Source organism: Pseudocolwellia sp. G5-9, from assembly GCF_055808995.1.
In genome coordinates, this window is record NZ_CM147893.1 from 634,384 (window position 1) to 1,095,756 (window position 461,373).

Here is a 461,373-nt window from a genome sequence, read left to right on the forward strand (position 1 = left end):
TAATCAACAAGGGCAGTACATACAGTTAAGTTATGATGATAAACAACGTCTTAGTGAATTATCGGCAGGTCCTAAACGAGGCATAAAACTTCAATACAATATCGATAATAATATAGTTCGTATTGCGGCATTTATTATAAACGAACAAGGTAAAAAGCAGTTACTTGATAACTTGCTTACAAGCTATCAATATGACGACAATCAAGCGCTAATTGCCGCTACTAACAGTTCAGGTAATGTAGAAAGATATACTTATCATAAACAACTGGTTGATTTAAATTCAGAAGAGCCTAAAGAAAACTCTAAACCTCAGCCAGGATATTTATTAAAAAAACGTACACGCGCTTCTGGTTTTAGTCATCACTTTGAATGGCAAGGCACAGATGAAAACGCCCAATGTATAAAACAATGGGGCGATAACGATACTTACCAATACCGATTCAATTTTTTTAAAGACGAACGTGGTAACGTTAGTACAAGTACCGACAGTCACGGAAATACTGAAACCTTTGTACACAACGAACAAGGGCTTTTAACGGATTTCACTGACGCTAACGGTCATACATCACGCATGAAATACGATAGTGTAGGACGTAAAATAGCGTCTATCGATAACTTAGGTCATATCACCCAATTTCGTTATAATCAGCAAGGGCAACTTAGTTTAGTTATAGATGCTAATGGGGGAGAAACCCACTATAAATATAACGTTTTAGGTAAACGCATATTAACAATTAATCCGTTAGGGCAAGAAACTAAACGTAACTTTGATGGAACCGGACGGTTGATTTCAGAAGTTATGCCTGATGGAAGAAGCCGAAGCTATGAATACACGCTATCTGGATTAATACGTAAAAAAATCGATGTATCAGGTGTTGTTACTCAATATCATTGGAGCAACAGTGGTGAGCTTCTCGCACAGCAAGAAGGCGATAACTTAACGCGCTTTAGTTACAACCCTTTAGGGCAATTAATCGCATCTATCGACTCGCAAGGTTTAGTGACTCAGTTTACCCGTAACCGTCAAGGCAAAATTATAGAGCAGATACATTATAGCCAAGCAGAGCCGAACAAAAAACACACCCAACGTTTTCATTACGACATCGCAGGGCGACTCATCAGCCAACAGCTTGTTGAATTTACAAGCGAAGAGGCAACAGAGCAATTATCCGAACAAGTAGAGCAAACCACCTATCAATATGAAGGTTTAGCACAACCTAGCCAAAAAACCTTTAGTGATGGTAGTTGGTTAACATACCAATACGACAAAGAAAGAAACCTCTCCGCGATAGAGCGAAGTGACGGTGCGACTTATCAGCTTGAATACAGCGCAACTGAGCAACCCATAAAACTTATTGGTTTTGACGGGCGAGAACAAGTTTATACATACGATGCTAACGATAAGCTTATTTCTGTTGCGGATAACGGTGAACGGTTTATTCGCCTTAAACGCGATAGCTTAGGTCGTATTATCGAGCAAACCAGTGCTGGACGTAATATTGGCAATAGGTCAGTTAGCAATGCTGAGTTAAGCAATACCCATAACTTTTATCAATACGACAAGTTAAGCCGAATAACACGAGCTCATAATAGCGAACGCACTGTTACGAAGCAATATCATCAAAATGGTCAAATTAGCACAAGCCAGCAAGGCGCTTGGCAACTTGACTACACATACAATGATAAAGGCCAACGTCAATCAGTTAAATTACCTGATAACACTACATTGCACTATAGCTATACCGAGCAAGGGCAACTCAGTGGTATTACCTATCAACAAAGTGACCAAAATAACAAGAGCATACAGTCGTTAATGACTCGTCAGTACAATGCGGCGGGTTTAGTGATACAACAAACCTTAGGTAACGGTATTGAGCTCACACAACAATTTGATGTGTTTTCAAGACTTGCTGAACAAAAATGGCAATCAGAACAAAAAAACTTTAGTGAGTTACGTACTTATCAATACGAAAAAAAACATCAATTACTTAACGTTTGTAGTGTAAGTGGAAATACTGGAAATACTGATGAAAAGGCTACCAAGCTTCAGAAAAAAGCGTTTACTTATAACCGTATAAGCCAACTACTTAACACCACGATTACTTCAGAGCCAGTAGCACAAACACCTGACGCGCAAGCAACGACTAACCTTAGCCAAGAGCAATATCAATGGGATGCCTTTGGTAACCCTCTTAACGTAAAAGAAGATAATGTTGATAACCAAGCCACCGCTCAAGCAGTTAACGCAGAAAACGTTGTTAGACCTAATTTTTCAGCACAAGAACCTAAAGCCTATGCTAATAATGAAATAAAAGTAGAGAACGACAGACTACTTAGCTTTTTAGGGACCGATTATCGATATGATGGCAGTGGAAACCAACTGACGAGTTTAGCCAAAGGTGAACATCAGCAACGCAGCTTTAATGGACTCAATCAACTCAAAAGCATCAACATTAACGGGCAACTCACCCATTACGAATACGATGCACTTGGCAGACGCAGTGCTAAAATAACTGAGCAAGGTCGTATCGACTTTATTTGGGACGAAAATCAAGTAATAGGTGAACACTTCAAAGGACAGTTTACTTGGTACATATACCAACCAAACACCTTTGAGCCGATAGCGTTAATTAAAAATGTAAGTAGCGCTAAAAACAACGAGATTTATTACTACCACCTAGACCAACTAAGTACGCCACTGTGTTTAACCGATAGTGAAGCGCAGCAGGTATGGCGAAATGAAAGCGATGCTTTTGGTTATCAGCAAGAAGATCGCTTTGATCTACAAGTTACTGATAATCAATCAGATACGAAAGTTACAGTAAACTTAATTAGTAACCCGTTACGATTTCAAGGACAGTATTTTGATGAAGAATCAAAACTGCATTATAATCGCTTTCGTTATTATTGCCCTAAGCAACAACGCTTTATCCATCAAGACCCTATAGGGTTGGTGGGTGGTATCAACCATTATCAATATGCGCCAAATCCAGTGAATTGGGTGGATCCGTTTGGGTTATTGTGTAAAGAGGGGCAAGCTAAAGTTGCTAAGGCAATAAAAGACAATGGTAATATTCCTGCTGAGCTAGAAGCTAAATTAATAGCGATAACACAGTTAGAAGATTCAGGTTATACCGCAGATGAGATGATTGAAAGTATTGATGCAGGAACTGCTGAATCATTAATTAATTTAGGTTCTGTCTCTAAAGAGTTATCTGTAGATGAATTAATCGACTCTGAACTTGATAAAATTACCAGTTTAATTTTTAAAGAAGGAGATGAGTTCAAAAACCATGTATTGATGAACTATCATTTAGATCCAGATATGGATGTACTAACACGTGATGAGTTTCTGTCATTAGCGGTATATACTACAGATCTTTACAAACCCATTAATAATGGTCTTAGAGGCTATTCACCAGAAGATAAGGAAAAGTGGGGGGAAGTAGTTGCAGATGCAGACCAAGCATTAATTAAACTAGCGGAAAATCCTGAACTAAGGTTTGAAGGACAAGTAATTCGAGGTGATGATTTTAGTGATGAGCTATTAGAAGAACTGTTTCCTATTGGCGGTATACATTATGAAAAAGGCTTTAAAAGTTCATCAAGTAATTTAGATAAACCTTTTGATGGTAATACAAAAACAATAATAATTTCTAAGTCAGGTGTTAATATTGCAAATAATGTATCGGTTGTTCCGAGAGAAGAAGAAGTTTTATTTAAATCAAATAGTCGTTTTAGAGTCTTAGCACGTGAGAAAAACTCTGATGGCATTAATGAAATCATCCTTGAAGAAATATAGAGTTAATATGAGTAATGATAAAATTGTGCATCCTTTAATACTTCAAATGAGAAAAAGAGAATTACAAATCCCCAATGATTTGCGCTTTCCTTTTATGACAAATAAATTAAGTGGCTCTAGAGAGCCCCATAAAACTCAGTGGATGTCTTCATATTGTGTTTATCGCATTGCTATACCTCAACCAAGTGATGAACAATGCAAAGAATACTATCAACGCATACAAGTAGATTGTGATGATGACATTAATCGTTTTCGTGGTGCTTTATTAGGTTGTGCATTAGGGGATGCTCTAGGAACTACACTAGAATTTAAAGAACCCGGAACCTTTGAGCCAATCACTGAGATAGTTGGAGGCGGTCCATTTAACTTAAAAGTAGGAGAATGGACAGACGATACCAGTATGTTGTATTGCTTAGCGCATAGTTTAGTTCGTACAAAAGAATGCAATTTAAAAGACCAAATGGATTTATATTGCAAGTGGTGGAAAGATGGTGTGTTCAGTGTTAATGGGAAGTGTTTTGATATTGGAAATACGGTGATATCAGCATTAGAGCGTTACCAACAAACAGGCGACCCGATTGCTGGAGATACTGCACCTATGTCAGCGGGCAATGGTTCGTTAATGCGATTGGCACCTATACCAATTCGTTATTATGATAGCTTTCAAGATGCGGTTTATTTTGCAGGACAAAGTTCAATTACCACACATGGAGCTACAGAAGCGGTAGACGCTTGCCGATATTTCAGTGGGCTAATATGGGGAGCACTACACGGAGTTAAAAAGGAAGCGCTTTTAAATGGTATTTATAGCCCTATTGATGGATATTGGGATAAAGAGCCGTTATGTTCATCACTTGTTGAATTACTGACATCAGCCGCATATAAAACAAAAAGCGCTAAGGACATTAGAGCAAGTGGTTATGTTATGCACAGTTTAGAAGCTGTTTTATGGGCATTTTATCATAGTGATAGTTTTGAAGAAGGGGCTTTGTTAGCGGTTAATTTAGGTGAGGATGCTGACACCACGGGTGCTATTTATGGACAGTTAGCAGGTGCTCATTATGGAGAACGTGTCATTGATTATAATTGGGTTCGAAAGGTTAAAGAGTTTCATGTTTTTTATTTAAAAGCACAAGAGTTAAAAGAAGTGATTATATCTACTAGGAAATAGTCATCTAATAATATTTATTACTGCTTTTGAAAAAGACAATTCAATATAAAAATATTATAAATACAGAAAGTTAATATATTGCAATGTAGATAACGTTTGGTTTAATGTGTTCCTCTAGCTAAAACCAAACAATAATTGCTACTCTATTTTTCACGGAAGAAACAATATTATCAAGGGGTCAGCTAACTTGATTTTGTTGGTGCTTTGAGGTTTCGTTATTACCAACATATTAAAAACTCCAGCTAATGCACTAGCTGAACATTCCATGGCGCCAATGGATTTAATAAAAATATAAACTCACATCAAGTAAAAAATAAATGATTAAAAACCAATCTAAATTTTTCCTATTAGAATATTTAGATTAAAGAGCAGTCAATATTAAAAAAGGGATTTTATGCTTACTTTACAAATGGGAGCTAATGTTGGTTTAAATTCAGCCAATAAATCAGCTGATGTAAAACTGATAACCGCTTTGTTAAATACCTATGCGCGTAATGTATGCCCATTGTCTACTTTGAGTCACAAGGTAGATGGTGACTATATAGGTATGATCAATGACTTCCAAAAAAATGTGCTTAAAATGGCAAAGCCTGATGGCGTTGTTACAGCTAATGGTGGAACTTTTAGAAAGCTCGTTGATTTTTTAAAAAACTCTTATACAACAGTATCAATTACTAAACCTAGCTGTGGTGTTTTAACATGGGATGCAGAAGGAACTGAAGGAGGACGCTACCATAGCCGATGTTTTCATGTACCGTCTGAACGCTCAGGGCTAACCATTGGCAGGGGCTACGATATGCGAGAAAAAACAGCGAGCAAAATAAGTACCCACTTAATTCAGGCAGGAATTTCTTGTGAAGTTGCCAATGTTATATCGCTTGCTGCGGGAAAAATAGGGAAAAATGCTGAGCTATTTGTTATTGAAAATGATTTACTTGATTACGAAATTTCCGCTAAAGCGCAATTAAAGTTATTTGAAATTATATACAAAGAAATGGAAGCCGATGTAATAAAGATTTGTAATAAAAGTATTACCACTAAAACCTATGGAAAAACCGATTGGTCAACTTTACATGTAAAAATAAAGAATGTACTGATAGATCTTAGATTTAGAGGGGATTATCACCCAACGAGTCGTAAATTTTTACAAAAGCATGTTGCGGATAATGATCTTGCTTTATTTAAAGATGAAATAAAAAAAGAGGCAAATTGGGCTAATGTACCCGCTGCTAGAAGACAAGCTCGTACTAAATATATTAATTCATAGGTGAAAAATGAAACTACTTATTATTAGCATATATTGTCTTTTTATTTTCTTTTGTTCTGAATCTCAAAGCAGTGAAGAACAAAACTTTGTTAGTCTCAATGCGATAGAAATGAACGTTGAGAGAGTCAATGACAATCTATTTCGATGGATCAAGTTTCACCCTGAAAGTGAATATCCGTGCTTTCGTTTAGAGCTTTTAACAGCAGGTAGTAACGCTCTTATTAAAAGAAAAAACATCTGTGCTGTATATGATGATGCGTTAAAAATCACACATGATTTTAAAAAACTTAGCTTTTTAGATATATACAATTTAAAAATTGACGCTCAAACGTTTACATTTGAATTAGAACTATCGTTGCTTAGCCAGAATGTGGTTACGATGAATTGCTCAATTAACATTGAGAATACTGATTTTTCACCACTTGTATGTAAACGGTCTGAATAAATCACGCTGCTTTGCATTATGCAATTGAGCAAAGTGTCGATGGTAACTACTTATAAAGCTTAATGAAAAAGATATTGATTATTTACATTGTTTTATTGGGCTTTACTTATTCATGTATAGCTAAAAGCGCTATGCCTTTAACATTAAGAGGCTTGAAACAAACGATTGGAAATGTACATTATCTCGCCAAAGTGAAAATTACCAACATTGAAATTTTACATGAAGGTGATAGCTCAGAAAAACACGTTTACACTGCTGAAGTTCTTGCTACTTATAAAGGTGAAACGCATAAACACATACGCTATGAAATGTTTGTAGAGCATGAAGAAGATGTTTTGTTTAATTCTGCTCCTGTATTTGTAGCACTCTGTACAGATGACAAAGGCACTTATTATTGGCCTGGTACGGGGTCTGAGTTCAAATACTCATCAGCTATTGATTCATGGTTAACGGAAAATAAAACCAAACTTGAAAATACTGACTCTACCGCTGAGTGGTGCCAGTGATCATTTGATTTTTAATCAAAGGTTTAACTAACTATAAGTAAAGGAAATACAATGAATAAAATAAACACGGATGTAAACTATAAAACCATGGCAGGTAATGCTCGTTTGGTTATTATTGCAGAATCTAGCCATAACCCAGCATCTTACAAATATGAAGCCATACGTGCACTTAAACAGCTGAAATCGGCTGGATTTACACATTTCGCAATGGAAATGCTTCCTCAAAGAATAAAAGATAATATTGAATATTATCAACGCACAGGACAAGGCTTTGATATTATTAAACGGCATTTTGAAGAGCATTGGAATAGGAACAGTGCAGCAACTACTAGCTATGGTGAGTTAGTAAAAGCAGCTAATTCTCTAGGCATGAAAATAATCCCATTAGATATGTCGATTGAAATGATGGACCTCATTGAGAATCGTTGTGATTGGCAAGAAGCTGATAAAGGGCTTTGTGCCGACTCTCACATGCAAAGAAATTTAATGTGGGCAAATATCTTAAGTACCCATCTAAAATTGAACCAAAAACCTCGTATTGTTGCATTTATGCATAGGTACCATGCTTTTAGTGCAGGAAAAAAGCATGTTGGAATAGATACACTTATGCAAAATATAGGGATCAATAATATTAGCCTTGTTGAGTATGTTGGTGGGATTAGATGTTCTGATATGGGGATTTGTGAGGGACAATCGGATGAGAAAAAACCACTAAAAGACGTTTATTTTTACCGTAAGGGATCATTTATTACTTCAGCGCTTCCGTCTTTTACGGTTCATATACCTGAAAAAAGAGTATCTTCAGAAGGAGCCTTACTATGGTAAGAATATTTTTATTTTTTTTTATTGTAACCTCTTTTTTTATCAAGGCAGGAAATCCTAGGTGGGATGATTCAATTGATATTAATAATCCTGATTTAACCGTTAACGTTGTTGCACAACAGTGTCATAAAAGCTTAATTAATGCGCCTGATGAGCTCGAACAGTGGTGTAATAAAGCCATAAACATGGGGTATTGGAATGCGTTAGTCCCTCTCAGCTTACATTCTGGTAATGGATCACGGCTCGTTCAGGAGGCAACAAAGAGAGTTAATGCGAAAGAACCTAACGCATATGCTACGCTTGCTTGGCTTTATGAAACAGGCATGTTTGTCAAGCAGGACATTAATTATGCTATAGCGCTCCATGAAGAGTTTTTGGTATTAGATACAAAGTTGCTTGAATCACAGGTTACTTCTGCCCATGAAGAATTAGCTAAACTGTTTGCCGTCAAGAAAAACTGGCAAGCGGTTAGTCGACATGCGCAGTATGTTATTATTAATAGCAAGTTGGCTTTTAATAGAGAAAATGCAACTCGATTAATGAAAATGGCTCAAGAGGAATTAGCTCTAGAAAACAATAAATCCAATTCCATCAACTGATTTATAATGGAATTATTTTACTTACTATAAGTGAGTCATAATAAAAAAGCGTTTACTCTGTTGAAGTTCATGCTACCTATAAAGGCGAAACGCATAAACACATACGCTATGAAATGTTTGTAGAGCAGTTTAAACTTGGTGGGGGATTAATGTGATTAGAAATTATAAAAGAATAATATTCGTCCTATTTATTTTGTCTGCTAATTCATATGCAAAGGGTTTGTGGGCGGATCTCGACATCAATGACTCCAAGTTATCTGGAGACTCAATTATGAAGCAATGCCAAAAAAGCTTGCTATATGCACCCGACCAATTAGAGGCATGGTGTGAAAAAGCATATGAAATAGGGTATTGGCAAGCGCTTGAATATATAGGCTTGCATACTGGTGACGGTAGTCGGTATATATCTGAGCTAAATAGGCGTACTGAAAGTGGTGAACTGGATCCTATATTTGCTCTAGCATGGAATTATAGCTATGGCCGTTTTGTTTCAAGGGACTTAGAAAAATCTATAAGCCTTTTTAACCAATATTTAAATGATAATACTCAACAAGAAAAAACGAGATTATACCGTGTTCACAAAGAACTTTTATCAATATATGAAGAATTGGGTAATATTGAAAAATCGGCAGAACATAAAAAATACCTAGAAGGTCACGATGATATTAAGACTAAAAATCTTATTTTAAAAAAACAGTTAGCAGAAGCAGACGTAAATTTAAATATCAATGATTAAGTCTTATTTTTATGTTGTATCAACTGATATATTTATACAACAAAGCAGCGTTTTACTTATTAAAGAACACATTATTAAAAAAGGATTTTATTTATGCAACAAAACCACCGTTTAACACTTATCCAAATCATGGCTACAATCCACGAAACGCCTAGTATCATTCATGAACATTGGGAAACGGTTTCTCCGTTATTAGTTGAATTAATCGATACAGCGCCTGAAGGTCTTGAGGGAATGGCGGCCATGATATGCACTCATTTCAATAATGCCATCAAATTTAAAGACTTAAAAGTTGTTAAATTTGAACTTGAGTCTGGATTAATTAAATTAAACCGCTACTTTCAAAAGCTAAATGCGTTTAAACAAGAGTAACGCTTATTTTTGTTTTCTATATTTACAGGTTTGATTTCTACATAAATCCTGCTTAACCAATATATTCAGATATTACCGATAAAAAGATTGAATTATGTCACTCATCACCTTGTGTATATTACTGCTTTGTCTTCAGCCTTTTGTCATTTATAAAGTGATGTTCAGTACCAAAGAAAAGAGTCAAAGTGACTTAGAATTTGAGCTGTCATTTTTAGTAATAGCTCCGTGTTTTATTTACTTCTATCTTGATACCTTTTGGTATGCACTCTTATTATTGTGCAGTGTGAGCGCTTTAGGTGGATTATTAGCAAAACTATACGAGAAAAAAGCCCGATATAGCCTACCGTTAAAAGAGTTATATTACTTTCTCATTGTATGGTTTTGTATTTTTAGTATTGGTTATGGTGGCGTTTTGTTCTGGGACTATTTAACAAGTTTACGGGAAACACCAGCCGTGCCACATATCGCCGAAAGTGCTTTCAGTGACATACCTGAAGATATAACAATGCCGATAGAGGCCCGCTCGAAAACAACCTTGCTTGAAAACTTAGCTCCTTCACTTATTTATTTAGGTGCAATGGTTAGCGTATTGTTGGTTAAGTTATATGAAATACGTTCATCAAATGATAATGAATATTCAAGTAATCTTTTTTTTGTGTTATCTGTTTTTCCAGGCATTTTAGCTTTATTTAGTGAGTACTATATTTCGAGTTTAGTTTTTAATGTGTTCTGGTTTATTCGCGTTGGAACTATTATCACTGAATACGACAAAAAATCCGACCCCTCAGCGGGCTCAGCTTGGTTTATTTATGGATTTTTTCTAGTTGGAGGCGTTATGGCTAGCGTACTCTATAAATTAATTCTATGGTTGTTCAGTTTTTAAATGAATGGATAAATATAGTAATGGGAGACAAGCATGTGAAAACGCCTAAAGTATTAATACGTATAGGCTGCAACTTATTCACTATCTATCTAATAATTTCTTTATCACTATAGTCTTATTCTTTGAATTCAAAATGGTATAGCTTATGAAGCAGGTTAAGAAAAAAGTTTTAATAGCGATAGTTGCATTTGTTTTTTTATTTATACTTTTAATACCTGAACAGTTAATTATTCCTGTGGCTGGAGCCAATAAACTTGATTGGCATAAAGATACTTTTTGGTATGAACCTTGGGGGAAATCTGGCGTTCATAAAGGTATCGATATTTTTGCTGATAAAGGAGCTTCATTACTCTCTGCTAGCCATGGCATAGTTTTATACACAGGAAATTTAAGTTTAGGAGGTAAAGTTATTATTATTTTAGCGCCTAAATGGCGTATTCATTACTATGCGCATTTAGATAGTATAATAGCAAAACCTATGCAGCTTGTTAATTCAGGTGAGGCTATTGGCAGTGTTGGTGATACTGGAAATGCTAAGGGAAAGCCACCTCATTTACATTATTCTATCATTACGTTACTTCCGTATCTTTGGAAGATAGATGGAAGCAATCAAGGCTGGAAGAAAGCTTTTTATCTAGATCCTAATGATTTGCTTACTCAATAAAATTTTCACCAAGTTTATTAGGGTATAACTATGTTTATATTAAGAAAATTATTATATTTATTCTGTATTAATTTGGGCTGTGCGTCGGCTGAAACATTTGAACAGCTTCTTGTTGATGCGGCTATAGAAAGAACATCACATCAAGTGAGTTACGATGGTTCTTATTATTCTATTGATTATCCAAATGGCGACGTACCAAAAAACATAGGTGTTTGTACCGATGTTATTATTCGAACGTATAGAGCTATGAATATAGATTTACAGCAACTAGTTCATCAAGATATGAGTAATCACTTTCTCTCTTATCCATCAAAACGTATATGGGGTTTAAATAAAACAGACAAAAATATAGATCATCGTAGGGTGCCTAATTTACAAGTTTATTTTAGCCGTAATGGGCAATCATTACCTGTAACACTTAATAAAAACGATTATTTACCGGGTGATATTGTGACATGGATGCTAGCTAATAATTTACCACATATTGGTTTGGTGGTAGGTAATCATTCTATAGAAACGGGAAATCCGCTCATTGTTCATAATATAGGTTTAGGGCCTAAACAAGAAGATATGTTGTTTAAATATAAAATAACAGGTCACTATCGATACAAGCCTGAAAAATAATACAAGTAGACCTTAAATTTAAAAGCATGAAAGATTATTTATCTTCTATAATGTAGTGATAACCTACAGACCCATAGTATTTAAAATGGTAATATACGCCTTATCAATAATTATTTTCATCTCATAAGCAGTTATTGTTAAGAATTTAAATATTCAAGGAAATGCTGTTCTAAAAATAGTACAGCATGATCAATCGAAGAATAAGGACATTAGCATGACGGCTTCAATCTCTTCTATCCATCCTAAAAAAAAGCAATTAAATATTCAGCCCGAAATCGCCGAAGTTGCTTCTATTGATACACAATCTCGCATCAGTGAAATTAAACTAATAGCCCGAAATACTCATCAAAAAGTGATCGCTCAAGCAAAACATATTACTCGGGCGAGCGTTGGCGATTCTATTTTAGTTCAACATACCCTTCAAGGTTGGATTGTAATCGCACAGCTTTCTAAACCTAAAGATACTCCAGCAGCCCACATAACCGACAACAATGGTCATGTAAAAGTTAAAGGAGCTAAAAGTGTTACCTTATCAACAAAAATAGGCACGATTGAAGTACTGGAAGACGGTAAAGTTTTGTTAGATGAAACAGAGATCATTAACTAACCAAGTAACTTACAGTAGTTGATAATGACTTATCGGAAAACATTTATCGCTCTTTATTGAAAATAACAAATTCAGCTAACACAGCACTGCTATACTGTAGTGGCATAGTTATTTATTGTAAAAATTTACGTAGTAGACAATTTTTTTGAGTTAAACTCTATATAATCTGTACTATTACATTTTTCATAAGTAATTTTTTATTAACATGCTGGCACAATTGTTTATTTCATTTTGAGAGCGCTATGATCAATCAATTGCAACAAAAATATCAACTTTCTATATTGTTCTTACTTGGAGTTGTTGCTGTTATTGGTATTTTTCCATTTGTTTGTATTCGCTTTTATGAAGGTAATAATCCTGCAGCGTTTATTGATTTGATGTTAGTGATAGGTATTATTTCTTTAGTTTCCTATGCAAATTACTCAAAAAATATTCGGTCAGTAAGCATCGTTATTGCTCTATTTATTAATGGTGGTGCTGTCACTATTATTGTTACCAATGGCATTAATAGCTTTTTATGGATTTACCCTGTATTAGCCAGCACTTTTATTTTCATTAAGCCTCTTGAAGCTTTTTGTCTTAATCTTCTATCGTCAATGTCGTTGATCTTTTTATCTGATGTATTTACGACTATTTCTCTAGATTCTTATATTATAGCAACCTCAATGTTATCTATGAGTATCTATGTTTCAGCCAAACACAGCGAAAAACAATTTAGTTCGTTAGAAATGCTAAATTCTGTTGATACGTTAACAGGAGCTTTTAATCGTCGAGCGATGAATTTTGATTTGGAATCTGCTTTGTCTTTTTCAAATAGAAATGGGGCAAAACAATTATTAGTTATGTTAGACCTAGATTATTTCAAGAAAGTAAATGATAAATATGGGCATGCTGTAGGTGATCAGGTACTTAAAGAATTTGTTTCTATTATTCAATCAAATATACGTAAGTCTGACCGACTTTATCGTTTTGGGGGCGAGGAGTTTGTATTACTTATTCCTGAAGTGAATGGCAATCAAGATATTTTTATTAATAACTTAAGAAAAGCGATTAAAGCGCAATTAAAAACGCCCGATGGTAAAGAAATTACAGTATCTTTTGGTGCCGCTTTTTGGGTACCTAATACAACAGAAGATACATGGCTAAAGCGTGCCGATGAAGCACTTTATCAGGCTAAATCAAATGGTCGTAATTGTGTTGTATTTAATCACGAATAATTGATTTAACTGTTATCTAAAAATTTTTATTAAGTTCAACTAACGCCATACCTTGTTATAGTTTATCATCTTTAGCAAACGCAATTTAAGGATGCTATATTATGAAAAACGCTACATTTTCATCTTTTTTCACCACATCATTTATCCCGTTATTATTAACTATCGGATTATTATCAAGTTGTTCAGACAATGTCGGCAAGGTGAGCTTAGGTTTGTTTACAACAAAAGATGTTGTGATAGAAGCTAAACAAGATCCTATTATTACCGGTGTTACTTGCCATATAAGCCATGTTGAAGCGGATTTAGACTTTAGCGATCCGTCTGATATGTCTATTGCTTGTCGTCAAACAGGTGAAATTACCGAGGCACAGTTAAATAAGATAGATCGCTCTAAAAACGGCGAAATTGTTTTTAAGCAGTCAAAAAGTATTTTATTTAAAAGCCTTAAGGTACGTAGAATTTATGATGCTGAACACAAAACCTTAATTTACCTGTCTTATTCTACAAAGGAGTCTAGCGGTAGCCATCATCATTCACTTTCAACCGTAGCACTATTTAATACTCAAGGTTGGGATTGGGCTTTACAACAGGCGAAATCAGCTAACTAAACTTCTTCGCTTTTACGAGAATAAAATACATATATGATTTTAGATTTATTTAAAACAAAACCTATTATAGAAGACAGCGTACATAACTGGATTGCAGATACTTATGCGTGGGCAATAACTCATCTTAATGGTGATTTTTTAAAAAATGATAGCCAACTTATTCTACCTACAAATAAATTTTATCCCGGTAGGGTGTCTAGCGTTCATGAAATGGCGCAACAAGTGTTTAGCCAAACAGTTAAATACGCAGGTATGGAAAACTGGCCACTGGTGTTAGTAGAACCTCATAAAGCGTCTACTAATGAGATACCTAAATTGTCAACAAGTCGCTTATTACGTGGTATTTCAGCTAACATCTCTATTGCCAATGCAAACACTTATGATAATGGGGATTTGGTTGAGGTTAGTTATGGCGGTGAAAGTATTAGCCGTGAAAATATAGCTAATCAAAACCTAATCGAAATTAGCTATAACCCAGCACAGGTTAATCAACCACAAGACTTAGTGTCTTCATTTGCGCAAATATTGGCATCACTCCTTGTGTATCATTCGCCACAATTGCCACCAGGCGGCAAAGACTACATTCCACAATCTATTGATTTAGTTGCCTGTTTTATGGGGTTTGGCGTTATATTTTCTAATACCGCCTTTCAGTTTAAAGGTGGGTGTGGATCTTGTAATAATCGACAAGCTAATAGGCAATCAACATTAACTGAATTAGAAACGGTTTATTGTTTAGCTATGTTTTGCCAGTTAAAAGATATTAACAAAAGTGATGTTTTACCGCATTTAAAAGGACACTTGAAAAGCATTTTTAAAGGAGCTGTTAAGCAATTAAACAAACAAACTAGTGAATTAGAAGCTTCTGCTTTACTGTCGTTGATAAAATAATGAATAAAATTGAGTATTTTTACACGTTAAGGTCTACAGTTATAGAATATCCCCGTAACTATTCAAGATGCATGTTTCAGTGGGAAGGGGGATATAACCAATAAAAACAACAAAGGGCAAGTGGTATGGAATCATTACAAGTTCAACATTATATGAATCATTATCCTGTAACTTTTTCACCTGACATGGTTGTGCAAGAAGCTTCGTTAAGATTTTTGAAAACGAAACAAATTGGTGGTCCTGTTATTGATACTAATAATCAGTTAGTCGGTTTTTTATCTGAAAATGATGTGCTGTCTAAAATGTTAGATAGTATTTATCACAATAAACATTTTGCTTACGTGTCTGAAATGATGCGAAAAGACGTATTAACGGTTAAACCATACGACAGTATTATAGAGTTAGGTCAAACTATGCTGTTAAATAAGCCTAAGGTTTACCCCGTTGTAGACGATGACGGTAATTTACTTGGTACGATTTGCCGTAACGATGTTTTACGGGCTATTGATAAACATATACGTTCAGGTGAAACTGCTGATAAATTAAGCCATAAATCAACTGCTTAATTAATAAGTAAGACTTAAACAAATAAAATGAACTTACTGCCATTTTGGGCAGAAACTGATATTATAGTTGCAATGTAACTATGTATTAGAGCCTGTTGTGTCGTTAGAAGTAAGTTCAAATCCCATCCCCGAAATTCAATCACTTTTTAATTTATTACCTAAAACAAAAGGAGCTGATAGAGCACGTTTAAAAAACAGGTTACTTAATGCTAAAAAGCTAAACGATGGTGATAAAAAAAATAATGCCTTATTACAAGTGGCTAAATTAATTGAAAAATCTTTACTGAATAAACAGGCTAAAATAAACAAACTTCCTCAAGTTACCTATAACGAATCTTTACCCGTATCTCAAAACGTAGATCACATTTCAGAAACCATTAAAAACAATCAAGTTACCATCATTGCTGGTGAAACAGGTTCAGGTAAAACAACACAAATTCCCAAAATATGTTTAGCACTAGGTCGCGGTATCGACGGTATTATTGGTCATACACAGCCGAGACGTATTGCCGCACGAACAGTTGCAACACGTATTGCAGAAGAGCTAAATACAAAATTAGGTACATCGGTAGGTTATAAAGTTCGTTTTAACGACATGGTTGACGAACACAGTCATGTAAAGTTAATGACAGACGGTATTTTATTAGCTGAAATGCAAACAGATCGTTTATTGCGCCAATACGATACTTTAATTATTGATGAAGCTCATGAACGTAGTTTAAACATAGACTTTATTTTAGGGTATGTTAAACAAATACTACCGAAACGTCCTGATTTAAAAGTTATTATTACCTCGGCAACCATTGATCCTCAACGTTTTTCAAAACACTTTAACGACGCACCTATTATAGAAGTATCGGGCAGAACCTTTCCTGTTGATATTCTTTATCGCCCTTTAAACGAACCAAGTGCAAACGATGATGAAGGCAATACGCAACGAGACGATCTAGATGTTATATCAGGCATTTTAAATGCGGTAGATGAATTAAGTGATATAAGTAACGGCGACATTCTTATATTTTTAAACGGCGAACGTGAAATTAGAGACACAGCAAGTGCGTTAGAAAAAGCAAACTTACGCTTTACCAATATATTACCTTTGTATTCACGTTTAACGGTACAAGAACAAAACAAAATATTTCAACCTCATAGTGGTCGAAATATTGTTTTAGCGACAAACGTTGCTGAAACCAGCTTAACGGTTCCGGGTATTAAATATGTAATAGATCCAGGAACTGCACGGATTTCTCGTTATAGTTATCGCACAAAAGTACAGCGTTTACCGATTGAAGCTATTTCACAAGCCAGTGCTAATCAACGTTCTGGTCGTTGTGGCCGAGTATCTGCGGGTGTTTGTATTCGTTTATACTCAGAAGACGACTTTTTAGGTAGACCTGAATTTACTGATCCTGAAATTGTTAGAACAAACTTAGCTACGGTTATTTTACAAATGCTCGCGCTAGATTTAGGCAGCATTTCTGACTTTCCATTTGTACAACCACCTGATGGTCGAAATATTAATGATGGCGTAAAATTACTAGAAGAACTTGCTGCTATATCTTATCAAAGTAATGGTGGTAACAAGCAACAGTCTCAATCGAAAGTTGTTTTAACTAAAATAGGGCGCTTGCTTTCAAAGTTTTCTATTGATCCCCGATTATCAAAAATGATTTTAACGTCAATCGACTTAGGTTGTATTGAACAGATATTAATCATAGTAAGTGCGTTAAGTATTCAAGACCCACGTGAACGCCCACACGAAAAACAACAAGCGGCTGACGAAAAACATAACCGTTTTAAAGATCCACAATCTGACTTTATTAGCTTACTTAATTTATGGAATTATATAACCGATCAGCAAAAAGAATTAAGCAGTAATCAGTTCAGACGCATGTGCCAAAAAGACTTTATTGCATATATGCGTGTTAGAGAATGGCAAGATATTTTCTCACAATTAAAGTCGACGTTTAGAGACCTGAAAATTCAGGTAACGCGTATCGATTTTGAAGAAGAAAAAAATCAAGAAATCATCCATCAAGCCATACTGTCTGGGCTATTGAGTCATATTGGGCAATTAGATGAAAATCGAGAATATAAAGGAGCTCGTGGTAGCAAATTCTATATATTTCCGGGGTCTGGTGTTGCTAAAAAATCACCTAAATGGATCATGGGCGCAGAGCTTGTAGAAACCAGCCGCTTGTTTGCTCGTATGGTAGGTAAAATTGATGCGCAGTGGATTGAACCTTTAGCTGAACATTTAGTTAAAAAGAGTTATAGCGAACCTCATTGGGAGAAAAAACAAGGCGCTGTTATGGCATCTGAACAAGTATCACTTTACGGTTTAATATTGGTAGCAAATCGCAAAGTTAATTTTAATAAAATAGAACCTGATACCTGTAGAGAAATTTTTATTAGGGAAGCATTAGTTAATGGCGAATGTACCATTCAAGAAAACTTCTTTAAAGACAATAAAGCCCTTATTAATGAGATTGAAACGTTAGAGAAAAAAGCTCGACGTAAAGATTTTTTAATTGATGAGCAACAACTCGTTGATTTTTACTCATCAAAAATTCCCGAACATGTTAACTGCCAACGTAGTTTCTTATCATGGTGGAAAAAAGAAAAACATAAAAATGGCAAGCTACTGCATTTTACTAAAGCCTTTTTATTAAATGAAAGCTCTGAAGAGTTATCAAAAACGGAATACCCAGACACTTGGCAACAAGGCAATCTAACTTTACCGCTACAATACCATTTTACACCGGGCGATATTGACGATGGTATTAGCGTGATTATTCCTATAGGTATTCTTAATCAAGTTCATGAAGAAGGATTTGACTGGTTAATACCTGCACTTCGTTTTGACTTAGTTGTAGCGTTAATAAAGGGTTTACCTAAATCATTACGTAGAAACTTTGTACCGGCGCCTAATTACGCTGAAGCTTGTGTAACTGCTATGACAGATACCGACAAACCTTTAGTTGAAGTGCTTGAAAAACAGTTACTCAGAATGACTGGCGTTAGATTACCTGAAAACTCGTGGGACAGTATCGAGTTACCTGTTCACTTAACCATGAATTTTAAAGTGTTGAACGAAAGAGGAAAACTAGTTAAACAAGGCCGCGATCTCGATTTATTAAAAGCTGAACTACAAGGCAAAGTTAAAGCTTCTATCAAGCAAGTGGCAGATAAAGGAATTGAAAGAACCGATATTGAAACATGGGACTTTAAAGATCTACCTACAGGTTACGAGAAAAAAGTCGCTAATATCACGATAAAAGCCTTTCCTGCTTTAGTCGATAAAAACAAAAGTGTCGCTATTGAATTGTTTGAACAAGAAGAAATTGCTGAACAAGCCATGTTAAAAGGCGCCAGCCGATTAATTTTATTAAACATACCGTCGCCTATTAAATATCTGCAAGAAAAACTACCGAACAAAGCAAAGCTGGGTTTGTATTTTAATCCATTTGGTTCAATAACCGATTTATTGCAAGACTGTATTGTAGCAGCGTGCCAGCATTTATTGCTGACTCATGGCCCTTTACCACGTAGCGAAAAAGAATTTACCAAAGCGAAAGATTACATACGTGCAGAAATTGCTGATTGCGTACTAAACAGCGCCATAAAAGTAGAAAAAGCGTTAAGCACCGCACACGACATACGTAAAAAGCTAAAAGGTAATGTGAGTTTAAACATTATTCAATCACATGGTGATATTAAACAGCATTTAGAATCGCTTGTATTTAAAGGGTTTGTCACTGAATCTGGTCACGACAAGTTAGATGATATAAACCGATACTTACAAGCAATTATCAGGCGTTTAGAGAAACTGCCTATTGATCCAAACCAAGATCGTTTAAAAATGATCGAAATAGAAAAAGCCAACACTGCTTATCAAACCGTATTAAGTAAACAGAAGAAAGGGCAGCCTTTATCAAAAGAGCTGTCTGATGTTACTTGGATGCTTGAAGAGTTAAAAGTGTCGTTATACGCACAAAATCTTAAAACACCGTATCCTATATCAAGCAAACGCGTGTTGAATCATTTAAAAGCGTTTTCGTAACTGCGTTATTACAATCTTATTTTTTAGTCACACGCTCTAATGTAAAGCCAGCTATATTTAGCTGGCTTTTTCTCGTCTGCTTCTTTCAATTTTATTCCTTTACAAATTAACACTTTCTCAAATAACTATAACCGTTACCGATCAAGATGCGTGTTTCAGAGCGCTTCTTCTATGGGTCTAAAAACAATTTATGCTTCGTTATTAACTTTAGTCAGGTTCCTACATGGATGTAGACCTTAGATTTTGTTTGGAGCGTAAAACCCGTGCCTAAATTTTTTTAGTTCCAATGAAACCTACATATTGAATGGTTACGGGTATATACATTTATTACATATATACATTTTCTGTCTATTTGGTTAGTACGTGAAAATTATTCATGTGACATATATATTACACGGCGTTATAAAGTAGACTGATTAGTCAGGTTTTACATTATGTAATATATCAATAACACTAATGTAACAATTCAACGTCATTATTATATTCAATAAGGTGTTTGTATTAATGCCTATATTTTCTTTTAATTTAGTTATCATCTGGAGTGTTCAATGTTCAAGAAAAAGACGGTTAAAGTCGATTCATTAGTACCAAGATCAGCTCGATTTATGTATACCAAAAGCCAATTGGCTTTGTGTATATCCTCAGCTTTATTAATAAGTACATCTGCTTATGCAGAAGACTTATGGAGTGAAAACTTCAATGATTCTGAACTGAATAATAAAGGCGCAGTTAATTCAACAATTGATATGGCAAACGTAGATCGTTGGTCTATTGATGTCAGCAATGCTTCGTTAACGGCTTCTTCAGATTGGTTTAAAGTCACAAATGCTGTAATGGAAGCCAGAGATGTTGATGGTGTTGTGGAATGGATCTCTGAATCTATAGATATTTCAAATAAATCAGACATTAAATTATCTCTTTTAGCTGCAGAACAGGGCACTCATGAAGCAGATGATTTTTTTGATTTATTCTATTCAGTTGATGGTGGTGCATTTGTTCAAGTGCCAAATTGGCAAGGTTTAGGTAGTACTGAACACACTTTAATTGATGATTTTACATCAACAATAATTGAAGCAGACATTGCTGAAGGTTCAACTTTAGTGATTAAAGTTGCTATGCAAAACGGTGCAGGTTCTGAATATTTAAGACTTGATGACGTGCTTGTTACTGCTGGAGGTACTTCAGGTGATAATGGAGGTGACACTGGAGAAGGTGGAGAAACACCTGAAACAGATACCATTACAGAGGCATGTTTTAATTGTCCTGACTTAACTAAAATCGCCAATGCTGCTAACTTTAATGACAACGACTACTACGCACAAGTATTTGATGCCGTAAATTCTGCTCAAAGCCAATCAATAATTAAAGAAAGCATTAGCAATACTATTTCTGAAAATCATAAGCAATTAACTTACTCTGAAGTTTGGACTGCTTTAACACAAACCGATGAAGACCCTTTAAATAACAACAATGTTATTTTATTTTACCGAGGCCTTTCATTAGCCAAGTCTTCAAATGGTAGCGGTACTCAATCTAGCAATCAGGATAACTGGAACCGTGAACATGTTTGGGCTAAAAGTCATGGTTTTCCTAGCAGCAGTGCAAGTGCTTATACCGATATACATCATTTACGTCCTACTGATATTTCGGTTAACTCATCTCGCGGTAATTTAGATTTTGACTACAGTGATAGCCCATTAGCTGAATCTCCTGCGAATAGAGTCGATAGCGATTCGTTTGAACCACGTGATGCAGTAAAAGGTGATGTTGCCCGTATTATTTTTTATATGGATACACGTTATGAGGGCAATGATTCATCAACACCTGATTTAGAAGTTGTAAACCGTTTAACAAGCACCAGTGAAGCAAAACTAGGTAAGTTATGTGCACTGTTAAGCTGGAATGAAAACGATCCTGTAGATGAGTTTGAACAAAAACGTAATAACAGAATTTATGAATTTCAAGGAAACCGTAACCCATTTATTGATCACCCAGAGTGGATTTCACTAATTTATACACAAAGCTGCACGGGCCAACAACAAACAGAACCAACGCCAACAGATCCGGAAGTTACTGAACCTACTGATCCAGAACCAACAGACTCAACGACAGCACCAGGCGGAGCAGACTTGTTTATTTCTGAATATGTAGAAGGGAGTAGTTTTAATAAAGCAGTTGAAATATATAACCCAACATTAGCTACTATCGATTTAACAGGTTATGAATTTAAGCTTTATTCAAACGGTAGCTTAACACCCACAAGTACCTTAAGTTTATCAGGTCAATTATTATCGAATAACGTTTTGGTGTTAGGTAATAGCCAAGCCACGGGTGATATTGTTAGTAAAATTGATGTGTTTACTAGTGCTGCTAATTTTAATGGTGATGATTACATCGAATTAACCAAGGGTGATACGATCATTGACTCTGTAGGTTTTTACGGCGTTAAACAAAGTTGGGGTACTAATAAAACTCTGATAAGAAAAGTTTCAATTACCCAAGGCGATTCAAACAGAAATGATGCATTTGATGTTACAACTGAATGGGATGAAGAACCGAGTAATACCTTTAGTTTTTTAGGTGCTCATAATGCAACCGCGAGTGCACCAACAGATCCAGATACACCAACAGAGCCTACATTACCTATTGGTGCATGTAACGATACGGCTGATTACATTAATACTATTCAAGGTTTTGGCCCTGAATCTTTAGTGATAGGTGAAACAAAAACAATCGAAGGTGTTGTTACATCAACAGTAGCGTCTCTTAACGGTTACTTTGTACAAGAAGAACTAGCCGATCAAGACGCTTCTGTTGAAACCTCTGAAGGGATTTTTGTTTTGGACGAAAATTTATCAACTACGGTTGGTATGCCAACTATTGGTCATAAAGTAAGAGTACAAGGCGTTGTTGGAGAGTCATTTGCTAGAACTCAATTAACAGCTTCTACCACCTATGTTGATTGTGGTGTAGGAGAGGTTATTGCTCCACAAGATATCAGTTTACCTGTTGATAATTTATCTGATTGGGAAAACGTTGAAGGTATGCTTATTAATGTAACGCATAACCTACAAGTCACTGATTCTTTTAGTTTAACTCGGTTTGGTGAGTTATCTTTATCTAATGGTCGTTTACTTAAAGCAACCAATGTTTATGCGCCAAATAGTCCTCAAGCTATTGCATTAACAGAACAAAATAGCCGAAATACTATTTTGTTAGACGATAAAAACAATCAACAAAACCCTGAACTTGTACCATTTCCAGCCCCTAATCTAAGTTATATAAATACGGTTCGTTTAGGCGATTCAGTGAGTAACTTAACGGGTGTTATTGATTTTAGTTTTGGTAATTATCGAGTGTTACCGACTAACGAACCACAGTTTATATCAACAAACAGTCGTACTAACGAGCCACAATTTTCTAATGAAGGTTCGTTAAAAATTGCTAGCTTTAACGTATTAAATTACTTTAATGGAGATGGTTTAGGCGGTGGTTTTCCAACTGCACGAGGCGCACATACCGCTGAAGAGTTTTCTCGCCAAAGTGACAAAATCGTTTCTGCACTGGTTGCAATAAACGCTGATATTGTTGGCCTAATGGAAATTGAAAACGATGGTTACAACACGACTAGTGCTATTAGTGATTTAGTGAATAAACTAAACGTACAAATGGGTGCTGATACATATCGCTTTGTTAATCCTAATACCTCAACTTTAGGTTCAGATGCGATAACTGTGGGTTTAATTTATAAGCCAGCAAGTGTTGCGCTAGAAGGTAATGCAGTAACAACTACTCAAGTACCATTCGATTTTGGTAATCGCCAACCTTTAGTACAAACTTTTAAAGAAATAGCCACTAATGAAGGTATTACAATAGCGGTTAATCATTTTAAATCTAAAGGTAGCTGTGGAAGTGCATCAGGTAACAACGCCGATATAAATGACGGACAAGGTTGTTGGAATGGTTTACGTACACAAGCCGCTAATACTTTAACAGCATGGTTAGCCACATTACCTACTGGCACAACAGATACTGATGTATTAATTATGGGTGACTTGAACGCCTACGCTAAAGAAGATCCTATTACGGCAATTGAAACTAATGGTTATCAAAATTTAGTTGAAAAATCATTAGGTCATAACGCTTATTCTTATAGCTTTGGTGGTGAATTAGGTTATTTAGATCATGCACTTGCATCAACGTCATTAACGAGTCAAGTAGTTGAAACTACGGTTTGGCATATTAATGCTGATGAACCCGTATCTTTTGACTACAACACCGAGTTTAAATCAGCTAATCAATTAAACACTTATTATGGAAGCGACGCTTATAGAGCATCAGACCATGATCCCGTTGTTATTTCACTTAACTTAATATCTAGCTCAAGTTTATTAGGTGATTTTGATAAAGATGGAGATGTTGACCGCAACGACCTTACCGCATTTACGCTTTTAGTAAGGGGTAGCGAAACACTTGATATTAAAAATGACTTTAATAAAGACGGTGTTGTAAATACAGGCGACGTAAGAGCATTAATGTCACTTTGTACACGCAGTCGTTGTGCCGCTGAATAATAACAACCAACACATACGTCTCTTCCTTTATATAGGAAGAGACGTCAAACAAATTAAAATAAGTTTAGGAAAATAAAATGAAAAAATTAATCGCATTATGTGCATCACTGTTTATAACATTAAGCTCGCAAGCTACATTACTAACAATAGAGTTAGATAACACAAATTACCAAATGGGTGATGTTTTGCAGGCTAATATTGTAATCTCTGATATTGAACAAGACTTAGGCTTTACAAAATTATTAGCAACATTCGATTTTGACTTATTATTTGATAATTCATTACTTGCATACCAAACAACAACCTTTGGTAGTTTATTAGACGTAGACCCATTGTTCCCAAGTGATCAAATAGCAACAGATTCAGGACTTGGTTCGTTAAAACTCTCTGAATTGAGTTTAGCTTTTAGCAGCGATTTATTTGCAGCACAAGATGGTTTAGCAAGCTTCGTATTAGCCACAGTAAATTTTGATGTAAAAGCTAACGGAATGAATGTATTTAACTTAAGTAATATTGCATTAAGTGATGACTTGGGTGGTTCATTTAAGTCAGTATCATTTACACCAACAGAAGTTTTAATTGGTGATGTAACGTCAGTACCTGAAATGCCATCTTTAGCAATTTTTGCTTTGGGGTTGTTTGCACTTATTGCACGTATACGTAAAGCTTAAACGTTAGAGCTGATTGACTTCAGTATGTATATACCCGTATGCATATGTCAGAGTACTTGAGCGATATCAATTCAAAGTAACGCTTTGTAATAAGGGGCACTCTCTTATAAAAAGCATTATTGATGAAGTGATTTTGCTCAAACGTTTCTCTGAGGGGGCTAAAAACAATTTATGCTTCGTTATTAACTTTAGTTATGTTCTTACATGGATATAAGTAATAGCTTTTGTTTGGAACGTAAAATTTGCACCTAAATTGTTTTTAGTTCCCGCTGAAACCTGCATCTTAGATGGTAATAGCATTAAGAATGTATGGCTAATCTTCATAAAATCACTATAACGGCTTAAAAGAACAAACTCATATTACATATTACTTAAAAGATTCATTTAAAACCGACTTAACTTCTCTTGCTTATTTCTGCACTAAATACAAATCAATCAAAAAACATATCAATATATCCTCGTATTACTCTTGTTCGACTTGATTTAAAACCTATCAAGCATACCGAAAAATATTAATTCATAAAAAATAAAAATAATACGTCTCATATCCTGATTAAGGACGTATTGACCTATCCGAGCATATTAATATCTGTTTTAGGCCGTTTTAAATATGGAGATTAATTTATCTGATAGACGATAAAAAATGAATGCAACTAATGAATACAACTGAAAAAAACATTAATATTAAGGATAAAGAAACATGAAGATTAAACCCTCAATTATCTTACTTACCACATTGGTAGGTTTTAATTCGTATTACACTAATGCACTCGCCAATGATGTTAACGCTGAAGCCACGTCATCGGTAACAAACAGTACTGAAACTATCACCGCTAAATCCGACCTGATTATCGTCAAGTTCCGTGATGCCAGCTATATCAAAGTGTTAACGGCTTATCACAGGTCACAAACTCGTGGAGATTACATATCAGATGAGCAATATTCTCAAGCTCGAACTCTATTACAAACCCTGAGTAATACTTATGGTGCCGAGCTCAGTATTGCGCGTATTGCGCGCTTAGGGGCTGTGGTGCTTAAGCTTAATGAACAGGTAGAGCTGAACGCATTAAACCAGCGCTTAGACAGTACTCTTAACACTCTCAGCATCATTAATTATGCCGAAGCAGACCCGTATTTATCAGTTAAAGCATTGCAATCTGTTCAGGATCCTATCAGTGATCTTGCTGATGAATATAATTTAAATATGGTAAATGATAAATCACCATATCGTATCTTAACTTCTACTGAAACGACCCCTTATTGGACAACGGTTGAGCCGGGCCAAGAGGGAGTAGCTCAGCCACAAGTGGCATCTTGGGGATATCAACGAGTTCAGGCCGATCAATTGTCTGATGCGGCGGCGGATAACCTGACGGTATGTATTATTGATTCCGGTTACGATACCTCACATGAAGACTTACCCCATGACCGAGTAACAGGCACAGATTCAGAAATACTAGGGGCTTGGAACAATGATGAACAGGGGCATGGTACTCATATTGCTGGGATCATTGCCGCGTTGGATAACCAATATGGCACCAAAGGCGTGTTGCCCAATGGTAAAGTAAATTTACTTATAAAACGTGTGTTAGATAAAAATAAAGTTTTTGTAGCACCTTCCGACTACGCAGTGATGAGTTTACTCGCTGATAACGCCTACGATTGCGCTGAAGAAGGCGCAAATATTATCTCAATATCTATGGGAGGCCCATCAAGTACTTATACCCAATACGGTGAGGAGGTTTTTCAAGCGGTATACGACAATAATGTGCTTGTGGTCGCAGCCAACGGTAATGAAGGGCATGTAGCACCAACCGAGCAAAAAATCTATCCCGCATCCTTTTCTTCAATTATCGCTACAGGTTCAATCAATATCAATGATGAAATTAGCAGTTTTTCGAATCAATTAGCTGAAACTGAATTGGTCGCTCCTGGTGGTGGTATTTATTCCACCATGCCAGAGGGACTCGAATATAACAAATATTATAGATCGGAAATACGTATTAATGGTGAGGCTTATTTGAGAAGCTATGTGGGAAGATTCTTAAATAGTTTTGAGAATATTAATATAACCACAAAACTTACTTTTTGTGAAAGAGACTATTGCCTACCTAGTTATGAGGATGTCAAAGACAGTATCTGTATTTCCGTTGAGGCCAGCGGCTATTGTAGTCTTATGTACGATGCTGATGGTAAAATCATCTACGATGCTGATGGTAAAATTATCTTGCTGAATCCAGCACATACAGAGACATTAAGAGATTTTGAGTCTTTAGATATTTCTAATATAGCTAATGGTTCGTCTACTCTTTCTATGGAATACTTAGATAAACTCAAAGCATTAGTGGGACAAACTGTTACCTTTGAAAAAGAATTTAAAAAAAATGATGGTTATAGTTATGCAGACGGCACCTCAATGGCGACGCCCTATGTGGCAGGTGCAGCCGCGCTTGCATGGAGTAATAACCTAGAATGTACGGCCGCCGAAGTACGTACTGCCCTTAGTGAATCCGCAAAAGACTTAGGCACCAATGGCTGGGATCCCGTTTATGGGCATGGTCTGGTGCAAGCAAAAGACGCGTCCGATTATATGCGCACTCATTGTGCTGCTTATATAACTCCTTAAATTGTTATCTAGTTATCTTTTAATGCCCTAATAAAATATGTTGTAGCGAATAATGTTGTTGAACCTATGAGGGGGCTTCATATTGTTCGTTCATATTTAATAACAGGGATTAATTTAAATATGGTCTTTACGTCAGCGGGATAGAGTGTATAGGCCGTTTTAAATATGGAGATTAATTTATCTGATAGACGATAAAAAATGAATGCAACTAATGAATACAACTGTAAAACATTAATATTAAGGATAAAGAAACATGAAGATTAAACCCTCAATTATCTTACTTACCACATTGGTAGGTTTTAATTCGTATTACACTAATGCACTCGCCAATGATGTTAACGCTGAAGCCACGTCATCGGTAACAAACAGTACTGAAACTATCACCGCTAAATCCGACCTGATTATCGTCAAGTTCCGTGATGCCAGCTATATCAAAGTGTTAACGGCTTATCACAGGTCACAAACTCGTGGAGATTACATATCAGATGAGCAATATTCTCAAGCTCGAACTCTATTACAAACCCTGAGTAATACTTATGGTGCCGAGCTCAGTATTGCCCGTATTGCGCGCTTAGGGGCTGTGGTGCTTAAGCTTAATGAACAGGTAGAGCTGAACGCATTAAACCAGCGCTTAGACAGTACTCTTAACACTCTCAGCATCATTAATTATGCCGAGGCAGACCCGTATTTATCAGTTAATGCATTGCAATCGCTAGAGGATGGGTTTAATAATGCTGTTACCTCAGAAAGGATAGAGCGGGTAAATAGCAGTTCTTCGAGTCAAGTCTTCACTCCAACCAATAGTCCCTATTGGGCTGAGGTCGAACCGGTTCAAGAAGATTTAGCATTACCACAAGTGGCATCTTGGGGATATCAACGAGTTCAGGCCGATCAATTGTCTGATGCGGCGGCGGATAACCTGACGGTATGTATTATTGATTCCGGTTACGATACCTCACATGAAGACTTACCCCATGACCGAGTAACAGGGACAGATACAGAAGTTCTGGGGGCTTGGAACAATGATGAACAGGGGCATGGTACTCATATTGCTGGGATCATTGCCGCGTTGGATAACCAATATGGCACCAAAGGCGTGTTGCCCAATGGCAAAGTAAATTTACATATAAAACGTGTGTTAGATAAGAATAACAATTTTTTAGCTCCTTCCGGCTACTCAGCGATGAGTTTTCTCGCTGATAACGCCTACGATTGCGCTGAAGAAGGCGCAAATATCATCTCAATATCTATAAAAGGCCCATCAAATACTTATACCCAATACGGTGAGGAGGTTTTTCAAGCGGTATACGACAAAAATGTGCTTGTGGTCGCAGCCAACGGCAATCAAGGGCATGTAGCACCAACCGAGGAAAAAATCTATCCCGCATCCTTTTCTTCAATTATCGCTACAGGTTCAATCAATATCAATGATGAAATTAGCAGTTTTTCGAATCAATTAGCTGAAACTGAATTGGTTGCCCCTGGTGGTGGTATTTATTCCACCATGCCGATTGGGAAGGAATACTTTAAAAACTATGCTGCGGAGTTACGCATTAACGGTGAATTGTATCCTTATAGCATTACGAGTGGGTATTTGTTGGCACCTATTACAGCCAAGCTTTCTTATTGTGATAAGGAAAATCCTTGTCTTCCTGAACAGGTAAAAGACACGATATGTATTGCTCTTGTTAATTGGTATCATTGCAACGGCATTGGGTTAGATTCATTGTATACACTAATGTTGTCTGATTTTGAATCTGATACGTATACCAGTGGAACATCCAATTATCTGTCTACCCTTTCTGTCAGTTATCTAGATCAACTAAAAACGTTAGTGGGACAGACAGTCACGTTAGAAATAGAAACGAAAGGAACCGATGGTTATAGCTATGCAAATGGTACCTCCATGGCAACACCTTATGTGGCAGGGGCCGCTGCATTAGCGTGGAGTAATAACCTAAAATGTACTGCCGCCGAAGTGCGTGCAGCCCTGAGCGCATCAGCAAAAGACTTAGGTGTTGAGGGTTGGGACCCTGTTTATGGTCATGGTCTGGTACAAGCCAAAGACGCGTCTGATTACATGGCCGAGCACTGCGCGGCCTATAATACAGTTAATACAGTTATCACTTATCCAGCAGGGGATACTTATGTACGTGATGGATCTTATGGGGATACTAACTTTGGATTAGCAGAAAACTTAACCGTTAAATCCATTTATGATTCAACGGAATTTAAACGCAAAACCTTTGTTAAATTTGATAACTCCGCTTACGACGATCTCGTTATTCAAAATGCCACGTTAAGGTTCTATGTTTCAAGCGTCAATACCGATCCAACTCGAACGATTCATTTTTACGATACCACCGCAACATGGGATGAAATGTCTTTAACTTGGAACAATGCTCCGAGCACTAATGAGCTGGTTGGAACAGTGGAAGTATTGAATACAACAGGGCCCGATTACGAAGAAGATACAAGTGGTACTTGGTATGAACTGGATATCACAGACTACCTAAAAGAGCATAAAGACGAACCAGCTGTCGCATTTATACTACAAAATGAAAGTACATCGTCTTTAGGTAAAAGCAATTTTGACATAGCATCAAAAGAAAGTGCATATCCAATGGAGATTATTGTAAATAGAGCGAATTAAATTATTATTAATCAATAAGGATATTTATTAATTAATTTGGTAATTCAAAGCGTAGCGGTGCAGTCGATACTGACGGAATCAGTGTCGAAGGCGCGGAAAAAACATGTACAACAAGTGACTTAGACTATGGTTGGTCTGTTTTTGAACTAGACTTTAAAGAGCTGTAGTGAACAACTAATTTATTAGATCCTCCTATTTTACATTTAAGACTCTTGAGTTTGTAAACTAGGTGTTTGTTGTTCGAGTTATTTTTAATAATCAAAATAAAACGGAGTCGTCAGGCTCCGTTTTTCTTAACCATTCGTAGATTTTTTACACCTAGTTGCTTGAGTTATTTAGCATGCGCTTGCGAGTCTATAGGGCAATTAGAATGACAAATAGAGGTATTGTATGACAAAACTTAATCGTAGAAATTTTTTAAAAGGTGGGATTTGCTTAGGTGCCGTAGCAGGGGTATCTAGTGTTGTGGATGCGAGTCAAAGGCGCCCAAGATTTAAAAAACATAAACATACTAATAAAACAGCGGTTGTGATTGGCTCAGGGTTTGGTGGTTCTGTTGCTGCATTGCGCTTGTGTGAAGCGGGTATTCCTACTATTTTACTCGAACGAGGTAAAGACTGGACCTATTTTGGTGAAGATACCTTCCCAACAATAGCCGACAGTGCCGATGATGGGCGTACTACCTGGTTAGGAACACTAGACGCTTTTACCTTGCAAAAGAAAGTACCACTTTATACGGGTTTAATGGAGCGTATTTATGGCAACAATATAGGGGTGGTATGTGCAGCTGGACTAGGAGGAGGTTCGCTGGTTTACGGAGGGGTGTTATTACAACCAACACAAAGTGCTTTTGAACAGGTATTCCCTTACTTAGACTATAACCAAATGAATGAGGTTTATTACCCCAAAGTATTAGCTAAAATAAGTGGGGGAAGTATCCCAGATGATATTTTAAATACAAACAATTATCGAGCGATGAGCGCATTCAAACAAGACGCTGAGGCCGCGGGGCTGGATGTGTCGGCTACTGAGGTGGGGTTCGACTGGAATATTATTCGCAAAGAGATAAAAGGGAAGCGTAATGCTGCTGCTTCAGTTGGCGAATACATATATGGCTGTAACAGCAATGCCAAAAATACCCTCGATAAAAATTACCTGAAAGCCGCGATGCAAACAGGAAAACTGCAAATTTTAACATTACATAATGTTGTACAAATTAATCAAGCAGATGATGGTCAATATCATATACAGTGCGAGGTACTCACTACAGGCGGTGACGTTATTAAATTGCATGATATCAAAAGCCAATATTTATTTTTAGCAGCGGGCTCCATGAACACAACTAAGTTGTTATTAAATGCCAAACAAAGTGGTGATTTACCTGAACTAAATGAATATATTGGACAATATTGGGGAAATAATGGCGACGAGTTAACTATGACTGTTGCTGGTAGTAGCGATATAGGTTCGCTGCAAGGTGGACCAGCAGCTATGGCGGCACATGATAATAGCAATCCGATAAAACCAGTAACCTTTATGCACTCTCCAACTACGGGCTTTGGAGAGGTACAATTTCAGTTAGGTATGTCGGCCCCCGATAAGTTAGGTTCACTAAGTTATAATGCCAGCGAAGATCAGATATTTGTCAATTGGCCAACTGATGCCCTAACGCAATCTCACAGCGCTTATACTCATTCGTTACAAAATATTGCGGCGCAAAGTAATGCTGTAGTAGTACAAAACCCATCGCTCGCGTATACGTCGTGGCACGCTTGTGGTGGCGCTGTAATGGGTAAAGCCTGTAGTTACTTTGGAGAGGTAGATGGTTATCAAAACCTTTATGTAGTTGATAGCGCTCTATTACCTGGCTCGGCGGGTATGTCGAACCCCGCGCTTACCGTTGCAGCCAATGCTGAACGCATTATGGAAAAAATACTTCCTCGGTTGGTAGCAGAATGCCGTGGCAGACATAACCCCTAATCCTTCGATAAAATTGAACAAATGCCTGTTCCAAAAGTTTTGCTTTCGATAATAAAGAGAGCGTTCTAAAGGTACAGGCATGAGTAATAAAACAAAGCGATATTATTATGGTATAGCGCAAAACTCTCAAAGCGCTTTATCATTGAAACAATTAACGACCAATTAAAGCGTCCACATTAGCGCATCACTGCATCATTTAAGCACATTCAGTGTCACAATCTATCTATCTTTTTATATAAGCTATTGATAATAAATATTATTTAAGTTTTTTAAGTATTGGTCCAATACTTGGATGATCCTATTTATATATTATTTTTATAGCTATCGAGAAAGATATGAATTCTATAAAAAAGTTATCACAACAGAGTGATACTAAACAGAAATACAACATCTTATTAATTGAACATGAATTGTGTAAACGAAACAACCTAGTGAAAGTATTAGCAGGTACTCATTATGAAATTTGTTGTGTATTAAATAGCAGTAGTCTACTCAGTGACGGCCCTGATAACGTGTCGTTAATCAAAGAAGTTGAAAAACATAATCCTGACATTCTTGTAATTGATGTCGAATTCCCTAAAAAACGTATGCTTGAAAGTTTAAATTATATTTCTAAATATTCACCTAAACCTATTGTTATGTTTTCGGAGCAAGAGGGCACAGATCTCATTAATTTACTCATTAAATCTGGCGTTACTGCTTATGTAGCAGGAGAAACAGACTTTAGACGTATTAAGTCGATCCTTGATACTGCGATTGTTCGATTTGTTGAACATGAAACCTTAAAACAAGAACTTGCTTTAGCTAAAAATAAGTTATCGAGCCAACGTACTGTTGAACAGGCCAAGTTATTGTTGATGCAAAACAAAGACTATTCTGAGCGTGAGGCGTATCACAGCATGAGAAAAATGGCGATGGACAATGGCCAAAAGGTTGAAGACGTCGCTAAGAACATTTTGTCGTTGGCCGCTATTTTATAGCCATTGGTCGTGCACCAAATGTATAAAAATACGACCAAGATAGGTGCGAATCTATTTGAATAAATACTCTAACAACTTGCCTGGCTGTCGTAAGTTATTGTAAATCAATAAAAAGTAAGTTTTGGCGTAATACTTGTATTGATAAATATCAAAAAGTAACTGTTTAATATTGCAATAACGTAATATTAAACGCTAGGCGCTACTGTACAGATAAACTCTAAGAGTAGCGCTTAAACACATTAAACTAATGTTACTGCAACGGCGTAGTTATTTATTAGTTTGGCATTGTAGCCCATAGCGACTGAAATTTATTTTCACTGTCGTTATGGGCTTTTTTTATTTGGAGAAAAGTATGTTTGCTAAACCCTTAAAAAACTTTAATAAAACCATTTGTAGCGCAATTGTTGCGAGTACCTGTTTATTAACAAGTGTTATTACCACCTTGTCTGTTCAAGCTGCAGAATTAGGTTTTCCTGAAAAAGAAGAACTTAAATTTGGTTTTATTAAATTAACCGATATGGCACCAATTGCTATAGCTTATGAAAAAGGCTATTTCGAAGATGAAGGTTTATACGTAACGATTGAAGCACAAGCAAACTGGAAAGTTTTGTTAGACGGTGTAATTGATGGACGTTTAGACGGCGCACATATGTTAGCAGGGCAACCTATAGCCGCAACCATAGGTTACGGTACTAAAGCCGAGATTGTTACGCCATTTTCAATGGACTTAAATGGTAATGCGATCACAGTATCAAATGCTATTTGGGAACAAATGAAGCCACACATTCCTAAAATGGCAGATGGGCGTCCGGTGCATCCAATCAAAGCTGATGCATTAAAACCGGTTGTTCAAAGCTACATAGACAAAGGTAAGCCCTTTAAAATGGGTATGGTTTTCCCTGTTTCTACCCATAACTACGAACTACGTTATTGGTTAGCGGCTGGTGGAATACATCCGGGTTTTTATGCTCCACACAAAGGTGATACTGCAGGGAATATTGATGCGAAAGTACTTCTTTCTGTAACTCCACCACCACAAATGCCAGCCACAATGGAAGCCGGTACTATTCACGGTTACTGTGTGGGCGAACCTTGGAACCAACAAGCGGTATTTAAAGGTATTGGTGTTCCCGTTGTTACCGATTACGAAATTTGGAAAGACAACCCAGAAAAAGTATTTGGTTTATCTAAATCTTTCACTGAAAAATATCCAATTACCACTTTACGTTTAACACGTGCATTGATCAGAGCAGCTAAGTGGCTAGATGATAATGACAACGCTAATCGTCCTGAAGCCGTTAAAATTTTATCGCAATCAAACTATGTTGGAGCAGACTACAACGTTATTGCAAATTCAATGACCGGAACTTTTGAATACGAGAAAGGTGATAAACGCGCTGTACCAGACTTTAACGTATTTTTCCGTCATAACGCGACTTACCCTTATTACTCAGACGCTATTTGGTATTTAACGCAAATGCGTCGTTGGGGGCAAATTAGCGAGCACAAGCCAGACAGCTGGTACAAAGATGTAGCGAAAAAAGTTTATCGTCCTGATATTTATATTGCTGCAGCTAAATCGTTAATTGCTGACAAGTTAATTAAAGCCAGTGAATTTCCTGACTTTGAAAGTGAAACAGGCTTCCGTAATCCTCAAACACACTTTATTGATAATTTAGTTTACGACGGCACACAACCTAACGCTTATATCAATCAATTTAAAATTGGTTTGAAAGCTGACGATAAACTTTAACACTCACCGTTAAGTTTTGTTTGAGTCGTACTTTTAATTTAATCATGTGTTGCGTAGGCCATGTAAGTGGTCTGCGCAAAGGGGAGAAAAAATGACAACCTTAATAAGTAAATTAGTAGCTGGAACATCGAGTTTCAGTCAGTTTAAAACAAATTTCAGGCTTTTTAACCATTATGCAAAGCCTGTATTGTTACCTGTGATTGGTATGCTGATTTTTATGTTTTTATGGACAATAGCTGCCAGCAGTATTAATACATCACTCGGTAAGTTTCCAGGTCCAGCTGAGGTTGGTACTCAAATGGTCAACCTTTATCAAGAACATGTAGCAGAGCGTGATAAAGCGGATGCATTTTATCAAAGACAAGATGAACGTAATGCGAAAAGGGTGGCAAAAGATCCTACTTACGAACCTAAAATACGTGCGTATACAGGTAAAGAAACCTTTTTAGACCAAATTATTACCAGCTTAATTACGGTAATGAGTGGTTTTATACTTGCCGCCGTTTTTGCTATACCACTGGGTATCGCTATTGGATTAAGTAAAAATTTAAACACAGCCATTAATCCTATTATTCAAATTTTTAAACCCGTTTCACCTTTAGCTTGGTTGCCTCTCGTAACCATGGCAGTGAGTGCCTTGTATGTATCAGATGACCCATACTTTGCAAAATCATTCGTTAACTCATTAATTACTGTAACGCTTTGTTGTATTTGGCCAATGGTTATTAATACCTCTGTGGGTGTGATCAGCATAAACCAAGACTGGGATAACGTAAGTAAAGTATTACGTTTACCTAAATTAAAGCATATTCAAAAAATTGTAATTCCTGCCGCTATTCCTTCAATTTTTACCGGTATGAGAATGTCGTTAGGTGTGGCATGGATGGTATTAATTGCCGCTGAAATGTTAGCTCAAAACCCAGGTTTAGGTAAGTTTGTATGGGACGAATTTCAAAACGGTAGTTCAGACTCGTTAAGCCGCATTATGACTGCTGTAGTGGTAATAGGTTTTATTGGATTTTTATTAGACCGCACTATGCAAAAAATTCAATATCACGTGTCTTGGAATAAAGACAGCGCAAAACTGTAGCCCATAATTTATCAGCTTATATCCATAATATTTATCCGATTGTATTTACACATTCGAGTTAGGAAAAAATATGACAACGTTATTAAACATTAGCAAAATCGATATGGTTTTCCCAACCCCTAAAGGGGACTTTACTGCGCTACAAAATGTAGATTTACAAATTAAAAAGGGTGAGTTTATTTCATTAATCGGCCACTCTGGTTGTGGCAAATCAACAGTGCTTAATGTAGTTGCTGGTTTATACCAAGCCACTAAAGGTGGTGTTTTACTTAATAACAAAGAAGTAAGAGAGCCAGGGCCAGAACGTGCTGTTGTTTTTCAAAACCATTCTTTACTACCTTGGTTAACTTGTTACCAAAATGTTGAACTTGCTGTTAAAGAAGTCTTTAGAAATAAAATGTCGGCCAGCGAGATGAAAGATTGGATCAATCATAATATTCATTTAGTGCATATGGACCACGCCGCACATAAGTTACCTGATGAAATATCAGGTGGTATGAAACAACGAATTGGTATTGCAAGGGCACTGGCTATGCAACCCGAAGTACTCCTAATGGATGAACCCTTTGGTGCATTAGACGCCTTAACGCGTGCACATATGCAAGACTCTTTAATGGAAATTCAAGATGAGCTAAACAACACCGTTATTATGATCACTCATGATGTTGATGAAGCCGTATTACTATCAGACCGTATTGTAATGATGACTAATGGTCCTGCGGCAACTGTGGGCGAAATTCTTGATGTAAACCTACCTAGACCACGAGATCGTTTAGCTTTGGCTAAAGATCCTAATTACAACAATTTACGTTCATCGGTCCTCACTTTCTTATATGAAAAACAACGTAAAGTGGAAACGATTACAACATCAAAAAAAGCTGAATCTAAAAACGAAGAAGTCGCTTAAAAATTGATACCAATCAACAACTTTTAGAATAATAACTTTAATATAAACCTAATTATTAAATATAGGACCTTAAACATGAAACTAAGTAAAATAGCTGTACTTATGACTGCAACTTTAGCGTCAACATCGTTAACTGCTTTTGCTGCGAATGACTCAAAAACAGTATTAGATTTTAATCTACGTTATGAGTCTGTTGATCAAGACAACGCACTTAAAGATGCCAATGCATTAACTTTACGTACACGCCTAACGCACACAACAGCAAGCTATAATGGTTTTACCGGTGTAGTAGAATTTGAAGACTCGCGTGTTATAGCGGGTGTAGATGATTACAATAATACTAACGGGCTAAATGCTGGCGTTTATTCTGTGGTAGCAGATCCTGAAACAACTGAATTAGACCAAGCATTTATTCAATACAAAAAAGATAAGTTTACCGCTAAAGTCGGTCGTCAGGTTATTACATTAGACGGTCATCGTTTTGTTGGTCATGTTGGCTGGAGACAAGACAGACAAACGTTTGATGCGGCAACATTTATGTATCAAGCTTCTGATAAATTATCAGGTAGTTATTCATACATCAGTAAAAGAAACCGCATTTTTGCACAAGCGAAAGATTTAGATTCAAAAGATCATTTATTAAATGTGGCATATAAAACATCTATCGGTAAATTAGTGGGTTATGCTTATCTATTAGAAGTTGATAACAACACTGATAACGGTTTAGATACATTTGGTGTTAGCTTTACAGGTAAAAAAGACAACTTTTCATATGCAGCAGAACTCGCAACGCAATCTGACGATGCTACAGATGCTGATACAACCTATATTATGTTAGAAGGTGGCTATAACTTCGGTAAAGTTACCGCTAAATTAGGTTTTGAATCTTTAGGTAGTGATAAAGGCGTTGGTTTTTCTACTCCTTTAGCAACAGCACATAAGTTTAACGGCTGGGCCGATCAGTTCTTAGGTACACCGGATGTTGGGTTAGAAGATGTTTACGTTACGCTAGCCGCTAAAATATTAGGCGGCGGTTTAACTGTCACTTACCATGACTTTTCTGCCGATGAAGGTAGTGCTGATTTAGGTTCTGAAATTGATGCAGTTTACGCAAAAGGTTTTGCTAAAAACTATAAAGCAGGCGTTAAATTAGCTTCTTACTCTGCAGGTGATGCAGGTACAGGTATGGTTGATACAGATAAAATTTGGTTATTTGTGAGTGCTACATTCTAATATCCATTGGGTATAACACCTTTAAGTAAAAAGTACTAAAAGGTTAAATTATATAAAACGCACTTCGGTGCGTTTTATTTTTTTACACTTATCATGAGAATTTAAAGGTTAAATAAGTTACATTAATATTATAAATCATTATGCTAAGTTGAAATTTTATGGCTATTGTACGTATAAATGAATTTAAAAGTGCAGAAGGGCAAGCGGAAGCATTACTTGAGTTTTTGACCTCTATCAAACCTTATATTACAAATTCAGAAGGTTGTATTTCTTGTGAAATATTAACGCAACAAGATGATAAATCGACTTTTGTTATTATCGAAAAGTGGGAGTCTATCGAAAGTCATGTAAAATCTATTGCTGATTTTCCTAAAGACGATATGGCGAAAGCCATACCATTGTTTGGCGCTGCGCCAATAGGTCGATATTTTATGGATGTGTAATTTATACTAGGGTCTGTGGATTTTTGCTGATTATTTTGCAGCAGTTTATTAGCCTTTTATACAAGGCAGAGCTTAGGTTTCGTGGTTATTCTACTTTAATAAGTAACAACGTAGTAGAAATGACTAATAAACGCTGTTATATAGATTTGTTTAAATGCTTCTTGCACATTATTCAAGGAAATATACAGAGAGCAGTTATGCTACAGTTTTTGCGCCGCGATCAACAAGCATTTATTTCGAACGAAATTTAAACATAAAAGGTCAGCAGATCCTAATTCAAAGGGAATTTTTATGATTAACAAACTCATTAGCATTTTACTTTTTGGTATATGGTTTAAATTATATAACATTTTTTTCTATTCTTATTTTGATATACCCGTTGAGTTTGTAATAGGCGCGGGAATGAACTGGTTCAAAGTTTATTGGCTGTTCTTTTTTATAGCTATCACTCTATTAGCCTATAAAGGAATGAGTTTTTTTTATAAAATCAATAGCCGTAGAATAGAGCAAACAGAAAACCAATAATGTACTAACTACCATAGGCTTGCTGGAATGTTTTTACAGAAAAACCATTTAAAAATTGATCACCAATTTTCAAAACCGGTACACCTCTATATCCTATTTTAGAAAACTCTTTTTTACCTGCTGGCGTTTTAACATTACATAAACGATACGTAACTTTGTTTTTGTCTAAATATTGTTTAGCTGTATTGCAATGAGGACAGTTGGTCATTGTATAAAGTACAACGCGTTTCATAATAAACCTAAAATACTTATCTTTAAATTAGCGATTATATATCTATATCATCTCAAAATCAGGATTAATGACTAGAGCGTGTTGACCTTTGCGGTATATTTTTGAAACAGCTAGTTTAGTTATTATGCAAAGCTTCGTTTTTGATATGTCGTTATTCTACTTAAGAAAACGATAACACAGAAGAAATACCAATTTAGCAAAAAATATTTCATTGCGTATAGATATATTGGTTAATAAAACATTCAAAATAAGATGATAAATCTATCATTTATCCCAAATAATGCTAAGTTAAACAATCTTTATTTCAATAATAAATAGGACATTATAGCTTTAAGTTGTTTTTTCTAGTCATTAATGTGGATGTTTTTAGGTTATATATAACTAGAAGTTAGACCTTTGAGTTTATTGGCTTTATTTTTAATACTCATTATTATTTAATAGTAAGTATAATGTTTGATTTATTAGTGGCTTGTACTACTCTTAGCCTAGTACCTTCCTTATATTTATATAAATTATTACACGCTCGGTGATTTAATTATGGCGCTACTAAGAAGCAATATTGGATTAAAATTATTACGTTATGTTTTTGGAGGATACTTTGCTATAGCTTTAATACTTACATCAGGTCAATTAATCTCTGAGTATAGCCATGTAAAAGGTACTATTTTTGAAGAGTTATCAAATTTAGGAGAAACAATTGAAGACAGTTTGTCACAATCCATTTGGAACTTTAATATTGAACAACTCGAGTCAACCATTGAAGGTATTAACAAAGTTGGAATGGTTTCTGGCATTAAAGTTGTTGCACCAGATAAAAGTGTATTGGCAAGTACCGGTAATATAGGTAAAGACCATCAAGCAGAGCAGTCAACCTTTGAAGGTGAATACGGCAAAGGTAGTATACAAAAAATTATTTATTCTAAAGATGATACTGAGCATTCTTTATTCGAATATAAATTCCCTATCTATTTTACCAACGACAATAATACACAAAAAGACCTAATAGGTTACTGCTATATATATGCTGCTCATGCTTCTATTATTGATCGTGTTCAGTATGGTTTTACCCTTATCATTATAAACTCAGTGATCAAAACATTTGCACTGTGGCTAATTTTTCTATTTTTTACTAAACGGATCATAGTGGATCCTATTAACGTCCTTACCAAAGTTACACAAGATTTAGATTTAGACAAAACTGATTCAAAGCATAACTTTGATGATTTAAAGAAGATTGTTTATTCAAAAGACAATAATGAACTTAATTTATTAGCGAGTAGCTTTTTAAAGATGTGTAATACCGTTATTGAAAAGGTCAAGGTTATAGAAAACCATACCATTGAACTTACACAGTCTAAAGAAAGTGCAGAAAATGCTAGTCAAATAAAGTCAGATTTTCTTGCTATGATGAGTCATGAATTAAGAACCCCCATGAACGGTGTTATTGGTTCTTTAGATTTATTAGCCACCACGAAACAAACTGAAGACTCTCAAGACTTAATAGACACGGCCAAAACATCTGCAGAAAATCTCGTTTTTATTCTTAATGATATTTTAGATATCAATAAAATTGAAGCAGGAAAATTAGAATTAGAAGAGCGTGTTTTCTCGATATCAGAAGTTATAGATAATGTGATTAAGGTATTTATTCCTGTTGCCAGTAAACGAAATATAACCTTAAACGTATATGAAGATCCCAATACACCTATTTTTGTTAAAGGTGACGCCATGAGAGTACGCCAAATACTTTTTAACCTTATTGGGAATGCACTAAAGTTCACTTCATCAACACAAAAAAAACAAGGTAACGTTAGTCTTAAAACCAGTGTTATGAAAAGTCATGAAACTATGAGTAGCATTAGTTTTAAAGTTATAGATAACGGTATTGGTATTAGTGACGAAAACCAACAAAAACTTTTTATGCCCTTTATTCAAGCTGAAAAATCAACAACAAGAAAATATGGCGGCACAGGTTTGGGTCTTGCTATTTGTGGCAAGCTTACTGAAATGATGGGAGGACGAATAAAGCTTACAAGTGAAGAGGGCAAAGGTTCTTGTTTTAATGTAGAAATACCTTTCTGGAAGTCACAAGAAACACGCGCGATGCATATTGAGTCACTTCCTAATATTAAAGTAACGTTATTAAGTTGTGATGAAGCTTCAGATGTTCAATTAGATACTTTTAGTAACTATTTAAGAACAGAAGGGGCAGAGGTGCTATCGTATCAACTTTCTGATTTTTCGGTCGACCAGCCTGATTACGGTGTTCTTTATATTTTATTTAATGATAACGATGACAACCGAGAATTAACCTTATCTATTTTAAAAGAAAATGCGAATAAGAGCCGTGTGATCATCGCTGTTGATAAAGCAATACTCGATGAAACAAGAAAGTTATTTAAAAATGCCCGTGTTTGTTGCTCTCAACCTATTACAAGAGTTCAGTTTATTGATGCGATTAAAAATGCGTGGCAAAAACGATTCGAAATTAATCTTGATGATTTAGATTTAAGTGAATTGAAAGCAGACGATGATAAGTTAGCCCTTGACGACTTAGACTTTGATCTAGAAGACGTTGGAGCTCAAGAAAAAAGTAAAGAACAACAACAAGCTGATATATTGTTAGTAGAAGATAATCCATTGAATCAAAAGCTTATTGTTAGACAGTTGAATCAGCTGGGTTATCATTGTGATGTTGCAGATGATGGGCTTCAAGGAAGGATCATGTGGGAAGAAGGAGAATACCAACTTATTTTAACTGACTGTCATATGCCTAATATAGATGGCTACGAAATGACACGACAAATACGTGAAAAAGAAAAAGCAGAACAAAAAAAACCTATTCCTATTATTGCCGTTACTGGCGCAGCAATGAGTGGTGATGCGGAATATTGTTATGAAACCGGTATGAATGATTTTGTAAGTAAGCCTATCCAATTAGCTGATTTTAGAGCCACATTGAAAAAATGGTACGTTCATAAATAATACTATGTTAATCAACTTGGTATAAAATAATTTATATAGATGAATTTTTTAGGTTCAAAAAAACGCCAATTAAGGCGTTTTGAATTATGTACTTATTATTTAGGGTCTGTTGAGCTTTGCTCATTGTTGCAAGGAATTTACATAGAGTAACTATGCTACACGCCTTGCGACGCGATCAACAAGCCCTAATAACTTATGTTCTATTGCGTAGCGCTTTAATACGATCATCAAGCGGTGGATGGCTGGCAAATAAACTAATAAATTTAGATTTGTTATTTATACCAAAGGCCATCATTGAACCTTCAAGCTGACTTTCTTGACTCTGTTTTAGTTTTTCTAATGCACCAATCATTGCAGATGTACCTGCAAGTTGAGCACCACCGATATCCGCTCTAAATTCACGTTTTCTTGAAAACCAAGCAACAACAATACTAGCTAGAACGCCTAAAACCATTTCTAAAATAAAGACAACGGCAAAATAAGCAATTCCGCCTAAACCACCACCTTGGTTGTTATTACTGCGCGTTGCATTATCGATAATACCGGCGATTAAACGCGCTAAAAATATAACAAAAGTGTTCATTACACCTTGCACTAACGTCAACGTAACCATATCACCATTAGCTACATGGCTAATTTCATGACCGATCACCGCTTCAGCTTCGGCTTGGCTCATGTTTTCTAATAAGCCTGTACTTACAGCCACTAAGGCGTTATTTTTATTTGCCCCCGTTGCAAAAGCATTCATATCAGGTGATTGATAAAGCGCCACTTCTGGCATACCAATACCGGCTCGATCTGAATATTTTTTAACGGTTTCTAATAACCATTTTTCAGTATTATTTTGCGGTTGTTCAATAACATAAGCACCAACCGAGCGCTTAGCCATCCACTTAGACATCAATAAAGATATAAATGCACCACCAAAACCAAAAACAAAGGCTAGCATTAATAAGCCGCCTAAACCTTGTCGATCAATACCAAAAACAGACATTAATATACTTAGCGTAACGCTAAGCACTAACATAATTGCTAGGTTAGTTAGTAAAAATAATACAATGCGTTGCATTTTTAAACTCCAAAACAAAATAACTAAAGACATAATATGTCGTTTTTGTAAAAAAACAAGATACAGCTAAAAATATAATTTTTTAAAATGCTAACGTATAAAATTTAGACATAAAAAAACGCCAATTAAGGCGTTTTTGTTTTTATATAACCTATCGATTAGATAATAAAATAACCGTTAGTTATCAATTAAAATGCTGCGTTATTCGGTGTTCTTGGGAATGGAATAACGTCACGTACGTTTTGCATACCTGTGGCATAAACCACTAAACGTTCAAAACCTAAACCGAAACCAGAATGAGGTACAGTTCCGTAACGACGTAAATCGCGGTACCAACCGTAATCAGCAACGTCTAAGTTCATTTCTGCAAGTCTTGCATCTAAAACGTCTAAACGTTCTTCACGTTGACTACCACCAATAATTTCACCAATGCCTGGTGCTAAAATATCCATTGCGGCAACGGTTTTACCATCGTCGTTCAAACGCATGTAAAAAGATTTAATATCTTTAGGGTAGTTTTGTAAAACAACTGGACCACCAACATGTTCTTCTGCTAAGTAACGTTCGTGCTCAGAGTTTAGATCAACACCCCAAGTAACTTGGTTCTCAAACTTCTTACCACATTCTTGTAAGATCTTAATCGCGTCAGTGTAATCCATACGAACAAATTCGCTGTTCACTACTGAATTTAAACGATCGATAACGGTTTTATCTACACGTTGTTGGAAGAATGCCATATCGTCTGCACGTTCTTCTAATACCGCTTTAAATACATAACGTAGCATTTCTTCTGCTAAGTCAGCCGCGTCTGATAAATCAGCAAAAGCGATTTCTGGTTCAATCATCCAAAACTCAGCTAAATGGCGAGTTGTGTTTGAGTTTTCAGCACGGAACGTAGGACCAAACGTATACACTTTAGATAAAGCACATGCGTAGGTTTCAACGTTTAATTGGCCTGAAACTGTTAAAAATGTTTCTTTACCGAAAAAGTCTTGTTTGTAGTCAACTTCACCTTTGTCGTTACGTGGTAAGTTTTCCATGTCTAATGTACTTACACGGAACATTTCACCAGCGCCTTCACAGTCACTACCGGTAATAAGTGGTGTGCTTATCCAGAAGTAACCTTTACTGTGTAAAAAGCGATGCACTGCTTGTGCTAATGTATTACGAACACGAGTTACTGCACCACCAATGTTAGTACGCGCACGTAAATGTGCTTGTTCACGTAAAAATTCTATACTATGACGTTTTGCTGCCATAGGGTAAGTATCAGGGTCTTCAACAAATCCGTATACTTCAATAGCTGTAGCTTGAATTTCAAATGCTTGGCCTTGGCCAGGAGATTCAACTAAAATACCCGTTACTTTAACGGCACAACCTGTAGTTAATTTTAAAACATCAGATTGATAATTTTCTATGTCACTAGAAACAATAGCTTGAATAGCATCAAAGCATGAACCGTCATGAATGGCTAAAAATGAAATACCTGCTTTTGAATCGCGGCGTGTGCGGATCCAACCATGTACTGAAACTGTTTCATTAACAGGTGATTTTCCTGCTAAAACATCAGTAATTGATATGAGTGACATTAATCGACCTCTTTGTCTGTCAAAATTGCTCTAAAGTTAAGGTGTGATATGTTACCGTGCAGAATATGATTAACAAGTAAAAATTGTTAATACCTGATATAAAATTCAATATATATAGGTTGAGATGAGCTAAATACGAGTAAATATGGAAAACAAGCAAGAAAACAGAAGAAAATCACCAGACAAATGGGTGTTTATTGTCAGGATTTTAACCCTGCTAAGCTGGTCACTATTTATTATCGCATTATGTGTGTCTTATTATGCCGCCCCAGAAAAAGATTACGGTTTATTACGCTATCATGAAATTGAAGTAAGAACCTATTGGCTGGTTGAATTAACAGGCTATTTATACAAAGTGCTTTGGTTAAGCGCTTTGGTGAGTTTTTTAAGTTTGATTGTTCACAAGTTTAGATCAAGAAGACAATCAGACAGTAAAAATTTCAATTTGTTATTATTGATGGCGGTTTCAATTGCTTGGGCTATATACATATTAATAAATTTAAACCAATAACAAATGCTATGTTATTGGTTTTTAATTCAATCTTATTTATTATGATGAAAAACAGTCGTTTTCATTTAGTACCGTTGCTATAGCATCAATAATTGTTTGTAAGTTTTCATGGGTGGATATTAATGGCGGCATAATATAAATAAGTTTACCGAAAGGGCGTATCCATACACCTAATTCAACAAAGCGCTTTTGAATTACCGTCATATTTACCGGATACTTTGTTTCTACAACGCCTATTCCTCCTAACACACGCGTACCTTGTACACGGTTATTAGTATTTAAAGGGATAAGATGTTGTTTAAGATAACTTTCTATACGTGTAATACTTGCTTTCCAATCACTACTTTCTAATAAACCAATACTTGCATTAGCGACTGCACATGCCAGCGGATTTCCCATAAAAGTAGGGCCGTGCATAAAACAACCCGCCTCGCTATTGCTAATACCTTCAGCAATTTCGTTAGTACAAAGCGTTGCTGCTAGCGTGATATAACCACCCGTTAGGGTTTTACCTAAGCACATAATGTCAGGGGTAATATTTGCCCACTCACAAGCAAACAGTTTACCTGTTCGACCTAAACCTGTTGCTATTTCGTCAGCAATCAAAAGTACATTGTATTGATCACATAACCTTCTACAGGCTTTAAGGTATTCAGGATGATAAAAGCGCATACCACCAGTACCTTGCACTATAGGTTCTATTATAAAGGCAGCAATATCATCATGATGTTTTTTGAATAGCTCAGTTAATTCAGCGATATCTTGTTCGTTCCATTGCTCATCAATCATAATGGTTGGAGCAGGGGCAAAGTATTGTTTAGCTAATGCCTCGCTGTATATATGATGCATACCTGTTGTAGGATCAGATACAGCCATAGTGGCAAAGGTATCTCCGTGATAACCATTTTTTACCGTAAGCATTTTATTTTTAGTAGGTTTACCTTTTGAGCCCCAATATTGAATTGCCATTTTCATAGCAACCTCTACTGAAACAGATCCACTGTCAGACAAAAATACTTTATTTAATCCTTCAGGGGTAATACGCACAAGCTTTTTACATAACTCAACCGCAGGTTTATGGGTTAAACCGCCAAACATAACATGCGACATGTTTTTACTTTGTTCAATCAAAGCTTCATTAAGAACAGGGTGATTGTACCCATGTAGAACCGACCACCACGAAGACATACCATCAACCAACTGCTCACCTGAAGCTAAATTAATGTGTACCCCATTAGCCGAATCAACCATAAAGCTTGGGAGTGGGTTAGTCATTGACGTATAAGGATGCCAAATATGTTCGCGATCAAACGCTAAATCATCTGTATATAAATTAGACATATGTTAACTTAATTCTCATTGCTATGTTTACAAGTAAATTTTGATGGTAGACTACGCGTAAATAAATGTAGATGCAATATGCTCTATCGCGTCTATATCACCTCATTATTACTGTTTATTATTAACAAGAAAAAGGTAGCTTATGTCTGTACAGCTTAATTCGTTGAATATGTTAAAAGAGTCTGACCAAGTGGTTCGTCACGATTGGACCAAAGAAGAAGTACAGGCTTTATTTGATATGCCTTTTAATGACTTAATGTTTGAAGCTCAAACGGTTCACCGTAAAAACTTCAATGCAAACGAAGTACAAGTAAGTACTTTATTATCAATTAAAACAGGCGCTTGCCCAGAAGATTGTAAATATTGTTCGCAAAGTGCTCGCTACAAAACAGATATTGATAAAGAAAGATTAATGGCTGTTGAAAAAGTACTTGAAGCCGCTGGCAAAGCTAAACAACAAGGGTCAACCCGTTTTTGTATGGGGGCTGCATGGAGAAATCCAAAAGAACGTGACATGCCATTAGTAGTAGAAATGGTTAAAGGCGTTAAAGCGATGGGTTTAGAAACCTGTATGACGTTAGGCATGTTATCTGAACAGCAAGCAGACGAACTTCAAACCGCTGGATTAGATTACTACAACCATAATTTAGATACGTCTCCTGAGCACTACAACCAAATTATTACAACGCGTACTTATCAAGATCGCTTAGATACTTTAGGCAATGTGCGTAAAGCCGGTATGAAAGTATGTAGTGGCGGAATTGTGGGTTTAGGTGAAGATGCTAAAGACCGTATTTCATTACTTATTCAATTAGCTAACCTATCACCACAACCTGAAAGTGTGCCAATTAACATGTTAGTTAAAGTTGAAGGTACACCATTGGCAGACGTTGATGATTTAGACCATTTCGACTTTATTCGTTGTATAGCTGTTGCGCGTATTATTATGCCGAAAAGCCATGTGCGTTTATCTGCAGGTCGTTCAGAAATGAATGAACAAATGCAAGCTATGTGCTTCTTAGCTGGTGCTAACTCAATATTTTACGGTTGTAAGCTATTAACAGCAGATAACCCAGAAACCAATGCTGATGTTGCCTTGTTCAAAAAATTAGGTATAAACACCGAAACGATCGATAGCATTACTGAAGAAGAGCAAGTGTTAAAAGTGAAAACTGCGGTTGTTAATCAACAAAACAGCGACATATTTTATAACGCTGCTAATTAACTGAGTTGTATTTGTTTTGTCCTTCGATTTTATTCAGCAAAAATTAACGCAACAACGTGAACACGCTTTGTACCGAACAACAAAGTGTGTTGAATCGCAGACTGCACGAGAAGTTAAAATAGGTGGCAAAACTTATCTTAACTTTTCATCTAACGATTATTTAGGATTAAACAATCACGCTGAAATTAACAAGGCGATGCAAGAGGGTGCTGACAAATTTGGTACCTGTGCAAGTGCTTCTAGCTTAATTACTGGATATCACTATGCGCATCAATCCCTTGAAAACGATATATGTACATGGCTAAACAAACCAAAATGTTTATTATTTTCAAGTGGCTTTGCCGCGAATCAAGGTGTTTTAGATGCCTTAGGTGAGAAAAACACCAACTATTGGTTAGACAAGCTAAGCCACGCATCGTTAATTGATGGTGCTTTAGCTTCGAAAGGCCGAACTAAACGTTTTTTGCATAACGATATGCTACAACTTGATACATTGCTAAGCTCGTCATCTGATAAAGATAATATTATTGTTTCAGAAGGCGTTTTTAGTATGGACGGTGATCAAGCTAATTTACGTTCTATTAGCGAACTCGCTAACAAGCACAAAGCGTTAACCTATATAGATGACGCACATAGCATAGGTGTAAAAGGGCTTTTAGGTGAAGGGAGTTTAAGTCAAGCGCCTTTAGATATGGTAATGGCAACCTTTGGAAAAGCCATAGCAACCAGCGGTGCTTTTGTTGTTTGCAATGACGATATTTACGAATATTTAGTTAACTTTTCTAGACATTACATATATTCAACAGCAATGTCGCCCGCAATTGCTTGGGCAACAAAAGCCAGTATAAAACTGATCCAAAAAGAACATTGGCGTAGAGAAAAAATAACAGAACTCAGCCATTTATTGTCTGCAACATTAAACGACGATATTGAATTAATAAAAACTGAATCTTCTATACATGCCATTGTCTTAGGTTCAGCAAGTAAAACATTAAACACGAGTGAAAAACTGAAAGAAAATGGAATTTGGGTTACCGCAATTCGTCCTCCAACCGTTGCGAATAACACATCTAGGTTACGTGTTACTATAACTGCATCACATAATGCAAATGATATCAAATACTTAGTAAATAGTATAAACAAGGCGTATTCTTAATGGTTAATACCCATATTAGGGTCAACATTGCTCGTTCTTTTAGTTCAGCAACACATTCTTACGATATTTCTGCGCGTTTACAGCGTTATACTGGTAAACACCTAATGTCTAAATTACCTAACCGAACCGATTTGAATATCGTTGATTTAGGGTGTGGAACAGGTTTTTTTACCAATATACTTGCCAGTAAATATCAGCAAGTTATTGGTGTAGACCTCTCTAAAAAAATGCTCAATTTTGCCGAAGCTAGATCAACTCATGACATTCAATGGATTGAGGCTGATGCTTACAAACTTCCTTTTGATAATAATAGTATCGACGTTATTTATTCTAATTTGATGATCCAATGGTGTAACCCATTAAGTGATCTGTTAGTTGAAATAACACGCGTACTAAAACCTGGCGGTTTATTTATTTTTAGCACCTTGGTTGATGGCACTTTGCATGAACTAAAATCATCTTGGAAACAAGTAGACGACGACAAGCATGTTATTGATTTTAAAAAAGAAGAAACATTAATACAAACGTTTGAGGATTCACCTTTTAAATTATTAGAAAACGACGTTAAAGATATTGTTTTAGAATACGAAAACGTACTTCACCTAGCCCGTGAATTAAAAGGTCTTGGTGCTAATCATGTTCCTAATAAAAATAAAAAAGGGTTAGCAGGAAAAGATAAGTGGAAAAAAATGACTAAACGCTACCAAGACTTTCAAGAACCTAGCGGTGTTTATCCTGCCACTTACTCTGCATTTTCTGGTATTGCGGTTAAATTAAATGTCTAATCTTTTTATTACTGCTACAGACACAGATGCGGGTAAAACATTTGTTGCCACCGCTTTAGTTAAAGCGTTAACCAATATAGGTAAAACAGTTGCTGTTTATAAACCTATTTCAGCCGGTTGCGATATTATTGAGGGTGTATTGATAAATGAAGATGCTTTGTTGTTACAGCAAGTAGCTAATAGTGGGCAATCAATCACATCCATTAATCCTATTGCTTTTAAAGAGCCAATTGCTCCTCATATTGCGGCCCAAAAATCAGGCACAGGTATTACAGTCAATAATGTAGTAGAACATTATAAAAATGTAACCTCACTAAAAGCAGATATAACGATTACTGAAGGAGCGGGTGGTTGGCGATTACCTTTAGGTGATGGGCAGTTTTTATCTGATTTTGTTAAGCAATCTAACCAACAAGTTATTTTAGTAGTTAATATGAAGCTAGGTTGCTTAAACCATGCGGTATTAACGTATGAATCTATTTTAGCAGACGGCCTTGAATGTATTGGTTGGGTTGCTAACGCATTTGAAGGGATGAATTATTTAGAAGAAAACATAACTGAACTTTCTTCTTTATTAAAGGTTCCTATGCTTGCTCATTTAGGTAACGAAAAAACTATTGAAGATGCTGCTGAAAAATTTAACTTATCGGTATTATCAGTTTAGTTTTAATTTTGACCCGTAAATAACCTGCAACTTTATTTTATTGAAATAATAGCTAGTTTACCTTTCGTGCACTGTAAATAATCAAACAAATTTTCATTATTGTGTAATTCATTTATCAGAACATTATTTTTTATACAAACAAAAAATAATGTTTATACAACCACATCAATACTGTGCTTATATACAGCTCGGTGTATTTCTCGCTTTCTACAACAAAGCAGGAATTTTTCCTTCTTTCACACAGCTGCTAGTGTACTTAAAAAAGTTATATTGTTGATATTTCGATTAAAGTGACATAATCTAGGTTTTTAAAGTTGTTTGTAAATGTTTTGTGGAAAGCGGGAAATTTGCAAACTAATAAACTGTTATATGCACTCAAATAGTATGGTTGGTTTAGCTAAAAATGTTTTATCAAAGTTACTTTTGTTTGTGCTGCTACGGGTTTCGCTATTGTAGTTTTTCAATAGTCACTAATAAGCTTTGCCTATTTAAAAGACTTTTGTTGGCAAAGCTATTATTTCGTTCTAGTATTTGTGGGTAGCTCAATTTATAGTGTGTTTATGACTACCGTCTTTTACTTTGAATTTTTGTATTTATGTTTAGGTTTATCAGGCATATAACAAGCAATTCAACGGGACTTTTACAGCTGGCTGTGCTCGTTCCTCGCAATTATAGCCAGCAATAAAAGCCCATTAATTGGGCGTTATATGCACTCACATAGTATGGTTGGTTTAGCTAAAAATATTGTTATCAACCTTACTTTTGTAAACGCTGCTACGGGTTTCGCTATTGTAGTTTTCCAATAGTCACTAATAAGCTTTGTTGTTTTTATTACTGCGTAATGTAACAAAGCTATTATTTCGTTCTAGCATTTGTGGGTAGCTCAATTTATAGTGTGGCTATTACTACCGTCTTTTACTTCTAACTTTTGTATTTATGTTTAGGTTTATCAGGCATATAACAAGCAATTCAACGGGACTTTTACAGCTGGCTGTGCTCGTCCCTCGCAATTTTAGCCAGCAATAAAAGCCCATTAATTGGGCGTTATATGTAAAAGGAAGTATAGTGTCACCAAATGTTTTAGCTGACTTAATTATCAGCCTTGTTCTAATTTGTGTTGGTTTAGGGTTAATAGCTCACGGGAAAAAGCTTAAAAGTACTCCTCCTGCTAAATCTAATTTTGCTTCGCCTAATGTTTTTATCGTATTAGGTTCAATAATGTTAGTTACTCAGTTAATGGAATTGGTTAAAACGTATATGTAATTTACATATAACAAGCAATTGAACGGGACTTTTACAGCTGGCTGTGCTCGTTCCTCGCAATTATAGCCAGCAATAAAAGCCCATTAATTGGGCGTTATATGCAATTCATGAAGTAGGGTGCTTTAGCTAACAATTTGGTTATCAACTTTTACCTTTGTAAACGTTGCTATGAGTTTCGCTATTGTCGTTTTTCAATAGTCACTAATAAGCTTTGCCTTGTTAAAGAGACTTTTGTGGCAAAGCTATTATTTCGTTTTGGCAATTGTGGGTAGCTCAATTTATAGTTCATTTAAAACTACCGTCTTTTACTTTGAACTTCAGTAATTAAGTTAAAGTTTATCAGGCATATAACAAGCAATTCAACGGGACTTTTACAGCTGGCTGTGCTCGTCCCTCGCAAATTATAGCCAGCAATAAAAGCCCATTAATTGGGCGTTATATGCAATTCATGTAGTTGGGTGTTTTAGTTAAAATTGTTTTTACCAAAAGTACTTTTGTAAACGCTGCTACGGGTTTCGCTATTGTAGTTTTTCAATAGTCACTAATAAGCTTTGTTGTTTTTATTACTGCGTAATGTAACAAAGCTATTATTTCGTTCTGGTATTTGTGGGTAGCTCAATTTATAGTGCGTTTATTACTACCGTCTTTTACTTCTAACTTTTGTATTTAAGTTCAGTTTTATCAGGCATATAACAAGCAATTCAACGGGACTTTTACAGCTGGCTGTTTCGTTCCTCAACATTTTAGCCAGCAATAAAAGCCCATTAATTGGGCGTTATGTGCCATGGAGGTTTCATTGAAAGATTCAGATAATTCAGAAAGAACTTTAGCTGAAGTTGAAAAAACGTTTTATGAAACTCTGAGTAAAAATACTATTTTCTCATCTGTAAATAGATCTGCATCAGCACTTGAAAAGTTAGCTATTAATACTGAAGCTTTAACACAAGAAATAGCAAGCGCTAATGATTCATCTACAAAGTTAACTAAAAGTTTAAATCGTCTTACCTTAGCAGCCGTAATTATTGCTGCTTGTGCGCTAGCTTTAGAAGTTATCAAAATGTGCTTAGCTAAATAGCACATAACAAGCAAATAAACTGGGACACGTAACAGTTGGCTACCGTTCGTCCCTCACTATTTTAGCCAACATTACTTAGCCCGTTATTTGGGCGTTAGAGTGTTAATGGAGAACTATGGCAACTTGTAAAGCGTGTCATGAAGAAATACGTGATGATGCTACTGTGTGTAAACATTGTGGTCATAAAGAAAAGTTGGATGCCAATAGAGTCGGAATATACATTGGTGTTATTTTGTCTGTTATTTCCTTAGCTACAATTGCTTTTTCTACAGCGGTTAAATTATTTGAAAGTAAAAATGCAGATATTGTGGGTCAAGTCTTAAGTTTTGAAAACGATAAACTAGATTTATCACTTTCTAACAGGGGTAAAAGCTCTGCGGTTATTTGGGATTTGACAATTACCTACCCTGAGGCAGGTAGATGTAATCAAAAGGATTATGAAGTCACAACAAGGATGGAGCTCAAGAAATCAGTTATAGAGCCCAATAAAACTATAATCGTACCTTCAAAAACCAAGGATGAAAGTTCTCTTCATATAGCGGATATGTCTCCTGAAGCTAGGGCTGATGAAGAGTTTAAAGATTTACTTAAATCAATGAGTTTTTGTACTGCTAAAGTTATTTATTTAGATTTCGATAATGAATTCAAAAATAAAGAAATAGCTTTTACTTGTGCGCCATTAGCTGAGTGTATAGAACACTCTAACAAGTCGTTAAAGCAGGACAAATAACAGTTGGCTTTTGCTCCTGCGTCGCTTATTTTAGCCAACATATTATTTGCCTCTTAACGAGGCGTTATATGCACTCAAATTGTATTGTTGGTTTAGCTAAAAATATTGTTATCAAACGTACTTTTGTAAACGCTGCTACGAGTTTCGCTATTATAGTTTTTCAATGGCCACTAATAAGCTTTGCCTATTTAAAAGACTTTTGTTGGCAAAGCTATTATTTCGTTCTGGTATTTGTGGGTAGCTCAATTTATAGTGGATTTATTACTACCGTCTTTTACTTCTGACTTTTGTATTTTAGTTTAGATTTATCAGGCATATAACAAGCAATTCAACGGGACTTTTACAGCTGGCTGTGCTCGTTCCTCGCAATTTTAGCCAGCAATAAAAGCCCATTAATTGGGCGTTATATGCAATTCATGTAGTAGGGTGCTTTAGCTAATAATTTGGTTATCAACTTTTACCTTTGTAAACGCTGCTACGAGTTTCGCTATTTTAGTTATTCAATAGTCACTAATAAGCTTTGCCTATTTAAAAGACTTTGTTGGCAAAGCTATTATTTCGTTCTAGCTTTTGTGGGTAGCTCAATTTATAGTGCGTTTATTACTACCGTCTTTTACTTTGAACTTCAGTATTTATGTTCAGGTTTATCAGGCATATAACAAGCAATTCAACGGGACTTTTACAGCTGGCTGTGCTCGTCCCTCGCAAATTTTAGCCAGCAATAAAAGCCCATTAATTGGGCGTTATATGCACTCAAATAGTATGGTTTGTTTAGCTAAAAATGTTTTTATCAAAAATACTTTTGTACACGTTGCTTCGGTTTCGCTATTAAGGTTTTCCAATAGTCACTAATAAGCTTTGTTGTTTTTATTACTACGTAATGTAACAAAGCTATTATTTCGTACTGGCATTTGTGGGTAGCTCAATTTATAGTGCGTTTATTACTACCATCTTTTACTAGTCGCTTGTGTATTTATGTTTAGGTTTGTCAGGCATATAACAAGCAATTCAACGGGACTTTTACAGCTGGCTGTGCTCGTCCCTCGCAAATTTTAGCCAGCAATAAAAGCCCATTAATTGGGCGTTATATGCAATTCATGTAGTAGGGTGCTTTAGCTAATAATTCGGTTATTAACTTTTACTTTTGTAAACGTTGTTACGGGTTTCGCTATTTATAGTTTTCAAATAGCCACTAATAAGCTTTGCCTTGTTAAAGAGACTTTTGTGGCGAAGCTATTATTTTGTTCTGGCATTTGTGGGTAGCTCAATTTATAGTGTGATTATTACTACCGCCTTTTACTTCTAACTTTTGTATTTAAGTTCTGATTTATCAGGCATATAACAAGCAATTTAACGGGACTTTTACAGCTGGCTGTGCTCGTCCCTCGCAAATTTTAGCCAGCAATAAAAGCCCATTAATTGGGCGTTATGTGGCAAGGGGTATTAATTGATTTCTGGTGCAGTAGGAAAGATTGTCGGTCTAGTTTTAGCGCATAGCGTTTTGATTGGTAGTGAATTACAAGAAGGTGAGTTATTAGTCCCTGTTGTTACTTACCAACAAGGTGAAAACCGGTCAATTAAAACTTTTGAAGCTGACACACAAGAAGAAGCTGTTGTTCTTGGACAAGAGTTTTTAAACTCTTTATCAGATAAATCTGATAGCTGGGCTTATGTACAAGATGGCTTAATTACTCTTCCAAATGGTAATAAGCAAGACGTCTATTATATAAAAGCGTGGGCTAAAGGTATGTCAGAGCCAATGGAGTTATACCAAATGTATACAGCACAGCCTTTTACACTTATAGAAAATATTAAAGTGCTAAATTACGCTGATACAGGTTTATCAGCAGAAGATGCTGATTCATTTATCGCAGCGTTGGAACAAGGTATATATTCACATCCATCTGCTAGTAAGCAAGACCTAGAAAAGTGGTTCAAATAAGTAGCCACATAACAAGGGTTTTCAAGGCGGACAAATTACAGTTGGCTTTTTGTTCGTGCCTCACTTATTTTAGCCAACTGCAATTTGCCGCTTAAAACGGCGTTATATGCACTCAAATAGTATGGCTGGTTTAGCTAAAAATGTTGTGATCAATCTTACTTTTGTAAACGCTGCTACGAGTTTCGCTATTATAGTTGTTCACTAGTCACTAATAAGCTTTGTTGTTTTTATTACTTCGTAATGTAACAAAGCTATTATTTCGTACTGGCATTTGTAGGTAGCTCAATTTATAGTACGTTTATTACTACCGTCTTTTACTTTGAACGTCAGTAATTAAGTTAAAGTTTATCAGGCATATAACAAGCAATTCAACGGGACTTTTACAGCTGGCTGTGCTCGTCCCTCGCAATTTTAGCCAGCAATAAAAGCCCGTTAATTGGGCGTTATATGCAATTCATGAAGTAGGGTGCTTTAGCTAACAATTTGGTTATCAACTTTTACCTTTGTAAACGCTGCTACGAGTTTCGCTATTGTGTTTTTCACTAGTCACTAATAAGCTTTGTTGTTTTTATTACTACGTAATGTAACAAAGCTATTATTTCGTTCTAGCATTTGTGGGTAGCTCAATTTATAGTGTGCTTATTGCTACCGTCTTTTACTTCTGATTTTTGTATTTTAGTTCAGGTTTATCAGGCATATAACAAGCAATTCAACGGGACTTTTACAGCTGGCTGTGCTCGTCCCTCGCAATTATAGCCAGCGATAAAAGCCCATTAATTGGGCGTTATATGGTAACAAAAGAATTCATTTGCTAAGGGATCTGTGGAAAGAAGGAGTATTGCCGCTTTTCTACAGCATAAGCGTTGAGTTTATCCAAACAACAAATTCTATTTAAAATCCCTTGACGCGTGCTAAGCTTCTTTTTAATCCTTAATCTTAAGTAAAGTTGCGTAAGTAGTGTCTTTTACTTGAAGCAACTTTACTTAAGATTAAGGTTTGTCGCACAAGTTAAGGTGATTTTTTTATTTTATTTTGTGTTTGATTTTACGCTTATGGTTATGTTGGCTGGAGCGCTTAGTGTTTATCTGAGTTACCATCTAACAAGCAATTGAACTGGGACACGTACAGCTTGCCGTGCTCGTTCCTCGCTATTTTGGCAAGCTTTACTTTGCCCGTTAATATGGGCGTTATATGCACTCAAATAGTATTGTTTGTTTAGCTAAAAATATTGTTATCAAACGTACTTTTGTAAACGTTGCTACGGGTTTCGCTATTGTCGTTTATCAATAGTCACTAATAAGCTTTGCCTATTTAAAAGACTTTTGTTGGCAAAGCTATTATTTCGTTCTAGCATTTGTGGGTAGCTCAATTTATAGTGTGGCTATTACTACCGTCTTTTACTTCTGACTTATGTATTTTAGTTCAGGTTTATCAGGCATATAACAAGCAATTCAACGGGACTTTTACAGCTGGCTGTGCTCGTTCCTCGCAATGTTAGCCAGCAATAAAGCCCATTAATTGGGCGTTAGCCTTACAAGGATAGTCATGAGAAAAATTTTACCTTTTATATTATTGTTCATTTCTTTTAGTGGAATTGCTAGTGACGACTTTCATTGGAAATTAGCTAATGGTGATCAAGCGCCCGAAACTGAAAATCAAAAAAGTGTAAAAGGATTTGGTGGTTGGCTATTAGTAACGCCTGATAAAGATTGGGAAGAAAAATGGATGACTCCAAGCGAAAATGTGCCTTACTTTAACGAAGCCAAGGACGTAAAGTTGGGTCAAGAACTCACTATTCTTCCTTTCTTTGCTAACCCAAAGTTAGATAATGCACGCAATTTTAATATTTTGTGTGATATTAAAGTTGAAAAGCCTGACGGAACATTTTCAATTAATGAGTTAAATGTCCCTTGTGCACAAGGGACATTAGAAGTAGATCCAATGTCTATATTTTTAACTCAAACAGTTATTAAATACATTGGCGAAAATGGAGACCCTTTTGGGCAATGGACAGTTTACTTTGAGATTAAAGATTTGATCAGAGGCGTTTCAGTTCCTTTAAAAACATCTTTTAACTTGGTGAAATAGTAAGGCTAACAAGCTGTTCAAGCGGGACAAATTACAGTTGGCTGTTTCGCTCCGCTCACATTATAGCCAACTACAATTTGCCCCTTAACAGGGCGTTATATGCAATTCATGTAGTAAGGTGGTTTAGCTAATAATTTAGTTGCTAACTTTTACTTTTTAATGCTCTGCTGCGGGTTTCGCTATTTTAGTTTTCCAATGTCCACTAATAAGCTTTGCCTATTTAAAAGACTTTGTTGGCAAAGCTATTATTTCGTTCTGGCATTTGTGGGTAGCTCAATTTATAGTGCGTTTATGACTACCGGTTTTTACTAGTTGCTTGTGTATTTATGTTCAGGTTTATCAGGCATATAACAAGCAATTCAACGGGACTTTTACAGCTGGCTGTGCTCGTCCCTCGCAATTTTAGCCAGCAATAAAAGCCCATTAATTGGGCGTTATATGCAATTCATGAAGTAGGGTGCTTTAGCTAACAATTTGGTTATCAACTTTTACCTTTGTAAACGTTGCTACGGGTTTCGCTATTATCGTTTTTCAATAGTCACTAATAAGCTTTGCCTATTTAAAAAACTTTTGTTGGCAAAGCTATTATTTCGTACTGGTATTTGTGGGTAGCTCAATTTATAGTGTGTTTATGACTACCGGTTTTTACTAGTTGCTTGTGTATTTATGTTCAGGTTTATCAGGCATATAACAAGCAATTCAACGGGACTTTTACAGCTGGCTGTGCTCGTCCCTCGCAATTTTAGCCAGCAATAAAAGCCCATTAATTGGGCGTTATGTAGCTCAAGGAGTTCGAGTGCAATTTAAAGTTTTAGGCTTAATATCTCTTATGTTTATAATATCTTCATGTTCGTTGATCGAGTCAGATATTTGTGATCAGAAAACAGCTTTAGATAAAGGTACTAGTTTAATGCATAAAAAATTCCCTCGCTCAATGGAGGATCAAAACCCCATAAAAATTTACGATCGTGAGGGTTTATGGCATATCAAAGGTACTCTTCCTCCTAATTATGCAGGTGGAGTTCCCCATGTTAAATTAGATCGGCAAACGTGTAGGTTAGTAGAAATTTATCATACTCAGTGATATCAGCTACATAACAAGCAAATCAACGGGACTTTTACAGCTGGCTGTGCTCGTTCCTCGCAATTTTAGCCAGCAATAAAAGCCCGTTATTTGGGCGTTATATGCACTCAAATAGTATGGTTTGTTTAGCTAAAAATGTGTTGTTATCAACCTTACTTTTGTAAATGCTGCTGCGGGTTTCGCTATTTTAGTTCTTCAATAGTCACTAATAAGCTTTGCCTATTTAAAAAACTTTTGTTGGCAAAGCTATTATTTCGTTCTGGCATTTGTGGGTAGCTCAATTTATAGTGCATTTATTACTACCGGATTTTACTTTGAACTTCAGTAATTAAGTTAAAGTTTATCAGGCATATAACAAGCAATTCAACGGGACTTTTACAGCTGGCTGTGCTCGTTCCTCGCAAATTTTAACCAGCAATAAAAGCCCATTAATTGGGCGTTATATGCAATTCATGAAGTAGGGTGCTTTAGCTAACAATTTGGTTATCAACTTTTACCTTTGTAAACGCTGCTACGAGTTTCGCTATTGTGTTTTTCACTAGTCACTAATAAGCTTTGTTGTTTTTATTACTACGTAATGTAACAAAGCTATTATTTCGTTCTAGCATTTGTGGGTAGCTCAATTTATAGTGTGCTTATTGCTACCGTCTTTTACTTCTGATTTTTGTATTTTAGTTCAGGTTTATCAGGCATATAACAAGGCATTGCAAAGGACTAAAAACAGTTGGCCGTTGCTCGTGCCTCGCTATTTTGGCCAACAATTTTTAGCCTCTGAATGAGGCGTTAGCAGTAAAGGCAGGTTTTAGGTGAGTGTTAATAGTCAGGAGGTTAAATTTTCTTTAAGCTCAGATGAATTTAGGTTTATTCTTAATAATCAACTTGCAAATAAATCCCTATCCACAAAGTTGCTCAGTATTAAAAATGAGTTATTGGCTAAACGTTCTAATTTTAAAAGAGTTACCATTATTTCAAACCTAGCAGACTTAGATGGTTTACTTGTAAACCTTTCTAAAGAGGCTAATAAAAACAATAACTCACTAGATAAACAGTATTTTTTAGACAATATATTTGGTAAGTTATAAATACAACGAAGTAGCCTATGAGTAAATTACTGCTAACAAGGCATTGCAAAGGACTAAAAACAGCTGGCCGTTGCTCGTGCCTCGCCATTTTGGCCAACAATTTTTAGCCTCTGAATGAGGCGTTATATGCAATTCATGTAGTTGGGTGCTTTAGCTAAAATTATTTTTATCAATCTTACTTTTGTAAACGCTGCTACGAGTTTCGCTATTTTAGTTCTTCAATAGTCACTAATAAGCTTTGCCTATTTAAAAGACTTTTGTTGGCAAAGCTATTATTTCGTACTGGTATTTGTGGGTAGCTCAATTTATAGTGCAGTTATTACTACCGTCTTTTACTTCTAGATTTTGTGTTTAAGTTAAGGTTTATCAGGCATATAACAAGCAATTTAACGGGACTTTTACAGCTGGCTGTGCTCGTTCCTCGCAATTATAGCCAGCAATAAAAGCCCATTAATTGGGCGTTATGTTTTTAAGGATGAGTCGAGTTTGCGTTACATTATTGCACTTTATTTTATTAGCTTTATATCGAGTGCATCAACATGTATGACCTCAGATAAACAAATTGCATTGTGGAATGAAAAATACGTTTCATTGTTTAAAGTAAGTACAGAGAAAAATAACAATTCATTTAACGTTCAGGTATCTTTGCCGAATAATATTGAAGGAAAAATATTTAAAGCCGTATGGCTTGTTGTAGGTGACGATAATGATCCAAGCTTTATTGCGCCTTTAAGTACATATGAAGAAGATAGTAAAACGAAAGTTTGGTTTGTAGTCAAACCGAATAACAATGATAAGAATGTATTGATATTTAGCTATGGAGAAGGTTGTGGTATTTCAGTTGACGTACCAATCGAGCTATAAAAAACATAACAAGAAAATCAACAAGGACACGTAACAGTTGGCTACGTTTCGCTTCGCTACACAATTTTAGCCAACCATTACTTAGCCTGTTATTTAGGCGTTAGGCATTTATAATATGGAGTTCAAATGTTCAAAAAAATTTCACTAGGATTGATGATCTTAACCAATTCCTCTCAGGGTTTTAGTGCTGAATTTAGCGAAGATATTTATGTTAAGTTAGCCGCTAAATCGGCTTGTTTATACAAACAAGGAAAAGGGAGTGATATTAAAGTCTACGAGAGGGAAATGACTGACTTTGGTAAAAAAATAGAGGGAGAAGGGTTTAGCATTAATAAATTTAAAAGCGATCAGATTTTGTATTCTTCTGATAAGGGTTTTATGAATAGGAGATTAAATGACATGATGAAAATGATGAATTCATGTCATTTATTAGAGTTAAAAAAAGAAAAAATAGATAATGGGTTTTTAAGCATACCTATTGTTAAGAACTCTGTTGTAATGAATAAGGTAAATGGGAAAAACGGACTTCCATCGGTGATGGAACTAGAAGTCAAAAAAAATATAAATGACATAGTATTGTTCTATGCAAAAAGTTTGGCTAAATATAAACCTAAAAAAACAAACGTCGATGAGACCATAATTCTTGAGTTTAGTGTAAATACAAAAAAACGAATGGTAACCTTAGAACCAAGGTTCAATACAACCTATATTACGATTATTGGCGAATAAATGCCTAACAAGGCATTGCAAAGGACTAAAAACAGCTGGCCGTTGCTCGTGCCTCGCTTATTTTGGCCAGCAATTTTTAGCCTCTGAATGAGGCGTTATATGCACTCAAATAGTATTGTTGGTTTAGCTAAAAATATTGTTATCAACCTTACTTTTGTAAACGCTGCTACGGGTTTCGCTATTGGAGTTTTCCAATAGTCACTAATAAGCTTTGTTGTTTTTATTACTTCGTAATGTAACAAAGCTATTATTTCGTTCTGGCAATTGTGGGTAGCTCAATTTATAGTGCATTTATTACTACCGTCTTTTACTTCTAACTTTTGTATTTAAGTTCAGTTTTATTAGGCATATAACAAGCAATTCAACGGGACTTTTACAGCTGGCTGTGCTCGTTCCTCGCAAATTATAGCCAGCAATAAAAGCCCATTAATTGGGCGTTATATGCACTCAAATTGTATTGTTGGTTTAGCTAAAAATGTTGTTATCAAAAATACTTTTGTACACGTTGCTTCGGGTTTCGCTATTATCGTTTTTCAATAGTCACTAATAAGCTTTGTTGTTTTTATTACTACGTAATGTAACAAAGCTATTATTTCGTTCTGGCATTTGTGGGTAGCTCAATTTATAGTGTGTTTATGACTACCGTCTTTTACTTCTGGCTTTTGTATTTTAGTTCAGGTTTATCAGGCATATAACAAGCAATTTAACGGGACTTTTACAGCTGGCTGTGCTCGTTCCTCGCAAATTTAGCCAGCAATAAAAGCCCATTAATTGGGCGTTATGCGTACTAAAGGATTGGCTTCAGTTAATGAGAATTGGAATTATCTCAATAATTATATATTTAGTTTTGATTGCATCATGGCCAAGTAATGCTTGTGCTTGTAGTGATACTGGTAACGGTGAGTTCTTTCTAAGGATCCTTCTTTTTCTAGTTTATTTATTGGTTCTACCTGTTATTTTATTTGCTGCTGGTGGGCGCTCTAAATATTTAATCATATATTTCATTATTTTAGTTTTATCGTTCTTTTTTTGGTTTTATGTCGATATATCTTATTTCTTAACTCCAAGTATACCGTTTGTAGTGCTCTTTATAATGTGTAAAAGTACGCATAACAAGAAAATGAACAAGGACTAAAAACAGCGGGCTGTTCGCTCCGCTCCATTTTAGCCCACAATTTTTAGCCTGTTATTTAGGCGTTATGTTTACCTTGTAGTTTGACTTATTTTGAAAGGTTAATGAAAGATATTTTATTAAAGTGGAAAAAGATTAAGTTGCAAATTAACACTATTGTGACGTTAGTGTTTGTCGCTTCTATTGCTCTCATGTACATGGAATTTATAAAGCCAATTGACGCTTATCACATAATTGTATTTTCATTGCTGTGTGTATTTTCATATCTTTTATATGAATTGTTAAAAAATAAATTTATATTCATAGACTCTAAAAAATTCTTATTATTTTCCTTTATGGGTATCCTTGTATTACTATTTTATTTTGCAATAATTCTTACAGGTTTGTTGGTGTTATTTGATGGTTTAGTTAATTAGTAAACATAACAAGTCGCTCAAGAGGGAAAATTTACAGTTTGCTGTTTTCGCTCCGCTCAACATTTTAGCAAACAATAAATTTCCCCTTAGCGGGGCGTTAGTTTTACAAGGAGGTTAGGTGTCAAAATTAAAATTATCCTTACTATTTTTTATTGGGGGATTTTTTATTTTAATTGGATTTTCCCAAAGGCATGCATTGGCATGTGAATTTATTGAGTATTCCAATTATTCAGAAATAGCACCTAACATTTTTGTAAGCGGTTCTTTCGACCTTAACCAAAAAGAAAATTTGCTTTCTAATATTACTCTGGGTAAATCTAGAGTTAACACTACTTTTGGTCAAATGATCTCTAACCCTAAAGTTGTTATCACAACAAGTGACAGTGAGGCATCTGATTTTGATTCAAATAAATATGGTAAAGCTTTACTCACTCCACTTGGGAAATGCATAGTGCTAGGTTCAGAAGGGCAAAATATTGATGTTATTGCTCATGAGTATACACACGCAGAAGTGCATTATAGAGTTGGTTGGTTAAACCATTTATTAAATGTCCCTATTTGGTTCAACGAAGGTGTTGCCTTGCTAGTTGATTTCAGAAAACCTTATCTATTAGAGAATATTGGTTTGTCACCCAAAGATGCTGAGTTTGTTAAAAATAATGAATTCGATTTTTCTATTGGCAGCTATCAAGCCTCAAGAGTTTTAGTGGATAAGATTGATAAAGCGAGCTTATATCAAAATTTGGAAAAGCTTAAACAAGGACAAGATATCAATAGCGTATTTGCACTGTAAAACTAACAAGCAAATCAACAGGACTTAAAACAGTTTGTTGTTTTTCGTTCCTCAAAATTTTAACAAACAATTTTAAGCCTGTTATTTGGGCGTTAGAGTTCAAGGAATATCTCTATGAGAAGTGTTTTCGTCTTATTAATCTTTGTATTATCTGGTTGTGCAACGGCTCCAAAAAATGCTTTAAATTTTGATCAGGTAAATATCCCGCAATCAACAAGCGAAAGAAGTACATTTATATTTAATCGTCTTTTTACTCCTCCTGCTGGTTCAGATATGAGAGTTAGTATTGACGGAGTTCAAATAGTCGCATTACCTAATAATACTTTTTCTTATGTTCAGTTGGAGCCAGGACAATATAATTTAAAAATTAGTTGGAGTCCTTGGACAGGTCAGGGAAGTTCAGAGAAACAAATTTTCATTCCTAAAGGAAAGTCTGTTTACCTTCAATTAGGGAGCAGTGTTTACACACCTATAGGGATTGAACTCGGCTCAAATAAAAATGTGTCAATGGAAGAAAGCTCTGCTATAAGTCATTTGAGAAAATGTTGTAAATATATTCCAGCAATTGAACTCTAACAAGGCATTCAAACGGACAATTTACAGTTTGTTGTTCGCTTCGCTCAATTTTAACAAACTGTAAAATTGCCGCTTAATGTGGCGTTATATGCACTCAAATCGTATGGTTGGTTTAGCTAAAAATGTTGTTATCAAAAATACTTTTGTACACGTTGCTTCGGGTTTCGCTATTATCGTTTTTCAATAGTCACTAATAAGCTTTGCCTTGTTAAAGAGACTTTTGTGGCAAAGCTATTATTTCGTTCTAGTATTTGTGGGCAGCTCAATTTATAGTGCGTTTATTACTACCGTCTTTTACTTTGAACTTCAGTAGTTAAGTTAAAGTTTATCAGGCATATAACAAGCAATTCAACGGGACTTTTACAGCTGGCTGTGCTCGTCCCTCGCAAATTATAGCCAGCAATAAAAGCCCATTAATTGGGCGTTATAGGTACTACATGGTTCAGCACTGTTGTCAGAATATGGATGATTCATTAAAGTTTGAATGCACTGATCATGCTAATGAATTTGAGTGCCCTGATACTTTAATTACATATAACGCAAAATTTGACGAATATGGACTTATTATTCATGACGGTGGCAGTAGCTCTAAAGCCATTTATTTTTGTTCGTGGTGTGGTTCAAAGTTACCTGATTCAAAGCGAGACTTGTGGTTTAATACTTTAGAAAATTTAGGTTTTGACGAGCCGTCAGAGCAAAATATCCCAAAAGAATTTAAATCAGGCGCTTGGTACAAATACCTATAACAAGGCATTGCAGCAGGACTAAAAACAGCTGGCTATTGCTCGTGCCTCGCTTATTTTAGCCATCAATTTTTAGCCTCTGAATGAGGCGTTACATACCTCACCTTGGAATCTGTATTATGAAATCGATTATAACAATTTTTTTTAGCTTTCTGTTGGGGGGCTGTACGAAAGATGTAGACCTACCCTTCGAAGATAACCCTAATTATCTATTAGCCAAATATGTATCTAACAACGATGTGAATGTGTTAAATGAGGTAGAACTATTTCTCCGCAGTAAATCAAAATACAGGAAAAAACACCAAGATAACCTCGAAGATCATGGATATGATGGTTCTTTTGCGGACAGCTTTGATTTTACATTCGTTCTTGTTGAAGCTCTTAAGTTAAACAATAAAGCGGTTGTCGTCGACTGGAAAGAAGATCCTATGGAAACACTTGAACTGATTAATATTATGTCAGAAAATATGCTTTCCCAATGTAATGATTTTAATATGATTAAACAGCGTTATCTTCAAAGTGACTTTAATATTTCACACTTTTTAGAAACTGATTTTTCTGAACCTTCTATTTTTACATGTTCTAAAAATATAGGGGTAAATCTCATTGCAATAGATAATGGAACTGATTCTTGGGTACTTACTTTAATACAGGATAAACATTCTTCAGATGTTACTCATTATGCAAAACTATCAGGTGTAAATTTAAACCTCAATAAAGACGGTATGTAACAAGAACTTCAAACGGAAAAAATACAGTTGGCTGTTTCACTCCGTTCACATTATAGCCAACTATATTTTTCCGCTTAAGTAGGCGTTATGACGATATTCAAGTTTGGGTGATAAATGAAAAAAAGAGTTTTTTACTCATGGCAATCAGATTTGCCAAACAATACCAATAGAGGGTTTATTAATACCGCTATTGAAAAAGCACTAGCTGAAATCAATTCAGATGACTCTTATACATTGATCCCTTTTTTAGATAGAGACACTGCCGGTTTGACAGGCTCTCCTGATATTTCAGCTTCCATTTTTGAAAAAATAGACAATAGTTCTGTGTTCATTTGTGACGTATCAATAATTAACAGTTTGAGTACGGGTAGTCGTTTCACTCCTAATCCAAATGTATTAATTGAATTAGGGTATGCGATAAGCAAATTAACTTGGAATAACATCATATTAGTGATGAATGAAGAATTTGGGAGTGTTGAAAGCTTACCTTTTGATTTAAGGGGTAGAAAAGTCTTAACGTATTCGATTAAATCAGAATCGGAGAGTAAAGCACCAGAAAGGAAAAAAGTAGCATCCATTCTAAAAGGTGGAATTGCAGCAATACTTGATAATATCGCTAATATTGAATTAAGTAACTCTGATATAAAACAAACACAGAAAACCGAAGAGATAAAATTAACTGAAGATAAAGAAGCGGAGAGCCTCATTTCTGTCGTAGATAGTATTACCTTTACGACTGAAAGAAACCAGTCCGCTATAAAATTTGCCAAAAAATATATTAATAAAAATAGATATGACTTAGCTGTCAAATTTGCATTACTGATTACATTCACAACTGAACTTAATCAGTATCTAATCCATATTGCAAAAGAAAGTATAAAGCATAAAGACATAGCGACGGCACAGGAAGCTATCAAGGGTATTACTTTTACTACAGAGCGTAATCAACTAAGCATGCAAGTTTTAAGGTTAGCTAGCTAATAGTCATAACAAGGGTTTTCAAGACGGACAAATTACAGTTGGCTTTTTGTTCGTGCCTCACTTATTTTAGCCCAACTGTAATTTGCCGCTTAAAACGGCGTTAGGTTGCAATCATACTCACCGATTTCATTGAATGAGAAAAACATATGAGAAAGTTAAAGTTACAAGTTCAAATATCCGTTGACGGCTTTATTGCTGGCCCAAAAGGCGAGATGGACTGGATGGTGTGGGATTGGGATGATGCACTTAAGAAATATGTAGAAGAAATTACGGAACCAGTTGACTGCATAGTTCTCGGTAGAAATCTAGCCCAAGGCTTTATTCCTCATTGGGCGGAGGTAGCTGCAAATCCTGATAACCCGGAATTTGAGGCTGGAGCTAAATATACAAATACCAAAAAGATCGTTTTTTCAAAAACACTTGTTCAGTCTGAATGGGAAAATACAGTATTAGCTAAGGGTGATCTTAGCGAAGAAATATCAAATCTAAAAAAACAAGAAGGCAAAGACATTATTGCATACGGTGGAGCAAAGTTTGCATCCTCTTTGATTAATGGTGGTCTTATAGATGAATTCCATTTGTTTATAAATCCTGTTGCTATCGGTAAGGGAATGGCGATATTTAATGGACTAGATACTAATCAAAAACTTGTGCTTGATTCATCAAAGGTATTTCCTTGTGGCATTGTTGTTTTAAAATATGGCAAAGCAACCTAACAAGAAGCTGCACCTGACATTTTTTGCTACGCTCAATTTTGTATGTCGCGTAGCTCCATTTTACACAATTGCTCTTCGCAAAAACTGCAGGTGAGCTTGGCGTTATATTTTTTATGATCGAATGCACTAAAGAAATCAGAGCGACGAAAGAAGCTTTATTTAAAATCACTCAGGATTATTCAATTCGTATGGACTGGGATCCCTTTCCTGAATCTTATTCGTTTATAAATGGTAACAAGATTGAACGAGGGCTACACCTGAAAGTTGTAGATAAAGCTGGACGTTCAATGATCGTTGAATATGTTTCATATAAGCCACCATTAGTTGCTTCTATTAGAATGGTTAGCGGACCTTGGTACATAAAAAGGTTTGCTGGTTCTTGGTCATTTAAAGAAATTGATAAAAATACAACAAAAGTAATATTTAAATATAATATCGTTAGTTATCCTACTTTTATTGGGTCGTTAGTACGTCATGTGTTTCGTAAAAATGCTAATAAAAGGCTATCGTCTCTAAAAGCATTTGTGGAATCAAAAATATAACAAGGCATTGCAAAGGACTAAAAACAGTTGGCCGTTGCTCGTGCCTCGCTGATTTTGGCCATCAATTTTTAGCCTCTGAATGAGGCGTTATATGCACTCAAATAGTATTGTTTGTTTAGCTAAAAATATTGTTATCAAACTTACTTTTATAAACGTTGCTACGGGTTTCGCTATTGTCGTTTATCAATAGTCACTAATAAGCTTTGCCTATTTAAAAAACTTTTGTTGGCAAAGCTATTATTTCGTTCTGGTATTTGTGGATAGCTTAATTTATAGTGCGTTTATTACTATCGGTTTTTACTAGTTGCTTGTGTATTTATGTTTAGGTTTATCAGGCATATAACAAGCAATTCAACGGGACTTTTACAGCTGGCTGTGCTCATTCCTCGCAATTTTAGCCAGCAATAAAAGCCCATTAATTGGGCGTTAGCATTACAAGGAAGTATATGAGTAGTTGTCCTAGTTGTAGTCAAAATATAAACCCTTTTAGCTTCTCTCTTTCGGCATTTTCTTTGTACTTTAAATGTCCAAATTGTAACGTAAGGTTAAAGCTAATCAATTCCAAACTATTTTGGGTTACTTTTTTCCTGTATTTAATTGTAGTGGTTACATCAATAATTTATATTCCTCTGATTCGTGAGTATAACCTTGGTGTTATCCTCGCTGTATTAGGTTGGTTTGTTGTTTACAATAAATTATTGTTTTATATACTACGCAAAGAAAATGTTGCTTTATATAAGTAGTGTAATGCTAACAAGCAATTCAACGGGACTTTTACAGCTGGCTGTGCTCGTCCCTCGCAAATTTTAGCCAGCTATTATCCGCCTCTTATTTAGGCGTTATATTTATTTTAAATCGGTGTGTCAATCGCCAAAATTAAACTTAGAGATAAGAATATGAAAAAATCACTATTAGCGCTGCCTGTATTAATTGCTTTAACTGCATGTAATGATTCTTCATCAGATGCAAAAGAAGAAGTTCAAGAAACCCAAGAAGAAGTAGTATCTCTTGAAACTACAAAAGTGCAATTACAATTTAATTTACCTTCAGGATCTGAATTACTTGATACACAAAAATTCACTTATGATGACATGTTAAGCTATAACGCAAGTGTAAGTACTTTAGTTTGCAAACCAGATGGTTCAAAAATAGACTTAGCGGTAAACTTCGTTCATGTAGAGCAAGATAAATGGGATGTTTACTTTAAATTAAATGATGAGTTTTTAAATGTTGATAATGGTGTGATTGGAGGTACAGGGCAAACTAAAGCTACAATAGAGTTTGACGAAAACGGTGACTTCATTAGACAAATACCTTATATTATTAACTCTACTGCTATTCAGGATTCCGGTATTATTTATCAAATTGAATTAGATTTTTATACTGATGTAACAACCAATATTGATGAAAGCTTTAATGCTAAAAACTTAAATTCTAACGGTTGTTAATAATAAATATAACAAGGCATTTTTAGCCTCTGAATGAGGCGTTAGAGTTCGTTGCATCAAGGAAGGCTGTGATTACTCTTAAACTAGTTTTCAAATATTCGATGGTTAGCACTTTGGTTCTTGGTGCTATCTTAATTATCTCAGCCCTGATAGACCAGGTGGCAATTATAAAGCTCTCTGGTTTGCTATATCTGATATTCAGCTTAGTATTATCAGTTTCTTTTTTTATGCTGATTTTACGACACTATAAGATTACATCGAATAACGATATTTTAATGCGTATCATTGCTATGTTTGGAGCAGCAGTTTGTAGTGGTATTTGGATTGTCTTAATCTATCCAATTTCGTTCCTATTACCATGAACTCTAACAAGCAATTCAACGGGACTTTTACAGCTGGCTGTTTCGTTCCTCAACATTTTAAGCCAGCAATAAAATCCCATTATTTGTGCGTTAGCGGGTCAATCGCTATACTGATTGATATATCTAAAGCGTGGTGATAAATGAGCACAAAATTTAATGATTCGGTTTATCGTTCGATAGTTGAAAACTCAATTGATGCTGTAGTGATAATTAATCGTTCAGGCGATATTGTTTCGTGGAATTCTGCAGCAGAACAAATTTTCGGTTACACAGCATCGGAAGCTGTTGGTAAATATGTACATGACATTCTTCCTGCACATGACCTTCGCGATAAAGCTAATAAGTCATTCCGAAAATTTAAAAAGAAAGGGTCTGGCCCATTAGTTGGTAAAGTTTTACAGGTTCGCGGTCTTAAAAAAAATGGCGACGAAGTGCATGTTCAATTTAGCTTTAATACTGTAGTCGTTAATGGTGAGCTATTCGCATTTGCTTTTATTAGAGATATATCTGAGTTAATTGACCTTCAAGAAAAACTAATATGCCAAGCTACTGTTGATCCCTTAACTAGCCTGCTAAATCGTCGGGCTTTTTTACAGCAAACAGAAGCTGCTTTCAATATGTCGAAAAGGCATAAAGAACCACTTAGTCTATTAATGATTGATTTTGATTTTTTTAAGAAAATTAACGATCAGTATGGACATCATGTTGGTGATATTGTGCTAAAAGAGTTTTCTAGTAACACTTCAAAACTACTACGAACTGAAGATATTATAGGGAGAGTAGGTGGTGAAGAATTTGTTATTGCTTTAACAAAAACGCCTATCGAATATTCTTTAAAATTAGCTGAAAGGATAAGAGTATCTACTGAGAATATAAACATTAAAACTTCTGATTTCAGTTTTTCATTTACAGTTAGCATAGGTGTTTCCTGCATCGAAAATAATGATAAATCTTTACAGCAACTTCTAGAACGTAGCGATAAAGCAATGTACAAAGCTAAAGAAGAAAGGAATTGTGTTGTGTCAATTACCAGCTACAAGTAAATCAACATTACTAAAACAGTTAGGCTCTGAATGAGGCGTTAGGTAAATTGTGTAATTAATATATTAAGGAGAATATTATGAAAAAGGCAGTAATGGTTTTAATTTGGTTTGTAGGTATATAACTTATCTTTGCTTTCGTTGGTGGTTTAATGAATAGTGTTTCAAGTAACACAATATTCGTGAGTAAGGATGCAGTTTTATTATCAACTTTACTGGCTTTTATTATTTCAGGTTTAGGCGTTTATAAACAGTGGCTTCAACCGGAAAATACAATTAGCGTTATAAAATTTGGAGTTATTTAATGACAGATAAGGACATCGAGTTCTATTTTAGTCTCAAAAAAAGAATTAATCAGATGCCATCAATTATAGCTATATTAATGGTAATGTTCGTTTTAAATGGTATCTGGAGTTTCTTGCCATTTTTAGATACAGGAACTTCATACGGTATTGCAGGAGTACTAATAATCAACCTATTACAGGCTTGGTTTAAAAATGGAACAGATGCACAAAGTCATGATCTTATTGAAAGTTTAATCAACAGAGATGCTGAATTAATTAAACAAGTTAGTGAGTATAAAATAAGGATTAATTGAAATGTTTGAATTACTTTATACAAGTTTGGCGCCTACAGGTTTTTCTGAAGATGAGCTCATTGGTATATTGGAAAAAGCTCGAATAAAAAATAATAAGCTTGGTATTACGGGCATGTTGATTTATCACGATAGAGAAATTATGCAAATTTTAGAAGGTGATAAAAGTACGGTGCTTAATTTATTTCAAACTATTTTTGAAGACTCTCGGCATACTTGTGTTGATGTCTTTTATAAAGGTGAAATCAAAGAAAGATCTTTTTCTGATTGGTCAATGGCTTTTAAATCGTTAGACGAACAAACAATTAAATTAATTACTGATGGCTATCAAGGTTTAGATAAAAACAGTTCTCCTATTAACATGCTAAAAAGTAGTAATAATAGAGGAAAAAAAACGTTTATATCTTTACGAGAAACTTTTTTTAGTTAATTTAAATTTGATAAAAATAGGGGGTATGGTGAAGTTATTTGTTCTCTTAAATTCAGTATTATTGTGTTTAAGTGCTTTTACTGTGTTAGCTACTGATAGTAAAACAATTAAAATTAGCGATGTAATTTCAAAAGAAGAATTTTCATTATATAAAGATGTTGGTGAATTTATTGATCATTCACCCAAGGTAACTATCATTGTACAACCAGAATTAACTGATGTTGCTGAATATGGAGAAGGTGTAGTTAAATCACTCACGGGTACAGATTGTGACAGAGACGGGAAAATGGATGATAACGCGACTTGTAATGCGGTTTATTTAAAGCTTTGGTTGAAGTATAAACGTTAGATAAGATGTAAATTATAACCGCTTTATTTTAATTGATATCGAATACCATCGACTTAAGGTAAAATACAAAACTGCCAATTTATAACGTGTCTATATGACTATTAAGATAAAAAATATAACGGAAACAAAATCTGTTGAAGTTACCTGTTCAAGTTGTGAAGCTTGTTGTTGTCATTTAGAAGTTATGATTATTACTGATACGGGTGTTCCTGAGAAGCATATTGCTTTTGACCAGTGGGGCGGCGAAACCATGCTACGTTTAGACGATGGTTGGTGCTCAGCTTTAGATCGTGAAACCCTTATGTGTACCATCTATGAAAATCGCCCTTTAATATGTCGAGAGTTTGAAATGGGATCATACGAATGCATTAATGAAAGAACCGCACAGGGATTAACGAGTAGTTCAAATGGATAGTGCATCAATTATGGTCTGGAGTGTACTATTTGGTGGCATAGGTATTGGTTATTTTATCTATGGGAAAAAACAAAAAGCTATTGTTCCATTTTGTATTGGTTTATCTCTGTTTGTTTTTCCTTATTTTATGTCGAGTGTAACCATGCTTATTATTGTCGGTATTATTTTGGTAGCCATTCCATATTTCATTAAAATTTAGCTGTATTTCATCATTAGTTACACTGAAATACTTGGCAGTTTAATTAACAAATATTACAATACGTTTAGACTTCATTCATAACCATTTTTTGCAATCAATTTTCAGCATTAACAACATACCATTTATAAATGGGTATCAATCATAAATTATTATGAGTTTTGATTGATACTATTCACATTCTAACTTAACAATAAATTTTCTCACTCAACCACACTGATATTTTATCGTGATTAATTAATTTGGAGTAATTTTTATATGATCGATCTTCTCGCTGTATTTATTACCTTCTTTGCTGTTGTAGATCCCATTGGTACCGTACCCGTATTTATTGCGGTAACAGATAAATATGACCAAAAAACAAAACGTCGTATTGCTTTCCTCTCAACGGTTGTATCTATCTGCGTATTATTATTTTTTATGGCGGTAGGAGAAATAGTATTACAGGCTTTATCTATTCCACTTCCAGCGTTTCAAATATCAGGAGGGATAATATTATTTTTATTCGCGCTTAGTATGATCTTTGGTGATAGTAAACCTGAGCAGGAGATTAAACTATTAGGACGATCTCATAATGAAACTGCTATTTTTCCTCTAGCTGTTCCTTCAATTGCAAGCCCAGGGGCAATGTTAGCAGCCGTTCTGTTAACAAAAAATTCGGTTTATAGTATTTGGGAACAAATACAAACTGCATTAGTAATGATGTCGGTTTTAGTTTTGGTATACATATTAATGCTTCTTGCTGGTTTTATTAATCGATTTATTGGCGACAGTGGTGCGAGTGTTATTAGTCGAGTAATGGGGTTAATTCTTTCATCTGTTGCAACCACAAATGTACTTGCAGGTTTGAGTGAATATTATAAGCACATATAAAAAATAATTATGTAACCACAATTAATATTAGGCTTGAGTAATGGTTATCGTAAATACCACAGTTATAAATTAAAATTTTAACATTAAAGAATCACTTAGGAATATATATGAAAAAAGAGCTCATATTCGCAATTACCGCATCAATGTTATTACCCATAACGGTTGTAGCAAAAGATAATATGCATAATTCCCATTATGTGGTATCAGATAAAGTAATCGCTGAACAACGTGCAGCACTTGCAAAAAATACTAACGGCCAAGGTTTTGGTCCTCAGTCTCCTCGGGACATAGATTCAGTAGAGGGTAGTAATCCTATAATATTCAGCGATGCTCCTGTTTCTCAAAAAATGAATCTTTGTAATATTCATTTTCATAAAAATGCCGAACATAAAGGCGGCGAGTTTACGATATATGCAGGAAATGGTGATGGTCATGGTTTTGGTAGTGGTTATAAGTATTCTGGTAAGTTAAGCGACAAAGAGATTAAGTCGGTAGGAAATAATATTTGTTTAAGTGAACATGGTAGTTTGAATTCTGGTGATACTATTGAAGTTCATTATGTATATTCTACTGCTATGGTTCAGCCCGGTCCAACCTTGGGTTCATGTTTAAATGACTCAATAAATAATCCGCAGTTACGAGTAGAAACCCAAGTTTATGTATTGGTTAATAACACTGATGGTCTTAACTTTAATACGTTAACTCAATACGATCGAATAAACGATTTCTATCAAGCGGTGAACATACCTAGCAATACAGGTAAGCCTATTCAGTATTCTGGTTCAACTACAGGGCCAAGTTATAATGAAAAAGGATCTCCATTTCAGGTTACCTGGAATGTTCGACCTAAAGTAAGCAAAGTAAATATTGAAAGTGTAGGTAAGTGGTGCGAAAGCAATATCTTTAAAGAAGATCATGCCCATGGTGTTAGAAACCTAGTTACAAATTCTCAGCTTATTTCAAATATTATTCAATAATTTTAATTCATGTTTGTAATCCAAATCATTAAAGCCCTAAATCGTATGATAATTTAGGGCTTACAAAGAAGGGTGATATTTTACTATATCTCTTGTAGATTTTATTACAGGACCTTTGTTACAGAATTATAAATTTATAAACACAAATAAACCTTTTCAAATTTCTTTCGACAATTCATTTAAACATACTGAAGCGATAAAACCAGAACGTGTTTTATGCTCTGGTGATTTACTTACCCGATCATCTATTTTCTTAATTAGTAATTCCGGAAGGGTTACATTAATTTTCTGGCTCTTTCCTAAGTACGGGACAATATCGATTTCTATAATTGCCCAAATTACATTTTCATTTTGTTTTAAATGGTAATCAATTGATTTTGCATTGGGTATTGCTTCACCGTACTCAGCTAAAATTTCAAGATGTTCACCTACTACTTTTTTTAACCTAGTTAAGCCTTCATCAACCGTTTCTGCTTTTATTTTACATCCAGGTAAATCAACTACTGATAAAGAGTAGTTCGGCATATTTTCTTTAGTAATCGAAACAGGGTATTTCATGTTATTTCCTTAAAACTTCCAATACAAACAGTGTAACCCTAACACCCCCAAAAGGCTACACATTGATAACCCTAGCAACCCCAAGGTACTCAACCAGAACAACCCTAACAACCCCAAAAACGTAAAACAAAACAACCCCAACACCTCCAAAGTAATGAAGTGAACATTCACTCAACACCTTAATCATTAAAAACAAAATAAATACCGTTTAATTAAAGGGGTATTAGAGGTGTTATTTATGTATAGGAAAGTAATGGTATTTAATTAAATCAAGAAATATTCAATACGGTTATTAGAAATAGAGAGGGGGAAAACTAAAAATATAAGGAAAGTTACGCTATAAATTCAGCATAATATTGAAGTTAATAATATCGAATATAAGGCAAATAAAAGCAGTATATGAATAAAAAAAGGCTAGTTGTAAACTAGCCTTTGTAGGATCGTTTATATAAAAAACTGACTTTAAATAACACCTCTTTCTACTTGATCACGTTCAATAGATTCAAACAATGCTTTAAAATTACCTTCGCCAAAACCGTCATCTTGTTTACGTTGTATAAACTCGAAAAATACAGGACCAATCACCGTCTCTGAAAATATTTGTAAAAGTAGTTTAGGTCCATCAGTTGTTGTACCGTCTAATAAAATACCACGGGTTTGTAACTCACTCACATTTTCACCATGACCGGGTAAACGGTCTTCTAGCATATCGTAATAAGTTTGTGGCGGTGCTTTCATTAAAGGAACACCACGTTCTTTTAATCGATCTAAACATGCCGGTAAATTGTCACAAGAAAAGGCAATATGCTGAATACCTTCACCGTTATACTTCATTAAAAATTCTTCAATTTGCCCAATGCCCTGGCTTGCTTCTTCATTTAACGGAATACGAATTAAACCATCTGGCGCTGTTAAGGCTTTTGAGAATAATCCGGTATATTCTCCTTTTATATCGAAATAGCGTATTTCTCTAAAGTTAAATAATCGTTCATAAAAGTCAGCCCAAAAATTCATACGTCCACGATAAACATTATGCGTTAAATGATCGATTACGTTAAAGCCACATCCTTTTGGGTGTTTATCAACACCTTCTTCGTAAATAAAATCTATATCGTATATTGATGATCCGTCTTCATATCTATCAATTAAATACAAAGGTGCGCCACCTATACCTTTAATTGCGGGTAAACGTAGTTCCATTGGTCCGGTTGGAATTTCTACGGGTTGAGCACCTAAAACCAAAGCTCTGTCATACGCTTTTTGTGCATTTTTAACTCGAAATGCCATACCACAGGCACTAGGGCCGTGCTCAGAAGCAAAATATCCGCCCACACTTTTAGGTTCTTTATTAAGAATTAAATTAATACCGCCTTGGCGATATAAATCAACATTTTTTGAACGATGTGTGGCTATTTTACTAAAACCTAACATATCAAATACAGGCTCTAAAATACCTAGAGTTGGGGATGCAAATTCAATAAATTCGAAACCATCTAACCCCATAGGGTTTTCAAATAAATCAGCCATGTGTACCTCTGTGTATAAATTTTTATCACTGGTTATATGAAAACAACATAACTCAATGCACGTGAATAACGTGATGATTCAAAATTATATAAGTTACTAAAACAAGTCAATTTATGCAGAAAGTTAACTTAAATTGTTATTTTAGTGATATAAAACAATTGATTACGTGTGTTTTGCAATGTTTCAAATGGAAGTGTAAATGTATAAGAACAAAGGCTGTAAATTATTAAGGTCTGTTGAGCTTTTATGTTTAAATTTTCTTCAAATTAAATGTTTGTTAAGCACGGAGCAAGAGATCTAGCATAGTTGTTCTATGTAAATTCCTTGTAACAATGAGCAAAAAGCATTTAAACGGATCCGTAGGACAGGATTTGTTATGTAAGATGGTGGAATATAATTATGTGTAAATATATCTACACACGGAACATTATTACTTTTAAAATTGTAAATTTGAGCTACATCAGCATAAGTTTATGTTTTTAATATGTAATTAATAATGTTTAGATAGAATATTATCCAGAATGCTGTTTTTAAATATTTCATTTAAACTAAAAAATAGTTAATTAACTTTTCGTTTTTTACCACTTTCAGCTCGTAATTTGTTCTCACTTTGAACATATACGGTATCTGTTGTTGCCATACTGGCATGACCAAGATCTTCAGAAACATCTTTAAGAGGGCGGCCACGTTCTATTTCCATACTTGCTCCGGTATGTCTGAGCCAATGTGTTGAAGCTTCTTTTAATTTTAAGGCTTTATCTTCACCTACCTGTTGTTTCATAGTTAAGTAAGCACGATCGAAAACCGTTTGTACTAAGCGTCTTAAGTGTCTTGATGTCATTCCACCTTGACCTCTTATTTTTTCAACTAACACGGTGTTTTCACTGCTCGTAGGTAAACTTGATAAACCTCTTGATGCGCGATAGCGTTTTAAAAAAGGGAGAAAATCTACGGGTACTGTTGTATCGCGTAACTTTCGACCTTTACCAAATACTTTTAACCACCAGTTATCATCTTCGTCTTGCCAAAAATGCCCCATAATAGGTGACCAAGCAGGGCGCTCAGATAATTCTGATATACGTAAAAACAAGGTTTTCAATGATGCGATTACGAATAAGCTACGTTCAAAAGTTTCATCTTCGTTAGCCATATCAATTGCGGTATCTAATACATATTGCCATTGTACTGAGCTTAATCGTTTAACTTCTTTTACCTGTGCGTCGGTAATAAAATGTCTACAATCTTTTTTTGCTATTTGTGCAGGATTCCCCAAACAATATTCTTCAGCCATTAAGTAGTTATAAAACACAATAATTGCAGTAAATGATGAGGTTAAGGTTTGCTGAGATGGACGATATTTTTTCTTATCGATAACTGTTTGGTTTTTCTGGATTTTAGGGATTTGAATTTTATAAGGCGCCCAAAGTTCATTGGCTGAAGAGTATCCATTCGATAACTTAAAGCGTTCTTGGTTAGACGTACCGATCCATGTAACGGGTGGCTGCCAACAAAAATCAGCATATTCTAAAATATCTGTTTTACGTAACTGATCAATTGGCATTTTTTTAATAATAAACGACCATAATAAAAAACGTTCTACTTCATTTCTAAAACGATCATAGGTATGAATAGATTTATTTCTACCAGTGTATTCTAAAAAAGACTGCCCCCATTTAAAATGCTCTAACCACCAATCAGGTTCTGATGAAAATATTGTATCGAGTTCAGGATAATCTTCAAAATCGAATTCAAGTAAATCGATATACGATGGATATAATGGTATAGGCTTTGTTAATGGCATTTTAAATTTTAGCGAGTTTATCTGAGCATAAGTTAGTTTAATTTGTTAAAAACACTATGTCCAATACTAGTTTTTAAATTAATGAGTAAAGGTGGCAGGGGGCCTTTAATATTTATTAAAACCAGTCGTCGTTCTCTTCAAATACGTGAATGAGTTGTTGTTTTAACTTATTAATATTAATGTCTTTTTGAGCATAACAAATAAGATAAACCGGATATGAAAATTGAGGTGAATTAGGTGTTAATTCAATAAGTCCTTGCTCTAAATATCGATTAATGACACGTGTTCTAAAATAGCCACTTCCGCCAGACTTTAACATAACCTGTAAAGCGACAGGCCCTAAACTGATTGATATATTACTACGAGCTAATTCTGGTAGGGCATTATCATGTAGTCTTCGGTATTCGTCTCCCCAATCTATATACATGTAGGGTTCGCTATTATTTTTGGCTTGAACGCGTATTAATTTTTCATCTAATAAATGTTCTACAATAATACGCGAACTATATTCTGGTTGATGAACTAATGCGGCATCTAATCCGCCTGATCTTACTTTTTCACATAACTGTTTACTGTCACCAACTTCAAGGTTTAATGCAAGTTCAGGATTGTTTTTATTAATTTGAACAAGCCATTTGGCGGCTATAGGGTTCCAGAGTGTTAAATCAACGCCTATAGCAAGGCTGTCTTTAGATACAAGTGGTAATGGTAAATCTCTTTTTGCTGCATGCCATGTTTGAACAATTTGTGTTGCGTATGATTTAAAGTGCTCGCCATCTTTTGTTAATTTAGCGCCGCTTTTATTTCTGATAAATAAAGCGCAGTTAAGTTCGTTTTCTAACGATTTTATACGTGCAGTAACTGTTGTTTGAGTTACATTAAGTTCAACAGCAGATGCACCAAAAGTACCCGTATTGCAAATTGAAAGAAACGTTTTAGCCGCAATATAATCCATAAAACTTCCATTAATATCGATAGAACAAATAATAAACCTAAATATTATTCATTATACACATATATTTTTCTTAGATACTATCTTCGCTCCAAAATTGTGCCGACCCATGATCTATTCTGGTGCGTGCTTTAAGTCAATTAAATAGGGCTATATTAATGTTCAATCCGTCTATACCTACACTGCTACGTTTTGCTAATGTAATGATTGCTTTAACTCTCATAATTACGTTAAGTGCTATAGCACTGGTTTATGGCATGGACGAAAAACTCACAATAGTGGAACAAATAGCAGGGCACATAACAATAATGATTATGCCTGCTTTATTTAAACTCTCTTATGTTCTTAGGTTATTCACGCTGAAAGAGTTGGGCTTAAAAGAATGAGAAATAACTCTATTGTTAAGGAATGTAGGTTATATCTAGGGTTACCAACAACAAAAACACCATTCAAAGATATTATTTTAGGCTCGTTAACCTCATTAATCGCAATAATATCTGTGATTTATTTTTCTCAATTATGTTTAAATTATATCAATGTAACAGAACAGGTTTCTTATAATACGTATGTATTAATATCGATTGCGGCAACATCTGTACTTGTTTTTGCTGTGCCACATGGTGCGCTTTCTCAGCCATGGCAAGTGCTTGCAGGAAATGTGATTAGTGCTTTACTAGGGGTTATATCTTGGAAATATTTGGGTAGTAATGTAGTAGTAGCCGCGGCTTTTGCTGTTGCTTTAGCTATTTTCGCTATGTCATATTTAAGATGTATTCATCCACCTGGCGGGGCAACGGCATTAGGCGCAGTTTTAGGTGGAGATGCTATTCACGAACTAGGCTTTAATTATATATTAGTTCCTACATTACTTAACTCAGTGATTATTATTTTAGCGGGCATTATTCTTAATTATCCATTTCGTTGGAGACGTTATCCATCCCATAGCTATTTTAAAACTCACTCAGAAGGAAAAATTTCTCCTGGTGATCGAGAAAACGAGATTACCATTGAAGACTTTATGAAGTCGATCAGCGAGCACGGTTCTTATATTGATATAACAGATGAAGCTTGGGTTGAGATTTTTGAAAATGCTAAACGTCATGCAGAATTAGATATTGAACATCCAACGGAAATTGCAGCAGGCTTTGCATACAGTAATGGTAAAATTGGTAACAAATGGGAGATCAGACAAATATCAGCTATTAATAAACAAAGCGTTAAGTTTACCGTGTTAGCTGGAATTAATTCAGGATCATTTGGACAATGTACCGTTAACGAATTTGTCAGTTGGGCTAAGTTTGAAGTTGACCAAAATACATTTGGTGTTTGGGCTCGAACCTCTGAATATACTTAGAGGCTTTTAATCATTGATTGTTTGAATTTCAACCCCATTTCAATAAGAGACTAATTCAAGTCTCAATTAATGAGAGCAACATGATGCCAAAAAATAAACTTTGGGGCGATCAAACTAAGTTATCACTACAGTTTTTTAAAATAGGCCATCACCAATTTTCTACAGAATTTATTAATAAACTTATTAGTATTAAACGCGCATGTGCCCAAGTAAATTATGATGAAGGTTTATTAAAATCTGATTATTTCAACGGTATTATAGCGGCTTGCGACGAACTTTTAAGTAAAGACCACGCTGAACAATTCCCATTAAGTGTCTGGCAAACAGGTTCAGGTACTCAAACAAATATGAATGTGAATGAGGTAATTTGTACACTCGCAAATACTTTTATACACAAAAATAGAATTAAAAATAACCCAACAGAACAAGCAAGTAGCCCCATTCATCCTAATGATCATGTCAATATGTCGCAGTCATCAAATGATGTATTTCCTACCGCTATGCATTTAGTTGTTGCGCAATTAACACAAAACCAGTTACTTAACTCATTAAACCACCTGCATGATATGCTTTATGCAAAAGAAACCGCATTTAAATCGGTACTTAGCGTAGGTAGAACACATTTAATGGATGCATTACCTTTGCCAGCTAGCGCTGTGTTTTCTGGTTATTGCAAACAATTAACGCAAGCTAAATTAGCAATAACAGAAAGCTTAAGGGGGGTTTATCAACTCGCTATCGGCGGTACAGCGGTAGGAAATGGAGACAACGCACCCGCTAACTTTGGCGACAAAGTTTCGTTAAAGTTAGCCGAATACCATCAATTACCTTTTCAATCTAACGACAATAAATATGCTGCTGTTTCAGGTGAAGATGCTTTAGTGCGCTACACCAGCGCACTAAAGCAGCTAGCAAGTGTTTTATTTAAAATAGCAAATGACTTTAGGTTACTCGCTAGTGGCCCTCGTTGCGGATTTAATGAATGGCTATTACCTGCGAACGAACCAGGTAGTTCGATTATGCCTGGCAAAGTCAATCCTACTCAATGCGAAGCTTTATCTATGGTGTGCTTACAAGTGTTTGGTAACGAGTTAACGGTTTCACTCGCCGCTTCCCATGGTCAACTACAACTCAATACTTATCGTCCTGTGATTATCTATAACGTTATGGAAAGTATCGAGTTATTATCAGATGCTATGATCTCATTTGCTAACAACTGTGTGAGTGGCCTTGAATTAAATCAATCTCAAATTGATATTAACATGGAACAAAATTTATCCGTTATCACATTATTAACACCTAAACTAGGTTACGATATTTCTTCAAAAATTGTTCATAAAGCGCATCACAATAATATATCTTTAGGTGAGGCTGCTGAGTCACTTAGTTTATATACAGCTGATGAATTTGATGTACTTTTAAAACAAGAATTAATCAATAAACATAAGCTGTAGTACTTTATTTACTAGGCTTTTTAATAGTTTTTAATAAAAAAGATAAAGGTCGCTTTAATGGAAAAATTCACATAAAAAACGTATACTGATATGTTTTTATAAGGGAAGTTAAATGAATCCAAACAACGGTTTTTCTTGTTATTCAAATAGAACTCAATCTCTTAAACTCTGCAGCCTATTAGAGGCTTTTTCGTTAAAAACCATCACAAATTTAACCCCGTTATTTATCTATTTAAAATTTGTAGGGGATTAGTATGGAGACTGAATCTAAAAATGTTTTACAACGCGGTTTAGAAAGTATTCACGAACCCTTTTCATATTTTATTCGAGCTCAAACTACATCTAGCCTTATTCTACTAATGGCTACGGCAGCCGCACTTTGGTGGGCAAACTCCATTTATTCTGCATCTTATATTGGTTTGATACATACACCCATTGGATTTTTTGTGGGCGACTTTGAGCTACGCGCTTCACTCAAACATATTATTAATGATGGTTTGATGGTGATATTTTTTTTCCTGCTGGGCCTTGAAATAAAACGCGAAGTTTTAGCAGGAGATCTCGCTAAACCAGAAAATCGTCGTATGCTGATGGTGTGTGCTATTGGAGGAATGATTTGTCCTGCGTTAATTTATTCTATATTTAACTGGTCGCTCAATTCACAAATTGGGTGGGGCATACCTATGGCAACAGATACTGCATTTGCCCTTGGTGTACTTACCATTGTGCGAAAATATATTCCGGTAAGCTTACTTGCCTTTATTGTTGGCCTTGCTATCGTCGACGATGTGGGGGCAATATTAGTTATCGCTGTGTTTTACACTCAAGAAATATCTTTATTACATTTAACTAGCGCTATTGGCTGTATCGGTATTTTAGCGGCTGGAAACTATGCTGGAATTCGTCAATCTTATTTTTATATTCTAATAGGTATTACTGCTTGGTGGGCTATGCTCCAATCAGGCGTACATCCAACCGTTGCCGGTGTTGCCATAGCATTAACTATTCCTGCAAGACCTAAGTTGGTTTCAAAAAAGATAGTTGATAATGCAAAATATTTACTTGGCTCATTAAAAAATAAATCAAAAGAAGTCGATATGCTTGGCAATAAAAAGGACCACGAACAGGTAAAAGAAGTTCGAGATTTTACTGAGCGCGCCAGTGCACCACTTCGCCGTTGGGAAGACACTTTAGATTTACCCGTAGCATTAATTATTTTACCGCTATTTGCCTTAACGAATGCAGGAGTGATTTTTGACACAAACTCTTTAGTTAAAGACCTACAAGATCCTGTTGGAATAGGCATAATTGCAGGACTTGTTTTAGGTAAATTTATCGGTATTTCAGGCGGTTGTTGGCTTGCCTTAAAATTAAATATTGGCCGTTTACCAAAAAATGTTAATTTAAAACATGTTGTTAGCGCATCACTTATTGCAGGAATAGGTTTTACCATGTCGACCTTTATCGCTGCGCTCGGGTTTGATTCGCAACCTGAACATTTGCATGTTGCTAAAACCTCAATTTTAATTGCATCCGTATTATCTGCTGTTTTAGGTGTTATTTACATACGTATAACGGCTACAAATCCATCTCAAACAAATACATAAAATATATATTACTGTTAGTTAAAACGTTAGCGCATGGTTATAAAAATCCACGCTGTAGACTTATACTACATGGATGTTAAGCGACCTGTTTAAAAGAAATTACAAAGATAAAGTATAAATAACTTGGCATGCATCTTCAGGATCTTTTTTGGTTGTCATGCCAAGAGAATTAGCTAATTTTTGCATTCTATTATTACTGTTTAGATCAATAGAGAACAGGCGTTTTACTTTGTTCTTTCGAGCGTGATCTGACAAGGTATTAATTAAAAGAGTCGCAACAGACTCATACGGAACATCATCAGCTATTGTTAATGCCATTTCGCGTTCATCTAGATTGGCACCAGTATTATAGCGACATACCCCAATTTCTTTTTCTTTACCCTTATATTGAACCGTGGCGATGTATGCCATTGTATTAACGTAGTCGATATTACATAAGGTTTTTAACATATTGGGTGACAACTCTTTTATCCCTTCAAAAAAACGCTCATGCTTAGTTTCTAATGATAGCTGCCGTACAAATTCAGCTTCAATTTCTTCGTCATCTGCAGTTATTGGGCGGACGCTAATCGCCAATTCTTCGAGTGTCACATGTATGTGATCACTGGTGATATTTTTTGTCATAACGTATCCCTTTTATAGTAGCTTTTATGTAACAGTAGTAGGGATACCTTATTAGATTTTAGTTTGCAGACATTGACCTAGATCAATCAGGTTAGTAGTAGCGAGTTACTTTAATAGTATATCTAACTGCTAAGTCGTACAGTGTAATTATATACCCGTTACCAATCGATATACGTATTTCATAATGCATTTTGAATGATAACGAGAAAAAGTATGAAATAACGTATTAGGTGAAAAATGTTTGAAGTATTTACGGATTTAGCCACATGGTTAGTTGTGGATGTTTTTGGTATATCGAAAGAGACAAAATTAGGCGATGCTCTTCACTTTTTCATTGAAGACACGACTAAAATTTTCTTTTTATTATTAGTGATGATTTATTTTATTGCTTTGATAAGAGCATCAATGAATGTAGAACGTGTGCGCGACTATTTAGCAGGAAAACATAAAGGTATAGGTTACATATTAGGTTCTAGTTTTGGCGCAATAACTCCTTTTTGTTCCTGTTCAAGTATTCCTGTGTTTTTAGGTTTTACCTCAGCAGGTATTCCTGTTGGTATCACCATGTCATTTCTTATTACCTCACCGCTCATTAATGAAGTGGCTGTATTGTTGTTACTTAGCTTATTAGGCTGGAAGTTTACACTGCTTTATATTGTTGTTGGTATGTCTGTTGGGATTTTAGGTGGTGTGTTTCTTGATGCTATAAGAGCTGAGCGTTGGTTACAATCGTTTGCAATAAAAGCATTGGAACGTGGTCAAAATGCTTCTTCTACTGTTAAGTCAAAACAGGTTAAATCCTTATCTTTAAAAGAGCGACATTCTTTTGCCAAAGAAGAAACGCTAGAAATATTTGGCCGAGTATGGAAATGGGTGATTATTGGTGTCGGGTTAGGGTCTGCGCTACATGGTTTTGTTCCTGATGGTTTTATTGAAGAGCATTTAGGTAATGGACAATGGTGGTCAGTTCCTTCTGCTGTATTACTTGGAATACCCTTATATTCAAATGCCACAGGAGTTATCCCCGTGATGGAAAGTTTAATTAAGCAGGGGCTTCCTATTGGCACAACACTCGCCTTTTGTATGAGTACAGTGGCAGCAAGCTTCCCCGAATTTATCTTGTTAAAACAAGTAATGCAATGGCGATTACTAGTAATACTTTTTGCATTACTACTCGTTGCATTTACGTTAATTGGTTGGATTTTTAATTATCTGACTCCCTTTATTTAGGAAAAATTATGAAAGAAATTAAAGTATTAGGTACTGGTTGTGCAAAATGTACAAAAACTATTGAGATTATTTCGAAAATAGCCGATGAACTCAATGTAGATGTACATGTTATTAAAGAAACTGATCCTGAGGTCATTATGGGCTATGGTGTAATGAGTACTCCAGCTGTCATTATTGATGAAGTTAATGTACATAGTGGCTCTATTCCACATCGACAAGATATAGAACTATGGTTACAAAAATAAACGTTGGGTAATTGGCAATTTATCTTGTGTTAAAAATAGTTAATTCTTTAATGTAACGAGTATTTGTAGATAACCCCGAAAGATAACGAAAAACAGCGAGAGTACACTAAAGCAGCCAGGCTTAAGTTTTTGTAATTTAATGATTATTTAATTGGTTTTCGACTTAGGCAGTCAATAATAGAGCTATAAAGGCAGGGCGCTCGGGTAATTTCTATATACATAAAAAATAGGGATTTTTCCCCCAGTTACCATAAATAAATCACCTTAAAACTAAGTTATTTGTCATACATGATCATAAAGCGCAGCATTTTTTATCGATAAAAACTGAATTAGCAAAAAACATGTTTAAGTATTAAAAGTAAGCTAAAAACTAATAATTATACAAAGCCTGATTGTTGTGAATATTAATTTAATGATTATTGAGATGGCTGATGTTTTTATTTGTAAATGAATAACAATGGTTTACTTTAAAGCGTTAATGATTAGATGTAACGATTGAAATTTACGGAGCCAATTTATCAATAGATACTAAAAATATCATCATATTCTAAAAGATAATTTTTTAGATTAAAGCTTAAATAAAAACGTTCGCATCATTTATAAATCATTCAAAGATTTGATCAGACTGATTTATTTCTTACAATTACAATAATTTCTATTGTCAGTTGGGCTAAGTTAAAAGTTGATCAAAATACACTTGGTGCTGAGGAATTTAGACACGAACAGCTGAATATACTTTAAATAACTATTGATGATCGATCATAAAAATATTTAGCTTTAGCTGTTATTAATATTCATTTGTAATTTATAACCATGTGCATAATAAATAAGCTGGTCAGGTACTTTAAAAGTTATATTCATTAATTGAATATAACTAAACTTTACATAATGCGGGTAAATTGAGGCTAAGCACTGATTAAAAGCGCTAAATACACTAAGTCCGATACTGAACAGTATCGGACTTAGTGGCGTATGTGAAATACATAACACTTCTATTGGTACTTTTATCTGTTTAAACTAATTCAAATATCCCATACTTTTACGCTATTTAGGTTTTATCCAGTGAATTGCATCTATCATATTGTCGAAGTATTTAACTTCTCCTGACATAAACCAAGATCCAACTTTAGCTGTTATTTGCTGCCAGTTTTTATTTCCATAGATCGCTATTTTATTAAATTCATTATTATGTTTAAGTCCAAGTTTTAAATCATCCCATGCAGCTCTTAATTCCCATCCTTCTAATTCTGTTCCATCAATTAACACATCTACCTTTGGTTCTTTAACTTCTGCTAAAGCTGAATCAATTATAGGTGTTATAATTTCATAGTCAGCATGCGTAAGTTTGCCAACTGCTTTTAATGAGAGAAAAAACTCATTATTAACTCTTTCTATTCCTATAGATAAACCGTGTTTTACTGTTTTCATTTTACGCTCCATATTTTCTACTTACTTATTTGTTAACAGATAATCTGTTGTTTTTAATAGCCATAATATTGATAATCTGTATGTCTATATGGTATTAACTCATGATGTGATTCTAAAAATGTCACTAAATTTACTAATTCAGTTACCGTCATTACATCATTAAAATTCGTCATTTTTGATTTACCATCAATTGTCACAACATCACGTGGATAACCTCTCGCTATTTTATGTGATGGATTAATAATGCTTGTTACCAACTCAGCATATGTTTTTACTTTTGTTGATTTACCTCCTAAAACAACGTTTAAATCAGGATTATTAATACCTTCTTCTGGTTCTATTCCTTTTATTTGATGACAAGCTAAACACTGATATTTAACTAAAACGGCTTTACCTTGGTTGATATCCCCCTTAGGAAAGCTAAAACCTCTAGGTGATTCAGGGCCTAAATCGCAACTTATAAGGCTAATACTGATTAAGGACATACTTAAAAATAGTAATAAATATTTCATATCGATACCTATATAGTTAATTAAAGTAAAAAGAGATTTACTCGTTAAAATCGTTGATTGAATGCGTTAACGTGTCATTAACTTTAATTGATTTATTGGTTTAATAGTTATTTTTGTGAACAAAAAATGAGCTAGATCAATTTATTATTGAATATTTTAGAAAGACTTTTGATGAGGTTAAATATATTGTGGTGGGAGTTTGAGCTTTTGTTTAATTTAAAATAAAACGTATAAAAGTAAAGTTTATACGTTTGTATATTCACATTCTTAAATTTCTTCAGTTAATGATAATAAGCCGTTTTCATCTACAACAGCTAAATAAGATTTACCAAAATCGCCCTTACATAGATCAATATTGTTATTTGCAATTTTTAATTCTGTACACTTTTCAACACTAAAAAAATCAGAGACTTCTCCTTTTTTAGTAAAAAGAGTGTTTGTTGTATTTCCATTTATATAGATGGGATATTGGCCATTACTAAATACTCTAACACGATATAATCCATCCATATTTGAAGTTTCTTTTTCAAAAATAGACAGTTCATAATCATTATTATCTAACCAAGCAACAGTCCAATAATTACGTTTATCTCTTAACGTTTTTTTAATACTTGTATAATTACTACGTGTATTCGTATCTTCTACGGCTATTTGGCTTTGTTTAAAACCAAACCAAGTATGTTTAATTTCACCGCTTGCAGTCTCTTTTAGTAAGCTTATAACTCTATGTTTATTATTATAAATTTTCCCTGATGCCCCATCTTGTTTAATAAAAAATGTCGCTTGCTCATCTAACGCATTTATATAGCTGATTTTTGAGTCGTTATAGGTAATAGCTTCATCGTTACAGCCACTGATAATTGAAGAAGTCGCTAATATTGATGCTAAAACTAGATTTTTTTTCAACTTGTCCATTTGATGATCTCTTAATAAATTAAAACAGTGTGTTCACACACTGATGAAGTGATAATTATTTAAAAGAGTATCCAAAATTGTTGCTTATTTGTCTGTTTATAAATTGTAGTCAACTGTAAGTTTATGTTGGTATTTGTTATCACATTGAAATGTAGAATTAGCTAACATCTTGCAGTAATCAGCTATTTGGGTAATTCCAGAACATAAGCAGGATCTAAACGCACACCAAACCAGTTAATGCGCCAGTCGAGATGTGGCCCAGTAGCTCTACCGCTTGAACCTACACTGGCGATAACTTGACCTTGTTTAACTAAATCTCCGGCTTTTACTTTAGATGCACTTAAATGTAAAAATGTTGAAGTAACGCCATGACCATGATCGATAATCATAGTGCCGCCAGAATAAAACATATCAGGCTCAAACAATAAAATTTCACCATCAGCCGGGGCTTTTACAGGATCACCTGTTTTACCTGCATAATCTAAACCGAAGTGCGGACGTTTTTTCTCACCATTAAATACGCGTTGGCTGCCATAAACACCGGTAATTTTTCCGTCGATAGGCGCAATAAAACCATGAGCAAAAGCCGTGCGATCACTTAAAGTTGTTCTAGCCTTGGCAATTTGTGCATTGTCTTTTTGCGAACGAGAAACAGCAACAGGATTAGGTTTCATGATGCTTTGCTTAATGCCGTTAATGCGTTGAATATTATATTCACGCTTTTGCGGCGTTAAAGTTTGCTTTTCTATAACTCCTGATTTATTGGTAACGCTAATGGTATGCGGCTTAACTTCGTCACGTCCAAAACCAAAAGCAAAGTCACCATTTTTAGAAACAGTTAAAACTTTATCATTTAATTTAACTATATTATCTGGGTCTGTTTTTCCAACAATCAAAGCGCCCTGCTTTAAATTGCTTGATAAGCTAAATGATTGTGCTGCATTTGCGACTTGTGTTGTAAGCAAGGTAAATGATGCAAACAAACAGGTACTAACAATACCTTGTGTAAATATATTTGAATTAGTCATAAGCTATCGCTCCTTTCGCTACACCTTCGTAAGCAATAACTTTTATTGAATCATTAGGGTATGATTTTTTAAGTTGTCTGCAAATAAAGTCTGCAAGTAACTCAACGGTAGAATCGCAATCAACCACATCTAATACATTAGTTGGTACCGCAATATCAAAACGACCTTGGGGTGCAATATAAGAAAAATATTGATGCTTATCTGTTAACGCTGAATATGCTGATTTTGATAATTGAATGTCTGACTTTGCAATACGATCTGCTTCAGAAGCTATGTAAATATCTGCCCAGCGATCACACCATTGTTTTTCAAGCGTAAAATCGCGCTGTTCATTTTTAAACAATTGAATTTTAGAACGATGACCATGAGCAATGCGCTGACAATTACCATCATGTAATTTTAAGCCATGGGTATAATGGTAATAATCAGTATCTATATTTTCTTCACGTAAAACTAAACTTAAACCTTTTACGTTTTCAGGAAGTTCTGCTTTAATGATTTTTGTTAAATAATCAGTTACTGAAGAGATGTTAATTGTTTCAGCGGGTATTTTAGCAAACGCTTGTGCCGGCGATTGTAAAAAATACGAACCGCGTTTACTTATAACATCCACATACTCGCTGTTTGGCTGAGTTGTAGAGTTTTCTACAGAAACCATATTGTTATTAATAGGTAATAATAATTTATGATCAACGGCGTTATCTATAATCGACTTTATTTGTTTTTTTACTACGCTAAAGTCGAGCACCATGCTCATTTCGTTGAGTTCACCTTCAAGTAACACATCAACTATCCAGCTCTCACCTACTATTCCGCGTTGTTCACAACAATAAGAAAAATCGATAACCGTAAGATCATTAACAAATAATTGCATTAAAAGCTCCCTATTCGCTTACTTGCCAGTTTATAACTTCACTTGCTCTAACAGGAACAACAACGTCATCACCAAATGCCATAGTAGCTGGAACATCCCATTCTTTTTTGGTTAATGTAATTTTGTCTTCATTTGCAGGTAAATTATAAAATGCAGGGCCATTTAAACTTGCGAATAACTCAAGTTTATCTAATGCGTTTTCTTGTTCAAACACTTCAGCGTATAACTCGATAGCAGCATGCGCTGTATAAGAGCCAGCACAACCACATGCAGATTCTTTAGCATGTTGTGGATGTGGCGCAGAATCCGTACCTAAAAAGAATTTCGCACTACCACTTGTTGCGGCTTTTATTAACGCGTTTTGATGAATATTACGTTTTAAAATAGGTAAACAGAAAAAGTGTGGTCTTATACCGCCTACTAGCATGTGGTTACGGTTATATAATAAATGGTGTGCAGTAATAGTGGCAGCAACTTTTGGTCCTGCTTGTTCAACAAAATCTACGGCTTGTTTTGTTGTTATGTGCTCTAACACTACGTTTAAGTTTGGATATTTAGCTACAAGTGGTTTTAATATAGTATCGATAAATACCGCTTCGCGATCAAAAATATCAATATCCGCAGTCGTGACTTCACCATGTATAAGTAAAGGCATTTCGTGTTTTTGCATGGCTTCAATAACTGATGCGATATTGTCTACACTGGTAACACCTGAAGACGAGTTAGTGGTTGCCCCTGCAGGATATAATTTTGCCGCAACAACAATCCCTGAGTTTTTCGCGTCTTCAATATCTTGTGCTGTGGTTTGATCGGTAAGGTATAAAACCATTAACGGTTTGAAGTTTGCTGAAGGATTAACTGCCATAATACGTTGATAATAATCGTCAGCTAATTTTGCATTAGTTACCGGAGGAACTAAATTTGGCATAACCACTGCGCGGCCAAAATAACGACTAATATCGGTAACGGTATTTTTTAATGCTGCGCCATCTCTAAGGTGAACATGCCAATCGTCTGGGCGAGTTATTGTTAATGTATTCATAATAATCCTAAAATATTGTATTCATAACGAGACTTATTGTAAGTCTCGTTGTTTAATTCGTATTTGTTAACGCGAGTTTTTTGTTTTACCCTGCTATTAATATAAATAATATATATTAGTTACTTAGCGATTACGCGTTACTTCAATTATTCATTTTCATCATTGAAAGGGTTATTACTTTTGGCTTCATTTTCTAATAAAGCGAGTAATTGTGCTTTCAAATTTGGTGGTACTTTATAAATGGTTAAACTGTCGTTTCCTGCGTTGTAAACAACATCTTGTCCTAAGTGGCCGCGTTCAAAACTTACGCTAATACCACTACCGTAACCTGAATATTTAGTTACTTTATTTACTATTGCTTGGTCATGAGGGAAGTTTTCTTCAATCGGGTAAGCTTGTTCTTGGCAAAAAGAATAAAAGTCTTGTCCTGATTCTTCATGCTTTAATACTTTACCTATTTCCTTAATCGACACGTCTTGGTCAGTTGCTTTTTGTTCTTTACAGTAACTGAGTAACTCTTTGCGTGCGTCTTGTTTTTCTTGTGGGTCGAGTTGATTAACTGAAACATAATCTTCAACCGCTTGTACTAAAGTTTGAGTTTGCTCTTTTGCATTTATACCTTCTTCACAACCTAAAAAGTCTAAAAAGAAGTCTGATACTTTACGCCCAGCTCTCCCTTTTATAAAAGAGATGTAACGATTACCTTCAGCGTTTTGCTGATAATCAAATAAATCGATACGTGCAGCTAGTTGTAATTTATTAGTATCAAGATGTTTATCTGCAGAAATATTCTGTTCACCGTCTACAGAATAATGTTCAGACATAGGAATAATAGCAGCAAGTAAATAACGTCCGCCCATGTATTCGTAGTGACAAACGATTAAATAGCCTGTTTCAGCAAGATCGTATTTTTCAATTTCATTTTTTAATAAGTTGGCTGCTTGTGTACTAAAGTCGTAAAAAGACTGAACGTCACCTAAGTAGCTTTCCATTATATCAACGAAACGAGCGGTATCGCCTTCGGCAGGCATTGACGAAAAATTACCGTAAGCTTTACTGCCTTTATTGTTGTAAATTTTATGAAGTGAATCTACAAAACTTTCTATTTTGTGATCTGCTTCGCTGTTTTCTGGTCCAAAACGAAGTGTTACTTCACCTGTTTCTTCAATTTTTGATAAAAAATGCAGTGCAATATTAGAAATTATTAAACTCATAGGTAATGGTCAGTTTTATATTGTTTGGGCATTTGATAAACTAGCCGCAGTTAATCATTTGCAAAATTAAGTATTAAAGATGCCTATTGTATCCAAGTATTCAAACGAACGTGTAGAAAAAATCATTCAAAATCTATTTGATGTCCTCATTAATGAAGAAGCAACTCCTGATTTAGCACTTATGTGTTTAGGAAATACCCTTACTGAAATTATCAATAAACAAGTGCCTGAAAGTAAACGTGAAGCTGTTGTTGCTAACTTTACACAAGCGCTAAAACAAACCGTTGAACAACAAAATAAACAATCAAATTAATTTTAACAACAAAATCAGAGAATAAATATAACCAATGGTTTCATTTGAGTCTAAATCATACAGTAAACGTCTTTTACATTTAATTAGTTGGAGCCATTGGTTTACTTTTTTTAACGTTTTTCTCGCAATATTGTTATCGTCATTTTATGTATTTGGTGAAAAAACACCAGATACGGTGATCGGACACTTATACCTATATACCACATGGGCAAGCCATATGGGGTTTTTAACCTTTATGGGGTTTGTGTTAATTATATTCCCGATCATATTAATTTATCCCAAAACGCAGTTTATTAGAGTAACCGCGTCACTCATTTTCACAGGAGCATTATTTCTCTTATTATTAGATGCTTTTGTTTTTATACGTTTGGGTTATCACTTAAATGCCTCTTCAAGTGATCAAATTATTCTACTTATCAGCAATATGATTGCTCATAACAGCTTGAAATTTTGGGTTATATCAGGCTCTGTTGCTTTGCTACTTTTAAGCATAGAACTTACTTTAAGTAATTACGCCTGGAAACACTTAAAAGAGTTACAACGTGTACCTTATGCAAAGTATGTAGTGCATGTTTTAGTTGCATCGTTTTTTATTAGCCATTTTACGCATATTTGGGCTGATGCTAAATGGAATTATGATGTGTTGAAACAAGATACCGTTTTACCACTTTCGTATCCGTCTACCGCTAAAACATTGTTAACCAAATACGAATTATTTGATGCTGAAAACTACGTGGAAAATAAAGAAAGTGCTTTATCGTTAAAGCACAAAGTAAGCGAATATCCAAGATTAACGCAACAATGTATTGTTAATGAAAAACCTAAGCAATCAGTCTTTATGGTATTAACTCAGTCTATGTTAACGGATAATCAAATAGCGGGGTTTTCTTTAAAATCTATAAGTTCAAATGTTAACTTAACAAGGCATATAGATAACGCGTTACCTGTAAACTCTTGGTTTAACTTATTTTATAGCTTACCCACTATTTATAAAAATGATATTTTATCTCAAGATATAAAACCGTTATTATTTCAAGAAATAGAGCGTAGAGGCTTATCGTCGGATCTTACCGTTGTATCTAATAGCCCATCAAGTATTGAAACATTATGGTTTAAAGAGTGGTTTGATAATACTTATGAGTTAACAGGTGTATCGTCACTTATATTTAGCTCTAATGAAAAAAGTTTTACAGAAAAACTTAATCAATTAAATGCTGGTTTACATGTGTTTTATTTTGATGATGAAAGCACAGCTCAAGCTGAATTATTTATAGACGCGCTACTATTATCTCAACGTCAAAAAAGTGTAAAAGACATTGTTTTTGTCAGTTCAATTGGCAATAAAAATATACAAGACAGTTTATCTATTAAACCTTCTCTATTAGTAATACCTGAAAGAAACAGCGATAAATTAAAACGCCTAACAAGCCATATGGATATTCAGCCAACGTTATTAAGTGAGTGGCTTAACTGTAAAGCTAGCGCTCAAAAAATTGTTAACGGACAAAACATACTTACGGTGAAGTCGAACCGTGTTATTGCTAATACGATTGAGTCAGGCATTATTGTTTTTAATAAAGATAAGTCGGTATTTATTGATAAAAATGGCGAGTTTCAAAGTTATTCAAGACAATTGCAAAAACCTATTTCTGTAAACACAGATTTTCCATTAATGATTGATGGTGTTAACTTTATTAAACGCTTTAATAAACCTTTAGCCGAAACAGATTAATTCATAAGCAATAATTCGATAGAATTTATGGGGTAGCATATTATTTAGCCAGTTGAAACTATATGCCTTTAATTTACATTGCATTCGTTTTATAAATCATTAATATGTACGCAGCGAACAGTTAGCCCTCATATGTTTGCTTATTCGGGGTGTAGCGCAGCTTGGTAGCGCGTGCGTCTGGGGGACGTGAGGTCACAAGTTCGAATCTTGTCACTCCGACCATACAAAAATAAAGCCGCTTAAAATATAATTTTAAGCGGCTTTATTATTTCTCGTTCTGTACAACTTATAACGGTGAAATTAGTATAAAGTAAAACCCCTATCACTAAATTCTACAGCAGTTCTTGAGCGTTAGGCTTATCTTGTCTACAATAGCGCACTTTTTTATTTTCTTACTTCAGGCAAAAAATATGAATGATACTAAATCGCTTCCAGATTTACCTGATCGCCTTTCAGGTAATCCACGTAGCCCACACCATGTAGAAGAAATTTTCGAACATACTATTGGTATTAAACTTAATGGTAAGCAACATTTTAATGTGGAAGAATACTGCATTAGCGAAGGTTGGATAAAAATCCCCTCTCCTAAAGCGTTAGATCGTAGAGGTCAGCCACTTTTAATTACTTTAAAAGGCACTGTTGAAGCTTTTTATAGTTAAGCCGTTGATAGGCCTAAATAGATTTAGGCCTATTTAACCTGAACTTGGGTAACCTAGTCCTTAAAAAGGTTCAGGCAACCATTCTTTCTTACCTATACTTTGTAAACGTTCAGGTAAAATAGGTTCATAATCGGGATCAAAAGTAAAAGGATACAACTCTTGTGACCAATGATTAATATGTTCGCCGCCAACAAAACGGATGAGTAATACCGCTCCAGTTCGTGAACCATATGGGCCGTGTGGTATTTCAGGTGGTCGCCAAAAATAGGCACCCGTTCGCATAACACCATGCTCACCAGCTAACGATCCTGTAACACAAAAAGATTCTTCCACGGTTGGATGGGACTCTTTAGGGCCTTTCCATTGCTGCGGATAAGTTTGTGGCGACACCATATAAAGAAATGTTTTTGCTTTAGTTGAAGGATCTATTCTTAATATTTTACGACCAAAGTCTAAATGCAGTAGTTTTTCATCTTGTACGCCTTTATCCCATTGCATATCAAAGCTGTTTATTCCTTCTATAGCATCTTTTTTCATTACAGGTAAAGGGTCGCCATATTGATAGTAAATAGGCTGAGGTGACTGGTCGATAAAACGTATTAATACGGTATATTTATTAGCTTTTACAGTTTTTCGTAAATAGCTTGCGGGAAAATATCCATAATACCCTTCAGTATAACGGATCTTATTAATTTCAATTTCGCCCTTAAGAACAAAAAACTCTTCTTCAGATGCTAACCAATAAGCCTCCTCTTCAAGCCAGTTTTTTTTATATTTAAAAACACCTGTGGTTGCTTGAGTTTTTTGATCAACACTCAGTTCTTTATATTGAACATCACATTGAAAAGGACATGACTGCCATGGTAATACTTGCGATTGAATAAATTCTATATGTTCTCTAGACACGTTAATTTCCAGCACATTATAAAGAAGTAAAGCAATGGTAGGTTATTGAAGCAAGATAATGTTTGATACGTATCAATATATAATGCTTTTTATAAGGGAGCGACCATTATAAAAAGCATTACATTGCCTTGAATTGATATCGCTCAAGCACTCTGAAATAAGCATCTTGATTGGTATTTAAGAGTGTTAGAATGGTAATAGGTATATTAGAATGCCTGAAACTATTTAAAAAAATAACTAAAAGCATTCTTTTGTAAAAGTGTTATTACTCGTAATACGCAAGTAACTGAAGTAATAACACTATACCCCAAGCTGTAGTATGTTATTCCATCTTAATTTTGAATGGTAACCCATTTTATTTCAGTAAACAGCTCAATATCAGCTTCCGTACCTTCTCTACCAATACCACTATCGCCAACACCACCAAACGGTACATGTGCTTCATCTGATATTGTAGGGCTATTGATATGGCACATACCAGCTTCAATAGAATTTGCAAATTCCATCGCTTTATGAAGATTGCTGGTATAAATAGCGGAGCTTAAACCGTAAATACTATCGTTAGCTTTTGCTAATGCTTCTTCGAAAGAATCCACTTCATATACACTAACAACAGGTCCAAACGTCTCTTCTTTACATACGTTCATTTCTTCTGTCACGTTAAGTAAAATGGTTGGTTCACAACGATTTCCAATCCAAGTTCCACCTGCTGCAACAGTTGCACCTTTACTTACCGCATCGTCTATATGTGATTTGATACGCTCACGTTGCCTTGGTGTTATAATTGGTCCAATAATAGTCTCAGGGTCACGTAAGTCACCACGCCCTATTTTAGATGCAAATTGTGCATACATTTCAATAAACTTAGGGTAAACACCTTTCTCTACATAAACACGGCTTGAACCAATACACGCTTGACCTTGATGCATGAAAATACCACGTAATGCCCCTGTAACGGCTTCTTTTAGATTAGCGTCATCTAAAACAACTAATGGGCTTTTACCACCAAGTTCTAGTGTTACCGGCTTGTTGTGTTCTGCACACAATTTTTGAATATGCTTACCCACAACGGTAGAACCAGTAAATGTAACCGCTTTAATTAATGGATGAGTTGTTAAGCTATCACCTATTTTAAAACCATTACCAGGTATTACGTTTACAGCACCTGCAGGAAAGCCCGCATCAGCTAATAATTCAGCAAAACGCAATGCAAGTACAGGGGTCATTTCTGATGGCAATAAAACAACAGTACAGCCTGTAGCTAATGCATTAGCACATAGTCTAACCGCTTTAATTAATGGTACATTAAAAGGCGTTATAACAGCGGCTACACCACGTGGTTTACGTAATGTCATGCTTAATTTACCAGGGTAGTCGGTAGGTAAAGTTTTCCCTGAAACTTGACGCACCATACCAGCAGCAGCTCTTAAAAATGTTACCGACTTTTCTGCTTCGAACGTAGCTTTGCGATAAGTAGAACCGGCTTCATCGATTAAAATATCTTTAAATTCTTCTATACGCTCATCTAATAATTCAGCAGCTTTAACAAGTAATTTTTCACGTTCTTTAGCGCTTGTTTTTCCATATGTTTGAAATGCTTCATGTGCTGAACGAATTGCAGTATCAACATCCGTTACCGTAGTTTCTGCTACTTTTCTATATAGGCTATCATCTAAAGGGTTAAGTACATCAAATACTCCACCATCAGACGCTTCTACTGGTTTGTTATCAATCCAAATTCCATCATAATTTTCACTTAGATTACCAGTATTAAATTTACTCATGTTTTTCTCCAACATATTATTAGTAGTTTAGCGCACCGCCGTCTACGTTCAGACATTGTCCTGTAATAAAATCACTACTTTCACTAGCAAGATGATAAAGCGTACCTAAAAGATCTTCAGGTAACATTTCACGCTTTATTACTCTAGCTGCCAACGTTGGTGCTTTTGCTTTACCTAATTGCTGATGATTTTTTACACCTTCACTTTCAGTTAAGCCAACTAAAATACAATTAACATGAATATTATCTTGGCCCAATTCAGCCGCTAAAGCTCTAGTTTGTCCAACTATAGCTCCTTTAGATGTTACGTAATGGCTGAACATTGGAGCACCTCTTAAAAAGGTTCCTGAAGAAATATTTATAATTTTTCCTCGACCATTTTTACGCATACTAGGTACTATTGCTTTAGCACACTGAAAAGGCCCTCTAACATTTACTTTCATCACTAAATCCCACTCATCTTCCGAGATTTCAGTAAACGGTTTCAGTGTTAAACTCGCAAATATTGCTGCATTATTAATTAATATTTCAATAGGCCCAAACTTTGCTTCAGTTAAAGCGACTAGATCATTAAGAGAGTCGTTACTAGTTACATCAGTTATACAACCTAATGCTTCGCCACCTTCGGCAATGATCTCGTCTACAACATCTTTTGGGTCAGATACATCGGCTAAAACTACTTTTGCACCTTGTGAAGCTAAACCTTTGGCATAAGCAGCTCCTATGCCCTGAGCTGCCCCTGTAATAACGGCTACTTTTCCTTCAAATTGTTTCATTTTATCACCTACATTTTCAGTTCATTAATATAACTACATACCGATTATACGTTTTACATCTGGCCAACTCTGAGCACCAAAATCTGCAAGATCTTTTGTTAACTCTGGTGGACACCACTCTAGAAATGAAGAGTTAAAACTAGGTCTGCTTTTAATGTTATTGAACCATTGGGTTACTTTGGGAAAACGTCCATTTTCCCACATACCCGACATGCTCAACATATCTAAGCGGTTTATATAAGGAGTTAAAGCAATATCAGCTAAAGAAAACTCTTCACCTGCTAACCAAGTATTATGAGTTAGTGCTTCTTCCATTTTCTTTAAATAGCCATCATAAAGTCTTATGGTATCTTCAATGCCTGGAGCTTCAAATCCTTCTACTACGATTTGTTTTTTACGCTCTTTCCACTTAGAAGTTACTGATTGATCAGGTGTACTACTTAAAAATTCTTTTAATTTTTCTTCACCTAAACGTCTAATAATATGGCGATGGCAACATACAAAAGTAAGTTCACCACAAGCAGGATGTAATTGTTCATCAACAGCTTTTGTCCATATTCGCATTTGTGTACGATCATAAGCCGATTTAGGTTTCAAATTAGGACCAGGAAACACTTCATCAACATATTCACAAATAACAGTAGATTCATTTATCACTTGACCATCATGAATAAGTGAAGGCACTACCGCCTTAGGGTTTATTTTCATATATTCTTCGGTAAACTGTTCCCCTTTCAATATGTCAATATAATGAGAGTTGTCTACTTGTACTTCTTTTTCAGTTAATGCAAATCTAACTTTTGCTGCACATACTGACGAACCATGATGGTATAAATCGATCATAACTTTTCCTCTTAAATTTTGAGCTAAAATGTTGGACACCAGTCCAAAACACCTTTTTTAAAACTTTCACGCACGGCTATTTTTTCAGCCCACGCTTCAACTTCGGGAAATTCATTAAAAGAAAAACCTGCGCCTTTTAATGTAAAATGTAATGGGACCCACGCGACATCAGCTAAGGAAAAACTTTCCCCTGCCAACCACGTTTGATCTTTTAATATCTCGTTAGCTTTATAAAAAAAATCTTTTATAATGCTTTCTGCTTGATTGATTTCTTCGTCTGAAAAACCATTATCACTGCTACTAACATCATGAAATCTTAGTAATTCAGTGTTAGTTTGTAAGCTTTTATATTTTTGTTCTTGCTCTTTACTCATCTGCATTTTTCCACGTATTTTTTTATAATAAATATACGTTTTAATTGCTTTTACATGAATTTCAATTGCAGAGCTCAACCACCACTTCATAGTATTTAAATCACTTAAATTTTTAGGACAGAGCGGAACTTCAGGAAATTGAGCATCTAAATATTCAATAATATCGTCAGACTCTATAATCACTTTTCCATCATGAACAAGTGTTGGAACAACCCCATTAGGGTTAATACCAAAGTATTCTTCAGTTATATGTTCTCTCTTCACTAAGTCTAGATGGTGACTTACCCAAGCAAGTTTTTTTTCTTCGAGCACAATACGTACTCGCATAGAACAATTAGAAATTCCTGCATGATATAAATGCAACCCTTTCAACTCAGTAACGGGTTTATAAGTAGGTGTAATAATAGGCATAAATACCTCAACTCGTTTATTAAAATTAAGGCTTTGAAAATTTACATGATTCAAAGCCTTAATTCTTATATTAATGCTCTACTTATTAGTAACGAAACTTCACTTTAAGCATAATTTCACGAGGAGGCGACATAGCCGCAAGAATGTTAGGCCCTGAAGGTACGCCCCAAGCCATTATTTTCTCGTTTGTTAAGTTTTTACCTACTAACGAAATAACAATATCTTCATCTGGCGAAATAAAGCGCATACTTGCATTGTACGTTTCATAAGAGTCTTGTTTAACGGTGGGTTTATACGTTATATCAGTATATACATCGCCTGACATGGCTATATCAGTACGTGCACTAAAGTCCCAAAAGCCATCAAAAATATCATCCACATAAAACTCAGCAAATACTGCACCTTTAGTTTTTGGAGCGTAAATTAACGGTTGACCACTTAAATCACATACACCACTTGAGTTACGGAAAGAGTCATCACAATCAGCTGCACCAACAAAAGAATCATAAGTCGCGTCGGTATAAGCGAAGTTACCACCGAAAGTCCAGTTATCATGAGCGTACCACATGAGTTCTAGCTCTACCCCTTCACTTGTACTATCGGCTGCATTTCCTACAGTAAATTGCGCTACAGAACCGGCTAACTGAGTAGCAAGTTGAAGACCTTCAATATCCATACTAAATGCTGTAATGTTTAAATTTAACGTACCATCTAACCATGAACTTTTACTACCAATTTCAAAGCTAGTTACAACTTCTGGATCAAATTCAATTTCAGCATCCTGTTCATCAATTCGATCACTAAATCCACCCGTTTTATGACCTTGAGAATAAGTAGCAAAAAGGTTTATGTCGTCGGTTGGCTCCCATTGAAAGGTAAATGATGGTGTAAATTTACTTTCGCTGTGAGTTTCAGTGCGATTAACTTCATCTCCCTCATCTGGGTGTAAAAGATTTTGAGTTTGGTACTCATTTATGTATCGTCTAAAGGCAAAATCTTTTTCTTCTGTTGCCCAACGACCACCAAAAATAAAGGTCATATCATCAGTAAATTTCCATCGAGCTTGACCAAAAACAGCAAAGGTTTCTGTATCTTGAGTCCATGGTTCTTCTTCTGTGATTTTTGCTCCACCAAGAGCGGGCAAGTTAAAATGAGACGTTTGATCACGCGCTAGACTACTATCTTCGTAATAAAATCCAACAATATAATCAAACGTATCGCTTTCTAATGAAGTGAAGCGAACTTCTTGACTAAAACCGTCATATTCTTCTTCACGAATGGCTCTAAATAGATTTGCTAGCCCCATGTCTAAACCATGAAATTTATGTGAGTATTCATAGTTTTGCACAGCAGAAACAAAAGTTAAGGTACCTGCGTCAAATTCATGATCCACATTTAATGTTACGTTTGTAGATTCTTGGTCGCGAGATGGACAGAATGAGCCATTATCTTCACCTGTAATTACATCTAATGCTGGACCACAATTATAATGTACTACCCAATCTAAAGCAGGTTCAGTTATTGTGCTACCATCAGCTCCAGATGCATTAGCTAAACTTTGCCATACTTGTAATGGAGGCCCACCTAAGGCATTGATTTCAGCCGCATCAGAACCGAATTCCTCAAGTTTAAAATATTCTAATTTTAATTTTACGGTAGTTTGATCAGAGGCCTGCCAAGCAAACTTGCTACGTACACCATAATCTTTACGATCAGCTCCGTCAGGGCCATCCATTGTATTAATGTAATAACCTTCTTTATCACGGTACATTACTGCTAATCGACCATCAACGGTATCACTAAGGGCTCCAGTTACAAAACCAGAAATCTCTTTAGTTCCACCATTAGTTTCAAATGTACTGGCTGAAAGATCTAACCCGTAGCTAAAGTCACTTTCAGGGTTAGCTGTTCGTAAAATCATGGCACCAGCCGCTGTGTTTTTCCCGAACAAAGTACCTTGAGGCCCTCTAAGTACTTCTATCGCATCAACATCCATTAATGGATGAAGGTTAATTGCCGCGCGGCTAATATATACATCATCAGCAAAACGCCCAACAGACTGTTCAATAGAGTGAGATGTTCCGCCGCCTAGACCACGTACATAAAGATTAGGAAGAATACCAGCACTATTAATTTCAAAGTTAGGTATTAGAATAGATAAGTCTTCAACATCGTTTATACCGACTTTTTCTATAGTATCAGCCGTTACAGCCGCAACCGATACGGGTACATCTTGTATCGTGGCAGGTCTTTTAGTTGCATTGATTTGAATAACTTCTATAGCCTTAACTCTTGAAGTGTCTTCAGTCTCCTGAGCGATTGCCTGATTAACCGCTATAGATGTAGCAGATAGCGCCAATCCATATCCTACATTTGTAATAATTTGTTTTGATATTTTTATTATTTTCATTCTTTTTATTCCCCGATAGAGTTTTATAGAATTCTTATTAGTTTCAAACATGCAATATGTCTTAACTACCATTAATCTAATATATTCGGCATTTAGTATGAAAATGATATGTAGTTACCAGACCATGAATATTATTTGAAGGTGATTGACAATATGCTAGTTATTTTATCTATTGCACTAAGCTGAGTAGGCTATATAACCATTCAATAATAGGTCAGTGATAACGTGATATCTTTTTGTTACACCAACTTAACTTTAGTTTAGTTTATTTGATAATCAATAATTGTTGGTTCTTACTCAGTAACTTTTATTTAATTTATAATTTTAGGGGAAACGTAATGACACAGCATTTTGACTATATCGCTATTGGTGGCGGAAGCGGAGGTATAGCCTCTGCTAACCGAGCAGCTTTACATGGTAAAAAAGTAGCTATAATAGAAGCCAAAACTGTTGGGGGAACCTGTGTAAACGTAGGTTGTGTGCCAAAAAAGGCTATGTGGTATGCAGGACAAATTGCCGATGCATTAAAATACTCTGCTGACTATGGTTTTAAGGTAGTTAACAACGGATACAACTGGTCAACAATGGTAAAAAACCGTGAAGAGTACATCCAACGAATACATGCAGCTTACGGAAGAGGGTTTGAAAAAAACAAGGTTACTTTAATTAAAGGTTTTGCCAAATTCATTGACAAAAATACACTTAATGTTGATGGAAAAATTTACACTGCCGACCATATTTTAATTGCTACTGGCGGACGCCCACAGATCCCAAATATTGAAGGTGCCGAATACGGAATAGATTCAGACGGCTTTTTTGCTTTAACAGAACAACCTAAAAGTGTAGTCGTCGTGGGGGCTGGCTATATTGCCGTTGAGCTTGCTGGTGTTTTTCATGCGTTAGGAACAAAAACAGATTTAGTTATTCGTAAAGATAAACCCTTACGCAGCTTTGATCCTATGCTCAGTGATACATTGGTAGAACAAATGGCTAAACATGGCCCTACTCTTCATAAAAACTCGACTCCAAAACGTATTGAAAAACATGATGACGGGCAAGTAACGATCCACTTTACTAATGGGAAATCATTAGGTCCAGTCGACAAACTTATTTGGGCGATAGGACGTATACCCGCAACCGATGGAATAAACTTAGCAGCGGCTGGTATCGAAACCGATGCACAGGGTTTTATTCCAACCGATAAATATCAAAATACAAATATTCATAATATTTATGCTGTGGGTGATAACACCGGACGTATTCAATTAACCCCTACAGCCGTTGCCGCAGGGCGTCGTTTATCAGAACGACTATTCAATAATAAACTTGATCTGCATTTAGATTACAATAACGTAGCTACGGTAGTATTTAGTCACCCTGTTATTAGTACCGTAGGTTTATCTGAACCTGAAGCAATTGAAAAATACGGTGAAGAAAATGTGAAAGTATATACCTCGCAATTTACAGCACTTTATCAAGCGATAACTGAAGACTATCGAGACCCTACTCGTATGAAACTTGTATGTTTAGGTAAAGAAGAAAAGATAATAGGCATTCATTCTATTGGTTTTGGTAGTGACGAGTTATTACAAGGTTTTGCTGTTGCGCTGAAAATGGGAGCAACTAAAGCAGATTTTGATAATACCATTGCTATCCATCCTACGTCAGCTGAAGAATTTGTAACCATGACATAATTTAAAATCATACTACTTTCATGAATAATACCAGCTTGCTCAATAAGTTTTTGAAAGTTGGTATTATATTAAGGATAAATGAATTAGCGGAACTGATACAGCTTGAATAGTAGAGTGTAAATAAGATTTGTAGCGAGATGATATTAGCTGTCAACGGCTAAGAGTTATAATCGTTTAGTAAAATAATAAAAATGTCTTTTCTGTAAAATATGGTACCCGGAGACGGACTTGAACCGTCACGCTCTATGAGCGAGGGATTTTAAATCCCTTGTGTCTACCAATTCCACCACCCGGGCATCGGGAAAAGCATTTTTTATAGTAGAGATTGGTTCCCTACTTATATTAAATAAAGATAAATTTATTTAATATGAATTTTAACTAAAATAGTATATTTACACTTCAAAGAAATGAAGATGGTACCCGGAGACGGACTTGAACCGTCACGCTCTATGAGCGAGGGATTTTAAATCCCTTGTGTCTACCAATTCCACCACCCGGGCATCGGGAAAAGCATTTTTTATAGTAGAGATTGGTTCCCTACTCCATCGTAAAATGGAAGTTGGAGCGGCTAACGAGACTCGAACTCGTGACATTCACGTTGGCAACGTGATGCTCTACCAACTGAGCTACAGCCGCTTCACATCATAAGTAAACTTATAACATTTTGTAAAAGATTGGAGCGGCTAACGAGACTCGAACTCGTGACATTCACGTTGGCAACGTGATGCTCTACCAACTGAGCTACAGCCGCGCACATCTTTTACTTTTCAAACACCTACATACGCCAATATGTAGTCTTTACCCAACCTGCAATAATGAAATGGTACCCGGAGACGGACTTGAACCGTCACGCTCTATGAGCGAGGGATTTTAAATCCCTTGTGTCTACCAATTCCACCACCCGGGCATTATGGAGGCGGGTCCCGGAGTCGAACCGAGGTCCACGGATTTGCAATCCGCTGCATAGCCATTCTGCCAACCCGCCAAATCATTCACTACGAGTTGAGTAGTATTTCCTTATATATTCTCTTAAGAGAAATTGGAGCGGCTAACGAGACTCGAACTCGTGACATTCACGTTGGCAACGTGATGCTCTACCAACTGAGCTACAGCCGCTTCATCTGTTGACTCCCTGTCAACTGGAAACGCATTTTACATTGATATTATGATGAGTCAACACTTAAATCCTAAATTTATTTCAAGTGCTCAAAAAGCGGCTTAAATGGTGTTTTTTTAGCTAATACCTTACAAAATATGGTTATTATTTAGCTTTTAGCTCTGGCCAAGCTGCTTTAAAATAACTCCACATTGACGTAAAAGTTAAAATTGTTGCAACAAAATAAAAGCTATAAGTTAAAAACATGAAAAATTCTTGAGGAATATCGAATAAAATAAAAGGAATATCATAAGTCGGTTGCCAAATAAGTCCCATAATGCCTAACATTTGAGCAGCCGTTTTATATTTACCTGAATTAGATACCGCAATAACATCTCTTTTTCCGCGTGAAGACATAAATTCCCGTAAGGCGCTGATAAATATTTCGCGAGAAATCATTAAAGCTGCAGATATAGTGATATACCACACATTATAATCTTCTATTAACATAGCAAGTGCACAAACAACCATTAACTTATCAGCAACGGGGTCGATAAATGCACCAAAAGCTGAAGATTGATTTAAACGTCGAGCTAAGTAACCATCAACAGCATCACTAATGGCGGCAAACCAAAAAACAACAAAAGCACCAAAATGATTCCAAGAAATAGGAAGGTAAAAAACTAGAACAAAAACAGGAATTAATATAATTCTAAATAAGGTAACTTGATTGGGAATAGTCCACATAATCTACTTTTATTTTCACAGCGTTTGAAAGATATCATTTTACACAGATTAAGACTTAATTGTCATGCAGAGCATCATAAATATTTTGAGCCAGTACCTTACTAATACCTGGAACTTTAGTTAAGGTTTCAATATCAGCTGCTAATACTTCTTGCATTCCACCTAAATACTTTAATAAGGCTTGTCTTTTTTTAGCGCCTATTCCCTCAATAGATTCTAATGCTGATTTTTTACTAACTTTTTGACGTTTTGCTCTGTGACCAGCAATAGCAAACCGATGCGACTCATCTCTAATATGCTGTACTAAATGCAAAGCTGGAGATGTTGCAGGTAAAGAAATAAGTTGATGACTCCCCGCTAAAATTAACGTCTCTAATCCAGGCTTACGCGACTCCCCTTTTGCCACACCAACAAGTAACGGTGTTTTATCAAGTTTTAATTCAGCAAAAAATTGTTCAGCCTCTGCCAGCTGCCCTTTACCACCGTCAATAAAAACAATATCAGGCATTTTTTCTAAACTTGCATTCAAATAACGTTTATTCAGAGCAAATGCCATAGCCGCATAATCATCACCGGGTGTAATACCATGCACGTTATAACGCCTGTAATCACTCTTTAAAGGACCGTTTTGATCAAACACAACATTAGACGCGACAGTTTGTTGCCCCATCGTATGGCTAATATCGAAACACTCTAAGCGATTTATACCACCCGTTAGTTCAAATACTTCATTCAATGCAGCAAAACGCGCTTGAATGGACTCTTTTTCACTGTTTTTAGTTAATAATGCATTAGTGGCATTGGTTTGAGCCAGTTTTAAGTATTGTGTTCTTTCCGATCGAACATTGTGTGAAATTTTCACGTCGTTTTCAGCTTGTTCGCTTAACAACTTTTTAAGTTCTTTAATTGATTCAATAGCATGAGGAATAACAATTTCTTTAGGTATACGCGCTGCTTTAAGATCATCACCTAAATAATGTTGACTAATAAAGGCTTCAATAATTTCGCTATCTTCCGTATCAAGAGGCACCGTTGGAAAATAGCTTTTACTACCTAATATTTTTTGGTCGCGAATAAACAAAATATGAATACAGGCTAAATTTCTAATACGGTGTAAACCAACCACATCTAGTTCAGACGCTATACCACTTACATATTGTTGTTGCTGTACTTTTCTTAACGTCGCTATTTGATCTCTATATTTAGCCGCTTTTTCAAATTCGAGTTGGCTACTAGACACTTCCATTTTATGAACAAGCTCTTTGATTACGTCTGAGTTTTTTCCTCTAAGAAATAACTTAGCTAACTTAACTTGCTCGCCGTATTCTTCTTGCGAAATTTGATCGACGCAAGGCGCTGAACAACGTCCCAACTGAAACTGTAAACACGGACGAGAACGCGCTCTATAATAACTGTCTTCACATTGTCGCAACGGAAAAAGCTTCTGCATTAACCTTAAGCTTTCCCACACTGCGCCTACAGTAGGATAAGGGCCAAAGTATTCACCTTTAACTTTTCTACCACCACGGTGTAAACCAAGTTTAGGATGTTTATGATCGGTGATCAGTAAATAAGGATAAGACTTATCGTCTCTTAAAAGAATATTGTATTTAGGTTGGTATTTTTTAATGTAGTTATTTTCTAAAATTAACGCTTCACCTTCCGTGTGCGTTACTGTTACATCAATAACATTAATACGGTTGACTAAAGCTTTAGTTTTATTACTGCCTACATCTTTTCTAAAATAGCTTGCTAACCTTTTTTTAAGGTTTTTAGCTTTGCCAACATAGATAATAGTATTTTTTTGATCATACATCCTATATACCCCTGCTTGTTCACTAACAGAGGATAAAAAGGATTTATGATCAAAAGTTGAATGTTCTAAAGAAGTATTTTCAGACAAGTTTATAGCTTTTCAGTTTTTAACATTCCATGTCGTATAGCCAAATGAGTAAGTTCTACATCATTACCCACATTAAGTTTTTCAAACATTCTATAGCGATAGCTATTAATCGTTTTACTACTTAACATTAATTGTTCAGATATATCTGGAACTTTTTCACCACGCGTTATCATTAGCATTATCTGCAATTCTCTTTCAGATAATAAATTAAACGGGTTTTCTTCTGAAGACTTAAACTGACTTAACGCCATTTGTTGCGCAATATCAGGTGTAATGTATCGTTGGCCACTATGAACCGCACGAATAGCATTAACCATTTCATCAGGTCCAGCACTCTTAGTTAAATAACCAGCAGCACCAATTTGCATAACTTTAGTAGGAATGGGGTCTTCAGTATAAACAGTTAACACAATAATTTTAATATCAGGAGAATAACGAATAATTTTTTTAGTCGCTTCTAAGCCTCCAATACCAGGCATATTCATATCCATTAAAACAACATCAGGTTCATTTTTTCGGCAAAATTGAACAGCCTCTTCACCCGTAGACGCTTCACCGATCACCTTAAGTCCTTTTACTTCATCAAGAATTTTACGGATCCCCGTTCTTACTAATTCATGATCATCAACAAGTAAAACATTAATCAATGCACTAACACCTCAACCTATAAATATAGGATTAAAAAAGAATAAATCATAGCCAACTAGAGTATAAGTAAAATTTAATGTAACACAATAAAATTATTAGATTTTTCGGAAAACAAATAAAAACCAACGTGAATACATTATACAATTATAGTTTATTTTTAGTCAGCCAACTGTTTAATAAACCAATTTGACCATTTTTATATGCTGCGTAAGTCAACCGAACGGCATTACTCATGATCATACTGTCTGACCATTGTGTTTGCTCTGATATCAATTGATAACATTCTAATGCTTCTTGAGATAAGTAACCCCGCATCTCTCTTTTACCTTTTTCTTTTTGTCTTTCTCTATACTTTTTTTGCTTTTCAGCGTTTGTCATCGCCTTTTTTTTAACCACTTCAGTCATAACACAACCTATTTATCCCCTACAATAGGCAATATGGTTACGCATAACCTTAAAAAAGGCAATAAAAATGTGTTTTTTAACAAATCAGAGTTGTTTAGTGTACAAGTGTTCGCTAAAGTAGCGCCCTAAAATTTAATATTAAAGTAATCAAAAGTTGGGATCCTAAATCATGGAACAAAAAAACGCTTACACTAAAGAAGATTTAATAAAAGCAGGTACGGGTGAAATGTTTGGTGAAGGCAATAGCCAGTTACCTTCTGACAACATGCTCATGATGGATCGCATCATAAAAATTAATGAAGACGGCGGTGAACACGGTAAAGGTGAAATTATTGCTGAACTTGATATAAACCCTGACTTATGGTTTTTCGATTGTCATTTCAAAGGCGACCCAGTAATGCCGGGTTGTTTAGGCCTAGATGCCATGTGGCAATTAGTCGGTTTTTACTTAGCATGGTCTGGCGGACCAGGTAGAGGTCGTGCGCTAGGTGTGGGAGAAGTTAAATTTACTGGGCAAGTATTACCTACAGCTAAAAAAGTAACGTATACCATTACCTTTAAACGTGTAATTAAGCGTAAATTATTTATGGGTATTGCTGACGGTACAGTGGCGGTTGACGGAAAAGTAATTTACACCGCTAAAGACTTAAAAGTAGGTTTATTTACAGATACTTCAGCTTTTTAATTCAAACTAGCTTTGTATGCTTTTAAGGATTAATGCTAATCCTGAAAACAAAAAAACACCTTATCTTTAAGGTGTTTTTTTATATCTAATACCAAAACATTAATGAATTGACTTATTTTATACTTGGTATAAGACTTACCCGTTCAATTAATAAAACAGGTATGTATTTGTTATTACTTAAAAAGCTTTCTTCTAAAGCCTACTACTAATAAAACAAGTGGCATAAACAAACCAAAACTAGCACCTTGTCTTTCAATTTTCTCTTCAACCTCTGAGCAATTATCAATTTCGCCATTAATCGGTTGTAATTTTACTGCCCTAACAACTTCTTCTTGAATAGGGTCACCTTTAGTATCCAAAACCTCATTTCCAAAAAAGTCTCTTGCGTTAGTTTTAGTAAGCGCACTTGCTGATATTTCATTATTATCATTAATACTTTTAGCATCAATAATAATATAATCTGACTCACAAGTAAGAAGCGTATTTAAATCAGTAAAAGTGTCAGTATTCGTGTCATATAAAAAACCATGAGTTCTTCTTGGAATTCCACTTGCAACAACATGCGTTTCCACTTCACCTTGCCCTACAATTAAACCATTATTATTAATGGCTTTAGCTGTAGTTGAACTTCCTGTAAAAAAGCTATCAGGCATGATCATTTCTAAGTCACTAACATTATTTGTATCAATATAATAGAATGAATTGGTCGTTACACCGCCAATAATAGACTGTACATACCCTACCGCAGTACCTACATCATTAATATCGTTTGCTCTAGAATTATAATAAGTTTCATGATCTGTATTTAAATCGTAAACGTTACCGTCTTTAAACATGACCGCATAAGTTAATTTAAATTCGTCTACTTCTGGGTCCATTACATCGTTATCAAACCAACCTTCTGAATAACCTACAATGGTTCCATCATCATTTACGGCTTGAGCAACACTTTGTAAACCTCTTTCATCATCAACATGAGGCGTAATTAAAAAGCCTAAGGGTTCAAACTCCTCTACATCACCATTATCATTAATTGTCCATTTAATTGCAGCGGTTGAATATAAATTGTTTAAAGTTAAGCCGTCTTCGGCTAATACATTGCTAATACAAATAAGTAATGGCGTTCTTTTTAATTGCTCTGCATCCTCACAATCAATAGGATTATCAACCCTATTTTTTGCTTCACTGATGCTGGCTTGGGCCTCTTCAGTTATACTCGTGGTTGCAAAACCAATCGCAATACCTGTTTCACTTATTTCAGAAATTGCAGATAAACCACCATAGGTAGACTCAGGCGCCATTAAAGGAATAATAGTGTTACCTTTATCAAGAGAATAAAAACCCCTACTAGAAAAGTCACTAGCAAAGTAGGTTATAGTTTCATCATCGGTGTCGTCATTATTATCATCAAGAATATATTCACGGGGAATGAATGGAGCACTTGCTGTTCCATATATCCAACCTTTATCTGTAATACCGTTAATCAGGTCAGATGTTGAACGGGTTAGTTCGTTTGTCCCCTCAAAAGTAGTATCAAATACCGTAATCTCTTCTGTATTACTATTTAAGTTAATCATGGCAGCGACATCACCATATTGTTGATAAGTAAAATCGCCTTGTTTACTAATTAAATAATTAACCGCCCAAAAGCTATCATTTTCAGTCGGATTACCATTTCTTAACGCTTCTTCATCTTCAATATCACCAACACCAAATACCACTTCATGGTTCAAAGCTGCATTGCTAATAATATTATCAAAGTCAGTTTCGTTTAAAAATTGATATTGAACTGCAAAACTATATGCTTGAGTACCTGAAATAACCATTTCACCCGCATTGTTTTCTTGTTGAGCAAAAGTATATTTGTGAGTCTCTCCTGCCCCTTTATCAATAACCTCATAGGTTGCAGCTTGTACCGAAGCACTAGTTAAAGCACTATAAATTCCTAAAGCGAGTATTCTTTTTGCAAATATTTTCATTAACGACTTAACTCTCAATTTTTTATTACAATTCATCTAACTCTTGCCATCTAGCATAAGTTACTTCAAGCTTCGACTCAGTTTCTTCGAGCTGGTTCAATATTTTTTTCGTATGTGACTCATCATTAGCAGTAAAAAAATCAGACTGATTAACTTCTTCTTGCAAAGCCGTTATTAACTTTTCTAGTTCTTCAATTTGTAATGGTAAAGCTTCTAATTCTTTTGTTTCTTTAAATGATAGTTTTTTCTTTTCTGGTTTTGCTACGGCTGTTTTAACTGAAGAAGTTGTTTTTTTATCTTCTTTTTTCTTACCCGCACTACCCGCTAAATTTTTTCGTTGTTCATTTTTATAAGCCACATAACTATCTACATCATCGTAGCCACCAACAATATGCGTTACGTCACCTGTACCATCAAAATACAAACAAGTGTTTACACAGTTATTCACAAAATCACGATCATGGCTGACTAAAATAACCGTTCCTGAATAATTTGCAACGACTTCTTCTAATAATTCAAGGGTTTCTATATCCAAATCGTTTGTTGGCTCATCCAGTATCAGTAAGTTACTAGGGCGTAAAAATAAGCGTGCTAATAATAAACGGTTTTTCTCTCCGCCTGATAATGCTCTTACCGGTGTTCTTGCACGTTTAGGGCTAAACAAAAAGTCTTGTAGATAACCTAAAACATGGCGTGTTTTACCATTAACGGTTACTTCTTGTTTACCTTCAGCAACGGTATCTTGAACCGTTTTATTTAAATCAAGGGCTTCTCTGTGTTGGTCAAAATAAGCTACTTCTAAATTAACGCCACTGCGCATAGTACCTGAAGTAGGTTGGATCTTATCCATAATCAACTTAATTAAGGTTGATTTACCTGTACCGTTAGCACCAATTAAAGCCAATCTATCGCCGCGTATCATCAATAAATCTAACGCGTTAATAATGGTTTTATCATCAAACGTCATATTTAAGTTTTCACACTCAAACACCAACTTACCTGAACGATCACCATGAGTAATATTAATACCACCTTGGTTTTTCACTTCACGGCGTTGTTCACGTTCTGCACGTAGTTTTTCTAGAGAACGAACACGGCCTTCGTTACGTGTTCTACGGGCTTTAACACCTTGGCGTATCCAAACTTCTTCTTCGGCTAACTTTTTATCGAATAATGCATTTTGCTGAGCTTCAACTTGTAAATCATGCTGTTTTTGCTCAATGTATTCGTCGTAATTACCTGGGTAGCTGGTTAATTTTCCGCGATCTAAATCTAAAATACGCGTCGCTAAACCACGAATAAACGCCCTATCATGACTGATAAATACGATAGTTCCTTGGAAGTCTTTTAAGAACTGCTCAAGCCACAACACACTACTAATATCTAAATGGTTGGTTGGCTCATCAAGTAACAATACATCAGGCTCGAGCACCAAGGCTTTAGCTAAAGCTAGTTTTCGTAACCAACCACCAGATAAATCGTTTACCATCTTATCCGCTTCTAACTTCAAAGTAGTAAGGGCTTTATCAATAAGTTGCTCGTCTTGCCATGCGTTAGCTTGGTCAAGTTTTTGTTGTACATCAGCAAGCTTATTTAAGTTATCTTCCGACGGGTCTTCGCCAATTAACGTAATCATATGATGATATTGTTTAATTAACTCAGCATTCTCTTTAACACCTTGCGCAACGTAATCAAATACCGTCATATCGCACGACTCTGGTGGATCTTGCTCTAACATGGCTAACTTTACGTTGTTAGACATAAGCAACTGACCATCGTCAAGGTTTTGCATACCGTTTAAAACTTTCAATAACGAAGATTTACCTGCACCGTTGCGCCCTACTAAACAAACTCTTTCGCCTGTTTTAACGGTTAAATCTGCTTTATCTAAAATACTGTCTTCACCAAAGGCTAATTCACCTTGTGAAATTCGAATTAATTCCATCGATTTATTTCAACTCTAATTTATGTAATTTTTTAATATCTTCTTGAGTAAATGGCCAAAATAACTTTTCATTGCTATTTAACTGCTCAAGTACAGGAATGCTAATACCATATAGCTCAACTAACTTTTCATCTTCAACAATATCAACAATGTTAATGGTATTTAAAGGCATTACACTTTCACACAGCGCCAATGCTTCTTCGCAAAGATGACAGCCCTCGCTGCTATATAAGTTATATTGTATGTTCATCATTTATTTTTCGATTATACGCGTAATTAACCAACTATTATGTATATGTTTGTTACGCAAAAAGTCTTTATCTCGTGTTTGCTCAGTTATTTCAGTCGCCTTAACACCTAATGTTTCCATCGCTTCAAAATCCATTTTAAAGTTACGTTTATTATTGGTAAAAATAAGCTCGCCGCCTTCAGCTAACGACTTTAATCCATCGGTGATCAAGTCAACATGATCACGCTGAACATCAAAGCTATCCTCCATTCTTTTTGAATTTGAAAAAGTAGGCGGATCAATAAAAACAACATCAAAGGTTTGTTTATTATTTTTAAGCCACTGTAAACAATCGGCTTGTACAAACTGATACTTATGACCTGATAGTTTATTTAAGGTAAAGTTATCTTGCGCCCAATCTAAATAGGTTTTAGACATATCAACCGTAGTTACCTCACTCGCTCCATGCAACGCAGCTTGTAATGAAACAGAGCCCGTATAAGCAAAAAGGTTAAGTAAGGTTTTATTTTTAGCTTTTTGCGCAACAATTTGGCGTGTTTTACGGTGATCTAAAAACAAGCCTGTATCTAAATAATCCCACAAGTTTACTTTTAATTTAGCGCCGTATTCTGTTACCACAATAGACTGCTGGCTTTTATCAACTTTTTCGTACTGATTTTTACCTTTTTGCTTCGCGCGTGTTTTTAACACCACTTGGCTGGTAGGAATATTCAAAACTTTAGGAGTAAAGTAGATAACTTCTTGTAGACGTTTAGCTGCTTTATCTTCATCAATAGTCGATGGTGCAGCATATTCATGAATAACCACATACTCGTTGTAAATATCTACAGCTACGTTGTATTCAGGAATATCAGCATCGTATAAACGATAACATTCAATTTGTTCTTTCTTCAGCCAGTTTTTTAAGCCTTTCTTATTCTTAACTAATCGATTAGCAAAAGCTGAATCTTTTTGGTCAAAATCAGCATTAGGATTACTCGCATCTTTATCTGCTTGCTTCGCATCAATATTATATAAAGCCAGTTGACAATCTAACGGGCCATTCTTAAATTTATAACGCTTAAAGGTTGCTAGTTTAAGCATACTTAGCAACTCAACATTGGCGGTTAAAATAACCACACGCCAATTTAAAAATTGCGCTTTAAGCTTTTTACCAAACAAAGCAAAGTTTTCTACAAGCTCGGGTAATTCACCAATACGAACACCATAAGGTGGATTAAATAAAATAGTACCTTCTTTACCAAAAGCATTATTTAACTTGGTTGAATCTTTACATGAAAAATCGATATATTGCTGAAGCTTAGCCATACGCGCGTTTTGTTGAGCGGTATGAATAACTCGGCTATCAATGTCGTTACCAAACACTTTTACTTTAACAGTAGCTAAACCTGTATTGGTTGCTTCAACCGCGCTAGCTAATACATTTTCCCATACGGCAGGACTATGATTAAGCCAGTTTTCGAAGCCCCACTTTTCTCTATCAACTGCTGGAGCTAAACCCGCAGCCATAGACACAGCTTCAATTAAAATAGTACCTGAACCACACATAGGATCTAATAAAGGCTTAGTGGTGTCAGCTAACCAACCCGAACGTTGAATAATAGCCGCAGCTAAATTTTCTTTTAACGGAGCCGCACCACTGTTTTGACGGTAACCACGTTGAAATAAACCACGACCTGAAAAGTCTAAATAAATAGCCACACTGTTTCTTAACAAACGCGCTTGAAAACTAATGTCAGGATTTGATTTTTGTACCGATGGGCGATCTAAATCGTTATCTCTAAAATGATCAACTATCGCATCTTTAATGGTTAAACCACCAAATTGGGTATTACGTATCTCTTCACTTTGGCCAACAAAATCAATTGAAAAAGTTTGTTTATTAGAAAAAACCTCAGACCAATTAATTAAAGACGCCGCTTTAAATAGCTCATCTTTATTGTTAGCGTCACCCTCACCTAATTTTAAAAGCACTCGAGAAGATAGTCTTGTCCATAAACAAATATGGTAACCCACCTCAAGGCTTGCTGAAAAATAGACACCTTCAGGTTTTTGAACAACAGACTCACCACCAAGCTTTTTAACTTCTTCAAAAAGTAAAACTTCGATACCAGGCGATGTTAGCGCTAAGAATTGATACATAAAGGGCTTCCAGAGTGATTAATGGCCGCGATTATAAACAAGAACCGTCAGTACTTAAACCTATTAAACTTTATTAGATGATAATAAGCAGGAAAAAATAAGAATACTCACTAAAAACACCTCTTTGTGTATTTTAAAAGCATTAACTGGTGGATAAACTTACACTCTATAACTTTTATCAAATATAGCGGTAAAAGCGGTTGCAAAGTACGACTACACTCCCTATGATGCACCTCATTGAAGCAGAGGCAACTTTGTGAAATATTCTTTTAGAGAGAATTAAAACTTCTAAGGCTTGTTTAAGTAATCACTTAAACCATTCGGACGCGGGATGGAGCAGCCTGGTAGCTCGTCGGGCTCATAACCCGAAGGTCGTCAGTTCAAATCTGGCTCCCGCAACCAATCTATTATTTTCCGACCAAATCGTCAGTTCACTCTTTTCAAAGTTCAGGGCTCCCGCAACCAATTCCCATTATATAATTCAAAATTTTCCATAAAGACGATTAACGACCAATTCGTCAGTTCACTCTTTTCAAAATTCAGAGCTCTAGCAACCAATCCTTCTCTATAGATAAAAAACACAAGATAAACCACCGAGAACACAGAGGGGCTTCGCCCTACACCGAATAAAGATCAGAAAAGAAAGGTTTTGTTGTTTTAAATAATTCGTAAAATTAGCGTAATTCGTTGATAACGTCTTTTAAAAAAAAGTGTTTTGAACTTCTCTGTGTGTGCGAAGCACAACTCCGTGTCCTCTGTGGTAAAAGCTCTTATCTTTTAAAAACACTGTCAGCTAATTACTCGAATTAAAAACATAAAATTATTATGCCAAATGTTTTGACCTTCTCTGTGCTCTTCTCGGTGGTTAAAATGTCTTATCTTTTAAAAACTCGAATTAAAAGATTAACCACAGAGTACACAGAGGGGCTTCGCCCTACACCGAGTAAAGATCAGAAAAGAAAGGTTTTATGGTTTTAAATAATTAGTGAAATTAGCGTAATTCGTTGATAACGTCTTTTAAAAAAAAGTGTTTTGAACTTCTCTGTGTGTGCGAAGCATAACTCCGAGCCCTCTGTGGTAAAAGCTCTTATCTTTTAAAAACACTGTCAGCTAATTACACGAATTACCCTAATTAAAAGATTAACCACAGAGTACACAGAGAGGCTGCGCCCTACACCGAGTAAAGATCAGAAAAGAAAGGTTTTATGGTTTTAAATAATTCGTAAAATTAGCGTAATTCGTTGATAACATTTTTATATAAAGTGTTTTGACCTTCTTCGTGTTCTTCTCATGGTAAATATTTTTCATCTAACAGAAAAATCTATTTATTTGTATAAATCAAAATAAATCACTCAAAAACATGAACAATATACATTCTATTCTTGGATTGTTTTTACTATGTCTGCTAAAATCGCCCGCAAAAGGCGTTTATCGTAACTTTATTCAACAAGTTAAGTATTCATGCAGAATAGCTTGGTCATTTAATTGTAATGAATCAATGGTAACTTGCAGAATAAAATAAACCTAACTAGTTAATTAATATAAGCAAGTTATCACTCGTAATAACAATAAGGACATACCGTAATTTTGAAAAGTACAACTCAAATTCCAGCCCTATTCAAAAATATTGTTAAGCACTCTTACTTATTAATACTAACTCTTCCAGTAATTACACATGCTGAAGACCGAGCAGGTTTATTATTAAACGGCTCAATAACAGCCGAACATACAGATAACGCACTTAATAACACCAACAAAGTATCAGACACCGCGTTTATTATTAATCCCGATGTAAAATATTTAGGTTTAGTAGGAAAACACCAATTTTTATTAAACTACAAAGGCAAGCTTGCAACCTATACACAAGACAGCGATTTAAATTACAACGAACACAAATTCGCTTTGGGTGCAAAACTGGATCATAGCAATAAAATTAATACTGAATTCAAATTAGGATTCGACAAAATCACAGAAGAGCCAGGTTCAACCAACTCATCAACGCAATCGTTAACTGAATTTAATCAATACCAAAACAAAACAGCACAAGCAAAGTTGTACTACGGACAAACCGTAAGTACAGGGCAAATTGTTTTAGGTTATAAATACAACGATCGTGAATACACTAATAACCAGCAATCATACCGTGATGTAGAACAAAACCAATTCAGTGCAACTTTTTTTTACCGTATAGCACCTAAAACCCGCATTCTTTTCCAAGCAAGTACTGAAAAGTATTCATACGAAGATCAAATACTAAGTAATGGCCTTTCTTTTAATCAATCAAGTAACAACAATTTATACCTTGCAGGTGTGGAATGGGAAGCAACCGCAAAATCGAAAGGTATATTTAAAATAGGTTATCAAAACAAAGACTACGATGATGCTAGATTAAACGACATATCAGGCCTCTCTTATATGCTAGATATGATCTGGAAACCTAATACTTACACACAAATAAAATTAGGCGCAGTTCGCCAAACAACTGAATCAGCACAATTAAATACCGGCGGTTTCTTAAGCACCTCTTATTCACTAGATGTTTCACATTACATTATGCCCCGTACAGCTGTGACGGCTAGATTCACTATAGACAACGACGAAATAGTTACAGGTAACAGCAGAACAGATAAACGTAACAACATAAAAATTGGCGTAAACCACAGTTTAAGAAAATGGTTAAACGTGAAGTTAGCGTATAAATACCAAGAAAAAACATCCAATATAGAATTATTTAACTTCGAGTCTAACACCATAGAATTATCGCTAGAAACGGCATTCGAGTGATCTAAAGGTTTTATTTACCTGAACAACATTCTTATAAATAAACAACCTGAAACAAATACATAAGCTTTATTAAAGGAAGAACCATGAAACTAACCAAACTAATTTTTACTCTATCCATGAGTATAATGATGTTTTTATCATTCAATACCTACGCAGAAGAGACCGACAATTATAAAGTCTCAACTGATGATGAAATATCCATTACCGTATTTAATGAACCCGACTTAAGTATCGACAAAACAAAAATTGGTGCTAACGGCTCTATTTCTGTTCCACTTATTGGACAAATAGACGTTAAAGGCTTATCTGTTCCTGAAATAGAAAGTAAAATTACCACATTGTTATTAGATGGCTACCTTAAAAAGCCAAACGTATCTGTAACCATAACCGAATACCGCCCTTTTTACATTAATGGTGAAGTTAAAAAGCCTGGCAGTTATCCATACCGTAAAGGCTTAACCATAGAAAAAGCGATAACATTAGCAGGTGGATTTACTGAACGCGCATCAAAATCAGCCATTTCACTTGTTGGCGAAATAGACAAACGCTTTGTAAAAGCCGTAGCACTTACCGACACAGTTAAACCTGGCGACGTTATTACCATCAGCGAAAGCTTCTTTTAAGGATAAAAAATGAACTCTGTAGTACCAGAAAAAGCTTCATCGCTTAATAACTCAATGCCTAGCAACGATTCATTCAACACGGAAGAAGTAATAGATATAGGGCAATACTGGCGCACCATCAAACGAGCTAAATGGGGAATTATTGTTATTACCCTTTGTAGTTTAATTGTTGGAGCCTATATAGCATCAACGGCTGTTCCTATATATAAAGCATCAAGTAAAATATTGGCTGATCCGCAAAATCCATCCGCTGATAGAAACGAGCAATATATTGCTACAGCTTTAGTCTTTTTATATTACGAAACACAATACGAAATAATACAATCTCGTAACGTTGCAGAAGTGGTTGTAGATAAACTAAACCTCGTTGAAAAATACAAAAAAGAACAACTTGAATTAAAATCTGAGAAGCCTTCAGAGTTTAGTGTAGCAATTAAAGAGTTTAAAAATGAAATCTCTGCACTATTTGCTTCAGACACTAACGTAAAGGTAAAAACAGCTCCATTAACAGATACAGAAATAAAAATAATGCTTGCTTCTGAGATCCAAGCAAATGTTGAAGTATCGGGTGGTAAACAAAGTCAAATTATTAACATCAGTTACACGTCTGACGACCCACAAGAAGCAGCCGACATTATTAATGCGCTTTCTGATGCTTATATACAATTTGGTTTAGAATCGCGTCTAGGTGAGGTTAAAAACACAGAGTCTTGGTTAAGTGAACAATCGACTCAGCTAAAGAAAAAACTACAGGATTCTGAAGCTAAATTAAGTGCTTACCGTTCACAACAAGGCATGGTTAATACAGAACAACAACAACTGCTTGCTAATTCACAATTACAATCATTAAACAGTGAATTAATAAGAGCACAAACCAACTTAAGTTCCGCTGAAGAGCAATATTTAGCGGTTAAAAATGTAGAGCCGGGCTCTAAAGAGTTTTACTCACTAAGTCCTGTCCTTGATAATAGAACGACTAGTGATATGGTAAAAACCGAAGCACAATTATCACAACGTGTTAATGAGCTATTTGAACGCTACGGTGAAAAACATCCTAAAATGATTGCTGCTCGTTCTGAATTGAAAAGTGCTAGAGAAAACCTAGAGAAAGAAGTAAACAAGGTAGTTGAAAATATAGATAAAAATTATAAATTAGCACAATTTCAAGTAACCAATATTCAAAAACTTATTGATAAAAGCAGAAACGACATTCAGTCGTTGCAAACAGATAACTTTTCATTAGTGAGTTTAGAGCGCGAAGTTGAAAATAACCGTAGAATATACGAAAACTTCCAAGTTAGTTTAATGGAAGCCAATGGTCGTAGTGAGTACAACAGCTCAAACGTACACATTATTGACCATGCAACAGTACCTAAAGTACCTTTTAAACCTAACGTTAAGCTCATTGTTATTTTAGCGGGTGTGTTTGGTGTATTTTTTGGTGTGGTATTAGCTTTTGTTCGCGAAGCACTTGATAACACATTTAAAACGCCTGACTCTGTTGAAGAAAAATTAAAGCTTCCAGCATTAGGTATTACTCCAGTCGTTAAAGTTAATAAAAAATCTGCAATACCTGAAAAGCAATACCTTGACGATTCACGTTCACCGTTTGCTGAAAGCATAAACACCATACGTACAGGTTTATTGTTTTCCAATATTGATAATCCACCTAAAACCATCTTAGTAACTTCGGCTACGGGTAGTGAAGGTAAATCTACCATGGCAATGAACTTAGCAGCGGCATACAGTAACTTAGGTAAAACGTTATTACTTGAAGTCGATTTACGTAAACCAAGTATGGCTAAAAATTTAGGTATTCAAACCAAGCAAGGTCTAACTGACTTGATATCTGGTTCAGTTAAAGCTTTTAGCGATATTGTATACAAAGATAACAACGACCAACTTAATGTAATAACATGCGGCACAATAGCGCGTAATCCATTAGAGCTATTGTCTTCTAAAAAATTCGAAGATGTATTACTGTCATTACAAACTCACTTTGAATATATTATTTTAGATGGTCCTCCTACTCTACCCGTTAGTGACTCGTGTATATTAGCGAATAAAGTTGATGGTGTTATCTTTGCAGTTAAAGCTGAAGATACACGTATTAAGGTAGCTAAAGAAGCCGTGAGTCGTTTACAGAAATTACACGCTAATATTATTGGTGCAGTACTTACAGTGGCAGAACCTCATAAAATGAGTTACTACGGTGATCATTATTACTCGGGCGAATACTATGGTGTAAAACCACCTAAAGAAGAAGCCAAAGCAAGTTAATTAAAAAGTTAACAGCAAACAAGATCAACCACAAAGAGCACAGAGGTTTTAAACAAAGAAGTTTTGAACTTCTCTGTGTAGTGCGAAGCACGCTCTGTGTCCTCAGTGGTAAAAAATTAGCTATAGTTAAACAAGATCAACCACAGAGAACACTGAGGTGTTAAGCAAAGAGGTTTTTAACTCCTCTGTGTAGTGCGAAGCACGCTCTGTGTCCTCAGTGGTAAAAAATTAGCTATAGTTAAACAAGATCAACCACAGAGAACACAGAGGTTTTAAGCAAAGAGATTTTGAACTTCTCTGTGTAGTGCGAAGCACGCTCTGTGTCCTCAGTGGTAAAAAATTAGCTATAGTTAAACAAGATCAACCACAGAGAACACTGAGGTTTTAAGCAAAGAGGTTTTGAACTTCTCTGTGTAGTGCGAAGCACGCTCTGTGTCCTCAGTGGTAAAAAATTAGCTATAGTTAAACAAGATCAACCACAGAGAACACTGAGGTTTTAAGCAAAGAGGTTTTGAACTCCTCTGTGTAGTGCGAAGCACGCTCTGTGTCCTCAGTGGTAAAAAATTAGCTATAGTTAAACAAGATCAACCACAAAGAACACTGAGGTTTTAAGCAAAGAGATTTTGAACTTCTCTGTGTAGTGCGAAGCACGCTCTGTGTCCTCAGTGGTAAAAAAGAAAACTACGGTAAAATCACGATCACAACAACTAACTAGGTGAAAAAATGATAGACATACACAGCCATATTTTACCCGGTATAGACGACGGTGCTCGCTCGCTTCAAGAAGCACTTGATATGCTTCGTATAGCAATAGACCAAGGTGTAACAACACAAGTATTAACACCTCATATTCATATGGGGCGTTTCAACAACACTAAGCAACACATCGAACAAGAATTCACAAAATTCAAAGAACAAGTAAACGCCGCTAACTTACCTATAAAACTACTTTTAGGTGCAGAACTACGTATTGGTCCTGAAATAATGCAACTAATTACTACAAATGCTGTTCCATGGTTAGGCGAAGTAGAAGGCCAGCGGACCTTTCTTTTAGAATTTCCCCGTACCGAAGTTCCTTTTGGTAGCGACAACTTAGTACGCTGGTTATTGTCAAAAAATTGCTTACCCATTATTGTACACCCCGAACGTAACAGCACCTTTTTACATAACAGAGACAAACTACAAACCTTTATCGATTTAGGTTGTCCGTTACAAATTACCGCTAGTAGTCTTACGGGTAAATTTGGTGCCGATGTTCAACAGATGACAGAAGAATTATTAATAGCAGATCAAGTCAATGTAATAGCTTCAGATTGTCATAATTTAAAAGGTAGAGCACCAGATTTGCAGGCTGGTGTAGAACAAGCTAAAACCATCATTGGTAATAAAAAAACCAATACACTTATAAAAACTACGCCAGCTGAATTAACGTGTAACAACGCGTTTCATTAAGCTTTATACGCTTACCTATAAAAATCTAACTCAGTAATACATTATGAATGGAATTCAACCCCAAGCTTCACCCCAACCAAAATCATTTCAAATAAAAAAAATACTGGTAGTTTTTACCTGTGTTTTTCTAGCTTTTTGGTGTTTATTATGGGCTTGGGCTTCACTCACAACAATAAGAGTTGAACAAGTCATAACGCAATGGGAACAAAATAAAAAAACGTTTTCAGTTGAAGAAAGTCACACATTTGAATTAAGACTAAAGCGCTCGTTAACCCTTAATCCTCTAAGTGCCAACACCCATTTGTTACTCGGCAGGTTATACGAACAACAAGCTATTAATATACTTGACCAGTCACAAAAAAGCACAATAGAAAATGCTGAGAAGTATTATATATTAGCATTAAAAAAACAACCAACATGGGATTATGCTTGGGCAAAACTAGCTAACTATTACAGTCACGAACAACTAAATGCTTACGGTAATACAAACATAGAAAAAAAGCTCCAAGAAGCAATAAACCAAACAATCTTTACAGGGCCGTACGAACGAAAAACCCAACGAGTTATTATTCCTTTACTCTTTAAACACTGGAGCCTTATAGCTGGTTCCCCAAGAACAAAAGTACAAGCTGAAAAAGTATTATTACAGTCAACTCAGTATAGAGAGAATCTAGATCTTACACTGAAATCAGCAAAAACATACAATAAAATTCACGTATTAAAGCCATTACTATCTGACAAAAAACACATAAAAATACTGTCTAAATATCAAAAACAATTGGAAAAAGAAAACATCAACAAACAGCTAAAGAGCATTAACTAAATGGATTTTAATTACTCAAAAGAAAATAAAAATAACTCGACCTTGTTCGTGCTTTTTTTAGGGCTTACCTTTTTGCTGCCTTGGCCTCATGGTTTAGAACTGGTCTGGGAATATCTTCTTTTCGGCTTTATTATATTTAGCCTAAGCACCATTTATTTCATAAAAAACGATAATAGCAATGTCTTACAAGTAACATTAACGCCTTATAAAACATCACTGACTTTATTTCTCATATTAATATTATACGCTTTGTTGCAAATAGTCCCTCTCCCTCAAAGTATCATAAAAATAATCAGCCCTAATACTTTAACGAGCAATAGTTTAAGTATTGCACCCGAAACATCATTATTAGAATTACTCAAAAATATGAGTTATTTCGCCACTTTTATTTTGTGTTTATGTTTATTAAATTCGAAAAACAGGATAATAACGTTACTTAACATTTTATTTTTTTCTTCTGCTGTTATTGCCTTTTATTCCTTAATTAATTATTACACTGATGGTGGTTTCAATATAATTAGCTCAATCCCACCATGGACAGTTTCATGGGAACGTGCCGTTCATGGAACCTTCAGTTATCAAAATCATTATGCCTCATTCCTTACCATGACTATTCCGCTTGGTATTGGGCTCATAAGCTACTACCATAATAAGGGGCGTGCTAAAGGCCTTAAGACACCATTAATGAATCAAATAATTGAGCTCGTTATGTCTAAAAATGGTTTATACCTACTTGCTGTTTTTATTATGATTTTATCTTTATTAAAAACCTCTTCGCGCGGCGGCAATTTAATATTCATATTTTCAATATTGTATACCTACATATGTTACTTAATTATCAATAAAACCAGCACAAAAAAGTTAGTAAAACGCCTTTCTTTATCTTTATTAACTTTAATTATTATTGTTATTACTCTGATAAGTACTGGAGCAATAGATAAGCTAACCAAACGTTATCAAAACCAAGGATTAACGCCTAATGGCAGAGATTTAATGGTAAACACAGCAACCAACATCATCAAACACTATCCACTATTTGGAACGGGTGCAGGCACATATCCCGTTATTCAGCAAAAATACAAGTCACCTTTATTAGGTAATACAGCAATGTCTAAAAGAGCCCACAACGATTATTTCGAGTATTTATGTAATCAAGGCATCATCGGATTTTCGTTATTAATGCTGGCTATGGCATTACTTTATATAAAATTATTTAAACAACTAAAAAAAACAAAAAGTAGTTTTATGGGGATAAAGGTTGCCTGTTTCACATCAGTAAGTGCTATCTCAATACATTCTTTCATGGACTTTAATTTTCACTTACCTGCAAATGCTATTTATTTTTTTATCATACTTGCTGCGGGCTTACAGGCAGGACAATTAAGTAATAAACAACGTTCACGAGTTGAGTACTAACTTAAATATAGAAACGTTATCAATTACCTACACCGAGTAAAGATCAGTAAAGAAAGGATTTTACCTTCTCTGTGTTCTTCTCGGTGGTTAAAAATGTCTTATCTTTTAAAACCACTACCAGCTAATTACGCGAATTACTCTAATTAAAGATACAAAGCTAACCACAGAGTACACAGAGGGCCTAAGCCCTACACCGAGGAAAGATCCGTAAAGAAAGGTTTTATTGTTTTAAAAAATTCGTGGAATTAGTGTAATTCGTTAATAGCTTCTTAATAAAAAGTGTTTTGAATTTCTCTGTGTGTGTGCGAAGCACAACTCCGTGGTAAACGTCTTTTCAACACAAGATCAACCACAGAGTACACCGAGGGGCTGCGCCCTACACCGAGAAAAGATTTGGTTTTTGACCTACCTCTAAAAGCGAAGCGCCTCGGTGGTAAACTTCTTTTTATCTTTTAGTAAAACCCTGTCAGCTAATTACGCGAATTACCCTAATTGAAACCTTAAAACATAGATTTTTGTTTTAAAAAATTAGTGAAATTAGCGTAATTCGTTGATAAAAAACTAAATCGTTTGAACTTTAGTTAACACCTGAACAACCAATTGCTTAGCTTTTTCATCGCTCGTAGACTCAGCATAACAACGTAACTCTGGCGCATTACCTGAAGGACGTAAATGAATCACATCATTGTCAGACAACGTCATTCTTAAACCATCAGTTACATCAACACTTTTCACCGTTAGCTCTTCAAAACCTAATAACTGAATTAACGTTAAAGTATCTTCACGATAAGTTTTAATTAACTGTTGGCTTTTTTCAGTCGCAAAGTTTTTAATTCTATCGCTTGCTGAAAAACGCTTAGTACAATCTTTTACTAAATCAGAAATAGTTTTATTATCAGTAGTTCCAGCTAACAACATAATGGCAGGTAAAAGCGCATCACGCGTAGGTAAAGCTTTTAACGGCTTATTATTAATACTTGTATCAGAGCCTAATAAAAAACCACCATTTGCTTCAAAACCCGCAACCGATGAATACTTTTTACTTAAACCTTCAAACTCAGCAATTACATACGGAGAACCAATTCGCGTTCTTTCAATTTTCTTAAAAGCATTTGAAAGCTCAATCGACGTATTACTATTTACTGGAATAGATAAAGCTTCAACATTTAGTTGCTTAGCACAAAGCAAACCTAAAATATCACCACGTAACCAAACGCCCTTTTCATCAGCTATTAAAGGTCTGTCGCCATCACCATCGGTAGAATATATCGCATCAAAACCATACTCTTTTGACCAGTTAATGGCTTTTAATTGATCTTCTTCCGACACCGCTTCAGTATCAATAGGTACAAACTCATCACTACGTTCAAGTGAAGTTACTTTAGCACCGAGTTCTTCAAATAACGCTTGGTATAAATCTCTACCCGCGCTTGAATGTTCATAAATACCAATATGTTTACCGGTTAAAAAAGGCTGATCGAATAACGAAGCATAACGTTGAATATATTCTTCCCCTGCCTCATTACTCACTATTAATTCTGCTAATTCGTTAAGCGCGTTAAAGCTTGCTTTGCTAGATAAAATAGCTTGTTCATCACTTTTACTAATTTCACCGTCAGGACGATAAAACTTTAAACCATTTCTATCAAAAGGAATGTGACTACCGGTAACCATAATACAAGGAATGTTTCTTTCCATTGCAGCATAAGCTAACGCAGGAGTAGGAATAACACCGTAATATATTACCTCAATACCTTGTTGCTTTAATGCCGTGCTACACGCTTGCGCCATAGCATAACTACTTGGACGGTTATCAATGGCAATAGCTAAACGGTCAAAAGTAAATTGACCTTTAAGCGTATCAATAAAAGCTAATGAAAATGCAGCACAAACGTCAGGCGTAAATTGCTCTACTAAACCACGTGCACCACTGGTGCCAAAAGCAACACCACTATTAGCTAAAACAAGGTTTGATTGTAATACAGTCATATTATTTTACCCTACCGTAACGGTCTTCAAATCTTACAATATCGTCTTCACCTAAATATGAACCCGACTGTACTTCAATCAATTCTAAATCAACTTTACCAGGGTTTTCTAACGCATGAACCGCAGTAATAGGAATATAAACCGACTGATTTTCAGAAACATATTGCTCTGTTTCATCAATAGTTACACGCGCCATACCCGAAACCACAATCCAATGTTCAGCACGATGATGATGCATTTGTACCGACAGCTTAGCACCTGGCTTAACCGTAATACGTTTAACTTGAAAACGTTCACCACTATCAACTGAATCGTACTTACCCCAAGGGCGATAAACTTCACGATGAATAGTCGCTTCGGAACGGTTGTTTTCTTTAAGCTTATTAACAATGGCTTTAACGTGTTGTGCTTCGTTTTTATGAGCAACTAAAACCGCATCTTTAGTGTTAATAACAATTAAGTCTTTAACACCTACGGTAGTAACCAACTTGTCTTCACTGATCACTAACGTACCTTGCGTGTTAACCGACTCAACATCACCAATAAAAGCATTACCGTTTTCGTCTTGTTTCGACACATCTAATAAAGCAGCAAAGCCCCCTACATCGTTCCAACCTGCATCCATAGGCACTACAACCACGTCTGAGTTATTTTCAGCACATAAAGGTTCCATTACCGCGTAATCGATTGAATCGTCAGGACACACCATAAACGCATCTTTATCTACACGTACAAAATCCATATCTTGGTTTTGTACTTGCATTGCTTTAACACAAGCATTGTAAATTTCAGGATTATAGGTTTTAAGTACATCAACATAACGGCTTGCTTTAAACATAAACATACCGCTGTTCCAGTAATACTCACCAGAATCAACATAACTTTTCGCTGTTTCTAAATCAGGCTTTTCAACAAAACTACTCACTAAATAAGCATCTTCAACTGAATCACCACGTTTAATATAGCCATAACCCGTTTCAGGACTTTTAGCCACAATACCAAAAGTAACTAATTTGTCGTTTGTTGCATGTTCATAGGCTTTTTTAACAGATGATTGGAAAGCTGCTTCGTCGTTAATAACATGATCCGCCGCTAACACCAACAACACAGGGTCTTCACCATCGGTTGCTGTTTCTAACGCATGAATTGCAGCCAATGCAATTGCTGGTGCGGTGTTACGACCTACAGGTTCAAGAAATATACCGCCGTGTTCAACACCTAATTGTCTTACTTGTTCTGCAGCAATAAAACGATGTTCTTCGTTACAAATAAGCATACAAGGTTCATTATTCAACCCGTTTAAGCGAGCGATAGTTTGTTGCAACATGGTTTGGCTGTCATCGTTACCACAACCTAAGGCTAAAAACTGTTTAGGGTAGTTACTACGCGACAATGGCCATAAACGAGTGCCTGAACCGCCTGCCATAATTACAGGTAAAATCATTTTAAATATCCTATTTATAAAATTTTAAATGTTGAAAGAAAACGAAATAACAACAAAGGTTACACAACATTCCGTTTACCGACATTCATACTTAATTATTAATTTTTTTCAAAATACCATTTTGTGTGTAGATGAACGTTTTCTTCACCCAACAACGAATCTATTTCAAACCATTTATAACTACCGTGTTGTACGTCTAACGGTAATTGTTCTAACTCTGTATCGAGTGAAAGTACATAGGCAATAGCGACGTAATGAGTACTAAACTCGTCACCAAATACGTTATCTTTATAAAAGTGATCAAACGGCCCTAACAGCTCTGCTTGATCGATAGTAAATGTTTGCCCTAACTCTTCTTTGGTTAGTCGTTTAAAAGCATCAGCCATAGACTCGTCTTTTAAAATTCGACCACCAGGTACAAACCAAAAGCCTTTAGCGGGTTTATTCAAACGCTCACCAAGTAATGCTTGCCCATGTTTGTTTTTTACAACTAAATCAATAGACACCAAAGGCGTACTTTCGATAACAGTGGAAAACGTTTCTTTATCTAAAAACATAATAACTCTTATTCATTACCAAACACTTAAAAACAAGTCATCTAATTAAAAGACTAACCATAGAGTAAAAGACAGTAATAAATGTTTATTATTTTGACCTTCTCTGTGCTCTTCTCGGTGGTAAAACGTCTTTTTATCTTTTAGTAAAATCCTGCCAACTAATTACGCCAATTACACTAATTAAAAGACTAACCAATAACATAAAATATTTTTTAACCACCGAGGCGCTTCGCTTTAAGAGGTAAACCTTAATAAACAAAATCTTTCCTCTGTGTAACTCAGTGCTCTCTGTGGTAAATATCTATAGTTACTAACCAAAACACATAAAACAATTTAACCACCGAGGCGCTTCGCTTTATGAGGTAAACCTTAATAAACAAAATCTTTCCTCTGTGTAACTCAGTGCTCTCTGTGGTATATGTCTATAGTTACTTACTAACAAACACATAAAACAATTTAACCACCGAGGCGCTTCGCTTTAAGAGGTAAACCTTAATAAACAAAATCTTTCCTCTGTGTAACTCAGTGCTCTCTGTGGTATATGTCTATAGTTACTAACCCAAACACATAAAACAATTTAACCACCGAGGCGCTTCGCTTTATGAGGTAAACCTTAATAAACAAAATCTTTCCTCTGTGTAACTCAGTGCTCTCTGTGGTAAATATCTATAGTTACTAACCAAAACACATAAAACAATTTAACCACCGAGGCGCTTCGCTTTATGAGGTAGACCTTAATAAACAAAATCCTTCCTCTGTGTAACTCAGTGCTCTCTGTGGTATATGTCTATAGTTACTTACTAACAAACACTAAACATTTTTACCACTGAGAAGAGCCACGGAGAAGTTCAAAGTCTTTACTTAAAAACCTTTATCTTCTTCTGTGTAACTCAGTGTTCTCTGTGGTATATGTCTATAGTTACTAACCCAAACACATAAAACAATTTAACCACCGAGAAGAACCACGGAGAAGTTAAAATCTTTACTTAAAAATCTCTGTCTTTTCTCGGTGTTCCTCTGTGTACTCTGTGGTTAAACAAATCTGTTTAAAATTAAGCTCTGAAGTTATCTTGATTTTCTAAAAACCACTCATAACTATGCGCTAAACCTTCTTCTAAACTAATTGAATATTCCCAACCTAAATCTTTAAGGCGGCTAACATCCATCAACTTACGCGGTGCGCCATCTGGCTTAGTCGCATCAAACGAAATAGAACCCTCATACCCAACAACTTTAGCAACGGTTTCAACCAACTCACGTATCGTACAATCAACACCCGTACCCACGTTAATATGACTCAACATCTCTTGCGTATTCGCTTCATACGTTTCTTGGTTTAATTCCATCACATAAATTGAAGCCGCAGCCATATCATCTACATGTAAAAACTCACGCATAGGCTTACCTGACCCCCACGCAACAACTTCGGGTAAGTTATTTAACTTAGCCTCATGAAAACGACGTAACAACGCAGGAATAACATGAGAGTTTTCAGGGTGAAAGTTATCATGCGGACCATACAAGTTAGTTGGCATAACAGAACGGTAATTACGACCGTATTGTCTGTTATACGATTCACACAACTTAATACCCGCAATTTTAGCAATCGCATAAGGTTCGTTAGTCGGTTCAAGCGTAGCCGTTAACAACGCAGACTCAGTCATAGGTTGTTCAGCTAGCTTAGGGTAAATACATGAAGACCCTAAAAACAATAAGTTTTGAACCCCACCTAAATGCGCGCCATGTATAATATTGCACTGAATCATTAAGTTTTGATGAATAAACTCAGCAGGATACGTATTATTTGCAACAATACCGCCTACTTTGGCAGCAGCTAAATACACTTCATCTATTTGTTCGTTAGCAAAAAACTCAGTAACCGCTTGCTGGTTTAATAAATCTAATTCCTTGCGTGAGCGTAAAACAAGCTCAACATCAGGTTGTTTTTCTAACAAACGAACAATAGCAGAACCAACCATACCGTTATGGCCAGCAACAAATATCTTTTTCATTTTTAATTCCAAACTTTAAATTAACCACGGAGAACACAAAGGAAAACTTTATTACACGCTTACTCTTTTGATTCCGTTAACTAATTTACTTACGTTAAAGTTAATGATTAAACCCGTCTTAATCCCAGTAAGCTTAAGGTAAGTCATCATTTGCGCTAGATGGATATTCGATAGTTTATCGACAGCCTTTAATTCCACAATTAAATTATCTTCAACAAGTAAATCTAATCTATACCCTGCATCAACTGTTATTGATTTATACTTTACTGGCAAGGTAACTTGTCGTTGTACTGTAATGCCTTGTGTGTTTAATTCATAATTCAAACAATGTTCGTAGCTTGACTCTAATAAGCCAGGTCCAAGTTCTTTGTGTACTGAAATAGCACAACCAATTACTTTTTCTGTTAGGGAATCCTTTTCCATCACGGTAAATCCTTTTTCAGTTGTATTAGAATATTTTTTGAAACAATCAATAACTACCCACAAACACAAAACATTTTTTAACCACAGAGGCGCTTCGCTTTATGAGGTAGACCTTAATAAACAAAATCCTTCCTCTGTGTAACTCAGTGCGCTCTGTGGTGAATATCTATAGTTACTTACTAACAAACACTAAAACATTTTTACCACCGAGAAGAGCCACGGAGAAATTCAAAGTCTTTACTTAAAAACCTTTATCTTCCTCTGTGAAGCGCGAAGCGCCTCTGTGTTCTCTGTGGTTAATATCTGTAATTACTAACCAAAAACACTAAACATTATTTACCACCGAGAAGAACCACGGAGAAGTTCAAAATTTTTACTTAAAAAACCTTTATCTTCCTCTGTGTAACTCAGTGCGCTCTGTGGTTAATATCTATAATAACTAACCAATAACACTAAAACACTCTTTACCACCGAGAAGAACCACGGAGAAGGTCAAAATCTTAATTTATAAAACCTTTATCTTCCTCTGTGAGCGCGAAGCGCCTCTGTGTTCTCTGTGGTTAGTATTTATAGTAATTAATCTACAAACACAAAACATTTTTAACCACCGAGAAGTTCAAAGTCTTTACTTAAAAACCTATATCCTCCTCTGTGAGCGCGAAGCGTTTCTGTGTCCTCTGTGGTTAATGTCTAAAGTTACTTACCAATAAACACAAAATATTCTTTACCACCGAGAATAGCCACGGAGAAGTTCAAAGTCTTTACTTAAAAAACCTTTATCTTCCTCTGTGAGCGCGAAGCGCCTCTGTGTTCTCTGTGGTTAAAAATGGGTTTCAGTTACTCAACAGATACGTTTACATTGTGGCCATGTGCTTTTAATAAAGCGTGTTGCTTAGCTTTATCTAAATCATTAGCAACCATTTCAGCACACATTTCTTCAACCGTAATTTCTGGTGTCCAACCTAATTTTTCTTTCGCTTTAGATGGGTCACCTAATAACGTTTCAACTTCTGCAGGACGGAAGTAACGCGGATCAACCTTAACAATTACATCACCCACACTAAGCGCTGGAGCATTATCGCCCTCAATAGCTGTAACAGTAGCCACTTCATCAAGACCTTCACCAGAAAACTCTAACGAAATACCCACTTCTTTAGCTGATAAACGAACAAATTCACGTACCGAGATTTGCTTACCTGTAGCAATAACAAAATCGTCAGCAACGTCTTGTTGTAACATCATCCATTGCATACGAACGTAATCTTTAGCATGACCCCAGTCACGTAAAGCATCCATATTACCAAGATACAAACAAGGCTCTAAACCTTGAGAAATGTTAGCAATAGCACGCGTAATTTTACGTGTTACAAATGTTTCACCACGGCGCGGAGATTCATGGTTAAACAAAATACCATTACACGCATACATACCGTAAGATTCGCGGTAGTTAACCGTGATCCAATACGCATACATTTTAGCAACAGCATAAGGAGAACGAGGGTGAAAAGGAGTTGTTTCTTTTTGAGGGATTTCTTGAACTTCACCGTAAAGCTCAGAAGTAGACGCTTGGTAAAAACGCGTTTTCTTTTCTAAACCTAAAAAGCGAATTGCTTCTAAAATACGTAAAGCACCCATAGCATCAACATCAGCCGTATATTCAGGACACTCAAACGACACAGCAACGTGTGATTGCGCACCTAAGTTATAAACTTCATCTGGCTGAACATTTTTAATTATACGCGTTAAGTTAGACGTATCACTTAAGTCACCATAATGTAAAAAGAACTTAGGGTTCACTGCATGAGCATCTTGATAAATATGATCAACACGCTCAGTATTAAACGAAGACGCTCTACGTTTAATACCATGAACTTCATAACCTTTTTCTAATAAAAATTCAGCCAAGTATGATCCATCTTGCCCTGTTACACCGGTAATTAATGCTACTTTGTTAGACATGTGCCTTCCCTATATAAATTAAATCAATAAACTTATGTGTATCTTAAAATGTTAACACTTACATAAAATGAAAGTCTTATTACTAAATGAAAATTATTTACGTTATTTTACACCAATTTTCTCGAACGGAATATTACTAAACCCTTTCAGTGGCGCTTTAATTTGATAATTATTTGTTGGTGAACTATTTGGTAAATGGTGATTATTTTCAAAAAGAATATAAGGCTTTGCTTTATCAAAAACATAGTTCCATTTATCATCATAAAAGACATTATTACTAATGATATTTCCATCTGGTAGTCGTGGGTTAACAGATAACACATTAGATAATTTGGGGTATTGATTTTTCCATATAGGTGAATTATAAGGTACATCATTCAACCTACTAGTTAATTGTTTGATGCCACTTTTTTTTGCCCAAGTTACACCACGAGTATCGATATGTATTGATCTTACAGAATTAATAAATAAGTTCTTATCAACTATATTATCCCTACCACCACCAATAAAAACAGAGTCATAAACATTATCGAATATATTACCTGTGATTATTACACCTGACGATTCATCGTCAACATAAACACCTTTAGCACCTTTGCCATTGTAACCTTGAATATCGTGCAAATAATTATGCTTTATGATTGAGCCTCTAGCTGTCCAATCTCTGCCAACATAAATAGCACCAGCGTCATTTGCTTTAGTAACAACATGATGAATATTATTGTATTCAATTAAGTGATTATTACCCTTAAAAAATATACCTATATGAGGAGCATTATATATTTCATTATTTTTTGCACAATTACCGACACCAGATAGTGAAACCCCTGGCTGAGCAGTTTGTATGATAGTGGCATAATCATGTATTTTATTATTTATGGCGCATATATTAGCGTGTTTTAATGTACTTCTATCTCCACCTTCAATAGCAATAGCACCAGAGCCAATTGAATAAATTTCACTTGAACTTATTGTACTGTTATCACTGTCTTTAATGATTATACCTTTGTTGCCTATATGTTTAACAACGACATTATCAATTAAATTATTTTCGCCGCCTACAATGGAAATACCATTTTTTTTGCTGTATGCGACATTCAAATTTTTAAAAGTTATATTGCTGGCATTACTCAAAGATATTAAATTATTAACCACAGCTAACATAGGTGGTTTATCTCTCATTATTTCATCTGGAGGGTAAAAATATAATTTTCCATTATCTCTATCTAAATACCATTCATTGGGGCTATCTAGCTCAGCTAGAATATTAAAAGCAAAATACTCTTGCTCTTGTCGGTAGCCATAGAAATGATAAGGAGGCTCAATTGATATAGTTTTATTATGTACATCTATATTGTTAACACGCTGATTTTCATCACGCCAATTCCAAAACCAGTATCCATTTAACCAAACATCTTTTTCACCTACCCAACGATTTATAGTACTGTCAGTATAATGAAACTTTCCTTTTTTACTTCCTGAATAGTTTCTCACTACTTTAGTATTAGGTTCGACTAAATTCCCAACACGCATAAGCCCATTATTTGGATAACGAGCCAATACCATTTTTTTATCGCGATAAAATAACGAAACGCCACCTTGATTAGGTAAACCAAAATCATTTACATCGTATTCATTGAGATCTGTTACATAAACCTGTTTTTTAGATTTAACAGTCAACTTACTTAGAATGTTGCTATCAACAACTTTACTCCAATAAGGTAGAGATTTGGCTCCTACTAGATTAACGATTTCATCTTGATATGCTGAAATTATTAACGGATATTGAACATTACGGGTGTCAACTGCTGTAATTTGAATAGTTTTATCAAGTGAGTAAACACCTCCACGGAGCCATATAGTAACGGCCTTGTCTTTCGAAGTACGGGCTACACTTAATGCTTTCGTTAGTGTTTTGAAAGGCTCACTGATATCCCCTCTATTAGTGTCGTCACCTTTTAAATCAACAAAAATATTCTTATAAACATCCTTAGAATTACTAGCACAAGATAAACATAAAAAATTTAAAATAACGATAAAGGTTATAATTTTTAATTTATTAAGTAACATATTTTTTGTCCATTATAGCTGTATTTTGATTTAATAATTAATGACTATTTGATTAGAGCCTTGAAATATTGCTTACTAAAGTGCCATATAAATCTTGGATTAGTAGAAAAATATCGTCGCCATAATCGCTTGGGTTCAGACAATAATCTAAACATCCATTCCATACCTATTTTTTGTATCCAACGTGGCGCATGTTTTTTCTCTCCTGCGATAAAATCATACGCGGCACCTACCCCTAACATGACACAATTCAGGCTTTCTTTATGTTCTGCCATCCAGCGTTCTTGTTTAGGGCAACCAATACCCACAAATAAAACATTTACATTAGCATTATTAATAGCAGTTACAACGTCGGCATCTTCGGTTTCAGTTAACGGGCGAAAAGGAGGTGAAAATGCATAGGTAATATTAATATCAGGGTAACTTTCTAATAACTTAGCTTTAACCACATTTAATAATGCATCGGAGCTACCACCATAAAAGCCAATATTTAACGACTTTTTACCTGACTGTGCACATAAAGCGTTCATTATATCTTGCCCACGTACTTGCTCAGCTTCTTTATGCCCTAGTAATTTTTGAGCCCACGATAAAGGCTTACCATCGGGAATCACTAAATCGGCAGAATTAACCACGTTTGAAAAGTCTTCTGAATCTAACACCTCAATACACATATGAACGTTTGAAACACAAACGTAAGCCCCTTGCTCTTTTTTTGAAAGCATTTCAACAGTACATAATGCATCTTTAAGGTTAGTAACATTAACCCCCATAGAAATAATTTCGCAGCGCTTATCCATTGTTATAACCTTGATTAATTGATTGTGTATAAATGTTATTTAACAGTTTAAAATTTTGTGCCGATGTGTACTTTGATAAATACGTATTTCGTGCGTTTGCACTCATTTGTTGAACTAATGCAGGGTTATTAATTAAAGTGCGTGCTTTTTGAATAAAGTCGTCGCAATCACCGTTAAAATGCCCCCCCGTAACATTATCTTCAACAACTTCAGCCATGCTTCCTAACTTTGGTACTAAAGCGCAAGTACCACAGGCCATAGCTTCTACCAACACCATAGGAAAACCTTCAAACCATGTTGAGGCCATTACAATAAAGTCAGCATTTTTAACAAGTTCAAGTACATCTTTCTTTTGTTGTAAACCTAAATATTCAACGTTTTCGCACGTTGAATTTTCAACTAATGTTTTTAAAGGCCCTTCGCCTACTACCTTAAGAGGTAAGTCAATTTTATCCCAAGCTTTTAAAATTAAATCAATTCCCTTTTCTTCGCTTAAACGACCAACATAAATAGCATATCCACCCTTTTTATTAATTACCGTATCGCCGTTAAAAGGGTCTGCAATAAAATTAGGTTTAATAACCACTTTATGTTCTGGCCAACCTGCTTCTACATATTTATTTTTAGCAAATTGAGTTAGCGCGATATAGCAACTTACTTGTTGTTGCCACGTACCTATTTTTTTATGAAGTTCAACCATGCAAGTTAAAATAAAACTACCTACTAACGAATCACGGTACACTTTCTGTTTAACAGACCACCAAGCAGAGTTTTCTATGCTTTTTTCACATACTTTACCGTTATGCATCAATAAAGCGGTTGGACAAACGGCTCTATAGTTATGCAATGTGTGTATAACAGGAATATTCATTTTTTTACATGCATAAAAAACAGAGGGTGATATTAAAGGGAAATAATTGTGAACATGTACAACATCAGGAGAGCTATTTTGAAGCACACGTTTAACTTTTTGGTACTGTGAAAAAGAAAAAATAGTGCCGAACATTACACATACTTTATCCCACAAGCTATTAATAGAAGCATTATCAACGGTATATTCAATAACTTCATTGCCGTTCTCTTTCAATAAATCCATTTCATTTTTATAAACAGCATCTTCGCCACCTGCTATTTGATAAAAATTATGAACGAATAAAACTTTCAAACTAACTTCCTTATTACTTTTGCGGGGTTACCTGCAACTATTGAATTATCGGCAACATTCTTTACCACTACAGAACCAGCACCGATAATAGTATTATCTCCAATTGTAATTGGACCTATAATTACTGTATTAGGGCCTATTATTACATTATTACCAATAATAGGAGAGCCTAGATCATTACCGTTTAGATCTTCTTTATTACCTATTGTTGTATTATGTTTAAGGGTAACATTATTACCAATTACAACATTTTTATTTAATACTAAACCGCGGCCATGATGAATAACTAAACCTTCACCTATTTTGGTAGAAACAGGAATCTCGCAGCCTATAATAATATCTGTGATAAATTTGTATAAAACAATTATTGGAGAGCAAACAATTAACATCAACTTATTAGTACATTTAATGCGAAGTGCATGAGTAAAGTAAAAACAAACAACAATTATTAACCCTTTAAGATTGTCATTACTTTTAAACGCTTTTTTAATTTTGTTAAACATACAGTTAAATTTAACTCCAAAATTTGATTTTTCTTTTGATTTTAGATAGTAATCTTACAGAAATAGATAAGGGTTTTCTAAATTGCTTCAGTACATCCTCATTAAGCGCAATATTGTTATTAAATGTAAAAGTAGACTTACCCTCTTCATCTAAGTTTGCTCTAAATCTAGTTCCCATGCCTTCAGTATTAGATGCATCACCGTTGAAGCCAACATTAACTACCTTAGATTTAACAGGTAAAATATCATAAGCTTGTTGCTTAAATTGTGCGTAACAAAATCTAATTGCCCAAGAGTTAATTTTACCGGTCCTTTGTGCGTGGAGCATACTGCACATATCGCTCCCACCACGATTAAAAGCTTTACGAGATTTTTTATCATTGAGGAATTCAGTGTAATCTGTCACATCCCAATCGACTAAATCCCATCTACTTTTCCATGTAGCCCATCCCCAAGAAGAAGCTCTTACACCAAACGCGTTATCAAATTCATAGCTTTTTGGATAATCTATTGGAAATGAAAAACCCGATACACTCCAAATATTTTTTGACGACTCATAGAACGCTAACCCTTCATTCATATAAGACAGAAAATTTGATGATGTAACTAAATCGTCCTCCATTACAATGATTTTTCCGTACTCATTAATAATACGCGTAACACCCTCTATTATTGAATTAGCTAAGCCTTTATTAACTTTTGACTCTATAATTATAACTTCTTTAAAACCGTTAACTTGCTTAAGGTATTCCCTTACTGCTGCTACTGACTTGATAGATGTTTCATTTTTCCCACCATCAGAAAAAATATAGAGTTTACTCTGATTAGCCAAATAATTTTTTTGAAGACTCTCTATAGTAAGCTTGGTTTCTTCAAGGCGGTTATAAGTAAAAAGACAAATAGGTGCCAAATTTTTATGCATCTGATTTACCTTTATTTTTTATTAGAAAGATAACTTCACTTATTAAATTTTTGAAAATTAACACTGTACAAAACCCCCATAAAGAAAAAATAAAACCAACTTAATTGTAAAAATGAAATAACGGTTGCACTAAAACCTGCAATAAAAAACAAGAAAGTACATGCAACCGACAAATATAATAAATCATATAATTTCGGATAATCTCTATACTTTTCAAATAAAGAAAGTAAACGTTTAAAACTTGTAATAATAAAGGCAAAAAAGAACAAGCTTCCAAAAACACCTACAGAAATCAAATTAAAAATGTAGGTATTATGTGCATTTGTGCTTTCAAAATATCCCGTGAGAAAAGCTAACTCAGTATCCTTTACTAAACCAGAACCGAATAGTTGATTAAATAAAGAAAAATCTGAATAAGAACTAAGTAAATTATCCCACAGCAAATCTCTCCCCTGTAAGTTCTTTCCTGAAAAGAAATCATTAAAATCAACAGCTAAAAAACCAAAATTTAACAAAATATCATTAAAAGAATAAAAGACTAAAAATATTAAGGAAAAAATGATAGGTAGCATTACAAAAAATCTTTTTGTGTTTAAAAAGATTATACGTCTATAAAAATAAAGGGCTGTAATAATAGGTAGCAGTAATAAATACATCCTAGAATTAGCTAGAAATATTAAGACCAAATTTAAAAATACAAAAGAAAGTTTCAATTTTACGTTAAGATTGCTTACCAACATAAAAACAGTAAATAATGTTAGACCAATCGCTAAATCAGTTTTATAAAAATAACCACCTGAAAAAGTAACAATACTTCCCCAATATTGAAAACCATTACCTGATATAAGATACAAGATAATAATTAGATAAATTGGGATATAAAATAAATATATTTTTTTGATATTAAATAAAGGAGTTACTTTCCCCAAATAAAAAGCAATTAGCACAGTTAATATTTTTACATATATTTCTACAGAACCTACACCCCCATAAGAAAAAAATGATAAAGATATTAAGCAGATATACCCCCACAGAAAGAAGTCTACTTTGGATAGTGATGGTATACACCCTTTATTGTTAATATAAAATTGCCTATGCAATTCAGCACAAAGTATAAGTGTAAGAGGAATGAATGCGATGGTGAATGCTTTTATATTCCACATGTAATCTGATAAAAACCTAAAGCCGAATAATAGATTCATTTTTTAGCCATTTTAAAGTTCTGTAGAAAGCCGATTTTAAATAAATATGCAATATTCCTTAAAGATAAATTAATTGAAATATTAAAAAGCATTAAAATAAGGTAAATATTTTTAATAAAAATCATAAATTAAAACCTCCTAATATTTGATATCGACAAATGGGATATAATTAGTTGTTATAAATAAGCACAACAATAAACTAAGAATATGAATGTTATTATTAGTTGTTTTTTTTGTGACTTTTATAACAAACCAATAAACTATTATGAATACGATTAGATAACGTAAGCTGCTAGCAATAGCCATTTCTTTTAGTCCAATTAGTCCTAAACTAAAAATAAGTAAGCAACTAATAAGAAGCTCAAAAAACTTTCCTAATGTAATAGCTTTCATTGCTTTCTGAGCATAAAGATCAGATCGAGCTAAACTTAATAAAGAAGAAAATATAACTACCCCTCCCATTAATGCAAAAAGTGGATATGAATCTTGCCACTTATCACCAAAGAAAATAGGAAAAAGAATAGGTGCTAACAATGATGTAACAATAACTACAATTAACATTAAGACAAACATATATATTTTGGTTTTAATTGAGTTATTTATAAAATCACTTTTACTAAGCTTTGATAAGAATACAATTAAATATCTTTCAACTCCGCTTGAAAAAACATCTTGTATTATTTGATATATACGTTTTACAAATGCGTATAACCCTACATCATGCATATTAAATACTGAAGCTATAACAATGTAATCTAGCCTATTTGAAGCAACTGTTAACAAAGACGACGTTGTACCAAATTTACAATGTGCTAACCAGTTATTAAAAACAGTTTTTTTATTAACTGTTTTAGTCACTCTTAAGACTAACCAACCTAAAAAGCTCATTCCTGACCATATAAGTATCTGTTGTGATAATAATGAATTTATTCCTGCGTCATTCATTAATAATAAAATAGCGACAATAGCAGATATAATTGAAGTGAATATTGAAATAAATGTTAACTTTTTAACTGCTAAATTAGTTAATAAACCTCCTCTAATTGCTGCAGCAGGCCATTGAAAAAAAACAATAGCAAATATTAAAAAATATGTGGTGCTTAGAAACGATATATTAGGAATAAGATAAGATACTCCAACAGATATTAACAAACCTAAAATAAACCCTATAAGCCAAGAAACTTTAAATATATTTTTAACCTCGTCAGGTCGAGTTAACAAGTAATTTTCAACACATTCACGAGCGGTTAACTCGCTTATTATTAAACCAATTGTAATTAATGAAAATATCCCGTATTCACTGGGAGATAAATAATTTGCAGAAAAGAAAAACACAATTAATGAGGACAGCTGTACACCAACTCTCCCCATTGAAATCCAAAGTACCTTTGCAATATCAAACATGGTTAATCTAAACTTTCAAAAAACTGCTGAAGAAGTTGAGATGATTCTTTAAATTTTAACTTTAGTTTCTCAGTATCAATACTCATCGATTTTATTTTTTGAAGAGAAACTTCAGAACTATCGATTAAACAATGGGATAAGTCTAATGATTCAAATATCCCAACAATTTTTGCATTTTCCTTTCTATTAATTACAGCTATTGGAATAGCTCCTGCAGATAGTGCCAAAAGTAAAACATGTAATCGGTTACTTAAAACATATTTGCAAGTTGAATAAAAAGCTACATTCTCATCTAATGATGAAGTTAAAGATAATGTACTTTTATCGTTCACATCTGAATTTTGTATTAGAGAATTGTTAACCTCTTTATCAAATTCAACTTGGAAACCAGTAGTAATTATTTCTTGTGTTCGATTTACTTCATTTATAAAACATAAAACATTATCAAAATAATCACTCTCTTTAGAATCACGTATACTAATAAAGTAGTCTTGTGGGCGTTCTTTATATTCAAAGTCAGTTTTTAAATTAAGTGCTAAGTCAGGTAATATTTGATTTACAAAAACACCATTATTTTTAGCGCAATCCCAAGAGATTTGATCCCTAACGGCATGGAAATATAGGTTTTTAGTTACTTTTGATAAGATTTTTGCATGCCTTATCCCTAAATCTGAATAGGAAATACCAATATGACAAATCCTAACTCCACAAATTGAAAAAAAACGAGATATTAAATATGAAATATTTTTTTTGAAATAAGAGGAATTAGAAATCTCACCACCATATCCACCTGGATTAAGGAAAAGATATACTATTTCTCTTTTTATTAACGCTAAATAAAGTAATTTAAAGTAAAAAAGAAATGACATTAATAAATAACATCCCGTCTCTTCTTTAATATTAATCTTATCTAAAAAGCCATCAGGCACATGACTAGCATCTATATAAACTTCACCTGAATCTTTCATTAGTTTAAGTAATTGACGGTTAATCAATGCGTCACCTAAGTTTTCATACTGTGTTTTAATTTTAAAAAAGAATTTAGACACATTTTCCTCTGTAATTTAATTTAATCTTTAATAGATTAATCTGATAATTAATGTTCTGTAGCAATTACACTATTTTTGAATATTTTTTTGATAAACATCCACTGTAGGCTAATTGGCCTAATAAAACTTCCTGTAAAAACAAATTGGGATATAAGCTGCAATATTCTGTATTTAAATGTTTTGCTGTTATTCGTTAACTTGTTAGCTTTTGATTTTATTAACTTTTTACATAAAACCTGTGTAACGCTATTAGGCTTTGAGTTTTGTATCAGTTTTACTTCTTCTACCGAGAACGTTGCCATTATTTGACTACAATTATTAAGTAAGACAAATAAGGGAACACTACTGCCCCACTGTTTAGCTATTGCGAATGCTTTAGCTAAATTTATCGGGTTTTGTTTAATAATTTCATGTACGTCAACTAAGTTATACTTTGAAAAATCCATATCTTTAAATGCATGTAATGCTTGATGGTTAATTGCATATTCTGGTGATAAAACTCTTACCAGATCAGATGCATACTCATTGTGCTTAACACTTTCTTGCCATAGCTGTTTTTCGTTTATATTAAACAAATAGGGGTGAACTAGTGATTTATGTAAATCTACTGTTGCACCTATTTTACTTTTTGGGATAAAAGAGGTTTCGTATAAATTATCAAATACCTGTTTATTTTTAATAGGTAATGGTTTCATTATTAAGCTAATGATTTTTTTAGCTTGTTCCCAATCATCACCTTTAACGAGTATATCGATATCGTTAGACGTTCTAGGTGCACTAGCCTTATATAATGAGAGAGCAAAAGCAGATCCCTTTAACAATATTACAGGGATATTTTCTGCTGATAGCGCTTTAACTATGCTGGTTAGTTGACTCTTTTGCCCTAGCTCGGTAATGACACCTTTTTGTGTTTCGTTATTTAATAGCTCTTGAATATCAGTATTTAATAAATCAAAAACATTCAATTTTTTTGCTTTTGACTTTAATAAAGGAATAATTCGTTTATGTACAAATTGATATTCATTTAAACTATTTAACGCAATAACGATGTTATTAAGCTGCAATGATGAATACGTTGAATTGTCTGATAATTTTGCAATTTTCAACAATTCTAAATATGTAGCATCTTTACTTGCAGCATAATTAACCATAGTGAGTTCTATTGAGCTAAACGACCAATTGACCAGTAATCAAAGCCTTTTGCTTTCATTCGCACTGGTTCAAACAGGTTACGACCATCAAATACTACCGCTTCGCTTAATTCAGCTTTAACACTGTTGAAATCTGGAGCTTTGAAGTTCTGCCATTCGGTACAAATAACTAGTGCATCAGCGCCTTTAAGAGCAGCTTCTTTAGTGCCCATTAAACTTAAATCGTTACGGTTACCACAAATACGTTGAGTTTCTTCCATGGCTTCTGGGTCGTAGGCTTGTACTTTAGCGCCTGCTTTCCATAGTGCTTCCATTAATACTAAGCTGGGTGCTTCGCGCATGTCGTCGGTGTTTGGTTTGAATGATAATCCCCAAAGAGCAAAGGTTTTACCTTTAATGGCATTAGGATTTTCGGCTAAACCAAAGTGTTTTGAGATGTATTCAAATAGTTTGTTCTTTTGTGCGTAGTTAACGGCTTCAACGGCTTTAAGTATTTGTGACTCGTAGCCAATACCGTCTGCTGTGCGTACAAGTGCTTGTACGTCTTTAGGGAAACATGAACCACCGTAACCACAACCTGGGTATATAAATTGGTAACCTATACGTGGGTCTGAACCTATGCCGTGGCGAACGTTTTCAATATCTGCCCCTACGCGTTCGGCTATGTTTGCCATTTCGTTCATGAAGCTTATTTTGGTGGCTAGCATACAGTTAGCTGCGTATTTTGTTAGCTCAGCTGATTTGATGTCCATTACTATAATTTTTTCATGATTACGGTTAAATGGTGCGTAAAGCTCGCGCATGAGTTCTTCAGCTTCGGTAGAGTCTGTGCCTATTACTATGCGATCTGGGCGTTTACAATCAGCTACCGCTGAACCTTCTTTTAAAAATTCAGGGTTTGAAACTACGGCAAATGTTGGTGCACTGTTATCAGGAAAACGGGCATCAAGCACTTTATTAACTTGGGCTTTTACTTTGTCGGCAGTGCCTACAGGTACGGTTGATTTGTCGATTATTACTTTAGGTGATGTCATGTGAGTAGCGATGGTTTCTGCTACTTTAAGTACGTATTTTAAGTCGGCTGAGCCGTCTTCATCTGGTGGTGTACCTACGGCAATAAACTGTAATTCACCAAAATTAGCGCCAAATTCAGCATCGGTTGTGAAAATTAAACGCCCTTCTGCAAAGTTACTTTCAACCAGTGGTGTTAAACCCGGTTCGTATATTGGAATAATTCCTTTTTTAAGATCATCAATTTTGTTTTGATCTATGTCTACACAACAAACGTCGTGTCCTGCATCAGCTAATACTGCTGCTTGTACGAGGCCTACGTAGCCTATTCCGTAAAAAGTAACTTTCATTTTCTTCTTATTTCCTTAAAGTATTCAATTTAAGTCATTAAACCTGTTAGCGAATTCCACTAATTTTTCTAATTAGGGAATAAACCATAAAACCTTTTTCACCACAGAGTACACCGTGGCGCTTCGCGCTTCACCGAGCAGTGATAAAACATTTAAGGGTTAAACACCCCAAAAGTTAAACCTGTCAGCGAATCCCACTAATTTTTCTAATTAGGGATCTAGTATGCATTTTTGTCGTTAAACGATCTAAATACGGTAAATATGATAATTTTTACGTCAAGCCATAGGGTCCAATTGCGAATATATTCAAGGTCGTATTTTATACGCATTTCCATTTTATCTATGGTGTCTGTTTCGCCGCGCCATCCGTTAACTTGTGCCCAACCAGTAATACCTGGGCGCACTTTATGGCGTAACATATAAAAATCTACTTGTTTACGATATGACTCGTTATGAGCTACGGCATGAGGGCGAGGGCCAACAACAGACATTCTGCCTTGCAATACATTGATAAATTGCGGTAGCTCGTCAAGAGATGTTCGTCGTAAAAAAGCACCAAGCGGAGTAATACGTGCATCACCTTTAGTTGCTTGAGTTACTACGTCTGAATTTTCAGTAACCGTCATTGAACGGAACTTCCATACTTTTATTTTTTTACCGTCAAGCCCGTATCTATTTTGTTTAAAGATTACAGGACCTTTTGAGGTTACTTTTACAGCGATAGCTATAAGAAGTAGTGGTATGGATATTAGTGTAAGAATACCGAGTGAGAATAAGATGTCTTCAAATCGTTTAAGTGCCGCGTTACCACCACGCATAGGGTTGTCGTATACGCTGATGGTTTGAATATTACCAATATGCGACATGGAGGCATTCATTAGTGTGTATACGAATAAGTCTGGCACTAGTTGTACGTTAGCAGTGGTGTCGCCAAGTAATTGTAATATGTGTTTAATACGAGCTTCTGCCACCATAGGCAGAGCAATATAAACTACGTCAAACTCGTTATTTTTTGCGCGTTCTACGCCTTCTTTTATCTTGCCTTCTAACCACGCGTGATAAGTAGCTTCAAGTCTTTCAGGTACTCTGTCGTCAAAAACAGCTGTTAAACGAAAGCCTGTTTCAGGGTGGTCTAATATTTGTTGAGCTAAGCGCTTACCTGATTTAGTAACGCCGATAATAGCAACACTACGTGTATTTAAACCTTTACGTCTAATTCTCGCTAAAAAGCGGTTAAACAATAGACGCCATGCGACAAGCGAAATAAAAGTAGAAATAAACCAGATAACAACAGTAACTCGAGAGAAGTCTTCTGATTGTTTAGTAAAAAACATGTACGTTATGATTAAAACAGCAGCACACCCCCATGAAATAAAGGTGTAAAAGACAATCTCATTGAAAAATCCAGCACGCCATGAACGGTACAAGGCAAAAGATTCAGCCGTTAAGAAGAAACCAATAGAGGCAATTAATGAAAGTTCGAAATATTCTTTGGTGTATGTGAGTGAATAGCTATATATGGCTAAAACTATCATGAGATGAATAACTGATAAATCAATCAGTCGGTAAACTACAGCGAAAACATTGATGTTGTTTTTTATGATACCGTTATTATCGTTGATCATTTTACTACATATTCCATTTTACTAAACTTCCATAAACACGTTGATTTAAGTTGTTATATTATAGACTAAAACTAAAATAAATTTACTTTTATTTATTTAGTTTTAGTTGATATTTATTCACTTAAGTCGTTAATGATTATCTCTTGAACAGTGTTCAAGTACTGCTTACCACTCAGGTACGTTATTTTTTTAATACTTACATTTTTTACTAATTGTGTAAGCTTAATAAAGCGCTGTTGTTCTAAAGACAATGCTTTGTAAGCACTGCCTAAAATACTATTTTGTATTAATAAAATTACAGCTTCAGCAGATGATAATGTTGTTATATTACAAACTGTTGAAATTTTATTATTATTTTCAGAAGTATTTGTAGTGCCTTCAACTCTGTTTAATATATAAATTGTTTTTAATTTTTTAGGTTGTTCGCAAAAATTAAAACCGCTGTTTTCGTTAATACTAATAATTTTTTTAGCAAAATCTTGATGAACTTTTTCAAGCTCGTTTGTGTTCTTTTTGTTGTTTATTATCTCTAATGTTTCTGGCCACATGCGTGCTATGGGCCAACTTGGATAAACAACATATTCATTATTTTGCTGGTGTAATGCCATCATGTCGTCGGTCATTACTGAAAATTCTTTTTTACAAAGCTCTGCTGTAAGCGTTGTTTTACCTGTTCTGCTTGGTGCTACAAAGGCAATTGCATGATCTTTGTAGGCTAAGGCATTTGCGTGTATGCACAATACGTTGTTTATTTCTAACCATAATGCCATGCCTACGGTTTGAAAATAGTGCGCTGAATCGGTGCCTTTGTTATACCAACTTATGTCTATGTTATTTTTGTCTATTTTAAATAGACCTTTACCTTGGCAATCAACTTTAAGTATGTACTTTGGGTTGTTAGCCTTTTGATCTTGTATATATAAGCTAACGGTTGATTTATAACGTTCGCCATTGTCTTCCATTACCCAGTTCGCTTCTTTATTTTCAATACGGGTTTGATCAAATGTATTGATGTTAAAAGCGCTAAAGTTGATGTTAATGTGCTGCGCTATCGAGTGATTTTTACGATCACAAAAAGGTTCGCAAGCTATACCATGCAAAGGTATTTTATATAAAAGATTCATTTTTATTAGATATTAAAAAGCCTATAACCTCTGACGGTTATAGGCTTTATAGAAAACATATTACCCTTGGAATGGGTTACGTTTTGTGTGGCCGCCCTGCTCGTCTGGAATACTTCCAGCGAAGCCTTGCGTAAGTTCAGCTAAGTTACCTGCATTTGTTAATACAGGTTTAGTGTAACTTTTTAAAGATGTACTGTTCTCAGTTGTTTCTATAGAGTTCATGTCTTTACTTCCTTTTGGTTTCTAACTTAAGACTTTCTACGAATATTAACTAACGCTAATAAACCTGATAAAAATACTAATGCTGTAGCTGGCTCAGATACTACAGATTTATCAGTATCTGTTAAAAACGTAAGTGATTCACCTAAAGCTAAAGATGTTCCTGCATTCCAAGCAATATCCATAGTACCGAATAAATCAGGTGCGCTGAATACGTTTGAGAAAGAAGCAGAAATATCTGTAGAAGCTGTTGCAAATGGACGACCTGCATTAGAACCTGGTGTATGCTCTACTGTGTCGATGTCATCAAAATAGATGTCTGCAATAGCGCCATTTACTGATAAACCTACAATACCTGTTGCTTCAGATGTATTCTCTAATAACCAGTCACCAAAAAAGGTATTGGTTACACTATCGTAATCACCAAATGTATCGCCAGATAAAGATAATGACCAACTTGCTCCTGAAACGCCACCTGAATCAGCGCCTGTTACAGCCCAAGTAAGAGTTTCAGTAGTTCCGTTACCAAACGTTGCAGTAACTTCAATACCAGCCATATCAGCACCATCAATCACACTTATAATACCTGCTTGTGAAAATAAGCTAGTTGATAATAATGTTGTTCCGATAATTAATTTTTTTAACATGAATCTTCTCCTTAAGAGGAATGTTTACAAGTAAGTTTACGCTAATTTCAAGCAAAAACTAAGCCATCATAATATTAACCTTTAATAACATTAACTTATTAACAATCTAAACATTAATTTTAGTATCTAACACTCTACTGTAAAAATATCAGACAAAACAAAAAAAATGCGCTTAACTATGGCGTATAAACTTTGAATTTGCTCAATAATAGAGCAAATACTTAAGTTTTAACTGTTTTCATGTTTGTTATTTTGATTAACTTATTTTTTAGCGTAGTAATTTTACAACATTTAGATGACAATTGTATTGCAAAATTAGCTAAATATAGAAGAAATAAAATAACCTATTATGTGATTTTATTTCTTGTATATTAACGTTTGTTTACTCTATTTTTGGGGATGTTATTTTTATGGACAATTTATTTGCCGCTTTTAGTTCACTCGTTAATACAAACAATGTATTAAAAAACATTAAAGACATTACATTAAAAAACAAATATAACCTTAAAAATAAAGAACTTACAAAAACGAAAAACAATATTTTTTATTTAACTTATTACACTCCTGTTGAAAATAACAATGCGAAAAGCGAAAACGATTTATCTGCGTATAGTGTTACTGAAACACCTTTAAATGAGTTAGTACACGTAATTAGTAACTGCAGAATTGATAATAAAAAGGATCTTTTAGCTGATATTTTCGATCCTCATTCAAGTGTAAAGAAATCCGACACTTTATCGGCTCCAACTGACTCTTCTCTTTTATGTCTTCTCTATAAAAGATTTAACCGTAAGCTCCCTTATCAATTAAAAGGTAATTTTAGTTATGTTATTTGGGATGAAGAGTTGCAAGAATTACATGCCGCTATTGATCCCTTTAATACGGGTTCCCTCTTTTATATGCAAGTTGATGATGTGTTTTATGTAGCGTCTGACGCGCAGGTTTTGGCAAGCCACCCTGATGTTAATCTTACGGTAAATAAACGCGCTATTGCTCAATGGCTTTCAGGCAGGCCTGATCCTAATATTTCTATGTTTAATGAAATAAAACGTTTACCTAATGGGCATCAACTTGTTTGGCGTGAAAATACTTTGGTGGTTTCTAAGTTTTGGGATGTTAATACTGATAAGCGCATACGCTATGCTAATACTGATGAATACGAGCAACACTTTTTTGATTTACTGTCGCAAAGTGTAGCTAACCGTTTAGTAGCAAGCACCAATACAAGTGTGGCTAATAATGCGCCTGTATTTACACAAATGAGCGGTGGTATGGATTCTACTTCTGTTACGGCTATAGCGAATATTGAGTCTAAGAAAAATAATCAAACGCTGCATACACTGTCGCATAGTTATAAAAGAACACAAAGCTGTGATGAAATGAGCAACATTAACGATATGATTGCTAAGTTAGGTTTAGCTAACCCGCATTTTGTTGAGTTAGATAAATTTGACGATATTGGCTTTACTGAGCTTTATCCTACCGATTTTGATAATCCGGGTATTGTGCTTTCACCTAAATATCATGAAGAGCTAGCTTTAATGCAAAGCTTAAAAGCCAATGTGTTGCTTACGGGTAATGGTGGTGACGAAGTTTGCTGGGGCCATAGTTCGTCTTATAGATCGCGCTTATATAAAGGTGAGCTTGGTGTAATTAACGAAGTTGTAAAAGCGTGTGGTGAGCTGAATGAGCCTGTAGCGAGTTCTTTAATTAAGTTATTTGTAAAACCGTTAGTACCGCACACTGTGCAAAATTTAATTAGGTTTGCACTAAATAAACCGCGTGTAAGCCGTACCGATAACATTACCGACAATATAAGCTCAGCTTGGCTAACCGATGAAGCAATTAGTTTATTAGAAGAAGATGTAATGGCTAACCCTTTTAGCAAACGTTTTGAGCCAGCTAAATTTGCTCGTTACCATTCATTAAAAACGACTTCTACTTATAATTCTATGCGCTCTTATCAAAAGGTAGCGAATCAATATGGTGTTGATGTTAGGCATCCGTTTTTTGATACTGATGTGGTTGATTTTAGTTTTGCTATTCCTGAAAAAATGTTGATTCAAGGCAGTTATCCCAAATGGTTATTAAGAAAAACTATGGAAAACTATTTACCTGAGTCGGTTGTGTGGAATAAACATAAAACGGTGTTCGATCATCATTTTGCTAATTTAGTACGTAGTAATGAAGAAGAATTAAGAACCTTGCTAAGCCATAGCGGATTACACGATTTAGGTTTGTTAGATAATAGTGTATTGCTACGTGAATTTGATGAGTTGGTACGTAACCCTAACTGTCATTTAAATGTAGATATGTTGTACGCTATTTTAACGCAATCTTGGTATCAAACTCATTGTGTTTAATTTGAGTTTATTTAAGCATTGAAAGTGTTTGATCGTCTTTTAAGGTTTTTAGTTCTTTGTAGGTTGCTATAACGTCTTGTGAGTCGTTGATAATTTTGTCGTTTACTGTTAACCACGAATGCGCTGCGAGTTTACTGTTTTCAAATTTAACACCAAGATGTAATTTTGATTGAATACCGTAACGGTTAAGTAAGTCTTTTTGACATAAACAACGACGTAAGCAATTCATGTGTCGAAAATGATTACGCCCTGCTGTTTCGTTTATTTTTATAATATTAAAAATACGTTGTAGCTGATTGTGATCAAGCATTGGTTTAGCTGAATGAGGGTTAGGATTAGCAAGACTAACTTGCCATTTTTTATGATGGAATTTTGATATTAATAGATCCCATTTTAAATAAAGACACCACGACTTAACCAGTATCAAAAATTCATACCACGAAAATGTAAAAAGCTTACGTATTTTCATTTATGTTGTTTCATTTATGCTTTACCTAAACATTTCACTTACACACTACAACTGCACGTTCACTTAATACCAATCGCAATAACCTTTGCGCTTTAATTTATTAGCTTTCAATAATAAGCTTTTGGTTGATCATGTTGGTGAGTAATTCGTTTAAGTCAGTTTCTACTTCGCTTGCTGATACATCGTAAGTGCTTTTTACACTTTCAATTATTTGTTCTAAATTTTTACCTTCTTGCAAGTTTTCAATCATGAAAGTACCTACGGGATCTAAGGTAAAATAATTGCCATTTTCAGGTTCTAAAATAACGGTTTCGTTATCTACTTTTTGAAAAAGTACATTGTCGACTAATTGATATTTACTGGTATTGGAAAGCAATGAGATGTCCTTATAAACGTAATGGAGAGTTATACCAACGCAATAACCAATTGATCATTTATACTTCGTATAAAATAGGTCAATTCATTAATCCGTTTGGTATTAGTTATTAATGCGCTGCTATTTAAATAACGCGATAAAACTAGGTAGGTGTATTATGCAAAGTTTAAAATTGTAGTGCAATGGAAGTAAGAAATAAATTAAACCAATTTACTATTATTAATAATTTCACTTAATACCTTTTCTGTAAATGATTTAAAAACGAAAAAAGCACTCTGCCATGTTATCTGCTCACTACTGTACACCATTGGCACTACGTATTGATTAAATCGAACTTCATAAATACTTTTTTGCTCTAACACCTGTAAACCATACTTTAATTCTGCAATAGGGTTCTGAACAAATTCTTCATGTTGGGAGCCATAACGGACTAAATCTTCAGAAATCACTTTGCTAATTAATGTGGCAACCTTTTTCATTCCAACTAAATTAATCTGTTGAATGTAATAGGTATCATAAATATGTCGTATTAATGCAGGATCATCATCTCGCCGACTATCTCGGGTAACACTTGCTGTTCTTCTAAGCATTGAAACTATTTTTTCTGCTTGTGTACTTTCTATACTGTTAAAATAAATAGCTTTAACTTCAGCTTTTTCTTGCATTAATTTATTAGTTAACGAAGAAACTTCTCGTTGCTCTATTTTGTCAAAAAGTAAGGTTTCAATTAACTCAAGTTTAATAAAAGGTCTTAAACATGGGGTTATTAAATGGGCTTGTGGATATCTAATATCGAATTGCTGATATCGATATTCGTCAAAAATTATAGGAGGGTTTTCAATTGAAAATAAAACACTCATATTAATTGTTTTTAGTAATTGTTGGTGGAGGTCTTTTCTAGCTTTTCTTTTATGAGTTTTTGATACTGCTATTAATGAGCTTTTAGGGATTATTTTGATATCAACATCTTCTGACATTCGGTGAGTGTTAACACCTGATTTAACTAATGATGTTCCCCCCGAAAATACTAAAGTGTGTGTAGATGACGAAAACTCTGATAATAGTTTGATAAGTGCTACAACATAGTAATCTTTTTCGACTATGCTGGGGTTCCCCATACCCAAAGCATCAGAAACATCTAAAAATAGGCTACTATCAATTGTCATTAATCACACTATTGCTAACAACAATTTTTCGTTTAAAACGATTATTGGTAGTAATTTGAAATGAAGCTGGAATTTGCTCACTAACACCGTTAACACTTCGTTGAGAAAACTCATCAAGTTTATATTCAACGCCAAGTTTCTCAATAGCTTCGAGTATCACACCATCGGCTCCAGCTGGAGAGCTAGGCATTAAATTACCTGTAATACGATTTTTTCTAGCTTTTGTATACAAACCATAACCAATACGTAGTAGTTCACCTAATTCAACAAGTTTTTTTAACGCCCTTCCTATTTGGTCATAGCCTGCAATATCTTTAAAATCAGCGCGAGAAAAAACGTACCGCTTAGAGCGATTTATTCTAGTTTTTACTTTGCTTGCTATTGTCATTTTAAAATCAACTATACGAGTATCATTAATCAATAAAACAATAGCAAACATACGACTTTTTAACAATGCAAATATACGACCTTTTAATGCTTAAATAATTAAATATTTAACCCTATTGGTAAGCCAATAAACTAAATTATTTTGATCTTTATATCTTGGGTGTGATTTATCAAAATCTTTCCATTCTTCACGATGAGGAATAGTAAATTTATAACCTTTTTGGTCGTGTAGCATAGTGGCGATATTAAGCATGTTTAATATTTCCATATTGTCTGTGCTTTTTTGTACTAACTGCTGAAGTGGTTCTACAGGGTTAATTTCATCTATCATGGCTAAAAACTCAATAGCGCGTGCTTGCACTAATAAGTTAGTGTCGGACAACATGATAGCTTTTACTTCGTCTGCTAGCTTTATTGCTTCAAACCCAAAAGAAGTTAATGAGATTAATGCCCAATAACGCTCTACCGCATTGTTAGAATGTAGCGCGGTTGTTAACTCTGCTTTTACTTGATTAAAAGGTTGTAACTGAAGGTCAGCAATATCAATAAGCTTTGCGATATTTTGTTTATGTTTAATACCAAATTCAATAGGAGCTGATAACGCGTTTTTAATTAAAAATGATTCTGGATAAAATCCAAGGTCGGGCATACTTTTAAGCTGTGATTGAAGCGCTGTACGCATTGAAAGTAACTGATTTTGATATTGAGGTAATTTGGCTAAATTCTTTGTTTCGTATGGATCGTTATTTATATCGTATAAAGCTTCAACTGGCTTAGTTTTAAAAAAAGCGGCTTGTGCGCTGTTTAATTTATTTTGTTCAAAAAGTTCTTTCCATTGTTTAAGCGCTTGTAATTTATAACGGTAATCTGAAAATAACGAGTCAGGATTATAGGGTTGATAATGACGAAGGTATTTGAGGTTACCTTTTCTATAGCTTCTTACAAGATCTGATTTTTCGTCAAATCGTGAAGCAAAGCCAAACGTTTGATCGCGTTGGTTTAATTGTTCCAGACTTATGTCTTGCCCTAAAAAAGCGCTACCGTCATGTATTGGAGACTTATTAAGACCCGCTAACTTTAATAAGGTTGGCGCAAAATCAATAAAACTAACAAAGCCATTAACGCGTGTAGGAATAGCTTGCGCCATATCTTTACTAAGTAAATGTTTAAAATTTTCAGGAATTCTTACAACCAGCGGTACATGTAATCCCGTTTCGTTTAAGTAACCTTTACTGTTAGGCAATGCTCCACCATGATCGCCAAAGTAAAATATAAAGGTGTTTTCTAGCAAACCATCTTCTTTTAACTGGTTTATAACTTTACCGATTTCATTATCTACTTTTGTATTGAGATCTAAATAACGTGCGTAGGTGTATCTAAAGGCTTCTGTATCTGGATATATAGGTGGTAAATCTACATCAGCTGGATCATGAATGGTTGGTTTGTTGGCTATATCTGATAGCGGAAAATGTAACGATCCCTCATGCGTGCTATACCAAGATTGCATATGAAAAAACGGCTGATTCGGTTTTCTTTCTCTCCAGCTTGCTTTATATGATATTGAATTCCAAATAGGCTGTTTTTCTTCAAAGTTGAAATCTGTTTTTATATTATTGCTCGTAAAGTACCCGTTATTTTTTAGCAATAAACTAATAGGCTCTAGTGAGTCAGTTATACTCGATTTTTGAAAAGCTCGATGGAATAAAGTGCCTACTTTAGGAGCATAAGCCCCAAGAGCGAGTGTAGATCGAGCTGTTGAACAAACAGGTGCGTTTGAAAAGGCATGATCAAACACTAAGCCATTTGTTGCTAAGGCTTCAATATTAGGCATGCTGGCGCCCTTTTCGTTATATAATTTTAAATAATGTTTTGAGTTATCTTCAGACACTAACCATACAAAATTAGGCTGTAATGGTTTATTGGTTTGATCTTTTATATTATCTGGCTTTGTAGTGATAGCACTTTGAGTGTTATCACTTTTACACCCCGATAATATGGTTACTCCTAGGCATATCAATAATAGTGTTAGTTTTGTTAAACAGTATTTCATTTATTTCTTCCTGTATTAATACTTATTCATTAACTGGGGTTAATTTAATGATCTGACATGCACCGATAATACATCATATATAAATCAAATCAATTAAATACAAACAAATTAAAGGCAATAAAAAAGGCTAACTTTCGTTAACCTTTTGCTTTATTTTGAATGTTATTGATTATTAACAATACGTTTTTTTACCAAAACTGAATGTATAAACCAATTGTCATTAATACAACGATAAGCCCACAAACTTTAACTGAATTAGAAGACTCTAAACTGATTTCTGTATTGATAGGCATAACAACGGGTGTTTTAAGTGGTTTAACTAGTGTCGCAATACCACAGTAAGCCATAATTACTACGAAACAAATAGCCATGCGATCTAGGAAGGCAATTTCGTTAGAGAACCATAAACCTGAGTCGACAATAATGTCGCCAATAAACCATTTAAGTGAACCGTATAAAATTACGTTGAGTAAAATACACTGCCATCCTAAAAAGCGTGGTGCTCTTGGAACTAACATACCAAATAAGAATATGGCGATAATACCTGAGCTGATAAAACCTTGGAATTCTTGAATAAAGGTAAATATTCCACCAAAACCTGGGTGTGCTAATGTGGGGGCAATTGACGCTGAAATAAGTACAAATATTACAACAAATGCTTTACCAACTTTAGGTAACTGATGATCAGGTGTATTAGGTTTTACTTTTTTGTATAAATCCATGGTTGCAATTGTAGATGCTGAGTTCAACATTGACGCTAATGAACTTACAATAGCACCAAAAATAGCGGCTAATACGAACCATGAAATCCAAGGATATGGTTTTATTAAGTTACGTAATAATACAGGGAACGCACCATCAAAGTCGTATCCACCGTTCGATACAGCTAACTGTTCGTAGTATAAGTTAAAGGCTAAGATACCTGGAATTACAACAACAAATGGAATTAATAGCTTTAAGAATGCAGCAAAAACGATACCTTTTTGGCCTTCTGCTAACGATTTAGAACCTAATGTTCTTTGAATGATATATTGGTTTAATCCCCAATAGAAAAAATTAGGTAACCATAAACCGATAACAAGTGCTGACCATGGAATTTCTGCATCATCGATAGGACGGATCATGTGTAACTTACCGCCTTCTTCAGCGGTACCACCGTTAAGTAGCTGGAATCGCTCCCAACTGCCCGCATTTTGTAATTGGTCAACCGTTACTTCTTTTAAAGTAGCTGTTTTAACTAACGATGCTGGATCTGCTACGCCTAATGCTTGAAATGCTAAATAAGCAACAATAGCACCACCAAGAATTAATGCTGCGCCCCAAACTAAATCGGTCCATACACAGGCTTTTAAGCCACCAACAAAAACATAACCAGCAGAAAGTAAAGCAATTAACCAACACGCTGCAGTTAAGTCGCCTAATATGAAAACGTCTGGGTAATAGCCTGAAATAACTTTAGCACCAGAATAAATAACAGAAGCGGTTGGAACACCTACAAGAATAAGTAAGGTTGCTAATGCCATTACGGTACGTGAACTTGCACCATAACGATATTCTAAAAACTCAGGAACCGTATAAATACCAGCTCGTAAAAAGCGCGGTAAAAATACAAAAGCAACAACCACTAAGGTTATTGCCGCCATCCACTCGTAAGAGGCAATTGCCATACCTAACCAGTCGGCAGCTTTACCTGACATTCCTACAAATTGTTCAGTTGATATGTTGGCAGCGATTAATGAAAAACCTACCAAATACCATGAGAGTCCTCTACCAGCAAGAAAGTAAGAACTACTGGATTGATTATCCGAATCGGATTCGCCTTGTTTACTCTTCCATATCCCCATCCCAATAACACCGGTAACGGCGATGATGAAGAGCGTAATTTCAATATAATTCATATTATTATTTTTCTCTTTGATATTAATTATAATAGGCTAACTGAACAACCTAAGACTATGCGTATTAACGTTTTAATATTAAAAATAATAGTGCATGACTCTCCTCATGCACTATTAATTAAATTATTAGAACGTAACTTTACAGGTAAATAATCAAATTCACAAACAAACTATAATAATGAATAAAAATAAATAGTGTTTATAGCTAAATAACCATGTTATTTAACTTCACTTGCGCCTTCTTCAGCTGAACAAACAAACACACTAGGTGCTAGGCCTGTTTTCGCTTCATACTGGCTTTCAACTGCAGCAATTACGCTACTTACACTTTCGTTAGGAACCAGTGAAACAACACAACCACCAAAACCACCACCTGTCATACGTACCCCGCCTTTATCACCAACAGCTGTTTTCATAATGTCTACTAAAGTATCTATTTCAGATACAGTGATATCAAAATCGTCACGCATTGACGCATGCGACTCTGCCATTAACTGTTGTAAAACTGGCATATTGTTTTCTTTTAATGCTTGAGCGGCAGCAACTGTACGATCATTTTCAGTAATAACATGTTTTGCACGTTTTGCTGTGATTGGATCTAGCTCGTTTTTTCTGCTGTTAAATGTTTCTATGCTTACATCGCGTAATGCTTTAACACCAAAAAACTCTGCGGCTGCTTCACACTGTTCACGGCGTGTATTGTATTCGCTGTCAACTAAGCCACGTTTTTTGTTTGAGTTAACAATAACGATTGAAACACCGTTAGGAATTGAAACCGCTGATGTTTCAAGACTACGACAGTCAATAAGTAACGCGTGATCTTTTTTAGCTTCAGCTGAAATTAACTGATCCATGATGCCGCAGTTACAACCTACAAATTGGTTTTCTGCTTCTTGACCATTTAATGCGATGTCTTGTTGACTAATGTCTAAATTAAATAGCGCTTTAAATGTTTGACCAATAACCACTTCAAGTGCTGCAGAAGAACTTAAACCTGCGCCTTGAGGAACATTACCACTTACTGCAATGTCGGCACCTTTGAAGTTATATCCGCGTAGTTGTAAATGTTTAACAACGCCACGAATATAATTTGCCCAACCTTTATCAACGGGTTCAATTGGCTGTGTTAAATCAAAGCTGTCTTGCTCGCCTTGATAATCAACCGACACAACGCGAACGATGTTGTCTTCACGCGGGTTAGCTACTACTACCGTTTGGTAATTAATAGCACACGGTAATACAAAACCGTCGTTGTAATCGGTATGTTCACCAATTAGGTTTACGCGGCCTGGTGCTTGTATTTTGTGGCTACCAGAGTAACCAAATGCTTGTTCAAAAGTCGTTACTACACTTTCTAATAATTCTATCGACATTGTTATATCTACCATTCAATCTATTAATTGTTATATTTTAAGTTTTTATTTTGATCTTGCTTTATTTGTCACTTAAATAGTGAACATCGCTTACTGCTCTTAGTTTTTCAGCAGCTTGCTCTGCAGTTAAATCACGTTGTGACTCAGCCATCATTTCGTAACCTACCATGAACTTACGTACAGTCGCTGAACGTAAAAGTGGTGGGTAAAATAAAGCATGTAATTGCCAATGTTCTATATCGCTACCATCTTTAAAGTATGGTGCGTAATGCCACCCCATTGAGTAAGGGAATGAACATTTGAATAAGTTGTCGTAACGGCTGGTTAATAATTTAAGCGCTAGTGCTAAATCATCTTTTTGTGCGTCGTTTAATTCTTCAAAACGCTTAACGTGCGCTTTAGGCATTAACATGGTTTCGAAAGGCCAAGCTGCCCAATAAGGAACAACGGCAATCCAGTATTCTGTGTCTACAACAGTTCGGCTACCATCAGCCATTTCAGCTTTTACGGTATCAAGTAATACGTTAGTGCCGTGTTTTTCGTAGTATTCCAACATGCATTTGTTTTTGTTGAATACTTCGTTTGGTAAGAAGCTGTTTGCCCAAACTTGGCCGTGTGGATGTGGTTGAGAACACCCCATTACTTCGCCTTTGTTTTCGAATACTTGTATCCAAGGATAATCTTCTTTTAAGCTATCTACTTGTTCTACCCAAGTGTCTACAACGCCGCGAATAGCTTGTGCAGAAAGCTCTGGTAAGGTTTTACTGTGATCTGGTGAATAACAAATTACACGACTTAAACCGCGTGCACTTTGGCTAGTAAATACATTGTTTTCGCTGGCTGGTGAGTCTGGCGTGTCTTGCGTTAAGGCTGCAAAGTCGTTGGTAAAGACAAATGTTCCGGTGTAATCGTCATTTTTGTCGCCTGAAATACGGTCGTTGCCCGGACATAAAAAACAGTCTTCAACGTAGCTTGGTAATTTGGTATCTGAAACTTCTTCATCTTTCCCCTGCCATGGTCTTTTAGCTCTATGTGGAGAAACTAAAACCCATTGCCCTGTAAGTGGGTTATAACGGCGATGTGGATGTTCAGTGGGGTCGAATTCAGTAGTCATTATTAAAAAGATCCATTGCAAGTTTAAAATTCAGATAACAATGTAAACGTTTACACTTTTCAATGCAACAGTTAATTTTAAAATTGTATACGTTGATAAAAGCCATAGAAAATGACAGTATTATGACACCTTAATGTTTTTATAAAATGTAAACATTTACATATGCCAACGATTAAAGATGTTGCTCGTATTGCTGGAGTATCTGTTGCAACTGTTTCTAGAGTTGTAAATAACGCGCCTAAAGTTAGCGAAAAAGCAAAAAACAAAGTTAATAAAGTAATGGAGGATTTGGGCTACACCCCTAATGCAAATGCTCGTGCTTTAGTTATGCAAAAAAGTACAACTATGGGTGTGGTTATTCCTGACTTAACCGATCCGTTTTTTGCTTCGTTAGCTAATGGTGTGGAAGAAGCCGCCAGAGAAAACAAAATGCAGCTGCTATTAAGTACCGGCATGATTGACGCAGAATCTGAACGCAAAGCTATTACTTTACTTATAGAACAACAATGCGATGTATTAGTTGTACATAGTAAAAAATTAAGTGATGAAGAAATTATAAAGTTTGCTCAAAAGAAACCAGGTTTAGTACTTATTGACCGATACATTAAAGAAATAGGTAACCGTTGTGTATGGTTAGACAACCTTGAAGGCGGTAAAACAGCTGCTCGTCATTTATTGTCTTTAAAACACACTGAGTTTGCTTGTATATCGAGTAAGTACCAAATAGATGATCCTGAATTACGAACCAGTGGCTTTAAAAGCGAAATTGAAAAAACGGGTTATTTGTTAGATGAAGGTTTAATTGAATACGGTGATCCTAATTTACAAGGTGGTGAAATAGCCACGCAAAAACTTTTATCAACAGGCAAAAAATTTACAGCGATTTTTGTGTATAACGATGCAATGGCGATTGGTGCAATTTCAACGTTAGAAAATAACGGTTTTAACGTACCTAACGATATTTCGGTGCTGGGCTTTGATGATGTGCTTTTGTCTCGCTATTCACGCCCTAAACTCTCTACCCTGCACTATCCTATTAAAGAAATGGCAATTCAAGCTGCCAATATTGCATTAGCCGCGGTTTCTAATACTGCTACAGAAAACAATACAACAAACAATGAATATAAATATATCCCTATTATTGTTAAGCGAGAGTCAACAGCACTTAAAAAAAACAGTGTTTAATTAACCCGAGTTAGGGTTGCTCTATATCCTATTTAATCAAGTCTTCAAACGCTGTATTTAACTCAGGATAGGTAAATTCAAATCCATCTTTTTGAATGTTGGCAGGAATAACTCGTTGCCCCGTAATAAGAACTTCATCAGCTAATTCACCCACGATTAAACTGAGTAGTTTTGCTGGAAACTTAATTCGAAAAAAAGTTTTTAAATGTAAGCTTAAAGTATCTGCAAATACTTTATTAGTAACTGGGTTAGGTGATGTGCCATTAATGGCCCCATGAACTTTTGACTGCGTAAATAAATGAATAATTATGGCGATTAAATCATCGCGGTGGATCCAAGACATAAACTGTTCGCCCTTAGATATTTGCATTGAAAAGCCATAATCAAAAGGCAATCGTAGTTCAGCTAACGGTCCTCCATCATCACCTAACACAATACCTATGCGTAATAAGCACACTCTAATGCCTTGAGCTTCAACTTTGAGTGCTTGTTCTTCCCATTGTCGACATAGTTCATGAGAAAAGCAGTTAACAACAGCGCCATTTTCGTCTAATACTTCGTTTTGATGTGGACCATAATAACCGATAGCCGACCCATTAATTAACACGTCTGGTTTATGTTTAAGGCGTTTAACGAGATCAAAAATACCAGTAGTTATGTTAAGTCGGCTATTGATAAATAGAGCTTTGCGTTGTTTTGTCCATCGCCCTTTTGCTAATGGTTCGCCAGCTAGATTTATGATTACATCAAATTCAGCTTTGTCAGTAATTTCAGAAAAGAGGGTTATAAAATTAACTTCTGTAGGGAGTTTGGTGCTCGCAATCTTTATGTCTCTGACTAAAAGAGTAACGTCGTGTTTTAAGTAGATAAGGATCTGTATTAATCGCTTACCAATAAATCCTGTACCGCCTGTTAGCAAGATTCTTTTTTTACTACCTTGATATATTTCAAATGGTATTAACGACATAATTTATAAGACCTTAATGTAAATTAACCCGATTTTAGGTTAACTAAAAAACACCGATACACTGTAACCATAGTCTAGTTTGGTTGTGGTGTAACGCCAGCCAAATTGTTTAGTGAGTTTTTCTACTAACTGCATACCTAAACCAAAGCCCAGTTCATTATTATCTAATGGCTTCTTAGCGTGTGTTTCGTTTATTTCTTCAACGCCTTCTTCAATATTCGTAATAATAACTTCATTACCTCTTTGTACAATATCAACTCGCCCTTGCTGTGTATGCTGAAAAGCATTTCTAACAAGGTTATTCAGTACAATTAAGCTCGGTACTACAGCAATATCAGTTAAAGTTTCGTCAGTATCTATATTTACCTCAACCAATTTACCCGCGAGTAAATAAGTTAACTCCGCTTGGGTAATTTGCACTAAGTCACCTAAACGACTTGTTTCAATAGGCATGTCTGTATCGCCTTCTCTGCTAAGCCACAGAAGGGTTTCTGTCATAGACTTCATGGTTAAACTTGCACGTTGAATACGATCGCGTATTTTTCTTTCGTTCTCTGAAGGGGTAGGATTTACTTTTTCAAGTAGTGCCGCGTTACTTCGAATTACTGCAATAGGCGTACGTAGTTCATGGCTTGCGTAACTTAGAAAGGCTTGTTCTCGTTCTAGCGATTCAGCTACAGACACTAAATTGTCGTACATCAGTGTTGCAACAGCGTTTAGTTCTTTAAATTTAAAGTCTGGACGAGGTTTGTTAATATCATTAATTGTTAGGCTTTTTCCCCACGCTTGTAACGATTCTACTGGCACGGTGATTTTCTTAAATATTGCTAATAAAACCAACACAAAAATAATTAATCCTGATGTACCCACCAGAATAATTTCTTGCATTGGATCAATAATAACGCCTTTATCTTCGTGCTTTTTAGTGACGTGTTCTCGTACGTTTTCATTAAAATGGGAAATAAATATTTTTCTCCCATCTCGCTCAAATGACATAAGTACATAGGATTTTTCAGGTGGTGCGATAAACACCCAATCAACAAATTTTGAATATAGTACATTGTTTTCGATTTTCGCTTGCGAGAATTGTTCACGTACTTGCTGCGGCACACGCTGCCAATCGGTCGTTACATGATATCCTAATATGTCTTGTTCAACTTTCCCTTGTTCAGGATATTGCTTAGCAATACCCGACATCATTCTTATGGTCATTCTGTCAAACGAGCCAACAAAAATACTCGCACTTTGATACGACAAAATAACGGCAATCATTAAAACCAAACTCGTTAGTAATGCAAAAATATAGGTACGAATACTCATTTTATTTACCTGAATGTGTTTATGTCTCTTAATACAAAGCCGAAGCCGGTAGCGGTATCAAGTGTCAAATTAGCATTAACGTTAGCGAGCTGTTTACGTAAATGATGAATGTGCACTTTTAAGCTATTACTGTCGGGCTGTTCATCTCCCCAAACAGCCTGCATTAACGCTTCTCGAGAAACAGGTTTTGAAGCTTCGCGCATTAATTTTTGTAATAGCTTGAATGTTATAGGCGTTAGTTTTATGGGATTATCGCCATATAAGGCGGTGCATTCTCGGGTGTTTAGCACTAATTTACCTAACGTAATGTGACTTAATTGACCACTTCGACGTGTTGATAGCGCAATAACTCTCATCAGTAACTCTTCAATTTCGAAGGGTTTAACAAGATAGTCGTCTGTACCGGCATCAAACCCTGCTATTTTATCCCCCAAAGAGTCGCGTGCGGTTAACATTAAAATAGGTGTGTCGTTACTATTCTCTCGCACTTTTTGACAAACTGACAAACCATCTAAGCGAGGTAAATTAATGTCTAATAGAATCACTTGGTACGAATTTGATTCTATCAGCGACAATCCTTGTACACCGTTAGAGGCATGATCGCAGCTAATGTCTTCAATCTCTAAATAATCTACAACGGTAGCCGCTAAATCAACATCATCTTCAACCAGTAATACCTTAATGGTCATGCACTAAATCCTCTTGCGTATTACCGCTAAATTTACGTTTTATTTTATCAATGGCATTGATAGCGTCTTGTTGCATCATGAGTAACGACGGCACTAATAATAACGTAATAAAGGTAGCAAACAAAATGCCATAACCCAGAGATGCCGCAGCCGGAATAATAAACTGCGCTTGTGTTGACGTTTCGCTTAACAACGGCATTAAGCCGGCGTATGTGGTAATTGATGTAAGCAATACAGCGCGTAGTCTGCCGGTACAAGCTTCTATAATAGCGTCAGATATTTTAGCTTTTTCTTTTTTCAATGTGTTGAAGCGCGAAACCAACAACAAGCTATCGTTTACCACTACACCACTTAGCGCCACAATACCGTTAAAAGACAATATACTAATCACCATGTCATTTAACCAATGGCCTAAAATAGCGCCTACTAAACCAAAAGGTATTGCCATCATAATAATAACGGGTTGAACATATGAACGCAGCGGAATAGCTAATAATATATAAATAGCCGCCATTGCCATCATAAACAAGCGACTCATAGAATTAGTGGTTTCTTCTTGTGATTCAGCCTCGCCCGCAAAATGAATATTTAGATCGGGATAACGATTCTCTAAACTAGGAATTAACGTAGTTTGTAAGCTTTGTACTAGCTCGTTAGAGGATAAAATGTCTTTATCAACTCGTGCGCTTACATACACAGCAGGTAAACCAGAAATACGTGTAATATCGTTTTGTTGATACTCAGAAGTTACAGTAGCGACTAACGCCAGCGGAACCACCTGCCCATTCGCTAGCCTTACGTTTGCTTTCATTACATCATCAACAGTTTGACGTTCACTTTCAGGGTAACGAATACGCACTTTAACTTCGTCTTTTCCTCGTTGATAACGTTGTACTATTTCACCACCAAAAGCTTGTAATACTTGGCGTGAAAGCCCTTGTGTAGTTAAACCTAACGAAAGCCCTTGTTCGGTTAGCGCAAAACGAAGCTGTGCTTGACCCGAATCAAAGTTGTCGTCAATACCACTCACGCCTGCAACTTGCGCAATAGCCGCTTTAATTTCTTGCCCTGCTGCGCTAATGGTGTCGGTGTTCCATGCTTTTAGCTCAACTTTAAAGTTGTCTCTACCACCAAAGCCTGAACGAATATCAAGTTTTCTGACACCTTCTGGGATTTTTGTCTCAGCTTTCCAAACACGAGCAAATTCATTTAAATCGTATGGAGCTGACTCGTCTAATTCCACCACTACTGAGCCTGACAAGTCGCTTTCACCAATCACTTCTATAGTGTCGATGGCTGTACCTTTTTGGCCATGTTCAGCCATTAATTTTTTATCGGTACGTTGTGCAGCAAGTTCTATGGCATTTAAATTTTTGCTGGTTTGACCGAAGCTTGTATCGTTTTGCATCGACATATTCGCTTCAATAACACTACCTGGAATATCAGGAAAAAAAGCAACACGAACGCTACCATTTTGCGGCATACCTATAACTAAAATAAAAATAGCAACAAAACCAAATAACACACCGTAACGGTATCGAATAGCCCATTTAATTGATGGTAAATACAAGTACTGACTAAACCATTGCAAACCGTAATCACAGCCATGCTGAATACGTGGCCATATACTACGCCAGCCTGAAGTAGGTTTTGTATGGGTATTTAAATGTGCTAAATGTGAAGGTAATATAAGTTTTGATTCAACTACAGATAACAACAAGCAAATAGTAACAATAACAGCAAATTGCGAATAAACTTTCCCCATATTGCCATCAACATTCGCTAAGGCCACAAAGGTTGCTACTGTGGTGAGTACACCAAATATGGTAGGCACCGCAACTTTTTTCGCACCTGATATAGTGCTTTGTAAATTATTGCCTTCAGCTTTTCTTGTAGCGTAAATACTTTCACCGACGACTACCGCATCATCAACCACAATTCCCAGCGCTAAAATAAAACCAAACGTGGTCATTTCGTTAATGGTCATTCCGGTAAAGTTATCTGTCATAAAAAACAAGGTACCGCAAAAAATAAACGGTAAGCCTGCAGTAACCCAAAACGCGACTCTTAAATTAAGAAATAAAGCCAATATAATAAAAACTAACGCAATACCTGATAAGGCATTTTTAATCAGTAGTGCTAGCCTATCGCGGATCATTGTGCCGCCATCATTCCATGTTTCTATTATTACATTTTGCGGTAACAGTGCACTTTCTTGCCATTTACTGACCACATTATTTGCTTGTTCAACGATTGTTAATACGTCGCCACTTTCATCAACAGTAATGTTAATACCAATACCTGGTTGTCCATTGTAACGGCCTACCACAAAAACATCGTCAGCATATGCATCTTGAATATTAGCAACATCTCCCAATCGTACTTGGCTACCATCCGTAAGAGTAAGTAAAGGAATATTTGCAAATTCTTGCTGTTGGTATGCTTGTTCTGCAACTTTTAATCGCACCACTTTATCGGCGTTACGTAAACTGGTTGAAATGCCTGTTGACGATTCGCTATTTACAACAGTAGCCACATCAGAAAATGATAAGTTGTAGGCTTGTAGCTTTTGCTCATCAAGCTCTATTGACATCATAGGTTCAGCTTTACCGCTAATATCTACATTAGAAATAGACGACTGCGCGAGTAAGTCTACTTTTATACGTTCCGCAATAGCTTGTAGTGCGTTGCGATCACTATCACCATAAATTTTAATAGAATAGGCATGACTTAATCGCGTAACTTTTTCAACAACGGGATTTTCAGCTTCAGCAGGGAAATTATAAACGGCATCAATCTTAGATTTAACGTCGCGTAATAAAATATCAAGATCGTAGTTTGAGTTTGATTCAACAACAACACTACTGCCATTGGCGTTAGACGTAGAAGTAACACGCTTTATTCCTTGTACCGTGGCTAGTGCTTCTTCAATTTTTATCGCTATGCCCTCTTCAGAAAGCTGTGCGTCGCCACTATCGTAGGTCATTGAAATTCGAATAGAGTCTGTTGCCATTGCGGGAAAGGCTTCTTTTCTCAGCTGATTAAAAGACATTAAGCCTAGAAATATAATAGATAGCATTAATAAATTAGCGGCTACAGAGTTACCTGCAAACCACGCGATAATACCGCGTTGCTCATTAGGTGGAATGATTGTTGGTGTTGTCATTACTGCAACTCCTCTACTTTAGCTTCAACCTTCATATTTACTAAGTAACTTGATAACGGACGGTTAACAATATTAGCTTGAACAATAGGATTAATAGGTTGCACATACACGGCGTTACCTTCAGAAAATGAAACATTAACCGCTAAATGAGAAAGTAAGCCTTCGTTATTTACTTGCCAAACAGTTTGGTTATCAATCAATGCTGATGCAGGTAATTTCCATAATTTATCAATAACCTTGCCTTGAATACTCGCTTTAATAAAAGAACCTGGAAATAATGGATTAGCTAAAGCAATAGGGTTTTCTACAACTACCACTAATGAGCGTTGACGACTTGCGCCATCAATATGTTGTTCGAAACGATCAAACTTTGCTTGCCATTGTTCATGGCTATTTTCATCAGTTAAATTTACCTTAATTGTTGATAAACCATTTTTTTCGTTAGTACCTTTGGGTAATAACTGCCATTGTTGCTGAGATAACGGTAGCGATACTTCAAATAACGAAATATCGTAAAGATCGGCAATCGCATTACCTACCTGAACATTACTCCCTACTTGTACTTGTTTCGACACAACTAACGCATCAAATGGTGCAACAAATTTTGTTTGAGCTAAGTCATACTCAGCTTTAGCTAATGCTTTGCTCGCCATTACATGCTGAGCTTTTGCTGCTGCGAGTTGTGGTTTGCGTAATACAAGATCAGACGCTTTTTCGTTAGCAAGTCCTGATTGTTGCCATTCTTGAGCCGCTTGGCTGCTGTTTAGTTGTTCTTGCGCTAAAGCGAGTTCTGCATTAGCCAAGTTAACTTGTGCGGTAGCGAGCGCTTGTTGATAAACAATAGAATCGACTTCAGCTAATACTTCCCCTTTTTTAAAAGTATTACCCGTGAGGAATTTTTCCGATAAGTACGTTATTCTGCCGCTAACTTGCGACGTAAGCGTAAGTTCATTACGAGATTTAACCTCGCCATAAGCCTTAACCGATGTATGATGAGTTACAGGGGAAACTTGTGTGACAGATACCACAGGATATTGCGGAGCCGCTTTAGGCGGTGGTGTACGTTGTTGATTAGCCGACAAAGTACTATTAATGCCCATAGCTAAAAATATGCAAGCTAAGCCAGCAACTGTTGCGAGTGATTTTTTATTCATAATTTGCATAATTAGACTCCTAAGCCCAGCGCAAGACCTAAAGTGATACGATTATTTAATCGCTCATACGTCAATTGTGTAACTTGTGATTGTAGTGAAAAAGTTTGTTGTTGAACTTGTAATAACTCGATGAGTGACGCTGTACCCTGACGATAGCGCAAGGTATATGTGGCTTCACTTCGTTGCGCACTTGCTAATGCAGACTCTGTATACTGCAAACGTTGAGCAATAGCTGCTTCTTGTGCGATAGCATTGTCGACTTCGTTAACTGCGTTTAAGAGCTTTTCTTGAAAATTCCAATAGCTTTTTTCTGCCGCTAATTTTGCAATTTCAACTTCGCTGGTTAACTTACCCGCATTAAAAATAGGTGCAGATAGTTTACCTAACAACTCCCACGCATTACTGCCAAATAGTGCATTGTGTAAACTGCTATTACTATCACCAATTGAACCAGTAATAGACAAATTAGGCAGTAAGGCTTTATAAGCCACTTTATGCTGATATTGGCTGGCGATAATATTTTGGTAGGCTTGTTGAAGATCAGGGCGTCGCGCTAAATTCTGTTTTTGCATCTTCTCTAACGGCATAACAACTGCAGGATAATCGGTACGGTAATCAAGCTGTTGATCACTTACGCCTGTTAATAGTGTTAAATTTCTTAATGCTTGTTGATATTGTGCCTGAAAATCAACAAGGGTTGCTTGACTGCTTTGGGTAGATGATTTTGCACTATCAAGCTCACTTAATTCACTCAGTCCTTTGCGATAACGATCCACAATGATTTGTTCGTTGGTACTTAATGTTGCTACACGCTTTTTCTCAATATCAATCAGTTGAGTAAATTGAACCAAGCCTAAATAGGCTTTCATTACATTCGCAGCAAGTAAATCTTTAGCTCCCTGATAAGCATATGCCGTTGCTAATGCATTAGCTTGTTGTGCATCGGTAGCATTGGCTAGTTGTTGCCAAATATCTAGGGTCCACGCTATATCAACACTTGTACTATAAACAGCTGCACTTGAACTAGAAGCCGTTGCTTCATTTTTTTTAGCATTTAATCCAGCAGAAATACTTGGCCATTGGTTTGAACTACTAACAGATAGCTGTTGCTCTGCTGTTTTTAAGGTAATAAAGGTTTGCTGTAAATTAGGATTGTTCGCCAATGCTGTAGTAATAAGAGCATTAGCTTCTTCAATAATCAGTAATTGCGAAAGCGACATAGCTTCGTTGTTATTACTAACATCTATACTGGTTTGCGCAATATTTTTAAGTTGCGTGTTCGCGCGTTCGTCAAAGTGAACATCTTCAAACGTTGAACATGCACTCATAAAACAAAAGCTGAACACTGAAAAATACAATGAAGAAATTTTCACTTTGAACCTCTCATAACAGAATAAGGCTCAAGTTTAGCGATAGCGAGGTTAAGAGAGGGTTAAGGAAAGTAACTACAAAGAAAATTGCTCATTTAATCTGCCCTAAAATCATATCTTCTGCTGCTTTAAAATAAATAATAATTTGAATGATATTATATTTATTTACAATTGAGACTACATAAACCTACCAATTTTAAGTAGCATAGCCATATATTCCTTAAAAATTGAAGAAAACAGAGAAGTAAAAATTTATGGACGAAAAACCCAACTTATTCAAACGTATATTCCTAAGCATTTTTCGAGTAATCAATATATCCCGCAAAGTTATTCTTAATCTGATATTTTTTGGCATACTGGTTCTTTTTATTGCCTCAATTTCTAATGATAAAAATACCGTTATTGTTGAAAACAATTCTGCACTTATTTTAGATCTTAACGGTGATGTCGTTGAACAAAAACAGCAAGTTGATCCAATAGAAGCTTTTATGAATGAAGCATTAGGCCAACAAGAAGAAAACCCTGAAATACTATTAGCTGACATTTTAAAAGTGATTAAATCAGCAACAACTGATAATCGCATAACCACACTTGTCTTAAAGTTAGATAAGTTAAATCGCTCTGGCTTAACTAAAATGAGCATTATTACCGACGAACTTGAAGCATTTAAAGCCACAGGTAAACAAATTATCGCTATTGGTGAAAACTTTACACAAGACCAATACTACCTAGCCAGTTATGCCAACGAAATTTGGTTAGATCCGAACGGATGGTTAATACTCGACGGTTATGGCAGTTACCAACTATATTACAAATCAGCTATCGAAAAACTTGCTATAACGCCTTACATATTTCGCGTAGGAACCTATAAGTCAGCCGTTGAACCATACATGCGTGACGATATGTCGCCACAAGCAAAAGAAGCAAATAAACTTTGGTTAGACGACTTATGGACTCATTACAAAACCAATGTAGCTGAGCAACGAGGTTTTGACATTAGCAACTTTGATGAAAATGCTGAAACCCTAATCAGTAAACTTGAAGCCGTAAATGGCGACATTGCTCAATATGCGTTGAACAATTCATGGGTAGATAAGTTAAAAAGCCGAAACGATGTTGAAACATCTTTAAAAGCGCGTTTAGGTGTAAGTGATGAATCGGATACGTATACTTCAATTAATTTTAAAGATTACTTATCTACTTTGAATTTAGCTTTTCCTATGCCACATGCCGCAAATACCAATAAAATTGCAATAGTTGTTGCTAAAGGCACTATTTTAAATGGCACGCAAAAACCGGGAACTATTGGTGGCGACAGTACTGCTAAATTATTACAACAAGCACGCGAAGACAAAAACGTTAAAGCCGTTGTGTTACGTGTAGACAGCCCTGGTGGAAGTGCTTTTGCTTCTGAAATTATTAGACAAGAAATTGAACTAATTAAACAAGCAGGTAAACCTGTTGTGGCATCAATGGGAACCTATGCTGCTTCTGGCGGATATTGGATTTCAGCATCTGCCGATAAAATTTACGCGGCGCCCACAACCATTACAGGCTCTATTGGTATTTTTGGACTAATGATGACCTTTGAAAATGCCTTAAGTAAATTAGGCGTTTTTACTGATGGTGTTGGTACTACAGAGTTTGCCGGTTTTAGCCCTACTCGCCCGCTTTCTGAAGGCGTTTCAAAAATCATTCAAATGAACGTGAACAAAGGCTATCAAGATTTTATTACTTTAGTCGCAGAAAACAGAAATATGACACTTGAACAAGTAGATGCTATTGCACAAGGTAGAGTATGGTCTGGTGCTAAAGCGAAAGAGTTAGGCCTTGTGGATGAATTAGGTGGATTAGAAGACGCTATAAACGAAGCTGCAACCTTAGCTAAATTAAGTGATTTTGATACTTGGTTAGTAGAAAAAGAGCTTTCGCCAAAAGACTTATTTATGAAAAATGTTTTTGGCCAAGCAACAGCCCTTTTACCTACATCAATTGTTACCTTAAGCCCGCTTGAAAAATCAATGGCTAAGCTTAAAAGCGAACTTGAACACTTAAGCTACTTAAATGATCCAAAAAGTACTTATACTTTATGCATGAGTTGTGAAATAGATTAGCGTCAATAATTCATAACACTTAACAGTAAAAAGTATTATCATAGCCTCGATTTTATCGGGGCTTTTTATTGCCTATTTATTGGAAGTACACATGATGAAAAAACGCATTTATATCGCCTACACCGGCGGTACGATAGGAATGAAAGCAAGCGAAAATGGTTATATACCTGAAAAAGGTCATTTAACTGAATCAATTCTAGCCAATGTAGATTTTCATCGTGAAGAAATGCCTGAATTTACCATTCATGAATATGCGCCATTAATCGACTCTTCTAATATGTCGCCCAGTGATTGGCAGTATATTGCTGACGATATAAAATCTCATTATAACGATTACGACGGCTTTGTTGTGCTGCATGGCACCGACACTATGGCATATACAAGCTCAGCACTGTCTTTTATGTTTGAGAATTTATCAAAACCGGTAATCGTTACTGGATCGCAAATACCGTTAAGTCAATTACGTTCAGACGGACAAGTTAACTTATTAAACTCGTTATACATTGCCGCTAACTACCCGATTGCAGAAGTAGGCTTATACTTTAACAACAAGCTTTATCGTGGTAATCGCAGTATTAAGGCCTTTGCTGACGGCTTTAATGCTTTCGACTCACCTAATTTACCTCCGTTATTAGAAGCCGGTATAAACATTACCCTTATTGAAGGAAAATTAGCTGAAGGGAAATTAGCGCAAATAGATAATGCTGATATTACCCCATTACAATTAAGCAATATTACGCCACAACCTATTGGTGTAGTACATTTATACCCAGGCATAAGCACCGACGTACTTAAAAATATTATTCAACAACCTGTTAAAGCACTTATTATAAGAAGTTACGGCGTAGGTAATGCTCCACAAGATAAAGACCTGCTTGATTGTATAAAAAAAGCCAGCGACAACGGTATTATTATTGTAAATTGTAGCCAGTGTATAAAAGGCACAGTGAATATGGATGGATACGCAACAGGTAATGCCTTAAGCAAGTGTGGCGTAGTAGGCGGTGTCGATATGACCCTTGAAGCCACCTTAACTAAGTTACATTATCTATTAAGTAAAAACTTAGCACCAGCCGAAATCCGTAAGCTTATGCAAAGTAACTTGCGTGGTGAGCTAACGAAGTAATTAGCACCAAATAAAAAGCATCATTAGCAATGCGTTACGCTGATAAGGTATCGCATATACCGCTTCTATTAAATTTATATTAAGTAACTAAAAATTGAGTAATTAAAAATATGGCGAATTTTCTTGTAATTATTACCTTATTAACAGGATCTATTGGGTTGATGTTATTTGTGATCGGCTCAGTTTTCACCTTAATTGTCGCTTTTGGCAATCAGCAAAAACTTTACGGCTTTTCCATTCTATTGTTTTTGCCTATTTCATTAATATATTGTGCTAAACACTGGGATATAGCTGCTTATTCAGGACGAATGGTTTTTTCTGGTGCTGCCCTGTTAACCATAACGGCAATTATTTTAAAACTTGCAGGGCTATACTGATAGGTAACAAATACTTAATACCAGTTCCTTTAAACTCAGATGGGGATCAATAATGAAAATGATTTATACAAACGAAAATAACTTTCTTGTAAACAATGTAAAAAATCTTATTGAAGCTCAAAACATAAAAACCTTCATCAAGAATGAATTTGCGCAAGGTGCTGTAGGTGAAGTTTCAGCTTTCGATTCTTGGCCTGAAGTTTGGGTTTATGACGACGCTGACTTTGACCGTGCTGATGAAATAGCTAAAGCGTCACAAAAAACGATTAAAGCTGATGATTGGATTTGCAAACATTGCTCTGAAGAAAATGCTCCTTCATTTGAAGTTTGTTGGAGTTGTCAGGAAGCAATTTAATAATAACATTCACAAAAAATATCTGATAAAAGTATTTATTAAAAATGTAGGATCATCAATAAACTTCATTGATAGTGTTCACGTACACTTAAAAAATAAATGAACAACTTTATAACACTCGGGCAATGCTATACCCTTTATGTTTTATTAAGTCGTTAATTTTATCTTTGTTTTTATCAAAGCTGTAATACTTCCAAGGTAAGTAATTTTTATATTTTGACATCAGTACAAACCACTTATTTTCATCATAACAATACGTCAACGATTGTAATTCGTATAATTCACTTCTTTTATTATTTATATAATCATTTGGAAATTCTTTTCTATAAGCGTAACTTTGCGTCATAATATTAGGTACATTTCCAGCGGTAATATGATGTCTTCTAAATTTTTTATCTTTTAGTTCTTTTACTGACAGAATATTTAAATCCTTCTTCCAAACGTTATTAACTATATTAGATAGTTTTTTACCTGTCCCACCTACATGCCAATAGTTATGCTCTGAACGATCAGAACTCGATACTTTATTTAGAATAAATAAATCACCATGGCGGCCATCTTCGATTCTCCAATAAGGAGTACTAGGTCCTAAATTATAACCATCTTTAACTTTATCATTTAAACTACTAGCGCTATTTCGATATACTTGTTTAACGTAAGAAGGACGCTTTGTCATTACAACAAACCACAGATGGCTTTCATTATTTACTGCTGTAATTACATACCCTTTATCCCAATGTTTTTTAATAAAATCACTTGGAAATTTTTTTTGTTGTACATAAGCTTGAGGGTAATTATTTATAGTCTTAATCAACACGAGGATGTGTTTTCCTCCAGCAGCGAAACTAAACTGACACCATCCTAAAGCAAATATTACAATTATTATTTTCATATATGCTCCAATATTATATTCACGGTTAATTAAACCAAGAGGAAATTAACCAAACAGCTCTTTGTGAGCCATAACCAAAACGCTTTAATCCCAAGTCGATTATTTCTCCAGGGTTTATAACAGTTGAACGTGTAAATATTTCACCATAACCCACACGTTGTCCATAAGTAACACCAATAGGGCTAGGAGTACTTCTACTAGCTTTTAGTTTCCATGAGGTTGACATACGCGAGCTATCCTCTATCGTATAAAGAAACAAACATCCCTGTGAGCTATTAAAATTGCAAGACGTAAACTCCTCTTCGTTCAGCTCTTCATTACAGTCAAGTTCAAAATCAGGTGTTATTTTTTCAGGAAAATTAACTTTTTCAAAGAAATAAATCACCTTGTGATCTGGTGCTTTAAATTGAGGATCAATAAATGAATTTTCTATGTTTTTATCACCACACATATTTAGAACTGCCTATCTCTGTTTTATTTTACTTATGTATACATAGTAGCTATTAATTAAATTAGTTACAAAAGTTAAAACAATCCCTAATTTATACAACAAACACAACAATAGCAGCGGTTACACCTAAAACAGTATAGTGTGGCGCTCCGTTTGGTACTTTGTCTAACAACCAATAGCAAACAAAAGCTAATGCAAATAATATCGCACTGCCAATAAATACGCCCATTGGCGGGTTACCCATTATTAAGCCGGCTATGGCTAAAGGAATACTAAAAAGTAGCGCTGAAAAGTAAGCTTCTTTTTTAACTAAATACAATTTATAAGAAAGCGCTAGCATAAGAATTTTTAAAGTAAGAAATATCATAAATTTACCGTAATTATTTAAATAAACCATTACTGATGGCTTATATTATATGAAAGATAATGTGTGTTTTATCTGTAATGATTAAAGGATTAGCTACCAGACACCATAACAATACGTTCTGCGGGTACTCGTAACTGCTGCATTAAATACACTTTAAATGGTGCTTCGTAAGCTTGTTTATCGACTGCTTTTTGCATGCACAGTAACCATGCTTTACTTTCAGCATGACCTACCGACAAATGCTTATGTGCTAGCGGAATATTAATACTGCCATAATGTTCAGCATACAATTTAGGGCCGCCAAGCCAACCTGATAAAAAATAGGTAAGTTTTTGTCGTGAGGCAGTTAAATCGGCAGGATGCATATCTCTAATTTTTTGAGATTCTTTAAAAGTAGCCATGTTCTGATAAAAGTCATCAACAAGTTGCGTTATGCCTGATAACTCCCCTGCCATTTTATAAGAATTATCGCCTACGCCGTATTCACAGCTTTTATTATTCATTATTACAACCTGTACCTAAAGCCTGTATCCAAATCGGATAACGTTATAAAGATGAAACGCCTGATACTTCAAGTACTGTTTTAGCATTAGCGCGTTCAATAATTTTAACTAAAGCCGATTGAATCACTTCGCTTTCTCGCGCATCATCTTTGCTGGTAAATTTTTCTTCTTGGGCTTTAGCACCTTCTTCAAGAGTAAATTGAACCACGACCAAAGTAGCGCAATCAGGACTTTCACCAAAATATTCTAAAGCTATTTGTGGGTAACCCTTAAAGCCTGCTTTCACTAATTTAGCAATTCGTTTTTTAGCTTTGTCTACGTGCATGTTTATTTCCTGTATTTATAAAATATCAATTTATCTGAATAGTGTTAAAGATCAAAGAAATAATAAGCATCTCTTTGAATTTATTTCTTAATTTACATTTAACGTAACCTTATGACTTCTCGCCGCCACCAAACAACACTACTTCATGGTTGTCTAACCACAGCGGATACTTTGCCATAACTTTAGTAAACATCGGGCTTTGTAAATAGCTATTCAGCCATTGTCGTACTTTAGGATAAGGTGATTGTAAGTACCATTGGCGTTCTATACGAGCAAATTGTCGAATAAAAGGCAGTAGCGCAATATCGGCTAAGCTTTCTTTTGGCCCCATTAAAAAGGCACTGTTCGTTAAGCGCTGTTCTAATGTTTGAATAAAGGTTTCACAGGCTTGTCGGCATTCTACTACGTTAGTTTCTTTATAACGTTTGGCGCATTTGTAGGCTTCTATCGCTGTTTTAAATTCATGATCAAAGGTATGAATTAATGCAAGCATTTCAGTTAATGCCGATTCACGTTCTCTTAATAATAAATTATTAGGATCTGTTTCATGCAACGCCCACAGCATTACGTCTAGGCTTTCTTCGATAACACGATTATTTTCGTTGGGTAAAACTATAACCGGCACCGTGCCTTTAGGTGATACTGCTATCATTTCTGGGGGTTTATTACTTAGCACTAAATCTCGCAACAATACTGTTTGCTTAGCTTTAAAAATGGCAATACGAGCACGCATAGCATAAGGACAATTTCTTAATGAATATAAAACAGGAAGATCGGAGTGATTATTAGCCATAGATTTTTTAATTTATACCTAGAAATAGCGATGAAATGCGTTTTAACTATTTTAACGGTATTCAACAGCTAAATATATGCGTAAAATCTCCCCTTTAAAATTTAACCGCCTTAATATTGGCTAAAGTTGAGAAATGAGTCCTAAAATAGAATTGTTAGCGCCAGGTGGCGACATAGATGCGATAAAAGCGGCAATAATTGCTGGAGCCGATGCGGTTTATTGTGGTTTAGACACCTTTAATGCACGTAACCGTGCGGCTAATATTTCTTTTGATGAGCTTGTAGGTTGTATTCGACTTGCACACCAGTACGAATGCCAAATATTTTTAACGTTAAACATTATTATATTAGAACGTGAATTTAAGTCGTTAGCCAAGTTATTAAGCAAACTGGCCAATACCACATTAGACGGTGTTATCGTTCAAGATTTAGGTTTGTTGTATATTTTAAAGAAGCATTTTCCTACGTTAGATATTCATGCTTCTACGCAATTAACAACACATAATATTGGGCAAATTCCTTTCCTTAAAAAGCTAGGCGCTTCTCGTGTTAACTTATCAAGAGAGTTAAATTTAAAAGAAATTACGGCAATTACTCAAGTGAGCCAAGATCAAGACGTGCTTACTGAAGTATTTGTACACGGCTCTTTATGTGTCGCTTTCTCTGGCTTATGTTATTCAACCTCAGCCAGTGTAGGTAATTCAGGCAACCGTGGTCGATGTAGCCAAGCGTGTCGCGAAGAATACAAACCGACTGAATCAGGTAATAAATTTCCGTTAAATATAAAAGACAATTCAGCTTTCTTCGACTTACCCGCATTAATTGATGCTGGCGTTCATTCATTTAAAGTTGAAGGTCGCATTAAAGGCGCAAGTTACGTACATACGGTAATTGATAGCTTTCGTAAGCAAATAGATGGTTTTGTAGAAACAGGTGAATTATTAGAAGACGGCGAACGCCTTTATAAAGTGTTCAACCGCGATTTTTCAAACGCCTTTTTACGTGGTGATTTAAATCAATCGATGTTTATTGAAAACCCTCGTGATAATTCTAAATACCATGCGGTAGGTAAAAGTAACGCCATTTCAGTTGTACAAATTCATGAAGTTGAAGAAAAACTCAGTGCTGAGAAAGAAGAAATTAACACTTCAGTATTTGAAAAAATTAAGCATTTGAGTATAGATAAACGCCCTTTATCTCTTATCTTTACAGGTAACGAAGGCAAGCCATTAACCCTTACGGTAAAAACAGAAGGCTATAGTGAAGGCAAAGCATTAACTGAAGAACAAACCTTTGTTTTACATTCAACTAACCTGTTAGTCGCAAGTGATAAAAACTGTATTGACAAAGCCGCTATCGAAAAACGCTTTAAAGGTTTTAACAACGCTGAATTTAACTTAATTGAATTAAATTGCGATGCGATTGAAGCGGGTTTAAATATTCCATTTAAAGATCTTACCGCGTTAAAAAATGAGTTGTCTTCGTTACTAAACGATAACTCACCTGTTCATCCTGAAGTTGTTTTACCTAAATTAGCACGCCATGCTAAAACGCCTAATGATGAGCATAAGGCTAAGTTGTCTATTTTAATTTGTGACGATACCGATTTAGATCTTGCCAACGTAACAGATGCAGACATTTACTTTAAACTGCCAGATGCTTACAAACGTGGTTGTACTAAATATGTGAGCTTTTTTAATGAAAATCCTCGCCTTATCCCCTGGTTTCCATCGGTATTAATTGGTAAAGATTACGACGTAGCATTAAATATTTTAGAGCAAGTTAAACCTAAGCTGATTGTGACCAATAACACAGGTATTGCAAACCGAGCGTCTGAGCTAGGTATTAAGTGGATAGCTGGACCTTTCTTAAATACAACTAACTCTTATGCGCTATTAGCCATGAAAGAAACATTTAATTGTGACGGCGCATTTATTTCAAACGAAATAAACTACCAACAAATGAAAACCATTGCTCGTCCTGAAAACTTTAAGTTGTTTTACAGTATTTACCACCCTATTTTGTTAATGACCAGCAGACAGTGTTTTTTCCAACAAAGTGTAGGTTGTGAAAAACCGCGTATTGATAACGGTTGTATGCTTTCTTGCGATAAATCTACCAGCATAACTAACCTTAAAGGTGTTTCGTTTGCTATTGATAAACAAAAAGCAGGCTACCCAAGCATTTATAACAATGACCAGTTTTTAAACATGGAAATTATTAATGACCTAGCAGATTTGTTCGATGGCTTTATGATTGACTTAACCAATATTGGTTCTGGCGATAAAGAAACACCAGACAAAGCGGTACTGATTGAACAGTTTGAAGCCTTACTGAAAGTAGATAAAAACGAAAGTGCTAGTGCTGACGGACAAGTACGCATTCAGCAAGCTTTAAATCAATTAGTACCTGAATCAACTAACGTGCAATACCATAACGGGCTGTAGATTTAAATAAAACAGTAAAAAGGGAGCTATATTTAGCTCCCTTTTTACATTCAATTTATAAATCGTTAATGGTATTGATACCAGCCCTTACCATCAGCGCCATTGATGTATCCAACAAACCAACCACTTCCCCAACCTGCGGCCCAAATAACATCTTTGTTATAAGGATCAGGTTTAGCATCTATTATTTTGTCGTTGTTGCTAAGATTAGCGTTTATTTTTTTCCAGTTGCTACCAGCATCTAACGATAAATAAACACCTGGATTCATAAACTGTCTATCCATACGCATTTGATTACCCACAGTTAACACTAATATATTGGCATCAACAGGAGATGACTCTACTTGCAGTACAACAGGTGCTTTAAATATTTTGTGCCATGTTTTACCTGAGTCCGTACTTTGCCAAGCGCCTCCTTCATCAAAGGTTCCTTGGTAAAAGCCACCCGCACTAATAAAGATATTATTCGTGTTTTTATCAATAAACACATTATTAACGCTTTTGATTTCTGAAGGTATGTTAACTCTTGACCAGTTTTCACCTTTATCGTTAGATTGGTATAAACCACCATTCTTATCACTGGTTGCTGCATAGATCTTATTTGAATTATTCGGATCAAGAGTAATACGTCTTAAGCTAAAACCTTCATGGAATCCTTTATTGCTAACTTTCCACGTATAACCGCCATCATCTGATTTCATAAACCCAAAGCCACCTACAGTTGGTTCACGGCGTGGTGCACGATAAATTTCAGAGAATGCATCTTTAGTTACAGCCACATACATATTATTAGGTTCAACAGGGTCAATCAGTAAAGAGTCTTGCGCTGGTAACAAACCTGCAGGTCCTTGAATAACTTTACCTATATTTTTAGATTTAACTACGTTTTGGTCTATTTTATTATCTAAAACTGTTGCGATATTTTCCCATGTTTTTCCACCGTCGATAGAACGACGTAGTTTACCGCGGTGATCTTGTCTCCATGCCAATATATAAATGATATTAGGGTTATGAGGATGTACAGCAATAGTAGAAATTGAAACCATACCATCGATATTGTTTTGACCTTCTATTTGCTTCAGCGCTACGGCTTGCTTGTTTGGCCATTCTTTTACATTAACTGTACTCCAAACACCATGTTCGCCACTTGCGAATAGTCTTCGTTCAGGTATGCCTGTTTCATGCAACATAAAGCGGCCGGGTAAATCACTATCACCACGCCCTATCCAAACCTTGCTATTAGGGGCTGTTTCCATATCATCAATTTGTTGCCAGCTTACGCCTTTGTCTGACGATTTATGTGTTTGCTGATCGATACTGATAAAAAGCTCACCTGCAGAATTAATGGTTAATAATCGATTACCCGAAGTTTCTTTATGCGCGTTTATATATTCTTGAAGATGCGCAAATTCAACATTAGCCCCTGTGTCATTATCACGAGATAGCCAATAAGCTTTGTCTTTACCACTTAACCAATATTCACCATGACGAGCAACAACCTGCCATGTTTTACCGCCGTTAAGTGAGCGCCATACTTCACCCGGACCAAAAGTGCGATCATGTTTTTTATTGTAAGTAAGGTAAATCTCATCTTTATTTAACGGATTAACCACCAAACGATTAAATACAGGTAAAATAGATGTTGGTAAATTAGGGTACTTTTTCTTAGCTTGATGTTGAGAAATACCAAACCAATTCGATAAAGTTCTATAATATCTTTGAATTTCAGCTGGGTAATGTATTTGAGTTAAATCTATAGATAAGTTACCTGTGATGTTTTCCCAACTCTCACCGTTATCAACGCTCTTATAGACTCCACCAGCTGACTTTACGGAATGTCCTACTGGTTCATAAATTGTTTGTTCAACCAAATATAGAACAAATTCACCTGTATTTTCATTGTAAAAAGAGGTTAAGTCGCGAGGTAAATTAGCAGGAAGTCCTCTCGTTTTATTTAACCATGTTAAGCCTTCATTATGACTATGCATTACCCCGTGATTTGTCGCCATAATTAAGTGCTTGGGGTTGGTTGGATTAATAATTATTTTCCCAACATCTAAATCTTGAGGTAAGCCCGTTGATATTTTTTTCCAGCTTTTACCTTTATCTGACGACTTTAAAAGATAACCATAATCAGCGTAACTTAGTTTACTACCTTGCTTGTTGGCTTTTGTACGATGATTTTCTTTAACGTTCCAAAAGTCACCAGCTCCAACATACCAAATATTATCGTTAGTGGGATCAATACTTAGCTCACTTAAGCGCATGCCTATTTGTTCGTCGTACCAACCTTTTTTAAAGGCTAATGGATCATATGGATCAACACCAAAATCTTTATAAGTAGGAGAAAGTTCTGCTAGTTTTGTCCAATGATGACCTTGATCTGTTGACTCATACACCCAGCCATTCCAATCTAATGCCACAATATAGTTTGGAGCTTGTAATGAAAAATCCATATCAACTACACGTTTCATTAGTTGACCTAACTCGTCGTGGTCTTTTATGCTTTGCCAAGACTTACCGCCGTCCCATGTGCCATAGGTTACGTGCATATCAGGTGCGATAAACATAACATTTTTATCGAAAGGATGATTCCATAGTTTTTCATTGTAGCCTGACATACCAGGACCAATATTTTGCCATTGAACAATAGGATCTGAAATCACTTTTTGTGTTCTTAATTGTTCAAAATATTCCGCATTGATTTGTGGAATAACGTCCTTGATCGTTTCGCTTTGATTGACAGTACAACCAGAAGATATCAATAAACTAGCAATAATAAGGAGAAGTTTTTTATTTTTCATATACACGATTAATTATTAATAATAATGAATATACTTTAAACCATAAGGCAGAAATAAAAAAGCAGTTTTATATATAAAACCCACCTGTATAGTATTTTTATTCATCTTCTTTAAAATTAATCACCTCCACCGCCACAACTACTGCCACAGCTGCTTCCACAACTCGTTGATGAGTCACCAGAAGAGCCACTACATCCAGAAGAACAACCTATATGAGTAGCACAATAGTCTTGTCCATAAGTTGGTGAGCTTTTATCTTTGCAGTTTTTAGAGTAGAAAAAGCCGTCTTCTATTTTTAATTTAGCGTCTATAGCAAATAACAAAGGTAAACGTGCAGGTGATGCTGGATTAATGTTTTCTAAATCACATGCTAAACGCCAAGCTCTTTTTATCCCCTCTTGTGCATTGGTTGGAGATTTCATAGCTTCGGTTGGTGTATGGTGTAAAAATCGCCCTATCCCTTTTTTACAAAAAATTTCATAGTTTTTTGTAAATAAAATAAACTCGTGCCAAGCAACATCGACCACTTGAGAAGGCATAGCTACAGGCTTTAATTTAGCTTTATAAGAAATAATAAAAAAAGATTTAAGGGCATCTAAAACGAGTTCAACCTGATCGTTAGATAAATGAGGATATTTAGCGTTAACTCTTTGTTTTATAGCGACTGGAAATTGAAAAGACGCTATAAACTCTTTTCTTTTTTTATGTTTATTATAAATAAAAAAAAACAATAAAATTAAAACAACAACTATTTGAAAAATACTAACATCCATATCGATCCCTGACTTTACATTTTAAAATTAAACTTCTGAACAATTAACCTCTATTTAAACAACTTATGAAACAGTTATCCACTATTCCATCTCACACATTGCGGGGTTTTCTCCAGATACAGCTATAAGTATTTTCACTTATATAATTTAAGGTGCATTGGCTACTGGTTAAGCAATGTGCTTCTGATAGTTTTTGGCAATCAGCTTCTTCGGCGAGAATTTGAGTAGAGCAGAATATAATAAGAGTAACGATAAAATACTGAGTAGTAGAAGAATTGAACATAATTAACATGATACTTTGTTGAGTTCCGTTACGTGCCAAAGCTCGCCTGACGGCCCCCATAAATAAATAACTTTGCCCCAAGGCTCTACTTTAATGGGTTCGTATTTAATATCAAAGCCTTTCAAGTTTGAAATAACTTGAAAGGCTTCATTAGTAGTATCACTCTATGACTGGTTTAGTAAACTTAACTAACCAATTAATTCACCTTAAATACCTTTGACGCTGAAATACCTGATTTACTATAGGGCTGATCGGTATTAGCCGCTAAAGGATCTGCATCATCCCAAGAGTAAATACTAATTTCAGCTACTCCTTTTTTATGGGCCGTTATTTCTCCAAACTTGTTAACGGATAATACTTCTGGATTGCTCGATTCCCATATCAAACCTTTACGTTTTGCTTGCTCTGGTAATACTACGCCTTGCAAGCTGAGGGTTTCATTTATATTCAATGTTGTTTTATTACTATTGATAGCTAGCGTTTTAACAGATACAAGCTTGTTTTCATCAAGCACTTTCCCTAATTCGTTATAAGCTTGTTGCTGTTCAGGCGTTAAGTTATTTAAGTTTAATCCGCTATAGCGTTTTACTTTCCATTTACGCTCTATAAAACGAGCTCCTTCACGTTCCAGTAAATCAGTTCTTAAATCAAAAAAACGTCCTTCTGGAAAATCTTTATCTGGTGCGTAACGCTTAAAATTTTTGTTAAAGGCGTAACGTAATACAACATCTTTATCTTGGTATTTACTGTTACCTATATACCAAGTGTGAATGGTTTTTCTCGGTTCACCGGCTGCTCCTTTAGCTTGTTCCCAAAAACTAATACCATCTAGCTGTTCAGGGTTAGCAATTTCGATTCCTGCAGCTTGAGCAATGGTTGGATAAATATCGGTTAAATTAACCAAGCCTTTATAACTACGGTAACTACCGTCCTTACTTGCAGGTACCACATTCGGATAATTAATCACTAACGGAACATGCAAGCCGTTATCTGCATTTCCGCCTTTGCGCCCTGGGTAAATAGAATTATCAGCCAATACGTGACCAAAAGTTTCTTTAGTACCATTGTCCCCCATTACCACAATTAAGGTGTTGTCTCTTACTCCGGCTTCGTCAAGTTTAGTAACGACTTGGCCAATCAATTTATCCATATATTCAATCATATCAGGGAAGTAGCGTCGGTCATCGCCACCTTTGTTGCGATATTCCGCTTTTTCACTAAAGTTGTCGAAAATAGCATGAGGTTGAGTGTCAGGTGTAGGTTTATGATCGTCATGCACTAACATCATCGGATAATATAAAAAGAAGGGTTTATCTTTGTTTTTATCAATAAATTTTAAAGCATCACGGTTAACAATATCAGGTCCGTACCATCTTCTACCGGTTTCAGGATCTAAGTCAGTTCTTCCTTGATAATTAGTAATCTTACCGTTAACCACAAGATTAGGATTAATAAAACGCTGACCTTCAGTGACTACATCAAACGCGGTGTAATCGTCCCAACCAAATTCAGATATATAATCTTTACCTGCAACTTGTTTATCACCACGTGTTTGTTTCCATTTACCGTAAAGCCCTGTTACGTAACCAGCCTTTTTAAAGGCATCGCCAAAAGTAATATCTGATCTATGTTGTGATTTAGGTTGAAGATAATTTCTATCGTTATTTTTACCGCTCATTAATGCGATACGCGTATTTTCACAAATAGGGTAAGCAAAGGCATGATCAACACGTAAACCCGCTTTAGCTAAGTTATCGATATTAGGCGTGCTGAATTCTTTATTTGTAAACAAACCATCATACGAATGCAAACGATTAGCGCCATACGCAGTTACCCCATAATGACTTAAATCATCAATAAGAATAAGGACTACATTGGTATATTCTGTTTTACTTGACGCTATTTTTGGCTTGGTTTTTTCTGCATTAACAAGGGATTTAGTTTGTTCACTACTATTATTTATACAGGCAGAAAGGAGAATACAAAGGGATATACCTAAGCCTAATTTAATTTTCATGTTAATTTCCGTTGTTGATATTTTGTGATCAGTTGAATACTGCGCAATTGTTTTTATATTTAATATACATAATTTATATACAACTTTATAGTTTATTTGATAAGTTAATAAAAATTTCGTAAAGGAACGTTTATAAAATGAAAAATATGTTTTCAATATTTCCTCTTAAATCATTAAGTTTATGCATTTTTGGTTTAGTCATTAGCATTACTAGCCAAGCAAGTGCTGCAAAGCATATAGATACAACAGCAAGTAAAACCCCAACTCAACCCAATATTATTTTAATTCTTACCGACGATCAGCCTTATGGCTATTTAGGCATTACTGGCAATAAAATAGTAAAAACGCCTAATATTGATGAACTTGCAAACCAAGGCGTGTTATTTACTAATGCTCATGTATCTAGTGCTATATGTACGCCAAGTCGAATATCAATTTTATTAGGTCAATATGAACGTAAACACGGTGTAAACTTTAATTCTGGTACGAGCGTATCTGAAGAAGCTTGGGAAAGTTCATACCCAATGCTGTTACGCAAAGCGGGGTACTTTACGGGTTGGGTAGGTAAAAACCATTCTCCTGTAGGTAAAGGCGGTTACAAAAGCGGCTTAATGGAAAAGAGTTTCGACTATTGGTATGCAGGCCATGGCCATCTTTCATTTTATCCAAAAGATCGACATAAAATATTTTCAGAAGCCAAAACCGACACTCAGCTCGAAGTTGTGTCAGAAGGTATAGATGACTTTTTAGATACAAATGAGTATAAATTTAAAAAAGCGATAAAATTTTTAGACAGTCGCCCTACTGATCAACCTTTTATGTTATCGGTTAACTTAAACCTACCTCATGGTTCAAGTACCAGTACGATGAAAATGAAAGAAACAGACGACGAAATATATAAAAGTTTATTTAGAGATCAAACCCTCCCTTTACCTAAAAACTATATAGCTAAAGCTGATATTAAAACGCCAAAATTACCAACAGACATACATCACGTAATAGATCGCCAAAATGGGTATAACGTTGTTGATACACCTGAAAAATTTAGAGAAGAATACACTCGACAATTACAAGCAATGACTGGAATAGATAGATTAGTCGGCAAGTTAAAACGTAAATTAAAAGATCAAAAAATTGATGATAACACCGTAATAATTTTCACTTCAGATCATGGTTTATTTATGGGTGAGCAAGGTTTAGGCGGAAAAGCATTATGTTATGAAAAAACAACGCATGTGCCTTTAATTATTTATGATCCAAGAAATAAACAAAACAATAAAACCAGTAATGCACTTGTACAGTCTATTGATATAGCACCTACATTATTGTCTTTAGCAAATGTAAAACAAGCGAGCACTTTTCAAGGCGAAAATTTGATGCCTTTATATAACGCAACTGATGTTACGGCTCAAACTAAGCGTAAATATATATTCTCAGAAAACTTATGGTCTACACATTTTGGTAATCCGCGATGTGAATCTATTCAAACAAACGAGTGGAAATACATTAGGTATTACAAAAACAACAACCTTTCAGCCACTAAAAAAATTGCGTTAGCAAAGCAACTAAAGATCCCTGTAAATAAAATGCTATACGCCTTTCATGATAACGATATTGCACAATATAGAGAGTTTATTGAAGGCCCATTACATAATGAACCAGTAGTTTACGAAGAGCTATATAACCTTAATAACGACCCTACTGAGTTAAAAAATGTTGTTACTGATAAAGAATATCAGCAGCAACTTAATACAATGAGAAAAGATTGGTATCAAACACTGTTAAGTGCTCGTGGTACCGAAGCGCCTAAGGTAGAACGTTTTACAATTGATTCTCAACAAGAACATAATACAGATATAAAACAGTATTAAGTCTTTTATTAAGGCTTAATAAACAAAAAAGCGCACAACATAGAATTTCTTTATGTTGTGCGCTTTTTATTGATTGATAACGAATAATCTAACTAACATCAGCTCAGGCTGTAAAATAGCTCATATTCGTGACACTTAATTGTATTTACTTAAGTCATTAAAAATCGGTAGCAAAACTTACTTAAAGATAGTATTCAGCTCATAAACACGGCATTATCAAACTGTATTTATAGGCTATACTCGTTACCAATGAAATTCTTTGGTTTTTCCTGCAGCGTTGATTGCTGAATTTTTGATAGACGTTGCTATTTTATCCGCAGTGTTACTAGAAGCTACAGCCCTAACCATAGTAAGACCACCAATTAAAATACCGAGTACAGTCCAAGCCTTTGATATACATTCTTCATGTGAATCACCAACAAGCCCCTGAGCCATCAGCTCAACTATCTCAAGCATTTTTTCTTCATAAATAGCATGTAATTCAGGTTTAGTACGAACAACTTCGGGAGAGAGAGTTGTCATCGCACAACCGCAAGAAAGATTATCACGATGGGCTTGACCTAGATAATAATTTGCAAAAACCTCAATCCATTGTATACCGTGCTGAAGTTGAAATTCAGGGATTGCAACAATCACCTCATCAAGACCTAGCGACAAAGCCTCTTCAAATGCACCATCTTTTGAACCTAAGTGAGCATAAAAAGCCCCTGAAGTAACTCCTGCTTCCTTAGCAATACCATCAACACCAATACCGGCGTAACCATGACTTCTAAAGCATTGACTCGCTGCGTTGATAATTCGTTTTCTTGTTTCTTGTTTTTTACTTATTTTCGTCATTTAAATATCTGCCCCCTTAATAATAGCCGCATTATAACTGTGTTTTCATTAACAATATAGAGGTCGTTATATTTTAATTGACAATATAACGATCGATATATAACATAGCGACAACTTAAATATAACGATCACTATATTTCTAGTTAAACCGAAGTTTAGTAAAAAACAACTTCTATTTACCACGAACAATTAACTTAACTATTACTGGAGAATACTATGCCACTAACACTTACTCTTACTGAAGGCGTTATCCCTGCGGGCTCTGAAAAAGAAGCCATTCAAAAAATTACTAATTCAATGCTCAAGCATCATGGCCTTTTAGGTAATAAATCAATGACACCTAATGTGACAGCACATGTATCTGTACTACCAAAAAACTCAACCTTCTCAGGTGGAGATGAATTTTCAGGCGTTTGGATGGAATGGAAAGTACCTTCTTTTGCTTTTTCTTCAAGAGAAATTCAATTGGCTCATTTTACCGAAGCAACCGAAATTATTAGAGAACTATCTGGCGGAAAACAACCAATAGAAAATATTTACTCGAATGTTATTCATACAGTAGATGGTTCATGGAATTTCAATGGTATTGCTATGACAAATGAAGAAATTGGTGCGGAAATTTCAAAAGGCTAACAAGGTTATTCACCCACTTTGGTAAGTAACATTTTTTCTCATTACTCTCTACATTGGATAGTAGGAAGAAAACATTACATAAAATCAATCGATAAGAACAGATAAATCTTTGGTGATCATGTTGTTATCCAAAACAATTTAACTAAAAAAGAGAAATCATATGTTTAAAAAAATAGCCGCCGCAAGTTTATTAGTCATAGTTTCAACTAACACCTTTGCGGTTCAAAAAGTGTGTACACCCATCGGTGGCGTAGCAATGCCGACATTCTCTCCTCAAGCTGATGGTACAGTGAGAATTACAGCCCCCTTAATTGGTAGTGCTAGTGCAGCTAGTGGCACAATTACTGCTCAACGTGAAACTAAAAGTGGTCTGCAAATGGATTTGAATCACTACTTCTTAAATAACACGGGAGGATCATTTCACACGATTGACCATGCAGAGCTAACCGCTGTGCCGGGCAAGGCTGGTAATTTTATGATCGAGATTAATTATTCAATTGAGAAAGAATCTACTACAGGTTCATTTAAAGGTTATGAGGGAAATTTTAAAAGTTACGGCTTAGTAGATTTGAATAATATGGAAGGGTTAGTACGTTATAGTGGTGAGATTTGTAAATCATAATTAGCAATCTAGATCAACAGAACCTAATCTCGGCTGTTATCTCTAAAGTAGCGGTAATGGTCGGTATTTACGTTAAGTTACTAGTAAGAGGATTAACAAATGAATATTTCAGACAATACAAGAACGCTAAATAAAGGAAGATTAAAAGGCGGTTGTTTATGCGGAGCTGTGCGCTACCAAGTACATAATAAGTTTAGCCATTTTTTCCTTTGCCATTGCAAACAATGCCAACAATTCACAGGCTCTGCCTTTGCAGCTAATATATTTACCTCACCTGATAATATTGAATGGTTGACGGGAAATGAAAAAATATCTTGTTATGAGCACCCAAATAGAGAGTTTTCTAAAGCATTTTGCTCGGCTTGTGGTTGCGCTTTACCCTTTATTAACCAAAGTGGTAAATCTTTAATTATTCCTGCTAGTTCATTATTCGATAAGGTTGAAAATATGCCTGAAGCTAATATGTTTGTTAACGAACAAGCTCATTGGTTGAATGACGGACTAGCAGAAAAAAAATTTAGTCATTTCCCAAATTAGTGACTATCTGCGTTATTTACGCTCAATAGCGAACTATTGAGCGTAAAACTTTAAATCAATTATCTATAAAGTCCGTCGCCTCAAACTGAAATTGATTAGTCAATAGCAACCAATTGATACGATCTTACATAATCGTAGAGAACGGTATTAATACTTTCGTCATCTAGCTCTTGCTCTGTAGGATATGGTTCATCGTCGCCTTCTATTTTTTTGATCAGTTTTTCTTGCCAAGTATAGGTTTCAGAAACCATTCTTAACGACATTTCACTATTAAAAGGTACAGCATCTTGAGGATTATTTAAATCAACCGTACCCGTTAACTGATTATCAAAATAAAATTTAACCTTATTCGGTGTAACCCACCATGCTGCATAGGTATGAAAATCGTCAGACAAATTAACTTTAGCGTCGTGTTTTACACCTTGTGAAATATACTTAGCGCCTTTGCATTTTCCATTAACCAGCTCTCGACCTTTATAATGGGTATTTGAATGCATTACATCGGTCCAAAACCTTTCTGGCCAGCCGCCAATAGCTTCTAAAATATCAATTTCAGTTGTGTGTGCCGTATTACAACCTGTGCCTGAATTATCGCTTTTATCTGAATGCAGCCAAAACGTTGTAGACATTTTAGTTTTAGAAGCTTTTACACGTGCTTCAAAATAACCATAAGTTGCGCTATGTTTACCTGATACCGCCGCACCGCCCATAGTATAACCATCACTATCTTCAGCATAAGTTGACGTGTTTAATGCAAGATTACCATTAACAACTTTTACGTTTTTTGGTAAAAAACGTGCCGGACGTCTTCCTTTCCACGTTGAAATAGAATCATTCCATTTGCTTGAATCTAAGCTGGTTCCATTAAATTCATCTGACATATTATCGATAAACTGCCATTTATACCCAGCCGGTGCTTCAGGTAAATGACTGATATTGTGAGCGCTTTGATTTACAGACGCTGAAGTACTTGATAAAGCCTCATCAGTACTTTGACAGCCAGACAATACTAACATTGCAGGTAAAGCGACCAAAGGTAAAAAGGGTGAAAGTAAGCTTTTATTCGATAGCCCTTTATTTGAATCTGTTTGTGAATTGTTCATTATTCGCCTTTATAGTATGTTGAAACTAAAAATAATCTAGGTAAAGATTTCACGTTCCAAACGAAATCTAGCTAAGGTATTAGATTTAAATATTTATTACTTTTTGCTAAGAGTTTTAACTTTTTTTAAATCATAAATTAAATCCATTTGTACCCACTTCTCACCTTCTTTTGCCCATTTTAATGGTTGTTGATACTTCCACATCAACTTCTCCCATTCTTCAGATTTAGTTTTACCTTCATCTGTTTTAGGTTCAGCGTTTGGATCAAAATCAGCGGTTGTTTCCATGATCATAAATAGTCGATCGCCTAGATGATATATTTCCATATCTGCAATACCCATTTCAGCCATATTTTTTGTTATTTGTGGCCAAGCATTTTCAGGTTGATGATATTCTATGTATTCTGCAATTAATTTTGGATCATCTTTTAAATCTAATGCTAAACAATAGCGTTTGTTTTTGCTCATAACTTCTCCGGTAATATTCTCTTATTTTTAAATAAGATCATTCAATTTGTATTAATCATTGTCGTTAAATATTAATTGTTATAAAGTTATCACATATAAAAATACAATTTAATATTTAAATTAACCTTATTTATAATAAATTTGAGATAACATCAAAATGAAACTAAAAACGATACTCTCCTACCAAACACTAACAAAAGGTATTGCTGGGCTATTGCTCAGTATAACCGTTTCTCCTATAGCGCTTGCTGCTAATGATTGGGAAAACCCTGAAGTTATTCATATTAACAAACTGCCTGCGCGTGCTACATCGTATTCGTTTGATACGGTTGAACAGGCACTTACCCGAGATAGAACTCAGGCAAGTATAAAAATGCTTAATGGTGATTGGAAGTTTAACTTTGTTGAAAAAGCCGAAGATCGTCCTAAAAACTTTTACAAATCAAATTTTAATAGTAAACAATGGAAGTCTATTCCGGTGCCTTCAAACTGGGAAATGGAAGGATACGGTACACCTATCTACACAAACTCACAGTATCCTATGTTTAAAAATGGTGCTACCGATGAAAACAGTATAGTGCCTCCATTTATTACTCGTGATAATCCAGTGGGGTCTTACCTTAAAGACTTTACCATTCCTAAAACATGGCAAGGCCAGCAAATACTGATCCATTTAGGTGGTGTTAGCTCTGCATATTACTTGTGGGTAAATGGTGAAAAAGTCGGTTATTCGCAAGGAAGTCGATTACCGTCTGAATTTGATATTACCGATCATATAAAATCTGGCACTAATACCGTAGCCGTTGAGGTTTATCGTTGGAGTGACGGCAGTTACTTAGAAGATCAAGATCACTGGCGTTTAAGCGGTATTCACCGTGAAGTCATGTTAATGGCACAACCTAAAATTGCGATTAACGATTTTCATGTAAAAACTAAGCTAAATGAAACTTATACCCAGGGCACATTACAAATAAGACCTGAATTGAGCTTTCCAAAACGCAAAGATGTTGATGGCTGGAACATTGAAGGCCAGCTATATAATGATTCAGGTAAAGCCGTTTTATCAACACCTATGAATGTTTCAGCTAACATAGTTTCAAGAACTATCTACCCACAGCGTGATAACTTTAAGTTTGATCTCATGAGTGCAACACTTGAAAACCCTAAATTATGGACATCTGAAACGCCTCATTTATATACCTTAGTATTATCATTAAAAAATACTCAAGGAACCGTAATAGAAACAAGAAGCACGCGAGTTGGTTTTAGAGACGTAAAAATTAACGACAAAGCAGAATTATTAATTAACGGTAAAGCCATTAAATTAATTGGTGTTAACCGTCATGATCACGATGTTAAAAAAGGCAAAGCGTTAAGCCGTGCTGATTTACTTGAAGACGTTTTATTAATGAAACGTTATAACTTTAATGCCGTAAGAACCTCTCATTACCCTAACGATCCCTATTTCTACGACTTATGTGACGAATACGGTATTTATGTAATGGATGAAGCTAACATTGAAAGCCATGGTGTTGGGGGCTTGTTAGCAAATCTTCCTGAGTGGAATAACGCCATGATGCAACGTGTTTTACGTATGGTTGAACGCGATAAAAATCATCCTTCTATTATTTCATGGTCTTTCGGTAATGAATCTGGCACAGGTCCTAACTTTGCTGCAATGTCTGGTTGGGTTAAAGACTTAGATAGTACACGCTTTATTCATTATGAAGGTTCACAAGGTGATCCTAACCACCCTGACTATATTGGTTTATCTGAACGTTATTCTACCAAAGCAGAAAAAGCTCAATTTCATACACCTTATGCTAACCCTACAGATCCGGCATTTGTTGATGTAATTAGTAGAATGTACCCGTCTTTAGAAGAACTGAAAGGCTTAGCAGACAGCCCATATGTTAAACGCCCTATTCTAATGTGTGAATATGCGCATGCGATGGGGAATTCACTGGGTAATTTAACTGAATATTGGGACATGGTACGTAGCCACGATAATATTGTAGGTGGTTTTATATGGGATTGGATAGACCAAGGTATAGAAGCTAAAAACGATAAAGGCGAAACCTACCTAGCATACGGTGGTGACTTTGGAGACAAACCTAATTCATCTAACTTCTGTTTAAATGGTGTTTTAGATTCTTACCGTAAAGCAACACCTAAACTGTGGGAAGCTAAGTATGTTTTTCAACCTGCTCAATTTGACGCTACTCATTTAGCCGAAGGAAAAATTGATGTAACTAACCGATTCTTTTTTGATAACTTAAAGCAATATTTATTAGTGTGGACTTTATCTGAAGACAACAAAGTTATTCAACAAGGTTCACTTAACGGTTTAGATATTGCGGCTCAACAAACTAAAGCGGTTTCAATTCCTTTTAACAAACCTGTATTAAAAGCGGGTGCTCGTTACTTTTTACAATTGAGTTTACGTACCATCAATAACACCAATTGGGCTGAAGCAGGACATGAATTAGCTAAACAACAATTTGAATTACCTTTTAAGAAAGAAGCTATTAAAACGGTTTCAAATAAATCGGTAAGTACTGACGACAAGCAAAATACAATAACGGTATCAAATAATGGTTTTAAAGCGGTATTTAACAAAAAGTCAGGCTATTTAACTGCTTACCAAGTAAATGGACAAACCGTGATTACTGGTGCGTTAAAACATAACTTTTGGAGACCATCTACAGATAACGATATTGGTGGATTCCAAGATTGGACATCACCTACCGACAACGTAGCTGACGATACTAAACCAGCAACAGGTCGAGCTGTTTGGCGTAAAGCAAGTGAAAACATGACACTGAGTGCTTTTGATATCGACACATCAAAAACTAGCGTTACCGTAACTACTAAACATTCTTTTAATAAACAACTTAACGTTACCACACAATATGTAGTAACAGGTGACGCAGCTATTAAAGTGAGCATGTCGTTAAATGCTGATGCAAACCTTACCAGTATTCCTCGCTTAGGTATGACAACAAACGTAAACCAGCGCTTATCAAATATGAGTGTTTACGGACGAGGCCCATACGAAAACTATATTGACCGTAACAACAGCGCTGACATTAGTATTTATTCAGGCAAGGTTGAAGACTTTATATACCACTACGCTCGCCCACAAGAAAACGGAAACCGTACCGACGTTGATTGGTTAAAACTAGCGACAGACAACGGCTTAACATTAACGATAGACGGTAAAGAAGATCTTAGTGTCTCAGTATGGCCATGGAGTGCTGAAAACTTAAATGCAGCACAACATACCTACGATTTAGTTAAACAGGGTAAATTCACCGTTAATATTGATTTAATACAATCGGGTGTGGGTGGTAATGATTCATGGAGCGCAAAAGCGGCGCCTATTAAACAGTACCAAGTACTTTCAGGAAAGTATCAATACACTTATACTATTTCAGCTAGATAACACCTTAGTTAGTTGATCACTTAGCGAAAATTAAAGCCCAAAGTTTACTTTGGGCTTTATCATTTTATTAGCAGTTATGATAAATTACATTTACACATTTGAGATATAACGATGAAAACAAATAAAATAAAACCTAAAAAAAACTTCAAACGTTCCCTATCATTTCTCGCTATTTCATCATTAATTACACTTATCGTCAGCGGGTGTAATTCATCTAACATCAATCCAAATAATCCTGAAAAACCAGTCAGTTCACAAGCTAATACAAAGCCAAACATAGTCCTTATTGTTACCGACGATCAAGGCTGGGGCGATATTGGCCTAAATAATAATCCTATTATTCAAACACCCAATATTGATGATTTTGCTAACCAAAGTGTTAGCCTAACTAATTTTCATGTAGATCCTACTTGCTCACCTACTCGCTCAGCTTTACTTACAGGCAAACATTCATTAAAAGCTGGTGTTTGGCATACCATTTTGGGTAGATACATGCTTGGGCCTGAGCATCAAACGTTAGCTGAAGTATTAAAAGACAATAACTACGACACCGGCATATTTGGCAAATGGCACTTAGGAGACAACTACCCTTACCGTCCACAAGATCAAGGTTTTAACGAAGTACTTATTCATGGCGGTGGCGGCGTAGGACAAACACCCGATTACTGGGGTAACACCCAATTTAACGACACCTATTTTAGAAATGGCGACCCAGAAAAAACAACCGGTTACGCAACAACGGTTTGGTTTGACGAAGCTAAAAAGTTTATCGACCAAAAACGCAACCAACCCTACTTTGCTTACATTCCTCTTAATGCACCTCACGGCCCTTACCGTGCACCAGAGAATTTTATACAACCTTATTTAGACAAAGGCTTAAACCGAACAATGGCAAGTTTTTATGGCATGATCACGCACATTGACGGTCAAATAGGCCTAATGCGCGAACATATAAAAGCAAGAGGCGAAACCGATAACACCATATTTATAGTCATGACAGATAATGGCAGTTCTTACCGCCCTACTAATAACAAAACTGAACTTGATGCTAAACATCAATCTATTCAACAAGCTTTTCCTGGTTGGATACCAAACGACAAAATGCGTGGCTACAAAGGTTCAGTATATGAAGGTGGCCATCGCGTACCCTTTATTATCTCATATCCAAACGGGCAACTTAAAGCAGGCAAGTACAATAACCTAACGGCACATTTCGATATTATGCCCACCATATTGTCGCTAGCAGGCATAAAAAATACCGTAAAAGGTATGGATGGAATCAACCTAGCAACACTGATTACTGAAGGTAAAGACGATTCATTAAGTGATCGCAGTGTGGTTATTACTAATCAACGTGTTTATCATCCAAGTGATAAGCGCCCTACCGCTGTAGCTTATAAAAACTGGCGCTTCATTAACGAAAACAATAAAGAAGCACTTTACGATATAACCACAGATCCATCTCAACAAGTCAATGTTGCTCAGCAACATCCAAATGTATTAGCTCAGTTAAAATTGATAAAACAAACTTGGTGGAACGAAAACGTTAAATTAGGTTTTAAAGATCGCTATATCTCTGTAGGCAATAAAGCAGAAAACCCCGTACGATTAAACGCTATGGATTGGATGGAAGTACCCGACAAGCAACCCGTACCTTGGTTTATTGGGCATCAACCTGCAGCTGAAGAATACGATTACATACACTGGTTAACAGAAGAAGATAAGTATACTTCGTTACCTTGGTATATTGATGTTGAAAAGGAAGGGAAATATCAAGTAAGCGCATATTTTCATGATATTCCAGCAGGTACACCTATTGGTAAAAAATACTGTGTTGTTCGTGTAAATGGAAAAAACACAGTTCAAACAGTATACGGCAGAGCCTCACATTGTATTGTTGATACCGAGTTAGTAACTGGCAAACAAAAAATCACCGCTTGGTTTACCGATAACAAAGAAACATTAGCGAAAGAAAAAGCGGCTTTTTATGTTTATATTAAGCATCAAGGGTTATAGATGGTAAAGTCTACAGAAGCTTAAAGTATTTTTATAAGTTACTGAAAAAAAATAGATATCAGAGTAAAAAACATCCACAATAATTGAAAGATTTTACTTTTTACTCTGATTATTATCATGTTCAGAAATTTTCAATAAAAAGCCTGTCGACGTTTTATACTTCCCTCCCATCAAGGCTAAAAATAAATAGGCGGGTTTATCGTCAATCATTAATACTTGTGGGCGTTCCATACGTTCAACTTTATCTTCATCGATGTAATGGGTATTTGTACGGTAGCCTAACTGTGGTTCAGACCAATTTAGTCCGTCTGTAGAGTTGAGCATCAACCCCACATGAGGATGTATACCCGTTACCACTCAAGATGCTATTTCAGAGCACTTGAGCGATATCAATTCAAGGCAATGCTTTGTAATAATGGTCGCTCCTTATAAAAAGCATTAACGATGAAGTGATTTTGCTCAAGCGCTTCTTCGATGGGTCTAAAAACAATTTATGCTTCGTTATTAACTTTAGTCAGGGAATAACCATGACGTAAACTTAATGCCTCGCCTAAATTGTTTTTAGTTCCCACTGAAACCTGCATCTTGAATGATAACGGGTATATAACCCCCATGTCGCGCATAATCATATGGTATTTATCTTGGTAACGATAAACATAAGCGTCTTCTACCTGTTTACCTATATTGGCAAAACTCACTAAAGGATTTTGTTCATGCTTTATCTAAGGTCCTTTAATATTTTTGGCGATAGCTACACCCATTTTACGCATGTTGTCGTTGTAACGATCCCACGCTTTATAATATAACCAATACTCACCGTTTGGATGCAATAGTAATGCTGGGTTTGTGGTTAGATAGCTATCCCACTGAGCTTTGTCTTTACTTACATCTAAAATAGGATCTTCGCTAACGCGCTTAAACGGCCCGTATAAACTATCTGATAGTGCTAAACCAATACGTTGTGTAGATGCGTGATGACCATCATATTTTTTAGCATCCGCTAAGTTATTACCAATAAAAAACAACGCATATTTATCTCCAACTTTTTGTATGGTTGGATTATGAATGGTATCGGCATCCCAATGACCTTGTCCTCTGCCACTTAACACCGTACCTAAAACGGTATACGGACCTTCAGGTTTATCAGCAACGGCATGGGCAATTTCACTATGACTAAGCCATCGACTATGTGTTCCGCGCCATCGCGAGTAAAACACATGAATTTTACCGTCGTCATCAATAATGGGTGATGTGCCCCATACATTCCAATTCTTGTGTTCTAAAATACGGCTACCTGAGCTAAGCGCTTTACTAAAAGTAGACTCTTTAATATTCTTTTCCGTAAGAATTTTTGCTAAATCATCTTGATTAATCTCTTTACAAATACTGTTAAAGCTTGCGGTTAGCATACTTATAAAAAGTATTTTTTGTATAATACTCATCCTTCTACTCCCCAAAAAACTGTTTTAATTCAGGATCTTTAGTTTCAATCATTTTACTAAAAATAATATCGTCAAATTGATTAATAATCTGCTGTAATTCAGGTTTATTGGTAGCAATTAAATTATGGTTTTCATTCGGATCATTTTCTAAATCATAAAACTCGTCGTAACCTCGATTGATAAAGTCTTTTACTAATTTGTAGCGACCATTACTGTACATGCGCTTTGCTGACACTGACTGATGTAACGTTGAATAGGCTCCATAGTAATCTTCTGAGATCAGGCTTTTTTCACCTAATAATACAGGTAAATAATTATTTCCTCTGATCAAAGTACTGTCATCTTTTTTTGCCTCGCCAATGGCTAATAATGTAGGAAACCAGTCTAAATTTGACAGGGTTGAATAACTTATCGAGTTAGCTTTAATCTTATTTGGCCAACGCACAATGGCGGGCACTTTAATGCTATTATCGTACATATTTGGACGCTGATTTGATGGAATATTCGTTGTTGCTTTTGTTGGGGTATTTAACAACCAATGACCATTACCTTTATGCCAAATGCCGTTATGCCCCATGTTATAGCCATGATCTGAGGTAAAAATAACAACGGTATTTTCAGATAAATTTAAACGCTCCACTTCAGCCATCAATAAACCCAAATTTCGATCAATGCTACGAATACTAGATAAATAGTCACGCATCATTTGTTTGGTTTTTTTAGTATCTAAATCTGGAAAGTCAGGATTAGGTATTTTCATGTCCATATTTTTATACGGAGCAGCATCTGCTTCAGCTACAGGTAACCAATTGGTATGTGGTGCGCGATAATGCAGTGATAATGCGAATTTTTTATCGTGGTGATTGTTTAAGAAACTTATCGCTTCAGTGGTTAATACATCTGCAGTTAACCCTTTATATTGTTTTTCTACGCCCTGCTTTTCTAATTTAGGATTTGCAGTTGAAGTACCGCCTTCTCTAAAACCAGTAAACTCATTATAACCTTGCTTAGTGGGATGAAATTTATCAAGTGTTCCCAAATGCCATTTACCAATTAATCCCGTGTAATATCCTGCTGTTTGCAGTAATTCAGGCCATGTAACTAAATCAGGGGTTAACCCTAAATCGGGTTCCATACGAGTTAATGACTTATAAATGGTGTTAATCCAATCATCAATTCCTACTTCATAGCCATAACGTGATGTTAATAAACCTGCACGAGAAGGACTACATACAGGAGTTGTAGTATAAGCGTTAGGAAAATGCATGCCTTGTTCAGCAAGTTTATCTAAATTAGGGGTAATAGCTTGTTCATTACCCGAAAACCCCACACCCCATGGTGCTTGGTCATCTGTATATATAAACAAAATATTAGGTGTATTATTCTGATTTACAGCGTCTTTTTCTTTTGAGTTGTTACTTGAAAGAGATGTGGGCGAACAACTGGTTATTGAATATAAACTGAGTAAAATTAATATTCTCTTTATATTAGAAACATCCATAGTATTTTTAGTTCATTATTTAAATCAAAGTTTGATTATGCACAAAAAACCTAAAAAATAAAAACGCTACTTTATATTTAAATAACAAACAAACAAAAACAATTTATTCAATCAACACAAAACTTATTGAAATTATAACCACAACAAATACAACAACCAAAAATGAGTTATATTTAAATTGATTAAATTACATGTAAATACTATCATTTGTAAAATAAAACAATAATAAACGTTGAGACATTTTTAAGTTAAAAGTTTTATACTTAACTCTGTATAGGCACGGTGCATAATTATTCGTAATAAGTTATTGTTATGCCCATTAAATACTAGGGTCTGTTGACCTTTCGAGTATGGTTTTTGTTCAATTTAAAAGCGCTTTAGTCACAGGTTTTACGTTCCAAACAAAACCTAAGTACCTACATCCATGTAGGTAACGAAGAATAAATCGCTTTTAAATGAACCCTTGGGCAGCGCCTGTTTGATATTTCTACATCGTTATAGTGATTTTATGTGGAACGACCACACATCAATCACTATACCTTGTATAAAAATAAAACAGACTGCTGCAAAAACATACCTAAAAGGTCAATAGACCCTAAAATAAAAACACTATGATTAGGAATATCAACAGCTATGTTTGCCATAAAAAAATCAATCAAAAACATATTAACCCTTTCAATAACACTATCATTATCAAGTGCTATTTTAACTGGTTGTAATAAAGCGCCAGAAACAGAAAGCGCAGTAAGTAAACCTACGGCTATTAAAGCCAACAACAAACCTAACATCGTTATATTTTATGTTGATGATTTAGGCTACGGTGATGTTGGCTCTTACGGCGCAAAAGGTGTTGAAACGCCCAATGTTGATGAATTAGCTAAAAATGGTATTCGATTTACTGATGCACATAGCTCTGCTGCTACTTGTACTCCTTCACGTTATTCTTTATTAACAGGAGAATACGCATTTCGCCAACATGCTTCGGTACTAAAAGGCGATGCGGCATTAATTATTCCTACGGATAAACCCACTTTACCTAGTATGCTGAAAAAAGCTGGATACTCTACAGCAGTAGTTGGTAAATGGCATTTAGGTTTAGGTGACGGAAAAACCCCAGTAAACTGGAACGATAAAGTCTCGCCAGGGCCTTTAGAGATTGGTTTTGATTATAGCTTTTTAATGCCTGCAACGGGCGATAGGGTACCGAGTGTTTATTTAGAAAACCATCATGTATTAAACATAAGTCAAGATGATCCTATTGAAGTCAGTTACAAAAACAAAGTCGGGATACGACCAACAGGTACTGAAAACCCTGAGTTATTACGCCAAGCGGCTGATCCACAACACAGCAATACGATTATTAATGGTGTTAGTCGCATAGGTTGGATGAAAGGTGGTGTAAGCGCAGAATGGAAAGACGAAGACTTTTATAAAATATTCACTAATATGGCCAACTTTTTTATTGAAGATAATAAAGAAAAACCGTTCTTTTTATTCTTCTCTTTTCACGATATTCATGTACCTAGATTACCCAATGATATGTTTAAAGGTAAAAGTACCATGGGTGTTCGAGGAGACGCTATTGCACAAATGGATTGGATCACGGGCGAAGTAGTTAATAAACTAAAAGCTGAAGGTTTACTCGACAATACCTTAATTATTTTTACCAGCGACAACGGCCCTGTACTTACCGACGGTTATGACGATGAAGCGATAGAAAAATTAGGCGACCACAAACCTAGTGGCGACTTTAAAGGCGGTAAATACAGCGCTTATGAAGCTGGCACACGTGTACCAACAATTGTTCACTACCCTGCTAAAGTTAAAGCAGGTACCAGTAATACATTAATGAGCCAAGTAGATATTTATGCCTCTTTAGCTAAATTGGTTAATGTAGATCTTAGTAAAGAAGAAGCTATTGATAGTAAAAACTACCTTAATGCTTGGTTAGATGCTTCTGTTGAAGGTAGAACAGAATTAATTGAAGAAGCTTATACACTGTCATTAAGAACAAAAGAATGGAAATATATATCACCAAGTAAACAGCCTAATGATTGGATAAAAGAGAATAAAAACATTGAATCGGGTTTATCCCCTATTCCACAACTCTTTAATTTAGCAGAAGATAAATCTGAGCAAAATAATATCGCGCTACAGCACAAAGCCGATGTTGCAAAATACCAACAAAGAATTGAAGCAATAAAAGCACAAACTCAGCGAGATTAGTTCTTTTATGTGAAATTTCATATAACGCATACTGCCCTAACTTATAACTCAGTGTTAAAGACGTTAAAAGTTAGGGTATACTCCCTCCCAATATTTTATTCTCATTAGCTTGGCAATTTACATGTTCAAATTTTTATTTACTCGCGTGTCTTATTTTTCGGTACTTGCTAGTTTTTTTTATTGTACAACCACACTAGCATTTATTAACAAAGATGCGGATCCACAAAATTGTACTTCTTGTCATCAAGCAGCTGTATCGTCGTGGTTGAAATCAGACCATGCAAAAGCGATGGATGTAGCAACAAAAAAAACAGTATTAGGTGACTTTAATAATACCAAAGCCACTCATTACACCCAGAAAGCACGTTTCTATACTGAGAAAAATAACTTTTTTATGGAAATGAACCATGAAAACAAAACCTCAGTTTATAAAATAAAATACACCTTTGGACATTATCCACTTCAACAATACCTTATTGAAACTAAAGACGGTAAATACCAAGTATTACCTTTTTCATGGGACAGCCGAACAAAAGCCGAAGGCGGGCAACGTTGGTTTGTAATGTATGAAGACGAAGACATAAAAGCAGAAGACAGATTACATTGGCAACAGCCACTACAAAGCTGGAACGGTATGTGCGCTGACTGCCATTCTGACGGACTAAAACGTAACTATGATAAAGATAAAGGAACGTTTGATACAACATTTGACAATATCAACGTAGGTTGTCAGTCGTGTCACGGTAAAATGAACAACCATACAAAAGATAAAGACACGATAGTTAAAAACTCACGAAACCAACCCCAAATAATTAATAACTGGTTACGTAAAGTTGGCGAACGAACAGCAAGCTGGCAAGGTGAAAAACGTGATAATTCATTTATGGATACGTGTTTTGCGTGTCATTCACTTCGCTCACCACTAACAGACGGTATAAAACCTGAACATGCATTTTTAGATCAGTTTTCACCAAGCTTTATAATTCCTCCGTTATACCATGCAGACGGACAAATAAAAGAAGAAGTCTACGTTTATGGCTCTTTCTTGCAAAGTAAAATGTATAAAGCTGGCGTTAACTGTATTGATTGTCATGATCAACACACCATGAAAATTAAAGTGCCAGACAACGGATTATGTTTGCAGTGTCATAGTGCGGAGGTGTTTAACCAGCCGACTCACTTTAACCATGAAGAAGGTTCTGAAGGCAGTAAATGTGTAAATTGTCATATGCCAAATAACCGTTACATGGGGGTTGATGACAGACGAGATCATAGCTTTAAAATACCTCGCCCTCACCTTTCTACAGCTAACGACACACCTAATGCCTGTACAAGTTGTCATGAAGATAAAGACAACAACTGGGCAGCAGCTAAACTTGAACAATGGCACGGTAAACCTAAAGCCTTATCAAAAACCTATACTGACTTTTTAAGTTTACAAAGTGGTAAACGCCTTCAATTACCACAGCACTTAGCTATTGTTAATGACAAAAACCTTAATGATATTATTAGAGCAACAGCATTAACCGGTTTGGTTAATACCACTGGACAATTATCAAACGACATAATTAAGCCTTGGATAACTTCTGACAAACCTTTAATAAGATTAGCTTTAGCACAAACAGGTCAACTTGTTCCACCAAACGAGCGACACCTTGCATTTGCCACCTTATTATCAGACAAATACAAATCGGTAAGAGTTGCAGCGGCTAATCAATTAATAGGTAATACACAAGTTAATGCTGATGTAATGAAAAAAGCATTTGATGAGCTTATGCTATCAAACGATATTAATACGTGGCGTGGTGAAGGTAACTTAAACGAAAGTATGATCCATTACGGTTCAGGAAATAGAGACAAAGCGATTGCTGCTTTAAAAAATGCCATTAAGGTTGACCCATACTTTAGCGCACCTTATTTAAACTTAGCTGATATCTATAAAACCATGGGCGATTCAGTCAACGAAGCAAAAATATATCAACAAGCTTTGAAAACATCACCATTAGACGGCATGGTTCATTACAGTTACGGTTTATACTTAATTCGTAATAAAGATACCGCAAACGCTATTAATGCTTTTAAACAAGCCATTAAATTAGAGCCAACTAATTCTCAATATATATATTTATATGCGTTAGCTCAAGACAGCGTGGGAAAAACCAAGCAAGCGTTAATGCAATTAAGAATGATGATCGCTAAAACTGATAACCCACAGCAGCTCGCTCAATTAGGACTAAGCTTTTCTCAAAAATTAAGAGATCAAAAAAGCTATCAATTTTTTGGCCGATTCATGCAACAATAATCTAAGTTCTGTTTAACTTGTACTTTATATTTATGTAGAGTCGGGACTAAAAAAGGGAGCAATTATTCATTGCTCCCTTTTTAATTTTACCCATAATGTATTTCAAATTCATACGAACCGTAATTAAGCTACCACTCTTGATCATACATTAACTTTTGCCTCCTATTCTTTCATCCTATAATTCATTTTAAATTTTAAATTTTAAAATAAATATAATAAAACAAAAAACAACAATCAAATCCAATTAACTAAAATTATACTTAAAAAATAAAACACTAATCATTAACTGAAATTAGAAAAGGCAAACGTTATACAAAAAGCCATAGCAAATCAATAATTTTACATGCCCCTCTACCTGAAATTAATACACCTAATAAACAATAACTAAAGAACATTGAAAACGTATTTATGAATATTTTGATATTAACATCAGAATATATATAACCAAATATTCCTAATAATAATCAGCTAAGCTTGTTTTTTATAAATAAAACGTATAGTTTATATGTAACAATTTATTTATATAATTGTTGTTATAAAAATAATATAAAAAATAAAATTCTTACAATACATTTTTTGGGGATAAATAATGTCAAATAAATATAACTTACATCCACTATCAATAGCTGTAGCACTATCGATTGCTAGTACTCCTATGTCGTATGCCTTTGCAGAAGAAGCTAAAACAAAAGCAGATGAAGCAAAAGAAATCGAAGTTATTGAAGTCACTGGTTTTAAAGGAAGTTTATTACGCTCTTTAAATAACAAACGTTTAACTGATTCTATTAGTGATTCAATATTTTCAGAAGATATTGGTAAATCAGCTGACCAAGATATTGGTGAGGCACTTCAGCGTGTAACAGGTGTTTCTATTCAACGCGGTGAAGGCGCTGGTGGATCAGAAGGTACAACAGTAACCGTGCGTGGTGCTGGCCCTAATTTAAATAACATTATGTTAAACGGCGTTGCACTTACCAGTAGTACAGAAAGTCAAGCTGTTGATTTAAGTGCTTTTTCTTCAGATATTTTAAACTCAATCGAAGTTATGAAAACATCAGCTGCGGATCAAGAAGAAGGTAGCTTAGGTGCAAACATAGAGTTAAAAACATTTAGACCATTAGATTCAAATAAAAATAAACGTGTTCTAGAAGTTCAGGGACGTTATGATGATTATATTGAAAAAAATGACTTCAAAATATCGGGCTCGTTCTCAGAAAAATTCTTAGACGATACGTTAGGTTTTTATATAACGGGTTTTAAAGAAACTCAACAAACTCGTCGAGATATGTTTTTTACCAATGAGCTTGTGAACTATACAATACCCGATGCTATTAATTCAAAAACAGGCGAAAGAATGGGTGAACCTGTTACCGGTCTAATGAACTCTCAAAATGGCTTTACTATGTTTACTAATAGCATGGAAAGAACAGGTTTTACCACCTCATTACAATGGTTAATCAGTGATCGAACGGAATTAAATCTAAACGCGACCTACTCGGATCAATATAGAGAGCAAGATGACGATAGTATTGTTTCTATTGGCGATCAAAACCCATACATTGAAGCCGATATTCCAAGAATTTATGATGCTGAAAACCCTTGGGTTGTTTATGATCCTGACAGCCAAATGTTTATCAAGAAAGTTGACCGTATGGCTCGAGGGCGTACAACCAGTACAGAGTCAGGAGTTACCACTAAAAATACCGTACTTAACCTTGACCTTAATCATCACTTTACTGACGACTTTAGCATGAACCTTCGAGTGGGTTATTCAAAAACCACCGCTAATGATGAGTATTTCACCAATTTTAATTCAAATAACTATAATAATATTCCTGATGAAGTATTACTTGCTCTACCTTCAGAGCAAGTTCAACCATCAGGTTATGATTGTACCAGCGGTGTTTGTTATTCAATCACAGGTACAAGTCTAGTAGATTTTGGACCAGCAATTGATGCAGATGGAAACCCTGATCCAAGTGGAACTCCTCAAACGGGTGCTCCTGGTGAACCAAACGCAGATAACTTTTCTACAACGGCATATAACCCAGATGATTTAAATGCAATTCATTTACAACAAGCCAATACCCGTGATAGAGAAATGAATGATAACCAAAAATCAATTTATCTTGATTTTGATTGGGCAGTAGAACTAGGACCTATTACCTCTTTTGAATTTGGTCTTAAGTATCAAAAACGAAATAAAGACGTATTTAATCAAGGTTATTTTTGGCAAGGCGCTCCAACACCTGTTGATGTAGAGCCTACAGGTGTAGATATTGCTGATGTTCGCTTAATTGATGTTAATGGCGGCGAAACAGGGTATGGCGATAGCTTCTTAAAAGATTTAGGTTACGAACGTACAAATACTACTGATGGCTGGTATACAATTGACGCTCGCAAGGCTCTAGATGCAGTTTTCGCAACAGATAATGTTGTTGGTGTACCTGATTTATCAAACGACAGAGAAATAAATTTAGAAAATAAAGCGTTATACTTTAAAACAAATTTCTCACTTTTCGATGATAGATTAACAGGTAATGTTGGTGTTCGTTATGTAGAATCAGGCGTAGAGTCGGTGGGTTATTCATCGGTTAACTTCCAAAATCTGAACTTGGTATCTTATGATCTACTAAAAATAGCAACAGATAGCTCTCTAGCGCCTTGTACACTTGAACAATTATGGAAAAATGGTACTCCAGGTGGCGGCATTGGTAATGTTAATTTTGCTGGTGAACCTAGTGCTGATGGTAAAAGCGTTGTACCTATTGCTTCGCAAAGTTGTTATGACGAAAACTTTAATGCTGGCGGGTTAAACCGACATCGTTATCTTGATAATACAACACCTACTGACCCAGACCAATTTCGTTCTACCGCAGAAAATACTGAAAAAAATTGGTTACCTAGCTTAACGTTAAATTATAAACTTAATGAAGATACCGTTATACGTTTTGCAGCATCTAAGACAATGGCAAGACCACAAATAGACTCATTAAAACCTAGCTTTAAGTTTAATGAGGCAGTATTTGGTACAGGTAATTCAAATGGTACGATTTTCAATCCATTCTTAAAACCACTTGAATCTAAAAATTTAGATTTATCTTATGAATGGTACTTTAACGAAGGTGGTGCTTTAACGGTTGCTTTATTCAATAAAGATATGAGTAACTTTGAAGAGCGTGCTTCTGTTGGTGCTCATTGGACCGATTTACGTGGCTTAGATTCTGATGCATTATCTCAGTTAGACCCTTTCACAGACATATTAATTACCAAACCCGCTGGTGATACAATTAAGTACGATGCTTCTGTTGCTGATGGCACTAACTGTTTGATCAATCGAAGACACAGATTCCAAACAAACGCATTGGATACACAAGGCGATTGTGATGTTATGAATGTAACTGTAATTAGAAACGGTGCTGGTGGAACCAATAGAGGATTAGAAATAGGTTACAACCAAAACTATGACTTTTTACCGGGTATTTTTGGTGGGTTAGGTGCAGCAATTAACTATACCTATTCAGATTCTACAACAGACGCAGAAATTGGACCATTAGGGCTTAAACTAGCAGCAATGCCTATGGCAAACATATCTAAACATGTTTACAATATTTCAACGTTTTGGGAACAAGATGGTAATTTACTTCGTTTAGCTTATAACTATCGTACAGATTCTTTAGCCAATCGCGGCTTTAAAGATGGCGCATTATGGAATGAAGGCGGTGGCCAATTAGATCTATCAGCTACCTATAAATATAACGATTCAGTTACCGTTACTTTTAATGCTGTAAACCTGACTAACAAGGAAAATCGCCAGTATTATACCAACTTACATGACGAAGACTTTGTAATTGAAGGAAATGCATTAGAAGATGATGTGAATAAATCAAGAACTATACGTGCATGGACTACAGGTACTATATATCGCCTAGGTGTTAGAGCTACGTTCTAATAGCAATTTTATAACCTAAACAAAAAGCACTTACCAAGGTAAGTGCTTTTTTTATGGTAACAATTAATTTAAAAATCAAACATTTACTCTTGCAACATAAACGTATGATATTCCAAATTTTCAAACTGGCAGTTCAGTTGAATTAATATTATCACGGTTTACCATTTCGATAATAAATAGCTTAACCGTACAAATACCAAATCCCGTTAATAAGCAAAGTTACTCAACAAGCTATTTTTATGCCTAACTTCGTTGAATTTATGACTAATAGCCAGCTATTAGATAGAAAAATTCGCCTTGTTATACACAAAAATATCAATGTTGAGAGACTAATATAACTTAGGAAAACAACAATACAGTTTAAGGTTTGATAAATAAGAATTTTAATTCATTATCTAACATTCATTAACCCGAGTTGAGGTTAAATAAACAATTACTTTTGTGGTTTATTACGATCTTTAGCTTTATACCAACCTACCGCTTTATAAATTACCGCAAAAACAACGAACCAAAACATAATGTGGTATACCGCATGTAATGAGCCTTCGCCTAATGCGTGGTCGGTATGGGCTAAAGCTGCTGTACTTAAAAACATGCTTGATATTGCACTTAAAAAAATCATTAAAAACTTCATTTGTATTTCCTTACTCACGTTAATTCTAAATTTTGTATTTCTATTACCCCTTAATGAGGGCTAATAATAAATTAAATATTCAACATACCTTCGCTTTCAATAAAAGCGATTATGTCATCTAAACCTTGTTTGGTTTTCATATTGCTAAACACAAAAGGTCTGTCGCCACGCATTTTCTTCGCATCTCTGTCCATGACTTCTAAAGACGCCCCGACTAACTCGGCAACATCAATTTTATTAATAATAAGAAGATCGGACTTAGTTATACCAGGGCCACCTTTACGTGGAATTTTATCTCCCGCAGATACGTCTATTACGTATAAAGTTAAGTCTGAAAGTTCAGGACTAAACGTAGCACTTAAGTTATCTCCGCCACTCTCTACTAATACAAAGTCTAAATTAGGGTGTAATGCCTGTAAATCGTCAATTGCAGCTAAATTCATAGACGCATCTTCACGAATAGCGGTATGTGGGCAACCGCCTGTTTCAACCCCCATAATACGATCTTCAGCTAGCGCGTTATGACGCGTTAAAAACTCAGCATCTTCACGTGTGTAAATATCGTTAGTCACTACTGCCATATCGTATTTATCGCGTAGTGCAATACATAGCTCTCTTAATAAAGCGGTTTTACCTGAACCAACAGGTCCGCCAACGCCTATACGTAAAACTTGTTTCTTTTTCATAATGTTCTCTTTTTTAAACGCTTATTTTTTTGACTTAAACTCAGCAAGTACAAATTATGTATCAACTAAGATCTAAACAATCTGGTGTATTGCGTTTCATGCCATGCACTTGCCATAGCTAAACGCGGTAAACTTGCGCCAATTTCATCGTCTTTCAATGTGTTTGCTAACTGAATTGATGCGTCTACTTTTTCGGTAATTTCAAATAATAAATTTTGCGCTTGAGTTTGGCCTAAAGGCACAAGCTTAGTTGCCGCAGCAACTTGATTGTCGATATAAGTCCAACAATAACCACTTTGTATCAGCAGTAAATCTAACTTAAATAACGAAGCAATAAGTACAAAAGCACTTACAAAACTGATATCAGCACCTATTTTATTAACATCAAGCAACGCTTCATAACGCTGTAAACCTTGTTGAATTTCAGCTGACTCTAATTGCTTTAATAATCGAATAAGTGCCTTGCCCATAGCAACATCAGCAAGGTGCAATTCGTTACTTTCTCGACACGCAATTAGGTGCTGATTCCATGAAATAAAAGCTGTTAAATCGTCATTTAAAAGTGCTTCATATTGGCGCTTAATAATGGCTAAATCGGTACGTGCAATTGACTGAGATAAATTCAATTCAACCCAGTTACTTGTTGAGTCAACATCATTAACCCAACCCATTTCTACGGCATACTCTAAGCCTTGCGAAAATGAGAATCCACCCACAGGTAAATTAGCACTACACAGCTGCAAAAGACGATTAAACCGTAACGCGTTACCATCTACCATAACGGATAACCGTACTTATTAGTTGATTTTATTGAATTATTCATTACAACCTTACAATCATCTATGTAACGATAAAATTTAGTGTTCATGAGAGTGAGTATCAGATTCACCATGAGAATGGCTATGTGAATGTCCATGAGAATGACCTCCACCTTTACCATAAGCACCACTTTCAGGTTCAAAAACAGCAGGTGTTTTGTCAATAGTTAAACCATAGTTTTCCGCTAATTCTTCTAATACATAATCAGGTTTGAAACGCACCCAAAGCTCACCAATTTGCAAAGACGTATGACGGTTTCCTAAGTGATAACACACCTTACTAAACGACAACCAATCAGTAGCAATTGCAGTAGAAACTTCTTCTGCTTTACCCTTAACTTCAATCAATAAACCGCACTCAGTTTTGAGTACCTGACCGATCAATATGGGATGACCACGTTCAACAAAAATCCCCACATCCTGACCTTTATCAGTTACACCTTTAATGCGTGCTTTTTTACGTGTATCTTGATCTAAGGTGATGGAATCAGCAATTTCATCATGCGTATGATCGAGTCTTTCAAATACTTGTAACATCTACATTCCTAAGTTTTCTTCTTTATATTCTCTACTTTTGGATATCGAAAATATAAATATTTATTACTTCATGATTTTCATAACAAAATAAATCTTAAAGTTTCTCATACATTTTCTATTACCAAACCAATGGTAACTAGTTTGGATTATTACAAAGCCGTCAAACTTTTTATTTTATGAGCATAGTTTAACAATTTAATTAAAATAAAAATGACAATACCTCTATTAGCCTTATTCATATCAATGGTAACTAGTTTTGATTTAGGCAAAGCCGTCAAACTTTTTATTTCATGAGCATAGTTTACCTATGTGATTGAAATAAAAAGTGCCGACAATGCAGCATCAATCAAAAATAGGATCCATTTAGAACAAAGTGTAACGTTGGGCTAGTGGCAGTACGCTCGCCGGCTCACAGGTTAATAGTTCCCCATTCGCCCTCACCTCATAAGTCTGCGCATCCACTTCAATCTTCGGCTGCCAGTTATTATGGATCATATCGTCTTTACCAATATTTCTGGTATTTTTACAAACCCCAACCATACGTGTCATACCGACTTTTTCTGGTACGCCTTTATCTACCGCTGCTTGCGATAAAAAGGTCATAGAGATTTTAGCCGTAGCTAAACCATAAGAACCAAACATAGGACGGTAATAAACAGGTTGCGGTGTTGGAATAGACGCATTGGCATCGCCCATTGGCGCTGCAGCAATAAAACCTGATTTGATGATCATTGATGGCTTAATACCAAAAAATGCCGGTTTCCATAAAACGATATCGGCTAGCTTGCCCACTTCAATCGACCCTACTTCATGGCTTACACCATGGCTTATTGCAGGGTTAATGGTGTACTTAGCGATGTAGCGTTTTATACGGAAGTTATCGTTACGTTCAGTATCTGGCGCTAAAGGTCCACGTTGTTGCTTGTTTTTATGAGCTGTTTGCCAAGTACGTGTGATCATTTCACCGACACGTCCCATTGCTTGTGAGTCTGACGAAATCATACTGATTGCGCCTAAGTCATGCATTACGTCTTCTGCAGCAATACTTTCTTTACGAATACGCGAATCAGCAAAAGCCACATCTTCTGGAATGTTAGGATCTAAATGATGACAAACCATCAACATATCTAAATGTTCATCTATGGTGTTAATCGTATATGGACGCGTTGGATTTGTTGAAGAAGGTAAAACATTCGATTCACCACACGCTTTAATAATGTCAGGTGAATGGCCACCGCCAGCACCTTCTGTGTGGTAAGTGTGAATAGTTCTGCCTTTGAATGCACCAATTGTATCTTCAACAAATCCTGATTCATTTAACGTATCGGTATGAATAGCCACTTGCACATCGTACTTTTCAGCAACCGTTAAACAGTTATCAATAGCGGCGGGTGTTGTACCCCAATCTTCATGCAATTTTAAACCACATACACCGGCTTCAATTTGCTCTTCAAGCGCTAACGGTAAACTTGCATTACCTTTACCTAAAAAGCCAAAGTTCATTGGGAAGTCATTTGTTGCTTGTAGCATTTTATGAATGTACCAAGGACCGGGTGTACACGTTGTTGCGTTTGTACCGGTTGCAGGGCCTGTGCCACCACCTATCATGGTGGTTACGCCCGACATTAACGCTTCGTCAATTTGTTGCGGACAAATAAAATGAATATGCGCGTCTATACCGCCAGCCGTTAATATTTGGCCTTCGCCAGCAATAACCTCAGTCCCTGGGCCTACTTCAATATCAATATTGTCTTGAATGTCTGGATTACCCGCTTTACCAATTATGGCAATACGACCATCTTTAACCCCAACGTCCGCTTTAACGATGCCCCAATGATCAACAATAAGTGCATTGGTAATAACGAGATCTACCGTTTCGTAGCAAGACGCTTGGCTTTGTCCCATACCGTCTCGAATAACTTTACCGCCACCAAACTTAACCTCTTCGCCGTATTCGGTGTAATCTTTTTCAACTTCTAGCCATAAGTCGGTATCTGCTAAACGAACTCTGTCGCCAACGGTTGGACCAAACATGTGCGCGTATGAATGTTTATCAATAGTTGCCATTTTATAAATCTCCCTGCACTTCAGCTCTAAAGCCAAATACTCTACGTTTACCACGATAAGCAATCAGTGTTACTTCGCGCTCTTGTCCCGGCTCAAAACGTACAGCCGTGCCTGAGGTAATATCAAGGCGATAACCTTTAGTTAACTCGCGGTCGAAGGTTAACGCTGGATTCACTTCATAAAAGTGATAGTGAGATCCTATTTGAATAGGACGATCGCCTGAGTTAGCAACCGTAACTTTAAGTTGTTCACGACCGACATTAAGTTCGCGATTACCACTATCGGTTTTTATTTCACCAGGAATTAATCTTCCTGTTGTATTGATAGGTGAAGATGAAGACATGCGACTCTCCTTAAACGATTGGGTTATGCACAGTTACAAGCTTAGTTCCATCAGGAAACGTCGCTTCAACTTGTACTTCAGCTAACAGTTCAGGAATACCTTCCATCACTTGGTCGCGAGTTAATAAGGTTCTACCATAGTCCATCATTTCTGCTACGGTTTTACCGTCTCTTGCGCCTTCCATAATTTCCATAGAAATATAAGCCATGGCTTCAGGGTAATTAAGTTTAACGCCTCGCTTTAATCGACGTTCCGCTAATAATGCAGCAGTAAATAAAAGGAGTTTGTCTTTTTCTCTAGGTAATAAATCCATACGTTTCTCTTAGATTTTTAATGGGCACGTTCTTACAAATTAAAATTAAGTATGCCAAATTCTAGGTTCAATGGCTGACGCCTCAATAACAAGAGGACGTAAATGCTGCCATAACTTTATAAATAAATGTTTACACTGGTGTGCTTGCTCGCCTAAATAGCGGATAACAAACAAACCATGTATATCGGTAATACTGATCAGTTCTTGTGCGTTTTCGCTTTCAATAATCTCGCGTAATACTTCAATGATTAACTTACGATCTTTAAGAGCTGTTAACTGTGTAGGCGCATACACTAAAAAAGTACCAAATACGGGCTTACTGGCTAACCCTGCCATATGATGAAGTAACTTGTTACGGGGTGATATTTCGATACGATCATGATAAATAAGCTTATCACCGCAATACAAACGGTTAAGTTGCGTGTATTGGCCTTGATCAAAATATTGATCTGAACTGGGTAAACCTAAACAGGTAATGTCCCAGCCTAAATAAACGCTGTTGTCTTTAATATGAACATCAACGGTATTAAAACCATCAGCACCTTCGTAAACAATGGTTTCTTGCGGAAAGTTTTCTGCTATGGCTTTATCACCTAAGTAAAACGAGGTTATTTGTGTTTGTTTCGTTGCGCCAATTGATAAATCTTCTCTAGCTCGATAAAAGCGATTAGCGCCAGGGGTAGTTACTAAAACATGAGCTTGAGCTTCAATGTTTATTTCAACATTAAGCTCGTCGCCCGATACGATACCTGCAGGAGGATGCAATAAGTAGATGTGTGCACATTCTTGCCCTTCTGGGTAAAAAGCTTTTTGAACCGATAACGGTCCTTGTCGCGACGTGGTTTTAAGTTGAGTACCATAAGTATTGTGGCTAAATGTTAATGCTAATTTAGCCAACCACTGCCTTGCTTCAACTTTATTTGTTTCTTTTATAATCATTCTTTAGTGTTATGATTCGCTTGGTTTTTATCCGTTTAAACAGATAAATATTTACTCACTAACTCATCCGTCAACTCTACCATTTCACCCGATGCAATAACATGACCTTTTTCCATTAAATGAAATTCTTCGCCTACTGCGCGTGCAAAAGGTAATTTTTGCTCAACCAAAACAATAGTCATGCCGTGTTCTTTGTTCAATTTAAGTAAAACGTCACGAATAAGCTGTACGATATTAGGTTGAATACCTTCGTTTGGCTCATCCAGAATTAAAATATCTGGGTTAAGTACTAACGCTCGCCCTATCGCTAATTGTTGTTGCTGACCACCCGATAAATCACCACCACGTCGATGTAACATTTCTTTAAGCACAGGAAACAGCGTAAAAATATGCTCAGGTATGGTTTTACTTTTCTGACGCTTACAATTTAAGCTCAGTTTTAGGTTTTCTTCCACCGTAAGCTGCGGAAATATATCACGTCCTTGTGGTACATAACCTACTCCGATTTCAGGTCGTGTTTCCACGCCCTTTTTAACTACATCAACATCATTGATCACTAAACTACCTGAGCTGATAGGCAATAAACCCATGATAGATTTTAATAACGTGGTTTTACCTACGCCATTACGACCCATGATGCAGGTGCGAGAACCTTTTTTAATTTTAAGATTTAAATCCCACAGGATTTGAGTGCCACCGTATTGCTGATTTACCGACGTTAACTCGATCATACTGTTTGCTCCTGTGGTTTGCTTTCCAATTCAATTTTTTCTGAAACGCTTTTTTCTATGTCGTCTGAACCGTCTTCTTCACCTAGGTAAACCTGAATCACGTCTTTATTCGATTGAATTTCAGACATAGTACCTTCGGCTAATACAGAACCTTGATGTAATACCGTAACTTGCTTAGCGATTGAACGAACAAACGCCATATCATGCTCTACCACAACCACTGAATGCTTACCTGCTAGCGAGGTTAATAGTTCTGCAGTACGTTCAGTTTCTTGGCCTGTCATACCCGCTACGGGTTCATCAACCAATAACACGCGTGGCTCAGCCGCTAATAACATACCGATTTCTAACCATTGCTTTTGCCCGTGGGATAAACGCCCTGCTGGGTAATAACACTCTTTAGATAAACCAATAGTCATTAAAATTTCAGCAATACGATCTTTCTGTTCGCCTGTAAGTTTATGGAAAAGCGCCGTCCAAATACCTTTATCGCCCGCTAAACTGAGTTCAATATTTTCAAATACAGTCAGTTCTTCAAAAACAGTTGGCTTTTGAAATTTACGACCTATACCTGCTCTGGCAATTTCAGCTTCACTTAACTGTAATAAATCAACCTGTTGACCAAAGCTTACCTTGCCTGTGTCTGGTCGCGTTTTTCCGGTAATAACATCCATTAAGGTTGTTTTACCTGCACCGTTAGCACCAATTAAACAACGTAATTCACCGTCGTTTATATACAAGTTCAAATCGTTTAAGGCTTTAAAACCATCGAAACTTACACTCACATCTTCAACATATAAAATAACGCCATGTCGAGTATCAGGTTTAATATTTTCGTCTGCTAATAAAGGCGAACCACTTTTATCGACTATCATGAGCTAGCCTCCGATTTTTCAATGCTTGTGTTGTTTGACTCTTTTGATTGGTCTGTATCGCTTGCTTCGTTCTCGCTATCTTTTTTATTTAAAATATTAGGTAATAAACCCGCGATACCTTTAGGTAAATACAAAGTAACTAATACGAATAAACCACCTAAGGCGAACAACCATGCTTCAGGCATAATCGCAGTAAAACGTGTTTTAGCGTAACTGACTACCACAGCACCAATGAGCGCACCGTATAAAGTTCCTCTACCGCCAATGGCTACCCAAACCACCATTTCGATTGAGTTAAGTGGTGAAAACTCACCCGGATTGATAATACCTACTTGCGGCACATACAAAGCACCAGCAACACCGGCTAACATAGCGGAAACAACATAAATCCAAAGTTTGTAGTGTTCAGGTTTAAAGCCAACGAAACGTACACGAGATTCAGCGTCACGTATTGCAGTAACCACACGACCCATTTTTGATTTAACAATAAAATCACTTACCATGTAGCCGATAGCTAAGGCGATGGCTGTTGCAACAAAAAGTCCTAACTTGGTTGATGGTTCTTGTAACGAAAATCCTAAAATTTCTTTAAAATCTGTTAAGCCGTTATTACCACCAAAGCCCATTTCGTTACGGAAAAACGCTAACATTAAGGCGTAAGTTACGGCTTGCGTCATAATAGAAAGGTACACACCACTTACGCGTGAACGAAATGCTAACGAACCAAATATATAAGCTAATAAACCGGGGCCAATAAACACCATAGCGATCATCCAAAAAACGCTACTTGAACCTGCCCAATACCAAGGTAATTCAGTCCAGTTTAAAAACACCATAAAGTCAGGTAAATCAGGGTTGCCGTATACACCTCTATCACCTATTTGGCGCATTAAATACATACCCATAGCGTAACCACCTAGCGCAAAGAAAGCACCGTGGCCTAAACTTAAAATTCCGCAATATCCCCACACTAAATCTACCGCAAGGGCTAATAAGGCATAACATAAGTATTTACCAAACAAGCTTACGGTGTAATCACTTACGTGAAAGAAAGATCCTTCGGCAAAAACTAAATTACAAAAGGTTACGTAAAAAGCCGATATCAGTAAAAAGCCAATAACAACGCGTAAACTACCTAACTCTGATAACTTTTGTACAAATGTTGGCTTGTTATTTGGCACATGGTTATTTGGAGCACTGCTGTTTGAATGATTCATACTTGTGTCTGTTTTAATGGTTGAAGTAGTCATTAGTCTGCTGACCTCCCTTTTTGTGGAAACAGGCCTTTTGGTTTTTTCTGAATGAATAACACCAAGCCAACCAATACAATGATGTTTGCTAGTACAGAGCCAGTAACAGGTTCTAAAAACTTATTGAATGCACCTAACGACATGGCTGCAACTAAGGTTCCCCATAAATTGCCTACACCACCAAATACCACCACAAGGAACGAGTCAATAATATAGGCTTGTCCTAAATTAGGCCCAACATTGGTTAGCTGGCTAAGTACCACACCTGCAATGCCCGCGATACCTGAACCTAAACCGAAGGTAATCGCATCTACCCAATCACTTTTTATACTGAGCGCTCTGGCCATATCACGGTTTTGAGAAACAGCACGAACATGTAAACCTAACGAGGTTTTTTTCAATATCATTAACAAGGCAACAAATACCATTAATGAGAAAATAATGATGTATAAACGGTTAAAGGTTAATGAAAAAATAGGATTAATCTGCCATGAACCACTCATCCATTCAGGAGCAAGTACTTGACGATTTAATGGAGAGAAAATACTTCTTACCAATTGTTGTAAAATAAGGCTAATACCAAAAGTTGCTAATAAGGTTTCTAACGGACGCCCTTTTAAGTGACGAATAACACCGCGTTCAATACCAACACCCACTAGGCCTGATACTAAAAAGGCCGCAGGAATTGCCATTAATAACGAGTATTCAATGTACTGAGGAAAGGCTTGTTGGATAACATAAGTGGTATACGCACCTAACATCATCATTTCGCCATGAGCCATATTAATTACGCCCATAACACCAAAGGTGATAGCTAAACCAATAGCCGCCAGTAATAAAACGGAACCTAAACTGATACCAAAAAATAGGTTTTCGGTAAATTCAAAAATGCCTTTTCTACCATCAATATCAGCTATTGCTTTGGTAAGCGCGAGTTTTAATGCTTTGTCTTCTGCCGACAAAGGGGTTGAAGGCGTTGGTTTAGCAATTTTTGAAAGTTGGTTCGTCATCTCATTCAGTACAGACGGCTCTAAACTGGTTTTTAATTGCTTTACAGCAGCTAGTTTTTCTTCATGTTCGCCATTTAATAACTGCTCAACAAGTAAGGTTACTTGCATTAACTCGCGCACGTCGGTGTCTTGTTCTTTCTTCACCAATTTTGTAATAGTGTCGATACCCGTTTGATTCGGTTTATCTAACAACTGTTTAACCGCTGCAATACGAATTTCTTTGTTTGGATCGGTTAAATCAAACTGAGCAAGTAAACTACGTAACGAACCACGCAATCTATTGTTTGTTTTAATTTTTCGTATTTTGCTTTTAGCAACAACATCAAGAGGCGCATTAGTAAGTACGTCAGTTAATGCGTATTTTTTATCTTCATTAATTTGAGCATGTACCACTTGTTTATTGGCTTTAATGTAATAAAGCTCGCCATTGAGCAAATAATTAAAAGCCTGTTTTACTTGTGGAGTTTTTGTTGCTGAAAGCTGTTCAATTAACAACTGCATTTTTGAAAGTTTGGTAACGGGTAACTTTTTAAATAAAGTAGCAAGTTCAGCATCGGTGCTGACACTAGCGCTATTTTTGGTAGGTGTTACATCATCGTTAGCAATACTTTGCCACGCGAGTAAACAACAAATAAAAGCAGAAAATATTCGCAACATTGCGTTTTCCTTAAGGGTTAACATGGGAATAAAAGGGTTAATAATGAAACTGTATAGATTTACTCAAAACATTCTTTGAATAGAGGAAGATGAAAAATGCTTTGAGTAAATGGGAGGCTAACTTCGCCAACCTCCCGTTAATCATTTACTCGTTATCAGTTAAAAGTTTTGACCAGAACACTTAGCTGTTTTCACATCAAAGTTTCCGCATTTAACTGGCGCAGTCCAATCTGAAATTAAGTTTTTAGAGCTAGGTAAATAATCAGACCAAGCATCACCAATTACTGTATCAGGTGTTTCCCAAACTACTTCAAATTGACCATCTTCTTGAATTTCACCAATAAGTACTGGCTTAGATAAATGATGGTTTGCATTCATTACCGCAGTACCACCTGTTAAGTTAGGAACAGCAACACCAATCATAGCTTGCTCAACCGCATCAACATCTGTAGTACCTGCTTTTTCAACCGCTTTAGCCCACATTTTAAAACCAATGTAAGTTGCTTCCATAGGATCGTTTGTTACACGTTTGTCATCACCAATGTATTTTTTCCAATCAGCAATAAAAGTTTCGTTCTCATCCGACTCTACACTTTGAAAGTAATTCCAAGCCGCTAAGTGACCCACTAATGGTTTAGTATCAAAACCAGAAAGCTCTTCTTCACCTACAGAGAATGCAACAACAGGAATATCTTCAGCAGAAACACCTTGGTTACCTAACTCTTTATAAAATGGAATGTTTGCATCGCCGTTAATGGTTGAAACAACCGCTGTTTTCTTACCTGTTGAACCAAACTTTTTAACTTCAGCAACAATACTTTGCCAATCAGAATGACCAAATGGCGTGTAGTTCACCATAATGTCTTCGTCTTTAACGCCTTTAGATTTTAAGTACGCTTTTAAAACTTTATTAGTTGTACGTGGGTAAACATAATCTGTACCTGCTAAAACCCAACGTTTAGCACCTATATCATTCATTAAGTAATCAATAGCAGGAATTGCTTGTTGGTTTGGCGCAGCACCCGTGTAAAATACGTTTTTAGATGACTCTTCACCTTCGTATTGCACTGGGTAAAAAAGTAAACCGTTAAGTTCTTCTAATACTGGAAGTGCCGATTTACGTGATACAGATGTCCAACAACCAAAAATAACATCAACTTTTTCTTTCGCTAATAATTCACGTGTTTTCTCAGCAAATAAAGGCCAGTTAGACGCAGGGTCAACAACAACCGCTTCAAGTTGCTTACCTAAAATACCGCCAGCTTTGTTTTGCTTATCGATCATCATTAATACAGTGTCTTTTAGTGTTGTTTCACTGATCGCCATAGTGCCTGATAATGAATGCAACACACCGACTTTAATCGTGTCTGCCGCATAAGTAATACTGGTTACTAAACTACTCGCAACAATTGAACTTGCGATGATTAATTTTTTCAATTTCATGATTATTTCCTTTTTCGTAAATATCGTTGGGTTCAATTAAAAAGTTACTAAAGCTTCAATAGCAATAGTGTCTATATCAACATCGTTGATTTCTTCCATACGGTATTCAAAAACCATAAGTAAGTTATCGTTTACCGAAAAGCTTGGTGAAATAGTAATACCGCTAGCATCTTCAAATGTTGCACCAGCTGCATCTTCAACTTCCCAATCGTGGTAACGAACCGTTAAGGCAAAGTTGTCAAACGCGTAGTTAGCCATTAATAAATAACCACTCGCATCACTACCTACAAAGGCACTGTCTTCTGCTGTGTTGTATTCAGCTGCTAGTGTTAATGCGTCTTTTGAATAGCTTGCCCATGTGTTAATTAATTCAACATCACCGTCTTTTGAATAAAAACCTTTAACAGTAATTTCATCAGTCGGCATTAAAGCCACCATAGTTTCAATACCTGGATGCTCTGAATCGATAGATTGTGGACCCGCTAAATCGTTAACCACTGAAACCGCTACCGCGTAACCGTCGCCACTGTAAATACCTGAAATACCTTGTTGGTAGTAACCGTAAAAATATTTAGCGTAACCCGTACCTGAGTATTGAAATAAACCTGTAGGCTCTTCAGTTTCCCAACCGCTGTAACTTAAAAAACGACCTGCTTTAACACTAAAGTTGTCTGACACAGCATAACTAATAAACGCTTGCTCAAGATCTACACCTTCATCAGCATTTTGATATTCAATATCAACAGTTGCCGTTAACTTGTTACCAAAGTCGTATGCAAGGTCAATCTCTACTTGGTCGATACCTGATACGCTAGATGAATCGCCACCGTCTACATCTGAATAAACATAAGACATATCAATAAAGCCTGACACGCTTAAGTTATCCATTAATTTACTATCTTCAGCCTGTGCAGCTGATACAGCGCCTAACGACATTAATACTGTTGCAGCAACAGGTGTTAATTTTTGTAAAATTTTCATGTTTAGCATCCCTTAAGTATTTCAATTGCGTGTTCTATATTTTTATTATTAAACAAGTAACACGAGGTTTATTTAACTGTGGTTAGTATTACTAAGTTAATAAATAGTTAATATGCGCAAAAGCACGCAAAGGCATACGCATAATTACGTAGTTTTGTTTTTTTGGGGAATGTTACTAAGGATGATTGAAAAATTATCGAGACTATTTATTTAGTTGATATTTGATTCTATTTTTATTTTTTAGCGGGATTATATTCCGCATTATTGATTCTTATAATATTCAGCGCGGATGTCGAACATTAGGGTAACGCAGGAGCAGTTACCGAGAACAAGCATTCGCCTGCGCCTATAAACCTTAAGTTCCTGCTAAGTAATGAATTCATTAGCTCAATTGGTATATGGCTAATATTGCGAAATTTGTGAAAAATGAATACGCACAAAGTCATAATTACGTAGTTTTACGGGTTTCAAGAAATTGTTAATAAGTGAAATTATTAACTAACAATTACGAAGGAACTACTAATTAGCATTATTTTCCTTTTTGATGCTGTAAAAAGTCATAAAAGAAATGAATTGGAACTGGGTATCTATAATAACGACAAGCAAGAAAAACTATCGGTTCTAAATTTTTTTTAATAGCCGACAATTCACCAAATGATTTCGAGTTATTACATTCAGTCATAACATGGTCGATAACTTTATCAGGAGCCATTTCAAAACCTGTAGTAGCACATCCGTGCATTTCTACATTATTGTAAAAATAAACTTCAGAGTCTTGAGCTGGATACCAATATTGTAGAGTGCAATGTCCTAGCTCTTTTTCTGTAAAATTTAATAACTCATTACCAGTAACGTCATTTTTATACAACGCTGAAAAAATAGCTGAAACGGGATAGAGAATACTAGCTTTAGTCACATTATGTTTATACGTGTTATTGGTTTGTTCACGATGGCCTAACAATTTTCTAAAGTCATCAACTGTTGAAGGGTACATTCCATTAGTTTTATATGAAAATATACTCCGATTGATGATTTCATCTAACCAACTAATACCGAATTCATCATTTTCAGAGTCTTGTATCAATAAATACATAGCTAAGGATATATCTATCGCTTGTTCATCAAGATATGGAGATAACAATAAAGGATTGTTTTTTATTAACAGCTTTATTGAATGAATAACTAATTCTAGTTTTTTGGTTAATTCTACATTTTGCGTATCATCTATTAATGAATTTTTTGCATTTAACTTTTTTAGATCCATTAAAATCCAGATACCGTACATTGATAGCCGACTTAATAAATCAAATAGTTTTAAGTTAATATCAATTGAGGTAGGTGAATTAATTACGTTAGAAATCGCATGCATTTTGTCTACATGCGGTATTAAACATTTTTCTGTATATTCTCGCGTAATAGCGTGATAAGTCGATAGTAATTTATCAAAGGCTTTTCGTGCATTAGTACTTCTAGAATCTTTAATTAAATCCCAACAATTTAAGATACAAAACTCAGCGGATAAATATGTGGACTCAACATTATTACCATCCCTACCCCATGAAAAAAGCACCCATAGACAAATATTAATTCGATTAATGATTTTGTGAAGATCTTTATTATCTTTTATCTCAACATCTATAAGTTTTCTTATTAATCTAATAAAATGCTTATGAGATACATCAGGTTCATCAAGTAATGCAATTGATTTTCTTAACATAGATTGCCAATCTTTTGGTAATAATTCTTCTTTCAAAAAGTGCTGTAAAATTAATTCTGATAATTTATCACCATTCCATTCTTCAAATTTTAAATGTTCTGTTTCATGTTGCTGCTCAAAACCTGTAACCTCTTGTCTTATCGTTGTTTGAACATCACCACCAAAACACAAACAGATAACAATAGGCTTATCAGCATGCTCTTTAGGTAGCCGATGTGGGATATAAGAGTTGAGAATACTATGAATAGAAGGTAATAAGTCTTGGTTTGAGCCACCACACCAACTCTGCCTAGTTAAGTTTTTTTCTTTAATAGAAAAAAGATAAACTTTTTCAATATCATTACCTATTTTACCTACAGCAGCAACATCGACACCATACTCGTTCGCACCTCTAATAGGTCGAGCATAAACATTGAGACCCATTTGACTTAACAAATCAGGTACTAAGACATCTAATTCGTCACGTTCATTTAAAGATGCTAAATACTGTTTAAGAATTAACTTCATTTTTAAAAACCTCCATTCTAAAAAAACGAAGAGTATATTCTAAACCTTCAGGATCAAGGGTATCTAACCTGGGAAATTCAGTTGAATAAGAATGCTTGCTCATTTTCATTTCAGATCGTCTGGGTTGATCATTACCATCATATATATAAACAGCGCTACTATTCCCATATAAAATAGTCTGCGTTGTAAATAACTCAGAAAGTACGCTGGGTGGGACAGCCTCTTGAGCATCCTCCATTAATTGCTGAAAATGCTCCCAATACTGCTCTCTTCTTTGCTGGGAACACTGTATTTCATTAATCCCCCAAACTCCTTCCATATTGTCAAAATACTCATTTAGTTGAGTAATTGCATTCTGAATAGTATTTTTTACAGCTAATGAACTAGTTAGTTCTTTTTTTTCTAAGTATCGTCGTAACTCACCAGAATAGTTCATTAATAATGTTTCAAACAGTATCTTCTTTAACTCTTCATGCTCATTTTCTTGTGTAACATCAATAATAGATAAAACAAAATTTGCAGCGACAATTGGGCGTGTAAATAACCAGCCAACAGCTTTTCTAGCTAAAAAATGTGGCATACCATTCAATTTATTTACTTGTGTAACATCAACTTTTATTTCAATATCTTTAATGTTCAGATCATGTAATAAATCTCGAACAGCACAACATAAATTTAAATTTCCAGATAAAAACCATTTAGTTATAAGTGCATGTAAATATTCATCATTATTTTTAATTAGCTTACTATTAAAATAATTAAATTCGCTGATGCATATATCTTTATTTAGTAAGAATTCAAGTAAGTCTTCTATATACTCATATTCATGTTGTTTAAGAAGTTTCACTAATAAATGTTCAATATTACTTAATACAGTCTGATTATCTACTTTAGTATTTTTTAAAAAACTAATTAACTTATGTTTTATTGAGTAAGGAATATTTTTTCGATCAAAGGCTGCAACATTGGAAACGCTATAAAGTAAAGTAGGTGATGGCTCTATGAGTAGAGTATTTAATACAATATCTATTCTATCCCACAAACACTCATCTCTTTCACCAAGATTAATAGCTGCATTAAACAGATCACTTTTAGCTGCTTCATCTTTCTCTATTAAACATCGCTTTTCTAAGAAAGAAAACGCCATATTAATAGTTACGTTAACGTTTAAATCAATACGTGAAAGAGACAAGTAAGCTTGCTGTCTAGCACTTACAGCTTTATGGCTACCAATACTATTTAGTTTATTGAAACTCCATTCCGTATCAAATGAACTACCAGCGATAATAGCAGAGGATATAAAATCACTAAATTTATCTACATTATCAATAGATATCGTAAAGGCTTCTTTATAGCTGTCTTCATTATTGATACAAAATTGGGTAAAACTAGAGAAAAGTTGGTTTAGCGATATATTATCACCAATATCATTTTTTAATTGGAAAATACACTCCATAACTTCAATAACAGGGGCTTTAATATTAGGTAATAATGATTCATAAACATGGCATAACGTCCAAAAGTTATGATACTGCCCTTTACTTTTAAGTGTCTTATATAATTCATTTATATTAAGTACTGATTCTGAATGTAACTCTAATAAAGCATTAGTTAGGTACTTTTTACTACTTCTTTCATCGTAATAAAGTTCATTTACAACATTGAAGAAATAATCCGTTTTTAATGCATTAGATAATTTTATTTTTATTTCAGTAAGTGACATACTCAAATTCTATCATTTAATCTATTAACTATATCTTTGGGCTTAAAGATGCATAACAAGTTATTTTGACAAAAAATCATCATTATTTTTACTTATTAATAAGTTACTAATTTTTTAAATTCTAAAAAAAGATTTTTCATTATAAAATGAACATCCAAATTCAAATGGATATAATAAGATATGGAACATTTTAATCATCTTGCAAACGAATACTATAAACTCTTTTACTCATATAAATTCTACTTTACAAAGCTTTGGTTTAACATTTCTCTATTTTTGATATCAACCATATTATTCCTATCATTTTCGATTGATTTTTTTGTTACAGATCACGCCTTAATAAAAATACCTAACGAGGAAGTAAAAATAGAAAAATTTTACGGATTAGTATGGATACTTAGTACCGAAGCTTTATTCTTACTTAGCGCTTTGGCACTAAAGCAACAAAGAAATAAAGAAATAATAGCTGTAGTTAGAAAAAAGAAAAATTCAAAGAAAGAAACGGTAATAGAATTGAAAAAAGAATGGTTATTACAAGAGTTCAAGGCTAAACCTACGGAGTACATAACCTTAGCTGACATGGTATTAAAGAGCTATGACATATTAAAGAAACATAGACAGCCACTGGAGTTTACTCGATATGATTTTTATCAAGTATTTTATGATGAATCAGCTAAAACTCGAATTTTAAGTCTATTACTTGCGATTACATCATTAATTGCAGTAATAATACTAAAGAATCCAAATGCAATAGATTTTATTTTTAAAGAAATTTACTACACTGAGACTAAATTAATCTTTTTTACTATTGCCTTTTTTTCACTGTTTTTACTTTTTACACTGATTATAATTAAGTGCTTTTTTATCGGGTTAATGTTATTAATTGAAAGCTTATTTTCAATTAATAACACATCATCTTTTAATCAATATATTTCTAATTTACTTATTAGTGATTTAATAAGATACGCTGAATTAGAAATAAACAAAACCAAATCACCTCATCTGTACGATTTAGTCTGAGACATAAAAATTAAGAACAACTTTTGAGACTCATTTCTACATAAACTAAACAGGTATATATATTATCCATAAGCTCAAAAATAAGGATAAAATGTACAATATCATGCCATACACATTACCAAAGAAGTTATTATTGATAGCATAAGCATTGATGGTAATACTTTTATAGTAATGATTGCCGAAGACTGGGAAAGAGAACAAGAAACATTGCATGTTTTACAAAATAATAATTTGATGAAACAAAGGTCAGAATCAATAAAAACAGATACGTGTAATCAAGATTATAAAGCTAAAAAAAATCAATTAGATGGAATTGCTATTTTTTATATGTAGTAGCTCAAATCTAATCTAACAATTACCTAAATTTTAGTTGTCTGACGCTTCACTTATTTATTGCTTAAAATCCATTGTAAGTAGCTTATACGTTCATTAATCTTTGTTTCGTAACAAAAATTAATAATAGACGGGTATCCACTTCCACCTTCAGAGTCTAAAGTTTCCATTATACAATTCGACTCCGTGTAAAGAGCCCAATCCTTTTGAGACTTTTTGATTTTATCACTTCTTGATTGCGATACTTTTTTAGCAGTAGAAAGTAGCTCGTCAATAAGTAAATTCATACGACTTTTAGCTAACGTTAAACTTTTACTCCCACATTCATCCATTTTCTGTTCAGTGTCTTCATATAAACAATTCATACTTTGAAATACAGAATGAATTTCACTGTAATCGACTTTTTTCTCAAGATGGCCCCCAGCTAACAATATGCTGGGGATTAGAGAAAGAAATAAAATGTAACGCATTAAAACTCCGGAATTTAATTATATAAATATAACTTAATAAAATAGATAAACGCCTGAAAAGGCAAATAATAACTAATTAGAATAATAGAAAGTAAATTTTAAAGCTTACTTTCTATCTTGGAGGTATGTAGAAGAGTTATTTACAGCTTACCTCTGAATCGTAACCTAAATAATAATAACCTTCCCAAACTACAGTTGAAGAATTCTTAACAAAATATTTAATGCCTTCTGTTGTAGTGCAGTAGTCGAAATTTGAAGTGTTAAGCTTTTCTGCACCAATAACTCCTATAGCTAAATCAATAGCTGTAGGAGAATCAATTAAATAAAATGAATAACCGTTATTTGTGTTTATTTGACTTCTATCGGCCATTAATGGAAAACATTCATCAGGATTAGTCGCTTTACCGGATATAACCGCTTTTTCAATCGAACGTTTTTCGTCTAGCTTTATTAGAGTAATATTTGTTGGGATATTAACATTTTGATTTTTTATTGCTAAGCAATTCCCATGCATCCAACCGATATTTTCTTTAACTAATGTAGACTCACTATTTTCTAATGGTGAAGCCGTACAAGAAGTTGAGGAAAGTAGGAGAACAGATATAAATAAATTTTTCATATTTTTTTCATTTACTTGTTTATCTTACGTTTAATCACATCTTCCATAATATTTTTAGGCGTTTTTTCAGTGAACCCTCGCCCTTCTGCTTTAATAAGTTCACTACGGATTGTGGCCATTTTTATTTGAGCATACCTGTTTTTCTGTTCGTGCGAAGTGATTGTTTTTTTAGTTTTCGTCATATATACCACCTCAAGATGCAGTTTACTTAATTGAATAAAAAAATATAAAAAACAATGACCAAATGCAAATAAAAAAGGTTAATAACAAGCCATACTCCGCACGTTATTAACCTTTAATGAGTTAAAAGAACTTATAATTTTACTTGTTCAAATAACCGTATCTACGTTCATATAAGTTTTTATGAACTTCTTTCGCTGCTTTTACCATGTGTTCGTAAGGAACATCTGTTACCCGTACTATACCTGTATTGTAGTTTTCGCCATCGTAAGCACGTCCTGGAATTGGACCGTCGGCATATTGAAACATGTGCACACCTACAAAGTAAGGATTATCGATGATTGAATTCATGTATTTTTTCATTTTTTCACCACGATCTTTTTGATCAGCTGCGATTACAATCCCCGGATGTACATGCCCTGCATCGTCAGAACCGAAGCTAAACTCGCCAATTAAACTAGGTGCGTCAATGTCTTTAAGAAACTCCCATTGGCTAGGAACTAAGCCTTCTTCGTATAGGTTGTAGGTAATAATGTCGTTGTGTTCAGATGCGGCTTTAATAATTTCAAGTGGCATTCCCCAAACAGGCATACGTGAACCTAAGTACAAGTGGTTAGGTAGTTTAGATTTTAGTGCTTTGTTAACGGTACTAAAATATTGAACGCCATATTGGTAAAGTAATTCAGAGTAGTCTTGCTTTTGAGCTTCGGTATTAAAGCTAGCGTCGATACCTTTAGCGAATGCGTCCCACGATTCAATGTTTTTATTCCATGCTTTGTTAAGCGCGGTAATTGAACCATATTTTTCTTTTAACACTTTAGTAAACGCGGCTTTTGCATGAACTTTGGCTGCATCGGTTTGTAGTGTATTTAATACAATACCGTAACGAGATTCGTCGCTACCACCACGGCCAAAACTTTGCTCATTGTCCATAAATATGCCCATACACCAAGGGGTGGCATTTATTTGTTCAGCAACATGTTCTGCAGCAACAACGGCACGTTGGTAAAATCTAGGATCATAAGCATCTGGTACACCATGCCAAAAATCGAAGCCACTACTTAATGTGCCAAATTCGCCAATAATGTCTGCAAATGCAACAAATGGAATTTTGTTATTACCGTAATAAGCTTCTTCAGACCAGTTTCCTAAAGATGTGTAACCCCAATCTAACATTCTGCGTAAGGTAACTTCGCGCCATGTATCTAAGTACGATTCTTTATAAGTTTCGCCGTAACGTCGCTCAAGGTTAGCGCTATAAAAGCTAAAGGTTTCACCATGTTTTAATGGTCCACTTTGTGTTTCTCTACGGTACCCAAAGTGATTACCTAGCGGCTCATCATATTTAGGTAACCATTCGTATAAGTTAGTGCGCGTTTCGTTAGCAACAAAGCGTGTAGGTAGTGCTTCGTCATTCACGCGGTTTAATGGTTGATCATCTTCTGCAATGGTCATATCGGAGGTACGTTTAGCGATAAAGTTTTGCTCGAAGTCGTAACCCGTTATGGTTGATGAGTTTGATAAACGAATAATATCAATGCCCGTTGAAAAGTATAAGTACCCTTCTGGATCTATTAATGCCCATTTACCTTCTATTTTTTGCGTGCGGAAAAAACCTGTTGCTTCAAAACGTGGGCCATTTGCCCAACCATGAAACTTTGAGCGGTCGCTAAGCTTTTCACCTTTTAACGTTGATAGTTCGTTAGATACTAATTCTTTTAGGTGTTTATCTGACTTAACTTTATTAGGATAATCAACTTTTGCATTTTGTCCGTATTTATCAATTAATCCTGTTAAAAAGTTTTTGTCCATTTCAGGGTTAGGACGTAATCGAATATTATCTATAGTGAACTGACGATCGCTTAACAAACCATTTGCGTTAAAACTTAACGCGACAATTCCAGATAAATCTAATTGTTTGTTACCCCAAAAAGAATAAACTTGTTTGTCGTTTGACTGCCAAGTTACAGGGTTTGAGCGAAAACCAGATTCAAAGTTAAATTCTGTTTTGTTGGCCCATGGTGGATCTTTTTGATCATGCCCATCCATTTTAGCGTAGTGCGTTGTGGTTTTGCCAACAGGTACAACTAAACCTCGGGTGTAAAATCCACCACTTTTATCGCTAATGGTTAAATCTAATTGAACAGATTCGGTACCATTATTTGTTAAATCGAATGCTAAATTAAAGTCTGCATAATTACTCCAATCAAAAGGAGTTTCTGGGCGAATAACAAAGTTAGCGCTATTATTTTTTTGTGTGTTTAGCTTAACTAATAATGAATGTTTACCCGCGATTGAAGATGAGCTATCGGTGAGGTTAGCTATACCGTTATTAACCTTAATTTCGGTAGGTGTTTTTTCGCTTTCAAAGTCATAGAGGATGATCTCTGACTCTATTTTTTTTGAGGTGATTTCGTCTGCGTTTTTTGTTACTTCACAGCCCATTAAAGAGAGTGCAAAAAGTGGACTTAGCCCAACCCAGTGAATATTTTTTTTTACGTGTTTTATCATTGATACACATTCCTTTTAATTTATTTACAGTAAAGGTAATGTTTTAATGAGTAAATAGGTCTTAAAATTTTCTATAAAAAACTATAATTACATTTTAAGGTCAATTTTAAACTTTGGAAGTAGGTTTTCTATTTCGTACTCTCTTACTACTTTTTTAGCTAATTCAATATGTTGCTTACTTTTTTCACTATTACCCGCAACTTTTTCGGTTTCTGCTAATAAACAATGAATACTTGTCATACCTATCGAAAAATAGATACTTTCAAACTGTTTTAAGGATTGAGTAAACGATTTTCTCGCTTCAACTAAGTCGTTTTGTACAAGATGTAACTCGCCTTCAAGTTGTAAAACGAAGCCGTTATAGTATGGGTTATTTTCAATTTTTAATTGCTTATTTATAAGCGAAGTATAAAACCATGCTTTATCTAAATCACCCAACCTGAACAAGTTATAAGCATGGCGATAATATATACCCGCTTTATCAATATTGAGCTTGTCTGCAACTCCAATTAAACGTTCACTAATGGTTAACGCTTCTTGAAAATTTTCTCGGTATTGTAGCCAATCAATAAGGACTTTTTGAGCTTGTACATTGTTTGGCTCAATGGCGATTAAACCTTTTATTAATTGAATAGCTGCGTTGGATTTTCCTGATTGAGAAAGAGCGATGGCTTCAACAAAAATCTCATGGTTAAACTTTGTTGAACTAACAGGAGTTCGTTCTACTTTATTTTCAGTTTTATATTCTGTAATACTCGCTATTATGTTTGATAATTTACTCACTAATTCATCAACCGAATTGCCAAATATAACTTCTCTAATGATTTGGTCGGTAAAATGTAATTTATATATAAGTTGATATTGGTCAAGCGTTCGTGAGATTTCAGACTCAACCACTATCCCTGCGGCTGTAATTTTAAATAAGCGAGATATTTGCTCAGTGGTATAATCTCTGTCCATATTCACATTACGCATTGATAATAATACGTAGTCTAAAGGCATCACTTTAGAATGATCTGCAGCTTGAGTGATTAAGGTATCCATAATACCAATAGAAACCCAATCAAATTTTTTGTCTTGAATATTATTTTTTGTGGGTAAAATAAAAATGGTGTTTTGTGCTTGCGCTGAATGTTGAGCCGTAGTGGCTTGCATAACATAATAAACAGACGAGCTAACCACGGCCGTTAATAATAATAAAGAGATTAACAGTAGCTTGAGCTTAAAGGGATATTTAGATGTATTGGCATCGGAATTAATATGTTGTTCTATTGGCGAAGTTACTGTGCTGCTATTTGATAACTCAATAGGCTCTACCCAGCTATAGCCTTTTCTAGGGTGTGTTTGAATCACTTTTTTCCCAGAAAACACCTTACGTATTTCTGCAACAGATTGAAAGATAACTTGTTCGTCAACATTTACGTCATGCCATATGTTATCTAGCAACGACGATTTATCAATTATATTGTCTTTATTTTCAATTAACGTTAGTAATAACTGGAAAGTTTTTGGTCTAACATCAAACCGTTGCCCTTCAACTGTTACACTATGTTCATGACAATCAATAACAAAACCATCACCAACATATTGAATATTCAAGATTTTACACCATAAATTTAATCATAAAAAAGTCGTTACCGACTAAAAGAACAAATATTATAACAACATCTATAATATGCTCAGCAATAATTTATCAATTAAAACAAAACTACGTCTATTTACGCATATGTTTTTGTTTTATTTAGCTTTAGAATATTACAAATAAAAAACGATTTATATATCCATTTTAAGAATACAAATAGTAATTATTAGCTACTTTGTTGGGAAATTAATGCAGTCTAATCAAAAAATATTACCCACACGCAGAACTTACAATAAGCTTGTTGCCAACGAGATGATGGAAGATTTTGCCTTGCGCTTTACTGCTAAACGCGCACGTCATCATTCCTTCAGTAAAATAGCAATTACCGCTTTAGGTATTGTTTCTTTTTTAGTATTAGAAGCCATAGGTGGTGCGATAACCCTAAATTATGGTTTTGTAAATTCGGCATGGGCAATATTAGCCGTTGTATTAGTTATATTTTTTAATGGTTTACCGATTAGTTATTACTCAGCAAAATATGGTGTAGATATAGACTTACTCAGCCGTGGTGCGGGTTTTGGTTATATTGGTTCAACTATCGCCTCATTGGTTTATGCGTCGTTTACTTTTATATTTTTTGCGCTTGAAGCGGCAATTATGTCGATGGCGCTTTATCTGTTGTTTGATCTTCCCTTATATATTGGCTACGTAATTAGCGCTGTTGCGGTTATTCCTTTAGTTACCCACGGTATCGCTTATATCAGTAAGTTTCAGGTATGGACTCAGCCTATTTGGGCGGTATTACAAGTACTGCCGTTATTTTTTGTTTTTAATCATGCCGATACTGACTTTCAAGCATGGTTTAATTATACCGGCAATGCAGGTGAAGCAGGTTCGTCGTTCAATCTATTATTGTTTGGTTCAGCCTCTGCTGTGTTGTTAGCTCTGGTTGCTCAAATTGGTGAACAGGTCGATTTTTTACGATTTTTGCCTGAAAAGCCTAAAAAAAGCCCATGGAAATGGTGGATAGCCTTAGTATCTGCAGGCCCAGGGTGGATAATATTTGGTGGCTTAAAACTACTATTAGGATCGTTTTTAGCTTACTTTGCTTTGCAGCAAGGGATTTCATTTGCGTTGGCTGGCGATCCCGCTCATATGTACAATTTAGCTTTTAGCTATGTGTTCGACAATGCCAACATCAGCCTGATTGTTGCTTGTAGTTTTGTGATAATTTCGCAATTAAAAATCAATGTGGCGAACGCCTATGCAGGCTCTTTGGCTTGGTCTAATTTTTTCTCGCGCGCCACGCATAACCACCCTGGTCGTGTTGTGTGGATGCTGTTTAATTTAGCCATTGCTTTGCTATTAATGGAGCTAGGCATTTATCAAACTATTGAAAAAATGCTAACGGTTTATTCAGTAATCGTATTAGCTTGGCTTAGTTCGGTTGTGGCTGATTTAATTATTAACAAACCTTTAGGTATTAGCCCAAAAGGTATTGAATTTAAACGTTCGCGCTTACACGATATAAACCCTGTTGGTGTTGGCTCAATGATTATTGCGACCGTTGTGGGTTTTACTGCGCATTTTGGTTGGTACGGCGAAACCGTTAAAGCATTAGCGTCGTTTATTGCTTTTGGTTTACCTTTTGTTACGGTGCCATTAATTGGTATGTTAACTAAAGGTAAGTTTTATCTGGTTAACAACAATATGCCTGTGATTAAGCAATCAACAAAATGTCATATTTGCGAGAACGAGTTTGAACAAGAAGACATGACCTACTGCCCTGCTTACAACAATGCCATATGTTCACTGTGTTGTAGTCTTGACGTTAGATGTGGCGATAAATGTAGGCCAGAAGCCACTATTGCCAAGCAATCCCATCATTTTTTCAATCGTTTTTTAACCACTTCAATACTTCGAAAACTCACTACTCCGTTGATGCAATTTGTAGCGGTAACCTTAAGTTTAAGTTTTGTTGGTGCTGGCATATTATTTCTTATTTATTTACAGGTGCCCTTAGAGGATGAAGGCATAAAAACGGTTTTTGCGAACACCTTAATTAAAATATTTTTCTTATTGCTGATTATTATTGGCATAGTCAGTTGGCTATTTATTTTAGCGCGCAGCGGTAACCGTGCAGCATTAAAAGAGCTAAGATCGCAAACTAATGCGTTAGCCAAAGAGATTGACGCCCATAAAGAAACCTCTCTTGAATTACAAAACTCAAAAGAAGTAGCAGAGTCAGCTAACGAAGCTAAAAGCCGATATTTAGCCGGATTAAGCCATGAATTACGAACACCGCTTAATGTATTACTTGGTTATGCTCAGCTATTAAGTCAAGACAGTGAAATACCTACAAGACAACGAGAAACCTTATCGATTGTAAAAAGAAACGGTGAACATCTAGCTGATTTAATTGAAGGTTTACTTGAAATATCTAAAATTGAAGCAGGAAGAATTACCCTGCAAAAAGACGATTTTAATCTGTATTCAATACTGATGCAGTTAGTTGAAATGTTTCAAATGCAAGCCAGCCAAAAAGGCATTAAATTTACTTATAACATTAGTAAAAACTTACCTGTTTACGTGGCTACAGACAAACAGCGCTTTCGACAAATTTTAATTAACTTAATATCAAACGCCATTAAATACACTGAAAAAGGTTCGGTAAATGTTGATGTGTCGTACCGAAATAATGTAGCTCAGTTCAGTATTACCGATACAGGTGTTGGTATATCACAAGCGAACCAAGAATTGGTTTTCAAACCTTTTGAACAAATACGAAACGCCCATACACAAGCTATTGGCGGCACAGGTTTAGGGTTAACTATCTCGCGTTCATTAGCTGAGTTAATGGGCGGAGAAATCACCTTAACCAGTGTTATTGGGCAAGGTTCTACCTTTAAATTACGTTTATTGTTATCGCAAACGAAAGAAAACCAAAAACAGCCTGAATACGCTATTACTAAAGCTGTGTCTTATACGGGAGCAGAAAAAACGATATTGGTGGTAGACGACGATGCAAACCAACATCGATTAATGCAAGACTTGCTTCAGCCATTAGGTTTTAAAGTGTTACTCGCGCCCAATGCAGCAGCAGGCTTTACCGTACTCGAAAATAACACCGTTGATTTAATGTTACTTGATGTAAGAATGCCAGAAACAAATGGTTGGCAAATGGCAAAACAAATTAGGCGACAAAAATATGTACTACCTATTATTATGGTTTCCGCTAATGCCAGAGATATAGAAGCTAGCCAACAAGCTAAAGCTTTTCATAACGGCTACATAGCTAAACCCGTTAACATAGATTCATTATTAGGAAAAATAGCCCAGTGTTTATCTATAGAATGGCAATACGAAAACATTCAAAATAACACTGAAAACAACGATAATGACCCAGCGATAAAAGTTAACTCCACAGTAAATGCAGAGCATTACCAGTCTTTAATCGCCATTGCTGAAATAGGTTATTTATCAGGATTTAAAGAACAAATGACCAAAATAGACAATGAGTTTTTTTTACCCAATAACGTAAAATCACAGTTGAATGAATATGTTGCACAGTGTAACTTTCCTAAAATAATTCAATATCTTAATGAGCTCATTAACCAAACTAATGATAAGAAGTAAGTAATGAACAATAAAATGAGTGATGTAGTATTAGTGGTTGACGACTCACCAGAGTCATTAGGCATGTTAAATGTGGCGCTGAATACTCAAGGCTATACCGCGTTAGTCGCACTTAATGGCTTGCAGGCGCTTTCTATTGTTGAAAAAGTACAGCCAGACGTTATTTTACTTGATGCCGTAATGCCTGAAATGGACGGCTTTGAAACCTGTAAAAAATTAAAAGAACTACTCCCCAACACCCCTATTATTTTTATGACGGGTTTAACCGATGTTGAAGATGTAGTAAAAGGCTTTAACGCAGGCGGTGTTGATTATGTGACTAAACCTATATCTCCCGATGAAGTTATTGCGCGCATTAAAACACATGTAAATACCGCGAAATTAGCGCTAAGTGCACAAGATGCGTTAGATCATGCAGGTAAAAACGTGTTTTGTGTAAGTAACGAAGGTCGTTTAGCTTGGGCAACGCCACAAGTACACGAAATAATAGACGAGCTTGCACAAGACGATATGACACCTTGGAGCACACTCGCAGAAACCATTAAGGTTTGGCTAAACACCACGGTTGCCACAAACCTTCCCGACAGTTCGGCTGACAACACAAACAACAACTTGTTGATTAACTGTTTTGCATCACCTTTTAATATTTCGTATGAACGCGAGCAAGACAACTTACATTTATTAAGAATTGTTCAAGCCAACGTACAAAAATCACCTGAAGATTTAAAAGCTAAACTACCGATTACCAAGCGTGAATCAGAAGTGCTTTATTGGGTGTCGTACGGTAAAACCAGCTGGGAAATATCGCAAATATTAGCAATGAGCCCACGTACAGTTAACAAACACTTAGAGCAAATATTTAAAAAACTAGGTGTTGATAACAGAACCTCAGCCGCAGCTATTTCAATTAGAATATTAGAGGGTTAATTTATTTCGCCAACAGCCTCGATAATTCGCTCTTTTAGTTCAGTGTTGGTTACTGTTTCAATCCAATTAATGTAAACATCAGGGGTTTGTTTAGCAAGCTCTTGAGCAGTACCATAAACAGCCATAAAACGCTGTTCATTATCTTTTATTGCTAATGCCAACTCCATCACCTTTTCAGGGTTTTGATCTTTATATTGATGTACATATTGGCTCACAACCCTGTCGTATGCAGGCCTATGTTCATGTAAATCAAGGTATTCAAGTAAACTGTCAGGATCTTGTTTCAACCACTGTTCTAATGCCCCATAAAGTAAACTTTCTTTGTTTTCAATATCAGGCATGGCGGTAATATTATCAACAACAAAGGCTTTATCACTTTCGCTTTCCATCATTTGCCTACCTACATCAGGCATTGCTTTTAACGCAATAACTGAATTTTTTTGCTTAGACAAAAACTCCACAACACTCCCTGTATCTAAATGACTTGAATGTGATGCTAGTAAACCTGCTGATACATCTTCATAAAGAAAATGAGCGGCACTATTTTCAAACATTGTTAACTTATCAATAGTGTCAAAAACATCTGAGTATTCAGCAAAATATTCGACAAGAAATGAACCTATACGGCGCCCGCTAAATTTTTCATAATCAAGATTTTTTAAGGCACTCAATACAGCCTCTTCATTAATTAATATAAGATCTCTGAGTGTAGAAAGTAACTCATTGTCTGAGCCTGATTTAGAAAGCTGATTCAAATAATAAGCAGAGTCACTTTGAATAATAGGTTGAAGCGTTTTATCTGTTTTTTGTGTTTGAATTAAATATGATGGTAATACTTTTTTTGTCGCCGGACTAGTTACAGCCTCTGAAGATAAAGTATAAGGAGATACATCGTTTTTATTGTTTGATTCATAAAATGCAATAAGAGCAACAGCTATAATCACAGAGCTTAAAGCCATAATATTTTTTTTATTCAGTATTTTCATTTTTCAACGGTTCACTTTTTATATTTACCAAAAGAGCCGCATATAATTCCAGCTGCATTCTGAGGTTGCATGGGGATATATGTCGGCTCCTATTCTCATTAATGAGTGTACCTGTAGCTATTTAAGATGCCACTTTCAGTGGAAACTAAAATATGCGGGTTAATAGCAAATAATAAATTATGGTTCTCCCCAGCCATAAAAAAACTTACCAAATTTATTTCCTGTAGTCCAAAAATCATTATTAACTTCAGTACCCCAAAGTTTATGCTCTGCAACAGACTCACTTATATCTATAGTGCGTACATATACGCTCGCATTTAAACCTCCTCCCAAGCTAACCTTCTCGTCTTGAAATCTCCAGTCTTGAATATTAATACCAACAAGATGACCTGATGGGAATCCCATGTATTCGTTATTTTTAGCAAGTACTGTAGTCGTGGCTCCTTTAGTTTTATTACCAAAACCGGCCCAAATATGACTTGAGTTCGTAACAGTCGCCCCATCCACTTGATTAATCGTTAATTTATTTTCTATGATATTGATATTGCTAGATTTAGCTTCAAAATGAATAATGTTGATATAGTTGGTTCTATATCGACCTATTTTTATTGTATTACCTTGATTAGTCTTACCAATATGAACATTTTTAGTACGGTTAAAATCAACAGCAAATGTTGAATAAGCATCAAAAGTATTGTTTATCACTTCACTGTCTAAAAAATCAATTGGCCCAGGACCAACAAACGGATCTGCACTATGAGCATAATTGCCATAGTCAAAGGTAAGGCCGCGAGCAGAACAAAAGTTTTTAGCTTTCCATTGGTAGGCTACAAAATGATTATTATCAATAACCATTTTACTTTCAAGAGAGGTATCCGCAGGAAATGCTGTAGTGCTTTCTGCACTATTTATAATTCCTCGACCACCAGTAATAATACTATTTTTTAGAGTTAAACCATGTGGAAGTGCATCTCGATCGTAGTTTATAGCAACATTTACTTTATCTATTTTGACATCTTCAATCGTTAAGTTTTTTCCTGAATCAACTCGAATCCCCATTTCTACACCCGTTGCAACTCGAGTCCCCTCTCCATCAGTACTTGAAACATTAGCTTTTAGTAATGGCCAATTACTCGCCGTAAGGTAAATATTCTTAATCGTTACATCATCGGTAGCAATTCTAAAAATAGACGAATTAGGTGCTTGTGGATCTATTTTTTGGCTGTCTGTAACAGGATTAAAATCATCCCAAGCTGTTGGTACTGAGGTTATATAATTAGCATGAGTTTTTGTAAATTGGCGTTGTCCCGTCGGACTATCAATGCCTATAACCGTAATCCCTTTATTATATATTACAAGGTTATGAGTCGTTGTAAGCGTTTGATCAAATTTAATAGTACCATTATTACCTGCGACATCTTGCGCACTATTAAACTCCGCTACTGTTAGTATTCCATCTCCACCACTGTAGTTACTTATATTTACTGTGGCTGCATTAGCTGTATTTACAAAAAAATAACTGGCTAATATACAAGTAGTTTTAATCATTGTCTTATTCATTTTTTCCCCGTTTTGCTTGTTGTTTATCGTGTATTTAATTTTTCCAGACCTTTAAATCTTTATCATCCCAAATGCTTTACAAATAATTATCATCTTTTATATATGAAACTATAGTATGAAAAACACCATAATGCCAAGCCAATAAAACTTTTACTAAGTTTTAAGCCAGTTCAATAATTAAATTTACCTATATCATGCGATGAAATAATGCGAAAAAAATAATAAAAAATAAAAAGTGCTTTATAAGTAATTGTTATTACGTAATAAAACACACTTCATAACTTCAATAAAAAAAGTGGAGAATTAATTAGTAGGATGGTTCTAAGTTTAAACTTATATATTAAAGCTTTATATGCTGTTTAAATATAGGTAAAAACTCATCTTCTCTATGGCTGACTAATAACATAGTGCTATGTTGTTGCTTGTCTAAGTGCTCTAAAAAGTTGAGTAATCTATGTCGATTTAATTCATCTAGACCTTGGGTTGGTTCATCTAAAATAATTAAGTAAGGTGATTTAACCAAAGCGCGAGCAATTAATGCTAAGCGTTGTTCACCATAACTTAAGCTGTTAAACATACTGTGTTGATGGGCTAACAGACCGATTTTTTCTAACCACTGGCGAGCAATAATCACTTGTGACGGGCTTGGCTGTTCGTACAAACCAATAGAGTCGTAAAAGCCTGAAAGTACCACAGTTAATAAATCGCAGTTAACGCGGTATTGTCGATGCATTTCTGAGCTTACAATACCCATTTGTTTTTTAAGTTCCCAAATGCTTTCGCCAGAGCCTCTTTGGTAACCGAGTACCTGTATATCGTTGCTATAACATTGCGGACAATCTCCGGTAATAAGCTGCATTAAGGTTGATTTACCACTGCCGTTTTTACCCGTAATTAAAGTGTGCTGTAAGGGTTTAATAGCAACGTCTAAATTTTCAAAAACATTAACGCCACTATAATGAACTTTACCTTGGTTTAATTTAACTAAGTAAGGATGCTGGTAATCTGACAACTGTTTAGTGTTTTCAGGCCAAGTTGTTTCATCAGGAATGGGCGCTAATAAAGCGTCTAGTTGATTTTTAGTTTCAGTGTTTTCTAGCTTACCAATAACATCAAACTGCCCTCGCTCAATAAAGGCTATGTTATTACACCAGCTTGGAATATCTTGTCGGTTACTTAACATCAATACTATGCTAATACCGTTTGAAGATAAACGCTCTAAGGCTTTCGATAAAGCATCACACGACTCTACATCTAAACTATCAAATGGGTTGTCGCACACTAAAAGCTCAATACCATTAAAAATGGCTTGTAGTATTAAGAGCTTTCTCCCCTCACCTGTACTTAATTGGCGATATCCAGTTTCAAGGCGATGACTTAAACCAAACTCAGCAATTAAGGGATCGTTCCATTTGCTTTCAGGTAAAAAGTCTTTCGCTTGAGTACCAATGTCATTCGCGTTAATAAAGTCGCTAGCGTCTATTTTCAGCTCATGCTCGTAAACCTCTTGCTGAGTTTCAAACGAGATCATACCGACTTTATTTTTATCGGGTAAGGTGAGCTGCTCTGCAGAATAAGGCGATAGATCACCTGTTAAGAGTTGATCTATGTATTGTTTTCCTGAGCCATTTCGCCCTAATACACACCAACTTTCATTTTTATTGAGTTGCCAATTTTTAATGGTTAACTTGTTATGTTCAAAATTTACAATGTTTATCATGATACGGTTCAATATAATTTAATCATTAAGTAAAAGGGCTACTTATACCAACTCTTTGGATCTGAACTAAAGTCAGAGGCAACTAGCCGGTTTAAATAGGTAAAGTCAGATTTATCTTTTACTTCGTTATACACTTCTTTAAACGAAGGTTTTGCTAGCAGCAGCTTTATTCCCATAGACCAAGAGGCCCATGTATGTTTTGAAACACGGCCTTTCGCTCTTAAATAAACTTGCTCGTTTGATAAATCAAGATAGTTAAAAATAAGCTCTCTGACTTTATTTCTTTCACTTTCTTCAATGGGTTCGCCTATCAGCACGTTAACGGGTAGCTCCATTGATAAAGTACGATATTGTTGATCTAAACTGTCTTCAAACGCTGCCTGTGCTTGTTCTTTACCTACTCTGATTTGCCATGCACCAAACCCTACACCTAATGCAGTAACTAAAGAACCAACCGCTGTAGCAGCAGAACTCACTACCCCCCAATCAATAACCACGATTTTTATTCCTTCTGTTGAAACAAATAAAATTGGTAAATGTATAGAAATAATAACCTAATATAATATTTATATTTGAAATCATGTAGATATTTACAATAATATTTTTATAGACATACTCTCAATTGATTTTCTAATGTATCAAGCCAATCCTCAAAGCATTTTTTATTTACATTTCCACCGAAAGACATTCTCTCACTTTGACTTACAAGAAAGCGAATTAAACGAACCATCAATATAATAAAATCGAAAAGTTCTTTAAAAGTAAAAATATATAAATCAGGCTGCTGATGAATAAATGTATTTCTAATTTTCTGAATATTTTTTATCTGATTTAATTCATTTTTAGGGATTATTTTACTACCTGTATAAGGGAGGAATTCAGGCTTTTGAAGTTTTTGGTATAACCATTCAATATTATCTAAATCACCTGCATCCTCTTGATAAAAGCTTTTATTTCGGACGAGAAAAGATGACGTTGTAATTAATGATAAACACATAGTACTTTGTAAAGCAGTATGACCGAATATAAATGCCCACTTCAAATAACTATCTCTACCATTTTTTATTTTTTTTAATGATGAAGAAAGATTTTCTAATGCCATTAGCAAATCAGTTTCTAATTCAAAACTTATTATTTTTTCTGGCATATAAACTCCAATAAATAATGTTACTACATACACTCAAATAATTTTTTAAACTACTAACCAAATATATACATGTTTTATAAATATGCTAGGAATAGACCGATTGTATTTATTTGTTTTTAAACGGCATAATTAATAATCCCCAAAGCGAGGCGTTTTGTTTAGCTTGAGGGTATTGGCTTAATCCGATATCAAGATCACCATCACTTTTAATGGCTGAATCTTTATAACTGCCAAATAATTTATCCCACCAAATAACACTAAAACCGTAGTTTGAATTAGTTTCTTTAACCACTTGGCTATGGTGAATTCTATGCAAAATTTGCGTCATTAATACGAGGCGTAATGGTTTTTCAATCGCTTGAGGTAAGCGAATGTTAGCATGGTTAAATAACGCTAAACCATTTAGAGTAATTTCAAATATAAGTACGGCAATGGCAGGTATACCTAACGCGGTAACAACAAGTAGTTTGATAACAATACTTAATACGATTTCGATAGGATGAAAACGTAGGCCTGTACTAGTATCTACATGCGCATCAGCATGATGAACACGGTGTAAACGCCATAGCATAGGAACGACATGGAATAACCTATGTTGCCAATAAATAATAATATCTAATATGAATAGGCCTAGTACAACTGTTAGCCAAAAAGGTAAGTTTACATTGATATAAAATGTTTGGTTAAACAAACCGATAGCATTTTCAGTGTTATAAAGCGCAACAGCAGTTAAACCAATAGGTATAATTAACCGAGCGAAAATCGACGAAACAAACACCAAACCAAAATTAGCGGTCCAACGTTTAGCTTTAGTAATAGAAGATTGTCGTGCAGGTTTGTAGCCTTCAAGCAACATCATAACCACTAAAATGCTAAAAAAGCAGCCAAGTCGCCACCATACTTCGTTAGTCATTTTTCGTCTCAGTACTTACTTCAGTAGCTTGCTTTGCTTCGTTTATTAATGCTTTACTTTTCATATCCGCTTCTTGTTGTTTTAGGGTGTGATAGCCACCGTGTATACGAGTAAAAATAGTGATCATACAAGCAAGTGAAAATAACAAAGCTAACCATGGAAACGATTGTGGCCAAATACAAAAAGCAATAAATAAAGCTATAGTTTCCGTACCTTCGGTTAAACCATTAAGATAATAAAAGCTCTTATATTTGAATTGTGGTTTATCAATTTTAAATTTTTCAGCGGCAATCGCAAAAGCTAAAAAGCTTGAACCTGTACCAATAAATGTTGCTAGTAAAATTGAACCAGCGATGCCATTAAGTTCGGGATCAGAAAAAATAAAGCCTAACGGAATAGCCGCGTAAAACAAAAAGTCTAAGGTGATATCTAAAAAGCCCCCCGCACTTGAGCTTTGCTTAGCATAACGAGCAAGTGCTCCATCTAACCCATCTAAAATACGGTTTGCTATAATCGCAGCCAGTGCCCAATACCAAAGCTGAAAAGCTAATAATGGCACCGCTAACATACCCACTAAAAAGCCATAAAATGTTATTTGATCGGCAGTAATTTTGCGTTTGTGTAGCAACATGACAACAGGCGTTAACAAAGGTTTTATAACCGGCGTGATATATTTATCTAACATACAACTTACTCTGTTTTATTTAAGGTGATAACTTTACCACCAGCGGCTTTAGCGTCGCTATGATCATGTGTAACCATAAGTGCCGGTAGTTGATGATAACGAATTTGTTCGAAAACTAGCGCTCTGGTATCTTCACGCAATTGTGAATCAAGTTTACTAAAAGGCTCATCAAGTAAAATAGCTTTAGGCTCGCTCAGTAAAACCCGCAATAACGCGACACGAGCTTGTTGGCCACCTGAAAGGTTATCGGTGTGGCGGTCAGCTAAACCTTTTAAGCCTAATTGCTCGAGTGCGTCTTCAATTTTTTCAAGCCGCTGTTTTTTATTACCAGCAGGCATAGCAAAAGCAATATTGCCGGCTACAGATAAATGAGAAAACAATAAAGCGTCTTGATATAACACGCCTACATGGCGTAAATGTGCCGGCACTTGAGTAATGTTGTTATTGTTTAACCATACCTCACCTTCCGCAGTAAATCCTGTAGGAAGTGCACCTGTTAACCAGTTAAGTAAGCTTGATTTACCACTGCCAGATGGCCCCATAAGTGTGAGAATTTCACCACCATTAACTTGTTCGTTTAAACGCAGCAATAACTCGTTTTGACGAAACAGTTGTAAATTTTTTATCTGTAAAGATGTTTGCATTTAAGACCCTTTAACGACGTGCGGCTTTGTAAATAAACTTAGGTAAAACCCACGCTAATATAAAACCAATAAGCGGTAATAACATTTGCATAAGTGCATATACAGCGCTGGTGCGTCGGCTTGCGCCATTAGCAAGTGCAATAGCTTCGGTTGTAATGGTGCTAATACGTCCTCCTCCCGCCAATAATGTTGGTAAGTATTGGCCAAAACTAATCGCTAAACCTAATGCTGATGCGATTAAAATAGGCACAAATAATTGTGGTAGTTTTACTTTAAAAAACACTTTACTAGGCTTTGTACCTAAGCTTGCGGCAACAATAGCAAAACGAGGATCTAATTGCCTGTAGCTGCTCGCTAGCGATAAAAACACATAAGGTAATACAAACAATAGGTGCGCGATAATCACGTTAATATAACTAATAAAACTTACCTGCACTGTGATTAATTGCTGTATCCACACAAGTCCAAATAAAAAAGCGATACTAGGCACAAGTAAAGGAATATAAATAATTAAGCTGGTAAAACGCGAAAGTAACTTACCTTTTATTTGTTCATATTCTAAACAAAGCAGTGTTAACGCAATAGCCAGTAACGTCGTTATAATACCAATCAGTAACGAGTTGAATAAAGGTTCGCCTATTTGCATCACGGCACTTTGCCAATGAATTAACGTGAACGAGTCTGGCAATGTGGCAGGAAAGCGCCAAAAGCCAGCAACTGACCATAAAACTAATCCCACTAGCGCTAGTGCAATAAACACAATAACTAAGGTGGTCACAATTGCAGTAATGATTTGCCAATAAGTACCGCCGTATTCACGTTTACCATTGGTTAACGATTCACAAAATAAGTACTTAACCGTTTTTTCACCTAGTAACCAAAGTACTAATAATCCGCCTGTTAATGCTAATTGTAATAACGCGCCAGCAGAAGCTTTTATACGAAGATTTAAATCAACATCGTTGAACCACTGCATAATAGCAACGGCAAGTGTTGGTGGTGTATTAGGGCCTAAAATTAACGGCATTTCTACACTTGAGCTGGCATAAGCTAATACCGCTAAAAGAGGTAAACGTAACAACGGATATAAACTCGGTAATACCACTTTAAAAAACGCTGTTATTGGGCAATAACCTAAATTAAGTGCCACTTTATGTTGTTGGCGTAATTTTTTCCCTAACTCGGGTTGAGCCAATGCACCTAAGGCCATAAGCAACAAAAACGGTAACTCTTTTAACGTTAAACCTAACATAATACTAATGCCATAAGGGTCGTGAGGGAAAATACCATGAGGTGCTAACTCCCAACCACTTAGCCACGGAGAAAACAAACGAGAAACCATACCCGATGGCGCAATTAAAAAGCCTACCGCAATCGCTGCTGCCGCATGAGGAATAACTAAAATAGGACTCAAGATTTGTTGAATACGGTCAAGCCAAACACTGTTAAAAAATGCCGCTAAGATCATCAGAGTAATAACAAAAGCGAGTACGGTGCTTATTAATCCGGTAGCAATACTTAAGCTTATCATTTGAGTAAGACCTAACGTTTGCCAAAGCGCGTTGAACCCTTGTAGCCCTACGCTGTACTGATTAAGTGCAGGCGCCCAGCCAAATGCTGGTAATAACACGCCAATTAAACCACCAAATACAGGAACAATTAAAAGCAGCAATAAAAACTTAGGGCTAAAGGTAGCCACACGCGTAAACCAATCGGTAGAATGATTGACACCCTGCGTTTGGTTAACTTGCACCTTGTTAGTGACTGTCATGGAGTGACCCCATAACGTGTTTGCCAACCTTGAGTTATTGCTTCAACCCAACTGGGATGGGGTTCGCTTAAGGTACTTTTTATGCTGTTAAAAGGTAGCGCACTTGGGTGAGGTTTTTGTGTTTTAAACAAGGCTTGTTGTTCGCTATTTAATGTTGATGAAATAAGTACGCTGCGATCGCCCCAAATATTCGCTTGTTGTTTATACGCTTGAGCTTTTGGGCTTAATAAAAAGTTAGCGACAAGTTGTGCACCTTGCTGATGGCTAGCGTTATAAGGTATTGCGACAAAATGCGTATTACTTAAACTGCCATCGTCCATTGCATAACTACGAATGCTATAAGGTAAATCGTAACGCTTTACGGCTGCAGGAACTTCTGGCCCAGAAAAGGTAAACGCTAAACTCAACTCAGTATCATCCACTAAACGACGCATTTCTACACCACTTTGCATAAAGTGCTTACCTTTACGCCATAAATTGGGGTGAAGTTCATCTAAAAACGCCCACAAAGGCTTTAATGTTTGTTCTGTATTTTGGGCTGTTGCTTGTGAATAAAGTTGATTTTGAGCTAATAAGCTGTTTTGTTGATGTAACACCACCAACGCATATTTTAGAAAACTCATGCCTAAAAAATCAGGGGGTTTAGGATAGCTAAAGCGTCCGGGATTTTTCTTACTCCAACGAAGTAATTCATACAAACTGCGAGGCGGATTATTTGACGCCAACTGGTCGTAATAAAAAGTGAGTGATGCTTGTCCCCAGGGGGATTCCATACCTTGCGTTGGTACACCAAAGTCTAGTGTTACTGCAGGATTATATTCAGGATCTGTGTAAATAAAATTAGGCTGTTTATCTGCCCAACCTTTTAATAATAATGAGTGCTGAGCCATGGTGGCAAAGTTAGCACCGTTGATCCACACCAAATCAACATTGCCTTGATTATGATTATTTGCCGATTTTTCAGCTAAAACTCGGCTAACCGCTTCACTGGTATCCGTTAACTTAACATGATGTAAAGTGATCTGGTATTGCGCTTTAACCTGTTGTGCAACCCACTGTATGTAGGCATTTATTTGTGGGTCTCCGCCCCACGCATGAAAGTATACGTTTTGGTTTCTTCCTTTTTTTTCAATTTGTTGCCAGTGTTCTTTTAGGTTTATTTCACTTATTTGGCTTATATCGTTTTGTGGTTCAACTGAATAAGCAAAGGCGGTGTTAAATAACACAGTAGAAAACAAGTTAATACAAAAGCAAAACGCGACACTACAAAAGCAGTATCGCGTTAAAGCTTGCCAACACTTAATGTTGTGCATTTAGATCCCAGTTATATTTTAAAAACTGTATTTTCATATCACCCTCTTTAAGGGCTTTTTGTTGAACAGGCGTTAAATTAAGTGCTTCAGGATACTGCAACATAAACTCCTCTAACGAATGCGTGTTGTTATAACCTTTTTCAAAATCCTCGCCGTACCATTTAAAAATTGACGATAAACTTAATGAAAAACTCTGCGCAAAATTACGTGTGGTATCCGACAAAAAACGTACAGTTTGTTGCTCAAGCTGCTGTAATAATTTATCAGCAGTGTAAGCCTCTTCACGCAATGCAGGACAACCAATACTCGCACAGTTTACCGCAAAATGAATACGAGGGTCGTTATACTTTGGCTTACCTTCTTCGTTAACCGCGCCACGAATTAAGTCGTGTTCAATATTGTCTAAACTACGTGTTTCCCCTAATAACGGAATAAACTTTTTACTCCATGGCGAACTAAAAAATCCGCCTAAATCTTTTATTGATTTAAGGTCTGAACCGTCTTTAGATAGATTTGTTACAATCAGCTCGACAGTCCACGCATTGTAAGCATTAATTAAAAACGCCAGTTGTTTTGTTTTTCCCCAACCGTCAAATTCATTTTGGCTTACTGCCGACAACATCTTTAAATACGTAGTTAATTCGCTGTGTTGCGCTTGCATAGCCGCATAATTAACAACGGTACTATGGCCATTATTAATAGCCACTACGTTTTGATTTACCAACTGATCCCATACCTTGTGCATGTTTTCAGCATAACTAACAAACGATGCAGCAAGTAAAGTAGAACCTAATAATAGTGTTTTAAAAGAACCTTTAAACATATTAACCTCGACGCCATGTGTGATATTTTTCAAGCCAATTTAATACGGTTTCTGGTGCATGCGCTCTTTTCCACTCGCCTGCCGCATACTTGTTGCCTTCTGCCCACGTTGGGTAACTATGAATAGTTCCTAATATTTTGTTTAAACCTAAACCATGTTTCATGGCTAAAACAAATTCAGCAATTAAATCACCCGCATGTTCAGACACTACCGTTACACCTAATATTTTGTCTTTGCCTTTAGGTGTAATCACTTTGATGAAACCTTTGGTTGCGCTGTCTGTTATGGCGCGATCTAATTCTTCAAATTCAAAACGTGTAATTTCATAATCAATACCTTTATCAATAGCATCTTGTTCATTAAGTCCAACACGCGCTACTTCAGGGTCAATAAATGTTGTCCATGGAATTACACGATAATCCACTTTGAACTTTTTAAGATGACCAAATAAACCGTTAACTGCTGCGTACCAACCTTGATGCGCTGCAACATGGGTAAACTGGTAAGGACCCACAATGTCACCTGCTGCAAAAATATTAGGGTATAAGGTTTCTAAGTATTCGTTGGTAACAACGGTGCGGTTAGTTTCGATACCTAATTCTTCAAGTCCGTAACCTTTAAGACGTGCACTACGACCTACGGCACATAATAACTCGTCGTATTCAATTTCTACTTCTTTATCCTTTCCTTCGTTATTTGACAGGCATTTAACAATAATAAATTTCTTACCATCGCGAGCTTCACAACGTAATGCTTGATGCGAAGTTAAAATGTTAACGCCACTTTCAGTTAATGCTTCGTGTGCAAAGGTAGACACTTCAAGATCTTCTTTGATCATGATGCGCTCTGCCATTTCGATTTGTGTAACGTTCGAACCTAAACGAGAAAAACTTTGTGCTAATTCACTACCAATTGGCCCACCACCTAAAACAACAAGTTTTTTAGGTGCTTCGTCCATTTCAGCAAACTTGCTCCATAATGTATCACTGGTTACATAACCTGTTTCTTCAATACCTGGTAAAGGCGGAATAAATGGACGTGCGCCTGTCGCAATAACAATAGTACGCGCTGTTAATGTTTGTATGCCACCATCATTCAGTTTAATTTCAACCGTCCACGGGTCAATTAACTTACCGTAGCCTTTAACCACTTCTACACCTAAATTTGTGTAACGTTCAACACTGTCGTGTGGTGCAATGTCTGCAATCACTTTATGAACACGCGCCATCACTTTTTTAAATGAGAACTGTGGAGTCGCATTTTCTAAACCGTAATGCTCACCATGACGAATTTGTTCTGCTACTTTTGCACTTTTGATAATCGCTTTACTTGGAACACAACCGTAATTTAAACAATCACCCCCCATTTCTCCAGCTTCAATAAGGGTAACTTTGGCTTTTACTGCAGCAGCAATATAACTTGTTACTAAGCCACCAGCACCAGCACCAATCACAATCATGTTACGGTCGAATTTTTTAGGTTTTGAATAATTTTTGTATACGCGACGTTTTTTAAACATGTTAATGATTCCTTTTGCAATGAGAGGAAAAATACCTAATAAAGCGAACGATAAAATTAAGTTGAAAGATAAAATACCCGACAAACTTTCAATTTGTGCAAGCTGAGTGCCTGCATTAACAAATACAAAAGTACCTGCCAACATACCCACTTGGCTTACCCAATAATAAGTCCATGACTTGATAGACGTAACGCCCATTAATAGGTTTATTAAAAAGAATGGAAAAACGGGTACTAAGCGTAAAGTAAATAAATAAAATGCACCTTCTTTCTCTACACCTTTGTCAATCGCGGCTAAACGCTCAGGAAATTTTTGCTTGATAGAGTCACGAAGTAAGTAACGCGATACTAAAAATGCTAATGTAGCACCTATGGTTGAAGCAAAAGAAGCAAGTAATAACCCCTCAACTAAACCAAATAAAGCTCCCGCCGCTAACGTTAAAATAGTAGCACCAGGTAAAGACAGTGCAGTAACTAGTACATACAATAAAAAGAAACCACCAATAACCAACACCGGTGATTGCTCACGCCATTGGCTAAACTGAGCCATTGAATCTTTCAAGCCTTCCAGTGTCAGCAATTGATGTAAATTGAAATGAAAAAACAGACCAACAGCAACAGCTGCGATCACTAATAACAATAATTTTTTAATCATATTTGTCTCTTTTAAATACTTTATGAAAGCGCTTAAAATTAAACGCTTTATCTTTAAAGTGTGTTTTTAAAACTTGTTGTTATATACCCGTACTTTTAGAAAGAATGAGTAAGGGTTAACTTGGCGTTAATGGGTAATTCAGGAAATACTAAGGTTGCGCCAAAGTAACCGCCTTCAAATACTGGACGCCAATTCTTTTGATTAGTCACGTTATTTACGTCAAAACGTAATTTTGTACTTGGCGTAAAGGTATAGCTGGTATTAACGTTTAGGGTGTATTGATCTCTAATATTAACCGTTGCTAAAAAGTCTAATGGATAACTCTTGGTATATAGACCAGAGAAACCCGCTTGCCATTGCGCACTAATTGAATATTGGCCATTAACACTAAAAGATTGCTCAGGAATACCTTGTACTTGCCTATTCGACGGAGCAAAAGAAGTAAAGCTTGGTGCACCAACACTTGTACCTGCAATAATGTCTGGACGTGAATTATCAAACGCATCGGCTATTTGAGCAGAGTCTTGGCTGCTTGCTGAATTGTCGTAACTTGCATCAATATAGCTGTAACCTGCACTTATCCAATAAGGATAAGCATCGTAAAACACTTGGCTTTCAAAACCTTGTGTACGAATACCGGTATTACTACCGTCTCTATTACGTAAACTACGACGTTGACTAAATACAGCGCCATCAGCATACCAATCGCTATCAGTGGGCGCGTATTTCAAACCAACTTCAACTAACGTATTTTCAGTAGCAAAATTTTGCTCACTAATAATGTTACCACCACCTAATGCGGTACCACCTGCCATACTGTTTGATGTCGCTTCGTTATAACTCGCTGTACCATAAGCAGTAAAGTCGCTGGTAAGCGTATAATTAAAGCTTAAATGCGCTGAATGTAATACTTCATGAATGCTGTCGCTTGCTGCAACTTGACCTTCTGGTGCTATAGGATCACTTGCTTTAACATCATAAAAGTCTGCGCGGTAGCCAACAGTAGTATGTAAATTAGTAGTCCAGTCTGAATCGTGTTGAATGGCTAAACCTGTTTGTATAGAGCGTGAATCGGTAGTATCTGACAAATTAAAGTCGCCCGTACCATCGTTATTCGTATCGTATTGCGCACCTGGTGAAACAAAAACACCGGGGCGAAGCTCAACTAAACGCGCTTGTTGTTCTGCGGTTAAAGGAATACGACGATTTGAAATGGGGCCCGTTAAATCAATAGGTGAATCAGCTTCAGTTGTAAATTGACTGTAACCTAATACTTTGTTGTAGCGCACATCTAAAGCAAAAATAGTTTGCTGATCGCTATTCCATAAATAACTAAGTTCTGTTCTATTTTGTGCAGTATCTGCGCCATCGATAATTTCAACAAAACTGTTTTGTGAAATTTCTTCACGTTGTAAGTGTTGAAAATACGTTGTGTTTTTAAGCAACAAGCTTGGAGTCAGTTCACGTTTATAAACACTGTGTAATAAATAGGTAGTGGCTTCGTTTTGATTGTCTGGATCTGTTAATACCGTGCTTCTATCTAATTTAACTTGCCCTGTTGGAGAAACAATTGAACCTGCTGCTGGTACAGTACTGCCATTGCTTTGAACGCCTTGACCTGTAATGTACAAACCATTGTCAATCAAGGCTTGTGTTGGGCGATTAATGCCCGCGTTGTCGGTAAATTCAACTTGGAATAATTCAAAGTTTATATCCCAGCTACTTTTATCGTCAGGTAAAATACGTAATGCAGCATATAAGCTGTCGCTTTCCATACCCGCGTAATCATAAAAACTGCCGTTATCTATATGTTCAGCACTTATTCTAAAGCCGACTTTATCTTTAATAATAGCGCCCGTGTAATCAACTTGCGCTCGATATTGATCCCAACGTGCTGCCGATAAATTAACTTTGCCTTTGCTTTCATCTGTTGAAGCGGTTTTAGAATGTAAATTAACAAAACCACCATTACGTTGGCTTGAGCCGAATAACACCGGTGGAGCACCTTTCACTACATCTATTTGTTCTACCGAGTTAAATGATAACGGTACACCAAAACCATTGTTACCTGCTTGACGTCGAGTTCCGTCTTGAAACAGTTCACCTAACTGACCACGAATAGTCGGTAAACTTGGCGCACCAAAGCCACTAGCCGAGTATGTGTTTGGGCTAACCGCTAAAACATCTTGTAATGTCGTAATGTTAAGTTGCTCAATTAACTCACTGGAAATAGGCGTAACAGAACGTGCGATATCTTTTAGCGCTAAGTTATCACCAAATGGGCCATCAATAGCGGCATCTTTAACTGATAAGCCTTGGGAATTATTTGCTTGTCCTAGCACTTCAATCACTTCTAATGCATTATCTTTTGATTCTTGTGCGGCATAGCCAACAAAAGGGATATTTAATACGGTGGCTATTGATAAAGCCAAATGTGCGTGCTTCAAACTTTTACTCACTATTATTTTATCCCCTTGCTATATAAAGATATGAGTTGCAACTATAACCTGCATATTGAATAACAACGGGGATATTATGTTATTGATGGGCATTAAGACCTTGAGCCACCTAAATAACTTTCACATAATTTATATGTTTTGATCTTTTAACTAGCGTACCGTAAATTTCTGGAGCAAGTCCTCATGCTGGATGAATATTTCCACACAGTATTTAATAGACTGTATCGTTCTCCGATGAAAGCGACCATTCAGAAAGTTAAATATAATGACGATATTGAAATAATCGAATTAGAAATACCAAAAGATGGTATTCATATAGTGAACAGCGGAGTTTCAAAGCAACCACATAGAATAGTTACCATCAATAATAAGTGTTACTAAAGCCTCCCAGATTTGTAAAGTGACATATTAACTTGATGTGTTTAGTATATATCCCCTTCGTAGTGCTTTTTATAAGGGAACGACCATTATTACAAAGCATTGCCTTGAATTGATATCGCTCAAGTGCTCTGAAATAGCCTCTTGATTGGTAACGGGTATATAATCGTTCTCAATAAACGATAATTTTGGGGCGTTTAAATTTCGTATATAAAAGGTGATAATTATGTCAAGAAGTAATCTGATAGTGTTATTAACATTTATGTTAAATAGTTTTACGGTTTGTTCTGTGATGGCACAGAGTTATTCTGACAAAATAAAGGATAACGGTAGTCTGCGTATAGATCATATTGTTGTTGCTGCTTCTGATCTAAATAAAGGAAGCAAGCAAATTAAGGACATAACTGGAGTTGATACCGTCTTTGGTGGATTGCACCCTGGAGGAACTCAAAACTCTCTAATATCACTTGGCCCGCAAACATACTTAGAGGTGTTAGCACCTCAAGAAAAAAACAAAGTACCCAAGTTAGCAGAGTGGCTTTTACCTTTTGATCATGCGACTCCTATGCGCTTTGCTGTTTCAACAAAAGATATTAAGACGACTAAAAGTTGGCTTCAAAAACATGGTTACCATACAACAGATCTAAAACCAGGAGGACGTACTTTACCAAACGGAGATACCTTGATGTGGACTTCGATGACCATTAAGGATCCTGTAATTAATGGTTCTCCATTCTTCATTCAATGGGATAAACGATCGCCACATCCAGCCGCTACATCTCCAATAGGTTGTGAGTTTCATTCATTAATGGTGATTAGCTCTCAATCAGATGAACTCGAAACACTCTTTAATATCTTGGGACTGGAAATTATCGTTGAAAATTTAGATGGTCGTAATCCCACAATGCAAGTATTGCTCGACTGCCCCAAAGGACGAGTACAATTAAAGTAAACAGTATCTAAATGTAGAATTTGATAAAACCACAACAATCGTAATTTCTGGAGCAGCGATATTTAATAATAGATTGCAGCAGGAATAACCTTTTACAAGCGCAACGACTATTAAATAAAATGATTACAAATAGGTTACTTAGTTTTAACTAGAGTCTGTTGATCTTTCATGTTTAAATTTTGTTTGAATTAAATACTTGTTGCTCGCGGCGCAAGGGATCTAGCATAGTTGTGCTATGTAAATTCATTGCAACAATGAGCAACAAGCATTTAAACGGATCTGTAGAACAGCGTTTATTTGCCATTTATACAACATTATCGCCTATTAGAGTAGAATAGAAACATATCCTCTGCCTTGTATAAAAGGCTAACGCTGATGTAAAAACAATCAGCAAATCTCAACAGACCATAGTTCAATTATTTAGAGGTGAGACTTTTAAATGTTTCAACAAATTGCTTTGCATTTGCACGTACTTGCTCATCTGTCATATTAGGTTTATATAAAGATGAACCTAAACCAAAACCGTTAGCACCAATATCTAATAAAGGTTTCATACTTTCTACAGTAGGATCAATTCCGCCAACAGGGAAAGAAAGTGTTTCGGGAGGTAATACAGATTTTAATGCTTTGTAACCATCTAAACCTAAAGCTGAAACAGGAAATAACTTAATGCCTGTTGCGCCAGCAGCTATGGCATCAAATGCTTCAGTTGGTGTAACTATACCTGGAAAAGTTGCACAGCCAGCAGCAACAGAAAGTTTAATTACTTCTGTATTCATATTAGGTGTAACCACTAAGTTAGCGCCTGTCGCAATTACGTCTTTAGCTTTTTGTGGCGTAGTAACCGTACCAGCACCAATAAGATATTTATCACCAAAAGCGTCAACTAGCTTTTTAATACTGACTAATGGATCAGGGCTATTTAATGGCACTTCAATCATTGTAAAGCCTTCATCAATTAAGATTTGGCCAATGCGCACGACGTTTTCAGGTAATACGCCACGAATGATGGCTATTAAGGGAAGATGCTCTTCAAGTTTGTAACCTTTAGTCATTATTTTAACCTTCATTTAAAACGGTGATTAAATCTGCCATACCAGCAAGAAAACACTCGTCACCACTGATATAAGTTGAAAATATTGAGAGTTCGGTACAAGCTGTTTTGTATCTTTCACACAAACTTTTACCACCCACTAAAAATACGTGGTTATTCTTCAAACTTTTTAATTCGTTACCAATTAATAAACCTGATAAATAATCTAATACTTCATTTTCTTCAATATTATTAAATAATCTGTGTGTTCTTGCAGCAAATAAGGTACTCGTTAAACTATTGGTTAACTGCCCTTCTTTTACGCCTCGAGTAAAAGCGACTTGGCTATCAACCTGTTCCGGTAAACCTTTACCTAAGATGGTATATTTTGAAATAACTGAAAACAGCTCGCCTGTCATGAATGATGAAAAACTCGTCATTTTACCATTAATAAAATTAGCATGTTTGCTGTGTGTACCAGGTAAAATAGCATCTAAAGAGCTTTGTTTAACTATTTTGGCTAAACCAAAAAGTTGAACTTCTTCACCACGCATTACATCATAAGCGCCTGTTTCAGATTGATGGCTTACTCCTGGAATAATGACCGCTTGTGGTCCCCACGGTAAATCAAAACGATGTGCTTTTTTAAGTAAGCCTGCTTCGTCAATCGAAGTGCTTGCATATTCTACGTTAACCCAACCTAATTGAGATCCAACCATACCAGCCATATAAATAGGCAATAATTCAAAATGTTCAATCCAGCCATTTAAAACACTTTTTAATGCTTTAGCAAAATTACCGTCATCAACTTGTAACAAGCCCATAGGTAATTCTTTTTTATCTAGCATCTTACCCTTTGCATTCATTACAAACGCACGAAAATTTGTCGTACCCCAGTCCACAATTAAGTGGCTTGCTGTTTTATTTATATCACTCATTTATATTACAACTCATATTTATAGCCATTTCACTCATCAATGAAATAGCTATTACAGAAAAACATTTCCCAAGCTAACCTAGGATTTTCATTAAGATCTTACTCATTCTTATTCCAGTGCTTCAATCTAATTAATTAACCTCAACTCGGGTTAATGAATGTTAGTGAATGAATTAAAGCTATTACTTATCAACAATTTAATATATATCGTTATTTTCTTAAGCTATATTAGTCTCTCAACATTGATATTTTTGTGTATAACAAGGCGAATTTTTCTATCTAATAGCAGGCTATTAGTCATAAATTCAACGAAGTTAGGCATAAAAATAGCTTGTTGAGTAACTTTGCTTATCCCGAGCTGAGGTTAACTAGCTAAGGTATTAGGAATATTTTATACACCTAAGTTTACATATTAATGTTAACAATCAAAAGACACCATATTTTAAATAAATAGACAATGTTAAGAATGATTTTTATAGTTATACGCGAACCCTTCAAGATGCCGGTTTCAGTGGGACCTTGAGTGGTAATGGGTATATCACAATCTAATCGTACAAAGTTAATTCTGCTAACCGTTCATCAAGAACCGAAATCATTTTTTTATATTCTATTGAATCAACATCTCGGTAATCAAGATTGAATGTATCCGCTGAAATACCTTCTGGTATGCCATGAATTTCAGGCATGAAGTCACTTTCTTCAATATTTTTACTGAATAGTTTTTGTAATCGAAGTGCTGATGCCTCTGACGTTGTTGCTAGTTTAGCTAAACGAGTTCCAGCCCTATCAGCCATTAAGTCTGCAAAGCTGAAACCACTACCACCGGGGTTACTGTCTAGGAATTCTTTTATTTCACCAATGGCATCACTTGCTGAGCTATTGCCAAACAATTGTAAAGCAACAGAATAAATAAAGTGTTTTTGTAAGTCTATACGGTTACGTAAAGTCACTTTATTTCTTAAAAAGTTTCGTTTCCTTATTTGTGCTTCATTTAAATTTGAAACATCGCCAACAAGTAATTCAAAAGTGTCAGAACCAAAATAAAGAGCCAACGCCATTAACGCTGAGTAGTTTTCTTGTACCGCACGCTTTTTACTTTGTGATTGGCTGGTGTTCGCTACAGATGTTTGCTGATGTGCTAACGTAAACATAAACTGAATGTAGTAAGCGAGTTTTCTATTTTTACTGGCTGGGTTTTCTAGCTGATCTAAATGCTCAGCTAAAGCATGATGATAAAATTTTATTTTAGGTACATCACCAAAAAGAGCAAGGTTATCTCTTAAGGCAAAAAGTGCCGAAGAACTTTTATTTAACTCATTCATTTCTTGTGGAATAAATAAGCTTGTACGTATATGTTGATCGTTTAGCTTAACCCATTGCACCATAGAAACTAAATTTGTTCCTAGCTTATCTTGTATAAACCAATCAACAAACCAACGGCTAAAAGATACCAGTTGATTACCTGAAAATGTTAAGCCACCTACATTAACATCGCCGAGATTTATACCGTTATTAGAAGGATGCAGATCACCAGAAATATTCAAATATTTAAATGTCTTAGGAAAAGGCAATTCAATCGACACCTTAATTTTAGCTGCTTCATTTAGAATAATAACATCAGATGAAATTTGTGGAAAAGCTCGATTTAGCAAGGCATTCAAACCATTAATTTCAGTTTGAGATAAAGACAATAAAACAGGCTGTTTCTTATTTTTTAAAGAGTCTATAAAACGTTTCGCTGCCGCTTTGCTTTGGGTAGCCGCTTGCACATTAACAGCATTGTAGTTTTTAAATTGAGGTTGGGATTGCAGTGCAAGAAAGCTCACAATACTAATAAAAATCATACTAGTAATAATGAGCAGTCCTAATATTTTAAATGCTAATTTCAAGAAACACCTAACAAAACAAGTAATAAAATATGATAAAAGTTAATTATTCAGAAGTATCGTCTTGACTAATACGACTCGCCACAGCCCCCTTCTGACCTTTATATTTAGCATCATCTCTTTTATTGTATGGACGTAACGCACTGCTCGACATCGTTTCAAAGTTTAATGCTGCTATTTTCATTTTAGGACGTAAAGCTAAAGGTAATTTACCGCTATTATAAAACTCTAAAACGATTTGACCTGACCAGCCGGGATCAATTCGATGTGCTGTAACGTGTACCATTAACCCTAAACGCGCTAATGACGAACGACCATCTAACCAGCCTACAATATCATCAGGTAAAGTAACTGACTCATACGTTACTGCTAAAGCAAGTTCACCGGGGTGTAAGAAAAAAGCATCACCATCTGCAATATGAATTTCGTCACTCATTACCGAGTTCATAGCTTCTTGCATTTCAGCTTTAGGACCACTTAAATCAATATAGGGGGCTGTATGTTCTTTAAAAACTCTAAATTCGTTGCCTAGTCTAATATCAACACTTACCCCTGAGATCATTGAAACATCAGGCATTGGATCAATACAAATTTTTCCATCGTTAATAGATTGTTCTATATCTTTATCAGACAGTCTCATACTTTTTTTCTTCTATAATTATGTGGCAGTTATATGTCTGTTATCTAAAAATTATTCGTCGCTAAAACATATATCTGCTGTATTCGGGCTTCTTGCATCAAGTTGATAAAACAACTCAGCTGCTACATTGCGCGCTAGTTTACGGTATAACAGGGTTATATCGCTAGTGCTATTTTGTAAAACCGATGAGTTACCATTATCTGCATCTTGTCTTATTTGAATATTTAAAGGAAGTTGACCTAAAAGGGGAATGTTTTTATCTTTTGCGGTATGTACACCACCATTTTCACCAAAAAGATGTGATTGATGACCACAGTTTTCACATACGTGGTAACTCATGTTCTCAACTAAACCTAATACCGGTACTTTAACTTTATCAAACATAGTAATGCCTTTGATAGCATCTGTTAGCGCTATATCTTGAGGCGTTGTAACCACAATAGCCGCGGCAACAGGCACACTTTGCGACAAAGTTAATTGAATATCACCTGTACCAGGTGGCATATCGACAATAAGATAATCAAGCTCTGGCCATAAGGTTTCATTTAATAATTGGCTAAAGGCTCTACTTGCCATTGGGCCACGCCAAACCGTTGCATCTTCATCTCCCACCAAAAAACCTACCGACATAGCCGTAAGACCATTAGCGTTAAGTGGCATTATTGATTTACCATTGCTCGACGAAGGTTGCTGCCCTTTCAATCCCAGCATGGTAGGAAGTGACGGCCCGTAAATATCGGCATCTAAAATCCCCACAGTGCTTCCCTCTGCAATTAGTGCATAAGCAAGATTAACGGCTGTTGTAGATTTACCCACACCACCTTTACCTGAGGTAACCGCAATAATATTACTGATACCTTTTAAGGAATGTTGTCTAACGGGTTTAATTTGATAATCAGGTTTAATAATAGTGGTTTGATTAAGCAACTCAGTTAATGCGTCACTCATCTCATCTAATTCACCATCACAAGGAAAAGGTAAATCAACGTTAATAACGATACAACCATCAACTAAAACAATATGAGGAACCGAGCTAATTTTAAGTATTCCATCAGGAAAAGAATCGCTGTGGTATTCAGTTAAAAAACTCATAATCAAATCTTGCGATTCTTGAGGTACGGTTTTACTAGAAAAAAACTTAGAGAACATGGTTTTCAGACACTTTATCGAACTAATACCAATAAGATTAATTAATTGGTCACTTAGCGAGAATTATTAATGAAAAGTATCTGTAAATTCTGTACCATTCTCCCCATAATTACCACCTTAAATATGTAAACTTTATATGTCTGAATCAAAGTCATCTCAGCTAACGACTGAAAAACGAAAAATATTAGCAACATGTGCCCTACCTTACGCCAATGGTTCTATCCATTTAGGCCATTTACTTGAACATATTCAAACAGATATTTGGGTACGTTTTCAACGAATGCGTGGTCACGAAACTTATTTCGTTTGTGCTGATGATGCACATGGCACACCAATCATGCTTAAAGCACAAGAGCTAGGTGTAACACCTGAAGAAATGATTGCAGGTGTGCGTGAAGAACATATGGCTGACTTTGCTGGTTTTTATATCAGCTTCGACAACTACCATTCAACTCACAGTGAAGAGAATGAAACCTTTGCTCATGAGATTTACAATACATTACATGCCAATGGCCATATAAAAACACGTGTTATTTCGCAATTATATGATCCGGAAAAAGGTATGTTTTTACCTGATCGCTTTATTAAAGGCACTTGTCCTAAATGTAAAAGCGAAGACGAAAACGGCGATAGCTGTGATAACTGTGGTGCTACTTACTCACCTACTGATGTTATTAACCCTCGTTCTGTTGTATCAGGCGCAACTCCGGTATTAAAAGATTCAGAACATTACTTTTTTGATTTACCAGCGTTTGAAGAAATGCTACAAAACTGGACGCGTAGTGGCGCGCTACAAGAAGAAATGGCCAACAAACTTGCTGAATGGTTTGAGTCTGGGCTTAATCAATGGGATATCAGTCGTGATGCTCCATACTTTGGTTTTGAAATTCCAAATGCTCCTGGTAAATACTTTTACGTTTGGTTAGACGCACCTATTGGTTACATGGGTAGCTTTAAAAACTTATGTAATAGATCAAACATCGACTTTGATAGCTTTTGGAATAAAGATTCTGATGCTGAGCTTTATCATTTTATTGGTAAAGACATCATCTATTTCCATAGCCTATTTTGGCCTGCCATGCTAGAAGGCGCTGGTTACCGTAAACCTACTTCTGTTTTTGCTCATGGTTTTGTTACCGTTAATGGCGCTAAAATGTCTAAATCAAAAGGCACCTTTATCAAAGGTCGTACTTATTTAGAACATTTAAACCCTGAGTACTTACGTTATTACTACGCGGCTAAATTAACCAGCCGTATTGATGACTTAGATTTAAACCTAGAAGATTTTGCACAGCGTGTAAATTCTGACTTAGTTGGTAAAGTCGTCAACATCGCTTCTCGTTGTGCTAGTTTTATATCTAAACGTTTCGACGGCATGTTATCAACCAATATTGATGATCAAGCGTTAGCTGACGAAGTAATGAATGCTGGTGACAGTATTGCCCAACATTACGAAAATCGTGACTTTAGCCGTGCTATGCGTGAAATAATGGCATTAGCCGATAAAGTTAATGAATATATTGCGATAAAAGAACCATGGCAGTTAGTTAAAGACGAAACTAAGCAGCAAGAAGTACAAGATATTTGTTCGCTTGGTATTAACATGTTCCGTACGTTAATGATCTACTTAAAACCGGTTCTACCTAAGCTTGCAGAAAGCACTGAAGCATTTTTAAACGATGAGTTACTTTGGGAAGGTCATAAAGTTTTATTAACGAATCACAAAATTAATAAGTTTAAAGCCTTATTACAACGTGTTGATATGGACAAAATCAATGCCATGACAGATGCATCGAAAGATAACCTAGCGGCGAAAGAAGAAGCAGCTAAACCAGCAAAAGAGAAAAAGAAAAAACCTGCAGCGGTTGAAAAACCTAAAATGGATTTCAACAACCCACTTGCTTCAGATCCTATTTCTCCTGAAATTAGTTTTGACGACTTTGCTAAAATTGACTTACGTATTGCTAAAATTGTTAAAGCTGAACATGTTGAAAAAGCCGATAAACTATTAAGACTAGAACTTGCTTTAGATTCAGTTGAAGGTGGTGAAACTCGCCAAGTATTCGCGGGGATAAAATCAGCTTATCAGCCTGAAGATCTTATTGGTAAATTAACAGTTATGGTTGCTAACCTTGCTCCTCGTAAAATGCGTTTTGGACTGTCTGAAGGCATGGTATTAGCAGCAGGACCTGGCGGTGAAGACTTATGGATACTCAATCCAGAAGATGGCGCTCAACCTGGTATGCGAGTTAAGTAAACCTAATACTTAATCATTATTTAGATTAGATAATTTATAAAGGCGAACTTATGTTCGCCTTACTTGTCTTTACAACTAGTATTGTCAAAAAACTAAATGGAAATGCAATGAAAAACACTCTTTTAACCATACTCGCCTTATCATTGTTAACAAGCTGTAGTAGTAAATTTGATACAAGTACAAATTTAGATGCTGAAAACTTTACTAACTACTTTGCGCCATCAAAAGTTAAAATCTATGCGTCTGCTGCTGATATTACTGGTCCACATAAATACCTAGGTGTAGTTGAAGGTGAAGATTGTCAACTTAAAGCACATCATGCAAAACCAAACGAAATTATTGCACGCACAGACGCGAGAAAAAAAGCCAGTGAACTAAAAGCTAACGCAATTGTATTCAGTGGTTGCACTATGCTTACTGGTGGCAGTACAGCAAAACAATGTATTGCTACAACAGTTTGTTATGGACAAGCTTATTACTTAAAACCTACTTCTACGAATTAAAAACATGCCAGACAGCATAGCGTTAAATTACATTGGCAAGGTTTCCTCTCCTTATAAAGAAAAGTTTGCTATACCTCGACAACCCGGTTTAGTCAATTCGGCTAAAGGGAGTATTACGCTTTTAGGCGATGCAAATACCGTAGAACTTGTTCGGGGATTAGAAGCTTTCAGTCATATATGGGTGATATTTGTTTTTCATGGCACACAAGCTCAAGGCTGGAAATCTTTAGTGAGACCACCACGCTTGGGCGGTAATGCTAAAATAGGCGCTTTGGCTACACGCTCTACTTTCAGGCCTAATCCTATTGGTATGTCTGTTGTTAAACTCGACAGCATTGAAGTAATTAATAATCCAGAAAACACCACACAAGCTAAAAGCGTCATACTGAATATCTCAGGACTCGACTTATTAGACGGCACTCCTGTTCTCGATATAAAACCTTACATTCCTTATTCTGACGCTATTGTTGACGCGCAGGCAAGTTACGCACAAGAAACACCTAAAAAAACAATTTCTATTAGCTTTAATGATGAGGCTAAACACTCCCTACAAATTTTAAACAAAAAGTACCCAGAACTAGAAACATTTATACGCCAGATACTAGAACAAGATCCGAGACCTGCTTATAAACAAAATAAGAAAGATGACAAAATATATGGCATGGCGCTTTATAACTTAAATATTCAATGGCAGTTCGTGTCTTTATACGACATTAGCGTAACGAGTATTAGCCATAAACATGATGAAGCTTAAAATCCCCCCAATCTATTAAACAACCAAACTCACCTACTTTCTTAAAAGGATATTTACGGAAATACAATCAGAAAAATGCTAATAACTGATAAGGAAAAACCACACATTATTCAATTTTTTACTGTTAAGAATATCAATAATTTGAGTAATAAACATAAAAGTAGAAGTGGTTTTATAAAGAAAAACATTATTATATACATATATGTTTTAATTTATATTCATAATAACGGTATTTTATAAACCACTATATACATAGTGATTTAAATTGGGTATAAACATTAGGTTGTAATAGTACAGTCATAAAAATGAAGTATTATATTCACATAGAAATTCATTATTTGAGTAAGACTCTTTTGGTGAATAAACATAATAATAAATTTATGTAATACAAATTCTGTTAATAAACAGCGCTATTTTAATAATAAAAATAACCAATAAAATTAATGGAATAGGTATAAGTCCTGTTTTGAATTATAAATAGGCAAACAAACAACAGTAAAATCTAAGGTTGATTTAAAACAAATATTATTTGTAATAAATTAGCCATAATGATTTCTTATAATCGAACTAATGAAATAACTTAAGGGATTTTTAAATGTCTTCATCTCGAATGAGAAATGCACAACACAAAGCATTTATTCCATCGTCTGCTCGTGAGAACCAGTATTTATTAGCTAAGTTTTATGTAACCGATGAACTTATTGCTAAATTTTCTGATGCGTCAGAGAAAGATTCAGATCAACCTTACTTGTCTTTTTATAAAAAACTTTCAAAAATCTTTTTTGATATTAACGAAGAATTACACATTGAAAGTGGTCAATTTGTCGGTAACGATAAATTTACTCGTGTACGATTTAGCCCTGAAAAGATAACAGCGCAAACTAATCAACAAATACTATTTTTATATAACTCATTATATCACCAAAGTGAGCATGCTTATTTCGATGGTAGTAAAAGAGCGAAAAAAATAACATTAGTATTTTTATCGAATGGTTCAGATATTCGTCAAGATTCGGCTAAATTCCATAGAAAAGTATTAAAAGCAGTAACCCAATTTGCAGAAAAAACGGGAATTGGAAAAGAGCAATTCCGCGTATGTGATCACCAGCACTTAACCTTTGATCTTTTCTCTAAAGAAAAAGGCGACGAAGGCTTACAAGTACACAAGCTTAGACCATTAAGTAAAAGATATTTAACTGATGACGTTGTGCTACCTGAAAACGATAGCGCATTAACTTACGCTGTAGCAGATATTCGCTTTAACCGTAGAATTAAGCAACTGGTTGATAAAAAAGAATTAGATAATGAAAACTATAACGCACTTTATAGCTTAATTGCTGATGCATTTATAAGCTCAGCTAAACAGTTTAATTTAAACAACGGGGCTGTAATTGCCAATGGTTTAGTACCAATTGTAAGAGTTACAGATGAAGAGTTTGTTGCTACAAATGGTGAACTCATTAACTTAGGCTACAATCCTGAACATGATGCGTGTGGTTATACTTGTAAGTGGAATGCTGACAAACTGGTTGATAAAATTCAATTTGTATTTGTTGCCACTAAAGCAGACAGAACGTCTCACGGTTATGGTAAGTTTTTAAACCAAGTTGAAGATACACTAGAACTCTTAGCAAAAAAATTAGACTTTGTTAAAGATAAAGAACAACTTATTGTTCGTATCCATCAACATGTTGGTTTTAATTACTAGTCATTCATACTAGATTTGAACAAAACGCCATTTAATTTTTAAATGGCGTTTTTTTATATTAAATTTTTACCTTACAGCCCAATATTTTACTTCCTGATCATCTAAATAAGCTTCTGCATTTTCGCCTTGTAATAAAGATAATGTTGCTAAAATACCTGCCTGTACACATTGCTCGGAAGAAACTGTGATTGATCGAGGAGCATTAATAATTGACCAACCCGTTTTAGCATTAAGAATATGGCTATAACGCACACCATCTTTTAATAAAAAACGCTTAGCATTACCACTGGTTGCTAATGCGCCTTGATATAGCGAAACCACCATATTAGTTTTATTCTCAAAACCGGGATGTTCGACACCAATAACCCAAGGCTTATTATTCTCTCTCGGTTTTGTAGCAGCTAAGTCTCCCCCCAAATTAATTAAAATAGGATATTCTGTTATTTCTTTAGCTAAAAGAATACAACGATCTACTGCGTATTCTTTACCTATACCACCAAAATCAATCTCCATGCCGTTTGGCAACGTAATAGCTTGTTGACTAACCTTAACTTTATTCCAACCAATAAAAGGTAAAATAGCTTCAACCTGTGCTTTATCAGGAATATTATCACTGCCATTGAATGTCCATACTTTACGTAAAATACCTGATGTAATATCAAATAACCCATCACTCAGTTCGTAACAAACATGAGCAAAGTTCAGCAATAAATATGTTTCTTGATCAATTGACACAGTTTGCCCTTTACTATTATTAATAAGGCTACAAACACTACGAGAGTCGTATCGGCTGTATTTGTCTTCAATTCTCCAAACTTCATCGGTGATCACTTTTGCTAATTTATTCACCAATTCATCTATTTTTTTAGATGTATGTAATGCACTAGGAATTTCCATTAATACTTCACAAGGACTTGCCATTGCAGAAAACAAAAGTCGATATTCGTTTTTATCTTTTTCAATAATAAATTTTCTAGAATTTTGCACGTTATGTTTACTCACATAAAAATAAAAACCACACGTTACGCGTTACAATAAAAATATCACCGTGTCAGTAAATCACTATTGTTCATTAAAAGCTTGCACACTATCAAATTCAACAGAAAAACGTTCAATAATATTTTTCCCTTGGGGGGTATCTAATATAACTTCAAATAATATTATCCAACGCATGTTCTCTTCACTGCAACTTCCCAGCATAGTATTCGCCACATAACGCATTTTTTGCCCTTGGTAATAAGGCTCATTTTCCGCTAACTTAAGTTCAAAAAATAAAGGGATTTTCCCCATAAACATATTTTTCCCTTCCATGTAAGCAGATACTTTTTGAATCGAGTATTTGCTTTCTGAAATCAAAACAATATCGAAAGGGTTTTCGGTAACTACAGGTTCAATATTAAATAAAACAGAAAAATTACCTGAAGGTGATTTGATCAAACAAGGTGTTTGAGTTGAAATACACTTAAGTTCTCTCATCTCTATTTTTGCTTTTTTATTTTGTTCACAACCAAAAAAACAAAATACGAGAAATACTAATACAAATGGAATTGTTTTAATTTTAATCAAAATTCTTACTACTTATTATCACTATAATTAATAATTTACGCTATTTTAGCCTTGTTTTTAATCGTCAATCGTTTTTTTTATGATTTAGAACAATATTTCAACCTTTGAGTAATGACATTAGTCGATTAAATGTCTATCATTTCGCCCAGTTTTCTATGGATTGTGTAAATTCTCATTTCTAGTCTATAAATACTAGTTAGAAGTACGTAATATTTTATTTATACATGATAAGAAACGTCAAAATAATTAATAATTTAAATGTGGAACCAAAACATGAGTCAAAGTAATACGTCGACAGTTGATTACAACATGAATGTTGTTCGTCAATTTACTGTTATGACTGTCATCTGGGGATTCGTAGGTACATTAATAGGTGTTCTTATCGCTGCGCAATTAATTTGGCCAGCTTTAAATTTTGAGACGCCTTGGCTTACATACTCCCGTTTACGCCCTCTTCATACCAATGCTGTAATTTTTGCATTTGGTACTAGCGCCTTATTTGCCACTTCGTATTACGTAGTGCAGAGAACCTGTAAAGTAGCCTTATTTGGTGGAAAACTTGTACCTTTTACTTTTTGGGGCTGGCAAGCAGTTATTATATTAGCCATTATTACTTTACCTATGGGTTACACCAGTAGTAAAGAATATGCCGAATTAGAATGGCCGATTGATATTTTAATTGCTGTTGTTTGGGTTTCGTATGCCACTGTATTTTTCGGTACGGTAGTTAAACGAACAACGTCTCATATTTATGTAGCTAACTGGTTTTTTGGTGGTTTCATATTAACAGTTGCTGTTTTACATATTGGTAACAGCATGGTTATTCCTGTATCCATGATGAAATCTTATTCCATATACTCTGGTGCTATCGATGCGATGATGCAATGGTGGTACGGACATAATGCCGTTGGATTCTTATTAACCGCTGGTTTCCTAGGTATGATGTACTACTTTGTTCCTAAACAAGCTGAGCGTCCTGTTTATTCTTACCGTTTATCTATCGTGCATTTTTGGGCTTTAGTTTCGTTATATATTTGGGCTGGTCCACATCATCTTCATTACACAGCTTTACCTGATTGGGCTCAATCAGTTGGTATGGTTATGTCTATCGTTTTATTCTTACCTTCATGGGGTGGAATGATAAACGGTATTATGACGTTATCAGGCGCGTGGCATAAACTTCGTCACGATCCTATTCTTCGTTTCTTAATTGTTTCATTATCTTTCTACGGTATGTCTACGTTTGAAGGTCCTATGATGGCAATTAAATCAGTTAACGCACTTTCTCATTACACCGACTGGACTATAGGCCACGTACATTCAGGTGCTTTAGGCTGGGTTGCTATGGTATCTATTGGTGCTATGTATCACCTAATTCCAGTGTTATTTAATCAAGGCCGTATGTACAGTATTCGTTTAATCAACATTCATTTCTGGATGCACACTACAGGTATTGTTCTTTATATTGTAGCTATGTGGATTTCTGGTGTAATGCAAGGCTTGATGTGGCGTGCTGTAAATGCTGACGGTACATTGACGTATAGTTTTGTTGAAAGCTTAACCGCTTCATACCCATTCTACTTTATTCGTTTTGTTGGCGGTGTTTTAGTGGTAGCAGGTTTTGGTTTAATGATTTTCAACATGATTAAAACAATCTACGCACCAGATAACAGTCTTAAAAAAATAGAAATGGCATAAGGAGGCAGTAATGAAAAACAAACATGAAAGTTTAGAAAAAAACGTTGGTCGCTTCTTTATCTTCACTATTATGGCAATTAGTATCGGTGGTCTAGTTGAAATCACACCGTTATTTTTCCAAAAAGCGACAACAACACCTGTTGATAACTTAAGAGCTTATACTGCGCTTGAAATGGAAGGTAGAGACATTTACATCCGTGAAGGTTGTAACGTATGTCATAGCCAAATGATCCGCCCTCTTCGTGCAGAAACAGAACGTTACGGACATTATTCTGTTGCAGGTGAATCTGTATGGGAACATCCATTTTTATGGGGTTCAAAAAGAACAGGACCAGATCTAGCTCGTGTTGGTCAACGTTATAGTGATGACTGGCACAAAGCGCATTTAATTGATCCTCGTTCAGTTGTTCCAGAATCAAACATGCCAAGCTTTAAATGGTTAGATGAAAATTACTTAGATGGTAATTTAACCGCTAAAAAATTAGAAACATTTAACTTTTTAACAAGAAACCGTAGCCATAAAGATGAAAATGGTAATGCTATTCCTCTTTATACTCCTGAAGAAATAGCCAATGCGAAAGCGGCTGTTAAAGGCAAAAAAGAGATAGATGCACTTGTTGCGTATCTTCAATCTCTTGGCCATGCGTTGAGATAATAGTATGGATTACGGAACGCTTCGAGGGGCTTTTGCCCTACTAATTTTGGCACTATTTATCATCATAGTGGTTTGGTCTTACAGCAAAAAAAGGAAATCAGCATTTGATGATGCTGCAAATTCTATTTTTGAAGAAGACGACGTAAAAACAAATGTATCGAACCAAAATGTTGAAAGTAAACAAGCAGGAGACAAAAACTAATGTCTAGCTTTTGGAGTATATGGGTTACAGTTCTTTCCCTAGGCACGTTGGTATTTATGTACCTTATTTTACGTATGTGTTTAAAGAACTTTGCTGGTGTTCCTGAAGGTGAGTCAATGGGACACACTTTTGATGGCATCGAAGAATTAAACAACCCTCTTCCTAAATGGTGGAGTACATTTTTCTTAGCTACCATTATTTGGGGCTTTGGCTACTTACTTCTTTACCCTGGGTTAGGGAATTGGGAAGGTTTATTAGGCTGGAAAAGCTCTAACCAAGGCATATTAAACCTAGAAGAATCTAAAGCTAAAACAGCTGAATATTTAAAAGAAGGTTCAAACGTTTTAGTACAATACGATCGTGAAATACATGCTGCTGATGAAAAATATGGTCCTATTTTTGAAGCTTACGCTGCGCGCAGCATTGAAGAGCTAGCTGCTGATAAAGAAGCATTAAAAGTTGGACAACGTTTATTTTTACAAAACTGTTCACAATGTCATGGTTCTGATGCTCGTGGTACAACAGGCTTTCCTAATCTAGCAGATAAAGACTGGTTATACGGTGGCTCACCGGAAGCAATTAAAACCACTATTTTACACGGTAGAAAAGCTAACGGTATGATGGCATGGGAAACAGCTCTTGGCGGCGATAAAGGCGTTAAAGAAGTTGCTGCTTATGTAATGAGTTTAAGTGGCAGAGAAGTTGACCCTACCCTTGCTTCAGCAGGTAAACCTAAGTTTCAAATGTGTGCGGCTTGTCATGGCCCTGAAGGTAAAGGTAGTTTAGCTATGGGAATACCATTAGGCGCACCTAACCTTACTGACAATATCTGGTTATATGGCGGCTCTCAGCGTGTTATAGAACAATCTATTAAAAATGGCCGAGCAGGTGTTATGCCAGCTTGGGTTAATATTTTAGGTGAAGAAAAAGTTCACGTAATTAGCGCTTATGTTTATAGTTTATCTCAAGACTAGTTAACAATATCCATCATTTGAAATAAATACAGTTTATTTCACTAAAAACGCTTAATGTTCTGCATTAGGCGTTTTTTATTACCCTTCTCTTTCTCATGCTTTTCTTTATTTTTCTAATATTAATAGATGTTCTAAACTGGGTTTAAGAGATACTTAGCGGATTGAAATATAAAAATAATTTTATTTAGCCTTTAGCTTTATAGTTTTTCTTAATTCAAGGCAAATTTCGCGTCAACAACTGGTCTATTGCAAGTAAATTTAACGTAGAAATTAGGGGAAATAGCTGCTAGAGAAGCATTTGTTAAGTAGAGCTTTTAAATGAATTGGCTAACATTCATTAACCCGAGATGAAGTTAAATACTCTTAACAAGAAAGAATGTAATGAAGAAAAGTGCATACGAATAACACAATTCAAAAGAGAGTTAGGCTTTAGTAGGAATGTATATCGAAGGAATGAGAATAGGTGTTAAGAGTGAAAAATACTCAAAGCTTCTACTAAGTTGAAACTTTGAGTATGGATGTAAAGATAATTAATCTTGATTTTCAGGGTAACCTGATGGCCAAACAACAGGTACATTATCAAATAACGTTCTAATTTCTTTAACTAAAGCTTGGTTTATCGGCTTTTCTGCCCATTCAATGTTTTTAACAATATTAACAGGGTTGGCTGTTCCAACTAAAGTTGATGATATTGCAGGATGGTCTATCGCGTATTGCAAAGCAACTTCTGTAATGTCTACACCTTGGCTTTGACAAAGTTTTACGGCCTTTTGACAAGCAGCAAGCAATTGTTGATTACCTGGATGCCACTCTGGCGCACCTCGATTTGTTAATAACCCCATACCGGTAGGTGAAGCATTAATGATACCTACACCTTTTTCTTCAAGTGAAGGAATGATATTAGCTAAAGAATTATCGTACAAAGCATAACGGCAATAAGTAAGAATACAATCAATATCGGCCTGTTTAATGGTTTCAGAAAACATTTTTAACGGGTAGCCGGTTACACCAATATAACGTACTTTGCCTTCTTGCTTTAATGCTTGTAAGCAAGGTAAAGCTTCATTAAATATTTGTTCTAAATTACCGAATTCTATGTCATGTAAAAATAAAATATCTACGCCATCAACACCTAAACGACTTAAGCTTTCATCTAAACTGTTTCTTATTCTTTTTTCAGAAAAATCAAAATCAGCATATTCAGCGCCATAGCGTCCTGCTTTGGTCGATAAAATATATTTATCGCGTGGTATACCTTTTAATGCTTTTCCTAAAACAGTTTCAGCCTTAGTTAAACCATAATACGGTGAAACATCAATCAAGTTAACGCCCATATCAATTGCCGTATGAACAGTTCTGATCCCATCGTCTTCACTAATATCTCTAAAAACACTACCTAAAGGTGAGGCGCCGTAACTTAAACGTGAAACGTTAAGATCAGTTTTACCTAGTTTTCTATATTCCATAATAATTTCCTACGTTATTCGATAAAAGGCTAACGCATTATTACCGAAAACGTCTTCAAAATTGTCTGGATAGTTCACCAAAACAAAGTCTTCAATAATTTGTTTAATTTGGGCATATTCACCAGCAAGTAAACACACCGGCCAATCAGATCCAAACATGACACGTTTAACACCAAAAGCATTAAAAACTACCTCAAGGTATTGAGTAAAGTCTTCTGCTTTCCAGTTGTGTATATCAGCTTCAGTTACCATGCCCGACACTTTGCAATATACATTAGGCTTTTCCGCCAATTTAAACATGGCTTCCTTCCATTGCTCAAAGCCTTCTCTAGCTAAAATAGCAGGTTTAGCAATGTGGTCTATAACAAAGTTTAATGTTTGAAATTGATTAACTAATTCAATAGTTTGAGGGAGTTGATTAGCAAACACTAAAAGGTCATAGGTATACCCTTTTTCTTCAAGAATTTTCAAACCGTTAATAAATTCAGTTGTAAGCATAAAATCACTATGCTCACCTTGAAGTACATGCCTAAAACCTTTAAGAACAGTAAAGTCTGTATATTGTTCTAATTGTTCAGCTAAATCAAAACTGCGTAAATCAATCCAACCCACAACAGCTTTTATAATATGACTTTGTTTAGAGAGTTCAATTAACCATTGCGTTTCATGAGTTGTTTGCCTTGCTTGTACAACAATACAACCGTCAATATTATTTTCGTTTAAAATAGGAGATAAATCTGAAGGTAAAAAATTATGTTTTAATACCAGCTCTGAATCACCTATCCAATCATACTCTTCAGGGCTGTACTGCCAAAAATGCTGATGTGCGTCTATTCTCATAGTTAATCTATTAATCCATCTCGACAACGGCTTTAATAACACCGCTATCTGGTTTTACCCAGTCATCAAATATTGATAAAAAGTCACTAAATTTAGCCGTGTGTGTTACAAACGACCCACTTTTTGCTTTACCATTTTTTAAGCAAGCTACAACATGTTCAAAATCTTCTAAGGTTGCATTTCTACTACCCAGTAACGTGGTTTCACGTTTATGAAATTCTGGGTCTTCAAAGGTTATAGGCGATTTAATTACACTAACAAATACAATACGCCCACCATGAGCTAAATTAGTAAAAGTAGACTCCATCGCTTTAGCATTACCCGTACAATCTATAATAACCGTAGGGAATTGGCCATCAGTTAAATCGCTAAGTTGTTGAGTTACGTCACCGAGTGCATTCACGGTACCGTCAATCCCATACTCTTTTACACAAAAATCTAATTTATCTTGCATAACATCAGAAACAAACACTTTTGCTCCTGCTATTTTAGAAAATTGAAGTGCACCAATACCAATGGGCCCAGCACCTAACACTAAAACAGTATCTTGCTCGTTTATTTGTGCTCTTTTAACAGCATGAGCCCCTATAGCTAAACACTCTATTAATGCCATATCGTTAAAGCTTACACCTTCAGTAACAACCACAGCAGACTCAGGAACAGCAATATATTCACACATTCCACCGTCACGATGAACACCTACAACTTCAATATTTGTACAACAATTTGGTTTGTTATTACGACAAGCAATACATTCACCACAATGTAAGTAAGGAATGATATAAACAGATGAACCTAAAGGTATATCAACACCGCTGCCTACTTCATCAATAATACCTGATAATTCATGCCCTAATATTCGAGGATAACTAAAAAAAGGTTGATTACCACCGTATGCATGTATATCCGTGCCACAAATGCCAATAGATTTAATCCTAACAAGCACCTCCCCTTTTTTAGGAACAGGCTTGTCCAAAGTCTTTGACTCTAAAATTCCAGGCTCTACACATATTATTGTTCTCATAATCGAACAAACTCCAAATAAACAAGTGGTTTTATATTTGATTTTATTCTACCACCATATTTACAAAAATATACTTATTTTTTGAATATGAATGCACAACTTCATATTTAAGTTATCTTTATGAAATACTAAAGATGAGTATAAACAAGCGTATTTAACGGAACTTTAATGAGGTAATGTTCCATTAAAGGTATTGCATTCATTATAAAAATTGGTATATTTTTTAATAGATGTAATAATTAAATGTTATAAATTTACCTAAAATACCGATTAAATGCAGATTCAATCATTTAAATTTAAATAATTGATTAATAAAACTAACAAGGATTGTATTAATAAATAGGAAAACAGCATGAAACAAAACGCTCTAACCACTAATAAAATGATGCAATTAGCCACTCTAGTTTGTGCTTCATTGTCATTTCAAAGTTTAGCTTTCAATGACGACCCATTAACAACTTATATAAAAGACGGTCAATTTGTTGGTAAATGGAAAGGAAATTTAAGTAATGGTCTAAATTGGAATATCCCTTTGGTCAATCAAACCGGAGAGACAGAACGTGGTAATTTGGTTGTTGCTCCAGCGACAAAAAATAAAGAAAATGACGCTCTACACTTGAAATGGAAAGGAAAAACAGTAAAAAATCAGTGGGGTGGTAATTTACTTAACGACTCAAATTTCACTATCACTAAAAACATGATCAATATTGCATCTGTTGAAAACCAAGCGGCATTAATGATTGAACTAAAAGTAAACCGATCTGCAAAAGATAACACAACCATATCAATGCAATGTAATTACTCTAATAAATGCCTAGGCAAATTTCCGGTTAAGGCTATTATTAATAGATTACCAAAAGATGAATGGACACAACTCCCTATCCCATTAAATTGCTTTAATAAAGACGGTAATTTTGACTTTAGCAAAGTAACCTCAATATTTTCAATCGGAACTGAAGGTAAATTAGATATTGAAATTGCTAATATTAGTTTAGTTGCACTACCAGCAGGTAACAAAGGATGTAAAGCGGATTAAAACAAAAAAGCCATCACTTTGAGGTGATGGCTTTTCTTATATTTTTCTACCTATACCCGTTAGATAATTTATATCTTAACTATAATGATCTTCAACTAAATCTTACGAACAATACCATAGGTTAATGCTTTAGAAAGCTCCTCAGCAGCATGCTTTAATTCTTCAATCACTTGATCAATATTCATTGATTCTGGTATCCGCTGAATAAAAGGTATAGTCAGTGTTGCCACAGCATGATCATTATCTATAATAGGAAATGAAATATCCGTTACACCTTGAACATAAGCACTATCGCCCTTAAAGTAACCTTGCTTACTTACTTTTTTACAATCATTAACAAAGTGTTTAATTTCATCTTCAGAATGATGTTTATTTAAACGCTTAAACATTGATTCTTTTTTATCCGGATTTTGAAAGGCAAATAATATTCTACCTGATGCTGAAAATAAAATAGGTCTTCTGTAACCTACCCTAACGGAATAAGACATAACACTAGGCGTTTCAACTCTTGAAATAACAACAATCTGCTCTTGCGACTCTACAGCTATATGACAAGACATTGCTGTTTTTTCAGCCAAATCACGCATAATAGGTTGAGCATATTCTAAAATATCTTTAATAGGTTCATGTTCCGTACCTAATTGAAGCAATTTACGAGTAACTTGGTACCCGTCAACATCTTCACTTTTTTCAATATACCCACGTTGTTCTAGTACGAGGATCATACGATATATTTCAGCATTTGAACGACCTAATATTTCAGCAATAGCTGACGTACTATAAGCTGTAGAATCTTTAGATAGTAACTCTAGAATATCTAAGCCTTTTTCTAAAGCCGGTGCTGAATATTTTTTTACAGGTTTGGCATCCATAAAATTTTACCTATTTTGAATTAAAGACTTAAACTAAGCCTATAAAATATAATGTCTACTTTCTGATAAACTAATTTACTCTGCATTAAGTAGCGATGTATTATCTGTTATTATTATTGTTTATCCATGAATATTAACACCTTAATACCCCTTCTCCAATAATAAAAAAGCTTTAAAACGTGTTTTTTGTTTTTTCATATATAAATATAACAACATTATCTTCCGTATAACAATTTACCTCCTATTGACATACTTTAAATATAAACACATAATTTTACATACAACAAACATTTCGAGATATTAATGAAAAAATTATCTATAACAATCAGTATTTCAGCGATCCTATGTTTATTGGCCGCTTGTAATTCAAATATAAATTTAAACAATAATACTCAAATTGAAAAAACAAAGCCTTTAAATGTACTTTATATAATGACGGATGATCATGCAGCTCATGCTGTAGGTGCTTATGAAGGTCGATTTGCGAAGCTAAACCCAACTCCAAACATTGATAAATTAGCTGATGAAGGGATGCTTTTCACTAATACTTTTGTAACAAACTCTATATGTACACCAAGCCGAGCCAGCATTTTAACAGGTCAATATAGCCAAACAAATGGGGTTTTAGATTTAAGAGGCAGTATAGAAACTAAAAATCAGCACTTACCTACTCTCATGAGTAAAGCGGGATATCAAACAGCTATAATAGGTAAATGGCACTTAAAAAAAGAACCAGGGGCTTTTGATTATTACCAAGTGTTAGAAGGACAAGGGACTTATTTTGATCCTACCTTTAGAGTTCAGGGCGATAAAGCATGGCCTAAAAACGAAGTTAACTACAAAGGTTATTCGTCTGATGTGGTTACCGATTTATCTATTGCATGGTTAAAAAATAAAAAAAGCGACAAACCTTTCTTTTTAATGCATCAATTTAAAGCACCGCACGACATGTTCGAATACGCTCCTCGCTATGAAGACTACTTAGCCGCAGAAACCATTCCAGAACCAACCGATTTATATGGTGTAAAAGCAACATTTGGTTCTATCGCCACTCGTGGTGTTAACGATAAACTGATTAAAGATATTGGCACATCGGTTTCTAAAAGACATAACCGCAGAAGCATGGGAATCGATCTTGGTGTAGATCCTTCTTTACCTGAAGAAGAATTTACCAGACAAGCATACCAAAAATATGTAAAAGCCTACTTACGCTGTGTTAAAGGTGTAGACGATAACATTGCACGTTTACTACAAACATTAAAAGACCTAGGCGAGTACGATAACACTATTATTATTTATACTTCAGATCAGGGGATGATGTTAGGCGAACATGATTTTCAAGATAAGCGCTGGATGTATGAAGAGTCAATCAGAATGCCTTTTATTATTAAAGACCCACGTATGACAACCCAAGGTCAAAAAAGTGATTTATTGGTGAACAACACAGACTTTGCCCCATTAATTTTAGACTTAGTTGGAATTAAAGTACCTGAATATATGCACGGCAAAAGCTTTGCATCGGCTTTACAAGGAAAAACCCCTGATAACTGGCGTACGGCAAGCTACTACAGATACTGGACACACAGAGCTTATCACGACGTACCAGCACACTTTGGCTTACGTTCTAAAGACTATAAACTTATCTTTTTTTACGGTGCTAACTTTATGGAAAAACCTTTCCCTTTTTATGATAAAAAATGGGTAGCTAAAACAGGGCTTCACAATAGTGCTATTAATACGCCAGCAGCTTGGGAGCTTTACGACTTACGCAAAGATCCTACAGAACAAAACAACGTTTATAGCAACCCTGAATATTTAAAGGTTGTTGATGAACTTAAAATTGAATTAAAACGCCAACGTAAGTTATACAATGAAACAGATGAGAAATATCCTCATCTTCAAAAAATTATTGATAAACATTGGAACGATTAACCTCTGCGATATCATCACTAAAAACGGCAATTTAATTGCCGTTTTTTTACATTCATAATTAATTTTCTTATTATAAATTATTTCAATTTTTGTTTTTAATACTTTGAGAATTAAAGTTATTGGAGTAAATTATACGAGTTCAATGGATAAATTAAGCTCTTTTATACTTAGCTATTATTTGTGAAATAAATATCAAAATAGTTAAAAATTTTAACTCATAAAAATGATTAATTTATTAAAAGAACTATTATTAAAGATAGAAACATCTACAACCCCATTATTAGCGACACTTATGAAATTTATTATATTAAAAAACTTGGAAGCTTATCTCGTTAAAGAAAGAGTTCCTACAGAATATAAAAGTTTGGCTTTAAGCTGTGAATCTCAACTAGGAGAACTAACGACACTCATCATTTTTCCTCATAATAAAAAAGATATTGTGAAAAGTTCTCTCGTTAAAAAAGCTTTAAATAAACTCGGTGAATTAACAGACCATAGTTTGGTGGTTGTGGGAGGATGTTTTAGTGCTGAATCAGTTGAACTTCTCCATCAACAAAATGCCATCTTTCTCTCTTTATCTGAAATTCATTGGACTGATTCAGGAAGTAGTAAATTACAAAAACAACATAAGTTTTAATTTAATATACGATCAAACACTGCTATTAACTCTCATCAATAGCAGTGTTTTATAAAATAATAATTACGACTTATCAAAATGAATAACAGTTCGAATACTCTCGCCTTTATGCATTAACTCAAATGATTCGTTTATATCTTCTAAGGTCATTGTGTGAGTAATAAAATCACTCAATTTAAATTCACCAGCCAAATAACGCTCAACGTAATCAGGCAATTCTGAACGCCCTTTAACACCACCAAAAGCCGAACCTCTCCATACGCGTCCAGTAACTAATTGAAATGGACGAGTTGAAATTTCTTGTCCTGCGCCAGCAACGCCAATCACTACAGATTCACCCCAGCCTTTATGACAACACTCAAGCGCTGAACGCATTAAATTCACATTACCAACACATTCAAATGAATAGTCAACACCACCATCGGTTAGTTCAACAATAACGTCTTGAATCGGTTTATCGTAATCTTTAGGGTTTATACAGTCAGTTGCTCCTAATTTTTTCGCTAATTCAAATTTACTTTCATTAATATCAATCGCAATAATACGGCTTGCTTTAGCCATAGTTGCGCCAATAACCGCTGACAAGCCAATACCACCTAAACCAAATATAGCAACCGTTGCGCCCTCTTCCACTTTGGCTGTATTCATTACCGCGCCCATACCTGTTGTTACACCACAACCAAGTAAGCACACCTCTTCTAACGGCGCTTCTTTATTTACTTTAGCTAAAGATATTTCAGGTAATACTGTGTATTCCGAAAAAGTTGAACAGCCCATATAATGGAAAATAGGTTGACCATCTTTATAAAAACGCGTGGTGCCGTCTGGCATCAGCCCTTGACCTTGTGTTTCTCTAATTTTCTGACACAAATTAGTTTTACCAGACAAACAGAATTTACATTCGCCACATTCAGGCGTGTAAAGCGGAATAACATGATCCCCAACTTGTACGCTAGTCACACCTTCGCCTACTTGTTCAACAATACCGCCACCTTCATGACCCAAAATAACAGGAAAAATCCCCTCAGGATCCTCACCAGATAATGTAAATGCATCTGTATGACAAACTCCTGAAGCAACAACTTTAATAAGGACCTCACCTTTACGGGGTAACATAACATCTACTTCTTCAATAGATAATGGTTGTTTAGGTCCCCAAGCAATAGCAGCTTTCGATTTAATAAATTTATCAGACATATTTACTCTCAATTTTAAATTAATAAGGTTTAATTGATTCTGTTAATACAACAATAACAGTATTCTAATTTTAATGCGTTATACCCAATAGCCTATTATAGTTATTTCTAAAACAATGATAATATATTAATTTGTAAATCACTATTACATATAGGTAACAATAATGCAGTGGGAAGGTATTAGCGAATTTGTCTACGTAGCTGAAAATGAAAGCTTCACTCTCGCCTCAAAAAAAATGGCAATATCTACAGCTCAAGTTAGTCGGCAAATAAGTGCCTTAGAAAAGCGCCTCAATATCAAATTACTTTACCGAACAACACGAAAAGTATCGCTAACCGAAGAAGGTCGTGTTTTTTATCAACACTGTCGAAGTGTCTTAGATGCTTTAAATACAGCCGAACAAGCCGTTACCCACTTACAAACCAAGCCGCAAGGTAAAATAAAACTTACCGCATCGGTCACTTATGGTGAACAACAAATATTACCGTTAGTTAATAACTTTATGATGCAATACAGTGATATTGAAGTAACAGCATATCTTAGTAATCAACAACTCGACTTAATAGAAGGCGGATATGATTTAGCGATTCGATTAGGTAAATTAAATGATTCATCGCTAATGGCAAGAAAACTAGGAAAAAGAACAAACTATGTTTGTGCCTCCCCCACTTACTTAAGCAAATATGGCGCACCTCATTCATTGCCTGAACTATCCAAACATAGTTGTTTATTAGGCACTTTAGATTATTGGCATTTTCAAGAATCATCTAAAGATAAAAACATTCGCGTTACAGGTAAGTTACGCTATAACAGTGGAGTTGGTTTAGTTGATGCCGCATTAAAAGGACTAGGTATAGTTCAGCTGCCTGATTATTACGTTCAACAACATATAGAAAGCGGAGCACTGATAACCTTATTAGATAATTACCGTGTACCCGATGAAGGTATTTGGGCAATTTATCCACAAAACCGTCATTTATCACCCAAAATTAGACTACTTATTGATTATTTAACCAAACAATTGACATAATTTATTTATTACCCAGTAAAAGTCCCTGCTAAGATTAAAAGCACAAATAAATCAGTAACTTTATATATAAAACACTTTAAATTTAAGTTAATCTATTTTCATATATTAAACAGATAATTTTATAGGTGCATTATGAAAAAAATTTATTTATCCATTTGTTGTATCTCTGCGAGTTTTTTGGCTTCAGCTGAAAAAAAAATAGATCCTAAATTAACTGAGCAATGGACTCCTATTCCTGAGATAGTCACACCCTCACCTGTACCTTCTGACGCGATTGTTCTATTTGATGGTAAATCAACCGAAAATTTAGAACATGGCGATGGTAGCAAAGTAAAATGGAAAGTAGAAAATGGTAACCTCACCATAGAACCGGGTACCAAAGGGATTTTTTCAAAAGAAAAATTTTGTGATATACAACTGCACATTGAATGGAAATCACCAGAAAAAATCGCAGGTAAAGCAGGGCAAAAATTAGGTAATAGCGGTTTATTCATACAAAGCCGCTATGAGGTGCAAATTTTAGACTCTTATGAAAATCAAACCTATGCTAACGGTCAAGCCGGATCAGTATATAAACAATCAGCTCCTTTGGTTAATGCGATGAAACCAACAGGCGAATGGCAAACTTATGACATTATTTACCATGCGCCAAAATTTACTGAAAAAGAGCTAAGTAAACCAGCAGATATAACCGTTTTACATAATGGTGTATTGATACAAGATCACTTTATTTTAAAAGGTGGAACTGTATATAGAGGGCAACCAAAATATAGAGCTCATGGTTGCGACCGACTATTGTTACAAGATCATAACGACAAAGTTAGCTTTCGAAATATTTGGGTGCGTAAACTATAACGCTCTTAAAATTTTATTTTTTAATGTGCTGAGTTCTCAATATTTGGATATAACGTTAAAAATATAAAAATTCATGAAGATCCATTAGTAAAGTCACCCTGCTGATGTATCTTCACTCATTTTATTAAAAACGATTAAGCGACAATTTTTATTGTCGGCTTATGCTCAATAAATTCAGCAGAAAACACATCATTAAGTTGATCATCCGATAGCCCCCATTGCTCTCCTAGTACATGGGCTATCCAAGAAAAACTATTAGATGTAGGCGTTAAATCTCGCTGTTCAAACAATTGCGACTCACTTAATCCCGGCCAATCACCTAAAACCTTACCCCCTTTAACACTTCCACCCGCAATAAACAGATTTGAAGCGGTACCGTGATCAGTCCCCCTTGTACCATTTTCTTTTGCTGTACGACCAAATTCAGTGGCAACTATCACTATAGTGTCTTTCCACGTTTCACCTAACCCTTCTTTTAAGCTTTCAAGGCCGTTATCTAATTCGGTAAGTTGCTTATTTAAACGAGTATGTTGATTATTATGAGTATCCCAACCTCCAAGTTCTAACATGGCACAATCAATTGCATTGTTGTTTTTTAATAGCTGCGCACAAGCTTTAGTTAAATCGATAAACTTTCCTTTACGTTTTTCTGATACCGCAGAACCCGCCATATTTTGAGTGTTTAATCCTTCTTTTAACCTTGACGATAACAACGCATCCTCAGCATATAATTTACCTAGTGCAGCATACACATCATCGTCAGCATCTTTCAACGACGAAGGATACCAAGTACTGGTATTGTCGTTACCGCGTAAGCTAACAGGAGTAGAACGCGATACCGCTAACGCTTTTTTATTTTTGTGCTTTAACGCTCTCGCTAACCAACCTGAATCTTCATTTATGGTTATTAAGCCTGATTCTAAAAAATCTTGTCCGTCAAAGTGCGAACGTCTCTTATAGCCCGAACCAACAGCAACCACTGGCATAAGTTCTTTATTTTTATACCAAGTGTGTAAATGTTGAAGCGCAGGATTAAAAGCAAAACCATTGTCTAATGGCAATAATTTATCTTTAACGCTTCTATATAACGAAGGTCTTAACTTAGCTAAATCAGCCTCAAATGTGGGGACTATTGTATGCAATGAATCTAATCCGCCTCTTAATACTACCCACACAATTTTTTTAGCATTAATTTGGCTTCCCGTTAGTGCTTTAGCTTTACTGGCAAAAGCTGCCCCTTGAAATAAAACTAAACTTGCGCCTATAGTTTTTATAAAGTGACGACGTTTCATTTTTATCTCCTTTGAAATTCAGGGCTCATTAACAACAAGGTAAAAGCCTGCTGACGACTTTCTGCTCTTATTACGCTGTTATAGGTTAGTTCACTGGCACTATCGCTTAAAGTATTCATTAACACTTTCTCAGCATTAGGTTTTCTTCTAGCAGCATATTGTGCCGATAGCTCAATTCTAGACATAATGGCACTCGCGCCATTCCAGTCTTGTTGATAATCACTATATCCGGCTGGAGAACCCGCATTAAAAGGTCTTTGCCCTAAAACAGTTAAGGCTTTTAAAACTTGTTTACCTTGAATGTTATTTTGTCCTACCCCTCTAAAGGTAGAAATAACAAACTCTCTCGGCGATTTAAACTTAAAGGAATGTTCCGACCACGACTCTTCAGCATTTATCATTTCAATAACAACGTCTTTAATTTTTCCGTTGCTCAATTTCCAACGCTTTACCATTTTTTCAACAAGGATTTGAGGGGGGGCGTCTGCAATAAAATGACGTGCTAACTTAAAACATAGGTGCTCAGCAGTAGCAGAATGACGAGCCAAATACTTAAGCATACTTTCCCCCTGCTTTAGCCCATTATTGTTAAAACTCGTCCCTAATAATTTTCTCGTATTAGGTTCATGCCCTGTGCCCCTATAGGTAAAGCCAACGCTTTTATCTTTTGTAAAATTAGATACACTCCACCCCGTAATACCCTTAGCAAGTTCAGTAACGTCTTGTTGAGAATAACCGCCATTAACACCTAGCGTATGAAGCTCTAATATTTCTCTGGCGAGATTTTCATTCAAACCTTTACCTTTTTTACCTAACTTAGACGCGGGACCAAAAGACTTTTCATTGTTCAAATAAATTAACATTGCAGGATGTTGAGTGACCGCTAACAACATATCTTCAAAAGAGCCTAATAAATGTGGTGCAATAGCTTCGCGCTCTAAAGTAGGTGCTAACGCCGTCATTACTTGACCTTGAGCCGTCACACTAAAGTGGTTAGAAAAAAAGTCTAACAACCGCCAGTTCAAGCTATTGTCTGATTGAATAGCTTGAACCAAAGTATCGCTAGATAAGGTTAGATAAACGTTCCGAGGATATTTCTGTAGTTTTTTCAGCTTTTCTTGATCAGTTTTACTTACAAGGCTTGCGCTTCCATTGGCATTTTTTTTATTTAAACTTTTTTTGAAAAGCCTTAACTCAGTTAATGCCTCTGCTATTTCATCAGAGGTAGGTAAATCATCGTCAAAAGATACAGCGGGGGTTGTATTTAATTGATTAATTAACCAAGCCTTCGGGTCTTTTTTTACCTCTTTATGCTCATTTGGCTTAGCTCCCAAACCAAAACGATTAGTGGCAATAACCGCTTGAATAGACATATTACTTACCTCAAATAAAACCAATAACTTACAATAATAGCAAGTATCAACTTATGCTAATTATTTTACGTATCTTTACATTAAAAAATTGGAACCGAACCAACGGCTAAAAGTATTACGTGAATGGTTTGTTAGGGCGAAACGACATTATGTTGAAACTCCCCTGTTTTTAGGAATTTTTTAACTTGTCTAATGACTTCATCATTCCGCATAATAAATGCGTGTGAAACGGGTATAATTATGTGATCAGACATACCTTCCACCTTTGTGTTTTCGACTGAAACTTTACCATCATCAGGGTTTGGAAGCATTTGAGAAAGTATTGGGTTAATCGTTGAGCTGCCAGCTATTATTCCTACTGGGTAACTAACTGCCCCAAGTAAATTTGGAACACTTGATTTATCAGTACCTAACTCCAAACCTGCGGGGCCATTAATAAATTCGTATCCTGGAACGTTTTTAAGTTTATCAACAATCTCACTTCCTTTATTTGGCGGGCCTAGCATTACCACACGCCCAAGCAGGTCTAGTGTGTTATCCCTTAAATATTTACGTAATACAATTCCGCCAAGAGAATGAGTCACAAAATTTATAATTACATTAGGTTTACATTGAGCTACTGCGTTAGGAAGGTAATATTTAGCAATACTTTCTATATTATATTGCGTTGAGGGATAGTCAAAATTAACAACGGTATAACCTACTTCTTTAAGTTTATTCTCCATTTTATTCATAGAGCTATCGGAACGAGCCATCCCATGAAGCAATATAACGCACTCTTCAGACATAGAAAAAGCACTCCATAAACACAGAATTAAATTAAATAATTTTATTTTCATACGGCACTCTAAAATTCCTAACACCTCACTAAGAGGCAAATAATTGTTGGCTAAAATGTGAAGCTAAACCAGTCAACTATTTTTTGTCCATTTAATTGCCTTGTTAAATTTTTTATACCATAATCCAATATATATTGGTACTTGAAAAGATTTTACAATATGGCTAAAAATACAAGCGTAACATTGGGCGAACATTTTGATCAGTTTATAAACCAACAACTTAACACTGGTCGTTATGGCTCAGCAAGTGAAATTATTAGAGCTGGATTAAGAGCTTTGGAAGATCAAGAAGCTAAGCTTTTAAATTTACGTAATATGTTAATCCAAGGCGAACAAAGTGGTGTTGCCGAGTACAGCTATGAAAGCTTATTAACTGAATTAGATAAAGATAACCATTAATGGGTAAGTTTGTATTATCTTCAAAAGCCAAAACAGATTTAATTAAAATAGCTAAATATACCCAAATAACTTGGGGACTATCTCAACGGAATGATTACCTAAAAATATTAGATAGTACGTTCCATTTGTTAGCTAGTGATCCCGATCTAGGAATTAACTGTGAGTCTATTAGAGAAGGCTACAGTAAATATCCACAAGCTAGTCATGTGATCTATTACAAAGAGTATAAAAACAGTCAAATATTTATCGTGCGAATATTACATAAAAGTATGGATGTTAACTCCGCACTCTAGAAAAATACCAACGCCCCATTAAGAGGCAAATACTAATTGGTAGTTAAGATGCTATTAATTATGGGATTGGTATTATAAATTTTATGATAAACTAGCGTTATTATTACAACTCCCTGTTTATAGAGAAAACTCAATGTCTGACGACTACCCTACGGTTTCTATTTCATATCAACCGATAGAACTATGTAAATTATTAAAAATAGCCAATATGGTGTCTGGTGGCGGCGAAGCTAAAATAGTGATCGGCGAAGGTTATGTTTATTTAAATGGTGAAGTTGAATTTCAAAAAAGAAAAAAAATATACAATAACGACATTATCGAATTTAATGGAGATCTAGTACAAGTAGTATGTAGTAAGCCTGCAAGTACTTCTGAAGAGGTAAAAAAGGCAAAGGTTCAAAAAGCTAAAGTAAAAACGGCTCAATCGAAAAGTAGCAATAAAAACACCCAACAACATGCTATTGCGCAGGAAACGCCAATACCATCAACGCCAGCAAAAAGACGCCCTATTTCATTTTAATATACCCATTATCACTCAATATGCGTATTTCAGACTATATTGAATGGTTACGGAATATGACTTAAAGATAAGGTAATAAAATAAATACCTTATCTTTATGCATTACTTTTTACTTAATTTTCTTTTTTTCAAAAAATCTATCAATAAAAACGATACGGCTATACTGCTTGGTATCGTAATAGACATAAACAAAGGTATATTTATATTAACCCCCTGCTCAGTTAACGACTTTAAAAACATATGAATTAATGCGCAACTATTATAACTAATTGCCACAACAGCAAACGCTTCTATTGTTTCTTGTAATACAATTTGTTGTTTATTTTGGTCATTTACTGACGCTAACAGCTCATTATTCTGCTGCTCTGTTGTAGAACGAATACGGGTAGACAATAACGAAATAGCACGGTCAATTCGCGTAATAAATACATTTAAACGATTATTAGCAGCTTCGCACGTTCTGAATGTGGGCATGGTGTTTCGGTTTAAAAAGTTGGAAAAAGATTGATAGCCTAATACCTTAGTTTCATCTAAATGCTGTAAACGGTCTTCAATTAATTTTTTATACGCTGATGTTGCTGAAAATCGATGTCCTGTATTACTTCTCCAGTTTTCACTGATTACCGATAAGTCTAATAATTGATGAAGCAATTTTTGTTGTGACATGGTGTCACTCACTTCAGAGATATCTTTTACGATAAGTGAAAGATCTATTTCTTTTGTTTCTAATTCAAAAACAATTTCTTCTGCTATCGGAAATGCAATTTCTGCCACACTTCTATAATTTTCTAATTCTATAATGTTTTGGCTTAAGCGCCCTCTGCGCTTTGGCCCTAACGAAAAATCTTCAATATACACTCTAAATAATTTATGTTGCTTATCGCCATAATAGTCTGTCCAAATACGCGCTGAATCTTGTTCAACCATGTTACCGATTAATTGATTTTCACCAAAAACAGTATGTAATTTTTCTTTGAAAGTTGATGTGGGCGTACAGGTATTAAAGGTAATAAGTATTTGTGTGAGCAGCTTTCCTGGAAAAGAGTTTAACCAGTGTTCAGGTACATTTCGAATATGCTCTAAATCCCCCTTTGCTGAAATAATCCAAATGTATAATACAAATTCATGGTGTATTTCTTTTCTAAGATCGACATTTTCTCCACAGTAAACTTCTAACCGAGAAGAAACATCAACTTCGGCTAATTGAAAATATTCAACTAGCTCAGCGGTATGTTCTTTTTCTTGAATAATATCAATTTCATTTTGACGTAAAAAAGAGTGGCAAAATACAGTGCTTCCTCCTTCAAATTCAGGAGTAGGCCTTGCATTTAGCACTCTATTTTTCATCTTTAAAACGCCTTAAATATTAATATTGCTTAAAGTGTTTTTCTACTGCAGAAAAATACTCATCCGCTAAACCTAAGTACGCAGGTCCAAAAGCTTTTAAACCTTTTTCTGTTAAAAACTCTTTAGGTGCAGGTAAAATAATAACAGCGACATTCATACCAACAAGGTGATTAGGATTGGTAATAGGTTCACCTTTATCGAGATCAATACAACAAATAAGCTCAGGAATAGTAACGTCAATTACACCATTTTTACGCGCAAGCATATTTTCATTTTTAACGTCAATAGAGTAAGTATCACCCTCAAAGTTATTTACACCTTCTATCTCAATATAACCCAGAGTAAACCCATCTTTAGTCTCAAAATTAAAGTTTTGAGTTTTTCCTCTAAAAGCGACATAACCATTGCCTTTATCAGCAATAACTTGAGCAATATCACTCCCATCTGCTTTGGCTAAACGGTAGGCTTTACCTAACTCTAAAGCCGTTGATATGGTGCCTTGAATTACAGCTCCTCTTAAGTTCTTCGCTTCGGTTGCATGATCAATAGCAGCAATATCGTTACGACTTACTTTAGCCAAAGCACGTACTAAACGCTCTGCTCGCATATCGTCTTTAACATTTTCGCAAACAAAACATTCACCAAATTCATTTGCAGCAACAATCGGTGCTGCTGGTAAATTATTTAAATAATAAGTTGAATGCGTTATTTCAGGCACAGCTCTACCAGCGGGATCAGCATCAATAATATAACCATTACTCATCGCTGCTACGTAAAATGAAATAGCCGTATTAGAGCCACCTAATTCACAACAAATAGTGCCGAAATAAGAGTCACCTGTAAGCTGTTCTAGTCGACGAAGCGCTGTCATTATAGAAGGTTCACCACTTTGAGGTAATTCGCTGTATTCTTGTTCTTCTTCAGCAGATAAATCTGAAATAGCGCCTAACATATAAGGTGTACAGATTTTGGCGTTATCAGGTACATGATCAAAATCTATCAACTTAAATTCTTTACCTGCATCAAACGCTTTATTTATATAATTAAAGCCTTCATCAAGTTCGCCTCCACCGCCTGTTCCTAAAATGGTACAACCGTATAAAATATCAGATAAATCTTCTTTGCTTAGACGTTTAAATTGCATGTATTACTAACACCTTTGTCAGAACTTTAGTTACAGCAAATAATAACGAATTGTTAAAAATTTAAGTTTCGAATGCGGCCACTAAATCAAATTTAAATTTTTTCAGGTATCACTATAAACCAATTTAATTTTTAGCTTTTATTACACACTAAACATAGAGTTATACCCGTTACCAATCAATATGCGTATTTCAGAGTATCTTGAATGGTTACGGGTATAAATATTGATTGTACTAAGGGTTAAAAATGAGAATAGATTCCAATTTCGATAGCGGCAATATTACCGTTATAAACACAGACTCACACACGAATATACGATTAAATCTACGTAAAGACACTAACGCAGATCATAAACAGTGGTTCTATTTTAGAGCTTCAAATGTGCAAAACTTTAACTGCCAATATTTTATTGATAATGCAGATGAAGCTTCATTTCCTGAAGCTTGGGATACTTGTACTATTGTTGCCTCGTCAAACAGAAAAGAATGGCGTCGTATTAACACCCATTACGACGGAAAAACATTATCCTTCTGTGATCAATCAGACTCGCCTATTACTTATTATGCTTTATTTGCCCCTTATTCGTATGAGCGTCATATCAATTTAATAGGAAATTCTCTGGTTCATCCACAATGTTCTTTATTAAAAGCTATTGAAACCGTTAATAAAAACCAAGTAGAAGTATTACAAATTGGATCACCTTCACCACACAAAAAATCAATATGGATTATTGCTCGCCAACATCCAGCTGAAACGATGAGCGAATGGTTAATGGAAGGTTTTTTACAAGAACTGTTAGCACAAAACGACCACAGCATATTATCTAAAGCGACATTATACCTTGTTCCTAACATGAACCCTGACGGGAGTGTTGTTGGTAATATACGCACCAATGGGAGTGGTATAGACCTAAATAGATCTTGGAAAACACCTTGCGCAGAAAAAACCCCCGAGTCTTTTTACGTATTAGACTTAATGAAGCAAACTGGTGTTGATTTATTTTTAGATATACATGGTGATGAAGATCGCCCATTTACCTTTGCAGCAGGTTGTGAAGGCAATTCAAACTACACTGAAAAGCAAGCCAGTTTAGACAAAAATTTTAGACATTATTTTAATGAAGAAACAATCGATTTTTCAATTGAGAATGGCTATCCAGCAGATGAACCGAATCAAGCCTTGTTAGATATTGCTTGTAATCAGGTGGGTTACTTATTTGGGTGTTTATCTCTTACTATCGAATTACCTTTTTTAGATAATAAGTACAACCCTGATCCTATATATGGCTGGTCACCTGAGCGTAGTATAAAAATGGGTACACAACTATTATCACCTATAGCGCGTATTTTAGAAGAATTGTAAACAGCCACTTAAACAAATCAGCTTAGCTTTATTTCATTAAAGCTAAGCTGATTTTTATAGATTGACTTGTACGATTAATTAACGGGATTGGTATTAAATTTAGGATTAATTTTCATTAATAGATAATAAACTGGAGCCGTAATTAAAAGTGAGTCACATACTTCTATTGTTGTAAGCGTGAAATACCCTTGATTAGTTAACATAGAAACAACAATACCTACTGCCCACGCGATAAGCGCAACGACATTAACTTTACTCACCGCCGACAGTTCTTCTATAACATAGCGCTGCTTCTTTCTAATAAAAAAGAAATCAACAACATAAATAGCAGCCACAGGTGTAAAAATAGTAGATAAGCCAAACAGAAAACTTGTAAAGTTATCGAGTAAATTAAAAGAAGCGATAAATGTTCCTAAAATACCTACAAAAATAATAACTTTCCATTCAGGCCACTTTTGCGTAATAGAATTTAGACCTAACGCAGAACTGTACAAATTAATAACACTGGTAACCCAACCTGAAGTGATCAATAACACAAAAGCAAAACCACCTAAACCAAGCGCCAGCATAACTTGTAAAACATCATTATTCACCACAGCTAATCCTGCTATAGCCGCTACAATATAAACAAAATTATTAATGAATAAAAAAGGCAAAAAGGAAGCGATAAAAGTCCCTCTTTTGGTTGCTGAAAACCGTGAAAAGTCAGGCATTAACACCACGCTCACAATAAAGCTCCCCACCACAGCAGATACAGCTTCGCCAAAGGTAAAATCAGTATTTGGAGGAAGGACACTAAGCTCGTTAGCGCTATAGCCTATGCTTTGATAAAGCATGTATATAACAATAAGAAAAAGCACAGGAACCAGTAAAGTAGAAAGTTTTTCTAACAGTTTAAATCCCAAAATAGTGGTGAGTGTTATTAATATACCAATAACAATTTCTAACACCCAAATCGTAGCGGTATAGTCATAAGTATCTTGAATGAGTTCTTGTATAACTTTACTAAAAACATCAATATTTACCCCGTACCATCCCAATAACGACAACACAAAAGCAAAACTTAATATATTGGCGCCAACATTCCCAAACACAAACTTCATCATCATACATGAAGCAAGTCGGTTATACATTCCCACAAGACCCGTAATATAGCCCAATATAGACAGTATTAAGCCACCTAATAAAAAAGCATATAAACTTTGTTCAAGTCCTAAAGCTTTTCCTATTTCGAGTCCAGTAATTAACCCTGGAACCGCAAACGCTAACCCTCCATTTATCATACCAATACGCACACCACCAATGGTTTTCTCTTCAGGCACTGGGCTGGTTGCATAATCTTCTAAAATATCATTTTTACACGTTTCGCTATTGTTCATAAGAATAGACACCTATTAAAAAAATCAGCCTCCTAATACTAAAATAACACTAGAATAAAACTAAAAGGCTGATAAAAGCTTAGCACCTTAAGTTGTGCTAAACATGTCTAACTTAAAAACTATATATGGCTTCTAATCCGAAACTACGTGGTCTATTAGGTTGGCGAGCTAGGTCAGTTACACCATCACCAAAAATAAAGATGTCTTCTATACCTCTTTCATCGGTTAAGTTTTTAACATAAAACTGCAGTGTTATATTTTCTGACTTTATACCAACACCTGCGTTTACAAAGGTGTATTGAGACGATTTAATCTCAGGTAATTCAAGATTGAATGACTTAGGCCCAATGATTTGAACATCCGCACGTGAAATAAGCGACCATGTTTCGTTCAATTCAAAAAAGTGGTTAATTGACGCTGAATAATTATAATCGGCAACCCAAAACTGTGATTCACCGACTAAGTTTGGGCGTCTTTCAAATTCAATAATTTCTGAGTCAATTAGCCCTGCACTTAAACGAAAATCTAAGTTAGCAGTAATGGCAACGCCTACTTCTAACTCAAGTCCTTTGGTTTCGACTTCATCAATTCCTAAGTTTTCTAAGGTAAAAGTATCAACATTGAATTGCGTAATTTGTGCATTTTCTTGTTCTATCGCGAAAATAGCACCATTAATGGTGACTTTATCATCAAATAATGTAGATTTAAAACCTGCTTCGTAGCTGTCTGAAACTTCTTTATCGAAGGTTCTAAGAATACCTTCAGCAGGCTCATTAAAGCCACCACTTCTAAAACCTTTTGAATAACCCGTATAAATAAGTACATCTTCTTGCATTTGATAAGCAATAGTTACTTTAGGTTGTAATTGGCTAAAGTCTTTTTTGGCAAAGGTGTCGTTAACAAAGTTAGGATCAAACGACTCCCTTGAGTCGTGGTCGTAACGTAAAGCACCTGTAATTTCTAGTTTGTCGGTAATATCGTAGTTAACTTGCCCTGCAACAGCCCAAGCTTCACTACTGTTAATGTCAGCAATCACTAAATAGATTTGATCGTTAGAAAAGTCAGCTCGAGTTTCGCGAACATCACCATTAAAATCATCAAAAAAGTTAATGGTATTATCACGCTCTTTGTCTTGATAGAAAGCAGATACCGCCCAGCGTAAATCTTGATCACCTTGCGAAGTAAAACGTGTTTCAACTGTTAACGACTCAACATCAAATAAACCTTCTGTACCAAAAGGCGCTCTAAAAAAGTCAGCTTCATCAATAAACGTAGGATCAGCAGAATAGTCGCCATCATAAAAATGTTCATTTTCAGACTTACTATACGAAGTAATAAAATCAAGTGTACCTAAATCATATTCTTGCGTTAATTTAGCACTTAACTCGTACACATCTCTTTCGTCTTTGTTTTTAATATTGTTTGAGGTGTTAATTGAAAAGTCTTCTATCGTATCGGTCGATACATTTTGATAATAAGCAAAGCCGGCTGTACTGCTAGTATAACGACCTTTTAAATTTAAGCTTGTATCGTTAAACAGTTCAAACTGCAGTTGGGCAAAAAGAGAATCTTCTTCTGAATAATCAGCTTCTTCACCTAAAAAGTCGTCATCTATTAAGCCATCCGTACTTTTTGTATAACCACCAACACGAAAATAAGCCGTGTCTTGTTTATTAAGCGAGCCTGATACAACACCACTTATATTGTATGTATTACCATTACCATAAGAGGCTTTAACTGAACCTTCTAAATCTTCAATTGGTTGTTTGGTTGTAACAATAACCGCACCACCTACAGCACCACGACCGTATAAAGCACCTTGAGCACCACGCATAACTTCAATGCGTTCAATATCAACTAAGTCTTGGTTTATAAACTCGAGATCGGGTGCGGTAACGCCATCAACAACAAAAGCTAATGGTGGATCGCCCACTTGTGGCGTTATTAATCCTCTAATGGTAATTCGTGCTAAGCCGGGCCTAAAGTTGTCAAGAGCACTAAGGTTGGGAGTCATGTTTGCTACATCTCGAAAATTAGTAATACGAGAGCCTTCAATCATGTCTGCTGTAAATGCAGTTACAGAGTCAGGAACATTCTGAATGGTTTCAATACGACCACGAGCAGAAATTGTAATTTTTTCAATTGAAGCTTCTTTCTCTTTTATCGTTTCGTCTTCAACCGCTTGAACCGATGAAAATAATGATAAACTAATTGCACATGAAACAAGTGATTTACAAAATACTTTACTTATCTTTTTAGATTTACTCATAGCGTAGCCTTAATGCTTTATAATTATTCTTAAGTAGTTAAGTGTTAGTTAGCAACTTAAACTCTAGGGTTAAATTAATTATGAGTGTTTATAGAAAAATATTATTTTGTAATAGTGTATTCTGGCACTACATTTATATTGATTTATTATAATCAACAATAAATCTTTAGGTTACCTAAAGAGATAATAAGTTACGCAAATTAAAATAACTAAAACGATGAGAGCACTTAAAACATGAAAAAAGTGATTAAAATTGACAGCTACAATAAAAAAATACTAGGCTTTTTACACCTACAAGCCGACTTAACTAACATTGAATTGGCTGAAAAAGTGAATCTGTCGCCAAGCGCTTGTTTCCAAAGGGTGAAATCTTTAAAAGAAGCCGGTTATTTTAGATCTTTTCATGCAGACGTAAACCTAGATCAACTTTGCGAACACGTTTTTGCTTATATCGAATTTACGTTAAACGACAACAGCGCACCTACCCGAAGAAAATTCGCTAATGCGTTACAAGACATACCTGAAATTATGGATTGCTTACAATTAAGTGGTGACGTAGATTATATTTCATTAAGCTGTTTTTCTAATATTAATAAGCTTAACGACTTTTGTAATAAATTAAGCGACGATGAAACCTTATCCATAAAACGCATTAACACTAGAATAGTATTAGATCGAGCTAAATGGTTTTTAGGTTACCCTTTAGCTCAATTAAAATGGTTAGACGACTCACCTTATTCTGAAGAAAACTAGTTTTTCGACATAAAATCGATCAACAATGCAGATATTTTTGCCGCCACTGAAAGCGTTATTTCTCTAGCGTTTTCATTATGGCTTGTGCTATTAGTAAATGGTGCTATTTCCATCATATCTGCTCCGGTAATATTAAAGCGTTCACCTAATGCAGTTATTATTTGTAAAGCTTCATTTGGATAAAGTCCATCAGGTTCAGGTGTTCCTGTGGCCGAAGCAAACTCAGCGTCAATAGCGTCTATGTCAAAGCTCACATATAGTTCGTCTATATTATTCTCTGTAAGCTGTTTAATAATATTTTCAACAATAGGGTTAACACCAAGCGTTCTTACCTCGTTCGCCCAATGCTGTTTAACACCAAAAGTATTTTCCCAATGTGATTTAGGTTTACCACTAGAACGAATACCTATTTGAATTAAACAATCAGGGCTGGGTAAGTCATCCAATATATGCGTACACCACGAGCCAAAACATAAGTCGATACCTAAACGCTCAGTAAGCAAATCGGTATGCGCATCAAAATGAATAACCGCGGCTTTTATTCCTTGTTTTTTCTTACCTTGTAAATAAGCTTTAACTAAAGGATAACTTACCGAATGATCGCCACCTATACCAAAAATACCTTTTTGCGGAAACTCGCTATAAAAGTCATGCAATACATCTTCAGTAATACTTAATGGCGACACGGGGTATAATTTATCACTGCTGCCATAAAGTGCTTTTTGGCAATTTGAAATAGTCGCTTCATTCAAGTATTTATCGTGCAGCAAATGCGGTATAACTCTAATATCACCTAAATCATAACTGTTTAGCTCTGGGTGCTGTTCTAATAAAAACGAACGTAAAAACAACGGCCCCCAATTAGCACCTCTTAAAATACCGCCACCACAATCTGAAGCAATACCTAAAATAACAGCGTTTGAAGTATTAGGAAGTAAAGATAAAGTATTAAGCCAATGTTTATCTATGTTGGTTGTTGTACCAAAAATACGTTGATGAAGCTGCTCTTTACGCTCTTTAGCAGTGTTAACCGTGAACACGCCATTACCTGGCGGACACAAACAATGTGAGAGTTTCTCGAATAAGGGAGTTGATATCGGCTTCATAATTTACCTCTATATTTAACGTTAACCAAAACTGGTACATAAAGAGATATTTTATGGGAATACTAAAAAATTAAATTTTGAAAATGGGAGCATTTCAAAAAAATACGATGGTAATCCCCCCCTCTAACAATTACTTGAGCTTTAATATCAATTCTAACAATTAATTATTGGCGTTAATATTAAAGCCCTATTATAGTTAAGTAAGTTATAACTTCTTTTGCCAAAAAACAGCTTGACCCATTTTAGGATCTAACTCGTAACCTGCAAAACCTTGTTTAGCATAAGCAGACTTGGCAACCGTATTCCCTTCTAATACTTCAAGCGTTAACTTACAGCAGCCCATTTCTTTTGCTATTTGTTCAACCTTATTAAACATCAGCTGCGTTAAGCCTTGTCTTCTATACGCTTTTAATACCGCTACATCATGAAAGTTAACTAAAGGTTTAGCATTAAAGGTAGAAAAGCCCACAACACAATTAGCAATAGCCGCAGGTTTATCATCAACATACACCAACACCGAAAACACATTATTTTGTTGTTTTAAATTTTCAATTAAATGTTGCTGGGTATATTCACAAAGCGGTTCACCACCGCCCATAGGATCCATCGCATATGCATTTAATAAGAGTAAAACATCTTTCGCGTGTTGTTCATTGTGGTAATCGGCTTTTATTACTTCTACAGTCATCACTATTCCTTAAGTTAACCCTTTAATTTTTTTAAACAATGTACCTCAATATATTCAACAATATAACCCTGTAAAACAGCAATATTAAGGAAAAACATCAATAATGTTTATTTATCGCTTTTGCCAACCAAAGTGCCCTGTTAGAATACCGCCATTACGAAATTAACACGTCTATTTAACGGAAAATTTTCTCAATGCGTACTAGCCAATATTTACTTTCAACACTGAAAGAAACCCCAGCCAACGCTGAAGTTATCAGTCATCAATTAATGTTACGTGCAGGTTTAGTACGTAATTTAGCGTCAGGTTTATATACTTGGTTACCCACGGGCTTAAAAGTTTTAAGAAAAGTGGAAAACATAGTACGTGAAGAAATGGAACGAGCTGGCGCTTTAGAAGTATTAATGCCAATGGTTCAACCTGCCGATTTATGGGAAGAGTCTGGTCGTTGGGAAGATTATGGTCCTGAGTTATTACGCTTAAACGATCGCCACAATCGCCCATTTGTTTTAGGCCCAACACATGAAGAAGTTATTACTAAGTTAGTTGCTAACGAAATTAGTAGCTACAAACAGTTACCTTTAAACGTGTACCAAGTGCAATCAAAATTCCGCGACGAAATTCGACCTCGCTTTGGCATTATGCGTGGTCGTGAATTTTTAATGAAAGATGCTTACTCTTTTCATTTAACAGATGAGTGTTTAGAAAAAACCTATCAAGTTATGTTCGATGCTTATTGTAGAATATTCGATCGTTTAGGTTTAGATTACCGCCCAGTAATTGCTGACACAGGATCAATTGGCGGCGAAGCTTCACATGAGTTTCATGTATTAGCTGATTCAGGCGAAGACGATATCGCATTTAGTGATGTTAGCGACTTTGCAGCAAACATAGAAAAAGCTGAAGCATTAGCGCCAACAGGCGACCGCCCTGCTGCTACACAAGACTTAGCTGAAGTTTCTACGCCTAATGTTAAATCAATTGAAGACCTTGCTGACTTTTTAAAAGTTGACGTAAAAACTACCGCTAAAACGTTACTTGTTTTAGGCGAAGAAGTTAAAGGCCAAGCTACGCCAGTTATCGCCCTTGTATTACGAGGCGATCATCAGTTAAACGAAATTAAAGCAGAGCATTTACCTTTAGTAGCCTCGCCACTGACTTTTGCTTCAGACGAACAAATAGAAGCGGCTGCGGGTTGTAATGCAGGCTCTATTGGCCCTGTGGGCTTAAATATTCCAGTAATTGTTGACCGCAGTGCAGCCCACTTAGCAGACTTTGTTTGTGGTGCTAACAAAAATGATGTTCACTTTACCGGTGCTAACTGGGATCGCGACTGTACTGAATATACAGTAGAAGACATTCGTAACGTAGTTGAAGGCGACCCAAGCCCATGCGGCCAAGGTAACATCGTAATTAAACGTGGTATTGAAGTCGGTCATATCTTCCAGTTAGGTCAAAAATACGCTCAGGCAATGAACTGTGGCGTACTCACTGAAGAAGGTAAAAACCAAATACTTACCATGGGTTGTTACGGTATTGGTGTTTCACGTATTGTTGCAGCAGCCATTGAGCAAAACCACGACAAATACGGTATTAAATGGCCAACGGCTATCGCACCATACCAAGTAGCGATTGTTCCAATGAACATGGCTAAATCTGCACGAGTTAAAGAAACCGCAGAAGCACTGTACGAAAAATTACAACAAGCTGGCATTGAAGTAATATTTGATGACAGAAAAGAAAGACCGGGCGTAATGTTTGCCGACCATGAATTAATTGGCACACCGTTACTACTGGTTATTGGTGAACGTAACTTAGACAACCAAGAACTTGAAGTTAAAAACAGAATCACTGGCGAAAAAACCATGATCAAAATTGACGATGTAATGTCTTTATTTGCGTAAGCTAAACTAGCACAAACTAAAAAGCCGTTTTCATTATGAAAACGGCTTTTTTAATAATACAAATAATTTTATTAATAACTTATTAACTCTATTTACATTTATACCTTATGGAATGCATAAATAATTCTTTGAACTAAAATTCAGAATTACATCTACAGCATAGACAAAGCAAGGCTTCCAACAGCGGCAACTTTACCTAAAGTAACTGAAAGTACCCAACGAATAAATTTATACGACATATCAGTAATAGTTACACCATGTTTACCTGCAAAAACCAACATATGGCCCAACATACCTTTTTGCTGCTCAGCGAAACGACCTGGCATTTCAGCAATTTCGGTTAACGCCATAGCAACTTTATCGTAAAAAGTTAAACTACTCGTTACCATGTGCTGAATTTGAGCTAAGTAACCGGTATCTTGTAATAACGTAAATAAAGCGGCGCCTAAACGGTGTGCCCATCGCGCAGTAAAACTCGCTTGATGACGTTTTTCATAATCAAGCCTTACTTGTTCTTTATGTAGATGTGCACTATTTTTGTTTATAGCAGCAAAGCTTCTATAGCTACTAGCCGTGTTAATATAACCTGGAGAATTCCCTGCCATTCTGTGCGCATTTGCACTAATATTTGGCCCTGCATTAAGTACATATTCGCCTTCGGTATGAACAAAAGGCCAAAAAGGGATAAGAGGAATAGGATCGGCCATATGTAAACTACGGTATATTTTATTCAGGCTATTACTCGTTTTATCAGCAAACCCCGAATATCCAACGCGTGGAGCACCAAAAGTGTATAAGTTAATAGGACGACCACTTTGTTTTTCACTTAACCAATTCGCTGTTAAATGAGCCAACGCACCTCCCAAGCTATGGCCAACACAATGCACAGGGCCGGTATTATTTTTGGTAAAATAGGCGTCTAAGGCAGGCCTAATAGAATTAAAGGTTTTATTAAACCCTGCATGAGCAGGCAAATTATTCGCACTAGTACTTAATCCGCAATGCACGTCAGTTACTACATCACGTTTCATGTCAGTGCCTCGTATTGCAACAACAGTGTGGCCATTATAATCACCGCCTTTTTTACCTGTTCCAATAACAGCAAAGCCTGTTTTATGCTTAAATATGTGCTCCATAAAAGAGCCACTAATACCTTGCACTACATTATTTGAGAGGTTGAAGTCGAAGTCTTTGGATAAAAACTTAAGTGCAGGTGTCTCATACCCTCCACCTAAAGTTTTTTCTTTTATTTGATATGAACCTTCCGCGAGTTTCACGGCTATTGTAGGGGTTAAATCACGCATGTTATATTTCCTTATATTGTTTAATCTTCAATGATGTGATCGATTTCAAAATCAGTATCCCAACGACAAATACTAGAAGCCCCGTGTGGAACATGAGAACTGTCGTCATTAGTAAATTTAAAAAATACTAATGGGTTTTCTAAATCAGCATTTAAACAAGAGAGTTTTTTATCATAAGCCTCTATAGGCTCAGTACCAGGTAAATATGTCCCCCAAAGTTTATAAAATTTATTTTCATAAAAAAAGCCAATTGTTTGACCTGTCATTTGTTCACAAAACATCCATCCAGGTGCTTTTGATCGAACATTGACAACGGAAAGAGTGAAACAACCCTTTTCGTCAGTCAGCGCACTATCTACTCTTTTTTTATTATCAATATACCTTAGTTCGCGTTCAATCTTAACACCCGCTAAAGGCTTACCTTTATCAAGTATTCGTCCTGATACCGCGGAGCATAAATGAACATCGTATTTTTTAAACCAAGCAAACATATCAATTCCTTGATGTTATATCAGAGAGTAAGGAGTAGACATTTAATAAATATAGAGGGGTAATGCGAGAGAAGACGCTTCCTACGTTCACTTATTAGCTATCCTTACTAAATATTTCAAGGCATTTTAGGGGATTGAATTGAAAAAGTAAATAATGATGAAACAAACATTTATGTATCAATCACAATAAAACTTCAAGGTGCGGCCCTAGCTGTATTTTAGGACTAGCTTCAAGTAAACTGTCGCGTTTTTAAGATACTGTTTTTACCTATATTTTAGTGTAACGGTTTTAACTTTTTAACACGTAAACGGATGATTAATGCAAACTCTTTCTCAATTACAGTCGGGCGATTTAAAAGGAGTTAAACGTTTAGCGCTTGCTGAAAACTTAACAACCTTTCCATTAGAAATACTGTCGTTAGCCGACAGTTTAGAAATTTTAGATTTGTCTAATAATCAGTTAACGTCATTACCGAAAGAGTTGGCGCAGTTAACGCAACTTAAAATTATTTTTGCGTCTAACAACCTTTTTGAAACGCTGCCTGAGGTGTTGGGGCAATGCGAAAACTTAGAAATGGTGGGTTTTAAGTCTAACCAAATAAAACACGTACCTGAAAACGCGTTACCGTCTAAATTACGTTGGTTAATTTTAACGGATAATTGTATTGAGGTTTTACCTGATTCGTTAGGCGAGCGTCCACGCTTACAAAAATTAGCGTTAGCAGGCAATAAGTTAACTCGTTTGCCGTTAACTATGGCTAAGTTAAATAATCTTGAATTGGTGCGTATTTCAGCGAATCAATTAACCGAGTGCCCTACTCAATTATTACATTTGCCTAAGCTGGCTTGGTTTGCTTTTGCGGGTAATCCTTTTAGTTATTCAGATCTGAAAATAGATTCAGTGCCTTTGTTAACGGCTTCAAGTTTTACCTTGCAGCAGGTTCTTGGCCAAGGGGCTTCGGGTGTTATTTCAAAGGCGGTTTGGAATGAAAAGCAGTATGAATTTCCTGATGATATTGCGGTTAAGGTTTTTAAAGGTGAAGTGACAAGCGACGGTTACCCACAAGACGAGCTACAAGCATGTTTAAAAACAGGTAACCATCCCAATTTAGTACGTAGTTTAGCGCAAGTAAATGAAGCGGGTTATTTAGCTTTGATCATGAATTTAATCCCTGAAAATTATAAAAACTTAGGCTTACCACCGTGTTTTAAAAGTTGCACCAGAGATACGTTTACTGAAGGGTTTAGTCTAAGTGTTGGGCAAGTTGATAAAATAGTTACGCAAATGAAAGCGGTGTTTGAGCATTTGCACGCGAATCAAGTTTGTCATGGCGATTTATATGCTCATAACACATTGTTTGATGAAGAGGCGAATATTATATTTGGCGATTTTGGTGCGGCGTCTATGTATCACATGCTTAGTGATGAGCAGCAAGGGTTAATTAAAACAATTGAAGCACGTGCTCTACAGTACTTTATTGAGGATTTGTTAAGCGTGTGTGATGAACAAAATTGATGCTATTGTTAAATGTATAAACTATTTAAGTGAAATAATTAATTGAAAACAAAAGATTGTTTCTTATGGTTAGTTTGATACTATTTAAAACATTAGCATTATGAAAAGTATAGGAACTAATGGCCGATTTAAGTAGTAAAGAGCCAAAGCAACTATTTGAGTTGCAGCCAGGGAAAACGTTAGACCTTCAAATTAACCACCCCGTACCTCTTCGACTCAAGTTAACACTTGTAGGCTTTGAGATAGGAAAATATATCTTACTCAAGTATCCTAAAGTTGCGCGTGCTTCCGATTATAAAGACGTACTGGTTGATGGTAACATGGTGATTGTGCGTTACCTTATGGAAGGTAATAAGGGAGAATGTTTTGCTTTTCGATCATCTATTAAACACATTACTTTACATCCCGAGAAGCTACTTTTTCTTGAGTACCCCAAAAAAATAGAAAACCGTCAGTTAAGAACACAACAAAGAACCAGTATTCATATACCTGCTACTATTATGCTTGAAGGCAAAGGTGATGAGACAACTAAAATTAGTGGTGTTATTAGTGACATTTCAGCTAAAGGCTGTGGATTTGCTTTTAAAAGTAAAAGTGAAAAAACACATGTAAATAAAATTAATATTTTAGTCTGTATTCAAAGCCCTATAGATGGCGAAGTAAGAGTCCCCGCTAAAGTATGTAACAGTAGAAATACACACGGTTTAGTCAATGTAGGTATACAGTTTTTAGATGAAGAGAAAAAAATACCAAAACTACTCGAGCAGTTATTTATTGAACCAAGTAATAGCTAATTATTCAGAAAGCTATTGATTTAAAAGCAATAAAAAGCCCGAGCGCGGTTAAACGCTCGGGCTTTTTTGTGTGACTCAACTACATAGTGTAAACGTTATTTCACTTCATTTAATTCAAAAATTAATGTTGTTTGCGGGAAGCTAATAGGTAATTGCATACCCAGTTGCATTAATGCTTCGCCTGTAAACACTTGTCCGTCAACTTTACTAAGTACTGATGTTGAATATTCTTTATGTTTAGTCGGCCAAATAAAATCAAGTTGGTATTGTTTGGTGGTATCTAAACCATTGAATCGATATTTTTTAGGTGCTGTACGTTTAGTTTCGTTAACACTGTTGTATGAAAATAACGCTTGTGTTTGGTCGTCATTCACAATACCAAAATCGACTGAATCACCATCAGAATTAGCACGTATTACACGACCATTATGAATAAGCGCACGATGTTTTTTATGCAATGCAATAACATGCGTAAGCTGTTCACGTTCATGATCCGTTAACTCACGAGGGTCCATTTCAATTCCCATATGACCAAAAAATGCTACGCCAGCACGCATTTCAATACTTACATGCTTACCCGTAATATGGCAATCGCGAGGCCCTACGTGTGATCCCATAACATCTGATGGGAAGAAGTAAGAACAACCACGTTGAATGTCGAGTCGGTCTAACGCGTCGTTAGAATCAGACGTCCAAACACGATCAGTATGTTGCAACACACCATAGTCAACACGCGATCCACCTGAAGCGCAGCTTTCAATTTCAACATGCGGATTTGATATTTTTAAGCGTTCAATTAACTTATATAGTGCAAGTGTTTGTTGGTGAATAACAGGTTTACCGTTATGTCCGCCAGCGTGGTTAATGTCGCGATTCATGTCCCATTTGATGTAAACAATTTTAGGGTATTCAACTAAAATATCGTTAATGGCGTTATATAAATATTCTACAACTTCGCTACGCGTTAAGTCTAAAACCAATTGGTTTCTGAAGCTAAGCTGTTCGTTACCTTGTGTTTGTATTACCCAATCTGGATGCGCGCGGTATAAGTCGCTGTCTGGGTTTACCATTTCAGGCTCAAACCAAAGGCCAAATTCCATTCCACATTGATTAACATGCTCAATTAATGGCGATAACCCATTTGGATAAATGTCTTTATCAACCACCCAATCACCTAAACCGGCTGCGTCACCACGACGACCTTTAAACCAACCATCATCAAGTACAAAGCGCTCTGCCCCTACTTTACTAGCATGTTCAGCAAGTTCTTTAAGGGTATCCACGTCGTGATCAAAGTAAATACCTTCCCATGTGTTGTAATGCACTGGGCGAGGTTTATTTCTTACTTTTTCTTTCAATAATTGTGTACGTACATATTGATGGAAGTTATGAGATAAGCCATTAAAACCATTTTCAGAATATGAGGAATATAGCACTGGGCTTTTATACGATTCGTTCACAGCAAGTTCTACTTCGCCCGGTAATAAGAGCTCACCAAGTTGCACATAGCTACGCCCTTCTGGCAATAATTCAGCACGTAATTTGCTGTTACCGCTCCAACCTAAATGAAAGCCATAACATTCACCATTGTTTTCATGAGTAAATTCGTTATGCATAAGAAAGCCAGGAAAGTTATCGTGGCTAGTTTTACCTTTGCGGTTTTCACGTACAAAGCTACCTAAAAACAAATCGATAGTTGTGCGTTGAAATTCGTACGACCAACGGCCACCAAACGACATGATTTTATTCATAACATCTGGCATAGGTATCGTTGGCGCTGCGCACCAGTTAACATTTAATACTTTATCGCCTAGGTTAACTAATTCTGTGGTTAACGCTAGCACGTTTGAATGTGAATCAATTTTTATGGTGTGAATAGATTTTATTTGTCTTATTTCGTCTACCGATTCAAAAATAACTTCATGCTCATTATTTTGAATAACGTTTGTTGTTTTACCGCCCATAGACCATGCGATATCACTATTGGTTATTTCAATACCTGGCGCGCCTGTAAATCCTTGCCCTAATAATGGCGACAAAGAAATAGGCGCTTCTACTACAACAGCACATTTAACTTCTTGGCGTGTTGATAAAAGACTTATCATCTGACCTGTTGTGTCATGGTTTAGCTTTTTCCCCCAGTAAGCTATCGCTGGAGTTTGATTACTACAATCAATTAATAAAGTAGAAGAGTCACTGTGTAATTGAACAAATTCAGGTACTTGCTTCATTAGAGTTATCCTATAAATATTCTAGGTGGGATGTTTGAGAGGTTGTCATATAACAACATTCACTTAGAGGGTGCTTTTAATAAAAATGATTATATGAATAAATTTCACTATACACAAACATTAAAAATTCGAAAAAGAACAAAAACGCAATAAATTTCATAAGACTTCTTTTTGAACTCAGGTTACACTAGCTTAAACAGGCTAAATAATTAACTTTAGAACAAAAACGAATATTTTCGAAAACGAAACATTCACCTTGATAAAGTACATATAAATATTCTAGCTATACTTAAAAACTAAAACTTATAGGATAAAATACATGTTAGGTGTTTGTTATTACCCTGAACATTGGCCAGAGTCTATGTGGGCTGATGATGCTAAAGAGATGCGTGAATTAGGATTACGCTATGTACGTATTGGTGAATTTGCTTGGTCGAGAGTTGAACCCAATGACGGTGACTATACTTTTGAATGGTTAGACCGCGCTGTAGAAGTACTTTCAGCAGCAGGTTTAGAAGTTATTATGTGTACGCCTACCGCAACCCCACCTAAATGGTTAATTGACAAACACCCTGATATTTTACCTGTAGACATAAATACAGGTACAGTGCGTGGTTTTGGTTCGCGTCGCCATTATGATTTTTCAAGCCAAAACTACTTTGATGCAGCAATGAAAATATCTGAGGTCTTTGCGAAACGTTATGGTAATCACCCTGCTATTTGTGGATGGCAAACAGATAATGAAATTGCATGCCATGATACAACGCATAGCGGGTCTGAAAATGCGAAACTTGCCTTTCAACAATGGTGTGAAAAGAAATACCAAAGTATTGATGCGTTAAATACAGCATGGGGCACGGTGTTTTGGTCAATGGAATATAATAATTTTAAGCAAATTGAATTACCTATTTTAGCTGTTACTGAAACTCACCCTGCGCATCAATTAGATTATCGTCGTTTTAGTTCAGATCAAGTGGTGCATTTTCATAATGAAATGATCAAAGTTATTCGTCAGCATTCACCTAATCGATTTGTGACTCATAACTATATTCCTATGGTTGATACACAAACCGACAATTATGCATTAGCTGAAAACTTAGATTTTGTAAGTTACGACAACTACCCTTTAGGTCGTTCTGATTTATTTTTTGCACAGCGCCCTGCTGAAGAATTTAAACCTTACATGCGTACAGGTCATCCTGATTTTGCCAGTTACTCCTTTGATCAAAGCCGTGGGGTAAGTAAGAAAAACTTTTGGATAATGGAGCAACAACCTGGGCCAGTTAACTGGGCTCATCATAATCCTCGTCCCGAAAAAGGCATGGTTCGCTTATGGTCTTGGCAAGCTTTTGCCCACGGCGCTGATTGTGTTTGTTACTTTAGATGGCGCCAAGCTCCATTTGCACAAGAACAAATGCACGCTGGTGTAAAACGTAACGATAATTCAAAAGCCGCAGCATGGGCTGAAATAGAACATATGCGCGATGAGTTAAAAGCAACCGACTTTAATATTGAAGATCCAGTGCAAGCTAAAGTCGCTATTGTTACAGGTACACTTAATCAGTGGGTAAGTGAAATAGAGCGTCAAAGCGACAGCTATAATCATCAACAAGTTGAATTTGAATACTACTCTGCACTTCGTCAATTAGGTTTGGCGGTAGACTTTATTTCAACCGATTGTGATATTAGCCAATACAGCTTAGTTGTTGCACCTTGTTTACCTATTGTGGATGCCGCCTTTGCTGAAAAGTGTAAAGCGTCTAATGCTCACTTTGTATTTGGACCGCGTTCTGGCAGCAAAACGAAAGACTTTAGCTTAGCGCCAAATTTAGCTCCGGGTTTAATACAATCACTTATCTCGATAAAGATACTTTCGGTAGAAACCATACGACCTGACTGTAGCGAAAAACTAAGCTATCAAAATCATTGGTACGAAAGTAGATGTTGGAGAGAAGAGTTAGAAATTTCGGAAAATACCTCTGTTATTGCTGAGTATCATGATGGAACACCCGCTGTAGTACGTGAAAACAACACAACCTATATTGCTTCATTAAGCTGTGTTAGCTTTTTAATCGAGTTATTTGCTAATTTAAGTAACGAACTAAATATTGATACCATTAAATTACCTAAAGACCTGAGAATGGTACACAGAGGTAATTCAGCTTATATCTTTAACTACGCAGGTTACGAACAAACATTTCCTAATCCAGAATTAGGAACATTTGTTATGGGTAGCGAAAAATTAGCCCCTTACGACGTAGCGATATTAAAGTTAAATAAATAGAGATTAAATAAGTAATAGTTAAAAACAGTTTCTACTTATTATAAAGTAGAAACTGTTTATTGATTTAGAACAAGGACTTGTTACATTTATTATGTTGTTATAATTAATATCCTTCCTTCATAACAACTGTAAAAAAACAGACAATGAATAAAAAACCTGACTGTGTCACAGCAATGAAAAATCTCATTACTGAGGTACGTGAAGAGTTTCCTTTTACTACTCCTGAAGCTAATATTTGTGGTACTTCTTGTGTAGGTTGTCCTAAAAAACTATTAGAAATAGTTGATACTGAATTATGTGACTGGGAAGCAAAACTTAACAACAACGTTGTGCCTAAACTTGGCGAAATATCTAAATTAGCAAAGCTTTGCAAAAATGTAAGGCGAGGATTAAAACGTAACGGTTTAGTTAGTTAAATCACGTTATTTCCTACATACAATAAGCTTTATAAATATTATTATACCTCTTGTTTAAAATCCCTTAATTAAGCTGATAAAACCCATCATGAATGAACTTATTAGAGCAAGAATAATAGAAGTGTGTAACCAGAAAATTGAACAAAAAGGTGATAATGTCGGTTTATCTTTTTATGCTTTTTTCAAAAACAAAAATTCAGAGCCAGAAACATTAATAGAAGTAGCTACTTGGTGGATAATGACAGAAAAATTAGATCACTTTGAAAAAGCAGTAAAAATTAAAAAAATGATCCAAGCTTTATAACGATAAGCTTATTACAATTCAAACCATCACAAACCTATAAGAACTAAAAATAATGAAACACTCTAAAACAACAAAAAAACTACAAAACAAGCTCGACTCTACTATAGAAAAATTAAAAGTTTTATTACAAGAAGAATTAATTGGTTTTAGTGACATAAACTTCACCGTTAAGTTTGATAACTTCCCGAATAGTTTATTAATACACTGTGTTTTTGATAATGAAGAAAATTTAAGTACAGCAAAAGCGATAGAATCAACTTACCAAAAAAAACTGCATCAACTCTTATTTAAGCAAGGAATTTTATTAAAAAACTCGAGTCATAATTTAGCTTTTATATAACCTATAACTACATATAAATAGTAAATAATTTAACTTATATAATGAGCAAAGCGTTTTATTTCAAATTAAAATAACCACCACAGAATATTATGCCCATTTAATTGTATATAATTCCGCAATATTTTTAGGTCTTGTTTCACTACCTCCTGTCTGTTTTGTCTCCGAGGTTGTAAGGAGATTTAATCCTGTTCCAGGAGTCCCTGAACTTGATGCGATTTGAGCAGTAGAATAACCCAATTGATGAACGTGATTCAAAAATTCATCGGTCTCAATAGTTCCAACATAATCTCCAATAACAGTTTCATTACCTGAAGTTTTCCGCTTGGATGCATCTGTATCGACCGTTGCTCCATTATTCCACGATCGGCTAAAGTAACCTCTCATATCAGGCAATAATGACAAACTATTTTGGCCAAGCCCAAACCTTTGATTAAGCACTGAACTTAATCTTGTTTGATTAGGACTTAATTCGAGATTATCAGTGCACAATGATAATTCTTCAGCGGGTGGATTTTCAGTTGCTATATATTGCTTTCGCTCACCAATAACGCCGTTAACAATGCATGGTAAACTCTCAATCGCAACAGATCCTACATTTGCATATACTTTACTGATAGAAATCACAGCTGATGCCGATTGACTTTGAACTTCGATATAAAGTTGTTCTGCGCTGTTAGCAACATTCAAACTTAATTCAACATCAAAAATTCCTGCTACACCCTTAATCGATTTTCTTGTGCTATCAGTGAAACCATCAGACAATATAACCTTTACTTGGCAATTTTCACTGACTGTCATGACTACTCTCGCCGTTACCGTATTACCATTAAGAACACTTTGCCATCTAGGGAACTCATTCAGGTTTTGCCGAAAGGTCATTTTAGAAGTTGTATCGCTGCTGGTTAAAATTCTACAGTTTTCGCCATCTAAACTAATTTCCGCATTTTTACCAGGATCATTATAAATCCAACCGTCAGGATGGTTATAATGAATCATATTAGAAACAACTGTTTTATTACTAAAGTATAAAAAATTATAATTGTATACCAAATTTTTTTGCTGTAATGAATTAAGTAATTCATTGCAGCCTGACTTATAAAAAAAATCATTATCAAACATACTTATATCCCTTATAAAGATACGTCTACGAATATACCCGTTATCAATCAAGTGCTTCTTCGATGAATCTAAAAACCTACATCTTGAATAATAACGAGTATAAGTAAAACGTATCAATAAAATGGCTTACCTAACTTGACTACCTATTAAGAAAAAGTAGCGCTATTTCCAGATTTTGCTGTACACATACGCCCAACAAAAGGACCACCTGTAGCGCCTACTTGATACTCATGGTGCAATATAATTGCATTAGGGTTACTTAGGTTGGTGATAGTAACAGGATCATTAAAGTTCGCCGCAACACCTGTAGAAATAACAGCTGTTCCAGCTTCATTTTTTATTTGAGCATTTGAATCGATGCTTATTAACTTTGCTTCTGATGTTATAGCCAAGCTTTTTGTACTAGGTGTTGTCGTCCAAGTTCCGTCCGCGTTGTAACTAACATTAAAGGTAGTAAAGCCACTGGTTGCATCACAAAGAGCAGCATGAACAGAAGAGCTACTGAAATTAATAACGGTTCCAGCAGTATAAGCACCTGTCGCTACATAGAACTTCAAGATAGGTTGACAATCAAGGTTTGTACTAGGATTAACCGTTACATAATTTGACAGTACGATTGCTCCAGTACCAAGTTGTACAGCTGTACCTCCATTATACTGCTCTAACTTGGGATTATAAACCGGTGATGTAATTCGAAATGCTCCTGGCTGTACTGCTTTATCATTGATAGGTGGAGCTAACCCCAATGGTGATACACTCATGATGGTTTTATTATTAGTTGCTGTCCCTCCAGGGGCCGGTGTAAGACCAACCTGTTGAATAGCTGATGCATAGCCTGAAGGTTGACCTACTTCCGGCGGATTTACTCTTTGTTGAACACCTGCGTAGTATTGTAGTTCTAACAAAAAGGTATAATTAGAACCTGAAATAGAATGTGGTAATATCGGTGTTCCCAACAGACTATTTGAATAAGTTTCAGGTCCTCCTTCATAAACAGCCGGCTCTTGAAAAAAGTAGAAATTTGTTAGGTGATCACTATTATTCGTAACGACAATTTGTATTAATGTTGACATGTTAAAACTCCGGTAATAATTAATTAACGATTACATCGTAGTAAATTGTAAAATGGCACTAAGACCACGTGTTATGAAACGGTTTTGGACATTGCATCCTTGCCTGAATCAACACCAACACTGTATACAATATAAAAATTAGAGAACATTACCTCTTATTACATTAATGAACTACACCTTGAAAAATGTTAAAAGACATAAATATAGAAGCATAGTCATAACGAATAAAGGCTTTCAATAGTGCAAACTGGATCCTGTTTAATTTTAACCGCGAGTAAGTATCCGATAACTCTGCTATTTTTGAGGTTAACTTCTTGCAATCTTCTATAGAAGAACAAATAACAATAAAACCTAAAGCCAAACATAATGGTATGTTTCTCATATTGTTAGGCTTTTGTTTTATTTGTATTAGCATGCTTCTCAATTCGTGGTATTGGGCTGAATTTAAGTTTCAGTTAATGCTGTTATTTTTTGCTAGCTGCATTGTTTTACTTACCGGCGTATTAAAATATTCAGAGCCTGACATCAGCTACAAATTAACGCGACATCACCTTTGTTTTTTTCATAGAAATGGGAATTGGACAATAAAATGGGACAGTATTATTCGATTAGGGATCCCTACCTCAAGTACCGGTTTTAATGTAACTCACCTGCCCTATATTGGTATTAAGTTAAAAAACATTGATCTTATTGCAGACAATATTTCCCCTCGCCTTGCAAATAAACTCATTCACGAGCAAAGAGAATTACTGATACTAGCCGCTAAAAATGATGAGATAACCTTAGATAATGGCTTGATCAGCTTCGATCACTTCACTTTAAACAATAAAGTATATAAAGGCCCTATAGCCGCATGGCTTTTCAGAACAGAACAGTTAAATAGTATTTACGGTTATCACCTTTATTTACCAGATACAGGATTTGATAGAGATATAGAAAACTTTTTAACATTACTAAAACAATGTAAAGAACACGCCATCCATCTTAATCAATAAAGTTATCTTAACAAACTAGAGGGTGTTGACCTTCGCGGTATATTTAATAGAGTGAAATCATCATATACAGGTCTTTAATTTATTATTCAAACGGGTATAAAAAAACCAGCATAAAATATACTGGTTTAAATAAGTTACATAAAACAACTATCTATTCGGCTGGCTTGAAAAACCTAAGACAGTTAAGTTAGCAACAGTTAACTCTCCATTATGATGGAAATTAACATCTATTTTGTTATTGGTTTGTAATACCGATATAGGTACTGGTATTTCTAGTGTAGCAAAATAACGTTCATTTCTATTTTCAGCTGGTCCTCTCCAATCAATTGGAGTATCAACGCTTGTGCCGTTAACTTTTAATGAGTCAATAGTTAAAAAGCCACCGGGTTTATCATCAGCATCAGGAAATAACGAAACTGTTAAACGTAATGTTGCTTCAGCAGAACCTGAAGGAATTGAAACATTATTAATATTAAGGGTTTTCTCTCCGCCAGTAATTGAAATACGATGTGGTACTGAACCACCACTTACACTTTCACCAAAATACTTAACTTCTTGCGCGACTTGGTTGATATTAATATTACTTTTTAAAGAATAACGTAATACAACGGTTGCGTCAGGAGAAAGTGTTAATGTATTTGGCGCTGTTTTCATATGACGACGATCAAGGATGGTTTCTTGTTCATTAACAAAGTACATTTGACGCATTTCAACATTGTTAATGTTCGCATTTCCTACCCCTGCAACACTTAAGTTGATGGTTGTCGCTGTCTCTTCAAGATTATTAATGATAACAAATAACTCATCTCCATTAACATATGAGTCAACTTGTACATCAAGATCAGTAGATGAAGAGTCTACACGAGTACCATCAACATTTGCCCATAGTTCATAGAATTTTATGTATGAAGACCATTGCCAATCACCACTATTAATTTGTTCTTCAATTAACATTGCATAATGATAAGGCGTAACACAATCTGGCACCTCTTTATAACCACATACACCAACAGTAATAAAGCCATCTTGTAAACCTTGATATCCCCATAACGGTTTAGCTGGAGTAAATGGCATTGATTTAACAACATAATCAGGACGTTCTAAATATTGCATTAACATAGCATTGAAAGCTTTTAAGTTAGTAATATCATAACGTTCTTGATGCGGTAATCTATCCCATCCTCCTTGAACCGCACCATATTCAGATAACACAATAGGCTTACGATTAGCTAATCCACCTTTTTTAACATCATACCACTCCATCATATCTAACATCGCTTGCACATGTCCTCCACGGCGAGCCACATCAATACCTGTCGCGTCTACTGCTGGCCAGTCATAAATATGAACAGAATAAAAATCCATATTATCCCCCGCAGCTTCCATAAAGCCACGCCACATTACATCCCATTGATACCAATTCTCATTGCGAGTATCGTCTACAGGAGTAGACATTCTGGATAAATAAAGCGCTTTGCTTTCGGCTTCAGCTGCTGGATCATCTGGTATTGAAATATATTGAGAATAATTGTCATCAGGAAGTCGTGAAAGCCCATCACGACGAAAGAAATCATGTAGCCCCCATGTCATACCACCAATAAGTGGTGCTTCATTACCTAATCGATTACGTATTTGTTCTGCGACTAGATTATGATATTCCCAAATTTGTTCTTGGTTAGTTACCACAAATGCCCCTGTTTTCATCCTCATATCAGGTTCATTAATAACTTCCCAATATTTAGGTAGTGGCTCTCCAATGTTACCATTAAGGGAATTCGAAAAATAACTTTCAAGATATTGGCCTACCCATTCAGCTGATGTAGCTATTTCTTTTGGTTGCCAACCCGTCCAAGTTGAACCGTTAGGATTCCAATTTAACGTGGGATAAAGAGGATTAACGTTCGTGCCTGCAATCATCTCTGTTTTAGCTGTAGCAAAACGCTTATAAAGAGGAATACTATCGTACTCTTCTCTTAATTCTTTGCCTCTAGTAACCATCCAGCTAAGATTTGCCCAATTATTACGGCTAGGATCTTCTTCTGTTTCTTGAAAACGCCATGTTGATGACCCATTATCACGGCCCATATAAACATCTAAAGTATTTAAAATATAATTTAATTTATCAGTATGACCATTCCAATCGCGCTCAAAAATAGAGCTATGCATAGTCATATGACGATTACGTCCAAAATCAGAAACACCATTTACTTCATGGCGCATATTAGCAGTTACCGTTACATCTACAGCTAAATTATTATTAACTTGTGAAGTGGAACAACCTTGTTTATTTGCAAACTCACCTGCGGGTGTATTACCACAAGTATCTAGATTATTTGCAACGCCATCATTGTCTGAATCGTTTCCATTAACATTACAGCCTAAACCATTAACATTAATGCCATAAGAAGTTGATAGACATTGATCAACATGGTTATCAACGCCATCAAAGTCATCATCATCACCACCACTACTCGTACAACCTACACTATCAACAAAATCTGTTATTGGTGTATTTGGACATTGATCTAAGTCATCTGTAATCGAATCACTATCAGAATCCAATTGTGAAGGTGCACAACCAACAGAGTTTACATTATTACGTTCAGCATCTGAGGTATTAGGACAAATATCAAATTCGTCATTAACATTGTCATCATCAGTATCAGGATCAACATCTCCAACGCGTGTTAAAGTAAGTAAATCAATATTGAATTGAAAGTCCGCACTACCTGCGCCATAAACACGGATAATATTCGCGCCTTTATAAAGATTAAATGTCGAGCTACCTTGTTGATCATAAAAAATATCCCAAGAAAGCGCTGCGTCAGAACTCTGCATAATAACAGAGGTATTATCCTTAACTTCTAAAGCCCCATTAAAACCATTAGCTTGCAAACCAGCAACTACATTATTGTTTACACCTGTTGCAACACGATAAGTTACTTTATATGAAGCGCTTTCAGCAATATTTACATTGAAATTAAGCGCATCACCACTATTAAAATAGTTAATAGCTTGACCACCACCACTTAAATTAAACGTTTGTACGTCTCCTATTGCAGAATCGTAGTCTTCAGCTTGTAAGACAAAGGATGTTGCTCCCGTTAATGTACAACCATCATTATCAACCACATCTCCTTGAGGCGTGTTAGGACATTGATCTAACTCATCATTTACACCATCATTATCACTATCAATAACTGATGTGCCACCAGAGTGAGTTAAAGTAAAAGCATTAATATTCCATTGCCAATCATTGGTTCCTGCTCCTCTTAGTCGAAGAGTTTGAGATCCAGCTGTAAGTTGCACCGTATAACCGGCTAAAAGATCTTGAAAATTATCCCACCCGGTATTTGGTACAGTTGTTTTACCTTGTGAAATAAAGCTATTATTTTGTTCAATTAAAAACTCTATCTCCGATCCACTAGCGATAGCAGTCCCTATACTGTAAACCAATGAATAATCACCGGGTTCCGTTACTGTAATTTGATAATCAATAACATCATCACGATTAATATAATTTAAAGCCGTTTCACCATTAGTTACATAAGTACTAACAGGAGTGGGTTGTCCATCAACGAAAGTTCCATCAATATTAATGTAGCTTTCAGCTTCTACCCTGATTGATTCCGAATGTGCTGTTGTAACTATGCCAAAGCATAATATTAATATAGGCAATAAAGTACTCAATACTGAATATTTAAATTGCTCTTTTAGTGTGTTTTTTTTCATTATTATAAATCCATTTTATATTGTGTAATCCGTGTAAGCTTTATTTTATTAACTAAATACTTACGCCCCTTGCTTTATTATGTGTAGCTTTTAAAGCAAGTATAAAAGGGTTAACTAAAAGCTAACCCCATACAAAAATATAGGAAGCGTTCGTAAAACAATCAAACTCTACTCTTGATTATTTTTAATAAAAATCATTCTTATTATCATCTACAGATGTGTATTTATAATTAATTTCAACGAATTAAAAATTATTACAATAAATTACAAAAAGTAATTTATTCGCATAACTAGTAACCTGTGTAAGCTTCAAATACCTAGTCCGAACTCAGGTATAGATAAAAACCGATTTGAAAATTTAACAATTGTTAATTTAATGATATAAATAATGCACAAATTTTTTAAACAACGAATGGACCCATTATGAAATTAGCCTCACTAGCCTTACACCACGGATATGAGTCGGAAGCAACGACTAAAGCCGCAACCACACCTATTTACCAAACAACGTCTTACACCTTTGACAATACACAACACGGTGCAGACTTATTTGATTTAAAAGTTCCAGGGAACATTTACACTCGAATAATGAACCCAACCACTGACGTGTTAGAGCAACGTGTTTCAGCGATGGAAGGCGGTTTAGCTGGTTTAGCCGTGGCTTCAGGTATGGCTGCTATTACTTATGCCATTCAAGCAATTACCTCTGTAGGTGATAACATTATTAGTACTAGCCAATTATACGGTGGTACTTACAACCTTTTTGCTCACACTTTTCCAAGACAAGGTGTAAACGTAAAGTTTGCCTCTGCTGATAATTTAGCTGCATTTGAAGCCTTAATTGACGACAACACACGTGCTATTTTTTGTGAATCTATCGGTAACCCTGCGGGTAATATTGTCGATTTAGCCGGTTTAGCTAAAATCGCAAACAAGTATGGCGTACCATTAATTGTAGATAACACAGTGGCGAGCCCTGTGTTATGTCGCCCATTCGAACACGGCGCTCATATTGTTATTCATTCACTCACTAAATACATAGGCGGACATGGCACAAGCATCGGCGGTATTATTGTTGACTCAGGTAAGTTTGATTGGGTAGCAAATAAAGAGCGTTTCCCTATGCTAAACGAACCAGATCCTTCATATCATGATGTTGTTTACACCGAAGCATTAGGTGCTGCAGCTTATATTGGTCGTTGTCGTGTTGTACCATTAAGAAATACCGGTGCAGCCCTTTCACCACATAGTGCATTTTTAATTATGCAAGGCTTAGAAACCTTATGTTTACGCATGGAACGCCATTGTGAAAATGCATTAAAAGTAGCTAACTACTTAAACAATCACGATAAAGTTAACTGGGTAAATTATGCCGCACTGCCTACAAGCCCGTATAACGAATTATGTAACACCATAACCAGCGGTAAATCATCAGGTATTTTAAGCTTTGGTATTAAAGGTGGTAGTGAAGCAGGCGGACGCTTTATTGATGCACTCAACATGATTTTACGCCTTGTAAATATTGGTGATGCTAAATCGTTAGCGTGTCACCCAGCATCAACAACTCATCGTCAGTTAAATCCTGAAGAATTAAAATCAGCAGGTGTTTCTGAAGATTTAGTGCGTATTTCTGTTGGTATTGAAGATATTGACGACATTATTGCAGACATTGAGCAAGCATTAGAAAAAGCGTAATCCTTTTTCAACAACAATCAAATTCAAACTCAACCAATCCAAACAACCAAAGGAATGAATATTAACGTATTCATTCCTTTTTTATTTATTGATTTACTAACCTGTTAATTCACACTTCTCTCATCAATATAACTAACCTGAACTCGGCTTAACAAATTCTTCTCTAGCAGCTATTTTTCCTAATTTCTGCGTTAAATTTACTTGCAATAGACCAGCTATTGACGCGAAATTTGCCTTGAATTAAGAAAAAATATCAAGCTAGAGGAACAATAAAACTATTTTTTCTTATATTTCATTTTGTTAAGCATCTCTTTAACCGAGTTCAGGTTAACTAAAGTAATAAAAGCCCTCCGAAATAATTGAAAGAAAATTCCTATTTAAAGAGGCACTAGGTATAATCGCGTCAAAGTTTGCCCAAGTTTAACTAAGAGTTGCAACGTGAAGTCTACCGACAGAGTTACCCAAACGAATAAGTTATTATTCGATTACCCAAAATACTGGGCTGAATGCTACGGCACAGCACCATTTTTACCTATGTCTCGTGCTGAAATGGACGTATTAGGGTGGGATAGTTGCGACATTATTATTGTTACCGGCGATGCTTATGTAGATCACCCTAGCTTTGGTATGGCCATTATTGGTCGTATGTTAGAAGCCCAAGGTTTTCGTGTAGGGATTATTGCTCAACCAGATTGGAGCTCGAAAGACGCTTTCATGCAGTTAGGCCAACCCAATTTATTCTTTGGTGTTACCTCGGGCAACATGGATTCAATGATCAACCGTTATACAGCTGAGCGTAGAATACGTCACGACGATGCTTACACTCCAAATGATGAAGGCGGTAAACGTCCAGATCGCGCAGTCAATGTTTATACACAACGCTGTAAAGAAGCTTATAAAGGCGTACCAGTAATTATTGGCGGTATTGAAGCTAGTTTACGTCGCGTTGCTCATTACGATTATTGGTCAGACAAAGTTCGACGCTCTGTATTATTTGATTCAAAAGCCGACTTATTAATATATGGCAACGCTGAACGCCCGCTTATCGAAATTGCTCATAGAATAGCAAATGGTGAAGAAGCAAAAAGCATTACTGATGTTAGAGGCAGTGCATTTTTAGCCAAGCATGCCCTACCCGGCTGGAAAGGCATTGATTCTAGAAACATAGATAAACCGGGTAAAATCGATCCTATCTATAGCCCTTATCAAGACATGACCGAAAGCAGCTGTGAAACCAACAGTGCTGAAGCAGCTGAAAATGATAAAAACTCGGCGTTAGCAACAGACGTCACTAAATCACCACAAGTGATTGAGATAAAAGATTATCAAAACAAAAGTTGGAAAGATAAATTAAAGCCTTGGGAAACCACTTATATTAATTTACCCACATACGAACAAGTACGTGATAACAAAATGTTATACGCGCACGCTTCTCGTATTTTCCATCAAGAAGTTAATCCAACATCAGCTAAGCCTCTAGTGCAAAGCCATGGCGATAGAATTATTTGGTTAAACCCACCTGCTCAGCCATTATCTGAAGCAGAAATGGACAGTGTTTTTGATTTAAATTATCAACGCGTACCACACCCAAGTTACGGTAAAGCAAAAATACCTGCTTACGACATGATCAAAACATCAATCAACATTATGCGTGGTTGTTTTGGTGGTTGTACTTTCTGTTCCATTACAGAACATGAAGGTCGTATTATTCAAAGTCGTTCAGAAGAATCTATTTTGAATGAAATTGAAGATATCAAACTTAAAGTTCCTGGTTTTACTGGCGTAATATCCGATTTGGGTGGCCCAACAGCCAACATGTATAAGCTACGTTGTAAAAGCGAAAAAGCAGAAGCTACCTGTCGTAAACCCTCTTGTGTATGGCCAACTATTTGTGGTCATTTAGATACCGACCAAACACCAACTGTAGAGCTATACCGTAAAGCTCGTAAAATACCAGGCATTAAAAAAGTATTAATTGCCTCAGGTGTTCGTTACGACTTAGCGATTGAGTCGCCAGAATATGTTAAAGAACTGGCGACACATCATGTTGGCGGTTACTTAAAAATAGCACCCGAACATACTGAAGAAGGCCCATTAAATAAAATGATGAAGCCAGGTATGGGAAGCTACGACAAGTTTAAAGAAATGTTTGATCATTACTCAAAACTTGCTGGTAAAAAACAATACTTGATCCCTTACTTTATTTCAGCGCATCCCGGTACAACCAATAAAGATATGGTAAACCTGGCGCTATGGTTAAAAGAAAATGACTTCAAGTTAGACCAAGTACAAAATTTTTATCCGTCGCCATTAGCGAATGCGACGACTTTATACCATACAGAAATTGACTCACTGAAAAATGTAAGAAAAAACAGTGAAAAAGTAAACGTTCCTAAAGGCACCATTCAACGACGATTGCATAAAGCGATATTGCGTTATCATGATCCAGTTAACTGGCCAATGATCAGAGAAGAACTAACCAAAATGGGACTTAAAAAGCTTATTGGTTCTGGTCCTGCGTGCTTAGTACCTGCAGAAACCCGTGGTGAATTAAATAAACAACACTACAAGAATAATGGTAAAGGCAAGAACAACTCAACGGGTAAGAAAACCTCTCCAGGGCAAACAAGAGCTTACGGTAAAAAGCCAAAACCAGCAGGTAAAGGTAAACAAGGGTTAACGCGTTTTTCTGAGAATCAGTTTAACGACCGTAAACCTAAGAATAAAAAACCTTAATTCTCCTATACGTTTCAGAGGGGAAGCTGATTAGATTTTAATACTCACACTTAACAAAAAATTAAGTTTGAGTATTATTCTGTTTTTATTAATTTAGACATAAGTTTTATATCTCTCTCACTTACATCATTTGCTTTAAAGGATTCTTCCCAATCGACTAAAGCACTTTTTACTCGTTCAGCAACATCCACTACTTGCGCTTTTGTTAAGCCAAAATTTCGGTGGTAACGCGTAATATTGCTATGGCTTGGTAAAATATCGTCATAACCTAACTTAAGTTGATGATAAGCTCCATAAGTTACTGAAGGTACAACATCGTAAGCGGGTGTTAATTGCCAACCATCTTCCTTACAAGAAAAGCTAAAATTACGTAAATGATCATCTGTATTATTCAAAGCAACGTTAAACAACATTTGACCTAAAAGTTGTTTTTTATCTTCAAGAGGCCTACAAGAATAACGTGCAATTAATTTAACAATATCGTCGTATGATGATGTGTAAGGATCAGATTGTGTATTTTGGTTTTTCAGTAACGCATTAGCCGTTATTTGATGATAACGCCCATCATGAGGTGTTACATCAAAACGCTCAACCAATAATACATTATTAGCTTCGGCTTTAATTACCTCGGTTTGTGCAACCAACAACCCTGCTGCTTCCATCAATTTTAAGCAAGCATGTTCTACAGTAGAGTAATCAAATTTGTCTTCATCTTTTGCAAATTTAGCAATATAGGCTTTATGCTGATCATGCACCAGCACTTTAGGCCGAGCTCCACCAATACTAGAGCCTCGAGCAAACATGGCTAATTTGTATTGCTCTATTTCTTCATCAGTTAACAAGCCAACATCAATTTTATTAGCGAGTATCTCTAATTCTGTTAAATCAGATTTATTACACCCTAAACCAAAAGATACAGGCACATTATCATCACTAGAAAAGTGTAATGCCCCAATAGTGGAATACTCCATTATATTGAGTAAGTCTGTCGTTTTGGGAAATCGAATATTATGAATACGGGCGAGTACTTTCTTACCCCAAGAATCAGGCAGTATGTCATCAATAAATCCAGCTACCGCATTAGAGCAAGGTAACTCAATCAACTGAGCGTTAAATGAAAGGTGTTTTGGATCAATAGGATACTGTGAATATTTTCTAAAGTCAGGATGATACACAAATTCTATTTTATCTATTTGCCCTTGGTGATTTTCATACACGTCAGTTTGGGCGCATTTAATAACCTCACCTGAAGGTGTCATAAACCTTATTTTAAATGTTTTACTTACCATGATGTTGTTCTCGATACTAATGTGCTTGCATCAGAATTCGGTATAAATAACTCATCCATAGCATTTTTTTTATCAAGTAACTCTAGCACCCTAAAAACAGTACCCCATGCAACTCCTTCTTTGCCAGCCTCAAGGTTTTGTATTGTTGTTACACCAACACCAATTCTTGCAGCAAAAGTCGTTTGCGTATCATTAGGGTACTTATTTTTACGTAGTTGTTGTATTTTAGCGCCTGCTTTAACAAACCAATCTTTATCAATAGTCATAACACCTCACATAATAAAAACATGTTATTACATGTAAAAATAATAATAAATACCAAAATACACACTATAGCATGTATTATAGTTACTTAAATTAATTATAACAGATGGATTATTTGGATGACGTGACTGAAGATAATAACGAAGAGATTGCAACAAATTATTTAAATGTAAAAATATTTTTATAACTCTGCTAGCTTTGCTGTACTCAATTCATAAAACTAAAAGCATGACTTTGAATACAAGCAAGATAGAGTTGCTGATTTACAACCCTATTGTGTATAATGCGCGGCATTAAAACTCAGGATTCACAGGAATAAAATAGCCTTATGCTCGCTGCAAATAATATTACTCAACAATTCGGTGCAAAACCTCTTTTCGAAAACATCTCGCAAAAATTTGGTGGCGGTAATCGCTACGGTTTAATTGGTGCTAATGGTTGTGGTAAATCTACCTTTATGAAAATACTCGGTGGTGATTTAGAGCAAACATCAGGAAACGTGAGTTTAGATCCCAATGAACGTATTGGTAAATTACGCCAAGACCAGTTTGGCTTTGAAGAATATTCTGTAGTTGATACGGTTATTATGGGCCATACCGAGTTGTGGGCTGTTAAAGAAGAGCGTGACCGTATTTATGCTTTACCAGAAATGAGTGAAGAAGAAGGTATGCGTGTTGGTGACTTAGAATCTGAGTATGCTGAAATGGATGGCTACAGTGCGGAAAGTCGCGCGGGTGAATTACTAATGGGCGTTGGTATTCCGGTAGATCAACATTACGGTTTGATGAGTGATATCGCTCCGGGCTGGAAGCTTCGTGTATTACTCGCTCAAGCCCTATTCTCTGATCCAGATATTTTATTACTCGACGAACCAACCAACAACTTGGATATTCACACGATTCAATGGTTAGAAGAAACCTTGAACGAGCGTGATTCAACCATGATCATCATTTCTCATGATAGACATTTCTTAAACTCAGTTTGTACTCATATGGCTGATTTAGATTATGGTGAGTTAAACGTATTCCCAGGTAATTACGATGAATACATGCTGGCTTCTACCCAAGCCCGTGCTCAACTCATTGCTGATAACGCGAAGAAAAAAGCACAAATTGGCGAGCTTCAAGCTTTCGTTGCACGTTTCTCTGCTAATGCTTCAAAAGCAAAACAAGCGACTTCTCGTGCTAAACAAATCGATAAAATTCAATTGGCTGACGTTAAAGCCTCAAGCCGTGTAAATCCATTTATTCGTTTTGAACAAGAAAAGAAATTATTCAGAAACGCTTTAGTACTTGAAAATGTATCAAAAAGTTTTGACGACAACCACGTACTAAAAGACTTATCTATGATGATTGAAGTTGGCGAACGTGTTGCCGTTATTGGTGAAAACGGCGTGGGTAAAACAACTTTCTTACGTATGTTAATGAACGATGTAGGTTACGCGAATGACACAGGTGAATTAACTTGGTCTGAAAACGTAAACATTGGTTACTACGCACAAGACCATGCTCACGAATTTGAAACCGATATGACATTATTTGAGTGGATGAGCCAATGGCGTCAACCTACGGATGATGAACAAGCGGTTCGCGGATACTTAGGTCGTTTATTGTTTTCTGCTGACGATATTAAAAAATCAGTAAAAGTACTATCAGGTGGTGAACAAGGCCGTATGTTATTCGGTAAAATAATGATGCAAAAGCCTAATATTCTTGTGATGGATGAACCAACTAACCACATGGATATGGAATCAATTGAATCGTTAAACATGGCGATGGAACAATTTGAAGGGACTATTATTTTTGTGAGTCATGACCGCGAATTCGTTTCAAGTATTGCGACACGTATTATTGAACTTAAAGATAATAGCTACAGCGACTTTGCTGGTACTTACAACGAGTACTTAGCATCTCAAGTATAACTTTTATCACTTAAAAATAATGATTAAAAAAGGCTTTAACTCGCAAGGGTTAAAGCCTTTTTAGTTTTTAAAGTGAGATTCTAAAGTTAAGATTTAAACAAGTAAAAATCGATTAACAAAGATGTTTGTTTGTGAGGTGGAGATATAAAAGCTAAAAAATGCCGCTTATTAATAAGCGGCATTTTTAACACAATGTTTAAAACATTAATCTACAACTGCAAGATGATTAGTCTTCTTGAACTGTTGCTTCAGCAGAACTAGAGTATGTAGTGCTTAGATCATCATTCACAGCAAAGGTTTCAAAGTCTTCAGTTAGCGCTGCCGTACCTGCTGCATCAGCAACCACGATATCATCAGCTAATAACTCTTTCGCTGACTCTTTACTTGAGCTACCTATACGAACTTGATACGTTTCTGTTGCTGTACCTGTATTAATTGCAACATAAGGTCCGAAGAACGTTGTGCCACCATCAATTGATAAAGAGTAACCTGTAGCAGTCCATTCAAGTACTACATCAATATCCGTATCATCAAAGTAGGTCAAGCCATCAATGGTTTGTTGCGATTTTGATGCATCACGATACTTAATGGCGCCATTACTAAAGATAATTTCACCCGTTAAGTTACTTGAAGATGCAGAACCACCATAAATACTAATATAAGCCGTATTATCTTCTGAAACATCTGGTGTAGCAGTGAAGTCAGAGATTGCTTGTAGTTTAATCGTTGTAGAAATAGATCCTTCAGCAAGTGCGTCTGTTGTTAAACGCAATTCAGCATCTGCCGTTGTCGTTGTATCAGCCATTCTTGCAACAAGGTTTACACCCGTTCCTGCGATGGTTCTAACTGTTGATTCAGCAGAGCTTGAATAAGAAGTACTTAAATCTTCACCATCGGCAAAAGTTTCAAAGTCTTCAGTTAGCACTGCCGTACCTGCTGCATCAGCAACCACGATGTCATCAGCTAATAACTCTTTCGCTGACTCTTTACTTGAGCTACCTATACGAACTTGATACGTTTCTGTTGCTGTACCTGTATTAATTGCAACATAAGGTCCGAAGAACGTTGTGCCACCATCAATTGATAAAGAGTAACCTGTAGCAGTCCATTCAAGTACTACATCAATATCCGTATCATCAAAGTAGGCCAAGCCATCAATGGTTTGTTGCGATTTTGATGCATCACGATACTTAATAGCGCCATTACTAAAGATAATTTCACCCGTTAGGTTACTTGAAGATGCAGAACCACCATAAATACTAATATAAGCCGTATTATCTTCTGAAACATCTGGTGTAGCAGTGAAGTCAGAGATTGCTTGTAGTTTAATCGTTGTAGAAATAGATCCTTCAGCAAGTGCGTCTGTTGTTAAACGCAATTCAGCATCTGCCGTTGTCGTTGTATCAGCCATTCTTGCAACATTGTTATCGCCAGTATTAGCAACAATAGAACCTGTGATTGTAATTACCAAATCAGCAGTCGTTCCGTCAACAGACTCAATAGTGAAAGTATCAGTCTCATTCTGACCAACAACAAGTGCAGCAATAGTTGCATTGTTGGTATCAAGTGTATAAGTCCATGAGCCATCAGTTTCAATAGAGAATGTACCGTAAGTTCCAGTTACCGTTGAAGCCATAATTGATGCTTCACCTTCATTGATATCTTGTACCCTAACAACACCTATTAATGGAGTTGTTTCATCACTAGCAATTCTTCCTGTTAAGTCAAAGAAAACAGCGGGAACAGCCTCTTCTGTGCCATCGCCTGCATCAAATACAGCAACTTCAGCGTAAACAAGTGTAGAATATAGACTTTCAGTACCACCTAAAGTGTTACCTGCTTCATAGCCTTCAAAGTCGTCTGTAAATACTCTTGTAGTACCAGCAGTGTCAGAAAATACTTCAATATTGTCTACAAAGTAAGAGCCGAAAGGAATAGTTGTGCCGTTATCACCGAATCTGAATTGAATAGTTTGAATCCCATCAGCGAACCACTGATCTAAATTTTCAAAGTCAGAATCCACAACTGCAGCAGTAGAAAATGCTCCTCCAAAAATAACTTCTCCATCAAGCGACACGGTAATTTGCTCAGTTGCATCCAAATCCCATGTAATGTCTATGTCATAAAATTGATTTTCGTTAAAGTCTTCAATAAGTGTATTGCCAGGGTAAGCGTCGCTGTCAGTATTTCGGACAAATAAACGAGGTGCTATTGGAGTTTCTGTTCCGTTAGCGTCAATTGACGTTTGCTCACCTTGAATTCGTAGATCTATAAGAGATTCACTATTACTACCAGATGAACCACCAAGCTTAATATAAGCATCTTTACTGTTTCCATCACTACCTATTGCAACTTCTTTTAAGAAAGATGCACTAAGCTTACCTTGACGAAGGTTAGCAACCCTAAATAGAATTTCACCTGTATCGCTATCAGTATTACTTATTTTCACGACCTGAGTAAGTGCAGCAACACGAATATCAATTTGAGCTGTAGTACCATCAACAGAGGCTATTGTGATTGAATCTGTTACAGAATTACCCACTTCAAGACTAGCTACTGTGTCATTTGTTGTATCAACAATGTATGACCAAGTGCCAGCGGCATCTATACTAAATGTACCATAAGTAAGTACTACATTTGTTTGAGCGACTACAGCGTCTTCTTCAAAGTTTGGATCAATAACGTTTACTGAGCCAGTTAATGGGTCAGTCGCAGTATTTTTCACAGTACCCGAAAGGTCACCTTCAATAATTGCTGTAACAGGCGTATTGTTATAGCCTGCCGCAGAACCAATTACATCAAGCAAAGATGTATCAACAGCACCTGCAACTTGTGAAGTCGTTTGCAGGTTAAGTTGAGCTATTTCAAGAGCATCTTGCGAAGCTTCAGAAAAAGAACCATCGGCTAAATCAGTCGCTAGGTTTTCAATAACCGAAGATATGTCTGCATTAGCATCATCAGCATCAAGTTGTGAAATAAGTGCTAAAACAGAACCATATCTATCACTATCTGCAGCAACAGATCCTAAGTCACCAAGAGCATCTACTCCAATTACAGTAGGAATATTGTCCGTAATATCAAAACGAATACCAAATCTAGCATTAATTATTTCAGCTTGTTCAGCAAAACTGTTTAAATCAGTACCAGTATTTTGAACAGCCATTTCAGTCAAAGCTGAAACGGTGTAAATTGGTTCTACTAATACAACCTCTCCATTTTCATCTACAGTTTCTTCACCATTTTCATCTTTAGCAGGAACGAGTTCAGCTACGTTTATTACAGAGCGTAATTGAGGAGCATCTAAAGTACTACCAGTAGACTCATCTGTATAAGTACCGCCAGTACAACTAATTAAGCCGACACCTTCAAAGTGTACATCAGTAAATGTAACGCCACCTGAAGCGTCTGTATCTGCAGTACCTTGTGCAGGAAGAACCGCAATACCAGAATCATCAACTTCAAAAATTTCACAACTTGCACCACTCACAGGACCTTTAATAATGCTAGCATCAACATTTAAAGTTGGTGCAATAACAGGTGTCGATGCACCTACACCTTCAGTAAAACCTGCTTCATCGGTATATCTAGCAGAAACCGAGATTTCTGAGCCTTCGTCATCTTCAGTAATTGTGTAGGTTGTGCCAGTAGTCCCCGTTGACCAAACGTATACGAGTGTTTCTGCTCGAATCCCGTCAGAATCAGTAGCCAATGCTGATAGTTCGCCACCTGCGTAAAAGTCGCTTCCAGTTATTTCAATGTTACCACGACTATTACCATCTAATTGTGCGGTATCATCGCCGCCACATCCAGCAAGAGCTGTAGCAATAAGTGCTGATATAAGTGATTTCTTAAACATGTTTTCTACTCCCGAATATTTTAATTTTTCAACTTTAACTTGTTTTAATTGAGTACATTGTTTGCTTAGTACTTAACGCTGATACCGGCGAATATGCGAGGACCATAGTCACTTACGCTGCCCAAGTTCCCTTCAACAAAGAAGTCATCAGAACGTGGTTCGCTAAACAAGTTAATTGCAGAAAATTTAACACGGACGTGTTTATTTATTTTGTAAGAAGCACGAGCTTCCCAAACATTTGCCTCATCAACATAACGTAGTCTTGTACCGTTAGAAGTATAAGGCTGGAAGTATTCGCTACGATATTTGTAGATAAAAGCCGTATCGAAATCGCCAATTTGGTAGTAAACTTGACCACTAAATACATGCTCAGAGAATCCTGGTACAGAACCTGGAGGAATGATTCCTTCTTTAAGTTGAGTAGTAACACCATCTAAATCAGTAGTAAAAGTATTTCCGTAAAGACTATCTTCAAACTCAAAGTCTGTATCTGCGTAGTTATAACCAAACTTCACACCAAGACCAGAATCCCAACGATACGAAAATGATGCTTCTAAGCCCATAATTTCACTTTCATCATCACTAGTTACTGAATTAGTAATAGGTAAAGAGACATCAACACCTTCAACGTTAAAATCTTCTAACACGGTTTGCTGTTGAAAGCCGCCATTGAACTGTTTGTAATAAATACCAAACGCTACAATAGAGTCATCGTTAGGATACCATTCAAAGCCTAAATCATAGTTCCATGACATTAATGGTTGAGTATTTGGGTTACCAGACCCTTCAGCACCTACTAACAAGTCACCAACGGATGTAGGGGCGCTGTTATCATCGGTTACGAAAGAGCGGTCAAAGCCTAAATCAGATGGATCTGCACGTGACATAGCACGGAAAATACCCGCTCTTAAGATGATATTTTCTTCATAATCAACAACTAAGTTAAAACTTGGTAAAACCTTAGTATAATCGCCACCACCAACAACACGTTCAATCTCACCGTTTCCTTCTAGACTAACTACGCCTAACGCATCAGTAAGAACGTCAAAGTCCTCTCTAAAGCCAATAGAAGTAACATCAGTATTCACTACACGTACACCAAAGTTACCACGAATAAATTTACCGAACATTTCAGTGTCGTAGCTAGCCATTACATAAACAGCCGTTGTCTTTTCTGTTACGTCACTAGTGCCTGAATTCTCGTAAACAACTTCTGGATATCCGAACTCGCCATTGGCACCCGAAGCTACTGCTTGAGCGAAACATTCGTTATTGTATGTTGCCCACGAAGCGCCTGTACCGTTTTCTATGACATTACCTGAACTGTCAACATTTGTAATAATATTGCCATCAGAAACGCTTGATAAAAAGCTAGACTCAGGGAAGTTTATTTGACAGCCTTCAAGTATGCCAAGGCCAGCTTCAGGGTCATCTATAGTAAATTCAGTTCTTGAACCGTTACCACTATTATTAACACCACCAAATTGAACAAACGACAGCTCAGAAACTCGAACTCCACCTTGGATGCTAGTAAAAACATCGCCGCCTAGTTTGTAGTCAAAATCAACTCGAGCACCGATAATTTCGTTGTCACGTACATTTTCTCTGTCGAGGCGAGTACGAAGATCACTAGAAAAATTAGAGATATCAGTAACATCAAAATCAGTTAATTTAAAGTGAGGTATATGTTCACCTAAATCCCAAGAAAAAGGGTTTGCAGCAGAGCTCGTTCTTCCTCGGTTAGAAATTTGTAGCTCTTCACGGTTTGTTTCAGAATAACCAATATCAACATTTATAGTTAAATCGTCATTTACATAATGTTCAATATTTAATCCGTAAGCAGCATAGTTTTCTTCACGCTCAAAATACTCACCGGCAGATTCGATACGGTCTGAACCTTCCCAATGAAGAATACCACCAACATCATTTGTAATAAGATTTTGCCCTGTTACACCGGGAGTAACACGCTTTTGTAAGAAGATTAAATCATGGCGAGATTCTGTTTGTGTTCTATCTGAAATTTGAGCATCAAAGTTTATATCCCAACTCTCTGATGGACGGTATTGTAAAGCAATAAATAAAGCTTCTCTTTCGTCAGATGTTTCGTTTTGACGGAAGCTCCGGCTTGAACCAGTCCATGCGTATGGTGTGCCAGAGTCTATTGCACGACCTGTTTCAGGATCAATTTTAGAATTGTAACCTGCGTTATTAATACCACTATTATTAATTCCATCTTCACAGTCACCAGCTTGACTACGGAAGAAACCAGTTTGAGTATTTGTAGGATCATTTAAACATGCCCACAAAGATGAGCCTGACGGGCTTGAGCTTCTATACTCAGCTTCTGGTTGGCTGATGTCTTGACGTTGCCAACCAACACTTACACCAAGTGCTTGACCGTTGTCGAATTCAAATTGGTCAACATAACTTAATGTACCACGGTAGCCTAAATCACCTTGAAGTGAGTTTTCAACGTTAGATTGGTCTGGATTATAGTTCCCCTTTAATTCACCTTGGATACGTTGTTCACCAAAATCTAATGGTTTAAGTGTTTCAAGTGTAATAACACCTGCAACACCACCTTCGATCATCGAAGCATCTTGCGTTTTATAAATAGCGACTTTTTTCATCAACTCTGATGGAAATTGAGAAAAGTTAACTGAACGGTCGCCGCTGCCATTAGTGGCTTCACGGCCATTAATATGAGTGGCACTTAAGAATGGACCTAAACCACGAATACTGATCTCAGTGGCACCACCATTTTCACGATGAGATGATGCGCCTGTGATTGTTTCTAGTGCCTCACCAATTGAAAGCGCAGGTAAGTCACCAATATCTGAAGCAGATAAGCCGTCAACAACAGTTGTAGCTTCACGCTTTATTGCGATTTGATCTTGAATCGTTCTGCGAGTACCAACAATTTCAACAACTTCTATATTGTTATCTGTTTTAACTGTATTTTCAGTTTCTGCTTCTTGTGCTGTTGCCGAAAATGCAAAAGAGCTAGCTACCGATGTAATAATGGTAGCTTTAACCCATTTTGCTATAGGTGAAAGTCTAAACTTACCTACTTGATGAGTGGATTTTGTGTTTTTCCCTAATATCAAAGACATTTGGAGTTCCCCGTTTGTGTTTATTGCTAGCAGGTTAGTGCTATTAATTTGTTATATTTCTTATTTCAAATAATGTTATTGCTATTTAATTATTATTTTTATATAGCTCGACATAAATTTTAACTTACGCAAAACAAACCAATGTGTCAACCAATTTATTTAATTTAACTTACCAAAACACGTGACCAATAATCATTATTGCGAGCTAATAATTAAAAGTTATTTGGGTGTTCTTAACTAAAACTTATATCCTTTATGTGTGTTATGGATATGATAGAAAGTAGCTTGTACATAATCCCCTTCGGCGCCGCCATTATTTTGGTTATACACGCCTACTTTAAAATACATATATTGGTTACCTGCACTATAACCACTCTCTTTCATATCATAATGCTTAGTAATATTAGGCTTACCTTCCCTGATTAAGGTGACAAATAAGACTTCATCTTCCACAGAAATTTTATAAGAGAATTTTTCGTTTAAAGCGATACCATCAATAGGATCTGACAACTTATGAGAACGCGTACCCACCATATTTATCCAAACATCATCACCACCGTTTATTTCATGGGCAAAATAAACAGCTCCTTTAGTGTTACCTGGTAATTTTCGGTAATATAAACGAATAGGTTCATCGTCAGTGGCATGGATTTGCCCAATAACCACACGACCAACCTTTTTTTCATCGCCTGTGGTAGATACACGGTTTACCGCTAAAGTCCCTTCTAAACTGCCTTCAATCCCCCCAGACTTAGCTTTCATCGAACCATGTGCTCCAGCGAAAACCCAATTATTTTTAGTAATGCCACGAACTTTTACACGGCTATTGCCTCTGCGTAACATTTCTCGCAGTTCTGCTCTGGCATATTTTGTATTTTTTGACGTTTTAGCACCTACATTAGGAGAAGCGAATACTAAGCCACCATCATCTGCGGTATAGAAAAAAGGTTTTAAGTTGAAGCCTTTATCTAATGATTTTTCATAAACGGTATCCGCTTTTTTATCTTTGTTAAGATCCGTTGGTAAGGTTAATGACCAATCAAGTAAATCAAAGTTTTCATTAGGTTTTTTAAGGGGATCAAGTTTGGATAAATCTCCGAGTAAAACGCCTTCGGTAAGGCTACTGTGTAAATTAGAAGTCAGTGTATTATTTGAAGCTTCCTGAGCATGGAGTGATGAGCTAGCACTAGCTAAAACTAAAATTAAAATTAAAATTAATGCAGTGAAAACACTGAACATTTTCTGCTGCAAGTAATGATAATATTTATATGTAGGGATATTGAAATAATGCATTATATTTGTTCTCTCTGCTTAATTTATGATTCTATTTTTTGGGTTTTAATATTCAACTTTTGTATAGAGGTTTTGTATAAGTCTTTGTATTTACTATAGATATTGGCATATATAAATATAGCTAACCTTGTTATAAGCAGTAAAAAAAGCGATAAGTAACTATTTCTACCCAACATTAGAAACCACTTAATTATTATGTATAGAGTTATACGTAATTTATTTTTTTTAATACCGATCCGACAAACTTGGTGACAACATTATTTATTAATTATTGGACACAATATGTTTTTTATCTCGCCATATAACCAGAACCACACCAAACCGTCAACCAAAAACAAACAATAATTATTACCAAAAAACACACATTGGTCACACACAAAAGACAGGCCAAATTTAAAATATCGGCCTACACGAATTACATATAAAAAAAATCCCTGCTAATTACTTAGCAGGGATTTGTTTATAAACGACAGTTATATAAGATCTTTTATGTTTATAAGATTTTATTTCTCAATATTTTTATTTATCAATATAAGGATAAAAATTATTCGCTTTTTGCAGCAGCTTGAGAATATAAATGTACATCTTGTTGTGGGAACGGGATAGAACAACCAGCAGCTTCTAAAGCAAGTTTTCCTTGTTCGTGAATATCAAAATAATATCCCCAGTAATCATCTGTTTTAACAAAAGCACGGTAGAGAATATCAACTGAACTATCGTTTAAGTTAGTAACAGCAACAACGTTACCTTCTTCTTTTAAAATTCTTTCATCGCTGTTCATTAAGTTAGTTAATGCATCGCGAGCAACTTTCATATCATCTTTATAGCTAATACAAAATGTAACTTCTACTGCGCGAACAGGGCTTTTTGTAAAGTTAGTTAGGTTACCGTTAGACAAAGGGCCATTAGGAATAACAATAATACGTTTATCAAATGTTTCTAATAACGTAACGAAAATACCCATTTCGATAACTACGCCCGACTCACCTTGTGCTTCAATATAATCGCCAACACGAATTGGACGAAATATAAGTAGCATTACACCACCAGCAAAGTTAGATAAACTACCTTGTAAAGCAATACCAATCGCTAAACCTGCAGCACCAAGTACAGCAATAAACGACGTGGTTTCAATGCCAACCATAGAAGCAACACTAATAATTAATAGCACCTTTAATAGAATATTAATGCCACCCGTTAAAAACGAGATTAAGGTTTCGTCTTTTAAGCTTTTAGAAAATGCTACATTTACTGCTTTGCTAATACGCTTAATGACCCATAAGCCAATAATTAATACCGCTAACGCCATTAATGCTTGTCCGCCGTACTCAACAGCATAACCAAATATTTGATCTGAATATTTCTCGATTGTTTCCATAATCATTCCTAATTATATTTATATTTAAATTCTGCCTATTAGATTAGCGCATAAATAAGCAAAGTCTAGGAGTATTTACATTTTATTAACATATGTAAAAATTTATTTTACTCAAAAACACTTTTATTCAGTATAATAGCGCCGTTTAATTCTCTTATTATAAAGAAGGTTTTTACCTTGTTAAGTTACCGCCACGCCTTTCATGCAGGCAATTTTGCCGATGTGTTAAAACATGCCGTTTTAACTAACGTACTTGAGTACATAACCAGAAAAGATAAAGGTTACACTTATATCGACAGTCACTCTGGTGCAGGTATGTATCAATTAACTGAAGAGTACGCACAAAAAACGGGTGAATATAAGCAAGGTATCGCTAAGCTCATCAACAACGATGATGTTCCTGAAGCGTTAGAAGAATATATAACCCTTATAAAATCTTTTAATCAAGAGCAACAGTTAGAGCTTTACCCTGGCTCCCCTGCTGTAGCAAAAGAATTTTCCCGCAGACAAGACAGCGCTCACTTATTTGAACTTCATTCAACCGACATTAACCACTTAACCGAGTTTTGTGAACGTTGGAGTAAATCTCACGTTAAACAATCTGATGGTTATCAAGGTATTTTATCATTAATCCCCCCACCAAGCAGACGTGGTGTGGTGTTAATTGATCCGCCGTACGAGCTAAAAGAAGATTACACTAAAGCGGTTAAAACCATTATCAGCGCATATAAAAAGTTTGCTACAGGCACTTACATTTTATGGTATCCCGTAGTTAAACGTGAACTTGTTGAAAAAATGAAAAAGCAATTTGTTTCGAGTGATATAAGAAATGTATTACAAGTAGAGTTTTGTATGCAAAAAGATACCGACGCTTACGGTATGACAGGTACAGGATTATTTGTGGTTAACCCACCTTGGCAGTTAACAAAACAACTAGAAGAAATTTTACCTTATTTAAAAGATAAAATAGGTGATGACGACAGCAATTTTAGCTTAGAGCAAATTATTGAAGAATAATAATACCTATAATACGAGTTACCTTCATAACTCGTATTAATCAAAACTAACTATACCTCTTCGTTATCATCTCGCTCTTGCAAAGCGCTTTGCTTACGCATAATAGGTCTATGCCCTGCTTCTTCACTAACAAATTGCTTTTTAACCATTTTACGTGCTTTGGGCTTGTTTTCTGTTCGAGCTTTATCTTGTGTTTTCGCTTTAACAACCGCTTTAGGCTTTTTAGGTTTAATGCCTTTAAACTTGCCTTTTAACCCATCTACCGTATCAAACGTTACTTTTTGCTGAAGAAAACCTTCAACGTTTTTCAAGCTTACCCAATCTTTAGGGCCAACTAACGAAATTGAATCGCCAGAGCTACCTGCTCTACCAGTACGACCAATACGATGTACAAATTCTTCAGTATGCTTTGGCATATCAAAGTTAATAACGTGAGATACATTAACAAGATCTAAACCACGCGAGGCTAGATCTGTTGTTACCAGCACTTTATGTTGGCCTTTACTAAAGCTTTCCATAATTTGGTTACGTTGCCCTTGGTTTAGCTCTCCACTCAATGCAATAGAATCGTGGCCTTGCTCATTAAGCACTTGTGATAGTCGTTCGGTATCACTTCTTGTGGCGGTAAAAATAATAAGCTGCTGAATTTTTTCGGTATTTAAAAAGTGCTCTAACAAAGCTTGTTTGTGATCTAAGTTGTCGCATAAGTAAAAGCGTTTCGTAATATCTTCATGCTCAGTATGACCTGCATTAATCGCAATACGCTTTGGTTTTTTTAATAACGCTGACGCAAAATCGTTCACTTGTGCATGATCTAACGTTGCTGAAAACATAAGGGTTTGGCGTTTACGGTGATCTGCCGCTTCGTTAATTAAGGTAAGTTCTTTTGAAAAACCCAGATCTAACATACGATCGGCTTCATCTAAAATAAGTAACTCTAAACCGTTTAAGTAAAAATGGCCTTGTTTTAAGTGATCGGCTAAACGTCCTGGTGTTGCAACAATAAAATGAGGATCTTTTTCTAAGGTTTTAACTTGGTCGTTAAAATTTTCACCACCTAAAATAAGTACCGCTTTAAATTGAGAAGACGATGTAAACATACGTAATTGACTAAACACTTGTTTAGCTAATTCACGTGTTGGCGTTAAAATGAGTACTCGTGGGTCTCTTTTACTCAACGCGCGGTTTCTACTTAGTCGCTGCATGGCAGGAATAATAAAGGCTAATGTTTTGCCTGAACCTGTTTTAGATGAGGCAATTAAGTCATGACCTTTCATTGCAGCAGGTATTGCTTGCTGCTGTATTTCTGTTGGTGCAGTAAAACCTAAATGTTCAACTGTCGACATTAAACCGCTATCTAATCCAAAATCACTAAACTGCAAACGAAACTCCAAGGTAAAAATAATAAAAAACAACTTATCTATTATAACCTTTATATTGATAAGTGATGACAAGTATTTATACATGTAGCGCAAAAAAAATATAGAAGAAATAAAATATTGAATAGTTAACTTTTGATCTATACCCGTTATCATTCAAGATGCAGGTTTCAGTGGGAACTAAAAACAATTTAGGCACAGATTTCACGTTCCAAACGAAATCTAAGTACATACATCCATGTATGCAAGGCATTAAGTTTACGTCATGGTTATTCTCGGTAACTGCTCCTGCGTTACCCTAATGTCCTACATCCATGTAGGAACCTTACTAAAGTTAATAAGCCCCATAAATTGTTTTTAGACCCATCGAAGAAGCACTTGAGCAAAATCACTTCATCGTTAATGCTTTTTATAAGGGAACAACCATTATTACAAAGCGTTGCCTTGAACTGATATCGCTCAAGTGCTCTGAAATACGCACCTTGATTGGTAACGGGTATATATTGTCAATTTTATCGTAAGGACTCTATTATAACGCCCCTATCTACTTGCAATTACTTCAACTAAAGAGATTTTATGTTTTTAAAAAGTTATCACTCTATTGTTATAGGATGTTTATTGGTTTGCTCCACCAAGGTTAATGCTGAAGAGCAGAACAATATTAAAAAGGTATCTGTTGAGCGAGACTTAAACGGATTTGAAAATGTTAATGAAACCTTATCTCTTTGGGAGGCAGGTGTTGGTGGTGGTGTCATTGATGTTCCCAACTATCCAGCGTCTTCACAAAGAAACACAATAACAGCTGCAGCTCCCTATGTTGTTTATCGAGGAGATATATTCAGAGTCGGTGATGGTAATGGCGTTAGAGCTGTTGTAGTGGATAAAAACAATTTGGAAGCTGGCTTATCTTTTGGCGGATCTTTTTCTGCTGACAGTGAAAAAGGCACCGTTAGAGAAGGTATGCCTGAACTCGATTTTTTATTAGAAATAGGCCCACAAGCCATTTATAAACTTAAAGATTATAAGTTTGAAAATGGTGGTAACGCTCGTTTGAACGCAAGATTGCAAGTGAGAGCCGCATTTTCAACTGACTTTTCAGCCATTGACGACCGAGGTTTTGTGCTTAATCCGGTTATAACCTACCAACAACGCGGCCGATTATTTGAAGGAACCGCTTTAAGTACTTCTATTGGTATGGTCTTCGCGACAGAGCGCTTTCAAGATTACTTTTATGAAGTATCTAATCAATTTGTTACCGATACACGTACAGCCTATGATGCAAAAGGCGGTTACTTAGGCACAAGGCTCGCTGCAAGCATATCATTTCCAATAAGCGATAGTATTAGAGGTTTTGCAGGTATAGGCGCACAAATAAACTCAGGTGCCGCAAATGAAAATAGTCCATTATATGAGAAAGATATTACCTACAGTGCTTCTTTAGGTTTTGTTTGGCGATTATACAAAAGCGACAGTAAAGCCCATTGGTAAAATATTAAGCCAATAAAAAAGGCTAGCTTAAACGCTAGCCTTTAAAAAATTTGAAAAAATTATTAACCTGCGCTGTTCGCGATTCTTTCTTCTACAACTTGTAATGCAAAATCAATACGCGAAAGTACTTTGTCTTTATCTAATAAAGCTAAAGTTATATCTAAAGATGGTGAATTACCACCACCTGTAGCAGCAACACGTAAAGGCATTCCCACTTTCCCCATACCTACTTCTAATTCAGTTGCCGTGTCGTTAATAGCAGCATGAATTAACTCAGGAGACCATTCAGTTAATGCCGCTAATTTCGCTTTAACTAAAATTAGCGGCTCTTTAACCACTGGGCGTAAATGCTTTTTAACTGAAGTAGCATCTAATTCAGAAAAGTCTTCATAAAAGTAACGGCTGATTTGTGCCATTTCTTTTAATGTTTTAACACGGTCTGCTTGAACTTTTACAACATCAGCAAGCGCAGGACCGTTTTCAGTATTTATACCCTGTTCGTCCATGTGCCATTTTAAATGAGTAGCTACGTATTCAGGATCCATTGTTTTCATGTAATGTTGGTTAACCCAGATAAGTTTGTCTGTGTTAAAACCTGACGGTGCACGGTTACAATCTTTTAGATCGAATAGCTCAATCATTTCTTCACGAGAGAATATTTCTTTATCGCCATGCGACCAACCTAAACGAACTAAATAGTTTAATAGCGCTTCAGGTAAATAACCATCATCGCGATATTGCATAACACCAACAGCACCGTGGCGTTTAGATAAACGTTTACCGTCATCACCTAAAATCATTGGAATATGAGCATATTCAGGTAATGTAGCGCCTAATGCTTTAAGAATGTTAATTTGCTTAGGTGTATTACTAATATGATCATCACCACGAACCACATGCGTTACTTTCATATCCCAATCGTCTACAACAACCGTTAAGTTATATGTTGGTGTACCGTCTGAACGCGCAATAATTAAATCGTCAAGCTGGTCGTTACTAATGGTTATATCGCCTTTAACCATATCTTTAATAACAACATCACCGCCAATGGGGTTTTTAAAACGAATGACAAAAGGTTTGTCTTCTGGATAATCCGTACGTTCACGCCATAAACCATTGTACTTTTCAATTTCGCCTTTCGCTTTTGCTTGTTCACGCATTGCTTCTACTTCTTCAGCGGTAGAATAACAACGGTAAGCGTTACCTGAAGCAAGTAGTTGTTCGATCACCTCTTTATAACGATCGAAGCGTTTGGTTTGAAAATAAGGGCCGTGTGTCCACTCAAGGTTCAACCAATTCATACCATCCATAATAGCGTCAACAGATTCTTGAGTTGAGCGTTCTATATCAGTATCTTCAATACGAAGAATAAAATCTCCGCCATTTTTTTGAGCGTATAACCAGCTATATAAAGCTGTGCGAGCACCACCTACGTGTAAATAACCTGTAGGGCTTGGAGCGAAACGTGTTGTTAAAGTCATATGAGTCTCACGAAAGAAGCTAACATAATTGATAATTTCAATAAATTAGCAGAATGGTTCAAAAATAATTGGCAATATTTTAACAGGCTAACGAAACTAATACACCTTTTGTATAACCCTGTGCCCAATTGTTTTCCAACAAAAGAATACAAATTAATCAGGATGTTGAAAATACGAGCACTTAATCAATAATATTAAAAAAAGTTAAAAAAAAGGCTTTGTTTTTGTTGACAGCTTTTGGGATCTCCCTATAATACGCCCCCACAGAGACGGACGATTAGCTCAGTTGGGAGAGCACCGCCCTTACAAGGCGGGGGTCACTGGTTCAAGCCCAGTATCGTCCACCATTCTGCTTTATTGATGGACACTCTGTATTTTAAATGATTGGACGATTAGCTCAGTTGGGAGAGCACCGCCCTTACAAGGCGGGGGTCACTGGTTCAAGCCCAGTATCGTCCACCAATCATTTAACCTATTCATATCATACCTAGTATATATGGACGATTAGCTCAGTTGGGAGAGCACCGCCCTTACAAGGCGGGGGTCACTGGTTCAAGCCCAGTATCGTCCACCAATATTCAAACTCTCATATCTAATTAATATTTTTATAAATCTCGTTAAATAATCTTTACTCTAGTTGCGATGCTAGCACCTTCTACTCTTTACAACCCGTGCCAGTCAATGGTTCAAGCCCAGTATCGTCCACCATTATTTTAAATTATCCAAAACAACATACAGAACACTATAAAGTTAAAACACCTTCTACTCTTTACAACCCGAACCAGTCAATGGTTCAAGCCCAGTATCGTCCACCATTATTTTAAATTATCCAAAAAAACATACAGAACACTATAAAGTTAAAACACCTTCTACTCTTTACAACCCGCACCAGTCAATGTTTCAAGTCCGTATCGTCCACCAATATTCAAACTCTCATATCTAATTAATATTTTTATAAATCTCGTTAAATAATCTTTACTCTAGTTGCGATGCTAGCACCTTCTACTCTTTACAACCCGAGCTACTCACTAAATGAATTTTAAGCCTGTACTTAGATTTTTTCGTGGCAACTGATGCTTGTATATTGAATATTAGACAATAAAAAAACCCACATAAATGTGGGTTTCTAAATACAAAAAGTTATCAATCTATTTTGAACGACGCGCTATTACTGCATCGTTAAGTTGCGCTAGCATGGTTTCAGTATCGCCCCAACCAATACAAGCATCAGTAATACTTTGCCCGTAAGTTACTGCTTTACCATCAACTAAGTCTTGGCGACCTTCAACAAGGTGACTTTCTACCATAACACCAAAAATATTTTGATTGCCGTCTGCTATTTGTTGACTAACATCTGTTGACACTAGCATTTGATTCTCAAATTTCTTACTGCTATTAGCATGGCTAAAATCAATCATGATACGAGTATTCAGCTTCGATTTTTCTAATAGTTGAGTAACTTCGCTTACGCTATCGCGATCGAAGTTTGTGGTTTTACCACCACGTAAAATAATATGACAATCTTTGTTACCCGTTGTTTCTACAATGGCTGAATGACCAAATTTAGTCACAGATAAAAAGTGATGTGAGGCAGCCGCAGAACCAATAGCATCTACAGCTACTTTGATGGTTCCATCTGTACCGTTTTTAAAACCAACAGGACATGACAAACCTGATGCTAATTCGCGATGTACTTGGCTTTCAGTGGTACGTGCACCAATGGCACCCCAACACATAAAATCAGCCATGTACTGAGGTGTGATCATATCTAAAAATTCACCAGCAGTAGGTAACCCCATTTCATTTAAATCAAGTAATAGTTTACGACCAATGCGTAGTCCATCATTTAACTTAAAACTTCCATCCATGTAAGGGTCGTTGATTAGCCCTTTCCAACCAACAGTTGTACGTGGCTTTTCAAAATATACACGCATTACAATTTCTAAATTATTTTTATACTTTTCACGTAGTTTAACTAAGCGTTGACCATACTCTATAGCGGCTTCTGGATCATGAATTGAACAAGGACCAATCACAACTAATAAGCGATCGTCTTTCCCTTCAAGAATATTGTGAATTGCATCTCTACCTGCAATAACCGATTTTGATGCGTTATCAGACGATGGAAATCGTTCAAGTAATGCTACTGGTGGTAATAAGTCTTTAATATTGTTGATACGTACATCATCGGTTTGATTAAACATAATAAGTTCTCTTAACTGCAAATTTTATAAAATTTAGTAACGTTTAATTATCAGCCCATACTCCATATTGAATATATAGATAACTAGCGAAAAATTAGCCGGCCAATGTATCAATCTTCTACAAATATTGCTAGAGATAACGCTATAATAAATAAATTAAAGATAAAATGGGTTAAACTGATATAAACCCTAACAACTTAAATATAAAGGAGACTCTATTTACATGATAAATCCAAACCTGCCTCTTATAGATTTACACCGCCACTTAGACGGAAACATAAGAGCACAAACCATTTGGGAATTAGCTCAACAAAATAATATTGCTTTACCTGTGAAACACTTCGAAGAATTTATTCCGCATGTTCAAATAATAGAAAGCGAACCTGATTTACTTGCCTTTCTAAAAAAACTGGATTGGGGAGTTAACGTATTATCAAGTTTAGATGATTGTAAACGTATCGCTTTTGAAAACGTTGAAGATGTATTTAACGCGGGGATTCATTATGCTGAGTTAAGATTTTCTCCTTATTATATGTCTATGGCTTATAAGCTTCCTATTGAAGATGTAGTTGCAGCTGTGATTGACGGTGCAAATGAAGGCATGAAAAAATACCCAGTTAAAATTAAATTAATTGGTATTTTAAGTCGTACTTTTGGCGTAGAACAATGCCAAAAAGAGTTAAGCGCATTATTAGCCCATAAAGATAAATTAATTGCTATCGACTTAGCCGGTGACGAATATAACTACTCTGGGGAGTTATTTACTGATCACTTTAAACAAGTAGCTAATGCTGATTTACACGTAACTATCCATGCAGGTGAAGCGGCAGGTCCAGCTAGTGTATGGCAAGCCATTAATGACTTAAAAGCAGAGCGTATTGGTCATGGCGTTAACAGTTACCAAGACGAAAGCTTACTTGAATATATGCAACAACATAACATTGCTATTGAGTCATGTTTAACCTCTAACTTTCAAACGGGTACAGTAACCGACTTAAGCAAACACCCTATTAAAACATTTTTAAAATACGGTATTCCTGTTTGTTTAAATACAGATGATCCAGCTGTTGAAGGTATTGAATTAAAAGGTGAATTTAAACTAGCGCAAACAGTGTTAGGTTTTACTGATGCTGAAATAAGCCAACTACAACAAAACGCTGTTGCCGTTGCTTTTATGTCTGATAGTGAACGAAAATCACTTATTGAAGCGGTAGCAAAAAAATAACAAGTTATACAAATAATATTACTTAGCATGAAGCTGGATTTACCCAGTAACTTACAGTAAAATTTAATCGATTAAAAAATTAAACACCCATCAGTAAAAAATCCTTGATAGCAGATTTTTCTATAAACTGGCTAGAAACTTACTGAGATTTTAACAACTAAAAAGGTTATTTCTCATGGCAACACCTCATATAGAAGCAGCTCCAAATGATTTCGCTAAAACAGTACTTATGCCTGGCGACCCATTGCGAGCAAAGTTTATCGCAGAAAACTTTCTAGACGACGCTAAATGCGTAACACGTGTACGTAACATATTAGGTTACACAGGCACTTACAAAGGCCAACCTATTTCAGTAATGGGTTCAGGCATGGGTATTCCGTCAATATCTATCTACGCAACCGAATTATATAAAGATTACGGCGTTGAAAACATTATACGCATAGGTTCTTGTGGCGCTGTTCGCGACGAAATTAATGTAGGCGACGTAATTGTTGGTATGTCAGCAAGTACTGATTCTAACGTAAACAGAATGCGTTTGAATCAATGTGACTTTGCAGCAACTGCTGACTTTGGTTTATTACAAAAAGTAGCTAATACCGCAGAAAAAATAAATAAAAAAATAAATGTAGGTAATGTTTTTACCGCTGATTTGTTTTACACACCTCAACCAGAAATGTTTGCATTAATGGAAAAATATGGAATTTTAGCAGTAGAAATGGAAGCGGCAGGATTATATGGCGTTGCTGCTGAATACGGTAAAAAAGCATTAGCCGTATTTACGGTAAGTGATCATATTAAAACCGGTGAAAGCATGTCTGCAGATGAACGTGAAACATCGTTTAAAGACATGATGGAATTAACATTAGAAAGTATTTTATAGATAAAAACACTTCTCAATAACAATAAAAAAAGGCTAGCGATGCTAGTAATGCCGATCAGTTAAGAAATGTTTAACGATCCATTGACCGATCTTCTGGTTAGTATATAAAGGCTTCTGAATTTATTCAGGAGCCTTTTCTTTTGCAACTCTCTACCGCCTTATCACAAGTTTCACAAAATAGTTTTACTGAATTTACAGGATTAAGTGAATTATTAGACCCAAGCATCGTTGATGAAGCGTTGGCTCAGTCAGGTATTGCGACCATAAGGAAGCGCAAGCTTCCTATGGAGCAAATGGTGTGGGCTGTTATTGGTATGGCTTTATTTCGTAAAATGTCTATCCGCCAATTAGTTAATCAGCTTGATATCATTCTACCTAACGGTGACCCCTATGTTGCACCTAGTGCCGTAACACAAGCAAGAAAGAAACTTGGTCATAAAGCAATAGAATCTATTTTTAATAAAACACAATCGCTATGGCATGAGGAGTCTACTCACCCAACATGGTGTGGGTTGACACTATTAGGTGTTGATGGCGTTGTATGGCGAACACCTGACTCAAAAGAAAATAATGAATATTTTGCACGTACAGGAAACTCTCATGGCAAGGCAAGTTACCCCCAAGTGCGCATGGTATGCCAGATGGAATTAACAAGTCATTTATTAACACAAAGTGCTTTTGATAGTGTTGATATTAACGAAATGAAATTAGCTGGCTCGCTAGTTGAAACAACACCAGATCATAGCTTGACACTATTTGATAGAGGCTTCTACTCGCTTGGATTACTTTATCGTTGGCAATCCACGGGAATATCACGTCATTGGCTGATACCGCTAAAAAAGAACGTACAATATGACATTGTTCGTTCATTAGGACGCCAAGATAAAATAGTTCGTTTAACCGCCTGTCCCCAAGCACGAAAGAAGTTTCCTGAATTACCTGAATCAATTGAAGCTCGATTAGTATCGAGAAAGGTTAATGGTAAAGCGTGCGAAGTGTTAACGTCTATGACGGATGCAATGAAGTTTCCTGTCGCTGATATTGTCGATTTATACGGACATCGGTGGGAAATAGAACTTGGTTTTAGAGAAATGAAGCAGTCACTACTTGATAGCCAATTTACCTTGCGTAGTAATCAACCTGAGCTTATAAAACAAGAGTTGTGGGGGATATTACTCGCTTATAATCTGATCCGTTATCAAATGGTATTAATGGCGAAGTCACTCGATTCAATACATCCAAACCAATTAAGTTTTCATGGTGCTTCAATGCACATAATTTATCAACTGACTATGTTGCCATTTTGTTCGCCAGGAAATGTGTCAAAATTTGTTATGGATATAACCAAAAGTGCCAAACAGTTTGTATTGCCAGCACGTAGAGAGCGGAGTTATCCGCGAGAATTGAAGTGTTCTAAGAATAGGTACCCTGTTAAAAAAAGAAATGCCGCTCACCTTAAGTGAACGGCATTAAGCGATGCTAGCCTTTTTTTTACTCATTTTATTAATAGTTATTAATAAAAGTTCGCTTTAAACTCTACACCAAAGAAACGAGGCTCATTAACAAAACCTGTTAAATTGTTAAAGTCGATAGCACCTGTTAACTTTTCTTCATCAGTAATATTACGTCCGAATAAAGCTACTTCGTATTCACTATCATTAGCACTCCATTCATAACCTACGCGGAAACCACCTTCTAATAATGCATCACCTGTAAATTCAGTTGATTCATATAAAAAGAAGTTAACTTCACTACGGTAAGACCAATCGGTATAAACGTAGATTTCACCATCACCTAACTCTTGAGACCAACGAGCAGAAAGATTACCGATCCACTCTGGTGATTGTGGTAAAGAATTCCCGTCAATCAACGCAAAGCCTCTAGAGTCAATCGTGTCTGTTACTGTACAACCACCACCACACGGTTGAACTCCAAGCCCACGTTCTTGTATTTCGGTATTGTTATAGCTCACACTTCCTGCAATAACTAAATCAGCTGTAATAAAGTATTCACCGTCTAGCTCAAAACCGTAACCAACCGCTTTATCTGCATTGATCAAACTTGTTAAATTACCACTACCACCTACAGCCGTTAACTGCTGGTCGTTAACTTGATAATAAAAAACAGAACCATCTAATCGCCCCATATTATCAGCAGTAGTCGATTTAAAGCCCATTTCAATTGAATTAACCGTTTCTGAATCTGCTGTTGATGAAGGTACAGCAAATAATGTATTACGTCCTTGAACACTTGGCGCTCTATAACCTCTAGCTAAACGACCATACAAATTAGTTTGTTCTGTCCACTTATAATTAATACTTAAATCACCACTGACTTGAGAATCATCAACATCAGCGTCATCAGTAAATGTAGATCCTATTAACTCTCCATGCCATTTACGTTCATCATCAGAATAACGTAAACCACCATTAATACTTACAGTGTCAGAAATATCATAATCTAATGAAGCAAATACAGCCCAAGCTGTTGTTTCCATTTCTTGTATGGCAACACCGTTTGGAATTCCATTTGCTAAAGTATCAAAACTCAGGTTATTAATCGTTAAATCTTCATCAAAATAGAAGAAACCCACTTGGTAATCAAACTTCCCTAGTTCATTACTAGAAAGTCGGATTTCTTGCGTTAATTGTTTATGATCAGGCATTTTAGCGCCAGATTCTGATGGAAATGGAATAAACCCAGGCCCTGATATAGCTGCAGCTTCAGAATCAGATGCACCATCCGGTACTAAAAATGCGGCACCGTAACCTCCATCAATATCACCTACAGAAAACATTTCAGCCGACTCGTAACCTGAGATAGACGTTAACGTATAATCGCCTAAATTGTATTCAAGTTTTAAACTTGTTCCTTGCATATCTATCGTTTGATTATTTCGAACAGCCGCATCATGGAAAATGGTTTCACGATCAAAGTTATCAACTAAATCATTTGTACCTGGCTTAATAATATTTGCACGGAATATACGAGCATCAGCTTCTGCATCTCTAAAGTGGTAATTAAATAACGCTGAAAAGTCATCATTTGGTTCCCATAACAATTGAACTCTACCAGCTGTTTCGCTATAACCACCCAGTTGATCTTTTTGTTCGAAGCCAGGAGCTTTGTTATCAATCCAATCATCACGGTCTTGTTGTAATAAAGAAACACGTGCTGATAAAGTATCAGTTAAACCACCACCAACAGCAACACGGAAGTCGGTAGAATTAAACGAACCATAAGAGCCTGACACTGTTGCATCAAAGTCTTGAGTTGGCTTTTTAGACTGAACTTTTATAATACCTGCTGGAGTATTACGACCGAACAAAGTTCCTTGAGGTCCGCGAAGTACTTCAACACGCTCAATATCAAACATTGGCATGCCTTTAGTTAATGCATTTTCAAGTACTACATCATCGTAAATAAGCGATACGGGTTGTGAAGCAAGTAGATCAAAATCTGTATTGCCTAATCCACGAATATAAAAACGAGGGAAAGTACGCCCAAACGAAGACTCAATTAGTAAACTAGGCACTTTAGCTGATAATGCTCTAACATCCATTCCTGAAGAACCTAGTACTTCAAGTTTTTTAGGCGTTAATGCCGAAACTGAAATAGGTACATCTTTAATGTTTTCTATTCTTTTACGAGCCGTTACTTCAATAACCTCAATACCTACAACTTCTTTCTCTGAGGTTTCTTCAGCGTACACTGATTGAGCAGCAAAAAAACTACTTGCAGCAAATACAGTTTGAATACAAATGGCTAAAGGACTTGGTTTAAATTTACGCATTAACTTATCTCCACTTTTCTGATGGTATTTCATGTGTTTATATTTGAATTTAATTATTTTTTAATTATTTTTTAATTTGAGTTGCTTGTAAAAACTTGTACCGTACTCCATAGCTTCTAAATTAAAAAGCTCAGCTATCGTTTGCCCTAAATCAGCGAACGACGACCTTTCTCCGAGGTCTATTGATGAGATATTATTGTGGTAGGCAAGGATCGGCACGTATTCACGTGTATGATCATTACCAGGCCATGTTGGGTCGCAACCATGATCTGCAATAAAAAATACAATATCATCGTCGTTTAATTGACTAAAGATATCAGGTAATCTTTTGTCTAAATATTCTAACGCTTCTGCATAACCAACTGGATCGCGTCGATGACCAAAGTCTTGATCAAAGTTAACAAGGTTAGTAAAAATAATACTGTTGTCGTTCACCGTATTAATATGATCAATAGTAGAATCAATTAAGGCTGGAATACCTGTAGCTTTTGTACTTGAAGTGATCCCTTGATGTGCAAATATATCGGCAATTTTTCCGATACTAAACACTTCGCCACCGTTATCGGTATGTTTATCTAATACCGTTTTTGAAGGGGGTAAAACTGAGTAATCTCTACGATTTCCTGTGCGTGTAAAACTAGCAGAATCTTCACCAATAAATGGTCGAGCAATAACACGCCCTATATTATGGTCATCAAGAATAGTTCTTACCTTTTCGCAATAAGCATATAAGTTATCAAGTCCAAAATGTTCTTCATGAGCGGCCACCTGAAATACACTATCGGCCGAGGTATAACAAATAGGTAAATTACTTTTTATATGTTCTTCACCTAAAGCGGCAATAATAGTAGTACCTGATGCATGACAATTACCTAACATACCCGCGTAACCAGTTTCTGCATTAATGGTATCAATTAACGATTGAGGAAAACTATTCTCGCGATCGGAGAAATAAGTCCAGTCAAATAAAACAGGCACTCCCATCATTTCCCAATGCCCACTAGGCGTATCTTTACCTGTACTTATTTCAGCCGCATGAGCAAAAGCCCCCTTAGTGGGTTGTTCACCTATATAAGGAAAACTTCTGCCTGATGCATCTTCACATGCCTTAACTAATCCTAACGATGATAAATTAGGAATATTTATCTTTTTATTCGTTTGGTCAAAATATGCTTGAGACAAATTAGCAAAGGTATTTGCATCTACATCACCAAATTTTTCAGCATCTGGCGCATAGCCAATACCAAAACTATCAATTACAAATATTATTGCTCTTGCCATTATATTTCTCAGTAACTTTCACGTTTCTTGATTATAGGTGTTTTTTAACCTTAACTTATTAGCTATATAGTCTAGTAAGCTATATGAAGTTATTCCACTGTAAACAACTATAAGTGATAAAATAAATTAATGGCTTATCAATCTATTTAACCACTTTGTTCAGTAAAAAATAACTTCTATTAATCAATGTTGTCTTTTTTTGTAAGCGCCTTAATTTACAGAAAAAATATAAAACTCTCAATCAAAAGCTGACACTAATGTCAAATAAGTTTATATTGATGAGCAATCTAAGTGTTTTTAATATGAATTAATAGTGAAATTTAGGATAAATGGTTTGATCCATAAGTTTAAACATGACCAATCGGTCAAGATGTGATAATTTAGTTAAAATAAGTAACCATTAGTAAAGTGACGTGGTAAATTTACATTCATAATTTTGAATTTATTTCTCTCCAAACTCACGTCATTAATGACTAACAATGAATACGTAAACTTAAAGGCACCGTTTTGATACAAAACAAACCTACAATTATCGCAATCGCTGGAGCTTCAGCTTCAGGAAAAACATTATTCGCACAAACTATTTATGATGAATTATTACCCGAATTAGGTTGTAAAGGTATTTCAATTATTAAAGAAGATGCTTATTACAAAGATCAAGCTCATCTTAAAATTGAAGAAAGAGAATTAACGAATTACGATCATCCTAATGCCTTTGAACATTCATTAATGAGTGAGCATCTGCATCAGTTAGTGCAAAACAATAGTATTGAATGCCCTATTTACTGCTATAAAACACATACTAGAACAGCAGAAACGCTTACACTTAATCCAACACCTATTATTCTTGTAGAAGGGATTTTGTTGTTATCAAACCCTGAATTACGTGAAAGATTTAATATTAAAGTGTATATGGATACACCATTAGACATTTGTTTAATAAGAAGAATAAAAAGAGATATGGTTGAACGTCATCGCAGTATCGAATCAATCACAAACCAATATTTAGACACAGTTCGTCCGATGTATTATCAGTTTATTGAGCCTTCAAAGCTTTGGGCTGACATTGTTATTACTCGTGGCGGTAAAAATAGAATGGCAATTGAAGTACTTAAAGCAAAAATACGTCAATTAATCAGTCATAAATAAAAACAATAAAAAGTAGAGGATTTTTATGGAGCTTGGTGCATTTAAAGGTGTTTTTGGGGTCATATTCCTCTTAGCCGTTGCGGTCTTTTTATCTCATAACCGATCAAAAATTAATTGGAGAACTGTAGGTTTTGCTTTTGGTTTACAAATCGTTTTAGGCGCATTTGTACTCTACATTCCTTTTGGTAAAGAAGCCCTAATATCTATTACTAATGGCGTTCAGCAAGTAATAGATAGCGCCAAAGCGGGTATCAATTTTCTCTTCGGCGGCTTAGGCACCGACGCTATGTTTTCTAATGGCGTAGGTTTTGTTTTTGCTATTCGTGTTTTACCCGTAATTATTTTCTTCTCTTCGTTAATTGCTGTTTTATATCACTTAGGTGTGATGCAATGGGTAATTCGAATTATTGGTGGTGGTTTACAAAAATTATTAAAAACATCTAAACCTGAATCTCTTTCTGCTACGGCTAATATATTTGTTGGTCAAACTGAAGCCCCTTTAATTGTTCGTCCTTATATCGCTAAAATGAGCCAATCTGAATTATTCGCTATTATGGTGGGCGGTTTAGCCTCTGTAGCGGGTAGTATAATGGCTGGTTATGCTGGTTTAGGGATCGATCTAAAATACCTAATTGCCGCTTCATTTATGGCTGCCCCAGGTGGCTTACTAATGGCAAAAATCATTATTCCTGAAACAGAAAAAATGGATATCAATAATAATGAAGCTGAGGAAATAGAAGAAGACGAAAAACCAGTCAATGTAATTGATGCTGCAGCAACAGGCGCAACTTCAGGGTTAAAACTAGCAGTAAACGTAGGTGCTATGCTCCTTGCCTTTATTGCCTTAATCGCTTTATTAAATATGATAATTGGTGGCATTGGTTCTTTATTTGGTTACGACCATATAACTATTGAATGGATGCTCGGCTACATATTTGCACCTATTGCTTACGTTATTGGCGTTCCAGCAAACGAGATGCTACAAGCCGGTAGTTTTATCGGTCAAAAAATTGTGGTTAATGAGTTTTTTGCCTACGTAAACTTTGTTGAAGTAAAAGACTCGTTAAGTGTTGGCACACAAGCGATTGTAACTTTCGCTTTATGTGGGTTTGCTAACTTATCGTCTATCGCCATTTTATTAGGTGGTATTGGTTCTATGGCGCCAAGTCGTAGACCCGACATAGCTCGTTTAGGTTTAAAAGCCATGATTGCAGCTACATTAGCAAACTTAATGAGCGCCGCTATTGCAGGTATTTTCATTACATTGTAATGACACTATGTAACCATAGTTAACATGAATAAATTTATTATTAAGAAGCTTTAACATGACAAATAAACAAGACATTGCCGCCCTATCGTTATCGTTAATCGACCTAACCAGTTTAACGAACACTGAAACCGATAACGACATTATTACGTTATGCCAACAGGCTAAATCGTCTGTAGGTGAAACAGCAGCTATTTGTATTTATCCTAAATATATCCCTGTAGCTAAAGCACAATTAGCCAAACAAAATACACCAAATATCAAAATAGCCACAGTTACTAACTTTCCTCATGGCAATGATGATGTTAATTTAGCCGTTAGCGAAACTCTTGAAGCCGTTAAACTAGGTGCTGACGAAGTGGATGTGGTATTTCCTTACCAAGCGTTAATTGCAGGTAATCCAGATGTAGGCTTTGAGCTTGTTAAAGCGTGTAAAATAGCGTGTGGCTCTCATGTTTTACTTAAAGTAATAATTGAATCTGGCGAACTTGCAACGCCAGAGCTGATCAAACAAGCGAGTGAAATATCGATTAACGCCGGAGCTGATTTTATTAAAACCTCTACAGGTAAAGTGGCTATTAATGCTACACCTGAAGCAGCTAAAATCATGTTAAATGTAATAAACGACTTGAATCCTAATGTAGGCTTTAAAGCTGCAGGTGGCGTTAAAAATGTGGATGATGCAGAGATTTACTTAAATTTAGTATTTGATATTTTAGGCGCATCTTGGCTGAACAAAACACATTTTCGATTTGGTGCAAGTAGCCTACTAGGTAATCTTTTAATTACCTTAAACCAAGACGTAGATAAGCCAAGCACTTCAGCATATTAATTTTGAAATGACCTTAGGTACATAAGTCTCATGGCTCAGCTTTATTTTTATTATTCAACAATGAATGCAGGTAAATCTACTCACCTGCTTCAATCTGCTTACAATTACTCTGAACGTAACCTAAGATCATTACTATATACCGCAAAACTAGACGACCGATTCGAGCAAGGAAAAATAGCCTCTCGAATTGGGTTGCATGCAGACGCATCCTTGTTCGATGAAAACACCCAGTTATTTGATGAAATAAAACGTGAAAACAACACGAATAAAATAGATTGTGTACTGATAGACGAAGCGCAGTTTTTATCAAAAGCTCAAGTGAAACAACTTACAGATATTGTAGACGGTTTAGATATCCCTGTACTTGCCTACGGTATAAGAACAGACTTTTTAGGCGAAACCTTTTCAGGTAGTGCCGCGTTACTTGCATGGGCTGATAAATTAGTAGAACTTAAAACTATATGTCACTGTGGTCGTAAAGCTAACTTTGTTATACGACGTGATGAAAACGGCAACCCTGTTAAAAACGGTGAACAAGTCGAAGTTGGCGGTAATGAACGATACGAACCTTTATGCCGAGCCCACTTTAAAACGTTGGTTTGGACCTTACCTTAATTTATCAAGGATAAAAGATACTTATGGCTATTTTCGAAAGCAAACACCCGCTTGTAAAACATAAAATCAGTTTACTCAGAAAAGATGCTATTTCAGTCAAGTCTTTTCGCGAGCTAACCAGAGAATTAGCCACCATGCTGACCATGGAAGCGACCACTGAACTTGCACTGGCTAATCAAAATATTGCATGTTGGTCTGGCGATATTTCTACCCCCCTGTTAGCCGATAAACAACCAACATTAATTCCTATATTAAGAGCAGGATTAGGTATGTTAGATGGCGCACTTACCATACTCCCTTGTGCAAAAATTAGTGTTGTAGGCTTACAAAGAAATGAACTAACACTGCAACCAGAAAGCTATTACGAAAATGTAGTTGCTGATGTCAATGTGCGTACAGCTATTATTATTGATCCTATGTTAGCCACAGGTGGAACTGCCTTAGCAACTATAGAACTATTAAAAAAATCAGGCTGTAAAAACATTAAAGCTATATTTTTAGTGGCTGCGCCTGAAGGTATTGAGCTACTTCAACAAAATCATGCTGATGTGGATTTATTTCTTGGTGCCATAGACGACAAGCTTAATGAAAATGGTTATATTTTACCGGGGTTAGGTGATGCTGGTGATAAAATTTTCGGTACGCTGTAATCCATAGTACTTCGGCTATATTTATGGTTTCGAGCGGAAGTTAATAAAGAGGGATGCTTACGGAAATAAATATTTAGGTTTCACTTCTCACTTAAAAAGTGAAACCTTTATTTCAAATGACTATTTGTAAAGCTACTGAATGCGTTTAACTAATACAACCCAATCTTTACCTTTATCTGATGGAGGAAAACCTAGCTTTTGCTTCTCTGCTTTCCAATACCTATTCATGATTTTTTCTATACTAATAGTAGTTTGCGAGCCTTTTTGTAATTTACCACCATTGCGAGGATCAAACCACTGAACTGAATAGTCTGCAATTTCAGGTATAAACCCAAGACTCACTTCTTTAGATGTGTCTTTCACATAAACAATATAGAACTGCCCTAGTTCAGCTAATACCCAAGCATCGTTTGCTAAGTTATCGTGATTCTCTGCTTTATGATATTCAACACCACTCATTTTGAAAAAATCTAAAGCATGCTTAGCTTGATCCCAAAATAAATCACGGGTTCTCCAATCTTGTGCTGTTAGGTCTGAATGCGGATGAGCATAACCAAAATACCATTCGGTTCCCCAAGCTCCTGCAGTTAAAGCTCCCCATAAACCATTCATACGCGCTAGATTATGTTCAGGGTCTTTATCATCAGGTACTAAACTATGTTGAGCATCTCCAGGCTCATCTACTGATACAGCCATTGGTCTGCCATTCACAACGGGCCATTTTCTAAGACGTAAAACCGATCCATGCACAGCACCAAAATCAGCTTTATGCGTTTGCACTGAAGCTCCTGTATAAAAGCTATCAGCCCCCGTAATATCAATATAGTCGTTACCGTTATGAATAACCGTATGATGACGGTATGGGTCATTATTATAAAAGTATTTCGCCATAGCTAATCGCTGAATGGTACTTTGAGGCATGGTAGTATGATTAGGGACCCACTCACCATTCTCCTCGCCCATATTCCAATTTAATGCTAAGTGATGACCAAAGCGTGCAATCAACTCTCTATAATAAAGTTGACGTTGCAATCCTAACCCACCGTTATCAAGTAAGCCTTGGTTTTCAACTTCTTGAGTTTTAAAATGTAAAAACAAACCTTTTGATTGCGCATGTTTAAATACTATATTCCATTGAGCTAATTTAGAAACATCCATACGTTCATAGTTATTATAATCAACGTAAGGAAAAACATTTTGATCATCACCCATGATATTAAGAGTCAGAAAAGAAATTGAATTCATTCCTTTATCCGATAAGTAATTTAACGCTCCAATTAATGCTTTACCTTTACCTGATTTCCATGTGGGATCTCCCTTTTTCCAATCTTTTTTATGGGCTTCCCACGTTTTAACTAACTCATCTTTATGTCCATCGTTATGAAAAGTACCATCAAAATCAGCATACGATAAAAGGTTTTCAGGGGCGTCAGGACCGGCTTTAATAAAATATTCACCTGTTTCCGCAAAGCGTAAATAAGGTTTATTAATATATTCTAATCGACCTCTTTCGCGAAAATCAGGATACTTTTTATTACTCGATTTTATTTTTAACTGCCCTGTTTGACCGTCCATAAAACCTGCAGTTACACCGCTAATGGTTTTAGTAGAAACAGCAACAAATGAGCCTTTACGAAACGATGTACGCCAAGTCCACTCTCCTATTTCATCAGGGGTAAAGTAAACTCTCCATTTATTTCCTGAGGTCGCTCCAGAATTTTCAGCATTACCATCTGCAGCGAAAAATCCGGGAACAATATAGCTTTTTCCTGTTTTTTTATGGGTAAATTCAATATTAAGACGGTAATTAAGAAATGGATTATATGCATCTGTTTCAGAAGTACTTGGTCCATCAAATGTCATTGATATACTATGCCATTTACGTAACTCTCCAGACACCTCAAGCTTAGTATTAGCACTTGATGATGTAGAAAAAAACAACATACTAGCCATAAGGGCAGTCATTATTACGCACATTTTTATTTTATACATTACATTTATCCTTCATTGAACCGTCTTAATTTTTATCCGCTATCAATCAATAAGCTATTTCAGAGCACATTGAGTAAAACGTGGTGTAACTATTTAGGTAAATTAAACTTTCTTATGTTTGCATTACTTTCAGTGGGGAAGTCAGTGGGTACAGGAAGACTAACTTTCCCAGTTGCGACCCACTCAGCTCCCCGTAAAAAAGTCGTAATAAATCCAACACCTTCAAAGGCTCTTTGATCATGCCCTAACGTTGTATGGAAAATACGACCTTTATGATAATTGAGTGTCATTAATACAGGTTCGTTACGTGCATCACCTTTTTTACGATAATGCGGATAAGCCGTAGCAAGAATAGTCATGTTTTGAGCGGGGCCACGCAAGTGCTCATACATTTCATCTGGAGCATGTAACCAACGTTCAGGTAAACCTTGTGTAATGGGATGAGAAGAATCTCGAATATCGATGTGAAATTTTTGTACTTTACCATGACGGCCCGCACTTCCAGCCTGAAAATCACGCGTTAATTTACCAGCTTGGTTATAATAAACATAAGGCCCATGTTGCTTATTTCGGTTTCCCCATCCGCCTAATCCAATCATTTCATTGTAAGCTTTCCATTCAGGAAAAGCGTTATCAGCGGCATGTACTACAACAAGTCCACCGCCACGCTTCATGTATGCTTCAAAAGCGGCTTTAGTTTCAGCTGGCCAAGGTGCTGTTTTCCAACCTAAGTTTGAAACAACCACATCATAAGCTTCAAAATTTGGGGTAAAGTTAACATCAGCTTTAGGTTCTTTATATTCTTGATAGATTTTTCCGTCGTTTAACGGATATTGCTCAATAATATTGTTATGTCCTGTTGAGCGCCATAAGTTTGAAGTACGATATATATCCACTTCAAACAAGCCCGATTGCTCTAAGTATTGTTTCATCATTAACGTAGATTTTGGCCAAACTGCGTGATTATTTTGACCATCAAGAATAACAACCTTCAGCTTTTCTGCAGCTGTATCTTGATTTTTTATAACACCACAACCTGTAAAACTAAGAGAAGCAATAACGCCTAGCAGAAGTATTTTTTTTAACATTTATGTTCACCGTTTTAGTTTATAAGCACATACCACCTTAAGAGATGGAATTAGCTATTTTTTACCAATAAATTTGTATTTTTACTGAATAAAACCAATTGTAAACAAATAAAATGTAAATACAATGACTTAAACTTGAAAGAACTATAAAGAAGTTTATTTAACCTCAACTCGGGTTAATGAATGTTAGGTAATGAATTAAAATCCTTATTTATCAAAATCTTAATCTGTATCGTTGTTTTCCTAAGTTATATTAGTCTCTCAACATTGATATTTTTGTGTATAACAAGGCGAATTTTTCTATCTAATAGCTAGCTATTAGTAATAAATTCAACGAAGTTAGGCATAAAAATAGCTGCTAGAGAAGCATTTATTAATCCGAATTAAGGTTAATTAACCTTAATAATAAGGATTTGATAAAGCGGTATAGGAAATAAAACAGAGTCGTCACACGTTATTCAAGAATACTAACGTGTGACGACTTAAGGGAATAAGTTTTTAAAAAATCAATCTATAACTTTATAAATAACAGGAAGTTCTTCAGCTTTAGTTTCACTAATATTTAAAGCCGTTAAATACTCTTGGCTAGCTTTCGTGGCCTGATCTTCATCTGCAGCATGAATTCGAGCAACGGCATCGCCTTTATTAACAACAGTACCTGCAGGTAAAATTCTATCAAAGCCAACACTGTGATCAATCAACTGACCATTAGCTGTTCTTCCGCCTTTCATACCTACAATAGACAAACCTATATCGCGCGTTTGCATGCCTGAGATATAACCTGAACGCGTAGCAATCACGTCTTTAATTACGTTTGCTTTAGTCATAGACTCCCACGGAGCCTCTAAAAGGTTATTAGGTCCGCCTAAAGCTGCAATCATTTTAGAAAATACTTCAGCCGCTTCACCATTAGCTAGCACAGCATTAATTTTAGTTTTAGCTTCCGCTTCTGTATTTGCAATTTTTGAACTGATTAGCATAGACGTTGCTAAAGCAACAACTACTGCGTGTAGTCTAGGTTCACGTTGCTTACCTGTTAAATATTTAACGGTTTCATACATTTCAACCGCATTACCTGCCGATGTACCTAATACCTGATTCATATCAGTAATAATGGCTTGAGTGGGCACACCGGCACCATTGGCAACACTTACAATACTTTGTGCAAGTTGAGTCGCTTGAGTCATATCCGACATCATGGCGCCATTACCCATTTTTACATCCATTACCAGTGTATCTAATCCCGCTGATAATTTTTTAGATAAAATAGAAGCCGTAATTAAAGGAATAGATTCAACAGTGCCGGTTACATCTCTAATACTATAAAGTCGTTTATCTGCCGGTGCTAAGTTGTCTGTTTGAGAAATAATAGCAACACCAATATCTTTAACAATACGTTTAAATTCAGAAATACTAGGTTGAACATTAAAACCAGCAATACTTTCTAACTTATCAGACGTTCCACCTGTGTGACCTAAACCACGGCCTGAAATCATTGGAACATAAGCGCCACATGCCGCAACAATTGCAGCAAGCATAAAGCTAACCTTGTCACCTACTCCACCAGTAGAATGCTTATCAACTACAGGTCCATCAAGTTCAGGCCACGATAATACATCGCCCGAGTTCATCATCGCTTTGGTAAAAGCAACAATTTCTTCAATTTCCATTCCTTGTTGGAATATTGCCATTGCCATTGAGCCTACTTGCGCATCATTAAAGCTTCCGTTGACTAAACCATCAACAAAACCTTGAATTTTATCAGCAGACAAAATTAATCCATCGCGTTTTGTTCTAATAATCTCTTGTGGTAACAACATAGGTGTTCCTTAAATTTCTTATAATTATTGAATTAAATGTCTAATAAACTTTTTGGTGTAAACGCATCTGGCAACAACTCAGATACGGTCCAAATTTTTGTGTGTCCTAAATGGTTAGCAGATATCACTTTGGCATCTTCCGCTAAAAACTCGGCTATCACCTGCCTACATGCGCCGCAAGGTGGTGTGAGTTTTTCTTGTTCTGTGTATACAACAATTGACTGAATACGCGTTTCGCCATTTATAACCGCTTGTGCAATACAGTTACGCTCAGCACATACCGTTAAACCATAGGAAGCATTTTCAACATTACAACCGCTAACTATATGACCTAACTCAGTTAACGCTGCAGCACCTACCCTGAAGTTGCTATAAGGTGCATAAGCCTTTAAGTAAGCTTCTTTCGCTTTGGTAATTTGATCTTGATAGTTTGATTGAGTATTCATTTGTATCTCCCTACAATAAAAACTGACCATATAGTCAAGTTAGTTAAATCTTAATCTAGCTAGATAGATATTACTAGTACTAAAGTTAATTTTAGGACGATTAATTTATAAAAAAAAACCGCACGTAAAGTGCGGCTTTGATTAAATATCAAACATTTAAATTAGAACGTGTATTTAACACCAATTTTAACATTCCATGTAGATGCTCTATCTTCAAAAACAATAGGTGCATCATCTGCCTCTGCGTTTTTAGAGCTGTACACATATTGTCCTTGGTCATTTATATCATAACCAAATAAATCTGACGTACTGTTACCAAATTCATTTTTATAAACACGAGCTGAGTCTTTATCAATTATTGCCCAAGCATTATCAATATCTAGATACAACAAGCCTTTATGCCCATCAAAAATACCAGGAAGCTCTTGTTCAATTCTTAAATCAAGACTTGAAACCCAAGGACCACGCTGATTATTTTTAGCTAAAGCTCCACCTTCAGTAGATAACCCAAGAACTTCAAGTTGTGAAACAATTTCTGAATAACTCATACCATTTACAAAATCAACGGCTGCATCATCAGCTCCTGTTGGAATGTAAGGTAAATATGCCGGATGAAGATCTAAATCACCATCTAAACCAGTTTCATTAAAGTTTTTACCTAACACCCAGCTGTATGGGCGACCAGATTTACGTTCAAAAAATGCATGGAATGTTGTTGCATAACCACCGATGAACTCAGTGCTATAACGTAAATTGAATGTAATTCTGTGCTTAGTTTCATAAGATGAAGTACCTAGAGCAACATTTTGTGGATCGTATACCGGATGGAACTCATATGATGTATTAGATGAAGTACCTGATGCTGCAAAGCGATCTTCCACATCAGTATTAGTATACGAGAAATTCATATTCAAACCACTTTCAAAGGTTTTACTTAAACTAAACGTTTTAATTAATGTTTCACCACCACCAATATTTGTCATTAAAATATCACGACGACCTCGTCCTTGATCACCTGCTTGATAAGCTTCACTATCTGTATTAAATGCAAAACCATAGATTGGGCGACCATCTACAGTATAGCCGTTAAGACCACGAGAAGTGTCAACTTGACGACTCAAATCTTCCCAAATAACTCCATCTTTAACTTTCTTGTATAAAACTTCACCGCTGATGTTCCAGTTTTCGCCTAACCCTATAGCACTAAAGTCAGCAACATAATCTGCTGCAACACTATATTGCCATGTGCTTGGAATTTCGAAATCAGGATCAATAGCATCAATATTCGAATTAGCACCGTCTAGCGATGAACCAGAGATTGCATCTAAAGCTCGTTGTGGAATACTGCTAGGATCTGGGTTGTTTAGGTATGCATCAACCAAAGATTGGTCAGCATCACTTTCATTTCGGCTACTATAGGCAGCAATACGACTACCATCGTTAGTAAATGAGTTTGATACCCATACGTTAGGACTACCACCACTAAATAAACCAAAACCACCACGAAGCGTTAAGCCTTCAATTTCTTCATCTAGATCCCATTTGAAGCCTACACGAGGTAAAAATATATCTGTACCATCTAAATTTTCATTGTTTTTAAAACCATTACGTTCTTCAAATAATGGATTCTCTGTTGGTTTGTCACTGTTAGAAATACGTTCATAACGTAAACCATAAGTTAAATTGAAACTATCATTAACATCCCAGCTATCTTCAACATAAAAAGCATGGTTACTTAAGCTAAAGCTTGCAGCAGCATCATCTCTATTTAAACTTGGGTTATTTTGATATTCAAACCAATCAGCGTTCCCTGATTCAAAGTCTTCAATAGAATCAAAGTACCATGATCCTAAATAATGTTGCATAAAGATGTTAAATACATCAACTTTTTCGTATTCCCAACCAAATGAAATCGCATGATCATCAAGTAAATATTCACCACTGAATCGTAATTGCAATGTTTCATTACTCAGTTGATTAGCATGACGACTATCATCAGAACCTAAATTAATTGTCCCGCCGCCATGATCAATCTTAACTTCACCAAATTCCAAACCACCAACAGAAGCTTGGCTGTTTGTACTTTCTTTGTATGATGCTTTCATTTCAGTTGAAAAGTTTTCAGTCCAGTATGAAAACACTTGACCTACGTAAGTCTTGTACTCATTTGTTCTATTGTACCAATGCGAAGATAAGTACAATTCATTTGAACGACCAGCTGTATTACCTGCACTATTACTGAAGCCATAACCATAAGTTAATGATGCACGATGATCGTCGTTAATATTCCAGTCTAATTTTAAAGAATATTTTTCATCTTCTAAAGGAATTGATGCATCCCAAGAACCCGCATCATAACCATACTTAGATTGTGCTGTACTCACTACACGTTCAAGATCACTTAATGATACATTGCTGACTTCATTTGCTACACCAGAACCAGCAGGGCCGGTATTAACAGTACTAGGTGCTTCAAATGTTTCATATGAAGCAAAGAAGAAAAGCTTATCTTTAATAATTGGACCACCTAAAGTCGCTCCATAACTTTCTTCTTTAAATTTTAATTTAATGTCTTCGCCTGTTTCAGGATGCTCAGGATCACCTGCCCAAGAATCTTGTGCTTTTTCAAAAAATACACTTCCGTGAAAATCATTCGTACCTGATTTTGTAACAACACTAAGTTGTCCACCAGAAAAACCACCTTCTTTTGCAGAGAAAGGTGCAATTGCAACACTTAATTGTTCAATCGAATCAAAAGCAATAGGCGAGCGCTCAGTTGGGTAACCGTTACCAGCTAAACCAAAATCATCATTCAGTTTTACACCATCAACTTTCAAACTATTATAACGAGGGTTACTTCCTGCTAAATATAATGAAGAGCCATCATTACCTACAACAGCCATAGGGTTTTGACGAGCAATATCTTTGATATCTCGGTTAAAAGAAGCCGCCTTACTAATTTGATCACCGTAAAAAGTACTTTCAGAACCACTTATTTGTTCATATAAAGTAGATGTCCCAGTTACTTCAATACGTTCTACATTTAAATCTTCTAGAGATTCAGAAACACGAAACACTTCACTCAATGAAATATAAACATTTGATAATTTTTTATCTTGAAATTTATCAGAGTCAATTTCTATTGTGTAAGGCCCACCAACACGTAACCCTTGAGCGAAAAATGCTCCTGAGTCATTAGTTGTTAATGTTTTACGTGTGCCTGAAGGCTCATGCGTAACAATAATGGTGGTGTTAGCAGCTGCATTACCTGCAGGCCCAACAATAGTACCCCTAATACCTGAAGAGGTATCAGCAGCCATAGCTGATGTTGATAAACCAAGTGCTAAAACTACAGCACCTGTAAGTTTTGAGAGACGATGATTTTTCATCATATTATTCCTTAGTATAAGTTTAAAATTAGTTTTCTTATGTTTAAGTAAAATGTTGTGCAATTAGTTAGTATTTATTTTTTTATATTTATTATTGTCGATTCTGATTAAAGCAAAGTTTCTTTACATTTTCATTACATGATTTTGGAACAAGTTAAAACTCAAATAAAAACCACTTACCACCATTTTCATAAAATCAAAAGAAAAACACAAATAAACCTTTAAAAACAACAAGATAAAACAAAAACACAGAAAACAATATTTATTTTATAGATTCTTTTAGATATTAAAAAGGTTGTTTTTAAAACAAAATATTATACCCAACAAAAGAACTTTAATTAACAAACCAATTGGTCAGGTTATAAATCAATAGCAATATAAAGCCTTAAAACAATAAGATATAGAGTTTTTAAAAAACACACCCAATAATCAACAAAAATAAAAATATGATATTTATTAAGTAATAACCTACAATATTTTATCAATTTTACGAATCTTAGGGTTTATTCGTAATTAAAGTTCCAAATAACAACCTTAGCCTAACGAAAACAATTTAATATTTCTGTCATTAAATTGTTTTAAAATGGTACAAATGATACAAAGCCATAACAGTAATCAAACCAGATAGTCAGCTATAAGGAACAATAGCTAGGGTAGTGAAGGCCGTGTATATGTATGCAAGCTGCAACTTTTGATTAAAGGAGTGTTCAATTATATGAAAGAAAATAATAAACTAACCAAACAAAGTAACATTCAACAAAAAGAGCAGACTATCAAAACTACAAAACAAGGCAGTATTAGAGAAAAAAGCCAAGATAAAATATTAGCTGCCGCTCAAGAAGAATTTATCTTACAGGGTTATAAAGGTGCTACGGTACAAGCGATTGCAGACCGAGCAGAATTACCTAAAGCTAATGTACTTTATTACTTTAAAAATAAAGAGAACATATACCATGCTGTTTTAGAGCGCACATTAGCAATGTGGGATAATGCTATTGGCGATATAGATCCTGACCACGGACCTATAGTTGCTATTGAAAAATTTATCGCGTCAAAAGTTCAGTTATCATTTAAAGAGCCTGCGGCCTCTAAAATTTATGCTATGGAAATTATACAGGGCGCACAACACCTCAAAGATTTTACACGTACCTATTTACGTAAGTGGGTAAGAGAAAAAGCGGTTTTATTTCAGCAATGGATAGACAGTGGTGAAATGGTTAATGTTGATCCTGTACATTTGATTTTTCTTATTTGGTCTTCAACTCAACATTATGCTGACTTTGACAATCAAATATTAACGGTCATGAATCAAGCAGATTTTGAAGATGAAGATTGTGAAAAAGTTACTGCCTTTTTAACCGACTTTATTCTGCGTGGTTGTGGTTTAAAGAAAGATTAATCCCCTATTGCTAAATAAGGAACAACATTGAAAAAAATTATATTACTGCTAGCGATTTTACCTTTACTCATTACAGGCTTAAGCATGGCTAATGAAACTGAAACACCTCAAAAACTTCGTATAGCAACATTCAATGTAAGTATGGAAGCTTTAAATTATCTTCCTTATGTTAAAGGCCAAGCTCCATCAGTAAAAGGTAATGAGCTCGGTACGCAATTAAAAAACAATCATCAACAAATAAGAAATATTGCTGAAATAATTCAACGTGTAAATCCTGATATTATTTTATTGAATGAATTTGATCGTGAAGATGACTCTCATCAAGCCATTAAGCTCTTTTTATCTCAGTACTTAAATAAAAGCCAACAGGGACAAGCAGCCATTAAATTCCCTTATTTTTATCAAGGCCCAGTAAATACAGGGGTTCCTACCCCTTTTGATTTAAATAACGATAAAGTTAAAGGCGACTCACCCAATGATAATTACGGCTTTGGCTACTTCCCTGGCCATTTCGGTATGGTGTTATTATCTAAGTATCCTATCAATGAAAAAGGTATTCGAACTTTCCAACACTTTAAATGGAAAGATATGCCAAACGCTTTAAAGCCAATAGACCCAAAAACGAATAAACCTTGGTACAACGAAGAAGCATGGAATAACTTTAGATTATCGTCTAAATCTCATTGGGATATTCCTGTATCTATTGGTAACAAAACACTTCACGTATTAGCTAGCCACCCTACTCCGCCTGTTTTTGATGGTCCTGAAGATAGAAACGGTAAGCGTAATCACGACGAAATACGATTATGGAACGATTATATTACGCCAAATAAAAGCGATTATTTATACGACGACAACGGCGTAAAAGGCGGCATAGCCCCAAATAGCGCTTTTGTTATTATGGGTGACCAAAATGCTTCAAGTGTTGATGGCGATGCCATTAAAGAAGGCATAACCGATTTACTTGCTCACCCAAATGTTCAAGACACCAAGCCTGGTAGCAAAGGCGGAAAAGCTCATAACAAAAGTAATCCATACAGTAAAAATCATACGGCACATTGGGGTATGCGAGCTGATTATGTTTTACCTTCTAAAAACCATATTAACGTTATAAATTCAGGTGTTTTTTGGCCATTACCAACAGATGATGAATTCAGGCTTGTTAAAGACAGAGCCGCATCTTCAGATCACCGTTTAGTTTGGGTTGATATCAGCCTATAACCTTTAAAAATCTATAGGACATTCTATTATGAATAAAATACTTGCAGCATTGACTATTGCTGGTTTAACTATGTCGTGTGGTAACGAATCAAAAACAACAGTTACCCCAGCTGAGTCAGCGCCAGTTATTTCAGCACCTAAAAATATTATTATGGTTGTAGGTGACGGTATGGGCCCCACTTATACAACAGCCTATCGCTACTTTAAAGATGATCCAGCAACACCTAAAGTAGAAAACACCGTATTTGATAGACATTTAGTGGGTATGAGCAGTACCTACCCTGATACTCATCATTCATATGTAACTGATTCAGCAGCTAGTGCAACAGCACTTTCAACAGCAAATAAAACCTATAATGGTGCTATTGGTGTTGATATGGATAAAAATCCACTTGAAACCGTACTAGAAAGAGCTAAATCACGCGGTAAAAAAACAGGCGTAGTCGTTACTTCACAAATCAACCACGCGACACCCGCTTCGTACTTATCTCATAATGAAAGTAGACAAAACTACAACGAAATTGCGAATAGCTACATAGACAATGGCATAAAAGCCGATTTATACCTTGGTGGCGGTTGGAAATACTTTATTAGAGACGATCGTAACCTAGTGAACGAGTTTAAAGATAACGGATTCACCTACATAGATAGTTATCAAGCGCTAGAAACTACATCGACAGACAAACCATTACTCGGTTTATTTGATAAAAAAGGTCTCCCTTGGGCATTAGACGATACCAATAAATATCGTCTTTCAAGTATGGCCAAAGCAGCAACAAAACATTTAGAAAACAAACAAGGATATTTTCTATTAATTGAAGCAAGCCAAATTGACTGGGGCGGACATTCAAACGATATAGCAGCAGCGATGGGCGAAATGGACGACTTAGCAAAAACTCTCGAATACTTAGAAACTTACGTTAAATCACATCCTGATACTTTAGTGGTTGTAACAGCTGATCACAGCACAGGTGGTGTTACTTTAGGTGCACATGGTGTTTACGAATGGAAGCCTGAGACCTTAAGAACCATGCTACAATCACCTTCATCTATTGCTAAAGTATTTGAAGCTACTGACATCACTAAAACCAAAGCTAATGAATTGTTTAACTTTGAATTAACTGAAGATGAACTATCAACGCTGATCACAGTGAAAAATGATACGTTAAAAAACATTCAAATTACGGCAATTACCGATGAAGCAAAGTCTAAAAAAATCAGCCTTCAAAAAGAGCTATACACAGCCATTAAAAAAATAATTGATGGTCGTACAAATACAGGTTGGACATCTTCAGGCCATACAGCAGTTGACGTTCCTGTTTTCGCTTTAGGCAGTAATAAAGACATGTTTAATGGCTATCAAGACAATACAGATATTGCTAAAAAGATATTTACCCTATTAGACAAATAATGTGTTCTTAATATATTTAAAAAACTAAAAAGCTGAATATTTTATTCAGCTTTTTTATTTCTGTATTTACTATGGAAGTTTATCAACTAACAACAGCAAGATCTGTCAGGTAACCTCTCATATTTTATGAGATTATTAATACATCGCCTTACTTATTGATACAAACAATATAAATATGGACACCATAAAAAATATCCCCTTTCAAAAAGTATGTCATTTTATAGATAAAAATTTAAATACAAAGCTTCCTTTAGATGATCTATGTAAAATTGAGCATTTATCCAAATATCATTTTCATCGCTTATTTCACCTGCATGTTGGGTTACCTGTTTTTCAATATATTCAATTACAACGAATGAAAAAAGCAGCTAATCAACTCTATTACCATCATCACTTAACAATAACTGACATTGCTCTAGATGCAGGTTTTGAAAATATTGAATCATTCTCGCGCGCGTTTAAAAAAGTATTTTTAGTAACACCCACACAATTTAAACAATCGCCTAACTGGGCACCCATTTCAGGTAACCATCTAAATAATGTAAATACAACACAAGCGAATCAATTTATGGAAAATTCACTAATAGCGAATGTAAAAATACAATGGTTTGATAAAACCCCAATAGCCAGCTTATCCCACAAAGGTTCACCTCAAACGTTACATAGCAGCATAAAACGTTTTATTGAATGGCGAAAAGAACACCATACGCCACCAACACTCAGTAAAACTTTTAATATTTTATATAACGACCCACACACTACACCAGCAGAGGACTACCGATTTGATATAGCCACCAATATCACCTCAAAAAACCTAACAAACAACGAGCAATTGAAAGAAGATAAGCTTAAAGAGAATACGCAAGGTGTAGAGCTGGGGGAAATTCCCGAAGGATATTGTGCCGTATTACGATATACAGGAAGTGATGACAATTTAGGTAAAATGATAAACGCACTTTACAGCCAATGGTTGCCGCAAAGTGGTAAAACGCTTCGTGACTTCCCTTGCTTTATTGAACGCGTAAAAATGTTTCCTACTGTTAACCAAAGTGAAGCGATTACTGATATATATTTGCCGATTATTTAATAAGACGACAAGACGAATGAGTTTCAAAGCTAAAAATAACTCTTTAGCTTTGAAACAATAATGTTATTTATAAATTAAAGATTTGAATATCATCAAGGAATGGTCCACTACTTCCTATAGTACCGCCAATAACGTATACCGTATTGTCTAAAGTAGTAATGGCATTATGACGACTCGCTTTATAACCTAAATCTACTTTTTCCCATACTTTAGTTTTAAAGTCATAAACATATGTTGATGATAAATTTTCGTAATCACCAAATGTATATAATTTATCTTTAATGACAGTCACTGAATGTGCACTCATTTTAACAGGCATTGAAGGAAGAGAAATCCACTTATTTGTCTTAGGGTTAAACTCCTCAAATACATTCAGAGCTGACTTATGATTGTATCCACCAACCAGATATATCTTGTCATCTTTAACTACCGATCGAGTTGTTTTAGCTGTAGGCATATCTGCAGCCCTCATCCATTTATTTTGTTTAACGGAATAAACTGACACTAAAGCGCTAGCAACTAATTCACTTTTATTAGGGTATGCACCACCAAAAACAAAAATATTATTATTTAAGAATACAGCACTATTAATTCGAGTTGGATAAGGTAATGGTTTAGCAAAGCTAACTTCATGAGTTATCGTATCAAATATTTCAACTCTATTTTCATATCGAAACTCTTTATTTTTCAGGCTGACACCACCAATGATATATATAGAATGTTCACCATCCCAAACAGCTGAAAAATACCGTCTAGGTATTAATTTACTTTTTAAAACCTGTATTTTATTGGTATTAGGGTTTATTTGTTCAATACTTGAAAGAAAGCCCTTTTTATTACTACCTCCAAACACATAAATCATCTTCCCATCATTAATTGCAGCATGGGCAAAACGAGATTTAGAAAGAGATAAACCATCAGACTTTAAATCGGATGTAGTGGAACAACCTGAAAGAGCGATAAGAAAGAAAATAAAGAGGTGTGATAAATAATTTGTTTTTAAGTTAATCATACCATTAGTCCATTAATTTACGATTATTCATTTTATAATAGCCACCATAAACAATGCAAGTCTAAAGCTTTATAAAGCTTTGATTTTTAAATTAATAAATATAAAAAAAGCACATAAACGTGCTTTTTTATTGCTTACCTTATAAGATTAACCTTGCTCTAGCACCGAATTAAAGCGCTCAAAACCTTTAGTTAAATCTTCAATTAAATCGTCTACATCTTCTAAGCCAACATGAAGCCTAATTAACGGAAACTCGTATTTCCATTCTGTAGCAGTACGCATGGATTTTACGTTTGATATCGCTAAAATCAAGCTTTCAAAACCGCCCCACGAATAGCCCATTTTAAAGTGTTCCATTCCGTCAAGTAACGCAGTAATGGCCGCTTGGCTGCCTTTGTTTAATACAAACGAAAACAAACCATTTGAACCATTAAAATCACGTTCAAAAAATTCATGACCTGGGCATGAAGGTAAAGCAGGATGCAGTACCGTTTCAACTTCTGGTCTTGTTGCTAACCAATTCGCAATCTTAAGCGCGCTCGTTTGATGCTGTTTTAGCCTAACACTTAAAGTACGGATACCACGCAATGCTAAATACAAATCGTCTGGCGAAGTGCACTGCCCCATAATGTAACTATTTTCACGTACCTGTGGCCAATACTCTTCAGTAGCGGTTGCAGTACCTAACATGACGTCTGAATGCCCTACTATATATTTGGTAGCAGCTTGTACTGAAATATCAACACCATGATCAAATGGCTGAAAATTAACAGCTGCGCCCCATGTATTATCAAGCATAACTATACAGCCATGCTTATGAGCCACTTCTGCTATGCCGGGTACATCTTGAATTTCCATGGTGATTGAACCTGGAGATTCTAAAAATATCAAACTCGTGTTGTCTTGGATAAGCGCTTCGATACCTTTACCAATTAACGGGTCGTAATAAGTGGTAGTAACTCCCATTTTAGCGAGAATTTTGTCACAATAATCGCGAGTAGGTTCGTAGGCATTATCTACCATTAAAATATGATCGCCAGTTTTAACCACCGAAATAATTGCATTAGTAATAGCTGCAGTACCTGAAGGATATAAAGCACAGCCAGCTCCGCCTTCAAGCTCAACCATAGCATCGCTAAATGCAAACGAGGTAGTCGTGCCTCTTCGGCCATAAAACAAGGTTTGATTTGTTCTATTTACTGCTGCAGCTTTCATTTGTTTAACAGACTCAAACACAACCGTTGATGCGCGCTGCACAGAAGGATTGACTACGCCATTTGTCCACTTTGCAGAACGCCCTGCTGTTACTACTTTTGTTTCTGTTTTCATTTATGTGTTCTCGTTTTTAGATATTATAGCTATCTAGCCATCTATAATGTATTTATAACCTGATTAGATTAAAGGTGCACGGAATTTTTGATAATAAGTAAGAATACTTTAAAAGTAATTAGGCTAAATCAATAGCCATATAATTTAGATATAAGCCTAATAACCTACTGCCACCAACGCTCTGTAAATATAGGATTTTTCAAATCTATAATCTCACCAAACCTTGGAGTACTTAAAGTAACTTGCTTTTCTTGTGATGTTTTCAAAATTTGATTTAACGGATCATCCCAATCATGAAACGCTAAATCGAATGTACTGTTGTGAATAGGTATTAACACGTTAGCGTTAAGATCTTGATGAGCTTGTACTGTTTGAGCAGGAAACATATGAATTTTTTTCCAAAACTCATCGTAAGCGCCATTCTCCATAAAACTCACATCAAAAGGCCCATACTTATCACCTATCATTTTAAAGCCATCAAAATAACCCGTATCACCACTAAAATAGAGTTTATATTCATCTAACAAAAATACCCAAGATCCCCACAATGTAGCATTTCTATCCCATAAGGTTCTTCCTGAAAAATGCTGCGATGGTGTAAATGCGATAGTAAACTTACGACCTTTATTCTCTTCATTACTTGTAAACTCCACTTCTTGCCACCAAGCGAGACTTTTAATATTGGCTTTCGAAACTCCCATGCTTATTAAGTTTTCATCAACACCTTTAGGTACATAAAAGAACGTATAATCATTAGAAAGAAATTTAATAGTGTCGTTATCTAGATGATCATAATGATTATGTGAGATGAACACTTTATCTATTTTAGGTAAGTCTTCAAGGCTAATCGCCGCAGCTTCAAAACGTTTGGGGCCTACAAAAGAAACAGGCGACGCTCGTTCGCTAAACATAGGGTCAATTAGCCAATAGCTACCGTAAACTTTCATTAAAATAGACGAATGCCCTAATTTAACGATATAAACACTTTTACTATCAAGCGCATCTAATTTTGCTCTAGTAAGGGGCTTAACATAATTATCGCTGGGCATTGGGTTGTTGCGATCTTCAAATAACGATCGCTTAAAAATAGCTAAACCAACCAACAAGCTCGATCGATTTGCAGCATCATCTTCTACATTTTTATTACTCCCATGATTTATATTTTTATAGACGGCATCAACAGAAGTTGAAGAGCTACAAGCAATGATAATAATAATGAATGTAAATATAGCGATGAATTTACTCAGTGTTTTCATTGATGTTAAACCTATTATTTCAAAATTGGATTGTTTATTCGTTGAGTTTGGGTAAGTAACTCTATTGTGCATTAAAAGTTTTCTAAGGTCTGTGGCTCTTTCGAGGTTACTTTTAAAACAAGCGCAAGCCTTTGAGTTAATTTAAAGTTTAACCCTAAAAGCTCAGCAGCCACTAATAAATTTAATCTTATTAATTGTAGATTAAGAAGTTTTTACAACACTGATATTCTTATGCGTTAATAAGCATACCAGTAAGTCGCCCTGCGGATACAAATAAAAGGTGACAAACTGTGACTAAATAACCTCAACTCGGGATAAGCAAAGTTACTCAACAAGCTATTTTTACGCCTAACTTAACTTCGTTGAATTGATTACTAATAGCCAGAAAGAAAAAAGTTCGCCTTGTTACACACAAAAATATCAATGTTAATGACTAATATCTTAGGAAAATAACAATACATATTAAACATTTGATAAATAAATCTTTTAATTGGTTCACTAACATTCATTAACCTAAGTTGAGGTTAAATAAAATATTTTATGATCAAAAAAGCCGTCAAGAAGACGGCTTTTCAATGACCTTCCATATCATTAACATCATAATCAATAATATGAAATTTATAACACGCTATACTTTTTAGAACTTAGCTGTAATACCTACATTATAACGAGCGCCAAACTGTTCTAAACTAATCAATTGATCAGCAAAACGACCATGTTGTCTGGTTGTTTCTTCAGTAATATTTATACCTTCAACAAACACAGAAATATTATCGTTTATTTCATAACTCGCATTAAGATCCCATTGTCCGTAAGCTTCAGTAAACGTTGGTTCAATTAGGTTTTGTGGTTGGTGCATTGCCCATAAAAAGTCATCGCGCCAGTTATAAGCTAAACGCACTTGTAAGCCATTCTTTTCATAAAAACCAATTAAGTTCGCTGAATCACTTAAACCAGGTAATGCAAAAGTACTTTCAATGTCGTAAAGATCTAATTCAACATCACCGCTAACAAAAGTTAAGTTAACAATTGCGCCAAAGCCTGATTCACCAAATAAGTGTTGTGCATTAATTTCCCAACCATTTACCTCTGCATCTTCTAAGTTACTAGGCGTTGAAATAATAAAGTTAATTACAGGATCTTCAGCTGAAGAAAAACAGGCAGGATTACCACCAATAACTTCACTTGGACAGCCAGCTTGTGGAATAACACTTGGATCACGTAAAGGTTGGCCATTAATATCAGGTAAAGTCCCTTCTCTGGTGCTACTTCCGATAAAGTTTTCAACATATTTTTGGAAAAAGCCGATTGATGCGTAACTACCTTCATCGTAATACCACTCTAAAGATAGATCGATATTTTTAGACTCTAATGGTACTAGGTCTGTATTTCCTACTGATGCATTGAAAGGTCCGTTTGGTCTCGCATCGTAGCTCACTGATGGGAACATTGATGATAAATCAGGGCGACTTAACGTGGTGCTATAAGAAAATCGAGCAATAACGTCTTCAGATAGATCTACGCTCAAATCAATATTAGGGAGCACTCTTGTATAATCAGACTGTTCGCTAACGGCAAATAAATCAGGTTCGGTTATCTCACCAAAACGCCCTGCGGTATTCACGTAGTTAAAGTATTCTATTCGGCGTTGTAATGAAACCGCTTCAACATCGGTTGATTCCCAACGTAAACCAATGTTCATTTGAAAAGGTATATCGTTAAATTCATTTTCAATGTCAAAAGAGACATAAGCAGAAACAGTTTCTTCGCTAATATTATTAAATGTTGGCTCGTCTTCACCACCATATAAGCCTTGGCTTTTCGTTAATTCTAGTGCTTCTAATGCACTATAGTTAGAAAGTAATGGGAATAAGTTTTTATTTCCGCCAATTTCACTACCAAAACCTTCACTTGATGCAAAGTTAAGGTCGAGCGAAGAAATATCGGTTGGCACAAAGGCAACAGTTCTGCGTCTTGTAGTATCAATTTGATAATCAGTTAATGCCAAACCAAAATTAACTTTAGCTAAAGCGCCATCGTTGGTATTTAACCATTCACCATCAAATTGAAATTGTTTAATATTATTTTCAATTTCTAGGCCACGTTGTTGGTATAGGTCAAACTGTACATTTTGATCAGCAAATGCATCTTGCCCTGGTAAATCTGCAGCATCAAAGAACACATCAGGACGACCAGTAGGACTTGTATTATAGCTAACATCTACACCACCACGATCAATAGTGCCATCACCATTGGTATCATTTACGCGTGGATTTTTTAGGTTGATAATAGTTTCAGAGTTTTGGCCATCGGGTTGTGAATGTGAAGTAGAATCATGATAATCAAATGAAAGGTTTAACGATTCACTTACATCCCATTTTAAATTTAAACCTAACGAATCATTCTCAGTTTCAATTAAATAATGAAAAGCCCAAAAATTTAGCTCGTCATCAGGTCGCATTGGATTAGTTACTGTACCATTAGCATCTGCTGAACCACCTGTATCACCATCAAACCAGAAACTAGTACGGTTTGTACTATTAACTTCTTTAAAGCGAGAAAAAACATAATCAACACTCGCTGTTATAGCGTCATTTGGAGCAAATTGTAAAATAAACTGACCATTTTGGCGTTCACGTTCTATATCTTGTGTATCTACATCAATTGTTAATGGTGCCCAGTGAGTACCATTAGGATTTAAGTTTCGGTCAATACCACTTGTATCAACATTAGAGCCTCGGCCTGCAACCCAACCTTGTGCACCTACTCTTTCTTTTCTGCTATCTCGCTCAGCATGAGATAATGAAACTAACACCCCAAGTTTGCCATCCATAAAAGTATTGCTGATCATTCCAGACAATTCTGGCGTAATACTATCGCCCTTGTCGACGCTAGTATCGATAACACCTTTGGCAGAGCCTACCGCTTTAAAACCATCAAAATCGAAAGGTTTAGCCGTTTGAATATTAATAGTAGCGCCAATACCACCAGAAGATATATTAGCCTTACCCGTTTTATATACTTCAACACCTGAAACACTTTCAGCTGCAACTTCCCTAAAGTTAAAACTACGGTCTATACCATTTTCCAGTAATGTTGATGATGTTGGCATTTGTCGATTATTCAGCGTAACTAAGTTAAACGTTGGACCAAAGCCACGTACAGAAACTTGGTTACCCTCGTTATTCGCTCTGTCAATTGAAACACCAGTAATACGCTGTAACGACTCAGCTAAGTTAGTATCAGGAAACTTACCTATATCTTCTGCGGTTATCGCATCAACCACACCACTTGCTTCTCTTTTAATATTAGAAGAATTAATCAGTGATCCTCGAATACCTACTATTTGTATAACCTCGGTATCTTCAGCTTTATTTGTTTCTTCTGCTAATACAGGGGCTATACCACCAATATTAAATATTGCCGTGGCTACTGCAACTGACAACGCTTTTTTTCTGTAGCTATTAGGATATCGTTTCATTTTTCCCTCACATTAATTTCATAATTTGTTGTTTGTTAAAGATTATTTATTTTGACTGTTTATTTTTATGTAAAAAGTACATGAGCTGCATACCATATCTAAAGCATTGAGATTAACTATAAACGCTTCTGTAACGTAATTTTCATACATGCACAGTATAAATATCACACATTAAAAAAATAAGATCAACCATAAACACCAATAAATTATGTGTAATCAATCGTACATATAAAAACATTAACTCAAGAGGCTTAAGTACTTTATTTGTATACGATGGATAAAATAAGTTTAGTTATTAACGAGGTAGCTATTAAAAGGATAAAAAGTAAATAGATTAATGATAATTAATGTTATATGTTAAGATATGCGTTTACTTCAAATCAAACAGATGAATTTATAGTGTTTTTTTATGCCTAAATTACAACAAATTAAAGAAGAATTAATATCGCCGTTATTGGCTGAAGAAACCACAATATATGCGCGAATTTTAAATGATATTGCTAATGCGGTTTTTGTTAGTGATGATAGGCTAGTTACTACACAATTAGCCAAACGCTATAACACCAGTATTAATCCTATTAGAGAGGCGTTGAAACAATTACAAGGTGAAGGTTTTGTCACTGTAGCTCCTAATAGCGGAGCCCGTGTAGCTAAGTTTGAATATCATACTATGCGTGATGTTTTTGAGATTTTACAGTTACTCGATCCTTATTTAATGGAGTGGTTTGTTGATGGGCACACCACTGAACAATTAAATGAACTACATGAACTAGTAAAAACAATGGAAGCTCTTACACCTGAAACTCAATATAACTACAGAGTTTTAGATACTCAGTTTCACTTATTAATGTACAGTAATCACTATAATAAAAGTGCAGTAGATTTATGGCGCAGAAAAAGGCTTATTTTACTTGCTATGCATTCAAATTTAACATTAAACTCCGCTCGTATTAGCCAAAGCATTAAAGAACATAAAGAAATGTTAGCAACAATAGCTAAAAGAGATGTTGAAGCAACCTTAACCTTGTTAAAACAACACATATCAAATAGTGGGCAATATTGGTCTCGCTTTATCCAAAAGTAGTTCTAATCAAAGTTGTATAAATCAATCAATTAAAAAACGAATTCAGCATCACTGAATTCGTTTTTTAATAATACCACCTATATTGTAAAGTACTGATTGAGCGGTAACTCTCGATAACGCTTACCTGTAGCAGCAAAAACAGCATTGGCAATACTCGGCGCAACAGGTGGTACGCCTGGCTCACCCACACCACCTGGAACTTTATTTTTGTCATTAGCTAAATGAACAATAATATCCGGCGCTTGATTTATACGAGTAACGGGGTAATCATGAAAGTTCGATTGAACAATCGTGCCATCTTTAATATCAATATTTCCCATTAGCGCTATAGACGTTCCAAAAATCATAGCACCTTCCATTTGGGCTTTTATACGATCAGGGTTAATGTCTAATCCACAATCTATCGCACAATGAATCTCTTTTACTGTAAGTTTATTATTCAGCACTTCAACTTTAGTGGCTACTGCAACATAGCTAACAAAACTTCGATGAACCGCAATTCCCCAACCTTGTCCTTTAGGTAAAGTTTCATTTATAGGCACATTAGCCGTTAAAGTTTTTAATACATTTTTATAGCGAGTAACCGAATAAGGATGCCTTTCTAGCTCTTCACCATAATTGGTAAAAGCAAAGTTATAGGTTTCTTTATGATTAATTTCTCGGTCTTTACCTAAAGCATTAAAAATAAACTCTGCTGTAGGTACTTTAGCTGCATGAGCAAGTTCATCAATAAAACTATTTAATGCGAATGAATGTTGAATATTACAAACCGATCGCATCCAACCAATACGAACAGGTGCTTCTGCATTAGCTTTTTGCATTAGTACGTTATCAATATCGTAAGGTAAATCCCCAAAACCTAAACTTAATTCAAAGTCTTGCGGGCTATTTTTTTTGCTGTCAAAAGTAGATGCGATACTTGGATAAACGGCCTTTTGTTGCCATGATGTGATTTTGCCTAACTTGTCTATCCCTGCTTTCATGTGTTGAACCGCGCCAGCATGATAGTAACTAGCTTTAATATCGTCTTCTCTACTCCAAACCACTTTAACAGGACGTTTTGTTTTATCCGCTAGGTAAATTGCTTCATTAGCAAAATCAGTTTTAGACTTACGACCAAAGCCTCCACCTAAAAGTGTAGAGTGAACTTTAAACGCATCTACCTCTAGCTTCATCATAGCAGCACCTTGTTCCATTACCGCTTGAGGGTTTTGGACACTTGCCCACACTTCACAAATATCATTATGAAACCAAGCAGTTGCCATAGGGGGTTCCATAGGTACATGAGCTAAGTAAGGAACAAGATACTCTGCTTCAAGCACTTTATCTGAAGCTGAAAAACCTTTAGTAACATCTCCCTTTTGACCTATCGTTTCAGGGGAGTTTTTTAAGCGACTTTTAAATTGCTCAAATGCTTCTTTGGAGTTATGTGTTTTATTTTTACCGAGTTCCCATTCTATTGAGAGTGCTTTTCTACCTTGCAGCGCAGCCCAAGTGTTTGTTGCAACAACAGCTACACCCGATAGCGGAAAATACACAACAGTTTCAGGAGTAGCAGGCATTTCGATTACATCAACAACCCCAGCTATTTTTAAAGCTTCTGTCGGGTCAAACGATTTAACAGTTCCATGTAACACCGGACATCGTTCAATAGATGCAATTAATAAATTAGGTAGATCAACGTCTATTCCATACGTAGTATTGCCCGTAACCATATCGTGCAAATCAACAATAGGTACGGGTTTGCCTATGTATTTAAAATCTGCTGCCGATTTATAACTTAACGACTCAACAGCTGGTAATGGCTTTTTACTCGCTAATTCAGCTAAATCACCATAAGAAAGTTTACCGCCTGAGTTTTTATTAACAACATAGTTATCTTTCGCGTATACAGTATCAACCGAAACCTTCCAGTAATCAGCTGCTGCTTGTTCTAACATAGTTCTAGCAGAAGCCCCCATCTCTCTTAACTTGTCGTAAAACTTACGAATACTTGTAGAACCGTCAGTATTTTGATCGCCGTAGCGCTTATCGCCTAAACCTTGAATAACTTTTACATTAGCCCAATTGGCTTCAAGTTCGTCAGCAATAATTTGGGGAATACCCGTTTTAGAACCTTGCCCCATTTCTACGCGATGACTCACAATTTCAACGGTATTATCTGGTTTTATTGCAACAAAGATATTTAAGCGTTGCGGTTTACTTTCTACAACATTCGCAAATTTAGGTAAGTTTGATGTTGAAGGTGTTATTGAGCTACATCCTAACAACAAGCCTCCACTTGCAATACCTGCATAAGACAAAAATTCACGACGCGACAATTTTGAGGTATTCATGATTTTGCTCCTGCTTGAGTTGCAAGTACAGCGGCAGCTTCTTTTATGGCTTTTTTAATACGAGGATAAGTTCCACATCGACAAATATTGCCTGACATATGGTTATTAATGTCATCGTCTGTAGGCTTAGTATTATTTTCAAGTAAAGTAAGAGCGCTCATTATCTGCCCCGACTGACAATAACCACACTGTGGCACGTTATTATCTTTCCACGCAATTTGAATAGGATGCTCGCCATTATCATCAACACCTTCTATTGTGGTGATTTTTGCATTGTTAGCGACAGCAACAGGCGTTATACAAGATCGAATAGCTTGACCGTTTACATGAATAGTACAAGCACCACACTGCCCTATTCCACAACCAAACTTTGTTCCTTTAAAGTTTAATAAATCACGTAACACCCATAATATAGGCATATCATCAGGCGCATCAACCTTATGTATTTCATTGTTAATATTAAGTTTTATCATAATAACCAATTACCTATCCTTAAGTTAGCATCAACACGTAATACTAATAAAACGGTTTAAAACAACTTAAATTAATAAGTTATTTTATTGTCAACAATTGACATTCTTACCAAATCATATATTAATGAACATAATAAAAACATAATAAAATTATTTAGAAATGCAGCATCACAAAATAAAACGACATTATTTACACTTTGTACTACGCACTATAAAAACAATATTAGTATACACCTTATGCTTATTATTACCGCAAAAAGTTATGGCTGCAGAAAAGGTAAAACACTTAACTTGGGCTCATGTTTACGAATTAACAGAACCCCTTCATAAGTGGTCGGTTTGGGCGGCAGAAGAAATTAACAGAAAAACCAATGGAAGATATGTAATAGACGTATTTCCAGCGTCTATTATGGGAAAAGAAGCTGAGCTTAATCAAAGCTTAAGTTTAGGCACTATAGATATTATTTATACAGGAACAAGTTTTGCTGCTCAGAGTTATCCTCCAATGGGTTTATCTGAACTACCCTATGTATTTAGAGATTACGAACATTGGCAAAATTTTAATGAAAGTCCTTTATTTAAAGAGCTTTCAGAAGGTTATAAAGCGGCTTCGCGAGGTAACCAAGTTGTAGGAAACAACTACTATGGTCAACGCCATGTAACCTCTAACTCCCCCATTTTAACCCCAGAAGATATGAAAGGTTTAAAATTACGCGTCCCCAATGCCTCTATTTACAAAATGTTTCCGTTAGCTGTTGGCGCTAATCCAAGCCCAATCGCGTTTTCAGAGGTATACCTTGCCTTACAACAAGGAGTGGTAGACGCCCAAGAAAACCCTCTCCCTACCATTAAAGCTAAAAAATTCAATGAAGTGCAAAAGTACATTAGTTTAACGGGTCACTTACAAGGCACCAATTTAACGCTAACAAGTAAGCACCTTTGGGAATCTTTATCACCCGACGACAAAAAAATATTTGCCGAAACATTTAAACAAGCAGCAGCGAATGTTTCAGCTGATACTCGTCAATCAGAAAAAGATTTAATTGAATGGTTTAAACAACAAGGAACAGAAATTTTGACCGTAGATAGACAGCTATTTAGAGATAAAGTGTTACCTAGCCATCAAGCAATTAAACAACAACTAGGAGCTGATTTTTATGACAGATTACAAAACATCAAATAAATCAGGTGAAGCTGAAACCATCGTAAGCGATTTTCATATTGAAGAAGATGATCACTTTTCTTTTTCTGATTACAAAGTAGAAGACTGGTTAGCGTTTATTTTATTTTGGCTTTTAGCCATTACGGTGTTTGCTCAATTCATGAGTCGTTATATTTTTGAGTCTCCTCTGGGCTGGACTGAAGAAATAGCTCGCTACCAGCTGATTTGTTTGGGTTTTTTAGGTAGCTGTATTGGAGTTAGAAACAACAGTCATATCTTTGTCAGTTTATTTCATCGTTGGTTCTCTGCCAAATTATCACACAATATTTATCGTATTATCGCTTTGTGTAATGTGCTTTTTCTTTCAATATTAGCTTATTTTGCATGGCAGATAATCCCACTGCTTTCCATTCATAAAATGGCTTCGTTGCCTATTTCTATTAGTGTTTTATATGGCGTAATTTTTGGGAGTCTTTTAATTTTGATTTTCCGAAGTATTCAACATCTCATCAAAATTTTATCGGCTTCAGCACCTGATAAAGCTGACGATATACTCACGTCTTGCGATTAAGGGCAAATTAATGGTTATTACAATTTTACTGGTTTCACTGTTTGCTATGATTATCTTAGGTTTTCCTGTCGCTTTTGCACTTGCAGGTTCATCTTTACTCGCCATTCTTTATTATGGCCAAGTGCCAGAGCTGGTTGTACTTCATAGAATGGTGGGAGGAATGGACAGCTTTCCATTACTTTCAATTCCTTTTTTTGTATTAGCGGGCGCGTTAATGAATTCGTCTGGCATCACAACTCGAATTTTTGAATTTGCTAATGCATTAGTGGGTTGGATGCGCGGTGGTTTAGGCCATGTAAATATTAGTGCATCTATTATGTTTGCTGGTATGTCGGGGGCAGCGGTTGCAGATGCTGGTGGATTAGGCGCTATTGAAGTAAAAGCCATGCGCAATAAAGGTTACGATGCTGGATTTTCGGTAGGTATTACCGCGGCATCATCAACAATTGGGCCAATTATCCCACCCAGTTTACCCATGATTATTTACGGTGTAATGGCATCGGCTTCAATTGGGCAGTTATTTGCTGCAGGCTTTATTCCTGGTTTACTTATGGCTGTTTCATTGATGATAATGGTGGCTTATTACGCTAAAAAACGTAACTACCCTAAAGATGCGGGATTTAGTATGCCTCGTGTAGCCACTACGTTTAAATCTGCTTTTCTATCATTAATGACGCCAGCAATTATTATTGGTGGTATTTTGTTTGGTGTATTTACCGCAACTGAAGCGGCTATTGCTGCTACGGTTTATGCCCTTATTTTAGGATCTTTAGTATACCGAACCCTTACCATTAAAAAGCTGGTAAAAGTCAGTATGGAAACTATAGAAACCACCAGTATTATTTTACTGATTATTGCAGGTGCTGCTATATTTTCGTGGGTGCTTACTAGCCAACATGTTACTGAAGATTTTACCCGTTGGATGTTAACCATTACAGATAACAAAACACTTATTTTGTTAATGATAACCTTTATTTTATTTGCTGTTGGCTGCTTTATGGAAACCATAGCCGCTATTACCATTTTAACGCCTGTGTTGTTACCTATAGCCGTTGGTTTAGGTATAGACCCTGTTCATTTTGGTGTAGTGATGGTACTAAATTTAATGATTGGATTACTCACACCACCAGTAGGCATGGTGCTTTATGTACTTTCAAGAGTCACTAAAGTACCGTTTGAAGAATGTGCTAAAGCGACTATTCCGTTTGTAATACCTTTAGTTATTGTTCTACTTTTAGTGACTTTTATTCCTGAATTATCTATGTGGTTACCCACGCTTTTATATCGTTAATTTACCAGTCCCAACCAGGTCCGTACTTTCGTTATTGATACAATAAGACCAGTTAGTACGGGCCTACCCAAACAGCCCCATTTGCTTATTAGTTACTTCATTAAAACTCGATCCAACAAAAGGTAAAATACCATCGGCTACCGCTTCTAATTGCCGATCAATATAAAATTGATAATCTAACGGCGCCGACAAATACTCTTTTGCCTGTGGACCATTTAAGGTGATGTAATATTCAATCCAACCTTTATGTTGATACCTTAACGGCTTGCCTTGTTCTTGATTAAGCATATCAGCAAGGCGCGCGGCTTTTACATGAGGCGGAACATTTTTTACGTACTCGCTTAGTCTTCTTCTTATACGCTTACGATAAATTAATTTGTCGTCAAACTCTCCTGCTAAGGTTCGCTCTACCATGTCAAGTATGTAAGCGGCGGTTGGTTCATTGTTAAATACTTTTAAATACAAAGCTTGCTGAAATTCTTTTGCTAAGTCTGTCCAGTCGGTTCTAACAGTTTCTAGGCCCTTGTACACCATTTGTTGATGTTCAACGCCTGACGCTTTATCTCGGTTTACAATCATACCCGCATAGCGTTTTTTGGTGCCTACATCTAACCCTCGAATGGTAGGCATTAAAAATTTAGTAAAGTGTGTTTCAAACTCGATTTCTAATTGACTTGTAACACCATGTTCATCCAACAATAACTTATCCATTTTAGTATTAATTAATGTTTGCAGTTCTTTACCTAAGCTTAAGCTTTGCTCTTGTGATTTATCTGCGCCTACATGTACAAATATAGAGTCGGTATCGCCATAAATAACTTGGTAGCCTTTATCTTCAATCCATTGTTTGGTTATTTTTAATAGCTCATGGCTACGCTTAGTAATAGATCCAGCTAAACGCGGATCAAAAAAACGACAGCCTGTTGAGCCTAAAATGCCATAAAACGAGTTCATGATAATTTTTATGGCTTGCGATAGTGCCGCGTTTTTTTCTACTTTGGCTTTATCACGCTCTAACCAAAGAGATTGAATAATGTCAGGCAAGAAGTGTTTGTCTCTTGAAAAATACGCTCCATCAAAACCTTTAATAGGATTATTACGCTGATGTTTATCGTCTTCTAAACCTTCTATTAATCCCATAGGATCAACATTAAAGGTGCGAATAATACTAGGATAAAGGCTTTTAAAATCGAGAACTAATACGTTGTCGTATAAACCTGGAATTGAATCCATAACAAAACCACCGGGTGAAACAAGCCCAGATTCACCGTCGCCCATATTAGGCGCCACATAACCGCTGCGATGTAGTTTAGGTAAATATAAATTGGTGAATGCCGCAACAGAACCACCCATGCGATCTATCGCTAACCCTGTAAGTTGAGAGCGTAATATGGCAAATTCTAACAGTTGTGTTTTTTCAAAAATCAACCAAACTAAACGACAATCTTCAAGGTTGTAAATAGCAAGATCTTGTTTGTTATTGTGAAAGTTATCGGTAATTTCTTGCACACGGTTATCAACGTCTTTTACTTTTTTACCGGTATTTAATAGTGTATTTGATACATTTTCGAGGGAGAAACTAGGAAAGTTATGAGTCGCTGTTTTTAATAAGTCGATACCGTCAAGCACCACTCTACCCGCTATTTCAATAAACTTTTGTTCGCTGGTAGCATTTTTTCGCCAATGAGGTGGTGTACCATCTCTGCCAATTGAAAACTTTATACCGCGTAAATCACAACGTTTTTGAAATAAACTAAAATCAAAATTAACAACATTCCAGCCAATCATAATGTCTGGGTCGTTAACGTGTATCCATTCAATAAACGCAAGTAATAAAGCGGACTCATCGGCTACCCATTGAATATAGTTAAGTTCAGTTTCTTCTGGCTCACCTATCATCAATACGCAATTTACATCTTCGTCATCTACCTTAGCGTAGAGCCCTATTGAATATAGCTCTCCTTGCATTGAACATTCTAAATCTACCGACACCATAGTTAGTGCAATGTTTTTATCGGCTTGATGATACGGTAAAGTTTTACACTTTACTTTTGAGTAAGCTTTGTAATTAGCTAGGTTGTTCTTAGTTTCAAAATTGGCTTTTTCAGATCCTATAAAACTTAAATTAGCCGTAATAAAACGTTCCATTAAAAAGCGATCGTCTGGCCTAAAATCATCTTCATAACATTTTATACTGTGATGTTTTAATCTATCGCGTGCAGCATAAAAATCTCGCATAGATTTAAAATAAAAACCGCTGACGACTTCTTGATTAAAAGTTTTAAGCGTTAGCGTATTAACTTTTTCAATTTTAATAGAAGCATCATTTAGTATATCAACCGCTTCTTTTTGTTGAACTTCACTGACAAAAAACACCGCTAATTCATCATGTATTTCTAATTTAACAGGACCTGATGCTGTTTTTAACCATAAGGTAATGCAAATGCGTCCAAAGCGATCTTGCGATTGCCTTGTTAATATAAAACCTTGGTTAATTTCTTGCTGCAAACCATTATTATTGGTTTGGTTAGAGATTAACCCCTTCTCTAATAAAGCGTCTGCTGAAGAGTTTTTTAAAGAGCTATCTGAAGAATTACGCATAATGATTAAAAGAATACTCGAAAAAGACATAACAAAACTGTTAATATATACAGCAGTGTAAATGATACCACTCTCTATGGAAACCTTCTTCACATGCTAAGTGACACAATAAAGCAAGTTATACGTACCAGCTACAAAGCCATTGGCGAAAATATGACGAACTTTAACCCGCGTAAACAGCAAACCTTTTTAATTGCTGAAATAGCTAAAACACTGGCAGGTGAGTACGATAAAGATCGAAAAATCATTGTCATTGAAGCAGGAACAGGCACAGGTAAATCACTCGCTTATTCGTTAGGCTCTATCCCTTTAGCACTTTCCCGTGACAAAAAGGTGATCATTTCAACCGCAACGGTTGCTTTACAAGAGCAGTTAGTTGATAAAGATTTACCTTTTTTAAAAAAACATTCTAAGCTCGATTTCTCGTTTACCTTAGTTAAAGGCCGCCAACGCTATGTTTGTAGGCAAAAACTCAGCGCTGCCGTTACCAATGGTGACGACCCTCAAGCAGGCTTCACCTTTGCACAAAAACCTAATGCGGCTGATGTAAGAACATTGAGCGATATGCATAAAAAGCTTTCCGACAATAGCTGGCAAGGCGATTTAGATTCTTGGCCAGACAGTGTTCCTCATTACATTTGGCAACAAGTGCAATGCGATAAACACAGCTGCTTAAAACATTTGTCTGAGCATACTCATTGCCCTTTTCATAAAGCACGTGAAACCATGGACATGAGCGATGTGTTAGTTATCAACCACAGCTTATTGTTAGCCGATTTAGAGTTAGGCGGTGGTAAAATATTACCTGCGCCTGAAGACGTATTTTATATTATTGACGAAGCCCATCATTTACCTAAAGTAACGCGTGATCATTCCAGCGCCAATGTTACCGTAAAAGGTGCGATAGAATGGCTAACTAAGCTAAAAGAAACGGGCGATAAAATGGCGAAACTTATTAAATCGCAACGCGCAATTTCGCCCGCTTTAAAGTTAGGTGACGATTGCCAAGATTTATTAGTAGAGCTTCAAAAAGTTTTTACCTTTATCGAAAACAACAAAGCCGCTTACTTCCCCAAAGAAAAACAATACCGATTTGAAAACGGCATCATACCTAAAAATTTAAAAAACTGGGCTGAAGACATTAGCGAGTTAAGTAAAAAATCACTCGCCCATACCAACAAGCTTTACAACTTGTTAATGGAATCGGTAAAAGATGGCGAAACCCAAATGTATTTGGCTGAGCCTCTATTAGCCGAGTCTGGCTTTATGATCCAACGACTTGAAAATCTACATGCCCTTTGGCAAATGTATGAAAAAACAGATAACGAAAAAGCAGCACCGCTTGCGCGTTGGATAGAAATGTCTGAAGGTAAACGCTCTGACTATGTTATTTCAGCTTCTCCCATTGAAGTGGGTTTTACGCTTGAAGATAACTTATGGAGCAAATGTGATGGTGCCGTATTATGTTCAGCCACTATTTTAGCTTTGAACTCATTTGATCACTTTAGATTTCAAGTGGGCTTACATACCAACGATGGAACGCAATATCAGCAAGTTAACTCGCCTTTCGATTATCAAAACAAAGCTGAACTTATTGTGCCTAATATGAAATATGAACCAAGCGCCGATCAGTTTACTGATGAAGTGATTGAAAAATTACCCAATATTATCGACCAAGGCTTTTCAACACTGGTGTTGTTTTCATCTTATTGGCAAATGGAAAAAGTAGCTGCTGCATTACGCGACAAACACAAGCTTGAAATTCAAGTACAGGGTGAACAATCACGCCAACACATTATCGAGAAACATAAAAAGAACTGCGATAGCGATAAACAAAGCATTATTTTTGGTACACAAAGCTTTTCTGAAGGATTAGATTTGCCCGGTAAATACTTAAATAATTTAATTATTACCAAGCTCCCCTTTTCAGTTCCTACTTCGCCGGTTGAAGAAGCCCAAGCAGAGTACGTTACCGCTAAAGGTGGCAACCCTTTTATGTCGCTATCAGTACCCGACACTTCTAAAAAATTGGTGCAAGCAACTGGTCGATTACTCAGAAACGAAAGCGATGAAGGTACAATTACATTATTGGACAGACGTGTTGTAAGCAAGCGCTATGGTAAACAACTACTTGATTCGTTACCGCCTTATAAACGTATTATTCAATATTAACTAATACAAATTTTTAAGCTATTTAACCTCAACTCGGGTTAATGAATGTTAGAGAATGAATTAAAACCCTTCTTTATCAAAACTTAATCTGTATCGTTATTTTCCTAAGCTATATTAATCTCTCAACATTGATATTTTTGTGTATAACAAGGCGGATTTTTCTATCTAATAGCTGGCTATTAGTAACAAATTCAACGAAGTTAGGCATAAAAATAGCTTGTTGAGTAACTTTGCTTATCCCGAGTTGAGGTTATTTACACAATTTAAAGGATTAAACAAACATGCACCTAGCCCAATTAAATATCGCCACAGCAAAATACGATTTAGAAGCCATAGAAATGAAAGACTTTATGGATAACTTAGATCCAATCAACGCCATTGCAGAATCGAGCCCTAGCTTTATCTGGCGCTTACAAGACGAAGCTGGTGATGCTACTAGCATCCAGTTTTTTGATGATCCAAAAACTATTGTCAATATGTCGGTTTGGGAGTCTGTAGATTCACTTAAAGATTTTATGTTTAGAACGCACCACAAGGATTTTTTTAAACGTAAAAGTGAGTGGTTTACTAAAGAAGCTGAAGATACATACGTATTATGGTGGATACCTGAAGGAACAACACCTACGCTTGAACAAGCGGTACAAAAACTCTATTACTTACGCGAACATGGTGAAACTCCACAGGCTTTTACCTTTAAAAGTAATTTTAAGGCTGAAGAAGCATAGTACCAACCTCAAGAATGAATTGATCTTTGCTACTGATGCAAGAGTTCAATTCATTCATAGAGTTGATATTATATACCCGTTACCATTCAAGATGCAGGTTTCGGTGGGAACTAAAAACAATTTAAGTAATAATTAGTAAGGGTCTTTCGGCTTGATCTTAATTATTTCGGCATAATCAACTATTTGATTTTCCTCTTTCCATTTATCACACATAGCCGTTAATTTTTTTACTAGCTCTGGTTTCAATGTTGCCAAATTATTAGTTTCACCGGGATCATTTTTTAAATCATAAAGTTCGTAAGCAATGCCAGGTTTTGCAAGGGTTTGTAAATACCACCCTGCCTCAATTAAAAGCTTCCATCGACCTTGGTAAATAACACTTTGTTGCCCTTTATCGTTAAAGAAAATAGCTTCAGGCGGTAACATTTTTTCACCTTTAAGGCTTGCTAACACGCTTCGTCCGTCTGGCTTTCTTGGTGTCGAACCATGGAATTTTTCTGGAAATTGAGTATTAGTAATATCTAATAACGTAGGCGTTATATCACCAACCCATACTAAATCATTTGAAATAGTCCCTGGCTTTATAACTCCTGGCCAATTCGCAATAGCATGCGTACGCGCGCCACCTTCCCAAAGTAACGCTTTAACACCTTTGTAAGGTGAGTTCATTAGATCACCAATATGAGATGCCGCACCATTATCTGAAAAATATAAAATCAGCGTATTTTCATACTCACCACTGTCTTTCAAGCCTTGTATAAGCTTACCGACATTTTCGTCTACTTTTTCTACCATAGCTGCATGTACAGCTGCTTGAAGGCGATATTTTTCAATTTTTTCTTTGTTTTGTTTAGTCCATAAAAAGTTATTGTTAGCTAGGTCAGCATTTTTTGGAAATAAACCTGCACTAACTAAACCGCTATGGCGACCATCAGCAATGCTTTGTAGGTTAGCGTAGCGTTTTAAGTATTTTTGCACGAGTTCTTCAGGTGCTTGTAATGGCTTATGTGGTGCTCGATAGGCAACATACATGAAAAATGGAGCTTCATTGCCAGAAGCTTCCTTGATCATATCAATAGCACGATCTGTCACACCATCAGTAGCATAAAATGCTTTACCTGACTTTCCATGACAAGCACCATAACGCTTCTTATTAAAGGCATTACCAGCATAACAGTGCATGTTATAATTATAATCGTATTTTAGTTTTGCTCTTTTATTACCTTCATAATATTCGTGTTTATCTTCAGGCAATGAAAATAAGTTACCTTGTGCCCCATGAAAAACAAAACTTTTTTGGAAACCACGTTGCGGCGGTAACCCTAAATAATCTAGCTCCATTTCTTCTTGAGTAAGTTTCATGCCCGAATGTGTTTTTATCCATTCAGGTGACATTTCTGCAGGATGTTCTTTAATATAACTACCTCCTAAATGCCATTTACCAGCCATCATAGTTTGATAACCGTTACTACCAAGTAATTCTGAAATTAATGGTTGCTCGTAAGCCAATCTACCTCGGTGTGCTTTAAAAGGTAATTCACGTACCCAGTCACCAACAACGCCCCCACCAAAACCAACATGTGCGGCATCAACGCCCGTTAATAAAGTTGCGCGTGTTGGGCTACATCTAGCATTACTATAAAAGTCGCTAAAACGAATACCTTCTTTCGCTAATTGATCAATATTAGGCGTTTCAATTTCACCACCAAAGCTGCCTAAATCGGTATAGCCCGAATCATCAGACAGGATAACCACAATATTTGGCCGTTTATCTCCTCCGTAACTAAAAAACGAAAGTAAGGTGCTGATCATAACAAAGTAAATAGTAATAAATTTTTTCATAACCCTATAAATGTATATTGTTAACAATGTGTATTTGAGTATATCTTAACAAATAATAATATTCATTTAATATTCATTTAATATTCGTTTAATATTCATTTAATATTCGTTTCATTAGGGGGATTTATTACGTACGCTCAATTCATTATGCAAAAAGGTAAGCATCGTGATGCAGTCGTCATCGCTGAAAAATGTACATACATTTGTGCAATACCATAAGAAGTTGTGGTCAGTTCTCTGACTCTAAGCTCTACATCACCTACCAGTACTCGATAACGATACTTCGTTACCCAAACAAAATGGGGGTCAATTTTATATTGGGTGTGTGAAGCATTACGATATTTCATCCCCTATAAATAAACGCAACGACTAGCTGAAAGCGCTCCTGTTTAAAGATAGGGGGTTAAATCAATTCCTTCGGACGAATTAAATTCCCTTTAGTTTAACGAGAATTTCCATTTCAACATAACCATCAACTCTCGCATCATTCAGATAATGCTCTAACATTGGAAAATTATCTGGCTCAAATCCGCTATCAGGTAACCAATCAGAATAGATACTTAATTGAGCCTTAATTGTTTCCTCTGGGGTCCCCTTAAAATAGAGTACTGCGTACTTACCTTTCGGTATCTCAGATTCTGAAAATGGTAATTTCACTTGTACATTTTCACCAATCACTACCGAAGCTGTATAGCGACATTTATCGACTGGCGTAACTGTTGGGTTATCAAAAGCAAAAGCAAAGCGTTCTTGTTCTTCGTGTTTTATTCCATTACTGATAACCCAATCTATAAGCTTATCCCATGCCTGATATATAGCGTCAGGTTCATAACCGCGTTCTGAAGCCAAAGTGCATATACGTTGGCGTTCAAGATCTCTTACTTCAATATTCATATTTGTATCCTTTAAGTTGTTTTTTTTCATCACTTCATTTGTGAAGAGAGTAGGATACAAATCAGAGGGATTAAAATCTTTTCCATACTTGCTAGATATTTTTCCAATCTTGCTATCTTTAACTTTATTTGGATTTCGTATTTCTGACGGACTAAATCCAAAATGAAGCTTTACTGCTTTTGAAAAATTAGCACTAGATGAAAAGCCATTATCTAAAGCTACCTGAGTAATGGATAACTCAGTTTTAAATATCAATAAATTGACTGCTCGTTCTAGCCTTCTCCTAACAATGTAATCATTAACAGTCTCACCAACTATACCTGTAAAAATTCGGTGAAAGTGATATGCCGAAAAATGACTTACGTTTGCCACTTCAGCCAATGAAATTTTGTTAGACAAATTGCTTTCAATATATTGAATTACCCGATCTATACGAATTTTATATTTTTTATTCATAAATACCTAAGCTGGAATACTGCACAGATCTACAAGGGAAGCTAACGCCCAATTAATGGGCTTTATTGCTGGCTAAAACTGCGAGGAACAAAACAGTCAACTAGAAAAATATCGTTGAACTGCTTGCATGGTTAACCTACTAAAGATCTTGTTTATGCTTTAGTGCACAAGATTTACAAATACAGGTTTTATTTTTAGCTATATCTACAACTTGATTTAATAGGCTCTCAGGAAAATCAATTATCTCATCCATACACCAACACGGTTTATTACTCTTTAATAAATTGCCACAGTTGTTAGGCTTGTTACATAAAGGGCAATTACTAACGCTTACATATTCTTTTTCATTCATAGATAGCTCAAATAGATTAAATCACATGAGTTTACACACAACTTCAACAAAAACCTAACCTCTCATTCAGAGACTAAAAATTGTTGGCCAAAATGTTTGAGGTACAAGCAACTGGTAGCTTTTTTAGTCCTTTGGAGGCTTGCAGTTACCACTCCAGTCCATTGATAATATAACCGAAATATCCTTGTTCACCGATAACATTTATATTTTTACCTCTAACTTTCATCAACGATGATTTATCATAATACCACCTAATAGAATGTTTATTATTGCTTGCCAAGTCTAAAAGCGTAAGGCGAGTACATTCATATTCATAGTCACTACCACAACTCTCAACCTTACTTAAATGATACTCCTGTGACCAATACTCATTCACAGAATAATAAGCCCATAATTTGATTGGAGCACCGATAGCAGCCCAAATCCAACCATATACTAAAACAGGTAAAAAAATCATACCTAACGTTAAGCGAAATTTACCTTGGTTCTCAAAATGATGTTTCATTTGTTGTTGATAGTAGCGACACCTCTTATATTTCCTATACGAGAAAGCTAAAAAGATAAGACTGAATATGCCAGCCAAGATAGGAATTATTTTGTATACCAAAAAGTCATATATTGAATTTGAAATAAAAGGTGGATCAACATTTTCATCCCAAATTAAAAAAATGATTGGTAAAAAGAATATCCCTAATGTGAATACAAGTGCTAAATGAGTTCGATTCATAGTAGTAACTAACGCTTACATAAGCGGAAAATTAAAGTTGGCTAAAATAAGTGAGGCACGAACAAAAAGCCAACTGTAATTTTTCCGTTTGAGCGCCTTGTTATTTCTCATTTAGTTTAGCGCTACATTCTATTGTGTCTTGGATATAGACAATATCCCGAACAAATAACCATTGGCTCGATGCCTCTTCACATACAGAGTAACCTTCACTTGAAAAGTAAGCCTCTGAAATATAGTGAAAGAGGTTGGGGGTAATAAAGATTAAAGCAAGACTAACAATCGCAATCCTCGTTAAAATAGCAGCCTGTTTCTTTGATAATACTTTCCCAACCCAACCTTCTTGAACAGCCGCGAAAGCGAGAACAGACATGCCAACACCAACACCCAGCATATAAAAGGAGCCTTTATCAAATACTACGACTTCTGACTGTGAAGTACTTAATAGAATTACTACTCGATAAAAAAACCAAAATAATGCAGCACAAGAGCCTGTAATGAAAAGTAACGCACCAATAATGCGAGTAGATAAGGATGGTTTTTCTCTATCTTCCATTACCATATTTTCCTTGAAGGTGATATATATTCCCTCAAAGCACTCCTAACCCAATTGATAGCAATTCTTTGCGCGGACTTGATGGTATGGTCAATGATTTTATTTGCAGATTTAGCCATTGCGTTTACCGCATTTCTCTTCTGTTGAGCTATGTAATTTTTGGCATTACTCTCTAATTCATCTAGCCCAGCGATAACTCGTTTAGTGATCCCCAAGCTCTTATCAGCGTACTCGAGAAGCATTGACATACCAACACCTACGACAACCACAGCTAAAATTGGTCCGATTGCAAGAGTCAAGCCTCCAGCAATAGCTGCAGCTCCTATTGACGCAGCTGTAGCTATGCCAACTTTTACGATATCAGTAGCTAGAGTACCAATAAGCTGAGTAAGTGTGGCTTGATCTGTCAGGAAATAATCCACAACTCGATAAGTTGACAAGAGAATTACCGTTAGAATCCCGCCTTGCTTTGCTGCCGATATTGCCCCCGTCTTTCCTAAACCAATAGAGACTACTTTCGGGTTTTTTATTCCATACTTGGTTCCAGTCAGTATAGTCCGTAAGCCTGGATGGCCTTTAAGTATTATATGAGGTTTACCACTGTAATTCTTTATATATGCTCTTGCACCAACGCCACCTAGATCACCAACAAGCTTAGTCATTGTTACAACATCATCGGCAGATGCATAATAACTCACCCCTGCACCTACTTTCCCTTTAATTTTTTCCCACGCCACTTGAACATTTTGATTATTACCTTTTGGCGAAGACTTAATTATTGCATCCATTTCTTCAAATGAAACAACATAAACTTCATGTTTATTTGATTGGATAATATTTTGTAAGTCTTTTTTTTCCTTTTGTGAAAACATTTCGATTCACTCCTTTGGTTGAAATTACGATAGAGAAATAACGCCCAATTAATGGGCTTTTATTGCTGGCTAAAATTGCGAGGAACGAGCACAGCCAGCTGTAAAAGTCCCGTTAAATTGCTTGTATATTACTTTTAATACCAAACTGTAACCACAATTGTCGCAGGGATCCATGAACCACCACTTTGTGATTGAGTAATCTTTGTTATTTCTATATCGGGATTAGCCGCAAGCCAAAGATTAATTTCAGATTCAAGGCCACCATTACTGAGTGTTACAGATCCGGGCCAAAATCTTTGCTTAGGCTTTAATGTTTTAGTAAAAACTTTAACTTCCATATTAGAAATAAACTCCAAACTTAATTAGTAATATAACGCCTCAAACAGAGGCTAAAAATTGTTGGCTAAAATAGCGAGGCACGAGCAATAACCAGCTATTTTTAGTCCTTTGCAGTGACTTGTTAGGGCACGGATTACACTGAAGAGTAGCTTTCGAGTATAATTTTGATGCCATCTAATATTGGACTTCGCTCATCTTCGGTATATTGGCTACTCAACATACTAACTTTTTCACCAGTGTTTAATTTAAAATACATATTTTCATAACCGATACTTTCGCCACTAGGGATAGAGACATTAAACATGAGTAAAAATCCCTGATATTCATTATGAGAATGTTTGATATTTAATCTTTCCGTTTTAATTTCTCCATCAACCTCATACCCGTCTGGCAACTCATTAACGAAATGTTGAACCTGCTTATTGATATACTGACTTATTTCAGGTGCCTGATGTGCTTGATAAATATCACTCCAGCATGAGCCGCTTTCATCGCATTCTATCGTTACGGCTCGAATTGGCTCTTCTATATCGTCATCTACAACTTGCCATTTTTCAGGTAAATTAAATTTTAACCCATGATTAGCATACTCAAACTTTCCCATAGTGCCCTAACGCCCTGTTAAGCTAAAATTTTGAGGAACGAGCACAGCCAGCTGTAAAAGTCCCGTTAAATTGTTATATGCCTGATAAACCTGAACATAAATACATAAGCAACTAGTAAAAACCGGTAGTCATAAACGCACTATAAATTGAGCTACCCACAAATGCCAGTACGAAATAATAGCTTTGTCAACAAAAGTCTTTTAAATAGGCAAAGCTTATTAGTGACTAGTGAATAAGTACAATAGCGAAACCCGTAGCAGCGTTTACAAAAGTAAAAGTTAATAACCGAATTATTAGCTAAAGCACCCTACTACATGAATTGCATATAACGCCTCATTAAGAGGCTAAAAATAGTTGGTTAAAATAAGCGACGCAGGAGAAAAAACCAACTGTTATTTGTCCTTTTAAGTGACTTGTTATGTTTCTTGGTTTATACTAAACCTAATTAACGACCACTTTAAAGTACTGGTGATAGTATGACAACTAGAATATTAACTGAAGCTGCTGCAAGTATAAGCGAATTAAAAGCTAATCCAATGAAGGTTGCTTTAAGCGCTCATGGTGAAGCAATTGCTGTTTTAAATAGAAATGAACCTGCTTTTTATTGTATACCAGCAGATACGTATGAATTTATGATGGATCACATGGAAGACCTAGAGTTATTAGCAATTGCTGAGCAGCGCAAAAATGAAGCTAGCGTGAAGGTTAGCTTAAATGAGTTATGAGTTAGAATTTAAAAAGTCAGCATTACAAGAATGGAAAAAGCTTGGCGCTACAATTCAAACTCAATTTAAGAAAAAGCTAGTAGATATTTTAGAAAATCCGCACATTGATAGCGCAAAACTATCTGGGGGCAATGAGCTTTACAAAATAAAACTTAGGCAAGCTGGCTACAGGTTAGTTTATGAGGTGAATGACTCTGTAGTTACTGTGACTGTAATTTCTGTTGGAAAACGTGATAAAGGAAAAGTCTATAAAGTTGCGATTGACAGATTAGTATAGAAACATAACGCCTCATTCAGAGGCTTAAAATTGTTGGCTAAAATGTTTGAGGTACGAAAAACAGCCAACTGTAATTTTTCCGTTTAATGTTCTTGTTATATGCAATTGCGTACACTCAATCATCATATGTTTCCTTATACCATTGCCTATATTTTTCTTCTTTAGCTTTGGCCTCTTCTTTACGGATAGTTTCATTTTTTTTAGAACGATTATTTCGAATTTTCATACGAACATATACAAAGGTGTAACAAATAAAAAGGTATAAAAAATATAAACCAAAAACTAAAAAGATAGTTAATTTAGCTAGGGCAAAAATTGAACCAATATCATTTAAAGAATAATCAAAAATCACATATGGTAAAAGGAATAAAAATATCGTAATACCGAATAAGATCTTAGGGTTAAATTTGTTTTTCAGATTAATTTGCATCGATACTCGGCTGATTGCATATAACGCCCAATTAATGGGCTTTTATTGCTGGCTGAAATTGCGAGGAACGAGCACAGCCAGCTGTAAAAGTCCCGTTGAATTGCTTGTTATATGCCTGATAAAACTGAACTTAAATACAAAAGTTAGAAGTAAAAGACGGTAGTCATAAACGCACTATAAATTGAGCTACCCACAAATGCCAGAACGAAATAATAGCTTTGTTACATTACGAAGTAATAAAAACAACAAAGCTTATTAGTGGTCATTGAAAAACTATAATAGCGAAACTCGTAGCAGCGTTTACAAAAGCACCTTTGATAAAAACATTTTTAGCTAAACAAACCATACTATTTGAGTGCATATAACGCCGCTATCACCGGACAGCTAGGCGTAGTTGTAATTTATGTTAACGAAGCGGCAGCGTAGTGCATAAATTGCAAAACGTAGCCTAGATGTTTCGGTGCATAGCCTTGTTATGTGTTTTTGAACTCGGCATACTTTTTCCGAAACAATTTAACTTTCTCACTTAGCTCGAACTCTTCGAAAACTAAACTTTCCCCCCAAGAGCTAAACAATGCGGAACTTTCAAGTTCATAGGTACATTTTACTAAATCTAAAAGCTGCTGTGCCATTCCTCTTACTCCCACCGCTTCCCAAGCAAGTATTTCATGCTTGTCTGATTTAACATGGTATTTGTTTGAATGAGCTTCTAACTCTTCAGCTAGGCTTTCACCTACATTACCTAACTCTATTCGATCCATATCACGACCTGATGACACATAACGCCACGTTAAGCGGCAAAAAATTGTTGGCTAAAATTGTGAACGGAGGGAAACAGCCAACTGTTTTTGTCCGTTTGAACGCCTTGTTATGTCACTTGCAACGCCACCAAACATTCTTAATTTAGAATGTTTGGTTCAACAATAGGCTTTCCGTTATCATCGAAAAATACAGAAGGTTTATTAAGTCCTTTTATTTTCCAAACAACAAGCTTGGAAAGGCTTCTAAGAATAATCTTAAAAGATGAGCCTTTTAGATCAGTGGGGACTTCTTTCTTAGCAAATTTTATTTGAATGTGACCTCTATTTTTCCCTAACTCTTCATCTCGGGTAGAAGCATTGTCCATGAAACTATGAATAATTCCAATGAAAGGAACTCCTGCCCCCATTGAATTACCTATTGGAGTATTGCAACATTTTGTATACCAACGATACATACCTTTAGGAATTAGTCTAATACCAATTAGTCTAATTATATGATCTAATGTCATTTATTTACTCATAATAAATCACATTGAACACTCATAGCTCACAAGAATTAAAAATACTCTCCAACAAAGTAAAAGATCATCGAATGAGGCTACGCTTGCTAGCCGTTTCACACTTTAAATCGGGTAAGAATAGATCAGAAGTTGCTAGAACACTTAATATAAGTAGAAGAATTGTTAATGATTGGGTTGCGAACTACATCAGCAAAGGTTTACTTGGTCTTGAGAGTAAAAAACCTACAGGGCGACCTAGCTATCTTACAGAGCAAGATAAAGAAATATTGAGTCAATATATAAAGGCTCAATGCCAATCCGATATGGGTGGACGACTAACGGGTGAGTGTATCCGACTATATATCAACGCTAATTTTGATGTTGATTATCATCCCAACGCCATTTATAAGTTATTAAAATCAATGGGATTTAGCTGGATAACAAGTCGCTCACGACACCCAAAACAGTCTGATGAAGTACAAGAAGATTTTAAAAAAAATTCGAAAGTGAAATGATCCGCACGCTCCCATGGAATGTGAGGCTTAAAGAGATAGATGTGTGGTTCCAAGACGAAGCACGTTTTGGACAGCAAAATACAACGACAAGGCTCTGGGCAGAGAAAGGAACAAGACCGAGAGCCGTTAGGCAACAACAGTTTGAATACGCTTACCTTTTTGGTGCTGTTTGCCCATCAACAGGCGCAACTGAGGCACTGATTTCTCCAGTAATGAACATGGATGTAATGGAACAACATTTGGCTTTAATTTCTCAAAAAACTCAAGAAGGACGACATGCGGTGATCGTTGTCGATGGTGCTGCATGGCACCAAGCTTACCTTGCTGATAAATTTAACAACGTAACGATCATTAAGTTACCACCGTATTCACCCGAGTTGAATCCAATAGAGCAAGTTTGGAGTTGGTTGCGCCAACATCATTTAGCGAATAGGTGCTTTCAAGGCTATGATGACATCCTCGATGCTTGCTCTGATGCATGGAACTCATTTGTGAGTGATGCAAAGCGGGTCATGAAAATGTGTAGTAGAGATTGGATTAAGGTGGGAAAAACTTAAGATGGAATGGTATAATACACGAAACTTGTTCAATTCCTTCTGTAATTTTTATATTAGAAATCGGCATTTGAAATATGTCCGTACCACCGTATTGATCTAATATATTTTCTTGATTTAAATGTTGAGCAAACGATTGACAGTCATCGCAGCAACACATAATTCTTGTACCGGAATTTTTATTTAAATTTTGAGTTTTTCCTCTAACCTTCCCACAATAACATTCTAATTTTATTACTGGCATTAGATTATTTCTCCATATTTAATTTGGTGACATAACGCCCAATTAATGGGCTTTTATTGCTGGCTAAAATTTGCGAGGAACGAGCACAGCCTGCTGTAAAAGTCCCGTTGAATTGTTATGTACAATTACTGCTTTGATTAACTTCTTTTTCTTGATAGCCAAAAAACTTAGTACCTGATTGATTATTTTCTTTACGCTGATATAAAAGACGAATGTATAAGAAAAATAATACTAGCGGTCCAGCTATTAAGCCTAAACAAAAAATAATTATCTGGGTGAATTGTGAATAACCTAATTCCATTGCCCATTTAGCACTCAAAATCCCAAATAAAAAAGCTACCGAACCCGTTGTTAAATTTATATCCATATTACTCTCCATAGTTAGATTTACACAATTTGTACATAACGCTTACATAAGCGGAAAATTAAAGTTGGCTAAAATTTGAAGCGCAGCGGAAAAAGCCAACTGTAATTTTTCCGTTTGATGTTCTTGTTATATAGCATTTACTTTTGATTATCAAAGCTGTCGACGTATTTGCTTATAGCATTAAAAATTGAAGCTCCGAAAATGTAGAGTAATAGCATGCAACACCATACTTTATTATTAATAAGCTCATGTTCTGGAAAATACTTTGTAATGGTAATATTAACTATAAACATAAGAGCAAAAGATATTGTTATTAAAGTTGAGTTGATTCTGAATTGCTGCCCAAAAGTTAACTTTGCATAATTTTTATTTGGATATAAAAATCTAAATATAATTTGAGGTAGCAAAAGGGTAATTAAAAAATAAGGAAACATTAGCTAAACTTCCTATGCTATATAACGCCTCATTCAGAGGCAAATAATTGTTGGCTAAAATCGCGACGCAGGAGCACAGCCAGCTGTAAAAGTCCCGTTGAATTGCTTGTTATATGCCTGATAAACCTAAACATAAATACACAAGTTCAAAGTAAAAGACGGTAGTAATAACCACACTATAAATTGAGCTACCCACAAATACCAGAACGAAATAATAGCTTTGCCACAAAAGTCTCTTTAACAAGGCAAAGCTTATTAGTGACTATTGGAAAACTACAATAGCGATACTCGTAGTAGCGTTTACAAAAGTACGTTTGATAACAATATTTTTAGCTAAACCAACCATACTATTTGAGTGCATATAACGCCCAACTCAGGCGCGCATTTTATGTAGGGTTTTTGTGTAATAATTGGAGCTTGCGACATATACACAAAAACGGCGTAATAAAATGTGTCGCTTGCAGTTGTTTGTTAGGCACGCCGCATGCATCATATGTCTATTATTATTTTCGCCAAAGCATCATCGGGGCTGCATCGGGAGATAGTTTCGTTAATACCACCCAATCCGTTCCCTTACCAAATGCATCTTTCACATACCAATCCATACGCATAAAAACATCTTGAATGCCATCTCGATTAAAGTCTGCACGCGCTACTTGCACGTAATGCACATCCAAATTATCTACTTCTACCGAAACACGGTTTTCATCCAGTGCTTCCACAAGAGTCAGACTTGCATCATAGGCCGACAGTGTTCCCGCGCGCCCATCTAAACCTTGGCCGCCTAAATAGGGGATGGCTGTGGCAGGAAAGCGTTTGATCAAATCAAAATCAAACACTTTAGGCCAATAACTCTTGGCGGATTTTGGTGCATCAAAAAACTTATTGGCCGCAATACAGTTATCTTTAAGCCACTGCCAACGGTGATATTCTCGCTCAACCACCGCACCCTCACCACTGTGAAGCACCAAAGAGCACTCTTTTACGGTAAAGGGCTTTTCATCCTGCCCTGTAAATTCAATAGTGAATTGAATATCTGATAAGTAACCGTCGGTTTTGACTCTCTCGCCAAGCATCAAAGGGTTTAACCATGCAACTTCAGTATCCACTGGAGGCGTAGATGTTTGATTATGCGAAGCACAAGCACTCAGCAAGCAAAAAACAATACTTAGGTATACCCTGTAAGGGCTAATTAATGGAGACTTCATAACGACCTCTAAGGTTTTTTTGGCAGTTTTTGAACAGAACGAAACAGGTTCTCAACATAGGTATTTCGATTCGGAGCTATACCGATACGTTTACTCTCGGCAGCCGCCGCAGACCAGTTTTCACTTTTAATTGAATTATTCATCTTTACGTATTGCGTTCGCAACTTTGTGATACCCAAATTAAAGACCATATCAAATAAGGCTTTTTGCACCGCGTGAGGCATCACATCAAAGTTTTTGGCAAAGCCGTTTGCCGTGGTGTAATACTTTGTCAGTTCTGTATAGTACGTTAAGATATGTTTTGCTTTTTGCGCCACAATATCGTGATCTTTCATTGCCAAGGTCGTATGCGCCTTATAAGAGTTTGCATTACGACAAAGCTGAAAGGTTGCTTTTTAACTGCATCATACTCCGCTTGCTTCTCTGCCAGCGAGGCCACCACAAGCACATTATTGGCGTCTTTTTTATACATTGTTACGGTAGCCATAGCCGCCTTATTTGGAATTAAATGGCCAATTCCTACGGTTACGCCCCCCTAGTATCAAGATATAAGTGAGGAATGCGGACTTCGTATTTCTCGGTGTTTTTAATCACTTCCGTTTTGACTGTTACGTTTAATGGCATAATAAACTTTTTTTTAATTTTAAATATTTCGATTTCGTATGAACAATTGTAAGCTACACTAAGTGCCTAACGCCTCATTAAGAGGCAAAAAATTGTTGGCTAAAATTAGCGACGAAGGAGCAAAAGCCAACTGTTTTTTGTCCTGCTTTAATGATTTGTTATAAGCCACTTACTCCACACCTATTTCTTAATGTTTTTTGGTATAAAACCAAGTAGTTGTTCAGAGCTTTGAATAGTTAATCGCTGCTCTGGAAACTGGTGCAATTTAATATTTAAGTACTCAGTGCCAGAAATTAATTTACCCATACGCTTAAGAAAACTAGGTGTTTTTTTAGAAAACGATCCACTTTCCTATGTAATAGCTGCAATGTCTCCCCAAGGAATAAACAAGTTTTTATGACCAAACTTGAAAGGGAAAAGTACCCTTAAATAAAGTCCTTTGTTATTTGCAGAAACCTTTAAAATACCATTATGCCTTGTTTTTCCGATATACCCATTTCCGGTTTGGAAATTTTCATCTGGATTTTCGTCTTTATTACTTCCATATTTTTTCGCTAATTTTTGCCATCCACTTTCTTTTCCTAACGAATAAGAGACTCCAAACCAACCTGCTACAAAGACAATAAAAAACCACTGGGAAGTTAAAAAAGACTCTAATAAGCCCTGAAAATTGATTACATACTTTTGGGCAATGGGAGGTATTTCACCACCAGAGCCTGAATAGAAAGAAAGGATGAAAAATGAAAAAAATGAAACAGCCCAAATTAATCCTATAAACTTTAAAACAATCTTCATACTATCCTTGTGGCTTATAACGCCCAAATAAGGGGCTAAAAATTGTGGGCTAAACTTGAGCGAAGCGAAGAGCCCGCTGTTTTTAGTCCTGTTGATTTGCTTGTTATATTTCAAATCACATTGCGGAATATACGTAATATAAAGCCGGAGAACATAAGACTAAACCAATGAGTAATATTTTAAAGAAACCATCTTGTTGAGCTTTATGAGAAACGGAAATACTAAATCCATCGGAAACTTCTTCTTCAAATGGTCGAAACTTTCTATAAAGTTTTACAGCGATCGCACCGACAACAAAAACTCCAATTATGGAAGCAATGATAATTAATATGAATAACCACGCTTCTATGGATGAACCATTGCTCATTTAATACTCCTTGAAATATAACGCCACGTTAAGCGGCAAAAAAATGTTGGTTAAAATTGTGAACGGAGTGAAACAGCCAACTGTTTTTTGTCCGTTTGAACGCCTTGTTAGAGTTCATCTACTCCTCTTTATCAGGCTTCTTTTTCTCTCGCATAAATAGTCCGACACAGATAAGAAAAATACCACCACCATACTTCTTAAGTAACTCAATTTTAAACAATGTTGGGTTTTCAGATTCTTTCAAGTTCATACCTACTCTGGTAGCTTCACCATCCGTTGAATCTCGATCTGCCATATAAAGACTAGATAAACCCAAAATAATAAGTAATAAACGAGCCTTCCATAGTTTCGACATTTGCATAGAACTCTAACGCCCAAATAACGGGCTAAAAATTGTGGGCTAAATTTGAGCGAAGCGATGAGCCCACTGTTTTTAGTCCTGTTAATTTGCTTGTTAGCTTTACTCTTGCTCCATTGGATAAAACGAGTAACCTGAACCAGGATTTCGCCTAATATAAGTAAACCAATTAACTTTGCACATGTCACTTAAATAGATCATTGGAGAAGGTAATTCGCTTTCTGATGTCCTAAGTATATTTTGAATGTGGGTGTCATTCTTGATTAGTTCTACGGCCTTTAACTCTGCTTGTTTTTCATCGCTTGCTTTGACCCATCGAGTCGTAACAAAGCCAAGTAGTTCTTCTTTGCCTTCGAACTCTACAAAAAAGTTCTCACCTTCTAACAAAACCTGAAAATAACTCATATCTTCCTTGTAAAGCTAACGCCCAAATAACAGGCTAAGTAATGGTTGGCTAAAATTGTGTAGCGAAGCGAAACGTAGCCAACTGTTACGTGTCCTTGTTGATTTACTTGTTAGAGTACTTTTCACCAAACTCTTCTAGCTTACTATATACATCACGTAAGCCAATTAATATGTCTGGGCCTCTAGTTTCAGAATCTGGCATCTCAAAGAAAATAACACTCTTGTTAGAGGCAGATACCTCCTTAATAACATATGACAGCATTACAGATTTATAGTTTTGAACTCTATCAATAACGCATTTATTAGGTACCCTATAATCTTCAATACTCTCTCGGTAAAGCAGTAAAATACTTTCATCGCCCTTAGCTTCATTACCAGTAGCTAAAACCCTAATTAATTCACCTTGCTTTAGTTCACCTTTAAAGGTCTTAATTACTTCGTATTCTTTTACTGGGTAGTCACATGTTTCGCCATTAATAATTTTTGGTATCGTTTGAACATACATGAAATGTGCTACATCAGTTGAAAACTTAAATTCCCCACTAAAATCTAATAACTTCTCGTGCTTTGAACAGGAGCTAATTAGTAATAATATAGATATATAGAATGCTAATCTCATGAGTACTCTAACGCTCGCATTTGCGGCTGGTTTGGAGCGCAGCGGAAAACAAGTCCGACAATATGCGCTTGTTAGGGCTATACCAAGCCCCATTCTTGATGGGCCTCACGAGTGTAGAAACCATACCCATTTGTAGGATAATTTTTGTTATTTATATTAAATTGACTCAAAGCATCCAGAACAGGGGCTTTTTTAAAAGGAATATGAATAGCTCTTGCCGACCCATTTTCGATTCGGGATTTTAGTGCTGGAGGCCAATAATCATATAATTCTGCTGGAGCCATAATTGAATTAAAATCGGGATACGCCAGTATTAAGGGTAATTCACAATTGTCTACAGCGTATGCTATTTCGAAAGGAACCCAATCTGTATCATTTTTAGTTGTTTTTGTCAGTATCAAGAGAAACTGCTTAGAATTCTTAAGTCTTGTGACTAAGCTTCTTCTTAAGGTTTCTTTTTGAGAGGAATCCCTTACCGCCCCTGTTTTTTCATGGCTATTACAGAGGTTGAAATCAATATTCTTGCTAGCATCCCACATTTTCATAGTGTTGTAATACTTTATGTCTGACTTCGTTGGATCTGTAGTTCCGCCAGCATGGAAGGCAACATATGTTCCGTTACGATAAGCCATCTTTAGCTCCAATATATTTCATATAAATTTTATCTCACCTCACAAGGTTTCCTTCCGAAAATTCAAATACCGTTTCTAGCTGACTTTATATCTAAGAGATTAATTTTATCAATCTTGTCCTTGTGGATAATAATCGTAAGTCTAGCTGGGTATTTAAACCGCATCTCACTAATCCTAAAAGTCCAAAGCATAATTTTAAGCAAGTCTTCATCACTTATATTTTTGTGACCCTGAATTCGTGTTATACCTGAGCCAAATATGGGGGTTGCTACATTTTTTTGTGCATAGACCCTATTTACTTTGTCCCAGAAATTAATCAAAAACTCTAAATACTCTGGCATTGTAATTAAAGCCTTATTCGAATCATCAAACTTAGTTAAGGCTGTCAGTAGATAATTCTTGTATATACAAATAGAACCAAGTTGATAGCGTTGCTTTTTTCCCTGCTTTCTATCTTCATTAGTGCCTACAAGCTCATCTTGATCAAATTCATAAGCGGCTATGTGCTCATCTAATTCTGCGACAGTAATATCAAGATATGTTTGAATAAAAGTCCCATTCAGGGATATTTCAGAAATTACTTTATTATCCACTTGCGTATCAAAGTATTCATTGAAAGCGATAACTTTAAAATCAGGCTCTTGGAAAATGTCGCCTACTTTTATTGTTACATCACTTTCTTCGATTTTGACGTTGATCTTAGTGAGTTTGTTAGACCACAACCATATTCCAAGATAGATCAGCACTAGGGATACCAAGAACCCCCCGCCGTATAAGTTTTTACACTCTTTTGGTATGTCAACGAAAATTACAAGCAATGATAAAGTTGTACTTATAATAGCGGTAATCTTTAGAAAGTTTTCAATAACTCTCCGATCAAAAAAGCTGACCTTCATCATTAATTTACGCCCTTTATTTTTCTATGTATTACCATGACTGAGTGTGTACAAGTCAGAGCCCTAACGCTTTGCTAAGCGGCTAAAAATGGCTGGCTATAATTGCGAGGAACGAGCACAGCCAGCTGTTTGTGTCCGTTTAAGCAACTTGTTAGCTTGAAAATTTAACAGTAACAGTACTAGCACAAGCCATAATAATATTTTCATTTGTTAAACATTGATTATACAGAGGTTTTAACTCCAAATAACTAGGAGTTTCTATATCATGGTGATTTCGCATGCAACGCCCGAAATAATACCCCTGAACCAAATCGATATTTTCTTTAGCTTTTGCTAAATCCTCTAATTCTTTGACTGTTTCCCAAGTCATGAACGGCCCAAGACTAACAAGATTTTTTGTTAAACCGTGCTTAGCCGCCAGGTAGGTTTCCATAACATCTACAGCATATTTAGCACAATACCTATTAACTTTTAGGTTACTAGAATATTGCTTCATAGTAAGCCCCTCATATTGTTTTTTAACTACCTTATCTTTTTGATTTGTCGTACTGCACCCTGCTATAAAAAATATAACTGCGAAGATAAATACTTTCACTATGCGTTCCTTTCAAGCTAACGCCCTGTTAATGGGCAAAATATAGTTGGCTAAAATTAAGCGACGAAGGAGCAAAAAGCCAACTGTATTTTGTCCTTGTTAAACAGCTTGTTAACTGCCATTTACATCGTAACCAGCAGCCTTTAGTTCTTCATCTAACTCTTCTTTCCAATTGCCTACAGCATCCATTGCAACATAGATAACACCACTAATATCATTAGGAGTTTCAACAGTGCCTTTAACCAACGCTGCAACTCGCGAACGCGTGAGTTTAGCGATTAGATAACCATGTTCAAATACGACATTTTGTCTCGCTCTCCACTTGTAGTTCAAAGAGTCTCTTTTAGCTCCCACATCACACTCTGTATAGAGAACAATACCAAATCCTACGTTACTGTAGTGATCAATCTTTTCGATGATCGTTCTTCCGCCGCTTGCCTGCATATGCAGAATTATTGGCTCTAAACCTTTTGATTCAACATATGCTTTAACATCGTTTTTAGCATGCTCATCATGGCCATGAACTATAAAAATCTGCTCTTTGTTAAAATTGCTACCTGCTACAGCAGGCTTGTTCTGCTCTATGAACCCTTGCTCAGGGACTAAAGGTTTTACCTGATTTTCTGCAAGAATCCGATGTAAATCGGTATTTTTAATCGCCCAATGAGTGCGGGAAAATTCAAAGTCAGTAATCCCCAGCTCTAACGCAAGTCTTACGACATTTTGGTTATCAATTATTCCAATAGAATCATCTCGTTGAAAGGTGAGCTTATAATCCCTTCCGTGGTTGGTAATATTGATTATTTTGGCTACAAATGCACCGTCTTCGCAATGTTCATGCATAACGAGTGCAGGGAAATTTTTAATTTCTCTTACTGTTTCAGGAGTAAGCGTTCTATAACGCATTTGAGTTTCTGAATCTGTATATTCAAGGAAACGAGAAGCAGCCACAATAATCTCGTTACTTGGATCTTTAGGGCCAATGTACCCAATTATCAGGTTATACATAACTATCCTTGGCAGTTAACGCCCAATTAATGGGCTTTTATTGCTGGCTAAATTTGCGAGGAACGAGCACAGCCAGCTGTAAAAGTCCCGTTGAATTGCTTGTTATATGCCTGATAAAACTGAACTTAAATACAAAAGTTAGAAGTAAAAAACGGTAGTAATAAACGCACTATAAATAGAGCTACCCACAAATACCAGAAAGAAATAATAGCTTTGTTACATTACGCAGTAATAAAAACAACAAAGCTTATTAGTGACTATTGAAAAACCATAATAGCGAAACCCGTAGCAGCGTTTACAAAAGTACTTTTGATAACAATATTTTTAGCTAAAGCAACAATACGATTTGAGTGCATATAACGCCCAATTAATGGGCTTTTATTGCTGGCTAAAATTGCGAGGGACGAGCACAGCCAGCTGTAAAAGTCCCGTTGAATTGCTTGTTATATGCCTAATAAACCTGAACTAAAATACAAAAGCCAGAAGTAAAAGACGATAGTAATAAACGCACTATAAATTGAGCTACCCACAAATGCCAGTACGAAATAATAGCTTTGCCACAAAAGTCTCTTTAACAAGGCAAAGCTTATTAGTGGCTATTGCAAAGCTATAATAGCGAAACCCGTAGCAGCGTTTACAAAAGTAAAAGTTAATAACCAAATTATTAGCTAAAGCCCCCTACTACATGAATTGCATATAACGCCCAATTAATGGGCTTTTATTGCTGGCTAAAATTTGCGAGGAACGAGCACAGCCAGCTGTAAAAGTCCCGTTGAATTGCTTGTTATGTACAATTACTGCTTTGATTAACTTCTTTTTCTTGATGGCCAAAAAACTTAGTACCTGATTGATTATTTTCTTTACGTTGATATAAAAGACGAATGTATAAGAAAAATAATACTAGCGGTCCAGCTATTAAACCTAAACAGAAAATAATTATCTGGGTGAATTGTGAATAACCTAATTCCATTGCCCATTTAGCACTCAAAATCCCAAATAAAAAAGCTACTGAACCCGTTGTTAAATTTATATCCATATTACTCTCCATAGTTAGATTTACACAATTTGTACATAACGCCCAATTAATGGGCTTTTATTGCTGGCTAAAATTTGCGAGGAACGAGCACAGCCAGCTGTAAAAGTCCCGTTGAATTGCTTGTTATATGCCTGATAAACCTAAACATAAATACACAAGCAACTAGTAAAAGACGGTAGTAATAACCACACTATAAATTGAGCTACCCACAAATGCCAGAACGAAATAATAGCTTTGTTACATTACGTAGTAATAAAAACAACAAAGCTTATTAGTGACTATTGGAAAACTACAATAGCGATACTCGTAGTAGCGTTTACAAAAGTACGTTTGATAACAATATTTTTAGCTAAACCAACCATACTATTTGAGTGCATATAACGCCCTGTTAACAGGCAAAAAATAGTTGGTTAAAATTAGCGACGAAGGAGCAAAACCAACTGTTTTTTGTCCTTGTTTAACAGCTTGTTAGCTGCTGATTATATAATACCTTGTTCTGTACACCATTCTCGTAATGCTTCTTCAGTGCGCTTTGCTTCAAATTCATACCATTCTTCAATTTTATCAGCGCTCTCTAGTAAAGATTTGAACCTTGCATAAGCACCTTTACGATTAAAGATTGAACGTACTTTTTCATATTCTGTTGGTAAGTATTCTAGAGTAAAATCGAAAGCGAGATTATTACCAAGGTTCAATTCATTTTTATGAGGGATAGCCAAATATTTTTCATCATTAATATCATCTGGTAATTCCTCTTCATTATCACCAAACTCTGAATAAAAATATGTTTTGCCTGATTCTTTACAAATGTACCCTTCATGATCCAATGGTGAACCAAAATTGACGAGTTCAAATAGATCTAAAACATCGCTAAATTTAATATTCATGCTGACCTCTGATGTGCGACTAAGCAGCTAACGCCCAATTAACAGGCAAAAAATGGTTGGCTAAAATAAGTGAACGTAGTGAACAAAAAGCCAACTGTTTTTTGTCCTTGTTTAATTTCTTGTTAGGTGTTAATTACACTCTCAGTTTTACAACTTTTACACCACATGAATTTCACTTTCTTATACATTAGAAAATGACCAACTAAAGCAAGAATAATGGCTAGTGGAAGTAAAATTGGTTTATATGGCAAAGCTGGTGGGTAAGCTAAAGCTAAGCCGCCAAATACCACAGCTATTAACTCTAAAATAGATGCTAGACCTACAATGCTTGATTTAACCTTTTTGGTTTTCTTTTTGAGTTTTTCACCACAATCTTCACACTGCATATATATTCCCTTAACACCTAACGCCTCATTCAGAGGCAATAAAATAGCTGGTTAAAATAAGCGAGGCACGAGCAAAAACCAGCTGTTTTTTGTCCTGCTGAAATGACTTGTTAGGTGCAGATTATCACTGAACTCCGCCGGGCATACTATCATTACCTTGGCCATCATTTGGATTTCTTGGTGGATTAGGCTTATCGTAACTTGATACAAAAGAATAAATTATTATTGCACCAATTATTGGGATTAACCAAATTACGATTGCTTGCGCCACTTTTTGAAACACCTCAAGAGAGTCACAATTTAAAAGCCTAAAAGAAACATAAATATTAATTATTATAAGTACAACTATCGCGATAATTAACAAATCCATGTTTTGCACCTAACGCCACGTTAAGCGGCAAATAAAAGCTGGCTAAAATGTGTGAGGCACGAACAACAGCCAGCTGTTGTTTGTCCGTTTAAACGCCTTGTTAGTTTTATAAGTCGGTGACGTAGCGTTCTTTGACACCCGCATCTAGCGTTTCTATAAACTCTGAGTTTTCTCCAAGATTAGCAGCAATCTCTTGACCGAACGATATTTTTAATTTTTCTGACCAACTATCTGGCTGCCAAATTTTACTTCTGAGAAATGCCTTACCACAATGAAAATATGCGTTGGTTACTTTAACTTCCATCACAAGTAAAGCTTGGTGTGACTTAGATGCTAAAGACTTACAGATTTCATTACCTTTTAACAATCGACAAGTCCCATGAACTCTTAAAGACTCGACGGTTCCCGGAACTAAGAAAATTAAAGCTACTTTGTTTTGTTGAACAATATTTGATAATGAGAAAGCTAATTTATTACCACGTAACTCAGGAATTAATAACGTATTATTATCTAGAACTTTTACAAAGCCAGCTTCATCACCTTTTGGAGAAATTGTAGGAAAACCATCACTATCCACCGTTGAAAGCATCATGATTGGAGACAAAGAAACAAAATTAGTCATCCTATCATTCAGGAAAGAATAAATTTTCTTACTCGCTACAGGATTTGGTTCGCCTACAACTTCTCTTACTTCTTCAAAGGTACTTAATACTTTCATGATCACCAGACTTAATTTATAAAACTAACGCCACGTTAAGCGGCAAAAAATTGTTGGCTAAAATTGTGAACGGAGTGAAACAGCCAACTGTTTTTTGTCCGTTTGAACGCCTTGTTAGCCAGTTTTACTCTGTAACATTAACAGTTGTAGATTGCCCTATATTTAAACCCTTTGATATAAAAAACACATCTACGGTTAAATCAAGTTGGTACTGTTTTGAAGGCGGTGCATCTAACCAAGGAAATAATAATATCGCTTTACGGTCACTTAAAATCCGACCTTTAACAGGTGTGTCTGGAAATATTAGATCAGGTGTATCGCCTTTAATCAACTTAAAGTAAAGACCAAACTCATCAATTTTATAGGTAGATTTAGGAGGTAAAGTAATTTCAAATTCAATTAATCCAGCATCCCCACATGAACTACCTCTACTTTCAGTAGCACGAACAATTCTAAGAACCTTAACTTGTGGGGTTGGAACAGATTCCCAATATTCCCCAAGAGAAGAAGGATCACTTTGAGCAGGTCCTGCGTGTTGCTGCCATTCTTCTTGCGATGGCGTAAATGCTCTATACCCTGAAATTGAACATGCTAAAAGGTCAAAGCTGAGAAAGGTAAAAAGAAATAGAATAGTTAAAACTTTCATCGATACTCTCGAACTGGCTAACGCCTCGTTAAGAGGCAAATAATAAGTTGGCTAAAATAAGCGACGCAGGAGCAAAAGCCAACTGTTATTTGTCCTGCTTTAACGACTTGTTATGCGTTTTTTTAAGCTGATTAATAATTTTTTGGAAAAGGTTTTTATACTCTCCAAGTATTCTTAAACAGTTGAAAGGATTACAAATTGAGATTAACGAATAACCGTTGTCAGAATTTTTTGAAAGAAAAACTTCCCAGTCATTTACTACAAAATTTTTGTGAATATATCTGGCATCAGAATCTATGAGTGTTTGAAAATTTAAATTTTCTGAGTAACTAATATCAGCTTCACCCATTTGAATCAAAGTGTCTAACCCTGATTCATGAGGGCATGAATAATTGTGCCAATCTCCATTTATAGTTTTTTTACAATCGATCAAAAAACCTGTTTTAGTAATAAATGTGTCAACTAAAGAATCCGCTGCTTGGCATAATGGCGTAAAGAGAATAAAAAATAAAAATACAACTTTTTTTGCTGAATTCACCATACTCTCCTAAACGCATAACGCCCAATTAATGGGCTTTTATTGCTGGCTAAAATTTGCGAGGAACGAGCACAGCCAGCTGTAAAAGTCCCGTTCAATTGCTTGTTATATGCCTGATAAACTTTAACTTAATTACTGAAGTTCAAAGTAAAAGACGGTAGTAATAAATGCACTATAAATTGAGCTACCCACAAATACCAGAACGAAATAATAGCTTTGTTACATTACGCAGTAATAAAAACAACAAAGCTTATTAGTGACTAGTGAAAAACGACAATAGCGAAACTCATAGCAACACTTACAAAAGTAAGATTGATAACAATATTTTTAGCTAAACAAACAATACTATTTGAGTGCATATAACGCCCAATTAATGGGCTTTTATTGCTGGCTAAAATTTGCGAGGGACGAGCACAGCCAGCTGTAAAAGTCCCGTTGAATTGCTTGTTATATGCCTGATAAACCTAAACATAAATACACAAGCAACTAGTAAAAACCGATAGTAATAAACGCACTATAAATTGAGCTACCCACAAATACCAGAACGAAATAATAGCTTTGCCAACAAAAGTTTTTTAAATAGGCAAAGCTTATTAGTGACTAGTGAAAAACTACAATAGCGAAACTCGTAGCAGCGTTTACAAAAGTAAGGTTGATAACCAAATTGTTAGCTAAGCACCCTGCTTCATGAATTGCATATAACGCCCAATTAATGGGCTTTTATTGCTGGCTAAAATTGCGAGGAACGAGCACAGCCAGCTGTAAAAGTCCCGTTGAATTTCTTGTTATATGCCTGATAAACCTAAACATAAATACACAAGCAACTAGAAAAAGGCGGTAGTAATAACCACACTATAAATTGAGCTACCCACAAAAGCCAGAACGAAATAATAGCTTTGCCACAAAAGTCTCTTTAACAAGGCAAAGCTTATTAGTGGCTATTGCAAAGCTATAATAGCGAAACCCGTAGCAGCGTTTACAAAAGTAAAAGTTAATAACCAAATTATTAGCTAAAGCACCCTACTTCATGAATTGCATATAACGCCCAACTAAGGGGCAAATTAATGCTTGGCTATAATTTGGAACGCAGTGACAAAAGCCAAGCTTTATTTGTCCCGCTTTAGTTACTTGTTAGTTGCCGTTTACTTGTTTGCAAGAATAAACATTAAAATTATTGAAACAACGGGTAAACACATTAAATTAAGAAAACTCCAATATTGTTTTATTGTCAGAGAGTAAAACCCTAAACAAAGGTGAATACTGGTAATAACACTACATATTACGCCACTTGCTATCAGCTTAAAATTGTACTCGGTATCAGGAAAAAATAGCACAGCAACTATACATGCAGGCAAGATGATTATTAACTCAGTTAAAACAAAATGAGCATCATCTAAAAACTTGATATATCTCCGAGCTAGATTCATATAATGGCAACTAACGCCCTGTTAAGGGGCAAATTGTAGTTGGCTAAAATGTGAAGCGGAGCGGAACCAGCCAACTGTTATTTGTCCCGCTTGAACAGCTTGTTAGCATTACTTTACCACAAGTTTATCGACAACTTGTTTAACTTTATTTGTATTTCCATTGGCAATACACGTTTGTTTAAGCTCATGTATTAAATTGACTAACTCGCCCATACGCGTGCCCTGATCAGGACTCCATGTTTTACCTGCCATCGGTGCCAAGAATATTGAATTATCATGTTTTCTAGGGGTAGAAAAGTGATAAGTAGTACCATCCATACCTAAACGGTTATTCGACGAATACTTAGTTTTTAATAACTCGGATACCCAAATTTTTTCTAATTGGATTGCTAATTGATTTGGGATTGAAATGTTACACTTTTCTATCGGGTTAACAGGAACATTGTTACTGTAAATTTGCCAATAATGTATTTCTGCTTCTAAAAGTATTAGAGAATATTGATTTTCTATTTTTTTAATAAATAAGGCTGACTCTGAATCAAAAGATGGAATCGTAATTACTTTTAAAATTACATCGTTAGCATATGCGGCTTCAAATGCTTTTGTGACAAATAAATGATAATTATGTGTTACCTGCATTCGTGCATAAATAGATGTTTCTGGATATAAGTGCTCTTGAGAATGAACAAAAGAAGAAACTATGCTGAATAATAAAACATTTAAAATTTTCACAAGACCATCCATGTAATGCTAACGCCCAATTAATGGGCTTTTATTGCTGGCTATAATTGCGAGGAACGAGCACAGCCAGCTGTAAAAGTCCCGTTGAATTGCTTGTTATATGCCTGATAAACCTAAACATAAATACATAAGCAACTAGTAAAAGACGGTAGTAATAAATGCACTATAAATTGAGCTACCCACAAATACCAGAACGAAATAATAGCTTTGCCAACAAAAGTCTTTTAAATAGGCAAAGCTTATTAGTGACTAGTGGAAAACTAGAATAGCGAAACCCGTAGCAGCGCATTAAAAAGTAAAAGTTAGTAACCGAATTATTAGCTAAAGCACCCTACTTCATGAATTGCATATAACGCCCAATTAATGGGCTTTTATTGCTGGCTAAAATTGCGAGGAACGAGCACAGCCAGCTGTAAAAGTCCCGTTGAATTGCTTGTTATATGCCTGATAAACCTGAACATAAATACACAAGCAACTAGTAAAAACCGGTAGTCATAAACGCACTATAAATTGAGCTACCCACAAATGCCAGTACGAAATAATAGCTTTGTTACATTACGTAGTAATAAAAACAACAAAGCTTATTAGTGACTATTGAAATACTACAATAGCGATACTCGTAGCAGCAATTATAAAAGTAAAAGTTATTAACCTAATTCTTAGCTAAAGCACCCAACTACATGAATTGCATATAACGCCCAATTAATGGGCTTTTATTGCTGGCTAAAATTGCGAGGAACGAGCACAGCCAGCTGTAAAAGTCCCGTTGAATTTCTTGTTATATGCCTGATAAACCTAAACATAAATACACAAGCAACTAGAAAAAGGCGGTAGTAATAACCACACTATAAATTGAGCTACCCACAAAAGCCAGAACGAAATAATAGCTTTGCCACAAAAGTCTCTTTAACAAGGCAAAGCTTATTAGTGGCTATTGCAAAGCTATAATAGCGAAACCCGTAGCAGCGTTTACAAAAGTAAAAGTTAATAACCAAATTATTAGCTAAAGCACCCTACTTCATGAATTGCATATAACGCCCAATTAATGGGCTTTTATTGCTGGCTAAAATTTGCGAGGGACGAGCACAGCCAGCTGTAAAAGTCCCGTTGAATTGCTTGTTATATGCCTAATAAACCTGAACTAAAATACAAAAGCCAGAAGTAAAAGACGATAGTAATAAACGCACTATAAATTGAGCTACCCACAAATGCCAGTACGAAATAATAGCTTTGCCACAAAAGTCTCTTTAACAAGGCAAAGCTTATTAGTGGCTATTGCAAAGCTATAATAGCGAAACCCGTAGCAGCGTTTACAAAAGTAAAAGTTAATAACCAAATTATTAGCTAAAGCCCCCTACTACATGAATTGCATATAACGCCGCTATCACCGGACAGCTAGGCGTAGTTGTAATTTATGTTAATGGAGCGCCAGCGAAATGCATAAATTGCAAAACGTAGCCTAGCTGTTCCGGTGCATAGCTTTGTTATACGCTACCCTACATAAACCGAACAGACGGCTGAAAAATACCAACAACAAACCAAATACTAGCTGCAATAAAATATATCCATACGAATAGCTTTATGCCATCAGCACTCCAGGTGGGAGCAAAGTGATGAATAAGGAAGCCTGATGTTAGTGTACCTTCTAGCCACTCAGCGCCGTTCCACCTTATTATCCACAACCAAAAAATCACTTCAAATAAGTAGAATAGTATCCAGATTGTCATCGAATAATGGGAGCTCCATTTTGTGTATAACGCCCCGCTAAGGGGAAATTTATTGTTTGCTAAAATGTTGAGCGGAGCGAAAACAGCAAACTGTAAATTTTCCCTCTTGAGCGACTTGTTATGTTTACTAATTAACTAAACCATCAAATAACACCAACAAACCTGTAAGAATTATTGCAAAATAAAATAGTAATACAAGGATACCCATAAAGGAAAATAATAAGAATTTTTTAGAGTCTATGAATATAAATTTATTTTTTAACAATTCATATAAAAGATATGAAAATACACACAGCAATGAAAATACAATTATGTGATAAGCGTCAATTGGCTTTATAAATTCCATGTACATGAGAGCAATAGAAGCGACAAACACTAACGTCACAATAGTGTTAATTTGCAACTTAATCTTTTTCCACTTTAATAAAATATCTTTCATTAACCTTTCAAAATAAGTCAAACTACAAGGTAAACATAACGCCCAATTAATGGGCTTTTATTGCTGGCTAAAATTGCGAGGGACGAGCACAGCCAGCTGTAAAAGTCCCGTTGAATTGCTTGTTATATGCCTGATAAACCTTAACTTAAACACAAAATCTAGAAGTAAAGACGGTAGTAATAACTGCACTATAAATTGAGCTACCCACAAATGCTAGAACGAAATAATAGCTTTGTTACATTACGCAGTAATAAAAACAACAAAGCTTATTAGTGACTATTGGAAAACTCCAATAGCGAAACCCGTAGCAGCGTTTACAAAAGTAAGGTTGATAACAATATTTTTAGCTAAACCAACAATACTATTTGAGTGCATATAACGCCCACATTAACGGGCTAAATAAATGTTGGCTAAAATAGTGAACGGAGTGAACATAGCCAACTTTATGTGTCCCGTTGAATGCCTTGTTAGGTTTTGATTACACCTAAACGTCGAAATTTCGTTTTATATAAACCTTAGCCTGACTTTTATAAAGGTATAGAGCAATCGTTATTGCCAGAGAAATTAATAGCCAAGGCACAACTTGCTTATTAAAATTTAAACCTGATTTAACAGTTAAATCTATAGTTTCCGATAACAGAAATGCAGACATTAAAAATGCCAAATAAAGTACCAAATTGTAAAACTGAAATATTTGTTTGCGATACTTCATGATAAAAACCTAACGCTTTGCTAATGGGCAAAATAAAGTTTGCTAAAATGTGCGAGGCACGAGCAACAGCAAACTGTATTTTGTCCTGTTAAGCAACTTGTTATGTACAATTACTGCTTTGATTAACTTCTTTTTCTTGATGGCCAAAAAACTTAGTACCTGATTGATTATTTTCTTTACGTTGATATAAAAGACGAATGTATAAGAAAAATAATACTAGCGGTCCAGCTATTAAACCTAAACAGAAAATAATTATCTGGGTGAATTGTGAATAACCTAATTCCATTGCCCATTTAGCACTCAATATCCCAAATAAAAAAGCTACCGAACCCGTTGTTAAATTTATATCCATATTACTCTCCATAGTTAGATTTACACAATTTGTACATAACGCCTCGTTAAGAGGCAAATAATATGTTGGCTAAAATAAGCGACGCAGGAGCAAAAGCCAACTGTTATTTGTCCTGCTTAAACGACTTGTTATGCTTTGCGGCAATACTTTTGAAAATCCCAGTCATCTAATATTTCAAAGCCGTTGCAATGTGGAGCTGGAGCAATACACTGAAAATAATTGCTTATTATATTTTTCCCAAGCTCTCTATTATCAATAACGTCTGGAAGCGAGCTAGGTAATTTACTTTGGCATTTAGCCAGTTTCTTATTTATATAAGACGGACATTTGTTTAGTTCTATGTTGTAATCTTTAGCATTATTTTTACATGAATCATGAGCCAGAGCCTCAAAGTGCTTAATATATTCTGAGGTTGGTACAGGATTATTATTTACATCTGCAATATCGTAAGTTACCGGTAAAGTGCTGTAATAGTAATATCCTCCAGCGATCAGAAAAATTAGTATAAGTTTATTCATAGGTACGTCCTTGTTAAATTGTAAAAAAGCATAACGCCCAATTAATGGGCTTTTATTGCTGGCTAAAATAGCGAGGAACGAGCACAGCCAGCTGTAAAAGTCCCGTTGAATTGCTTGTTATATGCCTGATAAAACTGAACTTAAATACAAAAGTTAGAAGTAAAAAACGGTAGTAATAAACGCACTATAAATTGAGCTACCCACAAATACCAGAACGAAATAATAGCTTTGTTACATTACGAAGTAATAAAAACAACAAAGCTTATTAGTGACTATTGAAAAACCATAATAGCGAAACCCGTAGCAGCGTTTACAAAAGCACCTTTGATAAAAACATTTTTAGCTAAACCAACCATACTATTTGAGTGCATATAACGCCCAATTAATGGGCTTTTATTGCTGGCTAAAATTGCGAGGGACGAGCACAGCCAGCTGTAAAAGTCCCGTTGAATTGCTTGTTATATGCCTGATAAACCTTAACTTAAACACAAAATCTAGAAGTAAAAGACGGTAGTAATAACTGCACTATAAATTGAGCTACCCACAAATGCCAGAACGAAATAATAGCTTTGCCACAAAAGTCTCTTTAACAAGGCAAAGCTTATTAGTGACTATTGAAAAACGATAATAGCGAAACCCGTAGCAGCGTTTACAAAAGTAAAAGTTAATAACCAAAATATTAGCTAAAGCACCCTACTACATGAATTGCATATAACGCCCAATTAATGGGCTTTTATTGCTGGCTAAAATTGCGAGGGACGAGCACAGCCAGCTGTAAAAGTCCCGTTGAATTGCTTGTTATATGCCTGATAAAACTGAACTTAAATACACAAGTTCAAAGTAAAAGACGGTAGTAATAAATGCACTATAAATTGAGCTACCCACAATTGCCAGAACGAAATAATAGCTTTGCCACAAAAGTCTCTTTAAAAAGGCAAAGCTTATTAGTGACTATTGAAAAACTAGAATAGCGAAACTCGTAGCAGCGTTTACAAAAGTACGTTTGATAACAACATTTTTAGCTAAACCAACCATACTATTTGAGTGCATATAACGCCTCATTCAGAGGCAAATAATTGTTGGCTAAAATAGCGAGGCACGAGCAACAGCCAACTGTTATTTGTCCTGCTGCAATGCCTTGTTAGGTTTACATTGTTCCCAAAGCATCTCTTTGTATTTTTTAGCTAAAAGTATATCTTTATTTATACCTAATGATTTAGCACCAAACCCAGTTTCATAATATAGTTTTGCTGCTTTTATCGCGTCACAATTACCTAAAGATGCGGCTTTTATTAAGCAAGCGGTAGCTACTTCTGACTTCCGTTTGCCAGGATAGTTTACCTGATATGCATTGGCGTCGATCTCATCGGGCTTATACGCTACTGAAAAAAATAGAGAGTACATATCATTTACATCAGACTCAATAGGACATGCATTCTCTGCTTTAATATTTAAAGACACAAACATAAATACCAATGCTAAAATTTTCATCGTAAACCTAACGCCCAATTAATGGGCTTTTATTGCTGGCTATAATTGCGAGGAACGAGCACAGCCAGCTGTAAAAGTCCCGTTCAATTGCTTGTTATATGTAAATTACATATACGTTTTAACCAATTCCATTAACTGAGTAACTAACATTATTGAACCTAATACGATAAAAACATTAGGCGAAGCAAAATTAGATTTAGCAGGAGGAGTACTTTTAAGCTTTTTCCCGTGAGCTATTAACCCTAAACCAACACAAATTAGAACAAGGCTGATAATTAAGTCAGCTAAAACATTTGGTGACACTATACTTCCTTTTACATATAACGCCCAATTAATGGGCTTTTATTGCTGGCTAAAATTTGCGAGGGACGAGCACAGCCAGCTGTAAAAGTCCCGTTGAATTGCTTGTTATATGCCTGATAAACCTAAACATAAATACACAAGCAACTAGTAAAAGGCGGTAGTAATAACCACACTATAAATTGAGCTACCCACAAATGCCAGAACGAAATAATAGCTTTGTTACATTACGCAGTAATAAAAACAACAAAGCTTATTAGTGACTATTGGAAAACTATAATAGCGAAACCCGTAGCAACACTTACAAAAGTAAGATTGATAACAATATTTTTAGCTAAACCAACCATACTATTTGAGTGCATATAACGCCCAAATAAGGGGCTAATTATTGCTGGCTAAAATAACGAACGAAGTGAGGCAGCCAGCTGTAATTAGTCCCACTTCATTTTCTTGTTATGTGTTGCGTTTAAACAATATTATCTGATTTATACAAGACAACAAAATGAATATTGAGAGTAAACCGATTATTAATGGGTGGCTCAAGAGATTAAGTACAAAACTAAATGTGAAGTAAACACTAATATCTTTACCCTCAAAGTAATCGAAGGCTAAACTTAATGGCACAATAAAGGTTACAAAACAAAAGAAAACCTTAATTGCGATCCAAGTACCAACTAGAAATAGTTTAATATACTTCAAATTTCACATTCACCTGAAAAACACATAACGCCTCATTAAGAGGCAAAAAATAGTTGGTTAAAATAAGCGACGAAGGAGCAAAAACCAACTGTTTTTGTCCTGCTTTAATGACTTGTTATATTTTCAGTTCACAGCAACAGGTACGTTTATAGATATACCACACCCATCTCCGTAACTAAAAATTAAGTTATGCTTTTCAATAGCATCGGCTTTAACGAGGAACCACACTTTAGCCTCACCTTCGTCTTCAAATATTTTTAGTGCGGAATAAAACGCTGGATTATTTTTATCACCTATAATCATCCCGGCTAAATTAAATGGTTGCCCGTCAATCTCTTGAGGAATTGAAACTGAAATACTGTATGTGCTTTCATTTAACTCACTATTTATTTTAAATTTACTCGCATAGGCAGCATCCCATTTTGCATTTTGTTCTTCAGTTTCAACACAACTTGTTGCACTGGCAAAGAATGAAAAGAAATATAATGCTAATAGAATTCGCATACTCGACCTGCTTTGAAAATATAACGCCCAATTAATGGGCTTTTATTGCTGGCTAAAATGTTGAGGAACGAAACAGCCAGCTGTAAAAGTCCCGTTGAATTGCTTGTTATATGCCTGATAAAACTGAACTTAAATACAAAAGTTAGAAGTAAAAGACGGTAGTAATAAACGCACTATAAATTGAGCTACCCACAAATACCAGAACGAAATAATAGCTTTGTTACATTACGCAGTAATAAAAACAACAAAGCTTATTAGTGACTATTGAAAAACTACAATAGCGAAACCCGTAGCAGCGTTTACAAAAGTACTTTTGGTAAAAACAATTTTAACTAAAACACCCAACTACATGAATTGCATATAACGCCCAATTAATGGGCTTTTATTGCTGGCTATAATTTGCGAGGGACGAGCACAGCCAGCTGTAAAAGTCCCGTTGAATTGCTTGTTATATGCCTGATAAACTTTAACTTAATTACTGAAGTTCAAAGTAAAAGACGGTAGTTTTAAATGAACTATAAATTGAGCTACCCACAATTGCCAAAACGAAATAATAGCTTTGCCACAAAAGTCTCTTTAACAAGGCAAAGCTTATTAGTGACTATTGAAAAACGACAATAGCGAAACTCATAGCAACGTTTACAAAAGTAAAAGTTGATAACCAAATTGTTAGCTAAAGCACCCTACTTCATGAATTGCATATAACGCCCCAATAAGGGGCTAAAAATTGTTTGCTAAAATGTGAAGCGAAGCGAAACCGAGCAAACTGTTTTTAGTCCCGCTTAATTGGCTTGTTATGAGTACTTACTTTAACCTTTGAGTTGGAGAAAAATCAACTTTCCAAACATCTAGTTCGTAAATTTCACCTTCTTTATCAAGATATAGAGTTGCTAAGACTTTTGTACCATCTGAATCTTCAAAGGTATATTCTGAGGCTTGCCTCCCAAACATCCTATTTTCATGATTTGGGCCAAAAGCTAAACTCCCCATGCCACCATCATCAAGTGGTTTAACAATAAGAGCTTTTAGATTAACTTCCATATTTGCGAGCTGAAGAAGTTGACTCATTATTTCTTCCTCGGCTAGATTTAACTTCCGAACCATAGGTACTCATAACGCCCAATTAATGGGCTTTTATTGCTGGCTAAATTTGCGAGGAACGAGCACAGCCAGCTGTAAAAGTCCCGTTGAATTGCTTGTTATATGCCTGATAAACCTAAACATAAACACACAAGCAACTAGTAAAAACCGGTAGTAATAAACGCACTATAAATTGAGCTACCCACAAATGCCAGAACGAAATAATAGCTTTGCCAACAAAAGTCTTTTAAATAGGCAAAGCTTATTAGTGACTATTGAATAACGATAATAGCGAAACTAGTAGCAGCACATAAAAAAGTAAGATTGATAACAATATTTTTAGCTAAACAAACAATACTATTTGAGTGCATATAACGCCTCATTCAGAGGCTAAAAATTGATGGCCAAAATAGCGAGGCACGAGCAACGGCCAGCTGTTTTTAGTCCTTTGCAATGCCTTGTTAGGTTTTAAATGCGTAAAACCTTAAAAATTAATACCTTCATTACATCTGTAAAAGATATAGCTTTTTTAAACACGAAAAGTCTAAAAATCAATATTTGCATTGCTACCATAAAATAATACATAGGAAAAACATAGTAAAACAGAGGGAAAACAAAATAAAATAATAAACCTAAAGGGAAAGCTGTTAAAACATAGTAACCATAATGCTTATTTGTATATTTACAAATAAGCCAATGCATTGGATAACCGATAAATAGCCAGCCTAAAATAGAAAAGAATAAATAAAAGCTTAGATAAAGAAATAAAGATCCAATAGAGCTAAAAATGTCATTAGTTGATTTTGCGATAACCCAAACATATGCAGAAAAAATGATACTGACATAACTTATACTTTTAATAATGGCGCTATCCCAATTACCAGTATTCAACTAATTCTCCGGAAAACCTAACGCCCAATTAATGGGCTTTTATTGCTGGCTATAATTTGCGAGGGACGAGCACAGCCAGCTGTAAAAGTCCCGTTGAATTGCTTGTTATATGCCTGATAAACTTTAACTTAATTACTGAAGTTCAAAGTAAAAGACGGTAGTTTTAAATGAACTATAAATTGAGCTACCCACAATTGCCAAAACGAAATAATAGCTTTGCCACAAAAGTCTCTTTAACAAGGCAAAGCTTATTAGTGACTATTGAAAAACGACAATAGCGAAACTCATAGCAACGTTTACAAAGGTAAAAGTTGATAACCAAATTGTTAGCTAAAGCACCCTACTTCATGAATTGCATATAACGCCCAATTAATGGGCTTTTATTGCTGGCTATAATTGCGAGGGACGAGCACAGCCAGCTGTAAAAGTCCCGTTGAATTGCTTGTTATATGCCTGATAAATCTAAACTTAAATACAAAAGTTCAAAGTAAAAGACGGTAGTAATAAATGCACTATAAATTGAGCTACCCACAAATACCAGAACGAAATAATAGCTTTGTTACATTACGAAGTAATAAAAACAACAAAGCTTATTAGTGACTATTGAAAAACGATAATAGCGAAACCCGTAGCAACGTTTACAAAAGTACTTTTGATAACAATATTTTTAGCTAAAGCACCCTACTACATGAATTGCATATAACGCCCAATTAATGGGCTTTTATTGCTGGCTAAAATAGCGAGGGACGAGCACAGCCAGCTGTAAAAGTCCCGTTGAATTGCTTGTTATATGCCTGATAAACCTAAACTTAAATACTGAAGTTTAAAGTAAAAGACGGTAGTAATAAATAAACTATAAATTGAGCTACCCACAAATACCAGAACGAAATAATAGCTTTGCAACAAAAGTCTTTTAAATAGGCAAAGCTTATTAGTGACTATTGGAAAACTACAATAGTGATACTCGTAGCAGCACTTACAAAAGTAAAAGTTAGCAACTAAATTATTAGCTAAAGCACCCTACTTCAGAATTGCATATAACGCCCCAAACAGAGGCAAATAATTGTTGGCTAAAATAAGCGACGCAGGAGCAAAGCCAACTGTTATTTGTCCTGCTGATTTGGCTTGTTAGGTGCTTAACCAATACTTGCGCGGTTTACCGCCAAAACACTTAACAAAGGCACAAAGCTATAATTCAAAATTAAAGTGAGAAAGTTTAACCGAGAAAAGAATACTTGAATTGAAAAGTCCTTTTCACAGAAGTTAATGATTTTTCCTTAATCACCTGATTTTGATAAAACACAAAATTAAAAACTTAAAAGTTTAACCTTGTTAACAAAGCATAATACTTTAAATTCAAAGCCGATTTAAAACAATAATAAACATAAAGAAAAAACACCTAACGCCCAATTAATGGGCTTTTATTGCTGGCTAAAATTGCGAGGGACGAGCACAGCCAGCTGTAAAAGTCCCGTTGAATTGCTTGTTATATGCCTGATAAATCTAAACTTAAATACAAAAGTTCAAAGTAAAAGACGGTAGTAATAAACGCACTATAAATTGAGCTACCCACAAATGCCAGAACGAAATAATAGCTTTGCCACAAAAGTCTCTTTAAAAAGGCAAAGCTTATTAGTGGCCATTGAAAAACTACAATAGCGAAACTCGTAGCAGCGCATAAAAAAGTAAAAGTTAGTAACTAAATTCTTAGCTAAACCACCTTACTACATGAATTGCATATAACGCCCAATTAATGGGCTTTTATTGCTGGCTAAAATTGCGAGGAACGAGCACAGCCAGCTGTAAAAGTCCCGTTGAATTTCTTGTTATATGCCTGATAAACCTAAACATAAATACACAAGCAACTAGTAAAAGGCGGTAGTAATAACCACACTATAAATTGAGCTACCCACAAAAGCCAGAACGAAATAATAGCTTTGCCACAAAAGTCTTTTAAATAGGCAAAGCTTATTAGTGACTATTGAATAACGATAATAGCGAAACTCGTAGCAGCGTTTACAAAAGTAAGGTTGATAACAATATTTTTAGCTAAACCAACCATACTATTTGAGTGCATATAACGCCTAATTAACAGGCAAAAAATTGTTGGCTAAAATTAGCGAGGCACGAGCAAAAAGCCAACTGTTTTTTGTCCTTGTTTAATTTCTTGTTAGAATTATTTTGCAATTACAAAGACATTATTTACAAGTTCTTTTTGTATTTCTAATCCTGACTTTTCAATAAGGTTAAACATATCACTTGTTGGTGACAGTGAATCAAGTTCACAACTAAACTTTCTTTTTAAATCAGTTTTATACATGGAAGAGACACCAATTAATTTTTTCGATGATAGACTATAAACATACAAACCTGCGAAGGTATTTAGGGCGTTTTCCCTAGCATAATATCCACCTGTAGAATTATAACGAAGACTACCATCATAAATTACTAAGGTATCAATCGATTTGGCAGCAATAACTGATTCATTAAATTTGATATTTTTAAAAGACGAAGCACCTTTTTCATCTTTTTTATAAGTAACTAAGTCACTATTTAAAGGTTCAACAACAAAGTTTAAATTAGATAGTTTTTCAGTAATTTTAGTGGTAAGCACTTCATTGAACTTATTGGGGATTTTATAATTATTTTCTTTGTTGTTAAAGATAGTAAAACCAATGTATTTACATAATAGATCATCACCAATCGTAGAAATAACACCTATTTTTCCTAAAGCCTCTTTGTTGCTTATCGTTAGTGGTTTGTTCTCAGTTGCTGCACAACCAGATAGTAAAAAAACAATTAATAATAACCTAAACATTGGGGATATCCTTATAATTCTAACGCTTTGCTAAGCGGCAATAAAATAGCTGGCTAAAATTAGCGAGGAACGAGCAAAAGCCAGCTGTTTTTTGTCCGTTTAAGCAACTTGTTATATTTTTAAAAGCTAAATTCAAAATCCCAATCAAAGTTAAACTCGGTTGTGCCTTCAGGGTATTTAAACTCCATCGGAAAACTTTCACCTTTTAAGGTTATGCTTCCATTAATAAACACAACTTCACCGTTTGAAACCCGTGAACCTTCAATTACTGCGGAACCTAAATCTCCAGAAAATGAAATACTCTCTCGCTCTTCTATGCTTTCATCGTACTGACCTGATATTACTCGTTCGACTTCTGAAATATTGCCAGTCACCTCAGTGATAACTTTGGTATTATTGAGTAGTTCAATAATTGCAACTCTTTCTTGTTCTTCTTCTTTTTGAAGCCCTATAACAACCAAGTAAACAAAAAGTGCATAAAGCACGGCTCCAATACCTATTAATATGAATAAGTATTTAAGTCCTTTTCTTAACATAAACTCCGATCCTGATTAAAAATATAACGCCCCACTAAGGGGCTAAAAATTGTTGGCTATAATACCGAGCGGAGCGAAAGTAGCCAACTGTTTTTAGTCCCGCTTGAGTGGCTTGTTAGGTGCACTTTGCTTCCAGTCGGATAGCTCCAATGGATAAATAATAATATAACCAAAATACCCCTGGCACTGAAACCCAATACTGTCCATATACTGTAGACAAACAAGTTAAAATAATGGTTATGAATGATACAAAAATAATCCATGGATTAAGCTTAAAGCTAAGTGAAGAAGATATAGGTAAAGGAGTTATTTTAACTTTAGTTACCGGAGTCTGACCTATTGAGATAAATAACAAATGCAACATTGACCAAATAAAAAGTACAATAAAAATAATGGGGATACCTGATAATGGAATACCTATTGAGTCTGCCCAGTGAGGAAACTCACCTCGAAATAACCCTTGAAATAAATCAAAAACTGAACCAGCAGCAGTAATAAATGGAAGAGTGAAAGCTAATAGTATTAACAAAGGTTTATTTGGCGTTTTAATTTTACCTTTACCAAGTTTTAAAAGTAACATTAGAATAAATAAGAATGAAATGATGGTTATACCAAGATCTTGTAGCAAATATTTAGGTGTTAGCATTTCCTCTCTTAAAGCATAAAATTCAGCACTTTGAGAGTTATCCAACGACATATATTGTTGGTTAAATAACTCAGGATCTGAATATGGCTCTAAGATGAAAGAGTAAAGTAACAAACTTACCCCAATTAAGAATACGAAAATAGCAGCTTTCATGTGCACCTAACGCCCAATTAATGGGCTTTTATTGCTGGCTAAAATTGCGAGGGACGAGCACAGCCAGCTGTAAAAGTCCCGTTGAATTGCTTGTTATATTTACTTTACACTCACTATCTCATACCAATTTTCGTATGGTGGTGATGGATACTTAATTTGCTTAATACCAGTTAAAAAACAATTAACTCCATTAGTATCTAGCTCGGATCTAGCATCAATAACATCGCCTGATTTGTTTAAAACGAAGATAAACTTAAACGACTTGATACCTTCTTTCTGTATTAACGGTCGGCACTTTTTTGCTACTGGCGACCAAAATTTATTATGCTCTGGAATCAATTCATATACTTCATATTGAAACCCTTTTTTAGTTTTTGATTGGAGCTTGTGTAACTTTGCTAAGTCAGAATAACTAAAGTTGTTTTTATAAGCGAATTCAGATTCAGTGTTATTTCGGGAAGCGCATGCGCCAATTAGAAAAACAAAGAAAATAATAATAGAAAGTTTCAAAATATGCTCCCTGCTGATTGTAAATATAACGCCCAATTAATGGGCTTTTATTGCTGGCTAAAATTGCGAGGGACGAGCACAGCCAGCTGTAAAAGTCCCGTTGAATTGCTTGTTATATGCCTGATAAATCTAAACTTAAATACAAAAGTTCAAAGTAAAAGACGGTAGTAATAAATGCACTATAAATTGAGCTACCCACAATTGCCAGAACGAAATAATAGCTTTGCCAACAAAAGTCTTTTAAATAGGCAAAGCTTATTAGTGACTATTGAAAAACGATAATAGCGAAACCCGAAGCAACGTGTACAAAAGTATTTTTGATAACAACCTTTTTAGCTAAAGCACCCTACTACATGAATTGCATATAACGCCCAATTAACAGGCAAAAAATGGTTGGCTAAAATAAGTGAACGTAGTGAACAAAAAGCCAACTGTTTTTTGTCCTTGTTTAATTTCTTGTTATATTTCAATATCGTTGAACTTTGTTAGGAAGCTCTGATAACTTATCGCTTGGGCAAACCATCGTGATATCTCGAATATCACCAATAGGTAATTTTATAAATTCTTTTGACATTTGTACTTCTGAATCTAGCACAAACCTGAATTCACTTTGATATTCATATTCTGAGAACTTCCTAAAAGGTCCCATTTTACCGTGATGAACCTTTTTATCTATATATTCTACAGGAGCTTGAAATAATCCCATTTCTTTTTTGATTGAAGCAGTTTTTATACGTTTAATAAACTCTTTCAAATCTTTAATAACAACTGCAACATCTCCAAATTCCATATTTCGTTTGTCGAACTCATAACTTTTTTTAGTTGTGAACATATATAGACAAAGAATATTACGGGACTTTTTATTATTATATCTGTAAATCAAAGGGCTTTTAGCTCCTCCGATAGGTACCCATTTACCTTCCTTGTCTTTAATAGATATGTTTTTAAATTGAATAGCTTCATCAGCCCCTTCATTAGGATCAGAACGAAGAAACCCATCATTATCTATTCGAGTGAAAAAAGCATCACTATTCAGATGTAAATTACCATCAAGAAAATCATTCAAAAAATCTTGAGGGAGTATTTTGGCTAATATTACACCGTACGACATAGTATCCTTGAAATATAACGCCTCACTCAGAGGCTAAAAATTGATGGCTAAAATAGCGAGGCACGAGCAATAGCCAGCTGTTTTTAGTCCTTTGCAGTGACTTGTTATGTGCAATTTTAACCAAGCCACTCAGCCAGTACATCAGAGGAAGAAAAACCTAACATCATTATATTGTTTGGACTATCTCCAAATCCGAGGGCAAATTCATTTTCACTTGCGATAGTAAGTAACCAATTATCCTTACATTGAGCTATACACCAAACCTCTGATGATTGATATTTATCCAAATAATATTCAGGAAAACAAGCGGAAGTTACATTAGCTTTCACTGGTTCAATAACATTAGCAATCAATTTATCTGTAACTTCAATTACATATTCATCATAGTCACGCCCTTTAGGAGTAATGACTTGAGAATCATCTGAAATTGCTTCATTAATTTTAAATATTGCTGCAGATTTATTCATAGCACATAACGCCCAATTAATGGGCTTTTATCGCTGGCTATAATTGCGAGGAACGAGCACAGCCAGCTGTAAAAGTCCCGTTAAATTGCTTGTTAGGCGTGATTAATATAATGTAAATATGCTTACGAATTATGCCTCATCCCTTGAATATAAACTTTAAAGTTAGAAAATGAATCAGTATCTGTAATCGATGATGTTACTAAACCTCTAGTCTCTTCATCAGAGTACGCATCTATAACTGACCAAAGAAAGTATATTGCATCGAAGGTTTCATCATCGTACTTTAGGCTTTTAACTTTCATGATTGAAGATATGTATTCCGTTAAATACTTTCCAATAATATTTGAATTAAAGAAGTCGTCTTTATTAATGAAATCATTAATACTTTCCACAATCTCAATTGTTAAAAAAGCATCTTCTTTTTCTCCATTCTCTTGAATTAACAACTTAACATTTTCAATAAATTTTACAATTACATCCTTATTCATACGACTTCCTTTTATTAATTAAATTAAAATGAACCAAACGATAAACGCCTAACGCCCAATTAATGGGCTTTTATTGCTGGCTAAAATTTGCGAGGAACGAGCACAGCCAGCTGTAAAAGTCCCGTTCAATTGCTTGTTATATGCCTGATAAACTTTAACTTAATTACTGAAGTTCAAAGTAAAAGACGGTAGTAATAAATGCACTATAAATTGAGCTACCCACAAATACCAGAACGAAATAATAGCTTTGTTACATTACGCAGTAATAAAAACAACAAAGCTTATTAGTGACTAGTGAAAAACGACAATAGCGAAACTCATAGCAACACTTACAAAAGTAAGATTGATAACAATATTTTTAGCTAAACAAACAATACTATTTGAGTGCATATAACGCCCAAATAAGGGGCTAATTATTGCTGGCTAAAATAACGAACGAAGTGAGGCAGCCAGCTGTAATTAGTCCCACTTCATTTTCTTGTTATGTGTAAATTACTTCTCAATATCCGTTAAATCCTTGCCATTACAATCAATTAAGTTGGTAAAGTTAGTTTGACTAAAGATTCTTTTTAGACAAAGAAATGAGAATAAAATAGCTAAAAGGAAAAACAAAATCCCTGTTAGTTCAAATACTTCAAAATCAACACAAATTCCAGATGGTTGACAGCCATTTCTAGGGAGTCTTTCATAGGTTAGAAAAGTGAAAAATATAGCTAAAATAATATAAATTATATTACGAATCACACCCCCCTCCTTTACACATAACGCCCAATTAATGGGCTTTTATTGCTGGCTATAATAGCGAGGAACGAGCACAGCCAGCTGTAAAAGTCCCGTTAAATTGCTTGTTATATGCCTGATAAACCTGAACTAAAATACAAAAGTCAGAAGTAAAAGACGGTAGTAATAAACGCACTATAAATTGAGCTACCCACAAATGCCAGAACGAAATAATAGCTTTGTTACATTACGAAGTAATAAAAACAACAAAGCTTATTAGTGACTATTGGAAAACCTTAATAGCGAAACCCGTAGCAACGTTTACAAAAGTAAGATTGATAACAATATTTTTAGCTAAACCAACAATACTATTTGAGTGCATATAACGCCCAATTAATGGGCTTTTATTGCTGGCTAAAATTTGCGAGGAACGAGCACAGCCAGCTGTAAAAGTCCCGTTAAATTGCTTGTTATATGCCTGATAAACCTGAACATAAATACACAAGCAACTAGTAAAAACCGGTAGTCATAAACGCACTATAAATTGAGCTACCCACAAAAGCCAGAACGAAATAATAGCTTTGCCACAAAAGTCTCTTTAACAAGGCAAAGCTTATTAGTGACTATTGATAAACGACAATAGCGAAACCCGTAGCAACGTTTATAAAAGTAAGTTTGATAACAATATTTTTAGCTAAACAAACAATACTATTTGAGTGCATATAACGCCCAATTAATGGGCTTTTATTGCTGGCTAAAATTTGCGAGGAACGAGCACAGCCAGCTGTAAAAGTCCCGTTGAATTGCTTGTTATATGACTGATAAACCTGAACTTAAATATAAAAGCCAGAAGTAAAAGACGGTAGTAATAAACGTACTATAAATTGAGCTACCCACAAATGCCAGAACGAAATAATAGCTTTGTTACATTACGAAGTAATAAAAACAACAAAGCTTATTAGTGGCTATTGCAAAGCTATAATAGCGAAACCCGTAGCAGCGTTTACAAAAGTAAAAGTTAATAACCAAATTATTAGCTAAAGCCCCCTACTACATGAATTGCATATAACGCCCAATTAATGGGCTTTTATCGCTGGCTATAATTGCGAGGGACGAGCACAGCCAGCTGTAAAAGTCCCGTTGAATTGCTTGTTATATGCCTGATAAACCTGAACTAAAATACAAAAATCAGAAGTAAAAGACGGTAGCAATAAGCACACTATAAATTGAGCTACCCACAAATGCTAGAACGAAATAATAGCTTTGTTACATTACGTAGTAATAAAAACAACAAAGCTTATTAGTGACTAGTGAAAAACACAATAGCGAAACACGTAGCAGCGCATTAAAAAGTAAAAGTTAATAACCGAATTTTTAGCTAAACCAAACAATACTATTTGAGTGCATATAACGCCCAATTAATGGGCTTTATTGCTGGCTAAAATTGCGAGGGACGAGCACAGCCAGCTGTAAAAGTCCCGTTGAATTGCTTGTTATATGCCTGATAAACCTTAACTTAAACACAAAATCTAGAAGTAAAAGACGGTAGTAATAACTGCACTATAAATTGAGCTACCCACAAATGCCAGAACGAAATAATAGCTTTGTTACATTACGTAGTAATAAAAACAACAAAGCTTATTAGTGACTATTGGAAAACCTTAATAGCGAAACCCGTAGCAGCGTTTACAAAAGTAAGATTGATAACAATATTTTTAGCTAAACCAACCATACTATTTGAGTGCATATAACGCCCAATTAATGGGCTTTTATTGCTGGCTAACATTGCGAGGAACGAGCACAGCCAGCTGTAAAAGTCCCGTTGAATTGCTTGTTAGATGGTAACTCAGATAAACACTAAGCGCTCCAGCCAACATAACCATAAGCGTAAAATAAAAAAATCACCTTAACTTGTGCGACAATCCTTAATCTTAAGTAAAGTTGCTTCAAGTAAAAGACACTACTTACGCAACTTTACTTAAGATTAAGGATTAAAAAGAAGCTTAGCACGCGTCAAGGGATTTTAAATAGAATTTGTTGTTTGGATAAACTCAACGCTTATGCTGTAGAAAAGCGGCAATACTCCTTCTTTCCACAGATCCCTTAGCAAATGAATTCTTTTGTTACCATATAACGCCCAATTAATGGGCTTTTATTGCTGGCTAAAATTGCGAGGAACGAGCACAGCCAGCTGTAAAAGTCCCGTTGAATTACTTGTTAGCTGGTTACATAGTGGTGCCTTAAATACCAGCCAACCGATATACCTGTTGCCCCTCCAACTATACATCCAACTACCCCAAAGAGAACACCACAAACAACTCCTAAAAACATTGAAACTATAATTACTATTTTATTATTTGAAATTCGTTGTACACAAAACTCCATTATTAAGCTAAATAATATAGAAGGTAGACCCATTAATACAAAAGCGCCTATTATCATTACAAAGAATGTAACTACCTGAGATGCGCCTCCCTTACCAGCCTGTAGTACCGTGAAAAAGAAAAAGAGACATGCACCAACTAAGGGTGGAAAAACAACTCCAGCAATAATCCTATGTGTACGATTCGATACCATAACCAATCCTTGATTTACCAGCTAACGCCCAATTAATGGGCTTTTATTGCTGGCTTAAAATTGCGAGGAACGAGCACAGCCAGCTGTAAAAGTCCCGTTAAATTGCTTGTTAGGCATTTTTTACACTGTTGTTGGTTTTATGAACAGCGATATACCAAAACAATGCCATTGCTAATGAAATTATAATGCTACTAATTAATGATTCTTGAAGTTTTAGTAAATATCCAGCATTTGTAATTTGACCAAACTCAACCACTAATGTTTGTGAGTAAAACAACCTATCGTATCCTGCTGTACTATAGAGAGACCACATAAGGTTTAAAACGAAACTGACAACAAACATTACAGAGGTATATTGCCAACACTTTTTCCAGCCGTAAGCTCGAAGTATTAGATGACAAATAGCTGCGAAAAATAAGAAAAACACGTAAGCAAAAACTAAATTGAACAGCGCCCAAAAACTTAAAGCACTATGCCCCCAGTATGGAATTGTCCAAATTAGAGCAATAATCAAAGGAGATAAGAAAACTCCAAGTGCTATCCGTTTCACGAAACTCTCCTAAATGCCTAACGCCCAATTAATGGGCTTTTATTGCTGGCTATAATTGCGAGGAACAAGCACAGCCAGCTGTAAAAGTCCCGTTGAATTGCTTGTTATATGCCTGATAAACCTGAACTTAAATACAAAAGTTAGAAGTAAAAGACGGTAGTAATAAACGCACTATAAATTGAGCTACCCACAAATGCCAGTACGAAATAATAGCTTTGTTACATTACGTAGTAATAAAAACAACAAAGCTTATTAGTGACTATTGGAAAACTACAATAGCGATACTCGTAGCAGCACTTACAAAAGTAAAAGTTAGCAACTAAATTATTAGCTAAAGCACCCTACTTCAGAATTGCATATAACGCCCAATTAATGGGCTTTTATTGCTGGCTAAAATTTGCGAGGAACGAGCACAGCCAGCTGTAAAAGTCCCGTTGAATTGCTTGTTATATGCCTGATAAACCTAAACATAAATACACAAGCAACTAGTAAAAGACGGTAGTAATAACCACACTATAAATTGAGCTACCCACAAATGCCAGAACGAAATAATAGCTTTGTTACATTACGTAGTAATAAAAACAACAAAGCTTATTAGTGACTATTGGAAAACTACAATAGCGATACTCGTAGTAGCGTTTACAAAAGTACGTTTGATAACAATATTTTTAGCTAAACCAACCATACTATTTGAGTGCATATAACGCCTCATTCAGAGGCAAATAATTGTTGGCTAAAATAGCGAGGCACGAGCAACAGCCAACTGTTATTTGTCCTGCTGCAATGCCTTGTTAGGTTTACATTGTTCCCAAAGCATCTCTTTGTATTTTTTAGCTAAAAGTATATCTTTATTTATACCTAATGATTTAGCACCAAACCCAGTTTCATAATATAGTTTTGCTGCTTTTATCGCGTCACAATTACCTAAAGATGCGGCTTTTATTAAGCAAGCGGTAGCTACTTCTGACTTCCGTTTGCCAGGATAGTTTACCTGATATGCATTGGCGTCGATCTCATCGGGCTTATACGCTACTGAAAAAAATAGAGAGTACATATCATTTACATCAGACTCAATAGGACATGCATTCTCTGCTTTAATATTTAAAGACACAAACATAAATACCAATGCTAAAATTTTCATCGTAAACCTAACGCCCAATTAATGGGCTTTTATTGCTGGCTAAAATTGCGAGGGACGAGCACAGCCAGCTGTAAAAGTCCCGTTGAATTGCTTGTTATATGCCTGATAAAACTGAACTTAAATACACAAGTTCAAAGTAAAAGACGGTAGTAATAAATGCACTATAAATTGAGCTACCCACAATTGCCAGAACGAAATAATAGCTTTGCCACAAAAGTCTCTTTAAAAAGGCAAAGCTTATTAGTGACTATTGAAAAACTAGAATAGCGAAACTCGTAGCAGCGTTTACAAAAGTACGTTTGATAACAACATTTTTAGCTAAACCAACCATACTATTTGAGTGCATATAACGCCCAATTAATGGGCTTTTATTGCTGGCTAAAATTTGCGAGGGACGAGCACAGCCAGCTGTAAAAGTCCCGTTGAATTGCTTGTTATATGCCTGATAAACCTAAACATAAATACACAAGCAACTAGTAAAAGGCGGTAGTAATAACCACACTATAAATTGAGCTACCCACAAATGCCAGAACGAAATAATAGCTTTGTTACATTACGCAGTAATAAAAACAACAAAGCTTATTAGTGACTATTGGAAAACTATAATAGCGAAACCCGTAGCAACACTTACAAAAGTAAGATTGATAACAATATTTTTAGCTAAACCAACCATACTATTTGAGTGCATATAACGCCTCATTCAGAGGCAAATAATTGTTGGCTAAAATCGCGACGCAGGAGCAAAGCCAACTGTTATTTGTCCTGCTTCAATGACTTGTTAGGCATATTTTCACCCAACTTGTTTATTAAAGAATTTGGTACCATTATTTTAAACAAATCCAATGGTAAAAATTTACTGATTTCACGCATTGATTGATTATGCGATTTTGTAGTTCCGTAATTAATACCGGGATAATTTAAGGCTGTATTTGCAAAGTACGCAGCTTCCATAAGCAATTCCTTGATATCAATTTCGCCCATATAAACGGGTGGAACAAGTAAACGACCTATAGTAGTTCTTTGTAAGTTAATTTGACCAATATACTCACTAATTTCAGGGTCAGTATCTTTGCCGTATTCAAATAAAAAAGCCGAACCCTCAGAATACCAATCGGTTTCCATGGCGTCTTCCCATGAGATTTCACCTCTGCAAAGTTTCTCAGCAGCTTCAACACCTTTTCTACTACCTGAGTCAGGAAGTAGCTCCCAGATTCGCCTACAGCATTCAAGTAAGTATTTTTGAATAATAGTCATTGATTCGGGATCTTTAAGGTGGCCACGCTCTCTTAAAAGATAAATAATCTCCCAAGAGGATTCTTCACATGCTTGATCTACAGGTTGAATATTATCGACAGGGTTCACCATATGCCTAACGCCCAATTAATGGGCTTTTATTGCTGGCTAAAATTGCGAGGAACGAGCACAGCCAGCTGTAAAAGTCCCGTTGAATTGCTTGTTATATGCCTGATAAAACTGAACTTAAATACACAAGTTCAAAGTAAAAGACGGTAGTCATAAACGCACTATAAATTGAGCTACCCACAAATGCCAGAACGAAATAATAGCTTTGCCACAAAAGTCTCTTTAAAAAGGCAAAGCTTATTAGTGACTATTGAAAAACTATAATAGCGAAACTCGTAGCAGCGTTTACAAAAGTACGTTTGATAACAATATTTTTAGCTAAACCAACAATACAATTTGAGTGCATATAACAGCTTATTAGTTTGCAAATTTCCCGCTTTCCACAAAACATTTACAAACAACTTTAAAAACCTAGATTATGTCACTTTAATCGAAATATCAACAATATAACTTTTTTACCTATGCTAGCAGCTGTGTAAAAGCAGGAAAAAATCCTGCTTTGTTGTAGAAAGCGAGATTTATGCTATACTGTATATAAAAACAGTTGCCAATGTGATTATATGAGTTCTCCATTTTTAGATTATATAAAAGAAAAAATGCAATTAAAACGATACGCTAAAAGAACCATTGGCACGTATTTATATTGGATTAAGGCTTATATTAACTACAACCAACAGACCCATCCTATTGACTTACATGATCGTGAAGTAGAAGCTTTTCTGTCATACTTATCTAATCAAATGAATGTTGCTCCAAGAACACAAGCGTTAGCGTTAAATTCTCTCGTTTTTTTATATAAACACGTACTCGATAAGCCCTTAACATTCGATTTAGCTTTTAATAAAAGTCGTATTCAAACCAAACTCCCCGTCGTACTTACAAAAGAAGAAATTAAAAGTCTTTTAATGCATACCAATGAAAAGCACTCGCTAGCTATTCAAATTATGTACGGTAGTGGTCTTCGGCTTATGGAGGTGGTAAGGCTTAGAATTAAAGATATTGATTTTGATTACCACTCTATTCAAATATGGCACGGTAAAGGTGGTAAAAACAGACGAGTTACATTAGCCAAAGAGTTAGTCAGTAAGCTAAAAACACAAATTCAATTAGCAAAAAGTATTGCCTGTAGCGATTTAGAAAAACCTCAATATCACGGTGTTTATTTACCCTATGCATTGGCGAGAAAATACCCTCAAGCTAATAAAGACATTGGATGGCATTATTTATTTCCCTCATCTCGCTTAAGTGTAGATCCTGAATCAAAGTTATTGAGACGACATCACATTGATGAAACACTTTTACGTAAGGCCGTTAAAGCCGCTTCGCATCAAGCCAATATTGAAAAAAACGTAACCTGCCATACTTTGCGACATTCATTTGCTACTCATTTATTACAACGCGGTGCAGATATAAGAACGGTTCAAGAACAATTAGGTCATACTGATATTCGTACTACACAAATTTATACTCATGTAATTGAGCATGGTGCCAAAGGCGTTACTAGCCCGTTATCTGATTTAATGAGCTAACGCCATCTCGTCATTAGAAAGTTCTATCCCATCGTTTTAATAATGACTTTCATTGTCGATCGAGAGGGCACAACAAAAACTTTATAGTAGTATTTATTACCCATTACCGATCAATATGCGTATTTCAGAGCGCTTGAGCGATATCAATTCAAAGCAATGTTTTGTAATAATGGTCGTTCCTTTATAAAAAGCACTGTTGATGAAGTGATTTTGCTAAAACGATTCTTCGATGGCTCTAAAAACAATTTATCTTCCTCTGTGCTCTTCGATTGTTAAAATTTCTTTATCTTTTCAGAAGCAATTCGTCACCTAATTACGCGAATTATTCTCATTAAAAGAACAAGACCAAGACCAACCATGGAAGTTTTATTGCTCTGTAGTATTCTCATTCCTCAGTGTGTACAAATATAACTTCGCGTATAACTTGCCAAGCGTTATTTACGTTACGTGTAATTAATACGAACTCTGTTGCTCATTGGTATCAATTCGATGAATTCAGTCCATGTATTCAATTCTGGAGCTTTATTTTCACGCTTACTTGAAATAAACCTTTATACATCACTTTATCTACAAGAGAAGTGGCGCTATTAGGAGCAAGCATAATAAAAGAGCTACTAATAAGTTAGCGTACCTCGAATAGGATATTTATTTTCAGGATTTCTGATCAAACCTAATCCTCTAATCACTGACGTTAATTCAGGTCGTAGAAAAGGCGCGTTAGAAATATCAATTAATTGAATATTGTTCGATGAGTTGATCACAAATAAACCGGGTTCAGCGAATGGACGATCTGTTTCAGCCTCAGACCTTGGATTTGAAATATATAAACCTAAGGTTTTCATTTGCTCAATAGTTAAATCGTAACCTACCTCAAAACTTGGGTTTATTTCATTCATTTGAATTAACGCTTTTTCTTTTGGATCGGCAGACATAGCAACAACATCCACACCTAATTCATTAAATTGAGGAAGTAACTCGTTTAAGGTTGATAAATATTTATTGCATAACGAGCAATGTTTACCACGATATACAATCACTAAAAGCCAATCACAATCTCCCTTAGGGTTTAAAAAATCTAATTTTCCGCCCTCTAATTTATCAACCGATAATGTTGGAAATTGTTGTCCTGCACTTAACTTTTTACTTATCATTTTATTTCTCTCTGAATTTTGTAATGCACACACAATAATAAACAAGTAATTATAGTCAAGAGTTTGTGATGAACGATACAAAAATAAAATGGGCTATTCTTTAAAATTTAACAAAGACGTAGCCCTCGCCTCAGCCATTAATGTTTGATTTAAGGCAAAGTTATTTACTTAGAGCAAGAACCGGCATAAGTATTGATGAAATGAATAAAGATTTTGAAGAAAAAACAGAGATGGTTTTAAGCTTTTGTAAATAAAAACTCTAGCTGATAAGTATCAGCTAGAATTTCAATTAGCAATTTATTGATGTTTCTATCTATTCATAAATATATACCCACCTCCTTAGAATAATTTATATCCTGTAATACATTGAATAACATAACTTAAAATACAGAATTAAAAGTTTTGTGCTGTTTGCCCTTCATCAGTTTGATGTAACTTAATAACTACTCGACGGTCGTAAAAACTGATTTCTTTATCGGTACTCGCGACTACAGGTTCGCTTTCACCAAGAGCAAATATTTGAATGCGGTCGCTTTCTACCCCATCATTTATTAAGGCATTTTTAACAGCATTTACTCGTGCTAACGATAAAGCTTGGTTTAATGCTTCGTCACCTTGTAAATCGGTATAACCTGAAAGGTCTATTGAAAGATCAGGCGACTGGGCTAACATTTTAGCTAGCGAGCTTATTTGTTGTTGGTAATGGGCTTTAATTTCGCTTGAGCCTGTTGAAAACTGAAGGCTCATCAACAAGTTTTCAGCTTGCAACTGAGCCGATTTTTTATAGTTACTTTCTAACGATAACAGCTCTGCTTGGTATGATTGTTCCGTTGCTTGTAATGCTTTTTGATGTTGTGCGATTACGTGATCAATATTCTGTTGTTTACTGGCTAATGTAAGCTCTAAATCTTCAATCGAATTTTCTGCATTGACGTTTTTAGCGATTAGCGTACCAACAAAACCAGCCACAAACGCCCCTATTGGCCCTGCAACTACAGCACCCACAAGAGCACCTGATCCAAATCCTATTTCTACATTAGTATCTGCTTGTTGCGCTTTTTCTTGTGCTGTCATGATTTTGTATTCTTCATCAAAAGCATAGCTTGGTGCTGTCATTAACGAACCGATAACCAATAAACCAATAACTGATTTTTTAGTTACTGAGTGAGAAGTTACCTTGTTTGCGTGTGTAGTTGTGTTAAAAGTTTTCATATTGTTTTCCTTTAGTGGTTGTTTATTTAATTGCTTAACTCTTTGTTGGTAACTATTAAACAAAACAAGTCGGACGAAATACCGACGCAAAAAAGGAAAATCGACGAACAAATGTGGCAACAATATGGCAATATCAATAAAAGCGCGAAGTTAGGGAAATAATTAGATATATTTACCTCATTGAAGAGTGCAGCTTGACTTAAATAGCTAAAACAGAAAGGTAAAAGAATAAATGAGTAAACGCATAGCGATAGTAGAAGATGAAGCAGCCATAAGAGAAAACTATGCTGATGTTCTACGCAGCCAAGGATATCAGGTACAAACCTATGTAGATCGAGAAAGTGCCACACAAGCCTTTTCTTTACGCTTACCCCATTTAGTTATTTTAGATATTGGCTTAGAAGAAGAATACGACGGCGGTTTTATTTTGTGTCAGTGGTTACGCACCCTTTCAACCACTTTACCTATTATATTTTTAACGGCTCGCGATAATGATTTTGATACCGTATCTGGCTTACGTATTGGCGCTGACGATTACTTAACAAAAGATATTAGTCTACCTCACTTAAGCGCAAGAATATCAGCTTTGTTTCGCAGACAAGATGCTATGAATCAACCACAACAAGAAGATCATTTAATTAGCGTAGGATCGATGACAATAGACAGCCAGCGCATGAGTGTTAAATGGAAGGAGCAATTAATCGACCTAACCATTACCGAATTTTGGATGGTTTACGCACTTGCTAAACACCCTGGCCATGTAAAAAACAGAACCCAGCTCATGCAAGATTCTAATATTTTTGTTGATGACAGTACCATTACCTCGCACATTAAACGTATTCGTAAAAAGTTTATAAAAACAGACGATACATTCGATTACATTGAAACTATTTATGGTATGGGTTATCGCTGGAATGAAGATACACAAAACAGCATGAGTTCAGCAAGCCATGCTTAATATTTCTATATGCAAGAAAAGCTTAATAAAAAGTATATTGATAAAAATATCATTTCAACAATCAGGTCGTAAACTGTAACTATGCCCGTTAAAAATAAGTCGTTCTTTAGATTTGGTTTACGTATTAAGTTACTTTTACTGTCGTCTTTTTTATTCAGCCTGCCTTGGTTTGGTTATCAATACGTGTGGGAAATGGAAAAATACCTACGCTACGGTCAAGAGCAAACCATTGTAGGTACAGCTCGCGCTTTGGCCACCGCATTACATGAGCGCCCTAACCTTTTTAATAATCAAGCAAGTTTTCTTCCTAATGTTGAAAAAGGAAAAGATCTATACAGCTATAAATTAACCACCGCTATTCAATTAGACGGTCTACCAATCGACTGGCCTTTATTTAACTCGCGCGCCCATTACTACGGTGAAAAAAATCAGCTCAGTCAATCAACCTCAGCAGAAAATTCATTGCACTTTAACGCCAGCGTAGGCCAGTACGATAAGTATTTATACATGATGTTTACTGTGGTTGATAACAAGTTGATTTATCGTCATAAAAATGCGCGTGGTATTTTTAAAAACGATCATTTAGAAATTGGACTTGTTGATCCGCAAAATAACTTTAATCGTTTTATTATCAGCAATAAAAAAGCTGGTTGGTTAGATGCATATAAGGTTGAAACACCGATTATTGAAACAGAACCTTTTACACAAACCAATCAAACTAATCCCCAAAAACAAATAATCACCGTAGCTCCTAAAATTCAAGGCCATTGGTTAGAAACACCTCAAGGTTATAATGTAGAACTACGTATTCCTATGGATATTGTTGGCGATAATATTGCTTTTGCTTTTCATGATGTAGATACAGAGTTTGCTGATGAACTCGCCAGTGTTGGCTCTGCAAATCCAAGTACCGCGCAAACTTTAGGTACGGTTTTAGTACCCTCACCTGAAATTGAACGTATTGTAAAAGGCATGAGCTACACTAACTCAAGTGTTTGGGTGGTCGACCAACATCAACGCGTATTAGCCAAGGCCGGAAATTTAAAACAAGCCAGTGGTGTGTGGAATAAAAGAACAACAAGTCATTCAACTTCTAGCAATTCAAACAATTCAATGATCACCTCATTATGGAACACCATTGAGCAAAACTGGCTACTACCGCTATATTATAAATTTTTAACTAAGCCACCTAAAGACTTTATCGACGAGCTTTACGATGCTCAACACTTAACAGGTAAACACATAAAAAGTGCGTTACAAGGTAATGCGCATTCACAATGGCGTTTAACCACAGACCAACAAGCTGTAGTGCTTTCTGCCGCTTATCCTATTTATATTAATAACCAAGTACATGGTGCCGTTATTGTTGAAGAAACCACAAACGGCATTAGAACCTTAAGAAACCGCGCCTTAGAAAAGCTCTTTACTTCAATTATTGCCATAATGTTATTAGGAGCAACCAGCTTCTTTTTGTTTGCTTCGCGTATATCTAACCGCATTAGAACTCTACGAAACCAAGCAGAATCAAGCATTGATGAAAACGGACGTATCAATAATCAACTTGTAGCTTCAACTGCAAACGATGAAATTGGTGACTTATCGCGTAGCTTTTCAACCGCCGTTAATCGATTGAGCCAATACAACCACTATCTTGAAGGTATGTCGTCGCGTTTATCTCACGAACTTAGAACCCCTATTGCGGTAGTTAGAACCTCTCTTGAAAACCTCACTATGCAGCAATTACCTGATAGCACAGCTCCTTACATAGAACGTGCACAAACAGGCATAAACACCCTTAATTTAATACTCACCAATATGAGTGAAGCCACCAACTTAGAGCAAATGTTAGAAACCACAGAGCGTGTACCTTTTAACTTACAACAAGTGTTATTTGGCTGTGTGCAAGGTTATAAACAAATTTACACAGAGGTAGGGTTTTCATTAACGGGCTTAAATGAAGAAAATGCTCGTAGCAAAGCACCCAATATAGAAGGTTCACCTGAACATATCGCTCAGTTACTCGATAAAGTATTTGCTAACGCGGTAGAATTTAGTAACGACAATAAGGTGAGCATTAGCTTACAAGAAACATCGTCAACCTTTATTATTCACATAAGTAACAACGGTAAACACTTGCCTGAATTAATGAAAGATAGATTATTTGATTCTATGGTATCGATGCGCGACACTAAACGCCAAGCACAGCCCCATTTAGGTTTAGGGCTTTATATTGCGAGGCTTATTGTGGAATTTCATCAAGGGATGATTAGTGCGAACGATCATCACAATCCATCAGGCGTTACTTTGAGTATTACGCTTAATAAAATTTAGGTATTAGCGCTATTCAATTCCAATATATTTATGTACTTGAATAGACAAACGCCAGTTATTTTTAATACAGGTTTCAATCGCCAGCTCAGTAGCGCGTTGCTTTTGACTAATAGGCTGTAAATAAATTGGCGTGTTAATGACTTCATGCTCGGCAAGTAGTTTTTGAAGCTCGTCAACATGATGCTCAGTGGCTACAGGGTGCTTTATTTCGTTAGCACGCTCTAACGCTGAACGTAAAATTTTATAGCCACCTTTCATATTAATTTTAGGCGATACCGTAACCCAGCACTTATCGGTAACTCTCACTTCAAACGTACCTGACGTTTCTACTTGCGTACTATAACCAAGTTCCTCAAAGCCTGCACATAAAGGGGTTAGGTCAACCATGCAAGGTTCGCCACCCGTAATAACAATATGTTTAGCTTGGTAACCTTGTTTTTTTACCCAATCAAGTATTTGTTCAACCGACATATTAGCCCATTGGGTAGATTCTTCACGCTTACTTGCCATTATTTCAGTAGACACTGAATCATCAAGATTAATGTCCCATGTATGTTTAGTATCACACCAAGAACAAGCTACAGGACAGCCCTGTAAACGAATAAATATAGAAGGTTGTCCGGTAAAAGAACCTTCGCCTTGAATGGTTTCGAAGAACTCATTAATTTTATAGCAAGTTGTTTTCACTTTTGTGCTTTAGCCTGTGTTGGTTTTCTAGTAAAATGCGCGCTTTTATTATTATAACCCGAACTCTTGTTAATCACTTAACGAGAATTGCGGGTATTGTACCTCAAGAGACATTACAAATGGCTAACAAAGTTGTTGTTATTTATTCAGGCGGCATGGATTCATTCACCGTACTTAATCGCGCTATCAAAGATGGAAAAGAAGTGTATGCCCTCTCTTTCGATTACGGACAACGCCACGTTAAAGAGCTTGAATGCGCAAGCCAAGTTTGTAATGAACTAGGTGTTCAACATAAAGTAATAGATATTTCAGCCATCAACCAATTATTAGCGGGTTCATCGTTAACTGATGATATTGATATTCCTGAAGGTCATTACGAAGCTGAAAACATGAAGTCGACTATTGTGCCTAACCGCAATATGATTTTACTTTCGTTAGCTGTTGGTTATGCTGTTTCAGTAGGTGCTGAACAAGTCTATTACGGCGCACATTCAGGCGATCATGCCATTTACCCTGATTGCAGACCTGAATTTGTAATGAAAATGAATGACGTTTGCCAAATTGCCAACTACGAAGCCGTTGAAATATTTAGCCCATACTTAAACGTAGATAAAACTGCAATTTTAGCCGACGGTATTAGCATGAACCTCGACTACAGTAATACATGGACCTGCTATAACGGCCGTGAAAAAGCTTGTGGAAAATGTGGTGCTTGCCAAGAACGTTTAGAAGCGTTTGAAGAAAATAACGTAACCGACCCAATTGCATACGAAGGTTAGTGCCATTTAATTGAACACTGTAGAATAAATAGTACCATTTGGGTGTAGTTATTCATTTTGATACTGCTCTCATCTTCTCTTTGTTCTACTTTTATTGGTTTTAGTTGTTTTTTTAACCGATTTCTTTTTCTTACTTGGTACAGGCGCTTTTGAAAATTCTTTATGAAAAGGCTGCTGCGTAACAACAGGAATAGCTTGCCCTATGCTGGTTTCAATATTGGTTAATTGCCTTACATCATTTTCTACAGCAAATGAAATGGCCTTGCCACTTTTACCCGCACGAGCCGTTCGTCCTATGCGATGTATATAGTTTCTTGGATCTTCAGGCAGATTATAATTAATCACTAACGAAATATTATCAACATCAATGCCACGTGCAGCAACGTCTGTTGCCACCAATACTCTTAACGTAGATTCTTTAAAGTTTTGTAATGCTTCTTCCCTTACGGCTTGTGTTTTACCACTGTGGAGGCTTGCAGCAGTTATGGATTCTTTTTCTAGAGCTTTAACTATTATGTCGGCGCCATACTTTGTTTTACAAAAGATGAGTACTTTTTCATAGTCAGAGTTTTCTAATATATTAAACAGCAAAGGCACTTTATTCGCTTTTTCAAGCTGGTATACGCTTTGATTAACCAAGTCGATAGTCACTGTTTCTGCAGCAATTTGAACTTTTATTGGATTTCTTAATATGGCTTGTGCAAGTATTTCTATTTCTGCTGGCATAGTTGCTGAAAATAAGAGTGTTTGGCGCTTCTTTGGCAGTTTAGATATTATGGTTTGAACATCATTAAAGAACCCCATATCAAGCATGGTATCAGCTTCATCTAATACAAATACTTCTAACGCCTCAAAGTTTATATCGCCTGTTTCAATTAAATCTAACAACCTTCCAGGAGTGGCCACTAATATATCAAGCCCGAGTGCAATAGCGTCAACTTGGGGTTGTCTGCCAACACCGCCATACACAACTTTAGTTTTAAGACCTAACCCATCAGAGTAGTCATCAATGTTTTGCATTATTTGCGAGGCAAGCTCACGAGTAGGCGTTAAAATAAGCGAACGTGTACTTTTAGCTTTAATATCAATTTTATTGCGGCCAAAATTATTGATAATAGGTAATGAAAAAGCCGCCGTTTTTCCGGTTCCCGTTTGCGCGATACCAAGCAGATCTTTGCCCTTAATAAGTACAGGGATACATTCTTGTTGGATTGGAGTGGGCTGTGTATAGCCTTTCAGACTAACGCGGTCAATAATTGACGCTAAAAGTGAAAATGCTTTAAATTCTGACATGCTGTTTCGGTATTCTTTAATTAATAGCTGGCTATTCTAACAGAATGCTTAAACATGTTTAACATGCATTTCAGATGATAGTTTTTTATGGCTCTAGGTTAGACAGGTCGTTGTAAGATAAATCGTTGTAAATCTCGCTCTTCCCGCATCACAATATACTCTATTACTTTCAACTTTATAGAAAATACGACACGGATTAACGATCAGCTCTTTGTAAATTAAGTGACTTAATTTTGCAGGCACTTCGCCTAAATCAGGATGCACTTCTAATCTTGATATTTTATCAAATACTGTGTGAACTAATTGTTTAGCAGCGTTTGAAGAAAATAACGTAACGACCCAACTGATTATGAATGGAAATAGCACTAAATCTTATACAGGATTGTGCCATTAATAAGAACTAGGCTACATTCCGACAAAGTAAACAATCCCAAACTCACATTCATCATAATGTTAGTTTGGGTTTGATGAAGTCTATAAATGCTTTAACCCTTTCAGAAGCTGCTGACGATTTATAAAATACAGCATTCACCAACTCCCTATCAGTTCCTTGAATTCTATATGACTCTATCAATGAAATGAGTTTACCTGACGCTATATCTTGATTAACCATAAAGCCAGATAAGCACGTTATACCACTTCCCGATAAAGCTAGTTGACGGATAGTTTCTCCATTACTTGCCGTTATTGTTGGTTTGATTACATCAGCCCCTCTAATTGGCCATTTATTGAGTGTTTTAATATTTGAAAAACCGATTAAGGTATGATTTTTCAAATCTATTGGTTTTTTAGGTAAACCGTTTTGTGCAATATATTGGGGAGATGCAACGATAAAAAGTGAGCTTTTTCCTAAAGTTTTGGTATGTAGTGTTGAGTCATCTAACTTCCCTATTCTAATTGCTACATCGGTACGTTTTTCAATTAAATCGACTATTCCCTCATTAGAATTAAGTTCAATTTCAATACTGGGGTAAGCCTTTTTAAACGCATTTATATGAGGCGCTATTTGATGAAATATAAATGGGCTAGCAGCATCAATACGTAACTTTCCTTGCAGGATCTTTCCCTGAACGGTTATATCTGCTTCTGCATTTTGAATATGCTGAAGACCAATATTGACTGCATCAACAAATTTTTTACCTTCATCTGTCAACATAACCCGTCTAGTGGTACGAATTAATATAGTTGCGCCCAGATCTTTTTCTATTTTAGTTACAGAACGTGATATGCGAGCAACTTGAATATTTAATGCGTCAGCGGCAGCAGAAAATCCGCCAAACTCAACAACGGCTAATAAAAGCTCTAAATCATCTGATCTTGTTTTTAAATTCAAATTAACCTCATTTATTACAATAGTATTTTGTAAGTAACACTATTTATTGCAACAGTTTAACAGGTAATAATTACGCCAACAAACAGAAGTAAGGGCTTCTTTAACTCCCTACTTCAAATCACTGTATTAATTAAACTGGAGATTATGATGCCACTAGCATTACTTGCATTAGCACTCAGCGCTTTTGCGATAGGAACAACCGAATTTGTGATTGTTGGATTACTACCAACAATGGCACAAGACCTTAGTATATCAATCCCTTCAGCAGGCTTATTGGTTAGCCTATACGCATTAGGTGTAGCGATAGGAGCGCCAGTTTTAACCGCTTTTACAAGTAAATGGAATAGAAAAAACGTCTTGCTATCGGTTATGGGATTATTTGTTATTGGAAACTTAGTCGCTTGGCAAGCACCTAGTTTTGAAGCATTAATAATAGCTAGAATACTCACAGGACTGGCACATGGCGTATTTTTCTCTATAGGCTCTACCATTGCCACAAGCTTAGTGCCGAAAGAAAAAGGAGCAAGTGCTATTGCCATTATGTTCACAGGCTTAACCGTTGCTTTAGTAACAGGGGTTCCATTAGGTACTTATATCGGTCAAGTATTTGGTTGGGAAGCTACCTTTTTAACGGTATCTATTTTAGGTTTATTAGCCATGATTGGCAGCGCTATACTCGTCCCGAGCAATTTAAAGCAAGCTAAATCAACTAACCTTGCGGCCCAGATGAAAGTGTTAACTCATCCAAGGTTACTATTAGTTTATGCGATCACAGCAATTGGTTATGGCGGAACTTTTATTGCTTTTACTTACTTAGCCCCCATTCTTAATGAAGTGACTGGTTTTGAGCCTAGTTCGGTAGGTTTAATACTTTTAGTGTACGGGATCTCTGTTGCTGTCGGAAACATATGGGGCGGAAAAATGGCTGATAATTTTGGCCCTATTAAAGCATTAACCATAATTTTTTCAGGACTTGCTGGCATATTATTAGTGTTAAACTTTACCGCTTATAACCCTGTTGCCGCTGTGGTAACTATTTTAGTGTGGGGAGCATTTGCTTTTGGCAACGTGCCCGGCTTGCAAGTTTATATTGTAAAGCTAGCTGAAAAATACACACCTGATGCGGTAGATGTTGCATCGGGTCTAAACATTGCAGCTTTCAATGTAGGCATTGCAATAGGAGCATGGGGAGGTGGCATTATTGTTGAAGAGCATGGTTTAATGAATACACCTTGGGTTGGCGCTGTTGTTGTTTTAATTGCACTTATGTTAACGCGTTTTAGTGGTAGTTTAGATAGAAAGGCGCAAGTCATAAATTAGTTAAAACCATACCCTAAACTTGAAGCGCTGCTTTGATATCTAAAGCAGCGTTTATGGCATCATATCTATCTAGAAGAATTTTCGACTATTATAGGCTTAACGTTAACATATAATAGTTAAGGGCTACGGCAGCCTGAGCTTCAAGCATTTAAACGCATCCGTAGAACAGCGTTTATTCGCTATTTCTACTACGTTATCGCATTAGAGTAGAATCACCTTGTATAAAAGACTAATAAACTACTGCAAAAACAATCAGCAAAGTTGAATAGGCCCTAGTTTTTTTGTTTTCGATGAATTTAATAACGTTCGATACAAACTCGACTACTTCACCGAACTATTATCTAAATGGTTTTAGACTCAGCAGCTTTCTCCTTTTTACGTTCGTTCAACGGTTTAGCAACCGTTCCTGATGCAATAACTCGCGCTTTACTTTTAGCTATTCTTTTCTTTTTTGCGCTTACATTTGCTGATGCTATTTTACTAATAACTTCTGCTGGTTTTTTAGTTGGATTAAAAGCAAGTTCAATCGTTTTGCCGTTATGTTCGATAATATCGCCACGGCGTACTTTTTTACGCTTTTGATCGACAACTTTTTTATTAACTAAAACATTACCTTCACTGATCATGGTTTTTGCTTCGCCAGCGCTTTCAGCCATGTTAGATATTTTGAGTAATTTAAATAGTTCTATCGGTTCAACACAAATGTCGAAAATTGAATGTGCAGACATGAAATACGCCTAGTGATTTTAAATAATAATATGGTTAAATTCTAACATGTATTGAATCAAACTTATATTAAGCATAATTGACAATTAATATTGGATAGATAGTTACAAAAAAACTCCATTACGGAGTTTTTTATTACAACAATTTTTTATCAAAAACTTAACCTGTTCCTTTGTTTTTCTAAGCTATATTAGCGTCTCAACATTGATGTTTTTGTGTATAACAAGACGATTTTTTCTATCTAACAGCTGGCTATTAGTCATAAATCCAACGAAGTTAGGCACAAAAATAGCTTGTTGAGTCGCTTTGCTTATCCCGAGCTGAGGTTAAATAGATAATGCAGACTAAAGTGCGTTAACTACGTCTTTAATTAGGTCTGGGCCTTGGTAAATAAAACCTGTGTAAACTTGCACTAGTTTAGCGCCAGCTTCTATTTTTTCTTTCGCATCAGCACCATTTGAAATACCACCAACACCAATAATCGGCAGTTTATTATCTAACGCTTTAGCCAATAACTTAATCACTTGTGTGCTTTTTTCTTTAACTGGTGCGCCGCTTAAGCCCCCCATTTCATCACAATGTTCTAAGCCTTGAACACCTTCGCGTGAAAGTGTTGTATTGGTAGCGATTACGCCATCAATATTGTTAGCAATTAAACATTCTGCGATAGATTCTACTTCTGGTTCTGTTAAGTCTGGCGCAATTTTTACTGCGATAGGTACGTATTTCCCGTATTTTTCAGCAAGCGTAGTTTGCTCAGCTTTAAGGGCAGAAAGTAACTCGTTTAACGCATCGCCGTATTGTAAAGAGCGTAAACCCGGTGTGTTAGGTGACGATATGTTAATGGTAATATACGAAGCAAAGTTATACACTTTTTGCATACAGTGAATGTAATCGTCTTTCGCATTTTCTTCTGGTGTGTCTTTGTTTTTACCTATGTTAATACCTAAAACACCTTTAAATTGCGCTTTACGCACTTGGTCTACTAGGTAATCTACCCCTTTGTTGTTAAAGCCCATACGGTTAATAACCGCGCTTGCTTGAGGTATTCTAAAAATACGTGGTTTGTCGTTACCTGGTTGTGGACGAGGTGTTACTGTACCCACTTCAACAAAACCAAAGCCCATTGCGCCAAAAGCAGGAATACATTCGCCGTTTTTGTCTAACCCAGCTGCTAAACCAATAGGATTAGGAAAATCAATCCCCATAACCGTTACAGGCTTTGATGGTACGTTTTGACAATATAAAGCTCTTAGAGGCGTGGTTCCTGTATTTTTTAATGCTTTTATGGTCATTTCATGAATGGTTTCAGCATCAAACTTAAAAAACACTTTACGAATAGCAGAATAAAACATAACACCTCAGAGCAAATTAATAGATAAGTAAACGAGTGTTTTTTTGTGAAAATAAAAATCCCCGCACAATTGGCGGGGATTTTATCAGTTAAAGATTCACCATTAAAGGCTACTTTCTATTTAATAAAGATTTATACCAAGTCTATTAAGTTTTTTCCCACTCTGCGAGAGTTAAAAGGCTTAGAGGCAAGGCATTTATTTTAATAAGGAGTGTTCTAATTATTAAATAAATAACGATGTAATTGCCCATTTAAACGAGTATAAATGATCAGTTGGTTAGTGCGATTGGCACTATCTACTTATCAGGATCACACTTTAAGCTAAGTAGCATTAATTCACGCAAGGCTACTGAGAACTTAGCAAACTCGTGAGTTTCGCCAATTCTAAACTCGGCTAATATATGATTCCAACGCTCTAATGACTGTTGGTTTTCTTCAAACCAGTTGTCTAATAACACCTTCGTTTCTTTTGTTTTAGTATCTGTACGTAAAATAACGCTAGCAAGAGAACGTTGTTGCCAATCTAACTCTTCACGGTATGACGCTCTTGCTAATGCTTGCCAATGGTTAGCTACTGGCTGGCGTGTTATTTGATCTAAGAACCAATGTAAGTCTAATCGGGCACCTAATTCAAAATAAGTACTTGCCACTATACTCACTTCTCTATCACCTTCTGCGGTTAATTCTGCAATATCCATTGCTGAGAAAATAGAGCTGAGTTTAGCAACATAGTTTGCAATATCTTCAGGTACATTTGATTTAACTAAATCGCTTTCAATACGTTTTAATTGCTCTACTTCATCGTCAACCATATATGTGTATATATTATTACTTAGGTCAATAAAGGTAGAACGATAAATTTTAATTGAGTCTGCAACATTTAACGACTTATTACGATGACGTAAGAACCAACGTGTTGCTCTTCTTACTGTTCGGCGTATCTGAAATAGCATTTCTGTTTGAACAGCGGTAGATATTTTATTATCTAAGTCTTCAATTTTTTCCCACACTTCAGTCATACCAAATACATTACTTGCCACTGTGTAACAATTAGCAATTTCAGCGACTGTAGCACCTGTTTCTTCAAACATTCGATTGATAAAATTAAAACCCATGTCATTACCAATAGCATTGGCAAGTTGTGTTGCTATAATTTCAGCTCGTAGTGGATGATTTTGCATTTCCACTAAATATTTTTGCTGTAACTTCTTAGGGAAGTACTCAACCAAGAACTTATCGTAATAAGAGTTTCCGGTAATTTCAGGGCAAACTAGGTCGTCTTTTAATACCATTTTATTGTAGGCAAGTAATACGGATAACTCAGGTCGAGTGAGTCCATTACCTTTGATCAAACGATCGGCTATTTCATCATCATTAGGAATAAACTCTAATGCGCGATCAAGCTTACCTGTTCGCTCAAGTTCACTAATAAAACGAGATTGCTCTTTTAACTGACTTCCACCACGCATAGCGGTAATTGAAAGTGAATGTGTTTGGCGGTAACAATCTTCCAGTACTTTTTCAGATACATCGTCTGTCATATCGTAAAGTAATTTATTACGTTGCTTAACGGTTAAATCACCATTTTGCACAAGACTATTCAGTAAAATTTTAATATTTACTTCTTTATCTGAACAGTCAACACCACCGGCGTTATCAATCGCATCCGTATTAATGCGCCCACCATTAGCAGCAAATTCAATTCGCCCTAGTTGAGTAAAACCTAAGTTACCACCTTCACCTACTACTTTAGCTTGTAACTCATTACCATTTATACGTAAGGCATCATTGGCTCTATCACCCACATCTAAATGTGTTTCTTTTGAAGATTTAACATAGGTACCTATGCCACCATTCCATAACAAGTCAACCTGCATTTTCAATATGGCTTGCATTAACTCTAGTGGAGACATGCTTTGCTTTTGCGTACCCAACATTTTTTTAATTTGTGGTGTTAATTTTAAAGATTTAGCTGAGCGGCTATAAATTTCGCCCCCTTCAGAAAGTAATTTTTTATTATAATCGTCCCATGTACAACCTGGTAAATTAAATAAACGTTCGCGCTCTTTATAAGAACTTGCTGCGTCAGGCGTAGGATCCACAAATATATGCATGTGGTTGAAGGCCGCTTGTAAACGTATATGTTTAGATAAAAGCATACCATTACCAAATACGTCTCCCGCCATATCGCCTATAGCGATACAAGTAAAATCAGTTGTTTGGCAATCAATATCCATTTCTCTGAAATGGCGTTTAACAGACTCCCATCCTCCTTTAGCGGTAATGCCCATGCCTTTATGGTCGTAACCTACACTACCACCTGAGGCAAAAGCGTCGCCCATCCAGAAGTTATATTCTTCTGAAATTCCGTTAGCAATATCAGAGAACGTTGCTGTACCTTTATCAGCCGCAACCACTAAGTAAGCATCGTCTTCATCGAGTCTTACTACACTTTTTGGTGGTACAATTTCACCGCCTACGATGTTGTCGGTAATATCTAATAAACCACGTATAAATGTTTTATAACATTCTTTACCAGCTTCAAATATTTCTGCTCTTGTTCCTTCGGGTAGTTGCTTACAAACAAAACCACCTTTAGCACCAACAGGTACAATAACGGTATTTTTTACTTGTTGCGCTTTAACTAAACCTAAAACTTCAGTTCTAAAATCTTCACGTCTGTCTGACCAACGTAAACCACCTCGAGCCACTTTACCGCCACGTAAATGAACGCCTTCAACTTGTGGTGAATAAACAAATATTTCAAACTTAGGAACGGGTTGTGGTATTTCGCTAATTAACTTAGGTAAAATTTTAAATGAGATATAAGGCTTATCTTCATTATTTGCGTCTTTTTGAAAATAGTTAGTACGTATAGTCGCACTCATCATTTCAACAACTTTACGTATAATTCTATCGTCATCTAAGTTAGCAACATTGTCTAAAGAGGTTTCAATGTCATCTTCAGTTTTATTGATTGCTTTTTCTGACGATTTACCTTGCGGATCAAACTTCAAGTTAAATAATTTAATCAATAATTTAGCAATGTTTGGATAACGAGAAAAAGTGTCTTCTATATAGCTTTGACTAAACGTACCACCAATTTGGCGTTCATACTTTGCATAAGCTCTTAAGATTGAAACTTCTCGTCCGCCTAATTCAGCACCTAAAATTAATCGGTTGAAACCGTCATCTTCAAGTTTCCCTGACCATACTTTAGCAAAAGCGTCTTGGAATAAGCTTTGTACTTTTTCTAAGTTAAATTTACCTTTACCGGTAAGTAACATTGAAAAATCAAGTATCCAGTAGGTTTCACCGCCAGCCGTTTTTATTGAATAAGGGCTTTCACCAATAACGCGTAGACCAAAGTTTTCTAAAATAGGTAATACGTCAGATAAATGAATTGGGTCACCTAGATGAAATAACTTCAACTTAACTAAACGACTATCTGCACTTTCTTCTTGAGGCTGATAGAACAACATCTCTAAATGATTTTCAGGTGTAAGTGCTTCAAATTTTTCAATATCCACTAAAGCTGAACCTGGCAAAACTTCATCTTTATAAGCTTGTGGGAAGTGAACATACTTTCTAGAAAGTGTTTTCCCTAATGCTTCACCTTTATTAGAGTTTAAGGCCGTGGCTAACTTATCATCCCAACTAGAGGCCGCTTCATTTAAATTACGTTCAATTTCTTTCACATCAATATCCGCTTTAGTCGAATTAACCCTAACAATATAATGAGTACGCGCTTGAGCTGATTCAGAAAAATAAGTCGTAAACTCTACATCTTCTTCACTACCAAAGGTTTCTTTTAATAACGCTTGGGTTTGCATTCTAAGCTTTGTGTTATAGCGTTCTCTAGGTACATAAACCATGCAAGAATAAAAACGGTCAAAAGTATCTCTACGAACAAATAGCCCAGTATAGTCGCGCTCTTGCATTTGAAAAACACCCAACACATTACTAAGTAATGTTGAGGTAGTCGATTGTAATATTTCATCTCTAGGGTAAGTTTCTAAAATATTAATTAGAGCCTTATAAGCATGTGTACCTTGTGCAAATCCTGAAGATTCACATACACTAGCCACTTTAGATTTAATGAGTGGTAAATCAAGCGCGCTGTTGGTGTAATAAGCTGAACCAAATAAACCAATAAAACGGTCTTCTCCCAGTACATTACCTTTAGCATCAAAACGTTTAATACCAATATAATCAAGTAAAGCCGGACGATGAACACGTGAACGTGAATTAGATTTAGTTAATACTAATATGTTATTACCTAAAGCAACGTCTCTCGCCACTTCACTTAATTTAGAGAGTAATCGCTCTTCAGAACCTTTAGATTGCTTCATCAAGCCTAAGCTTGTTTCATTTTGAGCCGCTAAAGCAATATCACCCTTAATTGTTTTAATATCATATGAGCGATACCCCATAAAGGTGAAGTTATTGTCTAGTATCCAATCGAGAAATTCTAAGGTATCTTTATGCTCTTCTTTACTGCAAAAATACTTAGATTTTTTAACCGTTGTAATTATTTCGCTTAATTTAGTTTGCATGGTTTGCCAATCAGTAACCGTAAGAGATATGTCACTAACGACTGAATGTAACTCTTTAACTACACTATCAAGTAAGCTTTGTTCTGTAATACGATCAATTTCAATAAAAAATGCCGTTTCTGTTGAAGTGGCTTTAATTTTTTTATCTGAAGTTGCTGCCAATTGAATAATTTTATTATTGTTATCTCTAACAATTTTAATTGGACTATTTAGCATTAAGTGAGGGGTTAATCCTAACCTCCCCAAGGCTATTCTTAGTGAATCCACCAAAAACGGCATATCTTTAACAACGACTTCAATAACCGTATGGCTTGATTTCCAGCCATGTTTGGATACCTGAGGATTAAATACTTTAATAACAGGTTGATTAATTTTGTGATCATTAAGCGAGTTCCATAAGCTTAACGTTGCACCATACATATCACTGTCATTTCGATTGTTTAAATCAAGTGTTGATATATTTCCATACAGTAGTGTTGAAAATTGATCTACTAATGGTGCAATAGATTTAGGGACTTTAAGATGTATTAATTCTGTAACGTTGTTAAGTATTACGGAAGGTAAACCGTTTACTAATGCCATGCCTTGTTCCTTTTGGATAAAACACTTTATTGAATGTTGTAATAATTGTTATATTTTTTATTAACGATAGATGAGAAATGAGTATTTAGACATTTTTAAAATAACTTCATAAAATGCTTTTGAATGGGCTTACTCATTATTCATTTTTCATATCCATCTTTAATGATAGACGGTAATTAGGATTTTATTAGTAATTTTAAGCAATTGCGAGGAATTTTTATTGGAGTGAAAGTTTTACAAACGGGTTACAAGACGAAATATTCATAAGAAATGTTGTTTATTCACTTCCTATAAATAGAAAATGACCTTACGGTCATTTTCATGGTTAATTATTCACTATAAATTTTTGTGAAATAAATAAAATAAATTTAATTATTTTTTGTCTTTCCAAAGAAAAGCGGCAATAGCGGGTAAAATAACAACAGCAGCAAACATATTTACCAAAAACATAAAGGTTAATACGATTCCCATATCCACTTGAAACTTAAGATCTGAGAATAACCATGTTGATACACCAATAGCCAATGTTATACCGGTAATAATAACGGCACTTCCTCTTTCAGTTAATGCGGCATGATAAGCCGCTTTGACTGTAGCACCATTTTTAAGCCTTTCATTCATGGTAGAAAGAATATAAATACCATAGTCCACACCAATACCAACCCCTAAAGCGATAACTGGTAGTGTAGATACTGTTAAGCCTATATCTAATGCGGTCATTAACCATTGCGCTAATATAGAAACAATATATAAAGGAACAACCACTGATATAGTCGCTTTAATGCTTCTAAAGCTGAGTAAACATAAAATAATGACTGCACCATATACATACAACATCATAGGCAATTGAGCTTCTTTAACAGCTTCATTGGTTGCAGCCATCACACCTACAGGACCTGAAGCTAATTTAAAGGTTACCTCCTCATTATTTAATTCACTGGCATTAAGCTTCACTGCATCAACCACTCTATTAATTGTTTCTGCTTTATGATCATCCAAAAATAAAATAACCGGCATAGCACTACAATTGTTATTCAGTAAACCACTTGATGAAGGAACTCGAGCAATAGATTGAACAAGTGTTTGTTGATTTTTAGAAAGCACACGCCATTTAGCATTACCTTCGTTATAACCCGCATTAACTATTTTTGCGACAGACGCTAAACTAATTGCCGATTGCACGCCTGGAATGTTTTCCATTCGCCATTGAAACTGATCAATAACATTCATTATGTTGTGCTGTGTACATGCATCGGGCGTTGTTTCAACGATAATAGACATGTAATCAACACTAATAGCGTATCGATTAGTGATTAAGAAAGTGTCTTGATTATAACGAGAGGTTTCATGTAAGGCGGGTGCGCCAGCATGTAACTCCCCTATTTTCATATTTTGCGAATTAACATAACCTAAAATAAACAATAAGGCTGTGAATACAAGAATAATAGATGCTGGCCCTTTGGTTGCAAAATTTGCAATAAAGTCCCAAATAGTTCTTTTAATAGGATCTTTAACACCGTAATTTTTAGGTAAGCTTTTCTTTTTTTCTCTACCGTTGGAGAAATATGAATAAGCGATACTAATAAAGGTAGTAACACTAAATTAGTCAAAATAATCATGGCTACACCTAACGAAGCGGCAATAGCTAATTCTCTAATAATGCCAATATCGATAGAAAGCAGTGTTAAAAACCCAACAGTATCAGACAATAACGCAATACCACCGGGGATCAGTAATGCCGCGAAACTGATTTGTGCGGCTTCAAGACTTGTTTTGCCTTTCGACACGAGTTTTTTCACTGAGTTTATCATCTGAACGCCATGACTTACTCCAATAGCGAAGATCAGAAATGGGATCAAAATAGACATTGGATCAAGGCCGTAGCCTAATGTTGACAACATCCCCATTTGCCACACAACAGCAACAAACGAACAAGCAATAGGTAGTATGGTAAGTTTTATTGAACGACAGAAGAAGTAGACCATAACGGCTGTAATTGCTATTGCAATACCAAAAAAGGTTACAACGCTTTTAGCTCCATTAGCTACGTCCCCCACCATTTTAGCAAAACCTATAATATGAATACTTATATTATCTTTTTCAAAGTTTCCTCTGATCTGGGTTTCTAATTGCTCAGCGATACTAATAGAATCAAGCTTTTCCCCTGTTTCAGGATTAACGTCCATTAATGATGCATTTACCATGGCACAACTATAATCGTCTGAAACAATTCGCCCCACAATACCTGCTTTTTCAATATTACCTTTTACAGTATTTAAGCCCGCTTTATTAGGGACAAAACTTGCTGGTATAACGGGTCCACCAGCAAAACCGTCTTCAACAATTTCAACAAATCGAGTACTCGGTGAAAATAACGATTTAACTTGCGTTCTATCTATACCTGGAATAAAAAATAATTGATCGTGAACTCCTTTTAACGCATTAAAAAAAGATTCATTAAAAATATCGCCTTCTGCATCACATACTGATATTAAAATGTTATTTGCCCCACCAAAATTTTCTTGGTGCTTTAAATACGTTTTCATATAGCTATGTTGAAGAGGAATATTTTTTGTGAATGATGCGTCTAATTTGATCTGAGTTGCTTGAAATAATAAAAATGCGGTAATAACAGTAAACAAAAATAACACTAATGAGCGCATTTTAAATAAAGCATTTTCTGTACTTTTTGGAGAATGATTACTTGATGAAGAATTAATAGTCATAATTAATAATTTAACCCTGAAGAATTCATAAAAATGTTTTTAATTCCAACGTCTGAAACCGCAACAATTCTATTATTAAACCAAACGCCTGCAATTAATGATTTACCATCAGGCTGCACTTTTAATACAAAAGAATGACCATCGTCATGACTCTCAAGAATAACGCCATTATTACCTAGAATAAAAATACGCCCTTCATCTGATAACACAATAGAATTAAGTAATGATGTAGTGTCGGTTTTACTCTCAACCCACGGAGTACCATTTTTTAAACTTCTAAAAACATGTCCACGTAAACCTGCAACGAGTAAGTTCCCCTCATGGGTTCTAGATAAATCGAAGAATGAACCTCTGTATATTTCATCAAACTTTAGCCATGTAAGGCCTAAGTCATTACTTTTTGCAATTAAGCCTATTTCTCCAACAAGATATGTTGTTCTACCATCAGATATTATTCGATTAAAATGCGGTAAAATACTTTCTCTTTCATCAAAGTACGCCTCTTCATCATCAACTTTCAATTCTTCTAAAAAACTTTTATCTTCTGCTGATAAAAATTCTTCATGAAATTCTGACAACCATGTTTTCCCACCATCTATTGTTCTAAGAAATTGGCCATAAGCACCAACTGCCACACCGTGAAAGGGGTCTTGAAAAACAACATCTAATAAAGGTTTTTCTATTGTAGGATTTGTATATTGAAGAGCCCAATTATTACCACCGTTCGTAGTTTTTAATATGGTGGCATCATGACCTACAGCCCATCCCACAAGGTCGTTTATGAAAAACACGCTCGTTAACGTGACTTGAGTTGGAACAGAAACTTGTTGCCAATTATTCCCATCAACAGAAAGTAATATATGGCCTCTTTCTCCAACAGCGACTAATTTTTTTTGCTGTACACTTGTTATATCAAGTAATAGGGATTTTTCAGCTAATGGAGCAAGTACTGAAGAAGTCGTTACTTCATCTGCATTAGCGTACAGACCTATAAAACAACTCAAACAAACGATCAAAATACGTAACATAAAAAATTAAAACTCCAAATTATTTAATCTAAGCTTATACCAGTTTGAATAAGAAATTAATATTATACAAACAAAAACGGCTGACATGAGCCAGCCGTTTCATCATTTAATTAAGATTAACGACGTCCCTCTCTTCTTAAAGCTGAAGGAGTAAATGAAGAATCACTCAGTTCAGTTGAAAAGTCATACATTTTAGCTTCGTTATCTAAGCCCATTGCAATATAGCGACGAGATTGTAAATCATGGAATACTTCTAGCGTAGACCATTGCGTTGGAACTTCATAGTAATTTAAACCATGAGCAACACCTACTCTATACAGTTCATCACGATTATCATAAATATCGGTAACTGCTACTTGCCAGCTATCTTCATCTATATAAAACACGCGTTTTTTATAAGTGTGTCTCGTATCAGACTTAAGCTTAGCTTCAACAACCCAAACACGATGTTTTTCATAACGTACATATTGTGGATTAATATGACCCGGTTGTAAAATTTGATCATACTTTAAATCACTGCTATGTAAGCGATAATCGTTATAAGGGATATATAACTCTTGTTTACCTTTAAGATCCCACGTGTATCGATTTGGAGCACCATTGTACATATCAAAATCATCGGTTGTTCTTAAACCATCTGATGCTGTACCCGGAGTATCGTAAGCTACATTAGGTGCGCGACGAACACGTCGTTGACCCGTGTTATATGTCCATGCTTGACGAGGTGTTTTTATTTGATCCATAGTTTCATGAACAAGTAGTGCAGTTCCAGCTAAACGTGCGGGCTCTGTAACTTTTTGTTTAAACTTAAACAGAATATTGGTTTTTTGTAAATCTTCTGGTTGTGCGCCTTTTACGTTATATGGAAGAATTAAACTTTCTTCGAAACCTAAATAAGTAAAGTCACCACTTGCTGTAGGTGAAGCTTGTCCACCTTCACGCGTAACCTGTTCACCACGATATCTTAATATATGATTCCAAATAGCTTCTAATCCGTTTTTTGGTAATGGAAAAGGAATACCAACCGAAGCTTGAGTAATACCATTACCTTCTTCTACTAATTCTGCACGTGTAGAATTAACTTTAACAGCATCGTACACATGTGAAGGAAACGACGCTGAACGCCTCGTTTGATAAACATTCATTTTGTAAGTATCAGGGTACGTTTTAAATAACTTGATTTGACCAGGTGTTAAATTGTCTTTGTATTTATCCACATTACTCGATGTAATAGTAAACAAGGTTTTATCATCAGCAAATGGGTCTATATGATGCTGACCAACAACATATCCTTTTGGTGCTTGCGTGATACCGCCTTGCCATTGCGGAATTGAGCCGTCAGCATTGGCTTTTTGTTCAGCTCCCATAGGGGTTAGCTCTTTACCTAATTTATTAGCTTCTTCAGGTGTCACTTTTGCAGCCACATAGCCACTTGTTAGCAGTAAAGAAATAGTAATTGATAGTAATTTAGATGTTTTTGTAATTTTTTTCATGAAACAGCTCCTAAATTGAATACTTAACGCTGAAAGAAACGTAATCGCGATCTGATAGTTGGTTGGTTGTACCTACACCATCAAAAAAGCTGTTATAGCTAATATCTGCAGACCAACGGCTTTGATAATCAAAACCAACGCCTACAGCTAATGACTTTCTATCTTCAACAAATAAAAATAAAGGATCTGGCGTTATTCCTTCTACATCATGAGAAAATACAACTTTAGGTGAAACATTGATACCTGCAAAAACATTACTGTAATCAAGCTTACCAACTAAGCGATATCCCCATGCAAAATCATCAGGGAATGGGTTTGTTTCTACGCCATCTTGCAAACCAATCTCTAAACCTTCTTTACCTTCGACGCCACCATTTCTTGCCGTGCCAGGGCCATTTAAACGTAAAACATCTTGATCTGGCATATCTCTAATATCAATTCCACCTACTTCAAGTAAAGTTGTAAATTGATTGGCTCCAAATGAAGGGCCCCACAAATGCGTTAGTGTGACTTGCGCTTGTAAGGTATCTGACAATACAAAACCGTCAGCCCTTTCACCTAAACCTACCGTTGGAATTTGTGATATACCATCTAGATCAGGTCTAAGGCCAGCATTAGCTAGTTGTTGTGGCATAGCTAAAAAGAGTAATTCAACATCATCAATTTGTAGAGGCTCATCTTGACGATAAGTAACCTCGCCTGCAACAGACGTTTCACCCAAGGTTGTATTAAAACTAAAGGCATATAGTTGAATATCTTCAATATAATCAAGTTCAACGCGTGAGAATGAACCTAGTTCAGTATAATTATCATAAGTAATTTCTCCTGATGCTATTTTTTGTACATCTGAAGTGATTTGAGAAAAATCAGCTGTAACTCCAGAGAATACAGGACGTCGGCTATGATAATTCATATAATACAAACTAACTTCGGTTTCATTAAAACTAGGTAAGTACCATGATAAACGTAAACCGTATTGACCGCCGTCTTCAGGTTCATTTTCAGCACCTGATTCTCTTAAGGTTAATTTGGTAGGAAATCCACCTAAATAAGCAGAACCAGCTTGTGCTGCAGTAAGTCCACCACTACGAATTGCGTCACCCAAAACATTTAAATTCGTAATTAATGAATCTAAATCCATGTCTGGATTACTAGCAAAATTTAATTGAACATTATTAAAGTGGCCGCCGTCTCCAGCAAAGTCATTAGTTGAAAAGTAACTTCCAGGAGCAGGAAGTATGGTTTTTTCCCAGCTGTATTGATAAAACATTTCAATGTTAAAGTTATCTGTAACGCCTAAAGACGCCCAAACAGCACCAAAGGGAATAAAAGCTTCTTTAAGTTCTGCACCTGGAGCTTTTAAGCGAGCAACATCTACTGGGTTTAATTCGCTAATACCATGAGAGATAAGTGTACTTTCACCCCAACTAATCACTTGTTGACCTACACGTACAGATAATGGCATTTCACCAATATCAAAATCACCGTATACAAATGCATCTAATAATCGAATATCTCGACAAACTTGGTCTCTGGCATCATCATCTCGACATGGATTATGCACTTTATTTGAAGAAGCATTGGTCCAGTCTCGATCGTTATCCATCATTTCAAAATCATAGTAATACATGCCTCGAGCAAACAAACCTATGTTGTTATATCGAATATCTAAATCATGTGAACCTTTGATAATTTTAGAAAAGCTTTCGCCAGCATCGTAATTTAAATTGCCGTTATCGCTGTTAGTAGAGTATGCACCTGCACCGTTCCAAACGGTTCCGGGATCTGGATTTAGATTTAAGCTAGGATGATAATTGCTAAAATCAAATCCATTATTGACGTTATTTGATTTACCAACATTGCTGTCCCAATCACGATTCTCAACTCGCCAGCTAGAACCCACTGAGAAGGTTGAATCGAAACTAATATCAAAATCGCCTAATTGGAAATTTTTTGCTTGAGTCGTTGACGCTGATAACGACAACAAGGCAACACTTATACTTACAGCTAATGGTTTCAATTTACCGTAACTGCGAGAATTATTTTTCATTTCTTTTCTCCCCAGATCCAAAATAGAGTATTTTCTTCTTATAATAATGCGTTGATTGTTTGTCCCCTTAAACGGGATTAAACAATAATTGCATCATTTAAAAAAACTATCAAGCGTAAAAATTACTTATTATTACCCTTATTTTTAAGGACTTGTAGAGAAGAGCAGACCACTTAAAAAACACCGTTTAAAACAACCGTTTAAAACAAAGGGCTATTTTAAGAGTTAGAACGTTGTTTTTCAGTGCCTTCCTTGCATGTATTAAAAACATTATCCATATCAAAATGGTCAGACCACTGTTTAAAGCAGAAGCTCTAATTAATATATTCTTTCTAATGATATAAATTTATTATTTTCGGTATGCATACAAAAAAAACCCTTTATACCATTTGGCATCAAAAATTTTTTCATATGCATTGCAGGAAACTGAATGCGTTGCCCTTCTGTACTCATGACCATGACCGTACTAATTCTTCCTTGATAATATGGGAGAAAATCATCGTACGTCATGTTCACACTAAAGTAATATTTCATTATAGTAGATATTTATTTAAGTGCCGCATCTAGCTTTTCTTTTAGATCTTTAGATAAATTAGGTAAGCGATTTAATCTATCTAATTCTGCCCTCATTAGTTTTTGTCTGGCTTTATCAAAACCTTTAAATTGAATAAGAGGGGTTATTAATCTTGAAGCTACTTGTGGGTTAATTTCATTTAACTGAATAATTTGGTCGGTTAAAAATTGATAACCTTTACCACTCAAA

The 461,373-nt window shown here is 35.7% G+C and carries 386 protein-coding genes, 12 tRNA genes and 3 pseudogenes (2 of these 401 cut by a window edge); 161 read left to right on the forward strand and 240 right to left on the reverse strand.

Annotated elements, in window-relative coordinates; all coding sequences use genetic code 11:
- The 29 genes from AC0L5Q_RS02730 to AC0L5Q_RS02870 all read left to right on the forward strand — a co-directional run.
- Positions 1-3,802 carry the 3' portion of an RHS repeat-associated core domain-containing protein gene (locus AC0L5Q_RS02730; protein ID WP_473614184.1) on the forward strand. 950 nt of this gene lie to the left of the window's left edge, so the window shows 3,802 of its 4,752 coding nt (coding positions 951-4,752); the start codon falls outside the window, past its left edge; its stop codon occupies positions 3,800-3,802.
- A 7-nt stretch (positions 3,803-3,809) separates the two neighbouring features.
- On the forward strand, positions 3,810-4,973 hold the full coding sequence (locus AC0L5Q_RS02735; protein ID WP_473614185.1) for an ADP-ribosylglycohydrolase family protein: 1,164 nt from the start codon (positions 3,810-3,812) through the stop codon (positions 4,971-4,973).
- Positions 4,974-5,367: 394 nt separating this feature from the next.
- Positions 5,368-6,240 carry a hypothetical protein gene (locus tag AC0L5Q_RS02740; RefSeq protein WP_473614186.1) on the forward strand — a complete coding sequence of 291 codons (873 nt, stop codon included), beginning with the start codon at positions 5,368-5,370 and terminating at the stop codon, positions 6,238-6,240.
- Positions 6,241-6,247: 7 nt separating this feature from the next.
- Positions 6,248-6,685 carry a hypothetical protein gene (locus tag AC0L5Q_RS02745; RefSeq protein WP_473614187.1) on the forward strand — a complete coding sequence of 146 codons (438 nt, stop codon included), beginning with the start codon at positions 6,248-6,250 and terminating at the stop codon, positions 6,683-6,685.
- A gap of 62 nt (positions 6,686-6,747) precedes the next feature.
- On the forward strand, positions 6,748-7,191 hold the full coding sequence (locus AC0L5Q_RS02750; protein WP_473614188.1) for a hypothetical protein: 444 nt from the start codon (positions 6,748-6,750) through the stop codon (positions 7,189-7,191).
- Positions 7,192-7,242: 51 nt separating this feature from the next.
- A complete protein-coding gene (locus tag AC0L5Q_RS02755) occupies positions 7,243-8,016 on the forward strand; it encodes a TraB/GumN family protein (protein ID WP_473614189.1) in 774 nt (257 codons plus the stop codon).
- A complete protein-coding gene (locus AC0L5Q_RS02760) occupies positions 8,010-8,612 on the forward strand; it encodes a hypothetical protein (protein WP_473614190.1) in 603 nt (200 codons plus the stop codon). Before AC0L5Q_RS02755 ends, AC0L5Q_RS02760 begins: the two co-directional genes overlap by 7 nt.
- Positions 8,613-8,883: 271 nt before the next feature.
- Positions 8,884-9,348, forward strand: coding sequence for a hypothetical protein (locus AC0L5Q_RS02765; protein ID WP_473614191.1), 465 nt, complete (start codon positions 8,884-8,886; stop codon positions 9,346-9,348).
- Between the two features lie 93 nt (positions 9,349-9,441).
- Complete coding sequence (locus AC0L5Q_RS02770; protein ID WP_473614192.1) at positions 9,442-9,720, forward strand: hypothetical protein; 279 nt, start codon at positions 9,442-9,444, stop codon at positions 9,718-9,720.
- A gap of 94 nt (positions 9,721-9,814) precedes the next feature.
- The gene (locus AC0L5Q_RS02775) at positions 9,815-10,603 is read left to right on the forward strand and encodes a hypothetical protein (RefSeq protein ID WP_473614193.1); all 789 of its coding nucleotides are present in this window, start codon (positions 9,815-9,817) and stop codon (positions 10,601-10,603) included.
- 145 nt (positions 10,604-10,748) lie between these two features.
- Positions 10,749-11,267 (forward strand): M23 family metallopeptidase, encoded by a 519-nt coding sequence (locus tag AC0L5Q_RS02780; RefSeq protein WP_473614194.1) that lies wholly within the window; start codon positions 10,749-10,751, stop codon positions 11,265-11,267.
- Positions 11,268-11,297: 30 nt separating this feature from the next.
- The gene (locus AC0L5Q_RS02785) at positions 11,298-11,891 is read left to right on the forward strand and encodes a DUF1287 domain-containing protein (protein ID WP_473614195.1); all 594 of its coding nucleotides are present in this window, start codon (positions 11,298-11,300) and stop codon (positions 11,889-11,891) included.
- A gap of 214 nt (positions 11,892-12,105) precedes the next feature.
- On the forward strand, positions 12,106-12,498 hold the full coding sequence (locus AC0L5Q_RS02790) for a hypothetical protein (protein ID WP_473614196.1): 393 nt from the start codon (positions 12,106-12,108) through the stop codon (positions 12,496-12,498).
- A 242-nt stretch (positions 12,499-12,740) separates the two neighbouring features.
- Positions 12,741-13,715: a GGDEF domain-containing protein gene (locus tag AC0L5Q_RS02795; RefSeq protein ID WP_473614197.1), complete on the forward strand. Its 975-nt coding sequence runs from the start codon at positions 12,741-12,743 to the stop codon at positions 13,713-13,715.
- A 101-nt stretch (positions 13,716-13,816) separates the two neighbouring features.
- Positions 13,817-14,323 (forward strand): CreA family protein, encoded by a 507-nt coding sequence (locus AC0L5Q_RS02800; RefSeq protein WP_473614198.1) that lies wholly within the window; start codon positions 13,817-13,819, stop codon positions 14,321-14,323.
- Between the two features lie 33 nt (positions 14,324-14,356).
- Positions 14,357-15,214 (forward strand): hypothetical protein, encoded by an 858-nt coding sequence (locus AC0L5Q_RS02805; protein WP_473614199.1) that lies wholly within the window; start codon positions 14,357-14,359, stop codon positions 15,212-15,214.
- A gap of 125 nt (positions 15,215-15,339) precedes the next feature.
- The gene (locus AC0L5Q_RS02810) at positions 15,340-15,780 is read left to right on the forward strand and encodes a CBS domain-containing protein (protein WP_473614200.1); all 441 of its coding nucleotides are present in this window, start codon (positions 15,340-15,342) and stop codon (positions 15,778-15,780) included.
- 124 nt (positions 15,781-15,904) lie between these two features.
- Positions 15,905-19,843, forward strand: coding sequence for an ATP-dependent RNA helicase HrpA (gene hrpA / locus AC0L5Q_RS02815; protein WP_473618249.1), 3,939 nt, complete (start codon positions 15,905-15,907; stop codon positions 19,841-19,843).
- Between the two features lie 548 nt (positions 19,844-20,391).
- Positions 20,392-24,417: an ExeM/NucH family extracellular endonuclease gene (locus AC0L5Q_RS02820; protein WP_473614201.1), complete on the forward strand. Its 4,026-nt coding sequence runs from the start codon at positions 20,392-20,394 to the stop codon at positions 24,415-24,417.
- A gap of 77 nt (positions 24,418-24,494) precedes the next feature.
- Positions 24,495-25,088: a hypothetical protein gene (locus tag AC0L5Q_RS02825; protein ID WP_473614202.1), complete on the forward strand. Its 594-nt coding sequence runs from the start codon at positions 24,495-24,497 to the stop codon at positions 25,086-25,088.
- Positions 25,089-25,788: 700 nt separating this feature from the next.
- Complete coding sequence (locus AC0L5Q_RS02830) at positions 25,789-27,714, forward strand: S8 family serine peptidase (protein WP_473614203.1); 1,926 nt, start codon at positions 25,789-25,791, stop codon at positions 27,712-27,714.
- 253 nt (positions 27,715-27,967) lie between these two features.
- Positions 27,968-30,367 (forward strand): S8 family serine peptidase, encoded by a 2,400-nt coding sequence (locus AC0L5Q_RS02835; RefSeq protein WP_473614204.1) that lies wholly within the window; start codon positions 27,968-27,970, stop codon positions 30,365-30,367.
- Positions 30,368-30,757: 390 nt separating this feature from the next.
- On the forward strand, positions 30,758-32,347 hold the full coding sequence (locus AC0L5Q_RS02840) for a GMC family oxidoreductase N-terminal domain-containing protein (RefSeq protein WP_473614205.1): 1,590 nt from the start codon (positions 30,758-30,760) through the stop codon (positions 32,345-32,347).
- Positions 32,348-32,682: 335 nt separating this feature from the next.
- Positions 32,683-33,327 (forward strand): ANTAR domain-containing response regulator, encoded by a 645-nt coding sequence (locus AC0L5Q_RS02845; protein ID WP_473614206.1) that lies wholly within the window; start codon positions 32,683-32,685, stop codon positions 33,325-33,327.
- A gap of 352 nt (positions 33,328-33,679) precedes the next feature.
- Positions 33,680-35,080: a CmpA/NrtA family ABC transporter substrate-binding protein gene (locus AC0L5Q_RS02850; protein WP_473614207.1), complete on the forward strand. Its 1,401-nt coding sequence runs from the start codon at positions 33,680-33,682 to the stop codon at positions 35,078-35,080.
- 91 nt (positions 35,081-35,171) lie between these two features.
- On the forward strand, positions 35,172-36,170 hold the full coding sequence (locus AC0L5Q_RS02855) for an ABC transporter permease (protein WP_473614208.1): 999 nt from the start codon (positions 35,172-35,174) through the stop codon (positions 36,168-36,170).
- A gap of 70 nt (positions 36,171-36,240) precedes the next feature.
- Complete coding sequence (locus AC0L5Q_RS02860) at positions 36,241-37,077, forward strand: ABC transporter ATP-binding protein (protein WP_473614209.1); 837 nt, start codon at positions 36,241-36,243, stop codon at positions 37,075-37,077.
- Positions 37,078-37,152: 75 nt separating this feature from the next.
- Positions 37,153-38,310 carry an alginate export family protein gene (locus AC0L5Q_RS02865; protein ID WP_473614210.1) on the forward strand — a complete coding sequence of 386 codons (1,158 nt, stop codon included), beginning with the start codon at positions 37,153-37,155 and terminating at the stop codon, positions 38,308-38,310.
- Positions 38,311-38,468: 158 nt separating this feature from the next.
- Complete coding sequence (locus AC0L5Q_RS02870) at positions 38,469-38,753, forward strand: putative quinol monooxygenase (protein ID WP_473614211.1); 285 nt, start codon at positions 38,469-38,471, stop codon at positions 38,751-38,753.
- Positions 38,754-39,282: 529 nt separating this feature from the next.
- Here the strand turns inward: AC0L5Q_RS02870 and AC0L5Q_RS02875 are convergent.
- Positions 39,283-39,510, reverse strand: a complete 228-nt coding sequence (locus AC0L5Q_RS02875; RefSeq protein WP_473614212.1) for a glutaredoxin family protein — start codon at positions 39,508-39,510, stop codon at positions 39,283-39,285.
- Positions 39,511-40,047: 537 nt separating this feature from the next.
- On the opposite strand from AC0L5Q_RS02875, the gene AC0L5Q_RS02880 reads away from it, so the two are divergent.
- A complete protein-coding gene (locus AC0L5Q_RS02880) occupies positions 40,048-42,495 on the forward strand; it encodes an ATP-binding protein (RefSeq protein WP_473614213.1) in 2,448 nt (815 codons plus the stop codon).
- Positions 42,496-42,688: 193 nt separating this feature from the next.
- Here AC0L5Q_RS02880 and htpX read toward each other — a convergent pair whose 3' ends face one another.
- Positions 42,689-43,564 carry a protease HtpX gene (gene htpX / locus AC0L5Q_RS02885; protein WP_473614214.1) on the reverse strand — a complete coding sequence of 292 codons (876 nt, stop codon included), beginning with the start codon at positions 43,562-43,564 and terminating at the stop codon, positions 42,689-42,691.
- A 188-nt stretch (positions 43,565-43,752) separates the two neighbouring features.
- Positions 43,753-45,153: an asparagine--tRNA ligase gene (gene asnS / locus AC0L5Q_RS02890; RefSeq protein WP_473614215.1), complete on the reverse strand. Its 1,401-nt coding sequence runs from the start codon at positions 45,151-45,153 to the stop codon at positions 43,753-43,755.
- Between the two features lie 145 nt (positions 45,154-45,298).
- On the opposite strand from asnS, the gene AC0L5Q_RS02895 reads away from it, so the two are divergent.
- Positions 45,299-45,664 (forward strand): hypothetical protein, encoded by a 366-nt coding sequence (locus AC0L5Q_RS02895; RefSeq protein ID WP_473614216.1) that lies wholly within the window; start codon positions 45,299-45,301, stop codon positions 45,662-45,664.
- A gap of 39 nt (positions 45,665-45,703) precedes the next feature.
- On the opposite strand, the gene bioA is transcribed toward AC0L5Q_RS02895, so the two are convergent.
- Positions 45,704-47,005 carry an adenosylmethionine--8-amino-7-oxononanoate transaminase gene (gene bioA / locus AC0L5Q_RS02900; RefSeq protein WP_473614217.1) on the reverse strand — a complete coding sequence of 434 codons (1,302 nt, stop codon included), beginning with the start codon at positions 47,003-47,005 and terminating at the stop codon, positions 45,704-45,706.
- A gap of 142 nt (positions 47,006-47,147) precedes the next feature.
- Between bioA and bioB the strand changes: the two genes are divergently transcribed.
- The 30 genes from bioB (at position 47,148) to AC0L5Q_RS03050 (ending at position 75,007) form a co-directional block, all read left to right on the forward strand.
- The gene (gene bioB, locus AC0L5Q_RS02905) at positions 47,148-48,230 is read left to right on the forward strand and encodes a biotin synthase BioB (protein WP_473614218.1); all 1,083 of its coding nucleotides are present in this window, start codon (positions 47,148-47,150) and stop codon (positions 48,228-48,230) included.
- 16 nt (positions 48,231-48,246) lie between these two features.
- Positions 48,247-49,386, forward strand: a complete 1,140-nt coding sequence (locus AC0L5Q_RS02910) for an aminotransferase class I/II-fold pyridoxal phosphate-dependent enzyme (RefSeq protein WP_473614219.1) — start codon at positions 48,247-48,249, stop codon at positions 49,384-49,386.
- Positions 49,386-50,171, forward strand: coding sequence for a malonyl-ACP O-methyltransferase BioC (bioC, locus tag AC0L5Q_RS02915; protein WP_473614220.1), 786 nt, complete (start codon positions 49,386-49,388; stop codon positions 50,169-50,171). The genes AC0L5Q_RS02910 and bioC overlap by 1 nt, the downstream gene beginning before the upstream one ends.
- Positions 50,164-50,835 (forward strand): dethiobiotin synthase, encoded by a 672-nt coding sequence (gene bioD, locus AC0L5Q_RS02920; protein WP_473614221.1) that lies wholly within the window; start codon positions 50,164-50,166, stop codon positions 50,833-50,835. The genes bioC and bioD overlap by 8 nt, the downstream gene beginning before the upstream one ends.
- 1,065 nt (positions 50,836-51,900) lie before the next feature.
- Positions 51,901-52,098: a hypothetical protein gene (locus AC0L5Q_RS02925; protein WP_473614222.1), complete on the forward strand. Its 198-nt coding sequence runs from the start codon at positions 51,901-51,903 to the stop codon at positions 52,096-52,098.
- A gap of 796 nt (positions 52,099-52,894) precedes the next feature.
- Positions 52,895-53,173 (forward strand): hypothetical protein, encoded by a 279-nt coding sequence (locus tag AC0L5Q_RS02930; protein ID WP_473614223.1) that lies wholly within the window; start codon positions 52,895-52,897, stop codon positions 53,171-53,173.
- Positions 53,174-53,288: 115 nt separating this feature from the next.
- Positions 53,289-53,903, forward strand: a complete 615-nt coding sequence (locus AC0L5Q_RS02935; RefSeq protein ID WP_473614224.1) for a hypothetical protein — start codon at positions 53,289-53,291, stop codon at positions 53,901-53,903.
- 68 nt (positions 53,904-53,971) lie between these two features.
- Positions 53,972-54,187, forward strand: coding sequence for a hypothetical protein (locus tag AC0L5Q_RS02940; RefSeq protein WP_473614225.1), 216 nt, complete (start codon positions 53,972-53,974; stop codon positions 54,185-54,187).
- Positions 54,188-55,350: 1,163 nt separating this feature from the next.
- Complete coding sequence (locus tag AC0L5Q_RS02945; RefSeq protein WP_473614226.1) at positions 55,351-55,845, forward strand: hypothetical protein; 495 nt, start codon at positions 55,351-55,353, stop codon at positions 55,843-55,845.
- 1,545 nt (positions 55,846-57,390) lie between these two features.
- Entirely contained in the window at positions 57,391-57,933 is a 543-nt protein-coding gene (locus AC0L5Q_RS02950; RefSeq protein ID WP_473614114.1) for a hypothetical protein, read from the forward strand.
- A 796-nt stretch (positions 57,934-58,729) separates the two neighbouring features.
- Positions 58,730-59,017: an NTF2 fold immunity protein gene (locus AC0L5Q_RS02955; protein ID WP_473614227.1), complete on the forward strand. Its 288-nt coding sequence runs from the start codon at positions 58,730-58,732 to the stop codon at positions 59,015-59,017.
- Positions 59,018-59,823: 806 nt separating this feature from the next.
- Positions 59,824-60,099 carry a hypothetical protein gene (locus AC0L5Q_RS02960; RefSeq protein ID WP_473614228.1) on the forward strand — a complete coding sequence of 92 codons (276 nt, stop codon included), beginning with the start codon at positions 59,824-59,826 and terminating at the stop codon, positions 60,097-60,099.
- Positions 60,100-60,585: 486 nt separating this feature from the next.
- A complete protein-coding gene (locus AC0L5Q_RS02965) occupies positions 60,586-60,963 on the forward strand; it encodes a hypothetical protein (RefSeq protein WP_473614229.1) in 378 nt (125 codons plus the stop codon).
- Positions 60,964-61,089: 126 nt separating this feature from the next.
- Positions 61,090-61,692, forward strand: coding sequence for a hypothetical protein (locus AC0L5Q_RS02970; protein ID WP_473614230.1), 603 nt, complete (start codon positions 61,090-61,092; stop codon positions 61,690-61,692).
- 1,666 nt (positions 61,693-63,358) lie between these two features.
- Positions 63,359-64,033, forward strand: coding sequence for a hypothetical protein (locus tag AC0L5Q_RS02975; protein WP_473614231.1), 675 nt, complete (start codon positions 63,359-63,361; stop codon positions 64,031-64,033).
- Positions 64,034-64,147: 114 nt separating this feature from the next.
- Positions 64,148-64,609 carry a hypothetical protein gene (locus AC0L5Q_RS02980; RefSeq protein WP_473614232.1) on the forward strand — a complete coding sequence of 154 codons (462 nt, stop codon included), beginning with the start codon at positions 64,148-64,150 and terminating at the stop codon, positions 64,607-64,609.
- Positions 64,610-65,046: 437 nt separating this feature from the next.
- On the forward strand, positions 65,047-65,355 hold the full coding sequence (locus AC0L5Q_RS02985; protein ID WP_473614148.1) for a DUF6980 family protein: 309 nt from the start codon (positions 65,047-65,049) through the stop codon (positions 65,353-65,355).
- A 116-nt stretch (positions 65,356-65,471) separates the two neighbouring features.
- On the forward strand, positions 65,472-66,083 hold the full coding sequence (locus tag AC0L5Q_RS02990) for a DUF6630 family protein (RefSeq protein ID WP_473614233.1): 612 nt from the start codon (positions 65,472-65,474) through the stop codon (positions 66,081-66,083).
- Between the two features lie 114 nt (positions 66,084-66,197).
- A complete protein-coding gene (locus tag AC0L5Q_RS02995; RefSeq protein ID WP_473614234.1) occupies positions 66,198-67,064 on the forward strand; it encodes a hypothetical protein in 867 nt (288 codons plus the stop codon).
- 146 nt (positions 67,065-67,210) lie between these two features.
- Positions 67,211-67,780 (forward strand): dihydrofolate reductase family protein, encoded by a 570-nt coding sequence (locus AC0L5Q_RS03000; protein ID WP_473614235.1) that lies wholly within the window; start codon positions 67,211-67,213, stop codon positions 67,778-67,780.
- A 113-nt stretch (positions 67,781-67,893) separates the two neighbouring features.
- Positions 67,894-68,322, forward strand: a complete 429-nt coding sequence (locus AC0L5Q_RS03005; protein WP_473614236.1) for a type II toxin-antitoxin system RatA family toxin — start codon at positions 67,894-67,896, stop codon at positions 68,320-68,322.
- 896 nt (positions 68,323-69,218) lie between these two features.
- Positions 69,219-69,770: a flagellar basal body FlgE domain-containing protein gene (locus tag AC0L5Q_RS03010; protein ID WP_473614237.1), complete on the forward strand. Its 552-nt coding sequence runs from the start codon at positions 69,219-69,221 to the stop codon at positions 69,768-69,770.
- A gap of 502 nt (positions 69,771-70,272) precedes the next feature.
- Entirely contained in the window at positions 70,273-71,175 is a 903-nt protein-coding gene (locus AC0L5Q_RS03015) for a sensor domain-containing diguanylate cyclase (RefSeq protein ID WP_473614238.1), read from the forward strand.
- A gap of 301 nt (positions 71,176-71,476) precedes the next feature.
- Positions 71,477-71,770 (forward strand): hypothetical protein, encoded by a 294-nt coding sequence (locus AC0L5Q_RS03020; RefSeq protein ID WP_473614239.1) that lies wholly within the window; start codon positions 71,477-71,479, stop codon positions 71,768-71,770.
- A 1-nt stretch (position 71,771) separates the two neighbouring features.
- Positions 71,772-72,197: a BLUF domain-containing protein gene (locus AC0L5Q_RS03025; protein WP_473614240.1), complete on the forward strand. Its 426-nt coding sequence runs from the start codon at positions 71,772-71,774 to the stop codon at positions 72,195-72,197.
- Between the two features lie 25 nt (positions 72,198-72,222).
- Positions 72,223-72,546 (forward strand): hypothetical protein, encoded by a 324-nt coding sequence (locus AC0L5Q_RS03030; RefSeq protein ID WP_473614241.1) that lies wholly within the window; start codon positions 72,223-72,225, stop codon positions 72,544-72,546.
- 94 nt (positions 72,547-72,640) lie between these two features.
- Positions 72,641-72,961 carry a YkgJ family cysteine cluster protein gene (locus tag AC0L5Q_RS03035; RefSeq protein WP_473614242.1) on the forward strand — a complete coding sequence of 107 codons (321 nt, stop codon included), beginning with the start codon at positions 72,641-72,643 and terminating at the stop codon, positions 72,959-72,961.
- A complete protein-coding gene (locus tag AC0L5Q_RS03040) occupies positions 72,954-73,160 on the forward strand; it encodes a hypothetical protein (RefSeq protein ID WP_473614243.1) in 207 nt (68 codons plus the stop codon). Before AC0L5Q_RS03035 ends, AC0L5Q_RS03040 begins: the two co-directional genes overlap by 8 nt.
- Positions 73,161-73,415: 255 nt before the next feature.
- A complete protein-coding gene (locus AC0L5Q_RS03045; protein ID WP_473614244.1) occupies positions 73,416-74,030 on the forward strand; it encodes a MarC family protein in 615 nt (204 codons plus the stop codon).
- A gap of 107 nt (positions 74,031-74,137) precedes the next feature.
- Positions 74,138-75,007 carry a delta-class carbonic anhydrase gene (locus AC0L5Q_RS03050; RefSeq protein WP_473614245.1) on the forward strand — a complete coding sequence of 290 codons (870 nt, stop codon included), beginning with the start codon at positions 74,138-74,140 and terminating at the stop codon, positions 75,005-75,007.
- 156 nt (positions 75,008-75,163) lie between these two features.
- On the opposite strand, the gene AC0L5Q_RS03055 is transcribed toward AC0L5Q_RS03050, so the two are convergent.
- The 4 genes from AC0L5Q_RS03055 to AC0L5Q_RS03070 all read right to left on the reverse strand — a co-directional run bounded on the left by AC0L5Q_RS03055 (position 75,164) and on the right by AC0L5Q_RS03070 (position 79,848).
- Positions 75,164-75,565 carry a type II toxin-antitoxin system HicB family antitoxin gene (locus AC0L5Q_RS03055; protein ID WP_473614246.1) on the reverse strand — a complete coding sequence of 134 codons (402 nt, stop codon included), beginning with the start codon at positions 75,563-75,565 and terminating at the stop codon, positions 75,164-75,166.
- Between the two features lie 462 nt (positions 75,566-76,027).
- Positions 76,028-77,092, reverse strand: a complete 1,065-nt coding sequence (hppD, locus tag AC0L5Q_RS03060; RefSeq protein WP_473614247.1) for a 4-hydroxyphenylpyruvate dioxygenase — start codon at positions 77,090-77,092, stop codon at positions 76,028-76,030.
- Between the two features lie 559 nt (positions 77,093-77,651).
- Entirely contained in the window at positions 77,652-78,893 is a 1,242-nt protein-coding gene (locus tag AC0L5Q_RS03065) for a tyrosine-type recombinase/integrase (protein ID WP_473614248.1), read from the reverse strand.
- Between the two features lie 115 nt (positions 78,894-79,008).
- Positions 79,009-79,848, reverse strand: coding sequence for a LysR family transcriptional regulator (locus AC0L5Q_RS03070; RefSeq protein WP_473614249.1), 840 nt, complete (start codon positions 79,846-79,848; stop codon positions 79,009-79,011).
- A 155-nt stretch (positions 79,849-80,003) separates the two neighbouring features.
- On the opposite strand from AC0L5Q_RS03070, the gene AC0L5Q_RS03075 reads away from it, so the two are divergent.
- The 4 genes from AC0L5Q_RS03075 (at position 80,004) to nhaA (ending at position 84,260) form a co-directional block, all read left to right on the forward strand.
- A complete protein-coding gene (locus AC0L5Q_RS03075) occupies positions 80,004-80,231 on the forward strand; it encodes a hypothetical protein (RefSeq protein ID WP_076420739.1) in 228 nt (75 codons plus the stop codon).
- Complete coding sequence (locus AC0L5Q_RS03080; RefSeq protein WP_473614250.1) at positions 80,228-81,199, forward strand: HPP family protein; 972 nt, start codon at positions 80,228-80,230, stop codon at positions 81,197-81,199. Before AC0L5Q_RS03075 ends, AC0L5Q_RS03080 begins: the two co-directional genes overlap by 4 nt.
- Positions 81,200-81,279: 80 nt before the next feature.
- On the forward strand, positions 81,280-82,653 hold the full coding sequence (locus tag AC0L5Q_RS03085) for a class II fumarate hydratase (RefSeq protein WP_473614251.1): 1,374 nt from the start codon (positions 81,280-81,282) through the stop codon (positions 82,651-82,653).
- A gap of 254 nt (positions 82,654-82,907) precedes the next feature.
- Positions 82,908-84,260 (forward strand): Na+/H+ antiporter NhaA, encoded by a 1,353-nt coding sequence (gene nhaA, locus AC0L5Q_RS03090; protein ID WP_473614252.1) that lies wholly within the window; start codon positions 82,908-82,910, stop codon positions 84,258-84,260.
- 99 nt (positions 84,261-84,359) lie between these two features.
- Here nhaA and AC0L5Q_RS03095 read toward each other — a convergent pair whose 3' ends face one another.
- Positions 84,360-84,884, reverse strand: a complete 525-nt coding sequence (locus AC0L5Q_RS03095; RefSeq protein ID WP_077342973.1) for a GNAT family N-acetyltransferase — start codon at positions 84,882-84,884, stop codon at positions 84,360-84,362.
- A 237-nt stretch (positions 84,885-85,121) separates the two neighbouring features.
- Between AC0L5Q_RS03095 and AC0L5Q_RS03100 the strand changes: the two genes are divergently transcribed.
- Positions 85,122-86,114, forward strand: coding sequence for a permease (locus AC0L5Q_RS03100; protein WP_473614253.1), 993 nt, complete (start codon positions 85,122-85,124; stop codon positions 86,112-86,114).
- Between the two features lie 8 nt (positions 86,115-86,122).
- Entirely contained in the window at positions 86,123-86,359 is a 237-nt protein-coding gene (locus tag AC0L5Q_RS03105; RefSeq protein WP_473614254.1) for a thioredoxin family protein, read from the forward strand.
- A gap of 1,044 nt (positions 86,360-87,403) precedes the next feature.
- Here the strand turns inward: AC0L5Q_RS03105 and AC0L5Q_RS03110 are convergent.
- From AC0L5Q_RS03110 to yejK, 7 genes are all read right to left on the reverse strand, one after another.
- Positions 87,404-87,787 carry a SpoIIAA family protein gene (locus tag AC0L5Q_RS03110; protein ID WP_473614255.1) on the reverse strand — a complete coding sequence of 128 codons (384 nt, stop codon included), beginning with the start codon at positions 87,785-87,787 and terminating at the stop codon, positions 87,404-87,406.
- A 53-nt stretch (positions 87,788-87,840) separates the two neighbouring features.
- The gene (locus AC0L5Q_RS03115; protein WP_473614256.1) at positions 87,841-88,299 is read right to left on the reverse strand and encodes a cytochrome C; all 459 of its coding nucleotides are present in this window, start codon (positions 88,297-88,299) and stop codon (positions 87,841-87,843) included.
- A gap of 267 nt (positions 88,300-88,566) precedes the next feature.
- A complete protein-coding gene (locus tag AC0L5Q_RS03120; RefSeq protein WP_473614257.1) occupies positions 88,567-89,214 on the reverse strand; it encodes a hypothetical protein in 648 nt (215 codons plus the stop codon).
- Positions 89,215-89,396: 182 nt separating this feature from the next.
- Positions 89,397-90,242, reverse strand: a complete 846-nt coding sequence (locus tag AC0L5Q_RS03125; protein ID WP_473614258.1) for a M23 family metallopeptidase — start codon at positions 90,240-90,242, stop codon at positions 89,397-89,399.
- Complete coding sequence (locus AC0L5Q_RS03130; protein WP_473614259.1) at positions 90,235-91,116, reverse strand: 6-pyruvoyl trahydropterin synthase family protein; 882 nt, start codon at positions 91,114-91,116, stop codon at positions 90,235-90,237. Before AC0L5Q_RS03130 ends, AC0L5Q_RS03125 begins: the two co-directional genes overlap by 8 nt.
- 10 nt (positions 91,117-91,126) lie before the next feature.
- Positions 91,127-92,158, reverse strand: coding sequence for a dihydroorotase (gene pyrC, locus AC0L5Q_RS03135; protein WP_473614260.1), 1,032 nt, complete (start codon positions 92,156-92,158; stop codon positions 91,127-91,129).
- Between the two features lie 146 nt (positions 92,159-92,304).
- Positions 92,305-93,372: a nucleoid-associated protein YejK gene (yejK, locus tag AC0L5Q_RS03140; RefSeq protein ID WP_473614261.1), complete on the reverse strand. Its 1,068-nt coding sequence runs from the start codon at positions 93,370-93,372 to the stop codon at positions 92,305-92,307.
- 79 nt (positions 93,373-93,451) lie between these two features.
- Between yejK and AC0L5Q_RS03145 the strand changes: the two genes are divergently transcribed.
- The 4 genes from AC0L5Q_RS03145 to AC0L5Q_RS03160 all read left to right on the forward strand — a co-directional run bounded on the left by AC0L5Q_RS03145 (position 93,452) and on the right by AC0L5Q_RS03160 (position 96,076).
- The gene (locus AC0L5Q_RS03145) at positions 93,452-93,685 is read left to right on the forward strand and encodes a YejL family protein (RefSeq protein WP_076420755.1); all 234 of its coding nucleotides are present in this window, start codon (positions 93,452-93,454) and stop codon (positions 93,683-93,685) included.
- A gap of 34 nt (positions 93,686-93,719) precedes the next feature.
- Positions 93,720-95,417, forward strand: a complete 1,698-nt coding sequence (locus AC0L5Q_RS03150; RefSeq protein ID WP_473614262.1) for a DUF3413 domain-containing protein — start codon at positions 93,720-93,722, stop codon at positions 95,415-95,417.
- A gap of 145 nt (positions 95,418-95,562) precedes the next feature.
- Positions 95,563-95,639: transfer RNA gene (locus AC0L5Q_RS03155), tRNA-Pro, on the forward strand.
- A 188-nt stretch (positions 95,640-95,827) separates the two neighbouring features.
- A complete protein-coding gene (locus tag AC0L5Q_RS03160) occupies positions 95,828-96,076 on the forward strand; it encodes a DUF3297 family protein (protein WP_473614263.1) in 249 nt (82 codons plus the stop codon).
- Between the two features lie 60 nt (positions 96,077-96,136).
- On the opposite strand, the gene AC0L5Q_RS03165 is transcribed toward AC0L5Q_RS03160, so the two are convergent.
- The 6 genes from AC0L5Q_RS03165 to AC0L5Q_RS03190 form a co-directional block, all read right to left on the reverse strand.
- The gene (locus AC0L5Q_RS03165; protein WP_473614264.1) at positions 96,137-96,982 is read right to left on the reverse strand and encodes a cupin domain-containing protein; all 846 of its coding nucleotides are present in this window, start codon (positions 96,980-96,982) and stop codon (positions 96,137-96,139) included.
- Positions 96,983-97,314: 332 nt separating this feature from the next.
- Positions 97,315-98,766 (reverse strand): aldehyde dehydrogenase family protein, encoded by a 1,452-nt coding sequence (locus tag AC0L5Q_RS03170; RefSeq protein ID WP_473614265.1) that lies wholly within the window; start codon positions 98,764-98,766, stop codon positions 97,315-97,317.
- A gap of 19 nt (positions 98,767-98,785) precedes the next feature.
- Positions 98,786-99,541, reverse strand: a complete 756-nt coding sequence (locus tag AC0L5Q_RS03175; protein WP_473614266.1) for an SDR family NAD(P)-dependent oxidoreductase — start codon at positions 99,539-99,541, stop codon at positions 98,786-98,788.
- A 33-nt stretch (positions 99,542-99,574) separates the two neighbouring features.
- A complete protein-coding gene (locus tag AC0L5Q_RS03180) occupies positions 99,575-100,384 on the reverse strand; it encodes a glutathione S-transferase family protein (RefSeq protein ID WP_473614267.1) in 810 nt (269 codons plus the stop codon).
- A gap of 23 nt (positions 100,385-100,407) precedes the next feature.
- The gene (locus tag AC0L5Q_RS03185; protein WP_473614268.1) at positions 100,408-101,169 is read right to left on the reverse strand and encodes a glutathione S-transferase family protein; all 762 of its coding nucleotides are present in this window, start codon (positions 101,167-101,169) and stop codon (positions 100,408-100,410) included.
- 85 nt (positions 101,170-101,254) lie between these two features.
- A complete protein-coding gene (locus AC0L5Q_RS03190) occupies positions 101,255-103,579 on the reverse strand; it encodes a TonB-dependent receptor (protein WP_473614269.1) in 2,325 nt (774 codons plus the stop codon).
- A 338-nt stretch (positions 103,580-103,917) separates the two neighbouring features.
- Here AC0L5Q_RS03190 and gorA point away from each other — a divergent pair, with 338 nt between their 5' ends.
- A complete protein-coding gene (gorA, locus tag AC0L5Q_RS03195) occupies positions 103,918-105,273 on the forward strand; it encodes a glutathione-disulfide reductase (protein WP_473614270.1) in 1,356 nt (451 codons plus the stop codon).
- 210 nt (positions 105,274-105,483) lie between these two features.
- Here the strand turns inward: gorA and AC0L5Q_RS03200 are convergent.
- The 11 genes from AC0L5Q_RS03200 to AC0L5Q_RS03250 all read right to left on the reverse strand — a co-directional run bounded on the left by AC0L5Q_RS03200 (position 105,484) and on the right by AC0L5Q_RS03250 (position 110,072).
- Positions 105,484-105,569, reverse strand: a tRNA-Leu gene (locus tag AC0L5Q_RS03200).
- Positions 105,570-105,687: 118 nt separating this feature from the next.
- A tRNA-Leu gene (locus AC0L5Q_RS03205) sits at positions 105,688-105,773 on the reverse strand.
- Positions 105,774-105,833: 60 nt separating this feature from the next.
- Positions 105,834-105,909 (reverse strand) — tRNA-Gly (locus AC0L5Q_RS03210).
- Positions 105,910-105,948: 39 nt separating this feature from the next.
- A tRNA-Gly gene (locus AC0L5Q_RS03215) sits at positions 105,949-106,024 on the reverse strand.
- Positions 106,025-106,094: 70 nt separating this feature from the next.
- Positions 106,095-106,180 (reverse strand) — tRNA-Leu (locus AC0L5Q_RS03220).
- A 4-nt stretch (positions 106,181-106,184) separates the two neighbouring features.
- Positions 106,185-106,258: transfer RNA gene (locus AC0L5Q_RS03225), tRNA-Cys, on the reverse strand.
- Between the two features lie 55 nt (positions 106,259-106,313).
- Positions 106,314-106,389, reverse strand: a tRNA-Gly gene (locus AC0L5Q_RS03230).
- A gap of 145 nt (positions 106,390-106,534) precedes the next feature.
- Positions 106,535-107,116 (reverse strand): CDP-diacylglycerol--glycerol-3-phosphate 3-phosphatidyltransferase, encoded by a 582-nt coding sequence (gene pgsA, locus AC0L5Q_RS03235; RefSeq protein ID WP_473614271.1) that lies wholly within the window; start codon positions 107,114-107,116, stop codon positions 106,535-106,537.
- 55 nt (positions 107,117-107,171) lie between these two features.
- The gene (gene uvrC / locus AC0L5Q_RS03240; protein WP_473614272.1) at positions 107,172-109,019 is read right to left on the reverse strand and encodes an excinuclease ABC subunit UvrC; all 1,848 of its coding nucleotides are present in this window, start codon (positions 109,017-109,019) and stop codon (positions 107,172-107,174) included.
- Positions 109,020-109,021: 2 nt separating this feature from the next.
- Positions 109,022-109,666 carry a UvrY/SirA/GacA family response regulator transcription factor gene (gene uvrY, locus AC0L5Q_RS03245; protein ID WP_473614273.1) on the reverse strand — a complete coding sequence of 215 codons (645 nt, stop codon included), beginning with the start codon at positions 109,664-109,666 and terminating at the stop codon, positions 109,022-109,024.
- A 145-nt stretch (positions 109,667-109,811) separates the two neighbouring features.
- Entirely contained in the window at positions 109,812-110,072 is a 261-nt protein-coding gene (locus tag AC0L5Q_RS03250) for a hypothetical protein (RefSeq protein ID WP_473614274.1), read from the reverse strand.
- Positions 110,073-110,241: 169 nt separating this feature from the next.
- On the opposite strand from AC0L5Q_RS03250, the gene fabA reads away from it, so the two are divergent.
- On the forward strand, positions 110,242-110,757 hold the full coding sequence (gene fabA / locus AC0L5Q_RS03255) for a bifunctional 3-hydroxydecanoyl-ACP dehydratase/trans-2-decenoyl-ACP isomerase (protein WP_076419921.1): 516 nt from the start codon (positions 110,242-110,244) through the stop codon (positions 110,755-110,757).
- 173 nt (positions 110,758-110,930) lie between these two features.
- On the opposite strand, the gene AC0L5Q_RS03260 is transcribed toward fabA, so the two are convergent.
- From AC0L5Q_RS03260 to rlmKL, 4 genes are read right to left on the reverse strand one after another with little or no spacing between them, the layout of a single operon-like run.
- Positions 110,931-112,736, reverse strand: coding sequence for a DUF3466 family protein (locus AC0L5Q_RS03260; protein WP_473614275.1), 1,806 nt, complete (start codon positions 112,734-112,736; stop codon positions 110,931-110,933).
- A gap of 25 nt (positions 112,737-112,761) precedes the next feature.
- Positions 112,762-114,681: an ATP-binding cassette ATPase Uup gene (gene uup, locus AC0L5Q_RS03265; RefSeq protein WP_473614276.1), complete on the reverse strand. Its 1,920-nt coding sequence runs from the start codon at positions 114,679-114,681 to the stop codon at positions 112,762-112,764.
- A gap of 4 nt (positions 114,682-114,685) precedes the next feature.
- Positions 114,686-114,934 carry a glutaredoxin family protein gene (locus AC0L5Q_RS03270; RefSeq protein WP_076419918.1) on the reverse strand — a complete coding sequence of 83 codons (249 nt, stop codon included), beginning with the start codon at positions 114,932-114,934 and terminating at the stop codon, positions 114,686-114,688.
- The gene (gene rlmKL, locus AC0L5Q_RS03275; RefSeq protein ID WP_473614277.1) at positions 114,935-117,073 is read right to left on the reverse strand and encodes a bifunctional 23S rRNA (guanine(2069)-N(7))-methyltransferase RlmK/23S rRNA (guanine(2445)-N(2))-methyltransferase RlmL; all 2,139 of its coding nucleotides are present in this window, start codon (positions 117,071-117,073) and stop codon (positions 114,935-114,937) included.
- Positions 117,074-117,398: 325 nt separating this feature from the next.
- On the opposite strand from rlmKL, the gene AC0L5Q_RS03280 reads away from it, so the two are divergent.
- The 7 genes from AC0L5Q_RS03280 to AC0L5Q_RS03310 all read left to right on the forward strand — a co-directional run bounded on the left by AC0L5Q_RS03280 (position 117,399) and on the right by AC0L5Q_RS03310 (position 126,451).
- Positions 117,399-117,475, forward strand: a tRNA-Met gene (locus tag AC0L5Q_RS03280).
- Positions 117,476-118,660: 1,185 nt separating this feature from the next.
- Positions 118,661-119,857 carry an outer membrane beta-barrel protein gene (locus AC0L5Q_RS03285; RefSeq protein ID WP_473614278.1) on the forward strand — a complete coding sequence of 399 codons (1,197 nt, stop codon included), beginning with the start codon at positions 118,661-118,663 and terminating at the stop codon, positions 119,855-119,857.
- An 83-nt stretch (positions 119,858-119,940) separates the two neighbouring features.
- Positions 119,941-120,480: a polysaccharide biosynthesis/export family protein gene (locus AC0L5Q_RS03290; protein ID WP_473614279.1), complete on the forward strand. Its 540-nt coding sequence runs from the start codon at positions 119,941-119,943 to the stop codon at positions 120,478-120,480.
- 9 nt (positions 120,481-120,489) lie between these two features.
- Positions 120,490-122,760, forward strand: coding sequence for a GumC family protein (locus tag AC0L5Q_RS03295; RefSeq protein WP_473614280.1), 2,271 nt, complete (start codon positions 120,490-120,492; stop codon positions 122,758-122,760).
- Positions 122,761-123,483: 723 nt separating this feature from the next.
- Complete coding sequence (locus AC0L5Q_RS03300) at positions 123,484-124,212, forward strand: tyrosine-protein phosphatase (RefSeq protein WP_473614281.1); 729 nt, start codon at positions 123,484-123,486, stop codon at positions 124,210-124,212.
- A gap of 43 nt (positions 124,213-124,255) precedes the next feature.
- Entirely contained in the window at positions 124,256-125,035 is a 780-nt protein-coding gene (locus AC0L5Q_RS03305) for a hypothetical protein (RefSeq protein WP_473614282.1), read from the forward strand.
- Positions 125,036-125,719: 684 nt separating this feature from the next.
- Complete coding sequence (locus AC0L5Q_RS03310; protein WP_473614283.1) at positions 125,720-126,451, forward strand: O-antigen ligase family protein; 732 nt, start codon at positions 125,720-125,722, stop codon at positions 126,449-126,451.
- Positions 126,452-127,012: 561 nt separating this feature from the next.
- Here AC0L5Q_RS03310 and AC0L5Q_RS03315 read toward each other — a convergent pair.
- The 20 genes from AC0L5Q_RS03315 to AC0L5Q_RS03410 all read right to left on the reverse strand — a co-directional run bounded on the left by AC0L5Q_RS03315 (position 127,013) and on the right by AC0L5Q_RS03410 (position 150,077).
- Positions 127,013-128,440, reverse strand: a complete 1,428-nt coding sequence (locus AC0L5Q_RS03315) for a phosphomannomutase (RefSeq protein WP_473614284.1) — start codon at positions 128,438-128,440, stop codon at positions 127,013-127,015.
- Position 128,441: 1 nt separating this feature from the next.
- Positions 128,442-129,884, reverse strand: a complete 1,443-nt coding sequence (locus tag AC0L5Q_RS03320) for a mannose-1-phosphate guanylyltransferase/mannose-6-phosphate isomerase (RefSeq protein ID WP_473614285.1) — start codon at positions 129,882-129,884, stop codon at positions 128,442-128,444.
- A 98-nt stretch (positions 129,885-129,982) separates the two neighbouring features.
- Entirely contained in the window at positions 129,983-130,441 is a 459-nt protein-coding gene (locus AC0L5Q_RS03325) for a GDP-mannose mannosyl hydrolase (RefSeq protein WP_473614286.1), read from the reverse strand.
- A 1,052-nt stretch (positions 130,442-131,493) separates the two neighbouring features.
- Positions 131,494-132,453: a GDP-L-fucose synthase gene (fcl, locus tag AC0L5Q_RS03330; RefSeq protein WP_473614287.1), complete on the reverse strand. Its 960-nt coding sequence runs from the start codon at positions 132,451-132,453 to the stop codon at positions 131,494-131,496.
- A gap of 51 nt (positions 132,454-132,504) precedes the next feature.
- Positions 132,505-132,876 (reverse strand): GxxExxY protein, encoded by a 372-nt coding sequence (locus tag AC0L5Q_RS03335; protein ID WP_473614288.1) that lies wholly within the window; start codon positions 132,874-132,876, stop codon positions 132,505-132,507.
- An 837-nt stretch (positions 132,877-133,713) separates the two neighbouring features.
- Positions 133,714-134,835, reverse strand: coding sequence for a GDP-mannose 4,6-dehydratase (gene gmd / locus AC0L5Q_RS03340; RefSeq protein ID WP_473614289.1), 1,122 nt, complete (start codon positions 134,833-134,835; stop codon positions 133,714-133,716).
- A gap of 102 nt (positions 134,836-134,937) precedes the next feature.
- On the reverse strand, positions 134,938-136,905 hold the full coding sequence (locus AC0L5Q_RS03345; protein ID WP_473614290.1) for a right-handed parallel beta-helix repeat-containing protein: 1,968 nt from the start codon (positions 136,903-136,905) through the stop codon (positions 134,938-134,940).
- Between the two features lie 44 nt (positions 136,906-136,949).
- Entirely contained in the window at positions 136,950-137,705 is a 756-nt protein-coding gene (locus AC0L5Q_RS03350) for a WecB/TagA/CpsF family glycosyltransferase (RefSeq protein ID WP_473614291.1), read from the reverse strand.
- A complete protein-coding gene (locus AC0L5Q_RS03355) occupies positions 137,698-138,870 on the reverse strand; it encodes a glycosyltransferase family 4 protein (RefSeq protein WP_473614292.1) in 1,173 nt (390 codons plus the stop codon). The genes AC0L5Q_RS03350 and AC0L5Q_RS03355 overlap by 8 nt, the downstream gene beginning before the upstream one ends.
- Positions 138,867-139,373, reverse strand: coding sequence for a serine O-acetyltransferase (locus tag AC0L5Q_RS03360; protein WP_473614293.1), 507 nt, complete (start codon positions 139,371-139,373; stop codon positions 138,867-138,869). The genes AC0L5Q_RS03355 and AC0L5Q_RS03360 overlap by 4 nt, the downstream gene beginning before the upstream one ends.
- 10 nt (positions 139,374-139,383) lie before the next feature.
- Positions 139,384-140,295, reverse strand: coding sequence for a glycosyltransferase family protein (locus AC0L5Q_RS03365; protein WP_473614294.1), 912 nt, complete (start codon positions 140,293-140,295; stop codon positions 139,384-139,386).
- 35 nt (positions 140,296-140,330) lie between these two features.
- Positions 140,331-141,497: an O-antigen ligase family protein gene (locus tag AC0L5Q_RS03370; RefSeq protein ID WP_473614295.1), complete on the reverse strand. Its 1,167-nt coding sequence runs from the start codon at positions 141,495-141,497 to the stop codon at positions 140,331-140,333.
- A gap of 138 nt (positions 141,498-141,635) precedes the next feature.
- A complete protein-coding gene (locus AC0L5Q_RS03375) occupies positions 141,636-142,901 on the reverse strand; it encodes an oligosaccharide flippase family protein (RefSeq protein WP_473614296.1) in 1,266 nt (421 codons plus the stop codon).
- A gap of 2 nt (positions 142,902-142,903) precedes the next feature.
- Positions 142,904-143,950 (reverse strand): polysaccharide pyruvyl transferase family protein, encoded by a 1,047-nt coding sequence (locus tag AC0L5Q_RS03380; protein ID WP_473614297.1) that lies wholly within the window; start codon positions 143,948-143,950, stop codon positions 142,904-142,906.
- Positions 143,951-143,997: 47 nt separating this feature from the next.
- Positions 143,998-145,101 (reverse strand): nucleotidyltransferase family protein, encoded by a 1,104-nt coding sequence (locus tag AC0L5Q_RS03385; protein ID WP_473614298.1) that lies wholly within the window; start codon positions 145,099-145,101, stop codon positions 143,998-144,000.
- 8 nt (positions 145,102-145,109) lie between these two features.
- Positions 145,110-146,462: a UDP-glucose dehydrogenase family protein gene (locus AC0L5Q_RS03390; protein WP_473614299.1), complete on the reverse strand. Its 1,353-nt coding sequence runs from the start codon at positions 146,460-146,462 to the stop codon at positions 145,110-145,112.
- Positions 146,463-146,680: 218 nt separating this feature from the next.
- Entirely contained in the window at positions 146,681-148,087 is a 1,407-nt protein-coding gene (locus AC0L5Q_RS03395; RefSeq protein WP_473614300.1) for an undecaprenyl-phosphate glucose phosphotransferase, read from the reverse strand.
- Between the two features lie 113 nt (positions 148,088-148,200).
- Positions 148,201-149,211: a hypothetical protein gene (locus AC0L5Q_RS03400; RefSeq protein ID WP_473614301.1), complete on the reverse strand. Its 1,011-nt coding sequence runs from the start codon at positions 149,209-149,211 to the stop codon at positions 148,201-148,203.
- A 60-nt stretch (positions 149,212-149,271) separates the two neighbouring features.
- Positions 149,272-149,433 (reverse strand): lasso RiPP family leader peptide-containing protein, encoded by a 162-nt coding sequence (locus AC0L5Q_RS03405; protein ID WP_473614302.1) that lies wholly within the window; start codon positions 149,431-149,433, stop codon positions 149,272-149,274.
- A 26-nt stretch (positions 149,434-149,459) separates the two neighbouring features.
- On the reverse strand, positions 149,460-150,077 hold the full coding sequence (locus AC0L5Q_RS03410) for a hypothetical protein (protein WP_473614303.1): 618 nt from the start codon (positions 150,075-150,077) through the stop codon (positions 149,460-149,462).
- Positions 150,078-150,487: 410 nt separating this feature from the next.
- Here AC0L5Q_RS03410 and AC0L5Q_RS03415 point away from each other — a divergent pair, with 410 nt between their 5' ends.
- Complete coding sequence (locus AC0L5Q_RS03415) at positions 150,488-152,440, forward strand: asparagine synthase-related protein (protein ID WP_473614304.1); 1,953 nt, start codon at positions 150,488-150,490, stop codon at positions 152,438-152,440.
- Between the two features lie 7 nt (positions 152,441-152,447).
- Here the strand turns inward: AC0L5Q_RS03415 and AC0L5Q_RS03420 are convergent, their stop codons facing one another.
- The 8 genes from AC0L5Q_RS03420 to galT all read right to left on the reverse strand — a co-directional run bounded on the left by AC0L5Q_RS03420 (position 152,448) and on the right by galT (position 161,273).
- Positions 152,448-152,909 carry a lasso peptide biosynthesis B2 protein gene (locus AC0L5Q_RS03420; protein WP_473614305.1) on the reverse strand — a complete coding sequence of 154 codons (462 nt, stop codon included), beginning with the start codon at positions 152,907-152,909 and terminating at the stop codon, positions 152,448-152,450.
- A gap of 100 nt (positions 152,910-153,009) precedes the next feature.
- A complete protein-coding gene (locus tag AC0L5Q_RS03425; RefSeq protein ID WP_473614306.1) occupies positions 153,010-153,285 on the reverse strand; it encodes a PqqD family protein in 276 nt (91 codons plus the stop codon).
- 200 nt (positions 153,286-153,485) lie between these two features.
- On the reverse strand, positions 153,486-154,451 hold the full coding sequence (locus AC0L5Q_RS03430) for a nucleotidyl transferase AbiEii/AbiGii toxin family protein (RefSeq protein ID WP_473614307.1): 966 nt from the start codon (positions 154,449-154,451) through the stop codon (positions 153,486-153,488).
- Positions 154,441-154,905: a DUF6088 family protein gene (locus tag AC0L5Q_RS03435; protein WP_473614308.1), complete on the reverse strand. Its 465-nt coding sequence runs from the start codon at positions 154,903-154,905 to the stop codon at positions 154,441-154,443. The genes AC0L5Q_RS03430 and AC0L5Q_RS03435 overlap by 11 nt, the downstream gene beginning before the upstream one ends.
- Before the next feature lie 24 nt (positions 154,906-154,929).
- Positions 154,930-156,888, reverse strand: a complete 1,959-nt coding sequence (locus AC0L5Q_RS03440; RefSeq protein WP_473614309.1) for a sulfatase-like hydrolase/transferase — start codon at positions 156,886-156,888, stop codon at positions 154,930-154,932.
- Between the two features lie 188 nt (positions 156,889-157,076).
- A complete protein-coding gene (locus tag AC0L5Q_RS03445) occupies positions 157,077-158,786 on the reverse strand; it encodes a sodium:solute symporter family transporter (protein ID WP_473614310.1) in 1,710 nt (569 codons plus the stop codon).
- 218 nt (positions 158,787-159,004) lie between these two features.
- Entirely contained in the window at positions 159,005-160,159 is a 1,155-nt protein-coding gene (gene galK / locus AC0L5Q_RS03450) for a galactokinase (RefSeq protein ID WP_473614311.1), read from the reverse strand.
- Between the two features lie 61 nt (positions 160,160-160,220).
- Positions 160,221-161,273 (reverse strand): galactose-1-phosphate uridylyltransferase, encoded by a 1,053-nt coding sequence (gene galT, locus AC0L5Q_RS03455; protein WP_473614312.1) that lies wholly within the window; start codon positions 161,271-161,273, stop codon positions 160,221-160,223.
- Between the two features lie 162 nt (positions 161,274-161,435).
- Between galT and AC0L5Q_RS03460 the strand changes: the two genes are divergently transcribed.
- Positions 161,436-162,458: a substrate-binding domain-containing protein gene (locus tag AC0L5Q_RS03460; protein WP_473614313.1), complete on the forward strand. Its 1,023-nt coding sequence runs from the start codon at positions 161,436-161,438 to the stop codon at positions 162,456-162,458.
- Between the two features lie 28 nt (positions 162,459-162,486).
- On the opposite strand, the gene AC0L5Q_RS03465 is transcribed toward AC0L5Q_RS03460, so the two are convergent.
- The 6 genes from AC0L5Q_RS03465 to AC0L5Q_RS03490 are packed head-to-tail and all read right to left on the reverse strand — an operon-like array spanning position 162,487 to position 171,127.
- Complete coding sequence (locus AC0L5Q_RS03465; protein WP_473614314.1) at positions 162,487-163,425, reverse strand: TIGR01777 family oxidoreductase; 939 nt, start codon at positions 163,423-163,425, stop codon at positions 162,487-162,489.
- 39 nt (positions 163,426-163,464) lie between these two features.
- Positions 163,465-164,745: a sensor histidine kinase gene (locus tag AC0L5Q_RS03470; RefSeq protein ID WP_473614315.1), complete on the reverse strand. Its 1,281-nt coding sequence runs from the start codon at positions 164,743-164,745 to the stop codon at positions 163,465-163,467.
- A gap of 5 nt (positions 164,746-164,750) precedes the next feature.
- Complete coding sequence (locus tag AC0L5Q_RS03475; protein WP_473614316.1) at positions 164,751-165,434, reverse strand: response regulator transcription factor; 684 nt, start codon at positions 165,432-165,434, stop codon at positions 164,751-164,753.
- Positions 165,424-168,600, reverse strand: a complete 3,177-nt coding sequence (locus AC0L5Q_RS03480; protein ID WP_473614317.1) for an efflux RND transporter permease subunit — start codon at positions 168,598-168,600, stop codon at positions 165,424-165,426. The genes AC0L5Q_RS03475 and AC0L5Q_RS03480 overlap by 11 nt, the downstream gene beginning before the upstream one ends.
- Positions 168,600-169,763, reverse strand: coding sequence for an efflux RND transporter periplasmic adaptor subunit (locus AC0L5Q_RS03485; protein ID WP_473614318.1), 1,164 nt, complete (start codon positions 169,761-169,763; stop codon positions 168,600-168,602). Before AC0L5Q_RS03485 ends, AC0L5Q_RS03480 begins: the two co-directional genes overlap by 1 nt.
- A 2-nt stretch (positions 169,764-169,765) precedes the next feature.
- The gene (locus AC0L5Q_RS03490; RefSeq protein WP_473614319.1) at positions 169,766-171,127 is read right to left on the reverse strand and encodes a TolC family protein; all 1,362 of its coding nucleotides are present in this window, start codon (positions 171,125-171,127) and stop codon (positions 169,766-169,768) included.
- Between the two features lie 251 nt (positions 171,128-171,378).
- Between AC0L5Q_RS03490 and sppA the strand changes: the two genes are divergently transcribed.
- The 4 genes from sppA (at position 171,379) to AC0L5Q_RS03510 (ending at position 175,096) form a co-directional block, all read left to right on the forward strand.
- Positions 171,379-173,238: a signal peptide peptidase SppA gene (sppA, locus tag AC0L5Q_RS03495; protein ID WP_473614320.1), complete on the forward strand. Its 1,860-nt coding sequence runs from the start codon at positions 171,379-171,381 to the stop codon at positions 173,236-173,238.
- A 91-nt stretch (positions 173,239-173,329) separates the two neighbouring features.
- Positions 173,330-174,364, forward strand: coding sequence for an asparaginase (ansA, locus tag AC0L5Q_RS03500; RefSeq protein WP_473614321.1), 1,035 nt, complete (start codon positions 173,330-173,332; stop codon positions 174,362-174,364).
- 110 nt (positions 174,365-174,474) lie between these two features.
- Positions 174,475-174,741: a hypothetical protein gene (locus tag AC0L5Q_RS03505; RefSeq protein WP_473614322.1), complete on the forward strand. Its 267-nt coding sequence runs from the start codon at positions 174,475-174,477 to the stop codon at positions 174,739-174,741.
- A 52-nt stretch (positions 174,742-174,793) separates the two neighbouring features.
- On the forward strand, positions 174,794-175,096 hold the full coding sequence (locus tag AC0L5Q_RS03510; protein WP_473614323.1) for a putative signal transducing protein: 303 nt from the start codon (positions 174,794-174,796) through the stop codon (positions 175,094-175,096).
- A gap of 109 nt (positions 175,097-175,205) precedes the next feature.
- Here AC0L5Q_RS03510 and AC0L5Q_RS03515 read toward each other — a convergent pair whose 3' ends face one another.
- From AC0L5Q_RS03515 to AC0L5Q_RS03540, 6 genes are all read right to left on the reverse strand, one after another.
- Positions 175,206-175,988 carry a DUF7477 domain-containing protein gene (locus AC0L5Q_RS03515; protein ID WP_473614324.1) on the reverse strand — a complete coding sequence of 261 codons (783 nt, stop codon included), beginning with the start codon at positions 175,986-175,988 and terminating at the stop codon, positions 175,206-175,208.
- A gap of 25 nt (positions 175,989-176,013) precedes the next feature.
- Complete coding sequence (locus AC0L5Q_RS03520) at positions 176,014-176,439, reverse strand: hypothetical protein (RefSeq protein ID WP_473614325.1); 426 nt, start codon at positions 176,437-176,439, stop codon at positions 176,014-176,016.
- 91 nt (positions 176,440-176,530) lie between these two features.
- Complete coding sequence (locus tag AC0L5Q_RS03525) at positions 176,531-176,806, reverse strand: hypothetical protein (RefSeq protein ID WP_473614326.1); 276 nt, start codon at positions 176,804-176,806, stop codon at positions 176,531-176,533.
- Between the two features lie 89 nt (positions 176,807-176,895).
- Positions 176,896-177,309, reverse strand: a complete 414-nt coding sequence (locus tag AC0L5Q_RS03530) for a group II truncated hemoglobin (protein WP_473614327.1) — start codon at positions 177,307-177,309, stop codon at positions 176,896-176,898.
- 43 nt (positions 177,310-177,352) lie between these two features.
- Entirely contained in the window at positions 177,353-177,634 is a 282-nt protein-coding gene (locus AC0L5Q_RS03535; RefSeq protein ID WP_473614328.1) for a hypothetical protein, read from the reverse strand.
- 109 nt (positions 177,635-177,743) lie between these two features.
- Positions 177,744-178,427, reverse strand: a complete 684-nt coding sequence (locus tag AC0L5Q_RS03540; protein ID WP_473614329.1) for a glutathione S-transferase — start codon at positions 178,425-178,427, stop codon at positions 177,744-177,746.
- A 133-nt stretch (positions 178,428-178,560) separates the two neighbouring features.
- On the opposite strand from AC0L5Q_RS03540, the gene AC0L5Q_RS03545 reads away from it, so the two are divergent.
- Positions 178,561-180,873: a peptidase U32 family protein gene (locus tag AC0L5Q_RS03545; RefSeq protein WP_473614330.1), complete on the forward strand. Its 2,313-nt coding sequence runs from the start codon at positions 178,561-178,563 to the stop codon at positions 180,871-180,873.
- Between the two features lie 65 nt (positions 180,874-180,938).
- On the opposite strand, the gene AC0L5Q_RS03550 is transcribed toward AC0L5Q_RS03545, so the two are convergent.
- The 4 genes and pseudogenes from AC0L5Q_RS03550 to AC0L5Q_RS03565 all read right to left on the reverse strand — a co-directional run bounded on the left by AC0L5Q_RS03550 (position 180,939) and on the right by AC0L5Q_RS03565 (position 186,750).
- Complete coding sequence (locus tag AC0L5Q_RS03550; RefSeq protein ID WP_473614331.1) at positions 180,939-183,677, reverse strand: VPS10 domain-containing protein; 2,739 nt, start codon at positions 183,675-183,677, stop codon at positions 180,939-180,941.
- Positions 183,678-183,793: 116 nt separating this feature from the next.
- Positions 183,794-184,450 carry a glycine-rich domain-containing protein gene (locus AC0L5Q_RS03555; protein WP_473614332.1) on the reverse strand — a complete coding sequence of 219 codons (657 nt, stop codon included), beginning with the start codon at positions 184,448-184,450 and terminating at the stop codon, positions 183,794-183,796.
- A 285-nt stretch (positions 184,451-184,735) separates the two neighbouring features.
- Positions 184,736-184,885, reverse strand: a pseudogene (locus AC0L5Q_RS03560) (VOC family protein); the annotation flags it as partial.
- A 44-nt stretch (positions 184,886-184,929) separates the two neighbouring features.
- Positions 184,930-186,750, reverse strand: a complete 1,821-nt coding sequence (locus tag AC0L5Q_RS03565) for a sulfatase-like hydrolase/transferase (RefSeq protein ID WP_473614333.1) — start codon at positions 186,748-186,750, stop codon at positions 184,930-184,932.
- A 137-nt stretch (positions 186,751-186,887) separates the two neighbouring features.
- Here AC0L5Q_RS03565 and AC0L5Q_RS03570 point away from each other — a divergent pair, with 137 nt between their 5' ends.
- Positions 186,888-188,621 (forward strand): sulfatase-like hydrolase/transferase, encoded by a 1,734-nt coding sequence (locus tag AC0L5Q_RS03570; protein ID WP_473614334.1) that lies wholly within the window; start codon positions 186,888-186,890, stop codon positions 188,619-188,621.
- Between the two features lie 243 nt (positions 188,622-188,864).
- On the opposite strand, the gene AC0L5Q_RS03575 is transcribed toward AC0L5Q_RS03570, so the two are convergent.
- The gene (locus tag AC0L5Q_RS03575) at positions 188,865-189,458 is read right to left on the reverse strand and encodes a TetR/AcrR family transcriptional regulator (RefSeq protein ID WP_473614335.1); all 594 of its coding nucleotides are present in this window, start codon (positions 189,456-189,458) and stop codon (positions 188,865-188,867) included.
- Between the two features lie 216 nt (positions 189,459-189,674).
- Here AC0L5Q_RS03575 and AC0L5Q_RS03580 point away from each other — a divergent pair, with 216 nt between their 5' ends.
- The 3 genes from AC0L5Q_RS03580 to AC0L5Q_RS03590 all read left to right on the forward strand — a co-directional run bounded on the left by AC0L5Q_RS03580 (position 189,675) and on the right by AC0L5Q_RS03590 (position 191,250).
- Positions 189,675-190,091 (forward strand): 4-oxalocrotonate tautomerase, encoded by a 417-nt coding sequence (locus AC0L5Q_RS03580; protein WP_473614336.1) that lies wholly within the window; start codon positions 189,675-189,677, stop codon positions 190,089-190,091.
- 160 nt (positions 190,092-190,251) lie between these two features.
- Positions 190,252-190,713 (forward strand): hypothetical protein, encoded by a 462-nt coding sequence (locus AC0L5Q_RS03585; RefSeq protein ID WP_473614337.1) that lies wholly within the window; start codon positions 190,252-190,254, stop codon positions 190,711-190,713.
- A 99-nt stretch (positions 190,714-190,812) separates the two neighbouring features.
- A complete protein-coding gene (locus tag AC0L5Q_RS03590; RefSeq protein WP_473614338.1) occupies positions 190,813-191,250 on the forward strand; it encodes a GFA family protein in 438 nt (145 codons plus the stop codon).
- A gap of 95 nt (positions 191,251-191,345) precedes the next feature.
- Here AC0L5Q_RS03590 and AC0L5Q_RS03595 read toward each other — a convergent pair whose 3' ends face one another.
- Both AC0L5Q_RS03595 and AC0L5Q_RS03600 read right to left on the reverse strand, forming a co-directional pair.
- Positions 191,346-192,353: a family 16 glycosylhydrolase gene (locus AC0L5Q_RS03595; protein WP_473614339.1), complete on the reverse strand. Its 1,008-nt coding sequence runs from the start codon at positions 192,351-192,353 to the stop codon at positions 191,346-191,348.
- Positions 192,354-192,449: 96 nt separating this feature from the next.
- The gene (locus AC0L5Q_RS03600; RefSeq protein ID WP_473614340.1) at positions 192,450-192,821 is read right to left on the reverse strand and encodes an L-rhamnose mutarotase; all 372 of its coding nucleotides are present in this window, start codon (positions 192,819-192,821) and stop codon (positions 192,450-192,452) included.
- A 157-nt stretch (positions 192,822-192,978) separates the two neighbouring features.
- Between AC0L5Q_RS03600 and AC0L5Q_RS03605 the strand changes: the two genes are divergently transcribed.
- Positions 192,979-196,266 carry a glycoside hydrolase family 2 TIM barrel-domain containing protein gene (locus tag AC0L5Q_RS03605; protein ID WP_473614341.1) on the forward strand — a complete coding sequence of 1,096 codons (3,288 nt, stop codon included), beginning with the start codon at positions 192,979-192,981 and terminating at the stop codon, positions 196,264-196,266.
- Between the two features lie 111 nt (positions 196,267-196,377).
- Positions 196,378-198,282, forward strand: coding sequence for an arylsulfatase (locus tag AC0L5Q_RS03610; RefSeq protein ID WP_473614342.1), 1,905 nt, complete (start codon positions 196,378-196,380; stop codon positions 198,280-198,282).
- A gap of 93 nt (positions 198,283-198,375) precedes the next feature.
- Here the strand turns inward: AC0L5Q_RS03610 and AC0L5Q_RS03615 are convergent, their stop codons facing one another.
- The 4 genes from AC0L5Q_RS03615 to AC0L5Q_RS03630 all read right to left on the reverse strand — a co-directional run bounded on the left by AC0L5Q_RS03615 (position 198,376) and on the right by AC0L5Q_RS03630 (position 201,225).
- Positions 198,376-198,639 (reverse strand): hypothetical protein, encoded by a 264-nt coding sequence (locus AC0L5Q_RS03615; protein WP_473614343.1) that lies wholly within the window; start codon positions 198,637-198,639, stop codon positions 198,376-198,378.
- A gap of 134 nt (positions 198,640-198,773) precedes the next feature.
- Positions 198,774-198,980 (reverse strand): hypothetical protein, encoded by a 207-nt coding sequence (locus tag AC0L5Q_RS03620; RefSeq protein WP_473614344.1) that lies wholly within the window; start codon positions 198,978-198,980, stop codon positions 198,774-198,776.
- A 24-nt stretch (positions 198,981-199,004) separates the two neighbouring features.
- Positions 199,005-199,724 (reverse strand): glycoside hydrolase family protein, encoded by a 720-nt coding sequence (locus tag AC0L5Q_RS03625; protein ID WP_473614345.1) that lies wholly within the window; start codon positions 199,722-199,724, stop codon positions 199,005-199,007.
- A gap of 4 nt (positions 199,725-199,728) precedes the next feature.
- Positions 199,729-201,225 carry a sulfatase family protein gene (locus AC0L5Q_RS03630; protein WP_473614346.1) on the reverse strand — a complete coding sequence of 499 codons (1,497 nt, stop codon included), beginning with the start codon at positions 201,223-201,225 and terminating at the stop codon, positions 199,729-199,731.
- 633 nt (positions 201,226-201,858) lie between these two features.
- Here AC0L5Q_RS03630 and AC0L5Q_RS03635 point away from each other — a divergent pair.
- From AC0L5Q_RS03635 to AC0L5Q_RS03645, 3 genes are all read left to right on the forward strand, one after another.
- Entirely contained in the window at positions 201,859-203,451 is a 1,593-nt protein-coding gene (locus AC0L5Q_RS03635; RefSeq protein WP_473614347.1) for a sulfatase family protein, read from the forward strand.
- 121 nt (positions 203,452-203,572) lie between these two features.
- Entirely contained in the window at positions 203,573-205,753 is a 2,181-nt protein-coding gene (locus AC0L5Q_RS03640; protein WP_473614348.1) for a multiheme c-type cytochrome, read from the forward strand.
- 589 nt (positions 205,754-206,342) lie between these two features.
- Positions 206,343-209,705, forward strand: coding sequence for a TonB-dependent receptor (locus AC0L5Q_RS03645; RefSeq protein WP_473614349.1), 3,363 nt, complete (start codon positions 206,343-206,345; stop codon positions 209,703-209,705).
- 433 nt (positions 209,706-210,138) lie between these two features.
- Here the strand turns inward: AC0L5Q_RS03645 and AC0L5Q_RS03650 are convergent, their stop codons facing one another.
- From AC0L5Q_RS03650 to AC0L5Q_RS03725, 16 genes are all read right to left on the reverse strand, one after another.
- Positions 210,139-210,339, reverse strand: a complete 201-nt coding sequence (locus AC0L5Q_RS03650; protein ID WP_473614350.1) for a hypothetical protein — start codon at positions 210,337-210,339, stop codon at positions 210,139-210,141.
- A gap of 71 nt (positions 210,340-210,410) precedes the next feature.
- Positions 210,411-211,025 carry an urease accessory protein UreG gene (gene ureG / locus AC0L5Q_RS03655; protein WP_077342228.1) on the reverse strand — a complete coding sequence of 205 codons (615 nt, stop codon included), beginning with the start codon at positions 211,023-211,025 and terminating at the stop codon, positions 210,411-210,413.
- Positions 211,026-211,090: 65 nt separating this feature from the next.
- Positions 211,091-211,804, reverse strand: a complete 714-nt coding sequence (locus tag AC0L5Q_RS03660) for an urease accessory protein UreF (RefSeq protein WP_473614351.1) — start codon at positions 211,802-211,804, stop codon at positions 211,091-211,093.
- Positions 211,805-211,882: 78 nt separating this feature from the next.
- Positions 211,883-212,380: an urease accessory protein UreE gene (locus tag AC0L5Q_RS03665; RefSeq protein WP_473614352.1), complete on the reverse strand. Its 498-nt coding sequence runs from the start codon at positions 212,378-212,380 to the stop codon at positions 211,883-211,885.
- Between the two features lie 363 nt (positions 212,381-212,743).
- Positions 212,744-214,447, reverse strand: coding sequence for an urease subunit alpha (gene ureC / locus AC0L5Q_RS03670; protein WP_473614353.1), 1,704 nt, complete (start codon positions 214,445-214,447; stop codon positions 212,744-212,746).
- Position 214,448: 1 nt separating this feature from the next.
- A complete protein-coding gene (locus AC0L5Q_RS03675) occupies positions 214,449-214,790 on the reverse strand; it encodes an urease subunit beta (protein WP_473614354.1) in 342 nt (113 codons plus the stop codon).
- A 10-nt stretch (positions 214,791-214,800) separates the two neighbouring features.
- The gene (gene ureA, locus AC0L5Q_RS03680; RefSeq protein WP_076420090.1) at positions 214,801-215,103 is read right to left on the reverse strand and encodes an urease subunit gamma; all 303 of its coding nucleotides are present in this window, start codon (positions 215,101-215,103) and stop codon (positions 214,801-214,803) included.
- A gap of 45 nt (positions 215,104-215,148) precedes the next feature.
- Positions 215,149-216,042, reverse strand: a complete 894-nt coding sequence (locus AC0L5Q_RS03685; protein ID WP_473614355.1) for an urease accessory protein UreD — start codon at positions 216,040-216,042, stop codon at positions 215,149-215,151.
- 35 nt (positions 216,043-216,077) lie between these two features.
- A complete protein-coding gene (gene urtE, locus AC0L5Q_RS03690; protein WP_473614356.1) occupies positions 216,078-216,773 on the reverse strand; it encodes an urea ABC transporter ATP-binding subunit UrtE in 696 nt (231 codons plus the stop codon).
- Positions 216,770-217,648, reverse strand: coding sequence for an urea ABC transporter ATP-binding protein UrtD (gene urtD, locus AC0L5Q_RS03695; RefSeq protein WP_473614357.1), 879 nt, complete (start codon positions 217,646-217,648; stop codon positions 216,770-216,772). Before urtD ends, urtE begins: the two co-directional genes overlap by 4 nt.
- Positions 217,645-218,898 (reverse strand): urea ABC transporter permease subunit UrtC, encoded by a 1,254-nt coding sequence (gene urtC, locus AC0L5Q_RS03700; protein ID WP_473614358.1) that lies wholly within the window; start codon positions 218,896-218,898, stop codon positions 217,645-217,647. Before urtC ends, urtD begins: the two co-directional genes overlap by 4 nt.
- On the reverse strand, positions 218,898-220,565 hold the full coding sequence (gene urtB / locus AC0L5Q_RS03705; RefSeq protein ID WP_473614359.1) for an urea ABC transporter permease subunit UrtB: 1,668 nt from the start codon (positions 220,563-220,565) through the stop codon (positions 218,898-218,900). Before urtB ends, urtC begins: the two co-directional genes overlap by 1 nt.
- 159 nt (positions 220,566-220,724) lie before the next feature.
- Positions 220,725-222,008, reverse strand: coding sequence for an urea ABC transporter substrate-binding protein (urtA, locus tag AC0L5Q_RS03710; protein WP_473614360.1), 1,284 nt, complete (start codon positions 222,006-222,008; stop codon positions 220,725-220,727).
- A gap of 36 nt (positions 222,009-222,044) precedes the next feature.
- Entirely contained in the window at positions 222,045-222,989 is a 945-nt protein-coding gene (locus AC0L5Q_RS03715) for an outer membrane beta-barrel protein (RefSeq protein ID WP_473614361.1), read from the reverse strand.
- 529 nt (positions 222,990-223,518) lie between these two features.
- Positions 223,519-225,213, reverse strand: a complete 1,695-nt coding sequence (locus AC0L5Q_RS03720; protein WP_473614362.1) for a hypothetical protein — start codon at positions 225,211-225,213, stop codon at positions 223,519-223,521.
- Positions 225,197-226,936 (reverse strand): hypothetical protein, encoded by a 1,740-nt coding sequence (locus AC0L5Q_RS03725; RefSeq protein ID WP_473614363.1) that lies wholly within the window; start codon positions 226,934-226,936, stop codon positions 225,197-225,199. The genes AC0L5Q_RS03720 and AC0L5Q_RS03725 overlap by 17 nt, the downstream gene beginning before the upstream one ends.
- Before the next feature lie 180 nt (positions 226,937-227,116).
- Here AC0L5Q_RS03725 and AC0L5Q_RS03730 point away from each other — a divergent pair, with 180 nt between their 5' ends.
- A complete protein-coding gene (locus AC0L5Q_RS03730; protein ID WP_473614364.1) occupies positions 227,117-227,956 on the forward strand; it encodes a hypothetical protein in 840 nt (279 codons plus the stop codon).
- Positions 227,957-228,127: 171 nt separating this feature from the next.
- Entirely contained in the window at positions 228,128-228,289 is a 162-nt protein-coding gene (locus AC0L5Q_RS03735) for a prevent-host-death protein (RefSeq protein ID WP_473614365.1), read from the forward strand.
- A gap of 53 nt (positions 228,290-228,342) precedes the next feature.
- On the opposite strand, the gene AC0L5Q_RS03740 is transcribed toward AC0L5Q_RS03735, so the two are convergent.
- The 5 genes from AC0L5Q_RS03740 to AC0L5Q_RS03760 all read right to left on the reverse strand — a co-directional run bounded on the left by AC0L5Q_RS03740 (position 228,343) and on the right by AC0L5Q_RS03760 (position 233,668).
- Positions 228,343-228,759, reverse strand: a complete 417-nt coding sequence (locus AC0L5Q_RS03740; RefSeq protein ID WP_473614366.1) for a lysozyme inhibitor LprI family protein — start codon at positions 228,757-228,759, stop codon at positions 228,343-228,345.
- 136 nt (positions 228,760-228,895) lie between these two features.
- Complete coding sequence (locus AC0L5Q_RS03745; RefSeq protein ID WP_473614367.1) at positions 228,896-229,378, reverse strand: hypothetical protein; 483 nt, start codon at positions 229,376-229,378, stop codon at positions 228,896-228,898.
- Between the two features lie 11 nt (positions 229,379-229,389).
- Entirely contained in the window at positions 229,390-229,560 is a 171-nt protein-coding gene (locus AC0L5Q_RS03750; protein WP_473614368.1) for a hypothetical protein, read from the reverse strand.
- 139 nt (positions 229,561-229,699) lie between these two features.
- Positions 229,700-232,069: a beta-galactosidase gene (locus AC0L5Q_RS03755; protein WP_473614369.1), complete on the reverse strand. Its 2,370-nt coding sequence runs from the start codon at positions 232,067-232,069 to the stop codon at positions 229,700-229,702.
- An 87-nt stretch (positions 232,070-232,156) separates the two neighbouring features.
- Positions 232,157-233,668, reverse strand: coding sequence for a winged helix-turn-helix domain-containing protein (locus tag AC0L5Q_RS03760; protein WP_473614370.1), 1,512 nt, complete (start codon positions 233,666-233,668; stop codon positions 232,157-232,159).
- Between the two features lie 232 nt (positions 233,669-233,900).
- Between AC0L5Q_RS03760 and AC0L5Q_RS03765 the strand changes: the two genes are divergently transcribed.
- Positions 233,901-237,287, forward strand: a complete 3,387-nt coding sequence (locus AC0L5Q_RS03765) for an ATP-binding protein (RefSeq protein ID WP_473614371.1) — start codon at positions 233,901-233,903, stop codon at positions 237,285-237,287.
- A gap of 3 nt (positions 237,288-237,290) precedes the next feature.
- Positions 237,291-238,214, forward strand: coding sequence for a response regulator (locus tag AC0L5Q_RS03770; RefSeq protein ID WP_473614372.1), 924 nt, complete (start codon positions 237,291-237,293; stop codon positions 238,212-238,214).
- Here AC0L5Q_RS03770 and AC0L5Q_RS03775 read toward each other — a convergent pair.
- The 13 genes from AC0L5Q_RS03775 to AC0L5Q_RS03835 all read right to left on the reverse strand — a co-directional run bounded on the left by AC0L5Q_RS03775 (position 238,211) and on the right by AC0L5Q_RS03835 (position 254,396).
- Positions 238,211-239,200, reverse strand: a complete 990-nt coding sequence (locus tag AC0L5Q_RS03775) for a hypothetical protein (RefSeq protein WP_473614373.1) — start codon at positions 239,198-239,200, stop codon at positions 238,211-238,213. The two genes, AC0L5Q_RS03770 and AC0L5Q_RS03775, sit on opposite strands and share 4 nt — an antisense overlap.
- A 177-nt stretch (positions 239,201-239,377) precedes the next feature.
- Positions 239,378-240,760, reverse strand: coding sequence for a hypothetical protein (locus AC0L5Q_RS03780; RefSeq protein ID WP_473614374.1), 1,383 nt, complete (start codon positions 240,758-240,760; stop codon positions 239,378-239,380).
- 340 nt (positions 240,761-241,100) lie between these two features.
- Positions 241,101-242,480, reverse strand: coding sequence for an ATP-binding cassette domain-containing protein (locus tag AC0L5Q_RS03785; RefSeq protein WP_473614375.1), 1,380 nt, complete (start codon positions 242,478-242,480; stop codon positions 241,101-241,103).
- 38 nt (positions 242,481-242,518) lie between these two features.
- Positions 242,519-242,977: a hypothetical protein gene (locus AC0L5Q_RS03790; RefSeq protein ID WP_077342878.1), complete on the reverse strand. Its 459-nt coding sequence runs from the start codon at positions 242,975-242,977 to the stop codon at positions 242,519-242,521.
- A 107-nt stretch (positions 242,978-243,084) separates the two neighbouring features.
- A complete protein-coding gene (locus AC0L5Q_RS03795; RefSeq protein WP_473614376.1) occupies positions 243,085-243,627 on the reverse strand; it encodes a hypothetical protein in 543 nt (180 codons plus the stop codon).
- A gap of 106 nt (positions 243,628-243,733) precedes the next feature.
- On the reverse strand, positions 243,734-244,540 hold the full coding sequence (locus tag AC0L5Q_RS03800; protein ID WP_473614377.1) for a sterol desaturase family protein: 807 nt from the start codon (positions 244,538-244,540) through the stop codon (positions 243,734-243,736).
- Positions 244,533-245,225 (reverse strand): CDP-alcohol phosphatidyltransferase family protein, encoded by a 693-nt coding sequence (locus AC0L5Q_RS03805; protein ID WP_473614378.1) that lies wholly within the window; start codon positions 245,223-245,225, stop codon positions 244,533-244,535. The genes AC0L5Q_RS03800 and AC0L5Q_RS03805 overlap by 8 nt, the downstream gene beginning before the upstream one ends.
- A gap of 5 nt (positions 245,226-245,230) precedes the next feature.
- A complete protein-coding gene (locus AC0L5Q_RS03810; protein WP_077342886.1) occupies positions 245,231-245,869 on the reverse strand; it encodes an ATP-binding cassette domain-containing protein in 639 nt (212 codons plus the stop codon).
- A 10-nt stretch (positions 245,870-245,879) separates the two neighbouring features.
- Entirely contained in the window at positions 245,880-247,640 is a 1,761-nt protein-coding gene (locus tag AC0L5Q_RS03815) for an ABC transporter permease (protein ID WP_473614379.1), read from the reverse strand.
- Positions 247,637-248,953: an ABC transporter substrate-binding protein gene (locus AC0L5Q_RS03820; RefSeq protein ID WP_473614380.1), complete on the reverse strand. Its 1,317-nt coding sequence runs from the start codon at positions 248,951-248,953 to the stop codon at positions 247,637-247,639. The genes AC0L5Q_RS03815 and AC0L5Q_RS03820 overlap by 4 nt, the downstream gene beginning before the upstream one ends.
- Positions 248,940-249,776 (reverse strand): DUF547 domain-containing protein, encoded by an 837-nt coding sequence (locus tag AC0L5Q_RS03825; RefSeq protein WP_473614381.1) that lies wholly within the window; start codon positions 249,774-249,776, stop codon positions 248,940-248,942. Before AC0L5Q_RS03825 ends, AC0L5Q_RS03820 begins: the two co-directional genes overlap by 14 nt.
- Position 249,777: 1 nt before the next feature.
- Positions 249,778-251,949, reverse strand: a complete 2,172-nt coding sequence (locus AC0L5Q_RS03830; RefSeq protein ID WP_473614382.1) for an FAD-dependent oxidoreductase — start codon at positions 251,947-251,949, stop codon at positions 249,778-249,780.
- A 95-nt stretch (positions 251,950-252,044) separates the two neighbouring features.
- Entirely contained in the window at positions 252,045-254,396 is a 2,352-nt protein-coding gene (locus AC0L5Q_RS03835) for a TonB-dependent receptor (RefSeq protein ID WP_473618250.1), read from the reverse strand.
- Between the two features lie 616 nt (positions 254,397-255,012).
- On the opposite strand from AC0L5Q_RS03835, the gene AC0L5Q_RS03840 reads away from it, so the two are divergent.
- Positions 255,013-255,738 carry a VOC family protein gene (locus tag AC0L5Q_RS03840; RefSeq protein ID WP_473614383.1) on the forward strand — a complete coding sequence of 242 codons (726 nt, stop codon included), beginning with the start codon at positions 255,013-255,015 and terminating at the stop codon, positions 255,736-255,738.
- 416 nt (positions 255,739-256,154) lie between these two features.
- On the opposite strand, the gene AC0L5Q_RS03845 is transcribed toward AC0L5Q_RS03840, so the two are convergent.
- From AC0L5Q_RS03845 to apbC, 5 genes are all read right to left on the reverse strand, one after another.
- Positions 256,155-256,793 carry a 2-dehydro-3-deoxy-6-phosphogalactonate aldolase gene (locus AC0L5Q_RS03845; protein ID WP_473614384.1) on the reverse strand — a complete coding sequence of 213 codons (639 nt, stop codon included), beginning with the start codon at positions 256,791-256,793 and terminating at the stop codon, positions 256,155-256,157.
- Positions 256,794-256,797: 4 nt separating this feature from the next.
- Complete coding sequence (locus AC0L5Q_RS03850; RefSeq protein WP_473614385.1) at positions 256,798-257,709, reverse strand: 2-dehydro-3-deoxygalactonokinase; 912 nt, start codon at positions 257,707-257,709, stop codon at positions 256,798-256,800.
- 544 nt (positions 257,710-258,253) lie between these two features.
- Positions 258,254-259,597, reverse strand: a complete 1,344-nt coding sequence (locus AC0L5Q_RS03855; RefSeq protein WP_473614386.1) for a hypothetical protein — start codon at positions 259,595-259,597, stop codon at positions 258,254-258,256.
- A gap of 43 nt (positions 259,598-259,640) precedes the next feature.
- The gene (gene dcd, locus AC0L5Q_RS03860) at positions 259,641-260,234 is read right to left on the reverse strand and encodes a dCTP deaminase (RefSeq protein ID WP_473614387.1); all 594 of its coding nucleotides are present in this window, start codon (positions 260,232-260,234) and stop codon (positions 259,641-259,643) included.
- Between the two features lie 51 nt (positions 260,235-260,285).
- Entirely contained in the window at positions 260,286-261,383 is a 1,098-nt protein-coding gene (gene apbC / locus AC0L5Q_RS03865) for an iron-sulfur cluster carrier protein ApbC (protein WP_473614388.1), read from the reverse strand.
- 136 nt (positions 261,384-261,519) lie between these two features.
- Here apbC and metG point away from each other — a divergent pair, with 136 nt between their 5' ends.
- The 4 genes from metG (at position 261,520) to AC0L5Q_RS03885 (ending at position 266,605) form a co-directional block, all read left to right on the forward strand.
- Positions 261,520-263,640, forward strand: coding sequence for a methionine--tRNA ligase (metG, locus tag AC0L5Q_RS03870; RefSeq protein WP_473614389.1), 2,121 nt, complete (start codon positions 261,520-261,522; stop codon positions 263,638-263,640).
- A gap of 107 nt (positions 263,641-263,747) precedes the next feature.
- Complete coding sequence (rcsF, locus tag AC0L5Q_RS03875) at positions 263,748-264,143, forward strand: Rcs stress response system protein RcsF (protein ID WP_441004050.1); 396 nt, start codon at positions 263,748-263,750, stop codon at positions 264,141-264,143.
- A gap of 4 nt (positions 264,144-264,147) precedes the next feature.
- The gene (tsaA, locus tag AC0L5Q_RS03880) at positions 264,148-264,897 is read left to right on the forward strand and encodes a tRNA (N6-threonylcarbamoyladenosine(37)-N6)-methyltransferase TrmO (protein ID WP_473614390.1); all 750 of its coding nucleotides are present in this window, start codon (positions 264,148-264,150) and stop codon (positions 264,895-264,897) included.
- Positions 264,898-265,492: 595 nt separating this feature from the next.
- Positions 265,493-266,605: a DUF3083 family protein gene (locus AC0L5Q_RS03885; RefSeq protein ID WP_473614391.1), complete on the forward strand. Its 1,113-nt coding sequence runs from the start codon at positions 265,493-265,495 to the stop codon at positions 266,603-266,605.
- Between the two features lie 66 nt (positions 266,606-266,671).
- Here AC0L5Q_RS03885 and AC0L5Q_RS03890 read toward each other — a convergent pair whose 3' ends face one another.
- Together AC0L5Q_RS03890 and AC0L5Q_RS03895 are read right to left on the reverse strand one after the other, a co-directional pair.
- Complete coding sequence (locus AC0L5Q_RS03890) at positions 266,672-267,592, reverse strand: FAD:protein FMN transferase (protein WP_473614392.1); 921 nt, start codon at positions 267,590-267,592, stop codon at positions 266,672-266,674.
- Between the two features lie 75 nt (positions 267,593-267,667).
- On the reverse strand, positions 267,668-268,171 hold the full coding sequence (locus AC0L5Q_RS03895; RefSeq protein ID WP_473614393.1) for a hypothetical protein: 504 nt from the start codon (positions 268,169-268,171) through the stop codon (positions 267,668-267,670).
- 273 nt (positions 268,172-268,444) lie between these two features.
- Here AC0L5Q_RS03895 and ccoN point away from each other — a divergent pair, with 273 nt between their 5' ends.
- The 4 genes from ccoN to ccoP are packed head-to-tail and all read left to right on the forward strand — an operon-like array spanning position 268,445 to position 271,700.
- Positions 268,445-269,869, forward strand: a complete 1,425-nt coding sequence (gene ccoN, locus AC0L5Q_RS03900) for a cytochrome-c oxidase, cbb3-type subunit I (RefSeq protein WP_077341785.1) — start codon at positions 268,445-268,447, stop codon at positions 269,867-269,869.
- 10 nt (positions 269,870-269,879) lie between these two features.
- A complete protein-coding gene (gene ccoO, locus AC0L5Q_RS03905) occupies positions 269,880-270,524 on the forward strand; it encodes a cytochrome-c oxidase, cbb3-type subunit II (RefSeq protein WP_076419112.1) in 645 nt (214 codons plus the stop codon).
- Positions 270,525-270,528: 4 nt separating this feature from the next.
- Positions 270,529-270,726 carry a cbb3-type cytochrome oxidase subunit 3 gene (locus tag AC0L5Q_RS03910; RefSeq protein ID WP_077341783.1) on the forward strand — a complete coding sequence of 66 codons (198 nt, stop codon included), beginning with the start codon at positions 270,529-270,531 and terminating at the stop codon, positions 270,724-270,726.
- Entirely contained in the window at positions 270,726-271,700 is a 975-nt protein-coding gene (gene ccoP, locus AC0L5Q_RS03915; protein ID WP_473614394.1) for a cytochrome-c oxidase, cbb3-type subunit III, read from the forward strand. Before AC0L5Q_RS03910 ends, ccoP begins: the two co-directional genes overlap by 1 nt.
- 530 nt (positions 271,701-272,230) lie before the next feature.
- Here the strand turns inward: ccoP and AC0L5Q_RS03920 are convergent.
- The 3 genes from AC0L5Q_RS03920 to AC0L5Q_RS03930 are packed head-to-tail and all read right to left on the reverse strand — an operon-like array spanning position 272,231 to position 275,030.
- Entirely contained in the window at positions 272,231-273,166 is a 936-nt protein-coding gene (locus tag AC0L5Q_RS03920) for an aldo/keto reductase (RefSeq protein WP_473614395.1), read from the reverse strand.
- A gap of 9 nt (positions 273,167-273,175) precedes the next feature.
- On the reverse strand, positions 273,176-274,006 hold the full coding sequence (locus tag AC0L5Q_RS03925; RefSeq protein ID WP_473614396.1) for an amidohydrolase family protein: 831 nt from the start codon (positions 274,004-274,006) through the stop codon (positions 273,176-273,178).
- A 10-nt stretch (positions 274,007-274,016) separates the two neighbouring features.
- A complete protein-coding gene (locus AC0L5Q_RS03930) occupies positions 274,017-275,030 on the reverse strand; it encodes a zinc-binding alcohol dehydrogenase family protein (RefSeq protein WP_473614397.1) in 1,014 nt (337 codons plus the stop codon).
- A 352-nt stretch (positions 275,031-275,382) separates the two neighbouring features.
- On the opposite strand from AC0L5Q_RS03930, the gene AC0L5Q_RS03935 reads away from it, so the two are divergent.
- Positions 275,383-276,066, forward strand: a complete 684-nt coding sequence (locus AC0L5Q_RS03935; protein WP_473614398.1) for a putative glycoside hydrolase — start codon at positions 275,383-275,385, stop codon at positions 276,064-276,066.
- A gap of 95 nt (positions 276,067-276,161) precedes the next feature.
- On the opposite strand, the gene AC0L5Q_RS03940 is transcribed toward AC0L5Q_RS03935, so the two are convergent.
- Complete coding sequence (locus AC0L5Q_RS03940) at positions 276,162-276,938, reverse strand: IclR family transcriptional regulator (protein WP_473614399.1); 777 nt, start codon at positions 276,936-276,938, stop codon at positions 276,162-276,164.
- Between the two features lie 303 nt (positions 276,939-277,241).
- Here AC0L5Q_RS03940 and AC0L5Q_RS03945 point away from each other — a divergent pair, with 303 nt between their 5' ends.
- Both AC0L5Q_RS03945 and AC0L5Q_RS03950 read left to right on the forward strand, forming a co-directional pair.
- Entirely contained in the window at positions 277,242-278,870 is a 1,629-nt protein-coding gene (locus AC0L5Q_RS03945) for a sulfatase family protein (RefSeq protein ID WP_473614400.1), read from the forward strand.
- Between the two features lie 223 nt (positions 278,871-279,093).
- Positions 279,094-279,507: a hypothetical protein gene (locus AC0L5Q_RS03950; protein WP_473614404.1), complete on the forward strand. Its 414-nt coding sequence runs from the start codon at positions 279,094-279,096 to the stop codon at positions 279,505-279,507.
- A gap of 63 nt (positions 279,508-279,570) precedes the next feature.
- On the opposite strand, the gene AC0L5Q_RS03955 is transcribed toward AC0L5Q_RS03950, so the two are convergent.
- A complete protein-coding gene (locus AC0L5Q_RS03955; RefSeq protein ID WP_473614408.1) occupies positions 279,571-280,704 on the reverse strand; it encodes an S-(hydroxymethyl)glutathione dehydrogenase/class III alcohol dehydrogenase in 1,134 nt (377 codons plus the stop codon).
- A 163-nt stretch (positions 280,705-280,867) separates the two neighbouring features.
- Here AC0L5Q_RS03955 and AC0L5Q_RS03960 point away from each other — a divergent pair, with 163 nt between their 5' ends.
- Both AC0L5Q_RS03960 and AC0L5Q_RS03965 read left to right on the forward strand, forming a co-directional pair.
- Positions 280,868-281,734 (forward strand): LysR substrate-binding domain-containing protein, encoded by an 867-nt coding sequence (locus tag AC0L5Q_RS03960; protein WP_473614411.1) that lies wholly within the window; start codon positions 280,868-280,870, stop codon positions 281,732-281,734.
- 132 nt (positions 281,735-281,866) lie between these two features.
- The gene (locus tag AC0L5Q_RS03965) at positions 281,867-282,589 is read left to right on the forward strand and encodes a 3-keto-disaccharide hydrolase (RefSeq protein WP_473614415.1); all 723 of its coding nucleotides are present in this window, start codon (positions 281,867-281,869) and stop codon (positions 282,587-282,589) included.
- Between the two features lie 134 nt (positions 282,590-282,723).
- Here the strand turns inward: AC0L5Q_RS03965 and AC0L5Q_RS03970 are convergent, their stop codons facing one another.
- The 3 genes from AC0L5Q_RS03970 to AC0L5Q_RS03980 all read right to left on the reverse strand — a co-directional run bounded on the left by AC0L5Q_RS03970 (position 282,724) and on the right by AC0L5Q_RS03980 (position 286,093).
- On the reverse strand, positions 282,724-283,881 hold the full coding sequence (locus AC0L5Q_RS03970; protein ID WP_473614419.1) for a DUF1501 domain-containing protein: 1,158 nt from the start codon (positions 283,879-283,881) through the stop codon (positions 282,724-282,726).
- A 2-nt stretch (positions 283,882-283,883) separates the two neighbouring features.
- Positions 283,884-285,254 (reverse strand): DUF1800 domain-containing protein, encoded by a 1,371-nt coding sequence (locus AC0L5Q_RS03975; protein WP_473614422.1) that lies wholly within the window; start codon positions 285,252-285,254, stop codon positions 283,884-283,886.
- A 131-nt stretch (positions 285,255-285,385) separates the two neighbouring features.
- The gene (locus AC0L5Q_RS03980) at positions 285,386-286,093 is read right to left on the reverse strand and encodes an esterase/lipase family protein (RefSeq protein WP_473614426.1); all 708 of its coding nucleotides are present in this window, start codon (positions 286,091-286,093) and stop codon (positions 285,386-285,388) included.
- A 159-nt stretch (positions 286,094-286,252) separates the two neighbouring features.
- On the opposite strand from AC0L5Q_RS03980, the gene AC0L5Q_RS03985 reads away from it, so the two are divergent.
- The 3 genes from AC0L5Q_RS03985 to AC0L5Q_RS03995 all read left to right on the forward strand — a co-directional run bounded on the left by AC0L5Q_RS03985 (position 286,253) and on the right by AC0L5Q_RS03995 (position 287,305).
- Positions 286,253-286,492 (forward strand): type II toxin-antitoxin system ParD family antitoxin, encoded by a 240-nt coding sequence (locus AC0L5Q_RS03985; RefSeq protein ID WP_473614429.1) that lies wholly within the window; start codon positions 286,253-286,255, stop codon positions 286,490-286,492.
- On the forward strand, positions 286,492-286,785 hold the full coding sequence (locus AC0L5Q_RS03990; RefSeq protein ID WP_473614433.1) for a type II toxin-antitoxin system RelE/ParE family toxin: 294 nt from the start codon (positions 286,492-286,494) through the stop codon (positions 286,783-286,785). Before AC0L5Q_RS03985 ends, AC0L5Q_RS03990 begins: the two co-directional genes overlap by 1 nt.
- A gap of 133 nt (positions 286,786-286,918) precedes the next feature.
- A complete protein-coding gene (locus AC0L5Q_RS03995) occupies positions 286,919-287,305 on the forward strand; it encodes an RNA-binding S4 domain-containing protein (RefSeq protein ID WP_473614436.1) in 387 nt (128 codons plus the stop codon).
- 102 nt (positions 287,306-287,407) lie between these two features.
- On the opposite strand, the gene AC0L5Q_RS04000 is transcribed toward AC0L5Q_RS03995, so the two are convergent.
- Both AC0L5Q_RS04000 and AC0L5Q_RS04005 read right to left on the reverse strand, forming a co-directional pair.
- Entirely contained in the window at positions 287,408-288,652 is a 1,245-nt protein-coding gene (locus AC0L5Q_RS04000) for a DUF3422 family protein (protein WP_473614439.1), read from the reverse strand.
- A gap of 19 nt (positions 288,653-288,671) precedes the next feature.
- A complete protein-coding gene (locus AC0L5Q_RS04005) occupies positions 288,672-289,796 on the reverse strand; it encodes a DUF917 domain-containing protein (RefSeq protein WP_473614443.1) in 1,125 nt (374 codons plus the stop codon).
- Positions 289,797-290,041: 245 nt separating this feature from the next.
- On the opposite strand from AC0L5Q_RS04005, the gene AC0L5Q_RS04010 reads away from it, so the two are divergent.
- A complete protein-coding gene (locus AC0L5Q_RS04010; protein ID WP_473614446.1) occupies positions 290,042-291,157 on the forward strand; it encodes a M14 family metallopeptidase in 1,116 nt (371 codons plus the stop codon).
- A gap of 74 nt (positions 291,158-291,231) precedes the next feature.
- Here the strand turns inward: AC0L5Q_RS04010 and AC0L5Q_RS04015 are convergent, their stop codons facing one another.
- Positions 291,232-292,536, reverse strand: coding sequence for a cytosine permease (locus AC0L5Q_RS04015; RefSeq protein ID WP_473614450.1), 1,305 nt, complete (start codon positions 292,534-292,536; stop codon positions 291,232-291,234).
- Between the two features lie 112 nt (positions 292,537-292,648).
- Positions 292,649-294,805 (reverse strand): TonB-dependent receptor, encoded by a 2,157-nt coding sequence (locus tag AC0L5Q_RS04020; RefSeq protein WP_473614453.1) that lies wholly within the window; start codon positions 294,803-294,805, stop codon positions 292,649-292,651.
- A 234-nt stretch (positions 294,806-295,039) separates the two neighbouring features.
- On the opposite strand from AC0L5Q_RS04020, the gene AC0L5Q_RS04025 reads away from it, so the two are divergent.
- Positions 295,040-295,558, forward strand: coding sequence for an Lrp/AsnC family transcriptional regulator (locus AC0L5Q_RS04025; RefSeq protein ID WP_473614457.1), 519 nt, complete (start codon positions 295,040-295,042; stop codon positions 295,556-295,558).
- On the opposite strand, the gene AC0L5Q_RS04030 is transcribed toward AC0L5Q_RS04025, so the two are convergent.
- Both AC0L5Q_RS04030 and AC0L5Q_RS04035 read right to left on the reverse strand, forming a co-directional pair.
- Positions 295,555-296,664, reverse strand: a complete 1,110-nt coding sequence (locus tag AC0L5Q_RS04030) for an arginase family protein (protein WP_473614460.1) — start codon at positions 296,662-296,664, stop codon at positions 295,555-295,557. The two genes, AC0L5Q_RS04025 and AC0L5Q_RS04030, sit on opposite strands and share 4 nt — an antisense overlap.
- Before the next feature lie 205 nt (positions 296,665-296,869).
- Positions 296,870-297,352, reverse strand: coding sequence for a GNAT family N-acetyltransferase (locus tag AC0L5Q_RS04035; RefSeq protein ID WP_077341750.1), 483 nt, complete (start codon positions 297,350-297,352; stop codon positions 296,870-296,872).
- Between the two features lie 194 nt (positions 297,353-297,546).
- On the opposite strand from AC0L5Q_RS04035, the gene AC0L5Q_RS04040 reads away from it, so the two are divergent.
- Positions 297,547-299,256, forward strand: a complete 1,710-nt coding sequence (locus AC0L5Q_RS04040) for a proline--tRNA ligase (protein ID WP_473614467.1) — start codon at positions 297,547-297,549, stop codon at positions 299,254-299,256.
- 152 nt (positions 299,257-299,408) lie between these two features.
- Here AC0L5Q_RS04040 and AC0L5Q_RS04045 read toward each other — a convergent pair whose 3' ends face one another.
- Entirely contained in the window at positions 299,409-300,560 is a 1,152-nt protein-coding gene (locus AC0L5Q_RS04045; protein WP_473614470.1) for a lipase family protein, read from the reverse strand.
- A 20-nt stretch (positions 300,561-300,580) separates the two neighbouring features.
- On the reverse strand, positions 300,581-301,051 hold the full coding sequence (locus AC0L5Q_RS04050) for a DUF6795 domain-containing protein (RefSeq protein WP_473614475.1): 471 nt from the start codon (positions 301,049-301,051) through the stop codon (positions 300,581-300,583).
- A gap of 319 nt (positions 301,052-301,370) precedes the next feature.
- Here AC0L5Q_RS04050 and AC0L5Q_RS04055 point away from each other — a divergent pair, with 319 nt between their 5' ends.
- Together AC0L5Q_RS04055 and AC0L5Q_RS04060 are read left to right on the forward strand one after the other, a co-directional pair.
- A complete protein-coding gene (locus AC0L5Q_RS04055) occupies positions 301,371-302,567 on the forward strand; it encodes a leucine-rich repeat-containing protein kinase family protein (RefSeq protein WP_473614478.1) in 1,197 nt (398 codons plus the stop codon).
- 119 nt (positions 302,568-302,686) lie between these two features.
- Positions 302,687-303,361: a flagellar brake domain-containing protein gene (locus AC0L5Q_RS04060; protein WP_473614481.1), complete on the forward strand. Its 675-nt coding sequence runs from the start codon at positions 302,687-302,689 to the stop codon at positions 303,359-303,361.
- 95 nt (positions 303,362-303,456) lie between these two features.
- Here AC0L5Q_RS04060 and AC0L5Q_RS04065 read toward each other — a convergent pair whose 3' ends face one another.
- Positions 303,457-305,592, reverse strand: a complete 2,136-nt coding sequence (locus tag AC0L5Q_RS04065; RefSeq protein ID WP_473614483.1) for an alpha-galactosidase — start codon at positions 305,590-305,592, stop codon at positions 303,457-303,459.
- A 319-nt stretch (positions 305,593-305,911) separates the two neighbouring features.
- Here AC0L5Q_RS04065 and AC0L5Q_RS04070 point away from each other — a divergent pair, with 319 nt between their 5' ends.
- The 4 genes from AC0L5Q_RS04070 (at position 305,912) to AC0L5Q_RS04085 (ending at position 308,936) form a co-directional block, all read left to right on the forward strand.
- Positions 305,912-307,876: a beta-galactosidase gene (locus AC0L5Q_RS04070; RefSeq protein ID WP_473614486.1), complete on the forward strand. Its 1,965-nt coding sequence runs from the start codon at positions 305,912-305,914 to the stop codon at positions 307,874-307,876.
- A 143-nt stretch (positions 307,877-308,019) separates the two neighbouring features.
- Positions 308,020-308,292, forward strand: coding sequence for a hypothetical protein (locus AC0L5Q_RS04075; protein WP_473614489.1), 273 nt, complete (start codon positions 308,020-308,022; stop codon positions 308,290-308,292).
- 88 nt (positions 308,293-308,380) lie between these two features.
- Positions 308,381-308,596: a DUF6500 family protein gene (locus tag AC0L5Q_RS04080; protein WP_473614492.1), complete on the forward strand. Its 216-nt coding sequence runs from the start codon at positions 308,381-308,383 to the stop codon at positions 308,594-308,596.
- A gap of 52 nt (positions 308,597-308,648) precedes the next feature.
- On the forward strand, positions 308,649-308,936 hold the full coding sequence (locus AC0L5Q_RS04085; RefSeq protein WP_473614496.1) for a hypothetical protein: 288 nt from the start codon (positions 308,649-308,651) through the stop codon (positions 308,934-308,936).
- Positions 308,937-309,023: 87 nt separating this feature from the next.
- Here AC0L5Q_RS04085 and AC0L5Q_RS04090 read toward each other — a convergent pair whose 3' ends face one another.
- The gene (locus AC0L5Q_RS04090; protein WP_473614499.1) at positions 309,024-310,055 is read right to left on the reverse strand and encodes a hypothetical protein; all 1,032 of its coding nucleotides are present in this window, start codon (positions 310,053-310,055) and stop codon (positions 309,024-309,026) included.
- A 146-nt stretch (positions 310,056-310,201) separates the two neighbouring features.
- A complete protein-coding gene (locus tag AC0L5Q_RS04095; RefSeq protein WP_473614500.1) occupies positions 310,202-311,128 on the reverse strand; it encodes a hypothetical protein in 927 nt (308 codons plus the stop codon).
- 314 nt (positions 311,129-311,442) lie between these two features.
- Between AC0L5Q_RS04095 and AC0L5Q_RS04100 the strand changes: the two genes are divergently transcribed.
- A complete protein-coding gene (locus AC0L5Q_RS04100; RefSeq protein ID WP_473614503.1) occupies positions 311,443-312,123 on the forward strand; it encodes a DUF2982 domain-containing protein in 681 nt (226 codons plus the stop codon).
- Between the two features lie 147 nt (positions 312,124-312,270).
- Here AC0L5Q_RS04100 and AC0L5Q_RS04105 read toward each other — a convergent pair whose 3' ends face one another.
- Positions 312,271-315,855 (reverse strand): carbohydrate-binding protein, encoded by a 3,585-nt coding sequence (locus AC0L5Q_RS04105; protein WP_473614507.1) that lies wholly within the window; start codon positions 315,853-315,855, stop codon positions 312,271-312,273.
- A 423-nt stretch (positions 315,856-316,278) separates the two neighbouring features.
- On the opposite strand from AC0L5Q_RS04105, the gene AC0L5Q_RS04110 reads away from it, so the two are divergent.
- Entirely contained in the window at positions 316,279-317,550 is a 1,272-nt protein-coding gene (locus AC0L5Q_RS04110; RefSeq protein WP_473614510.1) for an O-acetylhomoserine aminocarboxypropyltransferase/cysteine synthase family protein, read from the forward strand.
- Between the two features lie 534 nt (positions 317,551-318,084).
- Positions 318,085-320,286, forward strand: a complete 2,202-nt coding sequence (locus AC0L5Q_RS04115) for a YgiQ family radical SAM protein (RefSeq protein WP_473618251.1) — start codon at positions 318,085-318,087, stop codon at positions 320,284-320,286.
- Positions 320,287-320,360: 74 nt separating this feature from the next.
- On the opposite strand, the gene AC0L5Q_RS04120 is transcribed toward AC0L5Q_RS04115, so the two are convergent.
- Together AC0L5Q_RS04120 and AC0L5Q_RS04125 are read right to left on the reverse strand one after the other, a co-directional pair.
- Positions 320,361-321,575 carry a type II toxin-antitoxin system HipA family toxin gene (locus tag AC0L5Q_RS04120; RefSeq protein ID WP_473614513.1) on the reverse strand — a complete coding sequence of 405 codons (1,215 nt, stop codon included), beginning with the start codon at positions 321,573-321,575 and terminating at the stop codon, positions 320,361-320,363.
- Positions 321,569-321,841, reverse strand: coding sequence for a helix-turn-helix transcriptional regulator (locus AC0L5Q_RS04125; protein WP_473614517.1), 273 nt, complete (start codon positions 321,839-321,841; stop codon positions 321,569-321,571). The genes AC0L5Q_RS04120 and AC0L5Q_RS04125 overlap by 7 nt, the downstream gene beginning before the upstream one ends.
- A gap of 326 nt (positions 321,842-322,167) precedes the next feature.
- Between AC0L5Q_RS04125 and AC0L5Q_RS04130 the strand changes: the two genes are divergently transcribed.
- Positions 322,168-323,760, forward strand: a complete 1,593-nt coding sequence (locus AC0L5Q_RS04130; protein ID WP_473614521.1) for an ABC-F family ATPase — start codon at positions 322,168-322,170, stop codon at positions 323,758-323,760.
- A gap of 226 nt (positions 323,761-323,986) precedes the next feature.
- Here AC0L5Q_RS04130 and AC0L5Q_RS04135 read toward each other — a convergent pair whose 3' ends face one another.
- The 4 genes from AC0L5Q_RS04135 to AC0L5Q_RS04150 all read right to left on the reverse strand — a co-directional run bounded on the left by AC0L5Q_RS04135 (position 323,987) and on the right by AC0L5Q_RS04150 (position 333,400).
- Positions 323,987-327,616 (reverse strand): VCBS domain-containing protein, encoded by a 3,630-nt coding sequence (locus AC0L5Q_RS04135; RefSeq protein ID WP_473614524.1) that lies wholly within the window; start codon positions 327,614-327,616, stop codon positions 323,987-323,989.
- 65 nt (positions 327,617-327,681) lie between these two features.
- Entirely contained in the window at positions 327,682-330,729 is a 3,048-nt protein-coding gene (locus AC0L5Q_RS04140; RefSeq protein ID WP_473614527.1) for a TonB-dependent receptor, read from the reverse strand.
- Between the two features lie 237 nt (positions 330,730-330,966).
- The gene (locus tag AC0L5Q_RS04145) at positions 330,967-331,968 is read right to left on the reverse strand and encodes a polysaccharide lyase family 7 protein (RefSeq protein WP_473614531.1); all 1,002 of its coding nucleotides are present in this window, start codon (positions 331,966-331,968) and stop codon (positions 330,967-330,969) included.
- Positions 331,969-332,566: 598 nt separating this feature from the next.
- Entirely contained in the window at positions 332,567-333,400 is an 834-nt protein-coding gene (locus tag AC0L5Q_RS04150) for a mechanosensitive ion channel family protein (RefSeq protein ID WP_473614535.1), read from the reverse strand.
- 177 nt (positions 333,401-333,577) lie between these two features.
- Between AC0L5Q_RS04150 and AC0L5Q_RS04155 the strand changes: the two genes are divergently transcribed.
- A complete protein-coding gene (locus AC0L5Q_RS04155; protein ID WP_473614538.1) occupies positions 333,578-334,417 on the forward strand; it encodes a 23S rRNA (adenine(2030)-N(6))-methyltransferase RlmJ in 840 nt (279 codons plus the stop codon).
- Positions 334,418-334,467: 50 nt separating this feature from the next.
- On the opposite strand, the gene AC0L5Q_RS04160 is transcribed toward AC0L5Q_RS04155, so the two are convergent.
- Positions 334,468-335,799 (reverse strand): DEAD/DEAH box helicase, encoded by a 1,332-nt coding sequence (locus tag AC0L5Q_RS04160; protein WP_473614542.1) that lies wholly within the window; start codon positions 335,797-335,799, stop codon positions 334,468-334,470.
- A gap of 573 nt (positions 335,800-336,372) precedes the next feature.
- Here AC0L5Q_RS04160 and AC0L5Q_RS04165 point away from each other — a divergent pair.
- Positions 336,373-337,284 (forward strand): MipA/OmpV family protein, encoded by a 912-nt coding sequence (locus tag AC0L5Q_RS04165; RefSeq protein WP_473614545.1) that lies wholly within the window; start codon positions 336,373-336,375, stop codon positions 337,282-337,284.
- A 62-nt stretch (positions 337,285-337,346) separates the two neighbouring features.
- Here the strand turns inward: AC0L5Q_RS04165 and gltX are convergent, their stop codons facing one another.
- Positions 337,347-338,765 (reverse strand): glutamate--tRNA ligase, encoded by a 1,419-nt coding sequence (gltX, locus tag AC0L5Q_RS04170; protein WP_473614548.1) that lies wholly within the window; start codon positions 338,763-338,765, stop codon positions 337,347-337,349.
- A gap of 271 nt (positions 338,766-339,036) precedes the next feature.
- Between gltX and AC0L5Q_RS04175 the strand changes: the two genes are divergently transcribed.
- The 3 genes from AC0L5Q_RS04175 to AC0L5Q_RS04185 all read left to right on the forward strand — a co-directional run bounded on the left by AC0L5Q_RS04175 (position 339,037) and on the right by AC0L5Q_RS04185 (position 339,339).
- Positions 339,037-339,112 (forward strand) — tRNA-Val (locus tag AC0L5Q_RS04175).
- A 39-nt stretch (positions 339,113-339,151) separates the two neighbouring features.
- A tRNA-Val gene (locus AC0L5Q_RS04180) sits at positions 339,152-339,227 on the forward strand.
- Between the two features lie 36 nt (positions 339,228-339,263).
- Positions 339,264-339,339 (forward strand) — tRNA-Val (locus AC0L5Q_RS04185).
- Positions 339,340-339,913: 574 nt separating this feature from the next.
- On the opposite strand, the gene aroG is transcribed toward AC0L5Q_RS04185, so the two are convergent.
- Positions 339,914-340,969, reverse strand: coding sequence for a 3-deoxy-7-phosphoheptulonate synthase AroG (gene aroG / locus AC0L5Q_RS04190; RefSeq protein WP_473614552.1), 1,056 nt, complete (start codon positions 340,967-340,969; stop codon positions 339,914-339,916).
- 223 nt (positions 340,970-341,192) lie between these two features.
- On the opposite strand from aroG, the gene add reads away from it, so the two are divergent.
- The 3 genes from add to AC0L5Q_RS04205 all read left to right on the forward strand — a co-directional run bounded on the left by add (position 341,193) and on the right by AC0L5Q_RS04205 (position 344,537).
- Positions 341,193-342,194: an adenosine deaminase gene (gene add / locus AC0L5Q_RS04195; protein WP_473614556.1), complete on the forward strand. Its 1,002-nt coding sequence runs from the start codon at positions 341,193-341,195 to the stop codon at positions 342,192-342,194.
- A gap of 175 nt (positions 342,195-342,369) precedes the next feature.
- Entirely contained in the window at positions 342,370-343,074 is a 705-nt protein-coding gene (gene deoD / locus AC0L5Q_RS04200) for a purine-nucleoside phosphorylase (RefSeq protein WP_473614560.1), read from the forward strand.
- 140 nt (positions 343,075-343,214) lie between these two features.
- Entirely contained in the window at positions 343,215-344,537 is a 1,323-nt protein-coding gene (locus AC0L5Q_RS04205) for an IS4 family transposase (protein ID WP_473607552.1), read from the forward strand.
- 50 nt (positions 344,538-344,587) lie between these two features.
- On the opposite strand, the gene AC0L5Q_RS04210 is transcribed toward AC0L5Q_RS04205, so the two are convergent.
- Both AC0L5Q_RS04210 and AC0L5Q_RS04215 read right to left on the reverse strand, forming a co-directional pair.
- Entirely contained in the window at positions 344,588-346,867 is a 2,280-nt protein-coding gene (locus tag AC0L5Q_RS04210; protein ID WP_473614563.1) for a TonB-dependent receptor, read from the reverse strand.
- Positions 346,868-346,927: 60 nt separating this feature from the next.
- Positions 346,928-348,148 (reverse strand): phosphopentomutase, encoded by a 1,221-nt coding sequence (locus AC0L5Q_RS04215; RefSeq protein ID WP_473614567.1) that lies wholly within the window; start codon positions 348,146-348,148, stop codon positions 346,928-346,930.
- A 507-nt stretch (positions 348,149-348,655) separates the two neighbouring features.
- Between AC0L5Q_RS04215 and udk the strand changes: the two genes are divergently transcribed.
- The 5 genes from udk to upp are packed head-to-tail and all read left to right on the forward strand — an operon-like array spanning position 348,656 to position 352,661.
- Positions 348,656-349,297 (forward strand): uridine kinase, encoded by a 642-nt coding sequence (gene udk, locus AC0L5Q_RS04220; protein ID WP_473614569.1) that lies wholly within the window; start codon positions 348,656-348,658, stop codon positions 349,295-349,297.
- A 25-nt stretch (positions 349,298-349,322) separates the two neighbouring features.
- Positions 349,323-350,567: a NupC/NupG family nucleoside CNT transporter gene (locus AC0L5Q_RS04225; RefSeq protein WP_473614571.1), complete on the forward strand. Its 1,245-nt coding sequence runs from the start codon at positions 349,323-349,325 to the stop codon at positions 350,565-350,567.
- A gap of 55 nt (positions 350,568-350,622) precedes the next feature.
- A complete protein-coding gene (deoC, locus tag AC0L5Q_RS04230; RefSeq protein WP_473614572.1) occupies positions 350,623-351,396 on the forward strand; it encodes a deoxyribose-phosphate aldolase in 774 nt (257 codons plus the stop codon).
- A 30-nt stretch (positions 351,397-351,426) separates the two neighbouring features.
- The gene (locus AC0L5Q_RS04235) at positions 351,427-352,011 is read left to right on the forward strand and encodes a thymidine kinase (protein ID WP_473614574.1); all 585 of its coding nucleotides are present in this window, start codon (positions 351,427-351,429) and stop codon (positions 352,009-352,011) included.
- Between the two features lie 23 nt (positions 352,012-352,034).
- A complete protein-coding gene (upp, locus tag AC0L5Q_RS04240; protein ID WP_473614578.1) occupies positions 352,035-352,661 on the forward strand; it encodes a uracil phosphoribosyltransferase in 627 nt (208 codons plus the stop codon).
- A 132-nt stretch (positions 352,662-352,793) separates the two neighbouring features.
- Here the strand turns inward: upp and AC0L5Q_RS04245 are convergent, their stop codons facing one another.
- From AC0L5Q_RS04245 to AC0L5Q_RS04265, 5 genes are all read right to left on the reverse strand, one after another.
- Positions 352,794-354,653: a DUF5060 domain-containing protein gene (locus tag AC0L5Q_RS04245; protein WP_473614582.1), complete on the reverse strand. Its 1,860-nt coding sequence runs from the start codon at positions 354,651-354,653 to the stop codon at positions 352,794-352,796.
- 89 nt (positions 354,654-354,742) lie between these two features.
- On the reverse strand, positions 354,743-355,741 hold the full coding sequence (locus AC0L5Q_RS04250) for a ThuA domain-containing protein (protein WP_473614585.1): 999 nt from the start codon (positions 355,739-355,741) through the stop codon (positions 354,743-354,745).
- A 506-nt stretch (positions 355,742-356,247) separates the two neighbouring features.
- Positions 356,248-357,561, reverse strand: coding sequence for a thymidine phosphorylase (gene deoA / locus AC0L5Q_RS04255; protein WP_473614588.1), 1,314 nt, complete (start codon positions 357,559-357,561; stop codon positions 356,248-356,250).
- 32 nt (positions 357,562-357,593) lie between these two features.
- Complete coding sequence (locus AC0L5Q_RS04260; RefSeq protein WP_473614592.1) at positions 357,594-358,007, reverse strand: cytidine deaminase; 414 nt, start codon at positions 358,005-358,007, stop codon at positions 357,594-357,596.
- Positions 358,008-358,168: 161 nt separating this feature from the next.
- Positions 358,169-361,399, reverse strand: a complete 3,231-nt coding sequence (locus tag AC0L5Q_RS04265) for a TonB-dependent receptor (RefSeq protein WP_473614596.1) — start codon at positions 361,397-361,399, stop codon at positions 358,169-358,171.
- A gap of 712 nt (positions 361,400-362,111) precedes the next feature.
- Between AC0L5Q_RS04265 and AC0L5Q_RS04270 the strand changes: the two genes are divergently transcribed.
- From AC0L5Q_RS04270 to AC0L5Q_RS04285, 4 genes are all read left to right on the forward strand, one after another.
- Positions 362,112-362,795 carry a TetR family transcriptional regulator C-terminal domain-containing protein gene (locus AC0L5Q_RS04270; RefSeq protein ID WP_473614600.1) on the forward strand — a complete coding sequence of 228 codons (684 nt, stop codon included), beginning with the start codon at positions 362,112-362,114 and terminating at the stop codon, positions 362,793-362,795.
- Positions 362,796-362,834: 39 nt separating this feature from the next.
- Entirely contained in the window at positions 362,835-364,016 is a 1,182-nt protein-coding gene (locus AC0L5Q_RS04275) for an endonuclease/exonuclease/phosphatase family protein (protein ID WP_473618252.1), read from the forward strand.
- Between the two features lie 70 nt (positions 364,017-364,086).
- Complete coding sequence (locus AC0L5Q_RS04280) at positions 364,087-365,427, forward strand: alkaline phosphatase (RefSeq protein WP_473618253.1); 1,341 nt, start codon at positions 364,087-364,089, stop codon at positions 365,425-365,427.
- A 175-nt stretch (positions 365,428-365,602) separates the two neighbouring features.
- Positions 365,603-366,514, forward strand: coding sequence for an AraC family transcriptional regulator (locus AC0L5Q_RS04285; protein ID WP_473614603.1), 912 nt, complete (start codon positions 365,603-365,605; stop codon positions 366,512-366,514).
- A gap of 67 nt (positions 366,515-366,581) precedes the next feature.
- Here the strand turns inward: AC0L5Q_RS04285 and AC0L5Q_RS04290 are convergent, their stop codons facing one another.
- From AC0L5Q_RS04290 to AC0L5Q_RS04305, 4 genes are all read right to left on the reverse strand, one after another.
- Positions 366,582-367,526 (reverse strand): Kelch repeat-containing protein, encoded by a 945-nt coding sequence (locus tag AC0L5Q_RS04290; protein WP_473614607.1) that lies wholly within the window; start codon positions 367,524-367,526, stop codon positions 366,582-366,584.
- A gap of 147 nt (positions 367,527-367,673) precedes the next feature.
- Positions 367,674-368,855: a cystathionine beta-lyase gene (locus AC0L5Q_RS04295; RefSeq protein WP_473614609.1), complete on the reverse strand. Its 1,182-nt coding sequence runs from the start codon at positions 368,853-368,855 to the stop codon at positions 367,674-367,676.
- A 164-nt stretch (positions 368,856-369,019) separates the two neighbouring features.
- On the reverse strand, positions 369,020-370,183 hold the full coding sequence (locus tag AC0L5Q_RS04300; protein ID WP_473614612.1) for an MBL fold metallo-hydrolase: 1,164 nt from the start codon (positions 370,181-370,183) through the stop codon (positions 369,020-369,022).
- A gap of 565 nt (positions 370,184-370,748) precedes the next feature.
- Positions 370,749-373,592 (reverse strand): TonB-dependent receptor, encoded by a 2,844-nt coding sequence (locus AC0L5Q_RS04305; RefSeq protein WP_473614615.1) that lies wholly within the window; start codon positions 373,590-373,592, stop codon positions 370,749-370,751.
- 409 nt (positions 373,593-374,001) lie between these two features.
- Here AC0L5Q_RS04305 and AC0L5Q_RS04310 point away from each other — a divergent pair, with 409 nt between their 5' ends.
- Positions 374,002-374,676: a GntR family transcriptional regulator gene (locus AC0L5Q_RS04310; protein ID WP_473614619.1), complete on the forward strand. Its 675-nt coding sequence runs from the start codon at positions 374,002-374,004 to the stop codon at positions 374,674-374,676.
- 77 nt (positions 374,677-374,753) lie between these two features.
- Here AC0L5Q_RS04310 and AC0L5Q_RS04315 read toward each other — a convergent pair whose 3' ends face one another.
- Together AC0L5Q_RS04315 and AC0L5Q_RS04320 are read right to left on the reverse strand one after the other, a co-directional pair.
- Positions 374,754-377,012 carry a xanthine dehydrogenase family protein molybdopterin-binding subunit gene (locus tag AC0L5Q_RS04315; protein ID WP_473614623.1) on the reverse strand — a complete coding sequence of 753 codons (2,259 nt, stop codon included), beginning with the start codon at positions 377,010-377,012 and terminating at the stop codon, positions 374,754-374,756.
- Complete coding sequence (locus tag AC0L5Q_RS04320) at positions 377,009-377,485, reverse strand: (2Fe-2S)-binding protein (protein WP_473614626.1); 477 nt, start codon at positions 377,483-377,485, stop codon at positions 377,009-377,011. The genes AC0L5Q_RS04315 and AC0L5Q_RS04320 overlap by 4 nt, the downstream gene beginning before the upstream one ends.
- Before the next feature lie 262 nt (positions 377,486-377,747).
- Between AC0L5Q_RS04320 and AC0L5Q_RS04325 the strand changes: the two genes are divergently transcribed.
- From AC0L5Q_RS04325 to AC0L5Q_RS04335, 3 genes are read left to right on the forward strand one after another with little or no spacing between them, the layout of a single operon-like run.
- Positions 377,748-378,668, forward strand: coding sequence for a sialic acid TRAP transporter substrate-binding protein SiaP (locus tag AC0L5Q_RS04325; protein WP_473614629.1), 921 nt, complete (start codon positions 377,748-377,750; stop codon positions 378,666-378,668).
- Positions 378,643-379,218 carry a TRAP transporter small permease gene (locus AC0L5Q_RS04330; RefSeq protein ID WP_473614632.1) on the forward strand — a complete coding sequence of 192 codons (576 nt, stop codon included), beginning with the start codon at positions 378,643-378,645 and terminating at the stop codon, positions 379,216-379,218. The genes AC0L5Q_RS04325 and AC0L5Q_RS04330 overlap by 26 nt, the downstream gene beginning before the upstream one ends.
- 10 nt (positions 379,219-379,228) lie before the next feature.
- Positions 379,229-380,509, forward strand: a complete 1,281-nt coding sequence (locus tag AC0L5Q_RS04335; protein ID WP_473614635.1) for a TRAP transporter large permease — start codon at positions 379,229-379,231, stop codon at positions 380,507-380,509.
- 63 nt (positions 380,510-380,572) lie between these two features.
- Here the strand turns inward: AC0L5Q_RS04335 and AC0L5Q_RS04340 are convergent, their stop codons facing one another.
- Complete coding sequence (locus AC0L5Q_RS04340) at positions 380,573-383,140, reverse strand: DNA polymerase II (protein ID WP_473614638.1); 2,568 nt, start codon at positions 383,138-383,140, stop codon at positions 380,573-380,575.
- A 63-nt stretch (positions 383,141-383,203) separates the two neighbouring features.
- Between AC0L5Q_RS04340 and dinG the strand changes: the two genes are divergently transcribed.
- The gene (gene dinG, locus AC0L5Q_RS04345) at positions 383,204-385,282 is read left to right on the forward strand and encodes an ATP-dependent DNA helicase DinG (RefSeq protein WP_473614641.1); all 2,079 of its coding nucleotides are present in this window, start codon (positions 383,204-383,206) and stop codon (positions 385,280-385,282) included.
- A gap of 281 nt (positions 385,283-385,563) precedes the next feature.
- On the forward strand, positions 385,564-386,007 hold the full coding sequence (locus AC0L5Q_RS04350) for a DUF3291 domain-containing protein (RefSeq protein ID WP_473614644.1): 444 nt from the start codon (positions 385,564-385,566) through the stop codon (positions 386,005-386,007).
- A 132-nt stretch (positions 386,008-386,139) separates the two neighbouring features.
- On the opposite strand, the gene AC0L5Q_RS04355 is transcribed toward AC0L5Q_RS04350, so the two are convergent.
- From AC0L5Q_RS04355 to AC0L5Q_RS04395, 9 genes and pseudogenes are all read right to left on the reverse strand, one after another.
- Positions 386,140-387,849, reverse strand: a complete 1,710-nt coding sequence (locus AC0L5Q_RS04355; RefSeq protein ID WP_473614646.1) for a sulfatase-like hydrolase/transferase — start codon at positions 387,847-387,849, stop codon at positions 386,140-386,142.
- Positions 387,850-388,061: 212 nt separating this feature from the next.
- Positions 388,062-388,196, reverse strand: a pseudogene (locus tag AC0L5Q_RS04360) (transposase); the annotation flags it as partial.
- Positions 388,197-388,275: 79 nt separating this feature from the next.
- A complete protein-coding gene (locus tag AC0L5Q_RS04365) occupies positions 388,276-389,199 on the reverse strand; it encodes an AraC family transcriptional regulator (RefSeq protein ID WP_473614650.1) in 924 nt (307 codons plus the stop codon).
- 139 nt (positions 389,200-389,338) lie between these two features.
- Complete coding sequence (locus AC0L5Q_RS04370; RefSeq protein WP_473614653.1) at positions 389,339-389,551, reverse strand: cysteine-rich CWC family protein; 213 nt, start codon at positions 389,549-389,551, stop codon at positions 389,339-389,341.
- Positions 389,552-389,696: 145 nt separating this feature from the next.
- Complete coding sequence (locus AC0L5Q_RS04375; protein ID WP_473614656.1) at positions 389,697-390,278, reverse strand: hypothetical protein; 582 nt, start codon at positions 390,276-390,278, stop codon at positions 389,697-389,699.
- Positions 390,279-390,378: 100 nt separating this feature from the next.
- On the reverse strand, positions 390,379-390,831 hold the full coding sequence (locus AC0L5Q_RS04380; RefSeq protein ID WP_473614660.1) for a hypothetical protein: 453 nt from the start codon (positions 390,829-390,831) through the stop codon (positions 390,379-390,381).
- Positions 390,831-391,703: a hypothetical protein gene (locus AC0L5Q_RS04385; RefSeq protein ID WP_473614663.1), complete on the reverse strand. Its 873-nt coding sequence runs from the start codon at positions 391,701-391,703 to the stop codon at positions 390,831-390,833. The genes AC0L5Q_RS04380 and AC0L5Q_RS04385 overlap by 1 nt, the downstream gene beginning before the upstream one ends.
- Positions 391,704-391,837: 134 nt before the next feature.
- Positions 391,838-392,041, reverse strand: coding sequence for a hypothetical protein (locus AC0L5Q_RS04390; RefSeq protein WP_473614666.1), 204 nt, complete (start codon positions 392,039-392,041; stop codon positions 391,838-391,840).
- A 134-nt stretch (positions 392,042-392,175) separates the two neighbouring features.
- Positions 392,176-392,646: a hypothetical protein gene (locus AC0L5Q_RS04395; RefSeq protein WP_473614669.1), complete on the reverse strand. Its 471-nt coding sequence runs from the start codon at positions 392,644-392,646 to the stop codon at positions 392,176-392,178.
- Positions 392,647-393,123: 477 nt separating this feature from the next.
- Here AC0L5Q_RS04395 and AC0L5Q_RS04400 point away from each other — a divergent pair, with 477 nt between their 5' ends.
- Both AC0L5Q_RS04400 and AC0L5Q_RS04405 read left to right on the forward strand, forming a co-directional pair.
- Positions 393,124-393,372, forward strand: coding sequence for a type II toxin-antitoxin system Phd/YefM family antitoxin (locus tag AC0L5Q_RS04400; protein WP_473614672.1), 249 nt, complete (start codon positions 393,124-393,126; stop codon positions 393,370-393,372).
- Positions 393,362-393,649: a type II toxin-antitoxin system RelE family toxin gene (locus AC0L5Q_RS04405; RefSeq protein ID WP_473614675.1), complete on the forward strand. Its 288-nt coding sequence runs from the start codon at positions 393,362-393,364 to the stop codon at positions 393,647-393,649. Before AC0L5Q_RS04400 ends, AC0L5Q_RS04405 begins: the two co-directional genes overlap by 11 nt.
- A 115-nt stretch (positions 393,650-393,764) precedes the next feature.
- Here the strand turns inward: AC0L5Q_RS04405 and AC0L5Q_RS04410 are convergent, their stop codons facing one another.
- From AC0L5Q_RS04410 to AC0L5Q_RS04420, 3 genes are all read right to left on the reverse strand, one after another.
- Entirely contained in the window at positions 393,765-394,079 is a 315-nt protein-coding gene (locus tag AC0L5Q_RS04410) for a hypothetical protein (RefSeq protein ID WP_473614677.1), read from the reverse strand.
- A gap of 473 nt (positions 394,080-394,552) precedes the next feature.
- On the reverse strand, positions 394,553-394,858 hold the full coding sequence (locus AC0L5Q_RS04415; protein WP_473614680.1) for a hypothetical protein: 306 nt from the start codon (positions 394,856-394,858) through the stop codon (positions 394,553-394,555).
- Between the two features lie 119 nt (positions 394,859-394,977).
- The gene (locus tag AC0L5Q_RS04420; RefSeq protein ID WP_473614683.1) at positions 394,978-395,349 is read right to left on the reverse strand and encodes a DUF6151 family protein; all 372 of its coding nucleotides are present in this window, start codon (positions 395,347-395,349) and stop codon (positions 394,978-394,980) included.
- 83 nt (positions 395,350-395,432) lie between these two features.
- On the opposite strand from AC0L5Q_RS04420, the gene AC0L5Q_RS04425 reads away from it, so the two are divergent.
- Positions 395,433-396,412 (forward strand): IS630 family transposase gene (locus AC0L5Q_RS04425; RefSeq protein ID WP_473618254.1). Its coding sequence is split into 2 segments (ribosomal slippage): positions 395,433-395,831 and positions 395,834-396,412, totalling 978 coding nucleotides; the frame shifts between segments, so codons are not numbered across the junction.
- On the opposite strand, the gene AC0L5Q_RS04430 is transcribed toward AC0L5Q_RS04425, so the two are convergent.
- From AC0L5Q_RS04430 to AC0L5Q_RS04630, 41 genes are all read right to left on the reverse strand, one after another.
- The gene (locus tag AC0L5Q_RS04430; protein ID WP_473614686.1) at positions 396,393-396,653 is read right to left on the reverse strand and encodes a DUF6151 family protein; all 261 of its coding nucleotides are present in this window, start codon (positions 396,651-396,653) and stop codon (positions 396,393-396,395) included. The two genes, AC0L5Q_RS04425 and AC0L5Q_RS04430, sit on opposite strands and share 20 nt — an antisense overlap.
- Positions 396,654-396,768: 115 nt before the next feature.
- A complete protein-coding gene (locus AC0L5Q_RS04435) occupies positions 396,769-397,020 on the reverse strand; it encodes a hypothetical protein (protein WP_473614119.1) in 252 nt (83 codons plus the stop codon).
- 937 nt (positions 397,021-397,957) lie between these two features.
- Positions 397,958-398,662: a hypothetical protein gene (locus AC0L5Q_RS04440; RefSeq protein WP_473614689.1), complete on the reverse strand. Its 705-nt coding sequence runs from the start codon at positions 398,660-398,662 to the stop codon at positions 397,958-397,960.
- 8 nt (positions 398,663-398,670) lie between these two features.
- Complete coding sequence (locus tag AC0L5Q_RS04445; protein WP_473614693.1) at positions 398,671-399,003, reverse strand: lysozyme family protein; 333 nt, start codon at positions 399,001-399,003, stop codon at positions 398,671-398,673.
- Positions 399,004-399,637: 634 nt separating this feature from the next.
- Complete coding sequence (locus AC0L5Q_RS04450) at positions 399,638-400,081, reverse strand: hypothetical protein (protein WP_473614696.1); 444 nt, start codon at positions 400,079-400,081, stop codon at positions 399,638-399,640.
- A 115-nt stretch (positions 400,082-400,196) separates the two neighbouring features.
- Entirely contained in the window at positions 400,197-400,448 is a 252-nt protein-coding gene (locus AC0L5Q_RS04455; RefSeq protein ID WP_473614700.1) for a hypothetical protein, read from the reverse strand.
- A gap of 118 nt (positions 400,449-400,566) precedes the next feature.
- Positions 400,567-400,803 (reverse strand): hypothetical protein, encoded by a 237-nt coding sequence (locus tag AC0L5Q_RS04460; RefSeq protein ID WP_473614704.1) that lies wholly within the window; start codon positions 400,801-400,803, stop codon positions 400,567-400,569.
- A gap of 105 nt (positions 400,804-400,908) precedes the next feature.
- Positions 400,909-401,211 carry a hypothetical protein gene (locus AC0L5Q_RS04465; protein WP_473614709.1) on the reverse strand — a complete coding sequence of 101 codons (303 nt, stop codon included), beginning with the start codon at positions 401,209-401,211 and terminating at the stop codon, positions 400,909-400,911.
- A 103-nt stretch (positions 401,212-401,314) separates the two neighbouring features.
- Positions 401,315-401,716: a hypothetical protein gene (locus tag AC0L5Q_RS04470; protein WP_473614712.1), complete on the reverse strand. Its 402-nt coding sequence runs from the start codon at positions 401,714-401,716 to the stop codon at positions 401,315-401,317.
- 191 nt (positions 401,717-401,907) lie between these two features.
- Entirely contained in the window at positions 401,908-402,462 is a 555-nt protein-coding gene (locus AC0L5Q_RS04475; RefSeq protein ID WP_473614715.1) for a TIR domain-containing protein, read from the reverse strand.
- Positions 402,463-402,524: 62 nt separating this feature from the next.
- A complete protein-coding gene (locus tag AC0L5Q_RS04480) occupies positions 402,525-403,361 on the reverse strand; it encodes a macro domain-containing protein (RefSeq protein WP_473614718.1) in 837 nt (278 codons plus the stop codon).
- A gap of 148 nt (positions 403,362-403,509) precedes the next feature.
- The gene (locus AC0L5Q_RS04485; protein WP_473614722.1) at positions 403,510-403,953 is read right to left on the reverse strand and encodes a hypothetical protein; all 444 of its coding nucleotides are present in this window, start codon (positions 403,951-403,953) and stop codon (positions 403,510-403,512) included.
- Between the two features lie 111 nt (positions 403,954-404,064).
- Entirely contained in the window at positions 404,065-404,961 is an 897-nt protein-coding gene (locus AC0L5Q_RS04490; protein WP_473614726.1) for a TIR domain-containing protein, read from the reverse strand.
- A gap of 784 nt (positions 404,962-405,745) precedes the next feature.
- The gene (locus tag AC0L5Q_RS04495) at positions 405,746-405,997 is read right to left on the reverse strand and encodes a hypothetical protein (protein ID WP_473614144.1); all 252 of its coding nucleotides are present in this window, start codon (positions 405,995-405,997) and stop codon (positions 405,746-405,748) included.
- Positions 405,998-406,476: 479 nt separating this feature from the next.
- Positions 406,477-406,884, reverse strand: a complete 408-nt coding sequence (locus AC0L5Q_RS04500) for a UPF0158 family protein (protein ID WP_473614729.1) — start codon at positions 406,882-406,884, stop codon at positions 406,477-406,479.
- Positions 406,885-407,006: 122 nt separating this feature from the next.
- The gene (locus tag AC0L5Q_RS04505; RefSeq protein WP_473614732.1) at positions 407,007-407,270 is read right to left on the reverse strand and encodes a hypothetical protein; all 264 of its coding nucleotides are present in this window, start codon (positions 407,268-407,270) and stop codon (positions 407,007-407,009) included.
- Positions 407,271-407,394: 124 nt separating this feature from the next.
- Positions 407,395-407,640, reverse strand: coding sequence for a hypothetical protein (locus tag AC0L5Q_RS04510; RefSeq protein WP_473614735.1), 246 nt, complete (start codon positions 407,638-407,640; stop codon positions 407,395-407,397).
- 106 nt (positions 407,641-407,746) lie between these two features.
- A complete protein-coding gene (locus AC0L5Q_RS04515; RefSeq protein WP_473614738.1) occupies positions 407,747-408,358 on the reverse strand; it encodes an MSMEG_1061 family FMN-dependent PPOX-type flavoprotein in 612 nt (203 codons plus the stop codon).
- Between the two features lie 124 nt (positions 408,359-408,482).
- Positions 408,483-409,004, reverse strand: coding sequence for a hypothetical protein (locus tag AC0L5Q_RS04520; RefSeq protein WP_473614741.1), 522 nt, complete (start codon positions 409,002-409,004; stop codon positions 408,483-408,485).
- An 85-nt stretch (positions 409,005-409,089) separates the two neighbouring features.
- Positions 409,090-409,545 carry a hypothetical protein gene (locus tag AC0L5Q_RS04525; protein ID WP_473614743.1) on the reverse strand — a complete coding sequence of 152 codons (456 nt, stop codon included), beginning with the start codon at positions 409,543-409,545 and terminating at the stop codon, positions 409,090-409,092.
- A 1,532-nt stretch (positions 409,546-411,077) separates the two neighbouring features.
- Positions 411,078-411,701, reverse strand: coding sequence for a hypothetical protein (locus AC0L5Q_RS04530; RefSeq protein WP_473614145.1), 624 nt, complete (start codon positions 411,699-411,701; stop codon positions 411,078-411,080).
- 1,505 nt (positions 411,702-413,206) lie between these two features.
- Positions 413,207-413,437 (reverse strand): hypothetical protein, encoded by a 231-nt coding sequence (locus tag AC0L5Q_RS04535; protein ID WP_473614744.1) that lies wholly within the window; start codon positions 413,435-413,437, stop codon positions 413,207-413,209.
- Between the two features lie 1,251 nt (positions 413,438-414,688).
- The gene (locus AC0L5Q_RS04540; protein WP_473614144.1) at positions 414,689-414,940 is read right to left on the reverse strand and encodes a hypothetical protein; all 252 of its coding nucleotides are present in this window, start codon (positions 414,938-414,940) and stop codon (positions 414,689-414,691) included.
- A gap of 128 nt (positions 414,941-415,068) precedes the next feature.
- Complete coding sequence (locus AC0L5Q_RS04545) at positions 415,069-415,458, reverse strand: hypothetical protein (protein ID WP_473614748.1); 390 nt, start codon at positions 415,456-415,458, stop codon at positions 415,069-415,071.
- A 1,116-nt stretch (positions 415,459-416,574) separates the two neighbouring features.
- Complete coding sequence (locus AC0L5Q_RS04550; protein ID WP_473614751.1) at positions 416,575-416,949, reverse strand: hypothetical protein; 375 nt, start codon at positions 416,947-416,949, stop codon at positions 416,575-416,577.
- A gap of 105 nt (positions 416,950-417,054) precedes the next feature.
- Entirely contained in the window at positions 417,055-417,252 is a 198-nt protein-coding gene (locus AC0L5Q_RS04555) for a hypothetical protein (RefSeq protein WP_473614222.1), read from the reverse strand.
- Positions 417,253-418,071: 819 nt separating this feature from the next.
- Positions 418,072-418,452 carry a hypothetical protein gene (locus AC0L5Q_RS04560; RefSeq protein WP_473614098.1) on the reverse strand — a complete coding sequence of 127 codons (381 nt, stop codon included), beginning with the start codon at positions 418,450-418,452 and terminating at the stop codon, positions 418,072-418,074.
- A gap of 804 nt (positions 418,453-419,256) precedes the next feature.
- On the reverse strand, positions 419,257-419,556 hold the full coding sequence (locus AC0L5Q_RS04565) for a DUF6984 family protein (RefSeq protein WP_473614753.1): 300 nt from the start codon (positions 419,554-419,556) through the stop codon (positions 419,257-419,259).
- 444 nt (positions 419,557-420,000) lie between these two features.
- Positions 420,001-420,423, reverse strand: coding sequence for a hypothetical protein (locus tag AC0L5Q_RS04570; protein ID WP_473614757.1), 423 nt, complete (start codon positions 420,421-420,423; stop codon positions 420,001-420,003).
- 2,176 nt (positions 420,424-422,599) lie between these two features.
- Positions 422,600-423,241 carry a hypothetical protein gene (locus AC0L5Q_RS04575; protein WP_473614760.1) on the reverse strand — a complete coding sequence of 214 codons (642 nt, stop codon included), beginning with the start codon at positions 423,239-423,241 and terminating at the stop codon, positions 422,600-422,602.
- Positions 423,242-423,360: 119 nt separating this feature from the next.
- On the reverse strand, positions 423,361-423,777 hold the full coding sequence (locus AC0L5Q_RS04580; protein ID WP_473614764.1) for a hypothetical protein: 417 nt from the start codon (positions 423,775-423,777) through the stop codon (positions 423,361-423,363).
- Between the two features lie 115 nt (positions 423,778-423,892).
- On the reverse strand, positions 423,893-424,576 hold the full coding sequence (locus AC0L5Q_RS04585; RefSeq protein WP_473614767.1) for a hypothetical protein: 684 nt from the start codon (positions 424,574-424,576) through the stop codon (positions 423,893-423,895).
- Positions 424,577-424,675: 99 nt separating this feature from the next.
- Positions 424,676-425,086 (reverse strand): hypothetical protein, encoded by a 411-nt coding sequence (locus tag AC0L5Q_RS04590; protein ID WP_473614771.1) that lies wholly within the window; start codon positions 425,084-425,086, stop codon positions 424,676-424,678.
- 466 nt (positions 425,087-425,552) lie between these two features.
- The gene (locus AC0L5Q_RS04595; RefSeq protein ID WP_473614774.1) at positions 425,553-426,197 is read right to left on the reverse strand and encodes a hypothetical protein; all 645 of its coding nucleotides are present in this window, start codon (positions 426,195-426,197) and stop codon (positions 425,553-425,555) included.
- Between the two features lie 116 nt (positions 426,198-426,313).
- Positions 426,314-426,664, reverse strand: coding sequence for a hypothetical protein (locus tag AC0L5Q_RS04600; RefSeq protein ID WP_473614778.1), 351 nt, complete (start codon positions 426,662-426,664; stop codon positions 426,314-426,316).
- A gap of 122 nt (positions 426,665-426,786) precedes the next feature.
- Positions 426,787-427,152, reverse strand: coding sequence for a hypothetical protein (locus AC0L5Q_RS04605; RefSeq protein WP_473614147.1), 366 nt, complete (start codon positions 427,150-427,152; stop codon positions 426,787-426,789).
- 492 nt (positions 427,153-427,644) lie between these two features.
- Positions 427,645-427,896, reverse strand: coding sequence for a hypothetical protein (locus tag AC0L5Q_RS04610; protein ID WP_473614782.1), 252 nt, complete (start codon positions 427,894-427,896; stop codon positions 427,645-427,647).
- A gap of 2,193 nt (positions 427,897-430,089) precedes the next feature.
- Positions 430,090-430,449, reverse strand: a complete 360-nt coding sequence (locus AC0L5Q_RS04615) for a hypothetical protein (protein WP_473614785.1) — start codon at positions 430,447-430,449, stop codon at positions 430,090-430,092.
- 109 nt (positions 430,450-430,558) lie between these two features.
- Entirely contained in the window at positions 430,559-430,999 is a 441-nt protein-coding gene (locus AC0L5Q_RS04620; protein WP_473614789.1) for a hypothetical protein, read from the reverse strand.
- Positions 431,000-431,765: 766 nt separating this feature from the next.
- Entirely contained in the window at positions 431,766-432,140 is a 375-nt protein-coding gene (locus AC0L5Q_RS04625; protein ID WP_473614751.1) for a hypothetical protein, read from the reverse strand.
- Between the two features lie 753 nt (positions 432,141-432,893).
- A complete protein-coding gene (locus tag AC0L5Q_RS04630; RefSeq protein ID WP_473614792.1) occupies positions 432,894-433,505 on the reverse strand; it encodes a hypothetical protein in 612 nt (203 codons plus the stop codon).
- 557 nt (positions 433,506-434,062) lie between these two features.
- Between AC0L5Q_RS04630 and AC0L5Q_RS04635 the strand changes: the two genes are divergently transcribed.
- Positions 434,063-435,031 (forward strand): integron integrase, encoded by a 969-nt coding sequence (locus AC0L5Q_RS04635; protein WP_473614796.1) that lies wholly within the window; start codon positions 434,063-434,065, stop codon positions 435,029-435,031.
- Between the two features lie 614 nt (positions 435,032-435,645).
- Here the strand turns inward: AC0L5Q_RS04635 and AC0L5Q_RS04640 are convergent.
- The gene (locus AC0L5Q_RS04640) at positions 435,646-436,182 is read right to left on the reverse strand and encodes a peroxiredoxin-like family protein (protein WP_473614798.1); all 537 of its coding nucleotides are present in this window, start codon (positions 436,180-436,182) and stop codon (positions 435,646-435,648) included.
- Positions 436,183-436,575: 393 nt separating this feature from the next.
- Entirely contained in the window at positions 436,576-437,394 is an 819-nt protein-coding gene (pdsO, locus tag AC0L5Q_RS04645; protein WP_473614801.1) for a sortase-associated OmpA-like protein PdsO, read from the reverse strand.
- 232 nt (positions 437,395-437,626) lie between these two features.
- Between pdsO and pdsR the strand changes: the two genes are divergently transcribed.
- Together pdsR and pdsS are read left to right on the forward strand one after the other, a co-directional pair.
- Positions 437,627-438,352: a proteobacterial dedicated sortase system response regulator gene (gene pdsR / locus AC0L5Q_RS04650; RefSeq protein WP_473614805.1), complete on the forward strand. Its 726-nt coding sequence runs from the start codon at positions 437,627-437,629 to the stop codon at positions 438,350-438,352.
- Between the two features lie 81 nt (positions 438,353-438,433).
- Positions 438,434-440,683, forward strand: coding sequence for a proteobacterial dedicated sortase system histidine kinase (gene pdsS, locus AC0L5Q_RS04655; RefSeq protein WP_473614807.1), 2,250 nt, complete (start codon positions 438,434-438,436; stop codon positions 440,681-440,683).
- A 9-nt stretch (positions 440,684-440,692) separates the two neighbouring features.
- On the opposite strand, the gene queE is transcribed toward pdsS, so the two are convergent.
- Positions 440,693-441,370 (reverse strand): 7-carboxy-7-deazaguanine synthase QueE, encoded by a 678-nt coding sequence (gene queE / locus AC0L5Q_RS04660; RefSeq protein ID WP_473614811.1) that lies wholly within the window; start codon positions 441,368-441,370, stop codon positions 440,693-440,695.
- Positions 441,371-441,489: 119 nt separating this feature from the next.
- Between queE and queC the strand changes: the two genes are divergently transcribed.
- On the forward strand, positions 441,490-442,149 hold the full coding sequence (queC, locus tag AC0L5Q_RS04665) for a 7-cyano-7-deazaguanine synthase QueC (protein ID WP_077342861.1): 660 nt from the start codon (positions 441,490-441,492) through the stop codon (positions 442,147-442,149).
- A gap of 69 nt (positions 442,150-442,218) precedes the next feature.
- Here the strand turns inward: queC and AC0L5Q_RS04670 are convergent, their stop codons facing one another.
- The 3 genes from AC0L5Q_RS04670 to AC0L5Q_RS04680 all read right to left on the reverse strand — a co-directional run bounded on the left by AC0L5Q_RS04670 (position 442,219) and on the right by AC0L5Q_RS04680 (position 444,775).
- Complete coding sequence (locus AC0L5Q_RS04670; protein WP_473614814.1) at positions 442,219-443,442, reverse strand: DEAD/DEAH box helicase; 1,224 nt, start codon at positions 443,440-443,442, stop codon at positions 442,219-442,221.
- A 93-nt stretch (positions 443,443-443,535) separates the two neighbouring features.
- Positions 443,536-443,808, reverse strand: a complete 273-nt coding sequence (locus AC0L5Q_RS04675) for a type II toxin-antitoxin system RelE/ParE family toxin (RefSeq protein ID WP_473614817.1) — start codon at positions 443,806-443,808, stop codon at positions 443,536-443,538.
- A 79-nt stretch (positions 443,809-443,887) separates the two neighbouring features.
- Positions 443,888-444,775 carry a LysR family transcriptional regulator gene (locus tag AC0L5Q_RS04680; protein WP_473614821.1) on the reverse strand — a complete coding sequence of 296 codons (888 nt, stop codon included), beginning with the start codon at positions 444,773-444,775 and terminating at the stop codon, positions 443,888-443,890.
- A 147-nt stretch (positions 444,776-444,922) separates the two neighbouring features.
- Between AC0L5Q_RS04680 and AC0L5Q_RS04685 the strand changes: the two genes are divergently transcribed.
- Positions 444,923-446,095: an MFS transporter gene (locus AC0L5Q_RS04685; RefSeq protein ID WP_473618255.1), complete on the forward strand. Its 1,173-nt coding sequence runs from the start codon at positions 444,923-444,925 to the stop codon at positions 446,093-446,095.
- Positions 446,096-446,436: 341 nt separating this feature from the next.
- On the opposite strand, the gene AC0L5Q_RS04690 is transcribed toward AC0L5Q_RS04685, so the two are convergent.
- From AC0L5Q_RS04690 to pepN, 9 genes and pseudogenes are all read right to left on the reverse strand, one after another.
- The gene (locus AC0L5Q_RS04690) at positions 446,437-446,823 is read right to left on the reverse strand and encodes an RNA-binding S4 domain-containing protein (protein WP_473614825.1); all 387 of its coding nucleotides are present in this window, start codon (positions 446,821-446,823) and stop codon (positions 446,437-446,439) included.
- Positions 446,824-447,165: 342 nt separating this feature from the next.
- On the reverse strand, positions 447,166-448,176 hold the full coding sequence (pyrD, locus tag AC0L5Q_RS04695; RefSeq protein ID WP_473614829.1) for a quinone-dependent dihydroorotate dehydrogenase: 1,011 nt from the start codon (positions 448,174-448,176) through the stop codon (positions 447,166-447,168).
- A 295-nt stretch (positions 448,177-448,471) separates the two neighbouring features.
- On the reverse strand, positions 448,472-453,313 hold the full coding sequence (locus tag AC0L5Q_RS04700; protein ID WP_473614833.1) for an NAD-glutamate dehydrogenase: 4,842 nt from the start codon (positions 453,311-453,313) through the stop codon (positions 448,472-448,474).
- A 372-nt stretch (positions 453,314-453,685) separates the two neighbouring features.
- Positions 453,686-455,976 (reverse strand): annotated as a pseudogene (locus AC0L5Q_RS04705) (efflux RND transporter permease subunit).
- Positions 455,977-456,041: 65 nt separating this feature from the next.
- On the reverse strand, positions 456,042-457,067 hold the full coding sequence (locus tag AC0L5Q_RS04710) for a WD40/YVTN/BNR-like repeat-containing protein (RefSeq protein ID WP_473614836.1): 1,026 nt from the start codon (positions 457,065-457,067) through the stop codon (positions 456,042-456,044).
- 116 nt (positions 457,068-457,183) lie between these two features.
- Complete coding sequence (locus tag AC0L5Q_RS04715) at positions 457,184-458,551, reverse strand: DUF1329 domain-containing protein (RefSeq protein ID WP_473618256.1); 1,368 nt, start codon at positions 458,549-458,551, stop codon at positions 457,184-457,186.
- A 19-nt stretch (positions 458,552-458,570) separates the two neighbouring features.
- Positions 458,571-460,610: a DUF1302 domain-containing protein gene (locus AC0L5Q_RS04720; protein ID WP_473614839.1), complete on the reverse strand. Its 2,040-nt coding sequence runs from the start codon at positions 460,608-460,610 to the stop codon at positions 458,571-458,573.
- Positions 460,611-460,928: 318 nt separating this feature from the next.
- Entirely contained in the window at positions 460,929-461,144 is a 216-nt protein-coding gene (locus AC0L5Q_RS04725) for a DUF2835 domain-containing protein (RefSeq protein ID WP_473614842.1), read from the reverse strand.
- Between the two features lie 12 nt (positions 461,145-461,156).
- Positions 461,157-461,373, reverse strand: the 3' portion of a protein-coding gene (gene pepN, locus AC0L5Q_RS04730; RefSeq protein WP_473614845.1) for an aminopeptidase N. It continues 2,366 nt past the right edge of the window; 217 of the gene's 2,583 nt are visible here — the last part of the coding sequence; the start codon falls outside the window, past its right edge; it ends in the stop codon at positions 461,157-461,159.

Bases quoted from the DNA above. Each gene is read 5' to 3' on its own strand.
- AC0L5Q_RS03370 (WP_473614295.1), bottom strand. From the start codon at position 141,497: ATGAATCTATTATTCGGCTTTAGGTTTTTATCAGATTACATGTGGAAT.
- AC0L5Q_RS04380 (WP_473614660.1), bottom strand. From the start codon at position 390,831: ATGGAAGATAGAGAAAAACCATCCTTATCTACTCGCATTATTGGTGCG.
- AC0L5Q_RS04385 (WP_473614663.1), bottom strand. From the start codon at position 391,703: ATGTTTTCACAAAAGGAAAAAAAAGACTTACAAAATATTATCCAATCA.
- AC0L5Q_RS02795 (WP_473614197.1), top strand. From the start codon at position 12,741: ATGATCAATCAATTGCAACAAAAATATCAACTTTCTATATTGTTCTTA.
- AC0L5Q_RS02940 (WP_473614225.1), top strand. From the start codon at position 53,972: ATGCACTCAAATTGTATTGTTGGTTTAGCTAAAAATATTGTTATCAAA.
- AC0L5Q_RS03840 (WP_473614383.1), top strand. From the start codon at position 255,013: ATGTCAAGAAGTAATCTGATAGTGTTATTAACATTTATGTTAAATAGT.
- AC0L5Q_RS03305 (WP_473614282.1), top strand. From the start codon at position 124,256: ATGAATGGAATTCAACCCCAAGCTTCACCCCAACCAAAATCATTTCAA.
- AC0L5Q_RS04475 (WP_473614715.1), bottom strand. From the start codon at position 402,462: ATGGCTTATCGTAACGGAACATATGTTGCCTTCCATGCTGGCGGAACT.
- AC0L5Q_RS04460 (WP_473614704.1), bottom strand. From the start codon at position 400,803: ATGTCGAAACTATGGAAGGCTCGTTTATTACTTATTATTTTGGGTTTA.
- AC0L5Q_RS02950 (WP_473614114.1), top strand. From the start codon at position 57,391: ATGAGAAAAATTTTACCTTTTATATTATTGTTCATTTCTTTTAGTGGA.
- AC0L5Q_RS03395 (WP_473614300.1), bottom strand. From the start codon at position 148,087: ATGATCAACGATAATAACGGTATCATAAAAAACAACATCAATGTTTTC.
- AC0L5Q_RS03430 (WP_473614307.1), bottom strand. From the start codon at position 154,451: ATGACAATTGATAGTAGCCTATTTTTAGATGTTTCTGATGCTTTGGGT.
- AC0L5Q_RS03175 (WP_473614266.1), bottom strand. From the start codon at position 99,541: ATGAAACAATTTGAAGGAAAAGTAGCCGTTATTACAGGGGCAGCTCAG.
- AC0L5Q_RS04085 (WP_473614496.1), top strand. From the start codon at position 308,649: ATGAAACACTCTAAAACAACAAAAAAACTACAAAACAAGCTCGACTCT.
- AC0L5Q_RS04035 (WP_077341750.1), bottom strand. From the start codon at position 297,352: ATGACTGTAGAAGTAATAAAAGCCGATTACCACAATGAACAACACGCG.
- AC0L5Q_RS03120 (WP_473614257.1), bottom strand. From the start codon at position 89,214: ATGGACAAGTTGAAAAAAAATCTAGTTTTAGCATCAATATTAGCGACT.
- AC0L5Q_RS03050 (WP_473614245.1), top strand. From the start codon at position 74,138: ATGAAAAAAGAGCTCATATTCGCAATTACCGCATCAATGTTATTACCC.
- fabA (WP_076419921.1), top strand. From the start codon at position 110,242: ATGGAACAAAAAAACGCTTACACTAAAGAAGATTTAATAAAAGCAGGT.
- AC0L5Q_RS04605 (WP_473614147.1), bottom strand. From the start codon at position 427,152: ATGAATAAGGATGTAATTGTAAAATTTATTGAAAATGTTAAGTTGTTA.
- AC0L5Q_RS03720 (WP_473614362.1), bottom strand. From the start codon at position 225,213: ATGAAGTTAATTCTTAAACAGTATTTAGCATCTTTAAATGAACGTGAC.
- AC0L5Q_RS03250 (WP_473614274.1), bottom strand. From the start codon at position 110,072: ATGACTGAAGTGGTTAAAAAAAAGGCGATGACAAACGCTGAAAAGCAA.
- AC0L5Q_RS03025 (WP_473614240.1), top strand. From the start codon at position 71,772: ATGTTTGAATTACTTTATACAAGTTTGGCGCCTACAGGTTTTTCTGAA.
- AC0L5Q_RS03125 (WP_473614258.1), bottom strand. From the start codon at position 90,242: ATGACTAATTCAAATATATTTACACAAGGTATTGTTAGTACCTGTTTG.
- AC0L5Q_RS04280 (WP_473618253.1), top strand. From the start codon at position 364,087: ATGTCGTGTGGTAACGAATCAAAAACAACAGTTACCCCAGCTGAGTCA.
- AC0L5Q_RS03520 (WP_473614325.1), bottom strand. From the start codon at position 176,439: ATGTGTGGTGATAAAAACATAGAAAATTCATTTATTGATCCTCAATTT.
- AC0L5Q_RS03930 (WP_473614397.1), bottom strand. From the start codon at position 275,030: ATGAGAACAATAATATGTGTAGAGCCTGGAATTTTAGAGTCAAAGACT.
- AC0L5Q_RS02880 (WP_473614213.1), top strand. From the start codon at position 40,048: ATGGCGCTACTAAGAAGCAATATTGGATTAAAATTATTACGTTATGTT.
- AC0L5Q_RS02775 (WP_473614193.1), top strand. From the start codon at position 9,815: ATGTCACTCATCACCTTGTGTATATTACTGCTTTGTCTTCAGCCTTTT.
- AC0L5Q_RS03945 (WP_473614400.1), top strand. From the start codon at position 277,242: ATGAAAAAATTATCTATAACAATCAGTATTTCAGCGATCCTATGTTTA.
- AC0L5Q_RS04375 (WP_473614656.1), bottom strand. From the start codon at position 390,278: ATGAATCGAACTCATTTAGCACTTGTATTCACATTAGGGATATTCTTT.
- AC0L5Q_RS04520 (WP_473614741.1), bottom strand. From the start codon at position 409,004: ATGAAAGTTTTAACTATTCTATTTCTTTTTACCTTTCTCAGCTTTGAC.
- AC0L5Q_RS03810 (WP_077342886.1), bottom strand. From the start codon at position 245,869: ATGCAAACATCTTTACAGATAAAAAATTTACAACTGTTTCGTCAAAAC.
- AC0L5Q_RS04030 (WP_473614460.1), bottom strand. From the start codon at position 296,664: ATGAAGCCGATATCAACTCCCTTATTCGAGAAACTCTCACATTGTTTG.
- bioB (WP_473614218.1), top strand. From the start codon at position 47,148: ATGTCTGTACAGCTTAATTCGTTGAATATGTTAAAAGAGTCTGACCAA.
- AC0L5Q_RS03910 (WP_077341783.1), top strand. From the start codon at position 270,529: ATGGATTACGGAACGCTTCGAGGGGCTTTTGCCCTACTAATTTTGGCA.
- AC0L5Q_RS03600 (WP_473614340.1), bottom strand. From the start codon at position 192,821: ATGAGCAAAAACAAACGCTATTGTTTAGCATTAGATTTAAAAGATGAT.
- deoD (WP_473614560.1), top strand. From the start codon at position 342,370: ATGGCAACACCTCATATAGAAGCAGCTCCAAATGATTTCGCTAAAACA.
- AC0L5Q_RS02840 (WP_473614205.1), top strand. From the start codon at position 30,758: ATGACAAAACTTAATCGTAGAAATTTTTTAAAAGGTGGGATTTGCTTA.
- AC0L5Q_RS04615 (WP_473614785.1), bottom strand. From the start codon at position 430,449: ATGGTATCGAATCGTACACATAGGATTATTGCTGGAGTTGTTTTTCCA.
- AC0L5Q_RS04285 (WP_473614603.1), top strand. From the start codon at position 365,603: ATGGACACCATAAAAAATATCCCCTTTCAAAAAGTATGTCATTTTATA.
- metG (WP_473614389.1), top strand. From the start codon at position 261,520: ATGTCTGAATCAAAGTCATCTCAGCTAACGACTGAAAAACGAAAAATA.
- AC0L5Q_RS03635 (WP_473614347.1), top strand. From the start codon at position 201,859: ATGTTTGCCATAAAAAAATCAATCAAAAACATATTAACCCTTTCAATA.
- AC0L5Q_RS04725 (WP_473614842.1), bottom strand. From the start codon at position 461,144: ATGAAATATTACTTTAGTGTGAACATGACGTACGATGATTTTCTCCCA.
- pdsS (WP_473614807.1), top strand. From the start codon at position 438,434: ATGCCCGTTAAAAATAAGTCGTTCTTTAGATTTGGTTTACGTATTAAG.
- AC0L5Q_RS03925 (WP_473614396.1), bottom strand. From the start codon at position 274,006: ATGAGAATAGACGCACATCAGCATTTTTGGCAGTACAGCCCTGAAGAG.
- AC0L5Q_RS04125 (WP_473614517.1), bottom strand. From the start codon at position 321,841: ATGACTATTGATAAAGATTGGTTTGTTAAAGCAGGCGCTAAAATACAA.
- AC0L5Q_RS03440 (WP_473614309.1), bottom strand. From the start codon at position 156,888: ATGAAATACTGTTTAACAAAACTAACACTATTATTGATATGCCTAGGA.
- AC0L5Q_RS04565 (WP_473614753.1), bottom strand. From the start codon at position 419,556: ATGGTTCGGAAGTTAAATCTAGCCGAGGAAGAAATAATGAGTCAACTT.
- AC0L5Q_RS03290 (WP_473614279.1), top strand. From the start codon at position 119,941: ATGAAACTAACCAAACTAATTTTTACTCTATCCATGAGTATAATGATG.
- AC0L5Q_RS04490 (WP_473614726.1), bottom strand. From the start codon at position 404,961: ATGTATAACCTGATAATTGGGTACATTGGCCCTAAAGATCCAAGTAAC.
- AC0L5Q_RS03485 (WP_473614318.1), bottom strand. From the start codon at position 169,763: ATGCAAATTATGAATAAAAAATCACTCGCAACAGTTGCTGGCTTAGCT.
- AC0L5Q_RS03850 (WP_473614385.1), bottom strand. From the start codon at position 257,709: ATGAGTGATATAAATAAAACAGCAAGCCACTTAATTGTGGACTGGGGT.
- AC0L5Q_RS03775 (WP_473614373.1), bottom strand. From the start codon at position 239,200: ATGAAAATACTGAATAAAAAAAATATTATGGCTTTAAGCTCTGTGATT.
- AC0L5Q_RS04075 (WP_473614489.1), top strand. From the start codon at position 308,020: ATGAATAAAAAACCTGACTGTGTCACAGCAATGAAAAATCTCATTACT.
- add (WP_473614556.1), top strand. From the start codon at position 341,193: ATGATAAATCCAAACCTGCCTCTTATAGATTTACACCGCCACTTAGAC.
- AC0L5Q_RS03715 (WP_473614361.1), bottom strand. From the start codon at position 222,989: ATGAAAATTTTACAAAAATTAACACCTGTTGCTGCAACAGTATTAATG.
- AC0L5Q_RS03920 (WP_473614395.1), bottom strand. From the start codon at position 273,166: ATGGAATATAGAAAACTAGGTAAAACTGATCTTAACGTTTCACGTTTA.
- AC0L5Q_RS02980 (WP_473614232.1), top strand. From the start codon at position 64,148: ATGAGAAGTGTTTTCGTCTTATTAATCTTTGTATTATCTGGTTGTGCA.
- AC0L5Q_RS04120 (WP_473614513.1), bottom strand. From the start codon at position 321,575: ATGGTAAGTAAAACATTTAAAATAAGGTTTATGACACCTTCAGGTGAG.
- urtE (WP_473614356.1), bottom strand. From the start codon at position 216,773: ATGATCGAGTTAACGTCGGTAAATCAGCAATACGGTGGCACTCAAATC.
- AC0L5Q_RS04595 (WP_473614774.1), bottom strand. From the start codon at position 426,197: ATGTCGTACGGTGTAATATTAGCCAAAATACTCCCTCAAGATTTTTTG.
- AC0L5Q_RS03735 (WP_473614365.1), top strand. From the start codon at position 228,128: ATGATTGCCGAAGACTGGGAAAGAGAACAAGAAACATTGCATGTTTTA.
- AC0L5Q_RS03070 (WP_473614249.1), bottom strand. From the start codon at position 79,848: ATGGATTATATTGCGGCTAAAACGTTTCTTTCAATTTGCAATACGGGT.
- AC0L5Q_RS02740 (WP_473614186.1), top strand. From the start codon at position 5,368: ATGCTTACTTTACAAATGGGAGCTAATGTTGGTTTAAATTCAGCCAAT.
- hppD (WP_473614247.1), bottom strand. From the start codon at position 77,092: ATGGCTGATTTATTTGAAAACCCTATGGGGTTAGATGGTTTCGAATTT.
- AC0L5Q_RS03975 (WP_473614422.1), bottom strand. From the start codon at position 285,254: ATGTCTATTCAAGCGGTTATTGCCACTAATCGTTTTGGTTTGGGAGCT.
- AC0L5Q_RS04265 (WP_473614596.1), bottom strand. From the start codon at position 361,399: ATGATGAAAAATCATCGTCTCTCAAAACTTACAGGTGCTGTAGTTTTA.
- AC0L5Q_RS02845 (WP_473614206.1), top strand. From the start codon at position 32,683: ATGAATTCTATAAAAAAGTTATCACAACAGAGTGATACTAAACAGAAA.
- aroG (WP_473614552.1), bottom strand. From the start codon at position 340,969: ATGTTTAATCAAACCGATGATGTACGTATCAACAATATTAAAGACTTA.
- AC0L5Q_RS02805 (WP_473614199.1), top strand. From the start codon at position 14,357: ATGATTTTAGATTTATTTAAAACAAAACCTATTATAGAAGACAGCGTA.
- AC0L5Q_RS04540 (WP_473614144.1), bottom strand. From the start codon at position 414,940: ATGGATATAAATTTAACAACGGGTTCGGTAGCTTTTTTATTTGGGATA.
- AC0L5Q_RS03035 (WP_473614242.1), top strand. From the start codon at position 72,641: ATGACTATTAAGATAAAAAATATAACGGAAACAAAATCTGTTGAAGTT.
- ccoN (WP_077341785.1), top strand. From the start codon at position 268,445: ATGAGTCAAAGTAATACGTCGACAGTTGATTACAACATGAATGTTGTT.
- AC0L5Q_RS04090 (WP_473614499.1), bottom strand. From the start codon at position 310,055: ATGTTTGATAATGATTTTTTTTATAAGTCAGGCTGCAATGAATTACTT.
- AC0L5Q_RS04365 (WP_473614650.1), bottom strand. From the start codon at position 389,199: ATGAATAAAAAATATAAAATTCGTATAGATCGGGTAATTCAATATATT.
- AC0L5Q_RS04335 (WP_473614635.1), top strand. From the start codon at position 379,229: ATGGTTATTACAATTTTACTGGTTTCACTGTTTGCTATGATTATCTTA.
- urtA (WP_473614360.1), bottom strand. From the start codon at position 222,008: ATGAAATTGAAAAAATTAATCATCGCAAGTTCAATTGTTGCGAGTAGT.
- AC0L5Q_RS03260 (WP_473614275.1), bottom strand. From the start codon at position 112,736: ATGAAAATATTTGCAAAAAGAATACTCGCTTTAGGAATTTATAGTGCT.
- AC0L5Q_RS03145 (WP_076420755.1), top strand. From the start codon at position 93,452: ATGCCTATTGTATCCAAGTATTCAAACGAACGTGTAGAAAAAATCATT.
- AC0L5Q_RS04545 (WP_473614748.1), bottom strand. From the start codon at position 415,458: ATGAATAAACTTATACTAATTTTTCTGATCGCTGGAGGATATTACTAT.
- AC0L5Q_RS04625 (WP_473614751.1), bottom strand. From the start codon at position 432,140: ATGAAAATTTTAGCATTGGTATTTATGTTTGTGTCTTTAAATATTAAA.
- htpX (WP_473614214.1), bottom strand. From the start codon at position 43,564: ATGCAACGCATTGTATTATTTTTACTAACTAACCTAGCAATTATGTTA.
- AC0L5Q_RS03150 (WP_473614262.1), top strand. From the start codon at position 93,720: ATGGTTTCATTTGAGTCTAAATCATACAGTAAACGTCTTTTACATTTA.
- urtD (WP_473614357.1), bottom strand. From the start codon at position 217,648: ATGATAGTCGATAAAAGTGGTTCGCCTTTATTAGCAGACGAAAATATT.
- AC0L5Q_RS03100 (WP_473614253.1), top strand. From the start codon at position 85,122: ATGTTTGAAGTATTTACGGATTTAGCCACATGGTTAGTTGTGGATGTT.
- AC0L5Q_RS02830 (WP_473614203.1), top strand. From the start codon at position 25,789: ATGAAGATTAAACCCTCAATTATCTTACTTACCACATTGGTAGGTTTT.
- AC0L5Q_RS03745 (WP_473614367.1), bottom strand. From the start codon at position 229,378: ATGAAAAATTTATTTATATCTGTTCTCCTACTTTCCTCAACTTCTTGT.
- AC0L5Q_RS03580 (WP_473614336.1), top strand. From the start codon at position 189,675: ATGCCACTAACACTTACTCTTACTGAAGGCGTTATCCCTGCGGGCTCT.
- AC0L5Q_RS03130 (WP_473614259.1), bottom strand. From the start codon at position 91,116: ATGCAATTATTTGTTAATGATCTTACGGTTATCGATTTTTCTTATTGT.
- AC0L5Q_RS03565 (WP_473614333.1), bottom strand. From the start codon at position 186,750: ATGAAAATTAAATTAGGCTTAGGTATATCCCTTTGTATTCTCCTTTCT.
- AC0L5Q_RS04550 (WP_473614751.1), bottom strand. From the start codon at position 416,949: ATGAAAATTTTAGCATTGGTATTTATGTTTGTGTCTTTAAATATTAAA.
- AC0L5Q_RS03320 (WP_473614285.1), bottom strand. From the start codon at position 129,884: ATGATTTTACCTGTAATTATGGCAGGCGGTTCAGGCACTCGTTTATGG.
- AC0L5Q_RS04135 (WP_473614524.1), bottom strand. From the start codon at position 327,616: ATGTTTAAGAAATCACTTATATCAGCACTTATTGCTACAGCTCTTGCT.
- AC0L5Q_RS03080 (WP_473614250.1), top strand. From the start codon at position 80,228: ATGAGAAATAACTCTATTGTTAAGGAATGTAGGTTATATCTAGGGTTA.
- AC0L5Q_RS03570 (WP_473614334.1), top strand. From the start codon at position 186,888: ATGAAAAATATGTTTTCAATATTTCCTCTTAAATCATTAAGTTTATGC.
- ccoP (WP_473614394.1), top strand. From the start codon at position 270,726: ATGTCTAGCTTTTGGAGTATATGGGTTACAGTTCTTTCCCTAGGCACG.
- AC0L5Q_RS04495 (WP_473614144.1), bottom strand. From the start codon at position 405,997: ATGGATATAAATTTAACAACGGGTTCAGTAGCTTTTTTATTTGGGATT.
- AC0L5Q_RS03535 (WP_473614328.1), bottom strand. From the start codon at position 177,634: ATGCACGTAGACAAAGCTAAAAAACGAATTGCTAAATTAGTGAAAGCA.
- AC0L5Q_RS03325 (WP_473614286.1), bottom strand. From the start codon at position 130,441: ATGTTTTTAGATAAAGAAACGTTTTCCACTGTTATCGAAAGTACGCCT.
- AC0L5Q_RS04210 (WP_473614563.1), bottom strand. From the start codon at position 346,867: ATGCGTAAATTTAAACCAAGTCCTTTAGCCATTTGTATTCAAACTGTA.
- AC0L5Q_RS04225 (WP_473614571.1), top strand. From the start codon at position 349,323: ATGGAGCTTGGTGCATTTAAAGGTGTTTTTGGGGTCATATTCCTCTTA.
- AC0L5Q_RS02755 (WP_473614189.1), top strand. From the start codon at position 7,243: ATGAATAAAATAAACACGGATGTAAACTATAAAACCATGGCAGGTAAT.
- AC0L5Q_RS03010 (WP_473614237.1), top strand. From the start codon at position 69,219: ATGAAAAAATCACTATTAGCGCTGCCTGTATTAATTGCTTTAACTGCA.
- AC0L5Q_RS04685 (WP_473618255.1), top strand. From the start codon at position 444,923: ATGCCACTAGCATTACTTGCATTAGCACTCAGCGCTTTTGCGATAGGA.
- AC0L5Q_RS03630 (WP_473614346.1), bottom strand. From the start codon at position 201,225: ATGGATGTTTCTAATATAAAGAGAATATTAATTTTACTCAGTTTATAT.
- AC0L5Q_RS04690 (WP_473614825.1), bottom strand. From the start codon at position 446,823: ATGTCTGCACATTCAATTTTCGACATTTGTGTTGAACCGATAGAACTA.
- asnS (WP_473614215.1), bottom strand. From the start codon at position 45,153: ATGTCACTCATATCAATTACTGATGTTTTAGCAGGAAAATCACCTGTT.
- AC0L5Q_RS02785 (WP_473614195.1), top strand. From the start codon at position 11,298: ATGTTTATATTAAGAAAATTATTATATTTATTCTGTATTAATTTGGGC.
- AC0L5Q_RS03550 (WP_473614331.1), bottom strand. From the start codon at position 183,677: ATGAAAAATAAAAAACTTCTCCTTATTATTGCTAGTTTATTGATATCT.
- apbC (WP_473614388.1), bottom strand. From the start codon at position 261,383: ATGTTCTCTAAGTTTTTTTCTAGTAAAACCGTACCTCAAGAATCGCAA.
- AC0L5Q_RS03460 (WP_473614313.1), top strand. From the start codon at position 161,436: ATGCCAACGATTAAAGATGTTGCTCGTATTGCTGGAGTATCTGTTGCA.
- AC0L5Q_RS04580 (WP_473614764.1), bottom strand. From the start codon at position 423,777: ATGTTAAGAAAAGGACTTAAATACTTATTCATATTAATAGGTATTGGA.
- AC0L5Q_RS03785 (WP_473614375.1), bottom strand. From the start codon at position 242,480: ATGATAAACATTGTAAATTTTGAACATAACAAGTTAACCATTAAAAAT.
- nhaA (WP_473614252.1), top strand. From the start codon at position 82,908: ATGGAGACTGAATCTAAAAATGTTTTACAACGCGGTTTAGAAAGTATT.
- AC0L5Q_RS03585 (WP_473614337.1), top strand. From the start codon at position 190,252: ATGTTTAAAAAAATAGCCGCCGCAAGTTTATTAGTCATAGTTTCAACT.
- AC0L5Q_RS03000 (WP_473614235.1), top strand. From the start codon at position 67,211: ATGAGAAAGTTAAAGTTACAAGTTCAAATATCCGTTGACGGCTTTATT.
- AC0L5Q_RS03525 (WP_473614326.1), bottom strand. From the start codon at position 176,806: ATGATATTTCTTACTTTAAAAATTCTTATGCTAGCGCTTTCTTATAAA.
- AC0L5Q_RS03725 (WP_473614363.1), bottom strand. From the start codon at position 226,936: ATGTCACTTACTGAAATAAAAATAAAATTATCTAATGCATTAAAAACG.
- AC0L5Q_RS03530 (WP_473614327.1), bottom strand. From the start codon at position 177,309: ATGAATAATAAAAGCTGTGAATACGGCGTAGGCGATAATTCTTATAAA.
- AC0L5Q_RS03825 (WP_473614381.1), bottom strand. From the start codon at position 249,776: ATGTTTAAAGGTTCTTTTAAAACACTATTATTAGGTTCTACTTTACTT.
- AC0L5Q_RS04525 (WP_473614743.1), bottom strand. From the start codon at position 409,545: ATGGTGAATTCAGCAAAAAAAGTTGTATTTTTATTTTTTATTCTCTTT.
- AC0L5Q_RS03595 (WP_473614339.1), bottom strand. From the start codon at position 192,353: ATGAACAATTCACAAACAGATTCAAATAAAGGGCTATCGAATAAAAGC.
- AC0L5Q_RS04115 (WP_473618251.1), top strand. From the start codon at position 318,085: ATGTCTCGTGCTGAAATGGACGTATTAGGGTGGGATAGTTGCGACATT.
- AC0L5Q_RS03575 (WP_473614335.1), bottom strand. From the start codon at position 189,458: ATGACGAAAATAAGTAAAAAACAAGAAACAAGAAAACGAATTATCAAC.
- tsaA (WP_473614390.1), top strand. From the start codon at position 264,148: ATGCCAGACAGCATAGCGTTAAATTACATTGGCAAGGTTTCCTCTCCT.
- dinG (WP_473614641.1), top strand. From the start codon at position 383,204: ATGCTAAGTGACACAATAAAGCAAGTTATACGTACCAGCTACAAAGCC.
- pyrC (WP_473614260.1), bottom strand. From the start codon at position 92,158: ATGAATACATTAACAATAACTCGCCCAGACGATTGGCATGTTCACCTT.
- AC0L5Q_RS04450 (WP_473614696.1), bottom strand. From the start codon at position 400,081: ATGAAGATTGTTTTAAAGTTTATAGGATTAATTTGGGCTGTTTCATTT.
- AC0L5Q_RS03970 (WP_473614419.1), bottom strand. From the start codon at position 283,881: ATGAAACGTCGTCACTTTATAAAAACTATAGGCGCAAGTTTAGTTTTA.
- AC0L5Q_RS03815 (WP_473614379.1), bottom strand. From the start codon at position 247,640: ATGACAGTCACTAACAAGGTGCAAGTTAACCAAACGCAGGGTGTCAAT.
- AC0L5Q_RS04510 (WP_473614735.1), bottom strand. From the start codon at position 407,640: ATGGATTTGTTAATTATCGCGATAGTTGTACTTATAATAATTAATATT.
- AC0L5Q_RS02835 (WP_473614204.1), top strand. From the start codon at position 27,968: ATGAAGATTAAACCCTCAATTATCTTACTTACCACATTGGTAGGTTTT.
- AC0L5Q_RS02735 (WP_473614185.1), top strand. From the start codon at position 3,810: ATGAGTAATGATAAAATTGTGCATCCTTTAATACTTCAAATGAGAAAA.
- AC0L5Q_RS02810 (WP_473614200.1), top strand. From the start codon at position 15,340: ATGGAATCATTACAAGTTCAACATTATATGAATCATTATCCTGTAACT.
- bioD (WP_473614221.1), top strand. From the start codon at position 50,164: ATGTCTAATCTTTTTATTACTGCTACAGACACAGATGCGGGTAAAACA.
- AC0L5Q_RS03510 (WP_473614323.1), top strand. From the start codon at position 174,794: ATGAAAATGATTTATACAAACGAAAATAACTTTCTTGTAAACAATGTA.
- AC0L5Q_RS03610 (WP_473614342.1), top strand. From the start codon at position 196,378: ATGAAAACAAATAAAATAAAACCTAAAAAAAACTTCAAACGTTCCCTA.
- AC0L5Q_RS03030 (WP_473614241.1), top strand. From the start codon at position 72,223: ATGGTGAAGTTATTTGTTCTCTTAAATTCAGTATTATTGTGTTTAAGT.
- AC0L5Q_RS04260 (WP_473614592.1), bottom strand. From the start codon at position 358,007: ATGAATACTCAATCAAACTATCAAGATCAAATTACCAAAGCGAAAGAA.
- AC0L5Q_RS02800 (WP_473614198.1), top strand. From the start codon at position 13,817: ATGAAAAACGCTACATTTTCATCTTTTTTCACCACATCATTTATCCCG.
- AC0L5Q_RS03965 (WP_473614415.1), top strand. From the start codon at position 281,867: ATGAAAAAAATTTATTTATCCATTTGTTGTATCTCTGCGAGTTTTTTG.
- AC0L5Q_RS03400 (WP_473614301.1), bottom strand. From the start codon at position 149,211: ATGAATCTTTTATATAAAATACCTTTGCATGGTATAGCTTGCGAACCT.
- AC0L5Q_RS04315 (WP_473614623.1), bottom strand. From the start codon at position 377,012: ATGAATACCTCAAAATTGTCGCGTCGTGAATTTTTGTCTTATGCAGGT.
- AC0L5Q_RS03410 (WP_473614303.1), bottom strand. From the start codon at position 150,077: ATGTTAAAAAAATTAATTATCGGAACAACATTATTATCAACTAGCTTA.
- AC0L5Q_RS03845 (WP_473614384.1), bottom strand. From the start codon at position 256,793: ATGACTAAAGGTTACAAACTTGAAGAGCATCTTCCCTTAATAGCCATC.
- AC0L5Q_RS03505 (WP_473614322.1), top strand. From the start codon at position 174,475: ATGGCGAATTTTCTTGTAATTATTACCTTATTAACAGGATCTATTGGG.
- AC0L5Q_RS04435 (WP_473614119.1), bottom strand. From the start codon at position 397,020: ATGGATATAAATTTAACAACGGGTTCGGTAGCTTTTTTATTTGGGATT.
- AC0L5Q_RS04080 (WP_473614492.1), top strand. From the start codon at position 308,381: ATGAATGAACTTATTAGAGCAAGAATAATAGAAGTGTGTAACCAGAAA.
- gltX (WP_473614548.1), bottom strand. From the start codon at position 338,765: ATGACTTTAACAACACGTTTCGCTCCAAGCCCTACAGGTTATTTACAC.
- gorA (WP_473614270.1), top strand. From the start codon at position 103,918: ATGACACAGCATTTTGACTATATCGCTATTGGTGGCGGAAGCGGAGGT.
- AC0L5Q_RS03980 (WP_473614426.1), bottom strand. From the start codon at position 286,093: ATGAAAATAAAATTATTTAATTTAATTCTGTGTTTATGGAGTGCTTTT.
- AC0L5Q_RS03795 (WP_473614376.1), bottom strand. From the start codon at position 243,627: ATGCCAGAAAAAATAATAAGTTTTGAATTAGAAACTGATTTGCTAATG.
- AC0L5Q_RS04330 (WP_473614632.1), top strand. From the start codon at position 378,643: ATGACAGATTACAAAACATCAAATAAATCAGGTGAAGCTGAAACCATC.
- AC0L5Q_RS04245 (WP_473614582.1), bottom strand. From the start codon at position 354,653: ATGTATAAAATAAAAATGTGCGTAATAATGACTGCCCTTATGGCTAGT.
- AC0L5Q_RS02745 (WP_473614187.1), top strand. From the start codon at position 6,248: ATGAAACTACTTATTATTAGCATATATTGTCTTTTTATTTTCTTTTGT.
- AC0L5Q_RS03640 (WP_473614348.1), top strand. From the start codon at position 203,573: ATGTTCAAATTTTTATTTACTCGCGTGTCTTATTTTTCGGTACTTGCT.
- AC0L5Q_RS04045 (WP_473614470.1), bottom strand. From the start codon at position 300,560: ATGCGTGATTTAACCCCTACAATAGCCGTGAAACTCGCGGAAGGTTCA.
- AC0L5Q_RS04295 (WP_473614609.1), bottom strand. From the start codon at position 368,855: ATGAAAACAGAAACAAAAGTAGTAACAGCAGGGCGTTCTGCAAAGTGG.
- AC0L5Q_RS03040 (WP_473614243.1), top strand. From the start codon at position 72,954: ATGGATAGTGCATCAATTATGGTCTGGAGTGTACTATTTGGTGGCATA.
- AC0L5Q_RS03800 (WP_473614377.1), bottom strand. From the start codon at position 244,540: ATGACTAACGAAGTATGGTGGCGACTTGGCTGCTTTTTTAGCATTTTA.
- AC0L5Q_RS04110 (WP_473614510.1), top strand. From the start codon at position 316,279: ATGAAATTAGCCTCACTAGCCTTACACCACGGATATGAGTCGGAAGCA.
- AC0L5Q_RS03770 (WP_473614372.1), top strand. From the start codon at position 237,291: ATGAACAATAAAATGAGTGATGTAGTATTAGTGGTTGACGACTCACCA.
- AC0L5Q_RS02895 (WP_473614216.1), top strand. From the start codon at position 45,299: ATGGAAAACAAGCAAGAAAACAGAAGAAAATCACCAGACAAATGGGTG.
- pdsR (WP_473614805.1), top strand. From the start codon at position 437,627: ATGAGTAAACGCATAGCGATAGTAGAAGATGAAGCAGCCATAAGAGAA.
- AC0L5Q_RS04395 (WP_473614669.1), bottom strand. From the start codon at position 392,646: ATGGGAAAGTTTGAGTATGCTAATCATGGGTTAAAATTTAATTTACCT.
- AC0L5Q_RS03160 (WP_473614263.1), top strand. From the start codon at position 95,828: ATGAATGATACTAAATCGCTTCCAGATTTACCTGATCGCCTTTCAGGT.
- AC0L5Q_RS04640 (WP_473614798.1), bottom strand. From the start codon at position 436,182: ATGATAAGTAAAAAGTTAAGTGCAGGACAACAATTTCCAACATTATCG.
- AC0L5Q_RS04340 (WP_473614638.1), bottom strand. From the start codon at position 383,140: ATGTCTTTTTCGAGTATTCTTTTAATCATTATGCGTAATTCTTCAGAT.
- AC0L5Q_RS03660 (WP_473614351.1), bottom strand. From the start codon at position 211,804: ATGGTAGATGGTAACGCGTTACGGTTTAATCGTCTTTTGCAGCTGTGT.
- AC0L5Q_RS03765 (WP_473614371.1), top strand. From the start codon at position 233,901: ATGCAGTCTAATCAAAAAATATTACCCACACGCAGAACTTACAATAAG.
- AC0L5Q_RS03540 (WP_473614329.1), bottom strand. From the start codon at position 178,427: ATGGCTAATAATCACTCCGATCTTCCTGTTTTATATTCATTAAGAAAT.
- AC0L5Q_RS03995 (WP_473614436.1), top strand. From the start codon at position 286,919: ATGTCTGACGACTACCCTACGGTTTCTATTTCATATCAACCGATAGAA.
- AC0L5Q_RS04105 (WP_473614507.1), bottom strand. From the start codon at position 315,855: ATGAAAAAAAACACACTAAAAGAGCAATTTAAATATTCAGTATTGAGT.
- AC0L5Q_RS02825 (WP_473614202.1), top strand. From the start codon at position 24,495: ATGAAAAAATTAATCGCATTATGTGCATCACTGTTTATAACATTAAGC.
- AC0L5Q_RS02935 (WP_473614224.1), top strand. From the start codon at position 53,289: ATGGCAACTTGTAAAGCGTGTCATGAAGAAATACGTGATGATGCTACT.
- AC0L5Q_RS03750 (WP_473614368.1), bottom strand. From the start codon at position 229,560: ATGACGAAAACTAAAAAAACAATCACTTCGCACGAACAGAAAAACAGG.
- AC0L5Q_RS02850 (WP_473614207.1), top strand. From the start codon at position 33,680: ATGTTTGCTAAACCCTTAAAAAACTTTAATAAAACCATTTGTAGCGCA.
- AC0L5Q_RS03465 (WP_473614314.1), bottom strand. From the start codon at position 163,425: ATGTCGTTAATACCATTTGAAATATATCAAGGTAGTAAAAAAAGAATC.
- AC0L5Q_RS03730 (WP_473614364.1), top strand. From the start codon at position 227,117: ATGGAACATTTTAATCATCTTGCAAACGAATACTATAAACTCTTTTAC.
- ureG (WP_077342228.1), bottom strand. From the start codon at position 211,025: ATGAAAAAGAAACAAGTTTTACGTATAGGCGTTGGCGGACCTGTTGGT.
- AC0L5Q_RS02970 (WP_473614230.1), top strand. From the start codon at position 61,090: ATGTTCAAAAAAATTTCACTAGGATTGATGATCTTAACCAATTCCTCT.
- AC0L5Q_RS03045 (WP_473614244.1), top strand. From the start codon at position 73,416: ATGATCGATCTTCTCGCTGTATTTATTACCTTCTTTGCTGTTGTAGAT.
- rlmKL (WP_473614277.1), bottom strand. From the start codon at position 117,073: ATGTATCAATTCTTAGCGCTAACATCGCCTGGTATCGAAGTTTTACTT.
- AC0L5Q_RS03055 (WP_473614246.1), bottom strand. From the start codon at position 75,565: ATGAAATACCCTGTTTCGATTACTAAAGAAAATATGCCGAACTACTCT.
- AC0L5Q_RS03645 (WP_473614349.1), top strand. From the start codon at position 206,343: ATGTCAAATAAATATAACTTACATCCACTATCAATAGCTGTAGCACTA.
- AC0L5Q_RS03365 (WP_473614294.1), bottom strand. From the start codon at position 140,295: ATGCATAAAAATTTGGCACCTATTTGTCTTTTTACTTATAACCGCCTT.
- AC0L5Q_RS03985 (WP_473614429.1), top strand. From the start codon at position 286,253: ATGGCTAAAAATACAAGCGTAACATTGGGCGAACATTTTGATCAGTTT.
- AC0L5Q_RS02790 (WP_473614196.1), top strand. From the start codon at position 12,106: ATGACGGCTTCAATCTCTTCTATCCATCCTAAAAAAAAGCAATTAAAT.
- yejK (WP_473614261.1), bottom strand. From the start codon at position 93,372: ATGAGTTTAATAATTTCTAATATTGCACTGCATTTTTTATCAAAAATT.
- AC0L5Q_RS04235 (WP_473614574.1), top strand. From the start codon at position 351,427: ATGGCTCAGCTTTATTTTTATTATTCAACAATGAATGCAGGTAAATCT.
- AC0L5Q_RS04145 (WP_473614531.1), bottom strand. From the start codon at position 331,968: ATGTTCAGTGTTTTCACTGCATTAATTTTAATTTTAATTTTAGTTTTA.
- AC0L5Q_RS04290 (WP_473614607.1), bottom strand. From the start codon at position 367,526: ATGATTAACTTAAAAACAAATTATTTATCACACCTCTTTATTTTCTTT.
- rcsF (WP_441004050.1), top strand. From the start codon at position 263,748: ATGAAAAACACTCTTTTAACCATACTCGCCTTATCATTGTTAACAAGC.
- AC0L5Q_RS03470 (WP_473614315.1), bottom strand. From the start codon at position 164,745: ATGAGTATTCGTACCTATATTTTTGCATTACTAACGAGTTTGGTTTTA.
- AC0L5Q_RS03095 (WP_077342973.1), bottom strand. From the start codon at position 84,884: ATGACAAAAAATATCACCAGTGATCACATACATGTGACACTCGAAGAA.
- AC0L5Q_RS04600 (WP_473614778.1), bottom strand. From the start codon at position 426,664: ATGAATAAATCTGCAGCAATATTTAAAATTAATGAAGCAATTTCAGAT.
- AC0L5Q_RS04635 (WP_473614796.1), top strand. From the start codon at position 434,063: ATGAGTTCTCCATTTTTAGATTATATAAAAGAAAAAATGCAATTAAAA.
- AC0L5Q_RS04065 (WP_473614483.1), bottom strand. From the start codon at position 305,592: ATGAAGCAAGTACCTGAATTTGTTCAATTACACAGTGACTCTTCTACT.
- AC0L5Q_RS03390 (WP_473614299.1), bottom strand. From the start codon at position 146,462: ATGAAAGTTACTTTTTACGGAATAGGCTACGTAGGCCTCGTACAAGCA.
- AC0L5Q_RS04575 (WP_473614760.1), bottom strand. From the start codon at position 423,241: ATGTTTAGGTTATTATTAATTGTTTTTTTACTATCTGGTTGTGCAGCA.
- AC0L5Q_RS03335 (WP_473614288.1), bottom strand. From the start codon at position 132,876: ATGGAAAAGGATTCCCTAACAGAAAAAGTAATTGGTTGTGCTATTTCA.
- AC0L5Q_RS03105 (WP_473614254.1), top strand. From the start codon at position 86,123: ATGAAAGAAATTAAAGTATTAGGTACTGGTTGTGCAAAATGTACAAAA.
- AC0L5Q_RS04215 (WP_473614567.1), bottom strand. From the start codon at position 348,148: ATGGCAAGAGCAATAATATTTGTAATTGATAGTTTTGGTATTGGCTAT.
- AC0L5Q_RS03185 (WP_473614268.1), bottom strand. From the start codon at position 101,169: ATGCCTATTATTACACCTACTTATAAACCCGTTACTGAGTTGAAAGGG.
- AC0L5Q_RS04400 (WP_473614672.1), top strand. From the start codon at position 393,124: ATGACAACTAGAATATTAACTGAAGCTGCTGCAAGTATAAGCGAATTA.
- AC0L5Q_RS04470 (WP_473614712.1), bottom strand. From the start codon at position 401,716: ATGTATGTTCAAACGATACCAAAAATTATTAATGGCGAAACATGTGAC.
- bioA (WP_473614217.1), bottom strand. From the start codon at position 47,005: ATGTCTAATTTATATACAGATGATTTAGCGTTTGATCGCGAACATATT.
- AC0L5Q_RS03360 (WP_473614293.1), bottom strand. From the start codon at position 139,373: ATGTTTAACAAAATTAAAAAAGCGTTTAAAAGTAATGACAATCTTAAA.
- AC0L5Q_RS03015 (WP_473614238.1), top strand. From the start codon at position 70,273: ATGAGCACAAAATTTAATGATTCGGTTTATCGTTCGATAGTTGAAAAC.
- upp (WP_473614578.1), top strand. From the start codon at position 352,035: ATGGCTATTTTCGAAAGCAAACACCCGCTTGTAAAACATAAAATCAGT.
- AC0L5Q_RS04140 (WP_473614527.1), bottom strand. From the start codon at position 330,729: ATGTCTTTGATATTAGGGAAAAACACAAAATCCACTCATCAAGTAGGT.
- AC0L5Q_RS03065 (WP_473614248.1), bottom strand. From the start codon at position 78,893: ATGCCATTAACAAAGCCTATACCATTATATCCATCGTATATCGATTTA.
- AC0L5Q_RS03545 (WP_473614330.1), top strand. From the start codon at position 178,561: ATGAGTCCTAAAATAGAATTGTTAGCGCCAGGTGGCGACATAGATGCG.
- AC0L5Q_RS03445 (WP_473614310.1), bottom strand. From the start codon at position 158,786: ATGAATTATATTGAAATTACGCTCTTCATCATCGCCGTTACCGGTGTT.
- AC0L5Q_RS03315 (WP_473614284.1), bottom strand. From the start codon at position 128,440: ATGACTGTATTACAATCAAACCTTGTTTTAGCTAATAGTGGTGTTGCT.
- AC0L5Q_RS03475 (WP_473614316.1), bottom strand. From the start codon at position 165,434: ATGACCATTAAGGTATTACTGGTTGAAGATGATGTTGATTTAGCGGCT.
- pyrD (WP_473614829.1), bottom strand. From the start codon at position 448,176: ATGTTTTATTCTGCTATTCGTAAAGTGTTTTTTAAGTTTGATGCTGAA.
- AC0L5Q_RS02765 (WP_473614191.1), top strand. From the start codon at position 8,884: ATGAAGCAATGCCAAAAAAGCTTGCTATATGCACCCGACCAATTAGAG.
- AC0L5Q_RS03170 (WP_473614265.1), bottom strand. From the start codon at position 98,766: ATGAGTAAATTTAATACTGGTAATCTAAGTGAAAATTATGATGGAATT.
- AC0L5Q_RS03020 (WP_473614239.1), top strand. From the start codon at position 71,477: ATGACAGATAAGGACATCGAGTTCTATTTTAGTCTCAAAAAAAGAATT.
- AC0L5Q_RS04505 (WP_473614732.1), bottom strand. From the start codon at position 407,270: ATGCAGTGTGAAGATTGTGGTGAAAAACTCAAAAAGAAAACCAAAAAG.
- AC0L5Q_RS04270 (WP_473614600.1), top strand. From the start codon at position 362,112: ATGAAAGAAAATAATAAACTAACCAAACAAAGTAACATTCAACAAAAA.
- AC0L5Q_RS03480 (WP_473614317.1), bottom strand. From the start codon at position 168,600: ATGACAACACCAACAATCATTCCACCTAATGAGCAACGCGGTATTATC.
- AC0L5Q_RS02995 (WP_473614234.1), top strand. From the start codon at position 66,198: ATGAAAAAAAGAGTTTTTTACTCATGGCAATCAGATTTGCCAAACAAT.
- AC0L5Q_RS03385 (WP_473614298.1), bottom strand. From the start codon at position 145,101: ATGGTTAATTATGCTGCAAGTAAAGATGCTACATATTTAGAATTGTTG.
- AC0L5Q_RS04305 (WP_473614615.1), bottom strand. From the start codon at position 373,592: ATGAAACGATATCCTAATAGCTACAGAAAAAAAGCGTTGTCAGTTGCA.
- pgsA (WP_473614271.1), bottom strand. From the start codon at position 107,116: ATGTGGACTATTCCCAATCAAGTTACCTTATTTAGAATTATATTAATT.
- AC0L5Q_RS03085 (WP_473614251.1), top strand. From the start codon at position 81,280: ATGATGCCAAAAAATAAACTTTGGGGCGATCAAACTAAGTTATCACTA.
- AC0L5Q_RS04005 (WP_473614443.1), bottom strand. From the start codon at position 289,796: ATGCAATTTAAACGTCTAAGCAAAGAAGATTTATCTGATATTTTATAC.
- AC0L5Q_RS03270 (WP_076419918.1), bottom strand. From the start codon at position 114,934: ATGATGAACATACAATATAACTTATATAGCAGCGAGGGCTGTCATCTT.
- AC0L5Q_RS03740 (WP_473614366.1), bottom strand. From the start codon at position 228,759: ATGCGTTACATTTTATTTCTTTCTCTAATCCCCAGCATATTGTTAGCT.
- AC0L5Q_RS04535 (WP_473614744.1), bottom strand. From the start codon at position 413,437: ATGACAATCTGGATACTATTCTACTTATTTGAAGTGATTTTTTGGTTG.
- AC0L5Q_RS03590 (WP_473614338.1), top strand. From the start codon at position 190,813: ATGAATATTTCAGACAATACAAGAACGCTAAATAAAGGAAGATTAAAA.
- galK (WP_473614311.1), bottom strand. From the start codon at position 160,159: ATGTCGATAGAATTATTAGAAAGTGTAGTAACGACTTTTGAACAAGCA.
- AC0L5Q_RS04050 (WP_473614475.1), bottom strand. From the start codon at position 301,051: ATGTTTGCTTGGTTTAAAAAATACGATGTTCATTTATGCTCCGCGGTA.
- AC0L5Q_RS03960 (WP_473614411.1), top strand. From the start codon at position 280,868: ATGCAGTGGGAAGGTATTAGCGAATTTGTCTACGTAGCTGAAAATGAA.
- ansA (WP_473614321.1), top strand. From the start codon at position 173,330: ATGATGAAAAAACGCATTTATATCGCCTACACCGGCGGTACGATAGGA.
- AC0L5Q_RS04430 (WP_473614686.1), bottom strand. From the start codon at position 396,653: ATGCCAGTAATAAAATTAGAATGTTATTGTGGGAAGGTTAGAGGAAAA.
- AC0L5Q_RS03675 (WP_473614354.1), bottom strand. From the start codon at position 214,790: ATGTCTTCATCTTCACCTATCAATACAACAGGAAGATTAATTCCTGGT.
- AC0L5Q_RS04630 (WP_473614792.1), bottom strand. From the start codon at position 433,505: ATGGTGAACCCTGTCGATAATATTCAACCTGTAGATCAAGCATGTGAA.
- AC0L5Q_RS04455 (WP_473614700.1), bottom strand. From the start codon at position 400,448: ATGAGCAATGGTTCATCCATAGAAGCGTGGTTATTCATATTAATTATC.
- AC0L5Q_RS04700 (WP_473614833.1), bottom strand. From the start codon at position 453,313: ATGGCATTAGTAAACGGTTTACCTTCCGTAATACTTAACAACGTTACA.
- dcd (WP_473614387.1), bottom strand. From the start codon at position 260,234: ATGAGACTGTCTGATAAAGATATAGAACAATCTATTAACGATGGAAAA.
- AC0L5Q_RS04670 (WP_473614814.1), bottom strand. From the start codon at position 443,442: ATGTCAGAATTTAAAGCATTTTCACTTTTAGCGTCAATTATTGACCGC.
- AC0L5Q_RS03110 (WP_473614255.1), bottom strand. From the start codon at position 87,787: ATGAAAACAGTAAAACACGGTTTATCTATAGGAATAGAAAGAGTTAAT.
- AC0L5Q_RS02860 (WP_473614209.1), top strand. From the start codon at position 36,241: ATGACAACGTTATTAAACATTAGCAAAATCGATATGGTTTTCCCAACC.
- deoC (WP_473614572.1), top strand. From the start codon at position 350,623: ATGACAAATAAACAAGACATTGCCGCCCTATCGTTATCGTTAATCGAC.
- AC0L5Q_RS04350 (WP_473614644.1), top strand. From the start codon at position 385,564: ATGCACCTAGCCCAATTAAATATCGCCACAGCAAAATACGATTTAGAA.
- AC0L5Q_RS04010 (WP_473614446.1), top strand. From the start codon at position 290,042: ATGAGAATAGATTCCAATTTCGATAGCGGCAATATTACCGTTATAAAC.
- AC0L5Q_RS03375 (WP_473614296.1), bottom strand. From the start codon at position 142,901: ATGTTTGATATTGCAAAGGTACTTTGGATTTCAATGGGGAGAGTTGGT.
- AC0L5Q_RS03075 (WP_076420739.1), top strand. From the start codon at position 80,004: ATGTTCAATCCGTCTATACCTACACTGCTACGTTTTGCTAATGTAATG.
- AC0L5Q_RS03555 (WP_473614332.1), bottom strand. From the start codon at position 184,450: ATGGATGTTAGTATTTTTCAAATAGTTGTTGTTTTAATTTTATTGTTT.
- deoA (WP_473614588.1), bottom strand. From the start codon at position 357,561: ATGTTGTTACCACAAGAGATTATTAGAACAAAACGCGATGGATTAATT.
- AC0L5Q_RS03665 (WP_473614352.1), bottom strand. From the start codon at position 212,380: ATGTTACAAGTATTTGAAAGACTCGATCATACGCATGATGAAATTGCT.
- AC0L5Q_RS04465 (WP_473614709.1), bottom strand. From the start codon at position 401,211: ATGAGTTATTTTCAGGTTTTGTTAGAAGGTGAGAACTTTTTTGTAGAG.
- ureC (WP_473614353.1), bottom strand. From the start codon at position 214,447: ATGGCAACTATTGATAAACATTCATACGCGCACATGTTTGGTCCAACC.
- AC0L5Q_RS02760 (WP_473614190.1), top strand. From the start codon at position 8,010: ATGGTAAGAATATTTTTATTTTTTTTTATTGTAACCTCTTTTTTTATC.
- AC0L5Q_RS03820 (WP_473614380.1), bottom strand. From the start codon at position 248,953: ATGCACAACATTAAGTGTTGGCAAGCTTTAACGCGATACTGCTTTTGT.
- AC0L5Q_RS03990 (WP_473614433.1), top strand. From the start codon at position 286,492: ATGGGTAAGTTTGTATTATCTTCAAAAGCCAAAACAGATTTAATTAAA.
- AC0L5Q_RS04020 (WP_473614453.1), bottom strand. From the start codon at position 294,805: ATGAGTAAATCTAAAAAGATAAGTAAAGTATTTTGTAAATCACTTGTT.
- urtB (WP_473614359.1), bottom strand. From the start codon at position 220,565: ATGTTGCGAATATTTTCTGCTTTTATTTGTTGTTTACTCGCGTGGCAA.
- AC0L5Q_RS04420 (WP_473614683.1), bottom strand. From the start codon at position 395,349: ATGACATTAGATCATATAATTAGACTAATTGGTATTAGACTAATTCCT.
- AC0L5Q_RS03005 (WP_473614236.1), top strand. From the start codon at position 67,894: ATGATCGAATGCACTAAAGAAATCAGAGCGACGAAAGAAGCTTTATTT.
- AC0L5Q_RS04480 (WP_473614718.1), bottom strand. From the start codon at position 403,361: ATGATGAAGGTCAGCTTTTTTGATCGGAGAGTTATTGAAAACTTTCTA.
- AC0L5Q_RS03515 (WP_473614324.1), bottom strand. From the start codon at position 175,988: ATGAAAATAATAATTGTAATATTTGCTTTAGGATGGTGTCAGTTTAGT.
- AC0L5Q_RS04165 (WP_473614545.1), top strand. From the start codon at position 336,373: ATGTTTTTAAAAAGTTATCACTCTATTGTTATAGGATGTTTATTGGTT.
- AC0L5Q_RS04150 (WP_473614535.1), bottom strand. From the start codon at position 333,400: ATGGAAACAATCGAGAAATATTCAGATCAAATATTTGGTTATGCTGTT.
- AC0L5Q_RS04060 (WP_473614481.1), top strand. From the start codon at position 302,687: ATGGCCGATTTAAGTAGTAAAGAGCCAAAGCAACTATTTGAGTTGCAG.
- ccoO (WP_076419112.1), top strand. From the start codon at position 269,880: ATGAAAAACAAACATGAAAGTTTAGAAAAAAACGTTGGTCGCTTCTTT.
- AC0L5Q_RS04325 (WP_473614629.1), top strand. From the start codon at position 377,748: ATGGCTGCAGAAAAGGTAAAACACTTAACTTGGGCTCATGTTTACGAA.
- AC0L5Q_RS04070 (WP_473614486.1), top strand. From the start codon at position 305,912: ATGTTAGGTGTTTGTTATTACCCTGAACATTGGCCAGAGTCTATGTGG.
- AC0L5Q_RS04515 (WP_473614738.1), bottom strand. From the start codon at position 408,358: ATGAAAGTATTAAGTACCTTTGAAGAAGTAAGAGAAGTTGTAGGCGAA.
- AC0L5Q_RS03950 (WP_473614404.1), top strand. From the start codon at position 279,094: ATGATTAATTTATTAAAAGAACTATTATTAAAGATAGAAACATCTACA.
- AC0L5Q_RS04410 (WP_473614677.1), bottom strand. From the start codon at position 394,079: ATGCAAATTAATCTGAAAAACAAATTTAACCCTAAGATCTTATTCGGT.
- AC0L5Q_RS02990 (WP_473614233.1), top strand. From the start codon at position 65,472: ATGAAATCGATTATAACAATTTTTTTTAGCTTTCTGTTGGGGGGCTGT.
- AC0L5Q_RS03755 (WP_473614369.1), bottom strand. From the start codon at position 232,069: ATGATAAAACACGTAAAAAAAAATATTCACTGGGTTGGGCTAAGTCCA.
- AC0L5Q_RS03830 (WP_473614382.1), bottom strand. From the start codon at position 251,949: ATGATTAAAAAATTATTGTTATTAGTGATCGCAGCTGTTGCTGTTGGT.
- AC0L5Q_RS04130 (WP_473614521.1), top strand. From the start codon at position 322,168: ATGCTCGCTGCAAATAATATTACTCAACAATTCGGTGCAAAACCTCTT.
- AC0L5Q_RS04300 (WP_473614612.1), bottom strand. From the start codon at position 370,183: ATGCACAATAGAGTTACTTACCCAAACTCAACGAATAAACAATCCAAT.
- AC0L5Q_RS04355 (WP_473614646.1), bottom strand. From the start codon at position 387,849: ATGAAAAAATTTATTACTATTTACTTTGTTATGATCAGCACCTTACTT.
- AC0L5Q_RS04370 (WP_473614653.1), bottom strand. From the start codon at position 389,551: ATGAATGAAAAAGAATATGTAAGCGTTAGTAATTGCCCTTTATGTAAC.
- AC0L5Q_RS04025 (WP_473614457.1), top strand. From the start codon at position 295,040: ATGAAAAAAGTGATTAAAATTGACAGCTACAATAAAAAAATACTAGGC.
- AC0L5Q_RS04320 (WP_473614626.1), bottom strand. From the start codon at position 377,485: ATGATAAAACTTAATATTAACAATGAAATACATAAGGTTGATGCGCCT.
- bioC (WP_473614220.1), top strand. From the start codon at position 49,386: ATGGTTAATACCCATATTAGGGTCAACATTGCTCGTTCTTTTAGTTCA.
- AC0L5Q_RS02820 (WP_473614201.1), top strand. From the start codon at position 20,392: ATGTTCAAGAAAAAGACGGTTAAAGTCGATTCATTAGTACCAAGATCA.
- AC0L5Q_RS04000 (WP_473614439.1), bottom strand. From the start codon at position 288,652: ATGAAAAATAGAGTGCTAAATGCAAGGCCTACTCCTGAATTTGAAGGA.
- AC0L5Q_RS04095 (WP_473614500.1), bottom strand. From the start codon at position 311,128: ATGTCAACATTAATACAAATTGTCGTTACGAATAATAGTGATCACCTA.
- AC0L5Q_RS04015 (WP_473614450.1), bottom strand. From the start codon at position 292,536: ATGAACAATAGCGAAACGTGTAAAAATGATATTTTAGAAGATTATGCA.
- queC (WP_077342861.1), top strand. From the start codon at position 441,490: ATGGCTAACAAAGTTGTTGTTATTTATTCAGGCGGCATGGATTCATTC.
- AC0L5Q_RS03650 (WP_473614350.1), bottom strand. From the start codon at position 210,339: ATGAAGTTTTTAATGATTTTTTTAAGTGCAATATCAAGCATGTTTTTA.
- AC0L5Q_RS04250 (WP_473614585.1), bottom strand. From the start codon at position 355,741: ATGTTAAAAAAAATACTTCTGCTAGGCGTTATTGCTTCTCTTAGTTTT.
- AC0L5Q_RS03190 (WP_473614269.1), bottom strand. From the start codon at position 103,579: ATGAAAATAATAAAAATATCAAAACAAATTATTACAAATGTAGGATAT.
- AC0L5Q_RS02750 (WP_473614188.1), top strand. From the start codon at position 6,748: ATGAAAAAGATATTGATTATTTACATTGTTTTATTGGGCTTTACTTAT.
- AC0L5Q_RS03605 (WP_473614341.1), top strand. From the start codon at position 192,979: ATGAAACTAAAAACGATACTCTCCTACCAAACACTAACAAAAGGTATT.
- fcl (WP_473614287.1), bottom strand. From the start codon at position 132,453: ATGAAAAAGATATTTGTTGCTGGCCATAACGGTATGGTTGGTTCTGCT.
- AC0L5Q_RS04500 (WP_473614729.1), bottom strand. From the start codon at position 406,884: ATGAATATTAAATTTAGCGATGTTTTAGATCTATTTGAACTCGTCAAT.
- AC0L5Q_RS02855 (WP_473614208.1), top strand. From the start codon at position 35,172: ATGACAACCTTAATAAGTAAATTAGTAGCTGGAACATCGAGTTTCAGT.
- gmd (WP_473614289.1), bottom strand. From the start codon at position 134,835: ATGTCTAACAAAGTAGCATTAATTACCGGTGTAACAGGGCAAGATGGA.
- AC0L5Q_RS04710 (WP_473614836.1), bottom strand. From the start codon at position 457,067: ATGTTACGTATTTTGATCGTTTGTTTGAGTTGTTTTATAGGTCTGTAC.
- AC0L5Q_RS03405 (WP_473614302.1), bottom strand. From the start codon at position 149,433: ATGAACTCTATAGAAACAACTGAGAACAGTACATCTTTAAAAAGTTAC.
- AC0L5Q_RS03780 (WP_473614374.1), bottom strand. From the start codon at position 240,760: ATGAATAAGACAATGATTAAAACTACTTGTATATTAGCCAGTTATTTT.
- AC0L5Q_RS04055 (WP_473614478.1), top strand. From the start codon at position 301,371: ATGCAAACTCTTTCTCAATTACAGTCGGGCGATTTAAAAGGAGTTAAA.
- AC0L5Q_RS04405 (WP_473614675.1), top strand. From the start codon at position 393,362: ATGAGTTATGAGTTAGAATTTAAAAAGTCAGCATTACAAGAATGGAAA.
- pdsO (WP_473614801.1), bottom strand. From the start codon at position 437,394: ATGAAAACTTTTAACACAACTACACACGCAAACAAGGTAACTTCTCAC.
- AC0L5Q_RS03805 (WP_473614378.1), bottom strand. From the start codon at position 245,225: ATGTTAGATAAATATATCACGCCGGTTATAAAACCTTTGTTAACGCCT.
- AC0L5Q_RS03885 (WP_473614391.1), top strand. From the start codon at position 265,493: ATGTCTTCATCTCGAATGAGAAATGCACAACACAAAGCATTTATTCCA.
- sppA (WP_473614320.1), top strand. From the start codon at position 171,379: ATGGACGAAAAACCCAACTTATTCAAACGTATATTCCTAAGCATTTTT.
- AC0L5Q_RS03115 (WP_473614256.1), bottom strand. From the start codon at position 88,299: ATGAAATATTTATTACTATTTTTAAGTATGTCCTTAATCAGTATTAGC.
- AC0L5Q_RS03180 (WP_473614267.1), bottom strand. From the start codon at position 100,384: ATGATCGATTTATACCATCATGGTTCGTCAGTATGTGCAGCAAAAGTT.
- AC0L5Q_RS04560 (WP_473614098.1), bottom strand. From the start codon at position 418,452: ATGCGAATTCTATTAGCATTATATTTCTTTTCATTCTTTGCCAGTGCA.
- AC0L5Q_RS03310 (WP_473614283.1), top strand. From the start codon at position 125,720: ATGAATCAAATAATTGAGCTCGTTATGTCTAAAAATGGTTTATACCTA.
- AC0L5Q_RS03625 (WP_473614345.1), bottom strand. From the start codon at position 199,724: ATGAGTATTATACAAAAAATACTTTTTATAAGTATGCTAACCGCAAGC.
- AC0L5Q_RS02870 (WP_473614211.1), top strand. From the start codon at position 38,469: ATGGCTATTGTACGTATAAATGAATTTAAAAGTGCAGAAGGGCAAGCG.
- AC0L5Q_RS03685 (WP_473614355.1), bottom strand. From the start codon at position 216,042: ATGATTATAAAAGAAACAAATAAAGTTGAAGCAAGGCAGTGGTTGGCT.
- AC0L5Q_RS02875 (WP_473614212.1), bottom strand. From the start codon at position 39,510: ATGAAACGCGTTGTACTTTATACAATGACCAACTGTCCTCATTGCAAT.
- AC0L5Q_RS03350 (WP_473614291.1), bottom strand. From the start codon at position 137,705: ATGGATAAGCGCTGCGAAATTATTTCTATGGGGGTTAATGTTACTAAC.
- AC0L5Q_RS02780 (WP_473614194.1), top strand. From the start codon at position 10,749: ATGAAGCAGGTTAAGAAAAAAGTTTTAATAGCGATAGTTGCATTTGTT.
- AC0L5Q_RS04720 (WP_473614839.1), bottom strand. From the start codon at position 460,610: ATGAAAAATAATTCTCGCAGTTACGGTAAATTGAAACCATTAGCTGTA.
- AC0L5Q_RS02865 (WP_473614210.1), top strand. From the start codon at position 37,153: ATGAAACTAAGTAAAATAGCTGTACTTATGACTGCAACTTTAGCGTCA.
- galT (WP_473614312.1), bottom strand. From the start codon at position 161,273: ATGACTACTGAATTCGACCCCACTGAACATCCACATCGCCGTTATAAC.
- AC0L5Q_RS03955 (WP_473614408.1), bottom strand. From the start codon at position 280,704: ATGTCTGATAAATTTATTAAATCGAAAGCTGCTATTGCTTGGGGACCT.
- uup (WP_473614276.1), bottom strand. From the start codon at position 114,681: ATGGAATTAATTCGAATTTCACAAGGTGAATTAGCCTTTGGTGAAGAC.
- AC0L5Q_RS03300 (WP_473614281.1), top strand. From the start codon at position 123,484: ATGATAGACATACACAGCCATATTTTACCCGGTATAGACGACGGTGCT.
- AC0L5Q_RS02985 (WP_473614148.1), top strand. From the start codon at position 65,047: ATGGTTCAGCACTGTTGTCAGAATATGGATGATTCATTAAAGTTTGAA.
- AC0L5Q_RS04390 (WP_473614666.1), bottom strand. From the start codon at position 392,041: ATGGAAGTTAAAGTTTTTACTAAAACATTAAAGCCTAAGCAAAGATTT.
- AC0L5Q_RS04040 (WP_473614467.1), top strand. From the start codon at position 297,547: ATGCGTACTAGCCAATATTTACTTTCAACACTGAAAGAAACCCCAGCC.
- AC0L5Q_RS04310 (WP_473614619.1), top strand. From the start codon at position 374,002: ATGCCTAAATTACAACAAATTAAAGAAGAATTAATATCGCCGTTATTG.
- AC0L5Q_RS03295 (WP_473614280.1), top strand. From the start codon at position 120,490: ATGAACTCTGTAGTACCAGAAAAAGCTTCATCGCTTAATAACTCAATG.
- AC0L5Q_RS03415 (WP_473614304.1), top strand. From the start codon at position 150,488: ATGGACAATTTATTTGCCGCTTTTAGTTCACTCGTTAATACAAACAAT.
- AC0L5Q_RS03935 (WP_473614398.1), top strand. From the start codon at position 275,383: ATGAAACAAAACGCTCTAACCACTAATAAAATGATGCAATTAGCCACT.
- AC0L5Q_RS03345 (WP_473614290.1), bottom strand. From the start codon at position 136,905: ATGTTACTTAATAAATTAAAAATTATAACCTTTATCGTTATTTTAAAT.
- AC0L5Q_RS03940 (WP_473614399.1), bottom strand. From the start codon at position 276,938: ATGGATGCCAAACCTGTAAAAAAATATTCAGCACCGGCTTTAGAAAAA.
- ureA (WP_076420090.1), bottom strand. From the start codon at position 215,103: ATGGATTTATTACCTAGAGAAAAAGACAAACTCCTTTTATTTACTGCT.
- AC0L5Q_RS02770 (WP_473614192.1), top strand. From the start codon at position 9,442: ATGCAACAAAACCACCGTTTAACACTTATCCAAATCATGGCTACAATC.
- AC0L5Q_RS04440 (WP_473614689.1), bottom strand. From the start codon at position 398,662: ATGAAGTCTCCATTAATTAGCCCTTACAGGGTATACCTAAGTATTGTT.
- urtC (WP_473614358.1), bottom strand. From the start codon at position 218,898: ATGACTACTTCAACCATTAAAACAGACACAAGTATGAATCATTCAAAC.
- AC0L5Q_RS04585 (WP_473614767.1), bottom strand. From the start codon at position 424,576: ATGAAAGCTGCTATTTTCGTATTCTTAATTGGGGTAAGTTTGTTACTT.
- AC0L5Q_RS03420 (WP_473614305.1), bottom strand. From the start codon at position 152,909: ATGAAAATACGTAAGCTTTTTACATTTTCGTGGTATGAATTTTTGATA.